The sequence below is a fragment of the Agromyces sp. 3263 genome (assembly GCF_031456545.1).
Lineage (GTDB): Bacteria > Actinomycetota > Actinomycetes > Actinomycetales > Microbacteriaceae > Agromyces.
In genome coordinates this window covers 795,700-1,209,813 of record NZ_JAVDUV010000002.1, presented here as the reverse complement: position 1 = coordinate 1,209,813, position 414,114 = coordinate 795,700, and the positions used below count along the sequence as shown (strand labels likewise).

Annotated in this window: 375 protein-coding genes, 5 tRNA genes, 1 rRNA gene, 1 other RNA gene and 2 riboswitches (1 of these 384 only partly in view); of the genes, 234 read left to right on the top strand and 148 right to left on the bottom strand. The window is 71.4% G+C overall.

Annotated features, from left to right (window positions below; all coding sequences use genetic code 11):
* The 4 genes from rrf to pnuC all read left to right on the top strand — a co-directional run.
* Positions 1–88, top strand: a 5S ribosomal RNA gene (rrf, locus tag J2X63_RS18930); the annotation flags it as partial.
* Positions 89–223: 135 nt separating this feature from the next.
* Entirely contained in the window at positions 224–2,137 is a 1,914-nt protein-coding gene (locus J2X63_RS18925; protein WP_309980129.1) for a DUF255 domain-containing protein, read from the top strand.
* A 40-nt stretch (positions 2,138–2,177) separates the two neighbouring features.
* A complete protein-coding gene (locus tag J2X63_RS18920; RefSeq protein WP_309980126.1) occupies positions 2,178–2,588 on the top strand; it encodes a DUF3054 domain-containing protein in 411 nt (136 codons plus the stop codon).
* Positions 2,585–3,268 (top strand): nicotinamide riboside transporter PnuC, encoded by a 684-nt coding sequence (gene pnuC, locus J2X63_RS18915; protein WP_309980124.1) that lies wholly within the window; start codon positions 2,585–2,587, stop codon positions 3,266–3,268. Before J2X63_RS18920 ends, pnuC begins: the two co-directional genes overlap by 4 nt.
* Here pnuC and J2X63_RS18910 read toward each other — a convergent pair.
* Positions 3,219–3,551, bottom strand: a complete 333-nt coding sequence (locus tag J2X63_RS18910; RefSeq protein ID WP_159606609.1) for a hypothetical protein — start codon at positions 3,549–3,551, stop codon at positions 3,219–3,221. The two genes, pnuC and J2X63_RS18910, sit on opposite strands and share 50 nt — an antisense overlap.
* Before the next feature lie 169 nt (positions 3,552–3,720).
* On the opposite strand from J2X63_RS18910, the gene J2X63_RS18905 reads away from it, so the two are divergent.
* The 5 genes from J2X63_RS18905 to J2X63_RS18885 all read left to right on the top strand — a co-directional run bounded on the left by J2X63_RS18905 (position 3,721) and on the right by J2X63_RS18885 (position 8,980).
* Positions 3,721–4,305: an alpha/beta hydrolase gene (locus J2X63_RS18905; RefSeq protein ID WP_309980119.1), complete on the top strand. Its 585-nt coding sequence runs from the start codon at positions 3,721–3,723 to the stop codon at positions 4,303–4,305.
* Between the two features lie 40 nt (positions 4,306–4,345).
* Complete coding sequence (locus tag J2X63_RS18900) at positions 4,346–6,043, top strand: methyltransferase (RefSeq protein ID WP_309980117.1); 1,698 nt, start codon at positions 4,346–4,348, stop codon at positions 6,041–6,043.
* Between the two features lie 86 nt (positions 6,044–6,129).
* Positions 6,130–7,062: a DnaJ domain-containing protein gene (locus tag J2X63_RS18895; RefSeq protein WP_309980115.1), complete on the top strand. Its 933-nt coding sequence runs from the start codon at positions 6,130–6,132 to the stop codon at positions 7,060–7,062.
* Positions 7,063–7,107: 45 nt separating this feature from the next.
* Complete coding sequence (locus tag J2X63_RS18890; protein WP_309980113.1) at positions 7,108–8,385, top strand: M18 family aminopeptidase; 1,278 nt, start codon at positions 7,108–7,110, stop codon at positions 8,383–8,385.
* A gap of 85 nt (positions 8,386–8,470) precedes the next feature.
* Entirely contained in the window at positions 8,471–8,980 is a 510-nt protein-coding gene (locus tag J2X63_RS18885) for a rhodanese-like domain-containing protein (protein WP_309980112.1), read from the top strand.
* A 39-nt stretch (positions 8,981–9,019) separates the two neighbouring features.
* On the opposite strand, the gene J2X63_RS18880 is transcribed toward J2X63_RS18885, so the two are convergent.
* The 3 genes from J2X63_RS18880 to J2X63_RS18870 all read right to left on the bottom strand — a co-directional run bounded on the left by J2X63_RS18880 (position 9,020) and on the right by J2X63_RS18870 (position 11,628).
* The gene (locus J2X63_RS18880) at positions 9,020–9,901 is read right to left on the bottom strand and encodes a rhodanese-like domain-containing protein (RefSeq protein WP_309980110.1); all 882 of its coding nucleotides are present in this window, start codon (positions 9,899–9,901) and stop codon (positions 9,020–9,022) included.
* Positions 9,902–9,971: 70 nt separating this feature from the next.
* Positions 9,972–10,169, bottom strand: coding sequence for a hypothetical protein (locus tag J2X63_RS18875; protein ID WP_159607056.1), 198 nt, complete (start codon positions 10,167–10,169; stop codon positions 9,972–9,974).
* Between the two features lie 82 nt (positions 10,170–10,251).
* Entirely contained in the window at positions 10,252–11,628 is a 1,377-nt protein-coding gene (locus J2X63_RS18870; protein ID WP_309980108.1) for an L-serine ammonia-lyase, read from the bottom strand.
* Between the two features lie 127 nt (positions 11,629–11,755).
* Here J2X63_RS18870 and J2X63_RS18865 point away from each other — a divergent pair, with 127 nt between their 5' ends.
* From J2X63_RS18865 to J2X63_RS18855, 3 genes are all read left to right on the top strand, one after another.
* Positions 11,756–12,802, top strand: coding sequence for a GNAT family N-acetyltransferase (locus J2X63_RS18865; protein WP_309980106.1), 1,047 nt, complete (start codon positions 11,756–11,758; stop codon positions 12,800–12,802).
* 91 nt (positions 12,803–12,893) lie between these two features.
* Positions 12,894–13,910 (top strand): ATP-binding cassette domain-containing protein, encoded by a 1,017-nt coding sequence (locus J2X63_RS18860; RefSeq protein ID WP_309980104.1) that lies wholly within the window; start codon positions 12,894–12,896, stop codon positions 13,908–13,910.
* Positions 13,907–14,731 (top strand): ABC transporter permease, encoded by an 825-nt coding sequence (locus J2X63_RS18855; RefSeq protein WP_309980102.1) that lies wholly within the window; start codon positions 13,907–13,909, stop codon positions 14,729–14,731. The genes J2X63_RS18860 and J2X63_RS18855 overlap by 4 nt, the downstream gene beginning before the upstream one ends.
* 13 nt (positions 14,732–14,744) lie before the next feature.
* Here J2X63_RS18855 and J2X63_RS18850 read toward each other — a convergent pair whose 3' ends face one another.
* Positions 14,745–18,074, bottom strand: coding sequence for a BTAD domain-containing putative transcriptional regulator (locus J2X63_RS18850; RefSeq protein WP_309980100.1), 3,330 nt, complete (start codon positions 18,072–18,074; stop codon positions 14,745–14,747).
* A gap of 38 nt (positions 18,075–18,112) precedes the next feature.
* On the opposite strand from J2X63_RS18850, the gene J2X63_RS18845 reads away from it, so the two are divergent.
* Together J2X63_RS18845 and J2X63_RS18840 are read left to right on the top strand one after the other, a co-directional pair.
* A complete protein-coding gene (locus J2X63_RS18845) occupies positions 18,113–18,349 on the top strand; it encodes a hypothetical protein (RefSeq protein ID WP_309980098.1) in 237 nt (78 codons plus the stop codon).
* Entirely contained in the window at positions 18,342–18,845 is a 504-nt protein-coding gene (locus tag J2X63_RS18840; RefSeq protein WP_309980097.1) for a Clp protease N-terminal domain-containing protein, read from the top strand. Before J2X63_RS18845 ends, J2X63_RS18840 begins: the two co-directional genes overlap by 8 nt.
* Before the next feature lie 7 nt (positions 18,846–18,852).
* Here the strand turns inward: J2X63_RS18840 and J2X63_RS18835 are convergent, their stop codons facing one another.
* From J2X63_RS18835 to J2X63_RS18820, 4 genes are all read right to left on the bottom strand, one after another.
* Entirely contained in the window at positions 18,853–19,281 is a 429-nt protein-coding gene (locus J2X63_RS18835) for a GNAT family N-acetyltransferase (RefSeq protein ID WP_309980096.1), read from the bottom strand.
* A gap of 78 nt (positions 19,282–19,359) precedes the next feature.
* Positions 19,360–19,986, bottom strand: a complete 627-nt coding sequence (locus J2X63_RS18830) for a CoA-binding protein (RefSeq protein WP_396133175.1) — start codon at positions 19,984–19,986, stop codon at positions 19,360–19,362.
* The gene (locus J2X63_RS18825) at positions 19,983–21,278 is read right to left on the bottom strand and encodes an O-acetylhomoserine aminocarboxypropyltransferase/cysteine synthase family protein (RefSeq protein WP_309980094.1); all 1,296 of its coding nucleotides are present in this window, start codon (positions 21,276–21,278) and stop codon (positions 19,983–19,985) included. The genes J2X63_RS18830 and J2X63_RS18825 overlap by 4 nt, the downstream gene beginning before the upstream one ends.
* A 102-nt stretch (positions 21,279–21,380) precedes the next feature.
* Entirely contained in the window at positions 21,381–21,941 is a 561-nt protein-coding gene (locus tag J2X63_RS18820) for a cysteine hydrolase family protein (protein WP_309980092.1), read from the bottom strand.
* A gap of 111 nt (positions 21,942–22,052) precedes the next feature.
* Here J2X63_RS18820 and J2X63_RS18815 point away from each other — a divergent pair, with 111 nt between their 5' ends.
* The 6 genes from J2X63_RS18815 to J2X63_RS18790 all read left to right on the top strand — a co-directional run bounded on the left by J2X63_RS18815 (position 22,053) and on the right by J2X63_RS18790 (position 25,737).
* On the top strand, positions 22,053–22,352 hold the full coding sequence (locus J2X63_RS18815; protein ID WP_309980089.1) for an antibiotic biosynthesis monooxygenase: 300 nt from the start codon (positions 22,053–22,055) through the stop codon (positions 22,350–22,352).
* Between the two features lie 89 nt (positions 22,353–22,441).
* A riboswitch (guanidine-III (ykkC-III) riboswitch) is annotated at positions 22,442–22,508 on the top strand.
* A 13-nt stretch (positions 22,509–22,521) separates the two neighbouring features.
* Positions 22,522–22,845 (top strand): multidrug efflux SMR transporter, encoded by a 324-nt coding sequence (locus J2X63_RS18810; protein ID WP_309980087.1) that lies wholly within the window; start codon positions 22,522–22,524, stop codon positions 22,843–22,845.
* Between the two features lie 243 nt (positions 22,846–23,088).
* Complete coding sequence (locus J2X63_RS18805; RefSeq protein ID WP_309980085.1) at positions 23,089–23,556, top strand: hypothetical protein; 468 nt, start codon at positions 23,089–23,091, stop codon at positions 23,554–23,556.
* Entirely contained in the window at positions 23,550–23,783 is a 234-nt protein-coding gene (locus J2X63_RS18800; RefSeq protein ID WP_309980084.1) for a helix-turn-helix transcriptional regulator, read from the top strand. Before J2X63_RS18805 ends, J2X63_RS18800 begins: the two co-directional genes overlap by 7 nt.
* Positions 23,780–24,775: an NAD(P)-dependent alcohol dehydrogenase gene (locus tag J2X63_RS18795; protein WP_309980082.1), complete on the top strand. Its 996-nt coding sequence runs from the start codon at positions 23,780–23,782 to the stop codon at positions 24,773–24,775. Before J2X63_RS18800 ends, J2X63_RS18795 begins: the two co-directional genes overlap by 4 nt.
* Positions 24,772–25,737 carry an NAD(P)-dependent alcohol dehydrogenase gene (locus tag J2X63_RS18790; protein WP_309980079.1) on the top strand — a complete coding sequence of 322 codons (966 nt, stop codon included), beginning with the start codon at positions 24,772–24,774 and terminating at the stop codon, positions 25,735–25,737. The genes J2X63_RS18795 and J2X63_RS18790 overlap by 4 nt, the downstream gene beginning before the upstream one ends.
* Positions 25,738–25,758: 21 nt before the next feature.
* Here the strand turns inward: J2X63_RS18790 and J2X63_RS18785 are convergent, their stop codons facing one another.
* Both J2X63_RS18785 and J2X63_RS18780 read right to left on the bottom strand, forming a co-directional pair.
* Positions 25,759–26,727, bottom strand: coding sequence for a putative sulfate exporter family transporter (locus J2X63_RS18785; protein WP_309980077.1), 969 nt, complete (start codon positions 26,725–26,727; stop codon positions 25,759–25,761).
* A 41-nt stretch (positions 26,728–26,768) separates the two neighbouring features.
* Positions 26,769–28,460 carry a phospholipid carrier-dependent glycosyltransferase gene (locus tag J2X63_RS18780; protein ID WP_309980075.1) on the bottom strand — a complete coding sequence of 564 codons (1,692 nt, stop codon included), beginning with the start codon at positions 28,458–28,460 and terminating at the stop codon, positions 26,769–26,771.
* 171 nt (positions 28,461–28,631) lie between these two features.
* Here J2X63_RS18780 and J2X63_RS18775 point away from each other — a divergent pair, with 171 nt between their 5' ends.
* The 13 genes from J2X63_RS18775 (at position 28,632) to J2X63_RS18715 (ending at position 42,272) form a co-directional block, all read left to right on the top strand.
* On the top strand, positions 28,632–28,925 hold the full coding sequence (locus J2X63_RS18775) for an antibiotic biosynthesis monooxygenase (RefSeq protein WP_309980073.1): 294 nt from the start codon (positions 28,632–28,634) through the stop codon (positions 28,923–28,925).
* Positions 28,926–28,971: 46 nt separating this feature from the next.
* Positions 28,972–29,796, top strand: coding sequence for a 16S rRNA (cytidine(1402)-2'-O)-methyltransferase (gene rsmI, locus J2X63_RS18770; RefSeq protein WP_309980071.1), 825 nt, complete (start codon positions 28,972–28,974; stop codon positions 29,794–29,796).
* A gap of 88 nt (positions 29,797–29,884) precedes the next feature.
* Positions 29,885–30,964 carry an NADP-dependent oxidoreductase gene (locus tag J2X63_RS18765; RefSeq protein WP_309980069.1) on the top strand — a complete coding sequence of 360 codons (1,080 nt, stop codon included), beginning with the start codon at positions 29,885–29,887 and terminating at the stop codon, positions 30,962–30,964.
* Positions 30,965–31,039: 75 nt separating this feature from the next.
* A complete protein-coding gene (gene metG / locus J2X63_RS18760; protein ID WP_309980068.1) occupies positions 31,040–32,599 on the top strand; it encodes a methionine--tRNA ligase in 1,560 nt (519 codons plus the stop codon).
* Between the two features lie 70 nt (positions 32,600–32,669).
* Positions 32,670–33,554 carry a TatD family hydrolase gene (locus tag J2X63_RS18755; protein ID WP_309980205.1) on the top strand — a complete coding sequence of 295 codons (885 nt, stop codon included), beginning with the start codon at positions 32,670–32,672 and terminating at the stop codon, positions 33,552–33,554.
* Positions 33,551–34,444, top strand: a complete 894-nt coding sequence (gene rsmA / locus J2X63_RS18750) for a 16S rRNA (adenine(1518)-N(6)/adenine(1519)-N(6))-dimethyltransferase RsmA (RefSeq protein WP_309980066.1) — start codon at positions 33,551–33,553, stop codon at positions 34,442–34,444. The genes J2X63_RS18755 and rsmA overlap by 4 nt, the downstream gene beginning before the upstream one ends.
* Positions 34,445–34,543: 99 nt before the next feature.
* Positions 34,544–35,083 carry a hypothetical protein gene (locus J2X63_RS18745; protein WP_309980064.1) on the top strand — a complete coding sequence of 180 codons (540 nt, stop codon included), beginning with the start codon at positions 34,544–34,546 and terminating at the stop codon, positions 35,081–35,083.
* Positions 35,084–35,120: 37 nt separating this feature from the next.
* Complete coding sequence (locus J2X63_RS18740) at positions 35,121–36,053, top strand: 4-(cytidine 5'-diphospho)-2-C-methyl-D-erythritol kinase (protein ID WP_309980062.1); 933 nt, start codon at positions 35,121–35,123, stop codon at positions 36,051–36,053.
* 377 nt (positions 36,054–36,430) lie between these two features.
* Positions 36,431–37,183 carry a DUF559 domain-containing protein gene (locus tag J2X63_RS18735; RefSeq protein WP_309980060.1) on the top strand — a complete coding sequence of 251 codons (753 nt, stop codon included), beginning with the start codon at positions 36,431–36,433 and terminating at the stop codon, positions 37,181–37,183.
* A 214-nt stretch (positions 37,184–37,397) separates the two neighbouring features.
* The gene (locus tag J2X63_RS18730) at positions 37,398–39,338 is read left to right on the top strand and encodes an ABC-F family ATP-binding cassette domain-containing protein (RefSeq protein ID WP_309980058.1); all 1,941 of its coding nucleotides are present in this window, start codon (positions 37,398–37,400) and stop codon (positions 39,336–39,338) included.
* Between the two features lie 258 nt (positions 39,339–39,596).
* The gene (locus J2X63_RS18725) at positions 39,597–40,490 is read left to right on the top strand and encodes a MetQ/NlpA family ABC transporter substrate-binding protein (protein WP_309980056.1); all 894 of its coding nucleotides are present in this window, start codon (positions 39,597–39,599) and stop codon (positions 40,488–40,490) included.
* 94 nt (positions 40,491–40,584) lie between these two features.
* Complete coding sequence (locus J2X63_RS18720) at positions 40,585–41,613, top strand: methionine ABC transporter ATP-binding protein (protein WP_309980055.1); 1,029 nt, start codon at positions 40,585–40,587, stop codon at positions 41,611–41,613.
* Positions 41,613–42,272 (top strand): methionine ABC transporter permease, encoded by a 660-nt coding sequence (locus J2X63_RS18715; RefSeq protein WP_309980054.1) that lies wholly within the window; start codon positions 41,613–41,615, stop codon positions 42,270–42,272. The genes J2X63_RS18720 and J2X63_RS18715 overlap by 1 nt, the downstream gene beginning before the upstream one ends.
* A 43-nt stretch (positions 42,273–42,315) precedes the next feature.
* On the opposite strand, the gene J2X63_RS18710 is transcribed toward J2X63_RS18715, so the two are convergent.
* From J2X63_RS18710 to J2X63_RS18700, 3 genes are all read right to left on the bottom strand, one after another.
* Positions 42,316–42,807, bottom strand: coding sequence for a MarR family transcriptional regulator (locus J2X63_RS18710; protein WP_309980052.1), 492 nt, complete (start codon positions 42,805–42,807; stop codon positions 42,316–42,318).
* A gap of 73 nt (positions 42,808–42,880) precedes the next feature.
* Positions 42,881–43,318 (bottom strand): SRPBCC domain-containing protein, encoded by a 438-nt coding sequence (locus J2X63_RS18705; RefSeq protein WP_309980050.1) that lies wholly within the window; start codon positions 43,316–43,318, stop codon positions 42,881–42,883.
* Positions 43,315–43,635 carry a metalloregulator ArsR/SmtB family transcription factor gene (locus tag J2X63_RS18700; protein ID WP_309980048.1) on the bottom strand — a complete coding sequence of 107 codons (321 nt, stop codon included), beginning with the start codon at positions 43,633–43,635 and terminating at the stop codon, positions 43,315–43,317. The genes J2X63_RS18705 and J2X63_RS18700 overlap by 4 nt, the downstream gene beginning before the upstream one ends.
* Positions 43,636–43,743: 108 nt before the next feature.
* Between J2X63_RS18700 and J2X63_RS18695 the strand changes: the two genes are divergently transcribed.
* The 5 genes from J2X63_RS18695 (at position 43,744) to J2X63_RS18675 (ending at position 48,519) form a co-directional block, all read left to right on the top strand.
* Positions 43,744–43,815 (top strand) — tRNA-Gln (locus tag J2X63_RS18695).
* A gap of 1 nt (position 43,816) precedes the next feature.
* Complete coding sequence (gene glmU / locus J2X63_RS18690; protein ID WP_309980046.1) at positions 43,817–45,259, top strand: bifunctional UDP-N-acetylglucosamine diphosphorylase/glucosamine-1-phosphate N-acetyltransferase GlmU; 1,443 nt, start codon at positions 43,817–43,819, stop codon at positions 45,257–45,259.
* A gap of 37 nt (positions 45,260–45,296) precedes the next feature.
* Positions 45,297–46,274 (top strand): ribose-phosphate diphosphokinase, encoded by a 978-nt coding sequence (locus J2X63_RS18685; RefSeq protein WP_309980045.1) that lies wholly within the window; start codon positions 45,297–45,299, stop codon positions 46,272–46,274.
* 9 nt (positions 46,275–46,283) lie between these two features.
* Positions 46,284–47,984: a long-chain-fatty-acid--CoA ligase gene (locus tag J2X63_RS18680; RefSeq protein WP_309980043.1), complete on the top strand. Its 1,701-nt coding sequence runs from the start codon at positions 46,284–46,286 to the stop codon at positions 47,982–47,984.
* Between the two features lie 7 nt (positions 47,985–47,991).
* Positions 47,992–48,519 (top strand): hypothetical protein, encoded by a 528-nt coding sequence (locus J2X63_RS18675; protein ID WP_309980042.1) that lies wholly within the window; start codon positions 47,992–47,994, stop codon positions 48,517–48,519.
* Between the two features lie 11 nt (positions 48,520–48,530).
* On the opposite strand, the gene J2X63_RS18670 is transcribed toward J2X63_RS18675, so the two are convergent.
* The 4 genes from J2X63_RS18670 to gndA are packed head-to-tail and all read right to left on the bottom strand — an operon-like array spanning position 48,531 to position 51,084.
* On the bottom strand, positions 48,531–48,908 hold the full coding sequence (locus tag J2X63_RS18670) for a hypothetical protein (protein ID WP_309980041.1): 378 nt from the start codon (positions 48,906–48,908) through the stop codon (positions 48,531–48,533).
* A complete protein-coding gene (locus J2X63_RS18665; protein ID WP_309980039.1) occupies positions 48,905–49,243 on the bottom strand; it encodes a DUF202 domain-containing protein in 339 nt (112 codons plus the stop codon). The genes J2X63_RS18670 and J2X63_RS18665 overlap by 4 nt, the downstream gene beginning before the upstream one ends.
* A gap of 34 nt (positions 49,244–49,277) precedes the next feature.
* Positions 49,278–49,631, bottom strand: coding sequence for a DUF202 domain-containing protein (locus J2X63_RS18660; protein ID WP_309980037.1), 354 nt, complete (start codon positions 49,629–49,631; stop codon positions 49,278–49,280).
* Positions 49,632–49,668: 37 nt separating this feature from the next.
* Positions 49,669–51,084, bottom strand: coding sequence for an NADP-dependent phosphogluconate dehydrogenase (gndA, locus tag J2X63_RS18655; RefSeq protein WP_396133182.1), 1,416 nt, complete (start codon positions 51,082–51,084; stop codon positions 49,669–49,671).
* A gap of 183 nt (positions 51,085–51,267) precedes the next feature.
* Here gndA and J2X63_RS18650 point away from each other — a divergent pair, with 183 nt between their 5' ends.
* The 3 genes from J2X63_RS18650 (at position 51,268) to pth (ending at position 53,404) form a co-directional block, all read left to right on the top strand.
* The gene (locus J2X63_RS18650) at positions 51,268–51,795 is read left to right on the top strand and encodes a gluconokinase (RefSeq protein WP_309980033.1); all 528 of its coding nucleotides are present in this window, start codon (positions 51,268–51,270) and stop codon (positions 51,793–51,795) included.
* Positions 51,796–52,018: 223 nt separating this feature from the next.
* The gene (locus J2X63_RS18645) at positions 52,019–52,654 is read left to right on the top strand and encodes a 50S ribosomal protein L25/general stress protein Ctc (RefSeq protein ID WP_309980031.1); all 636 of its coding nucleotides are present in this window, start codon (positions 52,019–52,021) and stop codon (positions 52,652–52,654) included.
* Positions 52,655–52,774: 120 nt separating this feature from the next.
* Entirely contained in the window at positions 52,775–53,404 is a 630-nt protein-coding gene (gene pth, locus J2X63_RS18640; protein ID WP_396133174.1) for an aminoacyl-tRNA hydrolase, read from the top strand.
* Between the two features lie 43 nt (positions 53,405–53,447).
* Here pth and J2X63_RS18960 read toward each other — a convergent pair whose 3' ends face one another.
* Complete coding sequence (locus J2X63_RS18960; protein WP_396133173.1) at positions 53,448–54,179, bottom strand: RNase H family protein; 732 nt, start codon at positions 54,177–54,179, stop codon at positions 53,448–53,450.
* A 150-nt stretch (positions 54,180–54,329) separates the two neighbouring features.
* Between J2X63_RS18960 and mfd the strand changes: the two genes are divergently transcribed.
* Positions 54,330–58,028 carry a transcription-repair coupling factor gene (gene mfd, locus J2X63_RS18630; protein WP_309980029.1) on the top strand — a complete coding sequence of 1,233 codons (3,699 nt, stop codon included), beginning with the start codon at positions 54,330–54,332 and terminating at the stop codon, positions 58,026–58,028.
* A gap of 51 nt (positions 58,029–58,079) precedes the next feature.
* Here the strand turns inward: mfd and nhaA are convergent, their stop codons facing one another.
* Positions 58,080–59,288 carry a Na+/H+ antiporter NhaA gene (gene nhaA / locus J2X63_RS18625; RefSeq protein WP_309980027.1) on the bottom strand — a complete coding sequence of 403 codons (1,209 nt, stop codon included), beginning with the start codon at positions 59,286–59,288 and terminating at the stop codon, positions 58,080–58,082.
* A 254-nt stretch (positions 59,289–59,542) separates the two neighbouring features.
* Between nhaA and J2X63_RS18620 the strand changes: the two genes are divergently transcribed.
* On the top strand, positions 59,543–60,253 hold the full coding sequence (locus tag J2X63_RS18620) for a MazG family protein (RefSeq protein WP_309980202.1): 711 nt from the start codon (positions 59,543–59,545) through the stop codon (positions 60,251–60,253).
* A gap of 7 nt (positions 60,254–60,260) precedes the next feature.
* Here the strand turns inward: J2X63_RS18620 and J2X63_RS18615 are convergent, their stop codons facing one another.
* Positions 60,261–61,103, bottom strand: coding sequence for an NAD(P)-dependent oxidoreductase (locus J2X63_RS18615; RefSeq protein WP_309980025.1), 843 nt, complete (start codon positions 61,101–61,103; stop codon positions 60,261–60,263).
* Between J2X63_RS18615 and J2X63_RS18610 the strand changes: the two genes are divergently transcribed.
* The 12 genes from J2X63_RS18610 to J2X63_RS18555 all read left to right on the top strand — a co-directional run bounded on the left by J2X63_RS18610 (position 61,090) and on the right by J2X63_RS18555 (position 75,082).
* Entirely contained in the window at positions 61,090–61,719 is a 630-nt protein-coding gene (locus J2X63_RS18610) for a hypothetical protein (RefSeq protein WP_309980023.1), read from the top strand. The two genes, J2X63_RS18615 and J2X63_RS18610, sit on opposite strands and share 14 nt — an antisense overlap.
* A 60-nt stretch (positions 61,720–61,779) precedes the next feature.
* On the top strand, positions 61,780–63,048 hold the full coding sequence (gene hisS / locus J2X63_RS18605; RefSeq protein ID WP_309980021.1) for a histidine--tRNA ligase: 1,269 nt from the start codon (positions 61,780–61,782) through the stop codon (positions 63,046–63,048).
* 185 nt (positions 63,049–63,233) lie between these two features.
* Positions 63,234–64,175: a DUF559 domain-containing protein gene (locus tag J2X63_RS18600; RefSeq protein WP_309980019.1), complete on the top strand. Its 942-nt coding sequence runs from the start codon at positions 63,234–63,236 to the stop codon at positions 64,173–64,175.
* A 255-nt stretch (positions 64,176–64,430) separates the two neighbouring features.
* Complete coding sequence (gene eno, locus J2X63_RS18595) at positions 64,431–65,711, top strand: phosphopyruvate hydratase (RefSeq protein WP_309980017.1); 1,281 nt, start codon at positions 64,431–64,433, stop codon at positions 65,709–65,711.
* Positions 65,712–65,782: 71 nt separating this feature from the next.
* Positions 65,783–66,592 (top strand): septum formation initiator family protein, encoded by an 810-nt coding sequence (locus tag J2X63_RS18590; protein ID WP_309980015.1) that lies wholly within the window; start codon positions 65,783–65,785, stop codon positions 66,590–66,592.
* Complete coding sequence (locus J2X63_RS18585; RefSeq protein ID WP_309980013.1) at positions 66,589–67,152, top strand: DUF501 domain-containing protein; 564 nt, start codon at positions 66,589–66,591, stop codon at positions 67,150–67,152. The genes J2X63_RS18590 and J2X63_RS18585 overlap by 4 nt, the downstream gene beginning before the upstream one ends.
* Positions 67,149–68,432 (top strand): S8 family serine peptidase, encoded by a 1,284-nt coding sequence (locus J2X63_RS18580; RefSeq protein ID WP_309980011.1) that lies wholly within the window; start codon positions 67,149–67,151, stop codon positions 68,430–68,432. Before J2X63_RS18585 ends, J2X63_RS18580 begins: the two co-directional genes overlap by 4 nt.
* A gap of 49 nt (positions 68,433–68,481) precedes the next feature.
* Positions 68,482–69,972 (top strand): NAD(P)/FAD-dependent oxidoreductase, encoded by a 1,491-nt coding sequence (locus tag J2X63_RS18575; RefSeq protein ID WP_309980009.1) that lies wholly within the window; start codon positions 68,482–68,484, stop codon positions 69,970–69,972.
* A 207-nt stretch (positions 69,973–70,179) separates the two neighbouring features.
* Positions 70,180–73,698, top strand: coding sequence for a hypothetical protein (locus tag J2X63_RS18570; RefSeq protein WP_309980007.1), 3,519 nt, complete (start codon positions 70,180–70,182; stop codon positions 73,696–73,698).
* 34 nt (positions 73,699–73,732) lie between these two features.
* Positions 73,733–73,806, top strand: a tRNA-Leu gene (locus tag J2X63_RS18565).
* A gap of 143 nt (positions 73,807–73,949) precedes the next feature.
* Positions 73,950–74,627 carry a DUF6766 family protein gene (locus tag J2X63_RS18560; RefSeq protein ID WP_309980201.1) on the top strand — a complete coding sequence of 226 codons (678 nt, stop codon included), beginning with the start codon at positions 73,950–73,952 and terminating at the stop codon, positions 74,625–74,627.
* A 119-nt stretch (positions 74,628–74,746) separates the two neighbouring features.
* The gene (locus J2X63_RS18555) at positions 74,747–75,082 is read left to right on the top strand and encodes a hypothetical protein (RefSeq protein ID WP_309980004.1); all 336 of its coding nucleotides are present in this window, start codon (positions 74,747–74,749) and stop codon (positions 75,080–75,082) included.
* A 74-nt stretch (positions 75,083–75,156) separates the two neighbouring features.
* Here the strand turns inward: J2X63_RS18555 and J2X63_RS18550 are convergent, their stop codons facing one another.
* Positions 75,157–75,996 (bottom strand): SDR family oxidoreductase, encoded by an 840-nt coding sequence (locus tag J2X63_RS18550; protein ID WP_309980003.1) that lies wholly within the window; start codon positions 75,994–75,996, stop codon positions 75,157–75,159.
* Positions 75,997–76,162: 166 nt separating this feature from the next.
* Here J2X63_RS18550 and J2X63_RS18545 point away from each other — a divergent pair, with 166 nt between their 5' ends.
* Together J2X63_RS18545 and J2X63_RS18540 are read left to right on the top strand one after the other, a co-directional pair.
* Positions 76,163–76,621: an SRPBCC family protein gene (locus J2X63_RS18545; RefSeq protein ID WP_309980001.1), complete on the top strand. Its 459-nt coding sequence runs from the start codon at positions 76,163–76,165 to the stop codon at positions 76,619–76,621.
* Entirely contained in the window at positions 76,618–78,069 is a 1,452-nt protein-coding gene (locus tag J2X63_RS18540; protein ID WP_309979999.1) for an NAD(P)/FAD-dependent oxidoreductase, read from the top strand. The genes J2X63_RS18545 and J2X63_RS18540 overlap by 4 nt, the downstream gene beginning before the upstream one ends.
* A 109-nt stretch (positions 78,070–78,178) precedes the next feature.
* Here the strand turns inward: J2X63_RS18540 and J2X63_RS18535 are convergent, their stop codons facing one another.
* Positions 78,179–79,105 (bottom strand): Ppx/GppA phosphatase family protein, encoded by a 927-nt coding sequence (locus J2X63_RS18535; protein ID WP_309979997.1) that lies wholly within the window; start codon positions 79,103–79,105, stop codon positions 78,179–78,181.
* Positions 79,106–79,213: 108 nt separating this feature from the next.
* Between J2X63_RS18535 and J2X63_RS18530 the strand changes: the two genes are divergently transcribed.
* The 4 genes from J2X63_RS18530 to J2X63_RS18515 are packed head-to-tail and all read left to right on the top strand — an operon-like array spanning position 79,214 to position 83,713.
* Positions 79,214–79,810, top strand: coding sequence for a TetR family transcriptional regulator (locus J2X63_RS18530; protein WP_309979995.1), 597 nt, complete (start codon positions 79,214–79,216; stop codon positions 79,808–79,810).
* On the top strand, positions 79,807–81,105 hold the full coding sequence (locus tag J2X63_RS18525; RefSeq protein ID WP_309979993.1) for an MFS transporter: 1,299 nt from the start codon (positions 79,807–79,809) through the stop codon (positions 81,103–81,105). The genes J2X63_RS18530 and J2X63_RS18525 overlap by 4 nt, the downstream gene beginning before the upstream one ends.
* Entirely contained in the window at positions 81,105–82,349 is a 1,245-nt protein-coding gene (locus tag J2X63_RS18520; protein WP_309979991.1) for an alanine racemase, read from the top strand. Before J2X63_RS18525 ends, J2X63_RS18520 begins: the two co-directional genes overlap by 1 nt.
* A complete protein-coding gene (locus J2X63_RS18515) occupies positions 82,346–83,713 on the top strand; it encodes a D-arabinono-1,4-lactone oxidase (protein ID WP_309979989.1) in 1,368 nt (455 codons plus the stop codon). Before J2X63_RS18520 ends, J2X63_RS18515 begins: the two co-directional genes overlap by 4 nt.
* Here the strand turns inward: J2X63_RS18515 and J2X63_RS18510 are convergent.
* The 3 genes from J2X63_RS18510 to J2X63_RS18500 are packed head-to-tail and all read right to left on the bottom strand — an operon-like array spanning position 83,688 to position 85,844.
* Complete coding sequence (locus J2X63_RS18510) at positions 83,688–84,422, bottom strand: ABC transporter permease (RefSeq protein ID WP_309979987.1); 735 nt, start codon at positions 84,420–84,422, stop codon at positions 83,688–83,690. The two genes, J2X63_RS18515 and J2X63_RS18510, sit on opposite strands and share 26 nt — an antisense overlap.
* Positions 84,419–85,192 carry an ABC transporter ATP-binding protein gene (locus J2X63_RS18505; RefSeq protein WP_309979985.1) on the bottom strand — a complete coding sequence of 258 codons (774 nt, stop codon included), beginning with the start codon at positions 85,190–85,192 and terminating at the stop codon, positions 84,419–84,421. The genes J2X63_RS18510 and J2X63_RS18505 overlap by 4 nt, the downstream gene beginning before the upstream one ends.
* Positions 85,182–85,844 carry a TetR family transcriptional regulator gene (locus tag J2X63_RS18500; RefSeq protein WP_309979983.1) on the bottom strand — a complete coding sequence of 221 codons (663 nt, stop codon included), beginning with the start codon at positions 85,842–85,844 and terminating at the stop codon, positions 85,182–85,184. The genes J2X63_RS18505 and J2X63_RS18500 overlap by 11 nt, the downstream gene beginning before the upstream one ends.
* Positions 85,845–85,973: 129 nt before the next feature.
* Between J2X63_RS18500 and J2X63_RS18495 the strand changes: the two genes are divergently transcribed.
* Together J2X63_RS18495 and J2X63_RS18490 are read left to right on the top strand one after the other, a co-directional pair.
* Positions 85,974–86,540 carry a LemA family protein gene (locus J2X63_RS18495; protein ID WP_309979981.1) on the top strand — a complete coding sequence of 189 codons (567 nt, stop codon included), beginning with the start codon at positions 85,974–85,976 and terminating at the stop codon, positions 86,538–86,540.
* A gap of 9 nt (positions 86,541–86,549) precedes the next feature.
* Complete coding sequence (locus tag J2X63_RS18490) at positions 86,550–87,428, top strand: M48 family metalloprotease (protein ID WP_309979979.1); 879 nt, start codon at positions 86,550–86,552, stop codon at positions 87,426–87,428.
* A 22-nt stretch (positions 87,429–87,450) separates the two neighbouring features.
* Here the strand turns inward: J2X63_RS18490 and J2X63_RS18485 are convergent, their stop codons facing one another.
* Entirely contained in the window at positions 87,451–88,662 is a 1,212-nt protein-coding gene (locus J2X63_RS18485) for a DNA glycosylase AlkZ-like family protein (protein WP_309979977.1), read from the bottom strand.
* 81 nt (positions 88,663–88,743) lie between these two features.
* On the opposite strand from J2X63_RS18485, the gene J2X63_RS18480 reads away from it, so the two are divergent.
* Complete coding sequence (locus J2X63_RS18480) at positions 88,744–89,964, top strand: AI-2E family transporter (protein ID WP_309979975.1); 1,221 nt, start codon at positions 88,744–88,746, stop codon at positions 89,962–89,964.
* A 4-nt stretch (positions 89,965–89,968) separates the two neighbouring features.
* Complete coding sequence (gene ilvA, locus J2X63_RS18475) at positions 89,969–91,207, top strand: threonine ammonia-lyase (protein WP_309979973.1); 1,239 nt, start codon at positions 89,969–89,971, stop codon at positions 91,205–91,207.
* Positions 91,208–91,296: 89 nt separating this feature from the next.
* Here ilvA and greA read toward each other — a convergent pair whose 3' ends face one another.
* Positions 91,297–91,788 carry a transcription elongation factor GreA gene (gene greA, locus J2X63_RS18470; protein ID WP_309979971.1) on the bottom strand — a complete coding sequence of 164 codons (492 nt, stop codon included), beginning with the start codon at positions 91,786–91,788 and terminating at the stop codon, positions 91,297–91,299.
* A 57-nt stretch (positions 91,789–91,845) separates the two neighbouring features.
* Positions 91,846–92,256, bottom strand: a complete 411-nt coding sequence (locus J2X63_RS18465) for a DUF4307 domain-containing protein (protein ID WP_159602408.1) — start codon at positions 92,254–92,256, stop codon at positions 91,846–91,848.
* 132 nt (positions 92,257–92,388) lie between these two features.
* Between J2X63_RS18465 and J2X63_RS18460 the strand changes: the two genes are divergently transcribed.
* Positions 92,389–92,736: a hypothetical protein gene (locus tag J2X63_RS18460; RefSeq protein ID WP_309979969.1), complete on the top strand. Its 348-nt coding sequence runs from the start codon at positions 92,389–92,391 to the stop codon at positions 92,734–92,736.
* 51 nt (positions 92,737–92,787) lie between these two features.
* Here the strand turns inward: J2X63_RS18460 and J2X63_RS18455 are convergent, their stop codons facing one another.
* Positions 92,788–93,591, bottom strand: a complete 804-nt coding sequence (locus J2X63_RS18455) for a hemolysin III family protein (RefSeq protein WP_309979967.1) — start codon at positions 93,589–93,591, stop codon at positions 92,788–92,790.
* 73 nt (positions 93,592–93,664) lie between these two features.
* On the opposite strand from J2X63_RS18455, the gene J2X63_RS18450 reads away from it, so the two are divergent.
* The 3 genes from J2X63_RS18450 (at position 93,665) to J2X63_RS18440 (ending at position 97,249) form a co-directional block, all read left to right on the top strand.
* On the top strand, positions 93,665–94,450 hold the full coding sequence (locus J2X63_RS18450; RefSeq protein ID WP_309979966.1) for an isoprenyl transferase: 786 nt from the start codon (positions 93,665–93,667) through the stop codon (positions 94,448–94,450).
* Positions 94,451–94,507: 57 nt separating this feature from the next.
* The gene (locus J2X63_RS18445; protein WP_309979963.1) at positions 94,508–95,626 is read left to right on the top strand and encodes an aminotransferase class V-fold PLP-dependent enzyme; all 1,119 of its coding nucleotides are present in this window, start codon (positions 94,508–94,510) and stop codon (positions 95,624–95,626) included.
* A gap of 294 nt (positions 95,627–95,920) precedes the next feature.
* Positions 95,921–97,249 carry a PhoH family protein gene (locus J2X63_RS18440; protein ID WP_309980200.1) on the top strand — a complete coding sequence of 443 codons (1,329 nt, stop codon included), beginning with the start codon at positions 95,921–95,923 and terminating at the stop codon, positions 97,247–97,249.
* A gap of 96 nt (positions 97,250–97,345) precedes the next feature.
* On the opposite strand, the gene J2X63_RS18435 is transcribed toward J2X63_RS18440, so the two are convergent.
* The 5 genes from J2X63_RS18435 to xseA form a co-directional block, all read right to left on the bottom strand.
* Positions 97,346–98,758 carry a class II fumarate hydratase gene (locus J2X63_RS18435; RefSeq protein WP_309979962.1) on the bottom strand — a complete coding sequence of 471 codons (1,413 nt, stop codon included), beginning with the start codon at positions 98,756–98,758 and terminating at the stop codon, positions 97,346–97,348.
* Between the two features lie 74 nt (positions 98,759–98,832).
* Complete coding sequence (locus J2X63_RS18430) at positions 98,833–99,492, bottom strand: carbonic anhydrase (RefSeq protein ID WP_309979960.1); 660 nt, start codon at positions 99,490–99,492, stop codon at positions 98,833–98,835.
* A gap of 11 nt (positions 99,493–99,503) precedes the next feature.
* Entirely contained in the window at positions 99,504–100,148 is a 645-nt protein-coding gene (locus tag J2X63_RS18425; protein WP_309979957.1) for a DUF4245 domain-containing protein, read from the bottom strand.
* Positions 100,148–100,396 (bottom strand): exodeoxyribonuclease VII small subunit, encoded by a 249-nt coding sequence (locus J2X63_RS18420; protein ID WP_309979955.1) that lies wholly within the window; start codon positions 100,394–100,396, stop codon positions 100,148–100,150. Before J2X63_RS18420 ends, J2X63_RS18425 begins: the two co-directional genes overlap by 1 nt.
* Positions 100,397–100,449: 53 nt before the next feature.
* A complete protein-coding gene (xseA, locus tag J2X63_RS18415; protein ID WP_309979954.1) occupies positions 100,450–101,709 on the bottom strand; it encodes an exodeoxyribonuclease VII large subunit in 1,260 nt (419 codons plus the stop codon).
* Between the two features lie 100 nt (positions 101,710–101,809).
* Here xseA and J2X63_RS18410 point away from each other — a divergent pair, with 100 nt between their 5' ends.
* From J2X63_RS18410 to J2X63_RS18395, 4 genes are all read left to right on the top strand, one after another.
* Entirely contained in the window at positions 101,810–102,853 is a 1,044-nt protein-coding gene (locus tag J2X63_RS18410; RefSeq protein ID WP_309980198.1) for a 4-hydroxy-3-methylbut-2-enyl diphosphate reductase, read from the top strand.
* Positions 102,854–102,977: 124 nt separating this feature from the next.
* Positions 102,978–103,682: a TetR/AcrR family transcriptional regulator gene (locus J2X63_RS18405; protein WP_309979952.1), complete on the top strand. Its 705-nt coding sequence runs from the start codon at positions 102,978–102,980 to the stop codon at positions 103,680–103,682.
* Positions 103,676–105,409: an ABC transporter ATP-binding protein gene (locus J2X63_RS18400; RefSeq protein WP_309979950.1), complete on the top strand. Its 1,734-nt coding sequence runs from the start codon at positions 103,676–103,678 to the stop codon at positions 105,407–105,409. Before J2X63_RS18405 ends, J2X63_RS18400 begins: the two co-directional genes overlap by 7 nt.
* Positions 105,406–107,541 carry an ABC transporter ATP-binding protein gene (locus J2X63_RS18395; protein ID WP_309979949.1) on the top strand — a complete coding sequence of 712 codons (2,136 nt, stop codon included), beginning with the start codon at positions 105,406–105,408 and terminating at the stop codon, positions 107,539–107,541. Before J2X63_RS18400 ends, J2X63_RS18395 begins: the two co-directional genes overlap by 4 nt.
* 73 nt (positions 107,542–107,614) lie before the next feature.
* Here J2X63_RS18395 and J2X63_RS18390 read toward each other — a convergent pair whose 3' ends face one another.
* Positions 107,615–108,253 carry a DUF6264 family protein gene (locus tag J2X63_RS18390; protein ID WP_309979947.1) on the bottom strand — a complete coding sequence of 213 codons (639 nt, stop codon included), beginning with the start codon at positions 108,251–108,253 and terminating at the stop codon, positions 107,615–107,617.
* A gap of 7 nt (positions 108,254–108,260) precedes the next feature.
* Positions 108,261–109,289, bottom strand: a complete 1,029-nt coding sequence (gene fbaA / locus J2X63_RS18385) for a class II fructose-bisphosphate aldolase (RefSeq protein ID WP_309979945.1) — start codon at positions 109,287–109,289, stop codon at positions 108,261–108,263.
* 126 nt (positions 109,290–109,415) lie between these two features.
* Here fbaA and J2X63_RS18380 point away from each other — a divergent pair, with 126 nt between their 5' ends.
* From J2X63_RS18380 to J2X63_RS18355, 6 genes are all read left to right on the top strand, one after another.
* Positions 109,416–110,372 (top strand): fructose-bisphosphatase class II, encoded by a 957-nt coding sequence (locus J2X63_RS18380; protein WP_309979943.1) that lies wholly within the window; start codon positions 109,416–109,418, stop codon positions 110,370–110,372.
* 145 nt (positions 110,373–110,517) lie between these two features.
* Complete coding sequence (gene glpX / locus J2X63_RS18375) at positions 110,518–111,519, top strand: class II fructose-bisphosphatase (protein ID WP_309979941.1); 1,002 nt, start codon at positions 110,518–110,520, stop codon at positions 111,517–111,519.
* Positions 111,520–111,565: 46 nt separating this feature from the next.
* Entirely contained in the window at positions 111,566–112,939 is a 1,374-nt protein-coding gene (locus J2X63_RS18370) for an MFS transporter (protein WP_309979939.1), read from the top strand.
* Between the two features lie 70 nt (positions 112,940–113,009).
* The gene (locus J2X63_RS18365; protein ID WP_309980196.1) at positions 113,010–113,399 is read left to right on the top strand and encodes a VOC family protein; all 390 of its coding nucleotides are present in this window, start codon (positions 113,010–113,012) and stop codon (positions 113,397–113,399) included.
* Positions 113,400–113,436: 37 nt separating this feature from the next.
* Positions 113,437–113,748 carry a hypothetical protein gene (locus tag J2X63_RS18360; RefSeq protein ID WP_309979937.1) on the top strand — a complete coding sequence of 104 codons (312 nt, stop codon included), beginning with the start codon at positions 113,437–113,439 and terminating at the stop codon, positions 113,746–113,748.
* Between the two features lie 11 nt (positions 113,749–113,759).
* Positions 113,760–114,113: a hypothetical protein gene (locus tag J2X63_RS18355; RefSeq protein ID WP_309979935.1), complete on the top strand. Its 354-nt coding sequence runs from the start codon at positions 113,760–113,762 to the stop codon at positions 114,111–114,113.
* Positions 114,114–114,277: 164 nt separating this feature from the next.
* Here the strand turns inward: J2X63_RS18355 and rmuC are convergent, their stop codons facing one another.
* On the bottom strand, positions 114,278–115,630 hold the full coding sequence (rmuC, locus tag J2X63_RS18350; RefSeq protein WP_309979933.1) for a DNA recombination protein RmuC: 1,353 nt from the start codon (positions 115,628–115,630) through the stop codon (positions 114,278–114,280).
* 75 nt (positions 115,631–115,705) lie between these two features.
* Positions 115,706–116,323, bottom strand: coding sequence for an exonuclease domain-containing protein (locus J2X63_RS18345; RefSeq protein ID WP_309979931.1), 618 nt, complete (start codon positions 116,321–116,323; stop codon positions 115,706–115,708).
* A gap of 154 nt (positions 116,324–116,477) precedes the next feature.
* On the opposite strand from J2X63_RS18345, the gene J2X63_RS18340 reads away from it, so the two are divergent.
* Positions 116,478–116,837 carry a nuclear transport factor 2 family protein gene (locus J2X63_RS18340; RefSeq protein ID WP_309979929.1) on the top strand — a complete coding sequence of 120 codons (360 nt, stop codon included), beginning with the start codon at positions 116,478–116,480 and terminating at the stop codon, positions 116,835–116,837.
* Positions 116,834–117,670, top strand: coding sequence for a class I SAM-dependent methyltransferase (locus J2X63_RS18335; protein WP_309979927.1), 837 nt, complete (start codon positions 116,834–116,836; stop codon positions 117,668–117,670). The genes J2X63_RS18340 and J2X63_RS18335 overlap by 4 nt, the downstream gene beginning before the upstream one ends.
* A gap of 12 nt (positions 117,671–117,682) precedes the next feature.
* On the opposite strand, the gene J2X63_RS18330 is transcribed toward J2X63_RS18335, so the two are convergent.
* Positions 117,683–120,067: a caspase family protein gene (locus tag J2X63_RS18330; protein WP_309979925.1), complete on the bottom strand. Its 2,385-nt coding sequence runs from the start codon at positions 120,065–120,067 to the stop codon at positions 117,683–117,685.
* Positions 120,064–122,304 (bottom strand): CHAT domain-containing protein, encoded by a 2,241-nt coding sequence (locus J2X63_RS18325; RefSeq protein ID WP_309979923.1) that lies wholly within the window; start codon positions 122,302–122,304, stop codon positions 120,064–120,066. The genes J2X63_RS18330 and J2X63_RS18325 overlap by 4 nt, the downstream gene beginning before the upstream one ends.
* A 269-nt stretch (positions 122,305–122,573) precedes the next feature.
* Here J2X63_RS18325 and ychF point away from each other — a divergent pair, with 269 nt between their 5' ends.
* The 4 genes from ychF to J2X63_RS18305 all read left to right on the top strand — a co-directional run bounded on the left by ychF (position 122,574) and on the right by J2X63_RS18305 (position 126,812).
* Entirely contained in the window at positions 122,574–123,647 is a 1,074-nt protein-coding gene (ychF, locus tag J2X63_RS18320) for a redox-regulated ATPase YchF (RefSeq protein WP_309979921.1), read from the top strand.
* A 232-nt stretch (positions 123,648–123,879) separates the two neighbouring features.
* The gene (locus tag J2X63_RS18315) at positions 123,880–124,143 is read left to right on the top strand and encodes a hypothetical protein (protein ID WP_309979919.1); all 264 of its coding nucleotides are present in this window, start codon (positions 123,880–123,882) and stop codon (positions 124,141–124,143) included.
* Between the two features lie 92 nt (positions 124,144–124,235).
* Positions 124,236–124,787 (top strand): hypothetical protein, encoded by a 552-nt coding sequence (locus J2X63_RS18310; protein WP_309979917.1) that lies wholly within the window; start codon positions 124,236–124,238, stop codon positions 124,785–124,787.
* Positions 124,788–124,844: 57 nt separating this feature from the next.
* Positions 124,845–126,812, top strand: a complete 1,968-nt coding sequence (locus J2X63_RS18305; protein ID WP_309979915.1) for an ATP-binding protein — start codon at positions 124,845–124,847, stop codon at positions 126,810–126,812.
* A gap of 172 nt (positions 126,813–126,984) precedes the next feature.
* Here J2X63_RS18305 and J2X63_RS18300 read toward each other — a convergent pair whose 3' ends face one another.
* The 5 genes from J2X63_RS18300 to J2X63_RS18280 are packed head-to-tail and all read right to left on the bottom strand — an operon-like array spanning position 126,985 to position 130,742.
* The gene (locus J2X63_RS18300; RefSeq protein ID WP_309979913.1) at positions 126,985–127,329 is read right to left on the bottom strand and encodes a LysR family transcriptional regulator; all 345 of its coding nucleotides are present in this window, start codon (positions 127,327–127,329) and stop codon (positions 126,985–126,987) included.
* Positions 127,330–127,389: 60 nt separating this feature from the next.
* Positions 127,390–127,992, bottom strand: coding sequence for a DNA-3-methyladenine glycosylase I (locus J2X63_RS18295; RefSeq protein ID WP_309979911.1), 603 nt, complete (start codon positions 127,990–127,992; stop codon positions 127,390–127,392).
* Positions 127,985–129,622, bottom strand: coding sequence for a sodium:proton antiporter (locus tag J2X63_RS18290; protein ID WP_309979909.1), 1,638 nt, complete (start codon positions 129,620–129,622; stop codon positions 127,985–127,987). Before J2X63_RS18290 ends, J2X63_RS18295 begins: the two co-directional genes overlap by 8 nt.
* Before the next feature lie 26 nt (positions 129,623–129,648).
* Positions 129,649–130,008 carry a cupin domain-containing protein gene (locus J2X63_RS18285; protein WP_309979907.1) on the bottom strand — a complete coding sequence of 120 codons (360 nt, stop codon included), beginning with the start codon at positions 130,006–130,008 and terminating at the stop codon, positions 129,649–129,651.
* Complete coding sequence (locus J2X63_RS18280; protein WP_309979904.1) at positions 130,005–130,742, bottom strand: alpha/beta hydrolase; 738 nt, start codon at positions 130,740–130,742, stop codon at positions 130,005–130,007. The genes J2X63_RS18285 and J2X63_RS18280 overlap by 4 nt, the downstream gene beginning before the upstream one ends.
* A 297-nt stretch (positions 130,743–131,039) precedes the next feature.
* On the opposite strand from J2X63_RS18280, the gene J2X63_RS18275 reads away from it, so the two are divergent.
* From J2X63_RS18275 to J2X63_RS18255, 5 genes are all read left to right on the top strand, one after another.
* On the top strand, positions 131,040–131,345 hold the full coding sequence (locus tag J2X63_RS18275; protein WP_309979902.1) for an NIPSNAP family protein: 306 nt from the start codon (positions 131,040–131,042) through the stop codon (positions 131,343–131,345).
* 74 nt (positions 131,346–131,419) lie between these two features.
* Positions 131,420–131,992 carry a sigma-70 family RNA polymerase sigma factor gene (locus tag J2X63_RS18270; protein ID WP_309979899.1) on the top strand — a complete coding sequence of 191 codons (573 nt, stop codon included), beginning with the start codon at positions 131,420–131,422 and terminating at the stop codon, positions 131,990–131,992.
* A gap of 105 nt (positions 131,993–132,097) precedes the next feature.
* Positions 132,098–133,525, top strand: coding sequence for a hypothetical protein (locus J2X63_RS18265; RefSeq protein WP_309979897.1), 1,428 nt, complete (start codon positions 132,098–132,100; stop codon positions 133,523–133,525).
* Between the two features lie 124 nt (positions 133,526–133,649).
* On the top strand, positions 133,650–134,489 hold the full coding sequence (locus tag J2X63_RS18260) for a DNA-formamidopyrimidine glycosylase family protein (protein WP_309979895.1): 840 nt from the start codon (positions 133,650–133,652) through the stop codon (positions 134,487–134,489).
* A 96-nt stretch (positions 134,490–134,585) separates the two neighbouring features.
* A complete protein-coding gene (locus J2X63_RS18255) occupies positions 134,586–134,795 on the top strand; it encodes a dodecin (RefSeq protein ID WP_309979894.1) in 210 nt (69 codons plus the stop codon).
* On the opposite strand, the gene J2X63_RS18250 is transcribed toward J2X63_RS18255, so the two are convergent.
* The 3 genes from J2X63_RS18250 to J2X63_RS18240 all read right to left on the bottom strand — a co-directional run bounded on the left by J2X63_RS18250 (position 134,796) and on the right by J2X63_RS18240 (position 136,307).
* Positions 134,796–135,029, bottom strand: a complete 234-nt coding sequence (locus J2X63_RS18250) for a hypothetical protein (protein WP_309979892.1) — start codon at positions 135,027–135,029, stop codon at positions 134,796–134,798.
* An 82-nt stretch (positions 135,030–135,111) separates the two neighbouring features.
* Positions 135,112–135,489: a DUF4180 domain-containing protein gene (locus J2X63_RS18245; protein ID WP_309979891.1), complete on the bottom strand. Its 378-nt coding sequence runs from the start codon at positions 135,487–135,489 to the stop codon at positions 135,112–135,114.
* A gap of 101 nt (positions 135,490–135,590) precedes the next feature.
* Positions 135,591–136,307: a hypothetical protein gene (locus J2X63_RS18240; protein WP_309979888.1), complete on the bottom strand. Its 717-nt coding sequence runs from the start codon at positions 136,305–136,307 to the stop codon at positions 135,591–135,593.
* A 287-nt stretch (positions 136,308–136,594) separates the two neighbouring features.
* Here J2X63_RS18240 and J2X63_RS18235 point away from each other — a divergent pair, with 287 nt between their 5' ends.
* A complete protein-coding gene (locus tag J2X63_RS18235) occupies positions 136,595–138,289 on the top strand; it encodes a cell wall-binding repeat-containing protein (RefSeq protein WP_309979887.1) in 1,695 nt (564 codons plus the stop codon).
* 42 nt (positions 138,290–138,331) lie between these two features.
* Here J2X63_RS18235 and J2X63_RS18230 read toward each other — a convergent pair whose 3' ends face one another.
* Positions 138,332–138,880 carry a GNAT family N-acetyltransferase gene (locus J2X63_RS18230; RefSeq protein ID WP_309979885.1) on the bottom strand — a complete coding sequence of 183 codons (549 nt, stop codon included), beginning with the start codon at positions 138,878–138,880 and terminating at the stop codon, positions 138,332–138,334.
* A gap of 68 nt (positions 138,881–138,948) precedes the next feature.
* Here J2X63_RS18230 and J2X63_RS18225 point away from each other — a divergent pair, with 68 nt between their 5' ends.
* Both J2X63_RS18225 and J2X63_RS18220 read left to right on the top strand, forming a co-directional pair.
* Positions 138,949–139,809: a DNA-formamidopyrimidine glycosylase family protein gene (locus J2X63_RS18225; RefSeq protein ID WP_309979883.1), complete on the top strand. Its 861-nt coding sequence runs from the start codon at positions 138,949–138,951 to the stop codon at positions 139,807–139,809.
* Between the two features lie 55 nt (positions 139,810–139,864).
* On the top strand, positions 139,865–140,452 hold the full coding sequence (locus J2X63_RS18220; RefSeq protein WP_309979880.1) for a GNAT family N-acetyltransferase: 588 nt from the start codon (positions 139,865–139,867) through the stop codon (positions 140,450–140,452).
* A 67-nt stretch (positions 140,453–140,519) separates the two neighbouring features.
* Here the strand turns inward: J2X63_RS18220 and J2X63_RS18215 are convergent, their stop codons facing one another.
* Entirely contained in the window at positions 140,520–141,143 is a 624-nt protein-coding gene (locus tag J2X63_RS18215) for a hypothetical protein (RefSeq protein ID WP_309979878.1), read from the bottom strand.
* 90 nt (positions 141,144–141,233) lie between these two features.
* Positions 141,234–143,153 carry a chorismate-binding protein gene (locus J2X63_RS18210; protein ID WP_309979876.1) on the bottom strand — a complete coding sequence of 640 codons (1,920 nt, stop codon included), beginning with the start codon at positions 143,151–143,153 and terminating at the stop codon, positions 141,234–141,236.
* Positions 143,154–143,355: 202 nt separating this feature from the next.
* Between J2X63_RS18210 and J2X63_RS18205 the strand changes: the two genes are divergently transcribed.
* The gene (locus tag J2X63_RS18205; RefSeq protein ID WP_309979874.1) at positions 143,356–144,171 is read left to right on the top strand and encodes a putative protein N(5)-glutamine methyltransferase; all 816 of its coding nucleotides are present in this window, start codon (positions 143,356–143,358) and stop codon (positions 144,169–144,171) included.
* Between the two features lie 41 nt (positions 144,172–144,212).
* Here J2X63_RS18205 and J2X63_RS18200 read toward each other — a convergent pair whose 3' ends face one another.
* Together J2X63_RS18200 and J2X63_RS18195 are read right to left on the bottom strand one after the other, a co-directional pair.
* Positions 144,213–144,908, bottom strand: coding sequence for a phosphoribosyltransferase family protein (locus J2X63_RS18200; RefSeq protein WP_309979872.1), 696 nt, complete (start codon positions 144,906–144,908; stop codon positions 144,213–144,215).
* A 49-nt stretch (positions 144,909–144,957) separates the two neighbouring features.
* The gene (locus J2X63_RS18195) at positions 144,958–145,527 is read right to left on the bottom strand and encodes a carboxymuconolactone decarboxylase family protein (RefSeq protein ID WP_309979869.1); all 570 of its coding nucleotides are present in this window, start codon (positions 145,525–145,527) and stop codon (positions 144,958–144,960) included.
* A 463-nt stretch (positions 145,528–145,990) separates the two neighbouring features.
* On the opposite strand from J2X63_RS18195, the gene J2X63_RS18190 reads away from it, so the two are divergent.
* Entirely contained in the window at positions 145,991–147,631 is a 1,641-nt protein-coding gene (locus J2X63_RS18190) for a VWA domain-containing protein (RefSeq protein WP_309979867.1), read from the top strand.
* Between the two features lie 84 nt (positions 147,632–147,715).
* Here the strand turns inward: J2X63_RS18190 and J2X63_RS18185 are convergent, their stop codons facing one another.
* The 7 genes from J2X63_RS18185 to J2X63_RS18155 form a co-directional block, all read right to left on the bottom strand.
* Positions 147,716–149,263: a DHA2 family efflux MFS transporter permease subunit gene (locus J2X63_RS18185; protein WP_309979865.1), complete on the bottom strand. Its 1,548-nt coding sequence runs from the start codon at positions 149,261–149,263 to the stop codon at positions 147,716–147,718.
* Positions 149,264–149,402: 139 nt separating this feature from the next.
* The gene (locus J2X63_RS18180) at positions 149,403–149,555 is read right to left on the bottom strand and encodes a hypothetical protein (protein WP_159603164.1); all 153 of its coding nucleotides are present in this window, start codon (positions 149,553–149,555) and stop codon (positions 149,403–149,405) included.
* Positions 149,552–150,697 (bottom strand): cysteine desulfurase family protein, encoded by a 1,146-nt coding sequence (locus J2X63_RS18175; protein ID WP_309979862.1) that lies wholly within the window; start codon positions 150,695–150,697, stop codon positions 149,552–149,554. The genes J2X63_RS18180 and J2X63_RS18175 overlap by 4 nt, the downstream gene beginning before the upstream one ends.
* On the bottom strand, positions 150,694–151,575 hold the full coding sequence (gene nadC / locus J2X63_RS18170; protein ID WP_309979860.1) for a carboxylating nicotinate-nucleotide diphosphorylase: 882 nt from the start codon (positions 151,573–151,575) through the stop codon (positions 150,694–150,696). The genes J2X63_RS18175 and nadC overlap by 4 nt, the downstream gene beginning before the upstream one ends.
* Entirely contained in the window at positions 151,575–153,224 is a 1,650-nt protein-coding gene (gene nadB / locus J2X63_RS18165; RefSeq protein WP_309979858.1) for an L-aspartate oxidase, read from the bottom strand. The genes nadC and nadB overlap by 1 nt, the downstream gene beginning before the upstream one ends.
* Positions 153,225–153,226: 2 nt before the next feature.
* Complete coding sequence (gene nadA / locus J2X63_RS18160) at positions 153,227–154,579, bottom strand: quinolinate synthase NadA (protein ID WP_309979856.1); 1,353 nt, start codon at positions 154,577–154,579, stop codon at positions 153,227–153,229.
* The gene (locus J2X63_RS18155; RefSeq protein ID WP_309979854.1) at positions 154,576–155,304 is read right to left on the bottom strand and encodes an NrtR DNA-binding winged helix domain-containing protein; all 729 of its coding nucleotides are present in this window, start codon (positions 155,302–155,304) and stop codon (positions 154,576–154,578) included. Before J2X63_RS18155 ends, nadA begins: the two co-directional genes overlap by 4 nt.
* A 161-nt stretch (positions 155,305–155,465) precedes the next feature.
* A riboswitch (glycine riboswitch) is annotated at positions 155,466–155,569 on the top strand.
* Between the two features lie 152 nt (positions 155,570–155,721).
* On the opposite strand from J2X63_RS18155, the gene gcvT reads away from it, so the two are divergent.
* From gcvT to J2X63_RS18130, 5 genes are all read left to right on the top strand, one after another.
* Entirely contained in the window at positions 155,722–156,912 is a 1,191-nt protein-coding gene (gene gcvT / locus J2X63_RS18150; RefSeq protein ID WP_309979853.1) for a glycine cleavage system aminomethyltransferase GcvT, read from the top strand.
* 80 nt (positions 156,913–156,992) lie between these two features.
* Positions 156,993–157,364 carry a glycine cleavage system protein GcvH gene (gene gcvH / locus J2X63_RS18145; RefSeq protein ID WP_309979851.1) on the top strand — a complete coding sequence of 124 codons (372 nt, stop codon included), beginning with the start codon at positions 156,993–156,995 and terminating at the stop codon, positions 157,362–157,364.
* Positions 157,365–157,378: 14 nt separating this feature from the next.
* The gene (gene gcvP, locus J2X63_RS18140; protein WP_309979848.1) at positions 157,379–160,270 is read left to right on the top strand and encodes an aminomethyl-transferring glycine dehydrogenase; all 2,892 of its coding nucleotides are present in this window, start codon (positions 157,379–157,381) and stop codon (positions 160,268–160,270) included.
* 69 nt (positions 160,271–160,339) lie between these two features.
* On the top strand, positions 160,340–160,846 hold the full coding sequence (locus J2X63_RS18135; RefSeq protein ID WP_309979846.1) for a sigma-70 family RNA polymerase sigma factor: 507 nt from the start codon (positions 160,340–160,342) through the stop codon (positions 160,844–160,846).
* A complete protein-coding gene (locus J2X63_RS18130; protein ID WP_309979844.1) occupies positions 160,843–161,559 on the top strand; it encodes a zf-HC2 domain-containing protein in 717 nt (238 codons plus the stop codon). Before J2X63_RS18135 ends, J2X63_RS18130 begins: the two co-directional genes overlap by 4 nt.
* A gap of 81 nt (positions 161,560–161,640) precedes the next feature.
* Here J2X63_RS18130 and J2X63_RS18125 read toward each other — a convergent pair whose 3' ends face one another.
* On the bottom strand, positions 161,641–161,832 hold the full coding sequence (locus tag J2X63_RS18125) for a hypothetical protein (RefSeq protein ID WP_309979841.1): 192 nt from the start codon (positions 161,830–161,832) through the stop codon (positions 161,641–161,643).
* Between the two features lie 137 nt (positions 161,833–161,969).
* On the opposite strand from J2X63_RS18125, the gene J2X63_RS18120 reads away from it, so the two are divergent.
* The gene (locus J2X63_RS18120; RefSeq protein ID WP_309979838.1) at positions 161,970–162,425 is read left to right on the top strand and encodes a hypothetical protein; all 456 of its coding nucleotides are present in this window, start codon (positions 161,970–161,972) and stop codon (positions 162,423–162,425) included.
* Here J2X63_RS18120 and J2X63_RS18115 read toward each other — a convergent pair.
* Entirely contained in the window at positions 162,377–163,135 is a 759-nt protein-coding gene (locus tag J2X63_RS18115) for a CPBP family intramembrane glutamic endopeptidase (protein ID WP_309979837.1), read from the bottom strand. The genes J2X63_RS18120 and J2X63_RS18115 overlap by 49 nt on opposite strands.
* 206 nt (positions 163,136–163,341) lie before the next feature.
* On the opposite strand from J2X63_RS18115, the gene J2X63_RS18110 reads away from it, so the two are divergent.
* From J2X63_RS18110 to J2X63_RS18085, 6 genes are all read left to right on the top strand, one after another.
* Complete coding sequence (locus J2X63_RS18110; RefSeq protein WP_309979835.1) at positions 163,342–164,961, top strand: ABC transporter substrate-binding protein; 1,620 nt, start codon at positions 163,342–163,344, stop codon at positions 164,959–164,961.
* Between the two features lie 182 nt (positions 164,962–165,143).
* Positions 165,144–166,073 (top strand): ABC transporter permease, encoded by a 930-nt coding sequence (locus tag J2X63_RS18105; RefSeq protein ID WP_309979833.1) that lies wholly within the window; start codon positions 165,144–165,146, stop codon positions 166,071–166,073.
* Entirely contained in the window at positions 166,063–167,019 is a 957-nt protein-coding gene (locus J2X63_RS18100) for an ABC transporter permease (RefSeq protein WP_309979831.1), read from the top strand. Before J2X63_RS18105 ends, J2X63_RS18100 begins: the two co-directional genes overlap by 11 nt.
* Positions 167,016–168,788, top strand: a complete 1,773-nt coding sequence (locus tag J2X63_RS18095) for an ABC transporter ATP-binding protein (RefSeq protein WP_309979829.1) — start codon at positions 167,016–167,018, stop codon at positions 168,786–168,788. The genes J2X63_RS18100 and J2X63_RS18095 overlap by 4 nt, the downstream gene beginning before the upstream one ends.
* A 226-nt stretch (positions 168,789–169,014) precedes the next feature.
* Positions 169,015–170,919, top strand: a complete 1,905-nt coding sequence (gene typA, locus J2X63_RS18090; RefSeq protein ID WP_159602871.1) for a translational GTPase TypA — start codon at positions 169,015–169,017, stop codon at positions 170,917–170,919.
* Between the two features lie 201 nt (positions 170,920–171,120).
* The gene (locus tag J2X63_RS18085) at positions 171,121–171,948 is read left to right on the top strand and encodes a M23 family metallopeptidase (protein WP_309979825.1); all 828 of its coding nucleotides are present in this window, start codon (positions 171,121–171,123) and stop codon (positions 171,946–171,948) included.
* Positions 171,949–171,988: 40 nt separating this feature from the next.
* Here J2X63_RS18085 and J2X63_RS18080 read toward each other — a convergent pair whose 3' ends face one another.
* Positions 171,989–172,834 carry an enoyl-CoA hydratase-related protein gene (locus tag J2X63_RS18080; RefSeq protein WP_309979823.1) on the bottom strand — a complete coding sequence of 282 codons (846 nt, stop codon included), beginning with the start codon at positions 172,832–172,834 and terminating at the stop codon, positions 171,989–171,991.
* 161 nt (positions 172,835–172,995) lie between these two features.
* Between J2X63_RS18080 and J2X63_RS18075 the strand changes: the two genes are divergently transcribed.
* The 5 genes from J2X63_RS18075 to J2X63_RS18055 all read left to right on the top strand — a co-directional run bounded on the left by J2X63_RS18075 (position 172,996) and on the right by J2X63_RS18055 (position 176,803).
* A complete protein-coding gene (locus J2X63_RS18075; RefSeq protein ID WP_309979821.1) occupies positions 172,996–173,457 on the top strand; it encodes a hypothetical protein in 462 nt (153 codons plus the stop codon).
* Positions 173,454–173,861, top strand: coding sequence for a DUF6113 family protein (locus J2X63_RS18070; protein WP_309979819.1), 408 nt, complete (start codon positions 173,454–173,456; stop codon positions 173,859–173,861). The genes J2X63_RS18075 and J2X63_RS18070 overlap by 4 nt, the downstream gene beginning before the upstream one ends.
* A 37-nt stretch (positions 173,862–173,898) precedes the next feature.
* Positions 173,899–174,219, top strand: coding sequence for a ferredoxin (fdxA, locus tag J2X63_RS18065; RefSeq protein WP_309979817.1), 321 nt, complete (start codon positions 173,899–173,901; stop codon positions 174,217–174,219).
* 2 nt (positions 174,220–174,221) lie between these two features.
* The gene (dapC, locus tag J2X63_RS18060) at positions 174,222–175,337 is read left to right on the top strand and encodes a succinyldiaminopimelate transaminase (protein WP_309979814.1); all 1,116 of its coding nucleotides are present in this window, start codon (positions 174,222–174,224) and stop codon (positions 175,335–175,337) included.
* Between the two features lie 155 nt (positions 175,338–175,492).
* Positions 175,493–176,803, top strand: coding sequence for a citrate synthase (locus J2X63_RS18055; RefSeq protein ID WP_309979812.1), 1,311 nt, complete (start codon positions 175,493–175,495; stop codon positions 176,801–176,803).
* Positions 176,804–176,815: 12 nt separating this feature from the next.
* On the opposite strand, the gene J2X63_RS18050 is transcribed toward J2X63_RS18055, so the two are convergent.
* Together J2X63_RS18050 and dapD are read right to left on the bottom strand one after the other, a co-directional pair.
* Positions 176,816–179,392, bottom strand: a complete 2,577-nt coding sequence (locus J2X63_RS18050) for a penicillin acylase family protein (protein WP_309979810.1) — start codon at positions 179,390–179,392, stop codon at positions 176,816–176,818.
* An 84-nt stretch (positions 179,393–179,476) separates the two neighbouring features.
* The gene (gene dapD / locus J2X63_RS18045; RefSeq protein ID WP_309979807.1) at positions 179,477–180,436 is read right to left on the bottom strand and encodes a 2,3,4,5-tetrahydropyridine-2,6-dicarboxylate N-succinyltransferase; all 960 of its coding nucleotides are present in this window, start codon (positions 180,434–180,436) and stop codon (positions 179,477–179,479) included.
* A gap of 133 nt (positions 180,437–180,569) precedes the next feature.
* Here dapD and dapE point away from each other — a divergent pair, with 133 nt between their 5' ends.
* The 3 genes from dapE (at position 180,570) to J2X63_RS18030 (ending at position 183,253) form a co-directional block, all read left to right on the top strand.
* A complete protein-coding gene (dapE, locus tag J2X63_RS18040) occupies positions 180,570–181,670 on the top strand; it encodes a succinyl-diaminopimelate desuccinylase (protein WP_309979805.1) in 1,101 nt (366 codons plus the stop codon).
* Positions 181,660–182,919, top strand: coding sequence for a hypothetical protein (locus tag J2X63_RS18035; RefSeq protein WP_309979803.1), 1,260 nt, complete (start codon positions 181,660–181,662; stop codon positions 182,917–182,919). The genes dapE and J2X63_RS18035 overlap by 11 nt, the downstream gene beginning before the upstream one ends.
* Before the next feature lie 160 nt (positions 182,920–183,079).
* Positions 183,080–183,253 carry a DUF3117 domain-containing protein gene (locus J2X63_RS18030; protein ID WP_067875042.1) on the top strand — a complete coding sequence of 58 codons (174 nt, stop codon included), beginning with the start codon at positions 183,080–183,082 and terminating at the stop codon, positions 183,251–183,253.
* A gap of 1 nt (position 183,254) precedes the next feature.
* Here J2X63_RS18030 and J2X63_RS18025 read toward each other — a convergent pair whose 3' ends face one another.
* Positions 183,255–183,887 (bottom strand): class I SAM-dependent methyltransferase, encoded by a 633-nt coding sequence (locus J2X63_RS18025; RefSeq protein ID WP_309979788.1) that lies wholly within the window; start codon positions 183,885–183,887, stop codon positions 183,255–183,257.
* A gap of 91 nt (positions 183,888–183,978) precedes the next feature.
* On the opposite strand from J2X63_RS18025, the gene J2X63_RS18020 reads away from it, so the two are divergent.
* Positions 183,979–184,374 carry a sec-independent translocase gene (locus tag J2X63_RS18020; RefSeq protein WP_309979785.1) on the top strand — a complete coding sequence of 132 codons (396 nt, stop codon included), beginning with the start codon at positions 183,979–183,981 and terminating at the stop codon, positions 184,372–184,374.
* Between the two features lie 19 nt (positions 184,375–184,393).
* Here the strand turns inward: J2X63_RS18020 and J2X63_RS18015 are convergent, their stop codons facing one another.
* Entirely contained in the window at positions 184,394–185,944 is a 1,551-nt protein-coding gene (locus J2X63_RS18015; protein ID WP_309979783.1) for a succinic semialdehyde dehydrogenase, read from the bottom strand.
* A gap of 56 nt (positions 185,945–186,000) precedes the next feature.
* On the opposite strand from J2X63_RS18015, the gene J2X63_RS18010 reads away from it, so the two are divergent.
* Both J2X63_RS18010 and J2X63_RS18005 read left to right on the top strand, forming a co-directional pair.
* Positions 186,001–187,371 carry an MFS transporter gene (locus J2X63_RS18010; protein WP_309979781.1) on the top strand — a complete coding sequence of 457 codons (1,371 nt, stop codon included), beginning with the start codon at positions 186,001–186,003 and terminating at the stop codon, positions 187,369–187,371.
* Positions 187,368–188,891: an aminotransferase class V-fold PLP-dependent enzyme gene (locus tag J2X63_RS18005; protein WP_309979779.1), complete on the top strand. Its 1,524-nt coding sequence runs from the start codon at positions 187,368–187,370 to the stop codon at positions 188,889–188,891. The genes J2X63_RS18010 and J2X63_RS18005 overlap by 4 nt, the downstream gene beginning before the upstream one ends.
* Before the next feature lie 37 nt (positions 188,892–188,928).
* Here the strand turns inward: J2X63_RS18005 and J2X63_RS18000 are convergent, their stop codons facing one another.
* The 5 genes from J2X63_RS18000 to J2X63_RS17980 are packed head-to-tail and all read right to left on the bottom strand — an operon-like array spanning position 188,929 to position 193,345.
* A complete protein-coding gene (locus J2X63_RS18000) occupies positions 188,929–189,339 on the bottom strand; it encodes a hypothetical protein (RefSeq protein ID WP_309979777.1) in 411 nt (136 codons plus the stop codon).
* Between the two features lie 52 nt (positions 189,340–189,391).
* Complete coding sequence (locus J2X63_RS17995; RefSeq protein WP_309979774.1) at positions 189,392–190,261, bottom strand: hypothetical protein; 870 nt, start codon at positions 190,259–190,261, stop codon at positions 189,392–189,394.
* 40 nt (positions 190,262–190,301) lie between these two features.
* Complete coding sequence (locus tag J2X63_RS17990; RefSeq protein WP_309980194.1) at positions 190,302–191,480, bottom strand: P-loop NTPase; 1,179 nt, start codon at positions 191,478–191,480, stop codon at positions 190,302–190,304.
* A 25-nt stretch (positions 191,481–191,505) separates the two neighbouring features.
* Positions 191,506–192,027 (bottom strand): DUF1003 domain-containing protein, encoded by a 522-nt coding sequence (locus J2X63_RS17985; RefSeq protein WP_309979773.1) that lies wholly within the window; start codon positions 192,025–192,027, stop codon positions 191,506–191,508.
* The gene (locus J2X63_RS17980; protein ID WP_309979771.1) at positions 192,014–193,345 is read right to left on the bottom strand and encodes a magnesium transporter MgtE N-terminal domain-containing protein; all 1,332 of its coding nucleotides are present in this window, start codon (positions 193,343–193,345) and stop codon (positions 192,014–192,016) included. Before J2X63_RS17980 ends, J2X63_RS17985 begins: the two co-directional genes overlap by 14 nt.
* An 87-nt stretch (positions 193,346–193,432) precedes the next feature.
* Between J2X63_RS17980 and J2X63_RS17975 the strand changes: the two genes are divergently transcribed.
* The gene (locus J2X63_RS17975; protein ID WP_309979769.1) at positions 193,433–194,197 is read left to right on the top strand and encodes a general stress protein; all 765 of its coding nucleotides are present in this window, start codon (positions 193,433–193,435) and stop codon (positions 194,195–194,197) included.
* A gap of 4 nt (positions 194,198–194,201) precedes the next feature.
* On the opposite strand, the gene J2X63_RS17970 is transcribed toward J2X63_RS17975, so the two are convergent.
* From J2X63_RS17970 to J2X63_RS17960, 3 genes are read right to left on the bottom strand one after another with little or no spacing between them, the layout of a single operon-like run.
* The gene (locus tag J2X63_RS17970) at positions 194,202–195,635 is read right to left on the bottom strand and encodes a M1 family metallopeptidase (RefSeq protein WP_309979767.1); all 1,434 of its coding nucleotides are present in this window, start codon (positions 195,633–195,635) and stop codon (positions 194,202–194,204) included.
* Positions 195,636–195,692: 57 nt separating this feature from the next.
* A complete protein-coding gene (locus J2X63_RS17965; protein ID WP_309979765.1) occupies positions 195,693–197,255 on the bottom strand; it encodes an aminopeptidase P family protein in 1,563 nt (520 codons plus the stop codon).
* A 20-nt stretch (positions 197,256–197,275) separates the two neighbouring features.
* Positions 197,276–198,295: an endonuclease/exonuclease/phosphatase family protein gene (locus J2X63_RS17960; RefSeq protein WP_309979764.1), complete on the bottom strand. Its 1,020-nt coding sequence runs from the start codon at positions 198,293–198,295 to the stop codon at positions 197,276–197,278.
* A 142-nt stretch (positions 198,296–198,437) separates the two neighbouring features.
* On the opposite strand from J2X63_RS17960, the gene J2X63_RS17955 reads away from it, so the two are divergent.
* Complete coding sequence (locus J2X63_RS17955) at positions 198,438–199,307, top strand: PHP domain-containing protein (RefSeq protein WP_309979762.1); 870 nt, start codon at positions 198,438–198,440, stop codon at positions 199,305–199,307.
* 49 nt (positions 199,308–199,356) lie between these two features.
* On the opposite strand, the gene J2X63_RS17950 is transcribed toward J2X63_RS17955, so the two are convergent.
* Positions 199,357–200,844, bottom strand: coding sequence for a DEAD/DEAH box helicase (locus tag J2X63_RS17950; protein ID WP_309979761.1), 1,488 nt, complete (start codon positions 200,842–200,844; stop codon positions 199,357–199,359).
* A 134-nt stretch (positions 200,845–200,978) separates the two neighbouring features.
* Between J2X63_RS17950 and J2X63_RS17945 the strand changes: the two genes are divergently transcribed.
* Positions 200,979–201,698: a ferritin-like fold-containing protein gene (locus J2X63_RS17945; protein WP_309979759.1), complete on the top strand. Its 720-nt coding sequence runs from the start codon at positions 200,979–200,981 to the stop codon at positions 201,696–201,698.
* A gap of 52 nt (positions 201,699–201,750) precedes the next feature.
* Here J2X63_RS17945 and J2X63_RS17940 read toward each other — a convergent pair whose 3' ends face one another.
* Both J2X63_RS17940 and J2X63_RS17935 read right to left on the bottom strand, forming a co-directional pair.
* Complete coding sequence (locus J2X63_RS17940; RefSeq protein WP_309979758.1) at positions 201,751–202,062, bottom strand: hypothetical protein; 312 nt, start codon at positions 202,060–202,062, stop codon at positions 201,751–201,753.
* Between the two features lies 1 nt (position 202,063).
* Positions 202,064–202,288 carry a DUF3107 domain-containing protein gene (locus J2X63_RS17935; RefSeq protein WP_309979757.1) on the bottom strand — a complete coding sequence of 75 codons (225 nt, stop codon included), beginning with the start codon at positions 202,286–202,288 and terminating at the stop codon, positions 202,064–202,066.
* Between the two features lie 92 nt (positions 202,289–202,380).
* On the opposite strand from J2X63_RS17935, the gene J2X63_RS17930 reads away from it, so the two are divergent.
* Positions 202,381–205,500: a PD-(D/E)XK nuclease family protein gene (locus tag J2X63_RS17930; RefSeq protein WP_309979755.1), complete on the top strand. Its 3,120-nt coding sequence runs from the start codon at positions 202,381–202,383 to the stop codon at positions 205,498–205,500.
* Positions 205,497–208,763 carry an ATP-dependent DNA helicase gene (locus J2X63_RS17925; RefSeq protein WP_309979753.1) on the top strand — a complete coding sequence of 1,089 codons (3,267 nt, stop codon included), beginning with the start codon at positions 205,497–205,499 and terminating at the stop codon, positions 208,761–208,763. The genes J2X63_RS17930 and J2X63_RS17925 overlap by 4 nt, the downstream gene beginning before the upstream one ends.
* Here the strand turns inward: J2X63_RS17925 and J2X63_RS17920 are convergent.
* Positions 208,688–209,926 carry a phosphotransferase gene (locus tag J2X63_RS17920; protein ID WP_309979751.1) on the bottom strand — a complete coding sequence of 413 codons (1,239 nt, stop codon included), beginning with the start codon at positions 209,924–209,926 and terminating at the stop codon, positions 208,688–208,690. The two genes, J2X63_RS17925 and J2X63_RS17920, sit on opposite strands and share 76 nt — an antisense overlap.
* An 88-nt stretch (positions 209,927–210,014) precedes the next feature.
* Between J2X63_RS17920 and nudC the strand changes: the two genes are divergently transcribed.
* Both nudC and J2X63_RS17910 read left to right on the top strand, forming a co-directional pair.
* Complete coding sequence (gene nudC, locus J2X63_RS17915; RefSeq protein ID WP_309979749.1) at positions 210,015–211,034, top strand: NAD(+) diphosphatase; 1,020 nt, start codon at positions 210,015–210,017, stop codon at positions 211,032–211,034.
* Positions 211,019–212,857: an ATP-dependent helicase gene (locus J2X63_RS17910; RefSeq protein WP_309979747.1), complete on the top strand. Its 1,839-nt coding sequence runs from the start codon at positions 211,019–211,021 to the stop codon at positions 212,855–212,857. Before nudC ends, J2X63_RS17910 begins: the two co-directional genes overlap by 16 nt.
* 915 nt (positions 212,858–213,772) lie before the next feature.
* Here J2X63_RS17910 and J2X63_RS17905 read toward each other — a convergent pair.
* The gene (locus J2X63_RS17905; protein WP_309980191.1) at positions 213,773–215,092 is read right to left on the bottom strand and encodes a zinc-dependent metalloprotease; all 1,320 of its coding nucleotides are present in this window, start codon (positions 215,090–215,092) and stop codon (positions 213,773–213,775) included.
* Positions 215,093–215,310: 218 nt separating this feature from the next.
* On the opposite strand from J2X63_RS17905, the gene J2X63_RS17900 reads away from it, so the two are divergent.
* The 5 genes from J2X63_RS17900 (at position 215,311) to J2X63_RS17880 (ending at position 220,855) form a co-directional block, all read left to right on the top strand.
* The gene (locus tag J2X63_RS17900; protein WP_309979745.1) at positions 215,311–216,417 is read left to right on the top strand and encodes a PDZ domain-containing protein; all 1,107 of its coding nucleotides are present in this window, start codon (positions 215,311–215,313) and stop codon (positions 216,415–216,417) included.
* 98 nt (positions 216,418–216,515) lie between these two features.
* Positions 216,516–219,377, top strand: coding sequence for a UPF0182 family protein (locus tag J2X63_RS17895; protein WP_309979743.1), 2,862 nt, complete (start codon positions 216,516–216,518; stop codon positions 219,375–219,377).
* A 1-nt stretch (position 219,378) separates the two neighbouring features.
* Positions 219,379–220,236: a methyltransferase domain-containing protein gene (locus tag J2X63_RS17890; protein WP_309979741.1), complete on the top strand. Its 858-nt coding sequence runs from the start codon at positions 219,379–219,381 to the stop codon at positions 220,234–220,236.
* An 86-nt stretch (positions 220,237–220,322) separates the two neighbouring features.
* The gene (locus tag J2X63_RS17885) at positions 220,323–220,697 is read left to right on the top strand and encodes a DUF1304 family protein (protein WP_309979739.1); all 375 of its coding nucleotides are present in this window, start codon (positions 220,323–220,325) and stop codon (positions 220,695–220,697) included.
* 81 nt (positions 220,698–220,778) lie between these two features.
* A tRNA-Met gene (locus tag J2X63_RS17880) sits at positions 220,779–220,855 on the top strand.
* 100 nt (positions 220,856–220,955) lie between these two features.
* Here J2X63_RS17880 and J2X63_RS17875 read toward each other — a convergent pair.
* The 5 genes from J2X63_RS17875 to J2X63_RS17855 form a co-directional block, all read right to left on the bottom strand.
* A complete protein-coding gene (locus J2X63_RS17875; RefSeq protein WP_309979736.1) occupies positions 220,956–223,085 on the bottom strand; it encodes an alpha-galactosidase in 2,130 nt (709 codons plus the stop codon).
* A gap of 9 nt (positions 223,086–223,094) precedes the next feature.
* Positions 223,095–224,417 carry an extracellular solute-binding protein gene (locus J2X63_RS17870; RefSeq protein WP_309979734.1) on the bottom strand — a complete coding sequence of 441 codons (1,323 nt, stop codon included), beginning with the start codon at positions 224,415–224,417 and terminating at the stop codon, positions 223,095–223,097.
* Between the two features lie 92 nt (positions 224,418–224,509).
* Positions 224,510–225,448, bottom strand: coding sequence for a carbohydrate ABC transporter permease (locus J2X63_RS17865; RefSeq protein ID WP_309979732.1), 939 nt, complete (start codon positions 225,446–225,448; stop codon positions 224,510–224,512).
* Positions 225,445–226,392, bottom strand: coding sequence for a sugar ABC transporter permease (locus J2X63_RS17860; RefSeq protein ID WP_309979731.1), 948 nt, complete (start codon positions 226,390–226,392; stop codon positions 225,445–225,447). Before J2X63_RS17860 ends, J2X63_RS17865 begins: the two co-directional genes overlap by 4 nt.
* Positions 226,389–228,443, bottom strand: a complete 2,055-nt coding sequence (locus J2X63_RS17855; protein WP_396133172.1) for a beta-galactosidase — start codon at positions 228,441–228,443, stop codon at positions 226,389–226,391. Before J2X63_RS17855 ends, J2X63_RS17860 begins: the two co-directional genes overlap by 4 nt.
* Positions 228,444–228,587: 144 nt before the next feature.
* Between J2X63_RS17855 and J2X63_RS17850 the strand changes: the two genes are divergently transcribed.
* Positions 228,588–229,607, top strand: a complete 1,020-nt coding sequence (locus J2X63_RS17850; RefSeq protein WP_309979729.1) for a LacI family DNA-binding transcriptional regulator — start codon at positions 228,588–228,590, stop codon at positions 229,605–229,607.
* Between the two features lie 6 nt (positions 229,608–229,613).
* On the opposite strand, the gene J2X63_RS17845 is transcribed toward J2X63_RS17850, so the two are convergent.
* A complete protein-coding gene (locus tag J2X63_RS17845; protein ID WP_309979727.1) occupies positions 229,614–230,429 on the bottom strand; it encodes a helix-turn-helix domain-containing protein in 816 nt (271 codons plus the stop codon).
* A 93-nt stretch (positions 230,430–230,522) separates the two neighbouring features.
* On the opposite strand from J2X63_RS17845, the gene J2X63_RS17840 reads away from it, so the two are divergent.
* Complete coding sequence (locus tag J2X63_RS17840; RefSeq protein WP_309979724.1) at positions 230,523–231,479, top strand: phytanoyl-CoA dioxygenase family protein; 957 nt, start codon at positions 230,523–230,525, stop codon at positions 231,477–231,479.
* 38 nt (positions 231,480–231,517) lie between these two features.
* Here J2X63_RS17840 and J2X63_RS17835 read toward each other — a convergent pair whose 3' ends face one another.
* Positions 231,518–232,813, bottom strand: coding sequence for a hypothetical protein (locus J2X63_RS17835; protein ID WP_309979722.1), 1,296 nt, complete (start codon positions 232,811–232,813; stop codon positions 231,518–231,520).
* Positions 232,814–232,963: 150 nt separating this feature from the next.
* Here J2X63_RS17835 and J2X63_RS17830 point away from each other — a divergent pair, with 150 nt between their 5' ends.
* The 5 genes from J2X63_RS17830 to J2X63_RS17810 are packed head-to-tail and all read left to right on the top strand — an operon-like array spanning position 232,964 to position 237,895.
* Complete coding sequence (locus J2X63_RS17830; protein WP_309979719.1) at positions 232,964–233,932, top strand: ABC transporter substrate-binding protein; 969 nt, start codon at positions 232,964–232,966, stop codon at positions 233,930–233,932.
* 34 nt (positions 233,933–233,966) lie between these two features.
* Positions 233,967–234,953 (top strand): amino acid ABC transporter permease, encoded by a 987-nt coding sequence (locus tag J2X63_RS17825; protein WP_309979717.1) that lies wholly within the window; start codon positions 233,967–233,969, stop codon positions 234,951–234,953.
* Positions 234,950–235,765: an amino acid ABC transporter ATP-binding protein gene (locus J2X63_RS17820; RefSeq protein ID WP_396133171.1), complete on the top strand. Its 816-nt coding sequence runs from the start codon at positions 234,950–234,952 to the stop codon at positions 235,763–235,765. Before J2X63_RS17825 ends, J2X63_RS17820 begins: the two co-directional genes overlap by 4 nt.
* A complete protein-coding gene (locus J2X63_RS17815; RefSeq protein WP_309979715.1) occupies positions 235,766–237,016 on the top strand; it encodes a M20/M25/M40 family metallo-hydrolase in 1,251 nt (416 codons plus the stop codon). It begins immediately after the preceding gene.
* A 12-nt stretch (positions 237,017–237,028) separates the two neighbouring features.
* Positions 237,029–237,895 carry a MurR/RpiR family transcriptional regulator gene (locus J2X63_RS17810; protein ID WP_309979713.1) on the top strand — a complete coding sequence of 289 codons (867 nt, stop codon included), beginning with the start codon at positions 237,029–237,031 and terminating at the stop codon, positions 237,893–237,895.
* Positions 237,896–237,944: 49 nt separating this feature from the next.
* Here J2X63_RS17810 and J2X63_RS17805 read toward each other — a convergent pair whose 3' ends face one another.
* From J2X63_RS17805 to J2X63_RS17795, 3 genes are read right to left on the bottom strand one after another with little or no spacing between them, the layout of a single operon-like run.
* Entirely contained in the window at positions 237,945–238,589 is a 645-nt protein-coding gene (locus J2X63_RS17805) for a helix-turn-helix domain-containing protein (RefSeq protein WP_309979710.1), read from the bottom strand.
* 17 nt (positions 238,590–238,606) lie between these two features.
* The gene (locus J2X63_RS17800) at positions 238,607–239,908 is read right to left on the bottom strand and encodes an ABC transporter permease (protein WP_309979707.1); all 1,302 of its coding nucleotides are present in this window, start codon (positions 239,906–239,908) and stop codon (positions 238,607–238,609) included.
* Positions 239,905–240,639, bottom strand: a complete 735-nt coding sequence (locus J2X63_RS17795) for an ABC transporter ATP-binding protein (RefSeq protein ID WP_309979705.1) — start codon at positions 240,637–240,639, stop codon at positions 239,905–239,907. Before J2X63_RS17795 ends, J2X63_RS17800 begins: the two co-directional genes overlap by 4 nt.
* Positions 240,640–240,997: 358 nt before the next feature.
* On the opposite strand from J2X63_RS17795, the gene J2X63_RS17790 reads away from it, so the two are divergent.
* Complete coding sequence (locus J2X63_RS17790; RefSeq protein WP_309979703.1) at positions 240,998–245,536, top strand: OmpL47-type beta-barrel domain-containing protein; 4,539 nt, start codon at positions 240,998–241,000, stop codon at positions 245,534–245,536.
* 162 nt (positions 245,537–245,698) lie between these two features.
* Positions 245,699–245,772 (top strand) — tRNA-Met (locus J2X63_RS17785).
* A 94-nt stretch (positions 245,773–245,866) separates the two neighbouring features.
* On the opposite strand, the gene J2X63_RS17780 is transcribed toward J2X63_RS17785, so the two are convergent.
* Positions 245,867–247,234 carry a glycoside-pentoside-hexuronide (GPH):cation symporter gene (locus J2X63_RS17780; protein WP_309979702.1) on the bottom strand — a complete coding sequence of 456 codons (1,368 nt, stop codon included), beginning with the start codon at positions 247,232–247,234 and terminating at the stop codon, positions 245,867–245,869.
* A 3-nt stretch (positions 247,235–247,237) separates the two neighbouring features.
* Positions 247,238–250,168, bottom strand: coding sequence for a glycoside hydrolase family 38 C-terminal domain-containing protein (locus tag J2X63_RS17775; protein ID WP_309979700.1), 2,931 nt, complete (start codon positions 250,166–250,168; stop codon positions 247,238–247,240).
* Positions 250,169–250,419: 251 nt separating this feature from the next.
* On the opposite strand from J2X63_RS17775, the gene J2X63_RS17770 reads away from it, so the two are divergent.
* Positions 250,420–251,142, top strand: coding sequence for a serine aminopeptidase domain-containing protein (locus J2X63_RS17770; RefSeq protein WP_309979698.1), 723 nt, complete (start codon positions 250,420–250,422; stop codon positions 251,140–251,142).
* A 91-nt stretch (positions 251,143–251,233) separates the two neighbouring features.
* On the opposite strand, the gene J2X63_RS17765 is transcribed toward J2X63_RS17770, so the two are convergent.
* Complete coding sequence (locus J2X63_RS17765) at positions 251,234–253,372, bottom strand: hypothetical protein (RefSeq protein ID WP_309979695.1); 2,139 nt, start codon at positions 253,370–253,372, stop codon at positions 251,234–251,236.
* A 234-nt stretch (positions 253,373–253,606) separates the two neighbouring features.
* Between J2X63_RS17765 and J2X63_RS17760 the strand changes: the two genes are divergently transcribed.
* The gene (locus J2X63_RS17760; protein ID WP_309979694.1) at positions 253,607–254,446 is read left to right on the top strand and encodes a carbon-nitrogen hydrolase family protein; all 840 of its coding nucleotides are present in this window, start codon (positions 253,607–253,609) and stop codon (positions 254,444–254,446) included.
* Here the strand turns inward: J2X63_RS17760 and J2X63_RS17755 are convergent.
* Entirely contained in the window at positions 254,427–255,650 is a 1,224-nt protein-coding gene (locus J2X63_RS17755; protein WP_309979692.1) for an aminotransferase class I/II-fold pyridoxal phosphate-dependent enzyme, read from the bottom strand. The two genes, J2X63_RS17760 and J2X63_RS17755, sit on opposite strands and share 20 nt — an antisense overlap.
* A gap of 168 nt (positions 255,651–255,818) precedes the next feature.
* Between J2X63_RS17755 and J2X63_RS17750 the strand changes: the two genes are divergently transcribed.
* The 5 genes from J2X63_RS17750 to J2X63_RS17730 all read left to right on the top strand — a co-directional run bounded on the left by J2X63_RS17750 (position 255,819) and on the right by J2X63_RS17730 (position 261,829).
* Complete coding sequence (locus J2X63_RS17750) at positions 255,819–257,585, top strand: trypsin-like peptidase domain-containing protein (protein WP_309979690.1); 1,767 nt, start codon at positions 255,819–255,821, stop codon at positions 257,583–257,585.
* Between the two features lie 125 nt (positions 257,586–257,710).
* Complete coding sequence (locus J2X63_RS17745; RefSeq protein ID WP_309979688.1) at positions 257,711–258,766, top strand: glycosyltransferase family 2 protein; 1,056 nt, start codon at positions 257,711–257,713, stop codon at positions 258,764–258,766.
* A 5-nt stretch (positions 258,767–258,771) separates the two neighbouring features.
* Positions 258,772–259,587: a CDP-alcohol phosphatidyltransferase family protein gene (locus J2X63_RS17740; RefSeq protein WP_309979686.1), complete on the top strand. Its 816-nt coding sequence runs from the start codon at positions 258,772–258,774 to the stop codon at positions 259,585–259,587.
* 70 nt (positions 259,588–259,657) lie between these two features.
* On the top strand, positions 259,658–260,503 hold the full coding sequence (locus tag J2X63_RS17735) for a glycosyltransferase family 2 protein (RefSeq protein WP_396133181.1): 846 nt from the start codon (positions 259,658–259,660) through the stop codon (positions 260,501–260,503).
* Positions 260,504–260,533: 30 nt separating this feature from the next.
* The gene (locus J2X63_RS17730) at positions 260,534–261,829 is read left to right on the top strand and encodes a hypothetical protein (protein ID WP_309979681.1); all 1,296 of its coding nucleotides are present in this window, start codon (positions 260,534–260,536) and stop codon (positions 261,827–261,829) included.
* On the opposite strand, the gene J2X63_RS17725 is transcribed toward J2X63_RS17730, so the two are convergent.
* The 3 genes from J2X63_RS17725 to J2X63_RS17715 all read right to left on the bottom strand — a co-directional run bounded on the left by J2X63_RS17725 (position 261,826) and on the right by J2X63_RS17715 (position 264,477).
* Entirely contained in the window at positions 261,826–262,815 is a 990-nt protein-coding gene (locus tag J2X63_RS17725) for a hypothetical protein (RefSeq protein WP_309979679.1), read from the bottom strand. The genes J2X63_RS17730 and J2X63_RS17725 overlap by 4 nt on opposite strands.
* A gap of 91 nt (positions 262,816–262,906) precedes the next feature.
* The gene (locus tag J2X63_RS17720) at positions 262,907–263,680 is read right to left on the bottom strand and encodes an ABC transporter ATP-binding protein (RefSeq protein WP_309979677.1); all 774 of its coding nucleotides are present in this window, start codon (positions 263,678–263,680) and stop codon (positions 262,907–262,909) included.
* On the bottom strand, positions 263,680–264,477 hold the full coding sequence (locus J2X63_RS17715; RefSeq protein ID WP_309979675.1) for an ABC transporter permease: 798 nt from the start codon (positions 264,475–264,477) through the stop codon (positions 263,680–263,682). The genes J2X63_RS17720 and J2X63_RS17715 overlap by 1 nt, the downstream gene beginning before the upstream one ends.
* An 82-nt stretch (positions 264,478–264,559) precedes the next feature.
* Between J2X63_RS17715 and J2X63_RS17710 the strand changes: the two genes are divergently transcribed.
* On the top strand, positions 264,560–265,111 hold the full coding sequence (locus J2X63_RS17710; RefSeq protein WP_309979673.1) for an ECF transporter S component: 552 nt from the start codon (positions 264,560–264,562) through the stop codon (positions 265,109–265,111).
* Positions 265,112–265,164: 53 nt separating this feature from the next.
* Here the strand turns inward: J2X63_RS17710 and J2X63_RS17705 are convergent, their stop codons facing one another.
* On the bottom strand, positions 265,165–265,857 hold the full coding sequence (locus tag J2X63_RS17705; RefSeq protein WP_309979672.1) for a phosphocholine cytidylyltransferase family protein: 693 nt from the start codon (positions 265,855–265,857) through the stop codon (positions 265,165–265,167).
* Positions 265,858–266,111: 254 nt separating this feature from the next.
* Between J2X63_RS17705 and J2X63_RS17700 the strand changes: the two genes are divergently transcribed.
* The 3 genes from J2X63_RS17700 to J2X63_RS17690 all read left to right on the top strand — a co-directional run bounded on the left by J2X63_RS17700 (position 266,112) and on the right by J2X63_RS17690 (position 270,141).
* Complete coding sequence (locus J2X63_RS17700; protein WP_309979670.1) at positions 266,112–268,220, top strand: ABC transporter ATP-binding protein; 2,109 nt, start codon at positions 266,112–266,114, stop codon at positions 268,218–268,220.
* Positions 268,196–269,773: a hypothetical protein gene (locus J2X63_RS17695; protein WP_309979669.1), complete on the top strand. Its 1,578-nt coding sequence runs from the start codon at positions 268,196–268,198 to the stop codon at positions 269,771–269,773. The genes J2X63_RS17700 and J2X63_RS17695 overlap by 25 nt, the downstream gene beginning before the upstream one ends.
* A gap of 80 nt (positions 269,774–269,853) precedes the next feature.
* A complete protein-coding gene (locus J2X63_RS17690; RefSeq protein ID WP_309979667.1) occupies positions 269,854–270,141 on the top strand; it encodes a DUF3039 domain-containing protein in 288 nt (95 codons plus the stop codon).
* A 37-nt stretch (positions 270,142–270,178) separates the two neighbouring features.
* Here the strand turns inward: J2X63_RS17690 and J2X63_RS17685 are convergent, their stop codons facing one another.
* Positions 270,179–271,498 carry a nicotinate phosphoribosyltransferase gene (locus tag J2X63_RS17685; RefSeq protein ID WP_309979665.1) on the bottom strand — a complete coding sequence of 440 codons (1,320 nt, stop codon included), beginning with the start codon at positions 271,496–271,498 and terminating at the stop codon, positions 270,179–270,181.
* A 67-nt stretch (positions 271,499–271,565) separates the two neighbouring features.
* Between J2X63_RS17685 and murI the strand changes: the two genes are divergently transcribed.
* From murI to J2X63_RS17660, 5 genes are all read left to right on the top strand, one after another.
* Entirely contained in the window at positions 271,566–272,411 is an 846-nt protein-coding gene (gene murI / locus J2X63_RS17680; RefSeq protein WP_309979663.1) for a glutamate racemase, read from the top strand.
* Entirely contained in the window at positions 272,408–273,184 is a 777-nt protein-coding gene (gene rph, locus J2X63_RS17675) for a ribonuclease PH (RefSeq protein ID WP_309979661.1), read from the top strand. Before murI ends, rph begins: the two co-directional genes overlap by 4 nt.
* Entirely contained in the window at positions 273,181–273,801 is a 621-nt protein-coding gene (gene rdgB, locus J2X63_RS17670) for an RdgB/HAM1 family non-canonical purine NTP pyrophosphatase (RefSeq protein ID WP_309979659.1), read from the top strand. Before rph ends, rdgB begins: the two co-directional genes overlap by 4 nt.
* A gap of 147 nt (positions 273,802–273,948) precedes the next feature.
* Positions 273,949–274,389, top strand: coding sequence for a hypothetical protein (locus J2X63_RS17665; protein WP_309979656.1), 441 nt, complete (start codon positions 273,949–273,951; stop codon positions 274,387–274,389).
* A 39-nt stretch (positions 274,390–274,428) separates the two neighbouring features.
* Complete coding sequence (locus tag J2X63_RS17660; RefSeq protein ID WP_309979655.1) at positions 274,429–275,100, top strand: VOC family protein; 672 nt, start codon at positions 274,429–274,431, stop codon at positions 275,098–275,100.
* A 200-nt stretch (positions 275,101–275,300) separates the two neighbouring features.
* Here the strand turns inward: J2X63_RS17660 and J2X63_RS17655 are convergent, their stop codons facing one another.
* The 4 genes from J2X63_RS17655 to sigJ all read right to left on the bottom strand — a co-directional run bounded on the left by J2X63_RS17655 (position 275,301) and on the right by sigJ (position 279,372).
* A complete protein-coding gene (locus J2X63_RS17655) occupies positions 275,301–277,202 on the bottom strand; it encodes a CocE/NonD family hydrolase (RefSeq protein ID WP_309979652.1) in 1,902 nt (633 codons plus the stop codon).
* Positions 277,203–277,350: 148 nt separating this feature from the next.
* Positions 277,351–277,788, bottom strand: a complete 438-nt coding sequence (gene arfB / locus J2X63_RS17650; RefSeq protein ID WP_309979651.1) for an alternative ribosome rescue aminoacyl-tRNA hydrolase ArfB — start codon at positions 277,786–277,788, stop codon at positions 277,351–277,353.
* A gap of 14 nt (positions 277,789–277,802) precedes the next feature.
* Positions 277,803–278,384 (bottom strand): dihydrofolate reductase family protein, encoded by a 582-nt coding sequence (locus J2X63_RS17645; RefSeq protein ID WP_309979649.1) that lies wholly within the window; start codon positions 278,382–278,384, stop codon positions 277,803–277,805.
* 76 nt (positions 278,385–278,460) lie between these two features.
* Positions 278,461–279,372 (bottom strand): RNA polymerase sigma factor SigJ, encoded by a 912-nt coding sequence (sigJ, locus tag J2X63_RS17640; RefSeq protein ID WP_309979647.1) that lies wholly within the window; start codon positions 279,370–279,372, stop codon positions 278,461–278,463.
* A gap of 110 nt (positions 279,373–279,482) precedes the next feature.
* Here sigJ and J2X63_RS17635 point away from each other — a divergent pair, with 110 nt between their 5' ends.
* The gene (locus J2X63_RS17635) at positions 279,483–280,418 is read left to right on the top strand and encodes an NAD(P)-dependent oxidoreductase (protein ID WP_309979644.1); all 936 of its coding nucleotides are present in this window, start codon (positions 279,483–279,485) and stop codon (positions 280,416–280,418) included.
* 75 nt (positions 280,419–280,493) lie between these two features.
* Entirely contained in the window at positions 280,494–281,426 is a 933-nt protein-coding gene (locus tag J2X63_RS17630; protein ID WP_309979642.1) for a cation diffusion facilitator family transporter, read from the top strand.
* 15 nt (positions 281,427–281,441) lie between these two features.
* Here J2X63_RS17630 and J2X63_RS17625 read toward each other — a convergent pair whose 3' ends face one another.
* The 6 genes from J2X63_RS17625 to J2X63_RS17600 all read right to left on the bottom strand — a co-directional run bounded on the left by J2X63_RS17625 (position 281,442) and on the right by J2X63_RS17600 (position 286,549).
* Positions 281,442–282,593 carry an alpha/beta fold hydrolase gene (locus J2X63_RS17625; RefSeq protein WP_309979640.1) on the bottom strand — a complete coding sequence of 384 codons (1,152 nt, stop codon included), beginning with the start codon at positions 282,591–282,593 and terminating at the stop codon, positions 281,442–281,444.
* Between the two features lie 106 nt (positions 282,594–282,699).
* Positions 282,700–283,380 (bottom strand): AraC family transcriptional regulator, encoded by a 681-nt coding sequence (locus J2X63_RS17620; RefSeq protein ID WP_309979638.1) that lies wholly within the window; start codon positions 283,378–283,380, stop codon positions 282,700–282,702.
* Between the two features lie 41 nt (positions 283,381–283,421).
* Positions 283,422–284,165: a VTT domain-containing protein gene (locus tag J2X63_RS17615; RefSeq protein ID WP_309979637.1), complete on the bottom strand. Its 744-nt coding sequence runs from the start codon at positions 284,163–284,165 to the stop codon at positions 283,422–283,424.
* Positions 284,166–284,203: 38 nt separating this feature from the next.
* Positions 284,204–285,412 carry a GDSL-type esterase/lipase family protein gene (locus J2X63_RS17610; RefSeq protein WP_309979634.1) on the bottom strand — a complete coding sequence of 403 codons (1,209 nt, stop codon included), beginning with the start codon at positions 285,410–285,412 and terminating at the stop codon, positions 284,204–284,206.
* The gene (locus J2X63_RS17605) at positions 285,409–286,050 is read right to left on the bottom strand and encodes a WHG domain-containing protein (RefSeq protein ID WP_309979631.1); all 642 of its coding nucleotides are present in this window, start codon (positions 286,048–286,050) and stop codon (positions 285,409–285,411) included. The genes J2X63_RS17610 and J2X63_RS17605 overlap by 4 nt, the downstream gene beginning before the upstream one ends.
* A 58-nt stretch (positions 286,051–286,108) precedes the next feature.
* Positions 286,109–286,549, bottom strand: coding sequence for a DUF1801 domain-containing protein (locus tag J2X63_RS17600; protein ID WP_309979629.1), 441 nt, complete (start codon positions 286,547–286,549; stop codon positions 286,109–286,111).
* A gap of 122 nt (positions 286,550–286,671) precedes the next feature.
* On the opposite strand from J2X63_RS17600, the gene J2X63_RS17595 reads away from it, so the two are divergent.
* Both J2X63_RS17595 and J2X63_RS17590 read left to right on the top strand, forming a co-directional pair.
* The gene (locus J2X63_RS17595; protein WP_309979627.1) at positions 286,672–287,280 is read left to right on the top strand and encodes a dihydrofolate reductase family protein; all 609 of its coding nucleotides are present in this window, start codon (positions 286,672–286,674) and stop codon (positions 287,278–287,280) included.
* Positions 287,281–287,336: 56 nt separating this feature from the next.
* Positions 287,337–288,206: an LLM class flavin-dependent oxidoreductase gene (locus J2X63_RS17590; RefSeq protein WP_309979626.1), complete on the top strand. Its 870-nt coding sequence runs from the start codon at positions 287,337–287,339 to the stop codon at positions 288,204–288,206.
* A gap of 39 nt (positions 288,207–288,245) precedes the next feature.
* On the opposite strand, the gene J2X63_RS17585 is transcribed toward J2X63_RS17590, so the two are convergent.
* Positions 288,246–289,406 carry a N(5)-(carboxyethyl)ornithine synthase gene (locus J2X63_RS17585; RefSeq protein WP_309979624.1) on the bottom strand — a complete coding sequence of 387 codons (1,161 nt, stop codon included), beginning with the start codon at positions 289,404–289,406 and terminating at the stop codon, positions 288,246–288,248.
* Between the two features lie 114 nt (positions 289,407–289,520).
* On the opposite strand from J2X63_RS17585, the gene J2X63_RS17580 reads away from it, so the two are divergent.
* From J2X63_RS17580 to J2X63_RS17525, 12 genes are all read left to right on the top strand, one after another.
* Positions 289,521–291,401 carry a glycoside hydrolase family 15 protein gene (locus J2X63_RS17580; RefSeq protein WP_309979621.1) on the top strand — a complete coding sequence of 627 codons (1,881 nt, stop codon included), beginning with the start codon at positions 289,521–289,523 and terminating at the stop codon, positions 291,399–291,401.
* Positions 291,402–291,410: 9 nt separating this feature from the next.
* Positions 291,411–292,847: a glucose-6-phosphate dehydrogenase gene (gene zwf / locus J2X63_RS17575; RefSeq protein WP_309979619.1), complete on the top strand. Its 1,437-nt coding sequence runs from the start codon at positions 291,411–291,413 to the stop codon at positions 292,845–292,847.
* 16 nt (positions 292,848–292,863) lie between these two features.
* A complete protein-coding gene (locus J2X63_RS17570) occupies positions 292,864–294,672 on the top strand; it encodes a phospholipase D-like domain-containing protein (protein ID WP_309979617.1) in 1,809 nt (602 codons plus the stop codon).
* A gap of 48 nt (positions 294,673–294,720) precedes the next feature.
* Complete coding sequence (locus J2X63_RS17565; protein WP_309979615.1) at positions 294,721–295,485, top strand: IclR family transcriptional regulator; 765 nt, start codon at positions 294,721–294,723, stop codon at positions 295,483–295,485.
* A 93-nt stretch (positions 295,486–295,578) separates the two neighbouring features.
* Positions 295,579–296,772 (top strand): 4-hydroxybenzoate 3-monooxygenase, encoded by a 1,194-nt coding sequence (locus J2X63_RS17560; RefSeq protein WP_309979613.1) that lies wholly within the window; start codon positions 295,579–295,581, stop codon positions 296,770–296,772.
* A gap of 2 nt (positions 296,773–296,774) precedes the next feature.
* Positions 296,775–297,572 (top strand): protocatechuate 3,4-dioxygenase subunit beta, encoded by a 798-nt coding sequence (pcaH, locus tag J2X63_RS17555; protein WP_309979610.1) that lies wholly within the window; start codon positions 296,775–296,777, stop codon positions 297,570–297,572.
* Positions 297,565–298,203, top strand: coding sequence for a protocatechuate 3,4-dioxygenase subunit alpha (gene pcaG / locus J2X63_RS17550; protein WP_309979608.1), 639 nt, complete (start codon positions 297,565–297,567; stop codon positions 298,201–298,203). Before pcaH ends, pcaG begins: the two co-directional genes overlap by 8 nt.
* Positions 298,204–298,216: 13 nt before the next feature.
* A complete protein-coding gene (locus J2X63_RS17545; RefSeq protein ID WP_309979606.1) occupies positions 298,217–299,398 on the top strand; it encodes a lyase family protein in 1,182 nt (393 codons plus the stop codon).
* The gene (locus tag J2X63_RS17540; protein WP_309979604.1) at positions 299,395–300,606 is read left to right on the top strand and encodes an alpha/beta fold hydrolase; all 1,212 of its coding nucleotides are present in this window, start codon (positions 299,395–299,397) and stop codon (positions 300,604–300,606) included. The genes J2X63_RS17545 and J2X63_RS17540 overlap by 4 nt, the downstream gene beginning before the upstream one ends.
* Before the next feature lie 13 nt (positions 300,607–300,619).
* A complete protein-coding gene (locus J2X63_RS17535; RefSeq protein ID WP_309979603.1) occupies positions 300,620–301,444 on the top strand; it encodes a CoA transferase subunit A in 825 nt (274 codons plus the stop codon).
* Positions 301,444–302,097: a CoA transferase subunit B gene (locus J2X63_RS17530; protein ID WP_309979601.1), complete on the top strand. Its 654-nt coding sequence runs from the start codon at positions 301,444–301,446 to the stop codon at positions 302,095–302,097. Before J2X63_RS17535 ends, J2X63_RS17530 begins: the two co-directional genes overlap by 1 nt.
* Complete coding sequence (locus J2X63_RS17525; RefSeq protein ID WP_309979599.1) at positions 302,097–303,311, top strand: acetyl-CoA C-acetyltransferase; 1,215 nt, start codon at positions 302,097–302,099, stop codon at positions 303,309–303,311. The genes J2X63_RS17530 and J2X63_RS17525 overlap by 1 nt, the downstream gene beginning before the upstream one ends.
* 93 nt (positions 303,312–303,404) lie before the next feature.
* Here the strand turns inward: J2X63_RS17525 and J2X63_RS17520 are convergent, their stop codons facing one another.
* Complete coding sequence (locus J2X63_RS17520) at positions 303,405–304,427, bottom strand: VOC family protein (RefSeq protein ID WP_309979597.1); 1,023 nt, start codon at positions 304,425–304,427, stop codon at positions 303,405–303,407.
* Between the two features lie 209 nt (positions 304,428–304,636).
* Here J2X63_RS17520 and J2X63_RS17515 point away from each other — a divergent pair, with 209 nt between their 5' ends.
* From J2X63_RS17515 to J2X63_RS17490, 6 genes are all read left to right on the top strand, one after another.
* On the top strand, positions 304,637–305,419 hold the full coding sequence (locus tag J2X63_RS17515) for an SDR family oxidoreductase (protein ID WP_309979595.1): 783 nt from the start codon (positions 304,637–304,639) through the stop codon (positions 305,417–305,419).
* A gap of 95 nt (positions 305,420–305,514) precedes the next feature.
* On the top strand, positions 305,515–306,501 hold the full coding sequence (locus J2X63_RS17510) for a fumarylacetoacetate hydrolase family protein (protein ID WP_309979593.1): 987 nt from the start codon (positions 305,515–305,517) through the stop codon (positions 306,499–306,501).
* Positions 306,498–307,556 (top strand): cyclase family protein, encoded by a 1,059-nt coding sequence (locus J2X63_RS17505; RefSeq protein ID WP_309979592.1) that lies wholly within the window; start codon positions 306,498–306,500, stop codon positions 307,554–307,556. Before J2X63_RS17510 ends, J2X63_RS17505 begins: the two co-directional genes overlap by 4 nt.
* A 41-nt stretch (positions 307,557–307,597) precedes the next feature.
* A complete protein-coding gene (locus J2X63_RS17500) occupies positions 307,598–308,731 on the top strand; it encodes an FAD-dependent oxidoreductase (protein ID WP_309979590.1) in 1,134 nt (377 codons plus the stop codon).
* On the top strand, positions 308,728–309,798 hold the full coding sequence (locus tag J2X63_RS17495; protein ID WP_309979588.1) for an amidohydrolase family protein: 1,071 nt from the start codon (positions 308,728–308,730) through the stop codon (positions 309,796–309,798). The genes J2X63_RS17500 and J2X63_RS17495 overlap by 4 nt, the downstream gene beginning before the upstream one ends.
* Positions 309,795–310,769, top strand: a complete 975-nt coding sequence (locus J2X63_RS17490) for a fumarylacetoacetate hydrolase family protein (protein WP_309979586.1) — start codon at positions 309,795–309,797, stop codon at positions 310,767–310,769. The genes J2X63_RS17495 and J2X63_RS17490 overlap by 4 nt, the downstream gene beginning before the upstream one ends.
* Before the next feature lie 26 nt (positions 310,770–310,795).
* Here the strand turns inward: J2X63_RS17490 and J2X63_RS17485 are convergent, their stop codons facing one another.
* A complete protein-coding gene (locus J2X63_RS17485) occupies positions 310,796–311,728 on the bottom strand; it encodes a LysR family transcriptional regulator (protein WP_309979585.1) in 933 nt (310 codons plus the stop codon).
* Between the two features lie 529 nt (positions 311,729–312,257).
* Between J2X63_RS17485 and J2X63_RS17480 the strand changes: the two genes are divergently transcribed.
* Positions 312,258–313,229, top strand: a complete 972-nt coding sequence (locus tag J2X63_RS17480; RefSeq protein WP_309979583.1) for a hypothetical protein — start codon at positions 312,258–312,260, stop codon at positions 313,227–313,229.
* A 62-nt stretch (positions 313,230–313,291) separates the two neighbouring features.
* On the opposite strand, the gene J2X63_RS17475 is transcribed toward J2X63_RS17480, so the two are convergent.
* On the bottom strand, positions 313,292–314,635 hold the full coding sequence (locus J2X63_RS17475) for a DUF4041 domain-containing protein (protein WP_396133170.1): 1,344 nt from the start codon (positions 314,633–314,635) through the stop codon (positions 313,292–313,294).
* A complete protein-coding gene (locus tag J2X63_RS17470; protein ID WP_309979580.1) occupies positions 314,632–315,882 on the bottom strand; it encodes a hypothetical protein in 1,251 nt (416 codons plus the stop codon). The genes J2X63_RS17475 and J2X63_RS17470 overlap by 4 nt, the downstream gene beginning before the upstream one ends.
* A gap of 1,372 nt (positions 315,883–317,254) precedes the next feature.
* On the opposite strand from J2X63_RS17470, the gene J2X63_RS17465 reads away from it, so the two are divergent.
* Positions 317,255–317,689: a hypothetical protein gene (locus J2X63_RS17465; RefSeq protein ID WP_309979578.1), complete on the top strand. Its 435-nt coding sequence runs from the start codon at positions 317,255–317,257 to the stop codon at positions 317,687–317,689.
* Between the two features lie 62 nt (positions 317,690–317,751).
* Here J2X63_RS17465 and J2X63_RS17460 read toward each other — a convergent pair whose 3' ends face one another.
* The 9 genes from J2X63_RS17460 to J2X63_RS17420 form a co-directional block, all read right to left on the bottom strand.
* Positions 317,752–318,945, bottom strand: coding sequence for an ATP-binding protein (locus J2X63_RS17460; RefSeq protein ID WP_309979576.1), 1,194 nt, complete (start codon positions 318,943–318,945; stop codon positions 317,752–317,754).
* Positions 318,946–319,082: 137 nt separating this feature from the next.
* Positions 319,083–319,430 (bottom strand): hypothetical protein, encoded by a 348-nt coding sequence (locus tag J2X63_RS17455; RefSeq protein WP_309979574.1) that lies wholly within the window; start codon positions 319,428–319,430, stop codon positions 319,083–319,085.
* A complete protein-coding gene (locus tag J2X63_RS17450) occupies positions 319,427–319,981 on the bottom strand; it encodes a sigma-70 family RNA polymerase sigma factor (protein ID WP_309979572.1) in 555 nt (184 codons plus the stop codon). Before J2X63_RS17450 ends, J2X63_RS17455 begins: the two co-directional genes overlap by 4 nt.
* Positions 319,978–320,760: a hypothetical protein gene (locus tag J2X63_RS17445; RefSeq protein ID WP_309979570.1), complete on the bottom strand. Its 783-nt coding sequence runs from the start codon at positions 320,758–320,760 to the stop codon at positions 319,978–319,980. Before J2X63_RS17445 ends, J2X63_RS17450 begins: the two co-directional genes overlap by 4 nt.
* Before the next feature lie 657 nt (positions 320,761–321,417).
* Positions 321,418–322,005, bottom strand: coding sequence for an ATP-binding protein (locus J2X63_RS17440; RefSeq protein WP_309979568.1), 588 nt, complete (start codon positions 322,003–322,005; stop codon positions 321,418–321,420).
* 25 nt (positions 322,006–322,030) lie between these two features.
* A complete protein-coding gene (locus J2X63_RS17435) occupies positions 322,031–322,414 on the bottom strand; it encodes a Rid family hydrolase (RefSeq protein ID WP_309979566.1) in 384 nt (127 codons plus the stop codon).
* 636 nt (positions 322,415–323,050) lie between these two features.
* Positions 323,051–324,124 (bottom strand): restriction endonuclease subunit R, encoded by a 1,074-nt coding sequence (locus J2X63_RS17430; RefSeq protein WP_309979564.1) that lies wholly within the window; start codon positions 324,122–324,124, stop codon positions 323,051–323,053.
* On the bottom strand, positions 324,114–324,527 hold the full coding sequence (locus J2X63_RS17425; RefSeq protein WP_309979562.1) for a hypothetical protein: 414 nt from the start codon (positions 324,525–324,527) through the stop codon (positions 324,114–324,116). The genes J2X63_RS17430 and J2X63_RS17425 overlap by 11 nt, the downstream gene beginning before the upstream one ends.
* A gap of 69 nt (positions 324,528–324,596) precedes the next feature.
* Positions 324,597–325,862, bottom strand: a complete 1,266-nt coding sequence (locus tag J2X63_RS17420; RefSeq protein ID WP_309979560.1) for an ROK family protein — start codon at positions 325,860–325,862, stop codon at positions 324,597–324,599.
* A gap of 122 nt (positions 325,863–325,984) precedes the next feature.
* Here J2X63_RS17420 and J2X63_RS17415 point away from each other — a divergent pair, with 122 nt between their 5' ends.
* The 9 genes from J2X63_RS17415 to J2X63_RS17375 all read left to right on the top strand — a co-directional run bounded on the left by J2X63_RS17415 (position 325,985) and on the right by J2X63_RS17375 (position 336,825).
* On the top strand, positions 325,985–327,025 hold the full coding sequence (locus J2X63_RS17415; RefSeq protein WP_309979558.1) for a Gfo/Idh/MocA family oxidoreductase: 1,041 nt from the start codon (positions 325,985–325,987) through the stop codon (positions 327,023–327,025).
* Complete coding sequence (locus tag J2X63_RS17410) at positions 327,022–327,828, top strand: hypothetical protein (RefSeq protein ID WP_309979556.1); 807 nt, start codon at positions 327,022–327,024, stop codon at positions 327,826–327,828. The genes J2X63_RS17415 and J2X63_RS17410 overlap by 4 nt, the downstream gene beginning before the upstream one ends.
* A 132-nt stretch (positions 327,829–327,960) precedes the next feature.
* A complete protein-coding gene (locus tag J2X63_RS17405) occupies positions 327,961–329,454 on the top strand; it encodes an MDR family MFS transporter (protein ID WP_309979554.1) in 1,494 nt (497 codons plus the stop codon).
* A gap of 20 nt (positions 329,455–329,474) precedes the next feature.
* Positions 329,475–331,070: a GMC oxidoreductase gene (locus J2X63_RS17400; RefSeq protein WP_309979552.1), complete on the top strand. Its 1,596-nt coding sequence runs from the start codon at positions 329,475–329,477 to the stop codon at positions 331,068–331,070.
* A 35-nt stretch (positions 331,071–331,105) separates the two neighbouring features.
* Positions 331,106–332,410 (top strand): DUF6379 domain-containing protein, encoded by a 1,305-nt coding sequence (locus tag J2X63_RS17395; protein WP_309979550.1) that lies wholly within the window; start codon positions 331,106–331,108, stop codon positions 332,408–332,410.
* A 39-nt stretch (positions 332,411–332,449) separates the two neighbouring features.
* Positions 332,450–333,928, top strand: coding sequence for a DUF6379 domain-containing protein (locus J2X63_RS17390; RefSeq protein WP_309979548.1), 1,479 nt, complete (start codon positions 332,450–332,452; stop codon positions 333,926–333,928).
* Complete coding sequence (locus J2X63_RS17385) at positions 333,925–334,386, top strand: PhzA/PhzB family protein (RefSeq protein WP_309979547.1); 462 nt, start codon at positions 333,925–333,927, stop codon at positions 334,384–334,386. The genes J2X63_RS17390 and J2X63_RS17385 overlap by 4 nt, the downstream gene beginning before the upstream one ends.
* A gap of 22 nt (positions 334,387–334,408) precedes the next feature.
* Positions 334,409–335,347, top strand: coding sequence for an alpha/beta hydrolase (locus tag J2X63_RS17380; protein ID WP_309979544.1), 939 nt, complete (start codon positions 334,409–334,411; stop codon positions 335,345–335,347).
* On the top strand, positions 335,344–336,825 hold the full coding sequence (locus J2X63_RS17375; RefSeq protein WP_309979542.1) for a family 43 glycosylhydrolase: 1,482 nt from the start codon (positions 335,344–335,346) through the stop codon (positions 336,823–336,825). The genes J2X63_RS17380 and J2X63_RS17375 overlap by 4 nt, the downstream gene beginning before the upstream one ends.
* A gap of 6 nt (positions 336,826–336,831) precedes the next feature.
* Here J2X63_RS17375 and J2X63_RS17370 read toward each other — a convergent pair whose 3' ends face one another.
* The 3 genes from J2X63_RS17370 to J2X63_RS17360 form a co-directional block, all read right to left on the bottom strand.
* Complete coding sequence (locus tag J2X63_RS17370; protein ID WP_309979540.1) at positions 336,832–339,072, bottom strand: glycoside hydrolase family 3 N-terminal domain-containing protein; 2,241 nt, start codon at positions 339,070–339,072, stop codon at positions 336,832–336,834.
* A gap of 88 nt (positions 339,073–339,160) precedes the next feature.
* Complete coding sequence (locus J2X63_RS17365) at positions 339,161–340,453, bottom strand: ABC transporter substrate-binding protein (protein WP_309979537.1); 1,293 nt, start codon at positions 340,451–340,453, stop codon at positions 339,161–339,163.
* A gap of 148 nt (positions 340,454–340,601) precedes the next feature.
* Complete coding sequence (locus tag J2X63_RS17360) at positions 340,602–343,844, bottom strand: glycosyl hydrolase (RefSeq protein WP_309979535.1); 3,243 nt, start codon at positions 343,842–343,844, stop codon at positions 340,602–340,604.
* A gap of 159 nt (positions 343,845–344,003) precedes the next feature.
* Between J2X63_RS17360 and J2X63_RS17355 the strand changes: the two genes are divergently transcribed.
* The 10 genes from J2X63_RS17355 (at position 344,004) to J2X63_RS17310 (ending at position 353,274) form a co-directional block, all read left to right on the top strand.
* Positions 344,004–344,966, top strand: a complete 963-nt coding sequence (locus J2X63_RS17355; protein WP_309979533.1) for a sugar ABC transporter permease — start codon at positions 344,004–344,006, stop codon at positions 344,964–344,966.
* A gap of 3 nt (positions 344,967–344,969) precedes the next feature.
* Positions 344,970–345,806: a carbohydrate ABC transporter permease gene (locus tag J2X63_RS17350; protein WP_309979531.1), complete on the top strand. Its 837-nt coding sequence runs from the start codon at positions 344,970–344,972 to the stop codon at positions 345,804–345,806.
* Positions 345,807–345,871: 65 nt separating this feature from the next.
* Positions 345,872–346,666 (top strand): TIM barrel protein, encoded by a 795-nt coding sequence (locus tag J2X63_RS17345; RefSeq protein WP_309979529.1) that lies wholly within the window; start codon positions 345,872–345,874, stop codon positions 346,664–346,666.
* Complete coding sequence (locus J2X63_RS17340) at positions 346,663–348,222, top strand: GMC oxidoreductase (RefSeq protein ID WP_309979527.1); 1,560 nt, start codon at positions 346,663–346,665, stop codon at positions 348,220–348,222. Before J2X63_RS17345 ends, J2X63_RS17340 begins: the two co-directional genes overlap by 4 nt.
* Positions 348,223–348,319: 97 nt before the next feature.
* Complete coding sequence (locus J2X63_RS17335) at positions 348,320–348,718, top strand: DUF6379 domain-containing protein (RefSeq protein WP_309979524.1); 399 nt, start codon at positions 348,320–348,322, stop codon at positions 348,716–348,718.
* Positions 348,715–349,818 carry a sugar phosphate isomerase/epimerase gene (locus J2X63_RS17330; RefSeq protein WP_309979523.1) on the top strand — a complete coding sequence of 368 codons (1,104 nt, stop codon included), beginning with the start codon at positions 348,715–348,717 and terminating at the stop codon, positions 349,816–349,818. The genes J2X63_RS17335 and J2X63_RS17330 overlap by 4 nt, the downstream gene beginning before the upstream one ends.
* Positions 349,819–349,851: 33 nt before the next feature.
* Entirely contained in the window at positions 349,852–350,892 is a 1,041-nt protein-coding gene (locus J2X63_RS17325) for a TIM barrel protein (protein WP_309979521.1), read from the top strand.
* Positions 350,885–351,649: a nuclear transport factor 2 family protein gene (locus J2X63_RS17320; protein ID WP_309979519.1), complete on the top strand. Its 765-nt coding sequence runs from the start codon at positions 350,885–350,887 to the stop codon at positions 351,647–351,649. The genes J2X63_RS17325 and J2X63_RS17320 overlap by 8 nt, the downstream gene beginning before the upstream one ends.
* 9 nt (positions 351,650–351,658) lie before the next feature.
* A complete protein-coding gene (locus J2X63_RS17315) occupies positions 351,659–352,075 on the top strand; it encodes a DUF6379 domain-containing protein (protein WP_309979517.1) in 417 nt (138 codons plus the stop codon).
* A complete protein-coding gene (locus J2X63_RS17310) occupies positions 352,072–353,274 on the top strand; it encodes a Gfo/Idh/MocA family protein (protein ID WP_396133169.1) in 1,203 nt (400 codons plus the stop codon). The genes J2X63_RS17315 and J2X63_RS17310 overlap by 4 nt, the downstream gene beginning before the upstream one ends.
* Before the next feature lie 125 nt (positions 353,275–353,399).
* Here J2X63_RS17310 and J2X63_RS17305 read toward each other — a convergent pair whose 3' ends face one another.
* From J2X63_RS17305 to J2X63_RS17295, 3 genes are all read right to left on the bottom strand, one after another.
* Complete coding sequence (locus J2X63_RS17305) at positions 353,400–357,806, bottom strand: S8 family serine peptidase (RefSeq protein WP_309979515.1); 4,407 nt, start codon at positions 357,804–357,806, stop codon at positions 353,400–353,402.
* Positions 357,807–358,006: 200 nt separating this feature from the next.
* The gene (locus J2X63_RS17300; protein WP_309979513.1) at positions 358,007–359,329 is read right to left on the bottom strand and encodes an LLM class flavin-dependent oxidoreductase; all 1,323 of its coding nucleotides are present in this window, start codon (positions 359,327–359,329) and stop codon (positions 358,007–358,009) included.
* Positions 359,326–360,801, bottom strand: a complete 1,476-nt coding sequence (locus J2X63_RS17295; protein ID WP_309979511.1) for an aminotransferase class I/II-fold pyridoxal phosphate-dependent enzyme — start codon at positions 360,799–360,801, stop codon at positions 359,326–359,328. Before J2X63_RS17295 ends, J2X63_RS17300 begins: the two co-directional genes overlap by 4 nt.
* A 185-nt stretch (positions 360,802–360,986) precedes the next feature.
* Between J2X63_RS17295 and J2X63_RS17290 the strand changes: the two genes are divergently transcribed.
* From J2X63_RS17290 to J2X63_RS17230, 13 genes are all read left to right on the top strand, one after another.
* The gene (locus J2X63_RS17290; RefSeq protein ID WP_309979510.1) at positions 360,987–361,178 is read left to right on the top strand and encodes a hypothetical protein; all 192 of its coding nucleotides are present in this window, start codon (positions 360,987–360,989) and stop codon (positions 361,176–361,178) included.
* A 10-nt stretch (positions 361,179–361,188) separates the two neighbouring features.
* Positions 361,189–362,052, top strand: a complete 864-nt coding sequence (locus J2X63_RS17285) for a DUF1684 domain-containing protein (RefSeq protein ID WP_309979507.1) — start codon at positions 361,189–361,191, stop codon at positions 362,050–362,052.
* Between the two features lie 56 nt (positions 362,053–362,108).
* On the top strand, positions 362,109–363,272 hold the full coding sequence (locus J2X63_RS17280) for an LLM class flavin-dependent oxidoreductase (protein WP_309979505.1): 1,164 nt from the start codon (positions 362,109–362,111) through the stop codon (positions 363,270–363,272).
* Between the two features lie 37 nt (positions 363,273–363,309).
* Positions 363,310–363,903: a GNAT family N-acetyltransferase gene (locus J2X63_RS17275; RefSeq protein ID WP_309979503.1), complete on the top strand. Its 594-nt coding sequence runs from the start codon at positions 363,310–363,312 to the stop codon at positions 363,901–363,903.
* Positions 363,900–365,015 (top strand): FAD-dependent oxidoreductase, encoded by a 1,116-nt coding sequence (locus J2X63_RS17270; RefSeq protein ID WP_309979499.1) that lies wholly within the window; start codon positions 363,900–363,902, stop codon positions 365,013–365,015. The genes J2X63_RS17275 and J2X63_RS17270 overlap by 4 nt, the downstream gene beginning before the upstream one ends.
* Before the next feature lie 12 nt (positions 365,016–365,027).
* A complete protein-coding gene (locus J2X63_RS17265; protein ID WP_309979497.1) occupies positions 365,028–365,546 on the top strand; it encodes a GNAT family N-acetyltransferase in 519 nt (172 codons plus the stop codon).
* Positions 365,547–365,724: 178 nt separating this feature from the next.
* Positions 365,725–366,303, top strand: a complete 579-nt coding sequence (locus J2X63_RS17260) for a GNAT family N-acetyltransferase (RefSeq protein WP_396133180.1) — start codon at positions 365,725–365,727, stop codon at positions 366,301–366,303.
* Positions 366,300–367,499, top strand: a complete 1,200-nt coding sequence (locus J2X63_RS17255) for an amino acid ABC transporter permease (RefSeq protein WP_309979495.1) — start codon at positions 366,300–366,302, stop codon at positions 367,497–367,499. The genes J2X63_RS17260 and J2X63_RS17255 overlap by 4 nt, the downstream gene beginning before the upstream one ends.
* Positions 367,496–368,344, top strand: coding sequence for an amino acid ABC transporter ATP-binding protein (locus tag J2X63_RS17250; protein WP_309979493.1), 849 nt, complete (start codon positions 367,496–367,498; stop codon positions 368,342–368,344). Before J2X63_RS17255 ends, J2X63_RS17250 begins: the two co-directional genes overlap by 4 nt.
* Before the next feature lie 109 nt (positions 368,345–368,453).
* A complete protein-coding gene (locus tag J2X63_RS17245) occupies positions 368,454–369,476 on the top strand; it encodes an ABC transporter substrate-binding protein (protein ID WP_309979491.1) in 1,023 nt (340 codons plus the stop codon).
* A 155-nt stretch (positions 369,477–369,631) separates the two neighbouring features.
* Positions 369,632–372,001: a nitrate reductase gene (locus J2X63_RS17240; protein WP_309979489.1), complete on the top strand. Its 2,370-nt coding sequence runs from the start codon at positions 369,632–369,634 to the stop codon at positions 371,999–372,001.
* On the top strand, positions 371,998–372,459 hold the full coding sequence (locus J2X63_RS17235) for a hypothetical protein (RefSeq protein WP_309979487.1): 462 nt from the start codon (positions 371,998–372,000) through the stop codon (positions 372,457–372,459). Before J2X63_RS17240 ends, J2X63_RS17235 begins: the two co-directional genes overlap by 4 nt.
* A gap of 51 nt (positions 372,460–372,510) precedes the next feature.
* The gene (locus J2X63_RS17230; protein WP_309979484.1) at positions 372,511–373,050 is read left to right on the top strand and encodes a GNAT family N-acetyltransferase; all 540 of its coding nucleotides are present in this window, start codon (positions 372,511–372,513) and stop codon (positions 373,048–373,050) included.
* Here J2X63_RS17230 and J2X63_RS17225 read toward each other — a convergent pair.
* The 4 genes from J2X63_RS17225 to J2X63_RS17210 are packed head-to-tail and all read right to left on the bottom strand — an operon-like array spanning position 373,038 to position 378,268.
* Positions 373,038–374,408: a M20 family metallopeptidase gene (locus J2X63_RS17225; RefSeq protein WP_309979482.1), complete on the bottom strand. Its 1,371-nt coding sequence runs from the start codon at positions 374,406–374,408 to the stop codon at positions 373,038–373,040. The genes J2X63_RS17230 and J2X63_RS17225 overlap by 13 nt on opposite strands.
* The gene (locus tag J2X63_RS17220) at positions 374,405–375,721 is read right to left on the bottom strand and encodes an LLM class flavin-dependent oxidoreductase (RefSeq protein WP_309979480.1); all 1,317 of its coding nucleotides are present in this window, start codon (positions 375,719–375,721) and stop codon (positions 374,405–374,407) included. Before J2X63_RS17220 ends, J2X63_RS17225 begins: the two co-directional genes overlap by 4 nt.
* Positions 375,711–377,081: an NtaA/DmoA family FMN-dependent monooxygenase gene (locus tag J2X63_RS17215; RefSeq protein ID WP_309979478.1), complete on the bottom strand. Its 1,371-nt coding sequence runs from the start codon at positions 377,079–377,081 to the stop codon at positions 375,711–375,713. Before J2X63_RS17215 ends, J2X63_RS17220 begins: the two co-directional genes overlap by 11 nt.
* Complete coding sequence (locus tag J2X63_RS17210) at positions 377,078–378,268, bottom strand: LLM class flavin-dependent oxidoreductase (protein WP_309979476.1); 1,191 nt, start codon at positions 378,266–378,268, stop codon at positions 377,078–377,080. Before J2X63_RS17210 ends, J2X63_RS17215 begins: the two co-directional genes overlap by 4 nt.
* A gap of 346 nt (positions 378,269–378,614) precedes the next feature.
* Between J2X63_RS17210 and J2X63_RS17205 the strand changes: the two genes are divergently transcribed.
* The 6 genes from J2X63_RS17205 to msuE all read left to right on the top strand — a co-directional run bounded on the left by J2X63_RS17205 (position 378,615) and on the right by msuE (position 386,062).
* Positions 378,615–379,610: an ABC transporter permease gene (locus J2X63_RS17205; RefSeq protein ID WP_309979474.1), complete on the top strand. Its 996-nt coding sequence runs from the start codon at positions 378,615–378,617 to the stop codon at positions 379,608–379,610.
* Entirely contained in the window at positions 379,607–380,554 is a 948-nt protein-coding gene (locus tag J2X63_RS17200) for an ABC transporter permease (protein ID WP_309979472.1), read from the top strand. Before J2X63_RS17205 ends, J2X63_RS17200 begins: the two co-directional genes overlap by 4 nt.
* A complete protein-coding gene (locus tag J2X63_RS17195) occupies positions 380,551–382,275 on the top strand; it encodes an ABC transporter ATP-binding protein (protein WP_309979471.1) in 1,725 nt (574 codons plus the stop codon). Before J2X63_RS17200 ends, J2X63_RS17195 begins: the two co-directional genes overlap by 4 nt.
* A gap of 58 nt (positions 382,276–382,333) precedes the next feature.
* A complete protein-coding gene (locus tag J2X63_RS17190) occupies positions 382,334–383,953 on the top strand; it encodes an ABC transporter substrate-binding protein (protein ID WP_309979470.1) in 1,620 nt (539 codons plus the stop codon).
* 16 nt (positions 383,954–383,969) lie between these two features.
* Positions 383,970–385,304 (top strand): M20/M25/M40 family metallo-hydrolase, encoded by a 1,335-nt coding sequence (locus J2X63_RS17185; RefSeq protein ID WP_309979468.1) that lies wholly within the window; start codon positions 383,970–383,972, stop codon positions 385,302–385,304.
* Between the two features lie 164 nt (positions 385,305–385,468).
* Positions 385,469–386,062, top strand: coding sequence for an FMN reductase (gene msuE / locus J2X63_RS17180; protein ID WP_309979466.1), 594 nt, complete (start codon positions 385,469–385,471; stop codon positions 386,060–386,062).
* 92 nt (positions 386,063–386,154) lie between these two features.
* Here msuE and J2X63_RS17175 read toward each other — a convergent pair whose 3' ends face one another.
* The 4 genes from J2X63_RS17175 to J2X63_RS17160 all read right to left on the bottom strand — a co-directional run bounded on the left by J2X63_RS17175 (position 386,155) and on the right by J2X63_RS17160 (position 388,488).
* On the bottom strand, positions 386,155–386,556 hold the full coding sequence (locus J2X63_RS17175) for an ATP-dependent DNA ligase (protein WP_309979464.1): 402 nt from the start codon (positions 386,554–386,556) through the stop codon (positions 386,155–386,157).
* Between the two features lie 494 nt (positions 386,557–387,050).
* Positions 387,051–387,132 (bottom strand) — tRNA-Leu (locus J2X63_RS17170).
* Positions 387,133–387,184: 52 nt separating this feature from the next.
* The gene (locus tag J2X63_RS17165) at positions 387,185–388,111 is read right to left on the bottom strand and encodes a permease prefix domain 1-containing protein (RefSeq protein ID WP_309979462.1); all 927 of its coding nucleotides are present in this window, start codon (positions 388,109–388,111) and stop codon (positions 387,185–387,187) included.
* A complete protein-coding gene (locus J2X63_RS17160; protein ID WP_309979459.1) occupies positions 388,108–388,488 on the bottom strand; it encodes a PadR family transcriptional regulator in 381 nt (126 codons plus the stop codon). Before J2X63_RS17160 ends, J2X63_RS17165 begins: the two co-directional genes overlap by 4 nt.
* Before the next feature lie 127 nt (positions 388,489–388,615).
* Here J2X63_RS17160 and J2X63_RS17155 point away from each other — a divergent pair, with 127 nt between their 5' ends.
* From J2X63_RS17155 to J2X63_RS17120, 8 genes are all read left to right on the top strand, one after another.
* The gene (locus J2X63_RS17155; protein ID WP_309979457.1) at positions 388,616–389,326 is read left to right on the top strand and encodes an alpha/beta hydrolase; all 711 of its coding nucleotides are present in this window, start codon (positions 388,616–388,618) and stop codon (positions 389,324–389,326) included.
* A gap of 103 nt (positions 389,327–389,429) precedes the next feature.
* The gene (locus tag J2X63_RS17150; protein WP_309979455.1) at positions 389,430–390,662 is read left to right on the top strand and encodes an ATPase, T2SS/T4P/T4SS family; all 1,233 of its coding nucleotides are present in this window, start codon (positions 389,430–389,432) and stop codon (positions 390,660–390,662) included.
* Positions 390,659–391,522 carry a type II secretion system F family protein gene (locus tag J2X63_RS17145; RefSeq protein WP_309979453.1) on the top strand — a complete coding sequence of 288 codons (864 nt, stop codon included), beginning with the start codon at positions 390,659–390,661 and terminating at the stop codon, positions 391,520–391,522. Before J2X63_RS17150 ends, J2X63_RS17145 begins: the two co-directional genes overlap by 4 nt.
* Positions 391,510–392,457, top strand: coding sequence for a type II secretion system F family protein (locus tag J2X63_RS17140; RefSeq protein ID WP_309979451.1), 948 nt, complete (start codon positions 391,510–391,512; stop codon positions 392,455–392,457). Before J2X63_RS17145 ends, J2X63_RS17140 begins: the two co-directional genes overlap by 13 nt.
* Positions 392,458–392,517: 60 nt before the next feature.
* Positions 392,518–392,685: a hypothetical protein gene (locus J2X63_RS17135; RefSeq protein ID WP_309979449.1), complete on the top strand. Its 168-nt coding sequence runs from the start codon at positions 392,518–392,520 to the stop codon at positions 392,683–392,685.
* Positions 392,686–392,714: 29 nt separating this feature from the next.
* The gene (locus J2X63_RS17130; RefSeq protein WP_309979447.1) at positions 392,715–393,134 is read left to right on the top strand and encodes a TadE/TadG family type IV pilus assembly protein; all 420 of its coding nucleotides are present in this window, start codon (positions 392,715–392,717) and stop codon (positions 393,132–393,134) included.
* 46 nt (positions 393,135–393,180) lie between these two features.
* Entirely contained in the window at positions 393,181–393,570 is a 390-nt protein-coding gene (locus J2X63_RS17125; RefSeq protein WP_309979444.1) for a hypothetical protein, read from the top strand.
* The gene (locus tag J2X63_RS17120) at positions 393,567–394,085 is read left to right on the top strand and encodes a Tad domain-containing protein (protein ID WP_309979442.1); all 519 of its coding nucleotides are present in this window, start codon (positions 393,567–393,569) and stop codon (positions 394,083–394,085) included. Before J2X63_RS17125 ends, J2X63_RS17120 begins: the two co-directional genes overlap by 4 nt.
* Before the next feature lie 130 nt (positions 394,086–394,215).
* Here the strand turns inward: J2X63_RS17120 and J2X63_RS17115 are convergent, their stop codons facing one another.
* The 3 genes from J2X63_RS17115 to J2X63_RS17105 all read right to left on the bottom strand — a co-directional run bounded on the left by J2X63_RS17115 (position 394,216) and on the right by J2X63_RS17105 (position 401,236).
* A complete protein-coding gene (locus tag J2X63_RS17115; RefSeq protein WP_309979440.1) occupies positions 394,216–398,151 on the bottom strand; it encodes a S8 family serine peptidase in 3,936 nt (1,311 codons plus the stop codon).
* Between the two features lie 149 nt (positions 398,152–398,300).
* On the bottom strand, positions 398,301–399,605 hold the full coding sequence (locus J2X63_RS17110; RefSeq protein WP_309979438.1) for a hypothetical protein: 1,305 nt from the start codon (positions 399,603–399,605) through the stop codon (positions 398,301–398,303).
* 8 nt (positions 399,606–399,613) lie between these two features.
* On the bottom strand, positions 399,614–401,236 hold the full coding sequence (locus tag J2X63_RS17105; RefSeq protein WP_309979436.1) for a hypothetical protein: 1,623 nt from the start codon (positions 401,234–401,236) through the stop codon (positions 399,614–399,616).
* 187 nt (positions 401,237–401,423) lie between these two features.
* Here J2X63_RS17105 and J2X63_RS17100 point away from each other — a divergent pair, with 187 nt between their 5' ends.
* From J2X63_RS17100 to J2X63_RS17090, 3 genes are read left to right on the top strand one after another with little or no spacing between them, the layout of a single operon-like run.
* A complete protein-coding gene (locus J2X63_RS17100) occupies positions 401,424–401,822 on the top strand; it encodes a PPOX class F420-dependent oxidoreductase (protein ID WP_309979434.1) in 399 nt (132 codons plus the stop codon).
* The gene (locus J2X63_RS17095; protein WP_309979432.1) at positions 401,819–402,106 is read left to right on the top strand and encodes a hypothetical protein; all 288 of its coding nucleotides are present in this window, start codon (positions 401,819–401,821) and stop codon (positions 402,104–402,106) included. Before J2X63_RS17100 ends, J2X63_RS17095 begins: the two co-directional genes overlap by 4 nt.
* Entirely contained in the window at positions 402,103–403,092 is a 990-nt protein-coding gene (locus tag J2X63_RS17090) for a hypothetical protein (protein ID WP_309979430.1), read from the top strand. Before J2X63_RS17095 ends, J2X63_RS17090 begins: the two co-directional genes overlap by 4 nt.
* 18 nt (positions 403,093–403,110) lie before the next feature.
* On the opposite strand, the gene J2X63_RS17085 is transcribed toward J2X63_RS17090, so the two are convergent.
* Both J2X63_RS17085 and J2X63_RS17080 read right to left on the bottom strand, forming a co-directional pair.
* Positions 403,111–404,412: an MFS transporter gene (locus J2X63_RS17085; RefSeq protein WP_309979428.1), complete on the bottom strand. Its 1,302-nt coding sequence runs from the start codon at positions 404,410–404,412 to the stop codon at positions 403,111–403,113.
* Positions 404,413–404,496: 84 nt separating this feature from the next.
* The gene (locus J2X63_RS17080) at positions 404,497–404,997 is read right to left on the bottom strand and encodes a type VI secretion system tube protein Hcp (RefSeq protein ID WP_309979426.1); all 501 of its coding nucleotides are present in this window, start codon (positions 404,995–404,997) and stop codon (positions 404,497–404,499) included.
* Positions 404,998–405,085: 88 nt separating this feature from the next.
* Here J2X63_RS17080 and prfB point away from each other — a divergent pair, with 88 nt between their 5' ends.
* Positions 405,086–406,195 (top strand): peptide chain release factor 2, encoded by a 1,110-nt coding sequence (gene prfB, locus J2X63_RS17075; protein WP_309979424.1) that lies wholly within the window; start codon positions 405,086–405,088, stop codon positions 406,193–406,195.
* 46 nt (positions 406,196–406,241) lie between these two features.
* On the opposite strand, the gene J2X63_RS17070 is transcribed toward prfB, so the two are convergent.
* Positions 406,242–406,991 (bottom strand): gamma-glutamyl-gamma-aminobutyrate hydrolase family protein, encoded by a 750-nt coding sequence (locus J2X63_RS17070; protein ID WP_309979422.1) that lies wholly within the window; start codon positions 406,989–406,991, stop codon positions 406,242–406,244.
* A 182-nt stretch (positions 406,992–407,173) separates the two neighbouring features.
* Between J2X63_RS17070 and ftsE the strand changes: the two genes are divergently transcribed.
* The 4 genes from ftsE to J2X63_RS17050 all read left to right on the top strand — a co-directional run bounded on the left by ftsE (position 407,174) and on the right by J2X63_RS17050 (position 410,691).
* On the top strand, positions 407,174–408,391 hold the full coding sequence (gene ftsE, locus J2X63_RS17065; protein ID WP_309979420.1) for a cell division ATP-binding protein FtsE: 1,218 nt from the start codon (positions 407,174–407,176) through the stop codon (positions 408,389–408,391).
* Positions 408,388–409,299, top strand: a complete 912-nt coding sequence (gene ftsX / locus J2X63_RS17060; protein WP_309979418.1) for a permease-like cell division protein FtsX — start codon at positions 408,388–408,390, stop codon at positions 409,297–409,299. The genes ftsE and ftsX overlap by 4 nt, the downstream gene beginning before the upstream one ends.
* Before the next feature lie 124 nt (positions 409,300–409,423).
* Positions 409,424–409,900, top strand: a complete 477-nt coding sequence (gene smpB, locus J2X63_RS17055; protein WP_309979416.1) for an SsrA-binding protein SmpB — start codon at positions 409,424–409,426, stop codon at positions 409,898–409,900.
* A 50-nt stretch (positions 409,901–409,950) separates the two neighbouring features.
* Positions 409,951–410,691 (top strand): tyrosine-protein phosphatase, encoded by a 741-nt coding sequence (locus J2X63_RS17050; protein WP_309979414.1) that lies wholly within the window; start codon positions 409,951–409,953, stop codon positions 410,689–410,691.
* 15 nt (positions 410,692–410,706) lie between these two features.
* Here the strand turns inward: J2X63_RS17050 and J2X63_RS17045 are convergent, their stop codons facing one another.
* The gene (locus tag J2X63_RS17045; RefSeq protein WP_309979412.1) at positions 410,707–411,369 is read right to left on the bottom strand and encodes an SIMPL domain-containing protein; all 663 of its coding nucleotides are present in this window, start codon (positions 411,367–411,369) and stop codon (positions 410,707–410,709) included.
* A 245-nt stretch (positions 411,370–411,614) separates the two neighbouring features.
* Between J2X63_RS17045 and ssrA the strand changes: the two genes are divergently transcribed.
* Positions 411,615–411,983, top strand: a transfer-messenger RNA (tmRNA) gene (gene ssrA, locus J2X63_RS17040).
* A 75-nt stretch (positions 411,984–412,058) separates the two neighbouring features.
* Here ssrA and J2X63_RS17035 read toward each other — a convergent pair.
* The 3 genes in view from J2X63_RS17035 to J2X63_RS17025 are tightly spaced (at most 49 nt apart) and all read right to left on the bottom strand, a layout consistent with a single transcriptional unit that may run on beyond the window.
* Complete coding sequence (locus tag J2X63_RS17035) at positions 412,059–413,114, bottom strand: DNA polymerase IV (RefSeq protein ID WP_309980181.1); 1,056 nt, start codon at positions 413,112–413,114, stop codon at positions 412,059–412,061.
* Between the two features lie 49 nt (positions 413,115–413,163).
* Positions 413,164–413,754 (bottom strand): septum formation family protein, encoded by a 591-nt coding sequence (locus J2X63_RS17030; RefSeq protein ID WP_309979410.1) that lies wholly within the window; start codon positions 413,752–413,754, stop codon positions 413,164–413,166.
* Positions 413,744–414,114 carry the final stretch of an LLM class F420-dependent oxidoreductase gene (locus J2X63_RS17025; protein WP_309979408.1) on the bottom strand. The gene runs 553 nt beyond the window's last position, so only the last 371 of its 924 coding nucleotides appear in the window; its start codon lies beyond the right edge, outside the window; it ends in the stop codon at positions 413,744–413,746. The genes J2X63_RS17030 and J2X63_RS17025 overlap by 11 nt, the downstream gene beginning before the upstream one ends.

Sequence of the window (414,114 nt, the reverse complement as noted above, 5' to 3'; positions counted from 1 at the left end):
CGGACACATTCCGAACCCGGAAGCTAAGACTCGCAGCGCCGATGGTACTGCAGGGGCGACCCTGTGGGAGAGTAGGACACCGCCGGACATTCATTCGAAGAGAGCCACCCATTGCTGGGTGGCTCTCTTTGTTTAACGCGATGTTGTCTGGGCGCTCCAGCCTTCCGACCAGCGGCCGGACGAATCCCCTCCTGCGCGGGTCGCTCGCGTTTACGCTGGTGGCATGGGGAATCGACTGCAGGAGGCGTTGAGTCCGTACCTGCGGAGCCACGCCGACAACCCGGTGGACTGGCATCCCTGGGGTGAGTCCGCGTTCGCCGCCGCACGCGAACGCGACGTTCCGGTGCTGGTGTCGATCGGCTACGCCACCTGCCACTGGTGCCACGTGATGGCACGTGAGAGCTTCAGCGATCCGGCGATCGCCGCGGTGCTCAACGAGCGGTTCATCGCGATCAAGGTCGACCGCGAGGAGCACCCCGACGTGGACGCGAGCTACCTCGCGGCCGCCTCCGCGTTCACGCGAGAGCTCGGGTGGCCGCTCACCGTGTTCGCGACGCCCGACGGCCGCGCGTTCTACGCCGGCACGTATTTCCCGCCGCGGCCCGTGCGAGGCGTTCCGGCCTTCGCCGAGGTGCTCGCGGCCGTCGACGAGGCGTGGCGCGAACGGCGCCGGGACCTCGAGGAGACCGCCGACGCCGTCGGACAGGCCCTCGCTGCGGCATCCGTCGCCTCGACCGCCGGCGCGCTCCCCGGGCGAGCCGAACTCCAGGAGGCCGTGCGCACGCTCGCAGACGACGAGGACCGGCTGCACGGCGGGTTCGGCACCGCCCCCAAGTTCCCGGTCGCGCCCGTGCTGGCCTTCCTCGCGGCATCCGGAGGGGAGGGCCGTCGGCTGGCCGAGCGGACATTGCGACTCATGGGGGCGTCGCCGCTCCGCGACCCCGTCGAGGGCGGGTTCTTCCGCTACGCCACCCGCGCGGACTGGGGCGAGCCGCACTACGAGCGCATGCTGACCGACAATGCGCTGCTCCTCGGCGTCGCGGCGGACCTGGCCACCGGCGACGATCCGCCGGCGTTCCTCCGATCGCTGGCCATGGGCGTGATCGACTTCCTGACCGGGCGGATGCAGCTGCCCGACGGGGGATTCGCGAGCGCCCAGGATTCCGAGAGCACCATCGACGGGCGTCGCAACGAGGGCGGGTACTACCGGCTGGGCGCCGACGCCCGCGCCGAGCTCGAGCCGCCGGCACTCGACGAGAAGGTGCTCACCGGGTGGAACGGCCTGGCGGTCGGAGCCCTCGCCCGCGCGGGTTTCGTCCTCGGTGATGACCGCGCGGTCGGGGCGGCTCGTCGTGCGGCCGACTTCCTCCGCGATCACCACGTGCGTGACGACGGGACGCTGGTGCGCGCGTCGCTCGATGGGGAGGCATCCACGGCGGCGGCGACGCTCGAGGACACGGGCATGTTCGCCGGCGGACTCCTCGAGCTCGCCTGCGCCACCGGCGATGCCGGGTACGCGGTGCTCGCGCGCGAGTTGATCGACCGCGCGGCATCCGCCGCACCGGAGGACGCCGTCGTGCCGTTCGCGGCGCCGTCCGGCGGGGATCCGGTGCTCGTCGCCCATGGGCTGGCGCTGCCGTCCGATCCTGCGGAGGGTGCGACGCCGTCGGGGCTCACCGCGTGCGCGGACGCCGCGTGGCGGCTCTTCGCCCTCGGCGCCGGCGACCGATACCGCCAGTTCGCCGAACGCGCGATGGGATCCGTGGCAGGGATGGCGGTGCAGCGGCCCATCGCGTTCGGCGGCGCGCTGGCGCTCATGGCCCGCCTCGACGCTCCGCTCGTGCAGGTCGTGACGGTCGTCCCCGACGGCGTGGCCGAGGACGGCGCGGGCGGTGCCGTGGGAGCGGACACGGGCGGATCGGCGGGCCTGGTGACGGCGACGCGCCGGCACGCGGCATCCGTCGCCACCGTCGTGACGGAAGGGCAGGCCCGTGCCTTCGCGGACGCCGGCTTCGAGGTCTTCGAGGGCAGGACCGTGCACGACGGCGTGGCGACCGCCTACCGGTGTCGTTCCTTCGTCTGCGCGCTGCCCGTGCACGACGGGCCGGCGCTGGAGGAACTCGCGTCCCGGAGCTGAGGCGGCCGCGGCGCCCGGCGGCGGTCCGTACGATGGTGCCATGAACGATCGCGCGCGTACCGGCACGGCCGGGACCGTCGGCGCCCTGCTGCTCGACGTCGTCCTCGTGGTGGTGTTCGCCGTCATCGGCCGCTCCAGCCACGCCGAGGGGCTCGACGCCGCGGGCGTGTGGACCACCGCATGGCCGTTCCTCGCCGGGCTCGGGGTGGGATGGCTCGCGGCGACCGCGTGGCGGCATCCGCTCGCCGTCTGGCCGACGGGAGTGCTGGTCTGGGCCGCGACGCTCGTCATGGGCATGCTGCTCCGCCTCGCGTCGGGCCAGGGCGTGCAACCGGCGTTCGTCATCGTCGCCGGCGTCACGCTCGCCGTCATGCTCATCGGCTGGCGGGCGGTCGCCGCCCTCATCGCCCGGCTGCGCCGACCGACCCGTGCAACGGCGGACGCCTCGTGAATCCCATCGAGTGGCTCTTCGACGCCCAGTTGGTGATCGGCGACCAGGTGATCCTCTGGCGCGAGATCGTCGGCAACCTCTTCGGCCTCGCGAGTGCCCTCGGCGGACTGCGTCGCAAGGTGTGGGCCTGGCCGGTGGGGATCATCGGCAACGTGCTGCTCTTCACGGTGTTCCTCGGCGCCGTCTTCGACACGCCGAACCCCGTGAACCTGCTCGGGCAGGCCTCCCGGCAGGTCATGTTCATCATCGTCTCGATCTACGGGTGGGTGCGCTGGTCGCGGCACAGCCAGGTGAGCGAGAACGCGGTCGACCCGCGATGGGCCGGCACCCGTGCCCGGATCCTGCTCGGCGTCGCACTCGTCGGCGGCACCCTGCTGCTCACGCCGCTCTTCCGGGCGCTCGGCTCGTTCGAGCCCGTGTGGGCGGATGCGTGGATCTTCATGGGGTCGCTGCTCGCCACGTACGGCATGGCCAAGGGCTGGACCGAGTTCTGGCTGATCTGGGTCGCGGTCGACGTCGTCGGCGTGCCGCTGCTCATCAGCGCGGGGTACTACGCCTCAGCGCTGCTCTACGTCTTCTACGGCGCGTTCACGATCTTCGGATTCATCACCTGGATGCGCGTGCAGCGCGTCACCAGGCTGACGGAACACGGTCGAGCACCGTCCATACCGCCGCGCTGAGCTCGGGGTGGTCGAGGGCGATCTCCCGCAGGAGCTCGTACTCGAACCGTGCCGCGTCGCCGTCGCGCGCGGCCGGATGATACGCGCGGGAGCGCGCCGGGCTCCACCGATCGGAGTGCAGACGTTCCTCGCGCAGCGTGGCGACGACCTGCTCGTCGACCGAGGGCAGGTCGGGGAGGAAGACCCACGGATCTTCGCCGAGACGGCATCGCAGCTCGATGAGTGCGGCCAGCTCGTCTCGTGCATCCTGTCGCAGGCGCTCCAGCGTCGGCGCGTCAGCCATCTGCGACCTCCCCTCGCTCTTCGATCGTATCCAACGCTACGTGCACCGTGTGACGGGCGGGTTACGGCGAGTGACGGCACGTGGACGCCAGGTGACGCGAGTGTGACGCCTCGCTGCGGCAAGGCCCGCCCCGCTGCTTGAATGGACCGGATTCGTCGAGGGGAGCGGCATGGCCGAGGAGATCCTGATCCTGCACGGGTGGCAGAACCGCCGCCCCGAGGGTCATTGGCAGCGCTGGCTCGCGGAGGAGTTGGCCTCCCGCGGGGTGAGCGTGCGGTACCCGCAGCTGCCGGAACCGGATGCACCGGTGCTCGACGAGTGGCTCGACGCGGTGGAGTCCGAGCTGCAGGCGACGGATGCCGCGTCGCTCACCGTCGTGGCCCACAGCCTCGGCTGCCTGCTCTGGCTTGCGTATCTCGCCCGCCGCGGCGAGCGGGGCGAGGTCGGCGCGGTCGCGCGGAGGGTCGTGCTGGTCGCACCCGCGGCGCCCGACGTGCTCAGCGGCATCCCCGAGATCGCGGCGTTCGCCCGATTCGGCGAGCCGGGGGCGCTCCCCGTGGCGCACGCCGATGCCGTGCTCGAGCGGGGCGTCGTCGTCGCGAGTGCCGACGACCCGTTCTGCCCTGCCGGTGCCGACATCGTGTACGCGACCCCGTTCGACTTGGACTACGTCGCCGTCGAGGACGGCGGCCACCTCACGATGGACGACGGCTACGGCCCGTTCCCGCTCGTGCTCGAGCTCGCCACCCGCTGAGGGGCGCAGTCGCACGGGGGCCGTGCGGTTGAATGGTGCGGTGAGTACTGACGACGACCCGGCGCGGGTGGACGCCCTCCGACGCGACGCGGTCGGGCGCCTGCGCGACGACCTCGCCGCGGCTCGATTCACGGTCGGCGCCCTGGAGGCGCTCTGGGGACCGGATGCCGCGGCCGCCCTGCACCGCGGCGAACGCGTTCCGGCGCGCCGGGTGCTCGAGGCGAAGCGCGCCGCGCACGGGGCATCCGCAGATCTCGCGACGCTCGCGGAGCTCTTCGTGCTCGGCGACGGCGTGCCGGAGTCGGATGCCGCCCACGCGCTGCCGACGCTCGAGGTCGAAGGCGCCGTGGAACTCGGGCTGCTCGCCCGCGTGCCCGGGTCGGGCGGCGGTGGGCTCGGCGCTCGCGGCCGGGACGGCGGGCGTGGGGCATCCGTTCGCCCGCTGCTCGACCTGCGGCCGTACGCGTTCGCCGACGCGTTCGGCGAGGGGCACTGGTGGATCGTGTCCGACCTCGGCGAGATGGCGCTCGGGCATGCCCTCGGCGAGCAGCACGTGCTCGGCGTCGGCGGTGCGTCGATGACCCTCTCGGGGCTCATCATCCCGCGACCTGCACGAACCGTGCTCGACCTCGGAACTGGGTGCGGCATCCAGGCCATGCATGCGTCGCGGTTCGCCGACCGGGTCGTCGCCACCGACATCTCGGAGCGTGCGCTGGCCCTCGCACGGCTCAACGTCGCGCTCAACGGCATCGAGGGCGTGGAGTTCCGCCTCGGCAGCCTCTACGAGCCGGTCGCCGGGGAACGGTTCGACCGGATCGTGTCGAACCCGCCCTTCGTGATCACCCCGAGGGTGGCCGGCGTGCCCGAGTACGAGTATCGCGACGGCGGCATGGTCGGCGACGGCATCGTCGAGGCGGTGCTGCGTGGCGCGGCCGACCACCTCGAGCCCGGCGGGATCGCGCAGCTGCTCGGCAACTGGGAGTACCGGGGCCACGGGGGTGGCGGCGTCGGTGACGACGACGGCGAGGGCGAGCGCGGCACGGCCGACGGGCTCGAGCGCGTGCGCGACTGGGCGGGCCGCCTCGACCACTGGATCGTCGAGCGCGAGCTGCAGCGGGTGACCGAGTACGCGGAGACGTGGATCCGCGACGGCGGCACCCGCCCGGGCACGCCGGAGTTCGACCGGCTCTACGACGCCTGGCTCGATGACTTCCAGCGGAGGGGCGTGCGGGAGATCGGGTTCGGATACGTGCTGCTGCGGCATCCGGGATCGTCGGCGGATGCGGCGGCCGAGGTCGAGGGTGCGCCTGCTGCCCCGCGCCTCGCGCGGTTCGAGCGCCGCTACGGGCCGCTCGGCAGCCATCCCGACGGCCTCGGCACGCACCTTGCGGACTGCCTCGACGCGCACGACCGCCAGGCGGTCCTCGATGACACCGCGCTCGCCGCCGTGCGGCTGACGGTCGCCGGCGACGTGACCGAGGAGCGGCACTACTGGCCGGGCGACGACGACCCCACGGCGATGCTGCTGCGCCAGGGCGGCGGCTTCGGACGCACGATCACCCTCGACACCGGCCTCGCCGCGCTGGTGGGTGCGTGCGACGGCGAGCTCTCCGTCGGCGCGATCGTCGCGGCCCTGGCGCAGCTCCTCGACGTGGACGCAACGGCGCTCGCGACCGACCTGCTGCCCGCCGTGCGCGCGCTCATCGACGACGGGATCCTGCTGCTGCCGGCCGAGTGACCGGTTCGCCGACCCGCGACGTCGGCACTCGGCGAACACCGGGCGCTCCGGGGGTATTCTCATGGACGCATACCGAAAGCGAGCCCATGGCCGACAGTCCGCTCTCCGACTCCCCGTACGAGGTGCTCGGCGTCTCCGCCGACGCGGATGCCGCAGCCCTGCGCCTCGCCTACCGTCGCGCCCTGCGCCGCGCCCACCCCGACACCGGGGGCGACACAGCGCGGTTCGACGCGGTGCAGCGGGCGTGGGTGCTCGTCGGCACGCCCGAGGCCAGGGCCGCCTTCGACCGCGGGATGCCGGGAGCGAACGCCGCGCCGACCCGCGAGGCCTGGGCGCCGACCGCGCCGCGTCGGCCGCGGGACTCGCGTCCACTGGCCCGGTCGTACGGCCACCCCGGCGGGCTCACCCGGGAGCGCTACCTGGACCGCATCCGGGAATGGGTGGGTCGCGGTGTCGAGGTGCCCGACCCGTACGACCCGGCGCTGGTGCGGAGTGCGCCACGCGACATCCGGCACATCCTCGCCGACGCCCTCGTCGAGGAGGCGACGGCACGGGCCCTGTCGACGCTCGGCATCGCGTACACGATCTGGCACGACGTGGCGACGGATGCCGCGGGGCCGGGCCTGCCCCCGAAGCTCGACCACCTCGTGCTCGGGCCGACCGGGCTCTTCGCCATCCAGTCCGAGGACTGGGGCGGCCCGGTCGCGATGAAGCGCGGCGAGCTCATCGGCGAGGCGCTCGCCGGGGAACGGCCGGTTCGCGCGCTCGCGGCACGGGCGAAGGCGATCGGTCGCGCCGCCCGGGTCAAGCCCACGGCGCTCGTCATCGTGGTCCCCGACGAGTACGCCGCCGAGCCGCTGCAGCTCGGCGGGTCGGTGCGCGGGGCCGTCGTCGCCCTCGTCCGCAGCTCCCGGCTGGCCAGCGCGGTGCGCGAGGGCATCCCCGGGTCGGCGCACCTCGGCGGCACCGAGGTGATGGAAGTGCGGTCGCGGTTGCAGGCCGTGGTGCGCTTCGCGTAGGGCCTCGACTCGACCGCGACCGCTCGGGCGGTGTTGGATGGGATGGTGCCCGAGCTCGATACCGACGCCCACCTGTCCGACTTCGCCGACTTCATCCGCGACTCGCCCTCGTCGTACCACGCCGCCGCGTCGGTCGCCGATCGGCTCGAGGCGGCGGGGTTCGATCGGCTCGACGAGCGCGACGAGTGGCCGACCGGGCCGGGTCGCCGCGTCGTCGTGCGCGACGGCGCGGTCATCGCCTGGGTGCAACCCGGCGGGGCGACGCCGACGACGCCGTTCCGGATCCTCGGGGCGCACACCGACTCCCCGTCGTTCAAGCTGAAGCCCGGCGCCTCGACCAGCTCGGAGGGGCTGCTGCAGGCCGGGGTGGAGGTGTACGGCGGCCCGCTGCTGAACTCCTGGCTCGACCGCGAGCTCGAGTTCGCCGGGCGGCTCGTGACGACCGACGGTGTGCAGCACCTGGTGCGCACCGGACCGATGCTTCGCATCCCGCAGCTCGCCATCCACCTCGACCGTGACGTGAACAAGGGGCTGACCCTCGACCGCCAGCGTCACCTGCAGCCGATCTGGGGCTCGGCGCCCGGTCCCGACCTGCTCGTGCACCTCGCGGGCATCGCCGGCGTCGAGGCCGACGACGTCGCCGGGCACGACGTGCTCATGGCCGACACGGCCGCGCCCGCCCGCTTCGGCCGCGAGGGCGAGCTCTTCGCCGCTGGCCGTATGGACAACCTCAGCTCGGTGCACGCCGGCCTCGTGGCGCTGCTCGCGGCGCCCGACGACGGGGCGCACGTCAGCGTGCTCGCGGCCTTCGATCACGAGGAGCTCGGGTCCGAGTCGCGATCGGGCGCGAGCGGGCCCTTCCTCGAGGACGTGCTCGCCCGCGTGGCAGCCGGGCTCGGCGCCACCGACGGCGACCGGCGTCGCGCCTTCGCGGACTCGTGGCTGCTCTCGTCCGACGCGGGCCACGCCGTGCACCCGAACTACCCCGAGCGGCACGACCCGAACAACCGACCGGTGCTCGGCGGCGGCCCCCTGTTGAAGCTCAACGCCAACCAGCGCTACGCGACCGACGGCGTCGGCGCGGCCATGTGGGCACGCGCCTGCCGGCAGGCCGGCGTGACGGCGCAACCGTTCGTGTCCAACAACACCATCCCGTGCGGCAGCACCATCGGCCCGCTCAGCGCGACCCGGCTCGGCATCCGCACGGTCGACGTGGGCACGCCGCTGCTCTCGATGCACTCCGCCCGTGAGCTCGCGCACGTCGACGACCTCGTGGGACTCGCCGCGGGGATCAGCGCGTTCTTCGCACCCGCCGGCGACTGAGGCGCCGCCGACGCTGGCCGGATGTCGCGGCACGACGGCGCGATTTCACGCGTGGGCGTGGGGGCGGCGGTGCGAGGGTGAAGGCATGACCGACACCACCAACATCGCCTCCGCACTCTTCGAGCACGTTGCCCCGCAGGCCGACGCGATCGCGCACTTCCGCGGTCGGCTCGGCTTCGAGACCGATGTGTCGGATGTCGCGGCGGCCCTCCGCGCCGGCGACCCCGGGTTCGTGCTGGTCGACACGCGGAACGACGAGTCGTGGGCCCAGGGTCACGTGCCCGGCGCGATCCACCTCCCGGGGCGCCGGGTCGCCGAGGAGGCGGGCGCTCGGATCCCCGCCGGCACCCCGGTCGTCGTCTACTGCTGGGGTCCCGGATGCAACGGCGCGACGCGGGCGGCGCTGGAGTTCGCGCTGCTCGGCCACCCCGTGAAGGAGATGCTCGGCGGGTTCGAGTACTGGGTCCGGGAGGGCTTCGCGTTCGACACCGCCGCGGGGCTCGCCCAACGGCCGGCGGACGCCCTCACCAACGTGGCTGCGACGGGCCTCACCGCCGGCACGGTCATCGACCACGACATCACCTGCGCCTGCTGACCGCCTGCTGACCGCCTGGCGCCGGTGCCGGCAGCTGGCTCAGACCAGGCTGACGAGCGGCGCCTCGGGGTCGGCGGCCCATTCGTCGAGCGAGCCGTCGTAGACGGCGACATCCGTCTCGCCCGCCTGGCGGAGCGCGAACGCCGTGGCCGCTGCCGCGATGCCGGCACCGCAGTAGACGACGATGCGGCCGCCGTCGCCGGAGGGCGGGACGACACGGGCCCGAGCCGTGAAGTGGGCACCGCGTCGCAGCGTGCCGCGATCCCGGTCGACGACCGCGGCGAGGGGCACGCTCACGCTGCCGGGGATGTGCCCGCGTCGTGGGCGGCGTCCGGTCTCGCCGCGGAAGTCGCTCTCGGGCGACGCGCAGACCAGCGCCGCGTGCGCCCGTCCCTCGACGACGGCCCGCACCTCCTCGCGGTCGGCCCAGAGCGTCTCGTCGGGCGACAGCGTGAGCTGCCGGGGCGTCCGCGGCGCCTCGTAGCCCGTCTCGAGCTCGCGTCCGTCGGCCTTCCACCGCCGCAGGCCACCGTCGAGCAGGGCGACCCGTGCGACGCCCGCTGAGCGGAGCACCCACCACAACCGGGCGGCCCACTGCCCGAGCCCCGTGTCGTAGACCACGACGGCGACCTCGTCGTCGATGCCGAGCTCGTGTGCGACACGCTCCAGCCGCGTGGCATCCGGCCTGGTGAACGAGAACGGCCCGTCGGGGTCGGAGAACTCCTCGAGCAGGTCGGCGAAGACCGCCCCTGGCACGTGCCCGTCGACGAGGTACTCGTCGAGGCCGCTGAGCCAGTGGAAGCCGGTCGCGGACTCGACACCGAGCACGCTCGCGTCGACGATCACGAGGCCGGGATCGCCGAGGTGATCGGCGAGCCAGTCGGTGGGGACGAGTTCGGCTGGGAGGTCGAGAGCCGGCATGCCGACACGCTAGTCGCGGCGGGCTGCGCGGCGAGCGGATGCCGCAACAGGCCGTAACCGTCGAAACGCGTCAGCGCAGCGGGCCCCTGCGGCTCTCGAGCCACAGCGTGTGCTCGCGGAGCCCGTTTCGCACGGCTGCCTTGATGATGAGGTAGCCGATCCACAGCATGAGCGCGAGGACGGCGAGGTAGACGACGAGGCCGATGACGAGTCCGATGAGGCCGAGGCCCGCGAACAGTTCGGGTGTGACGGGGCTGGGGGTGTCCATCACGTCAGATTGTCAGAGCGGCGCGCGTCGCGCGAGAGTCCCGATCGGGGGTCACGGCCGCGCCCAGGTGCGGTGCGCCGCGTCAGCACTCGATGACGTTCACCGCGAGGCCGCCCTCGCTGGTCTCCTTGTACTTCGTCATCATGTCGAGCCCGGTCTGGCGCATGGTCTCGATCACGGTGTCGAGCGATACGAGGTGCGTGCCGTCGCCGTGCAGCGCGAGCCGCGCGGCCGACACGGCGGTCGACGATGCGATGGCGTTGCGCTCGATGCACGGCACCTGCACGAGGCCCGCGACCGGGTCGCAGGTGAGCCCGAGGTGGTGCTCCATCGCGATCTCGGCGGCGTTCTCGATCTGGCGCGGGGTGCCGCCGAGCACGGCGCACAGCGCTCCGGCGGCCATCGCGCACGCCGAGCCGACCTCGGCCTGGCAGCCGCCCTCGGCGCCCGAGATCGACGCGTTCTTCTTCACGAGGCTCGCGATCGCCGCGGCGGTGAGGAGGTAGCGACGGATGCCCGCGGCATCCGCACCGGGCACGAAGCGCAGGTAGTAGTGGCCGACTGCCGGGATGATGCCCGCTGCGCCGTTCGTCGGCGCGGTCACGACCCGCCCGCCCGACGCGTTCTCCTCGTTGACCGCGAGCGCGAAGGCGTGCAGCCACTCGGTCGACGTGTCGCGGAGGTGCTCGTCGCGGTCGTACTCCTCGAGGCGGCGGCGCACCTCGGGCGCGCGACGCTTCACGCCGAGCCCGCCGGGCAGCGTGCCCTCGGCGGCGAGCCCGTGCTCGACGCACTCGGCCATCGCCGCCCAGATCGCGTCGAGTCCGGCGTCGATGCCCTGCTCGCCGTGCACCGAAACCTCGTTGTACCGGGCGACGTCGCAGAACGAGACCCCGTGCTCCTCGCAAAGCGCAAGCAGCTGGTCGGCGTTGTCGTAGGGCAGCGGGTGCCGCAGCGCCTCGGACTCCTCGGGCGCGTCGCCGTCGCGCCGGATGAAGCCGCCGCCGACGGAGTAGTACGTCTCCTCGAGGAGGGGGAGCGGCTCGTCCTCGTCCCAGGCCTGCAGCGTCAGGGCGTTCGGATGCCCGGGAAGCCGGGTACGCGGTTCGAGGCTGACGTCGCCGCGCGTCATGGTGATCGGCTGCCGCCCGGCGAGCATCACCTCGGCACCGTCCTCGCCGAGGCGAGCCCACGCGCCGCGGACGTCATCGGGGTCGCAGTCGTCGGGCTTCAGGCCCGCGAGGCCGGCCACCACCGCGTCGGGCGTGCCGTGGCCGAGGCCGGTGGCGCCGAGCGAGCCGTAGAGCGAGCAGGTGACGCGGCTGACGCGGTCGAGGATGCCCTCGTCGGCGAGTCGCTCGGCGAACGCACGAGCCGCCCGCATCGGGCCGACGGTGTGCGAACTCGAGGGGCCGATCCCGATCGAGAAGAGATCGAGGGCTGAGACGAACGCTGTCACCGTTCAAGGCTACGCCGCTGATCGCGCACGCATCCCGCGTGCGGTCGCAGGATCCTGCGTCGGAAGCCCCGCGGACGCACCCCCGCCGCAGGGCGTGCGACCGCCGCGTAGGCTGGATCGGATCCCCATGACTGACGACACCACCACCATGCTGCCCGCGATCGGGCCCGTCCTCCCGCACGAGTTCGCCGCGGACGCCGACGTCATCGAACGCGCGTTCGCCGCCGGGCCATACGGCCACCTGCCGAAGCCGGCGGGACGTCGGGAGTTCGAGCGCGACACCGCCGGGCGCGCGGCATCCGGAGCCGTGCTCGTGGCGCGACGCGACGGCCGGGTCGTGGGCAGCGCGAGCGTGCTGCGGGCGGCGACGCCGTACGCGCGGGTCGCCATGCCGGGCGAGGCCGAGATCCGGTTGCTCGCCGTCGACCCCGATGCGCAGGGCGGCCGGCTCGGCGAGGCGCTCATGCGCGCGAGCCTCGAGACGGCCCTCGAGTGGGGTGCCGACGCCCTCGTGCTCGACACGGGAGCGCTGAACGTGCGTGCGCAGGCGCTGTACCAACGCCTGGGTTTCGAGCGCGTGCCCGAGCGTGACGCGACCGTCTCGACCGGCGAGGTCGAGGCCCTCGTCTTCCGGTATCCGCTGCAGCAGCGCGACGACGTGCGCGTGCGGCTCATGCGCTCCGACGAGGCCGACGAGGTCTCGGCACTCACCGAAGCGGCCTACGCGGTCGACTTCGCATTGAGCGACGCCTACCGCGCCGACATCGCCGCGGTGGCCGAACGAAGCCGTGTGCACCAGGTCTGGGTGGCGACGGATGCCGCGAGCGGCATGCTGCTCGGAACCGCCTCGACGCCGCGCGCCGGCCGAGCCATCTCGCCGCTGGCCCGCGAGGGGGAGCTCGACTTCCGATTCCTCGGCGTCTCGGCCTCTGCGCGCCGCCGGGGGATCGGCGCGCTGCTCGTGCGGCACGTGCTGCAGCTCGCGCGCATCCGGGCGACGCCGCGCGTGGTGCTCAACACCGGCCCCGAGATGGTCGCGGCGCAGCGCCTCTACGACGGCCTCGGCTTCGAGCGGCTGCACGAACGCGAGTTCAAGTTCGAGCGGCCCGACGGGTCGAGCTTCCTCATGCTGGCCTATGGGCGGGACGTCGACGCGGAGGCCGCTGCGGCCTGATCGCCATACGCTCACAGCGCTCGCACGACACCGCGCGGCGGTGTGAGCGGCACGTGAGCCGCATGTGAGCGCCGGTGGGGACCATGGTCCCATGCACACCACCACACAGAACGGCGACTGGGCCGTGGAGGCCGACGGCCTCGTCAAGGTGTTCGGTTCCAACCGCGCGGTCGACGGCGTCGACCTTCGCGTGGCGACCGGCACCGTCTACGGCGTCCTCGGGCCGAACGGCGCCGGCAAGACCACCACCATCTCCATGCTCGCGACCCTCCTCCGACCCGACGCCGGACGAGCGCGCATCTTCGGCCACGACGTGCAGCGCGAGTCGCAGGTCGTGCGTCAGCTCATCGGCGTCACCGGACAGTACGCGTCGGTCGACGAGAACCTCTCGGCCACCGAGAACCTCGTGATCTTCTCGCGGCTGCTCGGCCATTCGCACGCCGCCTCGAAAGCCAAGGCCGCCGAGCTCCTCGACGAGTTCGGGCTGGCGGATGCCGCGAAGCGACCGTTGAAGAGCTTCTCGGGCGGCATGCGCCGCCGGCTCGACCTCGCGGCGAGCCTCATCGCGCAGCCGCCGCTGATCTTCCTCGACGAGCCGACCACCGGTCTCGACCCGCGGACGCGCGCCCAGATGTGGGGCACCATCCGCCGCCTGGTCGCCACCGGGTCGACGGTGCTGCTCACCACGCAGTACCTCGACGAGGCCGACCAGCTCGCCGACCGCATCGCGGTGATCGACCGCGGACGCGTCGTCGCCGAGGGCACGGCCGACGAGCTCAAGGCATCGGTCGGCGCGTCGAGCCTCGAGCTGCGCCTCGCCGACTCCCGCGACGTCGACGACGTGCGCGTCGCCATCGAGCGCGTCCTCGGCGTCTCGCCGACCATCTCGCCCGAGGCCGGGCGCATCACCGCGCCCATGCACAACCCCGACCGCGTCACGGAACTGCTCGTCACGCTGCGCGACGAGGGCGTCCACCTCGCCGAGCTCAGCGTCGCGAAGCCCACCCTCGACGAGGTGTTCCTGACACTGACCGGCCACGGCGTCGAGGACGAGGCATCCGCCGCCGCTGCGGCATCCGGCACCGAGCTCGAAGGGAGCCGCGCATGAGCGCGATCGCCACCACCACCATCACCCCCGGCCACGAGCGCAAGCTGAGGAACCGCGTCAGCCTGCAGGAGTCGCTCTCGCACACCCTGACGATGGCGTACCGCGGGATCCTCAAGATCAAGCGCACGCCCGAGCAGCTGTTCGACGTCACGCTGCAGCCGATCATCTTCACCGTGATGTTCACCTACATCTTCGGCGGCGCGATCGCAGGCGACGTGCAGAACTACCTGCCGATCATCATCCCCGGCATCCTCGTGCAGACCGTCATCTCGACGTCGATCGTCACCGGTGTGCAGCTGCGCGAGGACATGGACAAGGGCGTGTTCGACCGGTTCCGGTCGCTGCCGATCGCCCGCATCGCGCCGCTCTCGGGCGCGCTGCTGGCCGACACCGTGCGCTACCTCATCGCCACGACCCTCACGTTCGCCATGGGCTACCTCATGGGGCTGCGCCCCGGCGGCGGACTGGCCGGCGTCATCGCCGCGTCGGTGCTCGTGATCGTGTGCGCCTGGTCGCTGTCGTGGATCTTCGCGTTCTTCGGCGTCGTCGCGCGCAGCGCGTCGAGCGTGCAGGGCATCTCGATGATGATCCTCTTCCCGCTCACGTTCCTGTCGAACGCGTTCGTGCCGGTGGACACCATGCCCGAGTGGCTGCAGTGGTTCGTGAACATCAACCCCGTGTCGCACATCGTCACCGCGGTGCGCGACCTCGTGAACGAGGGCATGGTCGGGCCCGAGGTGGGCTGGGCGCTGCTCGGCTCGGCCGTGGTCGTGGCCGTCTTCGCGCCGATGACCGTGAAGGCCTACATGCGGAAGGCGTGAGGACGGACGGTCCTCAGGACGACGGAACGGGCGCTGCGATGAGTTCGCGCGCCCGTTCCGCGCATTCGTCGGTCGTGCGCGACGCCGTCGCGGCGCGGGCCGCGGCCAGGCGGTCGGGGTCGACGCGGGCCTCGGCGTCCTCGATCAGCCGGCTTCGGCTCGGGCCGGGCGCATCCTGGCGCCCGGACAGGCGCTCGCCCACGGCGATCAGCTCGAGGCCGCGTTCCTCCACCCCGGGCTGGTGGAGCATCCAGGCGCCGAGGCCGACCGCGACGGTGCCGAGCACGGGCTTGTCGGTGTAGCCCGCACGCGCCCGGTAGGTCGCGATCGTGCGGAAGCGGAGGCGGTCGGCCCAGCCGCGCACCTCGTCGGCCGGCCAGCCCTCGAGGGCGCCGCGCGCCGCGAAGCCGGCGAGCACGATGAGGTACCACGGCGACCCGCGCCGACGCCCGTCGTGGAAGGCGTCGATCGAACGTCGGGCGAGGCGGAGCGCGTCAGCGTCGCGGCCCTCGAGGTGGGCGATCTCCGACAGGCCCAGGTCGGCGATCGTCGACACCGCCATGCCGTCGGCCATCACCCGGTCGTCATCGGCCATCGCCTCGAACAACGGCCGCGCCTCGTCGACGCGCCCGTCGGCGAGCAGAGCGCCCGCGATCATCCAGTCGAGCTGGATGAGGTCCTGGTCGGCTCCCAGCGACTCGAGGCCGGCTCTGGCGCGGCGAGCGCGCCGGAGCGTCTCGAGCGGCCGGTTCGACTGGCTCGCGAGCTGCGCGAGCATCATCGACGACATCGCCTCGATCCAGACGTCCCCGGTGCGCCGCGCGACCTCGGCGGCGCGCTGCGCGTGCCGTTCCGCCGCCTCGGGGTCGCCTTCATTCTCGGTGAGCTGGCTCATCATGATCGAGCCCACCGCCGCACTGTCGGGGTCGGTCGACGACGCCATCGCCTCGAGCCTCGCGAGGGCCTCGGCCTGGTCGGGTATCGCGAGCAGGAAGCCGCCGGCCGCGGCCAGCCACGGCGGCATCGGATGCCGCTCCTCAGCGAGTCGCTTCGTGCGCGCCGCGCCGCGCGCGCCGGTGATGCTGCCCGTGGCGAGGTGCGTGGCCGTGATGAGCGTGAGGGCGAGCATGGCGGCCGGGGCGAGCTCGGGGGTCGGGCGCGTGTCGCTCGTGCTGTCCAGCACGGCCGGGCCGAAGGCGAGGATCTCGGCGTGCGCGCTGCGGACCGTCCACCGGTACGCGAGCGCCGCGAACACGGGGAAGACGACCTCGCCGCGGCGCGCCGCGATCGCCCGCCGCAGGACCTCGACGAGGTTGTCCTGCTCGAGGTCGAGCTCGCGGAACGCCGTGATCTGGTCGGGTCCGCGCACCTCGTCGAGGGCGCGGAGCGAGAGGCGCACCGCCCAGGTGTCCATCGCCGCGAGCGCGTCGGCCTCATCGCCGGCCTCGGCGAGCTTCAGCTGTCCGAACTCGCGCACCGTCTCGAGCATCCGGTAGCGCGGCGCGGCCGCGCCCGGGGCGTGCGAGACGGCGAGCAGCGACTGGGTGATGAGCCCGTCCAGGAGCCAGACGGCGTCGGCAGCACCGGTGAGCGCGCCCGCGGCATCGAGCCCGAATCCGTCGGGGAACCAGGAGAGCCGGCACATCGCCCGGCGTTCGTCGGCGCTTAGCAGCGCCCAGCTCCAGTCGATCACGGCCCGGAGCGTGCGCTGGCGCTCGGGCGACGTGCGGTCGCCTCCGGCGAGCAATGCGAAGCGGTTCTCGAGGCGCGACTCGATCTGCTCGACCGTCATCGACCGCACCCGCGCCGCCGCGAGCTCGATCGCGAGCGGCAGTCCGTCGAGGCGAGTGCACAGCCGGGCGATGACCTCGAGGGGGAGATCAACGCCCGGGCGCGCGGCCGTGGCCCGCTCGACGAAGAGCTCGACGGCCGGGCCGGCGGCATCCGACGCGAGGGGCTCGAGCGGATAGACCTGTTCCGCGCCGATCGTGAGCGGGCTGCGACTCGTGGCGATGATCCGCAGGCTCGGGAGCGATGCGAGCAGGTCGGCGGCCCACCCCGCTGCGCCGTCGATGACGTGCTCGCAGTTGTCGAGCACGAGGAGCGCCGCGCCCTCCTCGAGGCGGGCGAGGATGCGGTCGCGCACGTCGAGCGCGCCCTCGGCGATGCGGCGATTGCTGGACGCCTCGCGCACGCCGAGCGTCGACGCCAGGGCGAGCACCACGTCGTCGTCGGTGCGCACGCTCGCGAGTTCGACGACCACCACGAGCGGCACCCTCGCGCGGCCGGCGACCTCCTGTGCGAGTCGGGTCTTGCCGAGTCCTCCGGCGCCGAGCACGGTGACCAGGCGGTGACGTTGCAGAAGCCGCTCGATCGCCGCGACGTCGTCGTCGCGCCCGAGGAGCGGGTTCGACCCGGCCCGGACGCCGATGCGGGTCGTCGATCGCCGAGGCGCGTCGCCGTCGTCGCGCAGCAGGTGCGCGTGCAGCTCCACGAGCTCGGCCGATGGCGAGACGCCGAGCTCGTCGGCCAGCCGCTCACGGAACGCGCCGTACTCCGCGATCGCGTCGACGCGGTGGCCGGATGCCGCGAGCGCGCGCAGCCGGGCCGCGACGAGGGTCTCGTCGGCCGGCGATGCGGCGACGAGCACCGCGAGGTCCGCGGCGGAGCCCGCGTGATCGCCGGCGGCCGCGCGCGCCGCGGCGCGCGATCCCAGCAGCCGGAGGCGGAGGGTGGATGCGCGCTCCGCGAGCGTCTCGGCGATGGGGGAGTCGCCGAGGTCGAGGGCGGGTTCGCCCCGCCAGAGCGCGAGCGCCTCGTCGAGGCGGGCGGTGGCCGCAGCCGGATCCTCGTTCGCGTCGGAGACGGCTCCTGCCGGACCGGTCGGGTCGGATGCGGATTCGGATGCGGATGCGGATGCGGACGCCGCGGCCAGGTCGAGCTCGTCGGGATCGACGCCGAGGGCGTACCCGCCGGGGTGCGAGACGACGAGTCCCTCCGCGGTGACGGCACGCAGCCGGCTCACGAGGGTCTGCAGTGCGGCCTTCGCGTTCCGGGGCGGGGCCTCGCCCCACAGCTCGTCGACGATGGTGTCGACCCCGACGACGCCGCCGATCTCACGCGGCGCCACGGCGAGGGCGGCGACGAGCGCCTTCGCCAGCGTGCCGGGAGGTTCGACGAGTGCCCCGGAGCGGTCCTCGACCACGATCGGACCGAGCACGCCGACGCGCGGTCGGCGGGATCGGTCAGGCTGCACGCGCACGAGCCTACCCGCGCCCACGTGGCCGACGCGCGGTTCGGGATCGTCCCAGCCGCCGTCGACCACGGACGTGATACGCAACATGGGTTGACAATACCAGCTGAGCAACCTAGGTTGCTCATATGACCCCTCGAACTCCGGAACCGATCGGCGCCGAAGCCGACGACCTCGCCGCCGTCGTGGCGCTGCGCGAGCTCGCCGACCGGCTCGAGGACGCGGCGGTCGAGCGCGCGATGCGCTCGGGCTGGAGCTGGACGCAGGTCGCCGAGGCGCTCGGCGTCACCCGGCAGGCCGTGCACAAGAAGCATCACCGGCGACTCGATGCCGCCGGCATCGAACTGAGGAGACGCAATGCGTGACGTACCCGGCCCGGTCGACAGCGCGATGGACGTGGGCCTCAAGCAGGTGGTGCTCCGCACGATCGACGAAGCCGCCCGGCGCGGCGCGGCGAACGTCGAGGCGGAGCACCTGCTGCTCGTGATCTCGGCGGGCGACGACGTCGCGGCCAGGACGCTCGCCGAGTTCGGCCTCGATCACGCCGCCGTGGAGGCCGCACTCGACGCCGAGCGTTCCCGCGCCCTCGAGGTCGCGGGCGTCGCCCCCATCGCCGAGGATCGACTGCGCTCCACGCGGCGGACCCGACCGGGCTGGGGTGCTTCCCTGCGCGATGCCCTGCGTCGTGCCGAGTTCCGCACGAATCGGGCACGCGGCCGCACGCGCGAGGAGCGCGAGCAGCTCGCGATCGCCGCGGCCCTGCGGGGCGTGCTCCTGGCCGATCTCGGGACCGTGCCGCGGGCGCTCGCCTACGCCGGCGTCGACCGGCGCGCGCTCATCGCACGCCTCGAGCGGGGATGACCTTCGGTCATCGCAGCGCCGGGCCCATGCGAGCCATCCACTGGTCGGGATCGGGCACCGGCCCGAAGCCGTACCGCTCGTAGAGGCCGTGCGCGTCCGCCGTCGTGAGGGCGATGCGCTTCAGGTCGAGCGATGCGAGATCCGCCATGACGCCGTCGATGAGCGCGATCCCGATCCCGCGCCCACGAGCCTCCACGGCGACGAACACGTCGCAGAGCCAGGCGAACGTCACGCCGTCGGTGATGACGCGCGCGTACGCGAGCTGCGACCCCGTGCGGGTGTCGTAGACGCCGTAGTTCCGGGAGGCCGCCATCGCGGCATCGTGCGCCTCGCGGCTGCGTCCGGCGGCCCAGTACGACTCCTCCGCGAGCCACGCGTGCACCCGATCGCGGTCGAGGCGAGCGGGGTCCGACGAGAATTCGATGTCCAGCGGCATCCCTCGATCGAATCGCCGTCACGCACGCCGGTCAAGGGGCCGATCCGGCATCGGTGGACTGATCGGTGGGACGCGAGGCTAGCGCACCGTCTTGCGCGCGGTGATCTGCCCCGTGTCGAAGCCGAGCAGGTGCAGGCCGCCGTGGAAGCGGGCGTGCTCCACCTTGATGCAGCGGTCCATGACGACGGTGAGCCCCTGCGCCTCGCCGTAGTACGCCGCATCCTGGTTCCAGATGCCGAGCTGTACCCAGATCGTCTTCGCGCCGGCGGCGACGACCTCGTCGACGACCTGCGGGATGTCGCTGCCGCGGCGGAACACCACGACGATGTCGGGCACCTCGGGCAGGTCGGTCAGGCTCGCGTACGCAGGCTCGCCGAGGATCTCCGTGGCGTTCGGGTTCACGAAGTACAGGCGGTAGTCGCTCGACTGCTGCAGGTAGGTGCCGACGAAGTAGCTCGATCGCGCCGGGTTCGGCGACGCGCCCACGATCGCGACGGACTCGGCCGCGTTGAGGATCTTCAGGCGCTGCTTCGCGTCGGGCCCGATCCACGTGCGCTGCGACTTCAGCAGCTTCGCGAGCGGCGAGCCGGCCGGCAGGTCGCACGAGAGGCCGTTGACGAGGCGCACGGTCTCGAGGTCGGCGGATGCCGCGGCATCCGTGTCGGACGGAAGGGTCGTGGTCGTGGCATCCGTCGCCGTGCTCATCGTGCTCCTCCTGTCGCGGCCGTGAGGGCCTGGTCGAGATCGTCGATGATGTCTTCAACGTCTTCGATGCCCACGCTAATCCTGACGACGCCCGGCAGCACCCCCGCGTCGACGAGCTGCTGCTCGGTCAGCTGGGCGTGCGTGGTCGACGCCGGGTGGATGATGAGCGTCTTCGCATCGCCGATGTTCGCGAGGTGGGAGGCGAGGTTCACCGACTCGATGAGCTGCTGGCCGACGGCGCGGCCGCCCTTCACCTCGAAGCTGAACACCGAGCCCGGACCCTTCGGCAGGTACTTCTGCGCGCGGTCGTGGTGCGGGTGGTTCGGCAGGCCCGCCCACCAGACGCGCTCGATGCGCGGGTCGGCCTCGAGCCACTCGGCGACCGCGCGGGCGTTGTCGACGTGCGCCTGGATGCGGTACGGCAGCGTCTCCACGCCTTGGGCGAGGAGGAACGCCGAGTGCGGCGCGAGCGCCGGGCCGATGTCGCGCAGCTGCTCGGCGCGCAGGCGCGTGAGGAATGCGTACTCGCCGAAGTTGCCCGACCACTGCAGGCCCCCGTAGCTCGGCACCGGCTGCCCGAAGAGCGGGAACTTCTCGGAGTGCCAGTCGAACCGGCCCGACTCGACGACCACGCCGCCGAGCGTCGTGCCGTGCCCGCCGAGGAACTTCGTCGCCGAGTGCGTGACGATGTCGGCGCCCCACTCAATGGGGCGGTTGAGGTAGGGCGTCGGGATCGTCGAGTCGACGATGAACGGGATGCCGTGCGCGCGGGCGACGTCGGCCAGGCCCTCGAGGTCGGCGATCTCGCCTGAGGGGTTCGCAATCGTCTCGACGAAGAGCGCCTTCGTCTGCTCGGTGATCGCCGCGGCGTAGTCGGCGGGGTCGGCGGAGCGCACGAACGTCGTCTCGACCCCGAACCGGCGCAGCGTGACGTCCAGCTGCGTGATCGAACCGCCGTAGAGGTTCGCCGACGCGACGATGTGGTCGCCGGCGCCCGCAAGGCTCGCGAACACGATGTACTGGGCGCTGAGGCCCGACGCGGTGGCGACGGCGCCGAGGCCGCCCTCGAGGCTCGCGACGCGCTCCTCGAAGCTCGCCACGGTGGGGTTCGCGAGGCGCGAGTAGATGTTGCCGTACTTCTGCAAGGCGAACCGGGCGGCGGCATCCGCGGTGTCGTCGAAGACGAACGCGCTCGACTGGTAGATCGGCAGCGCTCGGGCGCCCGTCACCTGGTCGGGGATGTTGCCCGCATGGATGGCGCGGGTCTTGAAGCCGAATTCGCGGTCTGCCATGCGTTCACGCTACTGCGGGCCGCCGCGGCATCCGCTCGCGGTCGTAACGCTGGGCAACGGATGCCGCGCCCCGGCGCCGTGGGTCGGGCGCCGGCGTCGGCCTCAGCCGCCGAGCACCTCGTCGGTCGTGACCACGCGCGCGAAGCCGCCGCCGGCGAGGTTCACCGCCGTCGCGCGCGCCAGCTCGGACGCCGTGAGGCGAACGCCGCCCGGCCCCTCGAGGTCGAACGTGTGCGTCGCATCGATCGGCAGCACCACGTCGTAGCCGAGGTTGCCGCCCATGCGAGCGGTCGTCTCGACGCACATGTTCGTCTGGATCCCGGCGAGCACGAGCTGCCGGATGCCGCGGTCCTGCAGCCACGCGTGCAGGTCGGGCTCGCCGTAGAACGCCGAGTTCACCTGCTTCGTCACGAACAGGTCGTGCGGGGCATCCGCCACGACGTCCTTCAGCGCGTTGCCGGGCGTGCCGAGGGCGAGCGGCGAGCCGGGCGAGGCCGAGTCGTGCCGCACGAGCACGATCGGCCGCGAGGCATCCGCCCACGCGGCGACCAGGCGCCCGATGTTCGCCTCGGCGTCGGGATTGTCGCGGGCGCCCCACGCAGGGTCGTCGAAGCCCTGCTGCACGTCGATCACGATGAGGGCGGCGGTGTCGTCGAAGTCCATGCCCTCATGATGCCTCGCCGGCGGTCCGCGGGTCGGGCTGGGGGCTGCCAATCCCCAGCCCGCGACCGCCAGTCGATCGGATGCCGCGGCGGGGCCGCTACCGTGGAGCCGGTGATCCTCGAACACGCCATCCTGCCCGTGACGCCCGGCCGCGAGGCCGACTTCGAAGCCGCGCTCGCCGCGGCGACGCCGATCATCGCCGGGATGCCCGGCTTCGTCGACCTGCGGGTGGCGCGCTCGATCGAGACGCCGAACGAATACCTGCTGCTCGTGCACTGGGAGAGCGTCGAGGCGCACGCCGTCGGGTTCCGCGGCTCGCCCGAGTACGCGCGCTGGCGCGAACTGCTGCACGGGTTCTACGATCCGTTCCCCGTCGTCGAGCACTTCGCCGAGGTGCTCGCGCTGCCGTGAGCGCCGGGTGAGCCGAGCGGAGACCGCCGGCGCGCCGCCTCGGCATCCGCTGCCCATGCACTGCACAGGGTCGGTTGCTAGCCTGTCTGCCAGGTCGCCCGACGGCGGCCCCGGACGAGGGAATCCAGTACCCGGAACGCGACAAGACTGGCCATGGGAGTGAACCGTCATGGCGTGGGTCGTGTTGATCGTGTCCGGAATCCTCGAGGCCGTCTGGGCCACCGCACTCGGCAAGTCGGAGGGCTTCACGAAGCTCTGGCCCTCGGTGGTGTTCTTCGGCGCGCTCGCCCTCTCGATGGGCGGCCTCGCCTGGGCGATGCGCGACATCTCGACCGGCACCGCCTACGCGGTGTGGGTGGGCATCGGCGCGGCCCTCACCGTGACCTGGGCGATGATCACCGGTGACACGGATGTCTCGTGGGTCAAGCTGGGGCTCATCGCGGGCCTGGTCGGCTGCGTGGTGGGTCTGAAGCTCGTCGACGGCGCCCACTAGCCGCGCCGCCGTCCTCACCCCGGCCCCCCCGCGCCGCGCCGCCCGCCCGCCCGTCGAAACCTGGTGTTCGGTGCCGAATGCGCGGCGTTGCGCACGGGACACGAGGTTTCGACGCGAGCGAGCGCGGGTTCGTCGGCTGAGCGGGTGCGCGCGGCATCCGCTGTGTCAAGAATTATTGACATCTTGTCGTGTGAGCTTTACATTGAGGGCGTAAAGAATTCTTGACATTGGAGCGTGAGCCGCATGGAGCGACGAAATCGGCGCGAGCACGAGTCGTCGGTGTCGTACGAGGAGAAGGGCACCTGGGTCTACCTCGTGGTGGCGATCGTCGGCAGCACCGTGTACCTCTCGCTGGTGCTGCCCGCGCTCCTCAGCGGGACGCCCGTCGACGAGATCGACTACGTGCCGGCCATGCTGTGGGTGATCGGCGGCGCGATCGTGGCGTCGATCGTCGGGCGCATCCTCGTCGAGGTGTTCTCGCCGAGCGAGAGCACGAGGGGCGACATCCGCGACAAGGAGATCGACCGTCTCGGCGAGCGCGTCGGCAGCTCGTTCGTCGTGCTCGGTGCGCTGGGCGCACTCGTGCTCGCGATGCTCGACGCCGACGGGTTCTGGATCGCGAACACCGTCTACTTCTGCTTCGTGCTCTCGGCCATCCTCTCGAGCATCACCAAGATCGTCGCCTACCGCAGGGGCGTGCCGACGTGGTGAAGCCCACGAGGGTCACGAACGACATCCGTGCGCTGCGATTCCGCGCCGACGAGATGACGCAGGCCGAGCTCGCACGGCGACTCGGCGTGACCCGCCAGACCGTCATCGCCATCGAGCAAGGCCGCTACTCGCCGTCGCTCGAGATGGCCTTCCAGATCGCCGGGGTGTTCGGGGTCCCGCTCGACGACGTCTTCCAGTACCCCGACGAGCAGGGAGCAGGATCATGAGGGTCGCCGAGTACACCAGGTATGGATCGCCCGAGGTCGTGGGCATCGTCGAGCGCCCCGAGCCGCACGCCGTGGCCCGCGAGATCCGCGTGCGGGTGCACGCGGCCTGCGTGGGCGCGGCTGACGGGGCGGCGCGATCGGGCACGCCATGGTTCGCACGTCTCGCGTTCGGGCTGCGCGCGCCGCGGCGGTCGGTGCTCGGGTCGGACTTCGCGGGCATCGTCGACGAGGTCGGGCCGGACGTCACGCGCTTCGCCGTCGGCGACCGGGTGTTCGGTGCCATGGGTGCGGCGGTGGGCGCGCACGCGGAGGTCCTCGTGGTGGCCGAGTCGGGAGCGATCGCGCCGCTGCCCGCAGCGGTTTCGATGACGGATGCCGCGGCGGCCTGTGACGGCGCCCTGACCGCCCTGCCGTTCCTCCGCGACGGCGCACACCTCCGGCCCGGGCAGCGCGTGCTCGTGATCGGGGCGTCGGGCAGCGTGGGCGCCGCGGCCGTGCAGCTCGCGAAGCACCTCGGGGCCCACGTCAGCGCGGTCTGCGGGCCGGCGCACGTCGACCTCGTCGCGTCGCTCGGCGCGGATCGCGTCGTCGATCGCAGCACGGAGGACGCCCTCGGCGGGCCGGCGACGTACGACGTCGTGTTCGATGCGGTGGCCGCCTCGACGTTCCGACGCGCACGACGCGCGCTGCGGCCCGGAGGAACCTACCTCACCACGGTGCCCTCCTTCGCGATCCTGCTCCAGCAGCTCACCTCCCGGCTCGGCCGGCGGCGTGCCGTCATCCTCTTCACCGGCCTCCGGAAGGACGCCGACAAGGCGCCCGACCTCGAGCAGCTCGCGGCCCTGCTGGCGGCCGGAGTGCTCCGCCCGCCGATCGAGCGCGAGGTGGCGCTCGAGCAGGTCGCCGAGGGGTACCGACTCGTGGACTCCGGCCACAAGGGCGGCAGTGTGGTGCTCCGGCTCGTGCCGGCCGGCGCCGAGGCGCGCGCATGAGAGCCGTCGTGCGCTCCCGCTACGGCGGGCCCGAGGTGCTCGCGTTCGCCGAGGTCGACGCCCCAAGCCCGGAAGCGGACGAGGTGCTCATCCGCGTCGAAGCGGTCGCCGTGAGCATGGGCGACGTGCTCGTGCTGCACGGCGAGCCGCGGGTGGGCCGCCTCGCGTTCGGGCTCGGGCTCCCGAAGCATCCGGTGATCGGGCGGGATGTCGCGGGTATCGTCGAGGCCGTCGGCCCGGGCGCCACCCGGTTCCGGGTCGGGGACGCGGTGATCGCCGAGGCCGACCAGGGCGGCTTCGCCGAGCTCGTGGCGGTTCCCGAGCGGTTCGTGGCGCGGCGCCCGACCTCGGTCGACGCCGTGCACGCCGCCGCCATGGTGGTGTCCGGGACGACCGCGCTGCAGGCGATGCGACTCGCGGGCGTCGGGCCGCGACAGCACGTGCTCGTGAACGGCGCGTCCGGCGGCGTCGGCGGCTTCGCGGTGCAGCTCGCGAAGGCCATGGGCGCGGAGGTCACCGGGGTCTGCCGGGGGTCGAAGGCCCAGCATGTGCTCGCCCTCGGCGCCGACCACGTCGTCGACTACGAGTCCGACGACTTCACGGCGAGCGCGGGCCGCTACGACGTGATCCTCGACCTCGTCGCCGATCACCCGCTCGGACGCACGCGACGCGCGCTGCGACGCGGCGGCACGCTCGTGCTCTCGTCGGGGCGCGGCGGGCGGGTACTCGGTCCGATCGGGCGCATCGCCGCGGCATCCGTCGCCTCGCCGTTCGTGCCCCAGCGGCTGCGCACGCTCGCCGCACGCCGCAGCGGCGACGACCTCGCCGAGCTCGCCCGCCGGGTCGACGCGGGCGAGGTGCGAGCGGTCGTCGATGCGGTGTTCCCGCTCGACCGCGCCGCCGAGGCCGTCGCCCGGCTGGAGTCGGGGGAGGTGCGGGGCAAGGTCGTGATCGCGGTCTGAGCCCCGCGGTGCCTCCCCGCTTCAGCCGAGCAGCACCGCGCCGTACGCGAGCGCCGCCACGAGCACCCACGAGGTGAGGCCCACGACGAGTGCGCGCCATCCGGTGTGCACGAGCTCGGCGAGTCGGATGGAGGCGCCGAGCGCGAACAGGGCGGTCGCCAGCAGGGCGGTCTGCACCACGTCGGCGCCCGCGAGCAGCCAGTCGGGGAGCGGCACGAAGGAGTTCACCAGCACCGCCGCGAGGAAGCCGGCGATGAAGAGGGGAACGATCGCCGGGGGCCGGCCCAGGGGCTGGATCGCCCGCCGGCGCTCGACCGCTGCGGTCATCGCCACCATGGGCGCGAGCATGAGCACGCGGGTGAGCTTCACCACCACGGCCACCGCGAGCGCCGCGGGTCCGGCGAGCTGGGCGGTCGCGACGACTTGGCCGACGTCGTGCACGCCGGCACCGACCCAGTGCCCGAACCCGGTGGTCGAGAGGCCGAGCGGATGCCACAGCGCAGGCAGCACGGCGATGGCGAGCGTGCCGCACAGCGTGACGAGGGCGACCGGCACGGCCTGCTCCTCGTCCTTCGCGCGCATCGTGGCGGCCATGGCGCCGATCGCGGACGCCCCGCAGATCGAGAACCCGCTCGCGACGAGCACGGGCTGGTGCCCCGGCAGGCCCAGTGCGCGCCCGAGGCCGATCGTGCCCACGAAGGTCACCAGCACGACGCCCACGGTCGTGGCGATGGTGATCCAGCCGAGGCCCGCGATGTCGAGCAGGCTGAGCTTCAGTCCGAGCAGCACGATGCCGAGGCGCAGCAGTCGGCGCGCGGCGACGCGCAGGCCGGGTGCGAGCCTGCCGCCGAGGGCCGGCTGCAACGCGGGCACCTGGCCGACGATGATGCCGAGCGCGACGGCGACGGTGAGGATCGGCACGGCGGGCACGGCCAGGTGTACGAGCCAGGCGACGAGGGCCGCGGATGCCGCGACGGCGAGTCCCGGCATCCGCTCGCGCATCGCCCCGCCGGCCGTCGGCCCCGCGGGCCTCACGTGGCCCAGCTCGGCGCCCAGAAGTGCAGCTGCCGGAACTCGGGCGTGACCGGGACCGCGGTCCAGATCGGGTAGTAGAACGCCGAGACGAGCACGACGAACCCGAGGAAGATCGCCACCGTGGCGATGCCGCGTTCCCGTCGCCATCGCACGTCGTCGCGGCGGCCCAGGATGAGGGCGATCACCGCCGCCAGGGCCAGCATCGTGTAGGGCTGGAAGGCGATCGAGTAGAACTGGAACACCGTGCGGTCGAGGTACATGAGCCAGGGGAGGTACCCTGCGGCCAGGCCGAGCAGGATCGCCCCCACCTGCCACTCGCGATACCGCACGAGCCGGTACACGAGGTAGAAGCACGCGAGCGCCGCGGCCCACCAGATGAGCGGGTTGCCGATCCCGATGATCGACGACCAGCAGGTGTCGGCGCCGCATCCGCCCGAGCCGTCCTTCGTGTCGGCGAAGTACATGTTCGTGGGCTTGAACATGAACAGCCACGTGAGCGGGCTCGACTGCGAGGGATGGTCGGCGTGGACGCCGAGGTGGTAGGTGTACGCGGACTGGTGGTAGTGCCACAGGCTCTGGAACACCGGCGGCACCCACGAGAAGAAGCCGGTCGCGCGGTTCTGGAGGTCGTCGGCCCAGTGCCGGTAGTAGCCGCCGTCGGTGACGAGCCAGCCCGTCCACGAGGCGAGGTAGACGATCGCCGCGACGGGCACGTAGAGGAGGAACGTCACCGGTCCCTGCTTGAGCACGGCACCGGTCAGCCAGAACGGCACCCCTGCGCGCCGTCGGGCGAGCGCGTCGACGATGATGAGGTAGACGCCGAACGCGGCGAGGAACCAGAGGCCCGACCACTTCACCGCGCAGGTCGCGCCGAACGCGGCACCCGCGGCGAACACCCATGGTCGTGCCCAGATCGCAGGACCGTAGTGCGGATCGCGGCCGTCGGCCCGCGCGAGCGCGAGCCGGCGCTCGAGCTCCTGCTTCGACCGGTCGCGATCGATGAGCACGAACCAGAAGCCGAGGAGTGCGAAGAGCATCACCCAGTTGTCCAGCAGGGCCACCCGGGACATCACGATGGCGTTGCCGTCGACCGCGAAGAGGAACGCCGCGATCACGGCGACGATCGTCGACGGCCACAGCCGCCGCGCGACGAGCGCGAGCACGAACACCGCGGCGGTGCCGGCGAGCGCGGTGCTCGCGCGCCACCAGAACGCGCTGTCGGCGCCGAACGCGGCCATGCCGAGCGCGATCACCCACTTGCCGAGCGGCGGGTGCACGACGTAGTTGGGCTCGTCGAGGAAGATGTCGGTGTCGCCGCGCGCGAAGTCCTCGTCGGCCCCCTCGGGCCAGGTCGACTCGTACCCGTGGTGCAGCAGCGTCCACGCGTCCTTCACGTAGTACGTCTCGTCGAAGATGATCGCCTGCGGATGGCCGAGGTTCCAGAATCGCAGCACCGCGGCGAGGACGGTGACCAGCAGCGGGCCGCCCCAGTACCAGAGCTGCTGCCGCCGCGGCGTGGAGAGCATGCGTGCCCACCAGGCATCGAGCCGGGTGCCGCACGCCTCGACGAACGGCTCGTCGTCGGAGTGTTCCGGTTCGTCGGCCGTCACGGGGTCGTCGGATGCCGCATCGCCGGGCTCGCGCGCCTGTGTCGCACGCGCGTCCGCGGCGCCGGTCTCAACACCCATGCGCCCCAGAGTAATCGCGCTCGCCGGGGTGTCACCTCCGCATCGTGCCGACCCCGGCGGCGAGGGCCGTGCCGCCGACCGCGCCGGGAGCCCCGCGTGGTCCAGCCGGGCGATGACGGTGGTCGGCGATACGGTCGGCAGCGCCGGACACCCCGAGGAGGAATCGACGAGATGACCACGATCGAGCTCACGCGGTTCCGGGTGCGTCCCGACCGCGAATCCGCGCTCCTCGCCGCGCGGCCGGGCATGCTCGCCGACTTCGCCGCCGACCGTGAGGGCTTCCTCGAGGCGCGCCTCGTGCGCCTGCCCGGCGACGAGTGGCTCGACGTCGTCACCTGGCGGGCGCCCGAGCATCTCGCCGCGTCGCGCGCGAAGGGCGCGAACCTCCCGGGCATCGCCGCCTTCTTCGCGGCGATCGACGCCCTCGTCGCCGCCGAGGAGGGCACGCTCGCCGACGAGGCGTGAGCGCATCACGCCGCCGGCGCACGTCGCCGTGCGAGACACTGGGGGCATGATCATCCTCGCGGCGACGCCCATCGGCAACCTCGGCGACGCCTCGGCGCGGCTCAAGGACGCCCTCGAGCGGGCCACGGTCGTGGCGTCCGAGGACACGCGGGTCACCCAGCGCCTGCTCGCGGGGCTCGGCATCTCCAACCGGCCCCGCCTCATCGCGCTGCACGAGCACAACGAGCGGCAGAAGGCGGCCGAGCTGGTCGAGCTCGCCCGCGACGCCGACCTGCTCGTGCTGAGCGACGCGGGCATGCCGACCGTGTCCGACCCGGGATTCCCGCTCGTGGCCGCCGCCGCCGCCGCGGGCGTCGAGGTCACGGCGATCCCGGGCCCGTCGGCGGTGGTGACCGCGCTCGCCGTGTCGGGCCTGCCCACCGACCGGTTCGCGTTCGAGGGCTTCCTGCCGCGCAAGGCCGGCGATCGGTCGCGACGTCTCGCCGAGCTGGCGGGCGACCGGCGCACGCTCGTCTTCTTCGAGGGGCCGTCGCGTCTCGCCGCGAGCCTCGGGGCGCTCGCCGAGGCGTTCGGCGCCGACCGGCCGGCCGCGGTCTGCCGGGAGCTCACCAAGCTCCACGAGGAGGTCCGCCGCGGCGGCCTCGCGGAGCTCGCAGAGTGGGCGGCGCAGGGCGTCCGGGGCGAGATCTGCATCGTGGTCGGGGGAGCGGTCGAGCAGCAGGCGGATGCCGCGACGGCCCTCGACCGGGTGCTCGGGCTCGCGGCATCCGGAACCCGGCTGAAGGATGCGGTCGCGCTCGTCGCCGCCGAGAGCGGCCTCGGCAAGCGCGACCTGTACGAGGCCGCGCTCGCGGCGCGCAGCACTCGCTGAGCGGGCGCGGGGCCGCCGCGCAACATTTCCACCGCTGCCCCCCGAAGTGGGGGAGAATGGGCCTACCGCACAACGGTGGAGGTGCGACATGACGCACGAAGTCAGGTTCTCCGAACACGGCGGCCCCGAGGTGCTCGAGGTCGTCGAGGTCCCGACTCCCGAGCCCGGCGAGGGCGAGGTGCTCGTCGAGGTGTTCGCGGCGGGGTTGAACCCCGTGGAGAGCGCCGTCCGGCGTGGCGACCACCCCGGACGATGGCCCGTGCAGCTCCCGGCGCGGCAGGGCCGGGACCTGGCCGGCGTGGTGATCGCCGTCGGCCCCGGGGCGTCCCGGTTCACGCGCGGCGAAGAGGTCATGGGCTTCGTCGACCACGGCGCGCAGGCCTCGCACGTCGTCGTTCCCGAGGCGAACCTGCTGCCGCGCCCGCCCGCGCTCTCGTGGGAGGTGGCGGGGTCGCTCTACACGGCGGGCACCACCGCATGGACCGCCGTCGAGGGCCTGGGCCTCACGCCGAACGACACGGTCGTCGTGACGGCGGCGGCCGGGGGCGTCGGATGCCTCGCGGCGCAGTTCGCCCGCATGCGCGGGGCTACCGTGGTCGGCACGAGCATCGAGACCCGCTTCGACTTCCTGCGCCAGTTCGGGGTGCTCCCGACCGGGTACGGACCGGGACTCGCCGAGCGAGTGCGCGCCCTCACCACCCACCCCGTGACGGCCTTCCTCGACTTCCTCGGCGGTGAGTCCGCCGCAGCTCGCGCTCTCGGGGTCCCCCCGTCGCGCGTGCTCACCGTGCTCGACTGGGATGCCGTCGACGACCACAGTGCCGTGCGCGCCTCCGCAGGCGACGTCGTGGCGCTCAGCCGGGTCGCGGCGCTGGCGGCGGCCCGACGCATCCGCCTGCCCATCGCCGACGTGTTCCCGCTCGACGCCGTCGCCGACGCCTACCGCGCCCTCGACAAGCGCGAGGCGCCCGGCAAGATCGTGCTCGGCCTGCGCGTGGTCTCCTACGCCGGACAGCACGTGCAGGAGCCCGACCTCAAGGAGCAGGACGTGACACTCGGCGTCGCCACGCCGCATCGGCACATGGACGTGGAGGAGGCGGTGCCGCCCGCCATCGGCGACGGCAGCGTGCGGCGCCGGCATCGCGCGGAGCGCGCCCGCAGGGGGTGACGCCGTGACGCGCACGAGGCCTGCCGCCGCGTAACCCGGCGGCAGGGGCATCCGCTCGCCCATAGGATTGAGCGCATGGCCGACGCCTCCTCGTTCTATATCACCACGCCCATTTTCTACGTGAACGACGTGCCCCACATCGGGCACGCCTACACGGAGGTGGCCGCCGACGTGCTCGCGCGCTGGCACCGCCAGGCGGGTGAGGACACCTGGTCGCTGACCGGTACCGACGAGCACGGGCAGAAGATCCTGCGCACCGCGACCGCCAACGGCGTGACGCCGCAGGAGTGGGCCGACAAGCTCGTCGCCGACGCGTGGAAGCCACTGCTCGAGACCATCGACATCGCCAATGACGACTTCATCCGCACCACCGAGGAGCGGCACGAGGTCAACGTGCAGAAGTTCCTGCAGAAGCTCTATGACGACGGCCACATCTACACCGGCGAGTACGAGGGCTACTACTGCGTCGGCTGCGAGGAGTACAAGCAGCAGTCCGAGCTGGTGGCGGGCACGGGCGAGTACGAGGGCCAGCTGGTCTGCGCCATCCACTCGAAGCCCGTCGAGTTGCTGCACGAGAAGAACTACTTCTTCCGCATGTCGGCGTTCGCCGACCGACTCCTCGCGCTCTACGACGAGCGTCCCGACTTCGTCCAGCCCGAGTCGGCCCGCAACGAGGTCGTCTCGTTCGTGAAGCAGGGGCTCGCCGACCTGTCGATCTCACGGTCGACGTTCGACTGGGGCGTCAAGGTGCCGTGGGACGAGTCGCACGTGGTCTACGTGTGGTTCGACGCCCTGCTCAACTACATCACCGCGGTCGGCTACGGCCAGGACGACACCGAGTTCTCGCGGCGCTGGCCCGCGCAGCACATCGTCGGCAAGGACATCCTCCGGTTCCACGCGGTGATCTGGCCTGCGATGCTCATGGCGGCGGGGCTCGACGTGCCGCGCGGCGTCTTCGGCCACGGGTGGCTGCTCGTCGGGGGCGAGAAGATGTCGAAGTCCAAGCTCACCGGCATCGCCCCCGAGCAGATCACCGAGACGTTCGGCTCCGACGCGTTCCGGTTCTACTTCCTCTCGGCCATCTCGTTCGGCCAGGACGGCTCGTTCTCGTGGGAGGACCTCGCGGCGCGCTACCAGGCCGAGCTCGCCAACGGCTTCGGCAACCTCGCGTCGCGCGTCATCGCGATGATCAACCGCTACTGCGACGGCGTCGTGCCCGCGGCCGCCGAACTCTCGGCCGCCGATCACGAGATCGTCGCGATCGAGGCGCGGGCGACGGAAGCCGCGTGGTCGGCCATCGGGCGCCTCGCGATCCACGACTCGATCGCGGCCACATGGGAGCTCGTCGACGCCCTGAACGGCTACCTGACGGTGGAGGAGCCCTGGACCCTCGCGAAGGACCCGCACCAGCGCGCGCGCCTCGAGACGGTGCTCGCCACGGCGTATCACGGCCTCGGCACGCTCGCCGTGCTGCTCTCGCCGGTGCTGCCCGAGGCGACCGCGAAGCTGTGGACGGCGCTCGGCGCCCCCGGCGCCGTCCAGCAGCAGCGCATCGACCGCGCGCACGAGTGGACGGTCGGCGAGCGGGTCGCGCCGCTCGAGGCGCTGTTCCCGCGCATCGAGGTCTCGGAGTGAGGGCGGGAGCCGCCGCGTGACGGACGCCTCGGCTTCGGGCGCCGCGCCGACAGGCGCCTCGCCCGAGCACCTGCGAACGCGCTCCGACGGCGGCCGCGCCGTGGAGTACCCGCCGCCGCCCGAGCCGCTGGCCGTGGGCGTGTACGACAACCACACGCATCTCGAGATCGCCGACGGCGCGCTGCCGCTCGACGTGCACGAGCACCTCGAGCGCGCGGCATCCGTCGGCGTCGTCGGCGCCGTGCAGGTGGGCACGGATGTCGCGACCTCCCGCTGGTCGGCCGACGTGGCCGAGCGCGAGCCGCGACTCCTCGCCGCGGTGGCCCTGCACCCGAACGAGGCGCCCGAGCTCGAGGCATCCGGAACCCTCGACGACGCCCTCGCCGTCATCGACGAGCTCGCCGCCCGCCCGCGCGTTCGCGCGATCGGCGAGACGGGGCTCGACTTCTTCCGCACCGGCGACGACGGCAGGGGCGCCCAGTTCCGCTCGTTCGAGGCGCACCTCGACATCGCGAAGCGGCACGGGCTGGCCCTGCAGATCCACGACCGCGACGCGCACGACGACGTGGTCGAGACGCTCCGCCGCGTGGGCGCCCCCGAGCGCACGGTGTTCCACTGCTTCTCCGGGGGCGAGGAGCTCGCCCGGCTCGCGGCATCCGAGGGCTGGTACCTCTCGTTCGCCGGCAACGTGACGTTCAAGAACGCCGAGAACCTGCGCGAGGCGCTGCGGGTCGCCCCGCGCGACCGCATCCTCGTCGAGACGGATGCCCCGTACCTCACGCCCGTGCCGCTGCGCGGGCGCCCGAACGCGCCCTACCTCGTGCCGCACACCGTGCGGTTCATGGCCGAGGTGCTCGGCGACGACCTCGACGAGTTGTGCGCGCGGATCGCGTCGAACACGGTGGCCGTGTACGGCCCGTGGCATGATGAGGCCGTGCGGGAGTCGACGGCGTGAACGCGCACCGGCATGAGGCCGACGGCGGTGGCGACGCCACGCCGCGCCTGCTGGGCCCCGCCGAGATCCGCGACCTCGCCGAACTGCTCGACGTCACCCCGACGAAGAAGCTCGGGCAGAACTTCGTGCACGACGCCAATACCGTGCGTCGTATCGTGCAGACCGCCGGCGTGCAGCGCGGCGAGACCGTGCTCGAGATCGGCCCCGGACTCGGATCGCTCACGCTCGGGCTGCTCGAGGCCGGGGCATCCGTGATCGCCGTCGAGATCGACGGGCGCCTGGCCGAGCAGCTGCCGCACACCGTGAGCATCATGCAGCCCGGAACGTCGCTCACCGTCGTCCACGCCGACGCGCTGCGCGTCACCGAGCTGCCCGGCGACCCCGTGCGGCTCGTCGCCAACCTGCCGTACAACGTGTCGGTGCCCGTGCTGCTGCACCTGCTCGAGCACATCCCGTCGCTGCAGTCGGGCATCGTCATGGTGCAGGCCGAGGTCGGGCACCGGCTCGCCGCCGAGCCCGGCTCGAAGGTCTACGGATCGCCGAGCGCCAAGGCCGCCTGGTGGGGGCGCTGGCGGCTCGCCGGCCAGGTGTCGCGCATGGTGTTCTGGCCCGTGCCCAACGTCGACTCGGTGCTCGTCGGTTTCGCCCGTGGCGAGCAGCCCGGCACCGAGGAGGAACGCAAGGCGACGTTCGCGCTCGTCGACGCCGCGTTCCAGCAGCGCCGCAAGATGCTGCGCCAGTCCCTCTCGAGCGTGCTCGGCGGCTCCTCGTCGTCGGCCAGCGAGACGCTCGAACGCGCCGGCGTCGATCCGCAGTCGCGCGGCGAGCAGCTGCGGGTCGAGGACTTCCTGGCGATCGCGCGAGCCGCGGCCGCGCCGGTCGAAGCGTAGCGCCTGCCGCTTCCGGGGCCGCGTTCCCGCCGCAACCGGTCGCGCCATTGCCCCGCGGCGCGCCTTCCGCGGCCCGGTCGGTCGCACTACCGTTGAGGCATGGGCACGCCCGTGGGAAGCAACGTCGAGGGCGTCGGCGACGACGCGGTGCGTCGAGCGACGGGCAGGGATCGCGACGAGTGGTTCGCCCTCCTCGACGGGGCCGGCGCCGTCGCGTGGGCGCATCCGGCCATCGCGGGATGGCTCACCGCCGAACAGCAGGTCGACCCGTGGTGGGCGCAGAGCCTCACCGTCGCGTACGAACAGGCCCGCGGCATCCGGCGGCCCGGCCAGCGGCAGGACGGCACCTTCGAGGCAAGCGTGACCCGCACCGTCGACCTCGGCACCGAGGCGGCGCTGCGCGCGCTCGCGGCCATCGTCACGCTGCAGCTCGACGTCGACCCGCTCGCGCTCAACCTCACCGCGAAGCATCCGACGGCCCGGTTCCCGCTCGACGGGGGCGAGTTCGTGCTCGCCTCGGCGAGCCCGCTCGGCGACGGTCGCTCGTCGATCGGCCTCACCTGGGGCCGCATGCCCGACGGGTCGCGACTGGCCGAGGTGAAGGCGCGCATGCGCGAGTGGCTGCAGGCGGTCGGATGACCCGGGCCGCCGCCGAGCCGTGGGCTAGCGTGGAAACATGACGATCGCGGCGACCGACGAGGCAGTGCACGTGCGGGCGCCCGGCAAGATCAACCTCTTCATGCGCGTCGGCGAGGTGCAGCCCGACGGCTACCACGACGTTGCCACCGCCTACCAGGCGGTGTCGCTCTACGAGGACGTGCGGGCCTGGCCCGACGACGAGTTCAGCGTCGAGTTCGGCGGCTCGATCGACACGTCGGGGCTGCCGGCGGATGCCTCGAACCTCGCGATCAAGGCCGCGAAGCTGCTCGCCCGCACCGCCGGGGTGCCCGGCGGCGTGCACCTCGAGATCGACAAGCACGTGCCGATCGCGGGCGGCATGGGCGGCGGGTCCGCGGATGCCGCAGCCACCCTCGTGGCGTGCGACGCCATGTGGGGCACCGCGCTCAGCAAGGAGGAGCTGCACGCCCTCGCGGCGAAGCTCGGCGCCGACGTGCCCTTCGCGCTCACGGGCGGCACCGCGATCGGCACCGGACGCGGGGACCGGCTCAGCCCGGCGCTCGCCACCGGATCGTTCCATTGGGTGCTCGCCGTGGCCGAGTTCGGGCTCTCGACCCCCGGCGTGTACCGCGAGCTCGACCGGCGGCGGGAGGCGGACCCCGCGCTCGGGCCGGTGTCGTCGACGCCGCGAGTCGACGCCGCTGTGCTGCAGGCGCTCCGGGCCGGGGACGCGCGACTCCTCGCCGACGCCCTGCACAACGACCTGCAACCCGCCGCGCTCGGCCTCGCGCCCGGGCTCGGCGGCATCCTCGAGCTCGGCGAGACGCACGGCGCGCTCGCCGGGATCGTGTCGGGGTCGGGCCCGACGGTGGCGTTCCTCGCGGAGGACGCCGACTCGGCGCTCGAGCTGCAGATCGCCCTCTCGGCGTCGCGCCTGAATGCGGTGCACGTGCACGGCGCCGTCCACGGCGCCCGGGTCATGCACGCCTGACCGAGCACCGCCCGCTCTCCCTCGCGCCTCGCCGTCGCCCTCGCCCTCGCGGGCCCGCGAGCGTTGAAACCTTGTGTTCGGTGCGGCATCCGTCCATAGGGCGGACCGAACACAAGGTTTCAACGCGTCAGAGACGCTGTGGAGAGTGGACCGAGTGCCTCCGCCGATACGGGCAGGCTGAGCCGATGCGTCGACAACGAGACCTTCCTCCAAGGCTGACGGCTGCGGAGACGTTCACTTGGGCAGAGGCGAGACGCGCGGGGGTCGGCGCACGACGGCTCACCACCGCCGAGGTCGACCGACCGTTTCGAGGCATCTACCTTCCAGCCGTCGCCGCGCGGAATCAGGTCGCACTCGCCAGGGCGTACGCCGCGCGGATGCCGCCCACGCAGTTCTTCAGCCATTCGACGGCCGCGGCGATCCTCGGAGTGCCGCTGCCGGCAACCGTCGCCGGATCTCGGCGCATCCACGTGTCGGTTCGACTCGGGGCGCAGCCGCCGCGCGCGCGAGGTGTGGTCGGGCACACGCTCGCGCCCGACCGGATCGACGTCACGAACCTCGGCGGGCTGGCGCTGACGAGCCCTGCCACGACGTTCGCGCTCCTCGGCGGGATGCTCGAGCTCGATGACCTGATCGTCGCTGGCGATAACCTGGTGACCGGCGAAGCTCCACGGGGCGGCACACCTGCGCTCGCCACCGTGCAGGCACTCCGCGACAGCGTTGCTCGACATGGCCGGGGTCGTGGGGCGAGGTCACTTCGCGCCGCGCTGGAGGAGATCCGTGTCGGATCCCTCTCCCCGCGCGAGACGCTGACCCGCCTCCTGATCGTGCGTTCGGGGCTTCCGGAACCCGAGCTGAATCATGCCGTCTTCGACGACAGGGGAACGTTGCTCGCGTTGGTCGACCTGGCGTACCCAAAGCATCGCGTCGGCATCGAATACGAGGGAGACGGGCATCGGGAGAAGGAGCGATTCCGAGCCGACATCCTGCGCCGAGAACGCCTCGAGGACCTCGGCTGGACGATCGTTCGATTGACCTCCGACGACATCTCGCCGGGTCGTCCGCACCGCACCGCCGAGACGCTCACGCGAATCGAGTCCCGTCTTCGGCTGCGCGGATGGAGCCCCTGACCCCGCGCTCGGCGTTTCAATGCGTCCGCGCTCGCTCGTCGAAACCTTGTGTTCGGTGCAGCAACGGCCATCGGGTGCACCGAACACAAGGTTTCGACGCGGCATCGCAGCGCGGCGCGGGCGCGCGGAGGCGGGCCCGCGGGAGTGGGGGAGGGGGCGGCGGGCGCCGGCGGGCGGGGGCGCCGCGGGGCGGGCAAGTAGGGTGGAGCCAGACATGGCACACCTCCTCGGCGCCGAGCGCCTGCACCTCGAGTTCCCCACGCGCACCGTCTTCGACGAGGTCACCCTCGGCATCGACGAGGGCGACCGCATCGGCGTCGTGGGTCGCAACGGCGACGGCAAGTCCACGCTGCTCAAGCTGCTCGCGGGGCGGATCGAGCCCGACGCCGGGCGGGTGACGCGCCGCCGCGGCATCCGGATCGGCATGCTCGACCAGGCCGACGTCGTCGACCCGGGCCACACGGTCGCCGAGGCGGTCGTCGGGGGCATCGACGAGCACGTCTGGGCGGGCGACCCGAAGGTGCGCGACGTCATCGGCGGCCTGCTGGCGGATGTCCCGTGGCACGCGCAGGTCGGCAGCCTCTCGGGCGGCCAGCGGCGGCGCGTGGGCCTCGCGGCGCTGCTCGTGGGCGACTGGGACGTGGTGTTCCTCGACGAGCCCACGAACCACCTCGACGTCGAGGGCATCGCCTGGCTCGCCGGGCACCTGAAGCGCCGCTGGTCGACGGATGCCGGTGCGCTCGTCGTCGTGACGCACGACCGGTGGTTCCTCGACGAGGTGTGCACCGACACGTGGGAGGTGCACGACGGCATCGTCGAGCCGTTCGAGGGCGGATACGCGGCGTACGTGCTCCAGCGCGTGGAGCGCGATCGCATGGCCGCGGCATCCGAGGCGAAGCGGCAGAACCTGATGCGCAAGGAGCTCGCCTGGCTGCGCCGGGGCGCGCCGGCGCGCACGTCGAAGCCGAAGTTCCGCATCGACGCGGCGAACGAGCTCATCGAGAACGAGCCGCCTGTGCGCAACCCGGTCGAGCTGAACCGCCTCGCGGTGTCGCGGCTCGGCAAGGACGTCGTCGACCTGCTCGACGTGTCGGTCGTGTATCCGGTTCCGGATGCCGCGCCGGGCGCGCCCGCGACGAAGACCGTGCTGCACGAGCTCGAGTGGCGCATCGCCCCGGGGGAGCGCACCGGCATCCTGGGCGTGAACGGCGCCGGCAAGTCGACCCTGCTCGGCCTCGTGACGGGGGCGGTGCAGCCCACCACCGGTCGGGTGAAGCGCGGCACGACCGTGCGCATCGCCACCCTCAGCCAGGAGCTGTCGGAGCTCACCGAATGGGCCGACCAGCGCGTCAGTGCGGTGGTCGCCGAGCAGCGGACGGCCTACAGGATCGGAGAGGGCTCGAAGGCCGTCGAGCTCACGCCCGGGCAGCTGCTCGAACGGCTCGGCTTCTCGAACGCCCAGCTCTCGACGCCCGTGAAGAACCTCTCGGGCGGCCAGAAGCGGCGGCTGCAGCTGCTGCTCATCCTCCTCAGCGAGCCGAACGTGCTCATCCTCGACGAGCCGACGAACGACCTCGACACCGACATGCTCGCCGCCATCGAGGACCTCCTCGACTCGTGGCCCGGCACGCTCCTCGTCGTGAGCCACGACCGCTACCTCATCGAGCGCGTCACCGACCGGCAGTTCGCGATCCTCGACGGGCATCTGCGCGACCTGCCGCGCGGCGTCGACCAGTACCTCGAGCTGCGCCGGGCGACGGATGCCGCGGGTGGCACGGGTGCGGCGGCCGACACGACGCGTCCCGTGGCGGCGGGTGGCGCCGGCGGGGCGGGCAGCGCGACGGGCGTAGGTGGCGCCACGGGCGCGGGCGGCACCGCGGCGACACCTGCCGCAGGGCCGGGCGCCGCGGCCGCGGCATCCGCAGCCCTGACCGGTGCGGAGCGACGCACCGCCGAGAAGGAGCGCTCGTCGATCGACCGGCGGCTCGAGAAGCTGCAGGCGCAGATCGCCGCGCTCCACGAGAAGCTGGCACAGCACGATCAGGGCGATTACGTGGGGCTCGGCGTGCTCGGCGACGAGCTGGGCGCGCTCGAGTTGACGGTGTCGGAGCTCGAGACCCGGTGGCTCGAGGTCTCGGAGGCGCTCGAGGCCTGAGCGCCGCCCTCGCGCGGCGTGCGGGCGGTCACGAACGACGCGTCCGAAGCATCCGTCGACATCTCGCGCTGGTGTCGCAGGAACTGTGACGGATCATGACCACGTGGTCATACGCTCGAAGATACTTCGCCTAACGTGGAGATGCGCCCGCGTTCGCGGCATCGACGCCCCCACCGACACGAACCGTGGCGGAGCCATGCCTGCTCCACGCCATCAGCACCTGATCGCGGCGCGCCCACGCGAAAGGGAATCACCGGAATGTCACGCACCACCACCAAGCTCCTCGCCGCCCTGGCGACCGTGCCGCTCGTGGCCGCGCTCGCCGCCTGCGCCACGCCCGCCGCCGGCGAGAACGGCGACGACGTCGTGAAGATCGGCGTCGTCGGCAAGGCCGACCCGCAGTGGGCCGCCTTCGAGGATGCCGCGGCCGAGGCCGGCATCGACATCGAGCTCGTCGACTTCGCCGACTACGCCCAGCCCAACCCGGCGCTGACCGAGGGCGAGCTCGACCTCAACCAGTTCCAGCACATCGTCTACCTCGCCGACTACAACGTGTCGGCCGACGAGGACCTCACGCCGATCGGCGCGACCGCGATCTACCCGCTGGGCCTCTACTCGACGAAGTACGACTCGGTGAAGGACATCCCCGCGGGCGAGACCGTGGCGGTGCCCAACGACGCCTCGAACCAGGCCCGCGCGCTGCTCGTACTGCAGTCGGCCGGGCTCGTCGAGCTCAAGAGCGGCGGCTCGATCTTCTCCGACCTCGCCGACATCGACGAGGCCAAGTCGAAGGTGAAGGTGACGGCCCTCGAGGCGTCGCTGACGCCGACGTCCCTGCCCGATGTCGCGGCCGCCGTCATCAACAACGACTTCGTCGCCGATGCCGGCCTCAGCTTCGAGGACGCGATCGCGCAGGACGACCCGAGCGACCCGAACGCGCTGCCCTACGTGAACATCTTCGCGGCGCGGGCCGACGACGCCGACAACGAGACCTACCTGAAGCTCGTCGACATCTTCCAGACCGACCCCGACGTGCAGGCCGGCCTCCTGGAGTCCTCGGGCGGCACGGCGGTGCCCGTCACCACGCCCGTGTCCGACCTGAAGGACTCCCTCGCCGAGGTCGAGGCCGACACCAAGGCAGCGAAGGGCTGACGCCCGCGACCGATTCGACGGATCGATCGCGACGCGAGCGGGCGGTGGGCGCCGAGAGCCCACCGCCCGTCTCGGCGTTCCGGAAGGAGCATCCATGGCTCTCGTGAGCCTCACCAACGTCAGCAAGTCGTACCCGCCGGCCGAGCGCGGCGGTGCGCAGGTCGTGGCCGTCGACGACGTGACCCTCGACATCGAGGCGGGCGACGTCTTCGGCATCATCGGCTACTCCGGCGCCGGCAAGTCCACGCTCGTGCGCCTCGTCAACGCGCTCGAGCCCGCGACGTCGGGCCGCATCACGGTGGACGGCCGCGACCTCACGGTCATGCCCGAGCGCGAGCTCCGCGGCATCCGGCTCGGCATCGGCATGATCTTCCAGCAGTTCAACCTCTTCGGCGCGAAGACGGTGTGGCAGAACATCGCCTACCCGCTCAAGGTCGCGGGCGCCTCGAAGGCCGAGATCGCGGCGCGCGTCGCCGAGATGCTCGACTTCGTCGGCCTGGCCGACAAGGCGCGGAACTATCCCGACCAGCTCTCGGGCGGGCAGAAGCAGCGGGTGGGCATCGCCCGGGCGCTCGCGACCTCGCCTCGCCTGCTGCTCGCCGACGAGGCCACGAGCGCGCTCGACCCCGAGACGACGCAGGAGGTGCTCGCCCTGCTCAAGCGCGTGAACCGCGAGTTCGGCGTGACGATCATCGTGATCACCCATGAGATGGACGTCATCCAGTCGATCGCCACGAAGGTCGCCGTGATGGACGGGGGTCGCGTGATCGAGCACGGCGACGTGTTCGACGTCTTCTCGGACCCGCAGAACCCGTCGTCGCGGCGCTTCGTGTCCACGGTGGTGAAGGGCGTGCCGTCGCCCGCCGAGCTCGACGTGCTGCGCGAGCGCCACGAGGGCCGGATCGTCACGATCTCGTTCCGGGACGGCGACGTGTCGCAGGCCTCGGTGTTCCTCGAGCTCGCGGCGGCGGGCCTCGAGTTCGAGCTCGTGTACGGCGGCATCAACGACATCCAGGGCCGCGCGTTCGGCCACCTCACGCTCGCCATCAGGGGGGCGGATGCCGCGATCGACGCGGTGCTCGCCCGGATCGCCGAGCGCGTCGACGTGACGGAGGTGCCGTGATGGACCGGTTGTTCGAACTCCAGGGCGAATTCTGGGCCGCGGCGGTCGAGACGCTCTACATGGTGGGGCTCACACTGCTGATCGGCGGCACGGCCGGGCTCCTGCTCGGCATCGTGCTCTACACGACGCGTCCGGGGAGCCTGCTCTCCAACGGCGCGATCTACAACGTCGTGAACGTGGTGATCAACTTCTTCCGGCCGATCCCGTTCATCATCTTCATCGCCGCCGTGCAGCCCCTCTCGCGACTCGTGATCGGCACGGGCATCGGCAACAACGCGCTGATCTTCGCGCTGTCGCTCGCGGCGTCGTTCGCGATCGCCCGCATCGTGGAGCAGAACCTGCTCACGGTGTCGCCCGGCGTCATCGAGGCCGCGCGGTCGATGGGCGCGAGTCCGCTGCGGATCCTCCGCACCGTCGTCGTGCCCGAGGCGCTCGGGCCGCTCATCCTCGGGTACACGTTCGTGCTCGTCGCCATCGTGGACATGACGGCGGTCGCCGGCCTCATCGGCGGCGGCGGCCTCGGCACGTTCGCCCAGGTCTACGGCTACCGGCAGTTCGAGCCGGTCATCACGTGGGCGGCGGTGCTGCTCATCGTCGTGTTCGTGCAGGGCGTGCAGTTCCTCGGCAACTGGCTCGCCCGCAAGGTGCTGCGGCGGTAGCGCGGAGCCGCACGATTCGCGCCGTCGGGCTCGCGCCGGCCGCTCAGTCGAACCCGAGGCTGAGCTTGCGCAGCAGCCCGGCGAGCCGCTTCTGCTCGGCGGCGGGAAGGCTGTCGAGCAGCTCGGCCTCGGCGTCGACGAGGCGGGTGATCGCGGCATCCACCCGGGTGAGGCCGGCGGGGCTCATCTCGACGAGGATGCCGCGGCCGTCGTTGGGGTCGGTCTGGCGGCTGACGAGCCCGCGCTCGACGAGCCGGTCGATGCGGTTGGTCATGGTGCCGCTCGAGACGAGCGTCTGCTGCAGCAGCTGCTTGGGGGAGAGCCGGTAGGGCGAGCCGGCGCGTCGCAGTGCCGAGAGCACGTCGAACTCGGATGCCTCGAGCTCGGACCTCGCGAACGCCTGCCGCCGCGCGCGGTCGAGGTGCTTCGAGAGCCGAGCGACGCGGGAGAGCACCTGCAGCGGGGCGAAGTCGAGGTCGGGTCGCTCGCGCTCCCAGTCGCCCACGATCCGGTCGACCTCGTCAGCATCCGTCATGCCGCCATTATCCCGCCGCGCGAGGCGGGCCGGCGCGCGCCGGAGCGGCCTGCGGACGAGCCTGCGCGCAGGGTCAGCCCGTGGGCGGAAGCGCCTCGCCCGTCTCGAGCAGCGACTTCATCGAGCTCAGCACGAACATCCAGCCGGCGCCCGACACCCCGGCGGCGGTCTTCGGGGAACCCTCGAGGCGATCGTGGGTGAGGGTCACGAGGCACGTGCCGCCGTCCTGCGGCTCGATCTCCCAGGTGACCCGGCTGACGGGCTCGGCGTTCATCTCTGCGTCGTACTGCGAGCGCCACTCGTGCGCGAGCCGACGAGGCGGGTCGAACTCGAGCACCGCGTCGGGCTCCCAGGCCTCCCCGCGCGGCCCGGTGTGCGACCGCCGTTCGGGCGTGATCTCGATCGTCACGCGGTGGAAGTACTGCACGGTCAGCTCGGGCCGGGTGATCGCCGCCCAGATCTCCTCGGCCGTCGCCCGGATGTAGACGTGGTAGACCTGCGTCGTCGTCATGGTCGTTGCTCCAGTTCTCGTTTGAGGTCGGCGAGCGCCGACGCCGGACCGACCCGGTACTTGTCGATCCAGCGGTCGTGGATGAGCCGGATCGGGACGACGTTCAGGAAGTGCAGCTTCTCGCGGCCCGAACGCCGGGTGGTGACCAGGCCCGCGTCCTCGAGCACGCGCAGGTGCTTCATCACCCCGAAGCGCGTCATCTCGGCGAGCGCCTCGAGGTCGGCGAGGCGGGCGCCGTCGTGCTCGAACAGGTGGTCGAGCAGTCGCCGCCTCGTGGCATCGGCGAGGGCCTTGAACACCGCGTCGTCGTCATCCATCCCGATCAGGATACGTGACCAATAGGTCACATGACAAGTTCGAGCAGCACGCTCCTGCGCGCCGCGTCTGGCAGACTGTAGGGCGCTCGGAATCGTCGATTCGAGCGGTCCGCCATGGTGTAACGGCAGCACGACAGCCTTTGGAGCTGTGAGGACCAGGTTCGAATCCTGGTGGCGGAGCATGGACCAGAATCTCGCCATCATCGTGCTCGCCGCCGGCCAGGGCACACGCATGAAGTCCGCCACCCCGAAGCTCCTGCACCCCCTCGCCGGGTCGCCGATCGTGGCCCACGTACTGCGCACGGCGAACGCGCTCGACGCCGCGCACGTCGTCGCGGTCGTGCGCCACGAGCGCGACCAGGTGGCCGCAGAGGTCGAGGCCGTCATGCCGGGCATCGTCGTCGTCGACCAGGACGAGATCCCCGGCACCGGGCGCGCCGTCGAGCAGGCCATCGCCGCGCTGCCCGACGACTTCGAGGGCGAGGTGCTCGTGCTGAACGGCGACGTGCCGCTCCTCGACGCCGACACGCTCGGCGCCTTCCTCGAGCAGCACCGCGGCCATGCCGCGCAGGCATCCGTGCTCTCGGCCGTCTACGACGACCCCACGGGCTACGGCCGCGTCGTGCGTGACGCCGACGGCGGATTCGACCGCATCGTCGAGCAGAAGGACGCCACCGACGACGAGCGGGCGATCGGCGAGATCAACGCGGGCATCTACGCGTTCGGCGCCGGCGCGCTGCGCGACCAGCTCGCGAACCTCACGACCGACAACGCGCAGGGCGAGAAGTACCTCACCGACGTGATCCAGCTGCTCCGCGAGGCGGGCTCCGAGGTCGAGGCGGTGCCCGTGTCCGAGCCGTGGCTCGTCGCCGGCATCAACGACCGGGCGCAGCTCTCTGAGACCGCCGCCCGCCTCAACGCGCTGATCGTGCGCGGCTGGCAGCTGAACGGCGTGACCATCGACGATCCGGCGACCACGTGGATCGACCTCGACGTGAAGATCGAGCCCGACGTGACCATCCGCCCAGGCACCCAGCTGAAGGGCGCCACGGTGATCGCCACCGGCGCCGTCGTCGGGCCCGACACGACGCTCGTCGACTGCGAGATCGGCGCGGGCGCCGAGGTGAAGCGCACCGATGCCACCCTGTCGGTCATCGGGGCCGGGGCATCCGTCGGCCCGTTCTCGTTCCTGCGGCCCGGCACCGTGCTCGGCGCCGACGGCAAGATCGGCACGTTCGTCGAGACGAAGAACGCGACCATCGGCGAGGGCAGCAAGGTGCCGCACCTCTCGTACGTCGGCGACGCCACGATCGGCGAGCACTCGAACATCGGCGCAGGCTCGATCTTCGCCAACTACGACGGCGTCCGGAAGCATCACTCCGATGTCGGCTCGCACGTGCGCACCGGGTCGCACGGGGTCTTCGTCGCGCCCGTTAGGATTGCCGATGGGGCGTACACCGGCGCCGGCACCGTGGTCCGCAAGGACGTTCCCGCGGGCGCACTTGCCGTGAACGTGGCCCCGCAGCGCAACATCGAGGGATGGGTCCAGAAGCATCGACCCGGCACCGCGGCAGCCCAGGCAGCCGAGGCCGCCGCAGAGGCATCCGGCTCCGACGAAGACTGAACGCACCGGCTCAGCGCGGGTGGAGAGGACAGACCACATGTCGGGAATCGAGACCACCGGATCGAAGCGCCTCGTGCTCGTCTCCGGACGAGCGCACCCAGAGCTCGCGGAGCACATCGCCGAGGAGCTGGGCTCCGAGCTCGTGCCGACCGACGCCCGCACCTTCGCGAACGGCGAGATCTACGCGCGCTACGACGAGAGCGTGCGCGGCTCCGACGCGTTCGTGATCCAGTCCCACACGTCGCCCATCAACGAGTGGCTCATGGAGCAGCTCATCATGATCGACGCGCTGAAGCGCGCGTCGGCCAAGCGCATCACGGTGGTCTCCCCGTTCTACCCCTACGCCCGCCAGGACAAGAAGGGCCGGGGCCGCGAGCCGATCTCGGCGCGCCTCGTCGCCGACCTCTATAAGGCCGCCGGCGCCGACCGCATCATGTCGATCGACCTGCACGCGGCCCAGATCCAGGGCTTCTTCGACGGCCCCGTCGACCACCTCTTCGCCATGCCGGTGCTGCTCGAGCACTTCAAGGCCAAGCTCGACCCCTCGACGCTCACCGTCGTGTCGCCCGATATGGGCCGCGTGCGCGTCGCCGACATCTGGAGCGACAAGCTCGGCGTGCCGCTCGCGATCATCCACAAGCGCCGCGACCCGCTCGTGCCGAACCAGGTGTCGGTGCACGAGATCGTCGGCGACGTGAACGGACGGGTGTGCCTGCTCGTCGACGACCTGATCGACACCGGCCGCACCATCGCCAAGGCCGCCGAGGCGCTGAAGGCCAACGGCGCGATCGGCGTCGTCGTCGCGGCCACCCACGCGGTGTTCTCCAACCCGGCCGTCGACATCCTGCAGAACGAGTCCATCGACAGCGTCGTGGTGACCGACACGCTGCCCGTCCCGCCCGAGAAGCGCTGGGACCGCCTGACCGTGCTGCCCATCGCCCCGCTCCTCGCCCGCGCCATCCACGAGGTCTTCGAGGACGGCTCGGTGACCAGCATGTTCGACGGCGCGGCGTAGGCCGGCCCGATGGCGATCACGACCCCGCGTCCCTGGCTGTCGAGCTACGCCGAGGGCGTGCCGCACGACGTCGCCGACGAGCAGGGGTCGCTGTTCGACCTCGTGCGCGAGTCGGTCGAGCAGTACGGCGACCACGTCGCGCTCGAGTTCTTCGGCGCGACCACGACCTACGCCGAGCTCGGCGAGCAGATCGACCGCGCCGCGGAGGGCCTGCGTGCGCTCGGCGTGCAGCACGGTGATCCGGTCGCCCTCGTGCTGCCGAACTGCCCGCAGCACATCGTCGCCTTCTACGCGGTGCTCCGCCTCGGCGCGATCGTGGTCGAGCACAACCCGCTCTACACGCCGCGCGAACTGCGGCACCAGTTCGAGGACCACGGCGCCCGCGTCGTGATCGCGTGGGACAAGGTCGTCGAGACGATCCAGGCCTTCCCGGCGGATGTCGCCGTGCAGTCGATCGTCTCCGTCGACGTGACCCGGGCCATGCCGTTCCTCACGCGGTTCGCGCTGCGGCTTCCCGTCGCGAAGGCGCGTGAGTCCCGTGCCGCACTCACCACGAAGGTGCGCGGCACGGTGCCGTGGCGCGAGCTCGTGGCATCCGCCCGCATCGATGCCGGCATCGCCCGGCCCGAGGCATCGGACGTCGCGCTCATCCAGTACACGAGCGGCACGACCGGCAGCCCGAAGGGCGCCACGCTCACGCACGCGAACCTCGGTGCGAACGCCGCACAGGCGCGCGCGTGGGTGCCCGAGATCGAGCGCGGCACGTCGGTGGTGTATGCGGTGCTGCCGATGTTCCACGCCTACGGGCTCACGCTGTGCCTCACGTTCGCGATGAGCATGGGCGCCCGGCTCGTGCTCTTCCCGAAGTTCGATCCCGAGCTGGTGCTCAAGGTCGTGAAGCAGCGTCCGCCGACGTTCCTCCCTGCGGTGCCGCCGATCTACGACCGGCTCACGAAGGCTGCCGCCGATGCGGGCGTGTCGCTCGACGGCATCCGCATCGCGATCTCGGGCGCGATGCCGCTGTCCGCCGACGTCGTCGAGCCCTGGGAGGCCGCGAGCGGCGGGTACCTCGTCGAGGGCTACGGCCTCTCGGAGTGCTCACCGGTGCTCATGGCCAACCCCGTCGCGCCCAACCGCAAGGCCGGCACCGTCGGACTGCCGCTGCCCTCGACCGAGGTGCGCGTCGTCGACCCCGACCAGCCGACCGTCGACCGTGAGACGGGTGCCGAGGGCGAACTCATCGTGCGCGGTCCGCAGGTGTTCTCGGGGTACTGGAAGAAGCCCGACGAGACCGCCGCGGTGTTCGTGCCGGCCGACGACGGCGGCGCCGACTGGTTCCGCACGGGCGACATCGTCGCGATCGACGACGAGGGCTTCGTGCGCATCGTCGACCGCATCAAGGAGCTCATCATCACGGGCGGCTTCAACGTGGCGCCGAGCGAGGTCGAGGAGGCCATCCGGGCCCACGCGGACGTCGAGGACTGCGCTGTCGTGGGCCTGCCCGACGAGCGCTCGGGCGAGCAGGTCGTCGCCGTGGTCGTGCTGAAGCCGGGCGCGACGTTCGACGAGGCCGCCATCCGCGCCTTCGCCCGCGACGGGCTCACCGCCTACAAGGTGCCCCGGCGCATCGTGGTGGCCGACGACCTGCCCCGCTCGCTCATCGGCAAGGTGCTGCGCCGCGAGGTGCGCAACGGCCTCCTCGAGGGCTGAGGACCCCGTGCCGTTCCTCTCCGCCGACACCGCCGCGGCGCTCGCGCGCCTGGCGCGGCTCGAGGCCACCGGGGCGGGGAAGCCGGAGGAGGCGGGCGGCTCGGATGCCTCGCCGCTCGACCGGCTCCGGGGCATCCGCTCGCTCGCGGTCGCCCTCGAGGCCGAGCCCGCCATGCTCGTCGCCGTGCGCGAGGCACTGGCCGCCGGGGCCACGTGGGAGGAGGTCGCGGATGCCGCGAGTCTCAGTCCTTCGGCCGCGAAGTACCGCTGGGCGGGCGGCGACGACGCCATCGCCGAACGCCAGGAGGCGAGCCGTAGGCGCAAGCGCGAACGACCCTCGAGCTCGCCCACCGACCTGCCGGGCCTGTCGGTCGCCGAGGCGGCGAAGCGGCTCGGCGTCACCCCCCAGGCGATCTACCAGCGGGTGACCCGCGGGCAGCTCGTGGCGCGCACGGTGGAGCTGGCCGACGGGCGCACCTACAAGCGGGTGTTCCCCGACGAGGCGGCGACGTCCGCTCCAGACCCGGCCACCTGAGCCGAGCGACCTCAGGCGTCGCGCTGGTCGGGCCCGACCTGCTGCGGCTGCGGCAGGGTCGGCATCGGCCCGAGGTTGCCGAGCAGGCGCTCGCTGCCGTGCTCGGAGATCGCGAAGCACTCCCAGCCGGGCCCGCCCGGCGCGAACATGTCGAACGACGACCGGAATCCCGCCGCATCCGTGTCGTACGCCGCCACGTAGACCGAGCACGCCCGATCGGCCGCCGACCTCGCCACGCTGTACGCCGAGAGCACGAGGGGCAGCAGCAGCGCGCCGAGGGCGATCAGCACCACGACGCGCAGCACGCGGCGCCGGCGGTGTCCCGGCATGGGCCGTCCGTCGTCGTCGTCCCAAGGGTCGGGTTCGAGCTCGGGGTGCCGCTCGCTCATGCCGCACCCTCCACGAAGACGCTGGCGACACCGCCGACGCTCGCGAGCAGGGTCGCCGCGGCGACGCCGACGAGTGCGCCGGCGGGCGGGGTGATCACCAGGCGCGCGCCCGACAGCTGACGTCGTCGCACGGTGCCGATGGCCACGGCCGCGCCGGATGCCGCGAAGAGCAGCACCCCGACGGCCACGAGCCCCGGCTCTCCGGCGACCAGGCCGGCACGCATCGACAGCAAGGCGTTCACCGCGAGGGCGAGCGCCGTGCGCGTCCACGAGAGCGCGGTGCGCTCGGGCTGCAGGCCCGGATCACCGGTGGCATCCACGATGTAGGGGTTCATGCCGGCACCGATCCGCTCACGAGACGACCACGGCTCACGTGACGACGAGCAGCACGACGAGCACTGCACTGGTCAGGAGGCAGGCCCCCGCGAGCGCCGGCAGCACCCAGCTGAACGGGAGCGGACGGCCCATGCGAATGGCGATCTCGTTGCCGCGCCAGCGCGTGTAGGAGACCACGCTGAGCGCCGCCGCGATGACGCCGAGCCCGACGGACAGCACGACGACGGCGGGGCGGGGCCCGAGCTCGGTCGCGAACTGGTGCAGCAGCACCCCGCCGGCCAGCAGCGCGAGTGCCGTGCGGATCCAGGCGAGGAACGTGCGCTCGTTGGCCAGCGTGAAGCGGTAGTCGGGCTCGGTGCCCTCACTCCGCCACGCCGGTTCCGGCATCCGCTCGCCCCTCGTCTGGTCCGTCCAGACTACGTGACTAGTGCGACGACGGCGTGGTCTCGATCTCGGACCGGTCGTCTGACCACAGCGTGTGGAACACGCCCGGCTTGTCGACGCGCTGGTAGGTGTGCGCGCCGAAGAAGTCTCGCTGGCCCTGGATGAGGGCGGCGGGCAGGCGCGCGGCGCGGAGGCCGTCGTAGTACGCGAGCGACGACGAGAACGCCGGCGTCGGGATGCCGGCCTGCGCGGCGATGCCGATGATGCGGCGCCAGCTCTCCTGCGTGCCGGCGACGGCGTCGCGGAAGTAGGGTGCGACGACGAGCGCCACGAGGCCCGGATCCTCGGCGTAGGCCTCGGCGATGCGGTTCAGGAAGCGGGCGCGGATGATGCAGCCGGCGCGCCAGATCTTCGCGATGTCGCCCTTGTGGATGTCCCAGCCGAACTGCTCGGCGCCGGCGACGATCTCGTCGAAGCCCTGCGAGTAGGCGATGATCTTCGACGCGTAGAGCGCGCGGCGCACGTCCTCGATGAACGCGTCGACGTCGGCCTCGGCGACCTTCCACTCGCCCGAGGGGCCGGGCAGGTCGGAGGCCGCTTCACGCTGCGCGCGCTTGGAGGACAGGCTGCGGGCGAAGACCGCCTCGGCGATGCCCGAGGTGGGCACGCCCAGGTCGAGGGCGTTCTGCACGGTCCACGCGCCGGTGCCCTTGGCGCCCGCCTCGTCGAGGATGACGTCGACGAGCGGCAGGCCGGTCGCGGCATCCGTCTGGCGGAGCACCTCGGCGGTGATCTCGATGAGGTAGCTCTCGAGCTCGCCGTCGTTCCACTCGGCGAAGATGTCGGCGATCTCGGCGGGGGACTTGCCGGTGCCCTGGCGGATGAGGTCGTAGGCCTCGGCGATGAGCTGCATGTCGGCGTACTCGATGCCGTTGTGCACCATCTTCACGAAGTGGCCGGCGCCGTCGGTGCCGACGTGCGTGACGCAGGGCTCGCCGTCGGGGGCGACCGCGGCGATCGACGCGAGGATCGGGCCGAGCGTCTCGTAGGCCTCCGCCGAGCCGCCGGGCATGATCGACGGGCCCTTGAGCGCGCCCTCCTCACCGCCCGAGATCCCGGCGCCGACGAAGTGGATGCCCGTGGGCGCGATCTCGGCCTCACGGCGGATCGTGTCGTGGAAGTTGGCGTTGCCGCCGTCGACGATGATGTCGCCCGGCTCGAAGCGCTTGACGAGCTCGGAGATCACCGCGTCGGTGCCCTTGCCGGCCTGCACCATGATGATCGCCGTGCGGGGCTTCGCGAGCGAGGCGACGAAGTCGTCGTAGCTCTCGCCGGGCACGAAGCCGGCCTCGGGGTGCTCGCTGGTCAGCGTCTGCGTGCGCTCGGGGGAGCGGTTGAACACGGCGACGGTGTTGCCCTCGCGGCTGGCGAGGTTGCGGGCGAGGTTCGACCCCATCACCGCGAGTCCGACGACGCCGATGTTTGCTGATCCGGTTTCAGGCACGAAAGTTCTCCTCGTGGGTTCGGGGTCGCCTCCAGCGTACTGTGAGCGGCGCTCACCGTTGCGCGCTGTTGCGGTGAGACTGCGCCGCTGCGGTGTGGCGGATGCCGCGTCCGGCGTTCGGCTAGCCTGCAACCCATGAGCGCCTCAGCCCACCCGCCCCGGGTCGTCGTCATGGGGCCCAGCGGTTCCGGCAAGTCGGTCGTCGGAGCGGCGCTCGCCCGTCGCCTCGGCGATCGGTTCCCCGGCATGAGGTTCGTGGACTCCGACGACCTGCACCCCGCGGCGAACGTCGAGAAGATGCGCAGCGGCGTACCCCTCGACGACGACGACCGGTGGCCCTGGCTGCGGCTCGTGGGGGAGGCGCTCGGCGCGGGCGACGCCGGCGTGGTGGTCGCCTGCTCCGCGTTGCGCCGCTCCTACCGCGACGCGATCCGCGGGGCGTGCCCGGCCGCGGTGTTCGTGGAGCTGGTGGTGCCGGCCGAGCACCTCGGCGAGCGGGTGCGCGATCGGGCCGGCCACTTCATGCCCCCCGCCCTCCTGGCCTCGCAGCTCGAGGCGCTCGAGCCGCTCGCGGAGGACGAGGCGGGCGTCCGCATCGAGAATGTCGGACCCGTCGACGCGGTCGTGGAACGGGCGATCGCGGCGCTCGAGTCGGACTGGTAGACTCTCCCCTTGGTCTTCCGCGTTCACGCGCGGCAGGCCTGACAACTTCGGCGAGGGAGGCCCGGTTCGTCCGCGAGAGCGGCGGGCGGGGCATCCGTGATCGACGCGGTGGAACCAGGCTTCACGGCTGTTTCCTCACGCACCAGCGCATGTCAGATGCTGCGCGTTCGAGTCGAAACGACAGACATACGATCTGGGCCGCGAGCCCGCAAGGAGAACCACCATGGAGCAGGACAACAAGGTCGTCGCCGACGCGCGCGAGACGTTCGGCAAGGGCGCGGCCCGCAAGATCCGCGCCGCCGGCAAGATCCCCGCCGTGCTGTACGGCCACGGCACCGAGCCGCAGCACCTCACCCTCCCGGGCCACCAGGTCGCGCTGCTCATCCGCAAGGCGAACGCCGTGCTCGACCTGCAGATCGCCGGCTCGAGCCAGATCGCGCTCGTGAAGGACGTGCAGAAGGACCCGGTGCACCAGGTCATCGAGCACATCGACCTCATCGTCATCAAGCGCGGCGAGAAGGTCCAGGTCGAGGTCCCCGTGCACACCGAGGGCGAGTCGTACCCCGGCACCATCGCCGACCTCGACGCCAAGACCCTGCTGCTCGAGGTCGAGGCCACGCACATCCCCGAGAACATCGTCCTCTCCATCGAGGGCCTCGAGGAGGGCACGCAGATCCACGCGAAGGACGTCGAACTCCCCAAGGGCGCGACCCTCGTGAGCGACCCCGACGCCCTCGTCGTGCTCGTGCACGTGCCCCAGAAGGTCGATCTGGGCGAGGAGGCCGCCGAGGCCGCCGCCGCCGAGGCCCCCGAGGCCGAGGCGCCCGCCGAGGAGACCGCGGCCGAATCGGCCGAGTAACCTCAGCGCACCGCGCGCACGGGGCCTGCAGCGCCGCATCCGGGTACCCTCGGACTGCGGGCCGCAGGCCCCGTTCCATTCCCCCTGAACGATTCCCGCGCCGATCGGAAGGAGCCGCCCATGGGCCTCCTCGACCGATGGCGTGCTCGCCGGAAGGACGACGCCGTGGCCGAGAACACCTGGCTCGTGGTCGGGCTCGGCAACCCCGGCGCGCAGTACGCCGGCAACCGGCACAACGTCGGCCAGATGGTGGCCGACGAGGTCGCGGCGCGCGTCGGCGCGACCTTCAAGACGCACAAGACGCCGTCGCGCGTGGCCGAGGGGTTCCTGCGGCCGGGCGGCCCCAAGCTCGTCATCGCCAAGCCGAACAGCTTCATGAACACGTCGGGCGGGCCGGTGTCGGCGCTGCTGAAGTACTACTCGCTGCCCGCCGACCGGCTCGTGCTGGTGCACGACGAGCTCGACATCCCCTTCGACACCGTTCGCCTGAAGCAGGGCGGCGGACACGGAGGCCACAACGGGGTGCGCGACGTGTCGAAGGCCACCGACGACGGCGACTTCATCCGGGTGCGCGTCGGCGTCGGGCGCCCGCCCGGTCGGCAGGACTCCGCCGACTTCGTGCTGAAGGACTTCTCGGGCACCGAGCGGCAGTCGCTGCCGAGCCTGGTGTCGGATGCCGCGGACGCCGTCGAGGCGATCGTCGAGCACGGGCTCGTGGCGGCACAGCAGCGGTTCCACTCGCCCGCCTGATCACGGATGCCACGGCCACGCGGCCGCCCGGCTCCTGCCCGGCTCAGATGAGGCCGCGGAGGAAATCCTCTGGCGAGAGCCCCTCCCCGCGGGCTCGCTGCACGAGTCGGTCGTGCTCCTCGGTGGAGAGCTCGAGCGTGAGCGTGTGCCAGGCGTCGGGCTCGTCCTCCAGCGCGAAGAGCGCCGGCTCGTCGACCTCCGCCTCGGGCTCGCTCGCGTCTGCCGCCGGCCCGGACGCGCCCGCCTCGGTGGCCGCCGCGAGTTCGAGCTCGGCCTCCACCAGCCGGTGCGCCGCGACCTCGGGGGCGACCTCCGTGCCCGGCCAGCCCGGGCCCCCTGGGACGGCGCCCTTGCGACGATAGGCCTCGGCGACCGCGCGCGCCCGGGTGTCGGCGGCCTCGTTGAGCTCGTGGCCCACATGACCCCGCACCCACTCGAAGCGGTACCGACGGCCGGCGAGCTCGTCATCGAGCTCCTGCAGCAGGTCGACGTTCATGACCGGCTTGCCGTCGGCCTTTCGCCATCCCTTGCGCTTCCAGCCCGGCATCCACTTCGTGATGCAGTTGATCACGTACTGGCTGTCGCAGAGGACGAGCAGGTCGTCGTCGAGGTGCTTGGTCGCCCGGAAGAGCTCGAGCACGGCCTTCAGCTCCGCCTGGTTGTTCGTGGCGTGCGGCCAGCCGCCCGCCGCCCACGTGGTGTCGTCGACATACCAGGCCCAGCCGGCGGGGCCGGGGTTTCCGAGAGCCGAACCATCGGCGGCGGCAGTGATCACGGTGTCCTTCCGGGGTCGGTCTGGTGCGGCGCCCATCGTATCGGGCGCCTGCGACGCGGCGTCGCCCGTCCGCGTCGAGGCGTTCGGCCCGGCCGTTCGCCGGCAGCGCACGGTGGCGGGCTCGTCGGAGGCCGCGCGTAGACTCGGACGGTGATCCTGCAGGGCTTGAACACGGCGCTTTCGCGCGCCTCCACGATCGACGACGCGCTCGCCGAGGCCCTGCGGAACGCCGACTTCTCGGCTCCCGCGGGCATCGACGCGCCGCTCATCGCCGGCCTCCTCGAGCGCCGCATCGAGGCGGGCCTCCCGCCGGCGCTGCTCGTCGTCACGGCGACCAGTCGCGAGGGCGAGGCGCTGCGGGGCGCGCTGGCGCCGTACCTCGACGGTGGCGAGCTCCTCGAGTTCCCCGCGTGGGAGACGCTGCCGCACGAGCGGCTGAGCCCATCCGCCGAGACGGTCGGGCGCCGGCTGCACGCCCTGCGGCGGCTCCACGAGTGGCAGGCGGCCGGTTCGCGGCATCCGCTCGTCGTGGTCGCCTCGGTGCGCGCCGCACTGCAGCCGCTCGCGGACAACCTCGCCGACCTCGCGCCGGTCGAGCTCGTCGCCGGCGGCCGGGGATACGACCTGTCGCAGCTCGCGGTGCGGCTCGTCGACCTCGCGTACGCTCGCGTCGACATGGTCTCGCGCCGAGGCGAGTTCGCCGTGCGCGGCGGCATCCTCGACGTGTTCCCGCCCACCGCCGACCACCCCGTGCGCGTGGAGTTCTTCGGCGACGAGGTCGAGGAGCTGCGCGCGTTCTCGGTCGCCGACCAGCGTTCGCTGCCCGAAGTCGTCGAGCGTGTGCAGCTCGCCCCGAGCCGCGAGCTGCTGCTCACCCCGGCCGTGCGGCAGCGCGCCCGCGAGATGCTGCACGAGTTCCCGAGCCTCGCGGGCATGCTCGAGAAGATCTCGCAGGGCATCCCCGTCGAGGGCATGGAGTCGCTGGCTCCCGCGCTGCTCGAGCGGCTTGTGCCGCTCGCGCACTACCTGCCCGAGGGCGCCGCCATCGCGGTCGTGCAGCCCGAGCGCGTGGCGGGCCGTGCCGTGAGCCTCGCCGAGACGAACCGGGAGTTCCTCGGTGCCGCGTGGAGCGCCGCCACCGTCGGGGCCGAGGCGCCGATCGACCTGGCCGCCGGCGACTTCCTCACGATCCGCGAGTTCCGGCAGGCCGCGCTGTTCAGCGCGCCCGGCGAACCCGACACCCGCCGGGTGTGGTGGACCTTCTCCAGCTTCGACCTCGGCGATGCCGCCGAGGTGGTGGCGGCGTCATCCGATGCGGCGGCGGCGGAGGCGGCGGCCGGCGCCGCGTCCGAGTACGTGCGCATCGCCGCGAACGCCATGCCGAGCTTCGCGGGCAACGTCGCCGGAGCCGTCGACCACATCGGCGCGCGCCTGCGCGACGGGTGGCGCATCGTCGTGGCATCCGCCGGTCACGGCCTCGTCGAGCGCGCCCGCGACGTGCTCGCGGAAGCCGGCCTCGCCGCGCGCATCGTCGAGCAGGTGCCGGCCGACCTCGAGCCCGGCGTCGCCTACCTCGTGCAGGCCGAGGCCGCGCGCGGGTTCGAGGTGCCCGAGGCCAAGCTCGCGCTCATCGCCGAATCCGAGTTCTACGGTCGGGCGGCCGGCTACGACGCCCGCCAGAACACGAAGCTCGCCACCCGGCGGCGCAACGTCGTCGATCCGCTGCAACTCAAGGCCGGCGACTACGTCGTGCACCAGACGCACGGCATCGGCCGCTTCGTCGAGATGGTGCAGCGCGAGGTGGCCACGGGCAGCCGGCCCACCGGACCGAGCCGCACGGCCGGCATCCAGCAGCAGCCCACCGCTGTGCGCGAGTACCTCGTGCTCGAGTACGCGCCGTCGAAGCGCGGGCAGGCCGGCGACCGCCTCTTCGTGCCCACCGACCAGCTCGACCTGCTCAGCCGCTACGTCGGCGGTGAGGCGCCCACCCTCTCCAAGATGGGCGGCAGCGACTGGGCCCAGGCGAAGGGTCGCGCCCGCAAGGCCGTGCGCGAGATCGCCGTGGAGCTCGTCAAGCTCTACTCCGCCCGCATGGCCGCGAAGGGCCACGCATTCGGGCCCGACACGCCCTGGCAGCAGGAGCTCGAAGAGGCGTTCCCGTTCGCCGAGACGCCCGACCAGCTGCAGACGATCGACGAGGTCAAGGCCGACATGGAGCGGCCGATCCCCATGGACCGGCTCCTCGCCGGCGACGTCGGGTTCGGCAAGACCGAGGTCGCGGTGCGCGCCGCATTCAAGGCCATCCAGGACGGCAAGCAGGTCGCGATGCTGGTGCCCACGACCCTGCTCGTCAAGCAGCACCTCGAGACGTTCAACGAGCGGTTCGCCGGGTTCCCCGTGCACGTGCGCGCGCTCTCGCGGTTCCAGACCGACAAGGAGGTGCGCGAGACCGTCACGGGCCTCGCCGACGGCACCATCGACATGGTCATCGGCACGCACCGCATCCTCACCGAGCAGGTGAAGTTCAAGGACGTGGGGCTGCTCATCATCGACGAGGAGCAGCGCTTCGGCGTCGAGCACAAGGACCAGCTCAAGAAGCTCAAGACCAACGTGGACATCCTCGCGATGAGCGCCACGCCGATCCCGCGCACGCTCGAGATGGCCGTCACCGGCATCCGCGAGATGTCGACGCTCGCCACACCGCCCGAGGACCGGCATCCGATCCTCACCTTCGTCGGCCCGTACTCCGAGCAGCAGGTCGCCGCCGCGATCCGCCGCGAGATGCTCCGCGAGGGCCAGGTGTTCTTCGTGCACAACCGGGTGTCGTCGATCAATCGCGTCGCCGCCCAGCTCTCCGAGCTCGTCCCCGAGGCGCGCATCGCCGTCGCGCACGGCCAGCTCAACGAGCACGTGCTCGAGCAGATCGTGGTCGACTTCTGGGAGCGAAAGTTCGACGTGCTCGTCTCGACGACCATCATCGAGACCGGCCTCGACATCTCGAACGCCAACACGATCATCATCGACCGCGCCGACAAGTACGGCCTGTCGCAGCTGCACCAGCTGCGCGGCCGCGTCGGCCGCGGACGCGAGCGCGCCTACGCGTACTTCCTCTGGGACGCGCAGAAGCCCCTCTCCGAGACGGCGCACGACCGCCTCTCCACGATCGCCGCCAACAACGAGCTCGGCGGCGGCATGCAGATCGCCCTGAAAGACCTGGAGATCCGCGGCGCCGGCAACCTGCTCGGCGCAGAGCAGGCCGGCCACATCGCCGGCGTCGGGTTCGACCTGTACCTGCGCATGATCGGCGAGGCGGTGTCCGCGTTCCGAGGCGATGTCGCCGAGGGCCAGACCGAGCTGCGGCTGGAGCTGCCCGTCGACGCGCACATCCCCGAGGACTACGTCGACTCCGAGCGGCTGCGCCTCGAGATCTACCAGAAGCTGTCCGCAGCCAGCGGGCCGGCCGCCAAGGAGGGCCAGATCGACGCGGTCGTCGACGAGCTCGTCGACCGCTACGGCACGCCGCCCGACGCGGTGACGCACCTCGTCGCGATCTCACGGCTCCGCCGCCAGGCGCAGCTGGCGGGGCTCTCCGACGTCATCGCCACCGGCTCCAAGCTCCGCATCGCGCCCGCGAACATCCCCGACTCGCGGCGCGTGCGACTCGAGCGCCTCTACCCGGGCGCGAAGCACTTCGCGCAGAACGACGTCATCCTCGTGCCGTTCCCGACGCCCGGGGGCGAGCTGCCCGGAGACGCCGACCTCATCGAGTGGGTGTCGCGGCTCGTCGCGGCGATCTTCCCGGTTCCGGATGCCGCGGCGCCGGCGTCCGAGGCGTCCGCCACCGCCTGACCGGTTCGGCGAGCGGGGCGCACGTGGCCGGCGCGGGTGGCCGGCGCGGCCTCAGTGCGCGAAGGTGCCGCCGCCGCCCGCGCCCGATGCCGCGCCCCGGCGCCGGTACTGCCGCGAGCGGATCGTGACGAACACCGCCGACAGCACGATGGCGATGCCCGACCCGAGCAGCACCGCGAGGGTGCCCTCGTCGGCGACCTCGGGGAGACCGGCGAACGCGAGCTCGTTCATGAGCAGCGAGACCGTGAAGCCGATGCCGCCGAGTGCGGACACCACCGCCAGGTCGCCGAAGGTGAGGGGCGTGGTGCCCGGCTTCGGCCGGGCCATGAGTCCGCCGAGGAGCCCGGCGAGGGAGATGCCCACGATCTTGCCGACCGGAAGGCCCACCAGGATGCCCCAGAACGCCGGTTCGAGCTCGCTCGGCGACACCTGCGGCACCGGCACCATCGCCGCGGTGAAGGCGAACAGCGGAAGGATGACGCCGTTCGACCACGGCTCGAGCGCGTGCGCCGCGCGCCCGGCCGGACGCCGGGCCATGACGAGGCCGAGCGCCACGCCCGCGATCGTCGCGTGCACGCCCGACAGGTACACGAAGTACCAGGCGAGCACGCCCAGCACGATGAGCAGCGCCATGATCGGCCACTGCGGCCGGCGCGAGAGGATCCAGCTCGACCGTGGCTTCATGAGCCTCGAGACCATGCCGAACAGCGTGATCGCGATGACGCCGAAGCCGAGCGCGGCCAAGTCGGCGTCGGTTGTGAAGAAGAACGCGATGATGAGGATCGCGATGAGGTCGTCGAGCACGGCGAGCGCGAGCAGGAACACGCGCACGCGGGTGGGCAGGAACCGTCCGAAGACGGCGAGCACGCCCAGCGCGAAGGCGATGTCGGTCGCGGTCGGGATCGGCCAGCCGTCGACCGTCGGGGTGCCCGCCGTGAAGGCGAGGAAGATGCCGGCCGGAACGACCACGCCGCCGACGGCGGCGATCGCGGGAAGCAGCGCCTTCGACAGCGAGTTCAGCTCGCCGATGACGAGCTCCCGCTTGAGCTCGACGGCGACGATGAAGAAGAAGATCGCGAGCAGCCCGTCGCTGACCCAGTGACCCGTCGACAGGTCGAGTCGGAGCCACGGGATCTCGAGATGCGCGTTCTTCAGGTCGACCGCGGCGGGGCCGATCGGGAGATTGGCGATGACGAGGCCGAGCACGGCCGCCACGAGGAGCAGCGCGGCGGCGAATCGTTCGGAGCGGAGGACGTTCATGCGACTCCCTGTGGGTGAAGTCTCGGTGCCACGGCGGTGCAGTACGTACGGTACGACTTGCCGGGCGCGGAAGGGGGCGACGACGTTCGACGTCGGCCGACCAGCCTTCCCGGCACTCCGCCGCCAATCCTATCGAGGTGCCCGCCCGCAGCGCCTAGCATGGCGGAGACGGCGCGCCGGGGATTCGGCGGCCGCCGGAGGGAGCGAGCGTGGGCGACATCCGCAACGGGCCGCAGGCCGTCACCCCGGAACCGATGCGAGCCGGGCCGGCGGATGCCTCGGCGCTCGACGAGCTCATCCGCACCGTCGCACTGCTGCGCGCCCCCGGCGGCTGCCCGTGGGACGCGGACCAGACGCACGAGAGCCTCGTGCAGTACCTCGTCGAGGAGAGCTGGGAGCTCATCGACGCGATCGAGTCGGGCGACCGCGACGAGATGATCGAGGAGCTCGGCGACGTGCTCTACCAGGTGCTGTTCCACGCCGACATCGCCGCGCACACGCCCGGCGAGGACTTCGACATCGAGGACGTCGCGGCGCACATGACCGCGAAGATGGTGTCGCGGCATCCGCACGTCTTCGGCGGCGACCGCACCGCCGAGACGGCCGACGACGTGGTCTCGTTCTGGGAGGACCTGAAGGCCGACGAGAAGCCGCACCGCACGAGCGTGCTCGACGGGATTCCACGCGGCATGCCCGCACTGGCCCTGGCGCAGAAGGTGATCGGCAAGGCCGAGAAGGCCGGGGTGGTCGTCGAGCCGGTTCCGGATGCCGCGGCGCCCGCGGCGCCCGACACGGAGGACGAGCTGGGTCGCATGCTGTTCTCGCTCGTGGCATCCGCCCGCTCGCAGGGACTCGACGCCGAGCGGGCCCTGCGGCACGCCGTGCGCGGGTTCGAGGAGGAGGTACGTGCGGCCGAGCGCGCCGCGGCCGACGCCGACCGCGCCGGAGCCGACGCCGACCGCTGAGTCGCGTTCAGTCGAGCCCGAGCCCGTCGCGCCACGATGGGCGCGACGGGGACCAGCCGAGCGAGCGCGCGAGGCCGTTGTCGGCGGCCCGGCCCGGCGCGCCGGCCACGAGCTCCAGCGCGTCGCCCGCGTAGCCGCCGCGTTCGGCGAGTACCGGACCCCAGTCGGCCAGTCGGGCGGGGTCGTCGTCGACCACGTTCACCGCGCCGGCCGGCCAGTCGAGGGCGAGCACGGTCGCCGCCACGGCGTCGTCGACGTGGATCCAGCTCGTGTGATCGGTCGTCGCCACCACGCGGCCCGCTCCCGCCTCGCGCGTGAGCATGCCGTCGGGCGCGTACCAGGTGCCCGCCCCGTAGAGGAGCCCGTATCGCAGCACGGTGCCGTGCGGCATCCGCGCGAGGTCGCGGTCGAGCGACTCGACGGGCGCGTAGACCGGGCCGCCGGTGACCGGGTCGACGGCTGCCGGCTCATCCTCGGTCGCGGGTCGTTCGCCCGGCTCGTACCGCCAGGAGACGCTCTCGGCGATCATCCGGTCCACGCCGGCCTCGAGTGCGCCGTCGACGAGGTTCGCCGTGCCCTCCACGCGGAGGCGCGCATTGCCCGCCCAGTCGCGGCCCGACAGGTCGGTGAGCAGGTGCACGATCGCGTCGGGACGCGCCGCGGCGATGGCCGCGGCGACGGAGGCGGGATCGAGTGCGTCCATGGCGACCGGTTCGCCGCCGGCGTCGAGGATCGCCCGGCGCCGATCGGCGTGCCGGGTCGTGCCGACCACCGTATGGCCGTCCGAGAGGAGGGCGGGGAGCAGAAGGGAGCCGAGGACGCCGGTCGCGCCGGCGATGAGCACGCGCACGATCGCGAGCCTAGGCGGGGCCACGACGGTCGACAAGGGCAGCGCGGTGACGCGGCATCCGGCCCGCGGCGGGTCGCCCGCACCGAAGCGACTGCTGCGGCATCCGCCGTCGGAGGGGTCGCGCGCAGCACCGCGGTCGGCGTACCGTCGGCTCAACGGATGGGGAGGCGCCATGGGGATCGAGGAGGAGCGGCTCGCCGAGTACTTCGATGCGTACGCCGCAGCGCTGCGCGAGTTCGACGCGGACGCCACCGCCGAGCTGTGGGGGCTGCCCGGGATGATCGTCACCGACGACTTCGCAGGCGCGCTCGAGAGCCGCGCCGACCTGTCGGCGGCGTTCGAGGCGTCGTACCCGCTCTACCGGCGCCTGGGCCTCGAGTCCGCGGTGCCCGAGATCCGCTCCATGACCGCGCTCACCGACCTCATCGCGATGGTGCGCGTGCGTTGGAGCCACCTCGACGGCGACGACGACGTGATCGTCACGATCGACTTCGAGTACCTCGTGCGCGACGACGCCGACGGGCTGCACGTGTACGTCGCCGTGGGCATCGACGAGGCCGACGCGCTGCAGCGGGCGGCGCGGGCTCGCGGAGTCGACCTCGACCTGTTCGGCTGAGGCCGTGCGCTCGTGCCGATCCGCCACGGGCGGCGGCCGCGTGCTGGAAGAATGGTCGGCATGGCCGCATCCGTCACCCCTCCGCGCGGCATGCGCGACTTCCTCCCCGCCGAGAAGGCCCGCCGCGAGCACGCGCTCGGCGTGATCCGCGGCGTGTACGCGGCGCACGGCTTCGACGAGATCGAGACGCCCGTGATGGAGGACTCCTCACGGCTGCACGCCGGCCTCGGCGGCGACAACGAGAAGCTCGCCTTCGCCGTGATGAAGCGCGGCCTGACGCCCGACGACCTCGCCGCGGCCGCGGCATCCGGCGACGCGCTCTCGCTCGCCGACCTCGGCCTGCGCTACGACCTCACGGTGCCCCTCGCCCGGTTCTACGCCACGCACCGCGCTGCGCTGCCGCCGGTGTTCCGGTCGATCCAGATCGCGCCGGTCTGGCGTGCCGAGCGCCCGCAGAAGGGCCGCTACCGCCAGTTCGTGCAGTGCGACATCGACATCATCGGCGAGGCCGGTCCGCTCGCCGAGCTGGAGCTGCTCACCGCGACCCTCGCGACGCTCGACGCCCTCGGCCTCGGCGGCTGCACCATCCGCATCAACGACCGGCGCATCCTCGCGGGCATCCTCGGCTCGTGGGGGGTGCCCGACGAGCTCCGGGAGCGGGCGCTCATCACGATCGACAAGCTCGACAAGATCGGGGTCGGGGGAGTCGCGGCCGAGCTCGCCGCGCTCGGCGTCATCGACGACCGCACGGATGTCGCGGCCGAGCTCGAGGCGCTGACCTCGGCCGACTGGCACCTGCACGACGGGGTCGTCCGACCACCCGCCTGGCTCGACCTCGACGCGTACCGCGACCTCCTCGCGCTGCGCGAGGCGCTGCCCGACGCGGCGATCGAGTTCGACCCCACCCTCGTGCGCGGCATGGGCTACTACACGGGCACCATCTTCGAGATCGCCCACCCCGACCTGGGCTACTCGCTCGGCGGCGGAGGACGCTACGACCACATGATCGGGCGCTTCCTCGGCCAGGAGGTGGCCGCGTGCGGCTTCTCGATCGGCTTCGAGCGCATCGTCGACCTGCTCGCGGTGCGCGACGAGGCGCGTCCCCGCGCGGTCGTGCTCGTGTACGACGCCGAGGTCGAGCCGGCGGCGCTCCTCGCGCTGAAGCACGAGCTCGTGGCATCCGGCGCCCGCGTGCGGTTCGAGCGCCGCGTGAAGAACCTGCGCGCGCTGCTCGACCGGGTCACCGCCGACGGCTTCGACGCGTTCGCGACCGTGACGACCGAGACGACGGATGCCTCGTCGCTCGCGTTCCGCGACCTCGGCGCGTAGCCGCCGCGCGCGGCGCCATGCCGCCGCGCGGCCCGCGCGCCCGGCGCCCCCCGCCCGACCCCGAGATCGCGCGAATCGCGGGTACTCGCGGCGGGGACCCGCGAGGTGCGCGCTTTCGGGGCTGCGGGCGGCCAGCCTGTGGAGAGACGACGCCCCACGGACCAGTGGTGGCGCATGGTGGGCGGATGACCCGCCGCACCCCGCTCCCCGTCCACATCCGCGGCTCGGCGTTCCTCGTGCGCGAGACGGAGTTCCACGAGGCGACGCCGGGCCGGCTCCGCGCCTCGGACCTGCAGCGGCCGTTCACGGGCGTGAGGTCGGTCGGTCTCGACCTCGGCGAGGTCATCGATCGCTGTCGTGCCTTCTCGCCGCTGCTCCGCCCCGGTGAAGCCTTCAGCCATGCCACCGCTGCCGAGTTGCTCGGACTTCCGCTTCCGTCGTCGACGCGTCGTGGAGGGGCGTCGGGGGAGCTCAGAGCTCTCCACGTCATCGCGCCCCCGGGAACGTGTCCGACCCGCACGCGCGGCGCTGTCGGCCACCGGAGCGATCGACCGGTGCCGGTCATCATCCAGCACGGACTCCCCATCGTCGACCCGCCACTGCTCTGGTGCCAGCTCGCCGCCGACCTGTCTCGCGAGGACCTCGTCGCGGTCGGCGATGCGCTGGTGACCGGCCCACGGCGGGGCGGGATCCGACGTGCGGCCCACTCGACGCCGACCGAGCTCTCGACGGCGGTTGACGCCTGGGGCGCGCGGCGTGGATCACGGCGTCTCCGGTGGGCGCTCCCGCGTGTCAGGATCGGCGCGGAGTCGCGTCCCGAGAGCCACACGAGGTTGCTCGTCATCGCCGCCGGCCTGCCCGAGCCCGTCATCAACCAGCCGATCGCGGTGGCGGAGATGGGGGTGATCCACCCCGATCTCGCCTACCCCGAGTGGAGGATCGCGCTCGAGTACGAGGGCGACGGGCATCGCACCGACCGGCGGGCCTGGCAGGCGGACATCCGACGGCATCGGGCGCTGGCCGCTGCGGGCTGGACCGTCATCCGCGTGACCGCCGACGACGTCTTCGCCGACAGCGAGCAGTTCATCGCCCGAATCCGGCAGCACATCGCACTCGCGGGAGGCTGACGCGCCGAGAGTGCGCAGATCGCGGGTGCAAGGCCGACGGACTAACGATCAGCGCACTCTCGGTGCGGGTGACGCGAGGGTGACGGGCGGATGCCGCGCACGGATGCCGCGCGCCCGCGGCATCCGTCGACCCACTGTCCCCGCAGCGTCGCGCCCCGACCGCGGTCCAAACACGAGTCGTGAGCATTACTAGACTGGCCTGCGGATCACGACGGAGTCGTCCGACGCACACCCCCCATCACAGAGGAGTTCACTGTGGCATTCATCGAAGCTGTAGGCGCCCGCGAGATTCTCGACTCGCGCGGCAACCCGACCGTCGAGGTCGAGGTGCTGCTCGACGACGGCTCGCTGGCCCGTGCGGCGGTGCCCTCGGGCGCGTCGACCGGCGCCTTCGAGGCGTACGAGCTGCGCGACGGCGACAGCGACCGCTACCTCGGCAAGGGCGTGCAGAAGGCCGTCGACGCCGTGCTCGACGACCTCGGCCCCGCCGTCGAAGACCTCGACGCCGCCGACCAGCGCCTCGTCGACGCCGCCCTCATCGAGGCCGACGGCACCGACAACAAGAGCCGCCTCGGCGCCAACGCCATCCTCGGCGTGAGCCTCGCGGTCGCCAAGGCCGCCGCCGACTCGGCCGACCTCCCGCTGTTCCGCTACCTCGGCGGCCCGAACGCGCACGTGCTGCCCGTGCCGATGATGAACATCATCAACGGGGGCGCGCACGCCGACACCGGCGTCGACATCCAGGAGTTCATGGTGCTGCCGATCGGCGCGCCCACCTACTCCGAGGGCCTCCGCTGGGGCGTCGAGACCTACCACGCGCTGAAGAGCCTGCTGAAGTCGAAGGGCCTGTCCACCGGCCTCGGCGACGAGGGCGGCTTCGCGCCCGACTTCGCGTCGAACCGCGACGCGCTCGACTTCATCGCCGAGGCGATCGGCAAGGCGGGCTTCACGCTCGGCACCGACATCGCGCTCGGCCTGGATGTCGCGGCCACCGAGTTCTTCGAGAACGGCGTCTACCGCTTCGAGGGCAAGGACCGCACGTCGGCAGAGATGAGCGCGTACTACGGCGAGCTCGCCGCCGCCTACCCACTCATCTCCATCGAAGACCCGCTCGCCGAGGACGACTGGGAGGGCTGGGCGGCGCTCACCGAGCAGCTGGGCTCGAAGCTGCAGCTCGTCGGCGACGACCTGTTCGTCACCAACCCGAAGCGCCTCGCCGACGGCATCGCCAAGCGCGCCGGCAACTCGATCCTCGTCAAGGTCAACCAGATCGGCACGCTGACCGAGACGCTCGACGCCGTGAAGCTCGCGCAGCGCGCCGGCTACACCGCGGTGCTCTCCCACCGCTCGGGCGAGACCGAGGACACGACCATCGCCGACCTCGCGGTGGCGACCGATTGCGGCCAGATCAAGACGGGCGCGCCCGCCCGGTCGGAGCGCGTCGCGAAGTACAATCAGCTCCTGAGGATCGAAGAAGAGCTCGGCGAGGCCGCGGTGTACGCGGGTCGCTCCGCGTTCCCCCGATTCACGGCCTGACCAGCCTGATCGTGACGGGGGCGGCCGTGGGGCCGTCCCCGTCGTGCTTCCTGGGAGAGTGAGGAGGGGCGATGCATCCGGATGCTCCGCGCCCTCCGCGCTCGTCGGGCGTGCCGCGTCGGCCGGCCAACGCCGAGGCGCTGTCGTCGCCGCGCCCGAAGGCGAGCGGCGCCGGGGGCGCGACGGCCAAGCCGGGATCGTCCTCGGCCGGCAAGACCGGCAAGACCGGCACGACCCGCAAGACCGGCAAGGCCAGCGGCGCCGGCGGCGCGAAGACTCCCGCGGCCAAGGCCGCAGGCACGAAGGCCACCGCCGCGAAGACGCCCGCCTCGAAGTCCGCGCCGAAGTCGAGCACCACGAAGCCGCCGCGCGCACGCACCCGGCGCGGGGCCTCCGCCGGCTCGGGCGGTGCCGGTGGAGCGGCCGGCGCCGACCGCGCAGGCTGGCTCAGCGGCATCCGATTCTCAGGCTTCTCCGTCATCATGATGGGAGTGCTCGTGCTCGCCGTGGTCGTGCTGGCGCCGACCATCGCGGCGTTCGCGCAGCAGCGGCAGCAGATCGCCGAGTTGCGGGCCTCGGTCTCCCAGCAGGAGGACGAGGTGCAGCGGCTGCGGGATGAGCGCGAACGCTGGAACGACGAGACGTTCATCATGACCCAGGCACGCGAGCGGTTGTACTACGTGATGCCCGGCGAGGTGAGCTACCTCGTCATCGACGACCGGACCGAGGCGGCCAAGGCGGATGCCGCCGCAGAGGTCTCGGCAGATGTGACCGAATCGAAGGGCGACTGGATGCGCACGCTGCTCGACTCCGTGATGACGGCGGGACTCGCCCCGACGTCGACGGATGCCCCGGCGCCCGCCGAGGGAGGCGCGCGATGACCCGCCCGCCCTTCGAGCCCGTGAGCGAGCGCGACATCCGCATCGTGTCGGCGCAACTCGGGCGGCCCGCGCGCGACGTCGTCGGCATCCCGGCGCGCTGCGCGTGCGGGGCTCCGACCGTGGTCGCGACCGCACCGCGCCTGTCCGACGGCACGCCGTTCCCGACCCTGTACTACCTGACGCATCCCGCGGCGACCGCGGCGATGTCGTTCCTGGAGGCCGGGCAGCTCATGGTCGAGTGCTCCGAGCTGCTCGCCTCCGACGACGAGGTGCGCGCCGCCTACGAGCGCGCCCACCGCGACTACCTTGCCGACCGCGAGTCCATCGGGGTGGTCGCGGAGATCGCGGGCATCTCCGCGGGCGGCATGCCGACGCGGGTGAAGTGCCTGCACGCGCTGGCCGCGCATTCGCTCTCGGCGGGGCCGGGCGCGAACCCGATGGGTGATCTCGCGCTCGAGCGCTCGCCGTGGTCGCCGAGCGTCTGCCAGTGCCCCGACTACGGCGTGGACCTGCCCGACCCGGCCGACCCCGCCGACGACGAGACCGGCGGTCGTCCGTGACCGCACGGGCTCGCCGCCCGTTCGCCGTCGTCGCGAAGGCCGCCGCGGCCGCCGCGGCGGCCACCGTCCTCGCGCTCGCGGGCGCGGCACCGGCCCACGCCGACACGGTGCGCGACCTCGAGTACTGGCTCACCGACTACGGCTTCACGACGGCGTGGAACAGCTCGCAGGGCGAGGGCGTGACCGTCGCGATCATCGACACCGGGGTGAGCGGCGACGTCGCCGAGCTGCGCGGTGCCGTCGTCGGCGGCACGGATGTCTCGGGCCTCGGCACGCCCGACGGGCAGACGCCCGTCGGTGACGACCCCGACCACGGCACCCTGGTCGCGTCCCTCCTCGCGGGTCGCGGCACCGGCGAGGGCAACGGCGTCATCGGCGTCGCTCCGAAGGCCGACCTGCTCTCGGCGTCTGTCGCGTTCGGGCAGGACACGGGTGCGGTGAAGTCGAACGACGACCAGATCGCCGAGGCGGTGCGGTGGGCGGTCGACAACGGCGCCGACGTCATCAACATGTCGCTGACGCGGAACACCCGCGACTGGCCCGAGAGCTGGGACGACGCGTTCACGTACGCGTTCGAGAACGACGTCGTGGTCGTCGCGGCGGCCGGCAACCGGGGGAGCGGCACGAGCGAGGTCGGCGCACCCGCCACGATCCCCGGCGTGCTCACCGTGGCGGGCGTCGACCGCGACAAGAACGCGAGCTTCGACGCCAGCTCGCAGGGCATCACGATCGCGGTGGCGGCCCCGAGCGAGGACCTCGTCGGCGCCCTGCCCGACGGCAGCTACGTGCAGTGGGACGGCACGAGCGCCGCGGCGCCGATCGTCTCGGGCCTGGTGGCCCTCATCCGCAGCGAGTACCCCGACCTCGACGCCGCGAACGTCATCGAACGACTCATTCGCACGGCCGATCGGCACGGGCAGGAGAACGTGCCCAGCCCGCTCTACGGTTGGGGCATCATCGACCCGGTCGAGGCGCTCACCGCGGACGTGCCCGAGGTCGACTCGAGCCCCCTCGGGAGCCTTGCGGAATGGATCACCATCCACCGGCGAGCGGATGCCCCGACCACCGCGCCCGACAGTGAGGAGCAGGTGATCGTGCCGATCGCCGATCCGCCCCCGCCGAGGTCGGACGGCGCGCAGACCCTCCTGCCCACGGCGTGGACGCTGGCGTATATCACGGTGCCGCTCTCGTTGGTCGCGGGGTTTGGTACGCTAGCAGCGCTGTTGGGCATCGGCGCCACTCGGCATTCCAGGCGGACTGTCCGCAATCGCGAGCAGTGATCGCACGCACCAGGCCGCACGCACCAGAAATATGAGGAGTCCATTCACCGTGCCCAAGATTCTCATCGTCGGCGGTGGTTATGCGGGGTTCTACACGGCGTGGAAGCTCGAGAAGTGGCTGCGGCCCGGCGAGGCCGAGGTCACGATCGTCGACCCGCTGCCGTACATGACCTACCAGCCGTTCCTCCCCGAGGTCGCGGCCGGCTCCATCGAGCCCCGTCACGCGGTGGTCGCGCAGCGCCGCCACCTCAAGAAGACCAACGTGGTCACCGCGAAGGTCACCCACGTCGACCACGCGTCGAAGACGGCGACGATCACGCCCGAGGTCGGTGAGCCGTGGGAGTTCGAGTACGACGTCATCGTCGTCACCGGCGGCGCCGTCTCGCGCACCTTCCCGATCCCCGGCATCGCCGAGAACGCGGTCGGCCTGAAGTCGATCGAAGAGGCCGTGTTCATCCGCGACCGGGTGCTCGACAACTTCGACAAGGCGTCGACGCTCCCGCCGGGTCCCGAGCGCGAGCGCCTGCTCACGTTCGTCGTCGTCGGCGGCGGATTCGCCGGCATCGAGGTCTTCGCCGAGCTGCGCTCGTTCGCCAGCTCGCTGCTCGAGTACTACCCCCAGATCACCTTCGACGAGACGCACTTCCACCTCATCGAGGCGATGGGCCGCATCATGCCCGAGGTGTCCCTCGAGACGAGCCACTGGGTCATCAAGCACCTCGCCCAGCGCGGCGCCGAGATCCACCTCGACACGCAGCTCACGAGCGCGGTCGACGGCAAGATCGAGCTCTCGACGGGCGAGACCTTCGAGACCGACCTGATCGTGTGGACGGCCGGCGTCATGGCGAACCCGGCCATCGTGCGCTCGAGCGACCTCCCCGTCGAGGAGCGCGGCCGCGTGCAGACCCGTGCCGACCTCCGCGTGGGCGACGAGGACGACTTCGTGCCCGACGCGTGGGCTGCCGGCGACATCGCCGCGGTCCCCGACCTCTCGGGCGGCGGCGTGGGCGGCTACTGCGTGCCCAACGCGCAGCACGCGGTGCGACAGGGCAAGCTCCTCGCGAAGAACATCGTGGCGGTGCTGCGCGGCGAGGAGCCGAAGGAGTACTTCCACAAGAACCTCGGCGCCGTCGCCGGCCTCGGCGTCGGCCAGGGCGTGTTCCAGTCGGGCAAGCTCGCGATCAAGGGCCTGCTCGCCTGGTTCGCACACCGCGGCTACCACGGCCTCGCCATGCCGAGCTGGGAGCGCAAGTTCCGCGTCTTCTGGGGCTGGTGGAACAACTTCTGGCTCGGCCGCGACATCGTCGGCCTTCCCGCACTGCAGCAGCCGCGCGCCCAGTTCGAGCTGTTCGCCGCGCGTCCGAAGCCCGCGGCCTCGGCGCCCGCGCCCGCGCCGGTCGCGGCATCCAGTGCCGCAGCGCCGAAGGCCGTGAAGGCCAAGGCCAAGCCTGCCGAGGCCAAGCCGGCCGAGGCGAAGGCGGCCGAGACCACGTCCTCGGACGCCAAGGCCGACGCGGCCGAGCCCGTCGCCGCCAAGTAGCAGTCCCACGAACCGCCGATCCGGCGTGAGGCGCCTCCGGGTGACTCACGCCGGATTCGTGCGTTTCTGCCAGAGTGAGGAATCCTTGCTCCGGTGGTGGGCGCCGTGCAACAATGCGAGAGTTCCGGGGGGAACGGGCGCGATATCGCGTCACCACACTGGGGGGTTCCTGTGGGAGCACACGTGGGCGAGCGCTCGAATCGCGCCATGCTCCGCTTCTGTGCGCTGGTGGTGGTCGGCGGTCTCATCGGCGCCGGCTCCGTCGCGCTCGAGCAGTTGACGTCCGTCGATCCCCTCGGCGCTCCGGCGCCGGCGGTCGCCGCTCCCGGCGATCCGGGAGAGCCGGCGCCGCCGACCGTGGTGTTCCAGGAGGATTTCGAGAACGCTCCGGACGTCGGCACTCCGACGCTGCTCACGAGCTACGTGTCCAGCATCGGCGGCACCTACACGGCTGACGCGTTCTGGAGTTCCATCGCGCGATGCAACGGGTTCGTCACGTCGTCGACGAACACGAAGCTCGCGGGCATGTGCAACTCCGACGGCTCGAACGGCGATCTCTGGTTCAATTCGCTCCGGAAGCTCACGTACGGAATCGGACTGATCAACGGATCGGCGAACCCGTTGACGAACAGTGCGAACGCGGCGTTCTCGATCGGCGGCGGCGCCAACAACGGCGTCATGTTCGAGACGGTGAGCCCGATTCCGCTGCCGACGCCGTCTCGATTCCTCACCTTCTCGGTCAGCGCCTCCGCGCTGAACTGCAACCTCACGGACCAACCCCGTCTTCAGTTCTCGCTCAAGGAGGGCGTCACGCAGCTTCCCATCGGCGCGCCGATCAACCCGTGCACCGATCCTCGAGGGGCCACGGTGGTCACCACACCGCCCATCCAAGGTGGCGACAACCGGACCGAGGTGCGGGCGGGCATCTTCCCGGCCTCGACCTCGTTCATCACGACCTCGAATTCCGTGGGGATCGTCATGCGCAATCTCACCGGCGGCGGCTTGGGGAATGACGCGGCGTTCGACGACATCCGCATCCTCGACGTGACGCCCTCGTTGGACAAGTCGTTCTCGACCCCGGACTTCGACGGGGTGTCGACGCTGACCTTCACGGTGACGAACACCGCGGAGCTGGCGTCGAAGGTGGGATGGTCGGCGACCGACAACCTGCAGCCCGGCCTGGTCGTGGCGAGTCCGTCGAACGCGTCGTCGACCTGCGCGAACGGGGTCGTGACGGCGGCGACGGGGGGCGGCACGATCGGCTTGGCGGGCGACATCCCCGCGGGTGTGCCGTTCTGCACGTTCACGGTCGATGTGACGGCGGCCACGACGCCGACGCTGGAGGCGCCGCAGAACTACCAGAACTGTCCCACGAATCTCTCCGCGGTCGTCGGGCTGGACCCGCCGAGCACCTGTGCGACGGTGACGTTCGTCGCGCCGGCGGCGCTCGAGATCTCGAAGACCTCCACGGCGACCGTGGCGTCGCGGGCGGGCGACATCGTGAACTACGCCGTGACCGTCCGGAACAGCGGGGGGACACCGTACACGGCGGCCGATCCGGCGTCATTCACCGATGACCTGTCGGGGATCACCGACGACGGGACGTACAACGGCGACGCGACCTCGTCGGGGAGCGCCCCGCCGCCGACGGTCGTGGGCGACGAGCTGAGCTGGTCGGGACCTCTCGGAGTGGGCGAATCGGTGACGATCGGCTATTCGGTCACGCTCACGCTCGCCGGCGACGGAGTGCTGTCGAACGTGGCCACGTTGCCAGACGGCGGCACCGCGTCGACGCTCGTCGAGATCCCGATCGCGCCATCACTCTCGATCGTCAAGTCCGCGACGCCGTCGGATCCCGACAGCTTCGACGTGGGGACCGAGGTGACGTACTCGTTCGTGGTGACGAACACCGGCAACGTGGCGATCACCGACCCCGTCGTCGCCGACGTCGGGTTCACCGGTGCCGGCACGCTGTCTGCACTGGTGTGCGACCCCGTGACCGAGCTGTTGCCCGGCGACCAGCTGCTGTGCACGGCGACGTACACGGTCGAGCAGGACGACGTCGACAACGGCGGCGTCGAGAACGCGGCGACCGTGACCGGCGACGACCCCGATGGTGCCGACGTGACGGCGACCGCGACGACGTTGGCGATCCCGACCGCGGCGGAGCCCGGCATCAGCCTGGACAAGACCGCCAGTCCTGGTCCGTACACCGCGGCCGGACAGGTCGTCACCTACTCGTTCCTGCTGACCAACACGGGGAACGTCACGCTCGATGACGTGGCCGTCGCGGAGGATGCGGCGCTGTTCACCGGTTCGGGCACCGTCTCGGCTGTGAGCTGCCCCACGAACACGCTGATCCCGGGCGCGACGGTCACCTGCACGGCGACGTACACGCTCTCGCAGGCGGACGTCGACGAGGGGTCGATCGAGAACACGGCCACGGCGAGTGCCACGTCGGATCTGGCCGGGTCGGTCGAGTCCGCGCCTGATTCGACCTCGACGACGATCGAGCCCGCCCCCGCGATGACGGTCGTGAAGACCGCCGGCCCCGGTGGGTTCACGGAGGCGGGCGAGATCGTGACGTACTCGTTCATCGTCGGGAACACCGGCAACGTGACGCTGTCGGATGTCGCGGTCAGCGAGGTCGAGTTCACCGGCACTGGCACCGCGCCGGTGATCACGTGCCCGCCGGCCGAGATCGCGTCCCTGGCGCCGGGCGACGACGTGACGTGCACCGCGACGTACGCGCTGACCCAGGCCGACATCGACTCCGGTTCGGTCATCAACACGGCGTCCGCGAGCGCGACCCCGCCGGTCGGGCCCGTGGTGACGGCCACGCCGTCCGTGGCTCCCATCACCTTCGTGGCCTCGCCGTCGTTGTCGATGGACAAGACCTCCGACCCGACGACGGTCACGGCCCCTGGACAGGAGATCACGTACTCGTTCCTGATCACCAACACGGGCAATGTCACCATCGACGACGTCATGGTGACGGAGGGCTCGTTCACCGGAAGCGGCCCGTTGTCCGCCGCGGTGTGCCCAGCCGGGGCAGCCGAGTTGCTGCCCGACGCCTCGGTGACCTGCACCGCGACGTACACCGTGACGCAAGCGGACATCGACGGCGGCAACCTGGTCAACTCGGCAGCCGCGTCCGGCGTGCCACCGTCGGGGTCGATGATGTCGTCCACGGAGGACATCGCCACCGTCGCGGTCGACGCGGTCGCCTCGCTCGCGCTGGTGAAGTCCGTCGATCCGGTCGCGGTGATCGGGGCGGGCACCACGGTGACGTACACGTTCACGGTGACGAACACGGGGGCGATCACGCTGTCGGGGATCGCCATCGCCGAGGCGTCGTTCACCGGCACAGGGACCCCTCCAGTGATCGTGTGTCCGGAGGATGAGCTCGCCCCGAGTGCGTCCCTCGAGTGCGTGGGGACGTACGTGACCACGGCGGCGGATCTCACGGCCGGGCGGGTGGAGAACTCGGCGACCGCGACGGCGTCGACGCCGCAGGAGGGCACGGTGGAGAGCGACATCGCGAGCGTGTCGTTCGACGTGCTGCCGGTGCCGCCGATCCCGGTCGCGCCGCTCGTGCCGCCGGGGCCGGCCGGGTTGGCTTCGACCGGCACTGCGGCGACGGTGACGCTGATGACGGTCGGCACCCTGGCTGCCCTGCTCGGTGCGCTGATCCTCGCCGCACGACGGCGGTGGACCGCGAAGTAGTGTGGGTGCGTGGCGCCGGCCCTGCCGGCGCCGCGCTCCCGTAGCCCAATCGGCAGAGGCAGGCGACTTAAACTCGCTCGAGTCTGGGTTCGAATCCCAGCGGGAGCACCGCGACCGCGCTCCGTCAACCCGCTGCCGCGTCGCCCGGACCGGCGTTATCTTCGCGGCATGAAGGTCCTCTCGACGACATGGATCGTCGGCATCGCCGTCGGTCTCGTCTACATGCTCGGCATCGGGCTCTCGGGGCGGTGATCAGCGTGCGCATCCGGCAGCATTCGCTCAGCATCTTCTTCGCCGTGCTCTTCGTGCTCGCGCTCATCGGCCAGTCGATCGCCGGGCTGATCTCGTTCAACGAGGAGCAGCTCGCGCACGGCGCCGCGGCCGTGACGTGGCTCGACTTCGTGACGTCGTCGGAGTTCGTCGTCGACGTGGCCGAGAACTGGCAGTCCGAGTACCTGCAGTTCTTCCTCTTCATCTTCGCGACGATCTGGCTCGTGCAGGCCGGGTCGCCGGAATCGAAGGAGGTCGGGCACGAGGGCATCGGCAGCGACGAGGAGCAGAAGGTGGGTCGGTACGCCGAGCCCGAGTCGCCGTCCTGGGCGAAGGCGACGGGCTGGCGGCAGACGGTGTACAGCAACTCGCTCCTCATCACCATGGGCGCGATCTTCGTGCTGTCGTGGCTCGCGCAGGGCATCGCCGGCCACACCGTGTTCAACGCCGAGCAGGCGGAGCACGGGCAGGACCTCCTCACCTTCGGGGAGTACCTCCTCTCCGCCGACTTCTGGAACCGGACGCTGCAGAACTGGCAGTCCGAGTTCCTCGCGGTGGGCAGCATGGTGGCCCTGTCGATCGTGCTGCGGCAGCGTGGCAGCTCCGAGTCCAAGCCGGTCGGCACCCCGCACCACGAGGGAGCGGTGAGCGCCGAATAGGCCTCGCTCGCGAGCTGGCGCGGGGGTGGGCGCGGTGGGTTCGGCCCGCATAACGCGCCGGATCGTGGCCGTCAAGCCGCTCCCGAACGGCCCTGCGCGGCGGCATCCTGTATCTCGTGATGACGATCGTGTACGCCGGGGGCGAGTTGCTGACCGGCGATGAGATTGCCGAGGCGTTGCTCACCTACAGCCAGGCACTTGCACAGAGCGAGACCGCGTCGACGGTGGAGATCCCCACGCTCGACGACGACGGGGAGCGCCAGATGGTCAAGGTGCTCGTCGGCCCCGCGAGCCAGATCATGGCGAAGCCCGCCGATTCCCCGTTCGGCGAGTTGCGCGACCCCGACGTCCTGGCGCACCTCGCGGCCATGACCGCGCGGCTGCAGCCTACGCGGAATGTCCCATCCGCGGCGTCGGGGACCGACGACCTCCCCGAGTGGGTCGACGACCTCTGAGGCGAGTCCCGGTCACACGATGACGGATGCCGCAGCCGGCCGGCTGCGGCATCCGCTCGTCGCGATTCGCGGCCTCAGAGGATCGGCTTCCCTCCGGTGACGGCGATGCGGGCGCCCGACACGTAGCTGGCCTCATCGGAGGCGAGCAGCACGTAGACCGGCGCGAGCTCGGCGGGCTGCGCCGGGCGCTTCATCGGGACCTGCTGTCCGAAGCTCTCCACCTTCTCGGGCGGCATCGTCGACGGGATGAGCGGCGTCCACACCGGTCCCGGTGCGACACTGTTGGCCCGGATGCCCCGCTCGGCGAGCAGCTGGGCCAGGGACGCGGTCATGTTCGCGATGCCGGCTTTCGTCGCGGCGTAGGGGATCAGCGACGGCGACGGCATGTCGGAGTTCACCGAGGAGGAGCCGATGATCGAGGCGCCCTCGCCCAGGTGCGGCAGTGCCGCCTTGACGAGGTGGAAGAACGCGCTCAGGTTGACCGCGATGGTGCGATCCCATTCCTCGTCGGGGATCTCCTCGAGCGTGGGGTGGTCCATCTGGAACGCGGCGTTGCTGACGAGCACGTCGATGCGGCCGAACTCCGAGACCGCCTTCGCGATGACCTCGCGGCAGTGGGCGGGGTCGGCGAGGTCGCCCGAGATCGACACGGCGCGGCGCCCGGCCTCCTCGACGTAGCGGCAGGTCTCCGCGGCATCCTCGTGCTCGTCGAGGTAGCTCACGAGCACGTCGGCTCCCTCGCGCGCATAGGCGATCGCCACGGCCTTGCCGATGCCGCTGTCGGCGCCGGTGATGACCGCGACCTTTCCCTCGAGCCGCCCGGATCCCCGGTAACTCTCCTCGCCGTGGTCGGGCTTCGGGGTCATGTCCTGCTCGGAGCCCGGAGGCTCCTGCTGCTGTGCCGGCTGGTTCATGTCGGTGCGCCCTTCTCGGTTCGTCCTGGATCGTCTGTTCATCCCACAAGCGCTCCACTTCGCCGACAACCGGGTTGACAGCCGGGTGTCAATCCCGCGACACGGTCTCGGCGCGCGGTTAGCGTCGGGGTGGGTCGTGCGACCGGCCGGCCCGGAGGGGAACCCAGTGTCTCGCAACGTTCGCGCCATGCGGTGCTCGCCCGAGGCGGTGTTCGAGGTCCTCGCCGACGGATGGCTCTACCCGGGCTGGGTCGTGGGCGCGTCGCGGATGCGTGCGGTGGACGGGGACTGGCCGGCCGAGCGCAGCGAGCTCCACCACTCGGTCGGCGTGTGGCCGCTGCTCATCGACGACGACACCGTGAGCCTCGAGTGGGATCCGCCGCGCCGCGCCGTCGTGCGCGCCAAGGGGTGGCCCATCGGGGAGGCTCGCGTGACGATCGACGTGCGAGAGGGGTCGCGCGGATGCATCGTCCGGATCCAGGAGGAGCCGGTCGAGGGTCCGGGCAGCTGGATCCCGCGGTTCCTCACCGATCCCATGCTCTACGTCCGCAATCGGGAGACCCTGCAGCGGCTGGCGTTCCTCGCCGAGGGGCGCGAGGGCGCGTCCAGGAGGCGCAGCGGGTGACCGACGTGGACGCGGTCGTCGTCGGAGCCGGGCCGAACGGACTCGCCGCGGCGGTCACGCTCGCGAGGTCGGGACTCTCGGTGCAGGTCTTCGAACGCAACCCGACGATCGGCGGCGGCGCGCGCACGTCCGAGCTCACGCTGCCCGGATTCCGGCACGACGTCTGCTCGGCGGTGCATCCGATGGCCCTCGCATCGCGATTCTTCCGCGAGTTCCAGCTCGCGCGGCGCATCGAGCTGCGGTTGCCGCCGGTCTCGTACGGGCATCCGCTCGACGGCGGCCGGGCCGGGCTCGCCTACCTCGACCTCGACCGGACCGCGGAGGGACTCGGCCGGGACGGCGCGGCGTACCGCCGCCTGATGGCGCCGCTCGTGGCACGCGCCGACGACGTCGCCGGCTTCACGGGCAGCAACCTGCTCGGGGTGCCCGCGCATCCGGTGACCGCGGTACGGTTCGGCCTCCGGGCACTGGAGCAGGGCTCGCCCCTGTGGAACGCCCGCTTCGCGGAGGACGTCGCACCGGCGATGCTCACCGGGGTCGCGGCCCACACCATCTTGCCGATGCCGGGGGTCGCGCCGGCCGGTGCCGGTCTCGCGCTCGGCACCTACGCCCACGCCCGAGGCTGGCCGATCCCGGTCGGCGGCAGCCAGGCCATCGTGGACGCGCTCGCCGCCGACCTGCTGGCGCACGGCGGCCGGATCACCACGAACGCCGAGGTGACGGCGCTCGACGAACTGCCGTCGGCGCGCGCCATCCTGGCGGACGTGACCCCGCGAGCACTCCTCCGAATCGCCGGGCGCAGCGTGCCAGGCGCCTACGCCCGGGCTCTGCGCCGCTTCCGCTACGGCAACGGCGTCGCGAAGGTGGACTTCGCCCTCTCGGGGCCCGTCCCGTGGGCCGACCCCGGCCTCGCCGGAGCGGGCACCGTGCACGTCGGCGGCACCCGGGCGCAGATCGCGCGCGCCGAACACGACGTGGCGCTCGGACGGCACAGCCCATCGCCGTACGTGCTCGTCTCGCAGCCCTCCATCGTCGACGACTCGCGCGCCCCGGCGGGGCGGCACGTGCTGTGGACGTACACCCACGTGCCGCGCGGCTCGACGCTCGACCAGCGGGAGGCGATCACGCGGCAGATCGAGCGGTTCGCCCCCGGATTCCGCGACCTCGTGCTAGCGGCATCCAGTCGCACCGCGGAGGACATCGAGCGGTACGACCCCAACTACGTCCTCGGCGACATCGCCTCGGGCACGCCGTCGATCGGGCAACTGCTGCGCCGACCGGTGTGCTCGCCCGACCCATGGCGCACGCCTGTTCCCGGCGTGTACCTGGCGTCGGCCTCGACGCCGCCGGGCCCCGGCGTGACCGGGATGAACGGGTGGTACGCCGCGCTGAGCGCGCTGCGGCACGAGTTCGGCGTGCGCGCGTTGCCGAACCTGTCGACCGGATGACGCGACCCGCGCCGCCCGACCGGCGCAACGGCCGCAAGGGCCCGCGGGCACCGGTCACCGCCGAGGCTCCCGCGCAGCCGCGTACTCCGCCCTGCGGCGCCGCGCCGCCTCAGCCCAGGCGGTCGAGGCGCCGCAGGATGAGGCCCTCGCGGAGCGCCCAGGGTGACACCTCGAGCTCGTCGACCTTGAACGCGCGCATGGCCTCGGAGAGCACGACGGCGCCCGCGACGATCTGGAAGGTGCGGTCGGCGGTGATGCCGGGCAGCGCGGGACGCGCGTCGGCGGGGATCTTCGCGAGCCTCGGGGTCCAGTCGTCGAGGCCCTCACGGGTGAGCACGGAGCGCTCGGTGGAGCCGACGCCGTCCTCGACGCTGCCGGCCAGCCGCGCGAGCGAGCGGATGGTCTTCGACGAGCCGACGACGTGATCGGGCGCGGGGAGCGCACGGAAGGACCCCACGGCCTCGGCGAGCACCGCGCGGGCGTGGGCGCGCAACGCGGCGACCTGTTCGGTCGAGGGCGGGTCGTCGGGCAGGAACGCGATGGTCGAGCGTCCGGCGCCGAGGGGGAGCGAGTGCGCGACATCCGGGATCTCGTCGATGCCCTGCGCGACCTCGAGCGAGCCGCCGCCGATGTCGAAGAGCAGGATCCGCTCGGCCGACCAGCCGTACCAGCGCCGCACGGCGAGGAACGTGAGCCGGGCCTCGTCGTCGCCCGACAGCACCTGCAGTTCGACGCCCGTGCGCCGGGCGACGAGGGCGAGCACCTCCTCGCCGTTCGTCGCCTCGCGGATGGCGGAGGTGGCGAACGCGAGCAGTTCGTCGATGCCCGCCTCCTTCGCGGCATCCGCTGCGCTGCCGATCGCCTCGAGGATGGCGCGGACGCCCTCGTCGCTGATGGCGCCGTCGGCTTCGAGGTAGCGCATGAGCCGGAGCACCTGCTTGTGCGACGCGGTCGGGATGGGGCGGGCGCCGGGATGTGCATCGACGACGAGCAGGTGGACGGTGTTGGAACCGACGTCGAGAACCCCGAGGCGCATGGTGCGAGCGTAGCCGCTGGCGCGTGCGCGGTCGGCGGGTTTCGTGCATACTGGTCCGACTGGGACGATCGTCCCACTTCAGTCGGCGATGGAGTCGAGAGGAGCCGCGTGGTCCGCATCCCCGCGTCCGAGCGCCGCACCGCGCTCATCGAGGCGGCCCTGCGCGTGGTGTCGCGTCGCGGCATCGCCCAGGCCACGACGCGCGCGATCGTGGCCGAGGCCGGCATGAGCCTCGCGAGCTTCCACTATGCGTTCGACTCGCGCGACGAGCTCATCGACGAGCTCATCGCGACCGTGGTCGCGCGGGAGCAGCTCGCGGTCATCCCCGACCTCGTTCCCGGCCAGAGCCTCGCCGAGTTGCTCGAATCGGGCATCCTCGGCTACTTCGAGCACCTCAAGGCCGATCCCGAGCACGAGCAGGCGATGCTCGAGCTCACGCAGTACGCGCTCCGGTCGCCCGAGCGCAACGCCCTCGCACTCGCCCAGTACGCCAAGTACGTCGAGCTCGCCGAGCGCTCCCTCGAGCTGGCGGCCGACGTCGCCGAGATCGACTGGCGGCTGCCGGTCCGCGACGTGGCGCGCGTCCTCGTGGCGTTCACCGACGGACTCACCCTCACCTGGCTCGTCGATCGCGACGACGATGCCGCCCGGGCGGTCGCACGTGCGGCCGCCGATGCCCTCTCGAGAATGGCCGACCCCCGATGACGAGCCTCGACCCCGCCCCGCCCACCCCGGGGCATCCCGCGAGCGACCGGCAGCCGCTCGCCGCGCTCGCCGAACCCGTGCGCCGCGTCTCGGCCGGCTGGATCGGCGCCTTCGCGACCGTGTGGCTCGGCGTCTGGATGGCGCAACTCACCCCGGTGCAGCTCCTGCTGCCCGCGCAGATCGACGCGGTGCTGCACCCCGAGGACTGGGTGGACAGCGTGGTGGCCTTCGGCACGATCTCGGGCGTCGCGGCGGTCGCCACGATCATCGCGTACCCCCTCACGGGCGCGCTCTCCGACCGCACCACGTCGCGGTTCGGGCGCCGCCGCCCGTGGATCGTCGTCGGCGCCCTCGTCTTCGCGCTGTCGCTCGTCGCGCTCGGGCTGCAGACCGAGATCTGGGCGATCGGGGCTGCGTGGGTCGCGGCATCCGTCGGCTTCTGCATCATGACGGCCGCGCTGACGGCGACCATCTCCGACCAGGTGCCGGTGAACCAGCGCGGGTTCGTGTCCGGCTGGATGTCGGCGCCGCAGGCGGTGGGCATCATCGTCGGCCTCCTGCTCGTGACCGAGCTCGTCACCGACCAGTCCCTGGGCTACCTCCTGCTCGCGGTGATCCTCCTCGTGCTCGCGGTGCCGTTCCTGTTCCGCCACGACCAGCCGCTCGCGGCTGCGGAGCGTCGGCGGGTCACCGCGAAGGGCATCCTCGCCGGGTTCTGGATCAGCCCTCGCAAGTACCCCGACTTCGGCTGGACCCTGCTCAGCCGCGTGCTCGTGTCGGTCGGCAACGCGCTCGGCACGAGCCTCCTGCTGTACTTCCTGATGTTCCAGCTCGACGATCCGCACGCCGAGGACGACCTCATCGTGCTCACGCTCATCTACATGGTGTTCGTGATCCTCGCGTCGCTGCTGCTGGGGCGCCTCTCCGACCGCCTGGGCCGCCGCAAGGCGTTCGTGTTCCTCGCCTCGGGGCTCCAGGGCGTCGCGGCGCTGCTCCTCGCCTGCTTCCCCGACCTCACGGTCGCGATGGTCGCCGCCGGCATCCTCGGGCTCGGATACGGCTGCTTCCTCTCGGTCGACCAGGCTCTCGCCACCCAGGTGCTGCCCGACGCCGCCTCGCGCGGCAAGGACCTCGGCATCATGAACATCGCCACGGCGGTGCCGCAGGCCGTCGGGCCGCTCATCGGCGCCGCGGCCGTGGTCGCCACCGGCTCCTTCGTGCTCGTCTTCGTGCTCGGCGCGATCTTCGCGTTCGCCGGGGCACTCGCGGTCTCGCGCGTCAGGAGCGTGCGCTGATGACCCTCGACCTCGCCATGACGACCACGGGCACGGATGCCGCGCCCTGGCGTTCGCCCGAACGCCACTGGCCCGCCCTCAGCGCCGCCACGGCCGGGCTCGACGCCCCGGTCGGCGCCCTCCACCTCGGGGCGCTGCGCCACAACGCGCACGACATGCTGCGCCGCGCGCACGGCACGCCGATCCGCATCGCGTCGAAGTCCGTGCGCGTGCGCAGCGTCATCGAGGCGCTGCTGCGCCAGCCCGGCTACCGGGGGGTGCTCGCCTACACGCTCGCCGAGGCGCTGTGGCTCGCCGACACGGTCGACGACCTCGTCGTCGGCTATCCCACGGCGGAGCGCGGCAGCATCCGCCGCCTCGCCGGCGACGCCGACCTCGCGAGCCGCGTCACCCTCATGGTCGACTCGCCCGAGCAGCTCGACCTCATCGACGCCGTGCTGCCGCCGTCGCAGCGCGAGGAGATCCGCGTCTGCCTCGAGCTCGACGCGTCGTGGCACGCCCCGGTGCTCGGCCACCTCGGCGTGCGCCGGTCGCCCGTGCACGACCCGGCCGACGCGGGCGCGCTGGCCGCCTACATCGTGCGACGGCCCGGCTTCCGGCTCGTCGGCATGATGTCGTACGAGGCCCAGATCGCCGGCGTCGTGAACCGCCCGGCGGGGCGCCCGGTCGACGGAGCGGTGAATCGCTGGATGCAGTCGCGTTCGCTGCCCGAGCTGCTCGAGCGCCGCGCCCGTGCGGTCGCCGCGGTGCGCCGACACGCCGACCTCGAGTTCGTGAACGGCGGCGGCACCGGCTCGCTCGAGGCGACGGCGGCGGATGCCTCGATCACCGAGATCGCCGCGGGCTCCGGCCTCTTCGGCGGGCACCTGTTCGACGGCTACGCGCACTTCACCCCCGCACCCGCGGCGGCGTTCGCCCTCGACGTCGTGCGCTCGCCGAGCCCGGCCCACGCCACGATCCTCGGCGGCGGCTGGATCGCGTCGGGCCCGCCCGGGCCCGACCGGGTGCCGCGCATCGTCTGGCCCGAGGGGCTCGCGATGGTGCCGCGCGAGTCGGCCGGTGAAGTCCAGACGCCCGTCACCGGCGCTGCGGCCGGGCGCCTGCGTGCGGGCGATCGCGTCTGGTTCCGGCACACCAAGTCGGGCGAGCTGTCGGAGCACCTGAACGCGTTCGCCGTCGTCGACGGCGACGCGGTGGTCGACACCGTGCCCACCTACCGAGGCGAGGGGAAGGCGTTCCTGTGACGGCGAGCGGAGACCTGTGGCGCAACTGGGGCCGCACCGAGGCGGTGCGCCCGGTGCGGGTGGAACGGCCGGCCACGGCCGGGGCGGTGCAGCGGGCGGTCGCCGCCGCCGCGGCATCCGGCCTGCGCGTGAAGCCCGTCGGCGCCGGCCACAGCTTCACCGGCATCGCCGTCGCCCCCGACGTGCAGCTCGACCTCGGCGACCTCACGGGCGTCATCGACGCGGATGTCGCGACCGGCCGGGTCACGCTCGCCGCCGGCACCCGACTGCACCAGCTGCCTGCCCTGCTCGCCCCGTACGGCCTCGCGCTGCCGAACATGGGCGACATCGACCGGCAGACCATCGCCGGCGCGACCTCCACCGGAACGCACGGCACGGGGCTCGGCTTCGGCGGCCTCGCGACGCAGATCGTCGGGGCGAAGCTCGTGACCGGCACCGGCGAGCTCCTCACCGTCAGCGAGACCGAGCGACCCGAGCTGCTGCCCGCCGTGCGCGTCGGCCTGGGCGCCCTCGGCGTGCTCGTCGAGGTGACGCTGCAGCTGGTGCCCCGGTTCGTGCTCCACGCCGTCGAGCGCCCCGAGCCGTTCGGGCTCGTCGTCGACGAGTGGCTCGACCGAGTGCGCGCGCACGACCACTTCGAGTTCTACTGGTTCCCCCACACCGACACCGCCCTGACGAAGACGAACACCCGGCTGCCGGCCGACGCGCCTCGCAAGCCCCTCGGGCCGGTCTCGCGCTGGGTGGACGACGAGCTCGTCGCCAATGGACTGTTCGGGGCCGCCTGCCGCGCCCTGACGGTCGCACCTCGTCTCACTCCGCACCTCGCCTGGCTCACCGACAAGCTGAGCGGCAACCGCGACTTCACCGACTTCTCGCCGTCGGTGTTCACCAGTGCGCGCCGGGTGCGATTCCGCGAGATGGAGTACGCCATCCCGCTCGAGGCCGTGCCGGATGCGGTGCGCGAGGTGCGGGCGCTCATCGAGCGGAAGGGGTGGAACATCACCTTCCCGATCGAGGTGCGCGCCGCGGCATCCGACGACAACTGGCTCTCGACGGCGCACGGCCGGGACACCGGCTACATCGCGGTGCACCGCTACTACCGCGAGGACCCGCGGGAGTACTTCGCCGCCGTGGAGGAGATCATGCGCGGACTCGGGGGTCGCCCGCACTGGGGCAAGATGCACACGCAGACCAGTGAGACGCTGCGCGACGTGTACCCGCGGTTCGACGACTTCCTGCGGGTGCGCGACGAGCTCGACCCCGAGCGCCGCTTCGCGAACGCCTACCTCGATCGCGTGCTCGGCGGCCCGACGGCGACCCCCGTGACGGATGCCCCGGCTACGGAGTCCGCCGACGCAGCGTGACCGAGCCCAGCACGATCGAGCCGACGATCCACGCGATCACGACGAGGAGCTTCGAGATGATCCACGCGGTGTCCTCGTCGCCGGTCGAGACGGCGTTTAGCGCGTCGATGGCGTAGGTGAGCGGCAGCCATCCGCTGATCGCCTCGAGGCCCGCCGGCAGTTGGTCGGTGGGCAGGAAGATGCCGCCGAGCAGCACCTGCGGGAAGACGAAGACCGGCAGGAACTGCACCACCTGGAACTCGGTGCGGGCGAACGCGCTCGCGAGGAGGCCCAGGGCGGTCCCGAGCAGGGCGTCGCAGATGGCGACCGCGAACAGCAGCACCAGTGACCCCTCGATCTCGAGCCCGCACACCCAGACCGCGAACGAGACCGCGATCGCGGTCTGGAAGATCGCGAGGAATCCGAACGCGAGCGCATAGCCGAGGATGAAGTCGCCCTTGCCGAGCGGCATCGAGAACAGCCGCTCGAGCGTTCCGCTGCGCCGTTCGCGGAGGGTCGCGATGCTCGTCACGAGGAACATCACGATGAACGGGAAGAGCGCCAGCATCGCCGGGCCGATCGAGGCGAAGGTGTCGGTGTCGGTGAACATCCAGGCGACGAGGCCGATGAGCAGGCTCGGCACCACGAGGAGCAGGCCGATGGTGCGGGGGTCGTGCCGGATCTGCGAGAGCACCCGGCCGGTGGTCGCGAACGTGCGCGCGAGGTTCATCGTGCCGCCTCCCGTCCGGACTCGGGTCGCAGGTCGGGCTGGCCGCGCTCGATGAGCCGCAGGAACGCCGTCTCGATGTCGTCGGTGCCGGTGGCCTCGAGCACGCCGGGCACGGTGTCGTCGGCGAGCAGGGCGCCGTCGCGCATGAGCAGCAGGCGGTCGCAGCGTTTGGCCTCGTCCATCACGTGGCTCGACACGAGCAGGGTGGCGCCGTCGGCGGCGAGCCGGTGGAAGAGGTCCCAGAGCTCGACGCGCAGCACGGGGTCGAGCCCGACGGTCGGCTCGTCGAGCACGAGCACCTCGGGCGCGCCGAGGAGGGCGGCGGCGAGCGACACGCGTCCGCGCTGGCCGCCCGAGAGCGCGCCGGCGAGGCGGTCGGCCACCGAGCCGAGGTCGGTGCGGTCGATGACGGCGTCGATGTCGGATGCCGGTGCGCCGAGGATCCGGCGGAAGTAGGCGAGGTTCTGCCGCACCGTGAGGTCGTCGTACACGCTCGCCTGCTGCGTGACGTAGGCCAGGCGGGTGCGGAGCTCCCGGGAGCCGGCCGGGAGGCCGAGCACCGCGATGCGACCCGAGTCGACCACCTGCACGCCGACGATGGCGCGCATGAGGGTGGTCTTGCCGCTGCCGCTCGGTCCGAGGAGGCCGACGATGCGACCCTTCGGCACGGTCAGCGAGAGGCCGTGCAGGACCGGGATGCGGGAGCGGCGCACGTGCAGGTCGTCGACCACGATGGCCGGCGGCGCCGCGGCATCCGCGTTATTCACCATGTGCTGAATTGTGCGCGCGCACCGGGGCGCTGTCAAGCATCGGACCGGTGCCGGTGAGGTGCCACTGCACGGCTGGACCGACGCGCGCCACGATCTCGTCATCGCTCATGGACGCCACCGGGTCGAAGGCAAGGACGTAGCGCAGCATGATGACGCCCACGAGCTGCGAGGCGGCCAGTTGCGCCCGCAGTTCGGCGTCGGCCTCGTCGGCGATGCGGCCCGCCAGCCGGTGCATGATCTCCCGGCGCAGGAACTCCCGGAGCATGCGCGCGACCGGGCCGTGCCCGATCGCCGAGCGCATGGCCGCGGTCGCCGCGGGACGCACCGCGGGGTTGTCCCACGCGATGAGCACCGTGCGCACGAGCCTGGCCCCGAGCTCCTCGAGCGGACCGTCGAGCGCGCCCTGCACGAGGCGGTCGGGGCGCAGCGGCACCGCGACGACCTCCACGACGAGCGCCGACTTGTCCTCGAAGTAGTGGTGCACGAGCGACGGGTCCACCCCGGCGCGGCGCGCGATCGAGCGGATGGACGCACCCTCATAGCCGCGCTCGCCGAACTCCGCGGCGGCGGCGTCGAGGATCCGGGCCTTCGTGTCGTCGCGGTTCGCGCCTCGTGGGCGCCCGCGTCGTCGCGGCTCTGCACGCTGCTCCACACCGCGAGCCTACGCCCGGCGGTGCCCGCGGTTCCCTCCGAGTCTCATGGGAAGCCCACTGGTGCCGCCTGCCCGCTCGGTAGGATGAGAGCACCCCCGATCGTCGCTGGAGCGCTAGGAGTCCGTGCCATGGAATGGCTGATCCCCGTCATCATCGTCGTCGCGCTCGTGGTGATCATCGGGATCTACCTCTGGGCGACCTACAACTCCCTCGTGACCCTCAACGTCCGCGTCGACGAGGCGTGGAGCGACATCACCGTGCAGCTCAAGCGCCGGGCCGACCTCATCCCCAACCTGATCGAGGCGGTCAAGGGCTACGCGGCCCACGAGAAGGCCGTCTTCGAGAACGTCACACGCGCGCGCGCGGAGACGCTGCAGGCGCAGGGGCCGGCCGAGGCGGGGGCAGCCGAGAACCACATGCAGCAGGCGCTGAAGTCGATCTTCGCGGTCGCCGAGGCGTACCCGCAGCTGCAGGCCAGCCAGAACTTCCTCCAGCTGCAGTCCGAGCTGGTCGACACCGAAGACAAGATCCAGGCGTCGCGCCGCTTCTACAACGGCGGCGTGCGGGAGCTCAACACGAAGATCAAGGTGTTCCCCAACACCCTGTTCGTGCGCGGCCTGGGCTTCCACGAGCGGGACTTCTTCGAGGTCACGGAGCCTGCGGCCATCGCAGAGCCGCCGCGCGTGCAGTTCTAAGGGCCGGCGTTGTACCGAGCGATCGCCAGGAACAAACGCAACACCGTCTTCATCATCCTGTTCTTCCTGGCCATCATCGGCGGGCTCGGATGGCTCGCGGCATGGGTCTACCAGGACCCCACCATCGTGATCGTCACCGTCGTGATCGCCAGCGCCTACGCGCTGTTCCAGTACTTCACCGCCGACCGGCAGGCCCTCGCCATGTCGGGCGCGATCGAGTTGCGCAGCAAGGCCGACCACCCACGGCTGTGGCGCACCGTCGAGAACCTGTCGATCGCGACGGGCACGCCGATGCCCCGGGTGTTCGTCATCTCCGACCCGGCGCCCAACGCCTTCGCCACCGGCCGTGACCCCGAGCATGCCGTGGTCGCGGCCACCACGGGCCTGCTCGAGCTCCTGGACGACGCCGAGCTCGAGGGCGTCATGGCCCACGAGCTCGGGCATGTGCGCAACTACGACATCCGCCTGTCGATGATCGTGTTCGGCCTCGTCGTGGCCGTCGGGTTCATCTCCGACATGTTCGTGCGCATGACCTTCTTCGGCCGCAACAACAACAGCAACGGCAATCCGATCCTGTTGGTCGTGGGCCTCGTCGCCATGCTCATCGCCCCGCTCGTCGCCAGCCTGGTGCAACTGGCGGTCTCACGTCAGCGCGAGTACCTGGCGGATGCCACGGGCGCGATGACGACCCGTCACCCCGACGCACTGGCGAGCGCCCTCGAGAAGCTCGAGCAGTACGGCCGGCCGATGCGTCGCCAGAACACGTCGATGGCCCACCTCTGGATCGCGGATCCGCTGAAGCCGGGCGTGGTCGGCCGCCTCTTCGCGACGCATCCGCCGATCGCCGAGCGCGTGAAGCGGCTCGAGCAGATGGGCGGCGCCTTCTAGGCCGGTCGCACGTCGTCGCGACTCACGCCGCCGACGCGAGCTCGGCGCGGAGCGCGGGCGCGAGGTCGCCGCGGTCGGCCACCTCGATGCCGTCGAGCCCCTGCCAGGCGGCCGCCCGCCACAGCACGGGCACGAGCCGCGCCGCGGCGTCGGCCGGGGCGCCGGACTCGGACCAGGCCGACTGCACGCGCAGCACCTTGGCCTTGCGATCGCTCTTGAGGTCGACGCGGCCGACCACGTCGTCGTCGATGAGCACGGGCAGCGAGTAGTAGCCGAACTTGCGATCAGGTTCGGGCGTGTAGATCTCGATGCGGTAGTGGAAGTCGAACAGGCGCTCGGTGCGCGGCCGGAACCAGACCACCGGGTCGAACGGCGAGAGCACGGTCGCCCCCTCGACGCGGCGGGGCCGTCGCGCATCGCGATGCAGCCAGGTCGGTGTCGGTCGCGTGCCGGTCGTCCACCCGGGCACCTGCACGGGCAGCAGCACCCCGGCGTCTTCGAGGTCGCGGATCGCCGCGCGCACGGGCGTGCGCTTCATGCGCCAGTAGTCGGCCAGGTCGGCCTCGGTGGCGATGCCGAGGGCGGATGCCGCGCGGCCGATCAGTTCGCGCACCGCGTCGGCCTCGGCCGGCGCCTCGCAGAGCAGCTCGGGCGCAAGCGCCTGCTCGGGCAGCGCGTAGACCCGCTCGAACCGCCGCCGTTCGATGCAGACGACCTCGCCGACCCGGAACATCCACTCGAGCGTGCGCTTGACGTCGGACCAACCCCACCACGGGCCGCGACGCTCGTTCGCGTCGTGCTCGATGTCGCTCGCCCGCATCGGCCCGTTGGCGCCGAGCTCGCCGCGCAGCCAGTCAGCGAGCGGGCGGTTCTCGACGAGCCACCCGCCCCAGTCGCTGCCGACCCGGCGGTGCTCCTCGCGCCGGAACTCGAAGAGCGGCCACAGGTCGCGCGGGATGAACGCCGCCTGGTGCGCCCAGTACTCCACCGTGCGGCCCCGTCGGCCGGTGGTGAGGCGGTCGAGGACCTGCCGGTCGTAGTCGCCGATCCGGCTGAAGGCTGGGAGGTAGTGGCTGCGTTCGAACACGTTGACCGAGTCGATCTGCAACAGCCCCAGCCGGTCGATCACCGCGGCGACCTGGCGCGTGCCGGGTGACTCCGGCACGGGGCGGCCGAAGCCCTGGGCCGTGAGGGCGATGCGGCGGGCGAGCGCGAGGGAGACGGTGTCGACCATGGTGCCCCGACCCTATACGCGACCACCGACAGCGGGCGCAATCATGCCGCTCGCCGCATGCGGCCCGCCTAGACTGGAGCGATGACGGAGTCGGCGGGGAAGGCTCGGGGCGGGTTCATCGGCAGGCGCCAGGCGGGCGGCCGGGAGACGCCGCCCCCGACGCGCCGGGATGCCTCCGAATCGGTGCCCTTCGGCATGCGCCTCGCCGCCGCCTGGTCGTGGCGCCTCCTCCTCGTCGGCGGCGTCCTCGCCGTCGTCATCTTCCTCATCATCCAGCTTCGTCTCATCGTCATCCCGCTGCTCGTGGCGGTGCTCCTCGGCGCGCTGCTCGTGCCGTTCTCGAAGTTCCTGCAGCGCCACCGCTGGCCGAAGTGGCTCGCCGTCGCCGTCGCGATGCTCACCGCCCTCGTCATCGTCGGCGGACTGCTCGCCGTCGGCATCACGTTCATCGCCCGGGGCGCCAGCGACCTCGCGGAGCAGTCGGTCGTGGCGTGGGACCAGTTCCGCGAGTCGCTCCTCCAGGGTCCCTTCCACATCACCGAGCAGCAGCTCAACGACTGGATGGCGCAGATCGCCTCCTCCGTGCAGGAGGACAGCGGCATCCTCGTCAGCGGCGCGCTCTCGCTCGGGTCGACGCTCGGGCACTTCCTCGCCGGCACGCTGCTCACGCTCTTCGCGACGCTCTTCATCCTGATCGACGGGCGTGGCATCTGGCGCTGGATCGTCGGAGTCTTCCCGCGCCGCGCACGGGCCGCCGTCGACGGCGCCGGGCTCGCCGGGTGGAACACGCTGCAGAACTTCGTGAAGGTGCAGATCCTCGTCGCCACCATCGACGCGATCGGCATCGGCCTCGGCGCGTTCTTCCTGGGGGTCCCGCTGGCGGTGCCCATCGCCATCCTCGTCTTCCTCGGCTCGTTCATCCCGATCGTCGGCGCGGTCGTGACCGGCGCCCTCGCCGTCTTCGTCGCCCTCGTCTACAACGGACCGGTCATCGCGCTCATCATGCTCGGCATCGTGCTGCTCGTGCAGCAGGTCGAGGGCCACGTGCTGCAGCCGCTCATCATGGGCACGGCCGTGAAGGTGCATCCGCTCGGCGTCGTCGTCGCCGTCGCGACCGGTTCCCTCGTCGCCGGCATTCCCGGCGCCCTGTTCGCGGTGCCCGTCGCCGCGGTGCTCAACGTCATGATCAACTACGTGTCATCCGGGAGCTGGAAGGGCGACGCCGCCCCACCGTCCGACGAGGTGCGATCTCCGCTCTGGCGCACCGTGCCGCAGCGGCCGGGCTACCAGCGAGGAGAATGAACACGTGATCACCACCATTCCGGGGCCCGGCCTCGCCCAGTTCGAGGACGCTCGCGAGGTCGTGGCGCGCGTGGCGCGGCGTACGCCGATGGAGACCTCCCGGTTCCTCGCCGACCGGCTCGGCGTGCCCGTGTACCTGAAGTGCGAGAACCTCCAGCGCACCGGCTCCTACAAGCTGCGCGGGGCGTACCACCGCATCTCGGCGCTGAGCGCCGAGGAGCGCGCGCGGGGGGTCGTCGCCGCCTCCGCCGGGAACCACGCCCAGGGCGTCGCCTACGCAGCCCGCGAGCTCGGCATCCGCGCCACGATCTTCATGCCCGTCGGCGTGGCCCTGCCGAAGCTCGATGCCACTCGCCAGTACGGAGCAGACGTCGTGCTCCAGGGCGACTCGATCGGCGAGACCCTCGAAGCGGCCACCGCGTTCGCCGCCGAGACGGGCGCCGTGGTGATCCCGCCGTTCGACCACCCCGACGTGATCGCCGGGCAGGGCACGCTCGGCCTCGAGATCCTCGAGCAGGCTCCGGATGCCACGACCATCGTCGTGCCGATCGGCGGCGGTGGCCTCGCCGCGGGCATCGCCAGCGCGGCGAAGCAGCAGGCCGCGCGCGAGGGCCGCACCATCCGCATCGTCGGGGTGCAGGCCGAGAACGCCGCGCCCTACGTCGCCTCCCTCGCCGCGGGGCAGCCCAGGCAGGTGCCGGTCGTGCCGACGATCGCCGACGGCATCGCCGTGTACCGCCCGGGCGAGCTCAACTTCGCGATCATCCGGGAGGCGATCGACGAGGTCGTCACGGTCTCGGAGGACGACATCGCCCGTGCCCTCCTCGTGCTCCTCGAGCGGGCCAAGCTCGTCGTCGAGCCGGCGGGCGCCGTCGCGGTCGCGGCCATGATGACTGGCGCCGTGCCCACCGACGGGCCCATCGTGGCCGTGCTGTCTGGGGGCAACATCGATCCGCTGCTCATGCAGCGCGTCGTCGCGCACGGCCTCAGCGCGTCCGACCGCTACCTGACGATCAGCGTCGGGCTGCCCGACCGGCCCGGCCAGCTCGCCCGCGTCGCCGAGCTGCTCGCGGAGGCGAACGCCAACGTCATCGAGGTGCTGCACACCCGGCACGGATCGGGGTTGCAGATCTCCGAGGTCGAGCTCCGGCTCTCGGTCGAGACCCGGGGTCCCGAGCACCGCGAGCATGTCGTCGAGGTGCTGCGCCGCGCCGGGTACGAGCCGCGGGTCGAGACCGACTGATCCTCGCTCCCCGTCACCGGGGATGCCCCGACGACGACGGCCCCCGCGCAGTGCGCGGAGGCCGTCGGATCGCTCGGGCGGGACGCGTCCTACTGGCCGCCCCAGGTCTCGACGCCGGTGACCTCCACCGAGATCTCGCGCCCGTTCGGCGCGGTGTAAGTGGTGCGGTCGCCGACCTTCAGGCCGATGATGGCGGCGCCGAGCGGGGACTGCTCGCTGAACACGTCGAGCTCGGAGTCGCCGGCGATCTCGCGGCTGCCGATGAGGAAGGTCTCCTCGTCACCGGCGATGACGGCGGTGATGACGGTGCCGGGCTCGACGACGCCCGACGACTGCGGCGCCTCGCCGACCTGGGCCGTGCGCAGCAGCTCCTTCAGCTGGCGGATGCGCGCCTCCTGCTTGCCCTGCTCGTCCTTCGCGGCGTGGTACCCGCCGTTCTCCTTGAGGTCGCCCTCTTCACGCGCGGCCTCGATGCGCTTGGCGATCTCCTCGCGACCATGCGTGGAGAGCTCCTCGAGCTCGGCTGCGAGTCGGTCGAAGGCCTCCTGCGTGAGCCAGGTGACGGTGGCGTCCTGCGCCATGGTGCACTCCTGAGATAGACGTGTCGCCCCGGCAGCTGCCGAGGCGAATGCCCCATATTAGGTGAGCCAGCAGCGCGAAATCAAACCCGTGTTCGCTTCGCGCGCAACGCGTACGGTGTCGGTGAAGGTGCGCAGATGACGGTCGGATGCCGGGATCTCGACGACCTTCCAACCGACCACGGTGAAGTCCTCGTCGTAGGCCTGCACGATGCAGGCCGTCTCGTTGCCGGGCGGCACCGAGAGCGTCCAGCTGACCTCCACGGCGCGTTCGTCGTTGAGCAGCCGGTGACCGGTGTCGATGGCCTCGACCGAGGGCTTCTGGCCGTCGAGGCCAGCCCACACGACCCAGGCGATCAGCACGACCGCGAAGGCGACCGCTCCGCCGATCAGGAGCAGCCGGTCGCGGGTGCGATTGGTGCGGGTGCGGCCGTAGCGTGCGGCGAGCGTGTCGGACTGCTGCTCGGCCACGGCCTCGGCTCCTTCCCACGTCGATCGTCTAGGCTTGGCATCCAGCCTAGCCGCCCCCGCGAAGCCGAAATCCGCTGCGAAAGTGAGTCCGATGCTCGTCGTGCCCGCCTGCCCCATCGACGGAGCGCACTCGTGATCGCCGCCGCCCCACGCCTCCTCGTCCACGCGGCCGAGGAGGAGTTCGATCCGAACACCGTGACGCCCGGCATCTGGGGGTTCGTCCTCACGTTCCTCGTCATGGTCGTCGTCGTGCTGCTCGTGCTCGACATGGTGCGTCGCATCCGCCGGGTGAACTACCGTGCCGAGGTGCGCGAGCAGCTCGAGGCCGAGCGTCGCGAGGAGGAGCTCCACGAGCTCGAGGACGGCTTCGCCGGGCCGGATGCCGCGGAGCCCCCGATCGCGAAGGCGCCGCCGTCCGACGAGGCCCGGCCGGCGGCCTCCGACGACCACGACGACGAGGGCCAGCCGCCCGTTCGCTGACGACCCGAGCGGCGGCGGGCCGACTCGCGTGCCGCGCCGGCGTCGGAGGGCTCAGCCCACGTGGTAGACGGGGTGCATCGCGATGATGAGCGTCGCCGTCCAGTGGCACATGAACGCCAGCACGGTGCAGGCATGGAAGATCTCGTGGAACCCGAACCGGCCGGGCCACGGGTTCGGCTTCTTTAGCGCATAGACGATCGCGCCGGCGGTGTAGAGCAGGCCGCCGACGATGACGAGCACCATCATCGCGACGCTCGCCTCCAGCAGGTCGCCGAGGTACATGACCGCCGCCCAGCCGAGCAGCAGGTACAGCGGCACGTAGAGCCATCGCGGCGCGTGGATCCAGAACACGCGGAACCCGATGCCGATGAGCGCGCCGGCCCACACGATGCCGAGGAGCAGCCAGCCCTTCTCGGGCGGCAGCGCGAGGATCGCCAGCGGCGTGTACGTGCCCGCGATGAGCAGGAAGATGTTGGCGTGGTCGATGCGCTTCAGCACGAGCTTCGTGCGCGGTTTCCAGTCGAACCGGTGGTACAGCGCGGAGTTGCCGAAGAGCAGCATCGACGTGAGGGTGAAGACCGCTGACGCCCACTTCGCGGGGGCGCCCTCGGCGAGCACGATGAGTACCACGCCCGCGACGATCGTCACCGGGAAGGTGCCCGCGTGGATCCAGCCGCGCCACGTGGGCTTCACGTCGGCGGGCTGGGCCAGCGCGTCGTCGAGGAGCGGGATGTTGGGCAGGTCGGGCCCGTGCTCGTCGCGGCTGACCGCCAGGTCCGACGTGTCGTCGGGCGCGACCGGGCGGCTGAGCTCCTCCGCGAGGTCGGCGGACTCGTGGCGGCGCTTCGGGGTCATGCACACAGCGTAGGCCAACGCCCGTCGTCCGCGGCTGTGAGTCCCCGCGATGGCGGAGCGGTAGCGTAGTGCCGTGCAGACCAGCGATCAGCCCCTCGGTCGCGGCATCCTCTATCGCCTCTACGGGAACCGCCTCCGGCGTGGACTCGACCCAGCCGCGCTGCCCCGGCACGTCGCCATGATCATCGACGGCAACCGGCGGTGGGCCCGGCAGCTCGGGTACGACAGCGCCGCGCACGGCCATCGCGCCGGCGCCGCGAAGATGCGCGAGTTCCTGGAGTGGTGCGACGACCTGGGCATCTCCGTCGTCACGCTCTACCTGCTCTCCAGCGACAACCTCGGGAACCGGCCCAGCGCCGAGCTCGCCGACCTGATCGAGATCATCGCCGAGCTCGCCGAGGAGCTCTCGCACTATCGCGACTGGCGGGTCCAGCACGTGGGGTCGGATGCCGGCCTGCCCGCGCCGCTCGTGGCCGCACTCGACGCCGCCGAGCACCGCACGGCCGACAAGCGGGGCCTGCACGTGAACCTCGCGGTCGGGTACGGCGGACGCAAGGAGATCACCGACGCGATGCGCTCCATCGTGGCGGCGCACCACGCCGAGGGGCGGAGCCTGGAGGATCTGGCCGAGCGACTCACCCCCGACCTGATCGGCGAGCACCTGTACACCGGCGGTCAGCCCGACCCCGACCTGGTGATCCGCACGTCGGGGGAGCAGCGCCTCAGCGACTTCATGCTGTGGCAGGCCGCGCACAGCGAGTTCTACTTCGTCGAGGCCCTCGGGCCCGACCTCCGGCAGGTCGACTTCCTCCGGGCGCTGCGCGACTATGCGAAGCGCCACCGCAGATTCGGCGGGTGAGAACGCTCACACACCGGCTGGGGTCTGTCATGATATGGCTCGGAGAAGGGGGCGTACGTGACCATCGACGCATTCATCGCCGGGTTCACCGATGAGCCCGGGTACCTCGACTACGGTCGGTTCGGCCCGCTCGCGACCGCCGCCGCCGAGGAGTCCTTCGCGCTCACCCAGGTGCTCCAGCGCGCGCGCCACGGCAGTGTCGACGTGTTCGCCGAGCAGGACGCGCGGGTGCGCGCCGCGGCATCCGCGTTGCTCGGATTCCCCGCGGACGCGATCGTGTTCCAGCCGAACACCTCCCAGGGGCTCATGCATGCCATGTTCGGGCTCACGGGCAGCGTGCTCCTCTCGCCCGGAGAGTTCCCGAGCGTGCCGATCGCGGCCGTTCGGGCGCAGGAGGCGCTGCACGCCGTGCAGCCGGCCTGGCTCGAGACCGACCACGGCAAGGTGACCCCCGGCCAGATCCGCGAGCAGCTGGAGTCGAACGTCGCGGCGGTCGCCGTGAGCCTCGTGGACTCCCGAACGGGCTACCTCTGCGACATCGAGGGCATCCGGCAGGTGATCGGCGACCGGCTGCTCATCGTCGACGCCATCCAGGGCTTCGGGGTCGTGGACGCGCCGTGGGAGGCGGCCGACGTCGTCGTGACGGGCGGCCAGAAGTGGTGCCGCGCGGGCTGGGGCACCGGCCTCATGGCCCTGTCGCCGCGAGCCCTCGAACGACTCACTCCCGTGTTCTCGGGATTCACCGGCACCGAGGAGGCGGAGCCGTGGGACCACGTGCCGCCACCCGCTCCCGGCGCCCGCGCCTACCGCGTGTCGAACCCCGACCCCATCGCCGAGGCCCGCTTCGCGGCCGCCCTCGAGGACATCGCGCAGGCCGGCGTGCCCGAGATCAACACCGCGGTGGCGGAGCGGGTGAGCCGGGTGATCGAACTGGCCGACGAGTTCGCCGTGCCCGTGGTGAGCTCGCGCGACGAGCAGGAGCGCGCCGGCATCGTCGTGCTCGAGCCGCCGGCGGGACAGGTCACCTACCTCACCGCCTCGATGCACAACCATGGCGTGACGGCGACCACCCGGCAGGGCCAGGTGCGCCTCAGCGTGCACGCGGCCACCAGCGAGGAGACGCTCGACATGCTCCGCGCCGCGTTCGTGTCGTACGGCACGGCCGCGTCGTACTGAGCCGGCCGCACGCGCCGGGGTCGCGGCCTCCGCTCGGCGGCGCACGCACTCGTGCGCGGCATCCCGTCGTCGGCGTGTGAACACGGTGTGAACTGTTCGCGTGTCGGACCGACCGGTGTCGGATGCCCGACGTACGCTCAACCCATCGGGCAAGGTGTCCGATCGAGTCGGCTCGTGAACCGCTCGTAGGAGGATCGCCGGCCGGCGCGAGAGCCGAGCGGAATGCTCGGGGCAGGAGCGGTCGTGGCCTCACTCGAAACCTCCCAGTCCGTCGGTCGGTCGTCGAATCGCAAGATGCGGCCGGATGCCTCGGCGCCCACGGGCGCCGCGCAGTCCGAGCGGACGTACGTGCTCGACACCTCGGTGCTCCTGTCGGACCCCCGGGCGCTGTTCAGGTTCGCCGAGCACGCGGTGGTCCTTCCCGTCGTCGTCATCACGGAACTCGAAGCCAAGCGCAACGACCCCGAGATCGGGTACTTCGCGCGCCAGTCGCTGCGGATCCTCGACGAGCTGCGCGTCGAGCACGAACGACTCGACTTCCCCATTCCGGTGGGCGACGGCGGCTCGCTGCGGGTCGAGCTCAACCACTCGAGCCCCTCGGTGCTGCCGAGCGGACTCCAGCTCGGCGACAACGACTCCCGCATCCTCGCCTGCGCGGCGAACCTCGCCAACGACGGCGTCGCCGTGACCGTGGTCTCGAAAGACCTGCCGCTCCGCGTCAAGGCCGCATCGATCGGCCTCGACGCCCAGGAGTACCGGGCCGAGCTCGCCCTCGACTCCGGGTGGACGGGCATGGCCGAGCTGTCGCTCGGCTCCAACGACATGGCGAAGCTCTACGAGCACGAGCGCATGACGACCGACGAGGTGCAGGGCATGCCCGTGAACACCGGGCTCGTCATCCACTCCGAGCGCGGCTCGGCGCTCGGCCGCGTCGTCGGCGAGCGCGAGGTCCGGCTCGTGCGCGGAGACCGCGACGTCTTCGGCGTGCACGGTCGCTCGGCCGAGCAGCGCCTCGCGATCGACCTGCTCCTCGACCCCGAGGTCGGCATCCTCTCGCTCGGCGGTCGGGCCGGCACCGGAAAGTCGGCCCTCGCCCTCTGCGCCGGGCTCGAGATGGTGCTCGAACGCCAGCAGCACAAGAAGATCATGGTGTTCCGCCCCCTGTACGCGGTCGGTGGCCAGGAGCTCGGCTACCTGCCGGGCGACCAGGGCGAGAAGATGAACCCATGGGGCCAGGCCGTGTTCGACACGCTCGGCTCCGTCGTCTCCGACAACGTGCTCGAGGAGGTCGTCGATCGGGGCATCCTCGAGGTACTGCCGCTGACGCACATCCGCGGGCGCTCCCTGCACGACGCGTTCGTGATCGTCGACGAGGCGCAGTCGCTGGAGCGCAATGTGCTGCTCACCGTGCTCTCCCGCATCGGCCAGAACTCGCGGGTCGTGCTCACCCACGACGTCGCGCAGCGCGACAACCTGAGGGTGGGCCGCCACGACGGCGTCGCGAGCGTGATCGAGACGCTGAAGGGGCATCCGCTGTTCGCCCACATCACGTTGACCCGCTCGGAGCGCTCGGCCATCGCTGCGCTCGTGTCGGAGATGCTCGACGGGGCGGAGCTGACCTAGGGTCGGTCGGCTCGCGCGGAGGAGATCGGCGCCGAGGGAGGCCGGGCGATTCGCCCGATCCTCCGCTCGTGCGGATCTCCTCCGCGAGGGCGCGGGTCAGGCCTGCGGCGGGCGCGTCATCGAGAGCAGGTCCAGTGCGGCGTCGAGCTGCTCCTCGGTGAGCTCGCCGCGCTCGACGTAGCCGAGGTCGATCACGGCCTCGCGCACCGTGATGCCCTTCGCCACGGAGTGCTTCGCGATCTTCGCGGCGGCCTCGTAGCCGATGAGCTTGTTGAGCGGCGTGACGATCGAGGGCGACATGCCGGCAAGGGCGGTGGCGCGCTCGACGTTGGCCTCGAGGCCGTCGATCGTCTTGTCGGCCAGCACCCGCACCGAGTTGGCGAGCAGCCGGATGGACTCGAGCAGCGCGGTGCCCATCACGGGGATCTGCACGTTGAGCTCGAACGCTCCGGATGCCCCGGCCCAGGCGACCGTGGCGTCGTTGCCGATGACGCGCGCCGCGACCATGAGCACGGCCTCGGGCACGACGGGGTTCACCTTGCCGGGCATGATCGACGAGCCCGGCTGCAGGTCGGGGATCGACAGCTCGCCGAGGCCGGTGTTGGGGCCGGAGCCCATCCAGCGCAGGTCGTTCGCGATCTTGGTGAGGCTCACGGCGATGGTGCGCAGCGCCCCGGATGCCTCGACCAGGCCGTCGCGGTTGGCCTGCGCCTCGAAGTGGTCGACGGCCTCGGTGATCGGCAGCTCGGTCTCCTGCTGCAGCAGCTCGATCACGAGCTGCGGGAAGCCGGCGGGCGTGTTGATGCCCGTGCCGACGGCGGTGCCGCCGAGCGGGACCTCGGCGACGCGGGGGAGGGCCGAGCGCACGCGCTCGATGCCGAGGCGCACCTGGCGGGCGTAGCCGCCGAACTCCTGGCCGAGGGTGACGGGCGTCGCGTCCATGAGGTGGGTGCGACCGGCCTTGACGACGCCGGCCCACTGCTCGGCCTTCGCCTCGAGCGCGACCGCGAGGTGGTCGAGCGCGGGGATCAGGTCGTCGATGAGCGCGGCGGTCACCGCGATGTGCACCGACGTGGGGAAGACGTCGTTCGACGACTGCGACGCGTTGACGTGGTCGTTGGGGTGCACGGGCGAGCCGAGCTTCTGCGTGGCGAGGGTCGCGAGCACCTCGTTCATGTTCATGTTCGACGAGGTGCCGGAGCCGGTCTGGTAGACGTCGACCGGGAAGTGCGTGGCGATGTCGTGCTCACCCGCGATGACCTCGTCGGCGGCGTGCTCGATGGCCTGCGCGATGGCGGGGTCGAGCACTCCGAGGCGGGCGTTCGCCTGCGCTGCGGCCTTCTTGATGCGCGCGAGCGCCTGCACCTGCTGGACCTCGAGGCCGGAGCCCGAGATGGGGAAGTTCTCGACGGCGCGCTGCGTCTGCGCGCGGTAGAGCGCTGACGCGGGAACCCGCACCTCGCCCATCGTGTCGTGCTCGATGCGGTAGTCGGCGGCGTTGTCCACCACGGTGTGATCCCCTTCGGTTGCGTGCCGGGGCTCGGTTCGCGAGCCCGGGCCGGCGAGTGCCGCGAATGCGGCGGTCAGATGCGTCCGACGACGATGTCGGTCTCGGCGCGACCCTCGACCAGGCGGTAGTTCGCGCCGACGATAGCCAGCGTACCCGCTGCGATCGCGTCGCTGATCATCTCGGAGCTCTCGAGGAGCTCGGCCACGGTGTCGCGCAGGTGCTCCCGGCCGACGTAGCTCGCGTCGACATCGGAGGCCGAGATCGGTGCCCCGGCCTCGACGCCGGCGACGCGACGGACGGCGGGGACGATGCGGTCGACGAGGCTTGCGATGTGCGCGGGCAGCGGCGGAGCGTCGTCGCCCTGGGAGTCGATCGCGGCGCGGACGGCACCGCACTCGTCGTGGCCGAGCACGAGGATGAGTGGCACGCCGAGCACTCCGACCGCGTACTCGAGCGAGCCGAGCACCGAGTCGGAGATCACCTGTCCGGCGTTGCGCACCACGAAGGCGTCGCCGAGGCCGACGTCGAAGATGATCTCGGCCGACAGGCGCGAGTCGCTGCATCCGAAGATCGCGACCAGCGGACGCTGCTGGTGGGCGAGGGACGTGCGGTGATCGACGTCCTGACGGGGGTGCTGCGGCTCGCCGGCGATGAAGCGCTCGTTGCCGCGGCGAAGTTCACGCCAGGTGTCGGCTGGGGTGGTGGGGCGTTCCGTCGTCGGCTGCTCGCTCATGGCGGCTCCTCTCAGCGCTGGGCGTCGATGGCGGGAACGAGCGCGGTCGCGATCGTCTCGAACTCCTCGGGCGTGCCGGTGCCGAGCAGCACGAACGTGCTGTCGCCGGCCTCGGTGGTGAGGCCGTACCGGGCGTTGCCCACGTCGTCGCCGGTCTGGCGGTTGTCGTACACGGTCCACTCGACGCCGTCGACGGTGACGGTGCTCGTGGCGATGGTGCGGGCGAGGAGCTCGGCGACCCAGGTGGGGTTCGCCTCGAGGCCCTGGTACATGCCGATGTACTCGTCGCTCGGCGTGAGGTAGCCCGCGTACCACGCGGTCACCCCGTCGACGGAGGACTTGCGGAGCTCGGCGGCGTTGGCGCGCCACCCCTCGGGCAGGTCGGGCACGGCGAGCGGCACGTCGCTCACGACCTGCGCCTGCTCGGCGACGGCCGCCACGTCGATGTCGCGCTCCATCGCGGTGTCGCTGCGCGGCACCAGCAGCACGATGACGAGGACCACGAGGAGGCTCGCCGCCAGGGCGAGCACGAGGTTCTTCAGCGTCTGCCGCTGCCGGTGCTTGCGGGAGTTCTCGGCCTTGCGCGCCGCGGTCTCCTCGGGCGTCTCGGGCCGGCCCAGTTCGGCGACGACGCGCGGCGGCTTCGGTGCCGCCATCAGCGAGCGCTGCCGTCGTCGGATGCCGCAGGCGCACCGCGCCCCGACCCGGCCCGCGCGGCGTCGAGGCGTGCCTTCGCGCCGATCAGCCACTCCTCGCACCGTGCGGCGAGCGCCTCGCCGCGCTCCCACAGCGCGAGCGACTGCTCGAGCGTGGCGGAGCCCTGCTCGAGCTCGGCCACGACCTGCACGAGCTCGTCGCGTGCCTGCTCGTAGCTCAGCGACGCGACATCCGTGGTGGGGGGCATGCGTCCATTCTATTCGGCCGCACCGACCCTCCCCGGCGGCGTCGGCCGGAGCTCTACTCGGCCGCGCGAGTGCCACTGCCGGCGGCGCCGGGGGCCGTGCGAACGATCGCGCCCGTCGACACGGCGCCGAGCGCGCCCTCGGCCAGGGTGAGCGTGAGGCGGGCACCCTCGGGGGCGCCGTCGGGGCCCCGCAGCACATGCCCGTCGTCGCCCTGCACGATGGCGTAGCCGCGATCGAGCGTCGCCTGCGGCGAGAGGGCGCGCAGGTGTCCGCGCAGCTCGCCGACCCGCCCCGACTGCTTCTCGATGCAGCGCTCGACGAGCTCGGCGCCGCGTGCCACCCACCTCGTGAGCTCTTCGGCTCGGCGGTCGACGATCCAGCCGGTGTCGGCGAGCACGGGACGGGCGCGGAGGTGGCCGATGCGGTCGATCTCGCGGCCGAGGATCGACGACAGGCGCATGCCCAGGCGCGCCCGCACCTGCTCGACCCGCACGAGCTCCTCGGCGACGTCGGGCACCACGCGCTTCGCGGCATCCGTCGGCGTGGACGCCCGGAGGTCGGCGACCTCGTCGAGGAGCGGGCGGTCGGCCTCGTGCCCGATCGCCGAGACGATGGGGGTGGATGCCGCCGCGGCCGCTCGCACGACCCGCTCGTCGCTGAACCCCAGCAGGTTCTGGAAGTCGCCGCCACCGCGCGCCACGATGATGACCTCGACCTCTGGGTCGGCGTCCAGCCGGCGGATGGCGTTGACGACCTCGGGCGCGGTGCGGTCGCCCTGCACGGATGCGTAGGCGGTGCGGAACTCCACGGCCGGCCAGCGCAGGCGGGCGTTGCGCAGCACGTCCTGTTCGGCGTCGCTGTCGCGCGCGGTCACGAGGCCGACGACCGCGGGCAGGAACGGCAGCCGCTTCTTGCGGCCCTGGTCGAACAGGCCCTCGGCGGCGAGCTGCGACCGCAGGCGCTCGAGGCGCTCGAGCAGGTCGCCCAGCCCGACGTGCTTCATGTCGTAGACCTGCATCGAGAGCGAGCCGCCCTTGACCCACCAGCTCGGCTTCACGAGGAGGATCGCGTGATCGCCCTGCTTGAACTCCTCGCCGAGGCGGGCCTTCACGGACGACCACATCGTGAACGAGATGGTGGCGTCGGCGTCGAGGTCTTTCAACTTGCCGTAGACATTGCCCCCGGAGACGCCCCACTGGGTGATCTCGCCCTCGACCCACACGGTGCCGAGCCGGTCGAGATACTCCTTGAGCTTGCCCGAGAGCAGCGCGACGGGCCACGGGTGCTCACGTGTGGCCGGTGCCTCCGTCATCGCGTCTCTCCCTGTTCGCCCGCAGCCGATGGCCCCATCACGCCCACGTAGGATGGAATCCGTGACCTCTACGACGGATTCCCCACGGATCGGTCTCGGCATGCCTCGCGTGCCGGGCGTGCGCGGCCGGCTCAAGGATATCCCGGTCCCCGGACACAAGCGGGTGCTCCTCGCCGCCCCCCGGGGGTACTGCGCCGGCGTCGACCGTGCCGTGATCGCCGTCGAGAAGGCCCTCGAGCACTACGGTGCCCCCGTGTACGTGCGCAAGCAGATCGTGCACAACATCCACGTGGTGACCGAGCTCGAGCAGCAGGGCGCCGTCTTCGTCGAGGAGGTCGACGAGGTGCCGCCCGGCGCCCACGTCGTCTTCAGCGCGCACGGGGTCTCACCCGCCGTCGTCAACGCCGCCGCCGACCGCGGCCTGCACGCCATCGACGCCACCTGCCCGCTCGTGACCAAGGTGCACCGCGAGGCCGTGCGCTTCGCGCGCGACGACTTCGAGATCCTGCTCATCGGCCACGAGGGCCACGAGGAGGTCGAGGGCACCGCCGGCGAGGCGCCCCAGCACGTGACCATCGTGAACAGTCCCGACGACGTGGCGAGCATCGAGGTGCGCGACCCCGACAAGGTGGTGTGGCTCTCGCAGACCACGCTCTCGGTCGACGAGACCATGGAGACGGTTCGGCGACTGCGCGAGCGGTTCCCGAACCTGCAGGACCCGCCGAGCGACGACATCTGCTACGCCACCCAGAACCGCCAGGTCGCGATCAAGAAGGTGGCGACCGACGCCGACCTGGTGATCGTGGTCGGATCGGCGAACAGCTCTAACAGCGTGCGCCTCGTCGAGGTGGCGCTCGAGTACGGCGCCAAGGCCGCCTACCGCGTCGACTACGCGAGCGAGGTCAAGCAGGAGTGGCTCGACGGCGTCGAGACCGTCGGCGTGACGAGCGGGGCATCCGTGCCCGAGGAGCTCGTGAAGGAGTTGCTCGACGCCCTCGCCGACGCCGGCTACGGCGACGTCGCCGAGGTCAAGACGGCCGAGGAGGACCTCATGTTCTCGCTGCCGAAGGAGCTGCGCCGCGACCTCGCGGGCAACCGCGACGCCCGGGCGCTCGGCGGCCGGACGACCGCGCCCCGCGCGTGACCGCCGCAGCCTGACCGACCGCATTCGAACGCCTCGGCGACCTTGGGTCGCCGGGGCGTTCGCCGTCCGCGGACACGGGTGACTCCGCTTGCGGAGTGAGCGCTCACTCATTATTCTCGCTCGCATGCCCACCACCGTGCGAACCAGCCGTGCGAAGCCGATGTCCGTCGATGAGCGCCGTGCGTCGATCGCGCGAGCGACCCTTCCCCTCCTCGTCGCACTCGGTCGCGACGTGACCACCAGGCAGATCGCCGAGGCCTCCGGCGTCGCCGAGGGCACGCTCTTCCGCGTCTTCGACGACAAGGAGGCGATCATCGACGCCGCCGTCGAGGAGTTCCTCGATCCCGAGCCCTTCCGCGCGGCCCTCCGGCAGATCGACCCGACGCTGCCGCTCGAGCTCAAGGTCGAGCTCATCCTCGACCGGTTCCTCGACCGCTTCACGGGGATCTTCGGCGTGTTCGCGGCGCTCGGCGGCAAGCCCCGCCCGCCCCAGTCGGCAGAGCCCGAGGTCATCTTCGGCATCTTCGAGGAGCTGCTGGCCCCCGACCTCGAGGCGCTCCGGGTGTCGCCCGCCGACGTCTTCAAGTTCGTGCGGCTCGTCGCATTCGCCTCGGCGATGCCGCACTTCGGTCCGACCACCGGGCTCGACGTCGACACGCTCGCGCACCTCGTCGTGCACGGCATCGCGCGCGAGTCGTCCGCCGGCCCCGCGGCGTCCGCCGACCCTGCGGCATCCGCCGACCCTGCGGCATCCGCCGACCCTGCGGCATCCGCCGACCCTGCTGCGTCCGCCACCCACTCCACCGACGAGGAGTCCGACCCATGCTGATGAAACTGCTCGGCCGCCACCTGCGGCCCTACTGGGCGCTGCTCGCAGCGGTCGTCGTCTTCCAGCTCGCGCAGTCCATCGCGTCGCTCTACCTGCCCACCCTCAACGCCGACATCATCGACGAGGGCGTGGCGAAGGGCGACACGGCGTACATCGTCTCGACCGGCGGCGTCATGCTGGGCGTGACCCTGTTGCAGGTCGCCTGCGCCATCACGGCCGTCTACTTCGGGGCCAGGGCGGCCATGGGGTTCGGGCGCGACGTGCGGTCGGCCGTGTTCCGCCGCGTCGGCGACTTCTCGGAGCAGGAGGTGTCGCGGTTCGGGGCGCCGAGCCTCATCACCCGCACCACGAACGACGTCATGCAGGTGCAGATGCTCGTGCTCATGGGCTGCACCATCCTCGTGTCCGCGCCCATCCTGGCGATCGGCGGCGTGATCATGGCGCTCCGCGAGGACCGGGCGCTGTCGTGGATCATGGTCGTCGCCGTGCCCGTGCTGCTCATCGCGCTCGAGCTGATCATCTCCCGCATGGTGCCGCTGTTCCAGTCCATGCAGCAGCGCATCGACGGCGTGAACCGGGTGCTCAGGGAGCAGCTCACCGGCATCCGCGTCATCCGCGCGTTCGTGCGCGAGGGCGTCGAGGGCTCGCGGTTCGAGGAGGCCAACGACGCGCTGACCGACACGGCGTTGCGCGCCGGCCGGCTGTTCGCGCTCGTGTTCCCGGTCGTGATGCTCGTGCTGAACGTCTCGAGCGTCGCCGTGCTCTGGTTCGGCGCGTTCCGGGTCGAGGACGGCTCGATGCAGATCGGCTCCCTCACGGCGTTCCTCAGCTACCTGATCCAGATCCTCATGGCGGTCATGATGTCGACGATGATCGCGTTCATGCTGCCCCGTGCCGCGGTGTCGGCCGGCCGCATCGGCGAGGTGCTCCAGACCGCCCCGACCGTCGCCGACCCCGAGTCGCCGGTGATGGCGCTCACCGCGCCGGGCACGGTCGAGTTCCGCCACGTCGAGTTCGCGTACCCGGGCGCCGAGGAGCCGGTGCTCCACGACGTCAGCTTCACAGCCCGACCGGGCGAGGTGACGGCGATCATCGGCTCGACGGGCGCCGGCAAGACGACCATCGTGAACCTCATCGCCCGGCTCTTCGACGCCACCGGCGGCAGCGTGCGCATCGGCGGTGTCGACGTGCGCGAGCTCGACTCCGACCTGCTCAACGCCCAGCTGGCCCTCGTGCCCCAGAAGCCCTACCTCTTCGCCGGCACCGTCGCTTCGACGCTGCGCTACGGCGATCCGGATGCCACGGACGCGCAGCTGTGGGACGCACTCGAGGTCGCCCAGGGTCGCGACTTCGTCGCGGCGATGCCCGGGCAGCTCGACGCGCCCATCGCGCAGGGCGGCACGAACGTCTCGGGCGGCCAGCGTCAGCGGCTCTCGATCGCCCGGGCGCTCGTGAAGCGACCGCCGATCCTCGTGTTCGACGACTCGTTCTCGGCGCTCGACACCGCGACCGACGCGCGACTGCGGGCCGCCCTCGCCCGCACGCTGTCGCACACCACGATGATCGTGGTCGCCCAGCGCGTCGCGACGATCGTGAACGCCGACCGGATCCTCGTCGTCGACGACGGCCGGATCACGGCGACGGGAACCCATGAGGAACTGCTCGCGACGAGCGAGGCGTACGCCGAGATCGTCGAGAGCCAGCTGAGCGCGGAGGCCGCGGCATGAGCACATCGAAGACCCCGGGCACCTCAGCCGCACCGTCGACGGCGGCGACCCCCGCGCCCGCAGCGCCCGCGCGCCTGCCCATGCCGCCGCGTCGCGGCCCGATGGGCGGCGGCCCGTTCGGCGGCGCCGGCATGCCCACCGAGAAGCCCGCGTCGTTCTGGCCGTCCGCGAAGCGCCTGCTCGGCCGACTCCGCCCCGAGCGGCCGCTCGTCGTCGCCGTGATCCTGCTCGGGATCGTGAGCGTCGTGTTCACGGTGTTCGGGCCGAAGCTGCTCGGCCAGGCCACGAACCTCATCTTCGAGGGCTTCGTCTCCTCGCAGATGCCCGCCGGCGCGACGAAGCAGCAGGTCGTCGACCAGCTCCGCGCGTCGGGCGACACCAGCCAGGCCGACATGGTGCAGGCGATGACCCTCACCCCCGGCCAGGGCATCGACTTCAACGCGCTCGCCATGGTGCTCGGGTGGGTGCTCGTGCTCTACGTGCTCGCGTCCCTGTTCTCGTGGGCGCAGGGCTACGTGCTGAACGGTGTCACGCAGCGCACCGTGTACCGCCTCCGCGAGGAGGTGCAGGCGAAGATCCACCGGCTGCCGCTGTCGTACTTCGACCGGATGCAGCGCGGCGAGCTGCTCTCGCGGGTCACGAACGACATCGACAACATCTCGCAGTCGCTGCAGCAGACGATGAGCCAATTGCTCACCTCGCTGCTCACCGTGATCGGCGTGCTCGCCATGATGTTCTGGATCTCGCCGCTGCTCGCGGTCATCGCCCTCGTGACCATCCCGCTCACGATCCTCATCACCACGGTCATCGCCAAGCGCTCGCAGAAGCAGTTCATCGCGCAGTGGGCGCACACCGGCACGCTGAACGCGCGCATCGAGGAGGCCTACTCGGGCCACGCCCTGGTGCGGGTGTTCGGGCGGCGCCGCGAGGTGGAGCACGAGTTCACCGACAAGAACGAGGAGCTGCACGACGCGAGCTTCGGCGCCCAGTTCGTGAGCGGCATCATCATGCCGGCCATGATGTTCGTGGGCAACCTCGTGTACGTCGCCATCGCCGTGGTGGGCGGGCTCATGGTCGCCGCCGGCACCATCAGCCTCGGCGACGTGCAGGCGTTCATCCAGTACTCGCGCCAGTTCACCCAGCCGCTCAGCCAGCTCGGCTCCATGGCGAACCTGCTGCAGTCGGGCATCGCGAGCGCCGAGCGCGTGTTCGAGCTGCTCGACGCCGACGAGCAGACGCCCGATCCCGTCGAGCCCGAGGCCGGCCCTGCAACGGACGACACGGGGCACGCGGCATCCGGCCGGCTGGTCTTCGACGACGTCTCGTTCAGCTACGACCCCGAGAAGCCGCTCATCGACCACCTGTCGCTGACGGCGGAGCCGGGCCAGTCCATCGCGATCGTCGGACCGACGGGCGCCGGTAAGACCACGCTCGTGAACCTCATGATGCGGTTCTACGAGCTCGACGACGGCCGCATCACGCTCGACGGCGTCGACATCACCCGGATGACCCGCGACGCGCTGCGCTCGCGCATGGGCATGGTCCTGCAGGACACGTGGCTGTTCACGGGCACGATCCGCGAGAACATCGCCTACGGCCGGCCCGGTGCGACCGAGGACGAGATCATCGACGCGGCGAGGGCCACCTACGTCGACCGCTTCGTGCGCACGCTGCCCGATGGCTACGACACGGTGCTCGACGACGAGGCATCGAACCTGTCGGCGGGCGAGAAGCAGCTCATCACGATCGCGCGGGCGTTCCTCTCGCAGCCCGCCGTGCTCATCCTCGACGAGGCGACGAGCTCGGTCGACACCCGCACCGAGCTGCTGCTGCAGAACGCGATGAACGCCCTGCGCCGCGACCGCACGAGCTTCGTCATCGCGCACCGGCTGTCGACGATCCGCGACGCCGACCTCATCCTCGTGATGGAGGACGGGCGCATCGTCGAGCAGGGCACGCACGGCGAGCTGCTCGCCGCCGACGGCGCGTACACGCGGCTCTACGAGGCGCAGTTCGCGGCGCCGGCCGAGGAGGTCGAATCGGTCGAGGAGCCCGCGGGCGTGCCGGGCGTCATCGCCGGCGATGTCGACGAGGAGGCAGCCGAGACGGCGTCGCAGCCGGTCAGGAGCTGAGCGGCACGATCGAGGCCGGCGCTCCGGGGCTTCCCCCGGCTCGCCGGCCTCGGTCATGCGTGCCGCCGGAGGCTCAGGTGCGCGTCGCGGTGAGCTGGTCGATGAGCGACGGGTCGCCGCTCAGGGCGATCGCGGTGCACACGAACAGGGCGACGGCCGCGAGCACCCCCGCCGCCAGCGGCAGCCAGAACGACGGGCGGCGGGCGCGGATGAGCGCGACCGACCCGACCGCGGCGACCACCCAGATGACCACCTGCAGGATCGAGCCGATGAGGATGAGCCCCGGGATCTCGGGCCCGGGCGTGTAGGGGTCGATGCCCTCCTGCGTGTGGAGGAGCTGCAGCGACTGGGGCAGCGCCTGCAGCACGCCGACCGACAGCCATGCGCCCAGCACGCCGATGACGAGCAGCAGGATCGTCACGGCGCGGTCGGCCGGGCGCGCCGGACGGTGCTCGCGAGCGGATGCCGCTGCGACGGCGTGCGGCGACGGCGTGTGCGGTACCCGCGGCGCGGGCGGGGCCGTCATCTGCGGCGCCGGGTCGGACGTGGTCTCGCCGGGCGGCGGGGTCCACGTCCAGCCCTCGGGCGCGTACTCGCCGTACCTGGGGCGTGGCCGCTCGTCGCGCGGTGCGGACGGGGGCGCGGGAACCCCCTCGGGGGTCGACCTGGGGGCCGACTCGTCGGGGGTGCCCGCGGCGTGCTCTTCCGGCATCCGGAACCTAGGCGCTGATCGACTGCCCGGCGGAGCCGAGCTGCCTCGTGGACTCGCCGACGCGTGCGGCCATCGCGGTCTCGGCGACCTTGCCCCAGGCGCGCGGGTCGTAGAGCTTCTTGTTGCCGACCGAGCCGTCGACCTTGAGCACGCCCTCGTAGTTGGAGAACATGTAACCGGCCACGGAGCGCGTGAAGGCGTACTGCGTGTCGGTGTCGATGTTCATCTTGACGACGCCGTTGGCGACCGCGGTGGCGATCTCCTCGTCGGTCGAGCCCGAGCCGCCGTGGAAGACGAGGTCGAGCGGCTTCGGACCGGTGCCGTACTTGGCGGCCAGGCCGTCCTGGATCTCCTTGAGGAGCTCGGGCTTCAGCTTCACGTTGCCGGGCGCGTAGACGCCGTGCACGTTGCCGAACGTGAGGGCGGCCATGTAGCGGCCCTGCTCGCCGAGGCCGAGGGCCTCGACCGTCGCGATGGCGTCGTCGAGGGTCGTGTAGAGGTGCTCGTTGATGTCGTGGCTGACGCCGTCCTCCTCGCCGCCGACGACGCCGATCTCGACCTCGAGGATGGCGTTGATCGCCTTCATGCGGGGGAGGATCTGCTTGGCGATCTCGAGGTTCTCGTCGAGGGGCACGGCCGAGCCGTCCCACATGTGGGACTGGAAGATGGGGTTGCGGCCGGCCTTGACCTCCTCCTCGGAGGCGGCGATGAGCGGGTAGACGAAGTCGTCGAGCGCGTTCTTCGGGCAGTGGTCGGTGTGCAGGGCGACCGTGATCGGGTAGGACTTCGCCACCTCGTGGGCGAACTTCGCGAAGGCGAGGGCGCCCGTGGCGCGGGCCTTGACCGTGTGGCCGGCGAAGTAGTCGGCGCCGCCCGTCGTGACCTGGATGATGCCGTCGGAGCCCGCCTCGGTGAGGCCCTGCAGCACGGCGTTGAGCGTCTGCGAGGAGGAGACGTTGAACGCCGGGAAGGCGAAGCCCTTCGCCTTGGCGGTGTCGAGCATCTCGGCGTACTGCTCCGGGGTTGCGATGGGCATGGTGCTCCTTCGAGGTCACGTCAGGGTTCGCGTCCGAGTCTAGCGAGGTGGCGAGGAGTGCTCATGAGTCGCGGATGCCGGGGCCGCGCGTCGTCCGAGCGGTCGGCGATGGGAGAGGATGGCCCGATGCACGACGACACCACCGTCTTCCCTCCGCAGCTCCGCGCGGCGCTCGCCGCCGCCGTTCGGGCGGCCGCCGACGCGGCGGTCCCGCTCGTGGGATCCGGTGACGCCGATGCCGTCGACGCGGCCGCGGTCGACGCCCTGCGCGTGGCGCTCGCCACGGTGCCGGCGGCGCTGCGCGTGATCGCCGGCGAGGGCGAGAAGGACGGGGCGCCCATGCTCGAGCCGGGCGAGCGCTTCGGCACGGGCGGCGGACCTCTGCTCGACCTCGTCGTCGACCCGGTCGACGGCACGCGCCTGGCGGCGGCCGGCCGGCCCGGCGCCATGGCGATCCTCGCGGTGGCGCCGACCGGATCGTTCCTCGACCTCGGGCCCGCGTACTACCTCGACAAGCTCGTGCACGCCGGACCCGACGCCGGCCTCATCCTCGGCGACCCGGTGCCCGACCTGCTGGCGCGGCTGGCCGAGGCACGCGGCGTGCCGGTGCGCGAGCTCCGGGTGGCCGTGCAGGCACGGCCCCGAAACGTCCGGGTCGCCGGCGAGGTCGAGCGCGCCGGGGCGCGACTGCGCGCGTTCGAGCACGGCGACATCGAGCGCGTCGTGCACGCCGCGGCATCCGGAGGCGCGCTCGACCTGCTGCTGGGCGTGGGCGGCGCACCCGAGGGGGTGCTCGAGGCGGCCATCGTGCGCGCCCACGGCGGCGTCATGCAGGGCCGCTTCGCGCCGCAGTCGCGGCGCGAGGCCAGGCGGCTCGCCGATGCCGGCATCGACACGGACCGCGTGGCGAGCCTCGACGAACTCTGCGGGGCAGCGGCGTTCGTGGCCGCGGCACCGGTCACGCCGAGCGCTCTGGGCCCGGCCGCGACCGCGCTCGTCGAGGTCGTCGGCGGGCCGCTGGCCGAGGCGCTGCCGTCAGGTCGGCAGGGTCGGCGCGCGGCGCAGCCGTTGCCCCAGGGTTAAGAAGCTCGATTCTTTCAGCGCCGTTCAGCCCGAATCCATCACGGCGACGACGCCGGATCCCTAGGCTTGGAGCGCGGGCGTCACCCTGCCCGCGCGACGGCCGCGATCGCCGGGGCCGATGACACAGCGTCCGGGAGGACCCTCCATGGTGAGCACCGATACGGCAACCCTGTTCCTGCACCCCGACCGCAACATCGCGCTCGAGCTCGTGCGAGCGACCGAGGCGGCCGCGATCCGCTCCTCCCCCTGGATCGGACGCGGCGACAAGCTCGCCGCCGACGGAGCCGCGGTCGACGCCATGCGCGCCTTCCTCGGCACCGTCAACTTCGACGGCGTCGTCGTCATCGGCGAGGGCGAGAAGGACGCGGCCCCCATGCTCTTCAACGGCGAGCGGGTCGGCAACGGCCGTGGCCCCGCCTGCGACATCGCGGTCGACCCGATCGACGGCACCTCGCTCACCGCCGCGGGGCGCCAGAACGCGCTCTCGGTCATCGCGGTGGCCGACCGCGGCACGATGCTCGACGCGTCATCCGTCTTCTACATGGACAAGATCGTGACGGATGCCTCGGGCATCGGCGTCGTCGACATCCGCAACCCCATCGGGGAGAACCTGCGCGCGCTCGCCGCGGCGAAGGGCAAGGAGGTCGGCGAGCTCCGCGTCGCCGTGCTCAACCGCCCGCGCCACGAGCAGCTCATCGCCGACATCCGCGCGGCCGGCGCCGGCACGCGCCTCATCAGCGACGGCGACGTCGCGGGCGGCATCAACGCCGCGCGCTACGAGTCGCGCATCGACATGTGCGTCGGCATCGGCGGCAGCCCGGAGGGCATCACCACGGCGTGCGCGATCAAGGCGCTCGGCGGGTTCATGCAGGGCCGACTCGCCCCGAAGGACGACGCCGAGCGGGCGCGCGGCGAGGCGGCAGGGCTCGACTGCGACCAGGTCTACGAGCTCGACGACCTCGTGCGCAGCGACAACACGTTCTTCGTCGCGACCGGCGTGACCGACGGCGAGCTCGTCGACGGCGTGCGGCGCAAGGGACCGATCATCCGCACCGAGAGCATCGTGCTGCGCGGTCGGTCGGGCACGATCCGCCGTATCGTCGCCGATCACCACGTCGAGAAATGGCTCGACAAGACCGACCGCTGACCGGATGCCGCGGGCGGATGTCCGCGGTGCACGCGAGAATGGGCCGATGACCGACGCGACCACGCTGCCGCGCGCCCTTCGCCCGTTCTCGTCGGGCCAGTACCGCCTGCTCGTCGCGGCGCTCGCCGCGTCGCTGCTCTCGGCCGGAGCGTGGCTCGTCGCATCCGTGTGGCAGGTCGTCGAGCTCGGCGGTTCGCCCATCGACCTGTCGTACGTGGCGGTCGGGTCGAGCCTGGGCCTGGTGCTCGCCGTGCTCATCGGCGGCGTCGCGGCCGACCGCATCCCGCAGCGGCGCATCCTCATCGTCGTCGAGATCGTCCGCGGGCTCGCGTTCGCCGTCGCCGCGGTGCTCGCGGCGACCGGGGTGATCGAGGTATGGCACATCGCCGTGCTCTCGTTCGTGCTCGGCCTCGCCGACGGCTTCTTCTATCCGGCGTACTCCGCGTGGCTGCCGGCGATCCTGCCGGCCGGGCAGCTGCTCGCCGCGAACGGCATCGAGGGCGTGCTCCGCCCCGCGGTGATGCAGGCGGCCGGCCCCGCACTCGCGAGCCTGCTCATCGCCGTGCAGGCGCCGTGGCTCGCGTTCGCAGCCGTCGCCGTGCTGCAGGTGGTCGCCGCGGTCGTGCTCGCCGTGATGCGCACGACCCCCGTGCGCCGCGACCTCGACGAGGTAAGGGCGCATCCGGTGCGCCAGTCGTTCATCGACCTGCGCGACGGGTTCGCCTACCTGTTGCGGACCCGATGGCTGTTCGCCACGCTCGTGTTCTCGATCGTCCTGGTCTTCCTCATCATGGGGCCGATCGAGGTGCTCCTGCCGTTCGCCGTGAAAGACCAGACGGGCGGCGGCGCCGGCGCGTTCGCCCTGGCGCTCGGCGCCTTCGGCCTGGGCGGCGCGGTGGGCTCGCTGACCGTCGCGTCACTGCGACTGCCGCGCCGCTACCTCACGCTCATGATCCTGGCGTGGGGCGTCGGCTGCGTGCCGCTCGCGATCATCGGGCTCACCTCATGGCTGTGGGTCATGGTGATCGCCCTGTTCATCGTCGGCGTGCTGTTCGACGGTGCCCAGGTCGTCTGGGGCACGCTGCTGCAGCGGCGGGTGCCGCCCTCGATGCTGGGCCGGGTCTCGAGCCTCGACTTCTTCGTCTCGCTCGCGCTCATGCCCATCTCGATGGCGGTCGCCGGTCCCGTCGGTGAGGCGATCGGGCTCGCGCCGGCGTTCCTCATCGCCGGGCTGGTGCCGCCGTTCCTCGCGTTCGCCACGCTGGCGCTGGCACGGCTGAAGGACGACGAGCTGGCGCATCCGCTCGACGGCCACGCCGACGTCGACGCCGTGACCGGAGCCGAGGCGGCGGCCGGGTTCGAAGCGCCGGCGGACGAACCGCATCCGCGTGCGCCGGCCGACGAGCCGCTCCGCGAGTGACGGTTGCGGCCCTCGGCCTCGACGCGAGGGCGCCGCGTGTGCGAGGGTGGGCGCGAACAAGGGGGATCCGATAGTGGACATCAACGATGCGTTCCCGGGCTTCAGCGTGCACGACGTCGACGCGGCCCGGACGTTCTACGGCGACGTGCTCGGACTGGGGGTCGAGGACTCGATGGGCGGCCTGAGGCTGACGTTGCCGTCGGGCCAGGGCGTGTTCGTGTATCCGAAGGCCGATCACGAGCCCGCGTCGTTCACGATCCTGAACTTCGAGGTCGCCGACCTCTCGCGCGCGGTCGACGATCTGAACGCCGCCGGTGTCGTGACGAAGATCTACACCGACCCGCACTCGTTCGGCACCGATGAACGCGGCATCGCCTGGGGCTCGAAGTCGGGTCAAGGCCCGGACATCTGCTGGTTCCGCGACCCTTCGGGCAACGTGCTCAGCCTCATCGCGCAGTGAAGCTCCGGCATGCTGCGGGAGCTGGTAGACCCGAGGCATGCAGGGGCAATCGCTGAATTCGCCGTGGGCGTCGAGCAGCGGCGTGTACACGCACACCTGGACGTTCCAGGTCACGCATCCCGGGCGCACGGTCGTCGAGGTCGCACTGACCTCGGTGAACAGCGTCGATGACGATGACGGCACCTTCGCGCGCTTCGGCGTCTCGCAGATCGTCAGCGACAGCGGGGTCGAGAACTTCGGTGATGACGGTCCGCCCGTGGTCGCTCGGGACGGCGTCACGAGCGTGAGCGTGCGGATGTTCGTGGTCAACTCGTTCGCCCGCGGATGCGTGGCACGCAACTTCTGGTGAGGAGCGGATCGATGATCGACGAGACGGCGAGCAGCGATCGGGTCGAGACCCGTCACCGAGTAAGCGTGCTGTGCGACCCCGAGACGGGGCGGGCGGTGCGCGGCCATACCTTCGTCGGCGTGGACGACGAGCTCTCGGCACCCGACGGGCGGGAGGCGCGCGAACGCGTGTTGCGCCAGGAGGCGAGGGCGGACCGTGCCTCCGCACGACTCCGCTTCGCCGACGCCGTGGCCGACCTTCGCATCGACGCTCCAGCAGAGCTCGAGGTGGTCGAGGACGTCGTCGTCGTGCGCCCCATCCGCCTGAAACGGCGCAACGTGGACCCTGGGATCCTCCACACACTGCCCGCGCAGCGTCGGGACTGACCATTCCGTCGCGCTGCTGCGGCGCGAGGACATGGACTTCAGATCGAACGGATCTCGGGGTCGATGTCGGCCGCGAAGGCATCGTCGGACGGTTCGGGGATCTCGATGGAGGTCTCATCGACGCATCGCCACGCCGGTGTGCCTCGACGAGTCGGCGGCGGGCGTCAGTCGCGAGCGACGGCGTCGGGCGACTCGAGCTGTCGGCGGATCTCGGGGTCGAGGTCGGCGCCGGTGCCCGAGACGAGCTCGAAGGCGGTGAGCTCACGGGGCGCCTCCTCGATGCCCCGCAGGGGCGCGAGCACCTTCGACTCATCGAGGGCGCCGAGCTTGCGCGCGGTCGGCAGCACCTGGCGCTCGAGCGAGCCCACGAAGGCGTTGTAGTCCTTCACGCTGCGCTCGATCGTGCGACCGAGCTTCTCGATGTGGCTCGCCGTGGTGGCCAGCCGCGAGTAGAGCTCGCGGCTCAGGTCGAACAGGGTCTTGGCCTCGTTGGTCAGCACGTCCTGCTGCCAGGAGAACGCCACGGTCTTCAGCACCGACCAGAGCGTGACGGGGGAGGCGAGGGCGACGCGCTTCGAGAAGGCGAACTCCATGATGCTCGGGTCGGTCTCGAGGGCGGCGGAGACGAGCGACTCGCTCGGGATGAACGCGATGACGAGCTCGGGTGAGGCGTCGAGCCCGTTCCAGTAGCCCTTGGAGCCGAGCGCCGTGATGTGCGCGCGCACCGCCTGCACGTGCTGCTTCATGAAGTCGGCGCGGCGGGCGGCCTCGGCCCCGGTCGCGGTCGCGGGGATCTGGCTGGCCTCGAGGTAGGCGTTGAAGGGCACCTTGGCGTCGACGGCGATGGACTTGCCGCCGGGCAGGCGCACGACCATGTCGGGCCGCCCGTGGCCGGAGTCGCTCGAGATGCTGGACTGCACGTCGAAGTCGACGCGCTCGAGGAGGCCCGCGGCCTCGACCACGCTGCGAAGCTGCGTCTCACCCCAGACCCCTCGCGTGCTGTTGGAGCGCAGTGCGGAGGCCAGCGCCTCGGCGGTCGAGCGGAGCCGCTCCTCGGACTCGGCGGCGGATTTCAACTGCTGCGACAGCTCGCCGTGCTGGAGGCTGCGCTGCGACTCGAGCTGTGTGACCTTCGACTGCATCTCGGTGAGCGACTGCTTCACGGGAGCCAGTGCCTGGAGCACGCGGCTCTCGGCCTGCTCACGCGCCTCGCGGGCCTGCTGCTCGGCGCGGTGCTGCTCGATGAGCTCGCGCTGCTGCTGCTGGGCGGCGAGGATCTGCTCACGCAGCGCCTCGGCGGTGGCCTGGGTGGCGGCGAGCTCCTCGCGGAGCAGCGACTTCGCCGCCTCCTCGCCGACGCGCACCTCGGCGAGCTGCGCCTGGTGGCGCGCCTCGATGAGCGCGGGGTCTTCGGCGACGGGCGCCGTCGGCGTGCGCCTCGACGACCAGACGGCGACCGCGAGGCCGCCGAGGACGGCGCCGACCAGGAGGCCGATGAGGAGTGCGAGGAGGTCCATGTCCACAGTGTGGCAGCGGCCGCCGACATCGCCCGGGCACGGTCCCGGCCGGGCGCGGATGCGCCCGCGCCGCGGCTACTGCAGCGCCATCGGGCCGTGCATCGCCCGCTGCTCGCCCGTGGCGACGGGACCGATCGCCCCGAACCGCACACGCGTCACGTGCGCGAGGCCGTCGAGGTCGTCGACCTCGTGGCGCTTCGCGGCGTGCACCACGATCGCGGCGCACGCCTCGGCGTCGGCGAGCGCGTCGTGGTGCGAGAAGTCCTCGAAGCCGGCGGCCATCGCCGCGACGGGCAGCCGGTACGACTCGAGGTGATACGTCTTGCGGGCGACCTGCAGGCTGCAGAGCGAGCGATAGTCGGGCACGGCCACGCCGACCGCCTCGGAGGTCTTCGCGATCACGGCCATGTCGAACCCGGCGTTGTGGGCCACGAGCACGTCGTGCCCGGCGAACTCGCGCAGCGCGGGCAGGTGCTCGGCCCAGCCGGGGGCATCCGCCACCATCTGCGGCGTGATGCCGTGGATGCGGACGTTCCACTCCGAGAAGTCGTTGTGCGGGAACGGCGGGCGGATGTACCAGTGCACCCGGTCGACCACCCGCCCGTCGCGAACCTTCACCAGCCCCACCGAGCAGGCCGATGCGCTCGACGAATTGGCGGTCTCGAAGTCGATCGCGGTGAAGTCCACTGGCACGCGTGCATCGTCGCACGCGGTCCCGACACGGCCGGGCGCGTCGCGCCGCGCGTCGGCGATCGGCGCCGAACGGGTTGACGGATGCCGCGGCCAGGGCGTGGAATGGCACAGGAACCCGCCGCGACGACGGCGTGCCGCGAGGCGAGGAGAGCGGATGACCGACCTGCCCCCACCGGTGGCGGAGGCGTTCGCCGCCACCAACGCCCGCGATCTCGCCCGCTTCGTCGCCGCCTTCGACGACGACGGCGTCATCGACGACTGGGGCCGCGAGTTCCGCGGTGCCGAGGAGATCGCCGAGTGGAGCCGCCGCGAGTCGATCGGCGTGCAGCAGACCTTCTCGGTCACCGACGTCCGGGTGGGCGGGAGCGGCGAAGGCGACGAACGTACCGACGAACCGCGCGACGTCGTCGTGCTCGCCGACGTCGGCGGCGGCGGGTTCAACGGCCCGTCCACCTTCACCTTCCGGCTGACGCCCGACGGGACGGCCATCGAGCGCATGGCGATCACGGCATGACCGACGCACCCACGCCCGCATCCGGTGCCGCCTGGGCTGCGGCATCCACTCCCGCCCCTGACCCGGCGAACGCACCGGGGCTCGTCGCCGACCCGGCCGACCCCGCGACCGTGCGCAGTGCGCGCTCGTTCGGCGCCGCGGCATCCGTGTACCACCAGTCGCGGCCCGGCTACCCGGTCGAGGCGGTCGCCTGGCTCGTCGGCGACGCGGTGCGCGTGCTCGACCTCGGCGCAGGCACCGGCAAGCTCACCGAGGCGCTCGTCGCGCTCGACCGCGAGGTCATCGCCGTGGATCCGGTGGAGGAGATGCTCGAGGAGCTCGAGGTCGCCGTGCCGGGAGTGCCGCGCATCCTCGGCACGGCGGAGGACATCCCCATCGAGGACGACGCCGTCGACGCCGTGGTCGCCGGCCAGGCCTGGCATTGGTTCCAGCCCGAGCGCGCCGTGCCGGAGATCGCTCGAGTGCTGAAGCCGGGCGGCATGCTCGGGCTCGTCTGGAACAGCCGCGACACGAGCGTCGACTGGCTGCGCCAGGCCGGCGAGCTCATGCACGAGCGCCACGACGCGAGCGCCACGTTCGAGAGCTACGTGCAGATCGGGCCGCCGTTCGGCGAGATTGAGGAGCACACGGTGCGGTGGAGCGAGCGGATGTCGCGCGCGCGGTTCCTCGACCTCGTCCGGTCGCGCAGCTACTTCATCACGGCGCCGGCCGAGGAGCAGGCGGCCACGATCGCCGCCCTCGAGACGCTGCTCGCCACCCACCCCGACCTCGCGGGGGCCGAGGAGCTCGCGGTTCCCTACATGACCCGCTGCTTCCGCGCCCGCCTGGGCTGATCGCGGGCACCGTCAGGTCTCCAGCAGGTCGGCGGTCGCGCGGAGGATCGCGATGACCGCGGCGGTGCGCTGGTCGGATGCCGCGGGGAGCGCTGCGAGCGGGGACTTGCCGTCGGTCGGCGCGAGCAGCTGCGGCACGCCGCCGGGCTGCGGCACGCCGCCGGGCTGCGGCACGCCGCCGGGCTGCGGAGCGCCGTCGGGCTGCGGAGCGCCGTCGGGCTGCGGAGCGCCATCGGCAGCCACGGCCGACGCGCTCGCCGTGCCGAGCAGGATGCGCCCGCCGAGCACCTCGTCGCCGTGGAACTCGGGCGTCTGGCGGCGGTTCTGGCCGAACTCCTCGACCACGGATCGTACGAAGTCCCTGTTCGAGACGGCGCCGGCGCCCGTGGCGAGCAGCGGCAGCGCCCGCCGCGTGAAGTCGCCCTGCCCGTTCGACTCCCAGGCGACCTCGGTGGCGCGGCACGCGCTGAACAGCACCTCGCGGCGCACCCCGGCGGCACGCGGGGCGGCGGGGGTGACCGTCTCCGACCCGAGCACGCGCGCGATCGCGGCATCCCGCACCGGATCCGGCTCCGTCGACCCCGTGCCGACACCTCGGTCGGCGCGGTACGCGGCCTCGTCCTCCCGGGTGAGCTCGACCGAGCGCGGGAGGGCATCGCCGATCGGCGTGAGGTCGACGCGCGGCGCCCGGTTCGCCGAGCCCGAATGGCAGCTGTCGAAGAACGCCGTGAGGCTGACGCCCTCGGGGATCACGTCCCAGATGCGGGCCAGGTCGTCGTCGATGATGAGGCGGCCCGCCGCGCGGAAGTCCACAGGGCACAGGGCCTCGTCCTTCGACTCGTCGCCGTCGTCCTCGTCGCCGTCGAGGTCGGGGACGAACGTGCCGTGCCCCGAGTACTGCACCGCCAGCACGTCACCCGGCACGGCGCTGCTGACGAGTTCGAGGATGCCGCGGAGGATCTCGTCGCGGGTGGCCGCGGCATCCGTCAGCTCGGTCACCTCGAACTGCTCGCCGCGCAGCGCCTCGGCCCACGCGTGCGCGTCGGCCACGCAGCCGTGCAGGCGGTCGCCCTCGTCGGGATACGCGTCGACGCCGATGCACAGCGCGCGGCGTGCACCCGTCCCGGGAGCGGCCGGGAGGCCGGGCGCACTCGGCGTCTCCGCGGAGCGCGAACCCCCGGTCGGCGACGGCAGGTCCTCGAACTCCGGCCAAGGCAGGACCGCCCGCGCCTGCCCCGCCGGGAAGGGCGTCACGTCGGTGACGCCGGCGATGCGGCGGGCGACGCTCTCCATCGTCGGGCCGTCGTTGTCGAAGCCGCCGTGCGAGGTCGCGGTGCTCGCCGTGCGCAGGCCGACGGCGTGCGGCGCCAGCACGAGCTCGCCCTTGGGGGCCGGCCCCTGGAAGAACTCCGCGAGGTCCACGTCGCGCAGGAGGAACTTCGCCATGCCGAGGATCGGCGTCGCCTTCTGCGGCTCGAACGATGCCGAGACCAGGTAGAGCAGCGACTTGTTGTAGATGCGCACGCACGTGTCGGCGCGCTCGGCCTCGTCGTCCATGGTGAAGATCGCGACACGCTCGATCTTGCCGCTGCGGGCGTGCGGCATGAGGAGTTTCGAGAAGGTGTCGACCCGCACCGCGGGCGCCAGCAGGTTGAGCGAGGCGATCGCCGGGACATCCGCTTCGAGCGCGGCCGGCAGCAGGTGCGAGTGGAAGATCGACCCTGCGCTGTGGCCGATGGCGTGCACCTCGACCTCGCCGGGGTGCTCGGTCATCCACTTGCCGAGGGCGCGCACGAACTGCTGCGCGCCGCCGCCCTTCACGGATGCCGCGGCCGCGTCGACCTTCATGTCGTTCCAGATCCCGCCGCCGCCGAGCAGCCGTGCGGCCACCTCGAGGAATCCGTCCTTCGCCTCGTCGGCCCAGCCCCGGCGGCCGCCCGACGCCCAGCGGCGCAGCGAATCCCAGATCGCCGTGCCCAGTCCGGTCTCCCACACGAAGTGGATCGGGTAGACGCCGTTCTCCTTCCACCACGCGACCTGGTGCTCGGCGATCGCGAAGCCCGACTCCTTGTCGACGAGTCCGCCGTGGGCGTAGAGCGCGATCGGCACCGGGCCGGGCTGGTGCGCGGCGACGAAGGCGGGAAGGTGCGTCGAGAAGATCTCGTCGATGTCGGCCGCGGTGGTGCGGAAGTCCTTCACGGTCTGCGCGGTGGAGGCCGCGCCCTCGGCGAGCCTGCCGTCCTCGAGGGTGATCACATGGGGCCTCAGGCCGGCGAGGGCGGCGGCCGTCAGGGTCGGGGCGCCGCGTTCCGCGGACGGCGCGGCCGACGGCGGTGCGGGCGAGGCCGTCGCGGGCGGCGGGGGAGCGGACGGGCTCGGCGGGCGTGCGGCGTTCATGGGTTCGGTCCTTCCGGGATCGGCTGATGGGGCGGGGTCGGTGCCGGCGCGGCCGGCTGCTCGACGCGGATGTGCGCGCGCGGGTGCGCGTACACGGCGTACGCGAGCTCCGAGAGGTCCGCGTCGGCGCGGGCTGCGGCACGCGCCGCGCGCGTCGCATCCGCGATCGTGGCGTCGTCGTCGGCGAGCGCGAGGTAGAAGGCCTCGACGAACGTGGACGCGGGGTCGTCGCCGACCGCCCACGAGCAGCCGACGAACGCGGCCGCGCCGCCGCGCAGGAAGGCCTCGGGGAACCCGCCGAGCGACGCCGGGCCCGAGGGCAGGCGGCCGATGTCGCAGGCGTTCAGGAAGACGAACGGGCCCGTCGCCGCGGCATCCGCCGGCCCGCGATCGGGCAGGTCGCGACGCAGCTCGCCGTCGGAGTAGCGCGCGAGCGGCAGGTCCTCGGTCTCGCTGAACGCGGCGAGCAGCAGCTCCTGCGCCGCCGGGGTGCCGTCGCTCCACCGGCCGTGGCCGGCGAAGTGCAGCAGGTCGAAGCCGTCGCGCATGAGCCCCGCGATGCCGTCGGCGTCGTCGGGGTCGATCGTGGTCGCCGAGAACCGTCGCTCGAGGAAGCCGCGCTCCTCGGAGGTGTGCGTGAGCCGCAGCCGCTGATCGGCGTAGTCGGGGCACACGAAGCGCACCCGGTCGGGTGCCACGGCGAGTTCCGTGGGGTGTGCGGTGTCGTACACCCAGCGGGTGAGCCCGTAGGCGCTCAGGAAGCGCGGGCGACCGTCGTCCTCGACGCCGGCGGGCGGGGGCAGATGCACGATCTCCCACGGGATGTCGAGCTCGCCGGCGGTCTGCACGATCAGCCCGTCGAGCGGGTCGGCCGGGTCGTCGGCGGCATCCCACAGGAACTCGAGCACCTCGGCGCTGAACAACGCCCGCGCGAGGCCCATGCCGAGCTCGCGCAGTCGCCGCGTGCCGTGCCTCGCGCGCGCGTCGCGATCGAGCAGGTCGCCGAGCTCCGACCGGATGCCGCCGATGCGCCGGTACGTGCGGGCGATGAGGTCGCCCTTGTCGGCCAGGTGGGTCGTGCACTCGCGCGCCTCGCCGCCGATCGCGACGCGGATGCGCAGGGTCGAGTCGGTGCCGACGATCGACTCGTCGATGCGGATGCTCGGCAGCGCCACGAGCTCGGGGTCGGGTTCGACGACCTCGGCCGCGACGCCGGCCGGCGACAGTTCGGGCCCCGCGTCGGCCGCCACGATCTCGGCGCAGAGCCGCAGGGTCGCGAGGGGGAGATCGGCGCCCTGGCGCACCACGAGCGAGACCTCGCCGTTGCCCGGGAACGGTGCGACGACGCGGAAGCGGTGCTCGGCGACCTCGGCCTCCGCCCGCGGAAGGCGCACGGCGATCGTCTCGTCGTCGCCCACGAGGCGGAATCCGCGCAGGGCGATGGTCACGGAGAGGTCGCGTGCGGCGTCGATGCGGATCGACTGGGTCGTGCTGCTGGTGCCGGCGGATGCCTCGAGCCGGCGCCTGCTGAGCCGGAACCGCACCTCGACTGGGGCGTCGACGGCGACGCGCCGCGGCATCTCGGCGTGCACGTGCGCCAGGGTGCGCGGCGTCGGGGGTTCCTCCGGGGCCGGACCGCCGCCGCCGCTGACGACGGGCCCTGGAGCCGGTGCGGGTGCAGGTGCTGGGGCGGGGACGGACGGCGCGGGCGCGGGCGCGGGAAACGGGATCGACCGCGACAACGGCGGCGGCGCCGCTTCGACCGGGGGCACCGCGGCATCGGGCGCCGGCTCGGCGGCCGCCGCATCCCCAGGCGGCTCGGCCCCGACCGGGGGCGGCCCCGCTTCGACCTCGGCGCGCGCGGCGTCGTACCGTCGGGCCAGCTCCTCGGCCTCGGCCTCGGTCGCGCACTCGACGGCGACGACGAGCCCGACGGCACCGCCGACGCGGAACGGCAGCGCCACCTCGAGCGCGTCGCGGTCGTCGCCCGTCGGCCGGAACGTGCAGAGCAGGTCGCCGAGCCGCACGAACACCACCACCCGGCGCAGGTCGACGGCGGGATCGAGCACGAGCAGCAGCACGGGTGCGTCGCCGCCGGTGCCCACGAGACCGGCTCGGGCGAGCTCGCGTCCGTCGGTGGGGAACGCCCAGCCCCCGGCATCCGGTGCGCCCACGACCCGCACGGCGCCACGCGCGCCGATCGCGGCGAGCGCCGGCGTCATCGTCCGGCCCTCCACGCGCGGCATCCGCGCGCTCGCCTGCCCATGGCGGACATCGCCGCCCCTCTCGCGTGCCTCGTTGCCGCTCGAACCTGAGCGACGCTCGATTCCCTCTGCGCGCAGCATACGACCGCGGGGAAGTCGCCCACCAGCGTTCGCGCGCTCGTTCAGTGCCGTCCCCGATGCCGCCGAGGGTCGGCACTGAGCGTCGGCGGGGCATCGACCGCCGACCGCGGTGCGAGAGCGGGCGAAATGCCCCGGTGAACCGGCGGGTACGATAGACCCCCGTGGCTCTCACTATCGGCATCGTCGGCCTGCCCAACGTCGGCAAGTCCACCCTGTTCAACGCGCTCACCAAGAACCAGGTGCTCGCGGCGAACTACCCGTTCGCGACGATCGAACCGAACATCGGCGTGGTGAACCTGCCCGACCCGCGGCTCGAGACGCTCGCCGGCATCTTCAACTCCGAGCGCATCCTGCCCGCCGCCGTGTCGTTCGTCGACATCGCCGGCATCGTGCGCGGCGCGTCCGAGGGCGAGGGCCTCGGCAACAAGTTCCTCGCGAACATCCGCGAGGCCGACGCGATCGCGCAGGTCGTGCGGGGCTTCGAGGACTCCGACGTCGTGCACGTCGAGGGCACCGTCGACCCGAAGTCCGACATGGAGACCATCAACACCGAGCTGATCCTCGCCGACCTCGAGACGCTCGAGCGAGCGATCCCGCGCTTCGAGAAGGAGGTCAAGAGCAAGAAGCTCGACCCGTCGGTGCTGACCGCGGCGAACGAGGCGCTCGAGGTGCTGCAGAAGGGCACGCCGCTGTCCGCGGCATCCGTCGACCTGGAGCCCGTCAGGGAGCTCGGCCTGCTCACCGCGAAGCCCTTCATCTATGTCTTCAACGTCGACGAGGCGGTGCTGACGGATGCCGCGCGCAAGGCCGAGCTCGCCGCGCTCGTCGCCCCCGCCGAGGCCGTCTTCCTCGACGCGAAGATCGAGTCCGAGCTCATCGACCTCGACCCCGCCGACGCCGCGGAGCTGCTCGCCTCGACGGGGCAGGAGGAGTCGGGCCTCGACCAGCTCGCTCGCGTCGGCTTCGACACGCTGGGCCTTCAGACCTACCTCACCGCCGGCCCCAAGGAGTCGCGCGCGTGGACCATCCACAAGGGCTGGAAGGCCCCGCAGGCCGCGGGCGTCATCCACACCGACTTCGAGCGCGGCTTCATCAAGGCCGAGGTCATCTCGTTCGCGGACCTCGTCGCCACCGGCTCGGTCGCCGAGGCCCGCGCCAAGGGCAAGGCCCGCATGGAGGGCAAGGACTACGTCATGCAGGACGGCGACGTCGTGGAGTTCCGCTTCAACGTGTAGGGGGAACGCGTGGCACCGCACTCTCACGGGGTGGTTGCGCTACGTGCCTCTATCGCGGAGCCGTCTCCATAGGGCATTCGGCCGGTGCATGGTGTCCGCACAACTTCGAGGTATTGCGCCCGCCCATGCCAGGCTGCCAATTCCCGGGTGAGGTAGCTTATGCCGGCAGCGCCGCCAGCACGGTGAATCTGGTGGATGCCTTGCAGGAGGCCGACATGAGAGCATGGCGGGCATGGGCCTCTTCGATTCCGTCTCTCGCGCTCTGGGCAGCCTCCGCCCGCTGTCCGACCAGGAGCTCGAGGACGAGCGCGAGGCAGTGAGGGAGCGCTACGTCTTCTCCGCCGACGTGGAAACGGCGGACGCCCTGTATCACGAGATGCATCGCTACGACGAAGAGATGACCCGTCGTGCTAACGAGGCGTATGCCAGCGAGCACCCGAACCCTCCCGAGCCGCGGCGGCGGGAGCACGGCTGGTATCTGCCAAACGACGACTGAACGCTTGATCGTCATTGGTCCGCGCCCGCAGTGCCGCCGGCAACGGCCGGAAGCACCCTCGCCGTCTCTGGGCAGCATGACAGGATCGGACCATGGACATCCTCGCGCTAGTCATCTCAGCACTGTCGCTGATCGTCGCGGGCGTCGGGACCTACCAAGCCAACAAGCGCGCCAACGAAGCACTCGCCGAGTCGCGCAAGGCGGCCGAGGACGCACGCTGGTTCGCAGTGCAGGAAGCCGTGCAGCGCCTCATCGGGTTCGATCCCACCGCAGAGCCAGTGGGGGAGCGGCTGGCCAATCTGCGCATCACGTCGATCGCGCTCGTGGACCAGCTCGACGGCTGGGAAGGCATCGACTCGTGGCTGGAGGCCGAGCGCACGCTGGGAGCAACCATCGGCCGTCAGGTGATGGACGCCGCCAAGCCCGGCGACACTGTTGGCCGGCGGGTGGAGAACCTCGACCCGCTGATGAGCTGGGCGCACGCATTGAGCAGCAACTTGCGCCATTTCCGATCGGTCGGCCATGACACGACTGCCCTTGCCAAGCTCCAGGCCAACGCGGAAGAGTTGGTCAAGGACATCCATGCACGTCACGGCTGGGATCTGCCTCCGCAGACCAACCCCCGGATCCAGCCGCTGGAGTAGGTCGCGCGCGCGACCGCCGTCACGCCGCGTGTCGCCGCCGACTGGCACACTGAGGTCATGCCTCGAATCACGCTCACCGCTGGAAACGACTTGGTCCAGCGTCTCGCTGGCGAGACTGACCCGGTGCGAGCGGTCATCGAGCTCATCTGGAACAGCCTCGATGCGGACGCCAACAAGGTGTCAGTGACTCTTGACCGCAACATCGCCGACGGCATTGTCGGTGTGACCGTTCGCGATGACGGCCTCGGCATGAGCCCGGAACGCGTCGAGCAGGACTTCAAGTGGGTGGGGAACTCGTGGAAGCTCGGAGCGCGCGTCACCGAGCGCGAGAAGCGACCTCTGCACGGCAGGCTGGGTCAGGGGCGTCTGCGCGCCTTCGCGTTGGGAACCCGCATCACGTGGGAGACGGTCGGCCAGGATGCAACGGGCGCGTTCAAGCAGACACGCGTGTCATCGACTGTTGACCGTCGCAACGATTTCTCGGGCCCCGATCCTGTCGACGCCCAGAGCCCGACCTACACGGAGTTCCGAGCTGAAGGGCGGGACTCGCTCGGCAGGCTCGAAGGCGACTCCGCGCGGCCGCGCATCGGTGCCGCCCTTGCCCTTCATCTGCTAACCTTCCCGTCGATCGAGGTCTGGTACGACGGAGTGAAGATCGACCCGGCCGCGAGCATCGAGCGCGAGACGACTCACGAGCTGAACTGGTCCTACGACGGTGTTGAGCACCGAGCCGCGCTGAAGGTCGTCGAATGGCGAGATGTGAAGGGCCGGACGCTCTATCTCTGCGACGACAAGGGCGTTCCGGTCGATGAGACACCTATTAGGCGCTTCGCCGACTTCAACTTCGCAGCCTACGTCCTGTGGGACGGCATGACGGAGCACCCCAACGAGGTGATGCTCGTCGATATGGAGCAGGAAACGTCGCTGCTCGGCTCCCTGATGCAGGTCGTGGACTCCACGCTCGAGGATCACTTCGAGGCTCGCCGTGCCGAGCAGCGTCGCGAGCTCGTCGGTCGCTGGAAAGAGACCAAGACATACCCGTACGAAGGTGATCCCGCCTCGGACGAAGAGGTCGTCGAACGAGCAACCTTCGACGTTGTTGCAACGGCTGTGCGCCGGCACATCCCCAAGGCGCGTGGCCAGGAGAAGCTGACGCTGGGGCTCCTCAAGGACACGCTCCAGCGGAACCCCGATGGTGTGAAGACGCTCCTGAACCAGTACGTCGGTCTCACCGAAGGCGAGAGCGAAGAGCTCGACCGGCTGCTTGAGCGCACGCCGCTCTCGAGGCTGATCCGGGCGACTACCGACGTGACCGACCGCCTGGACTTCCTGAGCGCTCTTCGCGAGATCGTCTTCAACCCCGAAGCCAAGGGACTGGTCAAGGAGCGGGACCACCTGCACAAGATCCTGGAGCGCGAGAGCTGGGTGTTCGGAGAGCAGTTCAACATGATGAGCTCGGAGATAGGTCTCACCCGAGCGCTCGAGCAACACCTCAGCATGCTTGGCCGGGAGGGTGAGTCCACCACGAAGGTCACCAAGACCGATGGCAGCCAGGGCCGCCTTGACCTGATGTTCTCGCTGGCGGCCCCCGAGCACGAGACGAAGCGGCACCTGGTTGTGGAGCTGAAGGCCCCATCGGTAGTTGCGTCGCACAAGGAAGCCAACCAGATCAAGGGCTATGCCCGCGCCATCGTCGAAGATCCACAGTTTGCCGGCACCCACACTGTCTGGGACTTCGTGCTCGTCGTGAACGACTACAACAACGATGTGAGGCGAGACATCAACCAGCGTGGTCGCGAGTCAGGGCTGCTCGATGAGTCCGAGCTCGACCCGAACTCCCCGCTGCGCTACAGGGTCTGGGTGCGGCGCTGGTCGGAGATCCTCGAGTCCGCGGACCAACGCTTGCTGTACTACAAGCGCGGATTGCAGCACGACGCTTCGCTCCTCGACGTCAAGCGGTATCTGCGTGAACACCACGCAGACGTGCTGCCGGAGGGGCTGTTCTCAGAGGGTGACGAGGACTAGCTGGCATCATCGGTGCCTGGTTGCTAACTGCGGGCACTCTTGCAAATGGCGGCACAACACAACCTCAGGGAGCAAGACGTGAAGCATCCGCGCGCTAGAGGTTGGTATGTGCGGCGACATTGTGGAGTTCCGCTTCAACGTCTGACCCCGGGTCGAGGCAGAGCTCGGCTGCTCAGCGGCCCTGGCGCTTCTTGTACGGCTTGGGCTGGCCCTTCACGATGGGCGCACGCCCCTTGCCCTTCGAGGCCTTCGCCTTGCCGCCCGCCTTCGCTGCGGGCTTCTCGGCGGGAGCCGGCGCCGCGGCGATCTCGTTCCTGGCCTCCTCGAGGAAGAGGACGCCGACCTTCGTGAGCTGCGTCTCGCCGTGCCGGGTGAACAGCGGCTGCCCGATCTCGGCCTCGAGCTTGTCGATCGACGAGTAGAGCGACGCGAGGGGGATCCCGAGCTTGTCCGCGGCTCGCGGAAAGTGCAGCTCCTCGGCGACGGCGACGAACCGTCGAAGCAGGGTGATGTTCACGAGGAGCCTTCCGTCGGTCGGCGCGAATGCCGGCCGCGTCTCAGGGTACGTGAGTCGGCGTCATCGCTCGAGCTCGTCGCCGCGGAAGCAGCCGACGACGTGATCGTTCACCACGCCGATCGCCTGCATGAAGGCGTAGGCGCTGGTCGGACCGATGAACACGTATCCCTCCGCCTTCAGGCGCCGGCTCAGGGCCTCCGACTCGGGGGTGTGCGAGGGCACGGCGGCCCCCGGTGACGGGCGCTGGTGCTCGCGCGGTCCGGCGTCGTTCGCCAGGTCCGCGAGGGCGAACTCCGACGTCGCCATCACCGCGGCATTGCGGAGCGCCGACCGGATCTTCGCCTCGTTGCGGATGATCCCGGGATCCTCCAGCAGCACGGCGACGTCGGCGTCGTCCATCTGCGCGACCCGCGCCGGATCGAAGTCGTGGAAGGCAGCCCGGAACGCGGCGCGCTTGTGGAACACGGTGAGCCATCCGAGGCCGGCCTGGAAGATCCCGAGGGTGAGTGCTTCGAACACGGCGCGCTCGCTCCCACCCGGCGTGCCCCACTCGTGGTCGTGGTAGGCGAGCAGGGCCTCGTCGCGCTCACGCGCGGTGGCCCACGCGCAACGGCTGCGCGTGTCCGAGCCCGTCGAGGCGGTGCCGGACGCCCAGTCAGACATGGCCACGCCTGCCCGGCGAGCGGGTGTCGGCCGGCTCGGGACGCGGCCCAGCGGCATCCGGAGGCCTGGTGATGGCATTCAATGAGAGCTCCTCTGCGTCGATGGCTCGAAGGACGAACTTCACCGCGGTCTCGGGGAACCGGCCCTCGCTCCTGGCGGCGAGGACGGCGTGGCGTTCCTCGGTGATCATCTCGCGCCGGAGCCGCGCGTACGCGGCGAGGAAGGACTCGGAGGACGGATCGGTCACCGGGTGCGCGAGCGAGTCGGAGATGAGGGTGGCGTTCGCCCGGAGCTGCGACACGACGCGCTCCGCGTCGGCCTCGCCCGTCTCCAGTTCGAGCCGGGCGAGTCCGGCCGTGTGCGCCTCGGCCATCAGGGTCTCGCGTTCCATCTGCTCCTGGGCGGCGTTCGGCGGCGGCAGGTGCAGGCGCCGGACGAGCAGCGGGAGCGCCAGCCCGCTGACGAGGGTCGCGACGACGATGACGAAGGCGACGAACTGCAGGAACTCCCGGTCCGGCGTCATCTCGGGGAGCAGGAACACGGCCGCGAGCGTGACGACGCCGCGCACGTTCGCCGCGGCGATGACGACCGCGTTCTTCCACTGCACGTGCTGCCGGCGCAGCCGCCGCGGGCCTCGTCGGAAGAACCAGGCGACGGCGAGCACGAACACGAACCGGGAGACGACGAGCGCCACGAACACCACGCTGCAGATGCCGATGGTCTCCCACAGGCCAGGGCCGGTCCGGACGGCGCCCTGCAGGATGCTCGCGAGGTTGAGCCCGATGAACAGGAACACAGCGTTCTCGAGGAGGAACTGGATGGTCCGCCAGTTCACCGACTCGGCGATCCGCGCCTCGGCGGACTGCACGACCGGCGAACGATACCCCAGGTACAACCCCGCGATGACGACGGCGAGCACGCCGGAACCCAGCACGGCCTGCGCGGCGATGAAGGCAAGGTACGGCGTGATGAGGGCGAGGCTCGTGTCGAGGACGGGCGACCGGAGGCGCGAGCGGATGAACGCCATCGTCCAGCCGATCGCGAGGCCGACGGCGACGCCACCCACCACGGCCAGCAGGAACGCGCCAGTGACGAGCAGCGGGCTGAGCAGCATCGTCATCGCGGCGATCGCGGCGTTGAGTGCCACGAGCGCCGCGGCGTCGTTCAAGAGGCTCTCGCCCTCGAGCACGGTGACGACTCGACGTGGCAGCGCGAGGCGGCCGGTCACGGAGGTGACGGCGACGGTGTCCGTGGGGGCGATGACCGCCGCGAACGCGAACGCGGCGGCGAGCCCGATTGCAGGGAGCAGCAACGACGTCGTGAACCCGACGACGACCACCGTGAAGGCGACCGTCCCGACGGAGAGGATGAGGATGCTGTCACGTCGCCGGCGCACGTCGAGGAACGAGGTCCGCACGGCCTGTGCGAACAGCAGCGGAGGCAGCACGCCGTAGAGCACCAGCTCGGGCTCGACGTGCACGACGGGGACGACGGGCACGAACGACGCGATCCCGCCGACGACGACGAGCACGACCGGCGCCGACCAGTTCAGCCGCCTGGTCAGGCCCGTCACCGAGACCGTCACGAGGACGAACGCGACGGTCCAGACGACGGCGCTCACGGGATCCATCCGCGCCCCTCGTTCAGCGCACTGCCTCAGTCCACGTGCACGAACGTGGCCAGCGACTGCGTCGGGTCGACGAGGTAGGTGGAGAGCATCATCCCCGTGCCCGGGCCGAGGTCGCGCGCGTTGTGGGCGGTGCCCGGCGGCATCAGGAACGGGTCGCCGGCGTTCAGCAGCAGGGTCGGCGCGCCCTCGATCCGCATCTCCACGGTGCCGGCGAGGATGTAGCCGATCTCCTCACCAGGGTGCGTGTGCCAGCCGGACTCGACCCCGACCGGGATCTCGGTGAGGACCTGCACGATGTCCCTGCCCGGAATCGACGAGGCCTGGTGCTGCAGTTCGGTGCGCTTCAGCTTCGTCGCCAGCTCATCGATCGGCTCGGTGTCGCTCACCGCGACCCTCCGACCTTGTCGAGCGCGCGGAGGATGACGTCGGTCACCGGTTCCGGCTGGGAGACCATGATGAGGTGCGAGCCCTCGAGCTCGAGCAGCTCGGCGTTCGCGCGGCGCGCCATGGAGAGCAGCACGTCGGATCCCGCCGCCTTGTCGCCGGTGGCGACGACGGACCAGGTCGGCAGGTGCTTCCACGCGGGCGGTCCCGACTTCTCGTCGAACGCCGAGGCGGCGATGGGTCGTTGGGATACCGCGAAGGCGTTCGCCTGCGCCTCGGGGAGGTCGCCCGCGAACACCGCCGGGAACTTCGCGATGTCGACGTACAGCTCGATCGCCGTCTCGTCGCCGACCCCCGTCGGGAACTGCGCCTGGACGAGTGCCGGTCCGAGGGCGCTGTCGCGGGAGGTTCCCTCGGCCTCGCCGAGCGCCTCGTTCTCCTCGGGCGCGAACCCCGACACCAGCACCAGTCCCTTCACGTTCGACGCCTGCGTGGCGGCGTTGGAGATCACCGCACCTCCATAGGAGTGCCCCACCGCGAGCACCGGGCCGGGGATCTGGGAGATCACGCTCGCGATGTAGTCGGAGTCGGAGCGCAGGCCCCGCATGAGGAGCCCCGGTGCGCGAACGGGAACGCCGGCGGCGAGGAGTCGCTCGATCACGGGGACCCAGCTTCCGGCGTCGGCGAATGCGCCGTGCACGAGCACGACGGTCGTGGGTTCTGATGTGGTGGCCATCTTCGTCTTCCTTCAGTCGGGGTGTCTACGGATGTCACAGGGTCGGGCACGGCGTCGGGCAGCATGGCGACGCAGCCGACCATCCAGTCGCGGGCCCCTCGCGGTGGTTGGGTACTTCCTTCACATGGCACCTCGATGTGTGGCGAACCTGTCGTCTCGAACCCCGTGCACGCTCAGACTGGCACAGATGCTGAGATTCCTTCAGGGAACTTGCTGTGGACGAGCTCGGCGGTCGGTCTCGCAAGATTGGCAGGCATTCACGCCGTCCCGTCCCGAGATGGATGCGAGCGTGGACCCATGATCACCATCCACCTGCGCTACGAGATCGACCCCCACAAGCTGTCCGACTTCGAGGAGTACGGCCGGCGATGGATCCACCTCGTGAACCGGCTCGGCGGCACGCACCACGGCTACTTCCTGCCGAGCGAGGGCGACAGCGATGAGGCGTTCGCGCTCTTCACGTTCCCGTCGCTGGCCGAGTACGAGCAGTACCGCACCGCCGCGACGACCGACCCCGAATGCGTGGAGGCCAACCGGTTCGGCGCGGAGACCCGCTGCTTCCGGCGCTACGAGCGGAGGTTCCTGACCCCGATGTTCGACTGAGGCGCTCCCGCCTCGCGCGCGAGGAATTCCGTCGTTCCGTGCAAGACTCGCGGCAGATCCGACACATACCGGGTGTGAGGATCGCCAGCACCGCAGCCGACACCGACGCGACCGAGGGGGTGGCGATGCCCGAGGGCGCCCACCAGCCCGCGACCTCCGACGAGGTCGCCTGGTTCACCGCAGTCGTGCGCGAGCACTCGACGGCCCTCGTCCGCTACTTCGCGCGCCGGGGGCCGCGGCAGGACGCCGAGGACCTCGCGGCCGAGGTGTTCACGACGGCCTGGCGCCGCCGCGCCGACGTGCCGCCCGACGCCGTGCTCCCGTGGCTCTACCGCACCGCGGGCTTCACGCTGGCGAATCACCGGCGCAAGACCATCGACCTCGCGGTCGACGAGGTGCCCGAGTCGGGGGCGGTTCGCGTGAGCGACGACCCCGAGCTGAGCACCCTGTTCGATGCCGAGCTCCGTGGGGCGCTCGCGAGCGTGGGGGAGCGCGATCGGCAGATCCTGCTCCTGCACGCGTGGGAGGGCCTCGACGGCGCCGAGCTCGCCGAGGTGCTCGGCATCTCCCGGTCGGGGGCGGATGCCGCGCTCTCACGTGCACGCAAGCGCCTCCGCGAGGCGTGGGGCGAGCGGCTGTCGTTCTAGGCACGGCACGGCACGGCACCCGCGCCGGGTCCTGCGGCGTCCCTGCAAGGTTCCGGCCTCGTCGGACATATCCGTCTATGAACGCAGTCACGGAGGGTGATCGACATGCATGACGACAACGAGCTCGACCCGGTGGCGCGGCTTCGCGCCGCCGATCCCGCCGCATCGGTCGAGCCCAGCGCGGGGTTCGCCGACGAGGTCGTCGCCAGGGCGACTGCAGCATCCACGACGGATGCCGCATCCGCCACCGGCACGTCGATGACGGATGCCGCGCCGGCCCAGCCGTCGCCCGTCGCCGACCTCGCCTCCGAGCGCGCGCGCCGCCGCCCGACCTGGGTCGCCATCGCCGCCGTCGCCGCCTCGCTCGTGGTCTTCAGCGGAGCCGGCTACGCCGTCGGCGCCTCGACGAACGACTCCACGAACGTCGCGGGAGCCGCGGCCCCGCCCATCTCGCTGCAGGGCGCCGCCGACGGCGCGACCACCGAGCAGAGCACCCTCCAGGACGGCGCGATCGCGGGTGCGGCACCCGACCAGGCCAAGCGTTCCGCATCCGGAGCGAGCGGCATGCTCTACCCCGGGTTCGGGCGCAACAGCTTCCACTCGACCGGCCTCTCGACGGCCTCGGGCAGCGCGCCCGGCTACGGGTACGACGCCCGCGGAGCCTCCAACGCCGAATCGGTCGGCGCGCTGGCCGCCGCCCTCGGCGTGGAGGGAACGCCCCAGCTGAAGGACGGCGCGTGGACGGTCGGTCCCCAGGACGGCACCGCCCCGTCGCTCTACGTCGGGCTCGACGGCACGCTCAGCTTCTCCTACTCGGATCCGCTCCTGAACCCCTGGAACTGCGCGACGACCGACACCGGCGCGGGCACGGAGGGCACCGACGGCACGGGCGAGGTCGCCCCCGTCGACCCCTGCGAGCCGCCGACCGTCGGCCTGCCGTCGGAGGACGCCGCGATCGACGCCCTGCGGTCGCTCATCGCCTCCGTCGGACGCGACCCAGGTGCCTTCGAGTACACCTCCGAGACGTGGGAGGGCGCGGTCACGCGATCGGCGCAGGCGTGGCCCGTCGTCGATGGCCAGCGCATCGACCAGTCGTGGAGCCTCGAGCTGACCGACGGCGGCATCGTGAGCGCCTACGGTTCGCTCGCCGACCTGGTGAACCTCGGCGACTACCCGGTCGTCAGCGAGCAGGAGGCGTTCGAACGGCTCTCCGACCCGCGGTTCGGCGCGCAGGTGACCGCCATGCCGCTCGCCATCCGCGAGGAGGCGGTCGACGCGCCCGACGCCTCAACAGCGAGCCCCGAGTGGGTGCCGCCGACCGAGCCGCCCGCGACGCCGCGGGATGGAGCGTCCGTCGCATGGCCCGTGAACGACGTCGAGATCGTCAGCGCCCGCCTCGGCCTCGCCAGCCAGTGGCAGCCCGACGGCAGCGTGCTCGTCGTTCCCGCCTACGAGTTCACGGATGCCGCGGGCGGCACCTGGTCGGTCATCGCCGTCGCCGACGCGAAGCTCGACTTCGCCGGCGTGCAGTGATGCGGGGGGGGGCGTCCAGGGGAGTGGCCCCGGGGAGTGACCGGACCGACCCATCCGGGCCGTCCGCGGCATCCGGAACCGGCACGGCCTGTTCACGAGCGCGATCCCGTGGAAGGCTGGCGGCATGCCGGAATCACCTGAAGTGCAGGCGCTCACGGAGGAGCTCGCCACGCGGTTGGCGGGACGGGCGCTCGCCGGGGTCGACGTCGTCGAGTTCCGCACGCTGAAGACCCGGGCACGCACGCCCGAGACGCTCGTGGGCGAACGGGTGACCGGCGCTGCCCGCCACGGCAAGCATGTCGACGTGGCCTTCGGTGCGGCGCACCTCGTGGTCTCGCTCGGCCGCCACGGCTGGGCGCGATGGGGCGCTGCCGGCGACGAGGCCGATCTGCCCGATGACGCGCCGCCCACGCTCGTGGTGCTCGAGTTCGACGACGGCTCGACGCTCGAGCTGACGGATGCCGGTGACTGGGTCTCGCTCGGATGCTTCGTGGTCGACGACCCGGCCGAGGTGCCCGCCGTGGCGAAGCTCGGTCCCGACCCGGCCCACCCCGACTTCTCGCGGACGCAGTTCGATGCGGCGGTCGCCGGTCGTCGCAAGCAGGTGAAGGCCGTGCTGCAAGACCAGGAGTCGCTCGCCGGTATCGGCAACGCCTACTCCGACGAGATCCTGTTCATGGCGAGGATCTCGCCCGTCGGGCACGCCTCCGCGTTGACCGCGGATGAGGCCGATCGGTTGTTCGCCGCCACCGTCGGCACCATCGGCGACGCCATCGAGGCCCAGCGGGGCGTGCCGATCGCGGAGCTCAAGGCGGCCAAGGTCGCGTCCATGCGGGTGCACGGCCGGGCAGGCGAGCCGTGCCCGGTGTGCGGCGACACCATTCGCGACTTCTCGTTCGCGAGCACCACCGCCCAGTACTGCCCGACCGACCAGACGCACGGCGAGCTGCTGCCGCTCAAGTGAGCCGACGATCGCCGGCGACGGTCGAGCCCTGTCGGCGGGCGGCGGCGCGGGCTAGGGTCGAGGCATCCCGCGACGCGCGGGGGTGGGGAGCAGACCATGACCGATCATGTCTACCGGGTCACCGAGATCGTCGGCACCTCGGGCGAGAGCATCGACACCGCGATCCGCAACGCCATCGGGCGGGCGACCTCGACCCTTCGCAACGTCGACTGGTTCGAGGTGGTGTCGACGCGCGGCGAGGTCGCCGGCGGCAACGTCGTGCACTTCCAGGTCACGCTGAAGGTCGGGTTCCGGCTGGAGGAGTAGTCAGGCCGCGCCGGTGATCGACGAGCGGTGCTCGCCGGGGCTGCGGCGCACCCGGCTGACCGCGTCGGGCGCGGCGGTGAACCGCCCCGGCTGCCCGTCGTCGTCGAGGTAGGCGACGCGGATGCCCCGGCCGACGCGGGCGACCTTCGTGACCTCGAACGTGCGGCCCGCGGCGCTGACGAGCGTGTCGCCCACCCGCAGGTGACGAGTCTGTCGCAACTCCAGGACCTCCATAGTGAGAGTGTCTCAGGAGCCACCGACACCGAGTCGGACGCCGGCGTCCGCCGTCCGGCGCCCTGAGGTGCTCTCGCGCGCCTCAGCCGGCCCCGCCGCTCCGCTTCGAGAGCTTCGCCTGCAGCGCCGCCTCGTCGTCGACGAACCAGATCTGGTCGCCGCGGTTCGACTCCCACACGAAGTCCCGCAGGGCGTTGCTCTCGGCGAGATGCTCCGAGATGTCGCCGACGACCGCGAGGCGCAGCCGGTAGTTCACGAGCTTCTGAGTGATCTCGCCGGCGATCCCCGTGCTGAGCCGGAAGAACTCGGGGTCCAGGCGCGACACCGGCACCACGACGAAGTTCGCGTGGTGCGACCAGGCCGAGCCGACGAGGTCGTTCGCGTCATCGGGCGTCGAGATGAGGTCGCCCTCGGGCTCGAGGTGGAGCATCCGGATGTCGCTGCCGTCGTCGATGAACATGCGACGACCCTAGCGTCGAGCGCTCGGTCGCGCACCGGGCGACCCCGCCGTGCCGCCGGGGCGCGCCGGCCACCACTCCGCGCCGGCCACCATGTCGCGCGTCAGCCGGCGTCGAGGCAGGTGACCTGGTTGATCCAGCCGTACCCGTAGTCGTCGTGCCCGAAGACCACGACGGTCGCGTCACCGGCGGCCACGTCGCGCTTCTCCACGATCTCGGTGGAATCGGGCGCGACCGCGCTCGCGTCGTTCGAGAAGCCGAGCTGCACTTGCAGGGCCTCGCAATCGGCCTCGGTGAAGAGGGCCGCCTGCCAGCAGCCCTGCGCGTACTCGCTCGGGCACTCGTCGAGGTACCGGCCGTCGGCGTAGAACTCGATCGCCGCGGGGAACGCGAAGTAGGTCTCGTCGGCCTCCATCCGTTCGACGCCCGGCTCGGCGTCGGCGTCGGCATTCTCGGACTCGAGCGCGCGCGACGCCGATTCTCCCGCCTCGCCGACCAGTCGCACCGCGCCGAGCGTGCCGAGCGTGATCAGCGAGAGCAGCACGACGACGCCGACGGCGATGGCGGCGATCGCCCAACCGGGAAGCCGCCGCCGCTGGGCGGGGGCGGCAGCCGGGGCTCCCAGTTGCGCGTGCAACGTCGCCCGGGCCTGCTGCAGCGTCGTCGCCCACTCCTCGGCCTGCGCGCGCGCCGAGGGATCGGGATAGAGCGACGGATGCCGCGCCGCGGACTCGCCCGCGAACGCGCGTTCGACGAGCTCGGGGGTGAGCGGGGAATCGGGTGAGATGCGCAGCACCTGCCGCGCCGTGAGAGCGTCCACAGCGTGATCGTATGGCACCCGGGCCTGCACGAGATGCACGGGGCCGCGCCAGAGCGCGAGGCGCGCGATGCGTGACAAAAACGAGATGAAGGTGAGGCAGGGCGTTGCGCAGGTGCTGGACCTGCCGCGGGGACCAATGGTAGTCGCGGTGCAGCCGGGTCATGGTGCATTGGGGTCTGGACCACTCGCTTCCGTGCGAGGCATCCCCGTACACTGCGAAGGGCGGAAGCCGGACCGGGGATGCTCTCGTGGCAGGTCCACCTCCGCACAGGGGGAAAGGGCAGCACATGCGCCAGATTTTGCGCGACAGCGCCGTCGCGATCGCCGCGGCGGTCCTCATCGCAATCGGAACGGCAGGTCCCGCGATCGGCGCGAGCGACGTGCCGCCGTCACCGGGTGCGTCGCCGACGGCAGAGCCACTGCCTGAAGCCTCGCCCCATCCTGGGACCCCCATCACCGAGGACCCCCCGACGGAGGAACCCCCGACGGATCCGCCGTCGACGGAGGTACCGGCCACGGATGGTCCCTCGGCGACGGAGCCGGCTGTTCCTCCGAGCGAGCCGGCGCAGGAGCAGACCGAAGCACCGCAGATCTCATCCGCGGCGCCCGAGGAGACCTCGCAGTTCGTCGTCCCGCTCGCCACGAGCACCATCGCCCCGTTCGGGCCGGGCGTCCATCGCCTTGCGGGCACAGACCGTTTCGAGACGTCCGTCGCCATCTCGCAGCGGTTCTCACCGAATGTGCCGGTGCTCTATGTCGCGACCGGCTTGGATTTTCCGGATGCGCTGACTGCGGCGGCGGCGGCGGCGCATCTCGGAGGCCCCCTGCTGCTCACCAGGGACGACATGCTTCCCGACGTGGTACGGGCGGAGATCACGCGGCTCATGCCCGAGCGGATCGTCGTCGCCGGCGGCGAGGCAGCGATCGGTGCTGATGTGTTCTCGGAGCTCGCGGCCATGACGCCGTCGATTCGGCGGGTGGGCGGATTTGATCGCTATGAGACCGGCGAATTGCTGGTCCTGGACGCATTCGGGAGTGCCGGCGAGGCGTTCGTGGCCACCGGACGTGACTTTCCCGACGCGCTCGCAGCTTCCGCAGCGGCAGGGTCGCTCGGGGCGCCGGTGCTCCTCGTGGACGGAGCACTGCCATCGGTGCGACCGGCCACGATATTGACGTTGGATGCGCTCGGCGTGCGCGCCGTTCGAATCGCCGGCGGCGTCCTAGCAGTGAACCCGTCCATCGAGCAGTTGCTCAAGTCCGACGGCTTCTCGATCATCCGCCACCAGGGTGCGGATCGCTACCTGACGGCCGCCGCTATCAACGCTTCAGTCTTCAGCCCCGGATCTTCGAGCACCGCGTTCATCGCCACGGGCGGCCAGTTCGCCGACGGCCTCGCGGGAGCAAGCCTCGCTGGCGGTCTCAAGGCACCGCTCTACATCTCGCGCACCGAGTGCACCCCGCGGCCTGTGCTCATGGCGATCGCGGACCTCAACCCGTCCGCGCGAGTGATCCTGGGCGGAACGAGCGCGGTCAGCGAGGCCGTCGCCCAGGGTGTCGAGTGCGAGTACTGGGTCAAGCCGGCCTCCGGGCGGATCACCGACGTCTTCGGTCCACGCGATCCAATCTGCACGCCGGGCGGATGCACGCAATCGTTTCACCGCGGCGTCGATATCGGTACCGGATGCGGCGCGCCGATCTACGCGGCGTCCGATGGGCGAGTGAGCAGCGCGGGGCCGCTCGGTACGTACGGGAATTTCGTGAAGATCGCTCACGGGGGCGGCATCGACACCGGGTACGCGCACATCAGGGATGGTGGCATCCTCGTAGGGTACGGTCAGATCGTGGGTGCGGGCCAACAGATCGCGTGGTCTGGCGCGACCGGCGCAGCCACTGGCTGTCATCTGCACTTTGAGGTATATCAGAACGGCACGCAAATCGATCCCATTCCATTCATGGCAGCTCAGGGCGTCATCTTGGGGTGACTTCTTCGATTCCCGGCCCGCCGCCGCTGGTACCTCCCAACGTCAGTCGTGCAGGATCGCCTGGAAGAGGTCGTGGTCCTGCCAGCGGCCGGCGATCTGCAGGTAGCGGGGTGCGAATCCGATGCGCTCGAATCCGTTGCGCTCGAGCACGCGCTGCGAGGCGGCGTTGTGCGGCAGCGTCACCGCCTGCACCCGGTGCAGTCCGAGCTCGTCACGGGAGATCCGGAGGACCTCGCGCACCGCCGACGTGGCGAGGCCCCGGCCGTTGCTCGCGCCGTCCACCCAGTACCCGACGTGCGCGCTCTGGAACGGGCCGCGGATGATGCCCGAGATCGTGAACCGCCCGATGATGCGCCCGGTCGACCGCTCCTCGAGCGCCAGCGGCAGGGACGCGCCCGCGACGGCGCTCGCGAGCTGCGCGTCGAGGTCGGCGGCCTGCCCCTCCTCGGTGAAGAACGCATCGTCGCGCACCGGCTCCCAGGGGGTGAGGTGCTCCCGGTTGCGGACGTACGCGGCGGCGAGGGCGGCCGCGTCGCCGGCGTCGAGGAGGCGGAGCACGGCGTCGTCGGCGATCGGGACGGGGCGGATCATCCTCCGATCCTACGAAGCGTGCCCGACGGTCGGGTGACGATGTCGCCGGTCGGTGAGACGATGGGCTGGTGCCTGAGCTTCCCGAGGTGGATGCGCTCGTGGGCTTCCTCCGCGAGCGTGCGGTGGGTCATGCCGTCGCCGGGGCGACCGTCGCGGCGATCTCGGCGCTGAAGACGTTCGATCCGCCGCTGCAGCAGCTCACCGGGGCGACGATCGAGGCCGCGAGCCGGCACGGCAAGTTCGTCGACCTCGCAGTGGGCGACCTGCACCTCGTGTTCCACCTGGCCCGCGCCGGCTGGCTGCGGTGGTACGAAGAGCTCCCCAAGACCGTCATCCGGCCGGGCAAGTCGCCCATCGCGCTGCGCGTCCGCCTCGACGACGGGGCGGGATTCGACCTCACCGAGGCCGGCACGAAGAAGTCGCTGGCGGTCTACGTCGTGCGCGACCCGGTCGAGGTGCCCGGCATCGCCCGGCTGGGCCCCGATCCGACGGCGCCCGACTTCACGCTCGACGACTTCGCGGGCATCCTCGCCGGCCGTCGCACCCAGATCAAGGGGCTGCTGCGCGACCAGTCGGTGTTCGCCGGTGTGGGCAACGCCTACTCCGACGAGATCCTGCACAACGCGCGCATGTCACCGTACGCGCTCGCCGCCAAGTTGAAGCCCGACGAGGTCGAACGCCTCTACCACGCGCTGCGCGACACGCTCTCCGATGCCATCGCGGCCGCGGCGGGCCGGCCTCCCGAACAGCTCAAGGACTCCAAGCGCACCCGCATGCAGGTGCACGGCCGCACGGGCGAGGCATGCCCCGTGTGCGGCGACACCGTGCGCGAGGTCATCTTCGCGGACTCGACGTTCCAGTACTGCCCGACGTGCCAGACGGGCGGCAAGCCGCTCGCCGATCGCGTGCTCTCCCGACTGCTCAAGTGACCCGGCTGCGCGGCGTCCGGCCGCGATGTCGGATGCCGCTGCCAGACTCGTCGCGATGACCGACGCACTCCACACCGAACGCCTCCTGCTCACGCCGCTCACACTCGACCACCTCGACGACTACCACCGGGTCTACAGCGACCCCCGCACCTGGCAGCACCTGCCGACCGGCCGGCACACGAGTCGTGGGCAGTCGGCGCAGGCGATCGAGCGCTCGATGCAGAGCGTCCGCACGTCGGGGTTCGGGCATTGCGCGGTCGTGCTCCGTGCACCCGTCGGCACCCTCGGTCCGGGCTCGTTCGTCGGGTCGGCGGGCGCGTCGATGCTGCCGTTCGGCGCGTGGAACCTCGGCTACCGGCTGGCGCCCGAGGCGTGGGGGCACGGCATCGCGGGCGAGGCGGCGGCGCTCTCGCTGCGTGCTGCTCGCCGGGCGCAGCCCGATGCCGCGGTGACCGCCCGCGTGCTCGCGAACAACCCCGCGTCGGTGCGTGTGCTGGAACGACTCGGGCTCGACCTCGTCTGGCAGGGCGCGTCGAGCGATGCGCCGCGGGGTGCCGACGACACCACGCATCTCGAACGGCTGGTCTTCACCGACCGGCCCGTCGACGACGACACACTCCAGGCGGTCATCGCATTGGGCTGACGCCACGCGCGTGCGAACGGGCGGCCGGCGGATCGGCCCGCCGCCCGCCCGTTCAGCGCGTCGGTCGTCAGATGCGACGACCGGTCTCGGTGTCCCGGCGGGCGGCGTCTGCGGCGGCCGTGCGCTCGTCGGTGGTCGTCGTTCGATCGTCGACGACCCGATCGTCTCGCACGGCGGCGTCGTCGGCAGCGACGGCCGTTCGGTCGTCTGCCGCGATCGTCGTGCGGTCGGTGCCGGCAGCCGTCGTGCGGTCGGCGGCGACCGGGGCGGTCGTGGCCGCTCCGTCGCGATCGCGGCGGTCGTTCGCGGCCGTCGTGTCCCGGTCGGACGAGACGTCGGGGTCGACCTCGTCGGCCTTGCGCAGGCGCTCCTCGGCCTCGGTGCGCAGCTGCTGGGCGTCCGACTCGTGCGCCTCGCGCTCACGCGACAGGCGCTCGGCCTCGAGCTGCGCCTGCATGGCGTTCGCCTCCGCCTGCTTGGCGGCAGCGTCGGCACGTGCGGCATCCGCCTCACGCTCGCGCCGGGCGACGTCCGACTCGTACGCGTTCTGCCGCAGGTCGGCCGCCTTCTTCCGCTCCGCCTCCAGATGGGCTTCACGCCGTCGCCGGCTCGTCATCAGCATCGCGACCACGATGATCGCGATGACGACGATGACGCCGACGATGATCCAGATGATGGTGCTGGTGTCCACAGGGAACCGCCTCCTCGAATCGGGTCGGCCCCAGCCAATCCATCGTGACGATGGTCCGCAATGCCTTGCGCTTCGGCATCGAGTGCGGGATCATCCCGCCGCGCGCGCGACCTCCGTGACGTTCGCAAACCCGGGCTGACCTGCGAGAACTCCCTCGACCAGTCGCTCGAGCGTGGCGAGTCCGTCGGGTGAGGTGACGGATTCCAGGTGCCCTTGCACGGAGGCCACGCGCGGCGCACGGAGGGCGTGCACCACCCCGCTCACGGCATCCGAGGCCACCTCGAGGCCCAGCCGCGGCGTCGTGGAGCCCGCGGGTGCGAGGGCTGCGAACGTGTTGTAGAACCCGATCGCGGCCGTCTCGCCGAACACGTCGACCTCGAGCTGCACGCCCTGGCGCGGTGACGGCAACGGCGCGATCGGCAGCCCGGCGAGATCGGCGAGCACCTGGTGGCTCAGGCACACCGCCAGCATGGGCCGCCCGGACGCCAGTCGCGCCGAGATGAGTGACCGAAGCCGTTGCAGGCGAGGATCGTCCGCGTCGCGCGGGTCGCCGGGGCCGGGGCCGAACACCACGAGGTCCTCGGATGCCTCGGCGGGCGCCTCGTGCCACGGCATCACCCGCGCCGCCACGCCGAGGTGCCGCAATTGGTGGGCGAGCATCGTGGTGAAGTCGTCGCCGGCGTCGACGACGATGGCGCTGGCGGCGCGCGCCGGGGCGGAGGCCTGCGGCGTCCGCCAGAACGCGGCGAGCCGGTCGTTGCGCGCGTCGAGCAGCGTGCCGAGGTCGTCGTCGTCGAGGGCGCGGCGGGGTGCGCTCACCCTCGGCAGGGCTCCGAGCGCGGTGAGCACGCCGGCCGCCTTCGCGCGGGTCTCCGCGACCTCGCTCGCCGGGTCGGAGTGCCGCACGAGCGTCGCGCCCACGGGCACCCGCACCCGGCCGGTCGCGTCGAGGTACGCGGTGCGGATCAGGATGGGGGCATCGAGGTCGTGGCCGCCGGCGCGAGGGCTGAAGCGCGCGAGCACGCCGCCGTAGTAGCCGCGCGGTGTCGGCTCGTGACGTGCGATGACCGCGCAGGCGTTGCCCATCGGGGACCCGGTGACGGTCGGGGCGAACATCGTGAGCCGGAGCACCTCGCGCGGGTCGAGCGTCGAGCGCCCCTCGAGCAGGTACTCGGTGTGGGTGAGGCGCGACATCCGCTTCAGGAAGGGTCCGCGGATGCGGCCGCCGTCGGGGCACACCGCGCTCATCATCTTGAGCTCCTCGTCGACGACCATCACGAGCTCCTCGCGCTCCTTGACGTCGTCGAGGAAGGCGAGGAGGGCGTCGTCGTCGGGCCCGCTGTCGTCGGGCCCACTGTCGCCGGTGCCCTGGTCGGGACCGCCGGCGCCGTGCCGGAACGTGCCGCTGATCGGATTCATCGAGACGAGCCCGTCGATCGACGACACATGGCGCTCGGGTGTCGCGCCCGCCGCCGCGAGGCCCGGCGTGCTGATCGCGAAGGTCCAGTAGGCGCCGCGCTCGTGCTCCAGGAGCTGCCGAAGCCAGCCGAGCTCCGCGGTTGCCGGCGCGGCATCCGTGGACCCGGTGAAGTCGCGCCGGATGACGAAGTTCGCGCCCTCGCCGCGCCCGATCTCCTCGTCGATGACCCGGCGCACGACCTCGGCGTAGTCGTCGTCGCTCAGGTCGACCGCCAGGTCGGCGACGACCACCGGATGCCGCGGCAGCAGCTCGATGGCCTCGTCGACGGCGACCGCCTCCCGCTCCCGCACGACGAGGCACCGGATCGGCGCGTCGTCGTCATGGGCGGCGTACCCGCGCTCGCGCACCTGGCGGAAGGGGACGAGCGCCAGCACCTCGGCGTCGCCGAGCGGGATGTCGGCGAGCAGGCGGACGTCGACGACCTCGCCGACGAGCACGTCGAGGGTCGGTTCGTGCTCGCGCCGGATGACGGCGAAAGGGGGCACCTCAGCGGTGGACGCGGCGAGGAGCGAGGAAAGCAGGCGAGTCATGTCGGTCTCCGGTCGGGCCCTCGGCCGGAGCATCCCGCTGCACACGCGAAACGACCGCCCTCGGGCGGTCGTCGTACGTCGAAACGCAGGGAGTCCGCCTAGGAGGCGGGCCACCAGGTGCGGATCGACGCGGTCATGTCGAGCACTCTAGGGCATCCCGCCGCTCGGCGCACCTGATCGGCGACGACAGTACGATGCGGAGGTGCCTGCAGAACCGGACCCCGCCCTCGCGGCCAGGCTGCGCGCGGCGGGGTGCGTCTTCGCCGAGGACGAGGCCGCCCTGCTCACCGAGGCCGTCGACGGACGACCCGATGCCCCGGCCGAGCTCGAGCGCCTCGTCGCCCGCCGGGTGGCGGGGGAGCCGCTCGAGCAGCTGCTCGGCTGGGCCGAGTTCGCCGGCCGCCGGGTCCTCCTCGAGCCCGGCGTGTTCGTGCCGCGACGGCGTACGGAGGTGCTCGCTGGTGAGGCCGCCCGCCTCGCACTGGCGGTGCGCGAGCAGGGGCGAACACCGGTGGTCGTCGACCTGTGCTGCGGCGCCGGGGCGATCGGCGCGGCGGTGGCGGATGCCGCGGGGCCGGTCGAGCTCGTCGCCGCCGACATCGACCCGGCCGCCGTCCGGGCCGCGCGCCGCAACCTCGAGCCGCTGGGTGCGTTCGTCGTCGTCGGCGACCTCTTCGACGCGCTGCCCGGCGAGCTCCGCGGGCGCGTCGACGTGCTCGCCGTCAACGCGCCCTACGTGCCCACCGCCGAGATCGCGATGATGCCGCCCGAGGCGCGCGACCACGAGGCACACGTCGCCCTCGACGGCGGCGACGACGGGCTCGACGTCCACCGGCGCGTCGCGGCCTCCGCTCGGGCGTGGCTCGCTCCCGGCGGGTCCGTACTCGTCGAGACGAGCCGTCGCCAGGCGCCGACCACCGAGGCGCTGCTCCGCGCCGGCGGCCTTTCCACGACGATCGTGCGCGACGACGAGCTCGCGGCGACCGTCGCGATCGGCCGCCGCGCGCCGAACGACTGAGCTCCGGGCGGAGGTCGGCGGTCGCGCGCGGTTGCGCCCGGTCAGCGGTCGGCACCCGGTCGGCCGCCGTGGCGATCATGATGCGCGTCGGCCAGGATGGCCTGCACCGCGGCATCCGTCGTCTGCCGGAAGTCCAGGTAGTGCATGCCGACGGACATGAAGCCGTGCGGCGTATTGAGGCAGACCACCTCGTCGACCTCGGGCATGGCCGCGAGCTCGGCGACGCTCTCGGGAGCGCCGACGGGCATCGCGAGCACCACGGATGCCGCGCCCAGTTCTCGCGCGACGAGGCTCGCCACGCGGGCGGTCGCACCCGTCGCCACGCCGTCGTCGACGATCACGGCCGTGCGGCCGGCGAGGTCGATCGGCGGCGCATCCCCGCGGAACCGCAGCAGCCGTGCCTCGAGCTCGGCGCGCTCGCGCCGCTCGACGGCGGCGAGCTCCTCGGTCGAGACGCGGCCCTGCACGAGCACGTCGTGGTTGAGCACGCGCGCACCGCGCTCGCCGATGGCCCCCATCGCGAGCTCGGGCTGGCGCGGCAGGCCCAGCTTGCGCACGACGAGCACGTCGAGCGGCGCGTCCAGCGCCAGGGCGACCTCGGCGGCGACGGGCACCCCGCCACGCGGCAGGCCGAGCACGACCGGGTCGACGAGGGCGCGAACGAGCGGGCGCTCGGCGAGGACGCCCGCCAGGCGGCGACCCGCGTCGCGCCGGTCGGTGAAGCGCTCACTGGACATCGCACGCCCCACCCACTCGCGCCTCGGCTCAGCCGGCCGGCCGGCCGCGTCAGATCCCGTCGAGGAGGGCGTTCCGGAGCGGCTCGCTGAGCGACGGTGGCACGTCCACCTCGACGGCGAGCGCCTGCAGGGCCCGCCCGTAGTAGACGCGGGCCGCGGCGGCCACGGTGATGTCGACGATCTGGCGGTCGCTGAACCCGGCCTCTCGAAGACGCAGGCTGTCGGCGTCGGTCATGCCGGCCGAGTCGCGGGCCAGCTGCTCCGCGAAGCGCATCATCTCCACCTCGGCGTCGGTGAGGCCGGCATCGGTGTAGTCGAGGGCGATGCGCTCGAGCTGGGACTCGTCGAACACCTTCAGCGACTTCTGGCCGTGGGCCAGACGGCAGTGACGCGAGCCCGTGCCGAGCGCCGCGGCGAGCGTCACGAGCTCGAATCCCCGGAAGCCCAGTGACTCGATCGTCGAGGCCGTGAGTGCCCGGAAGGCCGCGTACGCCGCCGGGTTCACCGCCATCGCCGTCGTGTGCGTCGCGACATGACCGAACGCCGCGCGATCCTCGGCGTAGTAGCGCTCCACGCCCTCGGGGGCCTCGTCCTCGGGGACCGCCCTGATGATGGTCATCGCACCCCCTGGCACTCGCCGGCACTCGCGACCGTGTGCACCTCAGGCCTAGCGTGCGCTGTTCGGCGCGTCAAGCCCTGTCACCTCGGAAGGGCGCCGCCTAGCGTTGATGACGTGGCACCGGACACCGACGAGGCGACTCGTCGAACGCGCATCGCGCGGCCGGTGAGAACACCGGAACGCCTGAGCGACGACTGAGGGGTCGACGCGCAGGGCGGGGGAGCGGGTCGGATGACTGGGGGTCATCCGACCCGCGTTCTCACCGTTTCCGAGTGAAGTTCGCGTATCAGGCCCCGTCGCCTATGCTGAGTGAACCCTCCCCCACGAACGGGGGAACCCGTTCAGCACAGGGATTCGACGGCGACTCGACGCCGTCGGGCTTGGAGTGTCCGTGGGGCGTCACAGTGTCAAGGCCCCGGCAAGGAAGCCGGGGCGCGCGCTCGTCTTTTCCATCATCGCCGCCGTGGCCATCGTCGGCATCGTCGCATCCGGGGTCTACCTGTGGGTCGGCGGCCACCTCTCCCCGCTCTTCGCGGCCGCCGAGAGCGGCTGCGCCGAGACCGAGCAGATCGTGGTCGTCGCCGACACGTCCATCGCGCCGGCGCTCACCGAACTCGCGAAGGACTACGACGCGTCGTCCGACGCGTGCGTCGAGACCGTGATCAAGTCGCAGGACTCGGCCGACACCGCCGCAGTCATCGCGTCGGGCGGCGCCGATGCCGACGCGTGGGTTCCCGAGTCGAGCGTCTGGGTCGACCGCATGGCCGCGACCGCGGCGTCGCTCGGCCAGACGGCCCCCGAGGTCGAGGTGGGCGAGCCGATCGCCTCCACGCCCGTGGTGCTGGCCGCCGCGGCCACGACGGCGGCCGAGGTCGCGAGCGAGCCGGTGACCTGGACGAGGGTGCTGGGCGGCGGCCTGCCGACGATCCTCCCCGATCCCGAAGCCTCCTCGGCGAGCCTCGCCGGCCTCATGGCGCTGCGCGGCCACTCCTCGCCCGACGACCCGCGGCAGTTCGCCGGGGCCATGATCGAGCTCGGCAAGACCATTCCCGCCTCGACGAGCGCCGCGTTCGGCGCGCTCGCGGCCAGCCAGCAGCCGAGCGTGGTGCTCACGACCGAGGCGCAGGTCGCCGACTACAACCTCGACGAGCCGGCGGAGACGCTCGTGGCGGCGTATCCCGCCGATGGCACGGTGCTCCTCGACTACCCGTTCGTGCAGCTGCCCGCCGCGGTCGACCCCGAGGGGACGGCGTCGGCCGACAGCACCGCGGCTGCCGCGGAGGCGCGCACGGAACTGCTCACGGCGTTCGCGGACGCGGCCCGGGCCGACACCGAGCGGCTCGCCGCCGCCGGGTTCCGCGCCGGCGACGGATCGGGCACGCTCGACATCCCCGGACTGGCCGTCGACGGCCCGGCCGCTGCGGCCGCGCAGCTCGACCCGGCCGCGCAGCTCGAGATCCTCCGCGCCTGGGCGGTGCTCACCCTGCGGTCGCGCATGCTCGCCGTCATCGACGTCTCGGGCTCCATGGAGGAGCCGGCCGAGAACGGCCTGCGCCGCATCGACATCTTCCAGCAGGCCGCCATCGGCGCCATGGAGAAGTTCTCGGGCGAGGTCGAGATGGGCGTGTGGGTCTTCTCGACCGCGCGCAACGGCGATCTCGACTACGAGGACCTCAGCCCGATCGCACCGCTGGCCGATCTCGCGCACAAGCAGGAGATCGCCGGGATCATCCAGTCGCTGCCGGCCCGACTCGGCGGCGCCACCGGCTTGTACGACACGACCCTCGCGGCGATGAAGCGGGTGCGCGAGACGTACGACCCCGAGAAGGTCAACTCGGTGCTGCTCATCACCGACGGCAAGAACGAGGACGAGAACGGCATCGACCTCGACACGCTGCTCGCCGAGCTCGCGAAGATGGACGATCCGGCCAAGCCGGTGCCGGTGATCATGATCGGCTTCGGCCCCGACACCGACCTGGCGGCGATGCAGCGCATCGCCCAGGCGACGAAGGGCGCGGCCTACTCCGCATCGCGGCCCGAAGACCTCAGCACGGTGCTCGTGGATGCGCTGTCGCAGCGCACCTGCCGCCCGAACTGCGGCTGAGCTCGGGAGGTCGGCCGGAAGGCCGCCGAGCATGACGAAGGGCCCGGTTCGCGAACCGGGCCCTTCGTCATGCGCCTGCGAGCATCACGCCTCGGCGGGCTCCTCGAACACGGCATCCTCACGCGCGTGCGTCATCATGTCGGCGGGCTTGCGCACGAAGAACGAGCCGACGATGGCGAGGATCGACAGGATCGCGCCGACCAGGAAGGCCGAGCGGATGCCGGCGGTCTGGGCCACCTCGGCGGATGCGCCCGTCGCGGCGACGGCGACGGTGCCCGCGGTCATCACCGTCACGAAGAGCGCGGTGCCCGCCGCCCCGGCTACCTGCTGCACGGTGCCCACGATCGCGGAGCCGTGCGAATAGAGGCGCGGTTCGACCGAGCCGAGGGCCGACGTGAACAGCGGCGTGAACATGAAGGCGAGACCCGTCGACAGCGCGACGTGCGCGGCGAGTACCAGCCAGGGCGAGGTGTGGTCGGTCACCATCGTGAGCGACCAGAGCACGCCGCTCACCACGATGCTGCCGGGCACGAGCAGCGGCGTCGGCCCGTAGCGGTCGAACAGCCGGCCGACCGTGGGGCCGAAGAGCCCCATGATCAGGCCACCGGGAAGCAGCAGCAGGCCGGTCGCCAGCGGCGTGAGGTGCAGCACGTCCTGCATGTAGATGGGGAGCAGGATGATGGTGCCGAACAGCGCCGCCATCATCACGACCATGAGCCCGACCGAGATCGAGAAGTTGCCCGAGCGGAAGGTGCGCAGGTCGAGCAGCGCCCGCTCGCGTCGCTGGAGGAGCAGCTGGCGCCAGATGAATCCCCCGATGCCGAGGACGCCCACCACGAGGGAGACGACCATCGCGGCCGGGTGCTCGATGCCGCTGACGACGCCGCCGACGAGGCTCAGGCCGTAGACGAGGCCGCCGAAGCCGAACGCCGAGAGGATGACCGAGAAGACGTCGATGGGGATGGCGCGCGGCTCGCTGACGTTCTCGACGCGCCGGATGCCGATGACGAGCATCGTCAGGGCGATCGGCAGCACCAGCCAGAACATGAACCGCCACGAGAGGAAGCTCAGAATCAGCCCGGAGATCGTCGGGCCGATGGCGGGCGCGACCGACATGACGATCGACACCCGGCCCATGAACCGGCCTCGATCGGCGGCCGCCACGAGTGTCATGAGCGTCGTCATGAGCAGCGGCATCATGATGGCCGTGCCGCTCGCCTGCACCACGCGGGCGAGGAGGAGCACCTCGAAGCCCGGCGCCAGGGCCGCGATCAGCGTGCCGGTCGAGAAGAGCGACATCGCGGCGATGAAGATCGGCCTCGTCGCGAATCGCTGCAGCAGGAAGCCGGTGATGGGGATGACGACCGCCATCGTCAGCATGAAGGCGGTGGTCAGCCACTGCGCCTGCGAGATGGTGATGCCCAGGTCGGTGACCAGGTGGGGGATCGCCACGCCCATGATCGTCTCGTTGAGGATGACGACGAAGGCGGAGGCCAGGAGCAGCCAGATGACGCGGTTGTTGCGCGCCCCGTGGAGCGCCTCGACATCGGAGTCGGTGTGCGGGTGAGTGGCGGCCGCGTCGAGGCGTGCGGCCTCGGGCGCGGTCAGGTCTGGAACGGCGCGTTCGGTCACGGAAAGGCATCCAATCGATCTCGGCGCAGAGCGGCGCCGGGGGAGTTGCGTCGAATGTGTGAGTCAACCCGCGTCGGACGACGCACTATTCCCGATCGGCGAGATGGATCGGAACGTATGGATCGCGCGGCGGGGAGGGCTACGGTGCGGGCGAGGGACCGTCGGTCGGGGTGGGCTCGGGAAGCCAGCCCTCGAGCTGCTCCTCTTCGGGAGCGACCTCGTCTTCGACCCGCTTCTCGCCGACCTCGAGGTCGGCGTCGTCGTCGGCGGGAATGGCAGTGGGATCGGTCATGACTCCACGATATTGCGGACCGCCGACACTGCGCGGGCGACCGCTGCCGCGGCATCCGTGATCTCCTCGGCCGTCGTCTCGGCGCCCAGCGTGAACCGCACCGCCGTCTGCGCGAGGTCGGCCGGGATGCCGATCGCCGTGAGCACGTGCGACGGCTCGTCGCTCCCCGCGGCACACGCCGACCCGCTGGAGCAGACCACGCCGTCGCGCTCGAGCTCGAGCAGCACCGCTTCGCCGCTGGTGCCCGGGAAGACGAACGACACCGTCCCGGGCAGTCGCCGCACGGGGTCGCCGGTCAGCACGGCGCCCGGCACCGCCGCGACGACGCGTGCGGCGAGGTCGGCGCCCAGCGCGCCGACGCGGGTCGCGGCATCCGCCCGCTCGGCCTCGGCGAGCCGCAGCGCGGTGGCGAACGCGACGGCGCCCGCCACGTTCTCGGTGCCCGAGCGACGTCCGCGCTCCTGTCCGCCGCCGTGCAGCACCGGCTCGAGCGGGATCCGCCCGCGCACGACGAGCGCGCCCGTGCCCTTGGGCGCGCCGACCTTGTGCCCGGCGAGCGAGAGGGCGTCGGCGCCCAGCCCGTCGAGCCCGAGGGGAAGCCAGCCGGCCGCCTGCACCGCATCCGTGTGCATGAGCGCACCGGCGGCATGGGCGACCGCGGCGAGCTCGGCGACGGGCTGCACGGTGCCGATCTCGTTGTTCGCGAGCTGCACGGAGACCAGCGTCGTGTCCTCGCGGATACGTCGGGCGAGCGCCTCGGGATGCACGATGCCGTGCTCGTCGACCTCGAGCATCTCCACGGTGAAGCCGTGCACGCGGGCCAGGTAGGCGGCCGACTCGAGCACCGCCTCGTGCTCGATCGGGGACACGAGCACGTGCCGGCCGCGGGGGTTCGCGAGCGCCATGCCCTTCACCGCGAGGTTGTCGGCCTCGGTGCCGCCGCCCGTGAAGACGACGTCCCCCGGGCGGACGCCGACCACGGCGGCCACCTCCGCACGGGCCGCCGCGAGCGCACGCGCGGCCTCGTCGCCGAGCCCGTGCCGGCTCGACGGATTGCCGAACGACCCCGTGAGGTACGGCCACATCGCCTCGAGCGCCTCCCGGCGCACGGGCGTCGTCGCGGCGTGGTCGAGGAAGATCACGGTGCCGCCCCCGAGGCACCCGGGCCGGCTGAGATCACCACGTCGAGCCCGAGGTCGAGGGCTCGCGCCGAGTGCGTGAGCGCGCCCACCGAGATGACGTCGACGCCGGTCGCCGCGATCGCCGCGACCGTGTCGAGCGAGACCCCGCCGGATGCCTCGACGACCGCCCGCCCGGCGATCCGCTGCACGCCCGTGCCCAGGTCGTCGAGCGAGAAGTTGTCGAGCATGATCGTGTCGGCGCCCCCGTCGAGCACGGCGTCGAGCTGGTCGAGCCGGTCGACCTCGACCTCCAGATGGGCGGTGTGCGGCATCCGCTCGCGCGCCTCGCGCAGCGCCGTCGCGAGGTCGCGGCCCCCGGCGGTGAGCACCGCGAGATGGTTGTCCTTCGCCATGATCGCGTCCGAGAGCGAACGACGGTGGTTGCGGCCGCCGCCATCGCGCACGGCCTGGCGCTCGAGGCTGCGCAGCCCGGGCGTGGTCTTCCGGGTGTCCACGATGCGCGCGCCCGTGCCCGCGACGGCGGCGACGTAGCGTGCCGTGAGGCCCGCGACGCCCGACATGCGCTGCACCAGGTTGAGGCCGACGCGCTCCGCGGTGAGGATGCCGCGGGCCGGCCCCTGCACGCGGGCGAGCACCGCTCCCGTGTCGAACGCGTCGCCGTCGGCGGCGAGCGCCTCGACGGCGATGCGCGCGTCGACCAGCCGGAACGCCGCCGCGAACACGTCGATGCCGCTGAGCACTCCGGGCTCACGGGCGACGAGCTCGGCCGTGGCCGTGGCATCCGCTGGGATCAGGGTCTCGCTCGTGAGGTCGCCCCAGGGCGCGTCCTCGTCGAGCGCGGCCGTGACGATGCGGTCGATCTCGCGGTGGTCGGTCATCAGGCGGCCTCCTCGAAGGCGGTGCGCGCGGCGGCGTGAGCCGTCGAGTGGGAATCGCGAGCCGACGTGGCGCCGATGCCGGCGGCATCCGCGGCGGTCGCCGGGTCATCCGTGCGGAAGTGCGCGCCGACGCTCTCGGCACGGGCCAGCGCCGCGGCCACGGTGAGCCGCGCGAGGTCGAGCAGGTTGCGGTCCTCGGCCGAGCGGCGGTCGAGCCCGTCGGGTGCGCGCCACCTGTCGAGCCGAGCGGATGCCGCGGCCAGGCCCGCCGCGTCGCGCTCGAGTCCGGCGTGCTCCCACATGAGGGCCTGGAGTTCCGCCCGATCCACGACCTCCTGGGCCGAAATGGAGGAAGGATCCGCCGACACGCCGCGACCGACAGCCGGGCCGCCGGTGTGCCGCGCCGGAGTTCCTGCTGATGGGAGCCGAGACGGCGCCCCTGACGCAATGGAGGCGGTCGGGGAGGCGGTCGCCGCGTCCGGCCAGGCGTCATCGAGCGAACGCGCGGCCCGGTCGGCGAACACCGCCGCCTCGAGCAGCGAGTTCGACGCGAGCCGGTTGGCGCCGTGCACACCGGTGCGTGCGGTCTCGCCGACGGCCCACAGCCCCGCCAGGCCGGTGCGGCCGTCGAGGTCGGTCGCCACGCCGCCCATGGCGTAGTGCGCGGCGGGGGTCACCGGCACGGGCTCGCGTCCCCACTCGAAGCCGGCCGCGCGGCAGGCGGCGTCGAGGCTCGGGAACCGACGCGCGAGGAACTCCGCGCCGAGCGCCGTGGCGTCGAGCAGCACGGGCTCGCCGTCCTGCGCGGCCAGGCGCCGCCACACCGCCCGCGCGACCACGTCGCGCGGCGCGAGCTCGCCGCGGGGATCCACCTCGAGCATGAACCGTTCGCCGTCGCGGTCGCGGAGCACCGCGCCCTCACCGCGCACGGCCTCGGAGATGAGCGGAGTGCCGGGCGCCGCGAGCGCGGTGGGGTGGAACTGCACGAATTCGAGGTCTGCCACCGCGGCGCCCGCGCGCCAGGCGGCGGCCACGCCGTCGCCCGTGGCCACGTCGGGGTTCGTCGTATACCGGTAGAGGCATCCACTGCCGCCGGTCGCGAGCACCACCGCGTCGGCAGCGAGGTCGACCACGGCTCCGGATGCCGCGAGCACGCGGGCCCCGACGACGCGCCCGTCGCGCACCAGCAGGTCGGCGAGCATCGTGCCCTCGTGCACCCGCACGGCGCGGCGCCGGACGGTGGCGACGAGCGCCGACTCGATCGCCGCCCCGGTCGCGTCACCGCCGGCGTGCAGGATGCGCGCGCGGGAGTGCGCCGCCTCGAGCCCGCGTTCGAGGCCCGACTCGCCGCGATCGAACGCCACCCCGAATCGGATGAGGTCGCGCACGCGAGCCGGCCCCTCGTCGCAGAGCACCCGCACCGCGGCGGGGTCGGAGAGGCCGGCGCCCGCGGCGATGGTGTCGTCGTAGTGACGCTCGGCCGAGTCGTCGGGGAACAGGGCCGCGGCGATCCCGCCCTGCGCGTGCCGGGTGTTGCCGTCGGCCAGCTCGGCCTTCGTGACGAGCTCGACCGTGTGCCCGGCGTCGGCGGCTTTCACCGCGGTCCAGAGGCCCGCGATGCCGCCGCCGACGACCAGCACGTGCGCCATGGTCAGGCTCCCGTCACCGCTGGGGCCGGCGGCTTCGCGGCGAGCATCCGCTCGAGCGCGAGTCGGGCCGGGTCGGCGACCGCCTCGGGCACCGTGATGCGGTTCACCACGCGGCCCGCCACGAGTTCCTCGAGCACCCAGGCGAGGTAGCCGGGGTGGATGCGGTACATCGTCGAGCAGGGGCAGACCACCGGGTCGAGGCAGAAGATCTCGTGCTGCGGGTATTCCGCCGCGAGCCGCTGCACCAGGTTGATCTCGGTACCGATGGCGAAGATCGAGCCCGCCGGGGCGGCCTGGATGGCCTTCACGATGAAGTCCGTCGAGCCCGCGGCATCCGCGGCGTCGACGACCGCCATCGGGCACTCGGGGTGCACGATGACCTGTACGCCGGGGTGCGTCTCGCGCGCGGTGGCGATCTGGTCGACCGTGAAGCGCTTGTGCACCGAGCAGAAGCCGTGCCAGAGGATGACCCGGGCGTCCTCGAGTTCGCTCGCCGTGTTGCCGCCGAGCGCCTTGCGCGGGTTCCACATGGGCATCTGCTCGAGCGGCACGCCCATGGCCTTGGCGGTGTTGCGGCCGAGGTGCTGGTCGGGGAAGAAGAGCACCCGCTGCCCGCGCTCGAACGCCCACTCGAGCACCGTGCGCGCGTTCGACGAGGTGCAGACGATGCCGCCGTGGCGGCCCACGAAGCCCTTCAGCGCCGCCGAGGAGTTCATGTAGGTGACCGGGATCACCGGGACGCGACCGTCGGCGTCGGCCGCGTCGAGGTCGCCGTACAGGTCGGCGAGCTGCTCCCAGCACTCCTCGACGCTCGACTCGTCGGCCATGTCGGCCATCGAGCACCCGGCGGCGAGGTTCGGTAGGATCACGGCCTGCTCGGGGGTGGAGAGCAGGTCGGCGGTCTCGGCCATGAAGTGCACGCCGCAGAACACGATCGCCTCGGCGTCGGGCCGGGTGAGCGCCGCGTTGGCGAGCTGGAACGAGTCGCCCACGAAGTCGGCGTGCTCGATCACCTCGTCGCGCTGGTAGAAGTGGCCGAGCACGACGACGCGGTCGCCGAGCGTCGCCTTCGCGGCGCGGATGCGGTCGTGCAGCTCGGCGTCGCTCGCCTCGCGGTACTCGGCCGGGAGTCGGCCCTGGCGCGGCGACCCGGTGGGGATGACATCGCCCATCGACGAGCCGGGTCCGTAGCCGGCGGGGCCGGCGTCGAACTCCCACGGGCCCTTCGCCAGCTCGGGCGCGCAGGCGGCGCCCGAGGTCGCGCCGGTCGTGATGAGCCGGATGGTGCGATCGACGGATGCCGCCGCGCGCGTCGCGCCCGCGTCGCGGACGGGGGGAGGAGGTGCGATGGTCATGGGTTCGTCCTCTGCAGTGCGGGTGGTGCGGTGATGGCCGGGGGGACGGATGCCGCGGGGCCGGCGCCCGTGTCGAAGCGGTACAAAGCGGGCGGGCGATGCGGCGTGCCCGCGAGGCGTCGGCCCGTGTCCACGAGCGTGCCTGAGGCCTCCATGGTGCGGCGGAAGTTCGCCGGGTCGAGTCGGCGGCGCAGCACGGCCTCGTGCACGCCCCGCAACTCGGCCATGGTGAAGGTGTCGCCGAGCAGCGCGTGCGCGATGCGGGAGTACTGCAGCTTGGTGCGCAGCCGCCAGAGCGCGTAGTCGATGATCTGGCGGTGATCGAACGCGAGGTCGGGCAGCGCGTCCTCGTCGAACCACTGCACGTTCTCGTCGGAGACGGCGCGCTCGACCTCGTCGGAGTGCACGAGCGCCCAGTACACGACCGACACCACCCGCTCGTCGGGGGAGCGGTCGGGCGCGCCGAACGTGTACAGCTGCTCGAGGTAGCGCGGGGCCAGCCCGGTGGTCTCGCCGAGCGTGCGCGCGGCCGCCTCGTCGAGCGCCTCGTCGACGGGGAGCCAGCCGCCGGGGAGCGCCCAGCGACCCGCACCGGGTTCGCGGAGGCGTCGCACGAGCGGGATGCGGAGGCTCGGCGAGGCCGCGCCGGCGTCGGGGCTCAGGGCGAAGATGACCGTCGAGACGGCGAGCCGTGCCTGCGCGCCGCGATCGTGCTGCTGCGACATCCGCTGCCCCCTCTCGATCGGACGCCTTAGAGTCAGTGTGACCCGAAGTGCTGGGATCAGCTTACAGTCACGATGACACGAACGCCAATCGCGTGACGTCGGGAGACCGGCATCGGCGAGCTGGTGGGTTAGGATCGGCGTACAACCTCACACCGGGCCATCGACGCATCGCGGGAGAGCCGGGCAGCGCCCACCAGCACTGACCGGCACCGAAGGAGCAAGCCTCCCCGCCAATCTCTCAGGTCGCACATACCGCGATGACAAGGCCGCTCTGAAAAGTGGATGCCGCGACCGCGGCCTCCCGCCGACGGTGAAAGCCGAGCGCCCCACGGGTGCGACGCGAAGCTCTCAGGCCCATGACAGAGGGGGAGTTCTCAAGCGGCATCCGCCGACCGCCCACGCGACTCTGGAGAACTCGTGACCGACCCCGGAACGACCGACACCGGCACCACCGACACCGGTGCCACCGAACGCCGGAGCCCCCTCGACGAGGTGCACCGCGCCGCGGGCGCGAGCTTCACCGACTTCGCCGGGTGGCAGATGCCGGTGCGCTACTCCAGCGACCTCGCCGAGCACCACGCCGTGCGCGAGCATGCCGGCCTCTTCGACCTGTCGCACATGGGCGAGATCATCGTGGTCGGCCCCGAGGCCGCCGAGTCGCTCGACTACGCCCTCGCCGGCAAGCTCTCGGCGATCGCGCTGGGCCAGGCGAAGTACTCCCTCCTGCTCGACCGCGACGGGGGCGTCATCGACGACCTCGTCGTCTACCGCACCGGCGAGGACCGCTACATGGTGGTCGCGAACGCGTCGAATCGCGAGGTCGTCGCCGAGGAGCTGCGCGACCGCACCTCGCCGTTCGACACCGAGGTGTTCGACGAGAGCGACGACATCGCGCTCATCGCCCTGCAGGGTCCCGACGCGCTCGAGGTGCTGCAGCAGACGCCGGGCTTCGGCATGCAGGGTCCCGGCAACGACGAGGAGGACTTCGTCACCGCGCTCGCGAACCTCAAGTACTACCGGGCGATCGCCGCCGAGTACGAGGGCCAGCCGGTGCTCGTCGCACGCACCGGTTACACCGGCGAGGACGGCTTCGAGCTGTACGTCGCCCCCGACGTGGCCGCACGCCTCTGGGACGCCCTCCGCGAGACCGGCGGCCCCCGCGTGGTGCCGTGCGGACTCGCGAGCCGCGACACCCTGCGCCTCGAGGCGGGCATGCCGCTCTACGGCCACGAGCTCGGCCGCGACATCCTGCCGGTGCAGGCCGGCCTCGGCCGCGTGGTCGCGCTCACGAAGGAGGGCGACTTCGTCGGTCGCACCGCCATCGAGCAGGGCCCGGCGACGGATGCCCCCGTGCTGGTCGGCCTGGCCGCCGAAGGCCGCCGTGCGGCCCGCGCCGACTACGAGGTCTACGACGGTGCGGGCGAGGAGGCCACGCGCGTCGGCGTCGTGACGAGCGGCGCCCTGTCGCCGACGCTCGGCCACCCCGTCGCCATGGCGTTCGTCGCGCCCGAGGCCGCCGAGCCCGGCCGCGAGCTCTTCGTCGATGTGCGCGGAACGCGGGTCGCGGCATCCGTCGTCGCCCTGCCCTTCTACAAGCGCCAGGCCTGAGCGGCCGCCGACCGACGCCGCGCCCCCGACCACCAGCACCAGCCGCACCGCCACCGCACCGCCACCGCGAGGAGAATCCCATGACCGACCAGACCGAACTCCAGTACACCGAAGAGCACGAGTGGGTGCTCGTCGAGGGCGACACGCTCACGATCGGCATCACCGACTACGCCGCCGAGAAGCTGGGCGACGTCGTCTACGTCGACCTGCCGGCCGCGGGCACCGCGATCACCTCCGGCAAGGTCGTCGGCGAGATCGAGTCGACGAAGTCGGTCGGCGAGCTGTTCGCCCCCGTCGACGGCGAGGTCGTCGAGGCGAACCAGGCCGTCATCGACGCGCCCGAGCTCGTGAACAGCGACCCGTTCGGCGAGGGGTGGCTCATCAAGGTCACCGCCGGCACCCTCCCCAAGCTCCTCAGCCACGCCGAGTACCGCGCCCTCGTCGGCGAGTAAGGATCCACCCAGCGATGAACACCTCCTCCGCCTACGACGCCGACGCGTTCGGCCGCCGCCACATCGGCACCACCCCGCACGACCACGAGTGGATGCTCGCCGCCCTCGGCTACGACTCCCTCGACGCGCTCATGACGGCCGCGGTGCCCACGGCGATCCGCATGGGGGAGGTGGTCGACTCGGTGATCCCGCCGGCCGCCACGGAGCGCGAGGCGCTCGCCGAACTGGCCGCGCTGGCGGAGCAGAACGCGGTGCGCACCTCGATGATCGGCCTCGGCTACTTCGGCACGATCACCCCGTCGGTGATCCAGCGCAACGTGCTCGAGAACCCCAGCTGGTACACCGCGTACACGCCCTACCAGCCCGAGATCTCCCAGGGCCGGCTCGAGGCGCTCATCAACTTCCAGACGATGGTCTCCGATCTCACGGGCCTCGACACCGCCAACGCGTCGATGCTCGACGAGGGCACCGCGGTCGTCGAGGGCATGCTGCTCGCCCGTCGGGCGTCGAAGTCGGCCTCGAACCGCTTCGTCGTCGATGCCGACGCGCTGCCGCAGACGCACGCGCTGCTCGCGTCTCGCGCCGAGGCCGTGGGCATCGAGCTCGTCGTCGCCGACCTCGGCGAGGGCACGGATGTCGCCGCCCTCGGCGAGCACTTCGGCCTCTTCGTGCAGTACCCGGGCGCCTCGGGTCGCGTGTGGAACCCGGCATCCCTCATCGCCGCGTCGAAGGCGCAGGGCGCACTCGTCGTCGCCGCGGCCGACCTGCTCGCGATGGCGCTCCTCACGAGCCCGGGCGAGCTCGGCGCCGACGTCGCGGTGGGCACGTCGCAGCGCTTCGGCGTGCCGATGGGCTTCGGCGGTCCGCACGCCGGCTTCATGGCGGTGCGCAAGGGCCTCGAGCGGCAGCTTCCCGGCCGCCTCGTCGGGGTGTCGCAGGATGCCTCGGGGCACCCCGCCTACCGGCTCAGCCTCCAGGCGCGCGAGCAGCACATCCGCCGCGAGAAGGCGACCTCGAACATCTGCACCGCACAGGTGCTGCTCGCCGTCATGGCCTCGATGTACGCCGTGTACCACGGGCCCCGCGGCATCCGTCACATCGCCCTGACGACCGCGGCGAAGGCGAAGGCGCTCGCCGACGTGCTCGCGTCCTACGACCTGACCCTGGCGAGCGACGCCTACTTCGACACCATCCGCGTGCACGTGCCGGGGCTGGCGAAGAACGTGGTCGCGCGCGGCCGCGAACTCGGCCTGAACCTCTGGGAGGCCGACGAGGCCACCGTGCACGTCGCCGTCGACGAGACGACGACCGCCGACGAGCTCTCGCGGGTCGTCGAGGCGTTCGGCTTCGACGCCCGCATCGCAGTGCCGGTGTCGCTGCACGAGCTGCCCGCGAGCCTGCCCGCGTCGCTGCGCCGCACGAGCTCGTACCTCGAGCACCCCGTGTTCAACACGCACCAGTCCGAGACGCAGATGATGCGGTACCTCAAGCAGCTCGCCGACCGCGACTACGCGCTCGACCGCGGCATGATCCCGCTCGGCTCGTGCACGATGAAGCTCAACGCCGCCACCGAGATGCAGTCCGTCACGTGGCCCGAGTTCGCGAACCTGCACCCGTTCGCGCCCGAGGCCGACGTCGAGGGCACGCTCGGGCTCATCGAGCAGCTCGAGAACTGGCTCGCCGAGGTCACCGGCTACGACACCGTGTCGCTGCAGCCGAACGCCGGCAGCCAGGGCGAGCTCGCGGGCCTCCTCGCGATCCGCGGCTACCACCGGGCCAACGGCGACCTGGATCGCGACCTGTGCCTCATCCCCTCGAGCGCGCACGGCACCAATGCGGCCTCCGCCGTGCTCGCCGGCATGCGCGTCGTCGTCGTGGCGTGCGACGAGCTCGGCAACGTCGACCTCGACGACCTGCGCGCGAAGATCGACGAGCACGCCGACCGAATCGCGGCGCTCATGATCACGTACCCGTCGACGCACGGCGTCTACGAGCACGAGGTGAAGCAGATCACGCAGGCCGTGCACGACGCCGGCGGCCAGGTCTACGTCGACGGCGCGAACCTCAACGCGCTGCTCGGCTTCGCCCGGTTCGGCGACTTCGGCGGCGATGTCTCGCACCTCAACCTGCACAAGACGTTCTGCATCCCGCACGGCGGCGGCGGCCCCGGCGTCGGCCCGGTCGCGGCGAAGGCGCACCTCGCCCCGTACCTGCCCGGCCACCCGCTCGCGCAGCGCGCCGACCACTCGGGCGGCGTCACGCACGACGGCGGCCCGGTGTCGGCGGCGCCGTACGGCAGCCCGTCGATCCTGCCGATCTCGTGGGCCTACGTGCGCATGATGGGGTCGGAGGGGCTCAAGCAGGCCACCGCCACCGCGGTCCTCGCGGCGAACTACGTCGCCGCGCGCCTGCGCGACCACTTCCCGGTGCTCTACACGGGCGACAACCACCTCGTCGCCCACGAGTGCATCCTCGACCTTCGCCCGCTCACCGCGGCCACCGGGGTCACCGTCGACGACGTCGCGAAGCGGCTCATCGACTACGGCTTCCACGCGCCGACCATGTCGTTCCCGGTCGCGGGCACCCTCATGGTCGAGCCGACCGAGTCCGAGGACCTCGCCGAGCTCGACCGCTTCGTCGAGGCGATGATCGCGATCAAGGCCGAGGCCGACGCCGTCGGCCGTGGCGAGTGGCCGGTCGACGACAACCCGCTCCGCAACGCGCCCCACACGGCCGAGTCGGTCATCGCGGGCGAGTGGACGCACCCGTACACCCGCGAGCAGGCGGTGTACCCCGTGCACTCGCTCGTGCGCAACAAGTACTGGGCGCCCGTGCGCCGCATCGACCAGGCCTACGGCGACCGGAACCTCGTGTGCGCCTGCCCGCCGGTGGAGGCGTTCGCATAGCATCGGTCACCTGCCCGCGCGAGTGAACCGAACCCGCCGCGGTCTCGTGGTCACGGCAGGAGGTGACGGATGCCGCTGGAGGACGACCGCAGGCTGGTCGCGCTCTACGACGCCCACGCGCCGTCGATCTGGCGCTACGTGGTGCACCTCACGGGCGACGCCGCCGGAGCCGACGACATCGTGCAGGAGACCCTGCTGCGGGCGTGGCGGAGCCCGCGCATCCTCGCGCAGGAGCCCGCCTCGACGCGGGCGTGGATGTTCACCGTCGCCCGCAACCTCGTGATCGACGAGGCGCGCAGCGCCCGGAGGCGGCATGAGGTCGGCGTCGCCGAGACGCCCGAGCGCGGGCTCGGCGACGGCACCGACGCGCTGTTCGAGAGCCTGCTGGTCGAGGAGGCGCTCGCGGGCCTCGACCTCGAGCACCGCGCGGTCATCGTGCACGCCTACTACGGCGGATGCAGCATCGCCGAGGTGGCGAGGCGGCTCTCGATCCCCGAGGGGACCGTGAAGTCGCGGCTGCACTACGGGCTGCGTGCGCTCCGCCTGGCGCTCCAGGAGAAGGGGGTGACGCGATGAACGCCGAACACGAGCGCTACGCCGACTGGGATGCGGCGTACGTGCTGGGCGCGCTGTCGCCGGCCGAGCGCCGCGAGTACGAGGGTCACCTCGAGTCGTGCGACGCATGCCTGCGGTCGGTCGCCGAGCTCGCACCCATGCCCGGTCTCCTCTCCCGACTGACGCCCGAGCGTGCGACGGCACTGCTCGACGCCGAGGCGCCGCCCGCGGCCGCGCCCAAGCCCGAGCTGCTCGACGCCGTTCGGCTCGAAGCGCGCCGCCGCGGCATCCGTCGCCGTCGCCGTGGCTGGGCTGTCGCGACCGTCGCCGTCGCCGCCGTCGTGGTGCTGGCCGCGCTGTTCGTCCCGCTCGCCTTCAGCCGCCCGGCGCCCGGCGGGCAGACGGTCGCGTTCGACGCCGTCGCCGACGTGCCGGTGACCGCGACCGCGGTGCTCACCCCGGTCGAGTGGGGCACGCGCATCGCCCTCGACTGCACCTACGAGACCGATGGGTCGGAGGCCGCGGACGCGCCCGAGGGCGGATGGCCGTACGCCCTCGTGGTGGTGGACCGCGACGGCAATCGCACCCAGGTGTCGAGCTGGCGCGCGATGCCCGGCGCCACCGCGCGGCTCCAGGCGGCCACGGCGGTCGACGTCGAGGACATCTCGTCGCTCGAGATCCGCGGCGTCGAGAGCGCGCGCGTGCTCCTCACGGCGGAGCCCGGCGAGGGGTGACCGTTCGCCGCCGCACCTCGTGCGCGAAGCGCGCGACGCGGGTCATGGCGGACGGCTCGCGACCGCGTACTGCGGTCGCGGCTACGCGGGGCGCGGTGCGGCGTGACGCCCGCGCTGCGCGTACGTCCGGCCCGCGGATGCCGCGACGAGGCCCGTGCGGCGCTCGATCACGCGCCGCTCGGCCGCTCGTACCTCCGCCTCCGTGGCGGCGGTGCGCCGATCGGTGCGGCGTGCGGCGAGGCCCGCCGTGGCGAACGCGTGTGCGAGGCTCATCGTCCCGTTCCCATCCGCGCGATCGTCGATCGACCGCGACGAACCCATGGTCCCGGCGGCCTCGATCCGCCGGATCCGGGCGGTCCCGATGTCGCACCCCGGGAGTACACTGAGGTTCTCTCGTCTAGGGGGTGCGCATGGTCTCCGCCGATCTCCTCGCAGTGCTCGCCACGGCCGGCTTCATCGGCCTGTTCGTCGGCACGTCGGTCCTCGCCGGGCGCGGGCTCGGGCTCGAGCAACGCGCGGGGCTCCTCGAACGCCGAGATCCGGGCACGGCGGCCGCGCTCCGCCGTGCGCAGTCGATCACCGACTTCGCCAGCGGCACGGTCTTCGGCGACGAGGGCTTCGGCGCCGTGTGCACGCCGAGCCGGAAGAGCTGGCACGACATGGCCCGGGTGCGGGCGACCGACTCCGACCTCCGCGTCGAGGTCCCCGAGGAGACGCTCCCGCCGATGCCGGCCACCGTCGTCGCCCTCGCCCGCAGCGAGCACGTGCCGCAGGCGCCGCGCACGCGGCATCCGTCGACCGACGCGCCGGTCAGGGCTCAGGCGGCGGCGAAGAGCCCCGGCCACCAGCCGACGGCCAGGGGATAGCCCACGAACGACACGATGTCGATGATCCAGTGCGCGATCACGAGCGGCATCGTGCGACCCCACCGTGCGTAGCACCAGCCGAACACGATGCCCATCGCGACGTTGCCCACGAACGGGCCGAAGCCCTGGTAGAGGTGGTAGCTCCCGCGCAGCACCGCGCTCGAGAGGATGGTCGCCCACCGTCCCACGCCGAGCTCCGCGAAGCGCGTGAAGAGGTAGCCGACGACGATGACCTCCTCGGTCAGCGCCGCCTCGAGCGCGCGGAACACGAGGATGGGCACCGTCCACCAGAGCCAGTCGGCCGGTGACGCCTGCACCGCGACGGTGAGGCCGAGCGCCCGCCCGAGCGCGTACAGCGCCAGCCCGGGCACGCCGATCACGAGTACCAGCAGCACGCCGGAGGCCGCGTCGCGGCCGGGCTGGGTGAAGTCGAGGCCGATGCGGCGGAACGGGCTGCGGCCGGGCTGCCACAGCAGGTAGAGCACGAGCGCCACCGCGAAGAGCCCGAAGAAGACGTCGAGGAACTGGTAGGTGAAGTCGAGCCACTCCCGCGTGGACCGCGAAGGGTTGAGCGCGACGCTCTGGTCGCCGAGCGCGCGCTCCTCGGTGAGCTTCGCGATGAGCGACACGATCGAGTAGACGGCGGACGCACCGAGCGAGAGCCCGAGGACGATCACGACCTCGATCCGCAGGCGCCATGCAGTGGACATGCGGTAATCCTCGCACGCGCCTCGTGCACGCAAGAATCATGCGCCCACGCGCGGTTTTACGGCTTCGTGTCACCCGCTACATTGCGCGTCGGTAACGGTTTCCCTCTGGGTTTGCTTCCGTGCAAGCCGCTTCATAGTCTCGATCTACTAGCGCTCCAGTGCGACCAGAAGTCGTGCTGTCGACGCACATCTCACCAGGAGGAACATTGAAGATCAAGAGATTTGGCGTTGTCGCCATTGCTCTTGCGGCCGCGGGAGCGCTCACGCTCTCGGGCTGCACCAGCGGTGACGCCTCGTCGTCGGCCGGCGCCGGCGACTCCAGCGCCGTGGTCACCACGAACGGTTCTGAGCCCCAGAACCCGCTGGTCCCGACGAACACCAACGAGACCGGTGGTGGCAAGATCCTCGACGCGATCTTCGCGGGCCTGATCTACTACGACGCCAAGGGCGCTCCCGTCAACGACGTCGCCGAGTCGATCGAGACCGACGACGCGCAGAACTACACCATCAAGCTCAAGGCCGACCAGAAGTTCTCGAACGGCGAGCCGGTCACGGCCAACTCGTTCGTCGACGCCTGGAACTACGGCGCACTCCTCTCGAACGAGCAGCTCTCGAGCTACTTCTTCGAGTCGATCGAGGGCTTCAGCTACGACGAGGACTCGGAGCTCACGGGCCTCGAGGTCGTCGACGACACGACCTTCACGGTCAAGCTCAAGCAGCCCGAGTCGGACTTCCCGCTGCGCCTCGGCTACTCGGCGTTCTACCCGCTGCCCGAGTCGGCCTTCGAGGACATGGAAGCCTTCGGTGAGAACCCGGTCGGCAACGGCCCGTACATGCTCGACGGCGAAGGCGCCTGGAAGCACAACGAGAAGATCGACCTCGTCGTGAACCCCGACTACGACGGCCCCCGCAAGGCGGCCAACGGCGGGCTCGACATCGTCTTCTACGCCACGCAGGAAGCGGCCTACGCCGACCTCCAGGGCGGCAACCTCGACGTGCTCGACGCCATCCCCGACGGCGCGCTGTCGACCTTCCAGGACGAGTTCGGCGACCGCTCGGTCACGCAGGCCGCGGCGATCTTCCAGTCCTTCACCGTCCCCGACCGTCTCGCCCACTTCGGTGGCGAGGAGGGCAAGCTCCGTCGCGCCGCCATCTCGAAGGCGATCGACCGCGAGGAGATCACCGACGTGATCTTCTCCGGCACCCGCACCCCGGCGCACGACTTCACCTCGCCGGTCATCGACGGCTACTCCGAGGACATCCCCGGATCCGAGGTGCTCGACTTCGACGCCGACGAGGCGAAGAAGCTGTGGGCCGAGGCCGACGCGATCTCCCCGTGGGAGGGCTCCTTCCAGATCGCCTACAACGCCGACGGCGGCCACCAGGCCTGGGTCGACGCTGTGGCGAACCAGCTGAAGAACAACCTCGGCATCGACGCGTCGGGCGCTCCGTACCCGACCTTCGCCGAGGTCCGCACCGCGATCACCGACCGCACCATCCAGACCGCGTTCCGCACCGGTTGGCAGGCCGACTACCCCGCCCTGTTCAACTTCCTCGGACCGATCTACGCGACGGGTGCCGGCTCGAACGACGGTGACTACTCGAACCCCGAGTTCGACGCCCTGCTCAAGGAGGGCCTCGCGCTCACCGACCTCGACGCCGCGAACGAGAAGTTCCAGCAGGCGCAGGAGATCCTCTTCAAGGACCTCCCCGCGATCCCGCTGTGGTACTCCACGGTCAACGGCGCGTGGAGCGAGTCGGTCGACAACGTGGAGTTCGGCTGGAACTCGGTTCCGCTGTACTACCAGGTCACCAAGAGCGAGTAATTCTCGTTCAGGGGCACTCGGGGTTAGACTCTGAGGCGCCCGTGGGGCGGCAGCCATTCGGCTGCCGCCCCACTCCCACGTATCCCCGATGCCGCCCCGATCGGCGTAGCATCGAGTGGACGACTCGCAAACGGTGAGGTTTCTTCAACATGTCAACAATCACGAACAGCGGGGCCTGATCCATGGCCGGCTACATCGTGCGCCGACTGCTTCAGGCGATCCCTGTCCTGCTCGGCACCACCTTTCTGATCTACTACATGGTCTTCGCAATGCCCGGAGACCCGATCGTCGCCCTCTTCGGCGACAAGACGCCGCCCCCGCAGGTCCTCGACCAGCTCCGCGAGCGCTACCACCTGGACCAGCCGTTCATCGTCCAGTACCTGATCTTCCTCGGCAACATCTTCCGCGGTGATCTCGGCACCTCGTTCTCGGGTCAGCCCGTCTCCGAGATCCTCGCGACGACGTTCCCCGTCACCCTCCGCCTCGCCGTCATCGCGGTCTTCTTCGAGATGGTCTTCGGCATCTCGGTCGGCCTCATCTCGGGCCTGCGCAAGGGCGGCATCTTCGACGCGAGCGCGCTGGTGGTGAGCCTCATCCTCATCTCGCTGCCGATCTTCGTGGTCGCCTTCGTGGCCCAGTACATCTTCGGCATCCAGTTGGGATGGTTCCGCACCACCGTCGGTCCGGGAGCTCCAACGCAAGACCTGATATTGCCGGCGCTGGTGCTGGCGACGATCAGCTTCGCCCAGATCGTGCGACTGACGAGGGCGTCAGTCATCGACACGGGCACGCAGGACTTCGTTCGCACCGCCGCGAGCAAGGGCCTGTCCCGCACCCGCATCATCCCCGTGCACATCCTGCGCAACTCGCTCATCCCCGTCGTCACCTATCTCGCCGTCGACTTCGGCGTGCTGATGGTCGGCGCGACGGTCACCGAGGGCATCTTCAACGTGCCCGGCGTCGGCCGCACCCTCTACCAGGCGATCATCCGCGGAGAGGGACCCACCGTCGTCTCCTTCGTGACCGTCATGGTGCTGATCTACCTCGTGGTGAACCTGCTGGTGGATCTGCTGTACGCCGTTCTCGACCCGAGGATCCGCTATGCCAAGTAACATCACCCGACCAGACCAGCAGCACTTCGTCGCTCCGCTGGAGGAGACGCCGCTCGTCGCGATCGACAAGGTCAAGACCGAGGGCAAGCCCACCAACCTCTGGATCGACGCGTGGAACGACGTGCGCAAGCGCCCGATGTTCTGGATCTCGTCGGTCCTCATCGTGCTCGTCGTCGTCGTCGCGCTGTTCCCGGGCCTGTTCACGCAGGTTGCCCCGAACAACGACTGCCAGCTGTCCAACAGCAATGGCGGGCCCGCCGACGGCCACCCGCTCGGCTTCACCAAGCAGGGGTGCGACATCTACTCGCGCATCATCCACGGCACGTCGACCTCGCTGTCGGTGGGCATCATCGTGACCGTGCTGGTGTTCGTGCTCGGCATCGTCTTCGGCGCCTTCGCGGGCTTCTACGGCGGCTGGATCGACTCGGTCCTCTCGCGCCTCGGCGACATCTTCTTCTCCATCCCCTACATCCTCGCGGCCGTGGTCATCATGTCGGTGTTCTCGCAGTACGCGAACGTGTGGGTGATCTCACTCGCCATCGGCATATTCGCGTGGCCGGCGACGGCGCGCGTGCTCAGGGCCGAGATCCTCAGGGTGAAGAACGCCGACTTCGTGATGGCTGCGACCGCCCTCGGCGTCTCGCGGTTCCGCATCCTGGTCCGTCACGTGCTCCCGAACTCGATCGCTCCCGTCATCGTCATCACGACGATCTCGCTCGCCGCGGCGATCGTCGCCGAGGCGACGCTGTCGTTCCTCGGCGTCGGCCTGCCCTCGAGCACCATGTCGTGGGGCAATGACATCAGCGCCGCCCAGACCGACCTCCGCACGGCGCCGCAGGTGCTGATCCTGCCGTCGATCGCGCTGTCGATCACCGTGCTGAGCTTCATCATGCTGGGCGAGGTCATCCGTGACGCGCTCGACCCGAAGGCGAGGGCCCAGCGATGACCGAGATCGTGAACGGAAGCAACGTGCAGCAGCGCACCGCGGTCGATGTCGGGGAGCGCCCGCTCCTCGAGATCAAGGACCTCCAGGTCGGATTCACCACCCAGGACGGCCTGGTCAAGGCCGTCGACGGGGTGAACATCACCCTCTACCGCGGGCAGAGCCTCGCGATCGTGGGGGAGTCCGGTTCCGGCAAGTCCACGACCGCGCACGCGATCATCAACCTCCTGCCCGGCACGGGTCACGTGTCGGGCGGCCAGATCCTCCTCGACGGGCAGGACCTGACCAAGGCCTCGCCCAAGGAGATGGAGGGCATCCGCGGTCGGAAGATCGGCTTCGTGCCCCAGGACCCGATGTCGAACCTCAACCCCGTGTGGTCGATCGGCTTCCAGGTCGAGGAGGCCATCAAGGCCAACGGCATCGCGACGGGCCGCAAGGAGGTCAAGCAGCGCGCCATCGAGGTGCTGAAGCAGGCCGGCCTGCAGGACGCCGACCGGCGCCTGAAGCAGTTCCCGCACCAGTTCTCGGGCGGCATGCGCCAGCGCGTGCTCATCGGCATGGGCCTCGCTGCCGACCCGCAGCTGCTCATCGCCGACGAGCCCACCTCGGCGCTCGACGTCACCGTGCAGCGCGTCATCCTCGACCACCTCGAGTCGCTCACCCGCGAGCTCGGCACGACCCTGCTGTTCATCACGCACGACCTCGGCCTCGCCGCGGAGCGCGCCGAGCAGCTCGTGGTCATGTACAAGGGCAAGGTCGTCGAGTCGGGCCCGTCGGCGCAGATCCTGCAGAACCCGCAGCACCCGTACACGCAGCGGCTGGTCGCCGCGGCGCCGAGCCTCGCCTCGCGCCGCATCCAGGCCAGCGGCAGCATCGCCGCGGCGGAGTCGTCCATGGCGTCCGACGCGTCGGACGCCGCCGGTGACACGATCGACCTCATCGCCACGGCCGAGGCCCGCGCCGAGGCGCTCGCGGCCGTGGCATCCGCCCCGCCTGCGATCGTGGTGGAGGACCTCACCAAGGTCTTCAAGATCCGCGGCTCCGGCGAGTTCACGGCGGTCGACAACGTGTCGTTCCAGATTCCCAAGGGCACCACGATGGCGCTCGTCGGCGAGTCGGGTTCGGGCAAGTCGACGGTCGCGAAGATGCTCCTCAAGCTGGAGGACGCGACGAGCGGCAAGATCGTGGTCGGCGGCAACGACCTGGCGAGCGTCACCGGCAAGGAGCTCTTCAACCTCCGCAGCCGCATGCAGCCGGTGTTCCAGGACCCGTACGGCTCGCTGAACCCGCTGCGCAACATCGGCAACACCATCGCGGAGCCGTTGCACACGCACAAGGTCGGCACCAAGGCGACCCGCCGCGCGCGGGTGCTCGAGCTGCTCGACCAGGTGTCGCTGCCGCGCACGCTGGTGAGCCGCTACCCGAACGAGCTCTCGGGCGGCCAGCGCCAGCGCATCGCGATCGCGCGGGCGCTCGCGCTGAAGCCCGAGATCCTCGTGCTCGACGAGGCGGTCTCCGCCCTCGACGTGCTGGTGCAGGCCCAGATCCTGCGCCTGCTCGCCGATCTGCAGGCCGAGCTGGGGCTCACCTACCTGTTCATCACCCACGACCTGGCCGTCGTGCGCGTCATCGCCGACCACGTGTCGGTGATGCAGCGCGGCCGGATCGTCGAGTCGGCGACCACCGACGAGGTGTTCGACAACCCCAAGGAGCAGTACACCCGCGACCTGCTCGCGGCGATCCCCGGGGCCGGCATCGAGCTCGGGGCGTAGCCCGAAGCACCATCCGAACGCCCGGCATCCGCTCACCCGGATGCCGGGCGTTCGGCGTTCCCAGCCGAACCCACGCCTCGCACGGTAGGCTTGTCGGGTGCGCGCCGTGGACTCGGCTTCGCGCAATCCCACAGACCTTCACACCCAGCGCTTCCGCGCTGCCGCCGCGCCGCCCGCGAGGGCCGCGTCGGTGCCACGTGACGACACGCATCACTGAGGACCAACCATGGCCAACGCCACCCGCAACGACCTGCGCAACGTCGCGATCGTCGCCCACGTCGACCACGGCAAGACGACGCTCGTCGACGCCATGCTCAAGCAGACCCACTCGTTCGCCGACCACGCCCACGTCGACGAGCGCGCCATGGACTCGAACGAGCTCGAGCGTGAGAAGGGCATCACGATCCTCGCCAAGAACACGGCGATCAGCTATGAGGGCGTCCACGCGCCCGACGGTCCCGTGACGATCAACGTGATCGACACCCCGGGCCACGCCGACTTCGGCGGCGAGGTCGAGCGCGGCCTCTCAATGGTCGACGGCGTCGTGCTCCTGGTCGACGCATCGGAGGGTCCGCTGCCCCAGACCCGGTTCGTGCTCCGCAAGGCGCTCGAGGCCCGGCTGCCGGTCATCCTCCTCGTGAACAAGACCGACCGTCCCGACGCTCGCATCGCCGAGGTCGAGGAGGAGAGCCACGACCTGCTGCTCGGACTTGCGAGCGACCTCGTCGACGACGTGCCCGACCTCGACGTCGACGCGCTGCTCGACGTGCCGGTCGTCTACGCGTCGGGCAAGGCCGGTCGCGCGTCGCTCACCCGTCCTGCCGATGGCTCGCTCCCGGCCGAAGACGACCTCGAGCCGCTCTTCGGCGCGATCATCGAGCACATCCCGGCGCCGAGCTACGACGACGAGGCACCGCTGCAGGCGTGGGTCACGAACCTCGACGCCTCGCCGTTCCTCGGCCGACTCGCGTTGCTGCGCGTCTTCAACGGCCGTATCAGGAAGGGCCAGACCGTGGCGTGGGTGCGTCACGACGGCTCGCACTCGAACGTGCGCGTGACCGAGCTCCTGAAGACGAAGGCCCTCGAGCGCTTCCCCGCTGAGGAGGCCGGGCCCGGCGACATCATCGCCGTCGCGGGCTTCGAGGACATCACGATCGGCGAGACGCTCGCGGATCCCGATGACGTGCGCCCCCTGCCCGCGATCCACGTCGATGACCCCGCGATCTCGATGACCATCGGCACGAACACCTCGCCGATCGTCGGCAAGGTGAAGGGCCACAAGCTCACGGCGCGCATGGTCAAGGACCGCCTCGACCGCGAGCTCGTCGGCAACGTGTCGCTCAAGGTGCTCGACATCGGCCGTCCCGACGCGTGGGAGGTGCAGGGCCGTGGCGAGCTCGCGCTCGCGATCCTCGTCGAGCAGATGCGCCGCGAGGGCTACGAGCTCACGGTGGGCAAGCCCCAGGTGGTCACGAAGCAGGTGAACGGCAAGACGCACGAGCCCTACGAGCACCTCACGATCGATGCGCCCGAGGAGTACCTCGGTGCGATCACGCAGCTCCTGGCCTCGCGCAAGGGCCGCATGGACAACATGTCGAACCACGGCACGGGCTGGGTGCGCATGGAGTTCATCGTGCCGAGCCGCGGCCTCATCGGGTTCCGCACCGAGTTCCTCACGACGACGCGCGGTACGGGCATCGCGAACGCGATCTCGCACGGGTACGACGAGTGGGCCGGTCAGATCGTCACGCGCAACAACGGCTCGATCGTCGCCGACCGCGCGGGCGTCGTCACCCCGTTCGCGATCATCGCCCTGCAGGAGCGCATGACGTTCTTCGTGAACCCGACCGAAGAGGTCTACGAGGGCATGGTCATCGGCGAGAACTCGCGCAACGACGACATGGACGTGAACATCACCAAGGAGAAGAAGCTGACCAACATGCGTCAGTCGACCTCCGACACCTTCGAGTCGATGACGCCGTCGCGCCAGCTCACGCTGGAGGAGTGCCTCGAGTTCGCCCGCGAGGACGAGTGCGTCGAGGTCACGCCCGAGAAGGTGCGCATCCGCAAGGTCGAGCTCGACCAGACCGCGCGCGCCCGTGCGACATCGCGCCTGAAGAAGCAGGGCTGATTCACAGATTCAGCGTCCGATGAGCGGATGTCCCGAGCGCGAGCTCGGGGCATCCGCTCAGTTCATTGCGCGCTGCGCAACGGAAAACGGATGCCGATCCGACGAGGTAACGGTCGGGTAACGGATGAATCTCCCAGATTCGGTGCGTACGGTAGCCGGGATCGCCTCGAGACTTCTGACCCGGATACGTAACGCACCTGCATGAATTCCCCCACTCACGGCCGCCGCGCCGCCCCGAAGCCCCCTGCCTCCTCCCGCGCCCGCGCCTTCGGTGCCGGCCCCCGCGCCGCCCGCACGAGCCCTGACCGCACCGCTCGCAGCCGATCGCTGCGGCCCGCGTTCTCGGTGATCGCGATGACGTTCGCCTCGGGCATGCTCGTCGCGACGAGCGTGCCGGCCCTGGCGATCACCGCGACCGACGCCGAGCCGCGCGCCTCCGTGTACGCTCCGGTCGAGGACTCGATCACGCTCGCCCCCCAGGCCATCGAGGTCGCGCACGAGGCCGAGCTGAAGCCCATGGCGGTCGAGGGCTATGCGGTCGAGGCCGCGCCGCCGCCCCTCCTCTCGCAGGTCGCCGGCCTCGGCAGCGTCTCGATCATCAAGGCCGACCTCGTCGTCTGGCCGGTGCTGACGCCGCAGAAGCGCTCGGACGGGTTCGGCCCCCGGAACGCGCCCTGCGCCGGCTGCTCGACGAGCCACGACGGCGTCGACTTCAACCCGGGCAACGGCTCGCCGGTGATGTCGATCGCCGATGGAGTCGTGGTGCTGGCCACCGAGAACGGCGGCGGGCTCGGCGTGAACGTCGAGGTGCAGCACAACATCGACGGCGAGCTCGTCACGAGCTCGTACGCGCACATGCAGTTCGGCTCGCTGCAGGTCGTCGAGGGCCAGCGCGTGAGCGCGGGCCAGCAGCTCGGTGCCGTCGGCACAACCGGCCAGTCCACCGGCCCGCACATGCACCTCGAGATGTTCGGCGCCGACGGCGTGCGCTTCGACGGCTTCGCCTGGCTCGACGACCACATCGCCTGAGCAGGGCCGCCCGGGCGCGAACCGGGTCGGTCGCTCCCGGTCAGGCGGGCGTGGTGCCGGCGCCGGCGCCGGCGCCGTCGGCGAACCGCGGCTCGCGCTTCTCGAGGAAGGCGGCCACGCCCTCGGCCTTGTCGCCGGTGCGGAACGCGTCCTCGAACCCGGCGATCTCGAGCTCGGTGGCGGTGTCGGTGGCCTGGCCGGATGCCGCGACGAGCACACGCTTGGCGAGGCCCACCGCCGACGCCGAGCCGGTCGCCATGAGCTCCACGGTCTCCCGTGCTCCGGCCAGGAGCGCCTCGCGGTCCTCGAACCGCCGCAGCACGAGCCCCGCGGCCACCGCCTCCTCGATCCCGATCTGGCGCCCGGTGTAGATCAGCTCGCGCGCGCGTGCCGGCCCCACCACTCGGGGCAGCCGCACGGTGCCGCCGAACCCGGGGATGAGGCCGAGCTTCACCTCGGGCTGGCCGAAGCGCGAGGCATCCGTCGCGTAGATGAAGTCGCACGCCAGCGCGAGCTCGAGCCCGCCGCCGAGCGCGAACCCGTCGACGCAGGCGATGACCGGAAGGGGGAGCGCCTCGATCGTGGCGGCCACGCGGTGACCGAGTCGTGCGGTCTCCGCCCCCTCGGCCGGGGTGGACCGCGACAGTGCCCGGATGTCGGCACCGGCGACGAACGCCCGCCCGCCCGCGCCGACGAGCAGCACTCCGGCGAGGTCGCCCGGGTCGTCGGACAGGCCGTCGAACACGGCCGCCAGCGCGCCGAGCACCTCGGGGGAGAGGGCGTTGAGCGACTTCGGGCGGTCGATGACGACGGTGGCGACGCGGCCGTCGCGTTCGACGCGCACCGCCCGCTCGTCGCCGTGGCTCGTCGCTGCGGCATCCGACATCGTCATCGATCCTTCCCGGCGGGCGGCCCCGCGACGCCCACCACGCTACGGCATCGGCGGCGCCGGTCGCCGGGCGGTAGACTCCGACGCGAGCGGATGCCGGGGGCACCGCCGGGCCGCGCGATCTTCCCGGGCCCGTCCACGCCAGCGAGGAGTTCGCCATGACGACCCTGACGACCACGACCCGCGCCGCCACCGCCGTGGCGATCGCGGGCCTCACCGCGTCGCTGCTCACCGGATGCTTCGGCAACCCCGCCGACCTCGTCAACAAGGGCGTCGAGGACGCGATCGAGGGCGCGACCGGCGGCGACGTCAGCCTCGGCGGCGAGCTGCCCGCCGACTTCCCGACGTCGATCCCGCTCGTCGACGGCGACGTGACGTTCGCCGGCGGCGCGGGTGATGCCGATGGACAGGGCTGGATCGTCGCCCTCACGTCCTCTGCGGCTGATCCAGTCGGTGACGCGGCAGCCGCGCTCGAGGGCGCCGGCTTCACCGAGGACACCACGATGACGGGCGGCGAGGCGGGCGCCCGGATCTTCACGAACCCCGAGTACTTCGTGCTCGTGGCCGGCGAGGGCGAGACGCTGACGTACACCGTCACCCCCAACACGAACCAGCAGTGAACGACGACGTGAAGCCCTCGCCGTTGGCGCGGGCGGGCATGTACGTGCTCGCCGCGCTGCTCGGGGCCATCTACGGGGCGGTCGCGACGATCGGCCATCGTCAGTCGGTGACCGTCGGCGACGTCGTCGTGCCGTGGGGACTCGTGCTCGCCCTGGCGGGCGTGCTGGCGCTGCTCGTCGGCATCCGCCTCGTCGCCGGCGGACGGTGGGTCGCCGCTGCGGCCGCCGCGGGAGTGATCGGCATGGTCGCGCTGCTCACGCTGCCCGGTCCGGGCGGATCGGTGCTCGTCGCCGGCGACATCGTCGGCACGGTGTGGGCGGTCGGCCCCGCGCTCATCGCCGTGCTCGTCGTGGCGTGGCCGGAGCTGCCGCAGCGGCGCGCCACGTCGGCCGCCGACGCATAGACTTGAGTTCCAGCCTTCGAGAGGACAGCGAGCCACTGTGACCTATGTCATCGCCCTGCCGTGTGTCGACGTCAAGGACCGCGCCTGTATCGACGAGTGCCCCGTCGACTGCATCTACGAGGGTGAACGCTCGCTCTACATCCACCCCGACGAGTGCGTCGACTGCGGAGCCTGCGAGCCCGTGTGCCCCGTCGAGGCGATCTACTACGAGGACGACCTCCCCGAGGAGTGGGCCGACTACTACAAGGCCAACGTCGAGTTCTTCGACGAGGTCGGCTCGCCCGGCGGCGCCGCCAAGGTGGGCGTGATCCCGAAGGACCACCCGATCATCGCCGCACTGCCGCCGCAGGCCCACTGACGATGGCGCTCGGAGCGCTGCCCGACTATCCCTGGGACCTCATGGCTCCCTATGCGGAGCGCGCGGCCGCGCACCCCGACGGGGTCGTTGACCTGTCCATCGGCTCGCCCGTCGACCCGACGCCCGAGGTCGTGCGTGAGGCGCTCGCCGGCGCGACCGACGCGCACGCCTACCCGCAGACGGTGGGCACCCCCGCGCTGCGCACCGCGATCGTCGAGTGGTTCGCACGCCGACGCGGCGTCGAGGGGCTCGACGCGGCATCCGTGCTGCCCACCATCGGCTCGAAGGAGCTCGTGGCGCTGCTGCCGTTCATGCTCGGCGTCGGCGAGGGCGACGTGGTCGTGCATCCCCGCGCGGCGTACCCCACCTACGAGATGGGCGCCCTCTTCGCCGGCGCGCGGGCGCTCGCGTCCGACGACCCCGAGGAATGGCCCGCTGCGACCCGGCTCATCTGGCTCAACACCCCGGGCAACCCAGACGGTCGGGTGCTCTCGGTCGACGAACTGCGGGCCGCCCGTGAGCGGGCGCGCGAGCTCGGCGCCGTGATCGTCAGCGATGAGTGCTACGCCGAGCTCGGATGGGATGCACCGTGGGACGAGCAGCCCGTGCCGAGCCTGCTCGACCAGCGCGTCACCGACAGTGACACCCGCCATGTGCTCGCCATCTACTCGCTCTCGAAGCAGTCGAACATGGCGGGCTACCGGGCCGCCTTCATCGCCGGATGCCGCGAGTCGATCGCCCGGCTGACCAACGTGCGCAAGCACGCCGGCCTCATGCTTCCGGCGCCGCTGCAGGCGGCCATGGTCGCCGCGCTCGCCGACGAGCAGCATGTCGCCGAGCAGAAGGAGCGATACCGCGCACGTCGTGACCTCCTCAGGCCGGCGCTCGAGGCAGCCGGCTTCCGCATCGACCGCAGCGAGGGCGGCCTCTACCTCTGGGCCACCGAGGGCCGCGACGCGTGGGAGTCCATTGCACGGCTCGCGGACCTCGGCATCCTCGCCGGACCGGGGCACTTCTACGGGGTGCACTACCCCGAGCACGTGCGGCTCTCCCTCACCGCCGACGACGAGCGCGTCGCCGCGGCATCCGCCCGTCTTCGCGCGTCGGCGGAGGCCTGAGCGCGCCCACTGTGCCAACCGCCAACGGAAGGCCCGATGTCTTGGGGGATGCGACAGTGTGCCCGGAGCACGTCTAGGCTGTATTCGGACCTCGGCCGACTCGGCCCCTGTCCGGAAAGCAGGTGACCGCGCAAGTGACGATCACAGGAGGCGCCGTGAGCGACGTCGTGAACCAGGCCGACGGGAAGACCCCCGCCACGGCGAGCCTCTCGTTCCCGGGCGGCGTCGCGGAGTTCCCGATCCAGCCGGCGATCGACGGCCACTCGAGCATCGACGTGTCGACGCTCACCCGGCAGACCGGCCTCACCGCGCTCGACTACGGCTTCGTGAACACCGCCTCGACGCGGTCGGCGATCACCTACATCGATGGCGAGCAGGGCATCCTCCGTTACCGCGGCTACCCGATCGAGCAGCTCGCCAAGGGCTCCACCTACCTCGAAGTGGCCTGGCTGCTCATCTACGGGCAGCTGCCCACCGCCGACGAACTGGGCGAGTTCGACGAGAAGATCCGCCGTCACACGCTCCTCCACGAGGACCTGAAGCGGTTCTTCTCCGCGCTGCCCCACACCGCGCACCCCATGTCGGTGCTGTCGAGCGCCGTGTCGGCGCTCTCGACGTACTACGAGGACTCCTCGGACCCGCACGATCTCGACCACGTCGAGCTCACGATGGTCCGGCTGCTCGCGAAGCTCCCCGTCATCGCGGCGTACGCGCACAAGAAGAGCATCGGGCAGGCGTTCCTGTACCCCGACAACTCGCTGAGCTTCGTCGACAACTTCCTGCGCCTGAACTTCGGCAACATGGCCGAGCCGTACGAGATCGACCCGGTGCTCTCGAAGGCGCTCGATCGCCTGCTCATCCTCCACGAGGACCACGAGCAGAACGCGTCCACGTCGACCGTGCGCCTCGTCGGCTCCACCGGCGCCAACCTCTACGCCTCGATCTCCGCGGGCATCCAAGCCCTCTCGGGGCCGCTCCACGGCGGGGCCAACGAGGCCGTGCTGCAGATGCTGGCCCGCATCCAGGACTCGGGCGAGGGCGTCGCGAAGTTCGTCGAGCGCGTGAAGCGCAAGGAGGACGGGGTGAAGCTCATGGGCTTCGGGCACCGCGTCTACAAGAACTACGACCCGCGGGCGAAGCTCGTCAAGGAGTCGGCCGACGAGGTGCTCGCGGGCCTCGGCGTGAACGACCCGCTGCTCGACCTCGCGAAGGAGCTCGAGCAGATCGCCCTCGAGGACGACTACTTCAAGGAGCGTCGCCTCTACCCGAACGTCGACTTCTACACCGGCGTGATTTACAAGGCGATGGGCTTCCCCACCCGCATGTTCACCGTGCTGTTCGCGATCGGGCGCCTGCCCGGGTGGATGGCGCACTGGCGCGAGATGAACCTCGACCCGCAGACCAAGATCGGTCGCCCGCAGCAGCTGTACGTGGGCGAGCCCGAGCGCAACTACCCCTCGGCCTGAGCGGCCGGGCGATCAGCCCTTCGCGGGGCTGAGACGCAGGGTCTGCGCCGCCGCATCCTGCACCGCCGCGAGGGTGAAGGGCCATGCCCTGGTCTCGCCACGCTGCCAGAGCGGCGCCTGGTCGGCGTAGTGCGGGTCGAACGCGTGGCCGGATGCGCCGGTGAGGTTGATCCACCGGGAGTCGTCGAGGCTGTCGAGGTCGACGACCATGCGCAGCGACGGCACCCAGTCGACGCCGTAGTCGCCCCGGGCGTCCCAGCCGATCGCGTTGACGATCGCCGAACCGCCGCCGAGCTCGTAGGGGCCTCGGTTGAACAGCCACTCGATGGGGGCGATGCCCGATTCGCCGAAGCTCTGGTTGGCGAGGGTGAGCGTGTGCAGCCGGCCCCAGCGCCAGCCGTCGGGGTCGCTCCCCATGCGGTCGGATGCCTCGGTCCACGCCTCGTCGAGCGCGTGGGCGATCATCGCGTCGCGGCCGGCGACGCCCTCGTGCTCGTTGGTCCACCACACCGCATCGGGCTCGCCGAGGAGGGTGCCCACGACGCTGAACCACCGGTCGCCGCCGACGGGACGGGTCTGCTCGGGAAGGCCGCCGAACATGTCGTCGAGCAGGGTGCGCCAGAACACGGCGAAGTAGGCGGCCTCGGCACTGTCCACGTCGGCTCGGGTGTTCCACCCGTCGAGCAGTTCCGCGCCGCGCGCCGCGTCGCCGTCGAGGTCGAGCTCGGCGATGACGGGAAGGAGGGCAGCGGCGTTCGCGTCGGCGGTGTCGAGCTGCATCGTCGCGAGGTCTGCGGCGGTGATCTTCTCGCCCGAGGCGATGCGTTCCTGCAGCATGCGCTCGATGCCCGAGGCCCGGTAGCCGAGATCCCAGTCCTTCGTGAGCATCGGGCCCGACGAGCTCACCGCGTTGTTGGCGGTCACGAGGTAGCCGCGCTCGGGGTTGAGCACGGACGGCAACTGGTCGAAGGGGACCGTGCCCGACCAGCCGTTCGCGCTCGTCCACCCGGGCAGTGGCACGGTGCCGTCGCCCGTGAGCCGGACGGGGATGGCCCCGGGTGCCTGGTATCCGATGTTCCCGTCCACGTCGGCGTAGACGAGGTTCTGGGCGGGCACGTCGAACAGCGCGGCCGCGGACCGGAAGGCATTCCAGTCCTGGGCGCGGTTCATCGCGAAGATCGAGGCGGGCGTGCGGCCGGGCGTGAGCGCGGTCCACTGCAGTGACAGCGCGTACTCGCCGTCGGGCTGGCCGGATGCCGCGGGGTACCCCCGGGCGACCTGGGCGAAGTCCGCGTCGATGTCGGTGACGAGCGGTCCCCTCGCGGTGGACCGCACCGTGATGGCGACGGGATCCCCGCCGGCGACCTCGATCGTCTCCTCGCGGAGCGTGAGGGGAAGCGACGCTCCGTCGTATTCGTAGGCGTCCCCGTCGACGCGTTCGAGGTAGAGGTCGGCGACGTCGGGACCGAGGTTGGTGAACCCCCAGGCGATGCGCTCGTTGTGCCCGATGATCACGCCGGGAAGACCGGAGAACGTGTACCCGGCCACGTCGAAGCCGCACGCCTCGCCGACCTCGGCGCAGTGCAGGCCCATCTGCGTCCAGATGGAGGGCATGGCGGGCCCGAGGTGCGGGTCGTTCGCAAGCAGCGGGAGCCCCGACTCCGAGTGCGCGCCCGAGACCACCCACGAGTTCGAGCCGAGGTCGCCGCCCTCCGGCCCCAGCAGCTCGGGGATGCCGTCGAGCAGGGTTCTGAGCCGCGCGACGGGCGCAGCGTAGGCGTCGAGGGTCGCGGCATCCGGGGCGTTCTGGGCGACAGCACCGTCGTCGGGCAGGGGCACGACGTCCGTCGCGGCAGGTGCCGCGGCGACGGGGCCCTCCATGATCGTCGGCATCTGCCCGAAGGGGAACGCCGGGTGGAGCCGGGCGACCTCCTCGGGTGGCAACGCCGCCGCGAGCAGTGCGCGATCGACCTCGTCCTCGAGGTTCGAGCGCAGGTCCCAGGCCATCGCCTTCAGCCAGGCGATCGAGTCGACGGCCGTCCACGACTCGGGCTCGTAGCCGGGGTTCTGCAGCCCGAGCACCGCGTACTCGAGCGAGAGCCCGGCGCCGTCGCGTTCGCCGAGGTAGGCGTTCACGCCCTCGGCGTAGGCGTCGTAGTACGCCCGCGACACCGGGTCGAGCAGCGCGTACTCCTGCTCGGCCACGCCCCGCCAGTCGAGCGTGCGGATGAAGGCGTCCGTCGACACCTGCGACTCGCCGAAGAGCTCGGCGACGCGCCCGGCGGTCACGTGCCGTCGGAAGTCCATCTCCCAGAACCGGTCCTGCGCGTGCACGTAGCCCTGCGCGAAGAAGAGGTCGTGGTCGGTCTCGGCCACCAGCTGCGGGATCCCCGCGTCGTCGCGGTACACGATCACCGTCGCGTCGAGGCCGGCGACGTCGACCTCTCCGCTCGTGGTGGGGAAGGAGCGCTGCACCGTCCACCAGCCGAACCCGGCCGTCGCGCCGCCGACGACCAGCACCGCGATGAGGACGACGACCAGCACGGTGAGACCGCGGTGCCTGCGGGTGCGCGGTGCGTCGGTGCCCACGTCACTCCTTCGTGATGCGCATGACGACGGCCGCCCAGCGGCGGCCTGAGCACCCCACTGTAGTCGACCCGGGGTGCCCGCGTCTCAGGCGTGCAGCGCCGCGTTGAGGGCGACGCCCTCGCCGGTACGGGAGAGCACCTCGACCTGTCCGTTGAGCGAGTTCCTGCGGAACAGCAGGTTCGGGACGCCCGACAGTTCGACGGCCTTCACGGTGCGCCCCGCCTCACCCGCGCGGCCCACCAGCACCACCTTCGAGCCGGCCGTGACGTAGAGCCCGGCCTCCACGACCGAGTCGTCGCCGATGGAGATGCCGATGCCCGAGTTCGCCCCGAGCAGGGCGCGCTCGCCGATGGCCACGCGCTGCGTGCCGCCGCCCGAGAGGGTGCCCATGACGGAGGCGCCCCCGCCGATGTCGCTGCCGTCGCCGACGACGACGCCCTGCGACACCCGGCCCTCGACCATGGACGTGCCGAGCGTGCCGGCGTTGAAGTTGACGAACCCCTCGTGCATGACCGTGGTACCGGGAGCGAGGTGGGCGCCGAGGCGCACGCGCGAGGCATCCGCGATGCGCACGCGCTCGGGAGTGACGTAGTCGAGCAGCCGCGGGAACTTGTCGAGCCCGGTCGCCTGGATGCCGGCGCGCTGCAGCGTCGGCCGCAGGCGGTCGAAGTCGGCCGGATGCACCGGGCCCGCGTTCGTCCACACCACGGCGGGGAGGTGCGCGAAGATGCCGTCGAGGTTCACCTCGTTCGGTCGTGCCAGCAGGTGCGACAGCACGTGGAGGCGGAGGTAGGCGTCGGACGTGCCCGTCGGCGGTGCGTCGAGGTCCACCTGCACCGTGACGGCCTCGACGGCGACGGCGCGGCGGTCGTCGGGTCCGGTGAGCGGGCGGAGCTCGACCGGCAGGGCCGAGCCGTCGGCGGCGCCCAGCGCCGGCGACGGGTACCAGGTGTCGAGCACGGTGCCGTCGGCGGCGACCGTCGCGAGGCCGTGGCCCCATGCGAAGCGGGCAGGCGATGAGGCGGTGTCGGTGCTGGCGGGCATGCGTCCAGCGTACCGGCGGGCTCCCGTCACGCGGCATCCGTGACGTGCGATGGCGACCGGGGACGCCGCGGCGAGGCACGCCTCGGACCGGCCGACGCCCGGTCGCGGGCGCCGCCATCCGTAGACTCGTGGCATGTCGACTCCCGCCCCGGCCCAGCCCGCGCTCGACCTGACCGCCAACTCCATCGCCATCACGCGGGCGATCTGCGATGTGCCGAGCGTGTCGGGCGATGAGACCCGCCTCGCCGACCTCGTGGTCGAGGCCCTGGCGGGCGCCGCGCACCTGGAGCTCATCCGCGACGGTGACACCGTGGTGGCGCGCACGAACCTCGGCCGCGAGCGCCGCGTCGTCATCGCCGGCCATCTCGACACCGTGCCGATCAACGCCAACCTGCCGACCCGCTTCGAGACCATCGACGGCCAGCAGTACCTCTGGGGCCGCGGCACGGTGGACATGAAGGCGGGCGTCGCCGTGCAGCTGAAGCTCGCGCTCGAGCTCGTGGACCCCGTCGTCGACCTCACGTGGATGTGGTACGACCACGAGGAGGTCTCGGCCGAACTGAACGGCCTGGGCCGGCTCGCGCGTCACCGCCCCGAGCTCTTCGCCGGTGACTTCGCGATCCTCGGCGAGCCGTCGAACGCGCGGGTCGAGGGCGGATGCAACGGCAACCTCCGTGTCGAGCTGCGCGCGTACGGCCGGCGGGCCCACTCGGCGCGCAGCTGGGTGGGGGAGAACGCGATCCACAAGCTCGCCCCCGCGCTCGATCGCCTCGCGGCGTACGAGGCCGCGACCGTCGAGGTCGACGGCCTCGAGTACCGCGAGGGCCTCAACGCGGTGGGCGTGACGGGCGGGGTCGCGGGCAACGTGATCCCCGACGAGGCGATGCTGCACGTGAACTACCGATTCGCGCCGAGCCGTTCGGTCGCCGAGGCGATCGAGCTCGTGCGGGGGCTCTTCCCGGAGTACGAGCTCACCGTCGTCGACGAGGCCGAGGGCGCGCGCCCCGGACTCGACGACCCGCTCGCACAGCAGTTCGTTCGCGCGGTCGGCGGCGAGGCGCGGCCGAAGTACGGGTGGACGGATGTCGCGCGCTTCAGCGCGCTCGGCATCCCCGCGGTGAACTTCGGCCCCGGCGATCCGCTCAAGGCGCATGCCGACGATGAGCGCGTCCCGACCGACCAGATCCTCTCCTGCGAGCGCGCCCTGCGCGCATGGCTCACCGGTGGAGCCTGAGACGCAGGGCACGGCGGCGTCCGCGCCGGCGAGGCGCGAGCGCGAGCTCGATCCGTTCCGGGTGACGCGCGCGTCGCCGAGGGTCCGGTGGCGGTTGCTGCCCTGGTGGGCGAAGGTCGTGCTCGTCTACGCCGCGGCCCGGGCCGTGACGACGGTGTTCGTGCTCCTCCTCGCGAACGAGCAGGGCCCGAACTCCTGGACGGGGGCGCGGCCCGGGTACTTCGAGTACGCCAACCTCTGGGATGCGCGCTGGTACCAGATCGTCGCGCTCGGCGGGTACCCGCGCGAGCTGCCGTATCCCGACGGCGTCCACGTCGGCGAGAACGCCTGGGCGTTCCTGCCCCTGTACCCGGGGCTCGCCGGGGTGCTCACGTGGCTCTCGATCCCGTGGAACGTCGCCTCGGTGGTCATCGCCGTCGCCGCCGGGCTCGGCGCGGCGCTCGTGTTCCACCGGCTCATGTCGCGGTTCCTCGAGCCCGACCGGGCGCTCTTCGCCGTGGTGCTCTTCTGCGTCGCGCCGGTCTCGCCGATCATGCAGTTCGGATACGCGGAGTCCCTCGGATTCCTCTGGCTCGCGCTGGCGCTCCTGCTGCTCGTCGAGCGGCGCTACGCCTGGTTGTTCCCGGTCGTGCTCGCCTGGTCGTTCACCCGGCCGGGGGCGCTCGCCTTCGCCCTCGCGCTCGTACTGCACTGGGCGTGGCGCTGGATCCGGCGCGGCAGGGATCCGTTCCCCGTGCGCGACCGCGTGCTCGCGGCATCCGCTGCGGTCTTCGCCGGCCTGTCGGGGCTCGCATGGATCGGCGTCGCGTGGTGGGCGACCGGCGACCTGCACGCCTACACCGACACCGAGTTGGCGTGGCGCTCGGCGTACATCGGCTACCGCGAGCTCGTGCCGTTCACGGCGTGGTTCCAGTCGGGGGACTGGTGGCTGGGCCAGCCGCTCGGCACGATCGCGGTGGTCGCGCTCATCGTGGGGTTCAGCCTGTTCCTCGCGTCACCCGCGGTCGGGCGCCTCGGCGCTGACATCCGGTTCTGGTCCATCGCGTACGCCGTCTATCTGCTCGCGGTGTTCTTCCCGCAATCGAGCACGTTCCGCATCCTCGCACCGCTCTTCCCGCTGCTCGGCGCACTGGCGCTCCCGAGGGCCCGCTGGTACCGCTGGAGCCTCGTGGTGCTCTTGCTCGTCCTGCAGGTGGGGTGGCTCCTCATCTGCTGGGGAGTGGACGGGCGCGACTGGACGCCGCCGTGATCGGTGCTGGTCGGCCTGATGAGCGTGCGAATCGGCGTCGACGGATGCCGCTGCGCCGAGGCATCGGGGCAGCAAGCGTTCTCCACAGTCTCCCTGCGATTTCCCAGCACCGCTTGGGATGGCCGATAATAGGAAGGTCAGCCACGAAAGGGGTAGCTCAATGGCGGCCATGAAGCCACGCACCGGAGACGGGCCTATGGAGGCTGTGAAGGAGGGTCGACTCATCATCGTTCGAGTTCCACTCGAGGGTGGCGGTCGTCTCGTCGTCTCGGTGAACGACGCTGAGGCCAAGGAGCTCTACGACGTCCTCGGCGGCGTCGTGAACCCCGCCTGAGTCAGGCGCCCAGCTTCACGATCTGCAACAGGCCGTCTCCCGCAGGGGAGACGGCCGTTGCTACGGCGGAGGAGGCCGCGAGCTCGGCGATGAGCTCGCGGAAGGCGGTGGCCGCATCGTCGCGACGAGCAGGATCGGCCACCCGCCCCTTCCAGAGCGCCCGCGCGACCAGCACACTGCCGCCTGGCTTGGCCAGCCGCAGCCCGTGCTCGACGTACTCGATCACCGACGGGGCGTCCGCGTCGACGAAGACGACGTCGTAGGAGCTCTCGTTCATGCGCGGCAGCACCTCGCTCGCGCGGCCGGCGATGAGGCGCACCCGGGCAGGCGCGATGCCGGCGTCCGCGAAGTGCTCGCGCGCCTGCTGCTGGTACTCGTTCTCGGTGTCGATCGAGGTGAGCATCGCGCCGCGCACCGTCTGCAGCATCCAGAGCCCCGACACGCCCACGCCGGTGCCGACCTCGATGATCGACTCGGCGCGTGCCGCAGCGGCGATCACCGCGAGCTGTGCACCCATGGCGGGTGAGACCGGCTCGATGCCGAGTTCGAGGGACTGCTGGCGTGCCCTGGCGACGGCATCGGTCTCGACGACCGAGTCGTCGACGTACTTCCAGTTCAGGTCTCGATCGGACACGTGCGGCTCCCGGTGAAAGGTCTCGACCCCCAAGCCTAGGGGCCACGGGCGTACGGCGTTCGCGCGCCTCGCCGCCGACTATCCTGTAGTGATGTTCGGTCTGACGTTCGAGAAGCTCCTCATCATCGGGGTGATCGCCGTCTTCCTGCTCGGGCCCGAACGCCTCCCGCACTACGCCGCGCAGCTCGGTCGTCTCGTGCGCTCGCTCCGCGACATGGCCGACGGCGCGAAGAACCGCGTGCGCGACGAGATGGGCCCCGACTTCGACGACGTCGACTGGAAGAAGCTCGACCCGCGCCAGTACGACCCGCGCCGTATCATCCGGGAGGCGCTGACCGACGTCGACCCGTTCGCGGAACCCGCGAAACCGGTCGTCGCACGCTCCGCCGCAGCGGTCAACGAGAACTCCGCGTACCTGCAGCGCAAGCGCAAGCGCGAGGCACTAGGGGCGGACGAAGCGGCGCCCTACGACTCCGAGGCGACGTAGGTCGTTCCGCTTCCGGGGGTCAGCGCCGACGCGCGGCGCGGAGGACCCGCGCGAGCAGCAGGAACGGGGCTGCGAGGACATCGAAGTCGCGACCCGTGCGCGGCAGCGTGAGCAGGCCCGTCGCCGCCGAGATCGTGACGGGCTCGACGAACCGCAGCAGCCCCTCCGGTCCGTTCCGACGCCCCAGGCCCGATGCCTTGATGCCGCCCATGGGCGCGTCGACCGAGCCGAACGTGCCGCGGTAGCCCTCGTTGATGTTCACGCTGCCGGCCTCGAGCGCGTCGGCGACCCGCTGGCCCCGTCGGCGTGAGCCGGTGAGCACCGAGGCGTTCAGGCCGTACTCGCTCCCGTTCGCCGCGAGGATGGCCTCCTCCTCGGAGTCGATGAGGTACAGCGACGCGACGGCGCCGAAGGTCTCCTCCGCGTACACGCGCATCTCGGGCGTCACTCCGGTGAGCACGGTCGGCTCGAAGAACCACGGCCCGATGTCCGGCCGCGGGCTCCCGCCGACGAGCACGGTCGCTCCCTTGGCGAGCGCGTCGTCGAGGTGGCCCCGGATGCGTTCGAGCTGTGCGGCGCTGGCCAGTGAGCCGTAGTCGGAGGAGAAGTCGAGCGAGGATCCGAGGCTGGCGGAGCGCAGCCGATCGACGAGTGCTGCGGTGAAGGGACCCGCGACCCGACGGTGCACGTAGATGCGCTCGATCGACACGCAGAGCTGGCCCATCGCGGAGAAGCACGCGTACGCGGCATCCGCTGCGGCCTGCTCGGGGTCGACGTCGTCGAGCACGATCATGGGGTTCTTGCCGCCGAGCTCGAGCGACGCGCCGACGAGGCGACGGCCCGCCTTCTCTGCGATGCGGCGCCCCGTGGCGGTGGAACCGGTGAAGCAGATGTAGTCGACCTGGTCGGTGAGCGCCTCGCCCACCTCGGCGGCCGGACCCGTGACCACGGCCCAGAGCGACTCGGGCACGCCGGCGTCGATGAACGCGCGCCGCAGCGCGAGGATCGTGAGTGCCCCTTGGTCGTCGGCCTTCTGCACGACGGCGCACCCGGCCGCGAGTGCGGGCACCACGTCCATCGCGGCGAGGCTGAGCGCGTAGTTCCACGGCGTGATGACGCCCACGACGCCCTTGGCCCGGTAGCGCACCCGGGTCGTGGAGGCGAGCGGAACGCCGGCGCGGCGCGTGCGGCCGCGAAGCACACGGTGCGCGGTGAGCGCGTTGTACCGGGTCACGGATGCCGCCTGGTACAGCTCCTCGAGGGCCTGGCCGCGCGTCTTGCCGCTCTCGAGCTGGGCCAGGTCGAGCAGCAGGTCGCCGCGCTCGAGCAGCAGGTCGTGGGCGCGCAGCAGGACGCGCCGGCGCTCGGCGAAGCCGGCCCGTGCCCACGCGAGCTGGGCGAGCCGCGCGCGGGCGACCGCGTCGCGCACGTCGTCGGCGCTCGAGCGGGGCAGCTCGTGGAGGGTCTCGCCGGTGGATGGCGTGGGGACGCCGATGGTCTCGGAACCCGAGGCGACGACGTCGTCGGTCAGGCTCGCGTACAGCTTCGGGTCAGCCGTGGTGGCGCGCATGAGCCACAGTCTAGGTCAATTGACCCACTTCGCCGCCGGATGGGTACACTGCCTCCATGACCGCACCGGAGCGATCCCTGTCCCGCGGCGTCGTGACCCGCTACGCGATCGGCTCGATCGGCACCGGAGGTTTCGCGACGCTGCCCGGCCTCGTGCTCGTGTTCTACCTCACGGACACCCTCGGCGTCACCGCTCTCGTGGCGGGACTCGTCGTGACCGCCGCCAAGGTGTGGGACGTCCTCATCGACCCGTGGATCGGCGAGCGCAGCGACCGGGCGCTGGCTGCGACCGGCACCCGCCGAGTGTGGATGGTCGTCGGCGCCTGCGCGCTGCCCGTCGGGTTCGTGCTGACCTTCGCGGTTCCGGCCGGGCTCGCGCCCGCGGCATCCGGCGCCTGGGTCTTCCTGGCGTTCCTCGCCACCGCCACGGCGTTCAGCCTGTTCCAGGTGCCCTACATCGCGCTGCCCGCCGAGCTCACGCCGGACTACGACGGACGCACGCGCCTGCTCACGTGGCGGGTCGTCGTGCTCACGATCGCGATCCTGCTGTTCGGTGCAGGCGGTCCAGAGGTGCGTTCGGCGTTCGCCGACGAGTACGTGGGCTACCTCGTGATGGCGATCGTCGCCGGGCTCGCCATCGGCATCGGCATGCTCGTGGCCACGACGACGGCCCCCCGCGGCCGTCCGGCGCCGAATGCCGCGCCGCGCCGGTCGCTTCGGGCCGGGTACGCCGAGGGGCTCGCCGCGCTTCGACGCAGCGCCGGGTTCCGCACGCTGCTGTCGGCGTTCGTGCTGCAGGGGCTCGCCACGGGCCTCATGCTGGCGGGCGCGCAGTTCGTCGCGACATGGGTGCTGCACGACCCGCGCGCGGTGACGTTCCTGTTCGTGGCGCTCATCGCGCCCGCGGTCGTGTTCGCCCCGGTGTGGGAGCGCGTCGCCCGCCGCGTCGGCAAGGAGCGCGGGTTCGCGTACGCCAGCGTGGTGTTCGCGGTCGCCGCGCTCGGGCTCGTCGGCATGCTGTGGGCACCGGGAGCCTGGGTGTACCTGCCCGTCGCAGTCGCCGGCGCGGCGTACGCGGGCATGCAGTCCCTGCCGATGGCGATGCTGCCCGACGTGATCTCGCACGACGCCCGTGAACACGGTGAGGGTCGTGCCGGCAGCTTCGGCGGAGTGTGGACCGCGGGGGAGACGGCGGGCATGGCACTCGGTGCCACGCTGCTCACCCTCACGCTCGCGCTGACGGGCTACGTCGAGTCCGTCGGGTCGGCGGTCGTCGAGCAGCCGCCGGAGGCGGTCGCCGGCATCGTGCTGAGCTTCAGCGTGCTCCCCGCCGCCCTCGTGGGGCTGAGCCTCGTCGCGCTCCGCCGCTATCCGCTCCGCAGGGCGGATGTGCAAGCGGATGCCGCGGCCCAGGCGGTCGTGCGATGACCGCCTTCCGCCGGGCTCCGGCCGACATCCTCGCCGAGCTCGAGACGCTCCGCGCCGGCGACGCGCCCACGCACGGCGGTCGCGTGCTGTCGTACGTCTACGACTCCGGCATGCCCGAGCTCGACGAGCTCGCCGCCGCTGCCGCGCGGCTCGTGCAGCCCGTGAACGGGTTGGATCCGACCACGTTCACGTCGGTCGCCGCCATGGAGTCGGGCCTCGTCGGCTTCGCGCGTCGCGTCTTCCACGGCGAGGACGAGGCCGGTGGCGTGGTCGTCGGGTCGGTGACGTCGGGCGGCACCGAGAGCTGCCTGCTCGCGGTGAAGTCGGCCCGCGACGTGTGGCGCTCGGCGCGCGCGGGGACCCCGCGCACGCCGCGGCTCGTCGCCCCCGTCACGGTGCACGCCGCGTTCCACAAGGCGGCCGAGTACTTCGGGCTCGCCCTCGACCTCGTCCCCGTCGATCCGGACACGGGCACGCTCATGCCGGCCGCGATCGAGGAGCGGCTCGGCGATGATGTCGCCCTCGTGGTGATGAGCGCCCCGTCCTACCCCTTCGCGAGCCTCGATCCCGTGTCCGACGTCGCGGCGATCTGCGGCGCGCGCGGCATCGCCCTGCACGTCGACGCGTGCATCGGCGGCTTCGCGCTCGCGTTCTGGCCCCATGACCTGCCGGCCTGGGACCTCGCCGTCCCGGGTGTCACCAGCCTCTCTGCCGACCTGCACAAGTACGGCTACGCGCCGAAGGGCGTGTCGGTGCTGCTCACCCGCGGCCGCGACCGGCAGCGCCACCAGTACTTCGCGACCACGGGCTGGCCGGGATACCCCGTCGTCAATCCGACCATGGCGGGGTCCAAGCCGGCCGGCCCGCTGGCCGCGGCGTGGTCGATCGCCGAAGCGCTCGGCGAAGCCGGATTCGCCGACCTCACCGCCCGTGCCGCGCATGCGACCGAGGCGCTGCGCACGGTGGTCGAGGGCATCGAGGGGCTCCGCGTGGTCGGCGACCCCACCGGCCCCCTGTTCGCCGTGGCGACCGACGACGCCGTGGCGCCCGAGCGCCGGGTCGACCCGCACCACTGGGCCGACGCGGCGCGAGGCTCGGGCTGGTTCCTCCAGCTGCAGCCCGGCATGGTCCAGGCCGACGGCACCCGACTGCCGCACACCACCCACCTCACGGTGACCCCCGTGACCGAGGGCGCGGTGCCCGAGCTCGCCGCGGCGCTCGTCGCCGCAGCGGACGCCGTGCGCGGCGAGCCACCGGTCGACGGCGGTGCGCTGCTCGCCGGGCTGGCGGCGCAGCTGCCCGGCGGCCTCGATGCCCTCGCCGCGGCATCCGACGGGCTCGACTCCGATGCGGCGGCCTCGCTGCTCGGCGCGTTCGGACTGCTGGGCGGCGATGGCGCCGGCGGTGCGCTGCCCGACCGCCTGGCACCGGTGCTCGCGCTCGTCGAGGCGCTGCCGGGCCCGCTCACCGAGCGATTGCTCGTCGAGCTGCTCGCGCGGGTGGTCGAGCCGCGCGGCTGATCCACGGGAGGGCGGTGCCAGCTGGGGAGGGCGGCGCTCAGGGGCTGAATCGGATGCTGGCCACCCGCATCGCACCGTTCTCGAGCCGGGCGATGCAGCGCACGGTGACCGAGCGCTCCTCCCCGTCGGAGTCGGTGAACCGGACCACGCCCTGCGTGCGATAGCTGCCGTCGCCCACGTCCTTGACGTCGCGGAACAGCGGCATCTCGAGCGAGTCGCGGTCATGGGCCGCGAGATCCGAGCTGACGCCCGACAAGCACACGGACCGCGCGACGTCGACGGGATCGCGTCGCTGGGACGATACGACGACCGCGGTGATGCCGCCGACGAGCAGGATCACGAGGACGGCGGGTCCGGCGATGCGGAGCCAGAGCGGCAGGCGCATGAACCATCCGCGTTGCTGTGGCTCGGCGGTGGTGGGCCCGGTCTCGTGGGTCTCGGGTTCCATGCGACGAATGGTACTCGCCGGTGAAACGCGGAGGGAAGGTCGACCCTCCGCGTCACTGGAGCCCGCAGCGCTCCGCGTAGTACGCGTACAGCTCGGCCTTGAGGCCGTCGCTCGACGGCACGTCGAGTCGGCCCGCCCGACCGTCGCCGGCGGTGATCTCGAACGGCAGGATGGTGCCGCGCTTGTCGTCGGCGATGGCGTGCGCGTCGCACCGAGCCGGGCGCACGGGCAGGCTGAGGGTCGTCGGGGCGTCGCCGGCGGCGACGTCGATGCCGAGCGTCCAGTCGATGCCGTCCTCGGCGTTCAGCAGGGTCGTCCCGTAGATCCGCTCGATGCGCATGGTGGCGTCTCCGGATGCCACGGGCTCGACGACCACGTCGATGAATGCCCGGCGATCGGGGCCGGCGCCCGTCGAGCGGAGGTGCTCGGGCATCACGATCTTCGCGACGTCGGCGACGGATTCCGCGAGGCAGTCCGCGCCGTTCACCCGTGCGACGGTGTCGAACGGGTCGTCGGCGGTCAACGTGCCCGGGACCGAGTCGGAGTCCGCCGACGCGTCGTCCTCAGCGGTCGTGCGCCAGTCGAACGTCACCTCCACCGGGCCGGGCTCCGCGTCGCAGCGGCTGGCGGGCAGGTCGAGGCGGATGTCGATCGCGCTCCCGGCGCCGACTTCGAACGGCTTGGTGCGGATCAGGCCGTCGTCGAGGGTGGGCGTGTTCACGACGAACCCGTCGACGGTCACCTCGTGGCCGGCGTCGTTCTCGAACCGCACCACGAGCCGGTGGCCGACGACATCGAGCCGCCCCTGCTTGATCGACACGGAGAGCCCGTCGGGCGCCGTCGGGGTCGGTCGCAACGACCCCGGCGCGCACGACGCGATCGCGAGCGGAAGCGAGATGGCGATGGCGACGAGCGCGCTCAACCGAGCGAGGCGGCGGCGCGGCATCCGACCCACGTCGGGCTCACCGCACCGAGACGTCGAGGCGACGGCCCCCGAGGGAGCGGGGCAGCGCGGCGAGCTGTGCGGCGACCTGCTCGATCGCCCGGGCGGCGGGGTCGTCGGGCGCCGACATGACGACGGGGGTGCCGGCATCGCCGCCCTGTCGCAGTGCGATGCTGAGGGGCACGCTCGCGAGCAGCGGGACGGGGTGATCCTGTCCCTCGGACAGGCGATCGGCGACGAGCACGCCGCCGCCCGAGCCGAAGAGCTCCACCAGGCCATCGGGCCCGGCGAAGCCGGCCATGTTCTCGACCACGCCGACGAGTCGCTGACCCGTCTGGCGGGCCACCACGCCCGACCGCTCGGCGACATCGGCAGCGGCGGGCTGCGGCGTCGTGACGACCACGACCTCGGCGTTCGGCAACAGCTGCCCGAGCGAGATGGCGACGTCACCGGTCCCCGGTGGCAGGTCGACGAGGAGGACGTCGAGGTCGCCGAAGTAGACATCGGTGAGGAACTGGTTGAGCGTGCGGTGCAGCATCGGGCCGCGCCAGGCCACGGCGACCGACGACGCCCGGCCGCCGGGCTCCGTCGGCTCGACGAACATGCCGATCGAGATGACCTTCACGCCGTGCGCGACGGGCGGCAGGATCATCTCGTCGACCCGGGTCGGACGGGCGGCGTTGCCGTGCTCGTCGACGAGGCCCAGCAGGCCCGGGATGGAGAAGCCGTGCACGTCGGCGTCGACGAGCCCCACCGAGAGCCCACGCGCCGCGAGTGCCACGGCGAGGTTCGCGGTGATCGTGGACTTGCCGACGCCGCCCTTGCCGCTCGTGATGGCGATCACCCGGGTGAGGCTGCCCGGTCCGAACGGGTTGGTGCGGGCCGCCCGGCCGCCGCGCAGCCGTTCGGTGAGCGCGGCGCGCTGCTCGGGCGTCATCACCGAGAGGGTCACGTCGGCGCGGCCGGGGCCGGCGACCGCCTCAGCCGCCTGCAGCACGTCGCGTTCGATGCGATCGGCCGCGGGGCATCCGACGATCGTCAGCCGGATGACGACCTGCACGCGCCCGTCGTCGCCGGCTCGCACGGACTCGACCATGTCGAGCTCGGTGATCGGGCGCCGGATCTCGGGGTCGATCACCGAGGCGAGGGCGGCAAGGACCGATGCGACGAGCCCATCCGCGGGAGAGCCCGACGCCATGCCGGCGGCCGTACCGCCGTCGCCCTCAGGACGCGGCATGCTCCCGTTCCTCCTCGTCCTTGCGGTCGAGCTCCTCGAGCATGGCGCGCAGCTCGGAGCGGATGAAGTCCTTCGTCGCCACGTCGCGCATCGCCAGGCGCAGCGCGACGACCTCCCGGGCGAGGTACTCGGTGTCGGCGAGGTTGCGCTCCGCGCGTTGGCGGTCCTGCTCGATCTGCACGCGGTCGCGGTCGTCCTGGCGGTTCTGGGCGAGCAGGATCAGGGGGGCGGCATACGACGCCTGCAGGCTGAGCACGAGGGTGAGCGCGGTGAACCCGATCGCGATCGAGTCGAAGCGCAGCGGCTCGGGCGCGAACGTGTTCCACGCCATCCAGGAGATCGCGAAGACCGAGAGGCCGAGCAGGAAGCCGGGCGTGCCCATGCCTCGGGCCACCCACTCGGTGAAGCGGCCGAACCGGTCGCTGTCGCCCGACCCGCGGAAGGGCACGGATCGGCGCGTGCCTTTCGGGGTGTCGAACCGGCGGTCCTCGACGTCAACGCGTGCCATCTCCTGCCCTCCTTCCGTTCGGGATCGGGATGCTGCCCGTGGTCAGCTGGGAGCGAGCCGCGGCCCGTCGCCCCACATCGGTCTCGTCGTCGGGGTGACTTCGCCAGTCATCGGGCAGGAGGTAGTCGAGTACGTCGTCAATCGTCACCACCCCGACGAGTCGGTGTTTCTCGTCGACCACCGGCACCGAGACGAGGTCGTAGCTCGCGAGGATGCGGCTGACCTCGGCGGCGGAGGTGTCGGCGCGGACGGGCTCGAGCCCCTGGTCGATGAGTGTGCCGAGGCGCTCGTGCGGCGGGTAGCGGAGCATCCGCTGGAAGTGCACGACGCCGAGGAACCGGCCCGTCGGCGGCTCGTACGGCGGCAGCGTGACGCAGACCGCCGCGCCGAGCGCCGGCGGCAGGTCGTGGCGCCGGATGAGCGCGAGGCCCTCGGCCACGGTGGCGTCGGCCGACACGATGATCGGCTCGGTCGTCATGAGGCCGCCGGCGGTGTCGGGACCGTAGGAGAGGAGGAACCGCACGTCGTCGGCCTCCTCGGGCTCCATGAGCTCGAGCAGGTGCTCGCCGCGCTCTTCGGGGAGCTGTGCGATGAGGTCGGCGGCGTCGTCGGGCTGCATGTGATCGAGCACGTCGGCGGCGCGGTCGTCGCCCAGGCCCGAGAGGATCTCGACCTGGTCGGACTCGGGCATCTCCTCGAGCACATCGGCGAGGCGGTCGTCGGAGAGCTCCTCGGCGACCTCCTGCCGTCGTTGCACGGGCAGGTCGAGCAGCGTGTTGGCGAGGTCGGCGGGCTTCAGCTCGGAGTACGTGGCGATGAGCTGCTCGGCCGACTGCGCCTCGCCGCTCGCGTTCAGCTCACGGACCTCGCGCCACGTGACGTAGGCCGACTGGCCCTTGGAGAAGGGCGACGCGCCCTTGGGACGCCGCACGAAGAGCTGGTCGACCTCCCATTCGCCCGGCTCCTTCTCCTGGATCGCGACATCCTCGATCGTGGCCTCGCCGGAGCCGTCGTTGAAGACGACCTTGCGGCCGAGCATCTCGGCGATGACGCGCACCTCGCCGCCGCGCTGCTCGAAGCGACGCAGGTTGATGAGCCCGGTGGTGATGATCTGGCCGCCGCCGATCGACGTGACCCGCCCGATCGAGACGAACACGCGACGCTTGCCGGGGATCTCGACGATGAGGCCGACCACGCGCGGAGGGTCGCTCTTGCGGTACACGACCAGCACGTCGCGCACCTTTCCGACCCGATCCCCGGCGGGGTCGAAGACGGCGCACCCGGCGAGTCGGGCGACGAAGACTCTCGTGGCGCTCACGGTACCAACTTAGCCCCCGGAACCGGGAACCCGGCCCTCCCGCCGGCCGCCCGGCGGCGGCGCGCGGGCGCGTGGGAGAATGACGGGGTGAGCTCACCTTCCCCGTTCGGCGGCCGCACGGCGCGCACGTTCCCGACCCTTCCCAAGGGCGAGACCGTCGCGACCTTCGAGACGTATCCCGAGGCGCAGGCGGCGGTGGACCAGCTGGCGAAGGCGGAGTTCCCGGTGAAGGAGCTCGCGATCGTGGGCACCGACCTCACGAGCGTCGAGCGCATCACCGGCACGCTGAGCTGGGGTCGCGCTGCGGGCGCGGGCGCCATCTCGGGCGCATGGTTCGGTACGTTCCTGGGCCTGCTGTTCTTCATCTTCGCGCCCTCGGGCGCCACGCTCGGCATCCTCGGATCAGCGGTGCTCATCGGTGCGGGCTTCGGCATGATCTTCAGCGTCGTGTCGTACTCGGTCAATCGCCGACGACGCGACTTCACCTCCGTCAACCAGGTGCTCGCCACGCGCTACGCGATCGTCGCCGAGTCCGCCCATGTCGAACGGGCACGATCCGTCCTCGGCGTGGACGCGCCGAGCACCATCCCGTCTCGGCCGCCCGTGGTGCCGGCCTCCTCGCCGACGAGCGGGCGTCCGATGAGCTACGGCGAGGCGACGGATGCCGCGCGCCGGGCGGCTGCGGCCGAGACGGCCCGTGCGGCCGGCCCGGTGGCCCGCGAGCGTCCTCGGTACGGCGAGTACGCGCCGACGGGCGACGCTGACGGAGATGCCTCCACGAAGGATGCCGCGGCATCCGCCCCGCCCGCCGTCGACGACGACGCGGACACCCCGTCCTCCTCCGAGCGCTGAGCTGCTACCACTCCGTCGGCTTCTCGGGTGCGTACAGCCAGGCCTCGAAGAAGGCGTCCAGGTCCTCGCCCGAGACCTCCTCGGCCAATGCGGTGAACTCGGCCGTCGACGCCGTGGCGCCGCCGAACCGATCGACCCAGGCCTTGGCGAGCTCGAAGAACGCGTCGTCGCCGATCTTCACGCGGAGCGCGTGCAGCGTGGCGGCCCCACGATCGTAGATGGGGTCGACGAAGAGCCCGAGGGCCCCCGGATCGGCGACCACGACCTGCCAGAACTCGTCGGGATCGTCCGCGGCAATCGCCATCACCTCGTCGAACGACTGCTGGGCCGTGGCGCCGCCCCGGTGCTCCGTCCACATCCACTGCGAGTACGTCGCCCAACCCTCATTGAGCCAGATGTCCGCCCAGCGGAAGGGGCTCACCTCGTCGCCCATCCACTGGTGCGCCAGCTCGTGCGCGATGGTGCCCTCGCGGGCACTGCGCGAGAAGACCGATCGGGTCTGCGTCTCGAGCGCGTAACCGACGGAGTCGTCGTCGACGATCGCGCCGTACGAGTTGAACGGATAGGCGCCGTAGAGTCCCGCGAAGAAGACGATCATGTCGCTCGTGAGCGCGAGGTCGGCGCTCGGGGCGCCGAGGCGGGTCGGGTCGACGGCGTCGAAGATCGGCGTGCCGTCGGCCGCGGTGTACTGGTTGACGACGTAGTCGCCCACGCTCGCGGTGGCGAGGTATGCGGCCATCGGGTCGGGCGCGTCCCAGTTCCACGTCGTCGTCCCGCCCGCCGTCACCGGCGGACCGGTGGGCAGGCCGTTGGCGACGGCGACGAGCCCCTCGGGAACGCTGATCTCGAACGTGTAGGTGGCCTTGTCGACGGGGTGGTCGTTGACCGGGAACCAGGTGGAGGCGCCGTCGGGCTCGTTCACGACCATTGCGCCGTCGCGCGTGGTGACCCAGCCGTAGAGCGCGCCCTCGATGTCGGTCGGCCGTGTCGTGGGGCCGCCGTAGGTGACGACGACCTGCGCCCGCTTGCCCTCCTTGAGCTTCTTCGTGGGAGTGATCACGAGTTCGTCGCCCACCTGCGCGAAGGTCGCGGCCTTGCGTGCCACGGTCACCGCCGTCGCGGTGAGGCCGCGGAGATCGAGGTTGAACCTGCTCAGGTCCTGCGTGGGCACGAGGTCGATGGTCGCGACACCGCTCAGGTGCCCGGTGAGGGGAGCGGGCTCGGGAGCGGGTGGCGCGTAGTCGAGGTCGAGGTCGTAGTGGAGCACGTCGATGCCGCCGTTGCCCGCGAACGGGAAGTACGGGTCGCCGGCGCCGTCGGCTCCCGGGGTGTAGACCGGTGGCGCGGCGACGGCCACGGATGGCGCAGCCACGACGGCGGATGCCGCGACCGCGGCGATCACGACGAGGAGTGCGGTACGGCGGCGACGTGACGGCATGGGTCCTCCAGCGATCGACGGGGTGCGCTCAGGCTAGCCCTCGCCGGCTGACCGCCGCTAGCGACCCAGACCGCCGCGAACCCAGGCCTCGACCTCGTCGGCCGTGCGCGGTATTCCCGCCGAGAGGTTCTCGGCGCCGTCGGCCGTGACGAGGATGTCGTCCTCGATGCGCACGCCGATGCCGCGGAACTCCTCGGGCACCGTGAGGTCGTCGGACTGGAAGTACAGGCCGGGCTCGATCGTGAAGACCATGCCGGCCTCGAGCACGCCGTCCATGTACATGGACCGCCGAGCCTGCGCGCAGTCGTGCACGTCGAGGCCCAGGTGGTGGCTCGTGCCGTGCACCATGTAGCGGCGGTGGAACTGGTTCTCGGGCTGCAGCGACTCCTCGGCCGAGACCGGGAGGAAGCCCCACTCGGCGGTCTTCCGGGCGATGACCTGCATCGCGGCGGCGTGCACGTCGCGGAAGATCGCACCCGGACGCACGACCGCGAACGCGGCATCCGCTGCCTCGAGCACGGCCTCGTACACCTGGCGCTGTACCGGCGAGAACGTGCCGTTCACGGGGAAGGTGCGCGTGATGTCGGCCGTGTAGTAGGTGTCGCGCTCGACGCCGGCGTCGAGGAGCACCAGGTCGCCGGGCACGACGGGACCGTCGTTGCGGGTCCAGTGCAGGATGGTGGCGTGCGGTCCGGCCGCGGCGATCGAGCCGTAGCCGACGTCGTTGCCGTCGAGCCGCGCGCGGGTGGCGAAGACGCCCTCGATCACGCGTTCGCCCCGCACCTCGGCCGTGATGCGGGGGAGTTCCTCGAGCACCTCGGTGAAGCCCCGCTGCGTCGCGTCGATCGCGGCGCGCATCTCGGCGACCTCGAACTCGTCCTTCACCAGGCGGAGCTCGGAGAGCACGCGGGCGAGCTCGGCGTCGGGGTCGTGGTCGCCGTTCACCTCGATCGAGAACGGCGCGTCGGACGCGTTCGTCGAGAGGGCCTCCTCGGCCGCGAAGCGGATGCGCGCGTGGTCGACCCGCTCGGTGATGGCCGTGTCGGCCTCGCGGAGCACGAGCGTCGACGTGTCGACCGAGGAGAGCACCCGGTCGAATTCGTCGAGACCGCGCGTCTCGGTCGCGAGGTCGGCGGCGACATGCGCGAGCGAGGGGCGAGGGCCGATCCAGAACTCGCCGATGGCGGGGTTGGCGTAGAACTCCTCGGAGTCGCGCCCCGCGCGTTCCCGGAAGTACACGGTGGCGGTGTGGCCCTCGCCGTTCGGCTCGAAGACGAGCACGGCGCCGGGCTCCGAGTCGGACCCCCAGCCCGTCAGGTGCGCGAAGGCCGTATGCGCCCGGAACGGATAGTCGGTGTCGTTGGCCCGCTGCTTCATGTCGCCGGCGGGCACGATGAGCCGCACGCCGGTGAAGGCGGCCGACACGGTCGCCCGTCGCGCGGCGGCGAAGGCGGCCTGCTCGCGTGCGGGCGGCAGCGTCTCGTCGCGGTCGGCCCAGCCGCTGCCGATGAACTCCTTGAAGCCCTCGGAGCCCGGCGTGGTCGAGCGATTCGCGTTGCGACCGGACTCCTCGGAGGCGGGGGGCGCGGTCGTGGTGCTGGTGTCGCTCGTGTTGGCCATGTCGTCCATTCTCGCACCGCTCACGAGGCGGGTGAGAGCGTGGCGACGACCGGGCGGTGGTCGCTGCCCGAGCCGTCGATCTCGCCGATCACCCGGAACGCGTCGACCTGCCAGCCGGGCGTCGCGAGCACGTGGTCGATCGGGCTGCCGAGGAACTCGGGCACGTCGGTCGGCCACGTGCCGAGGCCGCCGGCACCGCCGGCCACCGCGGCATCCCGGCACCGCCCGAGGTCGCCCCCGTCGACGCCGCGGCCGGCGAAGTGGTCGACGGTCGCGTTGAAGTCGCCGGCCATGATCACGTTCTCGCCGGAGCACTGCGCCGCGAGCCAGTCGAGGTCGCTGCGCCAGTTGCGCAGCTCCCACCGGATGGGGGCCACGGCGTGCACGGCCACGATGCGCGGCCCGTCGCCGCCCACGGGCTCCGCGACGATCGACGGCACGGTGTTCGTGTTGCCGGGCGGCCCGGGCACGAGCGCCGACATGACCTCGTACTCGCCGAGGTCGGGGGAGATGAGGATGGTCGTCGAGCGGGCCTTCGCGACCTCGTCGAACGCGACCGTGTGCACCCAAATCGGACTGCCGCCGTCGCGCATGGCGACGGCCACCTCCTCGCCGAGCGGCTCGGTGGTCTCGGGCAGCACGACGACGTCGGCGCCCTCGTCGAGGGCGAGTCCGGCGATGGTCGTGGCATCCGGCACCTCGCCGAGGGTGTTCCAGCTGAGCACGGTGACGGATGCCTCCTCGCCCGCGACATCCGACCCGCCGAAGCCGCGCGCCCCCAGCACCGCGACGTTGCCCACCGCGTACGACGCGAGCACCACGGCCATCGCGATGCCGAACGTGCGGGTGGCGCGAGGGATGGCGAGCAGGGCGAGCCCGAGCGCCGCGATGACGGCGCACGCAGCGGCGGTGCCGCGGAGCGCGACCACATGCGCGGCGACCCACTGGTTCTGCAGCCCGAACGCCTGCGGCCACAGCAGCACGACGGCGACGGCGGCGGTGCCGAGCACGACGGCCCAGCCGAGGATGCGGGGGAGCATTCCATCCACCCTAGGCGAGTGGGCGGCGTCGGAACCGGGGCGCCGCCGCCCGTCGGCTGGGAGTCCCCGGTGAGGTTCCGGCGCGGTGTCCGGTGGGGCATCCCTCGGATGCCGCGTCCGGGGCCGCGGCTAGCATGAGGGGATGTCCGAAGCCCCCGCCGTCATCGGCGACGCCGACCTGCACACGCACTCGACGGTGTCCGACGGCACGGAGGCGCCCGCCGTCCTCATGGCGCAGGCCGCCGCCGCAGGGCTCTGGGGCATCGCGCTCACCGATCACGACTCCACGGCCGGGTGGGCCGAGGCCGCCGCCGCGGTGCCGGCGACCGGGGTGGCCCTCATCCCCGGCATGGAGCTGTCGACGCGCGAGGGGTTCATGAGCGTGCACATGCTCGCCTACCTCATCGACCCGTCCGACGAGCGGCTGCTCGCGGAGACCACGCGCATCCGCGAGTCGCGCGTGACCCGCGCCGAGGAGATCGTGCGTCGCATCGGTCGCGACTACGACCTCAGCTGGGACGACGTGCTCGCCCAGACCGTCGAGGGCACCACGATCGGCCGGCCGCACATCGCCGACGCCCTGGTCGCCAGGGGTCACGTGTCGACGCGATCGGCCGCGTTCGCGGGCATCCTGCATCCGCGTGCCGGCTACGCCGAGCCGCACTACGCACCCGACCCGCTCACCGGCGTGCGGCTCATCCGCGCCGCGGGCGGCGTGCCGGTGCTCGCGCACCCCGGCACCCGTGGTGCCGAGCGCGTCATCCCGCCCGACCGCCTCGCCCGCCTCGCCGAGGCCGGCCTGTTCGGGCTCGAGGTCGACCATCCCGAGAACCGCGCCGACGCGAAGCCCCGGCTGAGGGCCCTGGCGCAGCAGTACGGCCTCGAGATCACCGGGTCGAGCGACTACCACGGCGCGGGCAAGCCCAATCGGCTGGCCGAGTGCACCACGCCGTCAGCGGTCGTCGAACGTCTCATCGCCGAGGGTCGCGGCTCGACGCCGGTGCTCCCGTAGGGGCATCCGCTCGCTCACCGGTGAATGGTCGCGAGCGGATGCCGCGGGCTCACGCCTGCGGTGCTGCGCCGCCCGTGCCCGGCCCGCGCCGACGGCGGCGACGGCGCGGGGCCGCGTTGCCGTCGTGATGCTCGTGGCCCTTGCCGTCGTGGGTGCCCGTGCCCGGCTCCTTCGGTGCCGCCGCCGCCGCCGCGGGCTCCGCGGTCTCGCCCGCCGCGCCCGCCTCGCCGGAGGGCTGGCCGTTGCGCGTGCGTCGCCGCGAGCGCGAGCGGGGAGCCCGCTCGGCCTCGGCCTCGGCGCGCCCCTCGCTGCGACCGGCGGTGCTGGAGCGCGTCGGCGCGACCGTGGCGGCCGGCTTCAGGCGGCCCTTCGTGCCCGCCGGGATGTCGAGGTCGCTGTAGAGGTGCGGGCTCGACGAGTAGGTCTCGGTCGGCTCGGGCTGCCCGAACTCGAGGGCGCGGTTGATGAGCGCCCACTTGTGCAGATCGTCCCAGTCGACGAACGTCACGGCGATGCCCGTCTTGCCCGCGCGGCCCGTGCGGCCGACGCGGTGCAGGTAGGCCTTGTCGTCGTCGGGGATGGTGTGGTTGATCACGTGGGTCACGTCGTCGACGTCGATGCCGCGGGCCGCGACATCCGTGGCGATCAGCACATCCTTCTTACCGGCCTTGAACGCCGCCATGGCGCGCTCGCGCTGGTCCTGGTTGAGGTCGCCGTGCACGGCCGCCGCGTTGAAGCCGCGGTCGTTCAGCTCTTCGACGAGCTTGGCCGCCGCGCGCTTCGTGCGGGTGAAGATCACGGTCTTGCCGCGGCCGTCGGCCTGGAGGATGCGCGAGATGACCTCGTCCTTGTCGAGCGAGTGCGCCCGGTAGACGAGGTGCTTGATGTTCGCCTGGGTGAGCCCCTCGTCGGGGTCGGTCGCGCGGATGTGGATCGGACGCAGCATGAAGCGGCGTGCGAGTGCGACGATCGGCCCGGGCATCGTGGCCGAGAAGAGCATCGTGTGACGGGTGGCCGGCGTCTGGGCCATGAGCTTCTCGATGTCGGCGAGGAAGCCGAGGTCGAGCATCTTGTCGGCCTCGTCGAGCACCATCTCCTGCACGTTCTTCAACGAGAGGAGACGCTGCGACGCGAGGTCGAGGAGGCGACCGGGGGTGCCGACGACGATCTGCGCGCCGGCCTTGAGCTGCTCGATCTGGCCCTCGTACGCCTTGCCGCCGTAGATCGAGACGATCTTGGTCGGCCGGTTGGAGGTCGCGAGCTCGAGGTCCTCGGTCACCTGCACGCACAGCTCGCGCGTGGGCACGACGACGAGCGCCTTCACGCCGCCCTCGGGGTCGTCGCCGAGGCGCTGGATGATCGGCAGGCCGAACCCGAAGGTCTTGCCCGTGCCGGTCTTCGCCTGGCCGATGATGTCCTGGCCCGCGAGGGCGAGGGGGATGGTCTGTTCCTGGATGGGGAAGGCATCGATGATGCCCTTCCCGGCGAGGGCGTCGACGATGTCGGACGCGACGCCGAGGTCACTGAAAGTGGTCAATATTCTGCCTGTCGGTCTTGCGGGAAACGAGGTGCGCCCTGCTTCGACCTGAGGCGCACGGCCACGGGTCCATCGCCCGTGTGCACCCCCAGCCTATCCGAGAGTGCCTGAGAGCCTCGGATAGGCTGTGTCGCGTGGTGTTCAGGACGAATCGGCGCGGCCTCCGGCCCGAGGCGCCGCGACTGCGTCCCCGTGTCACGCCGACCGAGCTGGCGAAGGTCGATTTCACCGAGCTGGTGCCCGAGCCGGTGCCCTTCCTCGGCCAGGCCGCCTACATCCAGCTCGAGTTCTTCGAGAACCTCGCGCGAGCCGTCGCGACCGCGCCCACGCTCCCCGCGAAGGAGGGGCTGAGCGCCGCGGCGGGCGTCGCCCTGCGCAAGCACCACGCGCTCATCGCCGAGATCCGCCGCCTCGGCGTGGAGCCCGATGATGTGATGGCGCCGTTCGCACCGGCGACCGATCGCTTCCAGCAGATCAGCTCCGGTGCCGACTGGTACGAGCTCCTCCTCGGCATCCATGTCACCGCGGGCATGCTCGACGGCTACTTCTCGCGCCTCGCTGCCGGGCTGCCCGCCGAGCTCGGGGCGCGCGTGCGGGCGATCCTCGACGAGGAGGGCGCCTCGGTCGTACTCGAGTCCGAGTTGCGCGACGCCATCGCCGCCGACTCGCAGCTGGCCGATCGGCTCGCGCTCTGGGGGCGCAGCCTCGTCGGCGACACCCTGCTGATCGCTCGGTCGGCGCTGCGTGCGTCGGAGGCGCCGGGTTCGGCCCGTGCCGACCAGGTCGAGCCGGTCTTCACCGAGCTCATCGCCGATCACACGCGGCGCATGGACGCGTTGGGACTCACGGCCTGAGCGTCAGGCGTCGGTGCCGTCGCGGCATCCGGTGCCGTCTGGGGGCCTGGCGTCAGGCGGTGCGGCTGCCCGCACCCGGGCGGGCGAGCCGCTCGAACAGCTCGGCGTCCTGCCGCTCACGGCGCGGGCCGATGAGCCAGACGGCTGCCACGGAGGCGAGGCCGGCGACGACGAGGGTCGCGACCCAGATCCAGCCGCCGTCCCATGCCCAGCCGAGCCACGTCAAGGCGACCCACACGACCGCCGCCACGCCGGCGCCGACCGCCGGCGCCAGGGCGCTGCCGTACGTGTGCCGACGGGGCAGCGCGTAGCGCGCCGCGAGCCCGAGGATCGCGCCGCCGAGGACCGCGAAGAGCAGCTCCACGTCAGGCCACGAATCCGACGTGGCGCGACTCCTCCGAGCCGATCTCGACATAGGCGAGTGCGGCAGCGGGCACCACGTAGACGGCGCCCTTCTTGTCGGAGAGCTTCAGGAGCGCGGACTGCCCGGCGAGGGCCGCCGCGACGGCCTGCTCCACCTCCGCCGCCGACTGCGAGGTCTCGAAGCTGATCTCACGGGGGGAGTTCTGGATGCCGATGCGAACGTCCACGATGCGCCTTTCTGCTTGTGCTCACACACTATGACACGGGCCGCGCCGGGCCGGTCGCGTTCACTGTCGGCGGAACGCGTTACCGTTCAGGCATGCCCGGCACCGCGACCCTCCTGCACCCCGTCGCGACCCTCGTCGACGGCGAGCACGCGGCGGTCTTCGGAGCCCCGGGCAGCGGCAAGACGAGGCTCGTCGTCGACCTCGTCGCCGACCGGGTGCAGCGGCTCGGCTACGGCACCGACGAGGTGCTCGTGCTGTGCGCGACGCGGGCGTCGGCCACGGCGTTGCGCGACGAGGTCGCGGTGCGCCTCGGCGTCACCACGCGGGGTCCGGTCGCCCGCACGGCGAACTCGCTGGCGTTCCAGCTCGTGCGCGCCCAGACCGGGCAGCCCGTCACCCTGCTTACCGGCGCCGAGCACGACCAGATCGTGGGGGAGCTGCTCGAGGGCGGCGTCGACGACGGCTTCGGGCCCGAGTGGCCCGACCCGCTCACCCCCGAGGTGCGCGGCCTGCGCGGGTTCCGGTCCGAGCTGCGCGACCTCATGATGCGCGCCGTCGAGCACGGCGTCGACGGCGAGGCGCTGTCGCGGCTCGGGCGGCTCGCCATGCGTCCCGAGTGGCTCGCCGCGGGCGAGTTCCTCACCGAGTACGCCGAGGTGAAGGAGCAGCTCCGGCCCACGCAGTTCGACTCGGCCGAGCTCGGCGCGTTCGCCGCGGCGGTGGTGCGGCGCAGCACGGTCGACCCCGCGGCATCCGCCGCCCTCGGCACGCTGGCCGGCCTGCGGCTGCTCATCGTCGACGACGCGCAGGAGGCCACCGAGGCGACGGCCGCGCTCCTCGGGGCGTTCGCGGCACGCGGCGTCGCGGTGGTGGCGGTCGGCGATCCCGACGTGGCCAGCAACGGGTTCCGGGGTGGTCGGCCCGAGCTGCTCGGGTCCCTCGGGTCGGTGCTCGGAGGCGCGGCCGTGCGGCGGATCGACCTCGACGAGATCCACCGTGGGCGCGCCGAGATCCGCGAGGTGGTGCACGCCGTGACGGCGCACATCGGCACCGCGCTCGGCGGCAGGCACCGGCAGGCGCGACTCGCGGCGCTCGGCGACGTCGACGAGCTGCCGGTCGACCCCGACCCGCTCGCGCCGGTGCTCGGCATCGAGGCCGCATCGCACGCCGCGGAATGCCAGGCGGTGGCCGGCCTCCTGCGCGAACGCCACCTGCTGGGCGGCGTCCCCTGGTCATCGATGGCGGTCGTGTTGCGGTCGGGTGCCGACGTCCCCGCATTCGAGCGCGGCCTCGCGCTCGCCGACGTTCCGACCGCGGGCGACGCCGCGCGCACCGCCTTGCGCGACGCGCCGGCCGCTGCGGCCCTGCTCGCCGCGGCGTCCCTCGTGCTGGGTCGTGAATCGCTCACCTCGGCCCTGGCGGTCGAGCTGCTCACCGGTCCCCTCGGCCGGCTCGACGGGGTCGGACTCCGGCGACTGCGGCTGGCACTGCGACACGAGGAGCTCGCGGCAGGGGACAACCGCTCGGGCGACGAACTGCTGGTCGAGGCGCTCGGCGCCCCCGGCGGCTTCGAGACCATCGACGCAGCGCCCGCCCGGCGCGCCGCGCGCCTCGCGAAGCTCCTCGATGCCGCGGCAGGCGTGGCCGCGTCGGGCGGCACGATCGAAGAGGTGCTCTGGTCGCTCTGGGAGGGCAGCGGGCTCGCCACCGAATGGGGCGCGCAGGCGCGCGGCACCGGCGTGCTCGCCGAAGAGGCCAACCGCGCCCTCGATGCGGCCGTGGCGCTCTTCGCCGCCGCGACCCGCTACGTCGAGCGCGAACCCGGCGCTCCCGCCGTGCGGTTCGTCGACGAGGTGCTCGCGAGCGAGCTGCCCGAAGACTCCCTGGCGCCCCGGCGAACCGCCGAGACGGTGCTGGTCACCACGCCGCCGGCCCTCATCGGCCGGGAGTTCGACGTCGTGGTGGTCGCCGGCCTCCAGGACGGCGTCTGGCCCAACCTCCGGCCGCGGGGCACGCTGCTGCATGCCGGACTCCTGCCGCGAGTGGTGCAGGCCGCACGCGCCGGGGCGCCGCTGCCGGCCCCCGAGTCGGTGTCCGAGGCGAGGGTCTCGGTGCGGGGCGACGAGCTGCGGCTGTTCGCGCTCGCCGCGTCGCGCGCCCGGCGTCAGCTCGTGCTCAGCTGCACCTCCAACGACGACGAGCAACCGTCGATGCTGATGGCCTACGCCCCCGAGCGGGTGCGACCCCGACGACGACCGCTGCACCTCCGCGGCCTCGTGGGCGCGTTGCGGCGCGAGGCGTCCGCAACGCGCGACCCCGAGGCCGCCGCTGCGCTGGCGCTCCTCGCGGAGCAGGGCGTGCCGGGCGCGCACCCCGACGATTGGTACGGCCTGGCGGCACCGTCGACGACGGCCCCGCTCGTCGACCTCGACGCCGATCCCGAGGCCGTCGTGCCCGTGTCGCCGTCGCAGATCGACCGTGCGGAGGAGTCGCCGCTCGGCTGGTTCATCGATCACGTCGCGTCGCCGCCCTCGGGACTCGCCGCGTCGATCGGCACCCTGGTGCACGCGGTCGTCGAGGAGGCGGGCGCGCGCGCCGACGGCGACACCAGCATCGAGACGCTGTGGGCCGCGGTCGAGGAACGCTGGCGGGAACTCCGCTTCGAGGCCGGATGGGTCGCCGAACGCGAGCGGCGGGGAGCGCGACGCATGGCCGAGGGGGCCGCCGACTACCTCACCGCCTTCGCCGACGACGGCAAGGTGCTGCTCGGTGCCGAGGGCCGGTTCACCCTCGTCGTCGACCGGGTGCGCATCACGGGCACGATCGACCGCGTCGAGGCCTCACCAGACGGCACGACGGTCATCGTCGACCTCAAGACCGGACGCACCCCGCCCACGGCGGAGCAGACGGCGAAGCATCCGCAGCTGGCCGCCTACCAGCTCGCCGCACGGGCAGGCGCCGTTCCCGACGCCGGGCGCGCCGGCGGCGCGAAGCTGGTGTACCTCGCCAAGCCCGTGCGCGGCATGGCCTTCACAGAACGGGCCCAGCAGCCGTTCGACGACGACGATGACGCCGCCTTCCGCGACCGGCTCGCCGCCGTCGCGCGCACGATGGCCGGCAGCGAATTCGAAGGTCCCGGCGAGCTGGGCTTCCGCTCCCGATTCGGCGCCTGGCTCTACCGGGTGCACCTCGTGCCGGCGGTGTCGGCGTGAGCGCGCGCATCGGTGCAGAGATGATCGCCGCCCGGCTCGGGCTGCACCCGCCGACGGCCGAGCAGCGGTCGGTGATCGAGGCTTCGCCGCACGGGGCGAGCATCGTCGTGGCCGGAGCCGGCAGCGGCAAGACCGAGACGATGGCCAACCGGGTCGTGTGGCTGCTGGCCAATGGGTTCGTCGCCGTGCCGGAGGTGCTCGGTCTCACGTTCACGCGGAAGGCCGCCGGCGAACTGGCCGAGCGCATCCGCGAGCGCGTCGGCCAGCTCGTGCGCGAGGGCATCGCCGAGGTGGAGCTCGACCCCCTCGAGTCGGCCGCGGTCGGCACGTACAACGCCTTCGCGAGCTCGATCTACCGCGAGCACGCGATGCTCATCGGACGGGAGCCCGACGCGGCGGTGCTCGGGGAGGCATCCGCGTGGCTGCTCGCCAGGTCGGTCGTGAGCGCCTCGACCGACCCGCGCCTCGTGGAGCTCGACGCCTCCCTCGACCGGGTCACCGGTGCGGTGCTGTCGCTCAGCCGCGCGCTCGCCGAGAACGTCGTCGACAGCCGAGACGTGCAGGCATTCGCCCGCGACTTCCTCGCGATGGACGGCCTCCCCATCGAGGCTCCGCGCAAGCGCACCGACTTCGAGACGTTCACGAGCGCGCTCGGGGTCGTCGGAGCGCTGCCGCCGCTGCTCGACTTGGCCGACGCCTACGCGGCGGCGAAGCGCGAGCGCGGCTACGTCGAGTTCTCCGACCAGGTCGCCCTCGCGCTGGCGATCTGCGAGCGCAACCCCGAGGTCGTCGCCGCGCATCGCGAACGCGCGCGCACCGTGCTGCTCGACGAGTACCAGGACACGAGCGTGGTGCAGACACGGCTCCTCGCGACCCTGTTCGGCGGTCACTCGGTGATGGCCGTCGGCGACCCCGACCAGTCGATCTACGGCTGGCGCGGCGCCAGCGCCGCCAACCTCGCCAGGTTCTCGAACGACTTCGCCCCCGAGTCGAAGGCGGGCGTCTTCGACCTCTCCACGAGTTGGCGCAACCCCGGCATCGTGCTCGACGCGGCGAACGCCCTCATCGAGCCGCTCGACGCCGGAATCCCCAAGGCGCCGCTGGCGCCGTCGCCGTTCGCGGGGCCCGGCGAGGTCGGCGTGCGGTGGGCCGAGACCATCGAGGACGAGGCCGACCTGGTCGCCCAGTGGTTCGCCGCCCGGCTGGGCCGGCCCGGCACGGGGGCAGCCCGGAGTGGCGCCCTGCTGTGCCGCACGTTCGCGAACGTGGGCGTCTTCACCACGGCCCTCCGAAACCACGGCGTCCCGACGCACGTGCTCGGCATCGCGGGCCTGCTCGACCAACCGGTCATCGCCGACCTCGTGTGCGTCCTCCGCGTGCTGCACGACCCGACTGCGGGCTCCGAGCTCGTCCGGGTCCTCGGTGGGGCACGGTGGCGCGTCGGCCCGGCCGACCTCGCGGCACTCAACGGACTCGCCAGGTGGCTGGCCGACCGCGATCTGGGCAGCCACCGCCTCGACGACGGAGTCCGACAGGGGCTCCGGGCGTCCATCGCCGCCGACGAGTCCCCGTCGATCGTCGACGCGCTCGACTTCCTCCTGACCGCCCCCGACAGCCACTCGGCGCTGCGGGCCTTCAGCGAGACCGGGCTGGGCCGCATGCGTCGAGCCGGCGCGCAGCTGCAGGCGCTGCGACGTCGCGCCGGTCTCGGACTGGTCGACTTCGTCCATCTCGTGCAGCAGGAGCTGCTCCTCGACATCGAGGTCGCCGCGAACGCGGAGCAGCCACTCGGCGCTCCGAGCCTCGAGGCGTTCGACGAGCTGCTCGCGGGATTCGCCGACGTCGCCGAGCACCCCACGCTCGGCGCGTTCCTCGGATGGCTCACCGAGGCGGAGCAGCGCGACCGACTCGCACCTCGCCAGGACGAACCCGAGCCCGGCGCGGTGCAGGTGCTGTCGATCCATGGGTCGAAAGGCCTCGAATGGGATGTCGTGGCGATCCCGCGCATGGTCGACGAGGAACTGCCGTCGAAACCCCGCACCACGAAGGGCTGGCTGGCCTTCGGCGAACTGCCGAACGACTTCAAGGGCGATCGCGCCGAGCTGCCCGAACTCCAGTGGAGGGGAGTGCAGAGTCAAGCGGAGTTCGACGAGGCGGTGCGCGGTTTCGCCGACGAGAACCGGCAGCGGCACGCCGACGAGGAGCGGCGCCTGGCCTACGTGGGCCTCACGCGCACTCGGTCGGAACTCCTGCTCACGGGCTCCTGGTGGGCCTCGCAGAAGTCGCCCCGCAAGCCGAGCGTGTTCCTGCACGAGCTCGTGCGCGCCGGCATCCTCGAGGTCGGCGCCCTTCCCGTCACCCCCGCCGACGATGAGAACCCGCGCGGCGGCGACACCGTTCGCCAGCGGTGGCCGCTCGACCCGCTCGGCTCCCGCCACGACGCCGTGCACGCCGCGGCCGACGCCGTGCGGGCGGCCGCAGAGCAACCGAGCGGCAGCGGCATCGGCCCGCGGCTCAGCGAGGAGCTGCGGCTGCTCCTCGAAGACCGACGGCGCCGCATCGAGGGCCCGGCCGCGCCGCCGATCCCGGCCCGCGTGCCGGCCTCACGATTCAAGGACTACGTGGACGACCCCGCCGCCGTCGCCGAGCAGCTCCGTCGGCCGATGCCACAGCGGCCGTTCCGGGCTACCCGCCTGGGCACGCTGTTCCACGCCTGGGTCGAGCACCGCTCCACCGGCGAAGGCGAGGCCGCCGCCGTCGACGATGCGTGGTTCGATCTGGCCGACGCGCCTGCCGAGACCTCCGACGGTGTCATCCCCGATAGCACCGACGAACGGCTGCGCACGCTGCAGGCGACCTTCGAGGCGTCCGAGTGGGGTCACCGCAAGCCCATCGCCGTGGAGCTCGAGCTGCACCTGCCCATCGAGGAGCACGTGTTCGTCTGCAAGCTCGACGCCGTCTACGAGGTGCCCGAGGGCGGGGAGCTCGCCGCACGCGGCATCCGGCACCAGGTCGTCGACTGGAAGACCGGCAAGGCGCCGAAGGACGCGCACGACCTCGAGCTCAAGCAGACCCAGCTCGCCCTCTACCGGCTCGCCTATGCGAAGTGGGCCGGCCTCGACCCCGACGCCGTCGACGCGGTGTTCTACTTCGTCGAGGACGACCGGGTCATCCGGCCCGAGCGGCTCTACGACGAGGCGGCGTTGCGGCGGGCCTGGGCGTCGGTCACCGCGCCGGTCCCGTCGGTGCCGGTCGCCGGTTGATCCTGCGTATCCGATGACGGGGTCGCGTCGCCCCAGTCGCTGAGGTCGAGGGGGATGGGGGCGGTGGCATCCATCGAGATCGGCTCGCGCTCGCCGGCCTCGCGGCGTTCGAGCTCCGAGAAGTCGTAGCTGTCGGTGAGCATCGTCGCCGCGCCCTCGCGAGAAGCGTGATCTCGAGGGGTGTCGTCGAGCAGCCGCTCGACGTCCCCGACCGTGAGGATCGGACCCGTCTCGGGCGACAGCGGTTCGCTCGACCGGTCATGGACGCTGGCCGCCAGCCCGTCGAGCAGTGACACGGCGTCGGCGATGATCGCGTCGTCGCGCTGCTCCACGCCGTGCAGCAGCCACCGTGCGAGCTCCAGCTCGCCGTACAGCAGTGCCCGCTGCGGCAGGTGCGCGTCGGCGCCGCCGTTGCGCCCGGTGATGTACGCGTCGAGCGCAGCCTCCGCGGAGGCCCCGCGCGACGTGAGCAGCCAGTGCAGGTCGCGCGCGGGGTCTCCGACGGCGAGCGAGGACCAGCCGACCACCGCGGTCACGGTGTCGCCCTCGACGAGGAACGAGTCGGCCGAGAGCGCTCCGTTGACGACCGTCGGGCGGAAACGCCAGAGGGCATCGTCGTCCGTGGCCTGCTCCCAGCGACGCAGGATGGCCGCGGGAAGGTGTCCGGTGTCGGCGGCGCGGCCGATCAAGTCGATCACGCCGTCACGCGACTCGTCGGCGGACTCGCGAGGCAGGCCCGCGTCGCCGACGAAGCCGCTCGGCAGGCTGTGCACGGCTGCGACGGCCGAGCCGACCGAGAACGCGAGCCCGGGCAGCTCGGTGAGTTCGTCGGCGGTGCGCACGGCACCGGGGAGGAACTCGGTGACGATGGCCCGCGTGCCGTCGATCGGCGCCTGTCCGACGAAATCGGGCACGGCGAAGGGCAGGCGGGCACGGATGCCCGCGGTCATCGCGCGGATCGCGACGAGATCGGCGGACTGCTCGGTCTCGGCGTTCTGCGACCGCGGAGCGCGGATGACGAGGCGTCGGCCGTCGACGGAGTGGAGCTCGACCGCGTCGTAGGCGCCATGACTGCGGCGGGTGTGGGCCCTGGCTGCCCGGACCTCGAGCCCGGGCACCGCCGCCGTGGCCAACGCGGCTAGAGTGAGTGGGGGTCTGGCCATGGCACACAGCTTAAGCAGGCGAATCCGACTCCCGGGCGACCGCCACGCCTTCCCGCCGACTCCGCCCTGAAGCGCAGAGAGGTGGCCAGTGCCCGAATCGACATCCCCGCCCCTCGCGCGCGCCGCCCTCGACCGCGACGGCGAGGCCCGCGGCGTCGACGGGTTCGCCGAGCGCTTCGATGCCGACCCGGCGTCGCGGGTCATGGTCCTGCACCGAGGACGCGCGCTGCTCGCCGAGCGCGTCGAGGGGTCTGCGCCGCGCCTGCAGTTCCTCGAGCCGGCAGCGGTGCCCGACTCGACGCTGCGGGCCTACCTCGGCCGCACCATCCCGACCACGGCGCCGGTCGACAGCGCCGACGAGGGGTCGGCGGACGTGTCGATCGCCGCGAGCGACGACCTTCCGGCCGGCACGGCCATCGAGCTCCGCGTGCTCGACGACGTGGTCGCCGCAGACCTCGAACCCGAGGAGGCGCGATGGGCGAATCTGCGGGCGGCGGCTCCGGTGCTCGGCGATCGCGACGCCGGGCTCTTCACCGAGGCCCTCGCGCTCGCGAACTGGCATGCGGCCGCGCCCTTCTGCCCGCGATGCGGATCCACCACGACCGTGGTGCAGGCCGGATGGGCGCGCCGGTGCGACCGCGAGGGGAAGCTCCTGTTCCCGCGCACCGACCCCGCCGTGATCGTGCTCGTCACCGACGACGACGACCGGGTGCTGCTCGGCTCCAACGCCCTCTGGGAGCAGAACCGGTTCTCGCTCCTCGCCGGATTCGTCGAGCCCGGCGAATCGCTCGAGGCCGCCGTCATCCGCGAGGTGGGCGAGGAGGCGGGACTGCGCGTCGACCGCGTCGAGTACGGCGCCTCCCAGCCGTGGCCGCTGCCGGCCAGCCTGATGCTCGGGTTCACTGCCCGGGTGGCCGACGGCTCCACGCCGTCGACGGCGACGCCCGATGGGGTCGAGATCCTCGCGCTGCGGTGGTTCTCCCGCGACGAGCTCGCGGCCGCCGCGCAGGAGGTCGCGCTGCCGGGCGGCACCTCGATCGCCCGCTGGCTGCTCGAGCGGTGGTACGGCGGCCCCGTGCCCGAGTCGCGCCCGTGGACGACGACGTGAACGCGGCATCCGACCCGCTGCTCGCCGCGCTCGACGACGACCAGCGGGTGGTGGCGGAGGCGCTCATCGGCCCGGTCTGCGTGCTCGCCGGCGCGGGCACCGGGAAGACGCGCGCGATCACCCACCGCATCGCCTACGGCGTGGCATCCGGTGCCTACGACCCGGCCCGCGTGATGGCGCTGACCTTCACCTCGCGGGCCGCCGCCGAACTGCGCGCGCGACTGCGCGCGCTCGGCGCCGAGGGCGTGGCGGCACGCACCTTCCACGCGGCCGCGCTCGCTCAGCTGAACCACTTCTGGCCGCTCGTGGTCGGCGGCTCGGCGCCGAGGGTGCTGGACTACAAGGGGCGGGTCCTCGGCGAGGCGGCCGAGCGACTGCGCCTGCGCGTCGACGTGCCGACGCTGCGCGACGTCGCCGCCGAGATCGAGTGGCGCAAGGTCAGCGCCGTCGGCATGGACGCCTACGAGCAGCGGCTCGCCTCCCGGGGCGCACCGGGCACGCTGACCGGAGACCAGATGCTCGCGCTCGTGGCCGGCTACGAGCAGCTGAAGGACGAGCGGCGCATGCTCGACTTCGAGGACGTGCTGCTCGCCGTCGCGGGCATGATCGAGTCGGAGCCGTCGGTGGCGATGCACGTGCGCGAGAGCTATCGCCACTTCGTCGTCGACGAGTACCAGGACGTCTCCCCGGCGCAACAGCAACTCCTCGACCTGTGGCTCGGCGGTCGCCGCGACGTGTGCGTGGTCGGCGACGCCAGCCAGACCATCTACACGTTCGCCGGCGCGACTCCCGAGTACTTGCTCGGGTTCGAGCGCCGCTACGAGGACGCGACGCTCGTGCGGCTCGAGCGCAACTACCGCTCGACGCCCGAGGTCGTGGACGCCGCCAACCGGTTGATGCGCGGCCGGGCGGGTGCGCTGCAGCTGCACGCGGTCGACACGACGAGCGCGGGCTCCACGGATGCCGCGAGCCCGGCGGATGCCGCGAGCCCGGCGGATGCCGCGAGGTCCACGCCGTCCTCGGCCGGCACGTCGCCGGAGCCGCTCGTGCTGGAGTTCGCCGACGAGCTCGCCGAGGCGAGGGGAGTGGCCACCCGGATCCGCGACCGGATCGACGCGGGCGTCCGACCCGAGCATGTGGCGGTGCTCATGCGCGTGAACTCCCAGTCGGCCATCCTCGAACGCGCGCTCGACGAGGTCGGCGTCGGCTCGAGGGTGCGGGGATCGGCGCGGTTCTTCGACCGGCCCGAGGTGCGCGAGGCGGTTCACGCGCTGCGCGCGGCCGCGCTCACCATCGCGGGGGAGCCCCTGTTCAAGTCGGTCAGCGACGTGCTGCGCTCGATGGGCTGGACGGTGCAGCCGCCCGAGGGTCCGGGCGCCGTCCGAGCCAGGTGGGAGTCGCTGAACGCGCTCGCCCGCCTCGTCGACGACGCCCCCGTCGGAACGACCTTCCGCGAGTTCGCCGACGAGCTCCGGGCACGCGCGGAGGCGCAGCACGAGCCGACGGTGTCGGCCGTGACCCTCGCGACGCTGCACTCGGCGAAGGGGCTCGAGTGGGACGAGGTGCACATCGTCGGCCTCACCGAGGGCATGCTCCCGATCGCGTACGCGAAGGGCTTCGACGCGATCGACGAGGAGCGCCGGCTGCTCTACGTGGGCATCACGCGGGCACGGAAGCGGCTGACGCTGTCGTGGGCCCGGGCCGGCGGTGCGCATCGAGGCGAACGGGAGCCGTCGCGATTCCTCCAGGAGCTCGGCACCCGCACTCGGGATGCGGCTCGTGCCGGCGCCGGCGGGGGAGCGCGGCCGGTCGTTCGCGGCTGAGCAGGAGCGATGTCGACGCCAGGGCCTTCGAACCGCATCGCAGCCGGTCGTCGATGACGCCCACCGACAGGGCGGTCGCCTCGATGACGGCGAGGGTCGTCGCCGTCGCGGCCGGTCGACCGGCGAGCTGCGCCGCGATCACCGGCCACGCCGCGTCGTCATCGCGGCGGTCGAGGTCGACGCAGCGCAGGCACGGCCCGGAGCCGGGCTCCACGAGCGGGCCGATGCGCGCCCCGGTGTCGTCGAACACGACGGCGAGGTGCGGGATGTCGCGGCGGAGCCAGGGGAGGTGCCGCGCCGGCGGCACCACCCACGACGCGACGATCACGACGAGGTCGACCGCGTCGGCGAGATCGGTCGCGTCGACGAGGTCGGTCGCGTCGGCAAGGTCGGTCGCGTCGGCGAGGTCGGTCGCGGCTCCGGCGCCGTCGGGCTCACTCCCGCCCGCGCCACCCGCCACCGCGACGCACTCGATGAGCACACCACCGGGTTGGGGACGCAGCACCCGGTAGCCGAGCGACAGGAGGTCGCCGCCGAGCCGGCCGGCCACGAGGTCGTCGCCGTCGACCACGACCACCGGCGCGGCACCTCCTCGCGCGCGTGCGGCCGACGGCGGCACGGCCTCGAATGCCGGCTCCAGCGCTGCCACCAACTCGAGCACCTCGTCGCGCTCGCCACCGAGCCCGCTGCCGATCGTGCACAGCGTCTCGATGCTCGCGCCGTGCCGGAGCGCTGCGATCAGCCCCGTCTCGAGGTCGCCCGCGCCGCGCACCACGACGCGCGGCGACGCGCCGAGCTGGAGGTCGAGGGGCGTGCGCCACACGACGGGGAGGGCCGGATCGATGCGCGGTGACATGCCGAGAGCATGCCCCACGCGCGCGGTCGGCCGCGGCATCCGTCCACAGGGATCCGGCCTCAGGCCTTCGGGTCCTCGCCGTCCTCGCCGGGGGCCGCCGGCGTCTCGCCGCGCAGCAGCTGCTCGAGCGCCTGGTCGAACTCATCGTCGGCAGCCGAATCGGCGGTCTCGACTCCGGTCAGCCGGGCGATCAGGGCGGTCGGGTCATCGAGGTCGGCGCTCGTCGGCAGCAGGTCGGGGTGCGACCAGAGGGCGTCACGGCCCTCGACGCCGACGGCCTCGGTGACCGCGCGCCACATCGCCGCGGCCTCGCGCAGGCGGCGCGGACGCAGCTCGAGCCCCACGAGCGTGGCGAACGCCGACTCGGCCGGCCCGCCGGAGGCGCGTCGACGGCGGATCGACTCGGCGATCGCGTCGGATCGGGGCAGGCGGCCGGTGGCGTCGGCCGTGACCGCGTCGACCCAGCCCTCGACGAGGGCGAGCATCGTCTCGAGACGTCCCAGCGCGGCATCCTGCGCCTCGCTCTTCGGGCGGATGAGCGCGCCGTTCACGACGGCGTCGCGGAGCTCCTCGGTGTTCGACGGATCGAAGCCCTCGGCGAGCTGCTCGAGGCGGTCGGTGTCGATGTCGATGCCGCGGGCGAAGGCGGTGATGGCGCTGATCAGGTGCAGGCGCAGCCAGCGCGCGTGGCGGAACAGCCGGGCGTGTGCGATCTCGCGCACCGCGAGGTACAGCTCGACCTGGTCGGTGGGGATGTCGAGGCCGTTGCCGAACTCGGCGACGTTCTGCGGCACGAGCACGGCGCGGCCGTCGCTCTGCAGCGGGATGCCGATGTCGCCGCCCGAGACGACCTCGGTGGCGAGCTGCCCGACGACCTGTCCGAGCTGCATGGCGAAGAGCGCGCCGCCGATGCCCCGCATCATGCGGCTGGCACCCTGGATCATCGAGCGGAGCTCCTCGGGCGCCTGCTCGCTCATCACGCGCGTCAGCGAGTCGGAGATGCTGAGCGCGACCGGCTCGGCCAGCTGCGACCAGACCGGCATGGTGGCGGCGACCCACGCGCGCCGGGTGAGCAGCTCGGGAGTGTCGGGGAGGGCCGAGAAGTCGACGACCGGGTCGAGCCACAACGACGCGACCTGCAGGGCCTGGTCGAGTCGAGCGCGCTCCTCCGCGGTGATCTGCAGCTGTCCGGATGCCGCGCGCTCCTCGCCCTGGCGCACCGCCACACTCCAGTCGATGTCGTCGCCGCTCTGGTTCATGGCCGCCTGCAGCTGCCCGAAGAGCGCGGCGAGGCTCGCCGGGTCGTTCGGCAGTCCGGCCGCTCCCGCGAGCCGCGACGGATCGATGCCGCCGGAGCCCGAGAGGAGCTCCCGCAGCATGTCGCGGAACTCGTCTTCGGGGTTCTTGTCGCCAGGCTCGTCGTCCCGATCGGCCACGTGAGCCACCTCCAGTCGCGTCTGTTTCCACCGTAGTCCCGGGCCTCGGGCGCGTGTCTGGGAAATGGCCTAGGCTGGGCGTTCCGGGTGTCCGCCCTTCGCGAACAACGCCGGCCCCGGCGCTCGCACTCGGCGATTCGATCGCCCGGAAGGAACCACGGATGGCCCTCTTCGACGACGACCCGTCGCCGCGCCCGCAGGGCCGCCGTTCGCGTCGGGAGCGCGTCGGGTGGACGGCGCTCGCCGTCGCCGTGGCCATCGGCATCCTCTTCGCCCTGCTTCCTTCTCCGTACGTGATCGAGCAGCCCGGCCCCGTCTTCGACACGCTGGGCACCGCCGAGCACGACGGCGAGGAGGTGCCGCTCATCGAGATCCCCGATGCCGAGACCTTCCCCACGGACGGGGAACTCAACCTGCTCACGGTCACCGTGCGCGGCCGGCCGGGACAGACCCCCAACTGGCTCGAGGTGGTCGCCGCCTGGTTCGACCGCACGCGGTCGGCCGTGCCGGTCGAGGCGGTCTTCCCTCCGGGCGTGAGCGACACCGATCGCGACGCCCAGAACGAGGCGGCCATGGTGGACTCCCAGCAGGACGCGATCGCCGCCGCGCTCGTCGAGCTGGGCTATGACTTCCCGCGCGAGGTGACCGTGGCCGGCGTCGTCGACGACTCGCCCGCCGCGGGCGTGCTCGAGGAGGGCGACGTCATCGTCTCCGTCAACGGCACCGCCGTGAACTCCATCGACGAACTCCGTTCCGCCGTGCGCGAGAACGGCGCCGACACCTCCGCCAGCCTCCTCGTGGTGCGCGACGGCGCCGAGCAGACGCTCGAGGTCACCCCCGTCGACCGCGACGGCACCGTGGTGCTCGGCGTGGGCGTGCGCATGCACTACGAGTTCCCCATCGACGTCGTGCTGCAGCTCGACAACGTCGGCGGCCCCAGCGCCGGCATGATGTTCGCCCTGGGCATCATCGACAAGCTCACGCCCGACGAGATGACGGGCGGCGAGGTCTTGGCCGGCACCGGCACGATCGACTCGTCGGGCCAGGTCGGGCCCATCGGCGGCATCCGCCAGAAGCTCTGGGGGGCCGAGGAGGCGGGCGCCGACTGGTTCCTCGCCCCGGCCTCGAACTGCGACGAGGTCACCGGACATGTCCCAGACGGCATGCGAGTCTTCGCCGTGAAGACCCTCGACGAGGCGCGCTCGGTGGTCGAGGCGATCGGCGACGGCGAGGACACCTCGGCCTTCGCCTCCTGCCCCGCCGCCTGAACAGCAGTTTCAAAGGAACGCGACTCTAGGATGGAGTCTCGATCCCACAGCGACCGAACAAGAGGCGAAGAGTGTCTGCACAGCCGCACGAACCGAGGATGCCGCGCCGTCGCGCGCCGATCGCGATCACGATCGGGGTGGTGGCCCTGCTCCTCATCGCGTTCTTCGTGTTCGTGGGCCTCTACGCCGACGTGCTCTGGTACGACCAGCTCGGCTTCGTCGACGTGCTCACGACCGAGTGGGTGGCGCGCCTCGTCCTCTTCCTGATCGGCTTCCTCGCGATGGCCGTGCCCGTCTGGGCCTCCATCCAGATCGCCTACCGCACGCGTCCCGTCTACGCGAAGCTGAACTCGCAGCTCGACCGCTATCAGGAGGTGTTCGAGCCACTCCGCCGCCTCGCGATGTACGGCATCCCCGTCGTGCTCGGCATCTTCGCGGGCGTCTCGACGTCGAGCCGGTGGGAACTCACCCTCACCTGGCTGAACCGCACCCCGTTCGGCACGAATGATCCGCAGTTCGGCTTCGACATCGGCTTCTTCGTCTTCGAGCTGCCGTTCTACCGCTCGATCGTCGGCTTCGCGTCGGCCGTGGTGCTGCTCTCGCTGCTCCTCGTCATCGCGACGAACTACCTCTACGGGTCCATCCGCGTGAGCGGCCGCGAGGTCGTCATCTCGAAGTCGGCTCGCATCCAGATCGCGGTGACGGCTGGCCTCTACCTGCTGCTCCAGGGCGTCAGCATCTGGTTCGACCAGTACGCGACCGTCACGGAGAACAGCACCCTCATCACCGGTGCGGGATACACCGACGTCAACGCCGTGATCCCCGGTCGACAGATCCTCGCGGCGGCGGCGGTCGGCGTCGCGATCCTCTTCTTCGTCACCGCGCTCATCGGCCGCTGGCGGCTGCCGCTCGTGGGCGTCGCGCTCCTCGTCGTCTCGAGCCTGATCATCGGTTCCCTCTACCCCTGGATCATCCAGCGGTTCCAGGTCGACCCGAGCGCCCGCTCGCTGGAGGCGCCGTACATCGAACGCTCCATCGACCTCACCCGTGAGGCCTACGGCGTCGCCGACATCGAGACGATCCCATTCGAGGCGAAGACCGACGCCGAGCCCGGCGCGCTGCGATCGGATGCCGCGACGACGGCGAACATCCGACTGATGGACCCGCTCGTGATCAGCCCGGCGTTCCAGCAGCTCGAGCAGTTCCGCCAGTACTACCAGTTCCCCGACGCGCTCGACGTGGACCGGTACGACATCGACGGCACCACCCAGGACACCGTGGTCGCGGTGCGAGACCTCGCGCTCTCGGGCCTCGGCGATGCCGAGACCTGGTTCAACTCGCACGTCGTCTACACGCACGGCTACGGCCTGGTGGCCGCCGCAGGCAACCAGCGCTCGGTCGACGGGCAGCCCGTGTTCCTGCAGTCGGGCATCCCGTCGACGGGCACCCTCGGCGACTTCGAGCCGCGCGTCTACTTCGGCGAGGAGTCCCCGGCGTACTCGATCGTCGGCGCCCCCGAGGGCGAGGACCCCGTCGAGCTCGACTACCCCGCCGGAGGCGAGAGCGACCAGCAGACGCAGACCACGTTCGAGGGCGATGGCGGGCCGAAGCTCGACAACGTCTTCACGAAGCTCGTGTACGCGCTGAAGTTCCAGTCGGAGCAGATCTTCCTCTCCGAGGCGGTCAACGACGAGTCGCAGATCCTCTACGACCGCGACCCGATCGATCGAGTGAAGAAGGTCGCCCCGTACCTCACGATCGATTCCGACACCTATCCGTCGGTCGTCGACGGACGGATCGTCTGGATCGTCGACGGCTACACCCTCACCGACCAGTACCCGTACTCCAACAAGGTCAGCATGAGCGAGGCCATCGCCGACAGCGAGGGCCTGCCCCAGTCGCTGCCCTTCGACGAGGTCAACTACATCCGCAACTCGGTGAAGGCCACGGTCGACGCGTACGACGGTTCGGTGACCCTGTACGCCTGGGACGACGAGGACCCGATCCTGCAGACCTGGCAGAAGATCTTCCCGAACTCGCTGAAGCCGATGAGCGAGATGTCGGGCGCGCTCATGAGCCACGTTCGCTACCCCGCCGACCTGTTCAAGATGCAGCGCGCGGTGCTCGGCCGGTACCACGTCACCGACCCCTCCTCGTTCTACTCGCGTGAGGACGCGTGGACGACGCCCAACGACCCGACGGCCGGAGCGAACTCCACGCTGCTGCAGCCGCCGTACTACCTGACGATGCAGATGCCCGGGCAGGAGGAGCCCGCATACTCGCTCTACTCGACGTTCATCCCCGAGGCTCGAGGCGACCAGAGCCGCAACGTGCTGCGCGGCTACCTCGCCGTCGATTCCGACGCGGGGGCGAGCGACGGCGAGCGATCCGACGGCTACGGCAAGCTGAGGTTGCTGACGCTGCCAGAGGATGACAACGTGCCCGGCCCGGGCCAGGTGCAGAACACGTTCAACGGCGATCCCACGGTGTCGCAGTCGCTCAACCTGCTGAAACAGGGTCAGTCCGAGGTCATCAACGGCAACCTGCTGACGGTGCCCGTGGGTGGCGGCCTGCTCTACGTGCAGCCCGTCTACGTGAAGTCGACCGGCAATACGAGCTATCCGCTGCTGCAGAAGGTGCTCGTCGCCTTCGGCGACCAGATCGCGTTCCAGGACACCCTGGATGCGGCGCTCGACGTGCTCTTCGGCGGCGACTCCGGCGCTGAGGCGGGCGACAACGAGGTGGATCCCAACGCGACGCCCACGACGCCGCCCGACGACGGCACCACGGTGGCGCCCCAGCCGAGCGACGAGGTGCAGGCGCTCCTGAACCAGGCGTCGCAGGCCCTGAAGAACAAGCAGGCCGCGCTCTCCGAGGGTGACTGGGCGGCGTACGGCGCCGCCGACGCCCAGCTCGCGGAGATCATCGCCCAGCTGCTCGCGATCACCCAGGACCAGTGACGTGGTCGTCGACCTCCGCCACGGCGATTGGCTCGACGACAACCGCGCCAACTGGGACGAACGGGTGCCGGTGCACCTGGCGTCGGACTTCTACGACCAGGAGCCGCTCCGTCGCGGCGACATCGTGCTCGACCCGATCTCCCGGGCCGGCGTCGAGCGACTGCACCCCGACGGTCTCGACGGACTGCGGGTGCTGCACCTGCAGTGCCACTTCGGCTCGGACACGCTCTCGCTCGCGAACCGCGGCGCGACGGTCGTCGGACTCGACTTCTCGCGTCCCGCCGTCGAGGAGGCGCGACGCATGGCCGCCGAGCTCGGGCTCGGCGATCGCGCGCGATTCGTCGAGGCGAACCTCTACGACGCCCGCCACGTGCTGCCCGAGCCCGGGTCGTTCGACCTGGTGTTCACGACCTGGGGCACCATCGGGTGGCTTCCGGATGTCGCGGAGTGGGCGCGCATCGTCGCGTGGTTCCTGAAGCCGGGCGGCCGTCTCTACTTCGCGGACGGGCATCCGGCGGCCTTCGTGTTCGACGGCGACGGGGGCCCGGGCGGCCTGCCGACCTTCCAGTACGCGTACGGCGGAGGCGAGCCCGACGTGCTCGATGACCCGTCCGACTACGCCGACCCCGACGCGATGATCGCGCACGCCCGCACGTGGGAGTGGATGCATCCGATCGGTGAGGTCGTGGGCGCCGTCCGCGCCGCCGGACTGGTGGTCGACGAGCTGGCCGAGCGCTTCCAGGTGCCGTGGCGGATCTTCCCGATGACGGTGCCGCAGGGCGAGGGCATGTTCGGCTGGCCGACCGAGCAGTGGCTGCCGCTCTCGTACGAGCTGGTCGCGCAGGCCCCCTCGTCCTGACGCCCACTCCATCGATGCGCGGTTCGGCCGAGTGACATCCGATCTGGGGTCTTGTCCTGCTCCTCGGCGGCGAGGACACTGTGCCCATGAGCGTGGTCGCCCAGATCCTCGCGATCGTCGAAGGGCTCGGCGTCGCGTTCCTCGGGATCCTCTCCGCATTCTTCTTCCGCAGCCCCAGGATGCGCGGCGTCTTCCTCATCGAACCCGAGAACCAGGAGATCGTGCGCCCGTGGGCCATCTCCTACGGCTTCTCGAACCTCGCGTGGGGCACCGGGGCGCTCGCCGGCGTGGTGGCCGTGAACCTCGGGTTCCCCGAGGTCGGGCGCACGCTCGTCATCTTCGTGAGCATCGCCACCATCATCCGTGCGCTGGCCATCTTGTTCGGCGACCTCCGGTACTGGCGGCTGGTGGCGCCGATGGTGCTCGTGCCGGCGCTGGTCCTCGTGGCCATGGCGGTGTGAGCATCGCCCGAGCGGATGCCGCGTGGCCGTCGCCCTCGATTGGACGACGTTTCAGACGCATGCTAGTGTTGTCTCTTGTGCCGCGGGGTGGAGCAGTTCGGTAGCTCGCTGGGCTCATAACCCAGAGGTCGTAGGTTCAAATCCTGCCCCCGCAACCAAGAAGTCCCGGTCAGTTTCGGTTTCTCGACATCACTCGAGGCAACTGGCTTGGCACGAATCCGGCGCAGCGCCACGCTGCGCCGGATTCTTCGTCTGCCCTCACACCGCCGAGAGTTCGAAGGGCACGGCATTCTCGGGCGCGAGCAGCGGCACGGCGAGGCCGACCTCCGCCAACACTCGCCCGGTGAGCTCGATCGTTCCCGCCTCGAACCATGGGGGAGCGGCATCCTGCACGGTGCGCGGTGCCGGGCCGAGCTCGAGGCGCCGGACCCGGTAGACGCGGTCGGCATCGAGTCCCGGCATCCGGATCGCCGGGGGCAGGGCCGCACGTGCGGTGCCGAGCATCGCCATCGAGAAGATCCCGTGCGTCCGGTCCGCGGAGACGACGCCGTGCACGATCCGGGCCGGATCGTCGGGGTCGGCCCGCACGACGCGCCCGCTGTGCAGCAGGGGACGGAGACGGCGGTACTCGCTCGCCCACGCCGCGATGTGATCGAGCTCGGCGTCACTCGCCTCGGCGAGGTTCCACTCGATGCCGGCGCTCCCGAAGAGAGCGGTCGCGAACCGGAAGGAGAGCTCGGACCGGCGCCTGGTCGTGTGCGCACGGGCGGCTCCCAGGTGTGCACCGAGGTACTCGGGCGGCACGAGGAGGCTCGTGTACCGGTGGATGCCCTGCCGCTCGAGCGGGTCGTTGGTGTCGCTCGGCCACACCCGGTCGGTGCGCTCGAGGATGCCGAGGTCGATGCGCGCGCCGCCCGAGGCACACGACTCGATCTCCACGGCCGGATGCGCGGCGCGGAGCCGGTCGATGAGCGCGTAGGCGGCGAGGGTCTGCGCGTGGGCCGAACCGCCCAGCAGGTCGCGGTTGTGGTCCCACTTGAGGTAGGCGATGTCGTGGTTGGCGAGCAGGTCGTCGAGGCGCGCGAAGACATGGTCGCTCGCACCGGGGGCGGTGAGGTCGAGCACGTGCTGGTGCCGCCACGCGAGGTCGCCAGGTCGGCCGAGCACCCACTCGGGATGCGCCCGCGCGAGGTCGGAGTCGAGGTTGACCATCTCGGGTTCGACCCACAGTCCGAATTCCATGCCCGCCCCGTGCACGCGGGCGATGAGCGGGCCGAGGCCATCGGGCCAGTTCGCGGAGTCCACAGTCCAGTCGCCGAGCGCATGCCGATCGTCGTGCCGGCCGCGGAACCAGCCGTCGTCGAGCACGAACCGCTCGACGCCCACACGGGCCGCCGCGTCGATGAGCGGCTCCAGTCGTTCGAGGGACTGATCGAAGTAGACGGCCTCCCAGGTGTTGAGCACGAGCGGCCGCTCCCGCCGGATGGTCGACCACGACCTGATCCACGGATGCAGCCGGTCGGAGATGCCGTCGAGCCCGGCGTTCGAGTACACGGCGATGACCCACGGCGAGGTGTAGGCGGCTCCGGCCGGGAGCGTGAGCTCGCCCGGCGCGAGGAGTTCGCCGCCGCCGAGTGTCGCGGGTCCGAGGGCCGACCGCTCGGCCCACGCCTCGGTGTCACCGCTCCAGGCGACGTGGGTCGCCCACACCTCGCCGCTGCGGAATCGAAACCCGGGGGTGCCGGCGGCCAGGAGAAACGCGTCGTCGTGGCCGCCTCGGCCGTGGCGCCCCTCGCGGCTGTGGACGCCGTGCTCGAGGGTGCGGCGGATCGGCCGTCGCTCGCGGCTCCACAGTCCGCTGAAGTCGAGGAGCTCGGTGGCGCGCGCCGGCACCGGCAGCACGACGGCCGCGCGGCCGATGCCGAGCGAACCCTGCCCGCGGTTCTCCACGCGGTGCCGCAGCCGGAGGACGCCCGTGTCACTGAGGTCGAGCTCGGTGATGACGGCAACGGATGCCCCGGCGTCGACGAGCTCCCAGGTGAGGGTCGACGGCGCATCGAGTTCGTGGAGGACGCCATGGGCGAGCTCCAGCCGGGGCGCTGCGAGCGCGCGAGCCGCGGCGGGACCGTCTGCCCCTGCGGCATCCCGGAACACCTGGAGGCCCGGTCGGCCGCTCCAGCCCTCGCCGAACGTGGGCATCAGGCTCAGCCGGAGGGGCTGGTCGATCGAAGAGGGCGGCACCGAGGGCACCGTGGCGAGGGCGAGGGCATCGAGGGCGGCCTCGTCGAGTGCTCCGAGGTCGGCGCCCCAGTGCAGCACGGCGGGCACGCCCGTGCCGCGGGCGTCGACGACGACGCTGACGCCCGCGGCACGGAGGTAATGGATCACGGGGTGAGGTTACTCCGCGACCGGGATGGACTGGGCCTCGAGCGTGGAGATGGTCGTGGCCTGCCCCTTGGTGAGCGCGTCGACGAGCGTGCCGTCACCGCTCGCGGCGGCCTTGAAGCCGTCGGAGACGTCGGCGTACGTCTGCGTCATGGTCGGACCCCACGTGAAGTCCGGGCTCACCTGCGTGGCCGCCTCGGCGAACACGTCGTAGATCTTCTGGCCGCCGTAGAAGTCGACGCCCTCCTTGAGGACGGGAAGCTCGAGGCCGGCCGTGGTGGCCGGGTAGATCTGGGCCGTCTGGTTGAGCGAGGTGAGCGCCTCCTCCGAGGTGTTCAGCCACAGCGCGAACTTGGCGGCCTCGTAGAGGTGCTCGGTGCCCTTGAAGACCGCGACCGACGAACCGCCCCAGTTGCCCGCGGCCTCGCCGCCGGCCTCCCACTGCGGGGCGAGCGCGACCGACCAGTGACCGGCGGTGTCGGGTGCGCCGCTCAGGATCGAGTTGGCGCCCCAGACGGCGGAGTTCCAGGTCCAGACCTCACCGGAGTTGTACGCGTTGTTCCACTCGTCGGTCCAGGCGGGGTAGGTCGAGACGAGGTCGTTCGCGATGAGGTCCTGCCAGTACTCGGCGACCTTGGTCGACTCCTCGCTCGTCAGGTCGACGGTCCACTCGTCGCCGTCGTTCTGGAACCACTGGCCGCCCGCCTGCCACACGAATCCGGCGAACTGGTTGATGTCGGTCTGCGAGAAGTTGGTGATGTACCCGCCGAGCGCGCGGATCTGCTCCGCTGCCGCCTTGTACTCCTCCCACGTGGTGGGCACCGGGATGCCGTTCTGCTCGAACAGGTCGCTGCGGTAGAAGAGGCCCATCGGTCCCTGGTCCTGCGGCACGCCGTAGAGCTCGTCGTCGGTGCCGAGGCTGGCCTGACTCCACGTCCATGGGAGGAACTGGTCCTCGGCCGCGACGATGTCCTCGCACGCGGCCAGGTTCTCGAGGCCGTCCTGCACGCGGAAGTTGGGCAGGGCGTCGTATTCGATCTGGCCGAGGTCGGGCGCGTTGCCGGCCTCGAGCTGGTTGAAGAAGTTCTGGTAGGTGCCGGCGTTGCCGGAGGGGCCCGTCTGCACCTCGACCTGGATGTCGGGGTTGTCCGCGTTCCAGATCGCCACGGCGTCCTCGATGCCGGGGATCCAGGAGGTGAAGGTGAGGTTGACGTCGCCGTCCGCGGGCTCGCAGGAGGCGGCGTCGCTGCCGCTTCCTCCGGCGGAGCATCCGACCATCGCGATCGCGACGGTGGTGAGCAGGGCTGCGGCGACCGCTCGTTTCGTGTGACGCATGGTGTTCCTTTTCTCGGTGTGGTGGTGCTCGGTGTGGTGGTGCTGAGTGGGGATGGTGCTGGGTGGTGGCGTCCCGCCGTCGGGACGCGGTCCTACTTCAACGCGCCCGTGCCGAGGCCGGTGCGCCAGTACCGCTGGAGCAGGAGGAAGGTGACGATCAGGGGGATGATCGAGAGGAGCGCTCCGACGAGCACGAAGCTGCGGAGCTCGGGGAACTGGTTGATCGACGAGTTCCACGCGTAGAGGCCGAAGGTCACCGGGAACAGCTCCTCGCTGCGCAGCATGATGAGCGGCAGGAAGAAGTTGTTCCAGATCGCCACGAACTGGAAGAGGTACACGGTGACGAGCGCCGGGAACATGAGGCGGATCGAGACGGTGAAGAAGGTGCGCACCTCGCCTGCGCCGTCGAGGCGGCTGGCCTCGAGCAGTTCGTCGGGCACGGATGCCTCGGCGAACACCCGCGTGAGGTACACGCCGAAGGGGCTGACGATGCTCGGGAGGAAGACCGCCCAGAAGGTGTTGGTCAGCTCGACGCGGCTGAACAGCAGGAACAGCGGCAGGGCGAGGGCGGTGGCGGGCACGAGCACGCCGCCGAGGACGACGTTGAAGATCGTCTCGCGGCCCGGGAACCGGTACTTCGCCAGCGCATAGCCGCACATGGCCGCAAGGAGCGTCGCCACGAGCGCGCCAAGGCCGGCGTAGAGCACGCTGTTGAGCATCCACCTGAGGTAGACGCCGTCGCGGTAGGCGAAGAGCGCGGCCACGTTGTCGAAGAACGCGACGTCGGCGAACCACAGCGGGTTGGTGCCGAGGAAGTCGGCGCGGTCCTTCGTCGACGCGACGACAAGCCACCAGATCGGGATGAGGAAGTAGAGCGTGAACACGCCCATGACGAGCATGGCTCCGGCACGCGGGACGAACCGCTCCCGCGGCCCGCGTCCTGCGGGGAAACCACCGCGCTGGGTGCGTCCGGTGGGAGCTTCCGAGCCGATGCTGCCGTGCGCGGCATCCGTGTCGATCGCGGCGCTCATGCTTCGGCCTTCTTCCGGGTGATGCGCAGGAACGTGAACGAGAGGATGAACGTGGCCAGTGCGAGCACGACCGAGAAGGCCGCCGCGAGGTTGACGTTCGGGATCGAGGACGTCGCGTAGATCGTCATGTTGGGCGTGTACGTGCTCGTGACCGCCGAGCTGAACGATCGGAACACCTGCGGCTCGGCGAGGAGCTGGAGGGTGCCGATGATCGAGAAGATGGCGGTGAGGATGAGCGCGGGACGGACGAGCGGGATCTTGATCGACCAGGCGATGCGCCCCTGGCCGGCGCCGTCGAGCACCGCCGCCTCGTAGATCTCGGCCGGGATCGCGAGCAGCGACGAGTAGATGATGAGCATGTTGTAACCGACGAACACCCACGTCACGACGTTCGCGATCGACCACAGCACCAGGTCGGCGCCGAGGAAGTCGACGTTGCGGGTCAGCTCCTGGAACGGGGAGAGGTTGGGGGAGAACAGGAAGCCCCACATGATCGCGGCGATGACGCCCGGCACCGCGTAGGGCACGAAGAACGCGAGGCGGAAGAACTTCTTGCCGCGCAGCAGCGGCGAGTCGAGCAGCAGGGCGAAGAGGAGTGCGAGGCCGAGCATGATGGGCACCTGGACGACGCCGAACGCGAGGACCCGGCCGACGGAGGTCCAGAACGGCTCGTTCTGGAAGACGAGCGCGTACTGGGTGAGCCCGCCGAACACCTCAGTGGCCTCGCCGAACGTGCCTTCTCGCTCGACGACGAGCAGCGACTGGTAGATCGCGTACCCGATGGGCACGACGTAGAACAGCAGGTAGAGCAGTCCGAACGGGGCGACGAACGCGACGATGGCTCCGGGGTGCTGCACGCGTCGGCGTGGCCGCGGCGCGGGGGAGGGACCGGCGTCGATCCCGGGGGCCGCGGGGGCGCCGGTGGTGGTGACGGGGGCGGTCATGCCGCTCCTTCCTCTCTGACGACGCGCACGGCTCCGGCGGGAACGGGGCACGATCCGGCGATGGCGTCGCCGGTCACGAGTTCCGTTCCGCGGGCGACGACGTCGATGTCGTCCGTGCCGTGGTTGATGATGAATCGGTACGAGTGCTCGGCGCCGACCCGGCGCACGACCTCGACCGAGGCGGATGCCGCGGGGTCGGCCTCGACGCCGGCACCTTCGAGCACGCGGCCGACGAGGTCGCGCAGGGCGCCCTGCTCGAGCAGCGTGCCGAGGTACCAGGCGTCACCGCCGTCGGTTCCGGATGCCGCGGCGCGGCGTGTGATCGCGGGGCGCCCGGCGGCGGGGCCGTCGGCGAACCGGTCGACGACCGCGGCATCCGTCACCTCGATGCGTTCGCTCCAGAGCGACGCGGAGGCACCGGACTCGAGGGTCAGCGGCGTACCGGGCAGCAGCGGGGCGAACTCCTCGACCCGAATGCCGAGCAGGTCGCGCCACACGCCGGGGTAGCCGCCGGGACGGACCCGATCGGATTCGTCGACGATGCCGCTGTAGAAGGTGACGAGCACGTGGGCGCCGGCGGCGACGGCGTCGTCGAGGGTGGCGGCCTCGGCGTCACGCACCGAGTAGAGGCCGGGAACGACGACGAGACGGTACGCGGTGAGGTCGGCACCGGGCCGCACGATGTCGACCGTGACGCCCAGGTCGCGCAGTGCGCCGTAGAGGGCGTGCACCTGGTCGAGGTACTCGATCTCGTGGGTCGGGCGGTTCTCGGCGTCGCTCGCCCACCACGACTCCCAACTGAAGAGCAGGGCGACGTCGGCGACCACACGGGCGCCCGCGACCTGGTCGAGTCGACCGATGATCGAGCCGAGCTCGACGGCCTCGCGCCACAGCGCGGACGTCGTGCCCGCGTGCGGCAGCAGCGCCGAGTGGAACTTCTCGGATCCCTGCAGGGAGGCGCGCCACTGGAAGAAGCAGACGGCGTCGGCGCCGCGGGCGACGTGCGTCAGGGAGTCGCGCAGCATCTGTCCGGGTTCCTTGGCGGCGTTGACGGGCTGCCAGTTGACCGATCCGGTCGAGTGCTCCATCAGGAGCCACGGCTCGCCGCCGGCGAGACCGCGCGTGAGGTCGGCGGCGAAGGCGAGTTCGGCGCGGGGATCGTCGAGGCGGTGGTCGAGGTAATGGTCGTTCGCGACCACGTCCATCTCGGGCGCCCAGGTCCAGTAGTCGAGGTTCCGGATGTGCGCGGTGACCATGAAGTTCGTGGTGATCGGCCGCTCGCTGCGGCTGCGGATGATCGCGGCCTCCGAGCGGTAGTACCCGAGCAGCTCGTCGGAGGAGAACCGGTGGAAGTCGAGCACCTGGCCGGGGTTGCGCGTGGAGACCGTGAGGCGCGGGGTGCCGATCTCGTTCCAGTCGGTGTAGCGCTGGCTCCAGAAGCTCGTGCCCCAAGCCCGATTGAGCTCGGCGATGGTGCCGTAGCGCCGCTCGAGCCAGTCGCGGAACGCGCGGGTGCTCGCATCGCAGTGGCAGAGGGCGTTGTGGCATCCGAGCTCGTTCGACACGTGCCAGAGCGCGACGGCGGGGTGCTCGCCGTATCGTTCGGCCACCGCATCGACGAGCGCGAGGGCGGAGGCCCGGAAGACGGGGGAGCTGGGGCACCAGGCCTGCCGGCCGCCCGGATGCCGCGTGGTGCCGTCGGCCATCACCGGGAGGATCTCGGGGTGGCGTGCGGTCAGCCATGGCGGGGGCGATGCGGTACCGGTGCCGAGGTTCACCCGGACGCCCGCCTCGTGGAGGAGCTCGATCACGGTGTCGAGGTCGGTGAAGTCGAACGAGCCGTCGGGACCCTGCAGGCGGGACCAGCCGAAGATGTTCACGGCCACCAGGTCGACGCCGGCCTCCTGCATGAGCGCGACGTCCTCGCGCCAGACCGAGGGGTCCCACTGCTCGGGGTTGTAGTCGCAGCCGAAGGCGACGCCCTGGTGCTGGAAGCGGGGACGCGACGCGTCGGCGGTGGGCTGCGGCGCCATCGTGGCGAGGTGGTACATGTGCGCTCCGTCGATCGTGCTCGTGCATCTGTGAACGTGCACAGATCCGACGGCGACAACTCCCCGGCGAATGTCTGTGAACGTACACACATTTGCATCGTGTCGCCCGGATGTCAACTCTTCGAGGGCGATACAGTGAGTCTCGTGTCCACCCCGTCGCACTCCCCGAGGCGCGCCACCGTGCACGACGTCGCCACGGAGGCCGGCGTCTCACGCGGCACGGTCAGCCGGTACGTGAACGGCGAGCGGTACGTCTCCGCGCACGCGCGAGAGGCCATCGAAGCGGCGATCCGCAAGGTCGGGTACACGCCGAACACGGCCGCGCGCAACCTCGTCATGCAGCGCACGCAGGCCATCGGGTTCATCGTGCACGAACCCCACTCGCTGTTCGTCGAGGACCCCAACATCGGCTCGATCCTGCTCGGCGCCAACACGACGCTGTCAGAGGCGGACCACCAGATGGTGTGCCTGATCGTCGACTCCGACCGCGACACCGACCGCGTCGCCCGCTACCTCGGCGGCGGCTTCGTCGACGGCGTGATCATCGTCTCGGCTCGCGAGAACGACCCGATCACCCGGGTCGTGGAGCGGCTCGCCCTGCCCGCGGTGTACGTGGGGCACCCGCCGGGGCTCGTCTCCGGTGCCTACATCGGGATCGACAACCGGGGTGCGGCGCGCGCCATCACCGAACGGCTCATGGGCACCGGCCGCCGTCGCATCGCGATGATCGCCGCCGCCCTCGACCGGGACTCCGGGGCCGACCGACTCGCCGGGTTCACCGACGCGCTCGGCGACCGGTTCGACGAGCGGATCGTGGAGCCGATCCCGTTCTACTCGTACTCCGAGGGGCGGGCCGCGATGCTCTCGCTCCTCGAACGGGATCCGGCGATCGACGGCGTGTTCGCGGCATCCGACGCCGTCGCGGCCGGCGCGATGGAGGCGCTGCGCTCGACGGGGCGGAGCGTGCCCCTCGACACGGGCGTCGTCGGCTTCGACGACAGCGCGTGGGCCACACGCACCCAGCCCGCGCTCTCGACCGTGCGGCAGCCCGCCGCCGTGCTCGGCAGCCGCGCGGCCGCCCTCGTGCTCGATCGCCTCCGCGGCGACGTCGACACGAGCGGCCTCCTGCTCGACACCGAGATCGTCTGGCGGGACTCGGCCTGACGCGGGTCAGTCGACCGCGCTGCCCAATCGGCGTCGATACGCGGCCGGCGGCTCACCGCATCGCTCGCGGAAGCGGGCGTAGAACTGGCTCTGCGAGCGGAAGCCCGACGCGAATCCCACCTCGGGCACCGGCATCCTCGTCGCGAGCAGCAGGTGCTGTGCGCGGGCGATGCGGCACTGCGTGAGGTACTCGCCGATCGTGATGCCGAGGGCGTCGCGGAAGACGGCCATCGCGTACTGCGGATGCAGGTGCACCTGGCGTGCGACCTCCGGCACGCGCACCTCCTCGTGCGCGTGCTCCGAGATCCACGCGGCCATTGCCGCGGCCTGGGGGCGGATGCCTGATCCGGATGCCGCGGCATTCGCAGCGGCATCCGCCGACGACGCTCGCGCCACGCGCCGGGCGAACGCCTCGATCTCGAGGACGGCCGTGCGGTGCTCGTCGTCGTCGCCCGCCAGTTCCGCCTGCCACCCCGGGACGCGGTCGCCGAGGCCGAGCGCCCCGTCGTGGTCGAGGAGCGCGAACTCACCGGCGAGCATCCGCTCGACGAAGCGGCGGGAGAGCCCCCATCCCAGCACGCGGTCGAGCGGGACCGTGAGCCAGGTGACCACCTGGCTGCCGGCCGCGCTCACGAGCTGATGCGGCCTGGCCGCCCAGAACACCGCGAGCCGCCCGGCCGGGATCGAGAACGGCCGGCCGTCGACGAGGTACTCGAGGTCCACGGTGGCGAGGTTGAACTCGACGTCGTCGTGGCGATGGGCCACCGTCATCGGACCCGCCTCGCCCTGCCAGCATGCGAGCCCGAAGGAAGACCTGAGCATTCCGGAATTCTCGCACCTCAGACCGGAAGAACCGCGCGATCCTCCGATCTAGCGTCGATGTCGACCACTCCACTTCGACGAAGGAGACCGCTCATGAGCCAGACCGTCCACGCCCGCCCGCCGCAGGCCGGACTCGTCGCGCCAGGCGCGTACCACCTCACGCCCGAGGAGATCGCGCAGTTCGATGCGCAGGGATACCTCGTGCTGCGCGGCCGCATCCCCGCACCGCTGCTCGAACGCCTGCGAGCCGCGGCCGACGGGTGGATCGCCGACGGTCGCGCGCTCGATGAGCAGGACCCCGCGGCATCCGACTACCAATGGGCCACGCGGGGCGGGGAACGCCGCATGTTCCGCGTCGACTACCTGCACGGCAAGGGACGCGCCGCCTCGCTCGAACTGCTCGGGAGCCCGGCCGTGCTCGGCATCGCCGAGAGCCTGGCCGGGCCGAACCTCGTGCCCACCTACGAGTCGCTCGTCTTCAAGGACGAGGGCGACGGCGCCGCCATCGACTGGCATCAGGACGCCGTCCACCCGCGCACCCACCGCATCTTCAACGTCGACGTCTACCTCGACGCGTCCCGTGCGGGCGAGGGCGCGCTGCGCGTGGCACCCGGCTCGCACCTCGCCCCGGTCGACGTCTGCCAGCTCCAGGAGGAGTACGGGTGGGATGCGCCGGGCGTGATCCAGGTGGAGCTGGAACCGGGGGATGTCCTCGTGCATGACGTGATGGTCGTGCACGGGTCGGAAGCGGTGACCGGCAATCGGCTCCGCCGTACGATCTACTACGAGTTCCGCGCCGCCGAGCAGATCGCGGACGAGGGTCCGTGGGACGCCGAGTGGGTCGACCGGCGACTGCGGCTGCTGCCCGTCGCGCTGGGGGAGCACGAACGAGCGAATCCGGATGCGCCGCAGTTCACGTGGAATGTCGCCCCCGAGCTCGCGCCCGCGGTGGGCGACGATCACGACGAGGAGCTCCGCATCGCGCACCTCGTGCACAGCCCCGGCTCGTACTGCAGCGCGGGGAGCGTGCCGTTCGCCGCGACGACCTGAGCATCGGCCCCGGGGCCGTCGTGGCGAACGGCGGGCGCTCACTCGGCGCCGATGTCGACCCGCAGCTGCTCGAACCCGCCGGTCGACCACCAGCTCGTCGCGCGGTCACGCGTGAGGGTCGTGCGGAACTGCGGCGCGGTCTCGAAGCTCGTGCCCGAGGCCGTCGTCGCCGAGGAGGCGACCAGGGCGGTGGCCAGGTCGCTGAGGGAGCCCGAGTTGCCCGGCCCGTCGATCGAGTCCCAGACGTCGGCGGCCTCCGCCGGTCCGGCACCGGTTGCCGGCGCCGTGATCCGCTCCGCGCCGGGGATGGCCGTGCCGCGCGCGAAGTCGAACGCGTCGCCGGCGACGAGCCGCGTCCAGCGCACGTCGCGTGCGGTCTGTCCGCGCACGTCGCGCGGTTCGACGTCGATCACGGATGCGCCGGCTTCGCCGATCACCTCTCCGATGCGCGTGGAGCGGTCATAGGCGAGGGCGGTGGTCTCGTCGACGCCGAGGATCCGGCGGTGGTGGGTGTCGTCCGCGAGCCGGATCATGCGGGCCTGTCGGCCCCACGTGCCGAAGTGGCTGTCGAGCAGGGCCTCCTGGAAGAAGCCGAAGCCGCCGAACGGCAGCGATGCGAGCGCCGTCGGGTCGTCGAGGTATCCCGGCGAGCCGCCGTCCCGCCACGCCTGGTAGGACTCTCCGCCGGTCACCATGTCGGCGCCCTGCTGGATCGTCAGGCCGGCGCTGACCCCGGCGACGACGCCGTCGGCGTCGAGCACGTCGCGGACCGCGCCGAGCACGGGCGTGTCGGCGCACCGGCGGTAGGCCTCGTCGACCGGTGCTCCCGAGCAGTCGAGCAGGGTGCGGACGTACCGCATCTGGTCGCCCCCGCCGAGGAACACGCCCGTCGACTGCCGGACCTGGTCGGCGACGTCGGCACGGTCGGCATTGCTCGGCACGTACGAGTCTCCGTCGAAGTCCACCGCCTCGTCGATGGGCACCACGTAGGTCTCGGCTCCATAGCGCCCGAACAGCTCGGCGTAGTAGAGGCCGTTGGCCTGGGCGTTGTTCTCGGCGGAATCGGATCCCTCCGCAGCGCTCTCCGCGGGGGCCGCCGCCGCCGTGATGATCGCGATGCGGGCGGCTTCGGGCCCGCCGCCGTCGGGATCGGCGAGTTCCACGATCTTGGAGAGGATGGCCGCGTCCTCCGAGAGGTTCCCTCCGATCAGCACGAGCGAGCCGGCGCGCGGGTCGGCGCCGTGTGCGCGCGGTCCGCCGGGAGCGGCGTGCGCCGGCGCCGCGACGGCGACGAGGCCGATGGCCAACGTCGAGGCGAGAATGGGGGCAAGCATGCGATTCATGTCACTCCTTCGTGCCCGCCGGATGCGGGGATGGCCGCGACGCTACATTACAGAAACAGAAATCACTAGCATTTCTGTAACGGATGTTACATACTCGACCGCAAGCACACCCCACCCCACGAACCGCACGAAGGGCATGTCATGTCGCGTTCCCCACTTCCCTCCGCTGGTCGCCTCACCGCGGCCCTCACGCTGGTCTCCGCAACGGCGCTGCTCGCCACGGGATGCACCGCCGCATCCGCCGAGGGTGAGCCCGCGGCATCCGAGCCGGTGAAGATCGCCGGTATCGAGATCACCGTCGATGAGGACGCCGCGGCACTGCTGCCGCCCGAGATCGCGGACGCCGGCTCGGTCAAGGTCGCGACCGACGCCCCGTACGCGCCCTTCGAGATGTTCACCGAGGAGGGGTCCGATGAGCTGACCGGGGTCGACGTCGACCTCGGCCGTGCGATCGGCGCCAAGCTCGGCGTCGACTTCGAGTTCGAGCAGCAGGCGTTCGACGGCATCATCCCGGCACTGCAGGCCGGCAACTTCGACGCGACCATCACCGCCATGACCTCGAGCGTCGAGCGGATGGAGGTGCTCACCTTCGTCGACTACTCCGCGTCGGGCACCGGCATCCTGACCGCGGCCGGCAACCCCGAGGGCATCGAGGGCTTCCTCGACCTCTGCGGCGCCGACGTCGCCGTGCAGGCGGCGACGAGCCAGGTGGACCTGGTCAACGACGTCTGGCAGGGCGAATGCGAGGCGAACGGACTGGAGCCCATCGCGCTGTCGGAGTTCCCGTCCGACGCGGATGCCCAGCTCGCGATCACGAGCGGCAAGGCGATCGCCTCGCTGCTCACCAAGCCGAGCGCCGGATACGTGGCGAAGACGACCAACGACGGCAAGACGTTCGAGGTCGTCGAGGATCCTGAGGCCCCGAACGGCTACGACGCCACGCTGAACGGCATCGGCGTGCTCAAGGACGACCCGGCGTTCGCCGAGGCGATCCAGGCCGCGCTCCAGTCGCTCATGGACGACGGCACCTACGAAGCCATCCTCGACCAGTACGGTGTCACCGGCATCGGCATCGACGAAGCCACCATCAACGGCGCCGCCTCCTCGTGACCATCCGGTCGCGACCGAACCGAAAGCACCACCCATGACCGCAACGAAGCCGTCAGCCCTGACGGCGCCCGAGGGACCGCGCGGCTCCTCGGGCGCCGCCCGCCCCCGACCCGTGGAGGCGGTGCCCGTGCGGCATCCGGGCCGCTGGATCGCCGCAGTGCTCGTCCTCGTGATCGGCATCGCGACCCTGTCGTCGATCCTCCAGAACCCGAACCTCGACCTCCCGACGGTGGGGGAGTACCTCTTCAAGCCCCTGACGCTCAGCGGCGTCGTCATCACCCTCTGGCTCACCGCGGCATCCATGGTGGTGGGCGTCATCGGCGGCATCGTGGTCGCCGTCATGCGCCTCTCGCCGAACCCGGTGCTCTCGATCGCCGCGGCCCTCTTCATCTGGGTCTTCCGCGGCACGCCGCTGCTGCTGCAGCTCATCTTCTGGGGCTTCATCGGCGCCTTCATCCCGAAGGTCGTCATCGGCGTGCCGTTCACCTCGGTGGAGTTCTGGTCGTTCACGACGAGCGACCTCATCCCGGCCACCGTGGCCGCGCTGCTCGCGCTCGGGCTCAACGAGATGGCGTACGCCGCGGAGATCGTGCGCGCGGGGATCCAGTCCGTGGATCCCGGCCAGACGGAAGCCGCCCACTCGCTGGGCATGTCCCCGATGAAGACCCTGCGGCGGATCGTGCTCCCGCAGGCGATGCGCGTGATCATCCCGCCCATGGGCAACGAGACGATCACGATGCTCAAGAGCACCTCGCTCGTCGCCATCGTCGCCGGTGACGACCTGATGTCGAACATCCGCGAGGCGTACACCCAGAACTACAAGATCATCCCGCTGCTCATCGTCGCGGCGATCTGGTACCTGGCGCTGACCTCGATCCTCTCGATTCCGCAGATGTGGCTGGAGCGCCGCTACGGCCGCGGCTTCACCGGCGTGCGCCCCACGCTGGGGTCGCGGGTCTCCACGTTCACCCAGAGCCTCACCCTGCCCGCGCGTGCCTCGAAGAAGGAGTCCGCCTCATGACCGCCGCCGCCCCACAGGCCGCCCCTCCTGCCGACCCCACCGGCCCCACCGCCGGCCCCATGGTCGAGGCCGTCGAGGTGCACAAGCGCTTCGGCAGCCTCGAGGTGCTGCAGGGCATCACGATGTCCGTCGAGCGTGGCCAGGTCGTGTGCCTGCTCGGCCCCTCGGGGTCGGGGAAGTCCACGTTCCTCCGGTGCATCAACCACCTCGAGCAGATCGACTCGGGCGTGATCCGCGTCGCCGGTGAGACGGTCGGCTACCGGGAGAAGGACGGCCGACTCTTCGAACTGCGCGAGAAGGAGGTCGCCACCCAACGCCGCAAGGTCGGCATGGTGTTCCAGCGGTTCAACCTGTTCCCCCACATGACCGCCCTCGAGAACGTGATGGAGGCGCCGACCCAGGTGCTCGGGCGTTCGAGGGCCCAGTCGCGTGACGACGGCATTCGCCTGCTCGAACAGGTCGGGCTCGGCGACAAGGCGGGGACGTATCCGGCGCAACTCTCGGGCGGCCAGCAGCAGCGGGTGGCCATCGCGCGAGCGCTCGCCATGGACCCCCAGGTCATGCTGTTCGACGAGCCGACGTCTGCGCTGGACCCCGAGCTCGTCGGCGACGTGCTCGACGTCATGCGCGGGCTCGCGGAGCGGGGCATGACCATGATCGTGGTGACCCACGAGATCGGGTTCGCGCGGGAGGTCGCCGACGTGGCGGTCTTCATGGACGGCGGGGTCGTCGTCGAGCAGGGCGATCCGCGGCAGGTGCTCGTCGAGCCGGCCGAGGAGCGCACGCGGTCGTTCCTGTCGAAGGTGCTCTGAGTGCCGCTCGATCTTTCGCGACCGGTCGGGCTTCGCACCACCCTCCCGTCCGAATCGCCGACCTGGCTCGCGTCCCTCCGTGCCGCCGTCGAGGGCGCGGTCGCCGGCTACCGCACTGACCTCGCCGAACTCGTCTCGATCGACTCCGGCAGCGCCGACGTCGACGGCGTGAATCGCGTCGCCGACTGGTGCGCGGGCCGCCTCGCTGCCGACGGGCTCACCGTCGCCCGCACGGCCACCGACCCCGTCGGTGGTGTCCGCCGCGGCGATGTCGTCGTGGCCCGTCGGCGTGGGACCGGCACGGCCACGGTGCTCCTCTTCGGGCACATGGACACGGTCTTCCCCACCGGCGAGGCGGCACGCCGGCCGTATCGGGAGTCGGACGGGCGGGCGTACGGACCGGGAGTCAGCGACGACAAGGGCGGGCTCCTGGCCGGTCTCGCCGCGGCCCGGGCCCTCGAAGCCAGCGGATGGCGCGGCTACGGCGAGCTCATCATCGCGCTCACCCCCGATGAGGAGGTCGGGTCGCCCGCGAGCCGCGCGCAGCTCGCGACGTTGGCCGGCGAGGCGGATGTCGCCCTGTCCCTGGAGTGCGCGAGGGAGAACGGCGACCTCGTGTCGGCGAGGAAGGGCATCGCCGACGTGCGCCTGGAGGTCAGGGGCCGAGCGGCGCACTCCGGCATCGAGCCCGAGCGCGGCGCGAACGCAGCGGCGGAGGCCGCGCACCTGGTGCTCGACCTGCTCGCCCTCAACGCCAGCCGCCCCGGCGTCACGGTGAACGTCGGCAACGTCTCGGCCGGGAGCCGCCCGAACATCGTCCCCGACGCGGCCGAGCTCCTCGTCGAGGTCCGCGCGCGGACCCTTGACGACCTCGAGGCGGTGCTCGACGCCATCGACGAGCGGGCGTCGGCCGTCAAGGTGGCGGGCACCAGCGTCTTCGCCGTCCGGCAGGACGTCTGCCCGCCGTTGGAGGCCGCGTCGACCGCCCCGGTCGTCGCCGCGGCGGCGGATGTCGCGGACCGCCTGGGCTTCCGCGTCCAGGCCGGTCCGACCGGCGGCGCGTCCGATGCCAACTTCGTGGCTGCCGTGGGCGTGCCGACCCTCGACGGGCTCGGGCCGATCGGCGGCGACGACCACGCTGCGACGGAATGGCTCGACCTCGACAGCGTGCCCGAGCGGGTCGCGCTCCTCGCCGCGCTCATCGCCGACCTCGCGCACCGCCGGCCACTACGCTGTGACGTGATCTCGTGAGGGGAGCCGACGATGGCGAGTGAACCGGCGCCGGTCACGTCCGTGGCCGAGGCGATCCGTTCGCGCATGGGCGAGCTCTCGCCCGCCGAGCGCAAGGTCGGGCGGGCGCTGCTCAACGGCTACCCGTCCGCCGGGTTCGAGACGGTGGCGCGGCTGGCCTCCCGGGCGGGGGTGAGCGGGCCCACGGTGGTGCGATTCGCGACGAGGCTCGGCTACCGGGGATTCCCCGAGTTCCAGCAGGCGCTCAGGGACGACCTCGACCAGCGTTCGGCCTCGCCGCTCGCGATCTACGACCGCGGGGTCGAGCACCCCTCGCCGGCGGAGCCGGCCGATCCCGCCGCCATCGCCGTGTCCTCCGTGGAGCGCACGTTCGCCACGGTGCCGCCCCACGACATCGAGGCGTGCGCGGAGGCGCTCGCGGATCCGCGAGCGCAGATCCGGCTCGCCGGCGGCCGCTACAGCCAGCTCCTCGCTCGGTTCCTCGAGCTGCACCTGCGCTCGATGCGCCCCGGCGCCGCGATGCTTCCCGACGAGACCAGCAGCCGGGCGGCGGAGATGGGCACCCTGACCCGCCGCGACGTGCTCGTGCTCTTCGACTTCCGGCGGTATGAGGAGCCGACCCGGGCGCTGGCCGAGTTCGCCGCCGCGAAGCGGACGCGGGTGGTGCTCTTCACCGACACCTGGATGTCGCCCATCGCCTCCGTGGCGACGGTGGTGCTCCCGAGCGCCACGGACTCGTCGTCGCCGTTCGATGCGATGACGCCGGCGATGGCCCTCGTCGAAGCGGTGATCGCCTCGTGCTTCGAGCGGCTCGGCGAGTCGGCGACCGAGCGGATGCGCCACACCGAACGCGACGCGCACGCACTCGGGCTGGTGTGACCACCGCCGGACCACACGCTGTGGTGCGCGCTCGGCGTGCCGCGCTCGCTCAGCCGAGCCGGCGCAGTGCCGCCGCGAGGGTGGCGCGGAACTCGGGCCCGTCGGGCGGTTGCGGGGCTGCGCCGTCACGCATCCGTCGAGCCCATTCCACGCCGACGTAGCGCATGACTCCGGCCAGCATGTGGGTGATGAGCTCGGCCTGCGCGTCGAGCTCGGCGTCGGACGCGGCATCCGTGCCATCCCTGCCCGACTGCTGGCGGAGGCGGAGGGCGATGATCTCGCGAAGCTCGCCCTCGATCGCGGCCAGCCGTTCCATCTGCCGGGCGAGCAGCGCCGGATGGGTCGAGATGGCCTGGAATCGCTCAGCCATGACGGCGGGGTCGCCGGGCAGCTTCGACGGGTCGATCCGGATGAGGCCGACGGCCTCGGCGAGGAGCGGCCCGTCGGACACGATGAACGCGCGCGCCGCGCGCTCATCGATGGTGGGCAGGTCCACGCCGAGCAGCGCGGCATCCTTCGTCCTGAAGTGGTTGAAGAAGGTGCGCTGGGAGACGCCGGCCGCCTCGCAGATCATGTCGACCGTCACCAGGTCGTAGCCGTGCTCGAGCACGAGCTCGACGGCGGCGCGCTCGATGGCGGCGGTCGTCTCGGCGGCTCCGCGACGACGCGGCCCGGCACCCGGTGCGGTCGACATGTTCTCTGCTCCCTCCGCTACTCGTACCGTAGCGACTCGATCGGATCCTGTCGGGCAGCGCGGCGGGCGGGCAGTACACCCGAGAGGAAGGCGATGAGCATGATCGCCGCGATCACGAGGGCGACGCTCAGCGGGTCGAACAGCAGGAGCGTGAGCCCGGGCAGGGCGGCAAGGGGGCCGGCCGACGCGACGGACGAGATCGCGGTACCGACCCCGATGGCCGCCAGGGCGCCGAGCGCGCTCCCGAGGAATCCGATGACGACGGCTTCAAGGCTGAACAGCCCGAACACGCGCCCGTTCGACATGCCCATCGCCTTCATGAGCCCGATCTCCCTGGTGCGCTCCTGGACGCTCATCAGCAGCGTGTTGATGATGCCGAACGACGCGGCGATGAGGGCCACGATCGCGAACGCGCTGAGCACGCCGATGATGCCGTTGATGATCGTCTGCACGACGCCGAGCTGGTCCTCGACCGTCTGCCCGGCGAGGTCCGCATCCGCGAGCGCGAGCTTCACCTCGGTCACGTCGTCGTCGGTGACGGCGCCGTCGGCGCCCGACCCGGTGAGGTACGCGACCGCGACGGCGTACGCGTCGGGCTGCCCCGGCACGGCCTGCGCGTCGGCGACCTCGGTGGTGAGGGCCTGGTTGGCCCCGGCCCCCGAGGCGAGCAGGCTGGTGCGCGCGACGCCGACGATCGTGGCCTCGGTGCTCTGCTCGCCGCCATCGGCCACGGTGTACCCGAGTTCCACCGTGCGACCGATCGCGTCGTCGGCATCGTCGTACCCGAGCGTGTCGACGTAGTCCTCGGGCAGGATGACCTGCGCCTCGTCGGCCTCCTGGTCGAGCTGCGCTCCGGCGACGAGGTCACTGCGTCCGATGGACGAGGTGGGGTTCACGTCGAGCTCGAACCTCGTGTCGGTGGACGTGTCGGATGCCGCGACCCAGTCGACGGAGATCGAGCGGATGGGTTCCACCCGGTCCACGCCATAGATCGCGGCGATCGCGTCGAGGTCATCGTCGCTCATGAGCGTGCCACCGCCGAGCGGGTTGGCCTGAGACGACTGCTGGCGGCCGTCGGGGTCGTACTCCGCCGGACCGTCGGTGGTGTCGGTCGTGGTCGCGGGGCTCACGAGCAGCACGTCCCCGGTGGAGAGCGAGGCGACCTGCTTCGTGACGTAGTCGCTGACCCCCGCGCCGAGCGCCGTGGTGAGCGTCAGGGTGAATGCACCGACGAACAGCGAGAGCACGGTGAGCGTCGTGCGGAGCTTCGAGCGGAACGCGTTCCGCGTGGCGCTCGTGATGACATCGGCGGCCCTCATCGACCCGCTCCTTCCGCGATGACGGATGCCGCGGCATCCGATTCGCCGACGATGAGCCCGTCGGCGATGGTGATGCGGCGATCGCAGCGCGCGGCGAGCTCCTCGTCGTGCGTCACGACCACGAGGGTGATGCCGCGCTCGCGCTGGAGGCCGAAGAGCAGGTCGTCCACCTGGTGTCCGGTGGCGGTGTCGAGGTTGCCGGTAGGTTCGTCGGCGAAGATCAGGTCGGGTTCGTTGACGAGGGCGCGGGCGATCACGACGCGCTGCTTCTGGCCGCCCGACAGGTCGTTGGCCCTGTTGCCGGCCTTGTCGGCGAGCCCGAGTGCGTCGAGCGACGCGAGCGCGCGACGTCGCCGTTCGCGCGGCGCGACCCCCGCCACGACGAGCGGCAGGCTCACGTTCTCGAGCACGGTCTGGCCGGCGGTGAGGAAGAACTGCTGGAAGACGAAACCGAACCGCTCGTTCCGAAGGCGGTTCACCACGGCCGCCGGAGCAGCGCCGACGTCCTGGCCGTCGATCTCGACCCGACCGGAGTCGGGCCGGTCGAGCAGCGCGAGCAGGTGCATGAGCGTGGACTTGCCCGAGCCGCTCTTGCCGACGATCGCGAGCGACTCGCCGCGGCGGACCTCGAGCGAGACGCCTCGGAGCGCGTCGAATCGCGCTTGGCCCCTGCCGTAACTCCGCGTCAGGTCGACGGCTCGCAGCACCGGTGGTGCCGGAGGGTTGGTCATCGAAGTTCCCTTCAGTCCATGAAACAGTTAAGTGCAGTTACTGCACAATAGTCTGCAGAAGCTGAATGTCCGCTGGTCGACGACGACGAGGTTGGGCGTGTCGACCCAGCGACGGAACATGTCGAGGTCGCGCAGGTCTCGGCCCGCGAACACCCCATGAACGGGGGATTGACCCGATCATTTGGGCGCAACAGACTTTGGGCCTTGGTGGCGTACCCGAGCGCCGCTATTCCCGGAGGTTCTCATGCGCGCTTCCAGCGGCATTTCGACGAGACGAGTTCGTGTTCCGGAGGGCCGGATGCGCGGCTGGCTTGCCGTGATCGCATCGGGGGCGGTGGTCGCGGCCATGCTCAGTGGCATGCCGGCCTTCGCTTCGACCGTCACGACCGCGACGTTCACCGGGGGTGCCGGCACCGTCTCGTCGGGCGGCACGCTGTATGCGAAGCAGGGCGGGGCGCTGACGCTCACGGCCATCACGAGCAGTGACACCAGGTGCGTGGATGTCGCCGGCGCGTTCACCGCACACGACCAATCTGCCGGGGCCAAGACGAACTGGACCTTCACGACGACGGCCGGTGCGGGCGACGGCGCCCAGGCCGTGACCGTGTTCGCCTCGCCCAACGTGAACGCGCAGGGGAAATGCACGGGCCAAACCAATTCGCTGCAGGCATCGTTCACCCTCGACAACACGGGGCCGGTGTTGAACGCGTCCCTGGCACCTGCCGCCAACGCAGCCGGGTGGAACAAGGCCAACGTCGGTATCACCTGGTCGGCAACGGATGCCGGTTCGGGGATCGGCACCGGGCCCACCCCCGCCACGGAGAGCGTGAACTCGAACACTGCGGGTGTCACGAAGAACGCCACGGCAAGCGACCGACTGGGCAACAGCGGCACCGGCGCGGTGGTCGTCAAGCTCGACAAGATGAACCCGACCATCACCGGAAGCGCCGCTCCGGCCGCGAACGCGGCCGGGTGGAACAACTCCGATGTCACGGTCTCGCTCACCTGCGCGGACGCGCTCTCCGGGATCAAGTCCTGCACCGGTGGCGGCACGGTGGTGCTCTCGACCGAGGCAGCGAACCAGTCGGTGTCCGGAACCGCAGTGGACAATGCAGACAACGCTGCGAGTGCGGGTGTCTCAGGCATCAGCATCGACAAGACGGCGCCGACCCTCACCGGCACACCGACCACCTCGGCCAACGGCAACGGCTGGTACAAGGGCGATGTCGCGATCGGCTGGTCCGGGGTCGACGCGCTGTCGGGGATCAACCCGTCGACGCAGCCCGCGAATGGCCTCATCACCGGTGAGGGCAGCGCGTTGACCGCAAGCGCGTCGATCGCGGACCGGGCCGGGAACACGAGGACGGCGTCGAGCGTGCCGGTGAATGTCGACCGGACGGCTCCGGTGACGGGAGTGAGCGGGTCCTCGAACACCTGGACGAGCGGCAGTGTGACGTTGGTGCTGTCGCCATCCGACAATCTGTCGGGCATCGGGTCGACGTCGTACGCGATCGATGGCGGAGCGGTGCAGAGCGGGACGAGCGTGATCCTGTCGAGCGAGGGCGATCACTCGATCTCATTCTTCAGCACCGATCGGGCCGGCAACGTCGAGGCCGCGCAAACGGCCCACGTGAAGATCGACAAGACGGCCCCGACGATCGGTCACTCGTTCACGCCGCTGACGTACTCGGAGGGTGCGTGGTCGAACCAGGGCGTGACGGTCACGTTCACGTGTGCTGACGCCGGTTCCGGTGTTGCGTCGTGCACGGCACCCGTGACGCAGTCGTCTGAGGGTCTTTCCCAGCAGGTGACGGGCACCGCGACCGACAATGCGGGGAACTCCGCGTCGGATACGGCCGTGGTGAGCATCGACAAGACCGCGCCGACGATCTCGGCTTCGGCTGATCGGGCGCCCAACGGCGCCGGTTGGTATCGGGATGCCGTGACGGTGAGCTTCTCCGCGAACGATGCGCTCTCGGGTCTGGCCTCCGCGTCGGGTGCCCAGATCCTGGGCGAGGGTGCGAACCAGTCGGTGACTGGCACCGCGACGGATGCGGCTGGGAACAGCGCGAGCGCAGGGGTGTCGGGGATCAACGTCGACACGACGGCGCCGGTCGTCACTGCGGTGTTCTCGCCTGGTTGGCATGCCGATGACGTGACGGTGCTCTGGTCGTGCACGGATGCGCTGTCCGGGGTTGCAGCCGAGCCGGTGGATGACACGGTCACGGGGGAGGGCGGCAACCTGGCGTCGTCGGCCACATGCACGGACGTCGCCGGGAACACCGCAAGCACGACGGTGGACGGCATCCAGATCGACCGCACCGCACCGACCACCACCGCGACAATTCCCGACCCGCTCCCGAGCGGTTGGTATGCCGACGCAGTCCCGGTCGCGTTGATCGGACACGACACACTCTCCGGCGTGGCGGCGACGTATTTCAGCATCGACGGGGCCGCGGCCCAGCCCTACACCGGCGCCTTCCCATACACCCAGAAGGGCACGCACACCATCGCGTTCTGGAGCACGGATGTCGCGGGCAACAGCGAAGATGCGACCGTCAACAGCGTCACGCTCAAGATCGACGACGTGCCGCCGGTCACGACGGTGATCAACCCGATCTCGCCGGCCAGCGGCTGGTTCGTCATGAGCGGCATCCCGGTCGCATTCGACGCTGACGATGCCGAGTCGGGCATTTCGGCGACCTACTACGAGATCGACGGTGGCGGAGCCCAGACGTACGGCGTGCCGTTCACCGCGGAGCTCGCCACAGGGAGCCACTCAATCACCTACTGGAGCGTCGACCTCGCCGGCAACGCGGAGGCGAAGCGGACGACGATCGTGAACGTCGACGATGTCGCCCCATCCATCGTCGGCGTGGCGTCTCCGGCGGCGAACGGTTTCGGCTGGAACAACACGGACGTCGGCGTGACCTTCACGTGCACCGACGCCGAGTCCGGAGTCGCCGGTTGCGGTCCCGATGGAACGCTCACCAGCGAGGGCGCCGACCAGCAGGTCCAGGGCGACACCCAGGACGTCGCCGGCAACGTCAATTCGACGATCGTCGACCACATCAACATCGACAAGACCGCGCCGACGCTCGTCGGCGCCGCGACGGTCGATGCCAATGGCGCCGGCTGGTACAACGGCGATGTCACGATCGAGTGGACGGGGAACGACGCGCTCTCGGGCATCGACCCGTCGACGCAACCGGCCGACAGCACGATCAGCGGCGAGGGCAACGACCTGGGCGCCTCAGCCAGCATCCTCGACAAGGCGGGGAACACGGCGACGGCATCGGTGAACGGAATCAACATCGACCGCACCGCGCCGCACATCGACGGCGGTCCGACGACGACTCCGAATGCCGCCGGCTGGTACCGCGACCAGGTGGTGGTGGACTTCACCTGCACGGATGCACTGTCAGGGGTGGCATCCTGCCCGACCAGCGCGGTGATCTCCGGCGACGGAGCCGGCCAGGCCATCACCAGCGACCCGGCCGGCGACAAGGCGGGCAACCTCAGTGCCGGAAAGACCATCGGCGGCATCAACATCGACGGATCAGCCCCGAGCACGACAGCCAACAACCAGTGCACCAAGACCAACGGCTGGTGCACGGGTGCGACGGCGAATGTCGTGCTGGCGGCCACCGACCAGGCCGGTCTGTCGGGGGTCAAGGAGATCCACTACAGGATCGACGGCGGCGCCGAGCAGGTGGCAGCAGGTGCAGCCAAGACGATCAGTGTCCCGCTCGACGGAAGCGGTATCGGCACCGTGCACTACTGGGCAGTCGATATCGCGGGCAACACCGAGGCCTCGAACGCCGTCGCACTCAAGTGGGACAACATCGCCCCGATGGTCACCCACACGCTGTCACCCGTGCCCAACGCGAACGACTGGAACAGGAGCGACGTCACGGTCACCTTCGGTGCCAAGGACGACGATGCCGGATCCGGCGTCGCCGACGTGACCGCCCCCGTGACGGTCTCCACCGAGACCGACGGGCAGGTCTTGGTCGGATCGGCGACGGATACCGCGGGCAACGTGGGAACCGACGCGGTGACCATCAGACTCGACAAGACGGCGCCGACCATCAGCGGTGCGGTCGTCAGTGGCACGCAGGGTGGCAACGGTTGGTATGTGGGGCCGGTCACGGTTCACTTCACCTGCTCCGACGGCCGCTCCGGAGTGGCCACCTGCCCCGATGATGTGATCCTCACCGCCAACGGTGCGAACTCTGCGAGCGGCACCGCGACCGACAAGGCCGGCAACACGGCAGTCACCGCGGTATCCGGCATCAACATCGACACCGAGGCGCCCACCATCGCCGTGGTCAACGTTGCCGGCGGCACCTACACGCTCGGCGCCGTACCTCCGGCAAGCTGCACGGCCGGCGATGGCTTCTCCGGCCTTGCGGGATCGTGCGTGGTCACGATCTCCGGAGGAACTCCCAACGGGGTCGGCACCTTCACCTACACCGCGAGGGCGACGGACACGGCCGGGAACACGGCAACGACGACGGGGAGCTTCCGGGTGATCTACCGGTTCGACGGATTCCTGCAGCCGATCAACGACACCGCACACCAGGTCGGCACCTCGACGAGCGTCTTCAAGGGCGGGAGCACGATCCCGGTCAAGCTCCAGCTCAAGAACGCGAGCGGGACGGTCGTACCGACGAATGTCGCACCGGCATGGCTGGCCCCGGCCAAGGGCGCCTCCATGAACCTGCCCGTCGACGAGTCGCTCTACTCGGTGGCCGCCGACAGCGGCAGCACGTATCGATTGGAGGGCTCCCAGTACGGCTACAACTGGAAGACCCCGTCGGGCGGCAACTACTATCGCATCGGCGTTCGTCTGGACGACGGGCAGACCTACTCCGTCAACATCGGCGTGCGATAGCGGCCCGCGGAGGGACGCCCCATGCGTGGTCGAGCGAGGTCGACGGTCGAGCGGGGTCGAGAGTTGTCGTAGACTGGCCACATCATCGCGATCGGCTCGCTCGAGAGATGTCGATCTGATCGGTGATATCGCGAGGAGTGACTGCCGCACGGGAGTCAGCGTCGCGGGGTGGAGCAGTTCGGTAGCTCGCTGGGCTCATAACCCAGAGGTCGTAGGTTCAAATCCTGCCCCCGCAACCGAAACAGAAGATCCCGGTCTCGAACAGAGGCCGGGATCTTCTGCATTTCCAGCGCGTCATGGGCGCCCGCGCGACCAGAGGGGGGAGCCGGGTCAGCCGGCCGCGGCATCCGTGCGGCCGGGTGCCGGCGCACCCAGCCGATAGAACAGGAAGGGGATCGCCGAGAGCAGGCAGCTGGCCGCGGGCACGAGGGTGATCGCCGCGAAGACCGTCTGCTGCATCTCGGGCGTGACCGTCACGCCGGCCTCGTACCCGGCCATCACCACGAAGGCCCCGAACACGAGCACGGCCAGCGCGTTCATGATCTTCGTGGCGAAGGTGAGGCTGGCGAAGGAGATGCCGTCGTTGCGAACCCCGAGACGGCGCTCCGTGTCGTCGACGGAGTCGGCGATCATCGTCGCCTGCGTGACGAGGAAGATGCCGAGGGTGAGTCCGGTGAGGAAGATGAACACCAGGATGGCGGCGAGGTTCGCGAATCCGACGAGGTACATGGCGACGTACAGCACGGCGGCCACGAGGGAACTGCCCACGATGAGCGTGCGCCCGGAGAGGCGGCGGAGCAGCAGCGGCGTCGCGAAGGACGAGACGACCATGCCCGCGATGATCGCGGCTCCGACGAGGGTGAAGGTGCCCTCGTTCCCGTACGCGATCACCACGAAGACCGCACCGCCCGCCTGGACGATGAACCGTCCGAAGCCGAGTACGGAACCGAGCAGCACCATGAGCAGCGGCGTGTTCCGGAACAGCGCGGTGACGAGCTGACGCAGGGAGAGCCCCGTCGAGGCGGCCGAGGTCCGTCGCTCCCGGGTGAAGAAGAAGGCGAGCAGGAAGACGCCCATGCCGAGGAACGACGTGATGAACACGGCCAGCGACCATCCGCTGCTCGTCGTCTCGGGCCCGAAGCTCAGCAGGCGCGCCACCCACGGCATTCCGAGCGTCGCGACTCCGAGCGCGATGGCTCCGAAGGCGCGGACGTTCCCGATCACTCGCGTGCGCTCCGCCGGGTCGGCGAAGGCGGAGCCGATGAGACCCCAGAACGGCACGTCGCACACCGTGTACGCGAGGCTCCACAGCACGTAGCAGACCCCGAAGTACACGAGCTTGAGCGGCTCGGCCGTGTCGGGCACGGTGAAGAGGAGCCCCGAGAGCAACGCGACGGGCGCGGCGGAGAACAGGATGTACGGCCGGAGCTTGCCCCACCGGGTGCGGGTCATGTCGATGATGCTGCCCATGACGGGGTCGAGGATCGCGTCGACGACCTTCGAGACGGTGATGATGATCGTGACCACCGCGAGCCCCGCGGTGCTGATCCCCGCATACTGCAGCAGGTACACGAGGATGAACGTCGACACCGTGGTGAGCACGATGTTCTGGCCGAATCCCGCCGTGACCACGGCGATCCGCTGCCGTCTCGGAGGGACGACGCCTTCGGTCGCGTCCTGGTTCGCCGTCGCCGTCACCGCTCAGTCCTCCAGCAGGATCGTCTTGATCTCGAACGGCCCGAAGGCGATCCGACCGAGGTCGGCGGCTCCCCGGGGCCGTTCGAGCAGGTCGGTCTCGTGCGCCGCGCGATACGCCCGGTCGACCCGCAGCGAGACCGTGGTCGGACGCCCGAGGCTCTCGTACAGCCGGAGCACGATGCCGTCGCCGTGCTCGGCCCGCTTCACGGTCTCCACGATGACGCCTGGGTCGTCGACATCGACCAGGCTGTCGAACGCCACACCGTCGGTGATCCGAAGCGGGTTGTTCAGCCGGTAGCCCTCGCGCACCACCTTGCCCAGATCGCCGCGTTCGAACGGGCAGAACGCATACGTGAAGTGGTGGATGCCGCGGTCGGCCGTCTTGTCGGGGAACGTCGGGGAGCGCAGCAGGTTGAGGCTCAGCAGCCCGTTCTTGGCCCGGTGCCCGTACTTGCCGTCGTTGAGCAGGGCGAACCCGCCGCCGGCATCCTCCGTGGCGATCCACTTGTGCGCGCAGACCTCGAACTGCGCCTTCTCGATCGAGTCGCGCTCGGTGGTCACCCGTTCGATGTGCCCGAACTGGATCTCGCACCGCACCGTCTCGCCGGAGTGGACCGGCCGGAACTCCGCACGCAGCATCCGGTGCCGCGTGTGCCAGTCGACCTCGGTCTCGAACCGCACGACGTCGCTGCCGGCGTCGAGCACGACGCGCTGGTCGATCGTGACGCCGCGTCCACGGAGCACCTGGCGACGAACGGCCGACGCGCCGTCGACCGTGGTCTCGACGCGGCTGACCCGCAGCGTGCGCGGCGTCTTCCCGACGTAGTCGGCCTTGATGTCCCACGCGTTGAACGGCCACACGTAGGGGTCCGTGTGCACCACGAGCCGATTGAGCCCGCCGGCGGCATGCTCGGCGCCCTCGCGATCCCGGCACGAGACGATCTCGCCGCTGGTGGCGTCGAACCGCAGCGTGAGGATGCCGTTCCCGAGCGCATCCTCCGAGGAGACGAGCCCCGGCTGCGCTCCGGCCGGTGCCAGCGGAGCCGCTGCGTAGGGCGGGACCTCGGCGTGGACCCAGCCCTCGTCGGTCTTCAGGAACTCGCTCCGGGAGAAGCCCGTCAGGTTCACGGCGGTGGGCGTTCCCGGCTGGCGCGGCAGCCGGTCGACGAGCCCGTCGGCGTACCCGTCGAGTGCCGCCTCGATGCGCTCGTAGGCCTCGATCGCCTCGCGGTTGACGCGGGCGATCGACGAGCCGGGCAGGATGTCGTGGAACTGGTGCAGCAGCACGTCGCGCCAATGCTGTTCGAGCACGGGCCTGCTGTCGTCGCCCGCGAGCACCGCCAGGGCCTCGACCTCGTGCAGCTTGCGCTCGACGAGGCGGTTGTGCCGCTTGACCCGCCCCTGCGTCGTGTACGTGCCCTGGTGCGTCTCGAGGTAGAGCTCGCCGACATGGGTGTGGGGGATGTCACGTTGCTCGAGCGAACGGAAGAAGTCGCCCGCCGAGGAGTACTCGACCTTGGGAAGGCCGCGCAGGTTCCGTTCCCGAGCGGTGACCTCGTGGTGGATCTCGTTCGGACCGCCGCCGCCGTCGCCTGAGCCGTACACCAGGAGCGCCGTGTTCAACGCGATCTCGGGGTACTGCTTCAGGCCGGTGAGCAGGTTGTCGGCCGCCGCGCGGCTGTTGTAGTCGCCCTCGGGTGGCATGTGCACGAGGACGGTGGACCCGTCGATGCCCTGCCAGTGGAAGGTGCGGTGCGGGAAGTCGTTGACCTTGTTCCAGGCGAGCTTGATGGTCTGGAACCAGTCCATCCCGGTGCCCCGGAGGATCTGCGGCAGGTTGCCGTTGTAGCCGAAGGTGTCGGGCAGCCAGCAGAGACGCAGCTGGTCGTCGCCGAGCCCGAACTCCTCCTGGAGGAACCGGCGGCCCACGAGCGCCTGCCGGACGAGCGATTCACCCGAAGGAAGGTTCGTGTCGGGTTCGACCCAGAACGATCCCTGCAGTTCCATGCGGCCGTCGGCGACGGCGCGCCGCATCCGGTCGTAGAGGGCCGGATGCCGCTGCTTCATCCACGCCATCTGCTGCGGTTGTGACGTGCCGTAGACGTAGTCGGCGCGCCGGTCGATCGCGTTGAGGGCGCGGACGTAGGTGCGCGCGGCCTTGCGGCGGGTCTCGCGCAGCGGCCACAGCCAGGCCATGTCGAGGTGGCCGTGCCCGACGGCGCTGTAGACGAACTCGCTCGCGGACGGCGCCGAGAGCTGCTCGGCGAGGATGGCACGCGCGCCGACGACCTCGCCGGCGGTGAAGGCGGTGTAGGCGGCGTTCAGCGCGCGCCGCACGTCGACCTCGAGTGCGGCATCCTCGGTGGCCCCGGCCAACACGAGGAGCGTGAGGTAGTCGTAGAAGAGCGCGTACGCCTCGTCGTCGCGGGTGGCCAGGTGCGCGCCGCGATAGGTCGCGCGGCCCACCTCGTAGAGGATCCAGCCGTTGTAGGTGACATCGGCGAAGAACTCGACCGTGCCGGTCGACGTGTCGACGTGCTGGACGGGGCGGTAGCGCCCGCCGCCGCTCTGCGGGAGGTCGCCCTGCTGGAAGACGGTGCTGACGGAGTCGAGGAGCTCGCCGTCGGCCGAGTGCACGAGGCCCTCGCCCCGGATGCCGAGCATGACGACGGGGTCCTCGATTCCCGTCGGCACGTCGCCCGTGATGCGCAGCCAGGCGCAGTCGAACACCTTGCCCCAGCGGGTGCCGGGCCGCAGCGGAACGAAGCCGGCCCGGTCGAGCTCCTCGAACGGGATCGGCTCCGCCGACCGGATGATCTCGGCATCGAGTCGCGCGACGGGGGTGTACACGCTGCGACGGATGCGCATGAGCCGTCGGTACTCACGGGGTTGCTGCACGCGAAGGCCGAAGAGCCACGCCGCGAACCCCGCCATCCACGTCCCCTTGCCTGAAGCCGACCGCCCGGACTCCCGCCGCTCCGATGCGGGCTGGGTGCGAGCGTGGCTCGCGGTGGTCAGTCTAGGGCAGCTGATCGCCTCGGGCCGCGAGCGCGATATGCTGCAGGACGACCATACCGAGGAGGTGAGACCCATCAACGTTCAGACCACGTGGGCGCTCCCTCGAGAGACGGCCTAGCCGCATCGGCAGCCGCGGAGCGTCCCTGACGCATCCGAAAGGCAGCACCATGCAGTTCACCTCAGAGTCCGTCGACGACGGGCTCATCGAACGTCGTTTCACCGTCGGCGACGTGCCGGGCATCCTGTGGACGCCGGCCGGCGACCACGACCCGCGACGGCTCATCCTCCTCGGCCACGGCGGCGGCCAGCACAAGGCCGCCCCTGCCCTCGTCGCTCGCGCGCGACGATTCGCGGCCGCCGGCTTCGCGGTCGCGGCGATCGACGCTCCCGGCCACGGCGACCGGCCGCGATCGGATCGCGAGCGGCGATTCTCGGCCGGCATGGCCGAGCGGATGTCGGCGGGCGAACCGGTCGCGGCCCACGTCGGGGAGTATCACGCCGCGGTCGCCGAGCAGGCAGTGGGCGAGTGGAAGTCGGTGCTCGACGCCCTGCAGGAGGACCTGGGGGAGGGGCGCGTGGGCTACTGGGGCCTGTCGCTCGGCGCCGCGATCGGCCTGCCGTTCTTCGCCGCCGATTCCCGGATCCGGGCCGCCGTGGTCGGCCTCGTCGGCGGCGACCTCGTCCCGGTCAGGGCGTCGCGCATCACCATCCCGGTCGAGTTCCTCGTGCAGTGGGATGACGAACTCGTGCCGAGGCAGGCCGCGCTCGACCTCTTCGACGCCCTCGCCTCCGCGGAGAAGACGCTGCACGCCAATCCGGGGCCGCACGCCGGCGTTCCCCGGTTCGAGGTCGAGAGCGCCGCACGGTTCTTCGTTCGTCACCTCCCCTGACGGAGACGCAGGTCGGCGGCCGACGTCGCAGCAGGACGAGGAGCGGCGGCCCGCACCGTGGTGCAGGCCGCCGCCCCGCGGCATCCGGGAGCTAGCCCTTCTTACCGTTGCCGCTGTTGGTGACCGAGAGCACGTACCCCGCGTCGAGGTACGTCAGGTCGCCCGTCGGCAGGTTCGACACGAGCGTCGCGAAGTCGCGGTTCTTGCCGTTCGCGCACTTCGTGTTGAAGCCGCCCTGCGAGATGGCATCGCCCTCGAGCCGGTACACGTAGTTGCCGGCACCGTCGGCGATCTCGTACGGCGAGTCCACCCCGGGCGTGAGGTCGCAGCTCGCGACCACCTGCAGGGTCCAGTTGTTGTCCTGCAGGCCGTTCGTCTCGAACCACTCGCCCTCGGGCGACGAGAGGGTGGCGGCCGCGCCGTTCACCATCACGTCGTCCACGAACCATCCGGTGTCGAGGTAGGCGGCGTCCGTCGAGTACCGGAAGCGCACGTCCGTGGTTCCGTCGGGCAGTTGCGCCGTGTAGTGCACGTACACCGGGTCGTCGACGAAGTACTCGCCGCCCGACGTGCCGGTGATGCCGTTGCCCTCGGTGTTGCCGCCATGCGGGTCGTCGTTCGTCGTGACGGTCGCGCCCGAGTCGTCGACCACGGGAACCGTGACCCACTCGCCGTTCACGAGCGCCTCGACGAAGCCGTAGTCCCAGCCCTCCTCGATGAAGTGCCAGGTCCAGAAGTCGAGCGACGTCACCGCGCCGGCGACATCCACGTCGAGGATGTTGTCGGACTGGCTCTCGTAGCCGGCGTACCAGTGCGTGTCACCCGAGTGCGGCGCCACCTGCGTGGTGTCCTCGCCGTCGAGCGAGATGGTGACGTTCGGTCCCGGGTTGCGGAACCGCTCGACCTGCAGGCCGTACGGCACGGCGGTCGGGCTCTGCGCGTTCGTGCGGCGAAGCCACTTCGACTCGGGCTGGGCGCCCTGGCTCGAACCGCGGCCCTCCCAGAACTGGTCGTCGGCGATGTCGATCGTCCACGACGTCGAGGCGGGGTCGCCGAAGTCGACGGCCTTGATGTCGAAGCGGTCGGATGCCTCGTCGTCGAGGTACACGGCCACGGCCCAGTCCTGGTACAGCACCTTCGCCGAGCGCAGCCCGGCACCCGTCTGCGCGTTGAACTGGTCGATCGCGGCCTGGACGCCCTCCATGCCGTCGGCCTGGTTCTCGAAGATGAGCTTGATCAGCAGGTCGCCGCCGGCGCCGTCGTACTGCAGGTCGGGCGCGTAGGTGCCGTCGCCGTTGCCGCCCGCCTGCTCCCAGAGGTACTGGAAGAACGTGTAGGCGGCGCCGTAGTTCTGCAGCCCGCCCGCCCAGCGCGTGAGCGACGTGTCGGCGTAGAACACCTGGTGGTACGTCAGGTGCGATCCGCCGACGTCGTAGCCGTTGAGGAACACCGCGAAGTCCGCGAGGCCCTCATCCACCCACGACAGCTCGCCCGGGTCGCTGTAGTTGTGCAGCAGGTGCTCCAGCTCGTGGGCGATCACGCCCTCGTACAGCGTGGGCTGGTCGTTGTCGGGGTCGTCGTCGTTCCACTCCGAGTCCGCGGGTCCGACGCGGTTCGCCCAGTCGAAGGCGTCCACGACGATCGCGTTCATGCCCGACGAGTCGATGTACTCGGGTGCGAAGTACCCGGCGGTGTAGGTCGTCTCCGCGCAGTCGTAGTAGTTCGCGTCCTGCACGTTGTAGACGAGCATGACGAGCGAGTCGCTCGCGGGCTCACTGGGATCCGCGGCATCCATCGGGCCGTAGTGCTCCTCGTCGACCGCGACGATCTGGCTCGAGAGCTCGTCGCCCAGGTAGTCGATCTGGGCCTGCGTGAGCGTGTAGTCCTCGGCGCTGGCGTCCGCGCACGGCTCGAACTCGTCAGCGGGATTGGGATCGAAGGCGGGGTCGAGGCTCGCGACGCCGGTGGGCGCCGAGCCGTCGAGGGGTGTGCCCGCGGGCACGTAGATGTAGACGGGCGTGCCGTCGGGGGTGGTCCCGGCATAGGCCCGCACGAACTCCTGTTCGTAGGTGCCGCCCGCCTCACTGTCGTTGATCGGCAGGGTGAGCGTGGGTTCACCGGGCAGGTTGTCGGGCGCGGCGTTGGCCGGCCCTGCGGATGTCGCGATCATCGCGACGGCGACGACACCCGTCACCGCGGCGCCGATCACGCGGGTTGGAACTCGGAGCACGACGTTGTCTCCCTCTTGTCATGGCCCCGAGGAGACGATCAGCCTCCCCGCAGGGCCGTCGTATGGGGGCCGCGTGGTCGCGGTCCCCGGTGTAACCGAGTCAGTACAGCACGCGGAATTCGAGCGCAAAAGGGCTTGCGCCCGAGGCTCGGAACCGTCCGGGAAGCGCTCCCCACGGTGCGGGGAGCCGCTGGAAGCCCGTCAGGAGAGCGACCTGCGGGCTACGCTGGCGGCATGTCCGATCACGCCGGAAGGGCTCTCGCCGTCGCCGTCGCACAATTCGCGCCCGGTGCCGACCGTGCCGCGAACCTGGTCGAGATCGAGCGGCTCGCGGCGCTCGCCGCGACCCGCGGTGCGCGCCTCGTGGTGTTCCCCGAGTACTCGAGCTACTTCACGCCCGAGCCCGGCTGGGACTGGCAGGGGGCCGCGGAGGCGATCGGGGGCCGGTTCACCGAGGCGCTCGGCGCCATCGCGACGCGCCTCGACGTGCACCTCGTCGCGGGCATGATCGAGCGACTCGGCGGCGACGAGCGCCGCGTCGGCAACACGGTCGTGGCGATCGCCCCCCACGACGGGGTCGTGGCGCGGTACCGCAAGCTGCACCTGTACGACGCGTTCGGGCAGCGCGAGTCCGAATGGGTGGCGCCGGGAGACATCGCGCCGCCCGAGCTGTTCGAGGCCGGCGGCATCCGCTTCGGCCTGCAGACCTGCTACGACGCCCGCTTCCCCGAGGTGACCCGCCGCATCGTCGACGCCGGCGCCGACGTGGTGTGCATGCCCGCCGAATGGGTGCGAGGCCCGCTCAAGGAGGCGCACTGGCGGGTGCTGACCACCGCACGCGCCCTCGAGAACACCATGTACGTCGTCGCGGCCGACCACGCGCCTCCGGTGGGCGCGGGCAACAGCATGATCGTCGATCCCATGGGCGTCGAGATCGCGACGATCGGCGAGGCGACGGATGTCGCGGTGGCCTGGGTCTCGCATGAGCGCATCGACGCCGTGCGCCGGATCAATCCGGCGCTCGCGCTGCGCCGCTTCGACGTGACCGAGCGGATCAGTCCGCGCCAGCGCTGAGCGCCGAGAGCCGAGCGGATGCCTCCTCCAGCACCTCGCGGCGCTTGCAGAACGCGAACCGCACGAGGCTGCGGTACGCGTCCTGGCGGTCGGGGTGCACGAACGCCGAGACCGGAACCCCCACCACGCCCGCGAGGTCGGGCAGGCGGCGGCAGAGCGCCGCGCCGTCGTCGTAGCCGAGCGGGCGGGCGTCCGCGACGATGAAGTACCCGGCGCCGGGCAGCGACACGGAGAAGCCGGCGGCGGTGAGGCCGTCCGCGAGCAGGTCGCGCTTCGCGCGGAGCTCGGTCGCGGCATCCGTGAACACCGCATCGGGCAGCCCGAGGCCGGTGGCGATGGCCGGCTGGAACGGTGCGCCGTTCACGAACGTGAGGTACTGCTTCACCGCCAGCACGCTCGTGACGAGCGCGGCGGGTGCGGTGAGCCAGCCGATCTTCCAGCCGGTGGTGCTGAACGTCTTGCCGCCCGACGAGATCGACACGGTGCGTTCGCGAGCGCCGGGCAGCGTCGCGATCGGCGTGTGCGGCACGCCGAACGTGAGGTGCTCGTACACCTCGTCGGTGACGATGATCGCGTCGTGCCGCTCGGCGAGGCGCACGACCAGCGCGAGGGTGTCGGCGTCGAGCACGGCGCCGGTCGGGTTGTGGGGCGAGTTCACCAGGATGAGGCGCGTGCGGTCGGTGACGGCCGACTGGAGCTCCGAGTGGTCGGGCCGCCAGTCGGGAAACCGGAGCGGCACGGTGCGGTGCACGCCCCCCGCCCGCGCGATGAGGGCCGCGTAGGCGTCGTAGTACGGCTCGAACGTCACGACCTCATCGCCCTCGTCGACGAACGCCAGGATGGTGGCCGCGAGCGCCTCGGTGGCGCCGGCCGTCACGAGCACCTCGGATGCCGCGTCGACCTCGAGCGCGTAGAACCGACGTTGGTGCTCGGCGATGGCCTCCCGCAGCACGGGCATGCCGATCCCCGGCGGGTACTGGTTCACGCCCTCGGAGATGGCCCGGCGCGCGGCCTCGAGCACCTCGGCCGGTCCGTCCTCGTCGGGGAACCCCTGACCGAGGTTGATCGCGCCGGTGCGCGCCGCGAGCGCGCTCATCTCGGCGAAGATCGTGGCGGCGATGCTGCCGTCGGACGCCAGCAGGCCGGCGCCTGCGGCGGTGCGCTGCCACGGCCGCAGGGCCGGCGAGGGGGAGAAGTCGCTCACGCTCTCACCGTACGTCAGGGTGGGGCCGCTACGCTGGCGCACGGCGACCACGACGGTGCGATTCGCATTCGGACGAATCACCGCCACCGGATAGCCGGTTCATAGACTTCGCCGATGCCGTGCACAGCTTGGAGCGGGATGCTGGCATCGCTTTGGAAGGAGCACACCATGACCGACATCACTGACGGCACCTCGGGCGAGGCCCGCGACGGCGACGTCGCGGCGACGACGGCCACCAACGAGACCGCCGCGAACCCGGCGGCCCAGACCGCCCCCGCGACCTCCACCGAGCCCGCCGCCACGGCCGCTCCGGCTCCGACCACCGAGGGCGCGACCGCAGCCGCCGCGCAGGCGCCCGCCGATGCCGCCCCCGCCGCGACCGGCACCGTGTACGAGCCCGGCCAGGCCCCGCAGCCCTATCGGGCTCCCGCCGCGGCACCCGCCGCCGCGGCGCCGGCTCCGGCCGCAGCCCCCGCCGCGGCTCCCGCGGCCGTAGCAGCTCCGGTGGCGGCCGCCGCCACGCAGCCGACCGCGCCGACGCAGCCCGTCTCGGGCCAGGTCCCGCCGGCCTTCGGCGGCCCCCGCCCCGGCGAGACCCAGCCCACGACCCCGGTGGCCGGCGTTCCGCCGTACGGCACGCCGCCCGGCCAGCCGGCCGTCGCCGGCCAGCCCGCGCCGAAGCAGCGCCGGGTCGGCCTGGGCGTGGCCGCGGCGATCGTCGCCGCCGCCCTGATCGGGGGCGCCTCGGGCGCCGGCATCAACGCGCTCATCGCGGGCAATGACGCGCCCGCGTCATCCGAGAGCGCGGGCAGCGCCCAGAACATCGTCGTGAACGACACCGACTCGGTGAACCAGATCACCGCGGTCGCCGCGAAGGCGAGCCCGAGCGTCGTGACCATCTCGGTCACCGGCGGCCAGGCCGGCGGCACCGGATCGGGCATCATCCTCTCCGAGGACGGCTACGTGCTCACCAACACCCACGTGGTGACGCTCGACGGTGCGACCGGCGACCCGACCATCCAGGTGAAGACGAACGACGGTCACCTCTACGACGCCGAGCTCGTGGGCACCGACCCGCTCTCCGACCTCGCGGTCATCAAGCTGGTGGATGCCTCGGGCCTCACGCCGCTCGACTTCGCGGACTCCGACAAGCTCAACGTCGGCGACACCGCCATCGCGATCGGCGCGCCGCTCGGCCTGTCGGGCACCGTCACCAACGGCATCGTGAGCGCGCTGAACCGCTCGATCGACGTCGCGTCCTCGGCCGCGCCGGCGACGCCCGACGACTCGACCGAGGGCGACGGCGGCCAGGGCGACAGCGGCCAGGGCGACAGCGGTGACGGCTCCGAGCAGAGCCCGTTCGACTTCTTCTTCGACCTGCCGAACCCCGACGGCTCGCAGCCCGAGGCGCCGCAGGCACAGGCGTCGGGCCAGGTGTCGCTCCCGGTCATCCAGACGGATGCCGCGATCAACCCCGGCAACTCCGGTGGCGCGCTCCTGAACTCCGAGGGCGAGCTCATCGGCGTCAACGTCGCCATCCTCTCGGCCGGCGGCTCGAGCGGCGAGGCCGGCAACATCGGCGTGGGCTTCGCGGTCCCGTCGAACCTGGCCGAGCGCATCGCCAAGGAGATCATCGACAACGGGGCGGCCACGCACGGCCTCCTCGGCGCGACGGTCACCTCGGCCGAGTCGGACGAGGCGAGCGACACGGTCGGCGCCCTCATCTCCGAGGTGAGCGCCGGCGGGGCGGCCGAGCAGGCCGGCCTGCAGTCGGGCGACGTCGTGACCGAGTTCAACGGCGTGCCGATCACCGACCAGACCGACCTCACCGCCCAGGTGCGTGCGCTGCCCGGCGGCGAGAAGGCGCAGGTCACCTTCACCCGCGACGGCGACTCCAAGACGGTCACCGTGACGCTCGGCACGTTCGAGGGCTGACGCCTCGGCACGACCACGACGGCGGGGCCGGATCGACATCGATCCGGCCCCGCCGCCGGTGTGCTCGCACGGGCCTCCCGGGGCCCGGCTGCTAGGCTCGATCGACTTCCGAGCGAGTGAGGAACATGCCCGAGCTGCCCCAACCGACGACCCCGTCGTCGCTCGTCGGCGTCTCGTATGTCATGCCCGTGCTCAACGACGCCTCGCACGTGCGCGCCGCGGTCGAGTCCATCCTCGCCCAGGACTACGACGGCCCCGTCGAGGTGCTCATCGCGCTCGGTCCCTCGATCGACGGCACGGGTGAACTGGTGGCCGACCTCGCCGCCCGCGACGCCCGTGTGCGCGTGCTCGAGAACGAGGTCGGGTCGACGCCGGCCGGTCTCAACATCGGCATCCGCGCGGCGCGCTACCCCGTCGTCGTGCGCGTCGACTCGCACTCGATGCTCCCCGTCGACTACGCCCGCGTGGCGGTCGAGGTGCTCGAGCGCACCGGCGCCGACAACGTGGGCGGCATCATGGACGCCCGGGGCGAGACCCCCTTCGAGCAGGCGGTGGCCCTGGCCTACACGACGAAGGTCGGCCTCGGCGGCTCGGCCTTCCACGTCGGCGGCCACGAGGGTCCCGCCGACACGGTGTACCTCGGCGTCTTCCGCCGCACCTCGCTCGAGCGGGTGGGGCTCTTCGACGAGACGATCAAGCGCGGGCAGGACTGGGAGCTCAACCGCCGCCTCCGCGAGACGGGCGGCACGGTGTGGTTCACGCCGGCGCTCGCCGTCACCTACCGTCCGCGCTCCACGATCGAGCGGCTCGCCCGGCAGATGTTCTCGACCGGGCTCTGGCGCGGTGAGCTCGCACGCCGGTTCCCGTCGGCGAACGGCATCCGCTACTTCATCCCTCCCGTCATGGTGGTGGGCGTGGCCGTCGGGCTCCTGCTCGGCATCGCGGGCATCGTGCAGGCCGCCGTCGGCGCGACGCCGTGGCTGCTGCTCGGATTCCTCGTGCCGGTCGTGTACCTGCTGTTCGTCGTCGCCGCGACGCTCGTGTACGCGCGGCACCGCGGTGCGGCGGTGGCGGGTCGCTTTCTCGTAGTCTTGCCCTGCATACACGTCTCGTGGGGTGTGGGCTTCGTGCTCGGCTTCCTCTCGTTGACGAGCAACATCGCCAAGCACACGGGAAGGTGACGCGGATGTCACAAGCCGCCGGCCAGGCTCACGCCCGGCCCACGAGCATCGCCGAGCTCCGCGCCGTCGCCCAGCCGCCCGAGGTGCGCGGCCGCCGCAACGCCGAGCACTGGACGGCCTCGCTCTACCTCCGCAACCTCTCGCCCTACCTCACCTGGTGGCTGCTGAAGACGTCGATCTCGGCGAACGGCGTCACCGGCCTCATGATCCTCGTCGGTTGGTCGACGGCAGCCGCGCTGCTGATCCCGGGCATCTGGGGCGCGCTCCTCGCGGTCGTGCTGGGCCAGCTGCAGATGCTCGTCGACTGCTGCGACGGCGAGGTGGCGCGCTGGCGGCGCACGTCGTCGCCCGCCGGGGTCTTCCTCGACAAGGTGGGCCACTACACGACCGAGGCGCTCATCCCGCTCGCGCTCGGCATCCGCGCCGCCGCCTACCCGCTCGAGTTCCCCGCCGACTTCCTCTGGACCACGATCGGCGCCCTCCTCGCACTCGTGATCGTGCTCAACAAGGCGCTGAACGACATGGTGCACGTCGCGCGGGCGAACGCCGGCCTGCCGAAGCTCACCGACACGCACGGCGAGACGGCACCGCGCGGCGGCCTGGTCGCGAAGCTGCGCAAGGCGGCCCGGTTCCTGCCGTTCCACCGGCTCTACCACTCGGTCGAGCTCACGCTCATCGCCTTCGGCGCGGCGCTCGTCGGCCTGTTCCTCGGCCAGCCGGTCGTCGACCGGTGGGTCGTCGGCCTGCTGCTGCCGCTTGCGATCCTCTCCCTGGTCGGCCACTTCGTGGCGATCATGGCGTCGCGCCGTGTCCGTTCCTGACACGCAGGGCGATCCGGGCGGCGTGCGCCGTCACCCCGCCCGCCCGCGCGTCGGCGTGGTGGTGCTCACCATGGGCACGCGCCCCGAGGACCTGGCCCGCGGCATCCGGAGCGTCCTCGACCAGCACGACGTGGTCGTCGACGTCGTCTGCGTCGGCAACGGCTGGGATCCGGCCACGGCCCAGCCGGCCCTGCCCGCGGGCGTGAAGACGCTGCACCTGCCCGAGAACCTCGGCATCCCCGCCGGGCGCAACCGCGGCGTGCCCGAGGTCGACGGCGACGTGCTGTTCTTCCTCGACGACGACGCGTTCCTGCCCGACCCGGGATTCCTGGCCACCGGATGCCGCATGCTGGCGCTGCGCCCCGAGCTCGGCCTCATCCAGCCCCGCGTCGTCGACCCCACCGGTCGCGTGTCACCGCGGCGGTGGATCCCGCGCATCCGCAAGGGCGACGCGTCGGACTCGAGCCGGGTGTTCTCCTGCTGGGAGGGGGCCGTGCTGATGCCGCGGGCGGTGTTCGACGCGACGGGCGGCTGGGCCGACCCGTTCTTCTACGCGCATGAGGGCATCGAGCTGGCGTGGCGCGTGTGGGACACCGGCCACGTCGCCTGGTATGCGGGCGACCTCGAGGCGGGTCATCCGGTCATCGACCCGGCGCGGCACGCCTATTACTACCGCCTCAACGCGAGGAACCGCGTATGGCTGGCCCGGCGCAACCTGCCGCTCGTGCTCGTGCCGCTCTACGTGGGTTCGTGGACGGCGATCCAGGTGCTGCGCTGGGCGCGCCAGCCGGCGGCGTTGAAGGCCTGGTTCGCGGGCTGGCGCGCGGGCTGGCGGGAGCATCCGGGGGAGCGGCGTCCGATGCGATGGCGCACGGTCTGGCGGATGACCCTCGCCGGGCGCCCCCCGATCGTCTGAGGCGCAGCCATCGCCCGCTACCCTTGGACGGTGGGATTGCGGAATGACACGCGGCGTGCCGTCAAGCTGGCCAAGGACATCATGTGGTCGCGGCGCGCCCAGCGCGAGCTGGTCACCAAGCTCGCCGAGCAGCCCCCACTCGAGCCGCACCGCTTCCGCATCGGCGTCTACTTCGCCGACGGTCGGGTGAACCTCTACCAGCTCCGGCAGTGGTACCAGCCGCTCCTCGAGCTGTCGAAGCGGCATCCGGTGCTCATCCTCAGCCGCGCCTCCGGCTCGGCGCTGGAACTGCTCGCGGAGTCGCCGCTGCCGGTGGCCTACGTGCGCCGCGTGGCGGATCTCGAGCAGGTGATCCATGACCAGGACCTGCACGTGGTGTTCTACGTGAACCAGAACGCCAAGAACTTCCAGATGATGCGGTACGGGCGACGGTGGCACGTGTTCATCAACCACGGCGAGTCCGACAAGATGTACATGACCACGAACCAGTTCAAGGCCTACGACTACGCCTTCATCGCGGGCGATGCGGCCAGGGCGCGGCTCGAGAAGGTGCTCTGGGACTACGACTTCGACAAGCGGGCCATCCCGATCGGGCGCCCGCAGGCCGACCACTACCTCGACGGCTCACCCCTGCCGTACACGCCCGACGACCGCGAGGTGGTGCTCTACGCGCCGACGTGGGAGGGCGACCGCGGCGCCGCCGCCTACGGCTCGATCGCCTCGCACGGCGTCGGGTTGGTGCGCGGGCTGCTCGCCACCGGACGCCATCGCGTGATCTACCGCCCGCACCCGAGGTCGGGCGTCGTCGACCCCGCCTACGGCGCGGCGAACCGGGAGATCATCGCGGCGATCGCGGCGGCCAATGCCGCGGACGCCACGGCGCAGCACGTCTTCGACGACGGGCCGTCGCTGGGCTGGCAGCTGGCCGCCGCCGACGTGGCGATCGTCGACATCTCGGCGATGGTCTACGACCGCCTGGCGGCAGGCAAGCCGCTGCTCATCACGCGGCCGGCGAACCCCGAAGCGCAGATCGACACCGGCGGATACCTTCAGGCCTGCGAGTGGCTCGAGGTGTCGGATGCCGCGGCCATGGTCGCACGCGTCGACGAGGTCGCCCATGACGCCGACGCCCTCGAACGCCTCGGCGTGTGGGTGCAGCGGTACTTCGGCGACACCACGCCCGGGGTCACCACGGAGCGCTTCCACGCCGCCGTCGAGCACCTGATGCAGGAGTGGGAGCGGTTCGCCGCGCTGCACGCCGACGACGAGGACGTCGAGGAGTTCGAGGAGGACGACGAGGACGAGGCCGAGTCGCTCGGCGCCTAGCGCTCCACCTCGGGCGGCTTCGGACGCCGGCGGCTCCTGCGTGCGGCGCGCGATGCCGCAGCACGGAGGCCGCGACTCGTCTCCAGGGCGAAACCGCCGAGGCCGGCCCCGGCACGCGTCAGCCGCGAGGTCGCCGCCGTGAGCATGCCGTCGCCCTCCCGTGGTTCGAGCTCGAGCGGCAGCGTCGCCGGCGCGGTCCCGAACGCGAGGCGCGACTGCTGCAGCACCCGGCGCCCGAGGATGTGGTTGCCCGTGCCGCCGATGGCCGCGCCGATGCCGAACGGGATGGCCTTGCCGATGATGCCGGCGCCGCCCCGCACCGCGAACTGCCGCACGAACACGTGACGGAGCCGGTCCACGACGGTGCCCATGACCGCCTTCGGCATGGTGTTCGTGATGAGCTCGCCCCAGTAGGCGTTGCGGGCGATGCCGCCGCCGGCGGCCTGGCCTGCGAACTGGCGCACGAGGTCGACGCCCTCGCGCCCGAGCATCAGCGTCATCACCAACGCTCGCGCCCGCTCGGGGTTCTCGATGGCGATGCCGTGCACCTCGGCGACCGACTGGGCGAACAGCGCGGTGGCCTCGAGGAACCCGGCCGTCTCCACGCCCGAGAGCACGAGGGTCACGCCGGTGCCGATGCCGGGGATGACGGCCGTCGCGCCGACGGCGGCGCCGCCCGTCGTCACGGCGGTGAGGTAGCGGCGCTCGAGGATGCGCACCATCTGCTCGGGCGAGGCGTTCGGCACTCGTCGGCGGATGCCGCGCAGGTGCGCCACGACGACCGGTCGCTGGATCGACAGCACGGTGTCGATGCCGCGCTCCATGCCGTGGGCACGCCCCTCGTCGGGGGCGCTGCCGCCGGGTCCGCCCGTGCCCGAGGACTGGGACGTGCCGGCCCCCGGCCCCGTGGTCGGCGAGTCGGACGGCTGACCTTCGCGGGGCGCGTCCCCGCCCAACGAGGTGATCCTGTGCACGCGTTCGGCCATGACGCCGATCCTAGATGCGGCGGCGGGGAGGTCGCCCGAAACGGGGAGGGCTCGCGCGCGTCTCGCCGATGCGGTATGCGAGCGGATGTCGCTAGGCGGTGCCGTGCTCGGCGTTGTAACGGTCGAGGACCTCGTCGATGCCGGCGTCGAGCACGAGCGCGCCCTTGTCGAGGTAGAGCCCGCGCGTGCAGAAGCGGCGCAGGTCGCGCTCGTTGTGCGAGACGAAGAACAGGGTGCGACCGCCGTCGAGGAGCTCCTCGATGCGGCGGTAGCACTTCTCGCGGAAGGCCTTGTCGCCGACGGCGAGCACCTCGTCGACGAGCAGGATCGGCTCCTCGAGCTGCGAGATCACGGCGAACGCGATGCGCACCTTCATGCCGCTCGACAGGTGCTTGTAGGGGGTGTCGAGGAAGTCGCCGATGTCGGCGAACTCGATGATCTCGTCGAACTTCGCGTCGATCTGCCCGCGCGTCATGCCGTGCAGTCCGGCGGTGAGGTAGACGTTGTCGCGCACCGTGAGGTCGTCGACGAAGCCGCCCGTGATCTCGATGAGCGGGGCCACGCCGCCCGTCACCTCGACAGTGCCCTCGTCGGCGATCATCACGCCGGCCACGAGCTTCAGCAGCGTGGACTTGCCCTGCCCGTTGCGGCCGACCACGCCGATCGCCTCGCCGGGGCGCACGTCGATCGACACGTCGCGGAGCGCCCAGAACTCGCCGGGCCGTGTGCGCCGGCGGCGTCCGGCGAACAGGTCCTTGAAGCTGCGCCGGCCCCGCCGGTTGCGACGGAACCTGACCCCGAGGCCGCGCACGCGGATGGCGTGCGTCTCCGTTGCGGCGAGCGCCGCCGCTGCGGCATCCGTCATCAGATCTCCTTCAGCACCTGGCGCACGCTGCCCCGGAAGACGAGGAGCCCGACGGCGAGGATGGCGATGGACATGACCGCGGCGATCGCGACGTTGAACCAGTCGAGCTCGTCGGGGAAGAAGCCCGAGCGGTAGAGGCCGAAGATGCCCGTGAGCGGATTGAACGCGGCCCACACGTGCAGCTCGGGCGGGAGGTTCGTGACGCCGTAGATGATGGGCGACGCGTAGAAGAGGAAGCGCAGGATGAGCTTGACCGCGCGCTCGAGGTCGCGGAAGAACACCACGAGCGGCGCCACGATGAGCGCCACGCCCGCCGTCAGGATCGCCTGGAGCAGGATCGCGAGGGGGAACAGCACGAGCTGCCAGCCCACCTGTGCGCCGAACACGATCGCGAACAGGGCGAGTACCGGAAGCGCGAGCAGGAACTCGATGCCCTTCGAGAGCACGATGCGGTTCACCCAGATGGTGCGGGGGATCATCGTCGAGCGCACGAGCTTCGCGTCCTTCAGGAACGCGCGCGTCGAATCCGACACCGCGCCGTTGAACCACATCCACGGCAGGAGTGCCGAGAGGAGGAACACGATGTAGGGCTGGGTGCCGACGGGTCGCTCGAACACCTGGGTGAACACGAACCAGTAGATGCCGGCCATGACCAGGGGGTCGAGCACCGACCAGACGTAGCCGAGGGCCGACGTGGAGTAGCGCACCTTGAGGTCTCGCGTGGTGAGCAGCCAGAGCGAGTGCCGGTACCGCGCCATCGGCGTCCGCTGCAGCGGATGCGTGTCGGCGTAGCTCATCACGCTCTCATCGTAGATGCCGTGCGGCGGTAGGTTTGAACCGGGCCGACGGCGCGTGCCGCGCCCGTCCGGAAGGAGCGCCGTGCGCCGCACCAGTACCCGCGTCCTCTTGAGCTGCGCCGCGATCGGCGTGGCCGGAGGCCTCGTGGCCGGGGCATCCGGCTACCTCGCGGCGGCGTTCGCGGCCTTCGGCCCGCTGCTCTACGGACTGACGGTCGGAGTACACTTCCTGCCGAGCGTCGTCGCGCTCGCGCTGCTGAAGCGCCCGGGCACTGCTGTGCTCGCCGGCGTCGTCGCGGGACTCGTCGGCACCGCCTTCGCACCGTGGTGGATCGGGCGGTACCTCGGCACCGGCCTGCTCGTGGGCGCGCTCATCGAATTGCCGTTCCTCATCACGCGCTACCGGCGGTGGGACGCGTGGATGTTCTACGTGTCGGCGGCGTTCGCCGGACTGGTGCTCGCCATCGCCGTGTTCATCGGCCTCGGCGCCGAGCACTACGCGTGGTGGGCGTGGGCGATCGCGCTGCCGCTGTGGGTGTTGAGCCCGGTGCTGTTCACCTGGGTCGGCCGGGTCATCGCGGCGCGGCTCGCGAAGGCGGGCGTGGCCCAGTCGGTCTCACCGGTCGACGGCTGAGATGCGAAGAGCGGATGCCGCCTGGCATCCGCTCTTCACTGCTGTGGTGCAGATCACACGAAGTGGTTCGCACGCTCCAGGTCTTCGGCGAAGTCGATCTCGACCGCGTAGAGGTCGGAGATGTCCATCGGCTCGACGAGCATGCCGCTCTGCTCGATCGCGAGCTCGATGCCGCGCTCGAAGTAGTCCTGGTCGCCGACGCGGGCGAGGTGCCCGAGCAGGGCGGCCTTGTCGCGGCTCGACACGTAGTTGATGCCGACCGCCTCGCCGAGGCCGCCGCGCACCGTCTTGGAGAGCTCCTTGATGTAGCCCTCGGCGGTGGTCGTGTACTTGACCTCCTCGTCGGACACCTTGGCGGTGTTGACGGTGACGAACGACTGGTCGCGTGCGATGAACGGCAGCGCGCGGTCGAGGATGCGCGGGTCGAAGACCACGTCGCCGTTCATCCACAGCACGCCGCCGGCGTGCGAGGCGGAGAGGGCGCGCATGAGGCTCTTGGAGGTGTTCGTCTGGTCGTACTCCTCGTTGTAGACGAACGACGCCTGCGGGAAGGCCTCGATGATGTGCTCGAGCTTGTAGCCGACGACGATCGTCACGGCGGCGCCTGCGCCGAACGCGTGCTCGATGTTGTCGAACTGCTGCCGCATGATGGTGCGGCCGTCGCTGAGCTCGGTGAGGGGCTTGGGGAGGGAACGCCCGAGCCGGCTCCCCATGCCGGCCGCGAGAATCACGATCTGGGTGGTCACTGCATCTCCTTCAATGGTCGGATGCCACGGGCGCTCGTTGCCGAGTGTTCCCCCCACGTTCATCCGGAAGTTCGAATGTGGACACGCCGTTATGCCGGGTCTCAGGATATCGGCTCCGGCGCGGCCGTGCCGACCCCTTGACATGGTCGTAGCAGGATCGTGATCGGGCGCACAGGCGATGCACAGGTTCGCTTCGCGTCAAGGGGGTGACGTCACGACTGGGTTCGCGGCGCGGTGGTTGGTAGGTTTGCGTGGTGACTTCCGTTTCGCGCTCCGACCAGAACGACGAACAACCCGAAGGCACCGGCACCGGGGTGTCTGCCGATCGGGGGTCGTCGGCTGCGCCGCGGGCGTCGCGGAGCACGACGAGCGCACGCTCCGCGACTCGCGGTACCGCGGCAGCCGCAGCCGCAGCCGCAGACACGGACGCCGACAGCCCGTCGAAGCCGGCGGTCAAGCCCCGCTCCACGCGCTCGACTGCGGCCAAGTCCACCGCCGCCACGTCGACGGCGGCGAAGTCCGCGGCCAAGACCACCGCGGCCAAGACCACTGCGGCCAAGTCGGCCGCAGCGAAGTCGACCGCGGGGAAGTCGACCACGGCGAAGTCGACCGCCGCGAAGACCGCAGCCGGCGGGTCCACCGCCTCGAGGTCGACCGCCTCGACGAGCGCGGCACCGAAGCCCCCTGAGGACGCGCCGGCCGTCGATGCCGAGCAGACCCCGCCGTCCAAGCGCACCGCCGCATCGAGCACCGCCTCAGCGAAGGCGGCATCGGTCCGTGGCGAGGCGGCCAGATCGGCCCGTGCCGCACGTGCGTCGAGCACGACCAGCCCGGCCGCGCGCAGCCGTGCCGCCTCCGCAGCGACCTCCAAGCGCCAGGCGCAGCGCACGGCCGCGTCCCTCACCACCGAGACGACGACTGCCGAGCGGACGAGCCGCAAGCCGGCCCCCGCCGAGGCGGAGGCGCCCGTCGAGGCCGCGCCCACGGCGCCCGTCGTCGAGAGCGCGGCCGCAACGCCTCCAGCGCCCGTCGTCGAGACCGTCCCGGTCGTCGCCGCGCCCGCGATCGCGGATGCCGCGGCCTCCCCGACGGAGGTCGACGAGACGACGCGTGAGCGACCCGAACGCTCGTCCACCGCCAGGGCCGCTGCGGTCGTCGCCGCCGCGGCGATCGCCGACGACGCGATCGCCGATCCGTCGTCGCGTGCCGACAACTCGGCTCCCGAGACCACCACGACTCCGCCGAAGGCGGCCGTCGCGGCATCCGCTGCCCCTGCCGTCGCGGCCGGCGACCCCGTCGACCCCGAGCCGGCCACCATGACGCTCGAGGAGGCGCTCTCCGACGCGGCAGGCGTCGAGGTCGACGTCGACGCCTCCGACGTGGACGATGCGACGGCGGCGACGGCCCCCGCGGAGGCGCCGTCCGCGGTCACCGTCGCGGTCCCGGCGGCCGAGGCGGCTCCCGTCTCCACGGTCGACCGCGAGCCCGAGGCATCCGATGCCACCGTCGACCTGGCGGTCGCGGTCATCCCGGCGCCGCGCAAGGCCACCGCCCGCAAGAAGCGCACGCTCCGCGTCGCGCGGCCGGCGCCATCGCCCGACGCACCCACGGTGCTCTTGATCGAGGGCCTCGTGAAGAAGTTCGGCGACAACACCGCCGTCGACGGCATCACCCTCGACGTGCGAGCCGGCTCGTTCTACGGCATCGTCGGTCCGAACGGCGCGGGCAAGACCACGACGCTCTCGATGGTCACCGGGCTGCTCCGACCCGACGCCGGCATGGTGCGCATCAACGGCATCGACGCGTGGGCCGACCAGCGCGCGGCCAAGCGCGCCACCGGCGTGCTGCCCGACCGGCTGCGGCTCTTCGACCGCCTCACCGGTGCCCAGCTGCTCTACTACTCGGGGGTCCTGCGCGGCCTCGACAGTCGTACCGTGCGCGAACGGAGCACCGAGCTCATCGGCGCCTTCGGCCTCGAGGACGCCGTCGACCGGCTCGTCGCCGACTACTCCGCGGGCATGACGAAGAAGATCGCGCTCGCCTGCGCCATGATCCACGCTCCGCGCCTGCTCGTGCTCGACGAGCCCTTCGAGTCGGTCGATCCCGTCTCCGCGGCCAACCTCACGGAGATCCTCGAGCGGTACGTCGGCGGCGGCGGCACGGTGGTGCTCTCCAGCCACGGCATGGACCTCATCGAGCGCGTCTGCGACTCGGCGGCGATCATCGTGGGCGGCCGGGTGCTGGCATCCGGAACGCTCGACGAGGTGCGCGCCGGCGAGACGCTCGAAGACCGTTTCGTCGAGCTCGCCGGCGGACGCAAGGCAGCGGAAGGCATGGAATGGTTGCACAGTTTCTCCGACTGAAGCTGCGCCTGCTCGGGAACATCTTCCGGCGGAGCGTCTGGCAGGTCGTGGGGATCGTGCTCGGCCTCGTCTACGGACTGGGTCTCGCCGCGCTCCTGTTCATGACGCTCGTCGGGCTGCGCTTCGTCGGTGACGTCGAGCTCATCCGCGACGTGTTCATCGTCGCGGGCTCGGCGACGGTGATCGGCTTCGTGGTGCTCCCGCTGCTGTTCGGCGTCGACGACACCATGGACCCACGACGATTCGCGCTGTTCGGCCTGCCCGACCGCACCCTGGCGTTCGGCCTCGCGATCGCCGCCATGATCGGGATCCCCGCCTTCGTGCTCGCGATCGTGCTCGCCGGGACCGTCGTGACCTGGTCGCGTGGAGTGGGGGAGACCATCCTCGCGCTGCTCGCCGCAGCGCTCGCCTTCGCCACGTGCCTGCTGCTCGCCCGCGTCTCGACCTCGCTCGCCTCCGTGCTCCTCGCCACGCGGCGCGCGCGAGAGGTCAGCAGCGTCCTCGGCGTGCTCTTCATCGTGCTGATCTCGCCGATCATCGTGGTGCTCGCGACGCTCGACTGGGCCAGCTCCGGCCTCGGCGTGCTCGAGTCGCTCGCGGGCGTGCTCGGCTGGACGCCGCTCGGTGCGGCCTTCGCCGCACCGGGTGACGCCGCGGCCGGCGACTGGGGCATCGCCATCCTGAAGTTCCTCGTGGCCGCGCTCACGCTCGGTGCGCTCTGGCTCGCCTGGCAGGCCGTCGTGGCGCGCATGCTCGTGACTCCCGGACGGGAGGCGTCGGCGAAGAGCTACCGCGGGCTCGGCTGGTTCGACCGGATGCCGCACACCGCGACGGGTGCGGTGGCCGCGCGAAGCATCACCTACTGGTTCCGCGACGCCCGCTACTGGGTGTCGTTCATCATGATCCCGATCGTGCCGCTGCTGGTCATCGTGCCCCTCGGTCTCGCCGGCATCCCGCTCGCCTACACGGCCCTGATCCCGGTGCCGCTCATGTGCCTGCTGCTCGGCTGGTCGCTGCACAACGACACCGCCTACGACAGCACGGCGGTGTGGCTGCACGTCGCCTCGGGGGTGCGCGGGGCGTCCGATCGCGCAGGCCGCCTGGTGCCCGTGCTCATCGCCGGCATCCTCGTGATCGGTCTCGGCAGCTCCGTGACGGTGTTCGTCATCGACGACTGGCGGCTGCTGCCGTCGGTCATCGGCGTGAGCACCGCCCTGCTCCTCGGCGGGCTCGGGGTCGGCTCCATCACGTCGGCGCGCTTCCCCTACCCGGCCGTGAAGCCCGGCGACAGCCCCTTCCAGCAGCCGCAGTCGACCGGCGCGATCACGGCGCTCGTGCAGTCGATCACCATGCTCGGATCACTGCTCGTGGCCGCCCCGGCACTCGCCTTCGCGACGCTCGGCTTCCTGGACGGCGACTCGACGTGGAACGCGGCGGCGTTCGCCGCGGGCACCGGGCTCGGCATCGCGATGCTCGTGCTCGGCATCCTGGCCGGCGGACGCGTGTTCGACCGGCGCGGCCCCGAGATCCTCGGCGCGGCGCTTCGCGCCTGAGCCCGTCGCCGCATCGCACGACCCGGCTGCGGGATCGTGTGAAGGCCGGCACCGTGGCATCCGCGCGTAGAATCGAGCACATGATCGATCCTGCGCGCGCGAGCATCGCCGACCCCGACGCCCCCGGTGGAGGCACCTCCGTGCTCGACCGCGAGCTCGAGAAGCTCCTGCAGGACGAGGCCATCGAGCCGGGCGACCACGAGCGGTTCTCGCACTACGTGAAGAAGGACCAGATCCTCGAGTCCGCGATCACCGGCAAGCCCGTCAAGGCGCTGTGCGGCAAGAAGTGGACGCCGGGGCGCGACCCCGAGAAGTTCCCGGTGTGCCCCACCTGCAAGGAGATCTACGAGCGGATGAAGTCGGCGTAATCCTCCCGGCGGTGCGTCGTCAGGGCGGTGCCCACCGTCAGCGGTAGGTCGTCGGGATCACCGGTTCGCCGCGTCCGAGGCGGAACGCCTCGATGGGCAGCTCCTGCATGACCTCGGCCCGGTGCTCGCGCGCCGCGCGAGTGCCCGCGGCACCGAGGAACGCCGGGTCGGCGACGCCGTCGTGCATGAGGTGCACCATGAGCGGTCGCAGTTGGCTGCCGGGTTCGAACTCGGCCTCACCGTCGGGTCCGTCGCCGACGTAGACGATCTCCTCCCGCGCGGTGCGGGTGGAGTCGAGGCGCCGTGCCGCGTTCTTGCGGCCGCCGACGCTCGCCTTCTGCGTGGACGCCTTCGCCACCGCGACCCACTCGCCGGCGTCGTCACGACGGGCGACGAGCTTGTAGACCATGCCCGCCGCGGGGAATCCCGATCCCGTCACGACGGCCGTGCCGACGCCGTACGCGTCGACCGGCGCGCCCGAGAGGCCCGCGATCGTGAACTCGTCGAGATCGCTCGTCACGGTGATGCGCGTGTCGACGGCGCCGAGCGAGTCGAGCTGCTCGCGGACGGCCGCGACCACCGTGGGCAGGTCGCCGGAGTCGATGCGCACGGCGCCGAGCCCGGTGCCGGCGACCCGCACGGCCGTCTCGACGCCCCTCGCGATGTCGTACGTGTCGACGAGCAGGGTCGTGTCGGGGCCGAAGGCCTCGACCTGTGCGCGGAACGCCGCCTCCTCCGAGTCGTGCAGCAGCGTGAACGCGTGGGCGGCGGTGCCCATCGTGGGCAGGCCCCACGTGCGACCGGCCTCGAGGTTGGAGGTGGCGTCGAAGCCCGCGATGTAGGCGGCACGGGCCGCGGCGACCGCGGCCAGCTCGCTCGTGCGGCGCGAGCCCATCTCGGCGATCGGCCGCCCGAGGGCGACCGAGACCATGCGCGCGGCGGCGCTGGCCACCGACGAGTCGTAGTTCAGCGTCGACAGCACCACGGTCTCGAGCATGACGGCCTCGGCGAACGTCGCCTGGATGGTCAGCAGGGGCGAACCCGGGAAGTACGCCTCGCCCTCGCGATAGCCCCAGATGTCGCCACGGAAGCGGTAGTCGGCGAGCCAGTCGAGCGTCTCGGGTCGAACGACCTCGTTCGACCGCAGCCACTCGAGCTCGGCGTCCTCGAAGCGGAACCGCTGCACGAGCTCCAGGAGCCGCCCCGTGCCGGCGACGACGCCGTAGCGGCGTCCGTCGGGCAGGCGGCGCGCGAACGCCTCGAACAGGCTCTCGCGGTGCGCCGTGCCGTCTCGCAGTGCGGCATCCACCATCGTGAGCTCGTAACGGTCGGTGAAGAGCGCAGCTGACCCGGTCACACGGTCAGCCTACTGGTCGGCCGCGGGCGGGTCGGTGTCCCGCGACGCTCGCCTAAGCTTGAGGACCGTGACGGATGCACCGATCGGGATCTTCGACTCCGGCGTCGGCGGTCTCACGGTCGCACGTGCCGTGAAGGACCAGCTGCCGCACGAGTCGATCCTCTACATCGGCGACCTCGAGCACTCGCCGTACGGCCCGAAGAAGATCGCCGACGTGCGCGGCTATGCGCTCGCCGTGCTCGACGACCTCGTGGCGCAGGGCGTGAAGATGCTCGTGATCGCCTGCAACACCGCGTCGTCGGCCATGCTCCGGGATGCCCGCGAACGCTACGACGTTCCGGTCGTCGAGGTGATCCAGCCGGCCGTGCGCCGGGCGGTGGCCACCACCCGCAACGGTCGCGTGGGCGTGATCGGCACGGTCGGCACGGTGCAGTCGCGCGCGTACGACGACGCGTTCGCCGCGGCCCCGCACCTCGAGCTGTTCTCCGCCGCCTGCCCCAGGTTCGTCGAGTTCGTCGAGGCGGGCGTGACGAGCGGTGACGAGCTGCTGGCCGTCGCCGAGGAGTACCTCGCACCCCTCCGCGACGCGAACGTCGACACGCTCGTGCTCGGCTGCACCCACTACCCGTTCCTGAAGGGCGCCATCTCGTACGTGATGGGGGAGCAGGTCGCCCTCGTCTCGAGCGACGTCGAGACGGCGAACGACGTCTACCGGGTGCTCGTGTCGAACGGCATGGAGCGTCGATCCGCGCTGCCGCCCACGTACCGCTACGAGGCGACGGGCGGCTCCACGAGCGCGTTCCTCGACCTCGCCCACCGACTGATCGCCCCCGAGATCCCGAGTGTCGAGCTCGTCGAGACCGGCGCGCTCACCCTTCCCCACCCCGCATGGCTTCGACAGGAGAACGCATGACCGAGGCATCCGACCCCCAGGCGAACCTGGTTCGCGCCGACGGCCGTGCCGCCGACGAGCTGCGGAAGGTGACCTTCGAACGCGGCTGGAGCGCCCACGCCGAGGGCAGCGCGCTGGTGTCGTTCGGCGAGACGAAGGTACTCTGCACGGCGTCCTTCACGAACGGCGTGCCGCGCTGGATGAACGGCAAGGGCCGCGGCTGGGTCACCGCCGAGTACGCCATGCTGCCGCGCGCGACCAACACGCGCAACGACCGTGAGTCCGTGAAGGGCCGCATCGGCGGGCGCACCCACGAGATCAGCCGGCTCATCGGCCGGAGCCTGCGTGCCGTCGTCGACACCAAGGGCCTCGGCGAGAACACCATCCAGATCGACTGCGACGTGCTGCAGGCCGACGGCGGCACGCGCACGGCCGCCATCACCGGCGCCTACCTCGCGCTCGCCGACGCCATCGAGTGGGCACGGACGCAGAAGTTCATCGGGCAGAAGGCGAAGCCGCTCATCGACACCGTCTCGGCCGTGTCGGTCGGCATCATCGACGGCACGCCCATGCTCGATCTCGCCTATGTCGAGGACGTGCGGGCCGAGACCGACATGAACGTCGTGGCCACGGGCCGCGGCCTCTTCGTCGAGGTGCAGGGCACCGCCGAGGGCGCGCCGTTCGACCGTCGCGAGCTCGACGCGCTGCTCGACCTCGCCCTGTCGGGCACGGCGGAGCTCACGCGGCTGCAGGTTGCAGCGCTCGCCGCCGGCGCGGAGGCGGCCGGGGCATGAGCCTCGAGTTCGTGCTCGCGACCCACAACGCGAAGAAGGTCCGCGAGTTCCAGCGGATCATCGGCGAGCGGATGCCGCAGGCGGTCGTACTGCCCTACGACGGGCCCTCACCTGTCGAGGACGGGCTGACCTTCGCCGACAATGCGTTCATCAAGGCGCGCACCGCTGCAGCGCACACCGGCCGGATCGCGCTCGCCGACGACTCGGGCATCATGGTCGACGTGCTCGGCGGCGCCCCTGGCATCTTCTCTGCCCGCTGGGCCGGCGAGGCGGCCGGCGACGAGGCCAACGTGCAGCTGCTGCTCGGGCAGCTCGCCGACGTGCGCCGACCGAACCGCGGCGCCGAGTTCCACTGCACCATCGCGCTGGTCGTGCCCGACTCGGTGTTGGCCGGCGGGCACGAGTTCGTCGCCGAGGGCTCCTGGCGCGGCAGCCTGGCCTACGAGCCGCGCGGCTCGCACGGATTCGGCTACGATCCGATCTTCGAGCCCGAGGGCCTCGAGGTCACCGCCGCCGAACTGCAGCCCGCGGAGAAGGACGCGCGGAGCCACCGCGCGCTGGCGTTCGTCGAACTGCTGCCGGAGCTCGAGCGCATCGCCGCTCGGCTCGACGGCTGAGCCCTGGCGCGACCCACGGCGTGCACGCGGCGGCATCCGGATCGGAGCAGTTTCGGAGAAGCGCCCGAAGATCGCGGCTCGCTAGCCTGAGCTCGACGGCCCGATGCCGGGTCGCAGACGAGCAGGATCCGCGAAGGGAACACCACGATGGCCAAGAGCGACACGTCCGGAGGGCTGACGGCCGAGGAGCGCGATGCGGTCAAGCAGCGCGCCAAGGAGCTGCGCGAGCAGGAGAAGGCCGGTAAGAACCGCGAGGCGGGGGACAAGGCCGTGCGCGATGCGATCGCGGAGATGGAGCCCGACGACAAGGTGCTCGCCGAGGGCCTCTACAAGGTGGTGACCGAGGTCGCGCCCGACCTCGTGCCGAAGACCTACTACGGCATGCCCGGGTTCGCCAACGCCGAGGGCAAGATCGTCGTCTTCATCCAGGCCGCGGCCAAGTTCAAGACCCGCTACGCGACCATCGGTTTCGAGGACCGCGCGCGACTCGACGACGGCGACCTGTGGCCCATCGGCTTCGCGATCCGCAAGTGGACGCCGGCGGTGGAGCAGCAGATCACACAGCTCGTCCGCAAGGCGGTCGGCTGAGGCCCGCCGAGCCTCGACAGCTCGGGAATGGAGTCCAAGATGGCTGCAGCGACGGGCGGGGCCGACTGGATCTCTGCCGCCGAGTTCCACCGAGCACCGGGCGTCTCCGACTGGCGAGTCACGGGCACCGGTCCGCAGGCGGTCTTCAGGGCGAGCTCCCTGAGCCACGCGGCCGCCCTCGTGGCCCCGGTCGTCGCCGCCGCCGAGCGACTCGGCGTGCAGCCGGACGTCGACCTTCGCCCTGAGGGCATCGTGGTCCGCATCCCATACCGCAGCCCGGACGGAATCTCGGCGGTCGCAGCGGATTTCGCTGCTGCCGTGTCCCGGGCTGCCGCCGAACTGGTGCTGACGCCGGATCCCTCGATGGCGCAGTCGATCGGCATCTACGTCGCCCAGCAGTCCGAGGTCGACGTCCGACCGTTCTTCACCGCCGCGCTGGGCTACGAGGAGTTCGGAGACACGGATGCCGTCGATCCGCTCCGCTGCGGACCGCAGCTCGCCTTCAACCCGATCACCGGCGACGCTCGCGGCAGAGGCCGCACGCATTTCGACGTCTTCGTGCCGGCCGACCGGGCCGAAGCGCGGGTGGACGCCGTGCTGGCCGCCGGCGGACGACTCGTCGATGATTCGCACGCCCCCTCGTGGTGGACGCTCGCGTCGCCCGACAACCACGGCGTGGACATCGCGTCCTGGACCGACACCGACGACTGACGCCTGCGTCGAGCCAGGACGCGCCGTCGGCGGCGAGGGATGAATCAGGCGCGATCGTGGAGGGTCACGTGGTAGCCGTCGGCGGGCGGGTGACCGCGTGATCGTCGGAGCACGAGCCCAGCGGCATCCGGAATCGTCCGAATGCCGCTGAGCTCGCCGCCGGAGGCGACCGCCGTGGTGGCCGGCGCCTCCGGCTCGGGTCAGTTGCCGGGCCACACCGTTTCGTCGAGGTTGGCCAACGTTCCCGGGCTCAGGTGCTCGGTGTCCTTCGCGGTCAGGTGACCAGGGCCGAAGCCCGCCATCGGACCCGAGACGGGGAGATTGAGCTTCGAGCCGCTGAGGTCGACCGTGTAGGTCGTCGCTGCGGTGTCGACCGCGAGGACGCCGTTGCGGCTGCCACTGATCACCACGCCGAGCTGGTGACCTGCCGGGACGACGACGTCGTTGGCAGCCAGTTCGACGGTGACCTTGTGGTTGCCGGCCCCATCCAGGCGAGCCCAGCCCCGGGCCAGCACTTGCAGCTCGGTGCTCGAGATGCGCTTGGTGACGTCGAAGTAGCAGGCGTCGTCGGTTGCTGTCGCCGGTCCCCAGCAGGACTCCGTGCCCAGCGTCTGCGCGCCGTCGCCGGAGGCGCTGACGCGGTCCATCACGCCGTAGTCGACCAGCATGACCGACACCTGCCCGACCGGGGCGCCGTGCGTGACGTCGAGGTCGAGGGTCGGCGTGCCCGAGATCCGGACGTCGTGCTTGGTCGTGCCGGTGAGGAACTGCAGCCGGTTGGCGTTGTCGCCGATCTTGACCGCGTTCGCCTCGCTCAGCGACGTGGAGTTGATGTAGCTGGCCGTGGAACGGTCCTGCCTGCCCAGCATCAGCGTGCCGTCGGCGTGCAGGTTCAGCGTCTGGGTGCGGGCCGAGGAGATCGGCCAGGTGGGCGACTGCTCCCACTGGTTCGGCGCGGTCTCGACGCTGACGGCGGGCTCACGGTCGATGCCGTTGTCGATGTCCATGAGCTCGTGGTCGAACCATCGGTGGAGCGTGTCGACCCACAGTGCGCGCTCGGAGTCGAAGGGGTCCACGTGCCCGAGGCGGGTGAGCCACATCTTGCGGAGGACCCCCTGCTCGCCGAGGTCCTCCCACCACTTCGAGGCGTTCATCGTCTTGACGTTCGTGTCCTGCAGTCCGTGCACGATGAACACGCTGGCCTTGACCTTGGACACGTCGTAGGAGGTGCCATCCCGGTAGTCGCGCTCGGCCCAGAAGTCGGTGTAGGCACCGGTCTCGTCACCGTCGTTGGCGTTCATCCAGTTCAGCCGAGCCGAGCAGTCGGTTTCGATGGTGCGATTGGATGCGACGGACCGGGACAGGCTGCTCGGGTAGTTGTTGGACTTCACTGCGCCCTGCCAGCGGTTGTAGTCGTACCAGGAGCTGATGGCGCTGATCGGCACGATCGTCTTCAAGCCGTCGACGCCGGTGGCAGCGACACCGTTGGCGAGGGTCCCGTCATAGGACTTGCCGATCATGCCGGTCCTGCCGTTGCTCCAGTCCGCCGCGACGACCGTGCCGCTCGCGTCGTACGCGACGCCCTGGCCGTCCAGCCACTCCACGACGGCCTTGACCGACTCGATGTCGGAACGACCTCCCTCGTCGGTGCAACCGGTCGAACGGGCGGTGCCGGCCATGTCGACGGCGACGTAGGCGTAGCCGCGCGGCACGAAGTAGTTGTCGTAGTACAGCGGGAACTTGACGAGGTTGCCGGCCGCGTCGTACTCCTTGCGCTCAGCCTCGTTCCCTCGCCCGGAGCTCAGGTAGTAGGGGCTCGCGTCCATGATGATCGGGATGCGGGCGTTGCCGTCCAGCTCCCGGGGCCGGATGATGTCGGTGGCGATCCGCTCGTCGACACCGTCGCCGTCGAGGTCGGGAGCATCGACCCACACGGTCTCGCGAATGGCGTCGGCGTAGTCGTAGATCGGGGCGGTGGTGTTGTCGACGAGCGTGACTGGCGGAGTGTCGGCCGCGGCGGCGCTGGCGGCACCCGCCGTGCCGAGTGCCAGGGGTACGGCGATGGCCACCGAGCCGGCGATGGCGAGAACTCTGGATTTCACTGAGGTCCTTCCGTCAGAGGAGAGCGCTTTCCCACGAGAGGGACAACGTTGTCCCCCTGCGGTCACTCAGGACCCTACGGTGCTCGCGGAGATTGATCAACAATCTCGCCCAGATCGGGTCGCAACCGGGGGGATGCCGCCTCGCCGGTCAGTCGTGAGGTGGGCGGCGAAGTCGCTTGACGTCCGTGCGCCGCTTCTTGGCGTCCAAGCGTCGTTCCGCGGCACCGCGGCTCGGCCTCGTCGGTCGTCGCGTCGGCGGCGGGGGTCGCAGCGCCTCGGCCACGAGGACGGCGAGTCGAGCGCGCGCGGCTTCCCGGTTGCGCAATTGCGCGCGATGTTCGGAGGCCGTGACTGTCAGCACGCCCTCGACGATCCGGCCGCTCAGGCGCTCGAGGATCTGCTCCCTCTGGTACGGAGCGAGGGTCGCCGAGCCCGCGACATCCCACACGAGCTCGGCTCGGGAGTCGGCCGTGTTCACGCCCTGCCCGCCGGGGCCGGATGACCTGGAGAACCGCCAGGACAGCTCGGACTCGGGGATCGTGAGGGTCGAGTCGACCCGAAGGCCGGGACGGTGGGCGGCGGGCATGGGTCTCCGCTCGGTCAGCGACGCACCTGGAATCGCAGGTGAAGCACCCGCTCGCCCTGGATCACGGCGTCTGGATCCTCCAGGAGGTGCTGTGCGTCGACCGACCCGAAGTAACGCTTGCCCGACCCGAACACGACGGGCACGACGTCCATGCGCACCTCGTCGACCAGGCCCGCGGCAAAAGCCTGGCCGCCGAGCTCGCCGGCGGCGACCTCGACCATGCGGTCACCCGCAAGCTCCTTCGCCCTGGCCACGGCCGCTTCGACGCCGTCGACGAAGTGGAACGGCGCCTCGGGGTCCCAACCCTCGGGCGGAGGCCGGTGGGTCACGACGACCACGTGATCGATCCCGCTCGGAGGCGTCCCGTCCCAGCCGTCCGTCAGGTCGAAGACGTGGCGGCCGGCGACCGTCACCCCGATCTGGTCCCAGTACGACCGGGTGTAGTGGTAGGACGCCTGCGACACCTTCAGCACGCCGCCCTCGTCCAAGGGCACGTCACCGCTGACCAACCAGTCGAACAGGGGCCCCGGCTGGTCGTGCTCGTCGGCGATGAAGCCGTCGATCGACACCGAGCTGTACATGACCACCTTGCCCATCGGGCTCTCCTCTCTGTTGCGGTGTCCCCAAGGTAGCGCGTCCAGAGCCGCTGCTCCGGTGAGGGATGACGCCGCCTCAGTGATCCCCCGAGACGAGGGCGTTCAGGTCGCCGACCGGTCCGAGGTGGCGGAGCTTGTCGGGGTTGAGCTGGTTGCCGATCACCGAGATGCGGCCGTCGTCGACGTGCACCATGAGCAGACTCAGCGTTGCGCCGTCGGCGCTGCTCACCCGCAGTGCGGCGTCGCCGTTCATCCAGGTGCGCTCCATGCGCACCTGGAGTCCCACGCCGCGACGCACGAGGCCCGCCAGGAATCGTGCCACGGTGACGTTGCCGTGCAGCGGATGCCGCACCGCCGGCGCCTTGCCGCCGCCATCGGCGTAGAACGCCACGTCGTCGGCGAGCACGCTCGCGAGCGCGTCGACGTCGCCCACGTCGAGCGCCGCGAAGAACGTGTCGAGGAGGGCGGCGTCGCGGGCGGCATCGGTCTTCGAGCGCGGCCGGCCGTCGGCGATGCGCGCCCGGGCTCGGTGCAGGATCTGGCGGCAGGCCGCTTCGTCGCGTTCGACGATCGCGGCGATCTCGGCGTAGTCCATCACGAAGACCTCGCGGAGCAGGAACACGGCCCGCTCGACAGGTCCGAGCCGCTCGAGCACCGCGAGGAATGCGAACGAGAGGGTCTCGTCGCGTTCGACGCGGTGCGCCGGATCCTGGTCGTCGTCGGGCAGGGGCTCGGGCAGCCAGGTTCCCAGGTACACCTCGTGACGGCGGCGCGCGGAACGCAGCGCGTCGATCGCGAGCCGCGTCGCGACGGTCGACGCGAACGCCTCGGGGCGCTCGATCGGCTCACCCGAACGCGAACGCTCGTGCAGGCGCAGGGATGCCTCCTGCACGACGTCCTCGGCGTCCGACACGCTGCCGAGCATGCGATACGCGATCGAGAACATGAGCGGCCGGAGCTCGCCGAGCTCCGCGGTGGAGGTGGGCATGGTCCGAGCTTGGCACATGCCGATCGGAGAGGTTCCGAGCAGATCTGCCGCCGCCCGTCACAGACCGGGTGCCCGATCCGTCGGAGGGGGTGACAGGAAGGAATCGACACATGCGAGTCTTCATCGCCGGCGCCTCGGGCGCCGTGGGATCCAGGTTGGTGCCGCTGCTCGTGGCTGCGGGCCACGAGGTCGTCGGCACCTCGCGGAAGCCGGAACGCCTCGGCGCGATCGAGGCGGCCGGGGCGACGGGGGTCGTCATGGACGGCCTCGACGCGGCATCCGTGCGCACCGCCGTGCTCGACGCACGGCCCGACGTGATCGTGCACGAGCTCACCGGGCTCAGCGCCATGGAGGGCGACGTCAAGCACTTCGACGAGGAGTTCGCCGCGACCAACGCGCTGCGCACCCGCGGCACCGACCACCTGCTCGCCGCCGCTCGCGAGGCAGCGGTGGGGCGGTTCATCGCGCAGAGCTACACCGGCTGGCCCAACGAGCGGACCGGCGGCCCGGTCAAGACCGAGGAGGACCCGCTCGACCCGGCGCCGACCGCCGCGTCACGGCAGTCGATCGCCGCGATCCGGCACGTCGAGCAGGTGACCACGGATGCCGCGGGGCTCGTGCTCCGCTACGGCAACCTGTACGGCCCGGGCAATGCCATCGGCCGGGGCGGCGCGATGCTGGCGATGGTCCGGGCGCGCAAGCTGCCGCTCGTCGGCGGCGGCACCGGTGTCTGGTCGTTCGTGCACGTCGACGACGCCGCATCCGCCACCGCCCTGGCCGTCACGCGAGGCGCCCCCGGCGTCTACAACGTCGTCGACGATGACCCGGCGCCGGTCTCGGAGTGGTTGCCGGAGCTCGCCCGGATCAGCGGCGCCAAGCCGCCGATGCACGTGCCCGCGCTCGTGGCTCGCGCGCTCATCGGCGAGCATGGCGTCTCGATGATGACCGAGATCCGCGGCTCGTCGAACGCGAAGGCGAAGCGCGAGCTCGGCTGGGAGCTGCGCTACCCGAGCTGGCGGGACGGCTTCCGCACCGGCCTCGGGTGAGAACGGGGCTCGGCTGAGAAGGGGACTCATTCCCATCAGGGGCCGCACGCGGCATCCGCGCCTACCCTTGAGGTGATGGCACACTCCCACGAGCACGCGCACGCCCACGGGGCGACCGCGAACCGCACCAGGCTGCTGGTGGCGATCGCGATCATCGGCGCGTTCCTCGTCGTGCAGGTGGTGGGCGGCGTGCTCAGCGGCTCGCTCTCGCTGCTCGCCGACGCGGGCCACATGGCGAGCGACCTCATCGGCCTCGTGGTCGCGCTCGTGGCGGCGATGGTCGCCGCGCGCCCCGCGACCGACCGGCAGACCTACGGATACCGTCGGGCCGAGGTGCTCGGCGCCCTCGTGAACGGCGTCATCCTCATCGTCGTGGCCGTGACCGTGCTGGTCTCGGCGGTCGGGCGGCTCGTGTCGGGCGCCGAGGGGGAGGCGCACGAGGTGCGCGGCGGGGTGATGCTCGTCGTCGCCGTGCTCGGGCTGCTCGCGAACCTCGCCGCCATGCTCGTGCTGCGGGCGGGGGCGAAGGACTCGATCAACGTGCGCGGCGCCTACCTCGAGGTGCTCGGCGACCTCATCGGCTCGGGGCTGGTGATCATCGCGGCCGTCGTCATCGTCACGACCGGATTCGACGCTGCCGACCCGATCGCGTCGATGGCGATCGCCGTGCTCATCGTGCCGCGCGCGCTCATGCTGCTGCGCGACGTCATGCACGTGCTCTTCGAGTCGGCCCCCGCCGACACCGACGTCGCCGAGATCCGCGAGCACCTGCTCGGCACGCCGGGTGTGGTGGCCGTGCACGACGTGCACGTCTGGCAGATCACCTCGGGGTCGCCGGTGTTCAGCGCCCATGTCGAGGTCGATGCCGACGTGTTCGAGTCGGGTTGCGCGGGTGCGCTGCTCGACGAGCTCGGCGGATGCCTCTCGGAGCACTTCGACGTGGCCCACTCGACGTTCCAGCTCGAGCCCGCCGGTCGCGCCGAGCAGGAGCCGACGCGGCATCCGTGACCTTCGGGGCCCTCCTCACACCGTGACCAGCCGCGCGAAGTAGCTCCGGATGTCACCGACGAGGTCATCGGGCGCCTCCATCGCCGGGAAGTGCCCGCCGTGCCGGTGCTCGTTCCAGAACGCGAGATGCCCGTCGGGGTCGAGGATGCGCCGCATGAGCGGCTCGTCGCCGAACGCGGCGATGCCCTGCGGGCGGTCGTGGCTGCGCCCCCACGCGACCTGTGCGTGCGCGGTCTCGTACAGCAGGTTCGCGGCCCCGTCGCCGCCCCGGCCGAACCAGGCCACGCTGATCAGCGTGAGCAGGTCGTCGAGGTCGACGGCGTCCTCGGGCAGGTCGCGTGCGGGGTCGGTCCACTCCTGGAACTTCTCCGCGATCCACGTCGCCTGGGCGATGGGCGAGTCGGTAAGCCCGTACGCGACGCTGAGCGGCCGGGTGGTCTGCAGGGCCAGGTAGCCGAAGTCCTCGGAGCGCGCGTCCTTCAGGCGCTCGTGGTGCTCGCGCTCCGCGGCGGTGAGGTGATCGGTGGGCGGCGTGTACTGGGTCGCGATCGCGCCGGGATCGGTCGCCGCGATCAGCCCGAGCACGTGCTCGCCGGCGTCGAGGCACAGCTGCTCGGCGATGCCGGCGCCGACGTCCTCGCCGAACACGGCGTACCGGTCGTAGCCGAGCGCCAGCATGAGCTCGTCGAACGCGCGCGCCGTGCGGGCGATGTCCCAGCCGTGGCCGGTGAGCGGCGTGGAGAACCCGAAGCCCGGGATCGACGGCGCGACGACGTGGAACGCCGGCGCGGGTCCGACGCCCCCCGTCACGTCCGGTCGCTCGGCGAGCACCGGCGCGATGCGGGCGAACTCGACGAACGACGACGGGTAGCCGTGCACGAGGAGCAGTGGCACGGCCGCGTCATCCGCTGATCGCACGTGGAGGCCGTGGATGGGCTGACCGTCGACCTCGACGACGAACTGGGGAAGGCGGTTCAGGCGGGCCTCTGCGTCCCGCCAGTCGTAGCCGGTCCGCCAGTGGTCGGCGAGCCGGCGGGCGTACGGCACGGGCGTTCCGCGTTCCCAGCCCTCGGTGAGGGCTGCGGGCCAGCGGGTCCGCTCCAGGCGCGAGTGCAGGTCGGCGAGCTCGGCGTCCGAGATCGCGATCGTGTACGGCGTGACTTCCATGGCGATTCCCTCCCTCATGCTGTCGCGCAGGGGGCGCGACGGGACGAGTGAAGCGGATGCCACGGCCGCCGTCTTGAACCGGAACGACACCGATTCGCGGCGCGGCTCACACCGGCTCGTCGCGGTGCTGCGATTGCGCCGGCGTGTATCCGGTCAGGCGCTTGACGTCGCGGGTCAGGTGCGACTGGTCGGCGTAGCCGAGTTCGTACGCGACATCCGCGATCGCCTCGCCCGTGCGCAGCCGGGCGGCCGCCTCGCGAGCCCGGTCGATCTGGCGCACCTGTCGCCGGCTGCAACCGGTGATGCGCGAGAAGTGCCGTTCGACGGTACGCGGGGACACCGACGCCGGGGCGCGCTCGTGCAGGGCCGCCTCGATGACGGCGTCGTGCGCGAGCAGGCCCCGCCGGTCGAAGGCGTCGAGGAGGTGGTCGACCGAGGCGTAGTCGGGAATGGGCCAGGTGCGTCCCGCGAGTTCGAAGTGGCCGGGGTCGGGCACGCTGAGCGGCACGGTGCGATCGCACATCGAGTGCGGCTTCACGTGGGTGAAGTACGTGCCGCGCGTGAAGCGCACGCCCACGTTTCGGTTGCCGGCGCGGTAGGGCACCACGGTCGGCCGGGACGATGGACCGCTGATGAGGACCCGCGAGCCCGTCGCGTGGCGCGTGAAGATGAGGTCCCAGCACGCGTCGGCGGCAGCGAGGTAGGTGCCGTCGCTCGTGTCGACGGTGCGCCAGACCACGTCGACGAAGCGGGAGGATGAGGCTTTCTCCTCGTAGAGGAAGCTCATGCCGCCGAGTGTAGCCCCGACGCGCCGACCTCGTGGAGGGGCTAGCGCTCCTCGGGGCCGCGCTCGAAGACCTCGGGGTCGAGCACGAGGTGCTGCGCCTCGTCGTGGTCGGTGACCACGTCTTCGCCGGCCGCCGCCGCCTTCTTCGCCTTGCGCATCGACTGGAAGTAGTGCCACAGCGTGGGGATGAGGGTGATCACCACGGCGCCGAGGAGGATGACGTCGATGTACTCCTGCACGAACTCGGCCACCGGCGGGATGTAGCCGATGAGGTAGCCGAAGTAGGTGAGCCCGACGCCCCAGATGAACGCGCCGATGAGGTTGTAGAGCGTGTACTTGCGGTAGTTCATGTGGCCGACGCCGGCGGCGACGGGCGCGAACGTGCGCACGATCGGCACGAAGCGCGCCAGGATGATCGCCAGGGCGCCGAAGCGCTCGAAGAACGCGTTGGTGCGCTCGACGTTCTTCACGCTGAAGAGCCCCGACTCCTTGCGTTCGAAGACGCTCGGCCCGAACTTGTGGCCGATCAGGTAGCCGACCTCACCGCCCAGGAACGCCGCGAAGCCGATCGCGAGGCACACCCACCAGATGTCGACGCCGAACACCAGCGACGTGTTCGTGAGCAGGCCCGAGATGACGAGGAGCGTGTCGCCGGGGAGCAGGAAGCCGACGAGCAAGCCCGTCTCGGCGAACACGATGGCGCACACCACGACGAGGGCCCACGGGCCGGCCGCGGAGATGATCGTCTCGGGGTCGAGCCAGGGAATCAGGGAGGTGTGGACCATGGAAGGGGGCTCCAGTCGTCGGACACGGCGGATGCCGGTCAGCAGGCGGCGTGGTGTCGTTGCAGTCTACCGAGCGGATGCCGCGCGCGACTGGGTTCGCGCCGGGAATCATCCCCGGGGATGACGAGGGCCGCAGCGGCGAACCGCTCGCCGATGAGCTCGTGCGTGGCGGTGTCGGGGTGGAGCGAGTCGGGGAGCGGATGCGCCCGGGCGTCCGTCTCGCCGTACAGGGCGAGCCCGTCGAGGTAGCTCAGGTTGGAATCGTCGGAGCGCGCCTCCACGACGCCCGCCAGTGCAGTGCGGATCACCTGGAGGGTCAACCGGCCCTGGCCGGTGTCGCCCGGCCGGCCGGCCGCGACGAACCTCATGCCGCCCGTGCCCAGCGACGTGGGATCGATCGCACCCGGCCCGGGCGTGTCCTCGTGGATTCCGCAGAAGATCGGCGAGACCAGCAGGATCGGCGTGGTCGGATGCCCGTCGCGGATCGTGTCGAGGAATCCATGCACGGCCGGCACGAAGCTCCGCAGACGCATGGCGTCGTGATTCACCACGTTGATGCCGAGCTTGAGGCTGATGAGGTCCGCGGGGGTGTCGCGGATGACACGAGCCATGAACGGGTCGACCAGCGCGCTTCCGCCGAAGCCGAGATTGTGCAGGCCGACGCCCGCGCGTCGGGCCGCCACCGCCGGCCAGGTGCGGGTCGGCGACGTCGAGTTCGAGCCCTGGCTGATCGAGCTGCCGTGGTGGACCCAGACCGGCCTTCGCCGATCGTCGGGCCCGACGGGCAGGTCGGAGTGCAGGGAGACGAGCTCGACCGCCTCGTTGTGGGGAAGCCACACCTCGATCGACTTCTCGCCGGCGGGGAGGCCGTCGATGACGATGCGGTCGGTGTCACCCGCCACGAACGTCGACTCGCCGGTCTGCATGTCGAGCTCGACTCGGTCGCCGTGAGCGAGCACGTGAGACCCGTGGTCGACGCCGTCGACGACGACGTCGACCGCGCCCCGCATCCGGTCCACGCCGCGATACGCCACGCGTGTGGCGTGCATCTCGACCGTGATCGAGCGGGCCGCCGTCACCATCTCGAGCCGCACGCCGGACGGCTGCGCCTCCATGAGCGAGAGCTGCTGGTCGGCGTCACGCTCGCGGATGGCCCGGGGGAGCCGGTGCGGCCTGATTCCGCGGGGCGTCGCTTCGAGTTCGATTGCTCCGTGGATCAACTCCGCGGTGATCGGGGTGGTGATCATGGTGTGCCTTCGTTCGGGTCGTGCGGGTCGTGCGGGTCGTTCGGATCGTTCGGGTCGGCCGGGGTGGTCGCCCTGGTCGCCCAGTCCTGCAGGACCGAGTCGAGGGCATCGATGAGTCGAGGCCACGTCGAATCGGCGGGCGGCTCACTGTTAGCGAAGTTGCCGACCCGCTCGAGCGTGACGAATCCGTTGATGGCGCTGCCGACGATCCGTGTCGCATGGACGTGCTCACCCGGCGCGATCCCGTATCCCAACAGCACGGTGCTCGTCGCCTGAACGAGCCGCCGGGCGGCCGGTGCTGCGGCGACGTCATCGCCCTGCGACGTCTGCAGGGCCTCCCAGCATCCCGGTCGTTCGCGGGCGAAGGAACGGTGGGCGTTCGCGAAGCCGGTGAGGGCCGCCTTCGCCGCGCGCCCCATGATGGCCTCCACGATGCGATCCGCCAGATCTTGGAGGGCCAGGATCGCGATGCCGTCACGCAGGGCCTGGAGGTTGCGTACGTGGCTGTAGAGGCTCGGCGCCTGCACGTTCAGCGAGCGGGCGACGTCGGCGATCGTGAGCGCGGCGAAGCCGTTGGCATCGGCCAGGGAGGCGCCACGTTCGATGACCGCTGAGGTCGACAGTGCCGAGGTTCGCATTCGTCCAGCCTAACAGCATTAGGTGAACGCCTATGCAGCGTAGGTGATGCGAGCCTCGCTAATCCTCGGCCTTCCAGAGGATCTCGCGTATCGGCCCCTCTCGGGCCTTCGACTCCACGAAGTCGAACGATGCCCGGATGAGTCGTTCGAGCACTCCGAGGTCGACATCGCCGAGCCGCCGGAGGTGCACGCAGTAGCCGGTGGAGGAGTGCGTGCCCAGCTCATCCAGCAGCTCGGCATGGCGTGCTGTGCCATCCATGAGGTAGATGGTGAGCTTGCCCTTCCTCGGATAGAAGCCGATCGTGTGCCCGTCTCCCTCGCGTCCGGTGCCATATCGGTAGTGGTAGGTGCCGAACCCGATGGTGCCGACATTCCACAACGTCGGCGGGTGCCCGCTGATCCGCTGCATCATCTCGATCAGCGTCTCGCTGTCGCGGGCGGTCTGCTCGTCGAGCGAAGCAAGGTAGCGGTCGACCGTGCGGTCGTCGTCGTCGCTCATAGGGCCTCGGATCGTCGCCGTCGCGCGAGGGAGTGGATCCATGGACGCTACTCCATCGCGGGCGAGGCCGCAGGTCGGGTAGATTGCCGCCACTGCCGCTTACTCGCTCTGAAGGGTCGTCGATGACGGACACCACCTGCCACATGTCGATCTCGCTCGACGGGTTCGTCGCCGGTCCCGACCAGAGCCGCGAGAACCCCCTCGGCAGGCGTGGGATCGAGCTGCACGGGTGGCACATCGGCGACCCCCGCGCGAACGAGGCCGACGAGATCGCAGCTGGCTGGCTCATGCGTCCACGCGGTGCGTACGTGATGGGCCGCAACATGTTCGGGCCCATCCGCGGCGAGTGGGACGAGGAGGACTGGCGTGGATGGTGGGGTGCCGAGCCGCCGTACCACGCGCCGGTGTTCGTGCTCACCCACCACGCGCACGAGCCGATCGCGATGGAGGGCGGAACGACCTTCCACTTCGTCACCGAGGGCTTCGACGCCGCGTACGCACGGGCCATCGAGGCGGCCGGCGACGGCGGCGTCGACATCGCGGGGGGCGCATCCACGGTTCGGCAGGCGCTCGTGGCCGGGGTCGTCGACGAGCTCACCCTCGACATCGCCCCGGTGCTGCTCGGCTCCGGCGAGCGGATCTTCGACGGTGTCGACTCGTTCGGGTTCGAGCCCGTCGAGGTGCTGCAGTCGCCGCTGGCCACGCACATCCGGTATCGCCGCGCGAGCTGACCCGCGCGGCACGGGGTGCCCGAGGCGTGTCGGCGGTCGGCGATAGCGTCGGCGGCATGCAGCACGGCTTCATCTACACCGGGTCCGATCCGGCGTTCGCCGTCGAGCTCGCGGCGCTCGCCGAGGAGTCCGGGTGGGACGCGTTCTTCGTCTGGGAGGGCATCTGGGCCACTGATCCGTGGTCGACGCTCGCGGCGGCCGCCATGGTCACCGAGCGCATCCGGCTCGGCACGATGCTCAGCCCGGTGCCGAGGCGCCGGCCGTGGGAGCTCGCGGGGCAGACCATGACCGTCGACCGCCTCTCGAACGGTCGCGTGATCCTCTCCGCCGGCCTCGGCGTCCCCGCCGACGTCGAGGAGCGGTTCTGGATCTTCGAGGACGATCCCGGCCGTCGCGTGCGCGCCGAACTGCTCGACGAGGGCCTCGAGCTCATGCAGCAGCTCTGGCAGGCGGAGCCCTTCGAGTACGAGGGCGAGCACTACCGAGCGAGGCGCACCGAGGCAATGCTGCCGCCGGCGATCGTGCAGGAGCCGCGCATTCCGACGTGGGTCGTCGGGGTGTGGCCCCGCATGAGGTCCATGCGCCGCGTCGCCCGCTACGACGGCTGGATTCCCAACTACGCGCCACCCGGCGCCGACGGCATCGACCCGGTCGAGCAGCAGCGCACCTACACGCCCGAGATCGCCGCCGAGGCCATCGCCTGGATCCGCAGCGAACGGCAGCGACTGGGGCTCGGCGACCGGCCGTTCGACATCGTGCAGGAGGGCACCACCGGCGGCGTCGACCGGGTCGCGGATGCCGCGGTCGTGCGTCCGTGGGCCGACGCCGGGGTCACGTGGTGGCTCGAGGCCGACTGGCGGGTTCCCGCCGAGCGCGTCGCACCGTACTCGCGCGCGCGGGTGCTCGCCGGACCGCCGCGGCCGTAGCTCCGCGGCATCCGTCACCGGGGCCGGCGGACCGCCGACTCAGGAATGCTGCGGGTACGGGTACTCCGGCGAGCGCCCCTGGAACTGGAGGATCGCCTCGTTGCGGACCTGGCCGTGCTCGATCTCGGTCGCACGCCTGATCGTGTCGGAGGCGGCCCATGCCTCTGGACCCTCCATGACGGTGCGGAGGAACGGCATGAGCGCCTCGCTGATCTCCCAGGTGGCGGAGTTCCAGAGGTACGACGGACTGTGGTCGACCGCGTAGTAGTTCGTCGACTCGCCGACCGTGAACATCGGATCGCCGAACGAGGTGGGCCTGGCCCACTCGAACCCCATGCCCGCGTCGATCGACACGTCGACGATGAGGCTCCCGGGGCGGAAGGCGCCGAGGTCCTCGGTGCGGAGGTAGGTCAGCGGGGCGTTCGGATCCTGCAGGGTGCAGTTCACCACGATGTCGTGGGCGGCGAGGAAGGGCGCCAGGGGGACCGGGCCGTCCTCCGTGTTGACGGTGCTCGCGTACGGCGCGTCGGGGTCGTGCTCGAACTGGATGATGTCGATGGAGGGGATCGGCGACCCAACTGCGGCGGTGTCGCGGTTCGTCAGCACGCGCACGTCGTGGATGCCGTGCGCGTTCAGGGCCGTGACGGCGCCGCGAGCGGTGGCGCCGAACCCGATCACCACCGCGTTCAGCCGTCGACCGTAGTCGCCCGTCGACCCGCACAGCTGGAGAGCGTGCAGCACCGAGCAGTACCCCGCCAGCTCGTTGTTCTTGTGGAACACGTGCAGGCCGAACCCGCCGTCGGACTTCCAGTGGTTCAAGGCCTCCCACGCGATGAGGGTGAGGCGCTTGTCGATCGCGAGCTGCGTCATGTCGCGGTCCTGCACGCAGTGCGGCCACCCCCAGAGCACCTGGCCGTCGCGGAAGTCGGCGAGGTCCGAGGCGAGCGGCTTCGGCAGCGTGATGACGTCGGCCTCGGCGATGATCGCCTCGCGCGAGGCGATGGCGCCGACGAACGGGGCGAGCTGCGCATCGGAGACGCCGAAGCGATCGCCGTACCCGGTCTCGAGCATGAGGTTCGCGCGGAGGTCGTCGTCGATCCGCTCGAAGTGCGACGGATGGATCGGCAGGCGCTGCTCGTCGACCTTGCGAGAGGTGGCCATCACCCCGAGCCGGAGAAGTGCGGGGGCGTTCGTGATCATGATGACCTCCTGCCCTGAGGGTACGTCACCTGGATGGCACCGATTCGCCCCGAAGTGGTCATGACACACGACCACGTCCCGTGCCACGATGGGCCCTGGGGGGAAGGGGCGTCCATGGGGGAGTACCCGAACATCGCGGACCACGGGCTGATCGGCGACCTGCAGACCGCCGCGCTCGTGTCCACCGACGGCACCATCGACTGGTTCTGCAGCCCACGGTTCGACTCGCCGAGCATCTTCGGTTCCCTGCTCGATGCCGATCAGGGTGGCTTCTGTCGGGTTCGCCCGACCGCCGACGACTACGTGACACGGCAGCTGTACCTGCCGAACACGGCGATCCTCGTGACCCGGTTCATGACCGAGGCGGGCGTCGGCGAGGTCGTCGACTTCATGCCGATCGCCGGGCATGAGGCGACCGACCGGCACCGCATCGCGCGCATGATCCGCGTGGTGCGGGGCACCATGACCTTCGAGGGCGTCATCGAGCCCCGGTTCGACTACGGCCGCGCGGCCCACACCATCGAGCCGGTCCAGGGGCACGGGGTGCGCTTCACCGCCGGCGACCAATCGCTCACCGTGCACCGCGTGGGCGGCATGATCGTGCACGGCACGGAGCGCGCCGGCCACGTCGAACTCGTCGACGGCGGCATCCGGATCACCGGCACCCTCAACGCCGGCGAGATCACCGGCGTCGTCATGGAGACCGGCGGCGCCGACCCGGCGCAGGTCTCACCCGACGAGCTGCGCGCCATGTTCGCCGAGACGCGGGCCTTCTGGCGCGAGTGGAACAGCCGGTCGACCTACCGGGGCCGGTGGCGCGAGATGGTCGCCCGGTCGGCGATGACGTTGAAGCTCATGACCTATGCGCCCACGGGCGCACTCGTCGCCGCACCCACCGCGGGGCTTCCCGAGCAGGTCGGCGGCGAACGCAACTGGGACTACCGCTACACGTGGATCCGCGACGCGTCGTTCTCGGTCTACGCACTGCTCGGCCTCGGCTACACGGAGGAGGCCGAGGCCTTCGTGGCCTGGCTCATGGACCGCGTGAAGGAGAGCGTCGGCACGGGCTCGGGACCACTGAAGATCATGTACCGGGTCGACGGGTCATCCGACCTCGTCGAGGAGTCGCTCGAGCACCTTGCCGGGTACCGCGGCTCGCTCCCCGTGCGCATCGGCAACGGCGCGGCCGACCAGATGCAGCTCGACATCTACGGCGAGGCGATGGACTCCATCCACCTCGCCGACTCCCACGGGCTCCAGCTCCCGCATGTCGGCTGGACGCAGATCAGCAGCATGCTCGACTGGGTCTGCGACAACTGGGACCAGCCCGAGGAGGGCGTCTGGGAGACGCGCGGCGGCCAGCAGAAGTTCACCTTCGGCCGCTTCATGTGCTGGATCGCGCTCGACCGCGGCATCCGGCTCGCGCAGGAGCACGGCCGGCCCGCTCCCATCGTCCGCTGGCGCGAGCAGCGCGACGCCATCTACGAGCAGGTGATGACGACCGGGTGGCACGAGGAGCGCCAGGCCTTCGTGCAGCACCAGGACACCGACGTGCTCGACGCGTCGCTGCTCGTGATGCCGCTCATGGGCTTCATCGCGCCGCGCGACCCGATGTGGCTGTCGACGCTCGCGGCCATGGACACCGAGCTCGTCTCGGACAGCCTCGTCTACCGCTACAACCCGAGCGCCTCGCCCGACGGCCTGCGCGGTTCGGAGGGCACGTTCACGCTGTGCTCGTTCTGGTACGTCGACGCCCTCGCCCGATCCGGATTCCTCGACGAGGCGCAGCTCACCTTCGAGAAGATGCTCACCTACGCGAACCACCTCGGGCTCTACGCCGAGGAGATCGGGCTCACGGGCGAGCAGCTCGGCAACTTCCCGCAGGCGTTCAGCCATCTGTCGCTGATCAACGCGGCGGTCAACCTCGACTATCAGCTCGACCACGGCTCGGGCTTCGTCGACCCGGTGCTCACGTCCGGACGCCGGACCCGCTAGGAGGCGACGATGGCCACGACCGGGTCCGCAGCGACCGACGATGGCGCGGCCCGCGCTCAGGGCACGACGGAGCCCGAGGGCGACGTGCTCGTCATCTTCGGCATCACCGGCGACCTGGCGCGGGTGATGACGTTCCACTCCCTCTACCGGCTCGAGCAGCGCGGCCTGCTGCAGTGCCCCATCGTGGGCGTCGCGTTCGAGGACTGGACGATCGACCAGCTCGTCGAACGTGCCCGCACCTCCATCGCCGCCACCGGTGAGACCCTCGACGAGTCGGTGTTCCAGCGATTCGCCGGGCGCCTGACCTACGTGCACGGAGACTTCGCGGATGCCGCGACCTACGCCCGCGTCGCGGCCGCCGTCGGCGACGCGACCACCCCGGTCTCCTACCTCGAGGTGCCGCCGAACCTCTTCGCCACCGTCGTGAAGGGCCTCGCCGGCGCCGGGCTGACCGAGCACGGCCGCGTCGTCGTCGAGAAGCCGTTCGGGCACGACCTGGCGTCGGCCCGCGCGCTCGCCGACGAGCTGCACCGGTACGTCGACGAGTCGCGGCTGTTCCGCATCGACCACTACCTCGGGAAGATGGGCCTCGAGGAGATCCTCTACCTGCGGTTCGGGAACACGATGCTCGAGCCGGTGTGGAACCGCAACTACGTCGACAGCGTGCACATCACGATGGCGGAGGACTTCGGCGTCGCCGATCGAGGCCACTTCTACGATCCGGTCGGGGCGCTCCGCGACGTCGTGGTGAACCACCTCCTGCAGGTCGTCGCCGCCGTCGCGATGGAGGCGCCCTCGCGCGGCGACACCGAGACCATCAAGGACATGCAGACGTCGTTGTTCAAGTCGGTGTCGAGCGCTGACCCGGCCAAGGCGGTGCGCGGTCAGTTCGACGGCTACCTGGACATCCCGGGAGTCGCCGGGGGTTCGACGACCGAGACCTTCATCGCCCTCGAGCTCGGCATCGAGAACTGGCGGTGGGCGGGCGTGCCGTTCTTCATCCGCACGGGCAAGCTCCTGCCGGTGACGGCCACCGAGGTGCGACTCGTGTTCAAGCCGTCGCCCAACCTCGGGTTCGGCCTGCGGGACGGCGAGAGCACGACCGATCAGCTCGTCATGCGGCTCGATCCGTCGACCGGCCTGCGACTCGTGCTCAACGCGCAGCGGGCGGATGCCCCGAAGCCGCGTTCGATCGACCTCGACATGGAGTTCGCGACCGCGGGCGGTGAGGGCCCGACGCCCTACGAGGTACTGCTTCTCGCGGCGATCCGCGGGGTGCGCCCGCGCTTCAACCGGCAGGACACCGTCGAGGAGGCGTGGCGCATCATGCAGCCGCTGCTCGACGCGCCCCCGCCGGTGCATCCGTACGCGCCGGGTTCGTGGGGGCCGGCGGAGGCCGACGCGCTCGTCGCCGACCACGGCGGTTGGCGCGACCCCTGGGTCTGAGTGGGAGGCGGCGGCCATGCGAGTCAAGTCGGAGACGGTCAAGGGCGTGCAGGTGTTCGCCGTGGCGGGCACGAACACGGTCTCGTTCGGCATCCGCGCCACCGCCACCGCCCGGAAGGGGCTCCTCGGATTCGCGATCGAACGCGTCGACCGGGCGACCGGCGCCCGTCACTGGGTCGACGGCTACAAGGTGTTCCGCTCGCTCGTCCCCGATCCGACGCCCGCGACGAAGGTGTCGACGTACGACCATCCGATCCAGAGCCTCGTCTGGGACGACTTCGTCGCCGAGCCCGGCCACGCCTACGAGTACGTCTTCCACCCGCTGAAGGGGACGCCATCGGCGCTCGACCGGAGCGCGCCGCCGGTGGCCGTCTCGGTCGACACCGAGCCGCTGAGCGGCGGCGACCATGACATCGTCTTCAATCGCGGGGTCACCTCGAGCCAGTTCTATGCCAACCGGTTCGGCAACCTGCCGCCCGACCGGCAGCCGACGCCCGAGAAGCGCGCGGAGGCGCTCGCCTGGCTGAGCCGCGACCTCGATGAGGCGATCATCGGCTTCATCGCGTCGGCTGGGCCTGGCGATGCGATCCGCGGATGCTTCTACGAGTTCCGCTTCCCGTCGGTGCTGGCCGCGCTGAAGGACGCGATCGATCGCGGCGTCGACGTGCGGGTGATCGTCGACCTCAAGGTCAACGAGCGCACGATCCAGCCCACCCCGAGGAACGGGCTGAAGACGCCGAAGTTCGAGCCGAGCAATCCCCGCGTCGCGAACCTCGCCGCGATCGCCGCGGCCGGCCTGCCCGACGAGGCGATCATCCCTCGGGTGGCGCGGCGCGACGACATCCAGCACAACAAGTTCATGGTGCTGCTGCGCGGCGCCGCGCGGACGCCCGTCGCCGTGTGGACCGGCTCCACGAACGTGACCGACGGCGGGATCTACGGGCAGGCGAACGTCGGGCACCTCGTGCGCGACGCGACGGTGGCCGCGCAGTTCCTGGCGTACTGGTCGATCCTCGCGCAGGACCCGGGCGCCGCGACGGATGCCAGGAAAGACCCGATCAACATCGGATTCCTGCAGGAGGTCGGCGCCCTGACCCCGACGCCGACCTCGATCGCCGCCATTCCGCGGGGGACGACACCGCTCTTCAGCCCGCGGGGCGACACGGCTCCCCTCGACCTCTACGTCCGGCTCCTCACGAAGGCGAGGCGACTGTCGTGCGGCACGTTCGCGTTCGGCATCCCGCAGGACTTCCGACGGGCGATCAGCGCCAACGGCGTCGATGGCCCCCTGTGCTTCCTCCTCCTCGAGGAGAAGGACGACCCGCGGCCGACGAAGGCGAACCCCGGACCCGTGGTGCGGCTCAACTCGCGGAACAACACCTACAAGGCCCAGGGCTCCGAGCTGCACACGACGCTCGGGCGCTGGGTGGCCGAGACGAACAACGCGGCGATCAAGCTCAACCTGCACGTCACCTACATCCACCTGAAGTTCATCCTCCACGACCCGCTCGGCCCCGACCCGATCGTGGTGACGGGCTCGGCGAACTTCAGCTCGGCGTCGACGATCGAGAACGACGAGAACATGCTGCTCATCCGCGGTGACCGGCGGGTGGCCGACATCTACTTCACCGAGTTCAACCGGCTCTGGGGGCACTACCAGTACCGGTCCGTCGTCGAGGCGACCTCGCACCGGAAGCCGAAGCCCGGGCAACCGGCGCCACACGACTACCAGAATCTGTGGGAGAACACCGACTGGCAGCAGGACTACCAGCCCGGCGACCTCCGGTCGAAGCGGGTCGACCAGTACGTCAAGATGGCGATCTGAGCCCGGTGGGCAGCGACGACGGTGCCCGCCCCTCACTAGAGTTGGCGCATGTCGGGTCGCGCCGCCGACGGCCGCTCGGTCGCCGAGAAGCTCTTCGCGATCGGCGACGCGTTCCAGGGGCGGGAAGACCTGTCGCTGAGCGAGATCGCGAGCCGCGCGCACCTGCCGCTCTCGACGGCGCATCGCCTGGTGGGCGAGTGGGTGGCGTGGGGCGGCCTCGTGCGCGGCGACGACGGGCGGTACCGGGTGGGCATGCGGGTCTGGCGGCTCGGCGTGCGCCAGCCGACCGCCATGCGGCTCCGGCGCATCGCGATGCCCTACCTCGAGGATCTGCTCGAGGCGACGACCGAGCACGTGCACCTCGCCGTGCGCGACGGACTCGGTGCGATCTACCTCGAGCGCCTGTCCGGCCCGGGCGCGGTCTCGGCGATCTCGGATGTGGGCTCGAGACTCCCGTTGCACGCGACGGGCGTGGGCCTCGTGCTGCTGGCCCACGCGCCGACCGAGGTGTTCGACGAGCTGCTGGCGTCGGATCGGCGCAAGTTCATGCCGAACACGCTCACCGAGGAGCGGGAGCTGCGGCGGCGCATGGCCGAGATCCGCTCCTTCGGCCTCTCCACGTCGGTCGAGGAGCTCACGGCGGGCGCGTTCTCGGTCGCGGCGCCGGTGCGGGACGCGACCGGTGAGGTCGTCGCGGCGGTGTCGATCATCGCGCACGCCGAACGGCTGGGGGAGCCGCAGTTCGCGCTCGGCGTGCGCATGGCGGCGCGCGGCATCTCGTCGGCGCTCGGCTTCCGGACCCACGGCGAGTGAGCGACTTCTTCCACTGAGTGGAAGTCGGGCTCCGGATGCCCCGTGGTCGATCCATGCTCGTCATGTTCTTCCCGACGACGTGAGAGGCATCCAGTGCGAACGTCCACCTCCGTGGCCATCATCGGCGCGGGCCCGGCCGGCCTGCTCCTCGGCCACCTCCTGGCCCAGGCCGACGTGCCGTTCGTCATCCTCGAGGCCCAGACGCGCGAGCATGTGCTGGGTCGCATCCGCGCCGGCGTACTCGAGCAGGGGTCGGTCGACCTCCTCGCCGAGCACGGCCTCGACGCCGACCTCCGCGCGCGCGGACTCACGCACCACGGCATCTACCTGCAGTTCGAGGGACAGCGGCACCACGTCGACTTCGTCGACCTCGTCGGGCGCACGGTCACCGTGTACGGCCAGCAGGCGCTCGTGAAGCACCTTCTCGGCGAGCACGATCGGCTCGGCTCGAACGTCGTCTTCGAGGCATCCGATGTCGAACCCGTGGGCGTCACCGGCGCGCGCCCCACCGTCATCTACACGAAGGACGGCGTGACCGAGGAGCTCGAGTGCGACCTCGTCGTCGGCGCCGACGGCTACCACGGCGTCTGCCGTCGCAGCATCCCCGGCGGCGGGCTCGAGGTGTTCGAGCGCTCGTACCCGTTCGGCTGGCTCGGCATCCTCGCCGACGTGCCGCCGTCGACCGACGACCTCATCTACGCCCTGCACCGCGACGGCTTCGGCATGCACTCGATGCGCTCGCTCGAGGTCTCGCGCCTCTACCTGCAGGTCGCCCCCGACGAGTCGATCGACGACTGGAGCGACGCCCGCATCTGGGACGCCCTGCAGCAACGCCTCGGCGTCGAGGGCTGGCAGCTGCAGGAGGGCCCGATCACCGAGAAGTCGATCACGCCGATGCGCAGCTTCGTCGTGTCGACCATGCAGCACGGCCGCATGTTCCTCGCGGGCGACGCCGGCCACATCGTGCCGCCGACCGGCGCGAAGGGCCTCAACTCGGCGATCGCCGATGTGGCGCTGCTGGCCCGCGCCATCCTCGACCGGCGCGCCGGCGACGACACGGGCCTCGCCCGCTACAGCGACCGCGCGCTCGCCCGCCAGTGGAAGGTGCAGCACTTCTCCCAGTGGATGACGGAGATGCTGCACGTGCACCACGAGGTGCCGGATGCCTCGGCGCGCGCCTTCCGCTACCGCAGCCAGGTCGGCCAGCTCGAGTACGTCACCGGCTCCCGCGCCGCCTCCCAGAGCCTCGCCGAGCAGTACGCCGGCCTTCCCTTCACCACGGAGTGAGCATGCACCGACCCGTTCCCCAGCCCGAGCTGACGCAGCAGGCCATCGGCGACGAGATCACCGAGCGCCACCGCCACGAGCGCGACGCCGCGGCATCCGCCGGCACGCCGCTCGCCGCCCATCCGCGCCGCGACTTCGCGCCCTACCGCTCGACGACGCTGCGGCATCCCACCCATGAGCTCGTGCGCGCCGACCCCGAGGAGATCGAGCTCGTGTCGCCCGCGTTCGGGCACACCGACGTGTCGGCCGAGGAGGGCGACCTCACGATCCAGCACCGCGGCGAGCCGCTCGGCGAGCGGATCATCGTGACCGGGCGCGTGCTCGACGGCGACGGCCGGCCGGTGCGGAACCAGCTCATCGAGATCTGGCAGGCGAACGCGTCGGGCCGCTACGTCCACAAGCGCGACCAGCATCCGGCGCCGCTCGACCCGAACTTCACCGGCGTCGGCCGCGTGATCACGGGCGAGGACGGCAGTTACCGGCTCACGACGATCAAGCCGGGTGCCTACCCCTGGAAGAACCACCGCAACGCGTGGCGGCCTGCCCACATCCACTTCTCGTTCTTCGGCAGCGCGTTCACCCAGCGGCTCATCACGCAGATGTACTTCCCGGGCGATCCGCTGTTCGCGCTCGACCCGATCTACCAGTCGATCGTCGACCCGGCGGCCCGTGAGCGGCTCGTGGCCCGCTACGACCACGACGTGACCGAGCCCGAGTGGGCGCTCGGCTACCGCTGGGACGTCGTGCTCACCGGCCCGAAGTCGACCTGGATGGAACCGGAGGACGCCGACCATGCCTGACCCGACCTCGCCCGAGGCGTTCGACGCGACCGACCTGCCCGGCGCCGAGCAGCACCCGGATGGCCACCGCGGAACGCTCGGCCAGACCCCCTCGCAGACCGTCGGCCCCTTCTTCGGCTACGCGCTGCCCTACGACGGCGGCCCCGACGTTCGGGCGGCGTGGCAGCCCGACGCGATCCGCCTGCACGGCACCGTGTTCGACGGCGCGGGCGACCCCGTGCCCGACGCCGTCATCGAGATCTGGGGCGCGGATGCCGCGGGCCGCCCGTCGACCGAACGCAGCGCGTTCGACCGCGACCAGCACGGCTTCGCCGGCTTCGGTCGCGCGGCGGTCGACCGCGATGGGCACTACTCGTTCACGACGCTCAAGCCGGGCACCATGCGCCAGGGCTCGGCGCCCTACCTGCTCGTGGCGGTGTTCGCCCGCGGCGTGCTGCACCATCTCTTCACCCGGGCGTACTTCGGTGACGAGGCCGAGGCGAACGCCGCGGATCCGTTGCTCGCCCGCGTCGACGCGAGCCGCCGCGACACGCTCGTCGCGGCGGTGGATGCCCCGGGCTCCTACCGGTTCGACGTGCGCCTGCAGGGCGACGGCGAGACCGTGTTCCTCGACTACGGCACCGAGGTCTGACGAGGATGGTCGCATGACGGACTGGGGACTCATCGATCCGGGCGCCGCGGACGCGACGGGCACCGACGACGACGCGGTGCTCGCCGCGATGGTCGACGTCGAGCGCGCGCTGCTGCGCGCGTGGGGGAGCGTGCTCGACGAGTTCCTCGGTCCGCAGGCCGACCGGCTCGACGTGGCCGCCCTCGACCGTGAGGCCTTGCGCGACGGCGTGGCGCGCGACGCGGTGCCCGTGGTCGCCCTCGTTCCCGTCCTCCGTGCCCAGCTCGAGGGCGCGGGACTCACCGCCGACCGCCTGCACCTCGGGGCCACCAGCCAGGACATCGTCGACACCGCCCTCATGCTGGTCTCGCGTGATGCGCTCGCCGCCGCGCGCGGCTCGCTCGTCGAGTCCGGCCGCACGCTCGCCGTGCTCGCCGACGCCGAGCGGCAGAGCCCGCGCATCGCGCGCTCGCTCGCTCGCCACGCCGAGGCGAGCACGCTGGGGGTGCTCGCGGCGGGCTGGCTCGACGGCGTCGGCTCGGCGATCGCCGCGATCGACAGCGCGGTGTTCCCGGTACAGTTCGGGGGCGCGGTGGGCACCGGCACGGCAGCGGATGCCACGGCCGGGCGTGCGGGGGCCGCCGACGAGGTGCGCGGCGAGCTCGCTGGCCGGCTCGGCCTCACCGACCCCGGTCGAGCGTGGCACACCGAACGCACGCCCGTGCTCGCGATCGCGGCCGTTGCCGCCACCGTCGTCGCCGCGCTCGGCCGCATCGCGGGGGACGTGATCCTGCTCTCCCGCGAGGAGCTGGGCGAGGTGCAGCTCTCGGGCGGCGGCGGCTCGTCGGCGATGCCGCACAAGCGCAATCCGGTCGACGCCGTCGCCATCACCGCGGCGGCCGTCGAGGCGCCCGCCCTGCTCCAGGTCGTCGCGAGCGCGGCGATCGCCGGCGACGAGCGATCCGCCGGGCGATGGCACGCGGAGTGGACGTCGCTCCGCCGGCTCGCGCGGCTCACCCGTTCGGCCTCGGCATCGGCATCTCACCTCGCCGCCGGGCTCGAGTTCGAGCGCGACCGGGCGGTGGCCATCCTCGCCGACGCGCGCCCGGCGGGTGAGCGGCCCGACCGCGACGTGCTCGCCGCGGCATCCGACCGCATCGTCGACCACGCCGTGGCGCGCTTCACCGCACTCGCCGAAGGGGGCACCCGCCCATGACCGTTCCCCGCCTGCTGGGCTCCTTCGCGCCCGGCGCCGCTCCGGCGACCACGAATCCGCTGCTCGTGCTGCTGCCCTCGCTCGGCACCACCAGCACGCTCTGGGACGGCGTGGTCGCCGCCCTCCGCGCCGACTCGCGCACCGCGGGTCTCCGGATCCTGCGTGTCGACCTGCCCGGTCACGGTGCGACCCCGGCCGCGGCCGAGCCCTTCACCATCGGCGACCTCGCCGAGGGGGTGCTCGCGGTCGTCGACGAGGCGGGCGGTGGTTCCTTCCACGTCGCCGGTGTCTCCCTCGGTGGCGCTGCGGCCCTCGAACTCGCGGTCACCCATCCCGACCGGGTGCTCAGCCTCGTGCTCAGCTGCAGCGGCGCGCGCATCGGCACGCCCGACGGATGGGCCGAGCGCGCGGCATCCGTGCGCGCGAGCGGCACCGCCTCCCTCGTGACCGGGAGCGCCGCACGCTGGTTCGCGCCGGGATTCCTCGAGCGCGACGCCGGCGGCTCGGGCGCCCGTGCCCTCGCCGCGCTCGTCGACATCGACGACGAGTCGTACGCGTGCTGCACCGAGGCGCTCGCCGGCTTCGACCGCACGGCCGACCTCGGAGCGCTCGCCACGCCGACCCTCGCGATCAGCGGCGAGCACGACACGGTGACGACGCCGGCCTCGATGGAGGACCTCGCCGATGACATCCCCGGCGGGCGCCACGTCGCCCTCGACGGCGCCTCGCACCTCGCCGTGCTCGAGGAGCCCGCGAGCGCCGCCGAGCTCATCGCCGAGCACCTCGACGCCGTCGAGCGGGTGGACGCGGCATCGGTCGCGCGGGAACGCGGCATGCGCGTGCGTCGTGCGGTGCTCGGCGACGCGCACGTCGACCGCGCCATCGCGAGCACGACCCCCGAGACGGCCGCGTTCCAGGACTTCGCGACTCGCACCGCCTGGGGCGACATCTGGGCGCGGCCCGGGCTCTCGCGGCGCGAGCGATCGATCGCGACGCTCGCCAGCCTCACGACCGGCGGCCATGCGACCGAGATCGCGATGCACGTGCGCGCGGCGCTGCGCAACGGCCTGGCCCGCAACGAGATCGCCGAGGTGCTGCTGCACACCGCGCTCTACGCCGGGCTGCCGGCGTCGAACGAGGCGCTCGCGATCATGCGCGACGTGTTCGCCCAGCAGGACGCCACGACCACCCCCGAGACGAACGACTGAGCCCGGAGCATCCATGGACAAGACCTACGCGACCGCCGACGAAGCCGTCGCCGACATCCCGGCGGGCGCGTCGCTCGCCGTCGGCGGCTTCGGCCTGTCGGGCGTGCCGATCACGATCATCCGCGCGCTGCTCGCCCGCGGCGTCGGCGACCTCGAGGTCGTCTCGAACAACTGCGGCGTCGACGGGTGGGGGCTCGGCGAGCTGCTGGCGGCCGGACGCATCCGCAAGGTCATCGCGAGCTACATCGGGGAGAACCGGGAGTTCGCCCGGCAGTACCTCTCGGGCGAGGTCGAGGTCGAGCTGACCCCGCAGGGCACGCTGGCCGAGCGCCTGCGTGCCGGCGGCGTCGGCATCCCGGCGTTCTACACGGCGACGGGCGCCGGCACCGCGGTGTCGGAGGGCGGGATGCCGCTGCGCTATGCGCCCGACGGCACCGTCGCCGTCACGAGCGCGCCGAAGGAGCTGCGCCCGTTCGACACATTCGGCGCCCCTCGCGAGTACGTGCTCGAGCAGGCCATCCGCGCCGACTTCGGGCTCGTGCGCGCCGCGGTCGGCGACCGGCACGGCAACCTGCGGTTCGAGAAGTCGACCCGCAACTTCAACCCGCTCGCCGGCATGGCGGGCCGCATCACCATCGCCGAGGTCGACGAGCTCGTCGAGCCGGGCGTGCTCGGCCCCGACGACATCCACCTGCCCGGCATCTACGTCGACCGGGTGATCGTGCTCACGGCCGAGCAGTCGGCCGACCTGCCGATCGAGAAGGTCACCGTGCGGCCCCGGCCCGCGGCATCCGGAACCGGCACCACCGCCCCCGACCAGGCCGAGGAGGCCCGCTGATGCCGCTCACCCGCGACGAGATGGCCGCCCGCGCCGCCCGCGAGCTCGAGGACGGCACCTATGTGAACCTCGGCATCGGGCTGCCGACGCTCATCCCGAACCACCTGCCCGAGGGCGTCGAGGTCGTGCTGCACTCCGAGAACGGCATCCTCGGCGTCGGTCCCTACCCGTGGGAGGGGGAGGAGGACCCGAAGCTCATCAACGCCGGCAAGGAGACGGTGACGGTGCTGCCCGGGGCGGCCTACTTCGACTCGGCGGCGAGCTTCGGCATGATCCGCGGCGGCCGCATCACGACGGCGGTGCTCGGGGCCATGCAGGTCTCGATGCACGGCGACATCGCCAACTGGGCGGTGCCCGGCAAGATGGTGAAGGGCATGGGCGGCGCGATGGACCTCGTGAACGGGGCCGAGCACGTCATCGTCGTCATGGAGCATGTCGCGAAGGACGGCTCGGCGAAGATCGTCGAGCAGTGCACCCTGCCGCTCACCGGCAAGGCCTGCGTGGACCGCATCATCACCGACCTGGCCGTCCTCGACGTCACCGCCGACGGGCTCGTGCTCGTCGAGCTCGCGCCCGACGTCACCATCGAGCAGGTGACGGATGCCACGGGCGCGCCGTTCACCGTGTCGCCGACGCTCGGCGCGGCCGCCTGATGGCCGAGCTGCGCGAAGTCGTCGTCTGCACGCCGCTGCGCACCCCGGTCGGACGAATGGGCGGCGCACTCGCGACCGTGCCCGCGCTCGAACTGGCGACGACCGTGCTCACGGCACTGCTCGAGCGCACCGGCGTGGACCCGGCCGCGATCGACGGCGTCATCGCCGCGCAGGGCTACCCGACCATGGAGGCCCCGGCGATCGGACGGGTCGCAGCACTCGACGCCGGCTTCCCCGTCGAGACCAGCGGATACCAGCTCGACCGTCGGTGCGGCTCGGGCCTGCAGGCCGTGCTCAACGCCGCGATGGAGGTGCAGACCGGCGTCAGCGAGGCCGTCGTCGCGGTCGGCGTCGAGTCGATGTCGAACGCGCCGCTGTACACCGTCGAGGGCCGCCGTGGCGTGACAGGTGCGGGTCTGCTGCTGCACGACGCGCTCGCCCGCGGACGCGAGACGGTGGGTGGGCGGCGGTTCCCGACGCCCGAGGGCAACGTCGGCTCGGCCGAGCTGCTGCGCGCCGACTACGGCATCTCCCGCGAGGCGCAGGACGCGTTCGCGCTGCGTTCGCACCAGCGCGCCGTCGCCGCCCAGGAGTCGGGCGCGTTCGACGCCGAACTCGTGCCCGTCGAGGTGGCCGGGCGGCGCGGGAGCGTCGTCGTCGACCGCGACGAGCACCCGCGCGCCGACACGACCCTCGAAGCGCTGGCAGGGCTCAGGCCGATCCTGGGGCGCACCGATCCCGACGCGACGGTCACGGCCGGCAACTCGAGCGGCCAGAACGACGCGGCGGCCGCGTGCATCGCGACCACACCGCAGCGGGCCGCCGAGCTCGGGCTGACCCCGATGCTCCGGCTCGTGTCGTGGGCGGTGGCGGGCAACGACCCGCTGCGCTTCGGCGTGGCGCCCGTGCCCGCGGCGAACCTCGCGCTCCAGCGCGCCGGCATCCGCTTCGCCGACCTCGACCTCATCGAGCTCAACGAGGCGTTCGCGGTGCAGGTGCTCGCGTGCCTCGCGGACTGGGGCCTCGACGCCGAGGACCCGCGGCTGAACCCGCGGGGGAGCGGCATCTCGATCGGCCACCCGATCGGCGCCACCGGCATCCGCATGCTCGCGACGCTCGCCCACGAGCTGCCCGCCCTCGACGGCGATCTCGCCCTCGAGACCATGTGCATCGGCGGCGGCCAGGCGCTCGCGGCGGTCTTCGCCCGGGCCTGACCCTCGCTGCGCACCGCCCGCCCGGCGGGCACGACGAAGGGCCGGGGCGGACGGGCACTCACCCCCGTCCGACCCGGCCCCTCGGCCCGCGTCTCAGCCCTGGCCGTGCTTGGCGTACGGGTTGAGCAGCGCCTCCTCGGTGCCCGGCACGATGCCCTCCTCGGTGGCCGTCGGCCGGCCCTCGTCGGGCGGGAACGACTCGGTCATCGACATGGGCATCGCGCTGTTGCGGTAGAGGTTGTTCGAGCCGGTCGACGGCTTCCAGGTGTTCGCGTTCCAGTCGGGCACGTAGTTGCGGTAGCCGCCCGTGTTGACCTCGATGCGCAGGCCGCTCGGGTCGCGGAAGTAGAGGAACGACTGCTCGCCGATGCCGTGGATCGAGGGGCCGTACTCGATGTGGGTGCCGTTCTCCATCAGCACGTCGGCGGCGATGAGCAGCTCCTCGCGGGTGTCGACCCAGAACGCGTAGTGGTTGATCCGGCCGGGCCGCGAGGAGCTGTCGAGCACGACGCCGAGGTCGTGCGACTTCTCGTTCGTCGTGATGACGGCGAACACCGTGATCGGTGCCTCGTCGAGCTCGGTGTACGCCATGATGCGGAAGCCGAGCACCTCGTGGTGCCACTTCGCGAAGGCCTTCACGTCGGAGGCCGCGATCGTGACGTGGTCGAGGAACCGGGGTGCGCCCGCGACGCTCGAGCGGCGCTCGGGACGGTCGGGATAGATCGACGCGTGCTCGTCATCGGCCTCGTACTGCTCGATCTCCCACGCGAGGCGGATGGTGTGGCCCCACGGACCCGTGAACACGTACGAGCGGCCGCGGCCCGGGCCGGAGTCCGACCACTCGCCGGTCACGCCCGCCTCCTCGACGCGACGCGCCGCCTCCTCGAGCGCCTCGGCGCTCGTGGTGCGCCAGCCGATCTCGACGAGCGCCGGTTCGGGGCCCTCGGAGATGACGACGCTGTGGTGCGTGTAGTCGCCCCAGGAGCGGAGGTAGGCCTTGCCGCCGTCGCGGCCGACCTGGCGGAGGCCGAGGCGCTCCTCGTAGAAGGCCACCGACGCCTCGACGTCGGGCGCCGCGATCTCGACGTGCGAGAGATGGGACAGGAGGGTGATCATCGTCGATCCTTCGTGTTCGGGGTGCGGCGCGTCGGCCGTGGGTTGGTGCGTGCCGCGTTCGGCACTGCATCCACTCTCGGCGAGCGCGCTTCATCAGGGAAGCTGAACCTGTTGATGCCACGCATTGATCGGGATGATGTGCAGTCGGCGTCCCGGTGGCGATTGACTGGGTGCGGACCGGTGACGGTGCCGCGTCCGAGGGGATCGACATGCACGGGATGGACGGACGGACGATCGTGGTCACCGGCGCGGCATCCGGCATCGGCGCCGCGACCGTGACCGCGCTCGCCGCGGCGGGTGCGCGCGTGATCGCCGCCGACCTCGGGTGGGCGGACGAGTCGCCCGGCGGTCAGGCCGTCGAGCTCGCCACGCTCGACGTGCGACGCGAGGAGCACTGGGCCGAACTGGCGGGGCAGCTCTCCACCACCAAGCAGGCAGGCGCCGGGGGCGCCATCGACGGCCTGGTCAACGCCGCGGGCATCACGCGTCGCGCGCGGCTCCACGACGTCACCGCCGCCGACTTCGAGGCCGCCTTCGCCGTCAACGCCACCGGGCCGGCCCTCGGCATCCGCTTCCTCGCCCCACTCCTGGGCGACGGCAGCGCGATCGTGAACGTCGGGTCGGCCGCCGGCGCCATGGCGCACTACGGCATCGCGTACGGCGCGAGCAAGTGGGCGCTGCGGGGCATCACGAAGACGGCGGCGATGGAGCTCGGGCCGCGCGGCATCCGCGTCAACCTCGTGAGTCCGGGCTTCATCGAGACGCCGATGACCGCGAGCGCCCCCGAGGCATTCCGTGCCGTGAACCTCCGGTCGACGCCGCTCGGGCGGTCCGGCCGGGCCGAGGAGGTGGCCGCCGTCATCGTGCAGCTCGTCTCACCGGCCGCGTCGTTCGTGACCGGCGCCGAGATCGCCGTGGACGGCGGCCTCACCGGCCACGGGGGCGGACTCCCCATCGCCCGCGCGATGGGCTCGGCGCATCCACAGGACTGATGCACTCCATCATCGATCGAGCCTTCACTGATATCACGGCGCGCGGTTGACTGAGGGAGCGCACCCAACGACGCGCGCCCGAATGGAGAACCACCGTGACATCGTCGTCCGACGGCCTGACCGCCCCCTTCGTCCTCGTCCGCTTCCGCGCGGGCGACGCCGAGCCGGCGCTCGGCCTCGTGGCGGGGGAGCGGGTTCGGCCGATCGGGCCCGACGAGCTGGGCGCGCCCGACCTCAACGCCTTCCTCGCCGAGGCTCCGGCCGCGTGGGATCGCCTCGCCGCGATCGCCGGGCGCGACGACGACGCCTGGCTCCCGCTGGCCGATGTCACGCTCGCCGCGCCCGTCACGCCGCGCCAGGTGCTGCAGACCGGCGCGAACTACCGCACGCACGTGATCGACCTCGTCGCCGCGGGCCGGGCGAAGAACGACCCGCGCCCCATCGAGGAGCTGCGCGCCTGGGCCGCCGACATGATGGACCGCCGGGCGCGTGAGGGCACGCCGTACTTCTTCATCGGGCTGCCCGCGGCGGTCGTGGGCGACGACGTGCCGCTGAGGCTGCCGGGCTACAGCGACCAGCACGACTGGGAGCTCGAGCTGGCGGTCGTGATCGGCAAGGAGGCCTTCCGCGTCGACCGCGAGCACGCCATGGAGCACGTCGCCGGCTACACGATCGTGAACGACGTCACCACGCGCGACCTCGTGTTCCGCGAGGACATGAAGGAGATCGGCACCGACTGGTACCGCGGCAAGAACGCCCCGGGGTTCCTGCCGACCGGCCCGTTCCTCGTGCCCGCGCCGTTCGTCGCGACCCCGGGGGACCTGCACCTCGAGCTCACCCTCAATGGCGAGACGATGCAGGATGCGACGACCTCCGACCTGCTCTTCGACCTCCCCGCGCTCATCGCGGGCGCCTCGCAGAACATGCCGCTCCTGCCGGGCGACCTGCTGCTCACGGGCAGCCCCGCCGGCAACGGCATCGTGCACGGCCGGATGCTCCGCGACGGCGACGTGATGGTCGGGGCCATCGAGGGGCTCGGCCGCCAGACCGTGCGGGCGATCGCCGAGGAGGCGTCGCGATGAGCACCACGCCGGCCGCGGCATCCGGGACCCGGCGCACGCCGACCGAGCGCCCCGAGGAGCTCGACCGCACCGACCCCGCGCGTCACGTCGCCGAGTCCGCCGAGGCGTTCCGCAACTGGGGCCGCTGGGGCGACGACGACCGCCTCGGCACCCTGAACTTCATCGGCGACGACGAGCGCGTCCGCGCGGCCGCCCTCGTGCGCCGCGGCGCGAGCTTCTCGCTCTCGCAGCCGTTCGACATGAACGGCCCGCAGCAGGGCTGGCGCCGCCGCACGAACCCGGTGCACACCATGCTCGACACGGGTACGGATGCCGCGGCCGGCACCCAGGGCTTCCCCCACGGCATCGGGGGCGCCGACGACGTCGTCGCGATGCCGCTGCAGTGCTCGACCCAATGGGACGGCTTGGGCCACATCTTCGACCGCGGCCTGGCGTGGAACGGCCGCCCGGCCGGATCCGTGGTGACGAGCGACGGCGATCTCGTCACGGGCATCGAGCACGCGGCATCCGCCATCGTCGGCCGCGGCGTGCTGCTCGACCTGGGCCGGTTCCTGCGTCCCGAACCCGTCGACGACGACGCCGACGACGGGGCCGTCGGCGAGCTGCCCGACGGCTACGCCATCACGACCGCCGAGCTCGAGGCGTGCATCGAGGCGCAGGGCGCCACGAGCGCCGTCGGCCGCGGCGACCTCGTGCTCGTGCGCACCGGCCGCTACGCCCGGGCGCTCCGCGAGGGGTGGAACGGCTACGCCGGCGGCCCCAGCGCGGGCCTCTCGTTCACGACCGCCGGCTGGCTGCACCGCACCGAGATCGCCGCGATCGCGACCGACACGTGGGGCTTCGAGGTGCGGCCCAACGAGTTCGACGACGCGTTCCAGCCGCTGCACCAGGTCGTCATCCCGAACCTCGGGCTGACGATCGGCGAGATGTGGGACCTCGAGGCCCTCGCCGCCGACTGCGCCGCCGACGGATGCTACGAGTTCCTGCTCGTCGCGCCGCCGCTGCCGATCACGGGTGCCGTGGGTTCGCCGGTGAACCCCATCGCCCTGAAGTAGACCTGAACGAAGTAGACCCAACCCCAACGAAGGGACCCCCGATGTCCGCAGTCTCCCGTGTCGCCGTCGTCGGCTCCGGCGTGGCCGGCGCCACCGCCGCCATCCTGCTCGCCGAGGGAGGCGTCGACGTCGACGTCTTCGAGCGGAAGCCCGACCTCTCCGCGCTCGGCTCGGGTATCACCCTGCAGGGCAACGCCCTGCGCGTGTTCGACCGGCTCGGCGTGTGGGACCAGGTGCGGGAGGCCGGCTACGCCTTCGACCAGACCGGCCTGCGCGCCCCCGGCCCCGACGCGCCCGTCATCGCCCAGATTCCCGACGCGCGAACCGGCGGCCCCGAGTACCCGGCGGTCGAGGGCATGTATCGCCCCGACCTCGCGCGGATCCTCGCGGACCGGGCCACCGAGCTCGGCGCCCGCATCCACTACGGCACCACCGTGGCGGCCTTCACGCAGGACGCCGACGGCGTCGACGTGACGCTGAGCGACGGGTCGACGGGGCGCTACGACCTGCTCATCGGCGCCGACGGCCTGCACTCCGACATCCGGAAGCAGCTCGGCGTCGAGGTCGAGCCCGAACGCACCGGCATGGGCATCTGGCGCGCCTTCGTGCCGCGTCCGAAGGACGTCACGCAGACGGACCTCTACTACGGCGGCCCCGTCTACATCGCGGGGTATTGCCCGACCAGCGAGGAGATGATGTACGCCTACCTCGTCGAGCCGGCCCAGGACCGGCACCTGCTCTCACCCGAAGAGGGCGTGGAGGTGATGAAGGAGCTGTCGCTGGCCTATGGCGGGCCGTGGAACGAGATCCGCGAGTCGCTCGACGACGCGTCCCGCGTCAACTACACGTGGTTCACGAAGCACGTGGTGCCCGACGCGTGGAACCGCGGCCGCGTCGTGCTCATCGGCGAGGCCGCGCACAGCTGCCCGCCCACGATCGCGCAGGGCGCGGCGCAGGCGGCGGAGGACGCGCTCGTGCTCTCCGAGCTGCTGCTCGAGCGCGACGCGGTCGACCAGTCGCTCTGGGATGCCTTCCATGCCCGGCGCCTGCCGCGCGCGACCGAGGTCGTCGAGGCATCCGTGCAGCTCGGCCAGTGGCAGATCGACCACGTGCAGGACGCCGACGTGCCGGGTCTGATGCGCCGCATCGCGATGCTCGTGAGCGAGCCGGCATGAGCGCCGCGGACCGCGTCGAGCCGACGCGCGACGAGACCATGCGCACCGAGCCGATCGTCGACGTGCACGCGCACCTGCTGCTGCCCGCGCTGCAGCAGGCGGTCGCCGCGCGCGACGCCGAGGGCTTCGCCGCCGCCCAGGCCCTCGAGGCCCGCCGCAACGGACCCGAGAGCCTCGCCGCCTCGGGTCGCATGATCGGCGAGCGGATGCCGCTGCTCACCTCGCTCGACGCGCGCCTCGCCGAGATGGACCGGCAGGGCGTCGACGTGCAGGTCGTGTCGCCGTCGCCCTCGCATTACTATCCGTGGGCGGGCGAAGAGCTCGCGGTGTGGGCCGCGGCCGAGGCGAACCGCGCGATCGCCGAGCATGTGGCAGGCTCGCCCGACCGGCTGCTCGGCCTCGGCCTCGTGCCGCTGCAGCATCCCCAGCTCATCGTCGACGCGCTCGACGACGCGGTGGTCGAGCGCGGCCTCGCGGGCGTCGAGGTCTCGTCGTTCGCGGGCGACGTGGAGCTCAGTGACGAGCGGCTCGAGCCGTTCTGGGCCCGGGCCGAGGAGCTCGACGCGATCGTGTTCCTGCACCCGTTCGGCTGCAGCCTCGACGAGCGCCTCGACCACTACTACCTCTCGAACACCGTCGGCCAGCCCGTCGAGAACGCCGTCGCGCTGTCGCACCTGATCTTCTCGGGCGTGCTCGACCGGCATCCGAACCTGCGACTCGTCGCGGCGCACGGCGGCGGCTACCTGCCGACGTTCCTTGGTCGCTCCGACCACGCGTGGTCGGTACGTCCAGAGGCCCACGGATGCCGCGACCTGCCGTCGTCGTACCTTCGTCGCCTGCGCTTCGACTCGCTCGTGCACACGCCGGGCGCCCTCCGCGCACTCGTGGACGCAGCGGGCGCCGACCGGGTGCTCCTCGGCACGGACTACCCGTTCGACATGGGCGTCGACGACCCCATCGAGCGCGTCCGCGAGGCCCAGCTGCCCGACGCCGACGAGCGCGCCATCCTGTCGGGCAACGCCGCCGAGCTGTTCGCGGCGGCGCTTCGCGGGCGGGCGGTCGCGTGAGGATCGCGCGCTGGACCGACGGCGGCACCGCGGGAGAGGGCTTCGTGATGGGCGACGGCGTCGTGCCGTTCCCACGCGGGCTGACCGTGGCCGAGGTGCTCGACGCCGGCCTTGCGGAGCTGCCCGCGCTGGCCGCGGAGGTCGACGCCGCGGCATCCGTGCCCCTCGCCGAGGTGGAGCTGCTCGCGCCGCTCGTGCCCGCGAGCGTGCGCGACTTCGTGGCGTTCGAGGAGCACGTCGAGGGGGTGACCGCGTCGATCGACGGCGCCAGCCACGTGGTCGACGAGTGGTACGAATTCCCGACGTTCTACTTCACCAACCCGCACTCGATCATCGCGACCGGCGCCGAGGTGCGACCGCCGAGGAGCGAGCGGCTCGACTTCGAGCTCGAGGTGGGCGCCGTGATCGGCGGCGTCGCGGGCTCCGACGGGCGCGACCTCGCACCGGCCGAGGCCGCCGGCCACATCTTCGGGTACACGATCTTCAACGACTGGTCGGCCCGCGACGTCCAGGCCCGCGAGATGAAGGTGCGCCTCGGTCCGGCCAAGGGCAAGGACTTCGCGACCACGCTCGGCCCATGGATCGTGACGGCCGACGAGTTCGACCCGCTGGTCGACGACGAGGGGTTCCTGCCGATCGGCATGGAGGTCTTCGTCAACGGCTCGCGCGTCGGCCACGACCTGCTGTCGAACATGGGCTGGCCCTTCGGCGACCTCGTCGCGTACGCGTCACGCGACTCGCGCGTCCTGCCCGGCGACGTGCTCGGGTCGGGCACCGCGGGCAACGGCGGATGCCTCGCCGAGCTCTGGGGCCGGGCGGGCGAGCTCACCCCTCCGCCGCTCGCCACCGGCGACGAGGTCGTCATGCGCGTCGAGGGCATCGGCGAGATCCGCAACGTGGTCGGCCCGGCGCGGCACGTGCCCGACATCCTCCCGGCCCGGACGCGACCCCGCACCCGCGAGCGCGGCTGACCCGCTCAGCCCGAGCGGCGGATCGCTCAGGCCGCTTCGGCGTTCAGGCTGCTCGCGGCCTCGGCGGCGAGGGTGCGCAGCCATTCGTGCTCGGGGTCGCGACGATGCACCGGATGCCACCACATCGCGTTGTGGATGGGCGTCGCGTCGAACGGCGGCTCGTACACGCGGACGCCGCCCACGTTGCGGGCGTACTCGGCCAGCCCCGCCTGCACGAGCGCGAGCCGGTCGGTGCCCGCGATGAACATCGGCAGGGCGAGGAAGCTCTCGACCACCGCCTCGACGCGAGGTTCGATGCCGAGCTGCTGGATCTGGCGGGTGGCCGACGTGAACGCCGACCGCGACTGGTACGTGAACACCCACGGCTGCCGGGCGATGTCCTCGAGCGTGATGGCGTCGCCGATCGTGGGGTTGTCCTCGGCGGCGATGATCACCCACGTGTCGGTGAACAGGTCGGTGTACGGCAGGTCGGTGAGGAACCCGTGCGGCATGAGGAGGCCGTCGGCGCCGCGCAGCCGGTTCACGGCGTCCTCGACGATCTGCTGGTTGTGCACCATGAAGCGGAAGCGCACGCCGGGGGCCCGATCCGCTGCGAGCGAAGCCAGCCGCCGGCCGGTGGTGGCCAGGCTGTAGTCCGAGCCGTAGATCGCGAACTCGCGCGTCGACTGGCTCGGGTCCCATTCCGCCTGGCTCTCGAAGACGCGTCGCGCGGCATCGAGCGCGGCAGCCGTGTGCTCGGACAGACGCGACGCGAGCGGCGTCAGCTCGTAGCTGTTGCCGGTCCGGGCGAGGATCGGATCGTTGAAGTGGGTTCGCAGCCGCGCGAGCGACGCGCTGAGCGCCGGTTGGCTCAGATGGAGCCGTTCGGCGGCGCGGGTGACGCTGCGCTCGGTGAGCAGCGCGTCGAGCGACACGAGCAGGTTGAGATCGAGTCGGGAGAGGGGGGCCTGTTCGGACACGTCGTTGTGTTCCTTCGGGTGAGGGCGAGTGCCCCCAGTCTATCAACCGCGTCGATCCGAGGCGCTAGGGCATCGCGGGCCGTGATGCGCGTCCGAGGCGTCGGCAGCTCGAGCAGCTGCGGGCCTCGTCGGCCTGGGCTGTCGCGCAGGGTTGGGGTGTTTGAGGCACCCTCACCGGGAAGTATCGCGGGCGAGGCTTGCGGGAATCCGGGGCAGGAGCGGGCCCGCCCGCGTGACGGCGGTGCCTGCGCCCGAATGCACGCGGAGCGCATTCCGCGTGCGCGCGGGCGGGTTGGTGGCGTCGACCCCGTGGATCGACATGGCCAGTCAGCGACCGGCAATCGGGCGCGGGAGTCGGCTGGATAGGCGACCGATATGCTGCGACCCGCCTGTCGGGAGGAGTACCTCGGTATGTTGTCCGCATGCTTCTCATAAAGCCACACGACGGGCCCTCGCTCACCCGTGAACAGGCGGGCAGCTCGATGACGAGTTCTTTTCATCCCGGCCACTCGGCTACTTCTCGTCACGAGTGCGATCACTGCTTGAGAGCCACGAATCAGGCGGAGCGCCCAGTCACGCGACCAGCGAGTTCTTCGAAGCACTGGGGTTGTCTCCAACCTCAGCGCTTGTCACCGTTAGTGACGAGAACGACCGCAAGCTCCAAGTAGCCATCAACTCATTCTCGGTGAGGCATCACGCCGCAGAGGCATTGGCCCGCCTTCTGCTCGCCGTGACCACGCCTCGAGACGCGACAGCGCCGTTTTCCACGTGGGCTGCGATCGCCGATGGCCCAACCGCGTTGCACGCGGTCGCGACTGACCTACGGGCTCGCCTCAGTGCTGACGAGCACCTGATCTCACGTGCGTTCTTCATGCCGGGCGCCGAGGGCAGCGAACAGACGAGGACTGTGCTGCAAACCGCCTGGGTATGGGTGCGTCGAGCTCTCTTTCTGTTGACCGACAACGACCTCACTGTGAACGCAGCTGATAACAAGGTGAAGCACGGTCTCGCCGTGAGTACGCGTAACGACGTTCGTGTGGACTTCATTCAGGCAGCCGAGCTTGACGAGAATGGCGGCCTCCCGTTGAGCGCGCTAGAGGACAGCACGCCGATCTTCGATCGGCCTTCCTTGGCGTACCTGGCTCGCGCTTACCCACCCCAGGCTCAAGGCCTCGAAGTTTCGTCCCTGTTGATTGATCCGCCGCGGGTGCTCGCGGAAGCGTGGATGATGGCTGTGGTTCATGCCGCCGTCTTCCACGTCGCTGCGCAGCAGCACTTCGGAGACAGCGAAGCTAAGATCGCACCCTGCCCAGCGCTCCATCTTCGTCCCACACCCGACGATCTGCTCGCCGATCGAGTCCACGGCTATCGGGGCGTGCTCACGACTCCGCTCGGCGACTCAGTCGTCCCCCGAGACTCCGGACTGTTTATCGGAGGCGCTTTCATCCCAATCACCATCGACTTCGACGGAGTCATGAGCACGACCATCGTCGAGGATTGATCGCTACAAGTACTGGCGGCGACCGCCGATTCGTGGAGATCATCTACCCGAGAGCGCAGAACTCAGTCCAGTTCGGCGGAGTTCGGCCAAAGCCCTACGGACTGTCGATACTCAGTGGCTTCAGCGACCTCGCTGAACTCGAGGATGTTGCCGACCTTTTTCAGGAGTACGTCGCGTACTTCGGCGGGGGTCGCAAAGAAGAACTCCTTCCGGGCATTGGCTCGGTTGAGCGCCCGGTCCGCGAAGTGACGATGAAGTTCAGCTTCCAAAGTGACGGCGTCCTCGGAGAAGAAGAGAGCGTGAGTGTCGAACCGAAAGGGTACTGATGCGCCGCCGAGCTCAACGATGCGCTCCCGTGGCTCGAGGCGCCGGGTGAGGCCGATCTTGACGACGTTACCTCCAAAGGCGCCTGCGTTAGAGATCACGTAGACATAGCCGGCTCGGATGTTCGCGGCACGGAAGTCGTTCTGAGCGATTGCGTCGTCGACCGCTGCCAGTCGGTCGCGTAGCGCATCGTCGTCTTGTCCTGTCTCCTCGAGGAGGGTGAGGGTGTTCAGCAGATGTGCGCGTTCCTTATCGAGACGTGCGCGTTCCTCGGCGAGTTCGCGTTCGATCTTCTTCTCTTCGCGCAGCCTGGCTCTTTCCTCTCGTTCGGCTTCTCGTTCCTCTTGCTTTTTCATGAGCCAGTCGGCCGTGAGCTCGATCTCTTCAACGCGCAAGTCGTGGAACTCATCGCTGATCCTCATCTCCATCAGCGAACCCAACTTTGCGATGGCAGTTCGTGAGGCTTCAAGGCGCCGCTTCGCGGTGATCACGTTGCCGACGCGGAGCGTGCGGATCGAGTTCTCAGCCTCAGCGTTGTACGCCCGTAGCATCAGCTTCGCGAGGTCGTCCGTCATGCGGCGTCCCTGCGCCAGAGAGTTGTTGAAGGTGAAGAGTTCGGACTTCACGATCGCGCGGCCCGCCTTGACCAGCTCCGCTATGCGAGATTCCAGTGTGGTCAGCGCATTCTGGTAGGCAGCAGCGGATTCGAGCGGGTGATGGTAGCGGTAGATGCCGACGTCTTGCAGAATGCGTGCGTCGCTCAGCTCGACGTAGTCGTCGGAGCGAGCTTCCGCGAGTTGTGCGCGTAGGGCAGTGTTTTCTGCCTCGAGGAAGGCGAGCCGTCCGGTATCACGTGGCGAGGCTGGTGCGGCGGTCGGGAATGACGGATCGACGGACGGCTCGGTCACCGTTTCAGCTGCCGGAGGCGCGCTGGCGGCGCTGTCAGTTGGTACCCACAGTTGCCATCCCGCTGGCGGCTCCGGCCACGAAGGATCTGGGTTCCAGCCCGCGGGAGGCACCCACCCGTTGGGTGGTTTGGGCCAGCCGGGAGGCGGGTTGAATGTCAGGCCCGAGTCGGTCATCGCGCGCGTCGAACGCCGCCGGCAACGGCGGGGACGAGTCCATACGGATTCTTTGACACAGCAGCACCAAGGTGCTCGAGGGTCGCAGCGGGGACGATAGCCGACAAGTCGAGCAGCTCGAACTGCTCTCGGCTTGCGGCGACAGCGACGAACGGCACGTACGTCGGCTGACCGGTAGCCGGGCTGATCGTCTCCGTTCCGAGTTCGAGTGAGATGCTCTTGATCAGTCCGCGGCGATCTGCTTCGAAGACTTCGTGCAGCGAGCGCAACGCGGTGTTATGGACGATGCCGGCATATCGGTCCTTTGCCTCCTTCTGGGTGGAGGCGACTGGAGTGATCTCGTCCGTCGCTTTGGTGTACTTGTAGGACTTGATCGCCGGAACGGAGTCTGGTCCAGGAACGAGTACGCGAAGCGTGAGTTCGGCCGTGGCCGGCTCGAATGTGGCGGAATGGGACACCGTGAACCACTCGGGATAGACCGAGTTCGCTAGCACGATGCTCACATACTCCTGCACGGCATCGACGGTTCCGTAGCCGAGTCCGGCAATCAGTTGATCGAGAGACTCGTTCTGGTCGGCCACCTCCTTGACCCGGGCGGCTGACTCAGACTCGTACTGCGCCAGTGCGGCCTCAAGCGCGGCCTTGCGGGCCCGCTCGGCGTCCGCGTGCTGGGCTTCCTGGGCAGCGCGCCGAGCAGGGAGTTCGTCGACAGCGGCCTTCCACGCCCAGTAGTCGGTCGCGTACTGCTGCTCCGCTGCGGCGGCCGCGTCCGCAGCCTTCTGCTTGCGCCCGAAGACACCTTTCACGGCATCCGGCTCTCGCTTCGCCGGAAGGACTGGGTCGGGAATCGGTGCGGGTGCGGGGATCGGCAACCGCAGATCCTCGCGCGCAAACGGTGGATGAGTCGCTACCGCACGCAATGACTCGAGGTCCACGTAATCATCGACATCCAAGGTCGCCGACAGGATCCCATCGAGAACCGTGTACTTTTCGTGCAACTCGGCAGTCATCTCTTCGGCTTCAGCCTGCCGCGCTGCCGCATGAGCCTGGGCCGCTTCGCGCTCAAGTCGCTTGCGGTCCTGCTCCGATGCTCGAGAGGCAGCTACCTGCGCACGCTCGGCAGCGCGTTGCGCCGACTCCGCACGCTTGACCGCCTGAGACTGCTGACGCAGCGCAGCCTGCTGCCTCTGTTCAGCAACCTTCGCCTGATGCTGTACCTCCGCAAAGAATCCACGACGACGTGCCATTCATTCCCCCTAAGACCAACCCACGCAGTCTATTGGCGCGGCAGGCAGCAGACGAGCCAAAGCGATACACACCTGGATGCGGCATGTCGATGTCGGCACTGGCTCGACTGGACACGACTGATGGTCACCGCAGCATGCCCATTGGAGGGTCCACTCACGGGAGTCCACCTGCGGCATACGATGACGATGTGACAGCTCATGCGACGACGAAGACCGGGAACCGGCGTTTCGGTCCGCTCGCGAGATGGTCTGCGATCGGCTTGATCGCAGTCTTCCTTTCTCCTCCTTCAGCGCGGTCTCATCGAGCTCTTCACGTCCTGGAACCGCGGGCAATTCGCAATGAGGCCCGAGCTTGAGAACTGGGTCTTGCCGAGCTCCGGCGTGGAAGTGCCCGCAACTCTCTGGGCGTCGTTCATAGTTGTCGTGGGCATTGCTGTGGTGGTCATGGTCGTCACGCTCCGTCGACGTCGCGCTTGACCATCCGCTCTGGCGGCGTCGCTGCTGCTTTCTCTGGCAGTATTCGGCCATGGGTTCAGGGATGAAGGTCGTGTCGGTTCTTGGCGTGAGCGCCTTCACCATGCTGGCGCTCACAGCATGCGTCAACCCGGGGTCCGGGTTCTCCGCCCTTGACCGCGCAGCAGCTGAGGGCGATGCTCTCCCCGGAGACCTACCGGCCGACGCCTTCGACGACGTCGACCAATCCAGTAGCCGGCTCGTGGCAGAACACCACGGTGACCGTCTGTACTTGGTACGCGGAAGGGAGGCCGACCGGGTTTGCCTCCTCGTCTACCCCGACTCCACGGGATGGGTCCTCGGTTGTGGTGGAGCCCCCGAGTTCGGCGTCAGCGGACCGACCGGCAGCTATGTCATCCGAGCAGACGCGCCTGCCGGCGCACCCGCGCCCGAGGGTCACAGCCAACGGATCGCCGGGAACGTCTACGCGGCACAGTAGCTCCGCACCACTCGGACACGGATGCCCGATGGCGGGTCCCTGCGCTCTACGATCTCGGCAAGCGCGGATCCTCCGTTCGGGCGCCTGCGATGCCAATGTCTGAGCCAGCCCCTACTCTCCGAGTAGGAGCAGATGGGGACACATGGACATCGATTGGTCACAGCTCGTGTGGCAGGGGCGATGGACTGCGCTCGAGATATTCTGGAACGCCATCCTCCTCAACATCGCGACCCAGTGGTGGTTCGCACCGCTGTTAGTGATGTTGGTCCTCGCTGCCGGCTGGAAGGCCGTCCTTCGCCTCGTGGCGTACGTTGCCCGTGTGTTTGCGCACACGCACTAGGACTCAGGAACCCCGGCACGTCGACGGCATTTGGCCCGCTGCGGGATCGCCGAGCGGGCGCGGGCGACTACGATCGCGGCATGTACACGCCCGAACATGCCGCGGTGATCGCGCAGCTCGAGTCCGCTGCTCAGTCCACCTGGGGTGAGCAGGCACTCTTGGCCTGCCTGAGGCGGCTTCGTGACGGCGGACCGACCGAAGCACATGACGTCGAGGTACGAGATGCCTGGGCCTCGCCGACCGGCTTTTGCGTCGTATACAAGTCCCCACATGGTCCCGAAGTCGGGGTCCGGGTCACCGCGGAGTCGATAACGGGTCATCCGCCGTTCTACTTCCCAGACGTGTACACCGAGGACGTTGAGCGCGGCCCCACAGCTGAGGAGGCGGGCATCACCTTCGCGGACTTCGCCATAGCCGAACCGCTCGGCCGCATCGTCGAAAAGCTCGTCTACGACGCGGCCGGTCTCGGTTGGTGGGGAGAAGAGCCGCTCCCCGCTACTCCACAACGCCACTAAACCTCGGGTTCCAGTCGAGGATCGGGAGTGCAGCACTCGCGGTCGTTTGGCGAGGCGGAGTGTCAGTCACCGATTCGTCGGTGGATGAAGTCGGCCATTCCGGGGACAGTGAAGGCAACGAAGCCACGATCGACCGGGAAGATGTGGCCGGCCTTGATCAATTCGTTGCGTGAGACGGACAGGTCGCTGGTACGCGATTTACCGAGCCTGGAGACGAGGTCTTGGATGGCGGAGGGTCGGTCGTCATCTTGGGCCATCGCCTTCATCATGGCCCGCTGCGCCTGGGTGGCTCGGTCCCACCGGGACATGTAGAGTCCGCGATCGACCTCGTCGCGAGCCTTCTGGATGCCGACGAGTGCGTCGGTAAGTCGGATGGTCGTGCCGCTGCTGACGTCCCAGACGTGCTTGCCGCATGCTTGGGTGAAGTACGGGTAGCCGCCGACGCTCGCGAGCGCGGCGTCGAGGGCCGCCGGCTCCCAGCGGATTCCGCGACGTTCGACCGGGTGGGCGAGGGCGTCGCGCGCTTCGGCGTCCTCGAGCAGACCGATCGTCCGGTAGTCGTACAGGCGCTCGGCGTAGCTGGTCGCATCCGCGAGAACCGCGGGCAGCGACGGGAGTCCGGCGCCGATGAAGCTCACCGGAACGGGCCGGACGTCTTGTCCGAGGTTGTGCAGTGCGACGTTGAGGCCATTGAGGTCAGCTTTGGAAGCGTTCTGGAGCTCATCGATGGCCAGGAGCACACCCATCCCGAGGTCCCGCGCGCTTCGGCCGAGTTCGGTGAGCAGGTCGGTGATGTCCTGCTCGAAGTCGCCGGTGTCAGCCATCCCGGGCACCGGTGCCACGTCGAAACCGAACGAGTACGTGCCGGACGGATCGACGCGGAGCTGAAAGGACTTGAAGACGCCGAGCGCACGGGAGAGCTTCTCGCGGGCGACTTCCCCCGAGCTCATGAGCGAACGGAGCTGGGTATGGATCGCACGAGCGAGCGGTAACTGCAGGCTGCCACCCGCGACCGCTTCGAGCTTGATGGAGATCGAGTGCTTGGAGTCCTGGGCTCGGCGCGCGAACTCGGTCAGAAGGACGGTCTTCCCGACGCCCCGAAGGCCGGAGATGATGAACGGACGTGCGCCTTCGCCCTCCAAGACGACCTCATCCAGAGAGGACTGGACCTCGTCGAGCAGCGCGTCACGACCGGCCAGCTCCGGTGGCACACGCCCCGCGCCCGGCTTGAACGGGTTCGGAGGAGGAAGCGCCATCTAACACCTTCTAACCACGTATAAGGATCCTTATACGTGAAGATACATCGTTAGATAGCCGGTTGGCGAGCCGCCGCGCTCCGCGCGCTACGTCACGCTGAGGGATAGTCGGTGGACCGGCTATCGGGCGGCGGCGGTCAGCCGAAAAGGATCACCCAGTTGCCCAGAGCGGCCGTGGCGGCCACGATCGCGAAAGAGATCGTTCGCGGGGTTCGGGCTGTGGTGTAGCGGTAGATCATCCAGGCAAGCGCGAGAGCGGTCAGCGTCAGCATGCCGGCGGTGGCCCAGAGGCCCGGCACCTCTGCGTAGGGGGTGCGGTCAGCGGTCGGATCCCAGGATCGAAACGTGGCGCTGTTACCGATTGCGGTGGTGAACACTTGGCCGACGGCCCAGAAGAGCGGTATGACGGCGCCGAAGATGAAGAGGCAGCCGGGTGCGCCGATGACGTGCCGGGCGCGGTAGTCATCGCTGGGGTGACCGGTCACCCAGCTACCCCGTCGCCCTGCGCAAGTAGGCGGCGCATCCGTTGCCGGGCGCGTGAGTAGCGTGCGCGAGCGGCTTCAGGCCGGATCCCGACGATCTCGGCAGTGTCGGCGAGGGAGAAGCCCTCCCATACGGTCAGTCCGAGGATTTCCCGATCGGCTTCGGACAGCCGGGCGAAAGCGTCCAGTGCCGCGTCGTCCTCGCTGTGTGCGCCGAACTGGGTCGAGACCCGCACGTCCTGTCGCAGTCGCTCGGTCAGCCCGATCCGACGGGTGGCGCTCCGTCGGTGGCCCTTCAGGACGTGATGTGCGATGCCATAGGTCCACGCGCGTCGATCCGAGTGCGCCACCGGGAACGCGTCCCGGCGGCGCCAGAGCACGAGGAGGGTTTCACCGAGGCAGTCGGCGGCATCTTCGGAGGGACTGACCCGTCGACCGAAGTACGCCAGCAGTTCGGGCGCGATGGCCCGCACGAACATCTCGAAGCTTTCACCGGCAGGCGTAGATGCCGCACCCACCTGCTCTCCGGCGGAGGTATGCGCGTCCGGGCTCATTCGTCGCGCTCCTGCATCCCGTCGCAGGCGCCTTCGCTGTACCCGTCTTCGACCAGGTCGTGGTCACCGGCCGCGGCGCCGTCTGCCACCTCGAGCAGCCGGTCGACGACGCCTCCACCATCGTTCGCGACGATCGAGGGGAAGTGGCCCGGGTCGCCGAGCCACTGGCTGGCCGCGTCCCGCCGGGGCGTGTCATCCGCGTCGTCGGCGATCAGCCACTCGTCGTACCAGGCGCAGATCGCCCAGAACTCGAAAGTGGTCGTGATGAGGCCTTCCTGGGCGAACGAGTTCGGCTCGCTGCCCAGCCCGGCCATCAGCGCGTCCACCTTCTGGATCGCTTCACCGCGGCCGACGCTTGCCGGGAGCTGGAGCCCGTCCGGATACGCCTCGGCGACGATCGCGGGAAGATCCTCGCCCGAGAGGTTGAGCCACTCAGTGGCGTCGTCTTCGGTACCGCGCTCGGGTTCGGTACCGCGCTCGGGATCCCCGAACTCACCGGTCCGAGCCGAAAACCACTCGCCGACTGCCGTCACCGGCACGGCGACCGCAGTCGTCAACACCGCCGCCAGCACACCGACCACAGCGAACCCGGCCCGACGCCGCCGACGCGCAGACCTTGACTCATTCAGCGCTGCAGTCCGCGCGGATTCGTCCTCCATGCGCAGCGCTAGGTCTGCAGCCGAGCGGGCCAGCACATCGTCAACATGAACTGCACCCAATGGACGCAGGCGCACCTCGAGCTCGGCGTCATCGCCACCAAGCGAGTTCTCGTTCCTCATGCCCTATCCATGGCCACCATCACACGAAGTGTGACACCCCGGGACCAAAGTGCAGGTATCTCGTTGAGGGATCCCTCAACGCGACCCTTGGCGCACCCAACGCTCAGGGGAGCATCCCACCCAAGCCCCCGGAGGCAAGATCCCCCATGCGGACCTTGGCGCAACGCGCGCACTCCTCATACGGAGCAACATCCGGTTCACGATGGACCACCCACCGATGCATACCCAGCCGGCACCGGAAGGGCCTCCGCGCCGCCATCCGACCCCCAACCCGAGAACTGCGAATCGCGAACCACGAACGCAAGCGAAGCGTACTCCGCCCGCGTAGGGACCAACACGCAGAGGGACCACCCGACGTGCACGAGGAGAGTCTCGGGCGGCTTTGGAGCCGGGTGACCCGTGTCCCCAAAATCACGTCGGCCCCCGCCGCGGTCAGATTTCCGTCGAGCAGTGTGCCCAGCGGCGATTCTGCGTCACCGTGCGACTGGCGCAGCGACCCAGCGGGCAACGACCGCACGACATTCACTATCGCGCGCGTGGCTGCCTCTGACCCACCCGAAACCCGCCAGCCGACGTGCCGCGCCCCGGATCCGCTAACGAGGGTTCGTGATGAGTCGCGCTACCCGTACGCAGTTGGTCCTGGTCCTTTGCGATCGCCTATTGCGCCGCACCGAGGACCGTCAGGGGACCTTCGTCGGCGGTCGGGGGCTCGAAGTGGTCGAAGTACTCGGCCGCGACGTCGTTGGCAAGCGCGTAGTCGTCGGCGTGCTCGTGGCTGCGCGCGTCCATTCGTTCCAGTGCGATTGCTCGTGGCGTCGCGAGATAGATCGTCTCCGGCACCACTCCAAGCGGACGCAGCACGTCCCGATACGCGAGGCGGCCACGCTTCGACCAGAACGAGAAGTCGAGCACCACGTCTGCGCCGGCCGCGACCAGCGCGATGAGGCGAGCGCGGAGTTCCTGCTCGATCTCTTCGTGCACGTCGCTCGGGAGGGGCATCGTCTGGATCCCACGTCGCCAGGCTTCCTGGTCGAACGGAAGGCGAACCATGCCCTCCGCTTCGAGCCGCCTGGCCACGGTCGACTTTCCAGAACCCGCTGGCCCGCACATCAGAACGACTCTGGTCACCACTCCGACGATAGCCCTTGACCGGTCGGGGATCTGCTTCCGGACGTCCGATGACGGACCGTCGATCCGCCGGCATGAAACCTCGATGATTCTCGACCGGTTGTCGACGCGGCTCACGCAGCGGTCCCGTTCAGCGAAGCGGTCAGCTGTCCGTATGTGCCGTCATCAGTATCGACACCAAGATGCCTGGTAGGTCTGGTCCGAGCCGGGCGACGGCGCGGGCCGGGGGAAACTGGCTGAAGACCTCCGAATATGCCTCGTTCATGCCGGCGAATTCATCCGGTTGCGCAAGGAGCACCGTGACTGCGGTGACGTCTGCAAGGGTACTTCCGCCAGCGTGAAGGATGGCCTCGCAGTTGCGCAGTGCCTGACGCGTCTGATCCTGGATCGATGACCCCGCCAGCTCTCCGGTCGCCGGGTCGATTCCGACCGTTCCCGACACGTAGATCGTCGAACCCGCCCGCACAGCCTGGCTATACAGCGGAGAACTCGGCGCGTTCTCCGTACTGATGATCTGTCTGCTCATGGCACCGGAGCATATGCCCGTGGCGGGCAAGAACAACCGAAATGCCACCCAGCTCCCGACAGGCACGGAACCGAGTCAGCCCGCCCGAAACTCAGCCCAACATCGCGCAGGCGTACGCTGTTCGCCTGCGACGAGGGCGTCATGCGCGCAGTAGCGGTCTTCGAGTCAATTTGGGGAGACACCGAACGGATCGCCCGGGAGATCGCGGCCGGAATCGCCGGGAACGCACGGACGTGGTCGACGCGGCATCGGCCCCGCTCGAATTGGAGGCCGCCCGGTCGCGAAGCCTGAGACTTCGGTGTTCACGGCGACTCGGGGCCGGTCGCCGACGGCGTCGAAGTGGACGCCACAGCATAGCCGGCCGGCATAGGAGACGGCCGCGACGCCGAGCCGTACGTTCGCAGCGAGCACCGCCACCGGCCAGATCGTTAGGACCGGAGCGTCCGCAACGTGCACTTGCGGAGCGGCGGCAGCTCGGCGATCCGCTGGCCAAGGGCCGAGCGCAGCGCCGTCCAATCAGTGGTGCCATCAGGACTGACGAAGCCTCTGGGGGAGAGGAGGCCGGCGAGGAGGGACACGTTGACCTGGCCGGCATGGTCGAGCACAAGAATCCCGGAGCCTCCGCCGCGAACACGCTCAGGACTCGCGCTGCGCCATCCGCTGCCCACGCTGCGACGTCGCCGCGACACCCTCGGCCAGGGCGGTGTGGGCAACGGCGAGGTGGCGGCGAGTCATGTCCGCGGCATCCGCATCGAGCCATTCGTGGCCGCCCCACTCGCTGCAGAGCGTGCCCGCGAAGTCGGAGCCGGCGAGCAGGGCGCCGAGGTCGCGGATCGGTGCGGACACCCGCAGGTCGGCGTTGTCGAGGTCCCAGAACTTGAGGTGGAAGGCGCCAACGAGGGGCAGGATGCCGCGGAGGTCGGCCGCGCGCGACCGCCCGAAGCGCACGAGCAGGTTCATGTAGAGCGTCTGGATCGCCGGAGGCACGCCGCCCGACCGGAGCAGGCCGACGACCGCCCCGGTCGTCGCCGGGTCGCGCCACTCGTCGAGGAGGCGGGCGAGCAGCTCCGGTGGCAGGCCCGCGTGCGCGAGCTCATCAAGGTACGTGATCGGCAGGGCGGGCATCAGCATGCTGAGGTCCACGAGCAGGCGCACGCCGGGGTCGTCGATTCGGGCGATGACGTCGATCGCCGCGGCGGTGGGTGCCGACTCCGGTGCCTGCTGCCCCTGGATCTCCTCGTACAGCACGAGGTCGAGCTCGTGCAGGGTGGGCAGGAGTCGCCGCAGGAGTGCCTCGCCCGCCTGCCCGATCGGCAGGCGCACGCCGGTGGCACCCACCCGATGGGCGGCGCGGAGCTGGGGGAGCAGGAACGCGAGTCGCTCCTCCTCCGAGCGCCGCTGGCGGCCACCGGTCCAGTCGTCGAGGCTCGCCCCGACGATGCTGACGCTGCCGCCGGCGGAGTCGAGCACTCGGCGCAGCGCGTCCACCTCGGCGTCGGCGGAGACGGGGAACGACCGCCACAACTGGCCGGGCTCGAGTTCGATCGTGGAAGCGATGCCGCCGATGACGATCCCCGCGGCGATGTCGGGTGCCGTGCGTTCGGCGCGGATCACCTCGGGCGTCCAGTTGAAGGCGCTTGCGGCCATGGTCCAGGTGGGCGGAAGCGCGCCCGCGACGTCGACGTCGACGTCGCTCGGCTCAGGCGACATCGAGGGACACCGACGGTGCCGAGGCGGGCGCATCCAGTTCGAGTGCGCGCGCGACGTGGAAGGGCAGGGTGAGCGGGCCGTCAGGCGCCGTCTGGAGGTAGGGGATCACGAGGCGGAACGAGACGACGACGTCGTGCGTGCCGGGCCCCAGCACCCGCCAGCCGCGGAGCACGAGGCGGTCCTGGAGGAACCACCATCCCCGTTCGCGCCCGAGTGCCGACGGATCGAGCAGCCGTCCGTCGAGCGCCACGAGGACGGGGTCGACCCGCTCGCCGTCGATCGAGAGCTCGAGGCCGTCGAGGCTGGCGATGGGAAGCGACCGGATCCAGGGGAGGCCGAGGCGCAGCGTGAACCCGTCGTCGGTGGAGGCGAGCGCGTCATCGCGCAGGGCGGCGAGGGTCATGCGGGCGCTCCTTCGTCTCTCACTTGAGACAGAAAGATACACGCTTATGTCAGAAAGCGGAAGAAGAACTCACGAGGCGACCATGACCTCGCTGATGGTCGGCCGTCCATCCGCGAACCAGCGAGGGAAGGTGGCGTCGAAGAGCTGCTCGCGCACCATCTCCGCACCGCCCCGGAGCGGCTCCTTCTCGTCACCGAGCGACCGCACGATGCTGAGATCGCGAGTGGCGAGGGGGAGCGAGAGCTCGTAGACCCGCTGGCGCACCTCGGCGAGGAAGACCTCGCCGGCCGACGAGACGGCGCCGCCGACGACGATCACGGCCGGATTGAACATGTTGACGAGTGCAGCGATGGACTCGCCGACGAGCCGTGCCGAACGCTGGATGAGTGAGATCGCGAGGGCGTCGCCGTCCATCGCGGCCAGGGCGATCGCCTCGGGCGTGATGGCCACGCCGCCCTCGACGTGACGTGCGAGGGCACCGCCGCTGCCCTCGCCGACGGCGACCTCGGCGTCGCGAACGAGCGCCCAGCCGCCCGCCTCCGCCTCGAGGCATCCGACCTTGCCGCATCGGCACAGGGCGTCGGAGTCGCGCACCCGCACGTGCCCAATGTCTCCGGCCGCGCCGTTCGCGCCCCGGTGGATGCGCCCGCGGGAGAGCAGCCCGGCGCCGATGCCCGAGCCGACCTTGCAGAAGATGAGGTCGAGCGCCTCGTCGTCGCGGCGTGCGCGCTCGCTGAAGGCGAGCAGGTTCACGTCGTTGTCGACCCAGGTGGGCGCGTCGAAGCGCTGCTCGAACCGGCGGCGCACGTCGAAGCCGTTCCAGCCGGGCATGATCGGCGGAGCGACCGGGCGCCCGCTCTCGAAGTCGACCGGGCCCGGGATGCCGACCGCGACACCCCACACCGGCACGTCGGGGTGCTGCGCCAGGATCTCGTCGAGCATCTCGAGCGCCTTCTCGATGGTCTCGGCTGGGCCACGCGCGATGTCCCATTTCGTGTGGGCGTGGTCGACGACGTCGCCGTCGAGCGACGCGATGCCCACGCGGATGTGCAGGGCCCCGAGGGCGCAGACGACGATGCGCCCCTGCTCCGAGCGGAAGCGCAGCGTGCGGGGGGCGCGACCGCCCGACGAGGGGCCGAACTCGCCGTCGGCGAGGAAGCCCATCTCGATGGCCTGGTCGACCCGCTGGGTGACGACGCCGCGGCCGAGCCCGGTCACCCGCCCGATCTCGGGACGCGTGGCCGCCTCTCCGGTGCGGACCAGGTTGACGATACGAAGGAGGCTCGTCACCTCGTCGGTCTGGGCGCCGAAGCGCAGGGTGGACTCGCGTGTCATGCACAGATTCTGACACAACACCGCCCTTCCAGCGTTGATTTCGGCATCACTATGGACAAAAGTGACACTGGCTTTTGTATAGTTGTGACACAAGTTCGCTGAGCAGGGCGGGAGGACGGCGTATGCCGTGGGGCATCGGCGTGATCGGGGCGGGGCCGGGGGTGGCGGCGTTGCACCTCCCGACGCTGCAGCGGTTGAGCGACCGGTTCACCGTCGTGCACCTCGCCGACCAGGGCAGCGGCCGCGCCGTGGAACTCGCACATCGCGTGGATGCGGCGTCGTCCACGGGGACGGAGGAGCTGCTCGCGGATGCCGCGGTCGAGGTGCTCGCGATCTGCAGCCCGCCGAGCGAGCACGCCGTGCAGATCCTCGAGGCCATCAACGGGGGCGTGCGGGGGATCCTGTGCGAGAAGCCCCTCGCGACCACCAAGGACGACGCGCGCGCCGTCGTCGACGCCTGCCGCGAGGCCGGGGTGAAGCTGCTCGTCGCCACGAACCACTTCTACGACGAGGCCTGGGATCGGGCGAAGCACCACCTCGTGGCGCTCGAGTCGGACGTGCGCACGATCTCGGCGACGGTCGCGCTTCCGCCGAACGGCCGGTTCCACGCCGTGGTCACCGAACCGGATGCCTCCGGGCCGCCCGCCCGCGGCGGGCCCGACCTCGCCGACCCGGCCGTCGCTGCCGACGTGGTGCGTCAGCTCGTGCTGGGCCTCGCCGTGCACGACCTCCCCGCGATCCGCGACCTCGCGCCCGACTTCGAGGGCGTCGACTTCGCGGCGGCGGTGCCGCCGATCGGCTACACCGTGGCCTTCCGGGCCAGCGGTGTCCGCGTGCTCCTGACGGCCGTCATGCTGCCCGACGGGCCCGACCCGCTCTGGCGCCTCACCATCGGCACCGAGACCGACCGCGTCGACGTCGAGTTCCCGCCGTCGTTCGTGCACGCGGGCAGCGCGACGGTGCGGGTCCGCGTCGGCGATCTCCGCACGACGACGTACCGGCGGGAGGACGAGGACGGCTACGTGCGTGAATGGCGGGCGCTCGCTGCGCTGCTCGACGGAAGCGCCACCATGGAGTACCACGAGGTGCTCGACGATGCGCTGTTCGCGATCGACCTCGCCGACGCCGCCGCGGCGGCGATCCGCGCGGGAGGCTCGTCGTGAGCGAGCGCGTCGGGGTCCTCGTCGACCTGCCCGAGTACGTCGTGGCGGTCGCCGGCCTCCCGCGCAGCGCGGAGCGCGTCGGTCGCTCGGCCGGCGCGATCGTCGTCGTCGATGGCTCGGCCGAGTGGTGGGATGCCGCCGCGGGGGCCGTGGAGGCGGGGGCTGCGGCGGTGCTCGTAGCAGAACCTCGCGCGGTGCCGCTCGAGGAGGTCGTCATCCTGGCCGACCGCGCCGCGGGCCGGGGCGTGCCGATCGTCGTGCACCGGTCCTCGCTGCGGGCGGACCTGGTCGACCTGGCCGTCGCGCAGCGGAACGGTCTCGCGCCTCGCGTCACGGTCGCGGAGTGCCGTGCCACGGCCGACGCCCTTCCCACGATGGTTCGGGACGCCATCGGCTGGACGCGCTCGCTCGCCGGTGCCCGGCTCGTGTTGGGCGCCGCCGACCGTGGACGCGACGCCGGGACGGCGCTGCTGCGCGCCGACGACGACGGACGTGTCGTCGGCTCGATGCTCGTCGGGGTGACGAGCGCGGAGGGTGCCGTGCTCCGCCTGCAGGCGCTCGGCGAGGCGTCCACCGAGGTCGAGATCGATGTGCCGCTCGGACACGTCGAGCTGGCCACGAGCACCGCCGCAGGTCGCCTGGTCGCGCCCGCGAAGCTCGAGTCCGGCGAACGCGCGTCGGTGCGTCGGGCCATCGACACGGTGGCGCGAGGCATGCGATGCCTGGAGGTCGAGGAGTTGCTGGCGGACGCGCGTGCGGCGGAGTCCATCCTCGGTGCGTCGCGGCATCCGACCCTGCTTTAGTTGTTTTCGGACTAAAGATCGTCTAGAATCGACATGACGTCGGGATCCGGTCTGGATCCGATCCTCACCGTGACGCTGCGGCGAGGGCACACAGGGTCGCGTCGACAGTCCGATCGTTCGGGCCATCCACGAATGTCGCTCTCACCGCTCCGGTTCCGGCTCCTCATCGCCTCCCTCCTGACCGTCTCGATCCTCGGCGCCCTCGATCACACGATCGTGGCCACGTCGCTCGCCACCATCGCCGGCGAGCTCGGCGCACTCGGCCAGATGGGCTGGGTCGTCGTCGGCTACACGCTCGCGAGCACCGTGCTGCTGCCCGTGCTGGGCAAGGTGGGCGACCTCGTCGGTCCGCGCCTCGTCTTCCTCGTCTCGCTCGTCGTGTTCCTCGTGGCGTCGCTCGCCTGCGGCTTCGCGCAGGACATGACGCAGCTCATCGTCGCCCGGGTCGCGCAGGGCATGAGCTCGGCCGGACTGCAACTCATGTCGCAGACGATCGTCGCCCACGTGACGACGCCGCGCGAACGCCCGAAGGTCCTCAGCATCATCGGCGCAGCCTTCCCGGTCGCGATCCTTGTCGGCCCGGTGCTCGGCGGGGCGATCACCGACTACTGGGGCTGGTCCTGGGTGTTCTGGATCAACATCCCGTTCGGCGTCGCGGCGTTCGCCCTCGCCGTCTTCGCGATCCCGCACATCGACCCCGGTCCTCGGCGACGCTTCGACTTCGCCGGCGCGACCGCCTTCACCGTCGCCTTCGTCGCGCTCGTGCTCGCCGTCAGCTGGATCGGCGACCCGGCCGCGGCATCCGCTGCGCTGGTGGCCTTCGTCGTCGCGGCGATCGGCTTCGCCGCCTTCTTCGTGATCGAGCTGCGCGTGCCCGAGCCCATCGTGCCGCTGCGATTCTTCGCCGATCGCACGATCGCCGCGGGCGTGGCACTCTCGGCCATCATCGGCATCGGGCTGTTCTCCGTCACCGCATACCTGCCGACCTACTTCCAGATGGCGTATCGCACCACAGCCACGGTGTCGGGGCTCGTGCCCATCGCCACGGTGTTCGGGATGCTCGTCTCCAACCTGGCGACCGGATGGCTCGTGAGCCGCACCGGCCATTACCGCGTCTACCCGATCGTCGGCACCACCCTCGGCGCCGCAGGGCTGCTGACGATGGCGCTGCTGCCGGAGGGCGGGGCGCTCTGGGTGCCGATGGTCGTGATGGGGATCGTCGGGGTCGGCACCGGATCGTTCATGAGCCTCGTCATCGCGATCGTGCAGGGCGCCGTGCCGCGGAATGAGACGGGCACCATCACCGCGACCGTCAACCTCGTGCGCCAGATGGGATCGACCGTGGCCACGGCCGTCATCGGCGGCGTCATCGGCGTCGGCGTCGCCGCCGGGCTGCCCTCGATCCTCGACGCGTCGACCCTGACGCCGCAGGCCGTGCGGGCATCGTCGCCCGCCGTGCAGGAGCAGGTCGCACAGCTCTACGGCGACGTGCTCTCGCCCGTCTTCGCAGCCCTCGCCGTGGTCTACGCGCTCGGCATCGTCGCGGCGGTGCTCCTTCCGAAGGGGCAGCTGTCCGACGAGGTCGAGACCGCACCCGAAGCCGCATCCGAATCCCTCACCGCGTGAACCCCGAAGAGGAGCACCTCATGTCGCACCACCCCACCATCGCCGTCGTCGGCAGCGGGCCCATCGGCTCCGCCTACGCCCGCACGCTGCTCGAGGGCGTTCCGGATGCCCGGGTCGTCATGTTCGAGGCGGGCCCGCAGTTGACCGAGCGTCCCGGCGAGAGCGTGCGCAACATCGCCGACCCGATCGAGAAGGCCCGCGCGCGGGAGCGCTCGCAGGGACCCCAGGCCGGGGAGTTCCGCGAGGCGCTCGGCATCCCCGCCGGCACGGTCGTCGAGGGCACGTTCACCGCGCGACAGGGCACGCACCTGCTCGACTTCGGCGGCGAGGGCTCGGCGCACGCGCCGACGTTCCCGGCGGCGGCCGGGGCCACGAACGTCGGCGGCCAGGGTGCGCACTGGACGTGCGCGATCCCGCGACCGGGGTTCAGCGAGAAGGTCCCGTTCATCGCCGACGACGAGTGGGAGGACCTCATCGCCACGGCCGAGGGACTCCTGCACGCGCAGAGCTCGGCGTTCGCCGACTCGGCCGTCGGCGGCGGCATCCGCTCGCTGCTGGAGGAGGAGTTCGCCGGTGAGCTGCCCGACGGCTACGGCCCGGGGACGCTGCCCGTCGCGGGCGACCCGCAGCCCGACGGCACCATGCGCTGGGCGGGCGCCGACGTGGTGCTCGGCCCGCTCATCGAGCCGGGGCATCCGCTCGCCGAACGCTTCGAGCTGCGCGATCTCACGCTCGTGCGCCGGATCGAGCACGACGGCGACCTCGTCACCGGTGTCACCGTCGAGGACCTGCGCACGCACGAGACGTCCTTCGTGCCCGCCGACCTCGTGGTCGTGGCCGCCGACGCGTTCCGCTCGCCCCAGCTGCTGTGGGCATCGGGCATCCGCCCGCGGGCGCTCGGGCACTACCTCACGGAGCATCCGGTGGTCATCTCCACCGTCGCCCTCGATGCCGACCGGATCGGCCGGTTCGCCACCGAGGCGCAGCTCGACGAGGAGCTCGCCCGCCGCGCGGAGCACGCCGCCGACCCGGTCGCGGCGGTGAACCGCATCCCGTTCTCCGAGCCCGACCATCCGTTCTCGCTCCAGGTGATGTACGCCGAGACCACGCCGTTCCCGATGGCGCCGGATGCCCCGCACGCGCAGAACCGGTGGGGCTACGTGAACATGGGCTACGGCATGCGCAAGCGTCCCCGCTTCGAGGACGCGGTGACGTTCGACGACGGCGAGCTCGACTACCGCGGCTTCCCCAACATGACGATCACCTACGAGCTCACCCCGGCGGAGCTCGGCGAGATCGAGGCCGCCACCGAGCGGCTCCGACGGGCGGGGAACGCCCTCGGCACGTTCGTCGCCGAGCCACGCCTCATGCCGAACGGCTCGAGCCTGCACTACCAGGGCACCCTCCGCATGGGCGACGCCGACGACGGCACCTCGGTCGCCGACCCGTGGTCGCGCGTCTGGGGGTACGAGCACCTCGTCGTCGGCGGCAACGCCCTGATCCCGACCGCCACGACCATGAACCCCACGCTCATGAGCGTCGCGATCGCCGTGCGGGGCGCCCGCAAGGCCGCCGAGCAACTGCGAGCGGATGCCGCGGCATCCGTCACGGCCTGAGACCACCACCCACCGAACGAAGAGAGGAAGCACCGATGCTTCTCGAGCGAGACCTGATCCAGTCCATCGGATTCCGCAATGTCCGCGAGGGCCACCGGGTGACCGGGTTCCAGTTCCGGGTGCGCATGCCGTCGTACCGGGGGATGGCGGCGTCGCTCATCGACGGCATCGCGGTGCGCGTCGACGACCTCGTCGACGTCGGCCCAGACGTGCCGCGGTGGACGTTCGCCGGCCGCACCTACAGTCTGGCCGAGCTCTGGGACGGCGACGGCGTGCGGTGGCCGCTCGAGGAGGCCGCGATCGTCACGGTACCGCTCGACGGGGGGCTCCCGGACGGCGTGCACCAGGTCTCGATCGAGCTGCGGCTTCGCATGTCGTACATCCCCGAGGAGCACCAGCCGAGCACCTACCGTGAGACGCGCCACATCACCCTGTCGCCCGAGGCGGCCGGGGCGCCGTTCAAGTACGGCGTCTCGCTCTACAGCTTCATGACCGACTACGGCACCGTGCTCGATCTCGAGACCGCGCTCGCCGCCGTCGCGGATGTCGGCGCCACCGGACTCGAGATCCTGGGCGAGGGGCACATCGCCGGCTACCCCGAGCCCACCACCGCCTGGGTCGACCAATGGTTCGCGCTGCTCGACCGGTACGCGCTCGAGCCGACGAACTACGGGTCCTGGATCGACACCCGCCTGCACTCCAGCGGTCCGAACGCCCGCGCGCTCTCGGCTGCGGAAGGGGCCGGAATGCTGCAGCGCGACCTGCGGCTGGCGAAGCGGCTCGGCTTCCGGTTCGTGCGCCCGAAGATCGGCGTCGTCTCGGGTGATCTCGTGCCCGATCCCATCTGGACGGAGTCCGTCGAGCGGTCGCTCGACCTCGCGCAGGAGCTCGACGTGGTGATCTGCCCCGAGATCCACTCGCCGACGCCGATCAAGCACCCGGTCGTCGACGACTACATCGACCTCATCGAGCGCACCGGCACGAAGCACTTCGGGCTCCTGCTCGACACCGGGATCTTCCAGGACCGGCCCATCCCGCTGCGGCCGGGCGAACTGCCAGGACAGCGTCCGGCGTTCCTCGACGGCATCGGCGTGGACCCGGCCGACATCGCCGACATCGCGAAGTACGTCGTGTTCATCCAGGCGAAGTTCCACGACATCGACGACCGGCTCGAGGACCAGCAGATCCCCTGGGAGCCGGTGCTCCAGGCGCTGAAGGACGCCGGCTACACCGGCTACCTCTCGAGCGAGTACGAGGGGGAGCGGAGCCCCTGGCGCTCGATCGAACAGGTGCGGCGCCAGCACTCCCTCATCCGACGCATCGCCGACGGGCTCGACTGAGCCGCGGCATCCGCAGACCCCCCAGAGACAGGACGAACCATGCCGAACGGACTCATCGACGACTCCAGCCTGCGCACGCATCCCGACGGGCTCGCGCTCGCCCTCACCCTGCCGTGGTACCGCAGCCTCTGGCTGTCGTCCGTGAGCACGCTCCGCCTCGCGGTCGACGGCCAGCCCGTGGACGCCGAGGACCTCGCGTTCGAGCTCGACGGCGTGCGCTACGGGCTCGACGAGTTGCCCGAGCAGCACGACGTGCTCTGGTACCTGCAGGCGCACCCGCTGCTCATCGTCAGGCGGCCGCAGCCGGTCGCGCTCGGCGAGGCACACGAGATCGAGGTGTTCGGCGAGCTGCGCCTGCCGTACATGCAGATCGCGCCGGGCGCGGATGGCGGGCCGGGCATCTACGTGCCCAACATCGTGAAGCAGGCGATGACGCTGACGGTGACCGACGAGGATGCCGCACCGCCGGCGCTCGTCCGAGACGTGCCGCCCGCGCCCGCGGCCACCGAGGAGGACCCGTTCAAGCTCGGGCTCACGCTCTACTCGGCGAGCGCCGAGTTCCGCGCCGGCTGGTTCGACTTCTCGGCGCTGCTCGACCGGGTGGCCGAGCTCGGCATCGGGCCGGGCATCGAGATCGTCGCCTCGCAGGTGCTGCCGACGTACCCGGTCGTGTCCGATGCGTTCGTGCGCACGTGGCGTGACGCGTTCGACCGGCACGGGTTCGACGCGAGCTCGTTCGGCGCGAACCTCGACATGGGACGGCGCCGCGACCGCGACATGACGCCCGACGAGGAGTTCGCGTTCAGCGAGACGCTGTTCCGCGGCGCGGCGAAGCTCGGCTTCCCGCTCGTGCGCATCCAGAGCGCGAAGCCCGAGCTGCTGCGCCGGCTCCTGCCGATCGCCGAGGAGCTCGACCTGAAGCTCGCCTACGAGATCCACGCGCCGATGGGCCCGAACGCTCCCGAGATCCTGAAGGTGCGCGACGTCTACGCCGAGCTCGACTCGCCGCTGCTCGGCTTCGTCGCCGACTTCTCGGCCACCATGCATTCGATGTCGCCGACGCTGCTGCGCGCGGTGCGCCGTGCCGGCCTCGACGACGACGCCGTGCAGACCATGCAGGACATCTGGGCGACGGACGCGCCGATGCGCCAGCGCCAGGAGGAGTTCATCGCGTACCTCCGCGGCCGCGACTTCGACCCCGGACGGCTCGGCGCGTTCGCCCACCTCGCGTTCAACATGCACGGCCACGTCGACCCGCGCGAGTGGGCCGACATCATGCCGCAGATCCTGCACGTGCACGCGAAGTTCTACGACATCGACGAGCGCGGCGAGGAGCCCGCGATCGACTACCCCGAGCTCGTGCGCGTGTTCGTCGAGGGCGGCTACCGCGGCTACTGGTCGAGCGAATGGGAGGGGCACGCGTTCGCCGAGCTCGGCGAGGTGGACCCCCTCCTGCTCGTGCGCAAGCAGCACGACCTGATCCGTCGCAGCATGCGGGCGATGCGGCAGCCGGCATGAGCGGGACCGTGGCCTCCGTCGAGGAACTCCGCACCGCCAATCGGGCCGTGGTCGAGGCGTTCTTCGCCTCGAACCTCGACCGCCCCGAGGAGCGCCTCGCGCTGTGGCATCCGGATGGCGTGAAGGAACTGCCCTTCGCTCCCGCCGGCCTCCCCAAGAGCAGGTGGGAGGGCCGCGACGAGATCGTGGCGAACACCGTGAACAACGCCGGCATGTTCGCCGACTGCGTGCACCGCGACCTCGAGATCGTTGCGGCCGAGGACCCCGCATTGTTCTTCGTCACGAGCCGGATGGTGCCGGAGGCGACGTTCCTCGGCGAGCCGTATCCGCAGTCGTTCCTCCACGTGATCCGGGTGCGGGACGGCCGGATCATCCTGCAGCAGGAGTACTTCAACAGCGAGATCCTCGCCGAGGCCGAGCGCGCCGCACGCGCCAAGGGCAGAAGCCCGCTGCAGTAGCGAACGACGAGGAGGAGACACCGTGAGCGACTCCCCGGCCGTGGAGGCCGACTCTGCAGGACTTCCCGACTTCCGGCGGATGCCGGTGCCTGAGGCGATCCGCTGGCTCACCGAGCACGGCGAACCCGCCGACCCGCGAACCGACGTGGACACTGCGTCGCTCGTGCGGCGGTTCCCGCACCTCGCCGACGTCGAGACCGAGGACCGCCGTGTGGACGGTCCGCACGGCCCGGTGCCGATCCGCAGCTTCCGCGATGCGACCGCCACGCCGACCGGCCGGGCACTGGTCTGGGTGCACGGGGGCGCGTTCATCGGCGGGAACCTCGACATGCCGGAGTCGAACTGGGTCGCGCGCGAGCTCGCGGCACGCGGCATCCCGGTCGTCTCCGTCGACTACGCGAAGTGCCTCGGCGACGTGCACTTCCCGGTTCCGTCCGACGACGTGATCGCCGCGTGGCGGTTCGTGGCGGATGCCGCGGCCGACCTCGCCGGCGTGGCGCCCGAGTCGCTCGTGCTCGGCGGCGCCAGCGCGGGCGGTGCGCTTGCCGCGGGCGCCGTGACGCGGTTGCGCGACGCTGGCGACCCGCTGCCCGCCGGGCTCGTGCTGGTCTACCCGGTCCTGCACCCGAACTGGACCGAGGGCTCCGAGTCGATCGACCCGGCGTCACCGACCAGCCAGCTCACGTTGAACTACGCCGGGAGCGAAGCGGCGCTCGCCGATCCGCACGCCTTCGCCGGGCTCGGCGACGGCCACGGCTTCCCACCGACGTCGATCGTGGTGTGCGAGCGCGACGAGCTGCGGCCATCGGGCGAGCGCTTCGCCGCGACCCTGACGACGGCCGGCGTCGACGTCCGGCTCCACGTCGAAACGGGCGCCGAGCACGGCCACCTCGATCACCCCGGCGATGCCGGCGCCCTGCGCACCCTGAAGACGGTCGAAGACTGGATCCTCGAGCGATGACCGACCACGACCCGGCCACGACCTTCACGAACCCGGTGCTCGCGGGCGACCGGCCCGACCCGGCCGTCATCCGCGTGGGCGACGAGTACTGGATGACGTATTCGTCGTTCCAGGCCGCGCCCGGACTGCCGCTGTACCGCTCGACCGACCTCGTGAACTGGAGGTACGAGGGCTCGGCCCTGCCGCAGCCGCTCGGCAACACGTTCGCGGTCGACATCGCCGAGCACGACGGGCGCTTCTTCATCTACATCCCGTTCATCCCGACGCGCTGGTCGGAGCTGACGGAGCCGTCGATCTTCGTGATCCACGCGCCGTCGATGCGCGGTCCGTGGTCCGAGCCGATCGACCTCGGCATCCGCGGCGCGATCGATCCCGGCCACGTCGTCGGCGAGGACGGGAGGCGATACCTGTTCGTCAGCGGCATCCGACGTATCCAGCTGGCCGACGACGGGCTCTCGACCGAAGGCGAGCTCGAGCGGGTGTACGACGGCTGGCGCTACCCCGACGACTGGGTCACCGAGGCGTACGCGCTCGAGGGGCCGAAGCTGTTCCGGCGCGGCGAGTGGTTCTACCTCGTGAGCGCCGTCGGCGGCACCGCCGGGCCGCCGACCGGTCACATGGTCATCGTCGCCCGCTCGCGCTCGGTGCACGGGCCGTGGGAGAACCACCCCGGAAACCCGATCGCGCGCACGGAGGACGCCGCCGAGGCGTGGTGGTCGCGCGGGCACGCGACGATCCTGCGGGGCCCGGCGGATGCCTGGTGGATGCTCTCGCACGGGTACGAGCACGGCTTCCGCACCCTCGGTCGGCAGGTCCTGCTCGAGCCGATCGACTGGACGGACGACGATTGGCCCGTGGCGGTCGCCGACGATATCGGTGTGCCCCAGGCGGCGCCGGCGGATGCCGCGTCGCAGGACGCGGCAGCGGGCTTCGAGGAGGAGGCCGGTGCGTTCCGGCTCGGCGAGCGGTGGACCTTCCATGCGCCGTCTCCCGGCGAGGCCGAGCGGCTGCGGGTCGACGACGGGCTCGTGCTCCGCGCGCGGGGTGACGGACCCGCGGGCACGTCGCCGCTCTGCCTCGTGACGGGCGACCACTCGTACGAGATCGAGGTCGACGTCGAGCTCCTCGGCCAGCGCGCAGAGGCCGGGCTGCTGCTCTTCTTCAACCATCGGCTGTTCTGCGGCATGGGCATCGACGGCGACCGCATGGTGAGCTACTCCGGCGGGCTCCCCACGCACTGGCGCGAGCCGGCGCCGGCGGCCCGCCGGATGGCGCTGCGCATCCGCAACGACGAGCACGTCGTCACGTCGTGGTACCGGCTGCCCGGCGAGGAGTGGGTCCGGCACGCCATCCGCTACGAGACTTCGGGGTACCACGCGAACACGGTGGGCGACCTCCAGAGCCTGCGGCCCGCGGTCTACGCGACCGGCGACGGAGAGGTGCGCTTCCGCGACCTCCGCTACCGCCCCCTCGCCTGAGGTCGGTCAGGGCGCGCGTTGCAGCAGCCGGATCCGCGCGGCCCCGGCCGAGTGGGCGGTCGTGGTGGGCCGATCGCTGACGCGGAACTCCACCGACTGCGTTCGGTCGAGCGTGCCGCCGACGTGGAGGCGGAAGAGCCCCGGTTCGACGATGAAGCGCGCGCCCGCGGCATCCGTCGACCAGAAGCCCAACTCGCGCGCGCCGAGCTCGAACGAGACCGTGATCGTGGCACCCGGATCGACGGTGCGCCGCTCGAACGCGACGAGCCGCCGCACCGGAGGGGCGACGCTCGCCACCACGTCCTCCAGGTAGGCCTGGACCACCTCGTCGCCCGATCGGCCGGACGTGTTCGTCACGTCCACGGCGACGCGCAGCGTCTCGCCCCGCTCGAGGGCATCGAGGGCGCACTCATCACGTGAGAGCCGCGGCGCCGAGTGCGAGAAGGTGGCGTACCCCGACCCGTGCCCGAACGCGAACTGCGGCCCGAGCTCGAGATCGAGGTACTTCGAGGTGTACTTCTCGTGCACGTTGTCGGGGCCGTGCAGCCCGATGTCGACCGTCGCCTCGGTGAGCGAGCCGCCGACGCTCGCGGGCCGGCCAGTGCGCTCGTGCGCGTAGTGGATGGGGACCTGCCCGACCGACCGCGGGAACGACATCGGCAGCCGGCCGGCGGGCTCGGCGTCGCCGAGCAGCACGTCGACGATCGCGGCAGCGGCCTCCGTCCCGCCGTGCCAGGCCTCGAGCACGGTGGGTGCCACGTCGATCCAGTCGGCGACGACGAGCGGGCGGCCGTTCGCCAGCACCACGACGAACGGCGTGCCCGACGCGGCGACCTGCCGGATCAGTTCCTCCTGGCGCCCGGGCAGGCGCAGGTCGCTGCGCGATGCCGCCTCGCCCGAGAGCGAGCTCGGCTCGCCCACGCACACCAGCACGAGGTCGCTCTCGCGGGCGGCTGCGTCGACGGCGGGAAGCTGCGAGGCGTCGTCGTCGAGGAAGCCGACGCCGGGCAGCACTCGGAGCTCGACTCGCGGCACCCGCTCCCGCAGCGCGTCGGCGATGCTGCCCGCGGGCGCGGCGAACGACTGCGTCCACGCGCCGAGGTGGTCGGTGGACTCCGCATACGGCCCGGTGACCAGCACGCGCCGGGGATCCCCGAGTGGCAGCGTGCCGTCGTTCTTCAGGAGCACCGTCGAGCGCGCCGCGGCGGCGCGCACCAGTCGCCGGCTCTCGACGGTCGGCTCGAGCCGTTCGTCGTCCGCGGACACGTACGGGTCGTCGAAGAGCCCGAGCGACTCCTTCAGGGCGAGCACCCGGGCCACGGCATCGTCGACGCGCTCGGGATCGAGCAGGCCGGGGGAGAGGTCCTCCTGCGCCAGATCGGACGGCGCGCCGCCCATCTCGACGTCGAGGCCGGCGGTCCATGCCAGCCGCACCGCGTCCGCGAGGTCGGCGGCAACGCCATGGGGGATGAGGTTTCGCACGCCGTCGGCATCGCCGACGACGATCCCCTCGAACCCCCACTCCGCCTTCAGCACGTCGGTGAGCAGGCGGCGGTTCGCGTGCATCGGTCGGCCGCCGACCGTGTTGAACGAGGCCATGACGGATGCCGCGCCCTCGGCGACCGCGGCGCGGAACGGCTCGAGGTGCACGTTCCGCAGGCGGTGCTCCGAGGCATCCACCGTGTCGTAGTCGCGGCCGCCCTCGGGCTGCCCGTAGGCGACGAAGTGCTTCGCGGTGGCCGCGATGGCATCGGATGCCGCGAGCGACGCGCCCTGGTACCCGCGCACCATCGCGCGGCCGAGCTCGGCGGTGAGGTGCACGTCCTCGCCGAAGCCCTCGACCACGCGGCCCCACCTCGGATCGCGGGACACGTCGACCATCGGCGAGAACGTCCACGTCACCCCGGCGGAGCGAGCCTCCGCGGCCGCGAGGCGGGCGAGGTCCTCCACCAGCCGTGGATCGAAGCTCGCCGCCTGCGCGAGGGGCACCGGCGAGATCGTGCGGTGCCCGTGGATGACGTCGAGCCCGACCAGCACGGGGATGCCGAGCCGGGTCTCCTCGACCGCGACACGCTGCAGGGCATTCGTCGCGGCCGCCGTGCGCGGCCAGAACACCGAGCCGATGCCGTCGCGCACGAGCTGCGACGCCGCGGCCTGCTCCGGTCGGAACACGATCTGCAGCTGGCCGAGCTTCTCGGCCCAGGTGAGCTCGTCGAGGAGCCTCCGAATGCGGCGGGTCGGCGTCATGTGGCCGCGCTCCTTCGTGGTCGGGGCGGGAACGCGGCTGCCGCCCGGGGCGCGAAGCTCCGGACGGCAGCCGATCGAGGAACGCGTCCTACTGATCCCAGGCGGCGTCCATATCCTCGAGGACCGCCTCGACCGTCTTCTGTCCGGTGAGGAGCCCCTGCACGCCGACGCCGAGGGCGTCGTAGGTCGCCGGGTTGGGCCACGTCGCGTTCGGGAGGCCGGTGTAGGCACCCGACTCGAGCAGGTCGGCGACGGGCTGGTAGACCGGGAGCAGCGTGTCCGCGCTGACACCCGTGATCGGCACCGCACCCGAGAGCTCGGCGTACTGCTGCGCCTGCTCGGGCTCGGCGACCCAGTCCAGGAAGTCCTGTGCGGACTTCTTGGCGCCGTCGTCGGCCTTCGCGTTGATGGCCCACGCGTAGTTGGCGGAGGCCAGCATGAACTCGCCCTGGTCGTCGGCGGGCGGGAACGCCTGGACGTCGGTCTCGAGGCCCGCGCCGGCGTTGATGGAGGTCGCGGCCGAGCCCGGAACGGCGGCGCTCAGCGAGGTGCCGCCGCCGATGCCGTTCGTGATCGAGTCGAACGTGCCGCCCGCCGCGCCGTCCTGGAAGCACCCGCCGTCGTTCATGGCGACGATGTCGTCGAGCGTCTGCTTCCAGCCGTCGCTGTCGGCGAAGGTGACGTCGCCGGCCGCGCGCTGCTCGTTCCAGTCGGGGGTCTCCTCGTAGACGCGGGTCGCCGAGACGAGCTGGGCGAGCAGGCCGGTGTTGAACGACACGGAGCCGGCGAGCACGGTGAAGCTCTTCCCCGCGTCGCGCGCCGTGGTGCAGGCCTTCAGCATGTCGTCGAAGGTGGCCGGGAACTCGTCGATGCCCGCTTCCTCAGCGGCCGCCGGGTTCCAGATCAGGCCGACGGGGGAGAGCGAGGTCGGCTGGCCGTAGATCTTGCCATCCACCTCGTAGAGCGACTCGGTGCCCTCGGGGATGATTGCGGCCGACGTGTCGTCGAGGGGCTCGAGGAAGCCGGCGTCGGCGAGGGTGATCACCGAGATCGGCTGGCCGGTTCCCGGCGAGAGGACGGCGACATCCGCCGCGTTGCCCGCCTGGAACTGGGTGGTGACCTGGGTGTTGTACGCCTCGGAGGGGTACGGGATGACCTCGATCTCGGTGCCGGTCTCCTCCGTGTACGCCTTCGCCATCTGCGCGTAGAAGTCGTCGGCGTCGTTGGCCTGGGCGACCATCATGGAGAAGCCGGCGCCCGATGCGTCGTCGGTGCTGCCGGTGTCGCCGCCGCCGGAACAACCGGCGAGGACCATCACTCCGGCGACGGGAGCCGCCAGGAGCGACCACCGAAGCGGCTTGGATGCGGGGTGCTGTGACATTTCGGACCTTTCGTGACGTCGTTGTCGCCAGCCTCGGGCCGGCTCGGCCGCTGGCCGCACCTCCAGCGTGGCACACATTGGCACGATTCCGACATTAGTCTTGGTGATGTGTGGCAATAGTGCCGCTGATCCTGCCCGCGAGCACCCTTCAGCCGGGGGACTCGACGAGGAGCACGACCGGGCCGGCGAGCCCGGCCGGGAGCGGCTCGGCCGTCGGCTCGAAGACCTGGGTCATCGGTTCGAGGATGCCGCCGCTCGCCGCCGCGGCTTCGGCGATGAGGCGGTTCCGCCACGGCGTGGTGACCTCGATGCGCAGCAGGTTCGTCCCGGCGCGCAGCGCGGCGGTCACCTCGACCTGGAACGGCGCCGTCCAGGCCACCCCGCAGTCGACGTCGTTGACGGTCACCCGGGCGATGTCGCGCACGACACCGAGGTCGACGAGATGGCGATCGCCGTCGACCGGTGCATCGGCGAGGTCGAACGCGATCGAGTAGGCGCCGGTCCCCGAGAAGCCGCGGGCTTCGTCGTCGAGGGTCGTCCACAGTGCGGGGCCCGAGGGCATCGCGGTCGAGGGGCGGCCGGGCAGGTGCAGCTCCCATGGCCCGCGGAGCTGCGTGGACCGGACCGCCGGCGTGGGCGGATCCGCGTCGGCGCCGAGCACGAACGCGGAGCCGAAGCTCGGCAGCGAGAGCCCGTACGCCCTGCGGCCGTCGCCCGACGGTGTCCCGTCGTGCGGGAGCCCCTGCACCTGCAGCGCCACCGGATCCCACGCCACGAGGTGCGGCGCAGAATCGGCCACGAGGAGCTGCATCTCGGCCGGCTCGGCCGACGGGTTCGCGAGGAACGTCACGCGTCGACCGTCGATGACCCGGGAGATCTGCCGGACCGGCGGGCCGACGACCTCGAGCGGGGGCTTCAGGCCGAGCTCGTCGAGCGCCTCGCGGAGGTCGGAGGTGTCGAGCACGCGTCCTCGTGCGCGCGGTGCGGTCCAGATGCGGTCGCAGCTGCGGTCGAACGAGTCGGCATCGTCGCCGAGCGATGGCGACGCGGTCGGCCGTCGGCCCACGACTGTGGCGCCCTGGTCGAGCAGCCCCTCGACCGCCAGGAGGCTCGCGAGCGTCATCCGGTCGCTCGAACCGCCCAGGTACAGCAGGCGATAGGAGGCGCCGTCGGCGACGACCGCACCGTCCTCGACGCGCAGCACGCCGGTGAGGGCGTCGACCCCGACGTAGTCGAAGTCGAACCCGGGCGGCACGACGGTGTCGAAGTCCTGCCCGAAGAGGCCGGTGACCGGCGCCTCCTCCCCGACGAAGACCGCGACGTCGACCGCCGGCACGCCCATGCTCAGCACTGCCGAGCAGCGCGCGAGGTAGTCGATCCACGGGCGGGCCACGTGCGACCAGGTCTCGTTGATCGTGAACGCCTGCCCGAGGAACGGGGCGAGGGCGATCCCCGGCGGCGGAGCGGCGATCGGCTGGTGCGGCGAGGTGTGGATGCAGAACCGGGTCACGCCGAGCGAGAGTTGCAGGTCGGCGACGTGCTTGAGCGTGCGCGGCGTCCACGACCACGGACGATCGAACGACGTGAAGGCCTCGGCGCCAACCCACTGCCGGCCCTGCACGTGGGCGACGGAGGACGCGCCCTTCAGGTCCGCCACGTACGTCGGAAGCGGACCCCGCTCCGCGTCGAACGTCCACATCGCTCCCATCGGGACGTCGGCGTGGGAGCGCATCGCGAGGTCGTCGCCGAGCTGTGGCCGGCCATCCTCGAGCGCCTCGGCGTAGGCCGTCATGCCGCGCCGATGCGCCTCGGCCGCGAGCGTTCGGTAGTACTCGTCCGCGATGAGCTCGGTGATCGTGCGGCGGTAGTCGTAGAGGAACCGGTCGGATGCCTCGGGGTCGCCCACCGGGCAACCGGCGAGCGCGGGCAGCCAGGGCGTCGGGTCGTAGCCCCGACGGCGTCCGAACTGCTCGAGGATCGCCTCCGTCCAGTTCTGCGGGCCGGCCTCGATGCTGTCGCTGAGGAGCGCGCCGAAGCGCGGCGTCGACACCGCGCCCGGCTCGTCGTCGACGGCGAAGCGGCCGAGGTGCGTGCGCAGGTACGCGCGCACCGGGTCGCCGTCGAGCTTGTCGACCTCGAGCCCGGTGGCATCGGCCGGTGCAGGCCCGTTCGTCTGCCCCGTGAGCGACGCGCCGAGGCGAAGGATGGTCCAATCGCCCGGCGGCGCGTTCCAGCGGAGCACGCCGTCATGCACGTGCTCGCTGACGTCGATGACGGTCTCAGGATGCAGCGCGCCGGCGCCGGCCCGCGGGTCGGTGGACACGGCGAAGTAGTCGGCGACGACGCCGAAACCGGCCTTCGCCTCGGCGCGGTGGACGCGCCCGCCCGAGCGCAGCACGAACTCGGAGACCTCGAAGCGGTCAGTGGTGCGGAGCACCGGTGGGCGTCGCACGCCGTGGGCGATCGGCGGGAGCGCCTCGGCGGCGCTCGACCCCGAGAGCACGAGCCGGAACCACCGTGCGGTGACGGCGGGGAACGACGCGGTGCGAGCCGGAACGCCGTCGGCCGGCAGTTCGACGACGTCTCGATACGTCTCGCCGTCGTCGCTCGCCTGCAGGACCGCGGTCGCGGGTGGCGCCGCGCCGAACCCGCGCGGGCCGGGCAGGCCGACGACGACCGATCGCACCGTGATCGGGGTGACGAACTCCTGCTCGATCCACGCGGTCGACCACCCGTCGGGGTCGCGCGGCAGCGCGAGCGACCGGCCGAACGACCCGTCGGTGAGGCACGTCCAGTCGTGCACTCGCGAGGAAGCGCGGAAGCGGGCCGGTGCCTGCACCTGGTGCAGCGGATCGGCGGGGAACGCGAGCACGCGCCAGTCCGTGGCCCAGCCGGGGCCGTCCGGCTCCGCGTCCCAGCGAGGGGAGTCCTGGTACAGGCCCGCCACCGAGGGCAGAGGCGGAAGCGGCACCTCGACGGGGCGGCCGCCGGCCAACGCGAGCTCCGACCAGACCACCTTCTTCATGGCATCGGCCGGTTCCACCCACGGGCCGCCGGCCGCACTCCAGCCCGACGAGGTCGCGACGGCCAGTTCGATGCCGAGTTCCGACGCGGTGCGCTTCGCGGCGAGCACGGCCTCGTCCCATGCCGAAGAGCCGGGCCGCACGGGCGCGGGAACGACGAGGGGACCGCCCATCCCGCCGTCGAACACCTGCGCACCGCGCACCCCGACGGCGTGGAGCCACCGCAAGTCGCGTTCGATGCCCTCGGGGTCGATGTTGCCGTCCATCCAGTGCCACCAGGCGCGTGGGCGCGCCTCGTCGGGTGGGTCGACGAAGGCATCCCAGAGGCGGTCGGACGCCTCGGTGGAAGCGGATGACGCGTGCTCCATCACAGGGGAATCCTTCCAGCCGCCGCGTACGACGGATCATGGCGCTACTTATATGCGATATCGAGACAACTAATGTGTCTTTCCGACGCAAGTGTGTCACAGTTGCCCTAGGGCGCCCGACCTGCAACCGGGGCGCGAGACGACGAGGTCAGAGAGCAGATGACAGTGACGATCGACGAGAGCAGCACTCGCACACTCACCGTGCCGCCCGAGGCGTGGAACACGCCGGCGCCGCGCAAGCGCGGCAAGAAGCCGCTGATCAGCTTCGGCCACTGGTGGTGGGCCATGCCCGCCGTGATCCTGGTCATCGCCGTGCACTACGTCGCGACGCTGACCGGCGGGTTCTTCGCCTTCACCGACTGGACGGGGCTCGGCGACTGGGCGTTCGTGGGCCTCGAGAACTTCCAGCGGATCTTCCAGGATCCGCTGATGGTCGGGGCCGTGGTGAACACGCTGTTCCTCGCGTTCGCCTCGGTCATCCTCACCAACGTCTTCGGCCTCCTGTTCGCACTCGCCATCAACCGGATACTGAAGTCGCGATACATCCTGCGAACGCTCCTGTTCATGCCCGTCGTGCTGAGCCCGCTCGCGGTGGCCTACGTGTGGAAGTTCATCTTCCAGTTCGACGGACCGCTGAACGGCTTCCTCGGCCTGCTCGGGCTCGAGGAGTTCCAGAAGGTCTGGCTGGCCGACCCGACGTGGTCGATCTGGGCCATCCTGATCACCGTGGTCTGGCAGCAGACCGGGTTCACCATGGTGATCTACCTGGCGGGCCTCGCCAGCGTGCCGATCGAGGTCGAGGAGGCCGCCGCGCTCGACGGCGCCGGCATCTGGCAGCGGTTCCGGTACGTCATCGTCCCCGCCATCCGGCCGTCGATCGCGATCGCGACCACGCTCGGCATCATCCAGGGCCTGCGCATCTTCGACCAGATCCTCGCCCTCACCGGCGGGGGGCCGGCCGGCGCCACCGAGACGCTCGCCACCCAGGTGTACAAGCAGGCGTTCTCGCTCGGCCAGTTCGGATTCGGCTCGGCGCTCGCGCTGGTGCTCACCGTGATCATCCTGGCGTTCGCCATCCTCCAGCAGTACGTCACCCGCGACCGCGAGACCGGAAGGGCCTGACCCATGTTCCGCTACACCAAGGCCACCGCCCTCCGTGAGGTCCTCGTCTGGGTCGTCACCCTGATCGGCCTGCTGCCCTTCTACCTCCTCGTCGTGACCGCCCTGAAGCCCGACGAGGAACTGCTCACGACCAGCGCCGTCGCGCCGCCGTCGACGGTGGACTTCGGCGCATTCGTGGAGGTGCTCACGACCACCGGGCGCAACAGCATCCCGATGAGCATCCTCAACAGCGTCATCATCACCGCCGGTGCCATCCTCGGGCTTGTGCTGCTCGGGTCGGTCGCGGCGTACGTGATCGCCCGGCGCACCCGCGCCTGGACCAACCTCGCCTACTACCTCGTGCTCGTCGCGATCATCCTGCCCGCGCAGCTCGGCACCGTGCCGCTCTACATCGGCGCACGCAGCGTCGGGCTCACCGGCAACGCGGTCGGCATGATCCTGCTCTGGATCGCGATCCTGCTCCCGCTGTCGGTGTTCCTCTACGCGAGCTTCTTCCGCGGACTGACCACCGAGTACGAGGAGGCCGCCGTCATCGACGGCGCCTCGCCCACGCAGGCGTTCTTCCGCGTCGTGCTGCCGCTCATGGCGCCCGCCACCGGAACGGTCGCGATCCTCGCGGGCCTGATCGTCTGGAACGACTTCTTCAACTCGCTGATCTTCCTCGGCGGATCCGAGACCCAGACCCTCCCCGTCGCGATGTACACCTACGTCGGCGGCCTCGTCTCGGCGTGGAACAAGATCTTCGCGGTCGTCATCATCTCGATGGTCCCGATCCTGCTCTTCTACATGTTCGCCCAGAAGCGCTTCATCCAGGGCTTCGCCGGCGGCCTCAAGGGCTGACGGATGCCTCGCGGCCGACGCTCACTCATCTCCTGAACTCCATCGCACCCACGAAGGGCACCCCCATGTACGAACTTGCGCCGAACATCGAGCTCCTCTTCACCGAGGCCGGCGACTACCAGGACCGCGTGCGCGCTGCCGCGGCATCCGGCTTCACCGCCGTCGAGATGTGGGGGCCGACCGGGGTCGACGCGCCGTCGACGCCCAAGGACCTGCCCGCCCTGAAGGCCGCGCTCGAGGACACCGGCACGCGGCTGACGGCCCAGCTGGCCGAGCCGCGCACGCAGTTCATGATCCCGCCGTGGGATCATTCGGAGTTCTTCCGCAAGCTCGACGAGGGCGTGGAGATCGCCCACGAGCTCGGCACGCCCCGCATCGTCGTGGGCAGCGGCACCGGATTCGGCGGCTGGAAGCGCCAGGTGCAGCTCGACAAGCTCATCGAGATCTACCAGAAGGCCGTCGCGCAGATCGACGGCTCGGGCATCACCCTGGTGCTCGAACCGGTCAACGTCCGCGTGGACCACCCCGGGTCGCTGCTCGATCGCACGTCGGAGGCGGTCTACGTCGCCCGCGGCGTCGATTCGCCGTTCTTCGGTGTGCTCTACGACCTCTACCACTCGACCGTGGAGGGCGAGGACGTCGCCGCCGAGCTCGCGAACGGCGGCGACCTCATCAGGTACGTGCAGCTGGCCGACGCGCCGGGTCGCGGCGAGCCCGGAACCGGCGCGATCGACTGGCCGGCGCGGCTCGCCGACCTCCGCGCCGCCGGCTATGACGGGCCCATCGGGCTCGAGTACTACCCGCAGACGGCCTCCGCCGAGTCGGTGAAGCTCATCCGGCAACTCGCGGCGGCGGCATGAACCCCGCAGCGGTGGACGACGCGTCGCGGTATCCCGCCGAGGTCGACGTCGCCATCGTCGGCAGCGGCCCGACCGGTGCCGCCTACGCCCGGATCCTGAGCGAGGAGGCGCCCGGGTTCACCATCGCGATGTTCGAGGCCGGGCCGACCGTGTCGGACCCGCCCGGAGCGCACGTGAAGAACATCGAGGATCCGGCGAGGCGCTCCGCCGCACAGCGCGCCTCCGAGGGTCCGGGCGCGGGGGCCGACACCGTCAGTTCACCGGGAGCCGTCAAGAGCGGCGACCGGCGCGCCCGGCCCGGCACCTTCCTCCTCGACGACGGCTACGCCTTCCCCGGCGAGGACGGGCTGCCCGTCGCGGCGATGTCGACCAACGTCGGCGGCATGTCCGCGCACTGGACGGCCGCGTGCCCGCGTCCGGGCGGCAGCGAGCGCATCGCGTTCCTCCCCGACCTCGACGAGCTGCTCGATGAGGCCGACCGCCTGCTCGGCGTGACGACCGACGCCTTCGACGGCTCGCCATTCGGTGCGGTGGTGCGCGAACGCCTCGCCGCCGTCGTGGACGACGACCGAGCGCCTGCGGCGCGAGTGCAGCGGATGCCGCTGGCCGTCCACCGGCGTGCCGACGGCCGCCTCGTGTGGTCGGGCTCCGACGTCGTGCTCGGCGAGGCCACCCGGGCGAACCCGGACTTCGAACTCCACGACGAGTCCCTCGTCACCCGCGTCCTCGTCGACGACGCGGGACGCGCCGCCGGCGTGGAGGTGCGTGATCGCCGCTCCGGCGAGACGCACACGGTGCGTGCCCGGGCCGTCGTCGTCGCCGGCGATGCGCTCCGCACGCCGCAACTGCTGTGGGCGTCCGGCATCCGGCCGCCCGCACTCGGCCGCTACCTGAACGACCAGGCCCAGGTGGTGTTCGCGTCCCGCATCCGCGACGCCGAACGCCTTGCGCCCGCTGCGGCCCGCGACCAGGTCGCCGCCGCCGGGGCGCTGAGCGAGCAGAGCGGCGTGAGTTGGGTGCCGTTCACCGACGACGTGCCGTTCCACGGCCAGATCATGCAGCTGGACGCCTCGCCGGTGCCGCTCGCGGACGACGATCCCGTCGTGCCGGGGTCGATCGTCGGCCTGGGCCTGTTCTGCGCGAAGGACCTGCAACCCGACGACCGTGTCGAGTTCGCGGAGGACGCGACCGACGCCTACGGCATGCCCGCCATGCGCATCCACTACCGCCTCACCGATCGCGACCATGCGGTGATCGACCGCGCACGCGAGGAGATCGTGCGCCTCGGCGCAGCGGTGGGGGAGCCCATCGATTCCCGGCCGTTCACGATGCCGCCCGGCGCATCCCTGCACTACCAGGGGACGACGCGCATGGGCGAGACCGACGACGGCGAGAGCGTCTGCACGCCCGACAGCGAGCTGTGGAGCGCGCCGGGCGTGTACGTCGCCGGCAACGGCGTGATCCCCACCGCGACGGCCTGCAACCCGACGCTCACGAGCGTCGCCCTGGCGGTGCGCGGTGCCCGGCGGATCGCGACGTCACTCGCCTCGAAATGAGCCCACGTCTTGCTTATGTCTAAAACAGACATTAGAATGAGGAAATCATGACAAAGAAGTCCAGCGGCGCGACGCCGCCCCTGACGAGGAGGTCCCGGTGATCCCCGATCGCATCATCGAGCCGAACACGCTCACCACCGACGGCCGGCGCGCCGAGGTCGAGGTCCGCATCCCGTGGTACCGCGCCCTTCCGGGCTCCTGCATCGCGGGCGCCGGCCTCAGCATCGACGGCGTGCCGGCGGCCGAGGAGTCGCTGCGCTGGACGATGAACGGCCGCACCTTCACCTTCGCCGAGCTCGTCGACGAGACGGGCGAGTGGTGGTTCCCCACCGACTCGGCCGTGCTCTCGGGCGAGGTGCGCGTCGAGGCCGGTGAAGCGGAGCACGAGGTCGACGTCGACCTGACGCTGTACATCCCGTACATCGTCATCGGCGAGAACGAGGTGCTCCACATCGAGGAGCACGACTCCAAGACCATGAAGGCGGTGGCCGCATGAGCGACGCACTCGGCACGCCCATCCAGGGCGTCACCCTCTACAGCTTCACCCGGGCCTTCCACGCCCGGGAGTACGACCTCGAGGCGCTCATCCGCAAGGTCGCGGCCGACGGCTACGGTCCCGGGCTCGAGATCATCGGATTCTCGAGCTTCCGCGGCTTCCCCGAGATCGACGACCGCTTCGCCGGGTGGTTCCGCGACCTCGTCGACGAGGTCGGACTGGTCACCACGTCGCTCGCGGTGAATGCCGACATCGGCATCCATCGCGATCGCCTCCTCACGCAGGACGAGCTCATCGAGTACATGCGGCGCCAGATCGCGGCCGCCGCGAAGCTCGGCTTCCCGATCGCCCGCGTGCAGATCTCGCTCACACCCGACTCGATGGAGCAGCTCGCCCCGGTCGCCGAGGAGTACGGCGTCACCCTCGCCCTCGAGGTGCACGCCGACCAGTACGCCTCGCACCCGCGCATCCTCGCGCTGCGCGACCGCTACGAAGAGGTCGGCTCGCCGTTCCTCGGCTTCACCGCCGACTGGGGCGCGACGGTCACCGGGTTCGCCCCGTCGCTGCTCGAGGCGTACCGCCGACGCGGGGCATCCGACGAACTGCTCGCGAAGGTCGTCGATCTCTGGAACACCTTCTACGAGCAGGGCCCGCCCGCCGACCAGGCCGAGCACGGCCAGCGGTTCGGCGCGTTCATCGGCCTCGCCGCCCAGAACGGACGCCCCGACCTCGGCATCGACTTCGGCATCAACGGCACCGGCCTGTTCGGACCGGCGCGCGTCGACGACTGGCTCGAGATCATGCCGTGGATCCGCCACGTGCACGGCAAGTTCTTCGGCATCGACGAGCACGGCGAGGAGCCGTCGGTCCCCGTGCGCGACCTCATCGCGCTCCTCGTCGAACAGGGCTACTCGGGCGCGATCTCCAGCGAGTACGAGGGCTGGCACTGGAACCACTGGCAGAGCCCCTTCGAGATCATCGCCGGTGAGCAGGCCGTGCAGCGCTCGGCCGCCGAGGCGGCGGGCTCTCGCATGATCACGGATGCCGCGGAAGCGCGCGCGATCCTCCACTCCCACCTCGCGCAGCCGGTCCACGGCTGACCCGCCCCCTTCGACACGCTCAGGGACACAGACATGACTGAAGACCACGGCATCGCCGGCACCGGGATCAAGCTCGGGATCACCCTCTACTCCCTCACCTCCGAGTTCGCCGCAGGGCTCTACACGCCCGAGACCCTCATCAAGGCTGCGGCCGATCACGGGCTCGGCCCCGGCATCGAGTTCAACATCGCCCAGATGCTGCGCACCTATCCCGACGTCGACGACGAGTTCGTCAGGATCTGGCGCGACAGCATGGATCGGTACGGACTCGAGCCCAGCGCGATCGGCACGAACCTCGACATGGGGCGCCGCAAGGACCGCGACATGACGCCCGACGAGGAGCACGAGTTCCTCGCTCGGCAGCTGAAGACCGCGAACACGCTCGGCTTCACGAAGATCGTCATCCGTTCCGCGGGGAAGGAACTCCTGCGCAGCCTCCTCCCGCTCGCGGAGAAGTACGACCAGAAGCTCGGCTACGAGATCCACGCGCCCTCGGGTCCGAACAACCCGCAGGTGCTGCAGATCCGCGAGCTGTACGAGGAGCTCGACAGCGACCGCCTCGGGTTCACCGCGGACTTCAGCTCGACCATGCATTCGCTCTCGCCGACGCTGCTCCGCACGCTGAGCCAGATGGGCATGGACGAGCGGCACTTCCCCGTGATGGACGAGATCTGGCACGAGCCGACGCCGATGCACGTGCGCAACCAGAAGTTCGAGGACTACCTGTCGGGGGAGGGGGTGGACTTCCTCCGCTTCGGCCCGTTCACGCGTCTCGCCTTCAACATGCACGGCCTGGTGCCGCCCGAGGAGTGGCTCGACATCATGCCGCAGATCTTCCACGTGCACGCGAAGTTCTACGACATCGACGAGAACGGCGACGAGCCCGCGATGGATATCCCGCGCATCGTCCGCCAGTTCGTCGAGGGCGGCTACCGGGGATACCTCTCCAGCGAGTGGGAGGGCCACGCGTTCTCCGACCTCGGCGAGGCCGACCCGATCGAGCTGGTGAAGCAGCAGCACGCGCTCATGCGTCGGGCGATCGAAGCCACGGTCGAGGAGCAGGCCGTTGTCTGAGATCGCCGAGCTCCGGGCAGAGATCGCCGGACTGCGCGAGGAGGTCGCCTCCGCGCGGGCCCTCGCGCAGCGCGCTGAGGATCGCGGCGCGGTGGAGAACCTCTTCAACCGCTACATGTACCTGCACAACGCGTTCCAGGACGAGCAGATCATCCCGCTGTGGGTGGCCGAGGGGACGCCGGGCATCCGTGCGCGGTACACGAACGCCGGGCAGTACACGACGTGGGAGAGCGTGACGCGCTACCACCGTGACCGCCCGAGTCCCGAAGGCAAGCTCATCCTGCACGCCACCACGACCCCGGTGATCGAGGTCGCCGCCGATGGGCGGACGGCCAAGGGCGTCTGGCTCATGGCCGGCACCGAGTCGGGCCTGACCGACCCGAAGGTGGCCGAGTCGTTCCCCGACATGTACTCGCCCGGTGAGGTGCTCGGCAAGAAGGTCTGGGCGCACTGGGTCTGGTGCAAGTACGCCATCGACTTCCTCAAGCAGGACGGCGAGTGGAAGTTCTGGAAGTTCCGCTGCTACGAGCTCGCCCGCGCCCCCTTCGAGGAGAACTGGATCAGCTTCGGGCTGAAGAACCAGGGCGCGTTCGACCTCGACCTCATGTACTTCGGCGACGACGGCAAGCCCGTGTTCATGCCCCCCGCCGACGAGCCCGTGCCGAGCACGAACCACCCGTACAGCCCCACGACCGTGCAGAAGCTCGAGCCGGCGCCGCCGGTCGCGCACGACACCTTCGAAGACACCTTCAAGTAGGGACCCATCATGGCCACGCACAATTCACTCTTCTCCGAGAAGGACGTCCGTCGCACCGCCGACGGCATCGCCGTCGCAGTGCAGCTTCCCTGGTACCGCAGCCTCTGGCTCTCGGCGGTCGACGATGTCGCGGCATCCGTCAACGGCGTCACCGTGCCGAAGGACGCGCTGCGGTTCGAGCTGAACGGCACGAGCTACCGCGTCGAGGAGCTTCCCGAGCAGTGGGAGACGCTCTGGTTCGTCGCCGACAAGCCCGAGGTCGTCATCCCGCTCGAGCACGCTCCCGCGGCGGGCGAGCGCCTCACCGTCGAGGTCGTCCTCACGATGCGCCTGCTCTACATGCAGATCGCGCCGGGCGTCGACGGCGGTCCCGGGCGGTACGTCACCAACCGGGTCCCGGTCGAGCGCGAGGTCGTGCTGGCATGAGCGGGGGCACCGTTCGGCGGCTGCGCGTCGCGATGATCGGCCACGGCTTCATGGGCGCCGCCCACTCGCAGGGCTGGCGCACCGCGCCCCGCGTGTTCGACCTGCCGGCGGCCGTCGAGATGTCGGTCATCGTCGGTCGGAACGCCGATTCCGTGGCGGATGCCGCGGCGAAGTGGGGCTGGGCCGAGTCGGCCACCGACTGGCGCGAGGTCATCGCACGCGACGACATCGACGTCGTCGACATCGTGACACCCGGGGACTCCCACGCCGAGATCGCGATCGCCGCGCTGGAGGCCGGCAAGCACGTGCTGTGCGAGAAGCCCCTGGCGAACACCGTCGCCGAGGCCGAGGCCATGGCGGATGCCGCGGCGCGGGCTGGAGCACGCGGCATCCGGGCCATGGTCGGCTTCACCTACCGGCGGGTGCCGGCCGTGACGTTCCTGCGCGACCTGATCGCCCAGGGCGCGGTGGGTCGCATCGCGCAGGTGCGTGCGAGCTACCGGCAGGACTGGCTCGTCGACCGCGACATGCCCCTGGCGTGGCGGCTGCAGAAGGAGCACGCCGGTTCGGGCGCGCTTGGCGACATCGGCGCCCACGCCATCGACCTGGCGCAGTTCGTGACCGGCATGAAGCTCGAGCGGGTCTCGGGCGTGATCGACACGATCGTGAAGCAGCGGCCGCTGCTGGGATCGGGCTCGGGACTGTCGGGCACCGCGGCCGAGGGCTATGGCGAGGTCACCGTCGACGACGTGGCGATCTTCACCGGCCGGTTCGAGGGCGGCGTGCTCGGGTCGTTCGAGGCGACGCGCTTCGCCACCGGTCGCAAGAACGCCCTGTCCATCGAGGTGTCGGGCGACCAGGGTTCCCTGGCCTTCGACCTCGAGGACCTCAACGCGCTGTGGTTCTACGACCGCACCACGCCGACGCAGACCCAGGGCTTCACGAAGATCCTCGTGACCGAGGCGGAGCATCCGTACGTCGCGGCCTGGTGGCCCGCCGGCCACATGCTCGGCTACGAGCACGGCTTCAGCCACCAGGTGAAGGATCTCGTGGAGGCCATCGACGCGGGCACCGACCCGCACCCCACCTTCGCGGAGGGACTCCAGGTGCAGCGCGTGCTGGCCGCCGTGGAGCAGAGCTCCGATCGGGACTCGAGCTGGGTCCGCGTCGACGAGGACGCACTCGCGCGCACGGCGTAGCCCGCGACGCTCGGGGATTCGAGAACCGGGAGCGCCGCGAATGCCGACGCGCGAACGACGGCGTCCCGCCGAACCGGTGCTGAACCGGCCCGACGGGACGCCGTCGATGTGCTCCCGGCGGAGCGCTAGTCGCGCAGCGCGGCCGGGATGCTGAGCAGCACCGAGCTGGACGGTGCGCCCTCGGGCCCGCCCTCGCCGTACAGCATCAGCTGGTGCACGTCGTTGAGGTCGAAGCCATACGTCGCCAGGAACCAGTCGCCCTCGGCGACCGGCACCATGCCCGACAGGTCCCAGAGCCGGCCCTGCGGATCCCACATCGCCGAGACGGGGAAGTACGGGGCGAGCTCGATCGAACCGAGGACCCACCCGTCGTCGCTCACCTTCTCCGCGGCCGCGTCGTACCCGTAGTCGGCCAGGCGCGTCATGCCGCCCGCCTCGCTCCAGACGAACGCGTCGTCACCGCTCACGCCGACCACAGTGCCGCTCGCGTTGACGTCCAGTGCCACCGCGGACGACTGCCCCGGAAGGGTGCCGAGATCGCTCACGGCTCCCGTCGCGGCATCCCACCGCACGGCACGAGGCGCATGGTCGGCGTCGAGCGATTGCCCCACGACCGTGCCCGCGCCGTTGATCGCGCGCGGCTGGGTGCCCGACGTGGACGTCGACAGGTGGTCCAGCTTGTGGAAGGTGCCGTCGGACGTGCGCGAGAACCCATCGCTGTAGGCGTGCCAGAGCCCGTCGGAGTCCTGCTCCGTGAGTTCGGCGAAGCCGATCGCGATGCCCTCGTCGTTCACGCCGGTGGCGTAGCCGCCGGAATAGGACCGCCAGTCGGGTGTGCCGATCCGCGTGAGCGAGCCGTCGGCCGACCACTGCGCGGGGATGAACCCGCCGTCGTCGCCGGTGACGACGCCGACGGCCGTGTGCTCCTCGTTGATCCCGAGCGCCGAACCGTAGCCGTCCTCCTGGACCTCCAGGTTCACGAAGCCGCCGTCCGCGGTCCAGGTCGTCGGAGTCATCCGCGCCTCGTACTGCCGATCACCGGCGACGACGCCGTCATCGGTCAGCCCGGCTCCGACGAACGGCGGCGCCCAGCTGACGACGTCGAGTTGGGGCACGTCCACCGTGGTGACGGCGACGCTCGCCGCGCCGATGATCGTGCCGTACTCGTTGGCGACGCGGACCCGGCCGACCATCGGTTCACCGGTGAGCTGGCGCGCGGTGACGATCAGTGCTCCGTCGACCGGCATGGACTCGCCCGAGGACAGGCCGTACGTCGCGTCCGACTTCGGCGTGACGGTGCCCTGCCCCTTCGAGTACATCTCCTGGTGGTAGTCGAACGTCACGCCGTCTCCGGCGACGCTGACTCCCGCCACCACGATGTAGTACGTCCCGGGCTGGGGATCGTCGACGACGATGCGCGCCGGCGAGTCCGCGGTCGCCGTCCCCTGGCCGATGGGGCTCCCGGCGAAGTACACGAAGAAGTCCAGGTCGGCCTCCTCGCGGGGCGTGAGCGTGACATCGAGCCGCGTCGTCTCGCGCGGGACGTAGAGCTGATTGGCCGTGACCTCGCCCTGCGCCACGGTGGAGAACAGGTTGGCCACGGTGCCGACCTCGCCGGTCGTGACGTGCGCGTCGACGGGAGCGAAGGTGTTCGTGCCCGCCATGCTGACATCGGTCGGCTCGTTCATCGTCACGGAGTCGAGCGTGGTCGATCCGGGCTCGACGCTCATGCCCTGCAGCGAGACCGCTGCGGTGTACGAGTTCGCGTCCGTGCCCGAGGTGCGGCGCGCCTCGATGACGAACTCCCAGATGCCGGCCTTGGGGCGATACACCGCCCGTGCGGCGGCGTCGCACCCGGAGGGATCGGTGGAGGCGGTGTAGCAGTGGTCGCTCGCGTTCGAGTCCGCGGGCATGCCGTCGGGATCGATGGGCAGGATGCGCACCTGGCTGCCGTCGGCGACGCCGTCGAGCGTCATCTGCAGCGCTTCGACCCCCTCGGGGACCGGCACGAGCAGCGACGTGCTGCCGCCCCGCGGCAGCGTGCCCGAACCGGTCACCGCGAAGTCGGGACGCTCCAGCGGCGTGGTCGCGAGCACGGCGACCGAGACGAACTCGTCGATGCCGACGGTCGCCGGGTCGTCGATCGTCATGATCGCGCTGTGCAGGCCCGAGGTCGCCGCGTTCGCGGTGACCGTCACCGTGGCGGCCTTGTCCTTCTTCAGGGGCAGGCTGCCACGTGCATTGAACGTTCCGTCGTTGCCGATCCAGCCGATGCGATGGACGACGTTGCCGGCGGCACCGCTCGTGCGGGTGACGGCCACCTTGTACGTCTGCTCCTCGCCGGTCAGCTGCCCGCCCTCGCCGGGCAGGCAGCGGTTGTACGCACCGGGGCCGGTGTGCGGCGTCTCGAGGAGATGCGACAGCGAGCTGCACACGGGAGCGGCGACGTCCAGTGCGTTGACCGCGACCTTCTTGGCCAGCTGCTTCCACGCGGCGACCGTGTCGATGATGCCGGCGCCCTGCGCCGTCGTCGGGACCCCGGCGATCTGGCGGGCGGTTCCCGTGAGGGCGGTCTTCAGTGCGGCCGGCGAGACCGGCACGGTGCCGGCCTTCGCTGCGGAGAGCAGCAGTGCGGCCGAGCCGGCGACCTGCGGCGCCGCCATCGAGGTGCCGTTGAACATGCCGTAGCCGGCGGGCAGCGCGTATCCCGTCTCGGGGACCGCCTGGCCGGACAGCCACATCGGAATGGTGGAGACCGCCGCGCCCGGGGCGGAGAGCTGCGGTGCGAGCCCGCCGTCCTCGGCGGGACCGCGCGAGGAGAAGCCGAAGATGCCCTGCTCGGCCGTCACCCGGGCCCCGTAGTCGGCCCACCACGTCGACGAGCTGACGGATGCCGCGACCGAGATGGCCTTTCCGGCCACCGACGGCGAGCTCACGGTGTTGGTGCCGAGGCCGTCGTTGCCGGCCGCGACGATGATCTGCACGCCGTAGGCGTCGATGAGCTGGTCGTAGAGGTCGGCGATGACGTCCGACCCGTCGTTGAGGGCCGGCAGGCCGCCGATCGACAGGTTCACCACGTCGACGCCGCGGTTCATGACCAGGTCGATCATGCCCTCGGTGAGGGCCGCCTGGGTGCAGCCGCCCTGGAAGGTGCAGGCTCGCGAGGAGACGATCTGGGCTCCGGGCGCGGCGCCGTGCATCTCGCCGCCGAACATGGACGTCGCCGCGACGATGCCGGCGACGTGGGTGCCGTGCGCGGCGGCCGGGAGGCCGATGTTGACGAACGTGCCGGTCTGACCGTCGCGACCGTCGCCGAGCGGCGTGAGGTCGACGTCGTCGCGGTACTCCACGACGAACGGCACCTCCTCGTTCTCGGCGGTCGAGGGGTCGTCCGCGCCGAAGTGGCCCACCGAACGGTCGATGCCGTACGGCGACATGGCCGGAGCGTCGGTGAAGTCCTGGTCGTTGTCGGCGTCGACCCAGATCTTGTGGGTCGACGGCTCGTAGAGCACGCCGAACGAGTCCCAGATGTCGCCGTTGCGATCGAGGTCGCCGCCGAAGTCGCTGCCCGAGGTCGCGTACTCGTAGAACCGGGCGAAGCGGAAGTCGCCCGCGGGTGCCGTCCATTCCGCGCCGCCCGAGCGGAACGACGGTCCGGTCTTCTCCGTCGTCATCTCGATCCAGCTGCCGTCGCCGTCCTGGATCGGATCGGTCGCGGTGACCCAGTCGATGATCTTCGGCTTGCCGTCGCTGGTCGTCTGCAGGGCCGGGTGACCCACGTCGACGCCCGTGTCGAGCACGCCCACGACGGTGCCGCGCCCGTCCCATTCGGGATGGGCCGCGACGAACTCGGCGGCGCCGGTCTCGCCGATGGGCAGGTAGGGATTGGCGGCGGGGGTCGTCGCGTCGGGCGCGCTCGGCCCGGCCTCGAAGGACGAGGGCTGCAGGGCGACCTCCGCGCCCGTTCCCGGCGCGGGGACGCGATAGGTGCGGTTCAGGTCGATCGCCTTCACGTCGGACCGCCCGGCCAGGTCGGAGACGCGGTCGGTGGGCACGGTGGCGCGCACGTAGCCCAGCTTCTCGGTGACGGAGCCGACGGTGCCGCCGGCCTTGCGCACGGCCGCGACGACCTCGTCGGCGGCGCCCTTGCGAGCGAGGATCATGACCGTGACGGTGTCAGTCTCGTCGACCTGCGCCTGCTGCAGCAGCCGGGTGTCGGCCGCGCCGAGCTTCTCGGCGGCATCGTCGGAGGAGCCGGTGGAGTCGAGGGGGTGGAAGCCGGGGTCGGCGGCGGGATCGTAGAGCCCGGGATCGCCGGCCGACCGGGTGTCGATTCCCGCCGATCCGTCACGTGGCCCCACGGCGCCCGGACGGCCCGCCGCGAACGGACCGTTCGGGTCGGGCGTCGTCGACGATCCCCGGTCGGGTGGCGCTGCCGGAGAGGCCGCGGCCGTCCCGATCGGCGCCATCATCATGGCGGCGGAGATCAGTGCCGCTGACGCGGCCCCGACCAGCTTCCTGCGTGTGCTCATCGTGCTCCTCGACGCTGGGAGAGCACCGGCGCCCATGCCGGACACCGGTGTGAGCGCGGAGTGGGAGCTGCAGGCCCCGGGGCTCCTCGAACTCGGTCCGAATCTCCCAGTGCCCCCGTTCTAGGGTCAATCGACGACTGTGGCGAATGGGCGACATGGCGTGAATCCGCCCAGCGCCCCTGGCCGCGCCTCGGCGCCGATCAGAAGTCGCGCAGGTTGCCCTGGATGCCCCCGCCCCCGTACTCCCGGCGCAGCACGCCGCGCCGGCGCAGGATCGGCACGAGCTCGTCGAGGTACCGGTGCACCGTGACCGGGTGCAGGTCGCCCGAGAAGATGAAGCCGTCGTTGTCGGCCTCCTCGCCGAACTCCTCGATGAAGTCGGCGACCTGCTCGGCCGTGCCCACGAAGCCCGCGTGGTCGGCGATGCGGCCCTTGCGGGCCTTCGCGACGAGGAGCTCGCGCAGCGTGGCATCCGCGAACGACGCGGCGGTCTTGCCGAGGAGGCCCTTGATGCTGCCCTGCGACACGTGGTCACCGAAGACACCCGGGTCGAGGGGGCGGTCGAGGGGCAGCCCGGTGAGGTCGGTCTCGAGGTCGCTCGACTGGCCCTCGAGGATCGCGGCGAGCGTCGCGTCCGACGGATCGAGGGACGCGCGCACCACCCGGTCGACCTCCTCCTCGCTCGACACGATCTCGGGCTTGAACACGAACAGGGTCTTCACGGCGTTCGCCGCGCGCCCGTGCGCGACGGCCGCGTCGATGATCTTCTGCCGGTAGGCGCGCACGACGTCGAGGTCGAGCGGCGCGTACGCGAGCTGCACGTCCGAGTGGGTGCCGGCGAACGCGAGTCCCTTGGGGGAGCCGCCGGGGGAGACGATCGCCGGGTCGCCCTCGGTGAACGGGATGGCGTTGAGCGGTCCGGTCACGTCGAAGTACTCGCCCTCGAAGCGGGTCTCGCGGATCTTCGAGCCGTCGGCGAAGCGGCCGGTCGCGGCATCCGCCACGAGGGCGCCGTCATCCCAGCTGTGCCAGAGGCCGCGCACCGCGGCGAGCCACTCGCTCGCGCGGTCGTACGCCTGGTCGTGCGTCACGGGCGGCGTGCCCGTGTGGCGCGTGCTCGAGACATCCGTCACCACGTTGATCCCGACGCGGTGCCCGCTCAGGTGGTGCAGCGACGCGAACTGCCGGGCCGCGAGGTATGGCGGCCAGATCCCCGCGTTGACCGTGGGGGCGATGCCGAGGTGCTCGGTCGCGGCGAGCAGGTAGGGCGTCAGCGCGACCGGATCGTGCTTCGGTCCGCCGTACGCCTTGCGCACCCGCAGCTCGACCGTCTCGGGCGTGCCGATCGACGGACCGTCCTCGATGATGACGAGGTCGAGGCCCGCCTGCTCGAGCTCGCGCACCGACTGCTGGTAGAGCTTCGGCTCGGTCCAGCGGTAGTCCCAGTCCCAGTGCGGGTGTCCCCAGCCCTGCGGCCCGAAGCCCCGGGAGAAGAACCATCCGAAGTGCTGCGGCCGGGTCATCGTGCGCTCCCTTCGAGCACGGCGCGGGATGCGGCATCCGTCGCGAGGTCGGAGACCGTCGATGCACGGACGGGCGATGCGGTGACCGATGCCGTGGCGCCCGCCGTCGCGGTCGCGGGCGATGCGGTGACGGATGCCGCGACGGCGCGCAGCGCCGCGAACCCGCGTTCGAGGTCCCGCACGAGGTCCTCCGGCTCTTCGAGCCCGATCGACAGTCGCAGCAGCCCCGACGAGATGCGGCCCTTGGCGCGTGTGCCGGCGTCGAGGTGCGCGTGCGTCGTCGTCGCGGGGTGGAGGATGAGCGACCTCGTGTCGCCGATGTGGCTCATGCGGCTGAACAGCTCGACGGCGTCGTAGAAGGGCGCGACGGATGCCTCGCCGCCGGCCAGCACGAACGACAGCACCGCTCCCTGCCCGCGCGGCAGGTACCGCTGCGCCAGCTCGAACGACGGGCTCGAACGGAGGCCCGGGTAGTTGACGACCAGCACCTCGGGCTGCTCCTCCAGCCAGGCGGCGATCGCGGCGGCCGTGGACGACTGGCGCTGCACGCGCAACGAGAGCGTCTCGACGCCCTGCTGGATGAGGAACGCGTTGAACGGCGAGAGCACCGGCCCGAACAGCGCGGCCGTGACGCCGCGGAGGTACGCGGTGTAGGCGCCGTCGCCGTGCGCGCCGAGGTAGCTGCGGCCCTGCAGCCCGGTGTCGGGCAGGTGCAGGTGCGGGAAGGCATCAGGACGCGCCGACCAGTCGAACGTGCCTGCGTCGACGATCACGCCGCCCAGCGCCGCGCCGTGCCCCGAGAGGAACTTGCTCGCCGAGTGCACCACGAGGTCGGCGCCGTGCTCGATGGGCCGCACGAGGTAGGGCGTCGCGAGCGTGTTGTCGACGAGGAACGGCACGCCGGCCGCCTGGGCGACCCCCGCCACGCCGCGCAGGTCGATGACCTCGCCGGTGGGGTTCGCGATCGACTCGGCGTAGATCGCCCGCGTGTTCGGGCGGATGCGGCGGCGCCACTCGTCGAGGTCGGCCGGGTCGTCGACGAACTCGACCTCGATGCCGAACCGGCCGAATCCCTGGGTGAAGAGGCTGCGGGTGCCCGAGTAGACGGTCTGCGCCGACAGCACGTGGTCGCCGGCCTGCGCGATGCCGAGCACGGCCACGGTCAGCGCCGCCTGCCCGCTCGCGAGGACGATCGCGTCGCGCCCGCGCTCGATCGCGGCGAGCCGCCGTTCGAGGGCGGCGTTCGAGGGGTTGCCCGCCCGCGTGTAGACATAGCCGCCGTCGTCGCCGGCGAAGCGCTCTCGCGCATGCGCGAAATCGTCGAAGCGGAATCCGGCGCTCAGGTAGATCGGCATGATGCGCGCGCCGAAGGCTGCGTCGGCGTGCTCGCCGGCGTGCACCTGCTGGGTGGCGAAGCCCTCGTGGGCGAGGGCCGCGTCGGCGAAGTGGTCGTGCGCATCGGGCTCAGACATGCGGCCCATCCTGAGCGCGCCGCGGCATCCGGGCAATCGCGTCGCGACGCGTGGGGTCACCCGCGGTCACATCGTGACGCCGCGTGTCCGCGTGTTGCGGCATCCGTCGCCGCCCCTCGGCGGCGCGCCTATCGTGGCCAGCCATCCGGCGGAGGCCCGCCACCCTCACCTCGATCGGAGGCATCATGACCGACCTGCTGCACTGGTACGCCCGTATCCACGGGCCCCGCGCGCTCCGCATCGTCGAGGCGGCCCGAGCCGCGGAATTCGACGGCGGGAGCGCGGATGCGGCGTCCGCCGCCCCCGAACGTGACTCGGTGTTGCGATCGGTGGCGAATGGTGACGACACCGCTGGCGAAGTGCTCGCGGGAGCGTGACAGTGGCGACATGACGATCACCGATGCAGCCGCCACCACCGACGCCGCCACCACCGACACCGCCACCTTGGACCGTGCCGCCTTCGCCCGCGAGTGGGAGCAGTGGCACCGCGACCACGAGGCCCGCCGCGCCGACCCGCACGGCTTCCTGGCCGTGACCGCGATCCACTGGCTCGACGAGACGCCGCAGCACATCGACGACGTGCCGGGCACCTGGTCCACGGATGCCGCGGGGCCGGTCGTCGAGCTCGCCCCGGGTGAGTCGCTCGAGGTGGCCGACGGCACCCGCCTCGAGGGTCGCCACGCCTTCGGCCCCATCGCCGAGCGCGGCGGCGTCGTGGTGCGCTCGGGCGAGCTCGCGATCGAGGTCGCCCGCCGCGGCGGCCGTGACATCGTGCGTCCCCGCGACCCGAAGCACCCCTACCTCGCCCGCTTCACGGGCACGCCCACCTACCTGCCCAACCCGCGTTGGATCGCGCGCGGCCGGCTCATTCCCGCCGCAACGCCGCGCGAGGTCACCGTCGGTTCGGCCGCCGAGGGCCTGCAGCACGTCTACGAGGTGCCGGGCGAGGTCGAGTTCGAGCTGCGCGGCGAGACCTTCCGGCTCACGGCGTTCAACGGCCATGCGCCCGGCACGCTGCAGGTGCTCTTCACGGATGCCACGAGCGGGCTCACGACCTACGCGGCGAACCGCTCGCTCGAGATCGAGGCTCCCGACGCCGACGGCTCGGTCGTGCTCGACTTCAACCGGGCGGTGAACCTGCCCTGCGCGTACACCGACCACGCCACCTGCCCGCTGCCGCCCGCCGGGAACCGGCTGCCGATCGGCATCGAGGCGGGGGAGAAGACGCCCGTCGAGCGCAACGTCGCCTGATCGGCGCCGCCCCGCCCGCAGCATCCGACCATCGACGCGCCAGAACCGGAGACCCCATGCGCTTCCAGATCCTCGACATCGTCCCCTACGTGCAGAACCCGGTCACCGGGCGGCTCGTCAGCCCGGCCGAGCGGCTCGACCAGACCGTCGAGTTCGCCCGCCGGGCCGAGCGGCTCGGCTTCGACGCCTTCGCGGTGGGCGAGCGGCACGCGGGGCGATTCCTCTCGTCGTCGCCGACCGTGCTGCTCGGCGCCATCGCCGCGGTCACCTCGACGATCCGCCTGCAGACGGGGGTGACCGTGCTGTCGGTGCTCGACCCCGTGCGCGTGGCCGAGGACTATGCCACCATCGACCAGCTCTCGCGCGGCCGGCTCGAGCTCACGATCGGCAAGGGCAACGAGGCGGCGCAGTTCCCCCTGTTCGGTCTGGAGATCGACGACCAGTGGGAGCTGCTCGCCGACCGCTACGCCCTGCTCCGCAGGCTCTGGCGGGAGACCGACGTCGACTGGGAGGCCACGCCGTACACGCGCGCACAGCGGGGCACCACGACGCTGCCGCGCCCGTACGCCGGCGCGCCGCGGGTGTGGCACGGATCGGCGACCACGCTCGCCTCGGCGGCGCTCGCGGCGCGCTGGGGCGACCCGCTGTTCAGCGCGAACGCGATCCAGCCGCTCCGCAACTACGCGGTGCTCGTGCAGCACTACCGCGACGAGCGCGCACGCCACGGGCACGACCCGCGGTTCGCCTACGTGGGGGCCGGCGCCGGAGCGTTGTTCATCGCCGACACCACCCAGCAGGCCAGGGAGCTGTACGGCCCGGTCTACGAGGCGCTCGTCGCCGCGACGAACGTGCCGGGCAACAACTCCCCATTCCGCGACATCGACCACGCCATCGCCGAGGGGCCCGCGCTCGTCGGCAGCCCGCAGCAGGTCATCGACAAGATCGGCCGCTTCCACGAGGCGCTCGGGCACGACCTGCAGTCGATCAGCCTGCCCACCACCCTGCCGGTCGAGCAGCAGGTCGACCTCGTCGAGCGCTTCGCCGCCGAGGTCGCCCCGGTCGCTCGCCGGGAGTTCCCGAGCACGCTCTGGGGACCGGGCGATCCCTATGCCCTGCGTCCTGCGGTCAGCGGCGGGGTCGAGGCGGACGCCGCGGCGGCCGTGGAGTCGGCGACCGCGCCGCACGACCGCCTGTCCGCGGCATCCGGGGCGACCCGGTGACCGCTGCGTCAGGCGTCGCCCGTAGGATCGTGGATCGATGAGCGAGAGCCAGCAGCCGCACGGTGCGGCGTCCGACCCGACCGATGGGCTCGCCGTGCGCCTCGTGCGGCCCGACGAGTACGACGAGGTCGCCGCCCTGTCACTGCGAGCGTACGAGCTCGAGTACGAGATCTCGGCCGAGTACCGCGCCTCGATCCTCGCCGTCGCCGAGCGCGCCGCGGAGCACGAGGTGTGGGTCGCCGCGGATGCCGCGTCGGGCGCGCTGCTCGGCGCCGTGGCCACGCCCCGGCCCGGCCGCACGATCTCGCCGCTCGCGCGACCCGGCGAGCTCGACTTCCGGCTCCTCGCCGTCGACCCGTCGGCGCGCGGACGGGGCGTGGGGGCGCGGCTCACCCGGCACGTGATCGAGTTGGCGAGGCAGCGCCGACTCGACCGGGTGGTCATGAACAGCGGCCCGCAGATGGTCGGCGCGCACGCGCTCTACGCGAAGCTCGGCTTCACCCGGCTGCACGACCGCGAGCGCGAGATCGTCGACGGCGGCCGCCGGTTCCGGCTGCTCGCATTCACGATCGACGTGGATGCCGCGGACGAGGCCCCGAGTCACGACGACGAGCTCGGCATCGCCTCGTGACCGCACTCGACACCGAGATCGTCGTCATCGGCGGGGGAGCGATGGGCTCCTCCGCGGCGTGGAACCTCGCGCGACGCGGCCGGCAGGTCACCCTCCTCGAGCGCTTCGCCCCCGGCCACCGGCACGGGGCGTCGCACGGCGCCTCGCGCAACTTCAACCTCGCCTACGCCGAGCCCACTCACGTCGCCATGCTCCTCGAATCGCAGCTGGCGTGGCGCGAGCTCGAGGCCGAGACGGGCACGCCGGTCCTCGATCAGGTCGGCCTCGTCGACCATGGCCACAACCCCGGCCACGACGAGGTGCGCGCCGCGCTCACCGCCGTCGGCATCCCCAACGAACTCCTCCCGCCCGATGAGGCGCAGCGCCGCTGGGGCGGCATCCGCTTCACGACGACGGCGCTGCACCTGCCGACGGCGGGGCGCCTCGACGCGGATGCCGCGGTACGGGCGTTGCAGGCGGCTGCGGCCGCGCGCGGCGCCGACGTGCGCCACGAGACGCCCGCCCGCGGCATCCGCGTGCTCGACGACGACCGCGTGCAGGTCGAGACCGATCGCGGAACGATCACCGCCCGCCGGGCCGTGGTGGCCGTCGGCGGCTGGACCTCGAAGCTGCTCGGGGGCCTCGTCGACCTGCCGCGGCTCGTCGTCACCCAGGAGCAGCCGGCACACTTCGCCATGCGCGACGACACGATCACGTGGCCCGGCTTCAACCACCACCCGGGTCCCGGTGACGAGTGGTGGTACTCGGGCACCTACGGCATGCTCACGCCCGGCGAGGGCGTGAAGGCCGGATGGCACGGCGTCGGCCCGGTCGTCGATCCCGACCTGCGCGACTACGAAGCCGAGCCGGTGCAGTTCGCGGCGCTGCGTCGCTACGCCCGCGAATGGCTGCCCGGCGTCGACGCCGAGGTCGCCGCGCCGATCAGCTGCACCTACACGACGACGCCCGATTCGACGTTCGTGCTCGACGCGTCGGGCCCAGTCGCCGTCGGCGCGGGCTTCTCGGGGCACGGATTCAAGTTCACTCCCGCGGTCGGCCGCGTCCTCGCCGACCTCGCCGATGGGCGCCCGGCGCCGGGTGTCTTCCGCCTCGGCCGCTTCGCCGCCACCTGACCTGGAGCACGCATGATCGACCGCCGCCCCCTCGCCGAGTCCCGCACCGATGCCGTCGAGCTCGAGCGCGTCGACTGGCACGACCCGCGGGCGGTCGCCCTTCGTGCCGCCATGGACGACGAGATCGGCCCGCGCTACGCCGGCGATGTCGCCGGATTCGATCCCGACGCGCGCGCCGCCGTCTCGAGGGCGCTGGCCATCGATCCCGACGACCTCGTCGCGACGCTCATGGCCACGGTCGACGGTGTGCCGGCGGGGCACGCGGCGCTTCGGAGACTCGGCGACGAGTGGGAGCTGAAGCGCGTGGTGACCCTGCCCGAGTTCCGCGGGCGGGGCGTCTCGCGAGCCCTCATCACCGAGATCGAGCGCCTCGTCGTCGAGCAGGGCGGCACCCGGCTCATCCTGCAGACGGGCCACCGCCAGCCCGAGGCCGTGCGCCTCTACGAGTGGCTCGGCTACCGCCCCATCCCGGTCTACCCGCCCTACGACGCGATCAGCTTCTCGCACTGCTACGCCCGCGACCTCGTCTGAGTCGTCGCGGCCGGGCTCGACGCCGACGTCGAGCCGTCGCGCGTAGGAGTTCGACACATGCCGGCGACGGAATTCGTCATGTTGTGACCGCCGAGGCCCGGAATCGCGGCGATCGCCACCTGGTGATGACGCGGGGTGACGCTTTCGGTCGCCCCGTGAAACACCGCGTTGCCCGGCTCTGCGGCGCTCCCTAGCTTCGAGATACCGGCCCCGTCACGGCGGCCGGATCGAACCGAAGAGGACGGAGCGAGCGATGACCACCCAGTTGAGCGTGCGGTACGTGAGCGCGGACGACGCGTTGGCGAAGCCCCTGCTCGCCGACCTCGAGCGGGAGTACGACGGCCGCTACGGCGAGTTCTTCGGCGAGCGTGCCAGCGCCGAGCTGAACCGCTACCCGGCGTCGGACTTCGCACCGCCGTACGGCGCATTCCTCGTGATCCTCGAGGACGGCGAGCCCGTCGCCGGCGGCGCGTTCAAGCGCTACGACGACCGGACCGCCGAGCTCAAGCGGGTCTGGACCCACCCCGACCACCGCGGCCGCGGCCTCGGCCGGCGGGTCGTCGCCGAGCTCGAGGCCGCCGCGAGGCACCGCGGCTACACGGCCGTCACGCTCACGACCGGTCCCCGGCAGCCCGAGGCGGTGGCGCTCTACCTGGCGAGCGGCTACACGCCGAGGTTCGACCCGTCCCTGCCAGCCGAGCAGATCGGCATCCACGCGTTCGACAAGTCGCTCGTCACCGAAGGAGTCCGCGCATGAGTCGCATCCTCGCCCGCCGCCGCTCCGAGACCACGGCTCCGGATGCCGCAGCCGTCACGGATGCCGCGCCGGCGCCGTCATCCGGCACGATCGAGCCTGCTCCGGTCGTCGCCGCGGCGGACGCGCCGGCGGCAGGCGCTGCCGGCTCCACGCCCGTCGACACGTCGGGCGGTCGCATCGACGCGGGCCTGCGCGTCGTGCCCGTGAAGCACTGGGGACGCTGGGCGCTCTCGGCCGTCGTCGCGTTCGTCATCCTGCAGTTCCTGTGGTCGCTCGCCTCGAACCCGCAGTGGCAGTGGGACGTGTTCGCCGAGTACTTCTTCGCCCCCTCGGTGATCAACGGCCTCTGGCTGACCCTCGCCCTCACCGCGGTGTCGGGCGTCATCGGCTTCGTGCTCGGCGCGGTGCTCGCCGTGTTCCGCCTGTCGAAGTCGCCGCTGCTCAACGGCGCGGCCTGGTGGTACATCTGGTTCTTCCGGTCGGTGCCGCTCGTCGTGCAGATCCTCGTCTGGTACAACCTCGGCTACCTCTATCCCACGCTGGGGCTCGGCACCCCGTTCACGACCGACTTCTGGCTCGTCGAGTTCCCCACGACCACGCTGATCAGCGCGTTCGCCGCCGCGACGATCGGCCTCTCCCTGCACCAGGCCGCCTACTCGGCCGAGATCATCCGGGCGGGCATCCTCTCGGTCGACCAAGGGCAGCTCGAGGCGGCCGGCGCGCTCGGCCTGCCCCGCCGCATCCGGTTCTTCCGCATCACGCTGCCGCAGGCCGCGCGCGCCATCGTGCCGAACGCGTTCAACGAGATCATCGGGCTCGTGAAGGGCACGTCGGTCGTCTTCATCGTGGCGCTGCCCGAGCTGTTCTACACGGTGCAGGTCATCTACAACCGCAACCAGCGGGTCATCCCGCTGCTGCTCGTCGCGGTGGTCTGGTACGCGCTCATCACCACCATCCTGTCCATCGCGCAGTACTACGTGGAGCGGCGGTTCGCCCGCGGCGCCGTGCGCGAGCTGCCGCCCACGCCCGTGCAACGTGCGAAGGCCTGGACGCGCACGCAGTGGCAGCGGCTCGGCGACGCCCCGACGGCGGGAACCCCGCCGGCACCCGCCGACGCCGACGCCGCGACATCGGCCGACCCCGCGGTATCGACTGACCCCGCCCTCGCCACGACCCGCACCGGAGGTGCCGCATGACCAGCACGACCACGACGACGGCCGCCGCCACGACCCTCACGCCGTCGTTCGACGAGCACTTCGTGCCGACTCGCAAGGCCGCCACGGTCGGGCGGGTGGACATCGCCGACGTGTCGAAGTCATACGGCGCCAACCTCGTGCTGCGCGACGTCTCGCTCACGATCGAACCCGGGCAGGTCGTCGCCCTCATCGGGCCGTCGGGATCGGGCAAGTCGACCCTGCTGCGCACGATCAACCACCTCGAGACCGTCGACCGCGGCTCGATCACGGTCGACGGGCAGTACATCGGATACGAGCGCAAGGGCGACACCCTGCACGAGCTGCGCGAGGCCGAGATCCTCCGCCGGCGCACGCAGGTCGGGCTCGTCTTCCAGAACTTCAACCTCTTCCCGCACCTCACGGCGATCGAGAACATCATCGAGGCACCGCTCGCCCACAAGCGGCTCTCGAAGGCCGACGCTCGGGCGCTCGCCGAGGCTCTCCTCGCCAGGGTGGGTCTCGCCGACAAGGCCGACCACTACCCGCGGCAGCTCTCCGGCGGACAGCAGCAGCGTGTGGCCATCGCCAGGGCGCTCGCGCTCTCGCCGAAGGTGCTCCTCTTCGACGAGCCGACCTCGGCCCTCGACCCCGAGCTCGTCGGCGAGGTGCTCGACGTCATCCGCGGCCTCGCCCGCGATGGCACCACGCTCGTGATCGTCACGCACGAGATCGGGTTCGCGCGCGAGGTCGCCGACCGCATCGTCTTCCTCGACCACGGCGAGATCGTCGAACAGGGAACCCCGGGGCAGGTGCTCCGCAACCCGCGTCAGCGCCGCACCCGCGACTTCCTCGCGAAGGTGCTCTAGAACCCGAGCCCCGCGAGAAGAACCCGGCGCGGCATCGCACTGCCGCACCGGGCGAGATCCGAGACACCGACCCGGCTATCGGACGGAACAACACTAGGAGAGTCCACTCATGGCAATCAACAAGAAGCAGGTGGGAGTGATCGTCGCGGGTGTCGCGGTCGTCGCGCTCATCGGCGGCGGCATCGTCTGGGCGGTCAGCGCCGGCAACTCCGCCGCGGCCGAGACGGCGGCATCCGGCAGCACCGAGGAGCAGGTGCAGGAGGCGGCGCAGTTCGACCTGACGTCGCAGAACGCCGAGGACCGCCCCACCATCGAGCCGGTGCAGGCCGCCGTCGACGCCCTCGAGGAGAGCGGGTTCACGCCGATCGAGGCCGGCAAGCTCACCGTGGCGGTCTCGCCGTTCGCGGCGCCGCTCGGCGTGCTCGCCTCCGATGACGACGCCACCGTGATCGGCACCGAGGCGGACTTCGGCTCGCTGATCGCCGACGGCCTCGGCCTCGAGTACAACCCGGTGGCCGTGAACTGGGCCGACTGGCCGCTCGGCATCCAGTCGGGCAAGTACGACCTCATCGCCTCGAACGTGACGGTGACCGAGGAGCGCAAGGAGCTCTACGACTTCGCGAGCTACCGCCAGGACCTCCTCGGCTTCTACGTCAAGGCCGACAGCGACATCGACTCGATCGCGAGCGCCGAGGACATCTCGGGCCTGAAGATCGTCGTCGGCTCGGGCACGAACCAGGAGAAGATCCTGCTCGCGTGGAACGAGGAGCTCGAGGGTGAAGGGGAGCAGCCCGCCGAGCTCGTCTACTACGACGACCAGGCGGCATCCGACCTCGCGCTCTCGTCGGGCCGCGTCGACGCCACCTTCGGCCCGAACGCGACCGCCGCCTACCGCGCCGCCACCACCGGTGAGACGAAGCTCGTCGGCACGCTGAACGGCGGCTGGCCCGAGACGGCGCCGATCGCCGCGGGCACGGCGAAGGGCAACGGCCTCATCGAACCGGTGCAGCTCGTGCTGCAGTCGATCATCGACGACGGCACCTACCAGGAGGTGCTCGACCGGTGGGCGCTCACGAGCGAGGCGGTCGACGAGTCCGAGATCAACCCGCCCGGCCTGCCGAAGTCCGAGTAGGGCCGACGAGTCGATCCGTCGACGGATGCCGCGTGGCCGGGGGCCGCGCGGCATCCGTCGTGTTCGTCCGCGGTGCCCGCCGGTCCTGTCGACCACCGCGCGGGGGTTCCGTCAAGGGGCTTGTCGGTCATCGCGCCCGCGCGGAGAGTCGTCGCGTGACCGAAGAAGGTACGGTCGTCGCGGCATCCGACCGCCCGGATCGCATCGACGACGTCTGGGGATCGAGAACGCCCTTCGAGCGCGGAGCGCGGTGGCCCGAACGCGTCGACCAGGTGCTCGCCGAGGGGGTGGCCGAGGGGGACGTCGACCGCTGGGTGCACTCGGCGTGCGTGCTGTGCAGCAACGGCTGCGGCTGCGACATCGCGGTGAAGGACGGCCGCATGGTCGGCATCCGCGGCCGGGCCGACGACCACGTCAACCACGGCCGGCTCGGTCCGAAGGGCCTCTACGCCAGCTGGCAGGGGCTCGAGGCGCGGGACCGGCTCACCACACCCTTGGTACGCCGCGACGGCGAGCTCGTGCCGGCGAGCTGGGACGAGGCGATGAGCCTCGTCGTGGAGCGCAGCCGCGCCCTGCTCGACGAGGTCGGCCCGCTCAGCCACGGCTTCTACACGAGCGGGCAGCTCTTCCTCGAGGAGTACTACGCACTGGGCATCATCGGCAAGGCCGGCATCGGCACACCGCACATGGACGGCAACACGAGGCTGTGCACCGCGACCGCCGCGTCATCGCTGAAGGAGTCGTTCGGCGCCGACGGCCAGCCGGGATGCTACGCGGACATCGACGAGTGCGACGCGCTCTTCCTCTACGGACACAACATGGCGGCCACGCAGACCGTGCTGTGGTCGCGGGTGCTCGACCGCCTCGACGGCCCCGAGCCGCCGAAGCTCGTGGTGGTCGACCCCCGTGAGACGCCGGTCGCCGAGCGCGCGACCGTGCACCTCGCGGTGAACCCCGGCACGAACCTCGCACTGATGCACGCGCTCGTGCGCGAGATCCTCGTCAACGGGTGGACCGACGACGACTACGTCGCCGAGCACACGGTGGGGTTCAGCGACCTGGCGAAGCACGTCAGGGAGTGGACGCCCGAGCGCGCCGCCGAAACGTGCGGCGTCGCGGCATCCGACATCCGTGCGGCCGCACGCATCTTCGGCACGTCCGAACGCGTGCTCTCCACGGTGCTGCAGGGCTTCTACCAGTCGGCCCAGGCGACCGCGTCCTCGTGCCAGGTGAACAACCTGCACCTGCTTCGCGGCATGCTCGGCCGGCCGGGCGCCGGGGTGCTGCAGATGAACGGGCAGCCGACCGCGCAGAACAACCGCGAGTGCGGCGCCGACGGCGACCTGCCGGGGTTCCGCAACTGGCACAATCCCGACCACGTCGCGCAGTTGGCGAAGCTCTGGGGCGTCGATCCGCGAGTCATCCCGCACTGGGCGCCGCCGACGCACGCGATGCAGCTGTTCCGCTACGTCGAGCAGGGCTCGATCCGGTTCCTCTGGATCTCGGCGACGAATCCGGCGGTGTCGCTGCCGCAACTCGCGCGCATCCGCGAGATCCTCACGAAGCCCGAGACCTTCGTCGTCGTGCAGGACCTCTACCTCACCGAGACCGCCGCGCTCGCCGACGTCGTGCTGCCCGCGGCCGGGTGGGGTGAGAAGACGGGCACCTTCACGAACGCGGAGCGCACCGTGCACCTCTCGGAGCAGGCCGTCGACCCGCCGGGCGAGGCGCGCTCCGACTTCGAGATCTTCCTCGACTACTCGCGCCGCATGGACTTCCGGCGCGACGACGGGCGGCCGTTGCTCGACTGGTCCGCGCCCGAGGACGCGTATCGCGCCTGGCAGGAGTGCTCGCGCGGTCGGCCCTGCGACTACACGGGCATCTCCTACGACGACCTGCGTCGCGAGAGCGGAATCCGCTGGCCGCGCGCCGAGGGGCAGGCGACGAGCACCGAACGGCTCTACGCCGATGCCGAGTTCCCGACGCACCCCGAGTACTGCGAGGACTACGGGCACGACCTGGCCACGGGCGCGGAGGTCGACCCGCAGGCGTACTCGGCCATGCGACCCGACGGCCGCGCGTTCCTGAAGTCGGCGGCCTACACGGGGCCCCATGAGCCGCCCGACCGGGAGTACCCGTTCCGATTCACTACCGGACGCTCGGTCTACCACTTCCACACCCGCACGAAGACGGGTCGCACGCCCGAGCTCCAGGCGGCCGCACCCCACGTCTGGGTCGAGATGGCCGCTCCGGATGCCGCGGAGCACGGGTTCGCCGACGGCGACGTCGTCGAGGTGCGCTCGCGTCGGGGGCGCATCGTGGCGCCGCTCCGCGTGACCGGCATCCGGCCCGGCACGGTGTTCGCGCCCTTCCACTACGGCTACTGGGACGCGCCCGAGGGCGCCGAGGAGCGGCATCCGACGGCCGCCAACGAGCTCACGATCACGGAGTGGGACCCCGTCTCGAAGCAGCCGGTGTTCAAGACCGCCGCCGTGCGCGTGAACCGAGCGAAGGGCGTGCGATGAAGCTTCCCGTGTACCTGTCACTGCTCCGGGAGTCGGAGCGCACCCTGGCCGAGTCGTTCCGCCAGGTCGCCGAGGGCCACGGGGACGAACCCGACGTGCACCTCCTGTGCCTCACGCTCGCCGAGCAGTGCGACGGGCACCGCGAGCAGCTCGCGCCGATCGTCGAGCGGTATGGCGCGGCGCCGAGCGACGACGAGCCCGAACGGCTGCACGCCGACGGCCTCCGCACGACGCGCACCGGACCGCTCGGCCTGCTGCGCGACCTGCAGGACCTCTACCTGCTCGCGAGCCTCGCCGAGGTCACCTGGACGATGGTGAAGCAGGCCGCCGAGGCGCTGCGCGACGAGGAGCTCCTCGGGGTCGTGAACACCTGCCAGCAGGAGGTGGACGTGCAGCTCCACTGGCTGCAGACGCGCATGAAGCAGGCTGCGCCGCAGGCGCTCATCGCCGCGAGCTGACGGATGCCGCGCGGCGTCCCCGTCGAGCGCCGGAGTCGGTAGGGTCTGGCCATGGACTCCCCGTTGGCGGTACGTGCGGCCCGCGTCGAGGACGCCGCCGGTATGGCGCGCGTGCTCGTGCGGTCGTGGCAGGAGACGTATCGCGGGCTCATGCGCGACGAGGTGCTCGACGACCCCGGTCTGATCGGGTTCCGGGAGCGGTTCTGGGTCGCCGTGCTGACCGATGAGCGCTACCGCGCGAGCCGCGCCGCCGTGGCCGAACGCGACGGCGAGCTGATCGGGGTCGCGCTCGCCGGTCCGCCGGATCCGCCCGAGCCGGGCTGGACCAGCCACCTCTCCGTGCTCTACGTCATCGCAGCCGAGCACGGATCGGGTGCCGGCGCCGCCCTGCTCGACGCGGTGATCGACCCGCGCGAGTCCGCCGCGCTCTGGGTCGCCGACCCGAACCCGCGCGCGCAGGCGTTCTATCGGAAGCACGGCTTCGTCCCCGACGGCGTGGCGCAGGTCGACGAGGGCGTCCGCGAGATCCGCATGGTGCGTCGCGCCCGTCCCGAGATGGGGGCGTCGACGCCGGGGAGTCAGGCGAAGTAGCCCTCGACGTCCAGCACGCCGCCCTGCGCCGCGAAGTCGGCGCGCACGGCGGCCAGCAGCCCGTCGTCGACGAGGACGTCGGCAAGCGTCGTCGCGAGGCCGTACGCGGCATCCGTCACGGCCGTGATCGCCTCCGGTGCGCCGGCATACGCGGCGAACTCGCGCGTGTGCAGGCTGACGTCGGGCGGTGCGACCCGGATCACGGGGTGGATGCCCGGCACCCGCACGCTCACGTTGCCGAAGTCGGTCGACGCCGACTGATGGGACGGCGCGTCGGCCGCCCGCCGCACGATGCGCCCCCGTTCGCCCTGCGCCAGCGCCCACCGTGCTGCGAGCGGGGCATTGTGCCGGATCGGCAGGCTGAACGGCTGCGGATCCCAGGTCACCTCGACGCCCGTGCCGGTGGCCAACGCGATGCCGTGCGCGACGTCGTCCACCCGAGCCGACAGCTCGCGGAGCGTGTCCGCGGCGTGCGAGCGCACGTAGTACTCGAGCTCCGCGCGCTCGGGCACGACGTTGGGGCGCTCGCCGCCGTCGACGAACACGCCGTGGATGCGATCGCCCGGTGCGAGGTGCTGCCGCAGCAAGCCGATCGCCTGGTAGTGCAGCGTGGCCGCGTCGAGCGCGTTGCGGCCCTGCCACGGTGCCGCCGACGCGTGCGCGGCGACCCCGTGGTAGACGATCCGCACGATGCGGCGACCGATGAACGGCGGATCGGCGACGTCGGCGCCGAACGGATGCGCCATCACGGCCGCGTCGACGCCGTCGAACGCGCCGGCCCGGGCGAGCAGCTCCTTGCCGTTGCCGCCCTCCTCGGCGGGCGTGCCCATGAGCAGGATCCGGCCGGGCAGCGTGCCGGGCGGCAGCGCGCGTCGGGCGTCGGCGAGGGCGAGGAAGGCGCCGACGGAGGCCGCGGCGATGAGCTGGTGGCCGCAGGCGTGCCCGACGCCCGGGAGCGCGTCGTACTCGGCCAGCAGCACCACGGTGGGGCCGTCGCTCGTGCCGGGCGCCTCGGCGAGGAACGCCGTCGGGAGGCCGTGCACGCCGACCTCGGCGTCGAGGCCCTCGCACGCCAGCAGGTCCCGGATCGCCGCCACGCTCGCCGACTCGGCGAACCCGGGCTCGGCGAGCTCGAAGATGCGCGCGGCGAGGTCGCCGAGCGCGGGCGCCGCTCGGTCGACCGCCGCGCCGATCGCCGCTCGCACGTGCTCGGGCGCTCCCGCGTGCGACGAGACGATCGGCGCGGCGACGGCCGCCCGCCGCTCCGCCTCGGCCGCCGCCGAGTCGAGGAACAGCGAGCTCGGCCGGGTGGGCGCCGCACCCACGCGGATGCCGTGCGCGGCGGCGCCCCCCGTCATGCGCTCGCGAGGATCGAGTCGGCGTCCGAGTCGGCGTCGGTGTGGGCGGTGCCAGCGTCCGCGTCCGTATCCACGGGGGATTCGCCCGCGCCACCGCCGTCGCCCGCGGCATCCGACCGCGACCACGCCTCCGCGAGCAGCCGGTACGACGCGACCCGCGCCTCGTGGTCGTGGGTGATGGTCGTGACGAGCAGCTCGTCGGCGCCCGTGACGCGCTGCAGCGTCTCGAGCAGGCCGACGACGGTCTCGGGCGAGCCGACGAAGCGGGTGTCGAGCCGGTCCTGCACGGCGGCGCGCTCGATGGCTCCGAGCTCGGCGTCGGGCAGGGCATGGTCGGGGCTCGGGTACGGCACCGCGCCCTGTCCCTCGCGGATGGAGAGCACCCACTCGGCGTAGCCGGCGGCCAGGCGCCGTGCCTCGGCATCCGTCTCCGCGACGACCACGTCGACCGACACGATGGTGTGCGGGCGATCGAGCTCGGCGGACGGCCGGAAGTGCGCGCGGTACTCGGCGAGCGACTCGATCACGCCGCTGGGGGCGACGTGGTAGTTGGCGCCGTACCGCAGGCCCAGGCGGCCGGCGATGCGGGCGCTCTCGCCCGCCGTCGAGCCGTGGATCCACACCTGCACGCCACTGCCCTCGGCGGGCTGCACGGTCACGGGGATGCCGTCGCCGACGTAGCCGCCGCCGAAGAACGCGAGCAGGTCGTCGACGCTGTCGGCGAAGCGCGCGGCGTCGCCGGCCTCCCGCCCGAGCAGGCGGCCCTGCAGCGCGAAGCGCGCCCGATCGAAGGCGAAGGGGCGCACCGGCGGCACGACGAGGCCGTCGACGACGCGGTTCGATTCGACACCGGATGCCGCTGCCGACGGGGCCGCGGGTGCCGCGGGCGCCCCCGGCGCGGCGGACGCCTCGCCGGACGCGGACGGTGGCGGGAACCCCGACCGCCCGAGCCCGAGGTCGACCCGCTCCGGCCAGATCGACGCGACCGTGCCGAGTGCCTCGGCGACCTGCAGCGGCTCGTAGTTGCCGAGGATCGTGGCGGCCGTGCCGACGCGGATGTGCTCGGTCGCGCCCGCGATGATGCCGAGCAGCGTGTGCGGCGCCGATCCGGCGACCCCCGTATTCAGGTGGTGCTCGGCGAGCCAGTAGCGCGCGTACCCGAACGCCTCCGCTCGCCGGGCGAGGTCGATCGAATTGCGCAGCGCCTCGCCGGCGGTCGAACCCGCCGCGATGGGCACGAGGTCGAGCACCGCGAGCGGCACGCGCCTCGCGAGCGACCCTCGGCCCGCGGCATCCGTCGTCTCAGCCGACACGACGCACCTCCTCGGCGAGCTCGGTCGGCTCCGGGAGTCCGAGCGTGCGGCGCAGGGTGGCGCCCTCCTCGTACTCGGTGCGGTACACGCCGCGGTCCTGCAGCTCGGGGATGACCCGCTCGACGAACTCGTCGAGGCCGTGCGGCGACGTGGTGCCGACGATGACGAACCCGTCGGTGGCCCGCTCCTGCACGTAGCGGTCGAGCTCCGCGGCGACGGTGGCCGGCGTGCCGACGAACGACTGGCGTCCCGCGACCGCGATGACGAGCTCGCGGATGCTGAGCCCCTCGGCCTCGGACCGTGCCCGCCACCCCTGGGCGATCTGCACGGCGTTGGGGTAGCGCGGCGCCCAGCCCTTGGTGATCGAGGCATCGGGATCGGGGTCGAACTCCGGCAGCGGGCCGTCGGGGTCACGGTCGGAGAGGTCGACGCCCCAGACCTGCTCGAGCACGGTGATGGCGGTCTTCGGGCCGACCTGCGCGAGCGCGTCCTCGCGGGCGCGCTCGGCCGCCTCGGCCTCGGTGTCGCCGAGCGCGAAGGTGACGGCCGGCAGGATCTTCAGCGAGTCCTCGGTGCGGCCGCGGCCGGCGAGCCGGCCCTTCACGTCGCGGTAGAACTGCTGCGCCTCCTCGAACGCGCTGTGCCGCGAGAAGATGACCTCGGCATGCTCGGCGGCGAAGTCGCGGCCGTCGGCCGAGTCGCCCGCCTGCACGATCACCGGATAGCCCTGCGGGCTGCGCGGCACGTTGAACCGGCCGGCCACGTCGAACTGCGGACCGCGGTGCGCGAACGGCTCGATCCCGTCGTCGGCGAGGAACCGTCCGCTCGCCCGGTCGGCCACGATCGCGTCGGGCGACCAGCTGTCCCACAGCTCCTTCGCGAGGCTGACGAACTCGGATGCCCGGGTGTAGCGGTCGGCGTGGTCGAGGAAGCCGCCGCGGCGGAAGTTCGCGCCGTGGAACGCGTCCGAGCTCGTCACGACGTTCCAGCCGGCGCGTCCGTTCGACAGGTGGTCGAGCGTCGCGAGCTGGCGTGCGAGCTCGTAGGGCTCGTTGAACGTGGCGCTCAGGGTGCCCACGAGCCCGATGTGCCGGGTCACGGCGGCCAGGGCCGCGAGCACCGCGAGGGTGTTCGGCCGTCCGACGACGTCCAGGTCGTGGATGAGTCCCTTGTGCTCGCGCAGCCGCAGCCCCTCGGCGAGGAACAGGTAGTCGAACCGGCCCCGCTCGGCGGTGCGGGCGAAGTGCTCGAAGGCGCTGAAGTCGATCTGGCTGCGCTGCAGCGGGTCGCTCCACACGGTGGTGTTGTTGACGCCTGGGAAGTGGGCGGCCAGGTGCACCTGGCGGGGTGTCGTGCTCATGCTGCGGTCTCCTCCACGGCGTAGCGGTTGGCGGGGCGCTCGAAGCCGAGGCGCTCGCGCAGGGTCGTGCCCGCGGCATCCGCTCGGTCGTAGGCGGGGAGCACCCACTCGGCGAGCTGGTCGAGGTCGCGGGTGAGGCGGGCGGGGCGCAGGCGGACGCCGTCGTAGCCGAGCGCGGTCCACGCGTCGATCTGCTCCACCAGTGCTTCGGGCGTGCCCGCGAAGATGAGGGCGTCGGATGCCGCGGGCGCGCCGTGCCACGCGTCGAGCCGTCCGAGCGCGGCGGCGGCACCCGCGGGGGTCGCTTCGAGGAGCACGACGGCGTCGGCGAGCACCGAGAGCGGCCGGTCCTCCCGGCCGACGCGGGACTCGGCGTCGCGCACCTCGGCGAGGATCGAGGCCGCCTGCACGTCGTCGTGCGGCGTGACGAAGACGACGTCGGCGCTCGTCGCGGCGAGCTCGTAGGGGATCGTCTGGTGCGCGAGCGCGGTGACGAGGGGCTGGCCCTGCGGGGAGCGCGGCGTGATCGAGGGGCCCTTGACCGAGAAGCGCTCGCCCTCGAAGTCGGCGTAGTGCAGCTTGTCGCGGTCGACGAAGCGGGCCGTGGCGGCATCCCGGATGATCGCGTCGTCCTCCCAGCTGTCCCAGAGCCGGCGCACCACCTCGACGACGTCGCGCGCCTCGTCGAAGAGCTCGCGCACGACGGCCGAGTCGCCGCGGCGCACGGCGTCGTGGTCGAGCGGGGCGATCTCGCGCCGGCCGAAGTGGCGGGCCTCGTGCGCCGCCCCCGACACCTGCACCCGCCAGCCGGCCCGGCCGCGGCTCGCGAAGTCGAGCGTCTGCAGGCCGGTCGCGACGTGGAACGGCTCGGTATGGGTCGTGGTCACCGTGGGCACGAGCCCGATCCGGCTCGTGGACGGCGCGATGAGGGAGGCGATGAGCAGCGCGTCGGGCCGGCCGCGCACCTGGTCGACACGGTCGTCGACGCCCCAGAACGAGGAGGACTGCACGCCGAGGGCGTCCTCGATGGTGAGGAAGTCGACGCCGGCGCGTTCGGCCGTGCGTGCGAGCTCGATCCAGTAGCCGGGGCTGAACAGCTCGGCCGGCCGGGCCGAGGGGTCGCGCCACGCGGCCGGGTGCCAGCCGGCGCCGTCGAGGGCGAGGGCGATGGTGGTTCGTCGTGTCATAGCGGCCACTCTCGGCGGGGCCGGGCAGCCGTGCAACAGGCTTCGTCACAGGACGCCGCCGATCGCAACATCCCTTCATCCGGCGCCTTCGGGCGACCGATTCGGCGCGTCATCCGCCGTCGCAATCGCCACATCGCTTCACGGTGCGTCACGCGGCGTGACGACGTTTGCGGCACGCTCCGAGCCGGCGAAACAGTGGTGCCGACCGCACCCGACCACCACGTGAAGAGGGAGACCCCGTGACGTCGACCACCGAGATCACCCAACCCGCACCCGAGCTCGAGGGCGCGACGGCGGCGTCGCCGGCGCAGACGGTGACGGGCGCGCAGGGCGGGGGACCGCGACCATGGTGAGGTATCTCGGCATCCGGCTCCTGCAGGCGGTGGGGGTGCTCTGGGCCGCGTACACCGTGGCGTTCCTCGTGCTCTACGCACTGCCCGGCGACCCGGTGTCGCTGCTGGCCGGAGCCGACGCGAACGACGTCAGTCCCGAGCAGCTCGACGCGCTGCGCGCGCAGTACGGCCTCGACCGGCCCCTCCTCGTGCAGTACCTCGACCAGCTCGCCGCCGCGCTGCACGGCGACCTCGGACGCTCGCTCGTGAGCGGCCGGCCCGTCACCGAGGTCATCGGCGAGGCCATCCCGCCCACGGCGGCGATCGCGTCGGCGGCGCTCATGCTCGCCGTCGTGTTCGGGGCCGGCCTCGCGATCCTCGCGAACTACACCCGCCGCGGGTGGCTCGCGAACGTGCTGCTCGGACTGCCCCCGCTCGGCGTCGCGATCCCGGCGTTCTGGTTCGGGCTGATGCTCATCCAGTGGTTCTCGTTCAGCCTGCCGATCTTCCCGGCGGTGGGAGACCGGGGACCGGCGTCGATCGTGCTCCCGGCGATCGCGCTCGCGCTGCCGACCGGGGCGATGATCGCCCAGCTGCTGTCGAAGAGCCTCGCCACCACGCTGTCAGAGCCGTACGTCGACACCGCATGGGCGAAGGGCGCCGATCGCGCCCGCGTGCACCTCGGGCATGCGCTGAAGAACGCCGCGCTGCCCGCCCTCACGATCACCGGGCTGATCGTCGGCCAGCTGCTGTCGGGAACGGTCGTCACCGAGACGGTCTTCTCCCGGCCGGGACTCGGCCGGGTCACCTCGGGCGCCGTGCAACAGCAGGACGTGCCCGTCGTGCAGGGCATCGTGCTGTTCGCCGCGGCGGCGTTCGTCATCGCGAACCTGCTCGTCGACCTCGTGTACCCGCTCCTCGACCCCCGCATCCTCGGGGCCGGCGGCCGTTCCCGGTCACGCACGCCGCGGCCCGCCTTCACGCCCGCCGCCAGGGAGGAGACCTCATGACCGAGACGGTCACGCTCACGTCGGGGGAGCGGCAGCAGTCCGACGACCTCTTCGCGGCCACCGCCTCGGCGAGGTTCGGCGACGCGGTGCGGTCGCGGTCGACGGATGCCGCGTCCCGGACGATCGGGGTCGCCGGACGGCTCGTCGCGCGGCCGACGCTCCTGGTCGCCGTCGTCTGGCTCGCGCTCGTCGTGCTCGCAGCGGTGGCCCCGCAGGTGCTCGCGCCGGGCGATCCGCTCGCGGGCGTGCCCGCCGAACGACTGCAGCCGCCGTCCGCCGCGCACTGGTTCGGCACCGACCAGCTCGGCCGCGACCTGTTCACCCGTGTCGTGCACGGCACCGCCCTCTCGCTCCAGGCCGCGGGCATCGCGGTCACGGTCGGGCTCGTCCTCGGCACGCTGCTCGGCCTGCTCGCCGGGTTCGTCGGCCGCTGGGTCGACGCGGGCGTCATGCGGTTCGCCGACGTGCTGCTCGCGATCCCCTCGCTGCTCCTGTCGCTCGCGATCATCACGGCGCTGGGCTTCGGCACGGTGAACGTGGCGATCGCGGTCGGCGTCGCGAGCGTGGCATCCGTCTCGCGCATCATGCGATCGGAGGTGCTGCGGGTGCGCACCTCGGTGTACGTGGATGCCGCGCACGCGTCGGGCGACCGGTGGAGCCGGGTCCTGTTCCGCCATGTGCTGCCCAACTCTGCCGGCCCGGTGCTGGTGCTCGCGACCCTCGAGTTCGCCACCGCGATCCTCGCCGTGTCGGCGCTCAGCTTCCTCGGCTACGGCGCCCAGCCGCCCACGCCCGAGTGGGGATCGCTCGTCGCCGGAGGCCGCGACTTCCTCCGCAACGACTGGTGGCTGACCACCATGCCGGGTCTCGTCATCGCCGCCACGGTGCTGGCCGCGAACCGGCTGTCCCATGCCCTCGACCTCGAACGGAGCCGAGCACGATGAGCCTCGCAACCGATGCGCCTCCCACCAGCCATGCGGACGTCGCGGCCGACGCGTCGCGGCCGGCCGACCCGGCCGACCTCCTCGTCGTCGACCGCCTCGCCGTGACCTACCGGGTGAACGGCGCGGTCATCGACGGCGTGCGTGCAGCGTCCCTCACGATCGGGCAGGGGGAGACGGTCGCGATCGTGGGGGAGTCCGGATCGGGCAAGTCCACGACCGCCCACGCGATCCTGCGCCTCCTGCCGCCGTCGGCGGCCATCGCGGGCGGCTCCGTGCGGTTCCGCGGCCGCGACCTCGCACGGGCGGGGGAGGCGGAGCTCCGTGGCATCCGGGGCCGGGCGATCGGATTCGTGCCGCAGGACCCGACGGTCAGCCTCAACCCGGTGCAGCGCATCGGCGACCAGGTCGGCGAGGTGCTGCGCATCCACAGGCTCGCCGACCGGCGCACCGCACGGAGCCGAGCCGTCGAGGCGCTCGCGGAGGCGGGCCTGCCCGACCCCGAGGTGCACGCCGAGCAGTACCCGCACGAGCTGTCGGGGGGCATGCGCCAGCGGGTGCTCATCGCGATCGCGATCATCGCCCGGCCGGCGCTCATCATCGCCGACGAGCCCACGAGCGCGCTCGACGTCACCGTGCAGCGCCAGATCCTCGACCGCATCGACGTGCTCAAGCGCGAGCTCGGCACGAGCCTGCTGCTCATCACGCACGACCTCGGTGTGGCAGCCGACCGCGCCGACCGCATCGTCGTGATGTCGGAGGGCGAGGTGGTCGAGACCGGCACTCCCGCCGAGGTGCTCGGCGCCCCGCGGCATCCGTACACGAAGCAGCTCATCGCGGCGGCGCCGAGCCTCGACGACCCGCGGTCGGTGTCGCGGGCGACGACGGTGGCAGCGGATGCCGCGACGGCACCCGAGTCCCCCGCCCTCCTCGCGGCGATCGACCTGGTGAAGGAGTTCCCCGTCCCGCGCGCGGCCGGCGGAGGTACCCACCGGGCGGTCGACGGCGTGAGCTTCGCGATCCCGCGCGGTCGCACCCTGGCCGTCGTCGGGGAATCGGGGTCGGGCAAGTCGACGACCGCACGGCTCGTGCTGCGACTCGCCGACCCGACCTCGGGTCGCATCGAGTTCGCGGGCGACGACCTCACGCGGGTGGAGGGCCGGGCGCTGCGGCAGTTCCGCCGGCGCGCGCAGCTCGTGCACCAGAATCCGTACGCGTCGCTGAACCCCAGGCTGACGATCGGCGCGATCGTCGCCGATCCGCTCGAGGCGTTCCGGCTCGGCACCCGCGCGTCGCGGGCGCGCCGGGTGGCCGAGCTCATCGACGTCGTCGCCCTGCCGAGCAGCGTGCTGCGGCGGAAGCCCGCCGAGCTGTCGGGCGGGCAGCGGCAGCGCGTCGCGATCGCCCGCGCCCTCGCGATCTCGCCCGAACTGCTCGTGCTCGACGAGCCCGTCTCGGCGCTCGACGTGTCGATCCAGGACCAGATCCTCACGCTGCTCGTCGAGATCCAACGCGATCTGGGGCTGAGCTACCTGTTCATCTCGCACGACCTCGCCGTGGTGCGCCGCATCGCGCACGAGGTCGTGGTCATGCGCGACGGTCGGGTCGTCGAGAGCGGCGGCATCGACGCGGTGTTCAGCGCCCCTCGCGACCCGTACACGCGCGCGCTGCTCGACGCCATCCCGGGCTCCGATGCGGCGCGCACGCGGCATCCGGCCCCCTGATCCACCCACCTCCATCCCGTCCACGCATTCCGAACCGACCGAACACCAGGAGCAGCACATGTCCATCCATCGCCGAACCGCCCTCGCCGCCGCCGTCGCGGCGACGACCCTCGCCCTCACGGGCTGCGCCACCGCCGCGAGCACCTCGGACGCGGCATCCGACACCGCCGTCACCGAGGGCGGAGATCTCGTCTTCGCCATCGGCAACGACCCGATCTCGCTGAACCCCTCGGGCACCGGCTCGGGCAACGACACCCTCTACGTCACGCGCCAACTCGTCGACTCGCTGCTCTACCAGGACCCGGAGACGGGGACGCTCGAGCCCTGGCTGGCCACCGAGTGGTCGAGCAACGACGACGCGACGGTGTTCACGTTCGAGCTGCGCGACGACGTCTCGTTCTCCGACGGTTCGCCGCTCACGGCCGCCGACGTCAAGGGCACGTTCGACGACATCGTCGCCGCCGGCGCCGAGAGTCAGGCGATCAGCTCGTTCATCGGCTACGCCGAGACCGTGGCCGTCGATGACGACACCGTCGAGGTGCACTTCGCCGCGCCGAACGCCGCGTTCCCGAGCTCGGCCGCGTCGGTCGCACTCGGCATCGTGGCGGAGTCGACCCGCGCGACGCCGTTCGCCGAGCGCGCCGACGGCTCGGCCGTGGTGGGGAGCGGACCCTTCACGCTCGACGAGTACACGAAGGACGTGCAGACGGTGCTCGAGCGACGCGATGACTACGCCTGGGGGCCGACGCCCCTCGGCAACGACGGTGCGGCGCACCTCGACACGGTGACCTTCCAGGTCGTGCCCGAGGCGGGCGTGCGCACGGGCAGCCTGGCTTCCGCGCAGGTGGACGTCATCGGCGGCGTGCAGCCGATCGACGTGCAGACCCTCGAGGACGGCGGGTTCCCGCTCGTGCACCGCGGCAACCCCGGCGCCACGTTCGGCGTCTACTTCAACGAGGCACGTCCCATCGTCGCCGACCGCACCGTGCGCGAGGCCATCGCCAACGCGATCGACGCCGAGGAGGTGCGCGACACGGCGCTCAACGACCTGTTCGCGGTCGCCACGAGCTCGCTCGCCGCGACCACGCCGGGGTTCGCCGACCAGTCGGGCAGCTTCGCCTTCGACCCCGACCACGCCGAGGAGCTGCTCGACGAGGCCGGCTGGGCGACCGGATCCGACGGGATCCGCGAGCGCGACGGCGAACGACTCTCGCTCGACCTCGCGTGGATCACGAACTTCGGCCCGAACCAGACGTCGCTCGAGCTCATCCAGCAGCAGTTGAAGGCGGTCGGCATCGAGGTGAACCTCGTGGGCGGCACGGTGCCCGAGTTCCTGAAGCTGCAGGAGTCGGGGGACTTCGACCTGTCCTGGCAGAACCTGTCGCGCGCCGACGGCGACGTGCTGCGCACCACCTACTCGACGGCGGCCACGAACCGGCTCCACCTCGACGACCCCGAGCTCGAGTCGCTGCTGCAGGAGCAGGCGGCGGTGGCGGATGCCGCGGGGCGCGATGCCGTGCTCGCCGACGCGCAGGAGCGCATCGCAACGGAGTTCCACCAGGTCCCGGTGCACGAGCTGACGTCGATCCTCGGCACCCAGCCGACGGTGCACGGCGTGACGCTGGGTGCGGATTCGCGCCTCGACTCGCTCGTCGCGGCGTGGAAGTCCGCGGAGTAGGGGAACACTGAACGACATGGCTTCGAACGACGTTCCCCCGGCCGGCTCGCTGCTCGAGGAGGAGGCGCTGCGGTTCATCCGCGACCTCATCCGCATCGAGAGCGTGAACACCGGCGACCTCGACACGATCGGCGACGGGGAGACCCGGGCCGCCCGCTACGTGCAGGCGGCCCTCGAGGAGGTCGGCTACGAGACGACCTTCCTCGAGTCCCGTCCCGGCCGGGGGAGCGTCGTGGCGCGGCTCGCCGGACGTGATCCGTCCCGCGGGGCACTCGTCGTGCACGCGCACCTCGACGTCGTCCCGGTCGACGGGCAGGACTGGACGCATCCGCCGTTCGGCGCCGAGGTCGACGACGGCGTGCTCTACGGGCGCGGCGCCGTCGACATGAAGAACTTCGCCGGGGTCATCCTCGCCGTCGCTCGGGCGTTCGCGCGCGACGGCGAGGTGCCCGAGCGCGACCTCGTCTTCGCGTTCTTCGCCGACGAGGAGGCGGGCGGAGTCTGGGGCGCACGCTGGCTCGTCGAGCACCATGCCGAGCTGTTCGCCGGCGCGACCGAGGCGCTCAGCGAGGTCGGCGGATTCTCCGTGCCGCTCGCGCCCGGTCGTCGGGCCTACCTGGTCGCGACCGCCGAGAAGGGCGTCGCGTGGGCGCAGCTGACGGCTCGCGGACGGCCCGGGCACGGCTCGCGCCCCACCGCCGACAACGCCGTGGTGCGGCTCGCCCGCGCGGTCGCCGCCGTCGGCGACCACCGGTTCCCGGTCACCCGCACGCCGGCGCTCGACGCGTTCCTCGCGAGCTTCGGCGCGGCGCGCGGCGTCGAGTTCTCGGATGCCGCGCTCGAGGCACAGCTCGGCGACCTCGGGTTCGTCGGCGGCATCGTCGGCGCGACCCTGCGCGACACGGCGTCGCCCACGGTGCTCGACGCCGGATCCAAGACGAACGTGATCCCAGCCACGGCGACGGCGGCCCTCGACCTCCGGATCCTGCCCGGCCACGAGGACACGTTCCGCGACGGCCTGCAGCGCGTCGTCGGCGACGACGTCGAGCTCGAGGTCGCCCGGTGGATCCCGCCGATCGCGTCACCGCTCGACTCGCCGCTCCTCCAGGTCGCCCAGCGTGCGATCACGGCCGAGGACGACGGCGGCGTGGTCGTGCCCTACCTGCTCCCCGCCAGCACCGACAACAAGCACCTCGCCCGGCTCGGCATCGCCGGCTACGGCTTCGTGCCGCTCCGCGTGCCCGACGACTTCGACGTGTTCGGGCAGTTCCACACGGCCGACGAGCACATCCCGGTCGACGCCCTGTACTTCTCGGCGCGCGTCACGCACCGGCTGCTCCGCGACGCATGACGACGCATCCGAGCGGTCACGCGGCGACATCTGCGAGCCGCGGATGCCGCGTGCGCGGCGCCTTCCGTGACGCCGGGATACCTCGTGTGAAGGCCTGTGTCGTCGCCTTACCCCGGGAGTCCGGGGTGATTCCGGTGTCGCCCGTGGCGGGTTAGCGTCCCACCATGCCGAACATCTCCATCGTCGCCGTCTCCGGAAGCCTGCACTCGCCGTCGAAGACCACCGTGCTCGTGCACGAGATCCTCGAGGGCTTCGCCACCGCCCTCCGCTCGGGGTCGGGCAACGACCTCGAGGTCGAGACGCACCTCATCGAGCTCTCCGACATCGGGCGCGAGTTCTCGGGCGCGCTGAGCCGGGACGACCTCAGCCCCATCGCCGAGGACGCGCTGCGCCGCATCGAGTCGGCGACCCTGCTCATCGTCGCCAGCCCCGTGTACCGGGCGTCGTTCACGGGCCTGTTCAAGCACGTGTTCGACTTCGTCGGGCAGTACGCGCTCATCGACAAGCCGGTGCTGCTCGCGGCGACGGGTGGCAGCGACCGGCACGCGCTCATCATCGAGCACCAGTTCCGCCCGCTGTTCTCGTTCTTCCAGGCGATCACGCTCCCGATCGGCGTCTACGCGAGCGACACCGACTTCGTCGACTACCGCATCGACTCGCAGGGCCTGCGTGACCGCATCGACCAGGCCATCGGCCGCGGCCTCCCGGTCGTCCGCTCCACGGTGCTGCCCGTGTCGGAGTACGTCGCGACCTGGTGACGCCTCCGGCTTCTGCCCGGCAGCGCTCGTCAGCGGGGACGGCGGACGCCAGGCCGAGCGGCGCGGCGCAACCTTGGGCCGGTCGGCTCGGCTCAGGCGCTGACGAGCTCCTGCAGCGGGCGAGCCGCCCGTGCGGAGCGCGTCGGCTGGGGTATGCGCCGGACCGTCGGAACGCATTCCTGATCCCTCGTCCCGGCGACTCCTGCGACGGGCTCGGGTTCGGGCATGACGAACAGTCCCGCGGTGGTGTTCGCGGCCATGGCGAGAAGCTCCACCCACTCGCGATTCAGCTCCGAGGGCCGCTCACCGGAGTAGGCGAACTGGAGCGGAATCGACTGCGTGAACCAGCACACGGTCTCCTGTCCGTCCTCCTTCCACGCGAACGCGAAGGATTCGCGTCGCCGGAGCTTGGTGATGATCACGACCTGGAGGTGCGCCAGGACGCGGTCGTCGAGCTCGATGGTCTGCTGACCGTTGTAGACGAGTGCTCCCATTCGGGGCCTCCAATGCGCTGAGGGGCGCCGCGTCGCGGGTCATCGATGCGGCCGCGCACGGTGTGGATCGGCGGTTCGTGAGCCGCTCCAGCCGTGCACACGGACACCGTAGATTCCGATCTCTGTGAGGATCCCTCGCTGATGGCGGCTGCTTCCGACTGCGGACCACGCTCTACTGAAAGCGGACACGCCTCCGCTCGATCTCACGTGGCGGCGAGGGTCCTGGGCGTGTCCGATCCGGAGACTGGCGCCCGCCTCCCTGTCTACGCTTGACTGAGCACAGCGGGCGTCGTTCGCCCGGTGATGCTGATGGTTCGACGACACGAGGAGGTGGCGTTCATGGGGCACTGGTGGTGGCGCTGATTCGGAATCGGTGCTCGTAGGCCGAAGCGACTCGCGTCTCACGAGGCGCGTCTCGACCGGCCGAGGATGAGCCGTTTCACACGCGAGGGTAGGGCGGAGATCTCCGCCCTACCCTCGCTTCGTTCTGCGCGTGCGGAAGGAGGGACTTGAACCCTCACGCCCGAAGGCACAGGAACCTAAATCCTGCGTGTCTGCCGATTTCACCACTCCCGCGAGTGCCCGATCAGTCTAGGCGCGCACGGGGTCCGATCAGGGTCGAGGTTGCTCAGGCCTTGGGCTTCGCGTCGGCGCCGAACAGCATGCGCGCGAGCGTGATGAGCATCACGACGAAGCCGGCGATGAGCGCGAGGGGCGCCCACAGCCATCCGACGGTGAAGCCGAGCACGATGGCGACCACGAACGCGACGGTCCAGATGGCGGCGGTGTAGATGCCGAAGCGGGCGGCCGACGCCGGGTCCTCGTCGAAGCGGTTCGCGACGTTCGCCGTGCGCTGCTGCTCGAGCACCCACGGCTTGTGCCGGTTCGTCTGCGTGGCGCCGAGGTAGCTCAGCACGCCGATGGCGGCGACGACCAGCAGGGCGCCGAGGATGATCCACGCGAGGTCGAGCCGCACGATCACCACGGCGGTGAACGCGAGGCCCGCCAGCAGCGCGCCGGTCGATGCGCCGAACCCGACGGCGCGGCCGGTGGGCAGCGGATGACTCGCGCTGGTCTCCTGCCGCAGGGCGTCGCCCGTGACGAACCCGAGGGCGATGCCGAACACCGCGCTGAGCGTCACGAGCACCGCGGTGCTGGTCGACACCACGTCGAACAGGCCGAGCACGAGCAGCGCGAGGGCCGCGGCGGCGACGATCGAGAGCAGCACGGTGCGCACGACGAAGCCGGGCTTCGGCCGCACGCGGTTGCGCAGCGCAGCGGATGCCGCGGACTCGGTGCGCGTCGCCGCAGGCGTCTCGGCGGGGGAGTCGCTGTCGACGAGGGCGCGGAGGTCGCCGAGCTCGGCGATCGCCCGGCGCGCGGCATCCGACGGCTCGATGCCGGATGCCTCGAGCTCGGCGACGCGGAAGAGGAGGTTGTCGCGGATCTCCTCCTTCAGGTCCTGCGTCTCAGGGGTGACCTCGACGCCCGCGAACGACTCGTCGAGGAGGCGGTGGATGTCGGTGCTGCGGCGGATGGGGTCGGTCGCGTTCATGCGCGGGTGCCTTTCAGTGCGGTGGGCGCGGTGCCCAGGAGGTCGTCGATGATGCCGCGCGTGGCGACCCAGTTGGCCACGTTCGAGCGGAAGGCGGCGCGGCCCGCATCGGTGATGCGGTAGTACTTGCGGCGTCCGCCCTGGGACTCGTCGCCCCAGTAGGCCTCGGCCAGGCCGTCGCGCACGAGGCGGCGGTAGCTCGCGTAGAGCGTCGCCTCCTTGATCTCGTAGGCGCCGCCCGTGGCCTCGCGGATGGACTTGTAGATCTCGAAGCCGTAGCTGTCGTGTCGTCGCAGCACGCCGAGCACGATCGTGTCGGTATGGCCGCGGAGCAGGTCGGCGGTGAACGCCTCGCTGTCGGCAATGTCTTGCATCATGTCGAGTACTGTATCAGATCAACTACCTGATGTGAACACCTGCCCTAGGGTGGGACGGGGCGCGGGTCATGGAGCGCCACGGCGTACTCGAGGACGGTCGACGGCGACCGAGGACGGGAGTGACGACATGGCGACCGAACAGCAGGCCGGACGGGTCGTGATGGTGCACGGCGCCTACGCCGACGGATCAAGCTGGGCCGACGTCATCCCGCTGCTGCAACAGGCGGGAGTGTCGGTGATGTCGGTGCAGAACCCGCTGACCTCACTGGCCGATGACGCCGCGGCCACGCGACGCGCGCTCGACCTGCAGGACGGGCCGACGGTGCTCGTCGCCCACTCGTGGGGCGGCACCGTGATCAGTGAGGCGGGCGACCATCCGAACGTCGCCGGCCTGGTCTACGTGGCGGCGCGGGCGCCTGATGCGGGCGAGGACTACGCCGCGCTCGCGGGCGGGTACCCCAAGGCGCCGGCGTCGGCCGGGCTCACCTTCACCGACGGCTTCGGCCGACTCGACGAGGGGACCTTCCTCGCGCACTTCGCCAACGGCGTGCCCGAGGAGCGCGCGCGGGTGCTCTACGCGGCCCAGGGTCCCATCGCCGAGACGCTCTTCGCGTCGCGCACGACGGCGGCGGCGTGGCGCACCCGACCGTGCTGGTACGCCGTCTCGAAGCAGGACCACACCATCGCCCCCGACCTCGAGCGGTTCCTCGCCGACCGCATGAACGCCACGACCATCGAGGTCGACGCCGGCCACCTCTCGATGATCACGCACCCGAGGGTGATCGCCGACCTCGTCATGGAGGCGATCCGGGCGACGGCAGACCGACCGACGGCCTAAGGGAGGGCTTCTCGCGGCAGGCTTGGTCGCCGTGCTCACGGGCCAGCATCGGAGCTGTGGATAAGTTCGCGGCGCGTCGTCCGCGGCCCCGCAATATGGACGCATGACCGACCCCGTGCGCACCATCGCCGACCGCGTGCGCACCAGGGTCCTCCGCGAGGGCGTCGATCTCGCCACCGACGGCAGCGTCGCGGCGCGCTACGCGAACGAGGAGGTGCGCCGCTACAGCGAGCGGGCGCTGGCCGGGGCGCACGCCCAGCTCGGCGACGAGGCCGGCACGGCGCGCGACGTCGTGGCCTCGATCACGGGCTATGGGCCGCTGCAGCCGTTCTTCGACGACCCCACGGTCGAGGAGATCTGGATCAACGCGCCCACCCGCGTGTTCGTCGCGCGAGACGGCGTCGCCGAGTTGACGACGGTCGTGCTCTCCGACCGCGAGGTGCGTGAGCTCGTCGAGCGGATGCTGCAGCATTCGGGGCGTCGGGTCGACCTGTCGTCGCCCTTCGTCGACGCGTCGCTGCCCGACGGCTCGCGCCTGCACGTCGCGATCCCCGATGTCGCACGTTCGCACTGGGCGGTGAACATCCGCAAGTTCCGGCGCAGCATCCGCTCGCTGGCGCAGCTCGTCGAGCTCGGCTCGCTGCCGCTGCAGGCCGCGGAGTTCCTGCGCATGAACGTGCTCGCGGGCGCGAACATCCTCGTGTCAGGGGCGACGCACACGGGCAAGACCACGCTGCTCAACGCACTCATGTCGGCGGCGCGGGTGGGCGACCGGGTCGTCACCGTCGAGGAGACGTTCGAGCTCGACCTCGACGTGCGCGACCTCGTGTCGATGCAGTGCCGCCAGCCCAACCTCGAGGGCACGGGTGAGATCACACTCCGGCGCCTCATCAAGGAGGCCCTGCGCATGCGACCCGACCGGATCGTGGTCGGCGAGGTGCGCGAGGCCGAGAGCCTCGACCTGCTCATCGCACTCAACTCGGGGCTGCCGGGGATGTGCACCATTCATGCCAACTCCGCCCGCGACGCCCTCGTGAAGCTGTGCACGCTGCCGCTGCTCGCGGGGCGCAACATCGACTCGTCGTTCGTGGTCCCCACCGTCGCGAGCTGCATCGACCTCGTCGTGCACCTCGGCATCGACCGCGACGGGGTGCGGCGCGTGCTCGAGATCGCCGCTCCCACCGGCGCGACGACGGATGCCACGGTCGACGTCGACCCCATCTTCCTCCGCCGCGGCGGCCGCCTCGTGCCGACCGGCGCCCGGCCCGCACGCCTCGAGAAGTTCGTCGCAGCCGGGCTCGATCCCGCGCTGGTGCTCGGCGGAGCGACGGGATGAGCCTCATCCTCGGCGGACTCCTCGGACTGGGCGTGCTGCTGGCGGTGTCACCACTGCTGTGGCCCGCGCGGCGGGGAACCGATGGCGCACCGTCACCGGCGTTCCGCGGCATCCACGACGACCTCGCCCTCGCCGGGCTCGGCGGGGTGCCCCTGACGGCGGTCGGCGCCGTGTGCGCCATCCTCGCGATCATCCTCGGCGCGATCGCGCAGGCGGTGTTCCAGATCCCCGTGCTCACCGCCGTCTCCGCGGTGCTCGGCGCCGCGCTCGTCCCGCTCGCAGTGCGCGGGCGCGCGTCCCGGCGACGTGCGGCGAACCGGGCGGTGTGGCCCGACGTGGTCGATCACCTCGTGGCGTCCGTTCGCGCCGGTATGTCGCTCCCCGAGAGCGTCGCCGCGCTCGCAGAACTCGGCCCGGCGCCCACCCGGCGCGCGTTCGCCGAGTTCGCCGGGCACTACGAGCGCACCGGCAACTTCGTGCTCTCCCTCGACCAGCTCAAGGCCACGCTGGCCGATCCCGTTGCCGACCGGCTGCTCGAGACCCTCCGCATGGCGCGGGAGGTGGGCGGCAGTGACGTCACCGCCGTGCTGCGCGGGCTCTCGGGCTACCTCCGCGAAGACGCGGCACTCCGCGCCGAGGTCATCGCCCGGCAGTCGTGGATCCGAAACGCCGCGCGCCTCGGCGTGGCCGCACCCTGGCTGCTCCTCGTCGTGCTGGCGTCTCGCCACGAGACCCTCGTCGCGTACGACTCGGCGGCAGGGTCGACCCTGATCATCGTCGGCGTCGTGGTGACGATCGTGGCATATCGGTTGATGGTCGCACTCGGTCGCCTGCCCGAGGAGCGCCGATGGCTTCGCTGAATGCGATCTCGCCGACGGGGCTCGTCCTCGGCGCGATCCTCGGGCTCGGGCTGTGGCTGATCGTCTCGACGGTGCCGCGGCTCGGACGGCCGCGTCTCGTGGAACGCGTCGCCCCGTACGTGGCCGACCTGTCCGCCGAGGCGCGAGCGATGCTGGCGCAGCGTCCGGCGGGACCGGCACCCGTCCTCGGCATCGTCGTCGCGCCGCTCGCCCACCGAGCCAGGGCCATCGCCACGGAGTGGCTCGGCGGCAACGAGGTGATCGCGAAGCGGCTGCGCCAGTCGGGCTCCAGCGCCTCCGTCGAGCGGTTCCGGGGCGAGCAGCTCGCCTGGGGGGCCGGCGCATTCGTGGCGGGCGCCGCGCTCGCGATCGCCGCCCCCACGTTCACCGCCCTGCCCGCGATCGTGCGCGTCGCCATGCCGGTGATCGGCGCGGCACTCGGTGCCGCGCTGCGCGACTGGATGCTGCAGCGTCGCGCTCGCCGTCGGCTCGCGCGGGTCTCGGCCGAGCTGCCCACCGTGCTCGAGTTCCTGACGCTCAGCCTCACGGCGGGCGAGGGCATGCTCGACGCGATCCGGCGGATCGCCGCCGCCGGCCACGGCGAACTGCCGAGCGAGTTCGCGCGCGTGGTGTCCGCGGTCGGAACCGGCGTCCCGCTCAGCCTCGCGCTCGCGGAACTCCGCGACGGCCTCGACCACCCGGCGCTCTCACGAGCCGTCGATCAGATCCTCGGCGCTCTCGAGCGCGGTGCGCCCCTCGCCGCCGTCCTGCGGTCGCAGGCGGGCGACGCCCGCGAGGAGGCGAAGCGCACCATCATCGAGCTGGCGGGCCGCAAGGAGATCGCGATGCTCGTTCCGCTGATCTTCCTGATTCTGCCCGTCACGGTGGCCTTCGCCCTGTTCCCCGGCTACCTCGTGCTGCAGACGGGCTTCTGATGCGCCACTCCACCACGCCACGCGCGCGCCACGGCGGCCGCGCCCACGAAAGGAACGACCATGCGAGAACGGCTGCTCGAACGGGTGCGCGACGAGCGGGGCGACGTACCGGGGTGGGTGCTGATCACGCTCATGACAGCCGGGCTGGTGATCGTGATCTGGGGCCTCGCCGGTCCAGCCCTCAGCGGGGTGTTCGACCAGGCGATCGGTCGCGTGACGGGGTTCTAGGAGCGCCCCATCGGCGACAGCGGTCCGGCGTGTCCGGCGTGCTCCGCCTCGGCCGCGGGATCGCGCACGGGCTCGCGAACGAGCGGGGCTCAGCCGTCGCCGAGTTCACGCTCGTCGGCGTCCTGCTCACGGTCCTCGCGCTCGCGGTGGTCCAACTCGCCCTGGCGCTGCACGTGCGCAACACGGTGCTCGACGCGGCGGCCGAGGGAGCAAGATACGCGGCACTGGCCGGGTCGTCGCCGAGCGACGGAATCGCGCGCACCCGAGACCTCATCGCCTCCGCGATCTCCGCCGACTACGGGCAGGATGTGACGGCGGGTACGACCTCGATCGCGGGCGTGCCGGCGATCGAGGTCACCGTGCGCACCACGATGCCCGTCATCGGGCTCCTGGGCGTCCAGCAGGGGTTGGAGGTATCGGGCCATGCGGCGGTTGAGACCCTGGATTGACCGACTCCGTCGGGACGAGGGCACGGCATCGCTCGAATTCCTCACCGTGGGGATCCTCCTGCTGGTGCCGTTGGTCTACCTGGTCCTCGCCGTCGCCACCATCCAGGCCGGGGCGCTCGGCGTCGAGGGGGCAGCGCGTCAGGCGGCGCGGGTCGCGGTGCTCGGCGGCGACAACGGCGCATCGGATGCCGCGGTGGAGCGTGCGGTGCGCGTGACGCTCGACGACTACGGCATCGACGCCGACGCGGCGTCCGTGTCCCTGACCTGCGACCGCGCGGACTGCACCGGGGCGGGCGCCCACGTGAACGTCGCCATTCGCGCTCGGGTCGACCTGCCGCTCGTGCCCGACGTCCTGACGCTCAGCGCGATCGGCAGTGTGCCGATCGAGGCGAGTGCCACGCAGACGGTGTCGCGCTTCGCGGGACGGCCGCAATGATCCCGAGTCCTCGACTCCGGCTCGGCGACCGATTCGCCCGCGAGCGAGTCGTCGGCGAGCGAGAGGTCGGCGAGCGAGTGGTCGGCGAGCGACGGAGCGACGAGCAGGGCTCGACCCTCCTGCTCACCATCTTCTACTGCTTCCTCGGACTCACCATCGTCATGGTCGTGGCCTCAGCGACGACCCTCTACCTCGAACGCAAGCGACTCTTCACGGTGGCCGATGGGGCCGCCCTCGCGGGCGCCGAAGCGTGGCCGCTCGAGTCGGTTCGCGTCGACGGTGATCGCCTGGAGTTCGACCTGCGAGATGCCGACGTGCACCGCGCAGCGGCCGAATACCTCGGTGCGGCCGCGACCGACCTCGACCACGTCGAGCTGGTGCGGGCGGCCTCCGACGACGGCCGAACCGCGACGGTCACACTCCGCTCCGTGTGGTACGCGCCGCTCTCCACCGAGCTCGTGCCGCTCACCGTGCCGATCGAGGTGACGGTGATGGCGCGTTCCGTCTTCCACTGAGCTGACGCCTTCCACTGAGCCGACGCGGCCGTGAACGAACGACGGCCCGGGCGACATTCTCCGATCGCCCGGGCCGTCGTGGTGCGTGGGCCGAGCTGTCCCAGCGCAGCCCACGCGGTCGGTCAGCCGATCACGGCCGGCCCCCGTGGCTGCCGCCGACGTGGCCGCCGTGGCCGGCGCCCTTCGCCGGGGCGGCCTCGAAGGCACGCTCGATCTCCTGGCTGAACGTGTTGCCCGCGGCATCCGACGCCGTCACCCGCAGGTCGACCCAGCCGCCCGCGTCGGGCACCCGCAGGTCAGCCTCGTACGAGGCGACGTAGGCGCGTCCGGTGGGGAACAGGCTCAGGGGCATCTCGCCCGGTCCCTCGTCGAGCGTCGAGGCGAGCTCGATGTCGACGGGCGTCCAGTCGCCGCCGGGCAGGCGCACCTCGAGCGTGGCATCCGTCACCATGCCGCTGCCGGCCGCACCCGACACGTGCCCGACCGCGAAGCCGAGGGGCACCGTGGCCCCCTTCTTGCGGCCGTCGCCCACCCGAGCGTCGGCGCCGACCTCGACGTCGTACGTCGCCTGCAGCATGGGCAGCAACTGCGCGGCGTAGACGTCAGCCGTGCCCGTCGACGTGACCGTCCACTCGGTCGTGGTCGACGTCGACGAGTCGAGCCACGTTCCGTCGTGCTCGGCGACGTTGACGATGCGCAACTCGCTGTCACCGTCGGGCAGGCCGTAGTAGTTCAGGCCCTGGTACTCCGAGGCCTTCACGAACTCGCCGTTCACGTACAGCTCGGAGTGCTGCACGATGCCGGGGATGCCGGCCCACGTGTCGAACCCGCCGGTGTGCTCGGGCTCGCCGCCGTCGGCCCACGAGGCCACGTTCACCTGCACGTAGGCGCCCTGGCGGTTCGGCGCCCAGAAGCCGCGCCCGACGTACGGACGCACGATCGGCCCGAAGTAGCTGGTCGCGTTCACCGAGCCGGGCTCGTACGTGCGCTGCACGTCGCGGATGCCCCAGGTGCCGTCGACGAGGAACACGCCCTGGTACCAGCGCACGTCGTCGGTGCTCACCCACTCGGTGCGCTCCACCCCGCGGGCCGCGCGCTGCGGGTAGCCGGCTCCCGACATGCCGTTCGGCGTGAAGTCGTAGCGGTACTCGCCAACGAGGTCGCCCTGCCGACCGTGGTAGGTCGTGTCGATGCGCGCGAGGTCGGTGGGTCGGTAGGCGAGGTCGGCGGGGATCTCGTCCTCGCTGTAGCGCACGACGTCCCAGACCTCGTCGGAGTTGGCGACGCCCGTGGCGGTGACCTTCACGCTCTTCGTGCCGGCGAGGGCGTCGAGGAGCGGACGGCCCTCTACGCCGCTGACCGTGGCGACCGCCACCGCGGCCCGTGATCCGTCCTCGGCGCCGACCCACTCGTTGAACTCGCCGTCGGCGTCGTTGACGACCACCAGCAGGGCCGCGCCGGCCGCCGCCGCGTTGGCGGCACGCTGCACGGGCGACACCGCGTCGGAGCGGAGCGCCACCGCGACCTTGCCGCGCACGTCGACCGCGGCGAACTCCTCGGCGGAGCCCAGGCCCACGCCGACCGCGGCGCCCTTCACCTCATGGTCGAGCATGGTGGCGCCGGGGACGTTCGTCACGTCGAACGTCTTCGTGCCCCACTTCAGCACCAGGTTCGGGTGCTGCAGGCGCCAGCGGGTCGTGAAGCTGAACTCCTCGGCATCCGACGCGTCGATCGGCTGCGCATACAGGTCGTCGGCCCACACCGGGGCGATCATGCTGCCCCCGAACCCGTCGACGAGGTAGTCCATGCGCATCACGAGCGACTCGAGTCCGCGTTCGCCGACATCGACCGACACCTTCTTCGCGGCGCGGGCGTCGAACGCGACGCGCGCCTGGTCGGACCCGTCGAGCACGACGTGGGGGTCGCCGACGAGCGCGACGCCCTGCGAATCGGCCGACGGCGCGACATCCATGTAGGTCATCAGCGCGTAGTCGCCGGCGGGCAGACGCAGCGTGGTGCTGCCGTCGACCTGCACGATGTCGTACCACTCCGTCTCGGGGTTCCAGATCCAGCCGACGGCGTGCGTCGGCTCGCCGTCGAGCCCGGTGGCGGTGACCTCGAGGTCGTAGCGCTCGGACTCGGCGATGATGCCGAGGGCCGTGCGCGTGACGGGCACGCCGTCGACCGACGCGACGAGCGCGCCCGACAGCTGCACGCCCGCGGGCACGGCGGCCGGGTCGGCGGTGAGCGTGACCGAGCGCGTCTCGCCGGCGGGGATGGTGAGCGAGTCGGCGTCGAGGCTGAGCACCTCGGATGCCTCGCCCACCGACAACGGGCCGGGGCCCTCTTCGCCGCCGGTGCCGGGGGTCGTGTCGACGAGGGAGGCCTCGAGCGAGACCGTCGCCTCGGCGTCGCCGCGGTTCGTGTACTCGATGGTGCGCACGACGAGCTCGGGCTCCTCGCCCCACGTGAGCATGCCGAAGTCGCCCGAGCCCGAGGCCACGAGATCGGACTCGACGGCGGCGGCCACGTTCACCACGCCCGAGCCGCCCTGGTAGGGCGCCATGCCGGTGTCGGTCGCGGTGCTCGTGAGCGCCGCCCGCAGTTGCGCGGCGGTGTACTCGGGGTGCTGCTGCTTGAGGATCGCCGCGGCGCCGGCGACGTGCGGCGTCGCCATCGACGTGCCGCTCTTGCTGGTGTACGCGCCCTCGCCCTCGCTGTCCGCGGAGCGCGCCGCGGTGACATCGTTGCCGGGGCCGGAGAGATCGGGCTTCAATGCACCGGAACGGGTGAGCGGGCCCTGGCTGGAGAAGTACGACAGCGCGCCGCTCGGGTCGTCGACCGAGCCGACAGTGAGGGCGCTCGCGGCCGAGCCGGGCGTGCCGATGGTCTCGGGTGCGCCCGCGTTGCCGGCGGCCACCACGAAGAGGGTGCCGGTCTGCTCGGCCACCGTGTTCAGCGCCTCTGCGAGGAGGTCCTCGCCGTCGGATGCCTCGGACGAGCCGAGGCTCATCGAGACGATCGGTGCGCGCTGGCCTGCCCACTCCATGGCCTCGATGATCCACGAGTCCTGGCCGTAGCCGTCGTTGCCGAGCACCTTGCCGACGAGCAGGTCGGCGCCGTCCGCGACGCCGCGGTGGGTGCCGCCGCTGGCCGCGCCGGTGCCCGCGATGGTCGACGCGACGTGGGTGCCGTGACCGTGCGGGTCGAACGCCACTTCCTCGCCGGGCACGAAGCTGGTCGACTCGGGGAGCACGTGGCCCGCGAGGTCGGGGTGCGTGTCGTCGTAGCCCGTGTCGAGCACGGCCACGGTGACCCCGGTGCCGGTGTAGCCGGCGGCCCACGCCTCGGGGGCGCCGATCCACGGCACCGAGCTGTCGAGGGTCGCCTGCACCTTGCCGTCGAGGTGGATCGCCTCGATGCCGCCGCCGAAGGTCTTGGCGCCCGGCTCGGCCGAGAACAGGCCCGGGCCGGCCGGGGCATCCGTCAGCGCAGCCCACGTGGATGCGGCCGACGCGTGGTCGGCCACGGCGGCTGCGGCGTCGATGCTCGGCAGCGCCGCGCCGACCTCGACGCCGGGCAGCGGCTCGGCGCTCATCGCGACGGGCCCGTCGGCGAGTTCGAGGATGACCGGAGTGGCAGCGACCGAGGCGTCGTCGTACCCGAACTCGATGAGCTTCGTCACGTTGAGGAGGTCGCGATCGAGTGCGCCGGAGGCGACGTAGGGCATCGCCTGCTGGGGGAGGACGATGAGGTCGTCCCCGACCTGGACCGTCTGCACGCCGCCGCCCTCGACCGCCGGGTCGATCTCGACCGTCTGCCGCCCGTCGGAGAGGTCGGTGACCGTGACGCGGTCGCCCGTGATGAGGGTGACCCGGTGCTCGCCGGTCGGCGACGCGGCAGCGGGCGCGGAGCCGCCGCCGCCCGAGCCGCCGTCGACGGGGCCCGCGACGGCGGGAAGTGCGGTTCCGACCCCGCCGACGCCGATCGCCAGGCCGCTGATGGCGGCGGCGACGGCGATGGCGCGGGTGCGTCGGATCGGTGATGGGGGAGTGCGTCGTGGCATGGCTGACCTCTCGTGCGCGTTCGTGGCTTGACACGACGCTGCCACGACAGTGCACCGAGATGGTGGCGGAGACGTGCCATGGCCGCCATCCGCCGCGCGAGCCCCAGAGCGGGGGTCGCGCGGCGGGTCGGCTCAGCGAAGGGGTGGGGTCACTTCACGTGCACGACGTCGCATCCGAAGAACGCCGTCGAGCCGTCGGGGCCGTCGAAGCGGCCGAAGACGCAGCCTTCGGTGTCGCTCGGGTCCAGCACGCCTGTGCGCGGCCCGAAGTGCAGCACGAGGTCGACGTCGGCGTCCTTCGTGCGCTCGTCGAGCTCGAGCGATCGCTCCGGATGCCCCTTGCGGTGGCTCTCCGTTCCGCCGCCACCGCCGAGCAGGACCGACTCGGACCCGAACTTCACGCTGAGCGGGTCGATCGTGGTCGCGTCGAATGCCACCGGGTTGCCGTACTCGCCGGCGCTCGTGGTGAGCACGGCCAACGGCAGCACCCCCGAGTTCAGTTTCACCGGGTTGGTGGTGCTGCCGGGCTGGATGTTGATCGTGACGGGCACCGCGCAGTCGACCTCGAACGCCTCGGTCAGCGAGTCGTTCGCCGTGTTGGCGTCGACGACCGAGGCGAGCTTCGGCTCGATCGACGTGGTGAACGACACCGAGTGCACGCCGGGCGCGGTGCAGGTCACCGAATACGTCCGCTCGAGGGTCTGCGGGCTGCCGACCGCGAGCGCGGTGACGTCGACGGTGTCCGCCGCCGAAGGCACCACGGTGAGGCCGGGGTCGGCGACGACCGAGCGCGTGACCTCCGCGTCGATCGGTCCATCGGGGCCGGCGTTGCTCACCACGCTCGCCACGGGGACGTCCACCGCGTCGCCCATGACGGCGAACAGCGGTCCCGTCGGCGACACCGAGTCGACGCCGAGATCGGCTTCGAGGCAGTCGGGGTCGGCGGGGTTCGCGGCGCAGAAGTCCTGGATCGGCCCCTCGAGGTCGACGTCGGCCACGGTCTGCCCGAGCTCGATGTCCTCCACGGTGAGGCTCGCGAGGTTCGCCGCGAACGGCACGACGAAGCTGCCCGAACCGCTGTCCTGGATCTCGAGGCGCTCCTGCCCGTCGTTCGTGAACACCCACAGCGGGCTCCACGCGTTCATGACCTCGATGGGCACGCCGTCGGCATCGGCCGTGGTCAGGCGCAGCAGCGGCGGATCGCCGACGTGCGAGTGCGCCCGCTGGATCGACACCTCGACGCTCTGCACGCTCGTCTCGGTGCGGGAGGCGAAGTCGAGCCGCACGACGACGGCCTTCGCGGGGTCGGTCGCGGCATCCACGATCACCGGCAGGGCGGCCGTGCCCGGGTCCTCGGTGGTGTCCGCCTGCACCGTCGTCAACGGCAGGGCCACGATGGCGAGCGTCGCCGCGGCGACCCCCAGCCCCCAGTACGTCATGTGCTTCCGTTGCATGTCGCGCCTCAGCATCCCGCAGCCTGGCAGTGCCCGAAGATGAAGTCCATCCGCCTGATGTCCGACGGCTGGGCGAGTCCGTTGTCGACCATCAGGTCGTTCGAGACCGGGTCCGACACCGTGTAGTCGGTGTCGAAGAACCAGAAGTTGTCCTCCGTGAACTCCTGGCACGCCGACTCGGGTCGACCCGGGAACGCCCCGAGGTCGTCGACGCAGTCCTCGGGCTCCTCGTAGACGTTCGGGGCGTCGTCCTGCTCGAAGTAGCCGCCGTCGCACGTCGTGCTCGCCGACCCCGGCCGCTGGTCGCAGTACTCGTCGGCGAGGCCGAAGGGCTGGTGGCCCGTCTCGTGGGTCACCACCTGGAAGGCGTCGCCCCGGTACGCCGTGTTCAGCGTGCCCGAGAAGATGCGGTCCCCGCGCAGCGCGCAGTCGCGTTGCGACTTGCGGTGCAGGATGGCCCCGGCGTCCGCGAAGGCGAAGTCCTCGTCCCACCCGGGCGGCAGGTCGTGGTCGCAGCTGCCGTCGTTCGCGTCATCCGCCCTGCCCTGGTTCAGCACCACCCAGAAGTTGAACTTGTCCTGGTTCGTGAGGAACGGATCGAACCCGTAGTACGAGGTGTTCACCACCTGGGCGATGTCCTGGACGAACATGGCGTTGAACGGGGCATCCGGCCCGAAGGGATAGGTGTCGACGTCGGCGATGAACACGATGTCGAGTCGGCTCGCGCTCGGACCGGTGTAGACGATCGGGAAGCTCGACGTGCCCGGGTCGCCCTCGGTCGCCCGTCGCCAGCCGCTGAAGATCGGCGTGCCGCCCTTCGCCATGCGGCATCCGTAGGCGAAGTCGAAGTCGTCGGCGCCCGGGTCGGGCGAGGCGGTGAAGGTGAACGTCGCGGATGCCACGCCCGAGGTGTCGACCGCCTTCGTGCGCGTCGTGACGTCGGCGGTGTCAGGCTGGAACCAGATCTCGAGGTCGTCGGCGATGAGCGGCTGGAGCGCGCCGTCGAGCGAGGTCGCCGTGATCGTCACGGTCTCGCCGGCCTGCGGCCATGCGGGCGTGTGCATGCAGCGGATGCGCTGGCCTGGTGCACTCGCCGGCTCGTCCACCTCCACGCGCATGGTCACCTCGACGCGGTCGCCGCCGGTGCCGGCGAAGATGCCGCTCGCGCCGCAGAGCAGCGTCTGCCCGTCGAGGCCGACGCTGCAGGGTGCCACGGTGGCAGAGCCGGCGATGGCCGATCCGGCGGACTGCGACGCGTCGAACAGGTCGTCGCCGAAGCAGAGCCCGCCGTCCTCCTCCCAGATCTCGATCGAGAGCGGCACCTGGCCCGGCGTCGCGAGCGCGGCCGTGTCGACCGTGCGCGAGAACTCCCAGTTCGGCGTGATGTCGGGGTCGCCCTCCTCGGCGTCCTGCGACGGCGTGTCCTCGTTGTTGAACGTCTGGCCGTCGATGGTGACCTTGGCGTACCAGTCGGGGTCGCCGCATCCGTCGTCGCCGCCGGTCAGGCGGATCCGCTCCAGCGTGACCCGCACCTCCACGTCGGGCGCGGCCGCCGCGGGCGACGCCACCACCAGTGGCAGGGCCAGCAGCGGTGCCATCAGCAGCACGCCGAGTAGTCGCGATCGTCGCATGGTGCCCCCCGCACTCGCGGGCCCCCCGGCCCGCTCGCAATCAACAACGAAAGGATTACCACAGGCGCTCGGATGCCGCGCCCCCAGCCCGGGGGACAGGCGGATCCTCCCCGGCGTGTCGCCTCGCGTGGCGCTTGGCGGGCGTCGACGGATGCCGCGGTGCGCCCCTGTGCGGTTGACTGGAGGCATGACCGCCGAGCTCACCGATCACTTCGTCCGCATCCTCACCGCACCCGTCTTCGGCCACCTCGCCACCGTGCGTCGTCACGGAGGGATCCAGGTGAACCCGATGTGGTTCGAGCTCGACGCCGATGCCGGCGTCATCCGCTTCACGCACACCACCACGCGGGCGAAGTACCGCAACCTGCAGCACGACCCGCACATGACGCTCGAGGCGCTCGACCCCGAGAACCCGCTCAAGTACGTGGAGGTGCGCGGCCGGCTCGCCGAGACCGTGCCCGACCCCGAGGGTGCCTTCTACGTCCACCTCGCGAAGCGGTACGGCGAGACCGACCCCGAGCCGCCGGCCGACAAGGCCGACCGAGTCGTGCTCGTCATGCGGATCGAGAAGGTGAACGGCCGATGAGCTCAGGAGCCCCCGGCACGGACGGCAGTGGCGTCGCCCGGCGGCGCACCTCGCTGTACGCGATCATCGGCGTCGTGCTCTCGGCGGGGTCGTTCCTGCTGCCGGCCGTGCCGGCACTCGTCGCCGCGGCCGGCGGCATCGTCCTCGGCGTGATGGGCCGCCGCCAGTTCAAGCGCGATCCGGCCACCGGCCCGTCGTGGGTGTCGCTCGCGGCGATCATCATCGGCGCGTTCGTGTTCCTCAGCCAGGCCGTGCTGCTCGTGAGCTTCACGATGCTCGGTTGACGCCCATGCCGATCGACGCGCTCACCACCGAGGCCGACGAGCTGTACGGGCTCGTGCCCGAGGAGTTCACGTCGGCGCGCAACGCCCGTGCCAAGGCCGTCAGGGCCGACGACCGCGAGCTCGCGCAACGCATCGGCGAGCTGCGCAAGCCATCGCCGGCGGCGTGGATCGTGAACCGGCTGGTGCGCGAGCAGCCCGACGGCATTGACGAGCTGCTCGACCTCGGCCAGGACCTGCGCGAGGCGCAGTCGGCGGGTGACGGCCGGGCGCTCACCGGCATCGGCTCCGAGCGCCGCAAGCTCGTGTCGGGCCTGCTGCACGAGGCGACGAGGATCGCGGATGACGCCGGCCGCCCGCCCTCGCGGGCGGTGCTCGACGAGGTGGAGCAGTCGCTCATCGCCGCCACGGTCGACGAGCGAGCGGGGGAGGCGCTCGCGACCGGCCGGCTGGTGCGTGGCATCCAGGCGGTGGGCTTCGAGGACGTCGACCTCGACGGGGCCGTCGCCGGCGAGGCATCCGCCCGGCGACCGCCGAAGCGCCGCACGACGCGTTCGGGCGGCGAGGTTACGGCCGAGCGCTCGGGCGCGACCGCCTCGAAGCGGACATCGAAGCAGGGCGCCGGTGACTCGGATGCCGCGGCCGAGCGCGAGGCCGAGGCGGAACGGCGACGCGTCGACGCCGCGCGTGCCGCCGAACGCGAGCGCGCCGAGGCCGACGTGCAGGAGGCGCGCGACCGGGCGGAGCAGGCGCAACGCGAGCTCGATGAGGCGCAGGACCTGCTGCACGCCGCCGAGTGGCACGCCGACGAGCTGCGCGACGAGCGCCACGACCTCGAGACGCGCTTGAAGGAGCTCCGCTCGGAGATCGCCGACGCGGAGCGCGGCGAACGCGAGGCCGAGCGGGCACGCGCCAAGGCCGCCACCGCCGCCGACCGCGCGCGCGACGATGTCGAGGCTGCCGAGACCGCACTCGACGCGCTCGGCTGACGTCGGGCCCGGCGCCGTTCAGTCGCGGCGGGGGCGGGGCCGCGGCCGCCGCGGCACGTAGCGCGGCACGTACCGCCACAGCACGGCCGCGCCCACGAGACCGAGCACGCCCATGGTCGCGCTCGCCGCCATGATGGACGCCGCCGAGGTGACGGCCGCGAGCACGAGCGGCGCCGCGGCCTGGCCCGCGTCGGCGATCGTGCGGAACGCGCCGAGGAACGGCGCCGGGTTGGCCCTGGGCGCGAGGTCGGCGCCGAGCGTGAGGATCACCCCGCTCGAGAGGCCGTTCGCCACGCCGAGCAGCACAGCGACGCCGGTGAACCACGCGACGGCGTTCGGCAGGTCGTGCGTGAAGGCGAGCACGAGCTGCCCCACGCCGAGTCCGACGAGGCCGGGGATGGCGCTCCAGAGGCGCCCGAACCGGTCCATCACCTGGCCGCTCACGTAGAACAGCGCGAAGTCGATGGTCGCCGAGACGCCGATCACGATCGCGGCGGCCTCGGGCGGCATCCCGATCGACACGGCCCACAGCGGCACGATCACGGTGCGGCTGGCACGCACGGCCGCGAGCAGGCCCACGCCGCTCCCGATGCGCAGCAGCACCGCACGGTGGGTCGCGATCGCGCGGAACACGCCGTGCGACGCGGCGTCCGCTTCGGCCTCGCCGATCGTGCGCACCCCGCCGGTGATCGCGCCCGATGCGGCGACGGATGCCTCGCGCACGAGCTGCGCGGCGCCGAACACCCGCTCCGGGTCGGGCAGCACGAGCAGCACGACGACGACCGCGAAGCAGGCCGCGACGAGCACCCAGAACACCACCTCCGACGAGCCCGTCCACGCGATGAGCGCGGCGGCCACGAACGGGCCGAGGGCCCACCCGCCGCGGAAGACGCCCGCCAGGGTGGACAGGGCCCGCGCACGCGTCGCCTCGGGCACGTAGCTCGTGAGGAAGGCGTGCCGCGCCAGTCCGAACACCGCGGTCGCGAGCCCCAGCAGGAACATGCCGACGCCCAGGGCGAGCACGGTGGGGGAGACCAGGGCGACGAGCACGCCGATCACCGCCAGCATCGCGGCGCCGATCATCGCGTTGCGCTCGCCGATGCGGGCGACGAGCCAGCCCGACGGCAGGTCGCCGACGAGCTCGCCGACCATGACCATGGCCGCGACCAGGCCGGCCAGGGCGAGCGACGCGCCGCGTTCGGTCGCGACCACGGGGATCACCGGGATGATCGCGCCCTCGCCGATGGAGAAGAGCAGCGTCGGCAGGTAGGCCGGCAGGATGATCGAGCGCCACGAGAACTGGGGCGTCGAGACGGTCATCGCTTCGACGCTACACCCGCTCGCAGCGCCGCTCCCAGCGGCCACTCGGTGCCGGCGTTCGGCGACCGGGTCGGCCGCGCCGGGCTAGGGCGTGGTCGAGACGGTGCCCCGGCGGATATCCCAGTCGACCGTCGCCGGCGAGCCCATCGAGCCGTCTGGCTGCTGCCTGCGGTACTCGAACCGCACCGACCCGAACTCCATGCCGACGGTCTGCTCGACGTCGCCCTCCGACGAGCCGGCGGTGACCACCGAGGTGATCACGAGGTCCTGCATCTTCACGACGAGCCACGCGTCACGACCGCCGCGGGTCACGTGCAGCTCGGCCTTGGGAACGTGCCGGCCGGATGCCACGAACCCGAGCAGCCTCGTGGATGCCGCGTCGAACGCGTGCTCCCAGGTGAGCGCCGTGGGTGACGGGCGTCCCGCGCCGCCGCCTCCGCCATGGCCGCCGCCCTGACCCCACGCGCCGAGGTCGGAGGTCACGCCCCACGTCCACGACAGCAACTCGATCCAGTCCTCGTGGCCGACCGCCGGCGACTCGCCCGGGGCATCCGCGAAGAACGAGAGATACGCGTGACCCGACATGGACGCCCCCTTCGCCGACGGCTCCGCGAGCCACCGCAGGCCGCCGCTGCACCGCAGTGTACGCCCGCGCGACTAGGCTGGGGAGGCCATGTTGGATCTAGACCTCACGCAGGAGATCGCCGCGCTGCGCTCCACCTTCCGCGACATCCGCGCCGTCGTCGACGTCGACGCCCTCGAGGCCGAGATCGCCCGGCTCTCCGAGCAGGCCGGCGCCCCCGACCTCTGGGACGACACCGAGAAGGCCCAGAAGGTGACGAGCGCACTGAGCCACCGGCAGTCCGAGCTGGCCAGGGTGAAGAGCATCGACTCCCGCCTCGACGACCTCGAGGTGCTCGTCGAGATGGCCCAGGAGGCCGGCGACGAGGAGACCGCGGCCGAGGCGCGCACCGAGCTCGCGTCACTGCAGAAGACGATCGGCGATCTCGAGGTGCAGATCCTCCTCGACGGCGAGTGGGACGACCGCCCGGCCGTCGTCACGATCCGCGCCGGCGCCGGCGGCGTCGACGCGGCCGACTTCGCCGAGATGCTCATGCGCATGTACCTGCGCTGGGCAGAGAAGCACAACTACTCGGCCACCGTCATGGACACGAGCTACGCCGAGGAGGCCGGCATCAAGTCGGCCACCTTCGAGATCGACGCCCCCTACGCCTTCGGCACGCTGAGCGTCGAGGCAGGCACGCACCGCCTCGTGCGCATGAGCCCCTTCGGTGCGGCGGGCAAGCGCCAGACGAGCTTCGCGGCCGTCGAGGTCATCCCGCTCATGGAGGAGGCGCAGGAGGTCGAGATCCCCGAGAACGACATCCGTGTCGACGTCTTCCGGTCGAGCGGCCCCGGCGGCCAGTCGGTCAACACCACCGACTCCGCCGTGCGCATCACCCACCTCCCCACCGGCGTGGTCGTGTCGATGCAGAACGAGAAGTCGCAGATCCAGAACCGGGCCGCCGCCATGCGCGTGCTCCAGTCGCGACTGCTGCTCATCCAGAAGGAGCAGGAGGCGGCGCAGAAGAAGGAGCTCGCGGGCAACATCACCGCGAGCTGGGGCGACCAGATGCGCTCCTACGTGCTCGCGCCGTACCAGATGGTGAAGGACCTCCGCACCGACTACGAGGAGGGCAACCCCTCGAAGGTGTTCGACGGCGACCTCGACGGGTTCATCGCCGCCGGCATCAAGTGGCGCAAGCGTCCCGCCGACGACTGACTCGGGCTGCCGCCTGCGCGCGTCCGGCGCCTGCTCCGGTCGGACGCTAGGAGCGCACCGCGAACTTCGCCCGTGCCCGCGTGCGCGCCGCGGCGATGAACGCCTGGATCAACGCGATGCCCTCGGGGTCGAGCCGCTCCTCGGGATGCCACTGCACGCCGAGGCAGAAGGCGCCGTCGACGGACTCGATGGCCTCGATCACCCCGTCGGGCGCCGTCGCCGCGACGACGAGTCCTTCACCGAGCCGGTCGACGCCCTGGTGGTGGTGCGAGGAGATGTCGAACTCGCGCTCGTGGGTGATCTCGGCGAGCAGCGTGCCCTGCGCGATGGTCACCGGATGCGAGGTGTGGGTGCCGTACACGTCGCGGTGCGGCGTGAGGTCGACGCGGTCGCCGAGGTGCTGCTCGAGCGTTCCGCCGAGCGCCACGTTGATGAGCTGCATCCCGCGGCACGCGCCGAGCACCGGCAGCCCCCGCTCGCGCGCGAGGAGCGTGAGCGCGATCTCGAGCTCGTCGCGCACGCGCAGCGGCGGGTCGTTCGAGGGATGCGCCTCGCTGCCGTAGAGCTCGGCGTCGAGGTCGCGCCCGCCGGGCAGGAACAGGCCGTCGATGAGGTCGACGAGCCGCTCGGGGTCGTCGAGGTGCACGTCGAGGCTGGGGAAGAGCAGCGGAGCGCCGCCGGCCTCCTGGATGGCGGCCGTGTACGTGTGCGAGATCGCGTCGGTCGGGATGTCGACCCAGGCCCCATAGCTCGCGGACTTGCGATCCGCGACGATGCCGATGAGCGGAACGGTCATGTCGCCTCCCGGGGCGCCGTCGGTTGCTCCCTCCAACCTAGGCAGGTGGCGGCCGATCCGCCACGTGCGCGCCGCGGTTCGCACGCACTGCGACCGGCGGACATAGGCACGCGCGGCCCGCTCCCTGAGAGTTGGGCGAGTCGTGGTCGCGATCGAGGGCGGCCTGCCTAGGCTCTAACGCGATGATCCGATTCGACTCCGTCACCAAGACCTACCCGGGTCAGGCACGACCCGCCCTGAACGACATCGGGGTGGAGATCCTGCGGGGTGAGTTCGTGTTCCTCGTCGGCGCCTCCGGCTCCGGCAAGTCGAGCTTCCTGCGGCTGATCCTCAAGGAGGAGAAGCCCTCGAAGGGCAGGATCCACGTGCTCGGGCAGGACCTCGGGCGCATCTCCAGCCGCAAGGTCCCCTACTTCCGCCGTGATCTCGGCGTGGTCTTCCAGGACTTCCGGCTGCTGCCCAACAAGAACGTCTACGAGAACGTCGCGTTCACGCTCCGCGTCATCGGCAAGTCGCGCGGATTCATCCAGTCGGCCGTGCCCGAGACGCTGAAGCTCGTCGGGCTCGACGGCAAGGGCAAGCGGATGCCGCACGAGTTGTCGGGTGGCGAGCAGCAGCGGGTCGCGATCGCCAGGGCCATCGTGAACAAGCCGCAGATCCTCCTCGCCGACGAGCCCACCGGCAACCTCGACCCGGTGACGAGCGCGGGCATCATGACCCTGCTCGAACGCATCAACGCGAGCGGCACCACCGTGGTCATGGCCACGCACGAGGCCGGCATCGTCGACCAGATGCAGCGCCGGGTGATCGAGCTCTCCGCGGGCGACATCGTGCGCGACGAGCGCGGCGCCGGGTACGGCGCGGCCCTCGGCGACGCAGCGGACGCGTTCGCCGGCGACGCGGAGGCCGATGCCGAGGCCGAGACCGAGCCTGACGCCGCTGATGCCGAGGTCGTCGCGCCGGGTGCGGCCGCCGACACGGCATCCGTGCCCGCCGCCCCGGTGACCGCCGGCACCGCCACCACCGCCGCGGCCGTGGCCGTCGCGGCGGGCGAGGCCAAGGCGAAGCCCGCGCGCACGAAGCCCGCGAAGACGCCGGGCGCCGCCCCCAAGGTGGGCAAGAAGGTCATGGACGAGAAGCAGCCCCTCTACGTCGAGCCCGAAGAGCGCGACGAGGTGACGGACGCCGCGGCGGCCATCACGGCGGCCGCCACCGGTGTCATTCCGCGCCTGCCCGCCGACGGCGACGCGCCGCAGGCCGAGGCGGACGACGACGCGGCTGCGCCGAAGGCCGGCGCCGCGGCATCCGACCAGCTGACGCTCGCCGAGCGGCTGGGGCTGCGTGCCCCGGGCGGTCCGCGCGAGGGAGACGACGAGCAGGAAGTGGGACCGACGCGATGAGGTTCGGACTCGTCCTCTCCGAAGCGGCGAGCGGCCTGCGCCGCAACGCCTCCATGGTCGTCTCGGTCGTGCTCGTGACGTTCATCTCGCTCACGTTCGTGGGCACCGCCGCGCTGCTGCAGCTGCAGATCGCGCAGATGAAGAACTACTGGTACGACCGCGCGCAGGTCGCCGTGTACCTCTGCACGTCCGTGTCCACGGCTGCCGGTTGCGTCGACGGCGAGGCCACCGAGGAGCAGAAGTCCGCCATCGAGGCGCAGCTCGAATCCGACACCCTCGCGCCGTTCATCGACGAGTACTACTTCGAGGACCACCAGCAGGCCTATGAGAACTTCCAGGAGCAGTTCGAGGGCACGCCGGCCGCCGACTACGTGACGCCCGAGGTGCTCAACGAGACGTTCTGGGTGAACCTCGTCGACCCGTCGCAGGCGGCGGTGATCGTCGAGAGCCTGGCGGGACTCGCCGGCGTCGAGCAGGTGGTCGACCAACGCCGGTACCTCGACCAGATCTTCGACGTGCTCAACGCGGCGAGCTACACCGCCATCGCGATCGCGGCCATCATGCTCGTCGCCGCTGCGCTGCTCATCGCGACGACGATCCGCCTGTCGGCGTTCTCGCGGCGACGGGAGCTCGGCATCATGCGCTTGGTCGGGGCCTCAAACCGATTCATCCAGACGCCGTTCGTGCTCGAGGGCGTGTTCGCCGGCCTCATCGGGTCGCTGCTCGCGGGCGGGGCGGTGATCGCGATCGTCCAGTTCTTCGTGCAGGGCTACCTCGCGAAGAGCCTGTCGTTCACGTTCGTCGACCTCACCGATGCCTTCCTCGTGGTCCCCATCCTCATCGGCGTCGGCGTGCTGCTCGCGGCGGTGTCGGCGGGCATCGCGATCACCCGATACCTTCGCGTGTAGGCAGGCCGGGGCACGTCCCGGCCGACGGGCGGCGGGGGCTGCGGCATCCGCTAGACTCGAAGGCTGCCCGGCCACCCGCCGTGGCGGCATCCGTCAGCAACGCACTCGAACGAAGGAGCACGCCGTGCCCAGGGAACGCGGTCAGAAGGTCGTGGCGACCAACCGCAAGGCGCGCCACGACTACACGATCGAGGACACCTACGAGGCGGGCATCGTGCTCACCGGCACCGAGGTGAAGTCGCTGCGCGAGGGCCGGGCGTCACTCGTCGACGGCTACGCGTTCATCGACGGCGGCGAGATGTGGCTCGATTCGGTGCACATCCCCGAGTACACCGAGGGCACGTGGAACAACCACTCGCCCCGGCGCAAGCGCAAGCTGCTGCTGCACAAGCACGAGATCGTGAAGATCAGCCACAAGACGAAGGAGGGCGGCTACACGCTCGTCCCCCTGCAGATCTACTTCGCCGACGGGCGCGCGAAGGTCGAGATCGCCGTCGCCAAGGGCAAGCGCGAGTACGACAAGCGCCAGGCCCTGCGCGAGCGCCAGGACAAGCGCGAGGCCGACCGCGCGATCTCGAGCCGGCGCAACCTCGGCGACTAGGCAGCAGGCTCCCAGCCGCCGTGTCGTCCCCGCGCGGTAGGCTCGCGTCGATGGAGACGTCGACGCGCATCCCGGTTCCCGGCACCTACAACTTCCGCGACGTCGGCGGCCTGCCGGCCGTGGGAGGACGGATCCGTGAGGGCGTGCTGTTCCGCTCCGACGGGCTCTACCGGCTTGGCGACGACGGTCGCGACGAACTCCGGCGGCTCGGTGTCGGCATCATCATCGACCTGCGCGACGAGAACGAGTCGCGCGCCATGCCCGACGACCTCGACGGCCTCGACGTCGAGGTGCTCCAGCTGCCCGTGTTCGAGGGCTCCGGCGCCTCGCAGGGCGCCGGCGGCATCTCGCTCGACGCCCTCTACGAGCGCATCGTCACCCAGCACGCCTCGGTGGTCGTGAGCGCGCTCCGCGAGATCGCGAGCGCCGGCGACCGCTCGGTGGTGGTGCACTGCACCGCCGGCAAGGACCGCACGGGCATCGTCGTGGCCCTCGCGCTGCTCGCCGTCGGTGTGGACCACCAGGCCGTCGTCGACGACTACGCGCGCACCGAGGCGAACCTCGCGGGGGAGTGGCTCGAAGAGATGGTCGCGCTGATCGGTCGCTACGGCGTGCCCGACACCCCGGAACTGCGGGTGCTCATGGGTGGCAGCCCGCCCGAGGCGCTCGAGGGCGTGATCGACACCGTCGAGCGCATGCACGGCTCCGTGCGCGAGTACCTGCTCGCGTCGGGCCTCAGCCTCGCCGACCTGTCGGCCCTCGAGCAGCTGCTCGTCGAGCCCGACGCCTGACGCCGCGCCGCCCGCTCAGGCGGGATCGGCCGTGAAGCGTGCGTCGACCGACGCCTCGATGACGAGCTCGGCAGGCGCGAACTCGGGCGCGGGCGGCCCGCTGAGATCGGCCGCCGTGCGCATCATCATCGCCTTGGGCGCGGCGGGCATCGGCTGCGCGCTCAGCATGCCGTGGTCGGCGAGCTCAACGGGAGCGGGCGTGCCGAGTCCGAGCGCCGACGCGTAGACCTGCGCCTTCGCGACGGCATCGGCGACGGCCGCACGCTGGGCGGCCTCCTGCACGCGCCGGCGCGTGGCATCCGTCAACCGCCAGTCGATGCCCCCGACGGCGAGCTCGTCGCCGGTGGCGACCTCGCCGACCCACGCGCCGAGTCGGTCGAGGTCGGTGAACACGACCTCGACGTCGGCGCTGGCCTGGTGCACGACCGGGAGCTGCTTGCCCTCGTTGTTCCACGGACGGTAGGACCACACCCGGAGCTGGCCCGCCGACCACGTGTCGAGGGAACCGGATGCCTCGAGCTGTCGCACCTCGGCCAGCAGCCGTTCGTGCGCGCGGCCCGTGCGTGCGGCCACGTCGTCGCGCGCCGCGCCTGAGCCGCCCACCGACAGGGAGACGGCGGCGAGCTCGGGGGCGATGCGCTCTTCTGCGCGGCCGGTGACGGCGATCGTGGTCGGCATGTTGCCCCTCTCGGATGCGGGTGCCGGAACGACGACCTCGACGCCCGGCGGCCGCGGCAGCGCCCGGCCGACCTCAGCATACGTCTGGCGGCCGACGCCACCCGGGCGGCGGGCGCCCGGAATGTCGGAGGCGGCGCGTATGTTGTAACCTGTAAGGCCGTAGTCCTTCGGGATTGCGGTGATTGGAAACTCCACAGCGTGCGACAACGGCTCGCCGAACCGGTCCCGACCGGGCGGCGTCACATGGGGATGATCGGTTTCGACATCGTCTGCGAACCCACGAGAAGCGGGCCGAGGATGCAGGGTTATCTCGTAAACGATCTCTGCGAAACAATAACTGCCAATAAGAAGCAGTCTGACTTCGCCCTCGCTGCTTAAGCGAGTGCGCTAGTCCGTCAGCCCGGGTCTGTTCCCGCCCCGGTCGCTGGCGTCATCTAGGGAACTTGCTGCGCGTCGTCGCCTGAGCGACGTGCGGGACTTTATCGGGCTGGGCTCGTCGACCTAGGTGCCTGTGGCAAAGGTCGGGGCCGAGTAGAACGCCCTCACAGGATGCGCCCGGAGAAGGCGTGGAATCACAGCGATGGACGGGGGTTCAATTCCCCCCATCTCCACCATCGGCCGTTGTCGCACGTTGTGGAATGAAGGCCGCCCGCGGGGCGGCCTTCGTCGTCTGCGGACCCGAGCGCGCCTCACCAGCCGCTGCGGGTGGGCGTGTGGCCGTCTCGCGCATCCGCGGGCATGGCCATCTCGGCTCGGAACCCCAGCAGCCGGATGGGGCGGCCGGGCTCGATGCGGTCGGCGAGCTCGAGCGCGCCGGCGAGCACCACCTCGGGGTCCGACGTCTCAGGGATCTTCTTCCCGGTCGTCTTGGTGATGAACGGCGCATAGCGGATCTTCAGCGTGAGCCCGACCACGGGGCGACCTTCGGCCGCGACGTCCTTCAGCACGTCGGCCACGAGCTCACGCACCGCCTCGTCGACCTGCGCCGGTGCGATGAGGTCCTCCTGGAACGTCGTCTCCCGGCTGTGCCCACGCGCCACCCACGGCGTGTCGTCGACCTCACGCGCGCCCTCGCCGCGTCCGAGCAGGCCGTACCAGGGACCCATCCGCGGTCCGAACTCAGGCACGAGCACGTCTGGCCCCGCGGCGGCCAGCTCGGCGACCGTGGTGATCCCGTGCGCCGCCAGGCGCTGCGACACCTTCGAGCCGACGCCCCACAGGTCCCGGGTCGGTCGGTGGCCCATGACGTCGAGCCAGTTGGCCGCTGTCAGTCGGAAGACCCCTCGCGGCTTGCCGAACCCAGTCGCGACCTTCGCCCGCACGAGGGTGTCGCCGATCCCCACGCTGCAGTGCAGGGCGGTGCGATCGAGCACGGCGCGCTGGACCGCCCGCGCGTAGGCCTCGGGGTCGTCGGTGCGCACGCCGAGGAACGCCTCGTCCCAGCCGAGCACCTGCACGGTCGCGCCCGGTTGTTCCCGAAGCGTCGCCATGACCTCGGCGGATGCCGCGGTGTACGCGTCGGCGTCCACGGGCAGGATGATCGCGTCGGGCGCCTTGCGCGCGGCGATCCGCAGCGGCATCCCCGAGCCGACGCCGAACTCGCGTGCCTCGTACGACGCCGTCGAGACGACTGCGCGCTCGGTCGGATCCCCGCGGCCGCCCACGATGACCGGCTTGCCCGCGAGTTCGGGATGCCGCAGCACCTCGACCGCCGCGATGAACTGGTCGAGATCGACATGCAGCACCCACGGGGTCGGGCCGTCGCTCACGCCCCCAGTCTGCCTGCACCGACCGTCAGTACGCGACGCCCTCCAGCGATCCGGTCACGAGGTCGGTCGGATGCCACACCGCACAGGCCACGCGGCGGTCGCCGGCCGCCCAGTCCGACTCGCGCGGCGCGAACGAGTACCAGCCGAGCATGGAGTCCGCTGCCGGGATGCCGATGAAGTCGTCGAACCGGGCGAGGCATCCGTCATCGGCCTGCTGCTGCCCGGCCGGCCCCGGCGGATCACCGGGCGGCAGCTCGAAGCCCGCGTACACCTCGTCGTCGTGCGGCTCGGAGCACGGCACGACGGACTCGGGACCGGCGGCCGCGTCCTTGCGCGCGTCGAGGCACTCGCCGACCGCGGGGAGGTACCGAGGAGCCGCGACGGGAGCGCCTGCGGCAGCCCCCGGCGAGGCGGACTGGGATGCGGCGGCGCCGTCGGGTGGGGCTGGAGATGCGGTCGGGCGGGCCGTCGCGGCATCCGTCCACCCGGTCTGCTCGCTCGCCGGCGCGCACGCCGTGAGCACCAGCGCGAGCGCCGCGCACGTCGCTGCAGCACCACCTAGGGCGCCCCGGCGGTTGCGGGTGGGTCGAGCGGGGCGCCGACGGTCACCTGACATGTGGCAGGACCTCGGCGGCGACGAGCTCGAGGTGGTCGAGGTCGCGCAGGTCGACGAGCTGCAGGTACACGCGGTCGGCGCCGAGCTCGCGCAGCCGCAGGATCTTCTCCACGGCGGCATCGGGGGTTCCTGCGATGTTGACCTCGGCGAACGTGTCGGGGTCCGCGTCGATCGCCGCGAGCCGGCGCAGGTAGTCCGCATCGTTCGTCGCGACGATCGTGGGCAGTGCCACCGAGGTGCGCAGGCTCTCCGAGTCGCGTCCGACCTGCTCGCACGCGCGGCGGACGCCGTCGAACGTCTCGGCGATCACGTCCTCGGAGCGGAACCCGATGTTGAACTCCGTGGCGAAGCGGGCGGCGA

Bases quoted from the DNA above. Each gene is read 5' to 3' on its own strand.
- J2X63_RS18925 (WP_309980129.1), top strand. From the start codon at position 224: ATGGGGAATCGACTGCAGGAGGCGTTGAGTCCGTACCTGCGGAGCCAC.
- J2X63_RS18920 (WP_309980126.1), top strand. From the start codon at position 2,178: ATGAACGATCGCGCGCGTACCGGCACGGCCGGGACCGTCGGCGCCCTG.
- J2X63_RS18910 (WP_159606609.1), bottom strand. From the start codon at position 3,551: ATGGCTGACGCGCCGACGCTGGAGCGCCTGCGACAGGATGCACGAGAC.
- J2X63_RS18905 (WP_309980119.1), top strand. From the start codon at position 3,721: ATGGCCGAGGAGATCCTGATCCTGCACGGGTGGCAGAACCGCCGCCCC.
- J2X63_RS18895 (WP_309980115.1), top strand. From the start codon at position 6,130: ATGGCCGACAGTCCGCTCTCCGACTCCCCGTACGAGGTGCTCGGCGTC.
- J2X63_RS18885 (WP_309980112.1), top strand. From the start codon at position 8,471: ATGACCGACACCACCAACATCGCCTCCGCACTCTTCGAGCACGTTGCC.
- J2X63_RS18880 (WP_309980110.1), bottom strand. From the start codon at position 9,901: ATGCCGGCTCTCGACCTCCCAGCCGAACTCGTCCCCACCGACTGGCTC.
- J2X63_RS18875 (WP_159607056.1), bottom strand. From the start codon at position 10,169: ATGGACACCCCCAGCCCCGTCACACCCGAACTGTTCGCGGGCCTCGGC.
- J2X63_RS18865 (WP_309980106.1), top strand. From the start codon at position 11,756: ATGACTGACGACACCACCACCATGCTGCCCGCGATCGGGCCCGTCCTC.
- J2X63_RS18860 (WP_309980104.1), top strand. From the start codon at position 12,894: ATGCACACCACCACACAGAACGGCGACTGGGCCGTGGAGGCCGACGGC.
- J2X63_RS18855 (WP_309980102.1), top strand. From the start codon at position 13,907: ATGAGCGCGATCGCCACCACCACCATCACCCCCGGCCACGAGCGCAAG.
- J2X63_RS18850 (WP_309980100.1), bottom strand. From the start codon at position 18,074: ATGTTGCGTATCACGTCCGTGGTCGACGGCGGCTGGGACGATCCCGAA.
- J2X63_RS18845 (WP_309980098.1), top strand. From the start codon at position 18,113: ATGACCCCTCGAACTCCGGAACCGATCGGCGCCGAAGCCGACGACCTC.
- J2X63_RS18840 (WP_309980097.1), top strand. From the start codon at position 18,342: ATGCGTGACGTACCCGGCCCGGTCGACAGCGCGATGGACGTGGGCCTC.
- J2X63_RS18835 (WP_309980096.1), bottom strand. From the start codon at position 19,281: ATGCCGCTGGACATCGAATTCTCGTCGGACCCCGCTCGCCTCGACCGC.
- J2X63_RS18830 (WP_396133175.1), bottom strand. From the start codon at position 19,986: ATGAGCACGGCGACGGATGCCACGACCACGACCCTTCCGTCCGACACG.
- J2X63_RS18825 (WP_309980094.1), bottom strand. From the start codon at position 21,278: ATGGCAGACCGCGAATTCGGCTTCAAGACCCGCGCCATCCATGCGGGC.
- J2X63_RS18820 (WP_309980092.1), bottom strand. From the start codon at position 21,941: ATGGACTTCGACGACACCGCCGCCCTCATCGTGATCGACGTGCAGCAG.
- J2X63_RS18810 (WP_309980087.1), top strand. From the start codon at position 22,522: ATGGCGTGGGTCGTGTTGATCGTGTCCGGAATCCTCGAGGCCGTCTGG.
- J2X63_RS18805 (WP_309980085.1), top strand. From the start codon at position 23,089: ATGGAGCGACGAAATCGGCGCGAGCACGAGTCGTCGGTGTCGTACGAG.
- J2X63_RS18795 (WP_309980082.1), top strand. From the start codon at position 23,780: ATGAGGGTCGCCGAGTACACCAGGTATGGATCGCCCGAGGTCGTGGGC.
- J2X63_RS18790 (WP_309980079.1), top strand. From the start codon at position 24,772: ATGAGAGCCGTCGTGCGCTCCCGCTACGGCGGGCCCGAGGTGCTCGCG.
- J2X63_RS18785 (WP_309980077.1), bottom strand. From the start codon at position 26,727: ATGCCGGGACTCGCCGTCGCGGCATCCGCGGCCCTCGTCGCCTGGCTC.
- J2X63_RS18780 (WP_309980075.1), bottom strand. From the start codon at position 28,460: ATGGGTGTTGAGACCGGCGCCGCGGACGCGCGTGCGACACAGGCGCGC.
- J2X63_RS18775 (WP_309980073.1), top strand. From the start codon at position 28,632: ATGACCACGATCGAGCTCACGCGGTTCCGGGTGCGTCCCGACCGCGAA.
- rsmI (WP_309980071.1), top strand. From the start codon at position 28,972: ATGATCATCCTCGCGGCGACGCCCATCGGCAACCTCGGCGACGCCTCG.
- J2X63_RS18765 (WP_309980069.1), top strand. From the start codon at position 29,885: ATGACGCACGAAGTCAGGTTCTCCGAACACGGCGGCCCCGAGGTGCTC.
- metG (WP_309980068.1), top strand. From the start codon at position 31,040: ATGGCCGACGCCTCCTCGTTCTATATCACCACGCCCATTTTCTACGTG.
- J2X63_RS18745 (WP_309980064.1), top strand. From the start codon at position 34,544: ATGGGCACGCCCGTGGGAAGCAACGTCGAGGGCGTCGGCGACGACGCG.
- J2X63_RS18740 (WP_309980062.1), top strand. From the start codon at position 35,121: ATGACGATCGCGGCGACCGACGAGGCAGTGCACGTGCGGGCGCCCGGC.
- J2X63_RS18735 (WP_309980060.1), top strand. From the start codon at position 36,431: ATGCCGCCCACGCAGTTCTTCAGCCATTCGACGGCCGCGGCGATCCTC.
- J2X63_RS18730 (WP_309980058.1), top strand. From the start codon at position 37,398: ATGGCACACCTCCTCGGCGCCGAGCGCCTGCACCTCGAGTTCCCCACG.
- J2X63_RS18725 (WP_309980056.1), top strand. From the start codon at position 39,597: ATGTCACGCACCACCACCAAGCTCCTCGCCGCCCTGGCGACCGTGCCG.
- J2X63_RS18720 (WP_309980055.1), top strand. From the start codon at position 40,585: ATGGCTCTCGTGAGCCTCACCAACGTCAGCAAGTCGTACCCGCCGGCC.
- J2X63_RS18715 (WP_309980054.1), top strand. From the start codon at position 41,613: ATGGACCGGTTGTTCGAACTCCAGGGCGAATTCTGGGCCGCGGCGGTC.
- J2X63_RS18710 (WP_309980052.1), bottom strand. From the start codon at position 42,807: ATGACGGATGCTGACGAGGTCGACCGGATCGTGGGCGACTGGGAGCGC.
- J2X63_RS18705 (WP_309980050.1), bottom strand. From the start codon at position 43,318: ATGACGACGACGCAGGTCTACCACGTCTACATCCGGGCGACGGCCGAG.
- J2X63_RS18700 (WP_309980048.1), bottom strand. From the start codon at position 43,635: ATGGATGACGACGACGCGGTGTTCAAGGCCCTCGCCGATGCCACGAGG.
- glmU (WP_309980046.1), top strand. From the start codon at position 43,817: ATGGACCAGAATCTCGCCATCATCGTGCTCGCCGCCGGCCAGGGCACA.
- J2X63_RS18685 (WP_309980045.1), top strand. From the start codon at position 45,297: ATGTCGGGAATCGAGACCACCGGATCGAAGCGCCTCGTGCTCGTCTCC.
- J2X63_RS18680 (WP_309980043.1), top strand. From the start codon at position 46,284: ATGGCGATCACGACCCCGCGTCCCTGGCTGTCGAGCTACGCCGAGGGC.
- J2X63_RS18670 (WP_309980041.1), bottom strand. From the start codon at position 48,908: ATGAGCGAGCGGCACCCCGAGCTCGAACCCGACCCTTGGGACGACGAC.
- J2X63_RS18665 (WP_309980039.1), bottom strand. From the start codon at position 49,243: ATGAACCCCTACATCGTGGATGCCACCGGTGATCCGGGCCTGCAGCCC.
- J2X63_RS18660 (WP_309980037.1), bottom strand. From the start codon at position 49,631: ATGCCGGAACCGGCGTGGCGGAGTGAGGGCACCGAGCCCGACTACCGC.
- gndA (WP_396133182.1), bottom strand. From the start codon at position 51,084: ATGGGGTCGAACCTCGCCCGCAACCTCGCCAGCCGCGAGGGCAACACC.
- J2X63_RS18650 (WP_309980033.1), top strand. From the start codon at position 51,268: ATGAGCGCCTCAGCCCACCCGCCCCGGGTCGTCGTCATGGGGCCCAGC.
- J2X63_RS18645 (WP_309980031.1), top strand. From the start codon at position 52,019: ATGGAGCAGGACAACAAGGTCGTCGCCGACGCGCGCGAGACGTTCGGC.
- pth (WP_396133174.1), top strand. From the start codon at position 52,775: ATGGGCCTCCTCGACCGATGGCGTGCTCGCCGGAAGGACGACGCCGTG.
- nhaA (WP_309980027.1), bottom strand. From the start codon at position 59,288: ATGAACGTCCTCCGCTCCGAACGATTCGCCGCCGCGCTGCTCCTCGTG.
- J2X63_RS18620 (WP_309980202.1), top strand. From the start codon at position 59,543: ATGCGAGCCGGGCCGGCGGATGCCTCGGCGCTCGACGAGCTCATCCGC.
- J2X63_RS18610 (WP_309980023.1), top strand. From the start codon at position 61,090: ATGAGCACGCGCACGATCGCGAGCCTAGGCGGGGCCACGACGGTCGAC.
- hisS (WP_309980021.1), top strand. From the start codon at position 61,780: ATGGCCGCATCCGTCACCCCTCCGCGCGGCATGCGCGACTTCCTCCCC.
- J2X63_RS18600 (WP_309980019.1), top strand. From the start codon at position 63,234: ATGACCCGCCGCACCCCGCTCCCCGTCCACATCCGCGGCTCGGCGTTC.
- J2X63_RS18590 (WP_309980015.1), top strand. From the start codon at position 65,783: ATGCATCCGGATGCTCCGCGCCCTCCGCGCTCGTCGGGCGTGCCGCGT.
- J2X63_RS18585 (WP_309980013.1), top strand. From the start codon at position 66,589: ATGACCCGCCCGCCCTTCGAGCCCGTGAGCGAGCGCGACATCCGCATC.
- J2X63_RS18570 (WP_309980007.1), top strand. From the start codon at position 70,180: ATGCTCCGCTTCTGTGCGCTGGTGGTGGTCGGCGGTCTCATCGGCGCC.
- J2X63_RS18555 (WP_309980004.1), top strand. From the start codon at position 74,747: ATGACGATCGTGTACGCCGGGGGCGAGTTGCTGACCGGCGATGAGATT.
- J2X63_RS18550 (WP_309980003.1), bottom strand. From the start codon at position 75,996: ATGAACCAGCCGGCACAGCAGCAGGAGCCTCCGGGCTCCGAGCAGGAC.
- J2X63_RS18535 (WP_309979997.1), bottom strand. From the start codon at position 79,105: ATGCGCCTCGGGGTTCTCGACGTCGGTTCCAACACCGTCCACCTGCTC.
- J2X63_RS18525 (WP_309979993.1), top strand. From the start codon at position 79,807: ATGACGAGCCTCGACCCCGCCCCGCCCACCCCGGGGCATCCCGCGAGC.
- J2X63_RS18520 (WP_309979991.1), top strand. From the start codon at position 81,105: ATGACCCTCGACCTCGCCATGACGACCACGGGCACGGATGCCGCGCCC.
- J2X63_RS18510 (WP_309979987.1), bottom strand. From the start codon at position 84,422: ATGAACCTCGCGCGCACGTTCGCGACCACCGGCCGGGTGCTCTCGCAG.
- J2X63_RS18505 (WP_309979985.1), bottom strand. From the start codon at position 85,192: ATGGTGAATAACGCGGATGCCGCGGCGCCGCCGGCCATCGTGGTCGAC.
- J2X63_RS18495 (WP_309979981.1), top strand. From the start codon at position 85,974: ATGGAATGGCTGATCCCCGTCATCATCGTCGTCGCGCTCGTGGTGATC.
- J2X63_RS18485 (WP_309979977.1), bottom strand. From the start codon at position 88,662: ATGGTCGACACCGTCTCCCTCGCGCTCGCCCGCCGCATCGCCCTCACG.
- J2X63_RS18480 (WP_309979975.1), top strand. From the start codon at position 88,744: ATGACGGAGTCGGCGGGGAAGGCTCGGGGCGGGTTCATCGGCAGGCGC.
- greA (WP_309979971.1), bottom strand. From the start codon at position 91,788: ATGGCGCAGGACGCCACCGTCACCTGGCTCACGCAGGAGGCCTTCGAC.
- J2X63_RS18455 (WP_309979967.1), bottom strand. From the start codon at position 93,591: ATGACCCCGAAGCGCCGCCACGAGTCCGCCGACCTCGCGGAGGAGCTC.
- J2X63_RS18440 (WP_309980200.1), top strand. From the start codon at position 95,921: ATGCGGCCGGATGCCTCGGCGCCCACGGGCGCCGCGCAGTCCGAGCGG.
- J2X63_RS18430 (WP_309979960.1), bottom strand. From the start codon at position 99,492: ATGAGCGAGCAGCCGACGACGGAACGCCCCACCACCCCAGCCGACACC.
- J2X63_RS18425 (WP_309979957.1), bottom strand. From the start codon at position 100,148: ATGGCGGCACCGAAGCCGCCGCGCGTCGTCGCCGAACTGGGCCGGCCC.
- J2X63_RS18420 (WP_309979955.1), bottom strand. From the start codon at position 100,396: ATGCCCCCCACCACGGATGTCGCGTCGCTGAGCTACGAGCAGGCACGC.
- xseA (WP_309979954.1), bottom strand. From the start codon at position 101,709: ATGACGGAGGCACCGGCCACACGTGAGCACCCGTGGCCCGTCGCGCTG.
- J2X63_RS18410 (WP_309980198.1), top strand. From the start codon at position 101,810: ATGCCTCGCGTGCCGGGCGTGCGCGGCCGGCTCAAGGATATCCCGGTC.
- J2X63_RS18405 (WP_309979952.1), top strand. From the start codon at position 102,978: ATGCCCACCACCGTGCGAACCAGCCGTGCGAAGCCGATGTCCGTCGAT.
- J2X63_RS18400 (WP_309979950.1), top strand. From the start codon at position 103,676: ATGCTGATGAAACTGCTCGGCCGCCACCTGCGGCCCTACTGGGCGCTG.
- J2X63_RS18395 (WP_309979949.1), top strand. From the start codon at position 105,406: ATGAGCACATCGAAGACCCCGGGCACCTCAGCCGCACCGTCGACGGCG.
- J2X63_RS18390 (WP_309979947.1), bottom strand. From the start codon at position 108,253: ATGCCGGAAGAGCACGCCGCGGGCACCCCCGACGAGTCGGCCCCCAGG.
- fbaA (WP_309979945.1), bottom strand. From the start codon at position 109,289: ATGCCCATCGCAACCCCGGAGCAGTACGCCGAGATGCTCGACACCGCC.
- J2X63_RS18380 (WP_309979943.1), top strand. From the start codon at position 109,416: ATGCACGACGACACCACCGTCTTCCCTCCGCAGCTCCGCGCGGCGCTC.
- glpX (WP_309979941.1), top strand. From the start codon at position 110,518: ATGGTGAGCACCGATACGGCAACCCTGTTCCTGCACCCCGACCGCAAC.
- J2X63_RS18370 (WP_309979939.1), top strand. From the start codon at position 111,566: ATGACCGACGCGACCACGCTGCCGCGCGCCCTTCGCCCGTTCTCGTCG.
- J2X63_RS18360 (WP_309979937.1), top strand. From the start codon at position 113,437: ATGCAGGGGCAATCGCTGAATTCGCCGTGGGCGTCGAGCAGCGGCGTG.
- J2X63_RS18355 (WP_309979935.1), top strand. From the start codon at position 113,760: ATGATCGACGAGACGGCGAGCAGCGATCGGGTCGAGACCCGTCACCGA.
- rmuC (WP_309979933.1), bottom strand. From the start codon at position 115,630: ATGGACCTCCTCGCACTCCTCATCGGCCTCCTGGTCGGCGCCGTCCTC.
- J2X63_RS18340 (WP_309979929.1), top strand. From the start codon at position 116,478: ATGACCGACCTGCCCCCACCGGTGGCGGAGGCGTTCGCCGCCACCAAC.
- J2X63_RS18335 (WP_309979927.1), top strand. From the start codon at position 116,834: ATGACCGACGCACCCACGCCCGCATCCGGTGCCGCCTGGGCTGCGGCA.
- J2X63_RS18330 (WP_309979925.1), bottom strand. From the start codon at position 120,067: ATGAACGCCGCACGCCCGCCGAGCCCGTCCGCTCCCCCGCCGCCCGCG.
- J2X63_RS18315 (WP_309979919.1), top strand. From the start codon at position 123,880: ATGGGCCTCTTCGATTCCGTCTCTCGCGCTCTGGGCAGCCTCCGCCCG.
- J2X63_RS18310 (WP_309979917.1), top strand. From the start codon at position 124,236: ATGGACATCCTCGCGCTAGTCATCTCAGCACTGTCGCTGATCGTCGCG.
- J2X63_RS18305 (WP_309979915.1), top strand. From the start codon at position 124,845: ATGCCTCGAATCACGCTCACCGCTGGAAACGACTTGGTCCAGCGTCTC.
- J2X63_RS18295 (WP_309979911.1), bottom strand. From the start codon at position 127,992: ATGTCTGACTGGGCGTCCGGCACCGCCTCGACGGGCTCGGACACGCGC.
- J2X63_RS18290 (WP_309979909.1), bottom strand. From the start codon at position 129,622: ATGGATCCCGTGAGCGCCGTCGTCTGGACCGTCGCGTTCGTCCTCGTG.
- J2X63_RS18280 (WP_309979904.1), bottom strand. From the start codon at position 130,742: ATGGCCACCACATCAGAACCCACGACCGTCGTGCTCGTGCACGGCGCA.
- J2X63_RS18275 (WP_309979902.1), top strand. From the start codon at position 131,040: ATGATCACCATCCACCTGCGCTACGAGATCGACCCCCACAAGCTGTCC.
- J2X63_RS18265 (WP_309979897.1), top strand. From the start codon at position 132,098: ATGCATGACGACAACGAGCTCGACCCGGTGGCGCGGCTTCGCGCCGCC.
- J2X63_RS18260 (WP_309979895.1), top strand. From the start codon at position 133,650: ATGCCGGAATCACCTGAAGTGCAGGCGCTCACGGAGGAGCTCGCCACG.
- J2X63_RS18255 (WP_309979894.1), top strand. From the start codon at position 134,586: ATGACCGATCATGTCTACCGGGTCACCGAGATCGTCGGCACCTCGGGC.
- J2X63_RS18250 (WP_309979892.1), bottom strand. From the start codon at position 135,029: ATGGAGGTCCTGGAGTTGCGACAGACTCGTCACCTGCGGGTGGGCGAC.
- J2X63_RS18245 (WP_309979891.1), bottom strand. From the start codon at position 135,489: ATGTTCATCGACGACGGCAGCGACATCCGGATGCTCCACCTCGAGCCC.
- J2X63_RS18235 (WP_309979887.1), top strand. From the start codon at position 136,595: ATGCGCCAGATTTTGCGCGACAGCGCCGTCGCGATCGCCGCGGCGGTC.
- J2X63_RS18230 (WP_309979885.1), bottom strand. From the start codon at position 138,880: ATGATCCGCCCCGTCCCGATCGCCGACGACGCCGTGCTCCGCCTCCTC.
- J2X63_RS18220 (WP_309979880.1), top strand. From the start codon at position 139,865: ATGACCGACGCACTCCACACCGAACGCCTCCTGCTCACGCCGCTCACA.
- J2X63_RS18210 (WP_309979876.1), bottom strand. From the start codon at position 143,153: ATGACTCGCCTGCTTTCCTCGCTCCTCGCCGCGTCCACCGCTGAGGTG.
- J2X63_RS18200 (WP_309979872.1), bottom strand. From the start codon at position 144,908: ATGTCCAGTGAGCGCTTCACCGACCGGCGCGACGCGGGTCGCCGCCTG.
- J2X63_RS18195 (WP_309979869.1), bottom strand. From the start codon at position 145,527: ATGACCATCATCAGGGCGGTCCCCGAGGACGAGGCCCCCGAGGGCGTG.
- J2X63_RS18180 (WP_159603164.1), bottom strand. From the start codon at position 149,555: ATGACCGATCCCACTGCCATTCCCGCCGACGACGACGCCGACCTCGAG.
- nadC (WP_309979860.1), bottom strand. From the start codon at position 151,575: ATGACCGACCACCGCGAGATCGACCGCATCGTCACGGCCGCGCTCGAC.
- nadB (WP_309979858.1), bottom strand. From the start codon at position 153,224: ATGGCGCACGTGCTGGTCGTCGGCGGCGGCATCGCGGGCCTCTGGACC.
- nadA (WP_309979856.1), bottom strand. From the start codon at position 154,579: ATGACCATCGCACCTCCTCCCCCCGTCCGCGACGCGGGCGCGACGCGC.
- J2X63_RS18155 (WP_309979854.1), bottom strand. From the start codon at position 155,304: ATGTCGCAGCAGCACGATCGCGGCGCGCAGGCACGGCTCGCCGTCTCG.
- gcvH (WP_309979851.1), top strand. From the start codon at position 156,993: ATGACCGACCAGACCGAACTCCAGTACACCGAAGAGCACGAGTGGGTG.
- gcvP (WP_309979848.1), top strand. From the start codon at position 157,379: ATGAACACCTCCTCCGCCTACGACGCCGACGCGTTCGGCCGCCGCCAC.
- J2X63_RS18135 (WP_309979846.1), top strand. From the start codon at position 160,340: ATGCCGCTGGAGGACGACCGCAGGCTGGTCGCGCTCTACGACGCCCAC.
- J2X63_RS18130 (WP_309979844.1), top strand. From the start codon at position 160,843: ATGAACGCCGAACACGAGCGCTACGCCGACTGGGATGCGGCGTACGTG.
- J2X63_RS18125 (WP_309979841.1), bottom strand. From the start codon at position 161,832: ATGAGCCTCGCACACGCGTTCGCCACGGCGGGCCTCGCCGCACGCCGC.
- J2X63_RS18120 (WP_309979838.1), top strand. From the start codon at position 161,970: ATGGTCTCCGCCGATCTCCTCGCAGTGCTCGCCACGGCCGGCTTCATC.
- J2X63_RS18115 (WP_309979837.1), bottom strand. From the start codon at position 163,135: ATGTCCACTGCATGGCGCCTGCGGATCGAGGTCGTGATCGTCCTCGGG.
- J2X63_RS18105 (WP_309979833.1), top strand. From the start codon at position 165,144: ATGGCCGGCTACATCGTGCGCCGACTGCTTCAGGCGATCCCTGTCCTG.
- J2X63_RS18100 (WP_309979831.1), top strand. From the start codon at position 166,063: ATGCCAAGTAACATCACCCGACCAGACCAGCAGCACTTCGTCGCTCCG.
- J2X63_RS18095 (WP_309979829.1), top strand. From the start codon at position 167,016: ATGACCGAGATCGTGAACGGAAGCAACGTGCAGCAGCGCACCGCGGTC.
- typA (WP_159602871.1), top strand. From the start codon at position 169,015: ATGGCCAACGCCACCCGCAACGACCTGCGCAACGTCGCGATCGTCGCC.
- J2X63_RS18085 (WP_309979825.1), top strand. From the start codon at position 171,121: ATGAATTCCCCCACTCACGGCCGCCGCGCCGCCCCGAAGCCCCCTGCC.
- J2X63_RS18080 (WP_309979823.1), bottom strand. From the start codon at position 172,834: ATGTCGGATGCCGCAGCGACGAGCCACGGCGACGAGCGGGCGGTGCGC.
- J2X63_RS18075 (WP_309979821.1), top strand. From the start codon at position 172,996: ATGACGACCCTGACGACCACGACCCGCGCCGCCACCGCCGTGGCGATC.
- dapC (WP_309979814.1), top strand. From the start codon at position 174,222: ATGGCGCTCGGAGCGCTGCCCGACTATCCCTGGGACCTCATGGCTCCC.
- dapD (WP_309979807.1), bottom strand. From the start codon at position 180,436: ATGCCCGCCAGCACCGACACCGCCTCATCGCCTGCCCGCTTCGCATGG.
- dapE (WP_309979805.1), top strand. From the start codon at position 180,570: ATGTCGACTCCCGCCCCGGCCCAGCCCGCGCTCGACCTGACCGCCAAC.
- J2X63_RS18030 (WP_067875042.1), top strand. From the start codon at position 183,080: ATGGCGGCCATGAAGCCACGCACCGGAGACGGGCCTATGGAGGCTGTG.
- J2X63_RS18020 (WP_309979785.1), top strand. From the start codon at position 183,979: ATGTTCGGTCTGACGTTCGAGAAGCTCCTCATCATCGGGGTGATCGCC.
- J2X63_RS18015 (WP_309979783.1), bottom strand. From the start codon at position 185,944: ATGCGCGCCACCACGGCTGACCCGAAGCTGTACGCGAGCCTGACCGAC.
- J2X63_RS18010 (WP_309979781.1), top strand. From the start codon at position 186,001: ATGACCGCACCGGAGCGATCCCTGTCCCGCGGCGTCGTGACCCGCTAC.
- J2X63_RS18005 (WP_309979779.1), top strand. From the start codon at position 187,368: ATGACCGCCTTCCGCCGGGCTCCGGCCGACATCCTCGCCGAGCTCGAG.
- J2X63_RS18000 (WP_309979777.1), bottom strand. From the start codon at position 189,339: ATGGAACCCGAGACCCACGAGACCGGGCCCACCACCGCCGAGCCACAG.
- J2X63_RS17990 (WP_309980194.1), bottom strand. From the start codon at position 191,480: ATGGCGTCGGGCTCTCCCGCGGATGGGCTCGTCGCATCGGTCCTTGCC.
- J2X63_RS17985 (WP_309979773.1), bottom strand. From the start codon at position 192,027: ATGGCACGCGTTGACGTCGAGGACCGCCGGTTCGACACCCCGAAAGGC.
- J2X63_RS17970 (WP_309979767.1), bottom strand. From the start codon at position 195,635: ATGCCGTCACGTCGCCGCCGTACCGCACTCCTCGTCGTGATCGCCGCG.
- J2X63_RS17965 (WP_309979765.1), bottom strand. From the start codon at position 197,255: ATGGCCAACACGAGCGACACCAGCACCACGACCGCGCCCCCCGCCTCC.
- J2X63_RS17960 (WP_309979764.1), bottom strand. From the start codon at position 198,295: ATGCTCCCCCGCATCCTCGGCTGGGCCGTCGTGCTCGGCACCGCCGCC.
- J2X63_RS17955 (WP_309979762.1), top strand. From the start codon at position 198,438: ATGTCCGAAGCCCCCGCCGTCATCGGCGACGCCGACCTGCACACGCAC.
- J2X63_RS17930 (WP_309979755.1), top strand. From the start codon at position 202,381: ATGCCCGGCACCGCGACCCTCCTGCACCCCGTCGCGACCCTCGTCGAC.
- J2X63_RS17920 (WP_309979751.1), bottom strand. From the start codon at position 209,926: ATGGCCAGACCCCCACTCACTCTAGCCGCGTTGGCCACGGCGGCGGTG.
- J2X63_RS17905 (WP_309980191.1), bottom strand. From the start codon at position 215,092: ATGCTGCGGGAGCTCCTCTCGGGCTCCGGCGGCATCGATCCGTCGCGG.
- J2X63_RS17900 (WP_309979745.1), top strand. From the start codon at position 215,311: ATGGCCCTCTTCGACGACGACCCGTCGCCGCGCCCGCAGGGCCGCCGT.
- J2X63_RS17895 (WP_309979743.1), top strand. From the start codon at position 216,516: ATGCCGCGCCGTCGCGCGCCGATCGCGATCACGATCGGGGTGGTGGCC.
- J2X63_RS17885 (WP_309979739.1), top strand. From the start codon at position 220,323: ATGAGCGTGGTCGCCCAGATCCTCGCGATCGTCGAAGGGCTCGGCGTC.
- J2X63_RS17870 (WP_309979734.1), bottom strand. From the start codon at position 224,417: ATGCGTCACACGAAACGAGCGGTCGCCGCAGCCCTGCTCACCACCGTC.
- J2X63_RS17865 (WP_309979732.1), bottom strand. From the start codon at position 225,448: ATGAGCGCCGCGATCGACACGGATGCCGCGCACGGCAGCATCGGCTCG.
- J2X63_RS17860 (WP_309979731.1), bottom strand. From the start codon at position 226,392: ATGACCGCCCCCGTCACCACCACCGGCGCCCCCGCGGCCCCCGGGATC.
- J2X63_RS17855 (WP_396133172.1), bottom strand. From the start codon at position 228,443: ATGTACCACCTCGCCACGATGGCGCCGCAGCCCACCGCCGACGCGTCG.
- J2X63_RS17845 (WP_309979727.1), bottom strand. From the start codon at position 230,429: ATGCTCAGGTCTTCCTTCGGGCTCGCATGCTGGCAGGGCGAGGCGGGT.
- J2X63_RS17840 (WP_309979724.1), top strand. From the start codon at position 230,523: ATGAGCCAGACCGTCCACGCCCGCCCGCCGCAGGCCGGACTCGTCGCG.
- J2X63_RS17835 (WP_309979722.1), bottom strand. From the start codon at position 232,813: ATGCTTGCCCCCATTCTCGCCTCGACGTTGGCCATCGGCCTCGTCGCC.
- J2X63_RS17830 (WP_309979719.1), top strand. From the start codon at position 232,964: ATGTCGCGTTCCCCACTTCCCTCCGCTGGTCGCCTCACCGCGGCCCTC.
- J2X63_RS17825 (WP_309979717.1), top strand. From the start codon at position 233,967: ATGACCGCAACGAAGCCGTCAGCCCTGACGGCGCCCGAGGGACCGCGC.
- J2X63_RS17820 (WP_396133171.1), top strand. From the start codon at position 234,950: ATGACCGCCGCCGCCCCACAGGCCGCCCCTCCTGCCGACCCCACCGGC.
- J2X63_RS17810 (WP_309979713.1), top strand. From the start codon at position 237,029: ATGGCGAGTGAACCGGCGCCGGTCACGTCCGTGGCCGAGGCGATCCGT.
- J2X63_RS17805 (WP_309979710.1), bottom strand. From the start codon at position 238,589: ATGTCGACCGCACCGGGTGCCGGGCCGCGTCGTCGCGGAGCCGCCGAG.
- J2X63_RS17800 (WP_309979707.1), bottom strand. From the start codon at position 239,908: ATGAGGGCCGCCGATGTCATCACGAGCGCCACGCGGAACGCGTTCCGC.
- J2X63_RS17795 (WP_309979705.1), bottom strand. From the start codon at position 240,639: ATGACCAACCCTCCGGCACCACCGGTGCTGCGAGCCGTCGACCTGACG.
- J2X63_RS17790 (WP_309979703.1), top strand. From the start codon at position 240,998: ATGCCGGCCTTCGCTTCGACCGTCACGACCGCGACGTTCACCGGGGGT.
- J2X63_RS17775 (WP_309979700.1), bottom strand. From the start codon at position 250,168: ATGGCGGGGTTCGCGGCGTGGCTCTTCGGCCTTCGCGTGCAGCAACCC.
- J2X63_RS17770 (WP_309979698.1), top strand. From the start codon at position 250,420: ATGCAGTTCACCTCAGAGTCCGTCGACGACGGGCTCATCGAACGTCGT.
- J2X63_RS17760 (WP_309979694.1), top strand. From the start codon at position 253,607: ATGTCCGATCACGCCGGAAGGGCTCTCGCCGTCGCCGTCGCACAATTC.
- J2X63_RS17750 (WP_309979690.1), top strand. From the start codon at position 255,819: ATGACCGACATCACTGACGGCACCTCGGGCGAGGCCCGCGACGGCGAC.
- J2X63_RS17745 (WP_309979688.1), top strand. From the start codon at position 257,711: ATGCCCGAGCTGCCCCAACCGACGACCCCGTCGTCGCTCGTCGGCGTC.
- J2X63_RS17740 (WP_309979686.1), top strand. From the start codon at position 258,772: ATGTCACAAGCCGCCGGCCAGGCTCACGCCCGGCCCACGAGCATCGCC.
- J2X63_RS17735 (WP_396133181.1), top strand. From the start codon at position 259,658: ATGGGCACGCGCCCCGAGGACCTGGCCCGCGGCATCCGGAGCGTCCTC.
- J2X63_RS17725 (WP_309979679.1), bottom strand. From the start codon at position 262,815: ATGGCCGAACGCGTGCACAGGATCACCTCGTTGGGCGGGGACGCGCCC.
- J2X63_RS17720 (WP_309979677.1), bottom strand. From the start codon at position 263,680: ATGACGGATGCCGCAGCGGCGGCGCTCGCCGCAACGGAGACGCACGCC.
- J2X63_RS17715 (WP_309979675.1), bottom strand. From the start codon at position 264,477: ATGAGCTACGCCGACACGCATCCGCTGCAGCGGACGCCGATGGCGCGG.
- J2X63_RS17695 (WP_309979669.1), top strand. From the start codon at position 268,196: ATGGTTGCACAGTTTCTCCGACTGAAGCTGCGCCTGCTCGGGAACATC.
- J2X63_RS17690 (WP_309979667.1), top strand. From the start codon at position 269,854: ATGATCGATCCTGCGCGCGCGAGCATCGCCGACCCCGACGCCCCCGGT.
- rph (WP_309979661.1), top strand. From the start codon at position 272,408: ATGACCGAGGCATCCGACCCCCAGGCGAACCTGGTTCGCGCCGACGGC.
- rdgB (WP_309979659.1), top strand. From the start codon at position 273,181: ATGAGCCTCGAGTTCGTGCTCGCGACCCACAACGCGAAGAAGGTCCGC.
- J2X63_RS17665 (WP_309979656.1), top strand. From the start codon at position 273,949: ATGGCCAAGAGCGACACGTCCGGAGGGCTGACGGCCGAGGAGCGCGAT.
- J2X63_RS17660 (WP_309979655.1), top strand. From the start codon at position 274,429: ATGGCTGCAGCGACGGGCGGGGCCGACTGGATCTCTGCCGCCGAGTTC.
- arfB (WP_309979651.1), bottom strand. From the start codon at position 277,788: ATGCCCGCCGCCCACCGTCCCGGCCTTCGGGTCGACTCGACCCTCACG.
- J2X63_RS17645 (WP_309979649.1), bottom strand. From the start codon at position 278,384: ATGGGCAAGGTGGTCATGTACAGCTCGGTGTCGATCGACGGCTTCATC.
- sigJ (WP_309979647.1), bottom strand. From the start codon at position 279,372: ATGCCCACCTCCACCGCGGAGCTCGGCGAGCTCCGGCCGCTCATGTTC.
- J2X63_RS17635 (WP_309979644.1), top strand. From the start codon at position 279,483: ATGCGAGTCTTCATCGCCGGCGCCTCGGGCGCCGTGGGATCCAGGTTG.
- J2X63_RS17630 (WP_309979642.1), top strand. From the start codon at position 280,494: ATGGCACACTCCCACGAGCACGCGCACGCCCACGGGGCGACCGCGAAC.
- J2X63_RS17625 (WP_309979640.1), bottom strand. From the start codon at position 282,593: ATGGAAGTCACGCCGTACACGATCGCGATCTCGGACGCCGAGCTCGCC.
- J2X63_RS17620 (WP_309979638.1), bottom strand. From the start codon at position 283,380: ATGAGCTTCCTCTACGAGGAGAAAGCCTCATCCTCCCGCTTCGTCGAC.
- J2X63_RS17615 (WP_309979637.1), bottom strand. From the start codon at position 284,165: ATGGTCCACACCTCCCTGATTCCCTGGCTCGACCCCGAGACGATCATC.
- J2X63_RS17610 (WP_309979634.1), bottom strand. From the start codon at position 285,412: ATGATCACCACCCCGATCACCGCGGAGTTGATCCACGGAGCAATCGAA.
- J2X63_RS17605 (WP_309979631.1), bottom strand. From the start codon at position 286,050: ATGCGAACCTCGGCACTGTCGACCTCAGCGGTCATCGAACGTGGCGCC.
- J2X63_RS17600 (WP_309979629.1), bottom strand. From the start codon at position 286,549: ATGAGCGACGACGACGACCGCACGGTCGACCGCTACCTTGCTTCGCTC.
- J2X63_RS17595 (WP_309979627.1), top strand. From the start codon at position 286,672: ATGACGGACACCACCTGCCACATGTCGATCTCGCTCGACGGGTTCGTC.
- J2X63_RS17590 (WP_309979626.1), top strand. From the start codon at position 287,337: ATGCAGCACGGCTTCATCTACACCGGGTCCGATCCGGCGTTCGCCGTC.
- J2X63_RS17585 (WP_309979624.1), bottom strand. From the start codon at position 289,406: ATGATCACGAACGCCCCCGCACTTCTCCGGCTCGGGGTGATGGCCACC.
- J2X63_RS17580 (WP_309979621.1), top strand. From the start codon at position 289,521: ATGGGGGAGTACCCGAACATCGCGGACCACGGGCTGATCGGCGACCTG.
- zwf (WP_309979619.1), top strand. From the start codon at position 291,411: ATGGCCACGACCGGGTCCGCAGCGACCGACGATGGCGCGGCCCGCGCT.
- J2X63_RS17570 (WP_309979617.1), top strand. From the start codon at position 292,864: ATGCGAGTCAAGTCGGAGACGGTCAAGGGCGTGCAGGTGTTCGCCGTG.
- J2X63_RS17565 (WP_309979615.1), top strand. From the start codon at position 294,721: ATGTCGGGTCGCGCCGCCGACGGCCGCTCGGTCGCCGAGAAGCTCTTC.
- pcaH (WP_309979610.1), top strand. From the start codon at position 296,775: ATGCACCGACCCGTTCCCCAGCCCGAGCTGACGCAGCAGGCCATCGGC.
- pcaG (WP_309979608.1), top strand. From the start codon at position 297,565: ATGCCTGACCCGACCTCGCCCGAGGCGTTCGACGCGACCGACCTGCCC.
- J2X63_RS17545 (WP_309979606.1), top strand. From the start codon at position 298,217: ATGACGGACTGGGGACTCATCGATCCGGGCGCCGCGGACGCGACGGGC.
- J2X63_RS17540 (WP_309979604.1), top strand. From the start codon at position 299,395: ATGACCGTTCCCCGCCTGCTGGGCTCCTTCGCGCCCGGCGCCGCTCCG.
- J2X63_RS17535 (WP_309979603.1), top strand. From the start codon at position 300,620: ATGGACAAGACCTACGCGACCGCCGACGAAGCCGTCGCCGACATCCCG.
- J2X63_RS17530 (WP_309979601.1), top strand. From the start codon at position 301,444: ATGCCGCTCACCCGCGACGAGATGGCCGCCCGCGCCGCCCGCGAGCTC.
- J2X63_RS17525 (WP_309979599.1), top strand. From the start codon at position 302,097: ATGGCCGAGCTGCGCGAAGTCGTCGTCTGCACGCCGCTGCGCACCCCG.
- J2X63_RS17520 (WP_309979597.1), bottom strand. From the start codon at position 304,427: ATGATCACCCTCCTGTCCCATCTCTCGCACGTCGAGATCGCGGCGCCC.
- J2X63_RS17515 (WP_309979595.1), top strand. From the start codon at position 304,637: ATGCACGGGATGGACGGACGGACGATCGTGGTCACCGGCGCGGCATCC.
- J2X63_RS17505 (WP_309979592.1), top strand. From the start codon at position 306,498: ATGAGCACCACGCCGGCCGCGGCATCCGGGACCCGGCGCACGCCGACC.
- J2X63_RS17500 (WP_309979590.1), top strand. From the start codon at position 307,598: ATGTCCGCAGTCTCCCGTGTCGCCGTCGTCGGCTCCGGCGTGGCCGGC.
- J2X63_RS17495 (WP_309979588.1), top strand. From the start codon at position 308,728: ATGAGCGCCGCGGACCGCGTCGAGCCGACGCGCGACGAGACCATGCGC.
- J2X63_RS17475 (WP_396133170.1), bottom strand. From the start codon at position 314,635: ATGACCGACTCGGGCCTGACATTCAACCCGCCTCCCGGCTGGCCCAAA.
- J2X63_RS17470 (WP_309979580.1), bottom strand. From the start codon at position 315,882: ATGGCACGTCGTCGTGGATTCTTTGCGGAGGTACAGCATCAGGCGAAG.
- J2X63_RS17465 (WP_309979578.1), top strand. From the start codon at position 317,255: ATGTACACGCCCGAACATGCCGCGGTGATCGCGCAGCTCGAGTCCGCT.
- J2X63_RS17460 (WP_309979576.1), bottom strand. From the start codon at position 318,945: ATGGCGCTTCCTCCTCCGAACCCGTTCAAGCCGGGCGCGGGGCGTGTG.
- J2X63_RS17450 (WP_309979572.1), bottom strand. From the start codon at position 319,981: ATGAGCCCGGACGCGCATACCTCCGCCGGAGAGCAGGTGGGTGCGGCA.
- J2X63_RS17445 (WP_309979570.1), bottom strand. From the start codon at position 320,760: ATGAGGAACGAGAACTCGCTTGGTGGCGATGACGCCGAGCTCGAGGTG.
- J2X63_RS17435 (WP_309979566.1), bottom strand. From the start codon at position 322,414: ATGAGCAGACAGATCATCAGTACGGAGAACGCGCCGAGTTCTCCGCTG.
- J2X63_RS17430 (WP_309979564.1), bottom strand. From the start codon at position 324,124: ATGTCGCCTGAGCCGAGCGACGTCGACGTCGACGTCGCGGGCGCGCTT.
- J2X63_RS17425 (WP_309979562.1), bottom strand. From the start codon at position 324,527: ATGACCCTCGCCGCCCTGCGCGATGACGCGCTCGCCTCCACCGACGAC.
- J2X63_RS17420 (WP_309979560.1), bottom strand. From the start codon at position 325,862: ATGACACGCGAGTCCACCCTGCGCTTCGGCGCCCAGACCGACGAGGTG.
- J2X63_RS17415 (WP_309979558.1), top strand. From the start codon at position 325,985: ATGCCGTGGGGCATCGGCGTGATCGGGGCGGGGCCGGGGGTGGCGGCG.
- J2X63_RS17405 (WP_309979554.1), top strand. From the start codon at position 327,961: ATGTCGCTCTCACCGCTCCGGTTCCGGCTCCTCATCGCCTCCCTCCTG.
- J2X63_RS17400 (WP_309979552.1), top strand. From the start codon at position 329,475: ATGTCGCACCACCCCACCATCGCCGTCGTCGGCAGCGGGCCCATCGGC.
- J2X63_RS17395 (WP_309979550.1), top strand. From the start codon at position 331,106: ATGCTTCTCGAGCGAGACCTGATCCAGTCCATCGGATTCCGCAATGTC.
- J2X63_RS17390 (WP_309979548.1), top strand. From the start codon at position 332,450: ATGCCGAACGGACTCATCGACGACTCCAGCCTGCGCACGCATCCCGAC.
- J2X63_RS17385 (WP_309979547.1), top strand. From the start codon at position 333,925: ATGAGCGGGACCGTGGCCTCCGTCGAGGAACTCCGCACCGCCAATCGG.
- J2X63_RS17375 (WP_309979542.1), top strand. From the start codon at position 335,344: ATGACCGACCACGACCCGGCCACGACCTTCACGAACCCGGTGCTCGCG.
- J2X63_RS17370 (WP_309979540.1), bottom strand. From the start codon at position 339,072: ATGACGCCGACCCGCCGCATTCGGAGGCTCCTCGACGAGCTCACCTGG.
- J2X63_RS17365 (WP_309979537.1), bottom strand. From the start codon at position 340,453: ATGTCACAGCACCCCGCATCCAAGCCGCTTCGGTGGTCGCTCCTGGCG.
- J2X63_RS17360 (WP_309979535.1), bottom strand. From the start codon at position 343,844: ATGGAGCACGCGTCATCCGCTTCCACCGAGGCGTCCGACCGCCTCTGG.
- J2X63_RS17355 (WP_309979533.1), top strand. From the start codon at position 344,004: ATGACAGTGACGATCGACGAGAGCAGCACTCGCACACTCACCGTGCCG.
- J2X63_RS17350 (WP_309979531.1), top strand. From the start codon at position 344,970: ATGTTCCGCTACACCAAGGCCACCGCCCTCCGTGAGGTCCTCGTCTGG.
- J2X63_RS17345 (WP_309979529.1), top strand. From the start codon at position 345,872: ATGTACGAACTTGCGCCGAACATCGAGCTCCTCTTCACCGAGGCCGGC.
- J2X63_RS17340 (WP_309979527.1), top strand. From the start codon at position 346,663: ATGAACCCCGCAGCGGTGGACGACGCGTCGCGGTATCCCGCCGAGGTC.
- J2X63_RS17330 (WP_309979523.1), top strand. From the start codon at position 348,715: ATGAGCGACGCACTCGGCACGCCCATCCAGGGCGTCACCCTCTACAGC.
- J2X63_RS17325 (WP_309979521.1), top strand. From the start codon at position 349,852: ATGACTGAAGACCACGGCATCGCCGGCACCGGGATCAAGCTCGGGATC.
- J2X63_RS17315 (WP_309979517.1), top strand. From the start codon at position 351,659: ATGGCCACGCACAATTCACTCTTCTCCGAGAAGGACGTCCGTCGCACC.
- J2X63_RS17310 (WP_396133169.1), top strand. From the start codon at position 352,072: ATGAGCGGGGGCACCGTTCGGCGGCTGCGCGTCGCGATGATCGGCCAC.
- J2X63_RS17305 (WP_309979515.1), bottom strand. From the start codon at position 357,806: ATGAGCACACGCAGGAAGCTGGTCGGGGCCGCGTCAGCGGCACTGATC.
- J2X63_RS17300 (WP_309979513.1), bottom strand. From the start codon at position 359,329: ATGACCCGGCCGCAGCACTTCGGATGGTTCTTCTCCCGGGGCTTCGGG.
- J2X63_RS17295 (WP_309979511.1), bottom strand. From the start codon at position 360,801: ATGTCTGAGCCCGATGCGCACGACCACTTCGCCGACGCGGCCCTCGCC.
- J2X63_RS17290 (WP_309979510.1), top strand. From the start codon at position 360,987: ATGACCGACCTGCTGCACTGGTACGCCCGTATCCACGGGCCCCGCGCG.
- J2X63_RS17285 (WP_309979507.1), top strand. From the start codon at position 361,189: ATGACGATCACCGATGCAGCCGCCACCACCGACGCCGCCACCACCGAC.
- J2X63_RS17280 (WP_309979505.1), top strand. From the start codon at position 362,109: ATGCGCTTCCAGATCCTCGACATCGTCCCCTACGTGCAGAACCCGGTC.
- J2X63_RS17275 (WP_309979503.1), top strand. From the start codon at position 363,310: ATGAGCGAGAGCCAGCAGCCGCACGGTGCGGCGTCCGACCCGACCGAT.
- J2X63_RS17265 (WP_309979497.1), top strand. From the start codon at position 365,028: ATGATCGACCGCCGCCCCCTCGCCGAGTCCCGCACCGATGCCGTCGAG.
- J2X63_RS17255 (WP_309979495.1), top strand. From the start codon at position 366,300: ATGAGTCGCATCCTCGCCCGCCGCCGCTCCGAGACCACGGCTCCGGAT.
- J2X63_RS17250 (WP_309979493.1), top strand. From the start codon at position 367,496: ATGACCAGCACGACCACGACGACGGCCGCCGCCACGACCCTCACGCCG.
- J2X63_RS17245 (WP_309979491.1), top strand. From the start codon at position 368,454: ATGGCAATCAACAAGAAGCAGGTGGGAGTGATCGTCGCGGGTGTCGCG.
- J2X63_RS17235 (WP_309979487.1), top strand. From the start codon at position 371,998: ATGAAGCTTCCCGTGTACCTGTCACTGCTCCGGGAGTCGGAGCGCACC.
- J2X63_RS17230 (WP_309979484.1), top strand. From the start codon at position 372,511: ATGGACTCCCCGTTGGCGGTACGTGCGGCCCGCGTCGAGGACGCCGCC.
- J2X63_RS17225 (WP_309979482.1), bottom strand. From the start codon at position 374,408: ATGACGGGGGGCGCCGCCGCGCACGGCATCCGCGTGGGTGCGGCGCCC.
- J2X63_RS17215 (WP_309979478.1), bottom strand. From the start codon at position 377,081: ATGAGCACGACACCCCGCCAGGTGCACCTGGCCGCCCACTTCCCAGGC.
- J2X63_RS17210 (WP_309979476.1), bottom strand. From the start codon at position 378,268: ATGACACGACGAACCACCATCGCCCTCGCCCTCGACGGCGCCGGCTGG.
- J2X63_RS17205 (WP_309979474.1), top strand. From the start codon at position 378,615: ATGGTGAGGTATCTCGGCATCCGGCTCCTGCAGGCGGTGGGGGTGCTC.
- J2X63_RS17200 (WP_309979472.1), top strand. From the start codon at position 379,607: ATGACCGAGACGGTCACGCTCACGTCGGGGGAGCGGCAGCAGTCCGAC.
- J2X63_RS17195 (WP_309979471.1), top strand. From the start codon at position 380,551: ATGAGCCTCGCAACCGATGCGCCTCCCACCAGCCATGCGGACGTCGCG.
- J2X63_RS17190 (WP_309979470.1), top strand. From the start codon at position 382,334: ATGTCCATCCATCGCCGAACCGCCCTCGCCGCCGCCGTCGCGGCGACG.
- J2X63_RS17185 (WP_309979468.1), top strand. From the start codon at position 383,970: ATGGCTTCGAACGACGTTCCCCCGGCCGGCTCGCTGCTCGAGGAGGAG.
- msuE (WP_309979466.1), top strand. From the start codon at position 385,469: ATGCCGAACATCTCCATCGTCGCCGTCTCCGGAAGCCTGCACTCGCCG.
- J2X63_RS17175 (WP_309979464.1), bottom strand. From the start codon at position 386,556: ATGGGAGCACTCGTCTACAACGGTCAGCAGACCATCGAGCTCGACGAC.
- J2X63_RS17165 (WP_309979462.1), bottom strand. From the start codon at position 388,111: ATGAACGCGACCGACCCCATCCGCCGCAGCACCGACATCCACCGCCTC.
- J2X63_RS17160 (WP_309979459.1), bottom strand. From the start codon at position 388,488: ATGATGCAAGACATTGCCGACAGCGAGGCGTTCACCGCCGACCTGCTC.
- J2X63_RS17155 (WP_309979457.1), top strand. From the start codon at position 388,616: ATGGCGACCGAACAGCAGGCCGGACGGGTCGTGATGGTGCACGGCGCC.
- J2X63_RS17150 (WP_309979455.1), top strand. From the start codon at position 389,430: ATGACCGACCCCGTGCGCACCATCGCCGACCGCGTGCGCACCAGGGTC.
- J2X63_RS17145 (WP_309979453.1), top strand. From the start codon at position 390,659: ATGAGCCTCATCCTCGGCGGACTCCTCGGACTGGGCGTGCTGCTGGCG.
- J2X63_RS17140 (WP_309979451.1), top strand. From the start codon at position 391,510: ATGGCTTCGCTGAATGCGATCTCGCCGACGGGGCTCGTCCTCGGCGCG.
- J2X63_RS17135 (WP_309979449.1), top strand. From the start codon at position 392,518: ATGCGAGAACGGCTGCTCGAACGGGTGCGCGACGAGCGGGGCGACGTA.
- J2X63_RS17120 (WP_309979442.1), top strand. From the start codon at position 393,567: ATGATCCCGAGTCCTCGACTCCGGCTCGGCGACCGATTCGCCCGCGAG.
- J2X63_RS17115 (WP_309979440.1), bottom strand. From the start codon at position 398,151: ATGCCACGACGCACTCCCCCATCACCGATCCGACGCACCCGCGCCATC.
- J2X63_RS17110 (WP_309979438.1), bottom strand. From the start codon at position 399,605: ATGCAACGGAAGCACATGACGTACTGGGGGCTGGGGGTCGCCGCGGCG.
- J2X63_RS17105 (WP_309979436.1), bottom strand. From the start codon at position 401,236: ATGCGACGATCGCGACTACTCGGCGTGCTGCTGATGGCACCGCTGCTG.
- J2X63_RS17100 (WP_309979434.1), top strand. From the start codon at position 401,424: ATGACCGCCGAGCTCACCGATCACTTCGTCCGCATCCTCACCGCACCC.
- J2X63_RS17095 (WP_309979432.1), top strand. From the start codon at position 401,819: ATGAGCTCAGGAGCCCCCGGCACGGACGGCAGTGGCGTCGCCCGGCGG.
- J2X63_RS17085 (WP_309979428.1), bottom strand. From the start codon at position 404,412: ATGACCGTCTCGACGCCCCAGTTCTCGTGGCGCTCGATCATCCTGCCG.
- J2X63_RS17080 (WP_309979426.1), bottom strand. From the start codon at position 404,997: ATGTCGGGTCACGCGTATCTCTCGTTCTTCGCGGATGCCCCGGGCGAG.
- prfB (WP_309979424.1), top strand. From the start codon at position 405,086: ATGTTGGATCTAGACCTCACGCAGGAGATCGCCGCGCTGCGCTCCACC.
- J2X63_RS17070 (WP_309979422.1), bottom strand. From the start codon at position 406,991: ATGACCGTTCCGCTCATCGGCATCGTCGCGGATCGCAAGTCCGCGAGC.
- ftsE (WP_309979420.1), top strand. From the start codon at position 407,174: ATGATCCGATTCGACTCCGTCACCAAGACCTACCCGGGTCAGGCACGA.
- ftsX (WP_309979418.1), top strand. From the start codon at position 408,388: ATGAGGTTCGGACTCGTCCTCTCCGAAGCGGCGAGCGGCCTGCGCCGC.
- J2X63_RS17050 (WP_309979414.1), top strand. From the start codon at position 409,951: ATGGAGACGTCGACGCGCATCCCGGTTCCCGGCACCTACAACTTCCGC.
- J2X63_RS17045 (WP_309979412.1), bottom strand. From the start codon at position 411,369: ATGCCGACCACGATCGCCGTCACCGGCCGCGCAGAAGAGCGCATCGCC.
- J2X63_RS17030 (WP_309979410.1), bottom strand. From the start codon at position 413,754: ATGTCAGGTGACCGTCGGCGCCCCGCTCGACCCACCCGCAACCGCCGG.